Below are 426,578 nucleotides of genomic sequence, written 5' to 3' on the forward strand. Positions count from 1 at the left end.
AACAAAACATTGGCGAACATCTTGGAAAGTACGGTTGCCGTTGTCTGTTAGACAGTCAACGATCACACTTGTGCCACCAGGGCCGAAACCTTCGTAACGTGCTGGAGCGTAGTCTTCACCACCACCACCGTTAGCTTTATCGATAGCTTTGTCGATAACGTGCGCAGGAACTTGGTCCTTTTTAGCTTTTGCGATCAGGTGTTTAAGCGACAAGTTCATGTCTGGATCACCGCCACCGTTTTTCGCGCACATGTAAATTTCTTTACCGTATTTGGAATAAACTTTAATTTTTGCGCCAGCAGTTTTAGCCATTGAGGCTTTGCGCACTTCAAAACTTCTTCCCATCGGGATGTTCTCTCTAATTCAATTTAACGCGAAGGATTTTAGCAAAAAGCGAGAGCTTTTCAATTTTCTCACTTTGCAGAGGAAATGGGTCACATTAGGCGACGCCCATTACTCGCTTATATTTGGTTACGGATTCTAAAAAGAACGCACGTTCGTTGTCATCTCGAATTTTGCCGGCTTCCTGATCGATTTCATCAGGTACAGCTTTCGCTTCACGAAGCTTCCAAACTAAAAACGACGCTTGCTTATCAAGCTCAACCTTATTTTTCTCTTCAGCAGGAAGGTTAGAAAGGTTAATCGACATAAAAACGCTCTGTATCCGTAAAAATATGGAGTGGGAATATACCACACCACAGCACAATGTAGAGCAACAATCGTTGGAAGGGGGCGGATCAGATCAAAAAAAGCGGCAAAAATAAAGGGCGGCATAATCTGCCACCCTTAATGCATTTGTGATTGGATAAGACAACTAGTGCAATAAGCCCAGTTCCTTTGCTTCATCAATTGATAAGCCACTTTCACGAATCTCTCTAAGAGCTTCAATACGACGACGTGCTTCCGCACATTTGACCGATTTTACCGGCTTCTGTGACTCGACTTCTTCCGTGAAGTCCCACTTATCTGCAATCTTAGTCATTTCATCATGGTCAATAGAATTAATGGACATAAAAACCTCCGAACAAACCATGCTAGGGACAGCTAATCTGTAGCAAAACAGACAGCCCCTTGTTAAGAATTTTAGCTCCAGAATGTGATTCTGCTAATAGTTCGAAAAGTCTTATCGATTTTTCTATAAATAGGCTTTGCATGCCCGTTTTTCTAGCAGTACATTTAAAGAATTACCCCCAAAGAAAATGAGCTGATCTGGCTCTCATTTTTTCTTCCCTTCTCTCGAACTTTTTGCCACAAGATTGACGAGCTTGAATAATTTTTAATCTGCACTTTTTCGACTCACTTCACCCTTTTTATCTCGAGTTCTTTTCACTCACGAATTAAGAGTTAATGATAATCATTATCTTTTACTTTTTTGGTAGGTAAGAATATGAGTCAATCTTTTCTCCAGCATGCGTTTCATGCTGACCCGATCATTCAAATTCGCGATCTTTGCGTTGACTACATTACTGACCACGGCGATTTCCAAGCGGTTAAATCGGTCAGTTTTGACATTGGTAAAGGCGAAATATTTGGCCTAGCTGGCGAATCTGGCTGCGGTAAAAGCACCATCGCGTTTGCTATCAACCGTCTACATAAGCCGCCTGCATTTATCTCTGGCGGAGAAATCCACTTTCAGGGACAAAACTTACTTCGGCTGCCTGATGAGCAAATCAACGCTATTCGCTGGAGTGAGATAGCCATGGTTTTCCAGAGTGCGATGAACTCGCTCAATCCGGTACTGCCTATTCTCGAGCAATTCGCCGATGTGCTGCGCCATCATCAAGGAGTAAGCAATGAGCAAGCGAAAGATCGTGCTGAAAAATTACTCGATCTCGTCAACATTCCACGCGATCGACTTACTGAGTATCCTCACCAGTTTAGCGGCGGCATGCGTCAACGCTTAGTGATTGCGATTGCGCTATCTCTCAACCCGAAACTCATTATCATGGATGAGCCAACCACTGCATTGGATGTCGTTGTCCAACGAGAAATCTTGCAACAAATCTATCAACTTCGTGAAGAGTTTGGTTTTTCTGTCTTATTCATCACCCACGACCTCGCGCTGATGAGCCAGCTCTGTGATCGAATCGCTATCATGCGCCATGGCGAAATCGTCGAAGTCGCCGCATCAAAGCAGATCCGAAATGCCCCGCAGCATCCATACACGCAAAAGCTTTGGGCTTCATTCCCAAATATCCATGAAGGCAAACATAATCTAGAAGGAGCTTCGGCATGAGTGAACCGATCCTAAGCCTCAACAATGTAGTCAAAGAGTTCACCATTGGTGGCGGTTTCGCTTCTGAAGAGCGCTTTAAAGCACTTCAAGGGGTAAGCTTCGATATCTACAAAGGACGCACTCTCGCCCTTGTAGGGGAATCTGGTTGCGGTAAAAGCACCTGCGCTCGACTCATGACAAAAGTTTACCCCGCGACTTCTGGTGAAATCTTATTTAATGGGAAAAACATCGATGAGATAGAAAGCCGCAAGGAGTTGCTCGATTACCGAAGCAAAGTACAAATGGTGTTCCAGGACCCATTTGGCTCACTCAACCCAACGCATACCATTGAGCACCACTTAACGCGTCCTTTAAAAATTCACAACCAAGTCGCAGACAAAAAAGACATACCGGCGAAGCTCCAGGAGTTAATCAAGCTGGTGGAACTAGCCCCAGATACGTTGAAGAAATTTCCTCATGAGTTAAGTGGCGGCCAAAGACAAAGAGTAAACCTAGCAAGGGCGCTAGCAGTCGGTGCGGAAGTTATACTCGCCGATGAGCCAACCTCAATGCTCGATGTCTCTATTCGTCTCGGAGTTCTTAACCTGATGCAGAGAATGAAAAAAGAGTTTGGTATCGGTTTTCTTTACATCACCCATGATTTGGCCACAGCACACTACATCGCCGAAGAAACTGCCGTGATGTACAAGGGGCAGATCGTCGAATGGGGAGATACTCAGGCGATCTTAACCGATCCGCAACATCCTTATACTCAATTGCTGATCTCAGCAGTCCCAGATCCAGATCTGCCGTTTGGCAAACTGGTTGAGAGTGAACCAAACTATTCTGTAGATGCCGATCTAATTCGCGCCAACAGCGCGATTGTTCAGGAAGGATACAAACAAGTTGGGCCAAATCACTTTGTAAAGCAATGGGTTGAAGCAGCATGATGAAACTAGATACGTGGGTAGATCAAATGGGTGAGTGGTATAAAACGCGAAAGCATGATCAAGAGGAAACATTGGAATCTTTGATCTTATGTGTACCGCAAGCCGTTTGGGGACCAATGATCACCGAGCAACAAAGTAAAGCCATCGCTTGCTGGTTGGACGGTTGCCTGCGTATCTATCAACATAACCACTATGAAAAGCCAGACAAAGCCTATCAGTACCTTCAACTGGCTTATAGTAAGCTTCAGCAAGTCGTATCTAACCCAGCGAGTGAATTGGAACTCAAAGACTGGTGTATGAAGCGGCTCCAGCACTTAGCAGTGCTCACTCTTGAGTTTTGTAATCAGCAAGAGCATACCTCATGGCAGTTAGAGTCTGACCAATTGATCGAATCCCATGTCAACTTCATGGCGGCACAATCCTGGAACGAACCTCGGATCAATGATCAAGGCAGAAACGCTTTGCACTAACGATTCCCTACTCTTTACGGATCGATGATCATGGTAATACCTTGATCATCGATCCGTAAAATCTATCTATAGACTCAACCTAAATTAAGTAATCTACTGAATTTAAGACAAAAAAAAGCGAGTTCAGAGAACTCGCAAAAATATTCAGAATGAATGTAACAATATGAGCCAATCTATCAGGGATTATCCAATCCCTCATTCATCAGAAAGGACAAAAGGTTGTCTATTCGGGATAAATCTTATCCAACTCACCGGTCGCCAATGTCAGTTGATTGTCAGGGGAATGTAGTAGGTTTGTTCAATTGAGTATCGAATGTAACAAAGCATAAATGAATGTATAGAAACGAAAAAGCCAGCGCAGAGACGCTGGCTTTTGTCTTATTTCAAAGCGTTATACCGCAACTTCATCGAGTGCTCTGAACACGGTCTCATCAAGGTGGCCTTCAAAGACCTGTTTACATACTTTGCGTCGCACAGCGAGGCCGGCGATCAGCCGTTCAATAGACAAGTGCTTGTTTTCACTTTGACCATTGTACAACTCAACCATTTTACTCAGCGTTTCATAAGGAATCGCATTTTCACCTACTCGTAGGTAATCAAGCTTGTCTATGAGCTCCAGACACTCTTCTTGGATAGAGTTATGGGAATGCCCGGTCATTGCAGCTAAAGCTGTTATAGAGCGTTCTAGAGCCTCTGGAGAGGTATATTTGGATAGAGTAATGGTAATTTCGTCTGCATTGATCTCCACCAGGTGTTTACGCTGCTTAACTCGACGCCCCAATTTGCCTTTCGGGGAGCGCTCTTTGCGTTGAATCGGTTCAAACTCGCCATCAATGATTTGCGACATTTCTTCGAGTTGTTTCTTAGTCACCATTTCATTGCGCAGTGGGTTTGGCAATGTTGGCGCCATATTGCGCTTACCTGCATTGGTCGTGCGAGCACGAGAGTATCGCAATACCTCTTCAGCATCACATTTGATGTCAAACTGATAATCTTTGATCTTGCCTTTATCCAGCACTGTAGAGATCGTCAGGTGGTAGCCCCATAAGTTGACGACAAAAAGATCCTCACTCCCCTTACCATCAGACAAGCGTTTTAATTCACGGATCAGATCCATCGAGAATCGACGCCATTCGATGTTTCTTGCCAGCTTTTGGTTGAGCTCACTGAGTAGCATTTCATCGCTGTGACGACGAACCATGCGGCTACGGAAGTAACTGTAAAGCTGGAAAACCAATGTGTGCTGCTTCAAGATCTCAGGTGGAAACAGGAAGAAATAATCTCGAGTTAATAGCTCTTCGTAGAACGATGGCTCCCACACTAGGATATACAGGTTCGGTTTAATGCGAATTTCGCCGTCAGCGTTCTCTGTAGGGGCCTCTTCCGATGCAGTAATGGTACGGGCTAAGAATCGGAAACGATCGCTCTTAAAGCCTTCTGGCATGTTCTCGCTCAACCAGCGACCGGTGAGTTCATGGAGTTGAAAGTCTGTAAATTCAATACGATCAATACTATCACGAATAGAATCGCGCGCTGGTCCACTATCTTTCTTGCCTCGCAATGACAAGATATCCGTAATGTAGAGCGGCGTTTTATTCGGAACCTGAGTTCCGTCAAGTTGATACTGGTGTTGATGATGCTCGTGATACTGCACTGTTAGGGTGAACAACGCAAACAAGGTCATGAGATCATCAACCGTCATGATATTTTTGGATGATCGAGTTTCGATCACTGCGCGAGTACCAGAGATCGAAACCATGCTTTTCTGGTATTGTTTACGAGTTCGAGGTGGTGCTAACGCTTGATCAATGATGCCAGCCCAGTTAGTCGGTGACACAACAAACTGATCCGCTTCGTCTTTCATCGCTGGTGGAACGTTCAATCCATGCTCGTTGAGCAAACGCTTGTTGACTTGAGTTTGTGCAAGCGCCTTGGAACGTTTTTGTTTTTCGTTTTGTTTTACTGATTCAGTAACCAAACTTGTCGCACCAAGCACGGAAATCAGCTGATTGGGATTAACAAACCGATGCAGCATGGTTTTGCCTGCTAAGCCTTCTTCGAAACGAACAGGCACTTGTTGGAATAATCCAATATTCACTGCAGCACGAAGACGCTGCTGGATGGCTGCTCGAGTTACTTGACCATCTGTTGCTTCAATCAACTCCGTCGTTGAGACCAAACCGTCTTTGCTGCTAAAACCACGTAGAGAAATCAAATTCAGAAGTTCTACGATACTTTTCGTCACCCCTTTGAAATGTTGGTATTGCTCTATCCAGTTAACTGCTGTTTCTGAAACCTCGAATAGATGTCCATCTTTATGGCTTCTAGGGAGTTTGATCAGTATTTTTTCTTCTGAACTCATTATTAGATCCGTGTCACACTAGCCGTAATATCGCTATAGTTCCAGAAGAATAAAGAAAAAAAGATCATAAATAAAGAAAAAACTTGTTGTTTTTAAATAACTGATCTTTCTGATTATTATGATCTTAATTGGTAATATGATCTATTGATCTGGCCATTGATAGGCTCGTAATGGTTTGTTTTTTAAGGTTAATTTTTTTTATGCTCTGAAAGCATGATCATGTAAAAACAGAAAGCATGATCAATAAAACCTTGAAAGCATGATCAAAATTACTAAGAACGATGATCATCAACGTAGTGAAAACATGATCAATGCATAACTAGAAGCATGATCATCAAGATTACACACATTATCCACAAGCACGAGGATAACTTATTGATCTGATGGAAGTCGTATCTTGATTTTAGTGGCCAAAAATGCGAAACGATGATCAAGGTGAAGGAATTGTAAGTCATTTTTCGGGCATATATCAAACTTAGAGCAAGTTGAAATGACACTGCAGTTATTTTATCCACAATGGGGGGCGATGGATTGAAATAGCGAAAGCATGATCAAGTTATCGTCCAGTAAGTCTTTGTTCAATCAACTTGTCATCAAATCTTCTCAAGTATGTCACCAATTTGTCGTCAAAGCCGACTGTAACTGCATTTCCCCGTAGTTTAGTTGAAATTTTCCATGCTTCCGGGGAGCATTTTTGCTTGATCATTGTTCCGATCTTTTTGATTGAATGATCGCTTACTGAGAAATGATGAGAATGGACCTAAAATCCTTGATCATTGTTCCTAAATAGCCAGTTTACTTTGAAAGCATGATCATGATTAGCTCCTTGATCATCGTTTCGGTGTTTCGGGTTTAGAGCAATGAATTCAATCTCGCCATTTGGTCGCTGCCCTGTTCTGATTGTTTGGCTTGTTTTTGTATAAACGTGATGTTTTTTCTTCGTTTGTTAAATCGAAATGACACCATCCGTAAAATACGATGCAAAGTTAATCGTTCCGGTATTTCTAACGCTATACTTTTTTACATTGTAAATTTGTGACAGTGTGACATTTGAAATCTGAGAGTTTTAAAGTGGTGTAATCCAGCGATAAAACATCAAATATTTGTATGCTTTTCGCTCCAAAACATTAAAAGTATAGAATTCTTTCTATTTAATGTGATTTTTATCCATAAGTGTTTGTTCACCTTTTTATTGTTTATGTATTTAAATGCTGTACAATCGAAGGCAGGTCATTTATTACGGAATTTGGCAATGAAAAGAGATAATACAATTGAGAATCTCAATCGCCTTGCTGAGCAGACTGCTCAAGTTCAAGCTGATCGTATTGAGATTGTTTTGGAAGAGCGCAGTGATGATCATTTTCCTCCAATGTCAAAAGCATTGATGGAAACTCGTTCGGGACTAACACGTCGCAAGCTTGATGATGCTATTAGCAAGCTTGAAGAGTCTGGACATCAATTCACCAAAAATAACGCTAACCACTATTCAATTTCTCTTCAAGAAGCACATATGCTAATGGATGCGGCGGGTGTGCCGAAGTTCCATGAACGTAAGAAAAATGGTGACAACAAGCCGTGGATCATCAATGTACAGAACCAGAAGGGTGGTACAGGTAAATCGATGACAGCGGTGCACCTGGCCGCTTGTATGGCGCTAAATCTTGATAAGCGTTACCGCATTTGTTTGATTGACTTAGACCCTCAAGGTTCGTTACGTTTATTCTTGAACCCTCAGATCAGCATTACCGATCACGATAATATTTACTCTGCCGTCGACGTTATGTTGGATAACGTTCCTGAAGGTGTTGAAATTGATAAAGAGTTTTTGCACAAAAACGTATTGCTTCCAACGCAATACCCGAACTTAAAGACAGTATCTGCGTTCCCTGAAGATGCAATGTTCAACGCAGAAGCGTGGCAGAACCTTTCGCAAAACCAATCGCTTGATATTGTTAAGCTGTTAAAAGAAAAGCTGATTGACCAAATTGCTGATGATTTTGATGTCATCATGATTGATACTGGTCCGCACGTTGATCCATTAGTTTGGAACGCAATGTATGCATCGAATGCACTGTTGATTCCTTGTGCGGCTAAACGTTTAGACTGGGCTTCGACGGTTAACTTCTTCCAGCATTTACCTACTGTTTATGAGATGTTCCCTGAGGATTGGCAAGGGCTAGAGTTTGTTCGTCTGATGCCAACGATGTTTGAAGACGACAATAAGAAGCAGGTCGCTGTTCTTACAGAGATGAATTACCTTCTTGGTGACCAAGTTATGATGGCGACAATCCCTCGTAGTCGCGCATTTGAAACTTGTGCTGACACGTACAGCACTGTTTTCGATCTCACAACTGGTGATTTTGAAGGTGGTAAGAAAACACTTGCTACAGCGCAAGATGCGGTTCAGAAAAGTGCATTAGAGCTTGAACGCGTCCTTCACAGTCATTGGACTTCACTAAACCAGGGGTAATAGAACATGGCAATTAAAACTTCAGATTTGAATGCACGTCTTTTCGGTAAAGCGAATAAGCGTCATGTGACAACCCCGCAGCAGGCTCAACAAGCAGCGAAAGAGCAAGCCCAAGTGATTGAGTTGGCTGTTGCTGGGGAAGAGACTGTGCAATTTGAATTGGTCCGTATTCCTGCAGATCAAGTAGAAGCAAAAACGGTCGTCTTTGCAGAGAATGCTCGTGAACAGTCTTTCCTAAACGAACACGCGTTGTCGGATGTTTTAGTGACGTTACGTGAGCGCGGCCAGCAGTATCCAGCGGTCGGTCGTAAACGTGAAGATGGTAAAATTGAAGTTCTGGACGGCAGTCGTCGTCGCATGTCATGTATTTTGGCAGAAAAAGAATTTCTGATTTATGTTGGCGACAATATTAGTGGTGAGCACGCGAAGTTTCTTTCTGATGTAGCAAACGCTCACAAGCCACTTTCTTTGTTTGAAAAAGGCAAAGAAATGCAGGCGAAGCTTGAGAGCGGTGACGCTGAAGATCAGAAAGCTTTAGCAAAGATGTTCCAATGCAGTGAGGCATTAGTCAGCGGAGCTTTAAAAGCAGCCGATCTCCCTCTAGAACTGTTACAAGCTTATCCAAATGTCGCAGATTTAGGCCGTCCAACAATTGTTAAGCTTCATAAACAGTTTAACGGTTTGGATGATGATAAGCGTAAGCAGCTTTTAGAGAAATGCAGCTCTAAAGAGGGCTTTGTTTGGCAGCGTAGTGAAGCACTTGGTGTCACGCGTATTACTAAAGATGTTACAGAAACCATCGAAGCATGGATCGATGAACTTGCTCCTAAAAAAGCGGTGGCCTCTGCTAAGAAAGATTTAGTGAAAGGCCGAGCAAGCTATACGCGAAAAGGTCAGAATCTAGCGCTAAATTTAAAGAAAGTAGACGATGCTGTGATGAATGATATTCTAGAATTCATTGCAGACAAGCTTAAGTAACCTGACAATCAGTCATGACAAAAGCCGCCTTGAGCGGCTTTTTTTGTGCCATAATGCAGCCTGCTGTTCGAATAATGACGAGATTTTTCATGGACACTACTCAACGCTTTTTCTCAGACTTGTTAGATTCTGCCGATAGCAGTTTCCATCGCTACGGGGTTGTACTCAGTGGTGATGAAGCATGGCTGATGAACTTAGTAGAATGGATTTCAACCCAGGTTGGAAATCAGGCAGTTTTTCAGTTGGGAGGCCCGTCTCTGTCTTTTGCGCAGCGCTCGGTGACGTTTAATAAAGGCCAGCAGTTACTTGGTCAAGAATGTGGCCTATTGATTTGCGATTTTCGAGAAGCGTTTGATGCGAATAGTTTGAGTGCTGCTCTTGGCTGCGTTAGGGGAGGGGGCGTAATTTTGGTCATCCCACCTTGCTCATACACAAATCAAGCAGAGCAGGTTTGGCTTGAACGAGCGTTTGGCAAGCTTATCCAAGTCAAACAAAATAGGACGCTACCTGAACTCCCCAAAGCTGAGGTCTTCACGCAAGACATATTTCATCAACAATTGAATGCTGTTGAGAGAATTCGCAAAGTCGTTGAAGGACACCGCAAACGTCCATTAGTTATGACGGCTGACAGAGGGCGCGGAAAAAGCAGCGCACTTGGAATAGCGGCTGCTGAATTGATTCAATCAAAACCAATTCATATCTTGGTTTGCGCTCCGACACTTGCGACTGTACAGCCTATATTTGAGCATGCTGCTCGCCTACTGAATGATGCTGAGATGCAAAAGGGCATTTTATCGTTGGAACAGTCCAAGATAGAATTTGTTGCGCCGGATGAATTGCTAAGAACTAGACCGCATTGCGATTGTCTGTTTGTGGATGAAGCATCTGCCATTCCTATTCCGATGTTGCAACAGATGGTTGAGCACTATCATCGTACGGTTTTTTCGACAACAGTACATGGTTATGAAGGCTGTGGGCGTGGATTCACGGTTAAGTTTCAATCTTGGTTAAGCAAGGTTAGATCTGGGACTCAATTTTATTCTCTGTCTCAGCCAATACGCTGGGCCGAAAACGATCCATTAGAACATTGGTTATTTGATAGCTTTCTGTTGGATGTCGATTTAGAAGAGCTCTCGATTCCAGCCCATCAAACGCAACTGACGAAACTAGATAAGGCTCGGCTACTTAAAGAGCCAAAGCTACTTCGTGCATGCTTTGCGTTGCTGGTAAATGCGCACTATCAAACCTCGCCAAATGACTTGATGTTGTTGTTGCAGGATGACTCTATTGACGTGTTTGCTACATTCGAAGGCGACGTGTGTATTGGTTGTATCCTCACGGTTGAAGAAGGAAAATTGAATGGTGATTTAGTTGTTCAGATTCAACAAGGAAAACGTCGACCAAAAGGTCAATTAGTGGCGACGCAGTTGGCTAGCCAGCTTAATATCGCCGAGGCCGCGTTGCAGTCCAGTTTAAGAGTGATGAGAATTGCTGTTCATCCTGCCATGCAAGGACAAGGGATTGGCCAAGAAATGCTGGCACAACTACAAGACACAGCGGGTTACGATTTTTATTCCACCAGCTTTGGAGCAACCAGTGAGCTAGTTAGCTTTTGGCGCCAGAGTGGGTTTATCCCGGTGAAGTTGGGCAGTAGCCGAGATCAAGCTAGCGGAACCTATTCTTTGGTGATGATTTCTCAGCATGCTTCCTGGCTGAATCAAGCTAGCGATTATTATCGTCTCTTTATTCAGTATTCCTTGCCGGTGATTTATCAAAAGCTTGAAATTGACTTAGTCCGTAGTTTGACAGAGCAACTTAATGCTTCCGTTGATTTTACTGGGGCTTTCAGCTTGGTTGATGGCTATCTTTCTGGTGGCTGCCATTATGACAGCGTTGCGCCAATATTAGATAATTGGTGGAAAGCCTCTCCGAGCCTTGTGTCTAAAATGAGCGGCCTCCTTATTATGAAGATTGTTCAGCAGAGAGAGTGGCGTGAGTGTGCGGAGTTGTCTCGATGTGCTGGACGAAAACAGGTTGAGGCTCAGTTCAAATCTGAGCTTTCTGAACTTGTGACCTCGTTTTCTAATTTACACTGTAAAGTGTAAGTTCAAAGAATGCCTTAAGGGCTCCATTCAAATTTACAGTGTAAATGGTCCTTCACTTTACACTGTAAATTAAACTAATTACTTTAATCATCTACCTATCACTAGTGCTATCGCATAAAAAAGTTGTGGTTTTTCTAGTCCTATAAAACCATAAGCTAAGAGACTAATTTAATTACACTATTTCTATTTTCCTCGGATTGGAAAATGGTCGAATCATACATTTTTCGTATATCAGGGATTTGCGAATTACTCAGTTCTTCCTACACTGATTTTTAAGCAACAAGATTAATATTGGCTAGAGATAATAATAAGTGAAGGTTAATTCATGCAATGCTCGCTTTCTGATTCGCTTGATATATCAACCGTGCTAGATTCCGCTGCGGACTACCAGGAGTGGTTAGGTCTAAACTCTCAACTCCTAATTGATGCTTCTAAAGTGGTTCGAGTGGATGCCGCTGGTGTCCAAGCACTCACTTCATTGTTCCTCTCTGCCAAAAATCATTCAATTGATATTCAGCTAACTCAACCAACCGAGGTACTGGTCGAAGCCATCAGAACATTGGGGCTCAAAGACCAAATTAAATGGAATTATGACTTTGGAGAGGACGAAGTATGACAAAAATTCTAGCTGTGGATGATTCTGTTTCTATCAGACAAATGGTGAGTCACACCTTAAAAGATGCCGGTTATCAAGTCGAAACGGCTAATGATGGAAAAGACGCGCTAAGTAAAGTAATGGGCACCAAGTTTGATGTGGTGATATCGGACGTCAACATGCCAAACATGGGGGGCTTTGAATTAGTCAAAGCGTTACGTGAAAAACCTCAATACAAGTTCACACCAATTTTAATGCTAACCACAGAAACAAGCGCAGACAAAAAACAGCAAGGCAAATCTGCTGGCGCGACGGGGTGGTTGGTTAAACCCTTTAACCCAGAAACACTGCTGAAAACATTGAAACGTGTAGTGTAACAAGTTCGGGCTGCAGCTATTAACAGGCAAGGAATAGCAGCCAGCGGTAATACCAAAATTCAATAAGCAAAAATGGTATGCCCTAACAACGTCATTGGTGAGGAGTCTACATGGCTTTAGACATGGAACAGTTGCGTAAGATGTTTTACGAGGAATGTCGTGAAAATCTTGAAGTTTTAGAAGACGTACTTCTTAACTTAGATCCCAGCCAAATCGATGAAGAGTCGATAAACACAATCTTTCGTGCAGCTCACTCCATTAAAGGGGGAGCTGCAACATTCAACTTACTCGATATCAGTGAATTCACCCACTCAGTTGAAGCTTACCTAGATTTAGTCCGTAACGGAGAACGTCAACTTACTTTAGAAACGGTGGACTTGCTTCTTAAAAGTGGTGACTGCATACAGAGTATGTTGGAGAGCCATGAATCTGGCAGTGATACTAATCAGGAATTGTTGGCGAGCGTTGGTGAGCAGCTTCAAACATTATTGGGCAGCGGCTCTGCAGATGCAGAGTCTCAACCAGAAACGCCTCATGAACAACCGAATGGCAATGAAGATTCGCCAGACGGATATTGGCAAATCCTATTCCAACCTCACAAAGAAATCTTTTTTAGTGGTAACGACCCTCTACGAATCATACGTGAACTTAAAGAGTTGGATGATAGTTGCCAAATCGAAGCGCATTTGAGCCAACTTCCTAGTCTAGATGATATGGAAGCTGAGCTCTGTTACACCAGTTGGAGCGCAATACTTCCTGCAAACATTGATGAATCGGCAATTCGAGAAATTTTCGAGTGGGTGGAGGACGAATGCGATTTAACGGTTGAGCTTAAATCGGCCGAGTCGGTTGGACCTTCAGAAGATCTTGTGAACTCAGAAGAGAACTCAAGCGATACTCCACCCCAAGCTTCTTCATCAACATCATCGGAACCTAAATCTAAATCAACCAAAGTCGCTAAGTCAGACTCAAGTGTTAGTTCGATTCGAGTGGACATCGATAAGGTCGATAGCTTGATCAACTTAGTCGGTGAGCTTGTTATCACTCAGTCGATGCTCAATGAAATCGGGAATGACTTTTCCATTGATAAGCTTGAAAAGCTTAAAGCGGGCCTCGACCAATTACTGCAGAACAGCAAAGACTTACAAGAAAACGTACTTAACATTCGTATGCTGCCAATGAGCTTTGCGTTTAGCCGATTCCCGCGTTTAGTTCGTGACTTATCAAGTCGCTTAAACAAACAGGTTAATCTGCAAATCAAAGGTGAGCATACCGAACTGGATAAAACGGTGCTGGAGCGAATTGTTGATCCACTAGTGCATTTGGTTCGAAATGGCATAGACCATGGTATCGAACAGCCAGAATTGAGACTCGAAAAAGGAAAACCTGAGTTAGGGCTTATTGAGCTTAACGCGTACCACCAAGGTGGCTCGATTGTAATAGAGATTCGAGATGATGGTGCAGGTCTGAATTGCGAAACATTGTGGAATAAAGCGGTAGAGAAAGGTGTGCTGGATGAACACTCTCGCCGAGAAGAGTATTCCGATAAACAGATCATGAACCTTATTTTTGCTCCTGGATTTTCTACTGCCGAGGAAGTGTCTGATATCTCAGGTCGAGGCGTCGGTATGGATGTGGTGCGTCGAAACATTGAAGAGCTAGGCGGCCATATCGAAGTTGAATCGAAATTGGGTCAGGGTAGCTGCTTTACTATCAGTTTACCTCTTACCTTGGCGATCTTAGATGGCCAACTCGTCAAGGTTGCAGGGGAAGTGTATGTCATTCCTCTCTTAACCATTGTTGAGTCAATTCAGATTGATCCTAGCTGTATAAAGTTAGCATCAGGGGGCATCGAGCTTTACCGTTTGCGAGACGAGAACATTCCGATTTTGCGCCTGCAAGAAGAGTTGGAAATGGGGCAGAGTGGCTGCCTAGAGCAGCGTATCTTGTGTTTTGTTGAAGCTGCGGGCAATAGAGTAGGGCTATTGATTGATGAATTGCTTGATCAGCAGCAAGTGGTGATCAAGAGCCTAGAGTCGAATTATAGCAAGGTGAGTGGCATTTCAGGTGCGACGATTTTGGGGGACGGTTCGGTTTCTCTGATATTAGACATTCAAGGGCTGATTACGAGCTATTTAAATCGGACAGCTGAGAGCTCTCACAAAGGGCTAGCGGCTTAGGAGGTCAAATGGAGCAGATGGAACGAAACAGTAACGCCGAATTGTCTGATTCATCCAAGCAGCACATCTCAGCGCATAACGAAAATCTAATGAATGAGATAAACGAAGATGCGGGTGAGCGTGCTGACTTTCTAAGTTTTCAGCTAGCAAGTGAGCTATATGGCGTTGAAATTAACGATGTCGAAGAAATCCGAGTTTGGGAAAAGCCCACGCCGATTCCTCGTTCTCCTTGCTATGTACTTGGCGTAATCAACCTTAGAGGGATGGTCGTTCCAGTCATTGATTTGCGAGCTCGATTTAACGTAGGTCGACAAGAATACCTACCGACCACAGTCGTGATTGTTTTACGTTCATCGGGTGATGAAGGTGAGAAACTGATGGGATTGGTTGTTGACGCTGTCAGTGATGTCATAAGCCAGGGAAGTAATGAGTTGTATCCAGCTGTTGGGGATTCTCCTGTGATTCCATATTTGCAGGGGTTACTCAACGTAGGTGACCAAGTGATGTCGTTACTTGATACACAAGAGTTGTTGAACATCGAGAAAATCTTACGAGGCACATCATGAAGTTGACGGAAGAGTTTTTAAGCTTTGTTCTCGAAGAAGACGAATATGGAGTACCAATTTTGGATGTCAGAGAAGTCCGAGGTTGGAGCCCGGTTAGAGAAATTCCAAACTCGCCATCTTACATGAAAGGTGTTTTAGAGATTCGAGGCGAATACGTGCCTGTGGTCGATTTGAGGATACGCTTTGGGTTAACCCCTGCACATCTTGGTCCAACAACGGTTGTGATCGTTTTGAATGATACCGAGAAACACCCGTTAGGCATTATCGTTGATGGTGTATCGGAAGTGTACCCATTGAGTGATGACCAAATCAAACCGGCGCCCCATGTTGCAGCGGATGTCGATCATAGCTACGTAAAGGGGATCGCCTCGGTCGATTCTGGCCATTTGATATTAATTAATTTAGATGCTCTGTTTGATGTACCAGGGCTACCAGTACCCAACCAGGAAGAAGAAAGTTGGGCATGATTTTAATAGGTAAATTGAACGCGCGTAGTAACACTCGTTAGAAGCTGTAACACACGTCAGAAGAAGCAATCAGTGAGAGGTAACTCATGGCATTTTGGAATAGGAAATCAGAGGTAGGCGCGTCATTTGCAGCTCCGACGCAAGATACCTTAACGGAAGAGTTAGAACACGAAGAAGAAGGCATTTCAAAAGAGCAGTTACTCTCTGCCCTAAATGCCGCGCAAACGGCACTCATGATGATCGATCGTGATTTTAATATTACCTATATCAACAAAAAGTCGATCGATCTGTTGAAGGTTCACGAAGCGCTGTTTCGCTCAGTATGGCCAAACTTCCAAGCGACAGAAGAATTTTTGATGGGGTATTGTATTGATGCTTTCCACGTTAATCCAAGCCATCAACGACAGTTGCTTTCCAATCCTGCCAACCTGCCGTATACCACTAATATTACAGTGAAAGATGTCAAAATTGAGCTCAATGTCGGCGCGATTATTGATGCCCAAGGCCAGTATGTCGGTAACACGCTTGAATGGAAAGATGTGACGGAAGAACTGAAAACTGAAAATGATATTGCGCGCTTGCAGGCAGCGGTGGATCAAGCTCAGACCGCGATGGTGATGATAGACAGAGATTTCTTGATTACCTACGTAAACAAGGAAACGGTCAGTTTGTTTACTAAGCATGAGGCAACGCTGCGATCGGTATGGTCAGGATTTACGGCCACAGAAGAGTGGTTAATGGGAAGATGTATCGACGAGTTTCATCGTAATCCTGCTCATCAACGCAAGCTGTTGGCGGATCCAAATAACTTGCCTTATAGCACCGATATCACGATCGGGGATTTGAAAATTGAGTTGAATGTAGCGGCAATTAGTGACACGCAAGGTCAATACATTGGTAATACTTTGGAGTGGCGTGACGTTACAGAAGAGCGCGCAAAAGAAGAAGAAATTGGTCGCCTTGCATCAGCGGTAGAAGGAATGACGACCAACCTAATGATGGCTAATAAAGATGGCATCATTACCTATTTAAACCCATCTCTGCATGATTTATTGCGTAGCCGAGAACGGGATCTTCAGAATGAGTTACCTGGCTTTGATGCAAGTAACCTTATTGGTAAGAACATTGATGTGTTCCATAAGAACCCTGGTCATCAACGTAACATCATCGCTAATCCAGACCGTTTGCCTTTCTCATCCAATATTGCGGTTGGCTCGTTGGAATTTAACCTAACATGTATTGCCATGCGCGATGGGCAAGGTAATTACATTGGGCCTGCGTTGCAATGGGTAGACATTACAGAGCAGCAAGATGGTCAACGTCAAGTTGAAGCATTGATCCAAAAAGCGATTGATGGGGATTTAACGGAGCGTATTGATACCAGTGTTTATAACGGGTTTATGAAAGAGCTCGGGGATGGCATTAACAATCTTCTCGATACCATGGTTGCACCGCTTGGCCAATGTATCGAAGTCATGAGTCAGGTTGCCGACGGCGATCTGAACAGCACGATGTCTGATGACAATAAAGGGGAGTTTGGCCGTCTATCCGATGCGGTGAATACTTCCATTATCAACTTGCGCAATATGGTCGAAAAAATTACTCATTCTTCCGCACGTGTAGCGACAGCTTCTACAGAAATTGCAGAGGGCAACAACGATCTTAGTCAGCGTGTTGAAGCACAGGCTTCAAATCTGGAGGAAACAGCAGCAAGTATGGAGCAAATGACGGCGACGGTTCGACTTAACGCCGACAATGCTAAAGGTGCCAACGATCTTGCAGATGATGCCAGTAAGAAAGCCAGCAAAGGTGGCGAAGTTGTTGGGCACGTTGTTTCTGCGATGGCGGAAATTAACTCAGCGAGTAAGAAAATTGCCGACATTATTGGTGTGATTGACGAAATAGCTTTCCAGACTAATTTACTTGCGCTTAATGCCGCAGTTGAAGCTGCGAGAGCAGGAGAGCAAGGTCGAGGCTTTGCTGTTGTCGCAGGTGAAGTTCGTAATCTCGCACAGCGCAGCGCCGCCGCAGCGAAGGAGATTAAAGGTTTAATCAAAGATAGCGTAGAGAAAGTAGATGAAGGCTCTCGCTTAGTGGATGAATCTGGAGAAACTCTCAATGAGATCGTTGATGCGGTAGCAAAAGTGAGTGACTTGATAGCGCAAATTGCGTCTTCGAGCTTAGAGCAATCTACGGGTATTGATGAAATCAATCGAGCGGTTGCCACTATGGATGAGATGACTCAACAGAACGCGTCTCTTGTTGAAGAAACCTCTGCGGCTAGTCAATCACTGAAAGACGAAGGTAAAGAATTGCTCAACTTAATGAACTTCTTTTCCACCGACAGCAATGTCGCGACATTTGAAAATAGGACTAAAGAGTCTGGGCATAAAGGCAATGTTAGAGACATCCGAACACCGAAAGTGGCTAACTCTCGCTTCAAGCTAGAAGAGGATGGAGATGAATGGGAAGAGTTCTAGCTCAAACTGAGTCAATGACGCCAGACAATCAAGAGTTTGAACTGACAGACAAAGACTTTAAGTTCATTCAATGGTTTATGCATAAGCATGCTGGCATTTATTTCTCAGATAGAAAAAGAACCATGGTGTATGGGCGTATTAGCCGTCAGCTAAGGCGGCTTAGCCTTAAACGCTTCTCAGAATATCGGGCGGTTATTGAGCAAGACAGTGAAGAGCAGAGTCGCTTCATTAATTGTTTGACGACCAACAAAACCCAATTTTTCCGTGAGTATCACCATTTTGAGTTTTTAGAAAAGGTTTTGATGTCTGAGTGGCAACAGCAAGGTCACCGACGTATTCATATCTGGTCGGCGGGGTGCTCAACGGGAGAAGAGCCATACAGTTTTGTCTCTTCACTCCACTCTGCGCATGCGATGGATACCTTTGAGTCTGTTCGTTTAACTGCTACAGACTTAGATACTAAAGTTCTGGAGCATGCGAAGCGAGGCATTTACAGCGATGAGGCTTTGGAAGCGATTCCCGTTAAGTACCTTAAACCTTGTTTTGTGAAGGGAGTAGGGGCTCAGTCTGGCAAGATAAAAGTTCGCTCGGGATTACAAAACTTGATTCAATTCCAGCAGTTGAATTTGCTGGATAAGTGGCCATTCGACATGAAGTTTGATCTCATATCATGTCGTAACGTAATGATTTATTTTGATAAAAAGACTCAGACTGAGTTGATTACTCGCTTCCATCAACAGCTAAAACCTAACGGTGTCCTTTTCATAGGTCACTCAGAAAGTATGCCGGTTCATCTAGACCTTTTTCATCATTTGGGCCATACCATTTACGTGAAAAAATAGGGGCTAGCATGATAGGAGTTAGAGAGCGTCGATCTCAACATTCCAATAACCATTTTAATCGTTTTTACCACCCTCAAAAAGCGAAGCATATTATTAAGGTTTTACCCGGAGGCCTCTACTGTACGAAGCGCGAAGACGAACTGATTGCCACAGGGCTAGGATCCTGTGTTGCAGCGTGTATTTGGGATGAATTTGCCAGCGTCGGAGGAATGAATCACTTTCTCTTGCCGTTTGATAACCCATTACAAATTAAAAGCTGGCACCCAGATTCACTGGTTTCTACGGCCTCTCGCTATGGCATTCATGCAATGGAAATGTTGCTCAATTCATTAATAGAGCACGGCGCTAAACGAAGCAATTTACAGATAAAGCTATTTGGAGGTGCGCAGATGCTAGGTCGAAGTTCGATGATTGGGGAAAAGAACGTTGAGTTTATTCTCAATTACGTCGAACAGGAGCATTTACATGTAGTGGCCCATGATCTAGGCGGCCTGGAACCAAGAAAAGTCATGTTCGACCCTTTGTCTGGCAAGGCTTGGCTAAAACGAATTCCGTTTACTGAAGTACATAGACTTCAGCACCAAGAAGAAAAATATGCATACCAGTTGGATAAAGAAAGTCATCGGAAGCATGATGATGACGTGGAGTTATTTGAATGAAAAAGATCAAAGTACTTGTTGTTGATGACTCAGCGGTATTCAGAGCACTATTGGAACAGTTGATCAACTCGGATCCCGACCTTGAAGTGGTCGCGACCGCGGCGGATCCTTATGAAGCACGAGATATGATCAAACGCTATGCCCCTGATGTACTGACGCTGGATATCGAAATGCCAAAAATGAATGGTGTCCAGTTTCTAAAGAATCTAATGCGTTTGCGACCTATGCCCGTCGTTATGATTTCCACCTTAACCCAACATGGCGCTGACGCGACGTTAGCCGCGTTGGAATATGGCGCTGTAGATTATTTTCCCAAGCCTTCCGTCGATGCGGCCGCTGAAATGGTGAGCTACAAGACTCAGATTAATGAAAAATTGAAAATAGCAGCAGGCGCAAATGTTGTAGCGGAAAGCCCGGTAGATCAACAAAACAATCTGAGCAAAGTATCTGCCCCCAGCCACACGCCGATTGAGCTGATTGCGATCGGAGCTTCTACAGGAGGGACAGAAGCCGTTAAGCAAGTGTTGTCAGCTCTGCCAGCAGGTCTCCCTCCTATTATCATCACCCAACATATCAGCGCGATGTTCTCGCATTCCTTTGCTCAGCGGTTAGATGAAAGCAGTGCGATTAACGTAAAAGAGCTCAGTGTAAATCAAGCCCCTTTAGTTAATGGGTGTGCGTATGTGGCCCCTGGTGACAAGCACTTGGTCGTGGTGAGAAAAGGCACTCATCTTTACTGCCAGATTGACGACAGACCCGCTGTAAATCGCCACAAACCCTCTGTGGATGTGATGTTTGATACGGTAGCGGAAACCGTTGGCCGTAAAGCAATTGGCATCATTTTAACGGGTATGGGCCAAGATGGTGCGCGTGGCATGTTAGGGATGAAAGAAAAGGGAGCTCGAACCATCGCTCAAGATCAGGCGACATCCGTCGTATGGGGCATGCCTCGAGTGGCCGTAGAGCTCAATGCTGCTGAATCGGTTGTTCCTCTAAACAAGGTACCTGAGCAAATATGCCAATATTTATCGCCAAATAAGCACTGATCTTATAAGAGCAAGGAGAGCCTTATGAAAAAAACGCTTTTATCCATAAAACCCAGGTACTTTTTGGCGGTAGCGAGTCAAGTGGCGTTATTGGCGTTCGCCGTTACTCAAGCCTCAACCTTGTTGGTGGTTACGGCTATGATAGCGGTTGCCGCAATTCCTTGGTTGGTGTTTCCTCGCGGCACTGTGCCTGTTGATATTGAGCTAAAGAGTGAACCTACTGAGAGTGTTATGGCAAATGAGGATACCCCTCAATCAGTTGGGCCTTTATTGTCATTAATCGCTACTCAGCTACATGAACCTCTCGATCATCAGAGAGGCGTGGTGGATGAGTCAGTCGAAACGTTAAATGAAAGCTACTTCGAGTTGCAAAAACTCGCTCAAGATCAAAACCAAATCACCACTGAACTGGTTGAAAACTTACTTGGTCAGGAAGGTACAGATAATGATATCAGCCAAGTTTTACCCAAAACGGAAGCGATTATTCGTAACTTTGTCGACACCTTGGTGCAGGTTTCAGAAAAGAGTATTTCTGCCGTTCATAGTATCCACGATATGTCTGACAAATTAGACACCGTATTTAAGTTGCTGGAACAAGTGCGAGGCTTGTCTGAACAAACCAACCTTTTAGCATTGAATGCTGCTATAGAAGCTGCCAGAGCTGGGGACGCAGGGCGTGGATTTGCAGTTGTCGCCCAGGAAGTTAGAAATCTCTCCCACAAAGCCGAAGAGCTAAATAATCAAATTGAGCAAGAGATCAATATTGCTCAAAGAACAGTGAAAGAAGCGAATCAAACAGTCGGAGAGATGGCATCGATCGACATGACAGAAGCCATTGAATCGAAAGACAAAGTGGATGAAATGTTACGAGGGGTACAACAGATTAATGTGTCTATTGAACAAGAAATTCAAAAAATAAGTGAAAGCGGCGAGCGTCTAAATGTTCAAGTCGACAACGGAATACGAGCGCTGCAATTTGCGGACATCATTGTTCAGCAAGGAGATTACGCGAAGCGAACAGTCGATTACCTATCAGAGTTTTCTCAACTCTGTGACGAGTGGAGTCATAAGAGGGTTGATAACCTTCATTTTGTACAAGCCACGGAATCCTTATTTGCTCAAATCCAGCACCGAGAAGCGCCAGCCGCCTCTCAATCTAGTATCGAAGAGGGAGAGGTAGAGCTTTTTTAATGCTCTCTTTACATTTGCTCGACGGAGGAAAGAATTATGTCAGTAGAAGCTCAGGTAGATTCAGGATCAAGGCACGTAACTATATGTATCGAGGGGGCCTTTGGCTTTAACCTAGTTCAAGACTTTCGACGCTGTTATTCTGAAAAGCGCGATCATCGCTTCACGATTGATTTACGCAAAGTTGATTACATCGATAGTGCTGGTCTGGGGATGTTGCTCAACATGCACAGTTATTTGGAGCAAGAGGACGGAATGATCCGTATCACCAATACGTTACCGCAAGTTAGGAAGATACTCATTATCTCCCGCTTCGATAAGAAGTTCTCTATCGAGTAGAGAGCAAAGGAGAAAAACTATGCATGTAATGATAGTTGATGACCATGCGACTAACCGAGAGTTGTGTCGGTTTATGCTCGGTCATATTGTTGAAAAGGTAACGGCTTTTGAAAATGGCCAAGGCGTGGTTAGCGCAATGGAAAAGATGGACTCATTGCCCGATATCATCTTACTCGATGTAATGATGCCGATTAAAGATGGCTTTACTACGGCAAAAGAGATTCGTCAGGCATTTCCAGAAATCCATATTCCGATCATCTTTCTTACTGTTCTCGATGATCACTCTTCGTTTGAACGCTGCTTGAACTATGGTGATGACTTTATCCTTAAGCCCGTGGAAAGGAGTATTTTGCTGGCTAAGGTTCAAGCGCATTACCGAATTGTTCGCATGCATAATGAAGTGACGGAGCAGCGTGACGAATTGCGACAGTTCCATGAGCAAGTTCGTTATGATTACGCGATCTCAGAGACCATTTTTTCCAACTTGATGAAAGAAATGAGCTCTCAAGTACAAAACATCTACGGTATCAACTATATCTCTACGCCTTCGACGGTATTCAACGGTGATCTCATTGTTGTCGCTAATCGTCCTCATGGCGGCGTCTACGTGATGATTGCTGATGCCACTGGGCATGGTTTACCGGCCGCAATCTCTGCCATACCTGCAACTCGTGCATTTTTTTCTATGGCAGCCAAAGGTATGTCATTAGGGGAGATTGTCAGTGAAATCAATGAAGCCTTGGTACGTTTTTTACCTATGGGGATGATGTTAGCCGCGAGTGTTTTTGAAGTACGAGCAAATGGGTTTGAAGTCTCTTGGTGGGGAGGAGGGTTACCAGATGGTTACGTTATTAACCCTGATGGTACAATCGATCGTCGCCTTGTTTCACGTCACATGCCATTGGGTGTGCTAAAGCCGCGTGAGTTTGAAACGGATCTCGTTCATATGAAGTTAGAGCCTGATCAGCAGATCATTTGTTATACCGATGGGGTAATTGAAGCGTGTAATCGAGATGGAGAGCAGTTTGGTCTGGAGCGTTTAGAGCAAGCGTTAGCCAGCCAACGGCCCATTATCCCTATTTTGTATGAATCGGTACGCAAATTCGCCCACAAAAAAGTCGATGATGATTTATCGATACTCTCTATGAAGTTCCCTATTTCCACCTCTCAGAAGCCGGATATGGAAAGTGCTCAAGTAAACATTAACAAAGTTCCGCTAAGTACGACGTTGAGCTTTCCAGCCGAAGTATTGCGAAGCGTCGATGTCATGATCGAGGTACGACAATATCTGACGGGAATTTTGTACGGTGGCGTTCATCTTGATCTTGTTTGCTCGGTACTTTCTGAGTTATTTGCCAACGCGATTGAGCATGGCTTACTCAAGCTCGACTCTTCGATTAAAGAGCAGCCCGATGGGTTCTTCTTGTTTTATCAATTACGTGAAGAACGCCTCAAGGAACTGGATGATTCGTCCTGTATTACACTCAGTATGGATTACAACCCTAAAGAAGCTCAGTTGTTAATGGAGTTGGAGCATAACGGTGAAGGCTTTGATTTCAATAGGCCTGCGTCAGAAGAAGAATCACCTCGAAGTTATGGGCGAGGCATTATGCTCGCCAGAGAGCTCTGTACATCGTTAGATTACTCAAAATGTGGCCGTTGTGTGACTGCGGTCTACTCTCTAGGTGAGGAGCATCATTTCCCATCCTAGCGATGAAGGGATTTACAGTGTAAAAAATAGTTTTAAAGTGACCTACGCTCTAATTTGTCACACTTGTGATACAGCTAGGCGAGCAAATTGCATACACTCAAGTTAGGACGTAATACGGGCTGATTGTACATGTGGGATAAATTTGTTGCCTTGTCAGAAGATAACCGAGCGGTCGTAGCGACACTGTCGCCAGATATTTCGGTGGATGGAAATTTTGATACTCGCGGTTTAACTGAAGCGTTAGCCGAGATAGGAGCTTCGGAGCTTTTCGTTCTAGAAGAGGACGTTACTCGGTTTATTAATTTAGCAAAGGAGACTGCAGGAGAAGCATACTCGGGTGTCACTATTGCTGAGGTAAGGGATGCGAATGTCGAGGTTGTTCTCTCCGATCATGACATGCTAGCCAGTATGGTAGTGACAGGAGCATATAAAGGGAGCCCTCTTCGTGGACCACAGATCGTACAAGCTCTGGCCCAAGCTCATGTTACCAAAGGCATCAACAAGCTGGCATTGAAAAAAGTACTCATTATGAGTCATCAACTTAAGCCGGGTGAAACCTATACTCAGCCAGTTGCCAAGGGCAAAAACCCCGTACAAGGCCAAGATGCTAAGTTTATTCCTCTTGTAAAAGACCCATCAAAACAAGTGCTTGCTCCGAAAGAAGATCAGAAAGACGGTAAAGTCGATATGCTGAATTTGGGTGAGACGATTACCGTTTCAGAAAATGACCCTTTGATGAAGCGAATTCCAGCCACCAAAGGCGAGGCGGGCATCACCGTTCAAGGTAAAATTATCCCACCTAAACCAGGTAATGATAGCGTTTTAAAAGAAGGCAAGGGCTCTGCGATATCTCCTCAAAACCCCAACTTATTGATCGCGAGTGTGTCTGGCATGCCAATGATCAAAGAGAAAGGCGTGGATGTAGAAGATGCACTTTGTTTGCCAACCATAGGTGTTGCTACCGGCCACGTTAAATTTAAAGGTAATGTGGTGGTGTTTGGTGATATTGAATCCGATATGGTTGTTCGTGCCACAGGGACCTTAACGGTCGGCGGCTTTATTGAATCCGCTGATGTGCAAGTTCAAGGGGACATACAGGTCGCTAAAGGTATCATTGGTCACAACGTGTCAGAAGGCGAAAAACGTAGCTGTATTGTCAAATCTGGCGGGACGGTCAGCGCGAACTATGCACAGTTTTGTGAGTTGCAAGCGGGCGAAGATATTCACCTCAATGTTCACTGTATGAACAGTGAGGTGCGTTGTGGTAAAGACTTGGTTGTCGTCGATGCGTCAGAAAAGCATGGCACCTTAAGTGGCGGCCACGCAAAAATTGGCGGAAAAATTGTGTGTGTCGAACTTGGTGTTGAAGGTGATACTGCTACGTATGTCGAGGCTTTTGCCCGTTTCCAGATGTTTAAGGAGCGCCAAGCAAAGCTGAAAGAGCAATATACCCAAGCACAAGAAGGCACCATGAGTGTCATTCGCAAAGAGCTGGAATTTAAAAAGACACCGAAATCACAGCGCACACCTGACCAAGAGCAAGAGTTAGAAACCTTTAAACAAGAAGCTAACGCTCATTTAGAGAAGGTGAAGCATGCTCGTGATACTAATGAACAAGAGCTCGAAGTGGCTTTAGAAGAGAATGTTGTGGAAGTGAAGGGTAAAGTCTTTACCCATGTCACGGTGCAGTTTGGCGAAGAAAAAGTGATCACTAAGCGAGCGCATGGTGCCAGCATCTTCTCCTTTAATCAGTACGAAATTAAGTGTCGCTCGATGCTCGATGAAGAGGCATTTGAAGAGGTTTAATCTCGGCAAATCATCACACCTGTCACCCTATCTTGATTCGTTGAGGTAGGGTGATTTTTTTAGTAAGAAATTAATAGGTAAAGCAAAATGCCAGAACGAACCGTCACCCTTTGTTTGGCGCAAATTCCTGTAATAAAGGGAAATATTGAACGTAACCTTGAGTTGCATTTGACTGCTATCGAGTCAGCGCAGCAAGCAGATGTCGTCGTGTTTCCTGAACTGTCATTGACGGGCTATGAATTGCCTTTACTTGCCGATTTGGCCTTGAACGAAGAATCCTTGGCTGTTGAGGCGTTGTCGAATGCTGCACGAAAGTATCAAATAACGATAGTCGCAGGCTGTCCATGGCAAGTTGAAGGAAAAGAACCGACCATTGCTGCGGTTATTTGTTTCCCTAACGGCCAAGTAGACGTCTACCACAAGCAGTTTCTGCACAGTGGCGAAGAGCGGTATTGCTCAGCGGGTAATACGGATTATGTACTGCTGGTAAATGGCTTCCGTCTCGGCTTAGCGGTGTGTGCGGACTTTATTCATCCTGCACATTACAAACAGGCGAAAGCTTCTGGCATAGATGCCTATCTTGTGAGCGCTTTGATTTCACCCACAGGCTACTCAGCGGACGAAGAGATATTGCTCAATATCGCCAAAGCTGCTCAAGTCCCTGTTTTGCTGAGTAACCATTGTGCTCCGACGGGAGGTTGGCAAACCGCTGGCAAAAGTGCCGTTTGGTCTCCTAAGGGTGAGGGTATTTACGCATCTGGGGTGGAAGTTGGGTTATTTAAGGTGGAACTGAGTGCTGAAACAGTGGATGGTGAGTTTCAGCCAATCGTGCTTTAACGCCGTTGGCATGTTGTACAGCCGCGACATGCTGAACGTGTATGTTTATCTAACTGGCTGCGTTGTATTTTGCAGTAGGCATTTTTTAATGCTCGCCTCGCAGCAAACCAGTCTTCGGGCCTTTCTAAGATCAAATAACCGTTAAAGCGTTTGACTAGCTCGACGCGATGTTTGTCGATAAATCGACTATCGAAGCCTATCTCAAAGTAATCCAACGCTTGTTCTATGGAGGTAAAACTTGCGATTTTCTGTTGAATGTCGACTTGGCTCATTCGTCGATATCTCTTTGCATAAAGATAAACTGTTGATTGTGTGAAATACGCTTAAAACCGAAGCGCTCATACAATGAACCGACGCGGTTTCCTTGCAGGTAACAAAGCTTTATCGGCAGGTTTAACTTTTGTGCATCGGTTATCAATTGATTTAAAACCTGACTGCCTACCCCTTCACCATGCAGCTCAGGAAGCAGAAAAAAGCGCCCAAAGTAGAGGTGATCATTGTGTTGTTCAACTAAAAAGCTGCCGACAGGCTGGCCTTCCACTTCTATGATGGTTGGCTTAGCTTGCTGCCACTCCTGCTGGTGGATTTCGCGTTGTACTTTCTCATCCCAGCCAAACACTGCCTTGATAGCGTCATGTTCTGCTGCCTTTTTAAGTTGGTAGAGGAAATCAAAGTCACGCTCCTTAGCGGGGCGGGTGGAGTAGTGAAGCGGCATAACTAAGCTCTTTCTGCCTGAAGCAGTTTGTCGATAGCACTTTTGCTGGTTTTACCTATCTTTTGCATCAAAGCAAAGGTCGGCTCAGGGATCCCACGATCTTGTAAATCGTTGACCATTAGCATCCACAGTTTTGCGGTCACTTCGGCATCGGCTAACGCTCGGTGAAAGACGCCATCGTTCTCAATGCTCTTGTAACGTACGAGATCGCCCAGTTTGTGGCTTGGAGCTTCTTGATTGAGGCGACGCGATACGAGAAGTGAGCAGGCAAACTCACCAGAATAATCGACGTTAACTCGTTCAAGCTCATCATCAAGGAAGCGTTTATCAAAGGATGCGTTATGAGCGACAAGGTTTTCACCTTGAATGAATTGAGCGAACCGAATCATCACTTCATCACAGCTTGGCGCACCATTTAGCATGTTATTTGTAATGCCGGTATAACTTTCAATAAACGAACTGACTCGAAAACCAGGGTTCATCAACTGCTGGAAGGTATCAACGACTTCACCATTCACGAGTTTCACCGCACCAATTTCTATCGCACGGTCACCCATATTGGGGGATAAACCTGTGGTTTCAAAGTCGAGAACAACGACAGAGTTCGCAAGAGACATACAACTTCCTAAGCCTAGTAATACAGCGTGAATTATAGGTTTGCCCTTTTGTTGGGTAAAGGGGTTATTCAGCCTACCTCCACTAGAACTATGGTGCTGTTAATTCAGGTTAATAGACTGCTTTAGGATTCTGAAATGCTCACATTGATTGAATAGGGCAAAGGTGTGCAACTCTTCTTCTAGTGCAGAGATAAATTCATCGCTGTTTTTTACCAAAGGCTCTAGGCTTAGGTGCAACACCATAAGAGTGGCGTTTTTCTTATCAGCTTTGCAATCGGCTCTTGCTACTAACTTTCCCCCCCATAAGATCGGCAGCGAGAAATAACCAAATTGGCGTTTAGCTTCAGGGACATAACACTCAATTAAGTAGTCGAAGTTAAATATCGCGCTGGCTCGCTTGCGTTGAATTAGCAAGTTATCGAATGGGGAGAGAATCCTAGCTTGTTTTCGACTCATGCGCTTGCCGAGTTGTTCAAGCGACTGCACGCAAGCAAAGTATGGAACGTTATTAATTGAAATGGGTTCAATCTTTCCCTGTTCGACCAGTTCGTTGATAGCTTGGGCGACATTCGTTTTGACATCCTTAAGTTGGTAGGTCATTTCCGCAACCGTGCCAAAACCGTGAGCTTTTAGGTAGCTAAGGACCAAAAATAGACCGTGTTCTTGAGCTGAGGGCATTGAGGTATCAACACTATCTGGAAGCACACGGTAAGTTAAATCATACACTTTATGAAATCCGCGCCGCTCTGTGATCATCAAATCTCCCTGCATATAGAGGTTTTCTAGCGCTTGCTTAGTCGGTTTCGAGTGCCAGCCATCGGTTTTATGTGCTTTAGACTCAAAATCTTTAGCCATCAATGGTCCTTCTGCGTCAATTCTCGCCAACACATTCTTCATTAGATCGCGATCTTTGCAGTACCAGTGACGTTGCTGACCGGATTTGATTGCGGCCTTTCGGGGTAGGCTGTAGCGGTAGTTGCTCATCGGCAAATATGCGGCGGCATGAGCCCAATACTCAAAGACTTTTCGATCGGCCACCAGCTGATCGAGAAGTGTTGGCTGGTAGCTAGGATTGCGGCTCCACAAGGTGTGATGATGGGCCCTCTGAACGACTGAAATTGTATCGATTTGAATGTAACCAAGCTGCTCGAAGGTATTGAGAGTCTTGTTATAGCTACTGCCTTTTGCATTTGAAGTGGGTAACCCTTGGGATAATAAAGCCAGCTTTTGTGCTTGAGCGAGAGTAAGAGATTGCATTGAAGTTGGCCATTCCTTGTTCGTTCGTCCATCGATGTTTCCGCTCAGTATGGTTGCACGCAGCCTTAGCGTCAGCAAGCGAGATGCCGATGTTTTGCTCACATTAATTCAGCCCACTAATAAGAAATTTATCTTTTATTGAAATTTTTACGCCTAATCCTCGCTCTTTATTTCAGCGCAGTATGAATTATCCGCAATCCGTTAATGGTTATTGCTGTGGGTTGAGTAGAGTGAAATAAGTAGAGTTAGAGGCAAAAATACGATGGATCTTGTAACGATAATTGAAGCTTGGCTGCTGCAAGATGATGTTTCGTTATCGATGCTATTTATTGGCATTGTGTTGCTCTCATATCTATTAGAAGACTTGGCAATCATCACGGCAGCAACGCTGTCCGTGGAGCAAGTTATGCCGTCAAGCCTTGCGTTAGTGGCTATCTTTGTCGGCATCAGCTCGGGAGATTTTGGTCTTTACTGGCTAGGAAAGCTGGCGCAAAAAGTCCCTTTTCTCCGTTACCGCCTGCTACGGCATCAGCGCGCAAGAAAACTGCGCCGAACGCTTCACAAGCAAGCTTTTAAAACACTCTTCATTATTCGTTTTGTACCTGGTTTAAGAACCGCAGGTTTTACTTTAAGCGGTTTTTTGGATGTGCCTAAAACGAAGTTTTTCTTCGCTGTGCTAGTGGCAACAGGGTTATGGACAGTACTGGTGTTTGGTTCATTTTTCCAATTGGGTAATGCGCAGTGGCTGCAAGATAACCAAATTTCATGGCTGCTGATACCAGCCGGACTTTGCTTGATGCTGCTCATCAATAAATTTATTACTAGAACCTTCTTAAGGGATACGTATGACACAGTGCGTTAATGTAGACATGATTCCGCAAGGCAGAGTTAATGCCGGTATGCCAATGCTTCATCAACCTAAACGGGTTATCTCGCCATTTGAATTCTTGCCAGCTTGGTTTTTCTACACACCCGTCGTATTACAAAGTGCGGCGCTTAGCTTAGTGCATCGCGACTGGGCGTTACCATTGATAGCGAATCCCGCGATTAAGTTGAGTGGTATGGTCGGGGAATCTAAACATGACATATTCACTTCCGCTGGGGAGCAGACAAAGCAATGGATTTTGCCTTTTCTTACCTTAACCAAAACCAATGAGTCATCTACCCTGGCCCTTGAGCAGGCCAGACATGAACTGGAACGTATGGGCCTGAGTTACCCGTTAGTGGCTAAGCCTGATCTCGGGTGCCGAGGTGTTGGCGTTAAGCTCATTCGTGATGACAAGCAGCTGAAAAATTATATTGAGACGTTTCCTCAAGCTGGGCGCTTTTTACTGCAACAAAAATCGTCTTACAGCGCGGAAGCTGGGGTGTTTTACGTAAGGCAGCCTGGTGAATCGAGCGGGCAAATTATTTCTATTACGCTGAAGTATTCGCCCTATGTCGTAGGAGATGGCAAATCAACCCTGAAGCAGTTAATCGAACAATGCCCTCGTGCGGGTAAGTTACAGCACCTCTATTTGCCGCGTCACAGTCACCAATTAGATCGTGTGATTGAAAGTGAGGACGAGTTTCAGTTGGCATTTGCAGGTAGCCATTCACGCGGAGCAATTTTCCGAGACGGAAACCAATTTATTACCAAGCAGCTAGAAATGAAATTAGATCAAGTGCTTGGGGATTTTGAAGGCTTTCATTTCGGCCGCCTGGATATCAAATTTAAAGATATTGAGACGCTCATGAAGGGAGAGTGTTTCGATATTCTGGAGATCAACGGTGCAAGCAGTGAAGCGGCCCATATTTGGGATAGTGACACACCGTTGAGCCATATCTTTTCCACTCTACTTAAGCAGTATCGCTTGCTCTACCAAATTGGCTCTAAGCAGAAAAAACAAGGGGTAGATTCACCTTCACTAGGCGCACTGCTGAGCGCTTGGCGTGAGGAAAAACTGCTTACTCAGCATTACCCAATGATGGATTAACTTGTCGATATTTAGGAAGCCACAACAATGAAAAATACTCAAACGGACATCTTATCGCTTGCCCAAACTCATACCTCACAGGCTGTAGTGGGGTGTATTGAGACTTTGAATCAGGGGTACGAGTTTCTTGAAACACTGAACAATGACGATTACACCTATCTGGCTCAGCCTCATGTTAGCAGTTCGATTGGTGAGCATTTTCGCCATTGGCTTGATCTGTTTCACGCGATTCGCCTTGATTCACATCGAATAGACTACAACGTGCGCCGCCGTGGTCATCGAGTAGAGCGTGATTTGGATGTGGCTAAGCAAGAGATCAGCGAACTGATTGAGTGGTTGTTCGAGTTGCCGAGTAATGATTTACACCAACCAGTCGCGGTAGAGACAGAAGTGATGCTGTCGCAAACCCAGGTGGAAGAAGTGACCTCGACCTTTGTGCGAGAGCTGACGTTTGCTGCACTGCATGCCACTCATCACTTTGCTATGGCTAAGGTGGTGGCTTCAATTCGAGGCGTGACTTCTGATAGTCGTTTTGGTGTTGCTCCCGCGACAGCGACCTACCAAAGAGCGCAATAGCCTATGTGTACATTATCTTGGGTCTACCACGGCAGCAATCACTACGAAGTTTACTTTAATCGAGATGAGCAGCGTTCAAGATTGCCTGCGCTAGAGCCACAAAGCCTTGTCATTGATGGTGTGCATTGTGTCATGCCAATCGATCCTGTGGGTGGTGGTAGTTGGATGGCGACCAACGAACATGGTGTGACGGTTTGTTTGCTTAACTACTACCAAGGTGAAACGCCAAAAGGTGCGTTAGTGAGCAGAGGAATGATCATTAAACGCCTCGCGAGTAGTTGTTCAAGCCAAACCGTTGAACGTCGTTTGTTGGCTATGGATCTGTCTTGTTTTGCTCCGTTTACTTTGGTGCCGTTTGATACCAGACGTACCGCTAACGAGAGCCTTGTTTGGACTTGGGATGGCGAGCAACTCCTACGTTCTCATTGCGCAGCGCCAATTGTCTCAGCTGCCATGCATTTTGAGCAAGCAAGGGACTTTCGCGTAACGCTTTTTAACTCGTTAACCGGAAGTGTTGAGCGGGAAGAGTTGGGGCATCGCTTTCATCAAAATCACGATGAGGCTTTTCCACACCTATCTCCTCTAATGAAAAGAAATGATGCGCGCACGGTAAGTTTTACCTCAGTTGTCGTGTCTTCTTCTAAACAAGAAATGAATTATCAATCTATCGACGACGACCATAACGTCGACTTTCAGTCCTGTATAAGTTGTCACAAAAACAAAGTCGTCGAACAAGGAGTCTTCAAATGAAAAAACTATTTGCTCTACTGACGATGCTGGTCAGTTTTTCGAGTGTCGCTGCCGATGAAATCTACACAGGTTTTTTCAGTAATAAAGCCGTTGATGGGTATGACACCGTGGCTTATTTCACGCAAGGCAAGCCTGTAAAGGGCAATAGCCAGTGGCAAACCAAGTACAAAGGCGCGGATTGGTACTTTTCTTCGCAAGAGAACCTAAACAAATTCACCGCTGACCCTGAGGCTTACGCACCGCAATACGGTGGGTATTGTGCTTGGGCGATCTCGGCGAAAAATGACTTCGCTTCTGCCGATCCAAAAGAGTGGGCGATCGTTGATGGCAAGCTTTACCTTAACTACAACGCCGAAGTGAAAAGCTGGTGGGACGATGATCGTGCGGGTCATATTTCAGCAGCCGACAAAAACTGGCCAACACTGATTAAGTAACGAGGGAGTGTGAAGATGAAATTTGTACCTCTAAAGCACATCCCAGCTGGGTTTATTGCGTTTGTTTTTGTTCAGTCGCTGTTCTTTAAGTTTTCGGGTTCGTATGAAACGGACCATATCTTTGGCACTTTGGGAGAGTGGTCAGGTTTGGCTTGGTTTGGTCGGTATGGCGGTTATCTGATTGGCTTTGCTGAACTCATTGCGGCCATTTTACTGTTTACCCGCTTGCACGGCATTGGTGCTGCAATGAGTGCAGGCATTATGACTGGCGCCATCTTCTTCCACTTATTTACGCCATTAGGTATTGCGATGCCTGAATTTAATGCCATGGGTGAAGTGATTGGTAATGACGGTGGCTTGCTGTTTGGTATGGCCTGTATTGTTTGGAACTGTTCCGTATTCCTACTGATGCGAGATATCAAAACGCCAGGTTCTGCGACGAATAAATTGTTAGCGCAAGGAGTTTAATATGATCTCCAGTCCGTTTAGGTTGCCACGCAAGACCCCGTTTGGCATTGGTGAGTCAATGGTTGAATGGGCAACAGGTCTATCCACACTTGACCGTTTGTATCGACAAGATGCTCTACCAGAAGACAGTTTTGAGTTTATGAAGGAGACGCTGGAGCGCATCGGTACCCAGTATCAGGTTGATCAAGGAAGCCTTGAAAATGTGCCTAAGCAAGGCTCGGTTTTGATTGTTGCGAATCATCCTTTCGGCGGGATTGAAGGGGTGATCTTAGCCTCGCTGATATCTAAAGTGCGTAAAGATGTAAAGGTATTGGCCAATGAACTACTGAAACGTATCCCAGAGCTTGATGAGTTATTTATTGGGGTGAATGTATTTGGTGGCGAACAAGCGAGACGAACGAATCGGCTGGCTATCAAGGAGGCTAACCAGCATCTAAAACAAGGTGGTGTGTTGATCATCTTCCCGGCAGGCGAAGTTTCCGCGTGGCAGGCGAGTGAAAGCAAAATTACCGATAAAGAGTGGAGCCAGTCCGTGGCGAAGTTCGTTAAGCATGCCCAAGCCACGACCGTACCGATTTTTATTAATGGGATGAACAGTAAGTTGTTCTACCAAGCGGGAAGAATTCATCCTCTCCTCAGGACGGCGTTACTCGGTCGCGAGCTACTCAACAAGTCAGGTGAGACGATTTCTGTGTCTGTGGGCAATCCTATCCCTTATAGCGAGGTGAAAGATGTCGAGAGTGATGATGAGATTACGCAGTACTTTCGACTCAATACTTATTTGATGGGGAGTCAGCAAACTAACTGCGATGCCCGCGAACCGCTTAGCGAAGCAGATAGCAATCGTGTAGAACCAATTATCGCACCAGTATCGATAGACCTGCTTGAACAAGAGCTAGAGCGCTTAAGTGAGTTTAAATTGCTTGAGCAAGGTGAGTTCTCGGTGTACTGCGCTCCAACAAGCAATATGCCGAATATGATGCGAGAAATTGGTCGTGTTCGTGAGGAGAGTTTTCGAGAAGTGGGAGAGGGCAGTGGTTTAAGTTGTGACATTGACCAGTTCGATGCTCACTACCATCAACTGTTTGTTTGGCATCATGCTAATCGTGATTTGGTTGGTGCTTACCGTTTGGGACTTGTTGATGAGCTCATTGCCCAAGGTGGAATAGACGCGCTCTACTCCACAAGTCTATTTAAGTATGATGAGGCTTTCATTGGCAGTTTAGGTCAGTCTATTGAGCTTGGTCGCTCGGTTGTAGCGAAGCGCTACCAGCGTAATATGCATTCGCTATTGCTGCTATGGAAAGGGATTGCGGGATTTGTGCAGCGTAATCCCAAGTATACCCATTTGTTTGGCCCAGTGAGCATCAGCAATGATTACAGCCCAGTAGCTCGTCAGTTGATTGCGTCAGTAATGTCTGTTCATTACTACGATGATGAGAAAGCCAAGCTGGTCGCACCTACCACGCCGCTAGAGAAAAGCGGCAAAGAGTTTTGGCGACCGGATATGCTTAGCTCATTATCAAAACTCCCTTTGCTGTCCAAAGTGCTCAGTCGCTTAGAGCAAGGTATGGGGCTGCCCGTGTTGCTAAGACAATATCTAGGCATGAACGGTAAATTGGTCTGTTTTAACGTTGATCCTGCATTTAACTTCGCGCTAGATGGGTTGATCGTCGTGGATCTCACCTCTGTGCCTGCGCGAACTTTGGGTAAATATATGGGGCGTGAAGAAGCGCAGCTCTATCTAGATTCTCACCTCTGATAACGTAATTTAACGCTAAGCAAAGCCGCTGATTTAGGCGGCTTTGAGTTTTCTAATCCAACGTTATCTTTCATAGAGTTATTTCGAATCAATCAGAAGCATTCGAGCTATTCGAACAACATAGCTTAGCTATACTCATTGCCTAGACTACAAGGATTGATATGCCGATTTCACTTACTTTACCTATCGCGCTGATAGCGTTTGCCGCCAATTCATTTTTTTGTCGCTTTGCCTTAGCGGAAGGTTCGATTGATCCTGGCTCGTTTACCTTGATTCGACTCGTGTCAGGGGCGATAACTCTGTCGATTATTTTGCTGTTTCGACGTCAGTTGGAATCCTCTTTTTTCAAGAGTAGTTTGAGCTGGTGGTCGGGAATTGCGTTGTTTGGTTACGCAGTGAGTTTTTCCTATGCTTATACCCAACTCAGCACCGGGACAGGGGCGCTAATCTTGTTTGGTATGGTTCAGCTCACTCTCGTTGCATTCCATGTTTGGTCAGGTAACCGTCTCAAATCGGCGGAGTGGTTTGGTATTGCGATTGCGATATCTGGCTTTGTGATTTTGATGCTGCCATCAGCGCAAGCGCCAAGTCTAAGTTCTGCAGCATTGATGATTATTTCTGGCGTGTTTTGGGCGGTATTTACCTTACTCGGCAGAAAAAGTGGTGTGGCTTCTGTCGCGATTACCCACGGTTTTGTCCTTGCGAGCGTATTGGCGTTAGCAGTAAGTCCATGGTTGATGAGTATCCATAGTATTACGCTTCAGGGCATGGTTTGGGCATTGCTATCGGGTATTTTTGCTTCGGGATTCGGCTATGTTCTCTGGTATCAGGTGATGAAGCACATTTCCGTTCTGCAAGCCTCTGTGGCTCAACTGGCGGTGCCTGTAATTGCGTTCGCCGCCGGCAGTATTGGGTTAGGGGAGCCAATCACCCTCACTGCTGTGGTTTCATCACTGCTGGTATTGGGTGGAATTGGGGTGATATTTGTGGCGAAGGGGAGCGATTAGTATGCCTGATGCAATACGAATACGTTTATTTGTTAACTCTACTCCCTAGAACGAAATAACAAATCACCCCACCAAAAACGGGTAGAGCTAATGAAAGTATGCCCAGCAAAATTCTATCTTTAAGGTTTTTTTGCACCAAAACGATAAGAACTGGGAAAAGCCATATGAAAATTGCAGATATGAATAGCGCTACTCCCGTCGTGGTGATTAAAGCCTCATTGTGTATATTGGCCCAACTTAAAACGATGGCTAAGACAACTAATGACATGAAGAAAATCAAAGAAAATTTAAGTACCATCAACATTCGCATTTGTTCGTTTCCTTATTGTTATTTTTTATTAACTACGAACAGCCGTAACGGTCACTTCAATCAGTACATCGCCTTCTAAATCAACCCCTAAACAGGCGCGTTGAGGCCAGTGCTCTGGGTTATTGCCAAGCCAATCACACCAAACTTTGTCCATTTTGGGTTTGTCACTCATGTTGGCGATAAAGACTTGGGCACTGACAATCTGCGTTTTGCTTGAGCCAAGCTCTTTTAGGTTTTCTTCAATAGTATGTAATGCGAGTTGAGTCTGACCCAGAATATCGAGACTTGTATCACTGGCGGTGGCGACAGTCCATACGAGGTCTTTGTATGCCGAAGACTTGTTTCTTCCTTGATAAATGCCGCGCATTCTTTCGATCATCTTATTCTCTCTCTTTTGCCTTTGAAGTTTTTATAAACAGTGCAGGACGCGCTTTATTTCCTTTAACGCGATTTTGTCGGCTTCAATTCCTACTGATTCAGAATCTAACGAGTACCACTGCACTTTTTCTGCTTCGAGTGCGGTGAGCTCTCCTAGCCACTCCCGAATGACATAGTAGTGAATGAGCTGTAACTCAAGAGTTGGGTGGTAGAGGGAGCAGAGGTAGTGGTATTGAATCGGCGTGATCGCGAGCTCTTCATCCAGTTCTCGAGCTAGAGCCTGCAGTTGAGTTTCACCGGGCTCGATATGCCCGCCAGGAATAGTGATAAGACCTGGATCGGTGAGCTTGTGAGCGGCGCGGGTTTCTAATAAAACTTGCTCATTTCTGAGCAGGATAAAAGAGACGCATTCATGCTGTTTCATTCAAGATTCCCTTCCATTTTTGGAGCTTTTATTTAGCGAGGCTTAACCGGTAAAAATCGGTTTCTGCGTGCTTAGGGTTGGCTTTTTCAAATTCCCACCCGTTACGTAGATAGAAGTGCATCGCTGGCGTATTGGTTCGGCTGACAGATAACAGAGCGTACTCACAACCCGCGTTGACCAAAGTTGTCTTAATATGGTCTTGCAGCACTTTGGCTATGCCAAGCCCTCTAAACGCTGGCTTTAAGTAGATGAGATGAACATAGCCCGTATTTGGCTCTGAGTATAAGGAGCGAAACTCCAACTGCCCTGCAATTTGGTTATCGATCCACACGTGTACATAAAACCATTCCACCTGATTTTGCCGCTCAGACATGCGTTCATAATAGCCGTCAATGAAGTTATCAAAGCCACGGTAGGTATTAAAGCTGCAGAAGTATGCGTCTCTTCTTGCTGCGATGCAGGCATCAAAGTGTTGTTCTATTTCAATAGGACGAAACTCGATATTTGTTACTGGATCAATTGATGAGCTCAAACTTTGGATGCCTAACGTTGAAGTGAAAGAGGATTTACGCCTTAGGGTTGTTACCGAAGCGATTTGAGCCAGAGTCGCTATCTAATACCATGAAATATAGAAGAACTAAAAAGCCCAACACTGGAATAAAGTAAAGAAGCATCCACCAACCAGAGCGATCAGTATCGTGTAGTCTTCGAGCGGTGACGGCTAAACTTGGTATCAGGATGAGCAGGGAAAAAATACCGTTTAAAACCCCAATGTCTTCAGAAGTACTGTAAAGCCCAAGAACGCCATCTAAGACGGACAATATAACCGTAAACAAAATACTAAAGCCCAAGAAGTGCCAATATTCTTCTCTGCGTGCGCGGCCGCTGAACTTTAGTGGTCGCTTCATTACGCTAATAAACCAGTTCATTTCTATTCCCTATGTATATTTCATTTGTATCAATACGTTGCGATTATATACATAAGCAAATATGCAAGTCATGGTTTATGTGAGCGTTAATTATCCACTCTGTTTGATTCGTAAACTCATTAGGTTCTATTTATACTCAGGTCGAGTCTTCTGTTAGGGCAATTTTCTATGCGCTTCTCTTTTTTACTTTCTCTACTCGTTACTAACACTGCTCTTGCTACTGATATTGTCGATTCTTTATTTATCAATGCTCAGATTTACCAATTACCTCAAGCCGATGCGTTAGCGGTTTCTGATGGTCGAATTGTGTCGATTGGCACCCAGCAGCAACTCAGAGATATGCAAAGCCAAAATACGCGAGTGATAGACCTAGAAGGCGGCTATTTACTCCCTGGTTTTATCGACAACCATAACCATGTATTTGAGGCCGCTTCTGAAGCTGGTGGGCAGTGTGAGCTAAGTATGGATGCAGGCTTGGATCAGCAATTGTCTTTTTTGCGCCAGTGTAGAAGGGAGACCTCTAGAGAAGGTTGGGTGATGGGCTACGGTTTTTCAATTGATGCGCTTCTTGATGAGAGCAATAAGCGAACGCCTCTAGAGGTATTGGATGAAGTATTTCCGGATCAACCTGTGATTATTATGGAGCAGACCTCTCATGCCATGTGGGTGAACTCTCACGCGTTGAAAGCTGCCGAGATCACCGAGAATAGTCAAGATCCTGTCGGTGGCACGCTCCTCAAAGACGATCGCACAGGGCGACTGACAGGGATCTTGCTCGATAATGCCGGCGATATTGTTATGGAACTGGCTTGGAACAGCTTGGAAGAGCAGTTTGATAAAAGCTATGAAGGTTTAATGAATGGTCTGTACGAAGCAAAGAAGCACGGTATTACGACTATCGGTGATGGTCGCCTATATTGGAAACGAGGCTGGTTTCAGGTTTGGAAAGAAGTCGAGAAACGGGGCGATCTATCGGCACGGGTGTCGCTTCGACCTTGGATATACCCTACGGACTCTATGGACTCCCAGTTGCCTGTGTTAACGGCGATGCGTCAGACGGACAAATCTAAGCGTATCCTAGTCGAGCAAGTGAAAATATACAGTGACGGTATTTTAATTAATGGGACCGCGAAAATGCTTGCGCCCTATTTGCGTACTTACATTCCCCAGTCTCCCTACGGACTAAACTATATTGCTCCAGAGGCTATGCAGGATTGGTTGATAGAGCTAGATAAAATTGGCTATGGCGCGCACATCCATGCAATCGGGGATGGGGCGATACACGAATCTCTAAATGCTGTGCAAGCGGCACGCAATCACGGCTCTAAGCGCGATTATACGTTGACGCATGTTGAGCTAATTGATGGCAAAGATACCGCACGTTTCTACCCACTAGATGTCACCGCAGATTTTCAGGTTGGTTCTGATTACGTTGCCTATCAGGATCATCGATGGGCAGAGGCTTTGATAGGGGCACATCGTGCTCATGCGCTAATGAATCTCAGAAAGGTATTTGATACTGGTGCTAACGTAACGTTAAGCAGTGATTGGAATGTTCATGATATCAACCCACTGGTTGGTATCGCAAATAGCTTGATTATGGGTAAAAGTGGGTTGCCAGATATCGACTCTGCGATAGACGCTTATACGATCAATGCTGCTATGAGCTTAGGGATTGAAGAGCTAACTGGCTCAATTGAGGTAGGAAAATCAGCAGACTTTGTTGTTTTGGATGGCGACATAACGCAACTTTCAGCTGAAGCGATTAAGAAAACACAAGTCTGGATGACGGTGTTGGAAGGCCAAGTTGTATACCAAGCTGATTAAATAAAAACCGCCAGGTTTAGCGGTTTTTATTTGGGTACAGGTTTAGTCTGTGATGGTCACTTTTTCGATTTTGATTGTGTCTAGCGGCACGTCATCATGACCTTTTTTAGAGCCGGTCATTGCTTTACCAATGTTGTTGACTACTTCCATACCAGCGGTGACTTTGCCAAATACTGCGTAGCCCCAACCGTTATTGGTTTTAGCGGTATGATCTAAAAAGTTGTTGTCATCAAGGTTGATAAAGAACTGAGCAGTTGCAGAATGAGGCGCATCAGTTCGAGCGAAAGCAATGGTACCAGTTAGGTTTTTGAGACCACGGTTTGCTTCGTTCGCAATCGGCGCGTGCGTCTCTTTCTCTGTCATATCTTCAGTGTGACCGCCACCTTGGATCATAAAGCCATCAATAACACGATGGAAAATGGTGTTCTCGTAAAAACCTTCTTGGCAGTAACGAAGAAAGTTCTTTGAGCTCACTGGCGCTTTGTCCATGTTGAGTTCAATTTGGATGTCACCATAGGTGGTTGATAAGATAATCATAGTGGATACTCGATAGGGTTGATTTTGCCAGAGTATAGCAGTCAGTATGGTCAAATTGCAGCTGGCTATTTAGCGGCAAGACATACTGATCAAAGTGCCGAAGCCGACGCGGCGTTAGGTCATCAACTGTGATTCAATTTTGAGGTGCGATCATTCCGAAATCGGAAATGGCCCACCTCTCTCTTTAATAAAAATTTTGCTTGGTAATAAAAATGAACAACGAAATGATCAACAAACTAAAACAATTCAAAGTTATCCCTGTTATTCAAATCAACAAAGTGGAGCACGCTGTGCCTTTGGCAAAAGTCTTAGTGGAAAACGGCTTACCAGTTGCGGAAGTAACCTTTCGTACTGCCGCAGCTGCTGAGGCAATTAAAGCTATGAGTGAAGCCTACCCAGAAATGTGTGTAGGCGCTGGGACGGTATTAAACGCGCAGCACGTTGACCAAGCTAAAGCTGCAGGCTCAGAATTTGTCGTGGCTCCAGGCCTAAATCCAAACACAGTCCGTTACTGTCAAGACGTGGGTATGCCGATTGTTCCGGGCGTAAACAACCCAAGCCAAGTTGAGCAAGCGTTAGAGCTTGGGCTTAATTTCCTAAAATTCTTCCCAGCGGAAGCGTCTGGTGGTGTCGCTATGGTTAAGTCGCTACTTGCGCCATATGTTGATGTGAGCTTGATGCCAACAGGCGGCATCGGTAAAGGCAATGTCAATGATTACCTAGCAATTGATCGCGTTGTATGTTGCGGCGGCACTTGGATGGTGGCACCAAGTTTGATTGAAAACGAACAGTGGGAAGAGATCGCAAAGTTAGTCCGCGAAGCAGTTGAACATGTGGCATAGCTCCTAACAACAATAATAAAGGGACAAATAGAATGGAAAAAGCAACGTTAGCTCTGGTTATTTCCGGCTTAATGACAGGACCAGCAATGGCACCCAACACAAACTTAAACCTTATGCCTTACCCACAAGAAGTGGAACTGGGCTCGGGTTCGTAAGCATCGACAAAGCGTTTAGTATTTTCATCAAAGGTTACGATTCTGAGCGCGTTCAGTTTAATGCAAAGTGCACCGTGGATCGTCAATTCCGTCAGACTGGCCTGCTAATACTCCACTGGCAGGCTGAGTCTGAAAAGACGCGACCTTAGTGATTGATACTCGTAAAGGGCCAAAAGAAGATATGCAAAACATTGATAGCGATGAGTCATACCAACTGGAAGTAGAAGATGGTCAAATTCGCATCTGATCTGATGATCGCCCGTATGGTGCCTTTCACGGCCTAGAAACCTTCCTATAGCTTGTGACCACCGATGCGAACGGCTATTCAGTGCAAGTGGTGTCAAATAGCGATAAAGCGGCACTAGACAAACTTGCGAAGCATTACCAAGTTGTGTCGTTGGCGGCTCTGGAAGCGAAGACGATTCGTCAGGCGGATGAAGCTGAATATCAAGGTGTGATTAATGATAACGCCATCATCCTTGATGAAACGATTGTCGCTATTGTTAAACCAACTGAGCGTTTGCTTCACATTTTGACCAAGTAGTGGTGAAACCATTTGCCGCTAGCCTGCGCTGGCGGCATTGTGCTGGATAACATTCTTATTGGAATCATGATGATGCAAGCAAGTAACCACTTACTATTTTATGTAGGAACCTACACCGACTCACCCAGTGAAAGCCAAGGGATCGGAATGGTCAGCCTGAACCAAAACACCGGTGAACTGAGCCGCTTAGAGGACGTTTATCCGCTGCGAAATCCCTCTTATCTAACCCAAACTAAGCACGCCCTGTATAGCTTTTCCGAAGTGGCTCAAGAAGAGGGAGCCCAGCTCGTATGTCTGCAAGATAAAGCCGCCTATTCAGTTCCGATTGAAGGTGATTACCCATGTCATGTGGATGTGTCAGCCGATGGGCAGTATCTCGCTGTGGCAAATTATGGTTCAGGCAATGTGAGTATTTACTCTCTAGATAGCCAAGGTATCGCCAACACTTTAGTGGCTAACTTGTTTGAAGATGGGCAAGGCCCCAATAAAGAGCGCCAGCTTTCACCACACGCTCATCAAGCCGTGTTTCTAAAGTATCAACCCACACTGGCGACGGTCGATTTAGGCAGCGATGCCGTCCGTTTCTATTCCATTGAACAAGGAGAGTTTTCACTCGCTCAGACGGTCGCATTTCCGCCGGGGTCAGGACCACGTCAGTTGGTGTTCAATCACGCTGAAGATACGGCGTATGTAGTGTGTGAGTTAAATGAAACCTTGGTGGTATTAACGCAGAAAGAAAGTGGTTGGCAGATTGAGCAACAATTGCCGCTATTGCTCGATAGTGAGGTAGGGCAAGCTGCGTCAGCAATAAAACTCTCTGCTGATGAGCGCTTTGTTTATGTCTCTTGTCGTCACCAAAACCAGATCAGTTGTTTTGATGTCTCTGGTGAAAAAGTTCAATGGCTATTTGGCTCAGAGTGTGGTGGTGCATTCCCGCGTGACTTTACCCTTTCATCATGTGGAGAGTGGTTGGTGGTGGCCAATCAGCACTCCAATAACCTAGTCAGTTACCAACTAAACCCAAATGACTGCACATTAACACCAACAGGTTATGAGTGCCAAATCGACAGCCCTGTCTGTTTAGTCGAACAACCTAAATAACGTCTGTTTAGGCTGACGGCTCTGTCAGCCTAACAATATTAGGTAGTTCAGCGTGAAATGCCCCTTCGGCACCCATAAAGCCAAAGGTATAAGGTGTCACTTTTAGCCCTTCTCTTGCTCGTATATCTTGGCTTTCTCGCAGTAAATTAAACATCCAGTCTTCTAGCTTTTTGTTGATCTCTTGGAACTCTTGGTGAGTTAACTCTGCTTTTAAGCTAATTAAAAACGCTTGGTCATCGTCGACGGGAATATTGATCACCCGCTTTTGTAATCCTGAAAGCACCTTCGCGCTGAAAAACTCTGGGTATTTGGCGCCTTGCTCAAAAGCGGTGTGGCCGGGAGCTATTAGTTTACATTGATTGAAAGGCCCAAGAGAGACTAAGCCTGCTTGCTCTAACTTTCGTAAATAAAGGTGAATGGAAGCAGCGTCGAGTTGATAACGCTCGGCAATATCATCGACAGTCTTGTTCTCTGCCAGTTCACTCCAAAAGGTAAACAGCGCTGGGCAAGCGTAAAAAGCGGCATCTTGCTCTGGCGTAAATAGAGGAATGGCGTGTAAATTTTTTTCCGCTTGTTCAAGCAGCTTAGAAAGAGGAAATTCAAGCCACTGACTGATAGCGATCAAGCGCTGCATCGACATGGGTTGAGCATTGTTCAGTAACCTTTTGACACTGACTTCCGAGATGTCTAATTCATCGGCTAAATCTTGATACGACGCGCCTCGACTCTTTAGTTTCTGCTTCACTAAATTACATACTTCTTGAGCGAGCTGCTGATCCATATTGGTTCCTAATCTGCCATTCGATACCTTGGGTATCATATTAGTGATCTTTTGGTGTTTTGGTTGAGATTAAAGGTCGTTATGAGATTCTTTTCTCACTATTTCGCTCAGGAAAGCGCCATGTCTCAACAGCAATTGATTCGATGCTATGTAACCCAGCAAGCATTTCACTGGTTTATCACTGGGATGCTCATCCCTGTTTTAATTTTGATATTTCAATCTCGTGAGCTGAGTTTAACTGACATAGGTTTGGTGATGGCGGTATGGATTGGCACCACCACTTTGTTGGAGATTCCCCTAGGCAGTGCCGCAGACCGATTTGGCCGACGTAAAACCTATTTGCTTTCTTTGTTGCTGAGTATATTGGGGATATTAGCCTTATTGTTTGCATCAACAATGTCCTCGGTGCTCGCCAGCGCGATATTGCTTGGCGCGGCTCGGGCGGTCTATTCTGGTACGTTAGATGCGTGGTTCTACGATGCTTATCAGCTGTCACTCGGGCCGCTTTCTTATCACGATGCGCTAGCGAGAATAAACCTTATGGTCACAGTTGGGTTGGCGCTAGGTTCGTTGGTCGGGGGCGGGTTGCCTGATGTTGCCTTGCATCATCAGTGGTTGGAGTCAAAATATGACCTTAATTTGATCCTCATTGTTGCGGCAACAGGTGTCCTTTTTATGGTGACCTTAACGCTTATTCCGAGCGAAGCATCTCCCTTGAATCAACAGAAACCCTCGCAGAAAAATTCGCTACGTTCTACCTGCGTTCAGACGCTGAATGAGGCATTTCGTCACAATGTTCTAAAGCGAGTGATGCAAACGACCTTGGTGTTTGGCATGGTATTGAGTAGCGTCGAAAACCTTTGGCAGCCTTATCTAGCCAATATTATGGGCGGTGATACGGCCAGCACCTTGATCTATGGGGTTATCTCGGCACTCTACTTTTTAATGGCAGCGGCGGCATCTTGGTGCTCCGTTAAGGGGTTACGTTGGTTTTGTGGCTCCCATCGAATGTTGCTCCTTGCCAGCCGTTTATCTGCTGGAATGGTGTTGCTGTTGATGGCTACAACAGTGCAAGTGGTGAGCTTTTCTCTTGCTTATCTGGTGTTTTTCTTTCTTTTTACCTTGGGTGAAAATTCGCAAATGGTACTCGTCAACGACAATACTAAGGCAGAGTTTCGTTCGACCATGCTCTCGATCAGCTCCTTTGTTGTGACTGCTGGAGGCGTATTGGCATCGTTAGGGCTGGGGTGGCTTGCTGATCATTATGGTATTGCGATGAGTTGGTATATTGCTGGAGGGATGTTGGTGGGATCTTCGCTACTCTTTGCTCGTGTTCCTGTTAACACGTCTGAGATCAGAGAAGAGCTACTTCAGGTCAACGAAAATGAGCGCGATTAACGGTTTAGAGAATGGAATGAGAGAGATAAAGAGGGCCTTTGCTAGGTTATTCAATACTTTCAAAATAGTTCCAAATGAGCTCTGCCACTGGGCCCATTGGGTGGTCTTTGCGTCTTGCCACGTAGATGGGGATATTAAGTGCTTCTAAATTCTCTAGTGCGATAAGGTTGGGCGCATTTTCTACCTCATGGCTGGCGAGACGCCCCCAGCCTAAGCCACTCTCTATTAGATTTCTCTTGCTCTGATGATCCGACACATACCAATGCAAGGCGCGTTTGACGATGCCCGAATCTGGGCTTGATTTGTATGTAGACTTCACCACGATTTGTGGGTAAGGAGCCAGCTCTTCGTGTGTTAAATCACTTCGGTGGGAGAGAGGAAATGATCGAGAGACGTACACCGGCAGTTCAAGCCTATCAATACAACGGTAGTGGATCTGACGGGTGTCTTTTTCAATGCCTGCATAGATACCAATATCGACCACGTCATCTTTCAGCATGCGTTCGCCAGATGCTGTTTCAATGTCTAAATGCACAATCGTCTCTGGAAAGGATTCCTTAACCTTGTGTAGTAGAGCCGTGAGCTTGTTGGTTGGGAAAATAGCCCCAACAGAAAGACGGATCTCTTTCTCTACCTCACTATTTAGTTGGCGAGCAAACACATCAAATTGACTTGCGGCTTCTAGCAAGTGCTCAATTTGACCGATCAATATTTTTCCATCACGGGTCAACTCAGGCCGGTAAGTATCACGACTGAATATCTCAATATCGTAATACTGCTCGACCTGTTTTACGGAATAGGAGACAGCACTGCGAGCTTTAAACAACTTTTCACTCGCCTTACGAAAGCTCCCTTCTTGGTGAATCACGTTAATAACGTGCAAATGTTCCAAAGCAATCATGGTCAAATAATATGACCGTTATGGAGCAAAAGCTATGCTTTTTTCGGTCATGTTATCGTTCTAAAGTAGTCCTATCGAAGCAATCGCAAAGCCAAAACCATTGTAGCAGCAGAAATGGTCAACAATTGTGACCATCAAGGAGACGCACTATGACATCGACTATTTTAACCACCCCAAGCGCAGCATTTGAAAACTTAGTGGACTACCCATTTGAACCCAACTACCTAGAAGTCGATGGTATGAAAATGCACTATGTGGATGAGGGAAAACACCATGCGCAAACTATCTTCCTGCTCCATGGTCAGCCATCCTGGAGCTACCTTTACCGTCACATGATTCCTCTTCTTGTTGATGCAGGATACCGTGTGATAGCCCCAGACTTAATTGGTTTTGGTAAATCCGACAAACCCCGATCTTCAGAGGTTCATACCTATGCCAATCATGTTGACTGGATGACCCAGTTTGTTCGAAAGCTTAGTATCAAACACGCCGCGGCGTTCATGCAAGATTGGGGAGGAATGATTGGCTTGCGTGCATTAGCTCAAGAACCAGAGTGGCTTGATCGCTTAGTTGTGGCGAATACCGCACTGGCAGAAATGAAAGGGTTAGAAAAGTTCTTAGTGCCTAAAGTGCTGAAGGTGATGGCCGCCGCTGCTGGTAAAACGGATCTGGCTAAATTTAAGAATAAGATTAACTACGGTAATTGGGCGGGCTACTTTCGCCACAATCCCCAGCCTGAAATTGGTGAACTCATTCAGAGTTTATCAACTCGTCACCTAAGCAAACACGAAATGCAGGCGTACGACGCCCCTTTCCCAAGTGAAGAATATTTTGCTGGGCCAAGGAAAATGCCAGAAATAGTGGCTGACGATCTGGATGCCGTGAACCAAGATTGGCAAAGCCTCAAACGGTGGTCGAAACCCGTGCTGACCCTATTCAGCGATCAAGACCCATTTTTAGCTGGTCAGGGCTACGATGAAAAGTTTCAGCAGAATTTCAGCGGAGCGAAAGGACAGCCTCATATCACCGTGGCTAACGCTTCCCACTTTTTACAAGAAGACCAATCCACTCAGCTCGCACAAACAATGCTGACGTGGTTAGAAGAGACGAAATACAAGCAAGCAGGAGTAGCAGCATGAAAATCTTAGCCATTGGCGCCAACGGTATTATTGGCCAAGCGGTGACCCGTTTATTCGCAGAGCAACATGACGTTATTCAAGTGGGTCACTCTACCGGTGAACTGACCGTTGATATTGAAGATAGCGCCTCTATCCAATCATTGTTTGAACGAGTTGGCTCGGTAGATGCGATCATTTGTATGGCGGGAAACGGTGAAATGGGCTCGATTGCAGAGATGCCTGATGAAGGGTATGAGGTGGTTCTGCGCAATAAGTTAATGGGCCAAGTTAACCTTGTTAGGCTTGGTTTGGAATACCTCAATGAGGGCGGTTCAATTACGTTAACCTCTGGTCAAGCTGCGAATCATCCGATGCCGGGTACCGCTGCCATTGCCATGGGCGTCGCTGGTGTGAATGCATTTGTTTCTGTTGCGGCATTTGAGTTAGACAAAGGTAAGCGAATTAATGCGGTGAGCCCCGCGATTGTCAAAGAGACCTTGGAACAATGGGGTGTCGATAGTAGCCATGGAATCGCTGCCAATGATGTTGCGCCGTTTTATCAGCAAAGTGTTGTGGGGAACAAAACGGGACATATCTTTAATGCTGTGAAAGGTGAGCCATAGTCATAACGCTATTTGCACCAATGAAGGAATGACTGCCCTGATATAAATCCGAACCAACTTCTTGCTTTACAGAATTTCTAACTACCGAATCCACAAATCTGATACACACGGCTTTATTAATGAAATGTAATAATGTTTTATGTGGTTTGTTAATGGTGTTTATGCTCTAAACGGGTGATGCACTGGAGTAGGTAGGAACGTCTTAGTGAATCAAATAGTGAGTCGAGAGGCCGACATTTCTGAGGTCGAGCACAGTGGTCATAGTATGCGCCGAAATCGTTTTCAATGGCGTGGTATAGAGGTGCGATTAGGACTTGCTCTCGCGATGCTCTCAATGACCACTTTGCTACTTGCTCTGTTCAGCTCTACCACCTACGACAAGCTAGAACTTGCTTTGGTTGAGTTGAAAGAGAAGGAGATCCCGGCGTTAGAGCGAGCGGCTCGTCTCAATGATATGGTTCGACTCGTGATTACGGATTCCTCGCAATTGGTCTCAGCGGATTCCAATCTAGAGCGGCGTAATGCTATGGTCCGGATTGAAGATAGTATTGGCGAGATGAACCTCGTGCTTGCCCACTTCCCAGAGTACCATGCCTATTTCAAAGATTTGATTATGCAGGTCAGTAATAGCTTGAGCCTGCTGCATCAAAGCGGTGAAGAGTCGCGCCAATTAAATAAAGAGCTGCGTAATTTGTTGGAAGGGTTTTACCCGCTGCTACAACAAGTGAGTGAAGAGCTCGATAGTCTGCCCGCGGAGCAGAAATCTCGTCTGCAATACAGTCAACTCAAAGCGCTGCTCTTCTATCAACTTGGCTTGGTAGAAAAACTGTATAACGATGGCAGCTTCAATGAGCTGGATTACACCACTTATCGTTTGGAGCAATTGGGTCAAGAATGGTTTAGCCTTTGGTTAGATAGCGGCCTAGCTGAGTCTTTACCGACGTTGGATGAAAAGTTGTCTGTTATCTATACGTTAGCTTCTCGCTCGAGCCGCTTGGTGCAACTTAAGAATCAGGCGTTAGAGCACTATTATCAACAAGAGTTTTTACTAGAGAACAGCCGTAAATATTTGCACCAACTGTCAGTGCAAATTGAGCGCAACACTTCTAACGTCAACCTAGAGATCGACTCATCCATCGCGCAGGTGCAGAAATCTCTGGCATCTAACCGTACCTTTTCTTTAGTGCTCTCTGTGTTTAGCTTGTTCGCAGCTGGGGGCATCGCCTGGTTCTATGTGCGTAAAAACATCCTAGAACGATTGCTGCATCTACGTGATGACATGTTTGCAATTTCTACCGGGCACCTCGACACCAAAATAGAGCTTAAAGGCCAAGATGAAGTGACTCAAATGGCGAAGTCGTTACAAGTGTTTCAAGCGACAGCGAAAGTGGTGAAGAAAACTAATCAGAAATTGGAAGCAGAGGTCGAAGAGCGCCGTTTAGCGGAAGAGAAGCTGCGCGTAACTCAAGACGAATTGGTACAAGCGGGTAAGCTTGCAGCTCTGGGTCAACTGAGTGTAGGTATCACGCATGAAATTAATCAGCCATTAACTGCCATTAGCAGTCACGCGCGTAGTGCTCAAAAATGGTTAGAGCAAGGTCGCAGTGATAAGGCGACCCAAAACCTGCAAAAGATAGAAAATTTGTTAGGTAAAGTGGCGGCATTGACTCGACACCTCAAAGCTTTTTCACGTAAGAGCGACGGCAAAGTTTCGTCAGTCGCTGTCATGCCTGTGGTGAATGATGCCATTGAACTGTTTGCCAACAAACAGGTGCCGATTGTGTTGGATTGTGGCTTGGATCCTGATGAGAGCGTGAAAGCCAATCCGATTCGATTAGAACAAGTATTGGTGAATCTTATTAGTAATGCGATTGATGCCGTTGAAAGCAGGCCTGAGCCTCTTATTTCGGTATCTGTAACCCGCGTTGGTAGCAAGGTGACTATAGGCGTAAAGGACAATGGCAAAGGGATAAAACCCGACGACATTGTTCATATTTTTGACCCATTTTACACCCAGAAAGAGGTGGGTAAGGGCTTAGGTTTAGGCCTATCCATCGCATTTAATATCATCAAAGATTTTGGTGGTTCCATCCGAGTAGACTCGCAGCCTAATGTCGGCAGTGAGTTTGTTGTACATCTAGAACAAGGCATAAAACCATGACCACGGAAAAGCAAATAACCCTCATTGACGATGAATTAGATGTAGTAGAAGCGGTGAGTGAGATGCTAGAGCTGGAAGGGTTTAGTGTCACTGGTTTTACGGACCCTAAGTCAGGCCTTAAATCATTAACGCCTGACAGTAAACAAGTGGTGTTGTGTGATGTGCGAATGCCTAATATCGATGGTTTAGCCATGCTTGATGCGATTCAAAGTCGCGCGCCCAAATGTGAAGTGATTTTGATGAGTGGCCATGGTGATATTCCAATGGCGATTGAGGCAATGAAACTGGGCGCGTTTGATTTCATCGAAAAGCCTTTGCAAAGCGATGAGCTGATTGAAAAGCTGACGTTGGCCGCAACGCACATTCGCAATACACCAGAAGCGACGTTAAATACGCCACAGTTACCTATAGAAGATGTGGTGATTGGTGTTTCTAGCCAGATGGAAATGGTTCGAACACAGGTACTGGCTTTAGCGCGCACTGGTGTTGATACCATCATTAATGGTGAAACCGGAACAGGCAAAGAAGTGATTGCCAGAGCGCTTCATCGCTATTCTCAACGTTGCGATAAGCCGTTTGTTGCGATTAACTGTGGTGGTATGACGGAGAGCATTATAGAGAGTGAGCTGTTTGGCCATGAAGCAGGGTCGTTTACTAGCGCGAATAAAAAACGTATCGGTAAAATTGAACAAGCGCACGGTGGCACTCTGTTTTTGGATGAAATTGAAAGTATGCCAATCGCTGTGCAGATCAAATTGCTACGTGTGATCCAAGAGCGGGTCATCGAACGTGTCGGTGGCAACACGCTTATTCCTGTGGATATTGTTGTTATCGCAGCAAGCAAAGCCGATCTAGCGGACTTGAGTCAGAAGGGCGAGTTTCGCGCGGATCTCTTCTATCGTCTTAATATCGCCAGCTTAAATTTACCGCCACTGCGTCAACGTAAGGAAGATATCCAATCTCTGTTTAGGCATTTTGTGGTGCAAGCTAGTCAGAAATATAAGACTCGGGCATCGACGCTATATGCGGAGCAAATTCAGCAGCTTTGTCGCCACGATTGGCCCGGAAATGTGCGAGAGTTACGTAATGTGGCCGATCGATTTGTGCTTGGTATTGTAGGTGAAGGGTTTGATCTGCAATCGCCAACGCTTCAAGGTAGTGAAGCTTTTGCGTTTGAGCAACAGATGGAGCAATACGAGCGTAACGTTCTCACCGAAGCCTTGATTGAAATGGCAGGCAATATCAATGAGGTCTCACTAAGGTTAAACCTGCCGCGTAAAACGCTTTATCGAAAGATGAAAAAACATCAGTTAGATAAAGAGAGTTTTAAGCCACAAACCACAAGACATAATTGACCCATCATAGAAAGTTAATAAAACCGTTATATTTATCTGTTTGAATTATAAGCGAAAAGTTTTTGGCACGTTGCGTGCAATCTATCAATAGTTCTGATTTGAAGTCAGGGAGTTACGCGTTGCAGAGCGCATAAGAACTTCGCAAAACCAGAACGATAAAAACCAACAAATATCTATTTGCTGCAAGGAGAAACAACAGATGAAGCAAATCCTAACCAGTAGTATCGCTTTATTGCTTGGCATGAGCTCAATGGCGATGGCGGCGAACGAGCCTGCACAATTAGGCCCTCGTCCTTTATATCTGGTGAGTGACATGGAAGATGGTCCTCTAAAAACCAAGTTAGAAAGCTGTGGTGCCGGTCCCTTTTATCGTAGCGACTTTTCGATAGGCCACCGCGGTGCGGCGATGCAATTTCCTGAGCATACCAAAGAGTCTTACCTCGCAGCGATTGCGATGGGAGCGGGTGTCCTTGAATGTGATGTCACCTTTACTAAAGATAAGCAGCTAGTTTGTCGTCATTCTCAAAGCGATCTGCACACAACAACGGATGTTTTAGCGCACCCTGAGCTCGCTAAGAAGTGTTCTGTGCCATTTAAGCCAGCGAACTTAGAAACAGGTGAAGATGCTCAAGTGGAATGTCGCACGTCTGATTTCACGTTGGCTGAATTTAAAACCTTGAAAGGCAAGATGGATGGCGCGAATCCGAAAGCTACCACGATTGAAGAATACATGAACGGCACTCCTGGTTGGCGTACCGACTTGTACTCTCAGACGGGTACTTTGATGACACATGCAGAGAGCGCGGCGTTATTTAAAAAGCACGGCGTAAAAGTAACGCCAGAGCTGAAATCAGCAGCGGTTGAAATGCCATACCAAGGCTTTAGCCAAGAAGATTACGCGCAAAAGCTGGTCGATGAGCTTAAAGCTGCTGGCTTCTCTGCCAAAGACGCTTATGTTCAATCGTTCAATCTTGATGACGTGAAATACTGGATCAAAAATGAGCCAGAGTTCGGTAAGCAAGCTGTCTATCTTGATGACCGTGTCTATAACCTAGAAGGCTTTACTGCAACGCTAGAAAACATGAAAGCGTTATCAAAAGAAGGTGTGCAAATCATCGCACCGCCATTGTATGCGCTCATTCAGTTAGATGATAAGAACGCGATTGTTGAGTCAGAATACGCGAAATTGGCGAAGCAAGCAGACCTAGATATTATCGCTTGGACTCTTGAGCGCTCAGGTCCACTGGCTCAAGGTGGTGGCTGGTATTACCAATCAGTTACTGAGCAGATCAATCAAGACGGTGACATGATGAAGGTACTGGACGTGCTGGCGAAAGATGTTGGCGTGTTGGGTGTGTTTAGTGATTGGCCATCAACGGTGACTTACTACGCTAACTGTATGGATATTTAACGTCTATTTCCTAATCGAAAGCCCGAGCTATCTCGGGCTTTTTTTGTTTGAAGCTGGTCAGTATCCCCTAAGGGTTTCGCTTTAGGATTGGCTGAAGTACTTCTTGTTGGTTAAGTACTCAACTACCACTTCCACATTGTTTTTGGTCTGTTTATTGACTCGTCCCGGGAAGGCTTGTTCTAGCTTATCGAGTCGATCGAATTCGGTATGCCAGATTTTACCCCATTTGGTTTCTTTTTTACGGTCGCATGCGGTCTTTTTCTCCTCATCGTAGCAGTCCCACATCATCGGGTTTTCCGTCTGTGAGTAACCATCGTAGCCTTCTTCACCGTTGATATTGAAATTGGTCGACTCAACATAGGCGATAGGAATACCGGCACAGGCAAACGGAGCGTGATCAGACCAAGACCCAGTTTCACCGGCTGGATAACCTGGGAAGCCTGGGTGCACAATGTACTTGGCTTGTTCTCCGATTTTTTCAATCGATGCTGCGAGCATTCCATCTCGGACCCAAGTGTCATTGTTGTAGGTTTTATTGCTAAGACCAATCGCTTCACAGGTCTTTTGGTACTGCTTGTAATCAGAGTGTGCGGCGTGCACATAGACAATATCGCCACCACCAACGGTGTCATAGTTGATCATGGCAATGACGTTATCGAGTTCACCGCTCTTTAAAGCGTTAGTCACATAGTGTTTGGATCCATTTAGGCCATTTTCTTCAGCGCCTGCAAACAGCACTCGAACCGTAAAGGGTATCTCTTGTTCGGCAAACAGTGCTTCAGCAATTGCGGTTGCTGCGGCGAGGCCCGCACCATTATCGGTTGCGCCTAAAGAGCCATGGTCGTCCCCCGTGGAATCATAGTGGGCAACGAGAATAATGGTGTCGCTCGATAAGCCCGGCTTTTCAACAATGTAGTTGTTCGAATTCTGGGTTTTGCCCTCTTTTGTATAGGTGAACGGTTGAGCCTCTACCTTGTAGCCCACTTCTGTAAGTTTGTTTTTAATCCATTCACCTGTCTCTATTTCTTTGGCTGAGCTTGCTGGGCGAGCTCCAATTCCATCACTTCCACCCGCAATTTGAACAAGGTAATCAATCGCTTTATCACTGTAATCCGTCGTCATAGGAGCATCACTAGCAAAGCTGATTCCAGAGACGCTAAACGTAAAGAGCACGGAGCATAAGAGGGTCTTCTTCATAACAGTTCCTTAGATTATGAGGAGCAAAGTTTACCGCTTACTGAACCCGTTGATGAAGCGGCTCAGGTGGCTTATCGTTTTTGATGTTCAGTTGGACAGAAGTGATGAATAGCTTCTATCAATGAGTGCTCAAAGGCTAACACGGCACTCCTCCGATTTGTGTGAAACGGTTCAAATCGAATTACGGGCCGTAATTAGCAAAAATAGGTTGGAAATGCGTAATTATTCTTCGTAATTCTCTGATTTTAAAGGGTTGGCGATAGTTGCAGGCTATTCATTCGTTATCGTTGCTTAGATATTTATTCCGTCTATTTTCTCGTCGCTATGGTTATGTGAAGTGATCACTTATTAGTGCGGTTTTCGTCGTTTACATTATGATCCTGCTAACATTTTATCTAGATTGAAATTCGCGCACTTACGTTTTATCCCGATAATATTTCGCTGCTGTACCTAGCAAGAGTGCTTTTTCTGCTGCTTATGGACGACTGAAATTGCTACTTTCTTGGGACATAAGTGACCCAAAGGGAGGGTCTTACTTAGGACAGTAATGACCCAAAATTATTTTCCTACTTTTTGTGTTTGTGTAAGCTTTTGAAAAATAACAATAATATTGTTGGCACATCCCCTGCAATAACAGGAGTGACCTCCAACAATAACGTGAATGTAAGGTTCTAATATGAAAAACAGTGTAAAAGGATTGTTAATCGCTGGCTCTTTGCTGCTTCCTTCAATGGCTATGGCAAGTGAGTGTGCCAACCGTGGTGTGCTGGACGACAGATATTGTGATGAAAACCAAGATTTGGTGGCAGATGCGCCAAAAAATGAAAGCGAGTGGATTGATCCAAGTACGCTTGTTTTCACCTACACCCCAGTTGAAGACCCTGCGCTCTACAAAGACGCATTTGCTGATTTCCAAGCTCACTTAAGCAAGATTACCGGCAAAAAAGTGATTTATTACACTGTTCACTCGAACTCTGCACAGGTAGAGGCGATGCGTTCTGGCCGTCTACACGTTGCTGGCTTCTCAACGGGCCCAACGGGCTACGCGGTTAACCTAGCTGGTTACGTACCTATCGCAGTAAAAGGTGATGAGGCCGGTTTTCAGGGCTATAACCTAATCACTATCGTGCGCAAGGACAGTGGTATCAACGAGATGGCTGATTTAAAAGGCAAACGCGTTGCTCATACATCGGCTTCATCTAACTCAGGTAACCTAGCTCCTCGTGCGCTATTCCCAGCGCAAGGCTTAACACCTGATCAAGATTACAAAGTGCTTTATTCCGGTAAGCATGACCAATCTATTCTTGGTGTCTATAACGGAGACTACGATGCAGCACCTGTCGCTTCTGACGTATATGATCGTATGGTTGCAGCTGGCCGAGTAGACGCTAACGACTTGAAAATCATTTACCGCAGCCCACGTTTCCCAACTTCTGCTTTTGGCTACGCTTACAACTTGAAACCTGAGTTGGTAGAAAAAATCAACGAAGCTTTCTTTAGCTACCGTTTTACGCCTGAAATGAGTGAAGCATTCAAAGGCGCCGACCGCTTCTCTCCAATCACTTACCAAGAAGACTGGTCTGTCATCCGCGATATTGCTCACGCGACAGGGACTGCTTACACCAAAGCGGGTCTTAAAAAGCTAGCTGAGAAAGACGCTGCGAAGCGCGCTAAAAAGAAAGCGGCAGAGCTAGCAAAACAAGCAACTAACCAATAACTCTTAATTAGAAACGCCAAAGTACGGTGCCCTGTGTGTAGGGCGCGGGGCTCCGTACACCCTAAATTTAGGCTCAAACAATAGTGAAACAAGGAATAGTAGTATGGCCGTAGCAAACGTTGACGGAGCTAAGTACGACGGAATAAAGATCAATAACCTTTTCCATGAATACGTGGCGGGCAAGCCAATCCTTAAAGGTATTGATATTGATATCGACCAACCAGGCATCATTGCCATCATTGGCCCATCAGGTACGGGTAAAAGTACCTTGCTGCGCTGTATCAATCGCTTGAACGATCCAACCAGTGGCGAAATCCTATTTGAAGGCGAAGACCTGACTAAGTTACAAGGGCAAGCTCTGCGTAAACAGCGTCGTCATATCGGTATGGTCTTCCAAGAATACAATTTAGTTGAGCGTCTAACCGTTATTGAAAATGTATTGAGTGGCCGCTTGGGTTACATGTCGTCTTGGAATGCTTGGCGTCGAAACTACGCTCAAGAAGACTTAAAGAAAGCGTTTGAGCTTTTAGAGTTTGTCGGCCTGCAAGATTTTGCTAACCAACGTGCCGATAGTTTATCCGGCGGTCAGCGCCAGCGTGTCGGAATCGCTCGAGCAGTGATGCAAGACCCATATATCTTATTGGCCGATGAGCCGACCTCTTCACTCGATCCAAAAACGGCGGTTGAGATCATGGAGTTGATGGAAACCTTCGCCAAAGATAAACAGATTCCGGTTCTGGTCAATATCCACGATGTGAACCTCGCTAAGCGTTTTGCTACGCGTATCATCGGTATGTGTAACGGTAAGGTGCACTATGATGGTAGCCCTGAAGGTATCAGTGAAGAAGACCTTAAAATTATCTATGGAGGTGAGTCATGGCTGGATTAAGCTCATCTCCTTCGTCGGTCAATGTTGAGAATCCATTTAAAACCTCGTGGGTAAGTCGCGCAGGTGTGGTTGCAGTCGTCGCATACCTGTTTTACAGCTTCTCGACACTTAACCTTAGCTTTGAACGCTTAGTTATCGGCTTTGGTGAAAGTGAGCGATTACTTGCACGAATGTTCCCGCCAGATTTCTCTCGCTCAAGCTTGCTATTAAGCGGGTTGGCAGAAAGCTTGCAGATTGCAATCATCTCGAGCTTCTTTGGCATTGTTATTTCTTTGTTCCTAGGCTTACTGGCTGCGCGCAATATGATGCCATCAATTGTGTCGACGCCTGTGCGTGGTTTTATCGCCCTTTGCCGCTCGTTCCATCCAGTCATCATCGCGATTCTGTTTGTTAAAGCGGTTGGATTTGGCGCGTTGGCCGGCATTTTAACGCTGGTATTTGCATCGATTGGTTTTATTGCCAAGCTTTTTGCCGAAGCGATTGAAGAGATATCTTTTAAACAAGTGGAAGCAATTCGCGCAACTGGCGCCAGCTTTGTTAGCGTAATTCTGTTTGCGGTGATGCCACAGGTGTTTACTCGTTTTATTGGTTTTGCCAGCTATCAGTTGGACTCGAATCTGCGTAACTCAACCATGGTGGGTATCGTTGGTGCTGGTGGTTTGGGGGGAACCCTGTTTTCCGCGTTCCAACGTTTTGATTACGACTTTGTTGCCGCCATCCTTATCACCATCATCGCCCTGATCTTAGTCGGTGAGTTCTTGTCTAATGTTGTAAGGAGAATCTTCTAATGACGACAGCTTCTATAGATAGAGAATGGCAACGTTTTACGTTCAATGAACGTTTGGCTCGCTTTGCTGCATACCTCTGTTTTGTTTCCGCGATTGTGTGGTCATGGCAGACCGTCGAGATTATTCCAGAGTTTCTTTACGATGCTCCTGCTCAGTTTGCGGATATGTTTAGCCGTATGGTGCCACTGGATTATGGTTTTTACCCAGAAACCATTCACGCAGCATTAATTGAAACTTTGCACATTGCTACTTTGGGTACTCTGTTTACCCTGATTTTGGCGATTCCTTTAGCCTTGTTGAATGCGCCGAACATTACACCAAGCAAAACGCTCAACTGGATTGCCCAGTTCTTTTTGGTCTCTTCACGCTCTGTTAACTCGCTGGTTTGGGCACTACTGTTCATCGCGTTATTTGGCCCTGGCGTGTTGGCAGGTATCATGGCGATCGCGGTTCGTAGTGTGGGCTTTGTCGGCAAGTTATTGGCTGAGGCGATTGCAGAAGTGAATATGGGGACAATTGAAGCTCTCAAAGCGACAGGGGCTTCTTGGATGAGCATCTTATTGAAAGGCTATTGGCCACAGGTTATGCCTGCGTTCTTTTCCATTGTGTTGTTCCGTTGGGACATCAACGTTCGTGAATCAGCGGTACTTGGACTAGTGGGTGCTGGTGGTATTGGTGTGGTTCTCAACGATGCTCAGAATTTATTTGAATGGCAAAAAGTGTCGATGGTTCTAGTGAGTATCTTTGCGGTTGTGATCTTAGCCGAAGCCTTGGTCGTTCATGTGCGTAAGAAGCTTATTTAGATAGCCATTGCTACTCAATAATGTAAAAAAGGCAGGGCGTATCCTGCCTTTTTGTTGCGCCATACTTCGTGTGTTAGAGCTTAAAGGAACCTATCTCTTGGTTTAGCTGGGCCGCTAACTCGGACAGCTTCGCAGCTTGCTGCGCTGCGTTTACCGCTTCTGACGCGAGTTCGTCAGAGACAGCTCGGATTCCCTCAGTATTCATTGTAATTTCATTGGTCACTAGGCTTTGCTCTTCCGCTGCTGCGGCAATTTGAGCGGCCATATCACTGATCAAATCTACTGCGGTATTGATGTTGGTTATATTGCCTGACGCAGTGGTTGCGTCATTCACACTCTCGGTTGCTTTCGCCTGGCTTTGACCCATGATTTGAACCGCTTTTTGCGTGGTTGATTGCAGTAACTCAATCGTATGTTGGATTTCTTGCGTTGACGTGTGAGTGCGTTGAGACAACACGCGAACTTCATCCGCTACGACGGCAAATCCGCGTCCTTGATCTCCTGCTCGAGCGGCTTCAATAGCGGCGTTTAATGCCAACAAGTTGGTTTGCTCGGCGATGTCTTGGATGGTCGACAAGATAGTATTAATACTGGTTGTATGGCCTTCGAGATCCTCGATGACATTCGTTGCAATTTGAACGTCTGCAGCCAGAGCCTCAATAGAGACTTGAGTTTGATTCACTTGTCCAGAACCCTCGATACACGCGGTTACCGCATCTTGTGAGTTCTTCGCTGTGTTTTCCGCATTAGAGGCAATTTCAGCGGTTGCTGCTGCCATTTCTCCGACTGCCGTCGCGACCATATTGATCTCGTCTTGCTGGCAATGAATACGTTGGCTTCTTTCACCGGCTTGTTGAGAGGTAACGTTGGCTTGGTCACTCAATGAGCTGGAAATGTCTCTGAGTGTGCTCACCATATGGTGCATGTTGGCAACAAATTTGTTGAAGCTTTTAGCAAGTTGACCAACTTCATCGTTCGTACGAGGTGACAAACGTTGGGTTAAATCGCCGTCTCCTGATGCTATCTCTTCGAGTGCCGTTGTGACGACTAATAAATCTCTAAATAGATGTGAGATGAGCAGTGATACCGCTCCGATTAGAACCGTGGTACCGATGACAGCAGTAATGATAAGTTGTTGAAGAAGCTCATAATAAGCTGATTCTTGGGTGGCGCGATCCATCTGAATTGCGAAGATCCAATCAGAGTTGTCGACTTTTTCAAAGTACATCAGCTGAGGTGCGCTACCTTCATTGAAAATATTGATCGCGCTATCGCGTTCTGCCTCTAAAATGGTTGGCAATGTTAACTCTGAATCCCAGCTGGTGACAGGTTTCATCGCCAGAGACGTCTGAGGGTGTGCGAGAAAGGTGCCATTAGAGCTATCAATTAACATCGCTTGTGCATTTTCCCCCACGTCTAAATTGACTACTTTAGACACAAGTTGGTCGATAAGGAGATCCGCACCAATAACGCCAGTAATACGTCCATTTACCTTGACTGCTGTCGCGATCGTGACCATCAACTGACCAGTATTAATATCTTTATACGCAGGAGTAATGATGGACTTATTTGCCCCCATTGCAGCTTTGTACCAAGGGCGTGTTGTAGGGTCTATGTGGCTCAGATCTTTGCCTTCATACGAGGTGAAGACTCGGCCTTCACTGGATCCAAAATACACATCTTCAAAATCACCACCAAGACGAGCCTGGAGCAATACGGCTTGAATGTTCTCTGAACCAAGTAGACCACCGGCTTTAATCACAATGTTTTCGCGTATAACGAGCCAGTTTCGGATAGCGGCTGACTCTGAATGGCTGACTCCGCCAGCATGAAGGTAAATTGAGTGACGACTTTGCTCATACAATTTCGATGATGCCTGCCATGTCAATAGTGAGGACATCAATACAACAGCGAATAAACAAGCAAGCGTCAGCTTCTGTTTTAAAGATAGATTCATTTGTAAACCAGAATTGATTGCTTTTATGGGACGGCGAATTGTATATGGTTTGTTCGTTCATTTATAGGGTTTGACGTACTGTTTATTGAAAGGTAGGACATGTGGAACAAATCTGTGTGCGTCGAGGGCGAGATTGAGAGACTTGAATTAAATGAAAAAGGCAGGTGTGGCCTGCCTTTGAATTGGAGAGTACCTTAGAGATATTTCTCTATCGGCAATAGTTGTAAAAAAGAAGATTGGAATCGACGCCATTTGCCCGTGTTAGGCTCGTGGTCAAAAGTCTGATCTTTGGCGTGCCATAATACGTCGCCATCTTTTAACTCTAGATGCCAGCTGTTTTCCTCGCTCATTGCATCAGTAATATCCTCTACTAACGCTTTCGCGACCGCTGGGCTTTCTATAACGAGCAAGGACTCACTGTTTAGATAGGTTGAGCGGAGATTGAAGTTAAAAGAGCCGATCGCCGCAATTTTTTGGTCAAAAACAGCCGATTTAGAGTGCAGCCCATAACCTGTTTCTGGCGCACACTTGGCAGCGTCTTTCGTCGATTCTTGGCATACCGCCGCTTCAGGCATCAATTCGAATAACTGTATGTTGTGCTCTAGCATATCTTGGCGTCTGCCTGCGTAAGCAGAGTGGTTAGTCACCAAGTCGTTTGAAGCCATGGAGTTAGTCAAAGCTTTAATGGCTACACCGTTTTCACTTAGGGCCTGCCAGTTGTCGAGTTGGCGATCATCGAACACCAGGTAGGCGGATTCCAATAATATCTGTTGGTTTGATTGGCTAGCTAACTGGCTAAGGTACCGTGCGGTGGCTTTGGGTACATCGGTATTCTTTTCATCGACAGGAACGGGTTGGTCGTATACGTAGTGCGCCTCGACTCTGTCCATCTTGCTGACGATACTATCGAGTAGTTTCTTTGCTTGGCTTTTCTGCGTTGGCAGAGGCGGGTAATGGCTGTAAGTGGGAGCCAATGCTTGAGTGAGCTCAGTTAGGTCAACGTCTTCATTGTCGCCTAGTAAGTCTACAGGGTATGACCACTGGCTATCCCAGTATTGATTGAAGCCAGTTTGGATCTCATTGACGACAGCCCCCATCGCCAGCACATCGCGGTCACGAAAGTTGATTTCATCAGAAAGGTCAAAATATTCATCACCAATATTACGTCCTCCAACAACAGAGAACACGCCATCTACGGTGAATGATTTGTTGTGCATACGTCGATTGAGGCGGGAAAAGTCACCAAGGAATTCAAACCATTTAGTGACACCGCGGCGGGTTGGAATAGGATTGAATACGCGGATCTCAACATTAGGGTGAGAATTGAGGGCAATAAGCAAAGTTTCTCGCTTGTTGAGGTTGATGTCGTCAAGCATAACGCGCACGCGTACTCCTCGATCAGCCGCCGCCAATAAACGACTAGCGAGGTACGTACCGGATTGATCGGAGTTCCAAATATAGTATTGGATATCGATCGTTTGCTCGGCCTTTTCAACCAATGCTAGTCGCTGCGCTAATGCATCCCAGCCTGAGTCTTGCATCAACACTGCACTCGCAGGTTGAGCGCTATATTCGTTCCAGTAACCGTCGCTCAAAGATGACAATGCTGTATTGGTCGGCTGAAGTGCTGGCGAGTTTGAGTGGTTAATCTCTTCGGGTAGTGAGCCACATCCCGTCAGGAGGGAGAAGAGAAGTAGGCTAGAACTGAGCCGGCGAAACTGGGGCATTAATGGTAATTCCTTGATGATATTGAAAACTGGTATTCGCTGAGAGTATTAGCACTAGTATAACAAAGCTATTACTTAATATGCGGAACACTCTTTATTTATAAAAACATCAATTGAGAACTAAACTTTAGAAGTGCTTAACGTAGTCTGGAGGTAAGCATGGAGATTTTGATTCAGTTCGATGATGCAGGGATGTACCAAAACAACCCTTGGGATGTTCCCGTTCCTTATCGAAAAGGCGAGATTCACTCAGTAGACTCACTTTTAGCGATAGTATTGATAGATCAAAATCACGCGCATCTTTTTGTTGATGATGATAAGCGCATGAGCTTACGCGAAAAGTAGTGCGTCTATTACTATTGTAAAAGTCAAAAGCGGTCACAGCAGGGGGGCACTCCTGCTACGCTTTATTCGCAGTCCTCACAACCCTTGTTTAAGCCAGATTGGTCAAAAGGTGTTACTTGTTCAAAGTGTCGACAAGCTTGGCTTCATCTTCAGGATGAGGTCTAGAGTGCTCATCCTGCCAATTAGGGTTATTGTGCATTGCTTCGATAAGCTCGCGATCGATACGGGTAAAGTACATGTCTTCTTCTGCTTTGCCTTTGAGTCTGAGTTTTTGCGTAAAGTCCATGGCCAGCCCCCTTGGAATCACAACTCTCTACTATAAGTGTAGTCAGTTGCTCCGAGTTAAGAGGGCTCGCTGTGGAGGGAAACGTCAAATTGAGATGCTCGTAGCGGTTTATTTTTGTGTTTTAAGCGCAAGTAGCTGCTGGCTGAATTCTGCAAACCCAAACCCACCGGGTTGCGTCATCACTTTAGAGGGTTTGTGCACGAGTTTATCCCAGTAATGCTCGATATTTTTGACGCCAACGGTCAAGGGCAGTGTCTCAAACATTTGTTGGTCATTGAGAGAGTCGCCGACGTAACAGCACTTGGTGAGGATGTCTTGCTCCGTTAACCCTTTCGCTTGCAGGAAAGCAAAGCTGCTAGTGCGTTTTGAGTGCTGACCATACCAAGCATTGATGTGAATAGAGCTTGCTGTGGCATGGGCACCTAGCTGGTGGATTTTTGTCAGAATGTCTTCCACAAGAATGCCATCGAGTGGTTCTCTATTCTGGCCAATATCAATGGCGACTTCGCACAAGCGATACGCTTGATCTAGAGTGAGGTTGATATCAGGGTAGCCTAACAGAATTTGTTCAATTTGGACTTTAAGTTCTGCTTGTCTTGCTCGCATTTCATGGAGTGGTACTGAACTTGATAAAGCGACTCCTTTGGCGCCTTTCTCTAGCACAAAAGCGCCGTTTTCCCCCAGCACTGCGTTGACGGGCCATAGCTGAGCAATGTGATCGCACCATCCAGCACATGCTCCAGTGACAGCGACAATCTTAATTCCCTGCTGTTGTAGAGACTGCAGTGCTATTAGTGTTTCTGGCGGCAGCTGACCTTGCCAAGTGAGTGTGTCATCGACGTCTGTGAGTACCCACTCAATGTTTTGCCATTCCTTTGAAAGCGTGTTGTCCATTTGATTTCTTATTCTGGTTAGTTTGTAGCACGAGTTTATAAAAGAGTGAGAAGGAATTCAGTGAAGTGGATGGAGTTAATCTATTTCTAAGGCGTTAAGTTGGAAGAAAAAAGGCGATGTCGCAAATGGAAAAACCTGTTGTCATAATGGCAACAAGCCTAATCCATGAGATTGAAATACTATCCTCGCAAACGATTACTATAAGTGAGGTGTGTATGTCCCGTTTCCTGCTGTGCAGTTTTGCACTGGTTCTTCTTTATCCCACCGCGATTGATTTGTATCTCGTGGGGTTGCCACAAATTGCTCAGGATCTGGCGGCAACTGAATCACAGCTTCATATGGCGTTTTCCGTCTATTTGTCAGGTATGGCTGTGACAATGTTGTTTGTGGGCCGCCTAGCTGATCGATTAGGTCGTAAACCAGTTGCGATTGGCGGGGCGGTGATTTTCGCCATTGCCTCATGGCTAGGGGGGACTGCGCAAAACAGTGAGTTCTTCTTGCAGATGCGCTTTTTCCAGGGAGTGGGTGCAGGCTGCTGCTATGTGGTTGCTTTTGCTATTTTGCGCGACACATTAGATGACAAGAAGCGCGCCAAGGTACTTTCTATGTTAAACGGGATTACTTGTATGATCCCTGTGCTAGCGCCAGTGATAGGGCACCTAATTATGATTAAGTTTCCTTGGCCAGTTCTATTTAGCGCAATGGCAGGCATGGGTGTCTTAGTCTGTCTTATCTCTACTTTGCTCCTTAAAGAGACGTTAAGTCGTCATGTTCGATCTGAGACAATTCCAAGCGCTGCGTCTGAGTCCTTATTTGATCGCTTCTTTATCTCTCGTGTGCTGTTCACCTCTTTTGGTGTGACAGCCATTCTGACTTACGTTAATACGTCGCCAATGATAGTGATGGAGACACTCAACTTTACTCGCGGGCAGTACTCGACGGCGATGGCGTTGCTCGCGATGGTCGGTATGTCGACCTCATTTTCTGCGCCCATTGCATTGAACTACTTCAAGCAAGGGACGCTTTTGCTTGGTTCGCAAGCGATTACTTTATTGTCGGCTGTCGTCATCCTTGCGGCTCACTTGCATGACGACAGCTCGACACTCTATATGCTCGGGTTTGCGATGATCAGTATGGGGTTTTCGATGGGCTTTGGAGTCGCAATGAGCCAAGCTTTAAGTCCGTTTTCACACAAAGCAGGGTTAGCCAGTTCAGTATTAGGTATCGCCCAAGTGTGCTGCTCAGCTCTGTATATCTGGTTTATGGCGTGGTTGGGGGTGTCAGCGGTGGATATGTTATTAATTGCTCTGGCTTGTGGTGGCGCAATGGGGCTCTCTCTAATAGTATTAGTGTCTAATCAAACAAATAGCGAACTCAATGAAGAAGTCACTTGCACGCCTTGACCTCAATCTGCTCCTCACGTTACAGCTTTTGCTACAGGAGCAGAGTGTCACCAAAACGGCTAAGAAGCTTAATGTCACGCCATCTACGGTGAGTAAGTCATTAGCGAAGTTGCGAGACTGGTTTGACGACCCTTTATTCGTCAATACACCCAATGGCCTGCGGCCTACGACGCTAGCGCACAGTATGGAAGAGAGTTTGTCTGATTGGCTGCAAATTGGCAGCCAAATTGTGTCTCGTAGAGGTGATGAAGCTCCAACAGGTGTGCGTTTTAACTTAGGTGTAGAGTCTCCGCTGTCACTGATCATGGTTGATGAGCTTACTTCGCGGATTCATACCACCTATCCAGATTCCAAAGTGAAGTTCCATAACTGGGATTATGACTCGATTGACTCCATTACTCGCGGTGAGGTGGACATCGGCTTTACTGGGAGAGAAAGCCACCCAAGATCGAAAGAGTCACTGAATTTGCTCCCTTACTTCATTAATTTTGAGGTGCTGTTTACCGATTTACCTCTCGTTTATGTGCGTAACGATCATCCATTGCTCGAACAGGAGTGGAACTTGGAGACGTTTCTTAGCTATCCGCACATCAATGTGGTTTGGGAAAAAAGTGAAACCTGGGCGTTAGATGAGATTTTGATTGAGCAGGGGCTGACGCGCAATGTGAATCTAACGATGGCGAGCTTCGAGCAAGCGCTGTTCGTAGCTGAGAAAGCGGGCCATGATATGATTACGACGGCTCCGAGATACTGCCAACGCTACTGTCAGCAGCTTCACCCTGATCTCGTGGCTTTGCCTATTCCCGTTGACGATGAACAGCAAGAGAAACTCAAGATCCCATTTACGATGATCTGGCATAAGCGCAACAATCAAAACCCTAAGATTAAGTGGTTGCGCGAGACGTTGAAAGAGTTATACAGCCAGCCTGGTTATTGCTAGTAAGCAGGTTAGCCTACGCTATCAATACGAATCATTACCGCGTCAGGTCGCCAGTATTCGAGTTCGCAGTCCATGAGTTCGTCACCTTGTTTGTAGTTGACTCGGCATATCTTCAATACAGGTTGTCCTTGTGCCAAGTTAAGCGCTTTTGCGACATGAGCTGGCGCTGACGTAGGTATTACATCAAAACACGACCGCTGCGTAATGTAGCCATATTTTTCACGGTAGATACCAGTTAAAGACATGGTAAGGTTTTCAGCGAGAATATCTTTAAACAGCGAAGCTTTAAGCACGTTTTCTACGAACAATACTGCGCGGCCATCAATATAACGTAGCCTTTCAATCACATGAATTGGTGTGATTCGATCAATATCGAGAGCCGCTGCATATTCACCTGCCGCCATTTCGCTGCGCACATTAACCAGTTTGGTTTCCGCTATTCGATCTTGTTCACGAATCATTTGGTGAAAGTGGTTACGTGAAAGCGGGTTATAGCAGATTCGTTCCGGTGAAACGTACCAACCACGGCGCTCTTCTCGGTAGATCAAGCCTTCCGTTTCCAGTGAAATAAGCGCGTCTTTGATGGTGATACGAGTGGTGGAAAACAGTTCACTGAGCTCTCTTTCTGATGGGAGTTTCTGCCCTTCTGACATAATTCCTGAATCAATTTGTTCTCTTAGACTGGTTTTGATGCGTCCTAGCTGAGTGCCCGTTTGGCTTGCCTCTAATACTCTCATTGCTGATCTAGTCCATATGTTTTTCTCTGCATAATGTAAGTGGAGCAAGTAACAGAAATATGACATACGCTAATTGGCGGCCTTGTAAACAAATGAAATATAAATGCCATCGAATGTCAGCAAAACTGTCAAATTAGTTGCGCGAAACCGTCACATTCTCCCCCTAGGATAAATTTCGAACTTACTGACCTAGTCCAGAAGGATGGAGACAATGAAAACTTTGCTAAGTCGCTCAACTACTTTTTCTGCTAAGAAAATGGTGCCAGCAGCACTGATCGCAACAACACTTTCAGTACCAGCAATGGCAAAAGATGCAGACCTAGATTCACTGATTAAAGCCGCGCAAAAAGAAGGCGCGGTATACAGTGTTGGTATGCCAGACAGTTGGGCAAACTGGAAAGATACATGGGTAGACTTGAAATCAAACTACGGTTTGACGCATCAAGATACGGACATGAGCTCAGCACAAGAGATTGCTAAGTTTGAAGCAGAGAAGAAAAACGCCACGGCCGATATTGGTGACGTGGGTTTTGCATTTGCTCGTGTTGCGGTCAAGAAAGGTGTGACTCAGCCTTATAAACCAACGACTTGGAATGATGTTCCTGATTGGGCTAAGGATAAAGAAGGTCACTGGGCGTTGGCTTATACGGGGACTATCTCGTTTATCTCAAACAACAATCTAGTCAAAGATGCACCGAAAACTTGGGATGATTTACTAAAAGGTGATTACAAAGTGACAGTTGGCGATGTTGGTGTCGCATCTCAGGCAAATAACGCTGTGCTAGCGGCTGCGTTTGCTAACGGTGGTGATGAATCTAACCTTAAGCCAGCGATCAACTTTTTTGCAGAGCTGTCCAAGCAAGGTCGTCTTTCTTTTACTAACCCTAGCATTGCGAACTTAGAAAAAGGTGAAGTAGAAGTGGCGATTCTTTGGGACTTCAACGCACTTAGCTACCGTGACCAAATCGATCGTGAGCGTTTCACGGTTAATATCCCACAAGATGGTTCGGTGATTTCTGGTTACACCACCATTATCAACAAATACGCGAAAAACCCAAATGCAGCGAAGCTGGCTCGTGAGTACATCTTCAGTGATCAAGGCCAGATCAATCTTGCTGAAGGCTACGCGCGTCCAATCCGTACTAACGTGACACTACCTCAATCTGTACAAGATAAACTGATTGCTAATGACCAATACAGTAATGTTCACCCAGTGACGGATTTTAAAGCTTGGGAAAAGTCTGCGCGTAAACTGCCACGTCAATGGCAAGAAAGCGTGTTAATTCACCAGCAATAAGAGTCTGTTTTTATGAGCAATAAGGTTATCCTTGTTGTGTTAGATGGACTCAATTATCAGGTAGCCCGCGATTGTATGGGCTACCTTAATGGTCTTCTCGAACACAACCACCCTCAGTCAAACATGCGCGCGACGCTTTACCCCGTGCAAAGTGAACTGCCATCACTTTCTCGACCACTTTATGAGTGCATCTTAACGGGCGTACGGCCAGTGGAAAGCGGCATTGTGAACAATGATATAGCGCGCCTGTCATACCATGAATCGATTTTTAGCCTGGCAAAATCACAAGGCAAGGTGACAGCAGCTGCGGCATATCATTGGGTGAGCGAGCTTTACAATCGAGCACCGTATGACCCCGTGAAAGATCGTTTTACCCACGATGAGTCGCTAAACATTCAACATGGCTGTTTTTATCATTGGGACCACTACCCAGATGAGGCGTTATTTTTAGATGCAGAGCATTTGCGCTTAACTTATCAACCCGATTTTTTACTAATTCACCCGATGAATATTGATGATATGGGGCATAAATTTGGCCTCGATTCGCGCCAGTATCGTAACTGTGCACGTGGCGCGGATATCATTTTGTCAAACTATATACAGCAGTGGCTAGCTGATGGTTATCAAGTTCTAGTGACCAGCGATCACGGTATGAATAATGATTTTTCTCACGGCGGTATATTGCCAGAAGAGCGCGAAGTTCCTCTTTTTGTGATTGGCGACAAGTTCTCTCATCAGGAGAGTCACGTAAACCAAACGGATCTCTGCGGCATCGTTTGCCAACTGCTTAACCTTGACCACACTAAGCCTTACTGTCAGGAATTGTTAGCCTTATGAGCAGTTCTGTTTTAACTTCCGGCTCGAACCCTTCGAGCTCAGCAAAGTCTAGAATCACATCTTGGTTCAAACGTTTCACCCCGGCGTTATGGTTGGCTCCATTTGCGCTATTTTTCTATCTATTTCAACTTGCACCTATGATCTGGGTGCTGATCAATAGCTTCATCTATGATGATGAATTTGCTTTTGATAACTATCTCGAAGTGCTCGATTCTGCTTTCATGATGCAGGCCTTTGGCAATAGTTTGTGGTTGGCGATTTGGTCGAGCGTTGTCGGTTTGGCGATTGCAACCGTGTTGGTTTCCTCATTACGACGCGTGGACTCAAAGATTCGCGATGGCGTGATTGCATTCACTAACATGAGCAGCAACTTTGCCGGAGTGCCGCTTTCGTTCGCGTTTATCATCATTTTAGGAACCAACGGAGCAATCACCTTGCTGCTGAAACAATATGGATTGCTCGGCGATTTTGACCTGTACGGCAAATGGGGTTTGCTAGCGATTTATATCTACTTTCAGATTCCCTTAGCGGTATTGCTGCTTTACCCAGCGTTTGACGCGTTAAGTGATGACTGGCAAGCGGCGGCGGCACTATTGGGTGCACGCACTTCCCAGTATTGGACTAAGGTTGCTTTGCCTGTTCTTTCTCCAGCACTATTTGGCACCTTTATAATCTTGATCGCTAACGCGATTGGTGCGTACGCCAGTGTTTATGCCCTTACCTCGGGTAACTACAACCTGATTACTATCCGTATTGCCAGTCTGGTGTCCGGTGATTTATTCCTAGAGCCGAACCTAGCAGCGGCGATCTCTGTGATCTTGATGGCACTGCTGGCTTTTATCACCGTCATTAATCAGTGGCTCATTTCTAAAAGCTATGCAGGTAGAAAGTAGTAATGCAAAACGTAAATACTCGATTTCATAAAACCGTGGTGTACTCGATTGTCGGTATCATGTTGATCCCTATTTTGGCTACCTTGGTTTACTCTCTGTCGTCACGTTGGGGCGCAACGGTTTTACCCGATGGATTCACCTTCGATTGGTATATCAAGCTACTCACAGACCCTCGCTTCTTGCAGGCGTTTGGGCGTTCACTGTTTATCTGTGTGGCGTCGCTTGCGTTGAGTGTCGTGTTAGTTTTGCCAGCGATTTTTGTGGTTTTTTACTATTTCCCGAAGCTCGACAAGCTAATGAATCTAATGATTTTGCTGCCATTTGCTGTGCCGCCTGTGGTCTCTTCGGTTGGGTTACTTCAGCTCTATGCCGACAGTGAAATTTCGCTCATAGGTACGCCTTGGATTTTGATTGGTACCTATTTCACCATCGCATTACCGTTTATGTATCGTGCGATTGCCAATAGCTTTGAAGCGATTAATCTGCATGACTTAATGGATGCGGCGCACCTGCTTGGTGCCAGTACCAGCCAAGCATTTTTGCTCATCATTCTACCTAACTTAAAGAAAGGGCTGATGGCATCGCTGTTTCTTTCATTTTCATTCCTGCTCGGAGAGTTTGTCTTTGCCAACATCTTAGTCGGTACGCGTTATGAAACCTTGCAGATCTACCTATACAACATGCGTCAAACCAGCGGCCACTTTACCTCTGCCCTGGTTATGACCTACTTCCTATTTATTTTCTTACTGACTTGGCTGGCAAGTCGTTTTAGCCGAGGAGTCAAATAATGAGTTATGTATCCGCAAACAATCTGACCAAGCGCTTTGGTGATAATACCGTATTTGAAGCGATTGATTTCACCATTGAGCAAGGAGAATTCATTACTCTGCTCGGCCCAAGTGGCTGTGGTAAATCGACATTACTGCGCAGCCTTGCTGGATTAAACCCTGTTGATGGCGGTGAAATTTGGGTCAATGGTGAGGAGATTTCCCATCAAGTCCCGCAAGAGCGTGGTATAGGTATGGTATTTCAGTCTTATGCGTTGTTCCCGAATATGACAGTGGAAGGTAATATCGCGTTTGGCTTAAAAATGAAAAAGCTCGACGCCAATGAAATTCAGTGCGAAGTGGCTAAGGTTATCGAGCTAGTCGAACTCAAAGGCAAAGAAAAACACTACCCGCATCAGCTATCAGGTGGTCAAAGGCAACGCGTAGCCCTAGCGCGAGCCTTGGTTGTGAAACCGCGTATATTGCTGCTCGATGAGCCCCTTTCTGCGCTAGATGCTAAGATTCGTAAACATCTTCGTCAGCAAATCCGTGATATTCAAAAAGAGATGAATTTGACCACCATCTTTGTCACTCATGATCAAGAAGAAGCGATGATTATGTCTGACCGCATTTTCTTGATGAACAAAGGCGAAATTGTCCAAGCGGGCACTCCGGAAGAGATTTACACTCACCCTGCCAATGAATTTGTCGCAGGCTTTATGGGTCACTACAATTTGGTGGATGCAGACAAAGCCAAGCAGCTATTCAATATTGATACAGAGTGGAAAGTAGCCATTCGCCCTGAATCAATTTATGTCAAAGAGCAGGGGCGTCGATACGGCAGCCATATATCAGCCCCACAAGTTGCGACGATCAAACATCATCAGTTGCTCGGCAATGTGATTCGCTACCAAGTGGATGTTGCAGAAAGTGAATTGACGGTCGATTTATTGAATCGTTCATCTGAGCGTCTATTGGCCAATGGTAGCCAACTAGAGTTGCTGTTCAATCTTAATGAAATTCAACCTGTGAGAGCCTAACCATGTCCAAACCTTTGTATGTCTTTGATATGGACGAAACGCTGATCAATGCTGACTGCGCTATGATATGGAATGCGTTTATGGTTGAAAAAGGAATCGCGACTCAACCAGATTTCATCGAGCAAGACCAACGCTTGATGCGCCTTTATGCGCAAGGAAAAATGGATATGGAGGACTATTTGGAGTTCTCGATGGCTCCTTTGGCGAGCATGCCGATTGAACATGTTCACGCATTGGTGGAAGAGTGTGTGATAACGAAAGTATTGCCTCATCAGTTTACTCAGTCCAAAACACTGATAGAGCGGTTGGCTCGGGATGAGATTGATATGGTCATTATTTCTGCAAGCGTCACCTTTTTGGTGGAAGCCGTTGGGCGTCATTTAGGTATTCAAACTGCGCTTGGTATCGATTTAGTGACAGAAGATAATCGCTATACCGCTGAAATTGAAGGCGTGCCGAGTTACCGAGAAGGCAAAGTGACGCGCTTGAAGCAATGGCTAGATGTTCAGCCTGAGCATTACTCAGAAATTCACTTTTACACTGATTCAATCAATGACTTGCCGTTGTGCGAGTGCGCAGATTATGCGTATTTAGTTAACCCGTGCCCACAGTTGAAAGCTCATGCTCATCGGCCAAACTGGACGGTGTTGAACTGGAGTTAGATTATTTACAATGTAAATCGCCTCTTGCTGTTAGCTTGAGGCGATTTTGTTTTTATTGCTGACTTATTTAAAGCAGACTTCAGCCCAGCGCGCTAAGCCGGCGGTCACTGAGCCAAAATAGTTCCCACTCACTACCTCAATATTTGGCAAGGTTTCTTGCACGGCACCACGTAAAATTGGTGAACGGGCAGAGCCTCCGGTCATGAATATAGCGTCAGGTTTCGCACCGCCTTGTTCAACGGCTTCTTTAACCAGTTCGGCCATTTTTTGTTTAGGCGTTTCTATCGCATCAATCATGTCTTCAAAGCTGATATCAACGTCTAATTTTTCTGACAACAGTTGAATTACGCCTCGATAGTGCGCGTTATCTGACAACGCAATTTTGGCTTCTTCTGCCTGGCGAACCAAACGGTAACCCAATGTCTCATGGAATACTTCCAGTAAACGAGCGAGCTTTTCTAGCTCTTGTGCGTCTTTTTTCAGTTGCTTTAATGTGGCCAAGTTAGAGCGAGAGTAGAAATCGGCCTGAGCATCAACGCTGTTGATTGCAATCGGGTTCCAAAACTGAATAGTCGGCATCACTATGTTCGCGGTGGTTTTACTGCCAAGGCCAAATGGCGTCATCAGTTGTTTAAAGGCAAGGGCAATATCGAGATCGTTCCCGCCGACACGTTGACCGCTATGAGCTAACAAGCTTTGCGTTCGGTCTGCTTTGCCTCGCCAGCTTGGCCCCATTTCAATGAGTGAGCAGTCAGTAGTACCACCACCAATATCGACAACCAGGATTGTTTTGTCTTCATTGAGTGACGCTTCGTACTCTAGCCCAGCGGCAACAGGTTCATATTGAAATTCGACATTTTTAAAACCTGCGCGCGTGGCTGCTTTTAGAAGAATGTTCTCTGCTTGACGGTTAGCTGCTTCACTGTCTCGGCCATGGAAGTTAACTGGGCGACCAATCACGGTGTCGGTAATGATTTGTTGAGCGTCAGCTTCCGCATTGCGCTTAATATTATCCATCATGGCGCAGACTAGATCTTCAAAAAAGCTCACTTGTACGTCACGTAGGCCAGAAGCACCTAAGAAGGACTTTGGCGATTTAACGTAGTAACTCTCACTGGGATCTTGCAGGTAGTGATCCAAAGCCGCTTGACCAAACGCGACTTCATCGGCAATAAACTCAATGCCTTCTTCGCGGTTAATGTTTATCGCTCGGCGCAGTACTTGCTCACCAACATTATCGAGCGGTTTTATATTGCGAAACTTGAACAGGTATTCAGCCACTGCCTCGCGGCTAGGAGCGGATAGAGTAGAAGGAATATAAACGCTGTCGCCTTCCAGTTTGAGCAGCTTTGGCTCTCCTTGATCCATTTTTGCAACTGAGCAATTTGCTGTCCCGTAGTCAAAGCCAATAAACATTCGAACCTCCTACCATTGAAAAAAGGTCGGCAATGCTACCTTAATGGGAAAACGAATGCTACTGGTGATTTGTTAAGCATATTTATTGTAGATAATTTATAGTAGTCTAAGTGAATATATTTAGTGGTAAATTATTGATTGTATTGGCCTAATAAGTCTAAGTGATTAAGAGGTGGTATGGATACCCAACAAGTAATGCTGGAGTATAACCAGTTTGAAAGGCAGCAGTTTAGTGCGTACGGTGGGCAGAAAGTTGATACGCCCGAAGTCGTTCGTTATGTATCCCCAGAGCAGTATGGCAGTTATATCGCTTACTTCTCGTTGACTGCGGACAATGCGCAAGCTGTTATTGAGCGAGAAAAAGCGTACTTCCTCCATTTAGGTAAGTGCTTTGAGTGGAAAACCTATGACACTGATCTGCCTGTCGATATTCAACAGATGTTGGTAAGTAATGGTTTTGAGCAAGGGGATAAAGAGTCGTTCATGGTTCTCGACCTTACATCTATCACCGCTAAGCCTGTGGATGAGTCGTTGATTCGCGAAGTGAATGATGAGCAAGGAATTCGCGATGCAATCCGAGTTCAAGAACAAGTTTGGGGAGGAAGCTTTGATTGGCAGTTCCAGCACCTGATGACTCTTAAGCAGCAGGCCCCAGATGAATTAGCCATTTATGTGGTTTATCACCAAGACCAACCGGTGACATCGGCATGGTTAACCTTTAATGGAGAGAGTCCATTCGCTGGTATATGGGGGGGCAGTACCATTGAATCTTACCGTGGACGTGGCTTTTACTCGCTATTGCTCAATAAGCGAATCGCAGAGGCCAAAGCGCGAGGCAAAAAGTATCTCATAATTGATGCCTCGGATATGAGTCGGCCTATTGTCGAGAAATATGGTTTTCAATTTATTACTCATACCACAGGGTATGAGTTTGACAGTTCGCAGAGGTGACACATGGAAGTAGTAGAGGCGAATGTTGAACTAGACAGTGCACTGCTAAATTATGCACTGGAATGTTATGACTCAGGGATTGAGATGTATCAGCGTGCAATCGAAGATCCCCAAAAGTATTTGGCTAGCCTTGTCGCGAGAAAAAGTGCGACCTGCGTAGAACTACCAGAAGGTTGGCTGCCGAGCACCACCTATTACTGTGTTGAAGATGGCAAGGTGTTAGGTGCAATTCGGGTGCGCAGTGGTACTAATGATTGGGTTGAAAACGTGATTGGTCATATTGGCTACGAAACTCGACCATCAGCACGAGGAAAAGGTGTTGCTAAGTATCTACTCTCTTGGGTGGTAAACCATGCGATAGATGAGCGAGCGATAGTGACGTGCGATGTGAACAACAGCGCGTCACGTAAAGTGATTGAAGCGTGTGGTGGTCTATTCTTGGGAGAGCATGAAGAGCCAAATGAAGGGCGGGTCCGTCGGTATGAATTTTTGCCTCGGTGAGGTAATTCGCATGGATGAGTAAAGAGGCGATCTGGGTCTCAGTTAGGCTCTTTTTTAGGTGATAGGGTAGTACGCATAGTAACCAATTTAATCGGCTGAAATCAGCTTTTGGCTATCACAAACTAAAGGGGTAACTATGTTAGGTGAAGATCATTCATTACTCAGTGAGTTTCCAGAGTTTAAAGAGACGATTCTTGCTCTAGCAAAAATGGACGAAGCGTTTTTAAAAGACATGAAAACGTACGACGGGCTAGATAAGGAGATAAGGACGTTAGAGTTGAAAGACTCTCCGATCAGCGATGAAGACATGCATCAAATGAAACACGATAGAGCGATGCTTAAAGATAATCTTCACCAGCGTATTCTCAAAGCTCATCAGTAGCGAAATGATTGAAGAAAAAAGAGCGATTCGTCGCTCTTTTTTTGTATTTGTTGACCTAGTTGCAAAGCTAAGGATTTAATCGCGGGCAGCTTAACCTTGGTCACTGTTTTCTAATTTTGGCTCGTGCTAGCATCTAATCTTGACTTAGATTTAGGGTACAAATATGTCATCAGATCATTACGGAACCAGCGCAAGCTACAAACGTCAAGAAGCGGGTTATAGAGAGAAAGCGCTGAAACTTTATCCTTGGGTATGCGGGAGTTGTGCAAGGGAGTTTGTCTACTCTAACCTACGCGAGCTGACCGTCCACCACAAAGATCATGACCATACGAATAATCCCGAAGATGGCAGTAATTGGGAGTTATTGTGCCTGTACTGTCACGATCATGAGCACAGTAAATACCTAGAGCATGAACGGTATGGCAGTGACGTAAAACCAGGTGAAGATGACCACCAAGGGGCAACGTACAACCCATTTGCTGATTTAGCAAAGATGCTCAAAAAGTGATGATTGATTCGCCTACATCAGCAACCTTAAGCAGGTGAACGATAAATCCGTTGATGTTGAAGGCCTCGCAGAGGCCTTTTTTGACTAGTGGTAATACTATCGTTTTGCCAACCCTTTGTTATTTAAGTACGGCAGAATATGAGGGCGAGACTCTCGTGCTAGTTTTCCTGTAACCTCTTGTGACCATGTACTTTGCTTTTGATTGCTAGAGCGGTTGGCGTAATAGTCTTGCATGGTTTGATCGTAGCTTTGAATAGCCTCAAGGTTGAGCGCTTGGTATTGGTTCTCGTGTACAATTACCTGGCTCGGCAGACGTGGCTTCACCTCTGGCTTTTGATCTGGGTGTCCAAGACACATGCCAAACAGAATCGCAGTGTTGCTTGGTAAACCAAGTAGTTCATCCACATGCGCGGCATTGTTTCTTAGACCGCCAATGTATACACCTCCTAACCCCATCGATTCAGCGGCCAACAAACAGTTTTGAGCCATGATGCCTGAATCGACGGCACCGATAAGTGTCAACTCGGTGAAGTCTACTTGCACATCAGGTCTAATCGCTGTGTGGCGTTGATAGTCAATACAAAACACCAAGAACTCTGCTGCATTTTCTACATAGGCTTGATTACCAGCGTATTGTGCCAATTGTTTACGCTTTTCTTTGTCCGTGACGCGAATGATCGACACCACCTGCAATAAGCTAGAAGAAGAAGCGGCTAAGCCAGCCTGAATGATGGTCTGTAGCTGCTCATTTGCTATTGGCCCTTGAGTGAATTTACGAATTGAGCGATGGCTGAGAATGGTTTCAATGGTACTGTTCATGATGGAGCGACGTCCTTGTTTTTGTTATTTGAAAGGGTTACGAATTCACCATAACGGTATTTTGCAAATGCGTAAATCGAAAACCAATTTCAATCGTGGCTCAATAAATCTCTAGTTCCCTTGTCTGTGAACCATGTTAATCTCGCCTAATAAACTGAACTATTAATAAGACATAACAATGAATACCGCTTTGCTGGGAATGTTTATTCCAACCTTCTTCTTTGTCTCAATTACGCCGGGGATGTGTATGACACTGGCGCTTACACTCGGGATGAGTATTGGTTACAAACGCACTTTATGGATGATGGCTGGCGAGTTAGTTGGTGTAGGACTCGTGGCGATTGCTGCCGTTTTAGGTATTGCTGCAGTGATGCTCAACTATCCTTGGTTGTTCGTTGCTTTGAAGTTAATAGGCGGGGGCTATCTGTTTTATTTGGGCGTACAAATGTGGCGTTCACGCGGCAAACTAGCCATTAATGTCGAGCAACAGGAATCTCAGCCGCAAAGTGATTGGGACTTAGTCGTTCAAGGTTTTGTCACCGCTATTGCTAACCCTAAAGGTTGGGCGTTTATGATTTCTCTATTGCCCCCATTTATTGACCAAAGTGCCGCTCTCACTCCGCAGTTGATTGTTTTGGTGTCGATTATTCTGCTGTTTGAGTTTATCTGTATGACGCTATACGCCACTGGAGGTAAAGGGTTGAAACGTCTTCTTGGTCAATCTCAGAATGTACGCTTAATGAACCGCATCGCTGGCACGTTGATGATGGGCGTCGGAGTTTGGTTACTCTTCAGCTGAGCCATCAATCATAGTTAAGTGTTGCAGAATAAAGTCAATAAATGCCCGAATTTGAGGTTTTGGGTAGTGAGAGTGCTTGTATAACGCATAGATTTCATCACTACGATTCTCCCCATAGGATGCCCGCCATTCGGGTAATACTTCAACTAAGCGGCCTTCTTTGAGGTAGGGCTTTACCATCCAGTCTGAAAGTAGCAAAACGCCACTATTTTGCAGAGCACCTTGTAAAATAGGCGAGCCGCCTCTGGAGCTAAAGTTGCCACTGACTTGGATCTTTTGAGTCTCTTTTTTACGGCTAAAGTACCAATGGCATCTCTGACGTTGCTGGCTAATCAGTAGGCAATTGTGTTCGGCTAGGTCATGCGGTTGTTGAATAGGCGGCTGCGTTTGCAAATAGTGGGGCGAAGCGACTAACAGAGTACGGTTGGTGAGCAACTTTCTGGCTTTCAAACGACTGTCTTTGGGTGTTCCAATTCGAATCGCAAGATCGACGTTATCGCTATTTAGATCGACCACATTATTGTCTAGCTCAAGTTCGACTCGCACACTCGGATACCGAGCGAGAAACTTTGGAATCAGCGTTGCTAGAAACACGTTGCCAAAACTTTCAAAGGCAGAAATACGAAGTAAGCCGCTTGGCTGGCTAGGAGACTGCCTCATTTGGTTAACTAGAGTATCGGCGTCTTCAATCAAAGTCATGGCTTGGCGGTGAAAATACTCGCCTTCATCGGTCAACACTAGCTGACGCGTGCTGCGTTTAAAGAGTGTGGTTTGCAGCTTTGATTCTAAACTGTCAATGTTTCTCGCCACCGATGAAGGTGCCATGCTTAACGCTTGGGCCGCCTGCGAAAAACTGCCTGACTCAACCACTTGATTGAAGATTCTTATTAATTCAAACATGCTGTTTTCACCTTTGCGTTTTGTGCAAAACTAAACTACTTTTCACTTCTATTCTGAAGATATTTGGTTTGATGCACAATGGTTTTAACTTCACTGACATTGAAAGGAAACCAAACCACATGAATTCACGAATTAATATCGCTAGCGTCGAGCCCAAAGCATTAACGGCTATGTTAGAGGTGGAAGGTTATTTGGAAAGTACAGCGCTATCCATCCAACTTAAAAAACTGATCAAGCTTAGAGCATCGATGATTAATCAGTGTGCTTATTGTATTGAGATGCACGTAACCGAAGCGGAAAAAGTTGGATTGCCTGCGCAGAAACTGTTTGCTCTGGCCGCTTGGAGAGAGTCCCCATTGTTTAACGCGCAAGAGCGTGCAGTACTCGCTCTAACCGACGAAATGACCCAGATAGCGCAACATGGCGTTTCTGAGCAAGTGTATGACGCAGCTCTTGCTGAATTGGGAGAGGCCCTTCTTGCCCAGACGATGATGCAGGTCATTATGATCAACGCGTGGAATCGATTTGCAGTGGCCACCCAAATGACGCATGGCTAGCCACTGTCCTATCAACACTGCTTTTTAATACTCTTAGCCCAGCCTAAAAACGTTGGGCTTTTTTGTCTTTCTTGTTCAGGCTACGGAGATTTTATTATTGTTATGTTATAACATAATGGCAGTTGTGAAGGAGAGCGCTGTGCAGATCGAGGAATTAATAGAAAGAATAAAAGCCGAATGCAAGCAGAAAGGGAAGCAGCTGACTGATAAACGTCAGCTCGTTTTACATGCTTTATTGAGAGCCGATCAAGCGATGTCTGCTTATGAAACTGTTGATTATTGCCAACAAGAAATGGGGCATACGATTCAAGCCATGTCGGTGTATCGGATTCTGGAGTTTCTAGAGGAGCTGAAACTTGTGCACAAGATACAGGCTTCCAATAAGTTTGTTGTTTGCGCTCATATTGAGTGCGAGCATGAACATGGCACACCACAGTTTTTCATCTGCTCAAAGTGCAACAAAATCAGCGAGCAGATAGTCGACCCTTCTTTGATGTCTGGGTTGCAACACCATGCTCGTCAACAAGGATTTACGGTGATCCAGCCCCAGATTGAAATCAACTGCGTGTGTGACGAGTGTTTGAAGTCGTCATAGCCTTTCTCTCCGCCTTTCCGTCCATGAACTCTAAACCTCAAGGAGAGCCGAATAGATCATGACATCGACATTGATTAAAAATGCCCGAATAGTAAATGAAGGAAGTGTACAACAAGCCGATCTTCGTATTGTGGATCAACGTATCGCAAGAATAGATGCGCATATAGAAGCTCAGGCAGGTGATACCATTGTAGACGCTGACGGCGCCTATTTATTGCCTGGAATGATTGATGATCAAGTTCATTTTAGAGAGCCTGGCTTAACCCATAAAGGCACCATTGCATCTGAATCTCGTGCGGCGGTTGCAGGTGGAATCACGAGCTTCATGGAAATGCCTAACGTTGCGCCTGCCACGACGACGATTGAAGCGTTGGAAGACAAATTCGCCTTGGCAGCTGAAGCGGCCTATGCCAATTATTCGTTTTACTTAGGGGCGACAGAAAATAACTTAGCCGAAATTAAACGCCTTGATCCCAAATTGCACTGTGGCGTGAAAGTCTTTATGGGTGCATCCACGGGAAACCTTTTGGTTGAGTCACCAAAAGCGTTGGAAGATATCTTCCGTGAGTCGCCAGTGCTGATTGTGACTCACTGCGAAAGTGGTCCAGTTATCGCAAAAAATAGAGCGCGTCGATTAATGGACAATGCGCCTCTCACCATTCATGACCATCCTATTCTCCGCGATGATGAAGCGTGTTACGCCTCTTCGTCGTACGCTGTTAGCTTAGCGAAAAAGTATTCAAGCCAACTTCATGTACTCCATATTACCACTGAAAAAGAGCTGGCTTTATTTGAAGCTGGCCCTGTTGAGGGTAAAAGTATTACCGCAGAAGCTTGTGTTCATCATTTGTGGTTTAGTGCCGACGACTACGCAGAATGTGGCAATCGGATTAAGTGCAACCCAGCTATCAAGTACAACAGCGACCGAACTGCGCTTTTGAAGGCATTATCGACCGGGCAAATCGATATTATCGCGACTGATCATGCGCCTCACACACTGGAAGAAAAACAGGTGGAGTACGATCAGGCGCCTGCGGGGTTGCCTTTAGTGCAGCATGCGCTGCTTACTTTGTTGGATCATGTTCATCATGGCCGTATGACCATGGAGCAAGTGGTTGAAAAAACGGCGCATAATCCAGCTATTCGCTATGCTATTCAAGATCGTGGTTTTATTCGTGAGGGATACTATGCCGATCTCGTTCTGGTTGACCGTGCGTCGACGACCGATATCAGTGATGAGAACACTCTTTATCACTGTCAGTGGTCACCCTTTTCTGGTCATCAGTTTCAGGCAGCTATTAAACAAACATGGGTCAATGGGCATTCAGTGTTTGCGGATGGAAACATCAACCAAGCGCTGGGCAGTGCAATGCGACTGAGTTTTAACCGATAGATCGCAGCAATCAAATAGCCCGAGTTGTTGCTCGGGCTGTGTACACATTGGCACTATTTGACGACGACGGTTTTTTTCTCTGCCAATGCTATCGCGACATGAGACGAAGCGTAAGCACTTTCGTTGATAAAGTGAGGATAGATATCTTGCTGTTTTTCCCAGCAAATATCATAGCCTGATAAAGTAGCAAGAAGCGGCTCTCCCTGTTTGACCACCTCGAAATCTCGGCCACAAATGGCAGGGTGAACAATGGCACTTCTTAGGCCATCTTGTCCCAATGGAATCGTCACTTCCTCGGTGTAGAAATAGGCGTCGTAAGGATTGAACTTATCTAACTTACCTAGGTTGTGTTTCTCTACATAATCGAGCACGTAGCTAAGCATGTTTTTCATCAACTCTAAGGTGTCAAACTTGAGAGAGCCATGCGCTTGTGCCCCAACTTCGATCATGATCCCGTAGCGACCCGATGAACAGAGATAGGGTTGTTCTTGCCACGTTTTTCGATCTTCAAATAGGATGTTGGCGTCAGGCATGCGCTGTTTTACATAGGCTCCCATTTTTGTATAGAAGGGGTTTTGTGAAAGTAAGATAAGTGTCGCGCCCATGTTGCTTGTTGTGTTGTGCAGATCGACAATGAGCTGTTGTTGATTGTGCGTGTGTTCAGCTATCCACTGGCGAGCTAGTTGATGCTCATACAGTGCGAGATCTTGTTGTAACATTTGAGTAGAGAAGCATCGGTTGAGATCGGCATCGACATAGCGAACATTCCGTTTTACTGCTTCTGGGTTCGCGATGGTACTGGTAGACGAAAATGTACTTCGGTTGGCATCAAACAATCGTTCCTTGATGAGCTTCTGCAGATAGATACCAGAAAGCTCATTCCCATGTGTCCCGGCAACCAGTAGGACGTGATTCAGTTTTACCATGTTATGTGGTGTCCCTATCGAAATCTGTGCTGCTCTGAAAAATCTCAGGCTGAATTTACAAATAAGATATGTTATAACATAACAAATGTAAAATTCTTGGCTCCTCGAGATGAAACACTTTAAAACACTCACTTCCCTTGTGGCCATAACGGCCCTTTCCGCCGCTCTTTTTATTCCTACTGAGGAAACGTCACCTGTCCCACAAAAGACGATTATTACCGTTACGCCTACCAAACAAGCTGCTGTTCATGAGTCAGATGTTCGAGCTCACTACTTCGTTAAGGTGGGGGATACGCTCAGTGATATTTTTTCGGCTTGGGATATTCCTTACTCAACGCTACATGAGGTAATGTCAGCGGATTCCGCACATTTGCAATTAGATACGATTCAACCGGGTGATCATCTAGAGTTTGTTTTCTCTGCTAAAGAGCACCAACTGAAGGCCTTAACGTATCATCTAAGCATGGTAGAGCATGCGACCTACACGCGAGATGACAATACCCAGTCGTTTAGCTATGAGCTAAAAGAGGAGTCGGGTGTATGGCGTGAGGTACTCTATAGTGGAACGATAGATGGCAGCTTCTCGTTATCTGCCCATCGAATGGGGTTGTCTGCTAATCAAATTGCGAATATCACACGCGTGCTACGTGATAAGGTCAACTTTGCTCGGTCTCTCAGAGCCGGAGACCGCTTTGATGTGTTGGTTAATCGTCAATTTCTGGGTGAGCATCCCACCGGTAAAAGTGAAATTCAGGCTATTTCGCTTCATCTTTCAGGTAAAGAGGTCTCTGCCTTCCTTGCGAACGATGGACGTTTCTATGATCGTGATGGTAATAGCCTAGAGCGTGCGTTTAATCGCTTTCCTATTGACCCACAGTACCGCCGAGTGACTTCACCATTTAACCCTAAACGTAAGCATCCGGTCACTGGGCGGGTGACTCCTCATAATGGCACTGACTTTGCTACCCCTGTTGGTGCGCCTATCTATTCTACGGGGGATGGCAGAGTCGTTGGAGTTAGGAATCACCCGTATGCAGGAAAATACTTAGTGATTGAGCATAATAGCGTCTACACCACTCGCTATTTGCATTTGAGTAAGTTTTTGGTGAAAAAAGGCCAGCAGGTAAAGCGGGGACAGAAGATCGCCCTTTCCGGCGCGACAGGTCGGTTAACTGGGCCTCATTTGCATTTTGAAGTCTTGGTGCGTAATCGAGCGGTCGACCCTATGAAAGCCGATTTGCCGTTGGCTACCTCGATACTTAATAGTGATAAGCCTGAGTTTGTCGCTCGAATTGCGGCATTCGATGAAAAGGTAGGGGTAAAGCTTTCCAGAGGTTGATTAAAATGGCGAGGGTATTCTCGCCATTTTCAGTCACTCGATTTCACCTTTGAGTTGGCTGAGAAAGCCTTTCATATAATCTGTCCGTTTTTTTGCTTCTTGCTTAGCCGATGTGGTATTCATCATCGCTTCGAGCTTAAACAGCTTATTGTAGAAGTGGTCAACGGTGTAGCGCTTGTCATCGAGGTCACGGCCACGACAGAATGGATCGTCCATCTCATATAGGCTTGAGCCAAAGCTAGCGCTCACTTGCAAACAGCGCGCAATGCCAACCGCTCCTAATGCATCTAATCTATCGGCATCTTGTACTATCTTTGCTTCGAGTGTGGTGGGGGCAATGTTGGCGCTGTAGCTGTGCGAACAAATGGCGTGATGAATGCCATTGATGTACTCACTTGGGTAACCAATGTCTTTTAAGAACTGCGTTGCTTTGTCTGCCGCCATCATTGAGCTTTTAGCTCGATCTGGATGATTTTTAGGGAACGTGAAGCAGTCATGTAAATAAGCAGCAGGAAGTACGATTTCGATCTGCCCTTTCTCTTGCCTACAAAGTTCAAGTGCAGTTTTGACGACTCTTTTTACATGGCTGAGGTCATGGGCTGGGTCTTGAACCATCTCTTGGCGAATGAAATCTATTAGTTGTGGTTCGAATTGTTCGGCGATCGACATGTCGTTGTTCCATCGAAAATTGTGTATGGATTCTATCACGGCCAATAGATGCAAACTGCCTGAAAAAGCCCAAACTAGAGATGAGTGAGAGCCAGTATCAATGCGCTTTATCATGCGAGGAATCTTGGTTCTCCTCTTTAGCTCAACAAGGCTTTACTCTATAATTGGCGCGCTTTTATTTGGGTTAAGCCCGCTTACTTTGGATAAATTATGATTTCAAAAAACCAACTTAAATTACTTCGTGCTCTTGGCCAAAAGAAACAGCGTAAAGCGCTTGGCCTGTTTTTGGTGCAAGGAGAAAAGAACGTACTTGAGTTGGCTAATAGCTCGTTAACGGTTAAGCAGATTTTTGCCACGCAAGAGTTTCTGGCCGAGAATCGCAGTGAGCTGAGCGGCTTTGAGTGCATTGAAGCCTCGCTTGATGACTTAACTAAAGCGAGCACGCTGGTTAGCAACAATGCGGCCATCGCTGTGGTTGACATTCCAAGTGTCGAAATACCAAAAGCGCAAGGCTTGATGATTGCACTAGATGGCGTGTCTGACCCGGGCAACTTAGGTACGATTATTCGTGTAGCTGATTGGTATGGCATCAAACACATTGTGGCGAGCACTGATTGTGCTGACCCATACAACCCAAAAACCATCAGCGCGACTATGGGCAGCTTTGGCCGAGTAACCGTAAGCCAGCTAGATTTACCAAGTTATTTAGAACAATCTAATCTGCCGGTTTATGGTGCATTCCTAGAAGGTGAAAGCGTGCATAAAACCGAGTTTGCTGCCGAAGGCATTTTGTTGATGGGCAGTGAGTCTCACGGCATTCGAGAGCAAGCGGCTAAGTTCGTGACCGACAAAATTACCATTCCGGCATTTGGTGGCGCAGAGTCACTGAATGTCGCGATGGCCACAGGCATTATTTTGGACAACCTGCGTCGTCAGCACAGTTAATGAGTGATTAGTGTTCAGCTCAACAGCCTAGTTGAGCTGATCGTCCCCTCCCTCAACGTCTTTTGTTCTCCCTTCTTGGTATAACCTGACTCATATTATAGGAATTCCCTATCAAATCTATTGATAAATTCCATTAAACAAATTCCATCATTGAATATATATTTCTGTTGGGCAGAAAAGAGCTTTTGAATATCCATTGATCACTCGATTGGTCAAATGGTTAGCACGCATTGGAGAGCAACCATGCAGATGTCAAAAAGCTTTTTATTAATTACAGTTGGTTTAGCCAGCACATCTCTACAGGCTCAAACCCTGACTAGAGACAATGGTGCACCTGTTGGTGACAATCAAAACTCGATCACAGCAGGTGAAAACGGCAGTGTTTTGCTGCAAGACGTTCACCTGATCCAAAAATTGCAACGTTTTGCCAGAGAGCGCATTCCTGAGCGTGTTGTTCATGCTCGTGGTACTGGTGCGCATGGCGAATTTGTTGCCTCAGGCGATTTTAGTGATTTAACGGCTTCCGCTCCTTTTACGAATAAGGGAAAAGTGACGCCCGTATTCGTTCGTTTTTCGACCGTTATTCATTCTAAAGGATCGCCGGAGACCCTTCGTGACCCTCGCGGGTTTGCCACCAAATTTTATACTGAACAGGGTAACTGGGATCTGGTAGGGAACAACCTGCCTGTGTTCTTCATCCGCGATTCAATTAAGTTTCCGGATATGGTGCACTCCTTGAAACCATCACCAGTAACCAATGTTCAAGATCCGAATCGATTTTTTGATTTTTTTAGCCACGAGCCAAGTGCGACCAACATGCTGACTTGGGTGTACAGCAACCTAGGTACACCAGCAAGCTACCGCACAATGGATGGTTTTGGAGTTCACGCCTATAAGTGGGTCAATAACCAAGGTGACGTCAATTATGTGAAGTTCCAATGGAAGAGTCAGCAAGGTATTGAAAGTTTGCGCCCTGCTCAAGTCACAGACATGCAAGGTAAAGACTTCAATCATCTAACCAACGATTTATACCAAGAAATTGGCCGCGGTAATTACCCTAAGTGGGATTTGTACGTAAAGGTGCTATCTCCAGAAGCCTTGAGCAAACTTGATTACAACGGCCTCGATGCGACCAAGGTTTGGCTAAATGTACCTGATAAAAAAGTAGGTACGATGACGTTAAATAGGATGCCAGAAAACTTCTTCTTGGATACCGAACAGTCGGCATTTGCTCCTTCAAATTTAATCCCAGGTATTGAACCTTCTGAAGACCGATTACTTCAAGGCCGTCTGTTTGCCTACGCTGATACGCAGCTTTACCGTTTAGGGGCAAACCTGTTCCAACTGCCAGTAAATCGTCCATTGGCACCTGTTAACAGCCATAACCAAAATGGTTTGAGCAACAACGCTAAAAAAGCGAATGGTGATGTGAACTACGAGCCGAGTCGCAAGTTAGCATTCGCAGAAGATAGCCAGTTTAAAGCTGTTAATACCAAGCTTGTCGGCAGTGTGCAGCAGAAAGCCATCAGCAATCCTCGTGATTTCTACCAAGCTGGCGTTTTGTTTCGCAGTATGACGGAGCAAGAGCAAAAAGACTTGATTGCTAATCTCGCTGGCGACTTGAACAAGGTGGCGGATAGCGATGTGAAAACCACTATGGTGAGCTACTTCTATCGTGCCGATAACGAGTATGGTTCTCTTCTTGCAAAAGCGACGGATACCAACCTATCCAAAGTAAAATCTATGGCGGGTATGTAAGGAAAAGGTTTGGCCTACGGGAGATAAATCTGCTCTTTTCTGCCCGAAAAACAGGGCTCCTGTAGGCCTTTTACCTTCATTTATTCATGGAGATGAAGCGATGAAACATGTCATCTTATTAGTGTCTGTGTGGGTTGGCTTAACATATTCTTTGAGTACATTTGCATCGGACGAGCCCCGTAACGATGACTACGAGATACTAGTTAGCTTGTTTTTTGATGCTGCTCGAGTCGGCAACAATGAAGTGATTAATAAGTTTGTAACCAACGGTTTCCCCATCAATCAACGTAATGGTCAAAGCTATACCGCATTGATGGTTGCAGCTTATCAGGGGAACAAAGATACGGTTCGTCTTTTACTTCGATCCGGTGCGAATGCTTGCTTACAGGATAAACGAGGCAATACCGCACTCATGGGAGCGTTAATCAAAAGGGAGCTCATTATTGCGAAAGAGCTATATCAGTCAGATTGCTCTCCTGACATCCGCAATAAAGCGGGTCTAAACTTGAACGAATTCGCTGAGGTTTACGGTCAATCTGATGTGTTGAAATCACTTCAACATGAACTTGAGTAATTTAATAACAACGATAAGGACGCTATGGTATGAATAAAACCACTTTACTTGCTGCACTTACATTGATGTCTACACCATCTCTTGCTGAAACTCTGAGTGTAGAGATGATGGACCTAGGCACGGGGCAATCCACAGGCCAGGTAGTCATTAGTGCAAGTGAATATGGCACTGTGTTTACACCTGACTTGAAAGGGCTGCCTGCTGGAGCTCATGGCTTTCATCTGCACCAAAATGGCTCTTGTGAAAGTAGCACCAAAGGAGATAAGACGGTGTTAGGTGGCGCAGCTGGTGGACATTATGACCCGCAAGGAACGGGTAAGCACGGTTTTCCATGGACAGATGACAATCACCTTGGCGATTTACCTGCGCTTTATGTAAATGCTGAAGGTCTAGCGAATCAGCCGTTATTGGCACCGAGAGTGAAGCTTTCTGATGTGAAGGGGAGAGCGCTAATGGTTCATGCTGGAGGCGATAACCATTCTGACCATCCTGCTAAGCTTGGCGGTGGCGGAGCGCGTATTGTTTGTGGTGTGATTAAGTAACGAACAGGTACGCCTAGCCCTAGCTGCGTTTGAATAGTCGCTGAGTATGGCTTACTTCCATCGCTTAGGTGGATAGGAAGATGAGATAAAAAAGGGCTGACATATTCGTCAGCCCTTCTAAATTTGAGACTTTGCTACTTCTCTAACATACCCAACTTATCAGGCACGCCATTCCACTTTTCTGCTTCATCCATCGCAGGCTTTACCTCCGTTTGTACTGGCCACAGTTCAGCCAGTTCCGCGTTTAGCTCAACGTAGATCTTTTGATCATCTGGCACTTCGTCTTCTTGGAAGATCGCGTGGGCATCACATTCATCAACACACAGACCACAATCGATACACTCGATAGGGTTGATGACCATAAAGTTTGGCCCTTCATGAAACGCATCTGCCGGACATACAGCGACACAGTCAGTGTATTTACATTGGATACAGTTATCAGTTACGACAAACGCCATGATGAATGCTCTTAAGTTAGTCAAATTAGAAGAGAGGGGATAATACTCATCCCAAGCTAAAATTCAATATGCTAAATCGGGAATGTTATTTCCTATGTATGAATTAGTATGACAGACAATTCAATTTCTCGTAAAATTCGCGCCATTGTGAGCTGACCGTCCGTCAAACGGTTTTGGCTAAGACACCTATCTATACGAGACATCAACATGATACGTTTAAATGAAATCAAGCTTCCTCTTGATCATGAGGAAGAGGCGCTAACTGCTGCCATCACCAAGAAACTTGGCATCTCTGAAGACCAAGTCATCTCTTACAATGTATTTAGACGTGGCTACGATGCTCGTAAAAAAGCCAACATCCTACTTATCTACACGCTAGACGTAATCGTTGAAAACGAAGCTGCGCTACTTGAGCAGTTCGTTAGCGACCCGCACGTAAAAGAGACTCCAGACATGGAGTACAAGTTCGTGGCGAAAGCACCAGAGAACCTAACAGAGCGTCCAGTAGTTATCGGTTTTGGCCCATGTGGTCTATTTGCTGCGCTGATTCTTGCGCAATCAGGCTTTAAACCTATCGTGGTTGAGCGTGGTAAAGAAGTACGTGAACGTACGAAAGATACCTTTGGCTTCTGGCGTAAGCGCACACTGAACACTGAATCGAACGTACAGTTTGGTGAAGGTGGTGCAGGTACATTCTCTGACGGTAAGCTATACAGCCAAATTAAAGATCCAAACTTCTACGGCCGTAAAGTGACGACTGAATTTGTCGCCGCAGGCGCTCCAGAAGAGATCATGTACGTAAGTAAGCCACACATCGGTACCTTCAAACTGGTAACGATGATTGAGAAAATGCGTGCGAAAATCATCGAACTGGGTGGTGAAATCCGTTTCAGCACTCGTGTTGATGACATCCACATGGATGGCGACCAAATCACAGGCCTGACGCTGTCTAACGGTGAAGAGATCAAATCTCGCTATGTTGTTCTAGCAGTAGGCCACAGTGCGCGTGACACGTTTGAAATGCTGCACGATCGTGGCGTATACATGGAAGCAAAACCATTCTCGGTTGGTTTCCGCATCGAACATAAGCAGTCGATGATCGACGAAGCGCGCTTTGGTAAAAATGCAGGGCACCCAATTCTGGGCGCAGCTGACTATAAACTGGTTCACCATTGTAAGAATGGTCGCACTGTGTACAGCTTCTGTATGTGTCCTGGTGGTACTGTTGTTGCGGCAACGTCTGAAGAAGGCCGCGTAGTAACGAACGGTATGAGCCAATACTCTCGTTCAGAGCGTAACGCTAACAGTGCTATCGTTGTCGGCATCGACCCAGAGCGTGATTACCCAGGTGACCCTCTAGCAGGTATCCGCTTCCAACGTGAACTTGAGTCAGGTGCTTACGTACTTGGTGGTGAAAACTACGACGCGCCAGCGCAGAAGATTGGTGACTTCCTTAAAGGTCGCGATCCAAGCGAGTTGGGTGATGTTCAGCCGTCATTCACTCCGGGTATCCACCTAACGGATATCTCTAAAGCACTACCGGATTTTGCGATTGAAGCGATTCGTGAAGCGATTCCAGCGTTCGACAAGAAGATCAAAGGCTTCGCATCAGATGATGGTCTACTAACAGGCGTAGAGACTCGAACATCTTCTCCAGTGTGTATTAAGCGTGGTAAAGACTTCCAGAGCGTTAACCTAAAAGGTTTCTACCCAGCGGGTGAGGGCGCAGGTTATGCAGGCGGTATCTTGTCGGCAGGTATCGACGGCATCAAGGTAGCTGAAGCGCTATCGAAAGCGATGGTTGAAGACGCAGCCAACGCTTAATCATACGTAGACAAATTAAAAGGCCCACTAGCGAAAGCTGGTGGGCCTTTTTTGTGCTTACTTGAGCTTTATTGGGAAAGCCGTTTTACCTTCAAACATGAAGTATTCGCTATCTCCGATAATGACTCTGATAGTAATTGCTCGGTGATTCAACTTAGTGTTGTAAGTAGGCGTTAAGCATCCACATGAGTTTTTCTTGCTCGCGGATGTAGTCTCCCATCAATGCCGCTGTACCTTCGTCTTCAGCGTCACCGGCGTTTTGTAGGATCTCGCGCTGTTTTAGAAGTAAAACACTAAAACCTTGCACCAGACCTTGTACGCATTCCTCACCAGACGTCGCGTTTTGATGCTCTTTAATTTCGCTGACTTCCAAGTAATTGCTAAAGGCATGCGCTGGAGTGTGCCCTAACGTCAGAATACGCTCTGCAAGCTCATCAATTTTCGTTTGTAGATCAGTGTAGATCTCTTCAAATTTCACATGAAGTTCGAAGAATTGCTGACCTTTAATGTTCCAGTGGTAGCCACGTGAATTCATGTACAGCACTTGGTAGTGTGCAAGTAGTTGATTGAGTTGTTGAGCTAGCTGTGCTGATTGTTCGTGATCTAGACCAATTAGGCTTACCTGTTTGTTCATCATTTTGCTCCTCGGAGATGATATCAATCTGCAGTAACGAGCCAGTGGTTCACTGAGGTTGATACAAAGTTTCAAAAATGTATTGCAGTATTTGCTGCCGATGGAGTCATATTACGATTCATCGTTGGAGAAGAAAATTTGGTTTTATCTATGACTTAAATAGTTAAATCCAATGAGAAAACGGGCAAGTGTCGGAATATCATCAAACAAAAAACTGCATCAAAGCGTTTTCTATTCGAATGTCCAAGAAAAACCCACACCGTAGCTGCCATAAGGATCACTATGGTAGTAAGTCTTCACATTACTATCTCCCAAATCATACTCTGTAACGTAACAGTCTGTAGCGCCATGACCTGCTGACACACCACTTCCACTAAAAGGGCGGCTGGTGGAACCGTAGCAGTCTTGTCCAGCAAATCCTTGTTGGCCAGGTAGGCTAGAGGGGCCGTTGAGCTCACTCATCGAGTCGCTCAGGTAGCTATTGGCCTCAATGCTTTTTAACAGAGCATCATCTGCCATTGCAGAACAAGAGAACAGAATCATTATGGTGCTCAAGGCGGAGTTTTTTAGCGACATAGGTACCTCAGATAATCAATGGTTGAGCTAAGTTTGATTTATAAAATAAATGTCACCTCGGAATAAATCAATAAAAAATTATCGTAAAACGATAAGTTTTTATTGTCTATTTATGAATTGGCCACTAATATACAGATGAATTATTTGTTACGAGGCTTACTATGTCGCACCACTCTATTAGTACTTTTAGTCGTAAGTTACTTATTTTGTTTTGGTTTTCTTTCTTTTTTGTCGCAGTGCTAGATACGACACTTTGGTTTAGTGCAACCATGTTTAATGCTCAGTGGTTTAACGCTTCCTTCCCTGTAGAAGTTGAATTGCCACTTTCTGTGACGCGCTCTTTGGTTGGTTATATCCCGAGTATGTTCTCTGCCTTTTTAACCATGGCGATGTTATGGCAGTTGTTAATCTTGTTTGGTTTATATGAAAAAGGACGGATTTTTGAGCAGGAAAATGCTCGCTGTTATAAGAAGTTGAGTTACTTATTGCTCGCAACTCCTTTCATTGGTGCAATCAGTGACTTACTTCTCAGCCTCGCTTTATCGTACAATGGTGATTCTTGGTACTTCTCTGTAGAAGTCGATGATGTCGACATCACAATGATGGTAATCGGTTTTATTGTCCGTGTTATTGCGGTGGTAATGGAAAGAGCGGTAGAGCTTCACGAAGAAAGTGAGCTGACTATTTAACGGAACAGATATGGCGATTGTAATCAATCTTGATGTAATGCTGGCTAAGCGAAAAATGCGCTCAAATGAGTTGGCAAAATTGGTTGGCATTACTGAGCAAAACTTGTCGATACTGAAAAACGGCCGTGCTAAGGCGGTAAAGCTGGCAACGCTCGAAGCTATCTGTAAGCATCTTGATTGTCAGCCAGGGGATATACTGGAATACGTTCCGAGCCCTGAAGAAGTAGAATCGTAGTAAAGGCTTTATACGCCTGACCAATTAAAGCCAGAGTTTTGCTCTGGCTTTGTTATTTCTGTTCAGAACTCTCTCAACTTTCGTATGAGCCACTACAATGAGTATTAGTGAGTGTCTTGTGATTAGTGTAAGGAATTTTCCTTAGGGAGGAAAAATGGCATCTCAGAGTATTCAACACTTCTTTCACCCTGAATCTGGAACGATCAGTTATGTTGTGGCTGACGGTGATACAAAGGAAGCCATCATTATCGACCCTGTGGCCAATTACGATGTTGAGACGGATACGATAAGCTTTGAATCTGCGCATGAAATTATCGATCATATCGAATCTTTGCAGCTACATATTGTGGCGATTCTTGAAACTCATATCCATGCCGATCACTTGTCCGGCTCTTTTTACTTAAGTAAATATCTTAAGGCACCCATTTATGTTTCAGAAGGCGTCAAGGAGGTGTACGCACAATGGAAAGATGAGCTATGCCTCAGTGAGCTCTATCATTTCGAGCACTTCTTGTTAGAGAATGAAGATATCGAGTTCGGCCATTCTCATCTAGAAGTAATGAGTACGCCTGGTCATACCCCTTCTGACTTAACGTTTAAAATCGGCGATGCGTTGTTTGTCGGTGATTCATTGTTCTATCACGGAACAGGGCGAGCAGATTTTCCCGGCGGCAGTGCAGAGAAGATGTTTGACTCTATTCGTAAGCTCTATGAGTTGAAAGACAGTACCGATGTGTATTTGTGCCATAACTACCCAGACAAGATTGAAAATCTGCACTTTAAGACCACAATCGGAGAAGAGAAACACGACAATGCAATGTTGGATGAAATCACTCCGCGGGATAAGTTTGTGGCAATAAGAGAGGAGCGAGACGTTCAGCTCCCTCCCCCTAAACTGCTTAAGCCTGCGCTAGAGTTCAACCTTACGGCGCACCATTCGTAGCCCTCAATAATAAAAAGGCACCGATTGTCGGTGCCTTTGTGATTATAGCTGCGCAGAAATTATCTCTATCTCGTCTCGCCACCCCTGTTGCATCGCTGGCTTTTGATGTTTAGCTTTACGCGCTAGGTCGGCTTCTAACAATGCTTCTAGTTCAACTAAGCGCTCAAGTAATTGCTCTTCAGTCGAACAGGAGGCATTGGTTTCTGTGGTAGAGGGTTTAGCCGTTTCGACAGAACTTGAGTCACGCGTGAGTGGTTCCACGTTCGATATCTGTTGGTAAACCTCTTCAGCACTAAGATACTCAGTGAGTTGACCATTTTGGACTAACCAAAAACGGTTGCAGCTTTGTTCTATCAAGCTGCGGTCGTGGCTAACCAATAGTGTCGCACCAGAGAATTTCTGTAGTGTTGCTATTAGCTCTTCTTTACCTTCCATGTCCAAGTGGTTGGTCGGTTCATCGAGAAATAGCATGTGATATCGAGCTAAGGTCAAACCGATAAACAGCAATCGAGCACGTTCTCCACCACTAAGACTGGAGACCTTTTGGTCGTGCCGTGCATATTCAAACCCAGCACCAATAAGTGAGCGTTTAGCGACCTCACTTGTGACGTTGGCGAAAGATTGCAAAGCGTCGCCTAGGGTGTCCTCGTCGTTAACCTGTTGCAACGATTGATCGTAGTAACCCAATCGACAGCGATCATGAAAGGTAATGGATGCACTTGGTTTTTTATCCGCTTGGTAGTGGAGGAAAAGCCGATTGAGTAAAGTCGACTTCCCGCATCCGTTACTGCCAAGCACCGCAATGCGATCACCACTTTTGACCCGCATTTCGACCATATCAAATAGATGATGATCGCTATTGGGAGGTGTAACCGAAAATGGCATGGTTTCGAGTAAGCGGTTGGCTGGCAGTGCCTCGCCTTGAATATCGAGTACCCAAGGTGTGCCGTCAGACAATTCGGTTTGCTCTTCTTCCAATCGCTCCTTACGTGCAAACATGGTTTTTGCTTTGCGAGCTAAATCTTCGTTGTCATAGACTTTTCCCCACGTCGCGAGCCGCTTAGCGCTTTTCTCAATTCGGTCGATCTCTTTTTGTTCACTGGCATGGCGTAGTTTATCGGCTGCATCTTTTTCGACTAATGCCTGCCTTGCTAAAGAGCAGGGTAGGGAAAAGTGATGCAGAGTTTGGTCACGCATAATCCACGTAGAATTGGTTACGCGATCCAATAAGGTTTGATCATGAGAGACCAAGACAAACGAACCTTTCCAGCTGTAAAGAAATTGCTCTAGCCAAATAAGAGATGGTAAATCCAAATGGTTACTTGGCTCATCTAACAAGAGCAAATCGGGTTTGTGGATAATGGCCCGAGCAAGCAGCAAACGCATCTGCTGACCACCACTGCAGTTAGTGACAGGCATAGACCGCTCTTCATAAGCGAAACCAAGCTCATCAAGTAGCAGCTCAGCTCGCCACATTTCCTCTGCCGGTAAAGAGTCTGCAAGTGCCTCTAAGACAGAATGATCAAGCAATGAATTCGGCAAGTGCTGCTCAACATAACGCATCAGGCAGGTATTGGCTTTAGCAATCGTACCTTGGCTTGGTTCAAATTGACCACTTAACAGTTTAAGCAACGAGCTTTTTCCACAGCCGTTATGGCCGATAAGACCAATTTTGTCGCCACGGAGGAGGGTAAAGTTAAGTGCTTTGAAAAGCGGCTTAGACGTATAAGAAAGGGTTAATGATTGTGCAGTTAAAAAAGTACTCATAATTGTTCTCAAGAATTTTTGGCGTAAAAAGCCGTTGTCATAGCTGACAATAATTCTTCGAGCTTGAGGGAAAGTACTCGGGTGACGTGTTTCGTCTGTAGGTAATTATTCGCTCAAGTCGAGATTATCGCAGCGCGTAATCTGAAACTCTTGAGCGGACTTTCATGCCATAAAAGCGTGGGTTGATTGAACACCACAAAGACATAAGTTCCTCCTTAAATTGATAATAAAGTGTGACCACTTTGGGTTGATGAATGAAGGGGAGTCTAGCTTGGAATGCTTTTAAGTGCATAGTTTATGGATAAAAATTGTCATCAAGATCGCATATTGGTGGTCAAAGCTCTCCTCTGAAATTGATTTTCCTAACCTGAGTGTGCATTACGTTTACGATAGATTAGCTTTGTGTGGCATTAAGATTCGTACTACTCAGGGCGTACTCGAAGAGGCTCCTCCTCCCCCTAGCGGCTCATCCTTAACAAAGATTATTCGGGGGGAGGTAGTGTGCTTCACTGTTGATAAAGTAGACAGAACTAAAATTGTCAGCAGGAAGCACGCCGTGAATCAACGTCAAAAACAGCAGCAAGAGTTTGAACAAAGCGAACACAACTTAATTGTTGGCTCAGAGTTGCAATGCCCTTTGTCACCAAAACGATTAGCGAGGACAACAGCGGACTGTGACTACGTGGTCGAAACCTTCGAAAGCGGATTAACCGCGCAGGTTTTTCATATTCGTATCGACGGACGTGATTACACCTTAAAGAAAAAACGGCCGCAGGCCAAAGTGAAAAACCTTGATGGTCAGTACTCTTTTCTTAATGAAGTTCAGCGACGCTCTGACTTTCAAGCTCTAAAAAGCAACCCAGATTTAGCGCCGTCTTTTCAGCACATTGTTGAAACGATTTATGCCAATTATCGGCTAGGGATTATTCTGTCTGAATGGATCGAAGGTTCGCCAGTTCGAGAGCTTACGGAGGACTTGTTGGCACAACTCTTCTCAACATTGCACGCTTGTGAACGCGCGGGCTTATTCGAATGGGATTTGTGTAGTGGTAACCTATTGGTTGATAGGCAAGGTCAACTGAAGTTATTTGATTTTGGCTATATGTATCCCTTCATTCCTACTTCTGAGCTAAATAGTAATGGGATGACTGCGCCACTTTTTCACTTTTGTGAACGGTTTGAGACGCGTTTCTTATCAGGTTGGCTGCTTGAACAAGCTGTTTCTGAACAAGAGTGTTTAAGCCTATTTACCAAAGTTAAGCGTCAAGCGGCCCTCGCATTAGAGAGCCAAATAACCTGGCTCAAAGATCGCAAGAGTTGTGATGAAGTTATCGACGCTAAGACACGGCTTTTACAACAATATAAAGCCGCTTTTAAAAATGAGGGGAATTTAAGCAATCTATTCACTCTAGAGATGTTTCGTTCTCATGTACTTGATATTGAAGATGACCTAGAAGGGAGAAGTTGCACGCCCACTACCATCAAACGAGTTGAAAAAGTACTCGCTATGCTTAAGTCTGACTTTCCGTTATTGCAAGAGCAAGGTGCGCTGTTCTACCACAACCAAGACAAATCTCAGGTTCAGTTACGCGAAGCCTATTTGCGTAAAATGGCTCTGGTGGTTGAATATCAACTTTGATGTAAAAAAGCACCGCGAATGCGGTGCTTTAGGTTATTGATTTTATCTAGGGTTAAATCTTTTCTAAACCCATGTTGAACAGAGTAAAACTGTACATGTCGGCATAAAGGTCGATCACCTTGCTAGTTGGTGTCCCTGCACCATGTCCAGCATCGGTTTCGATACGAATTAGCGTTGGTTTATTACCCGCCTGCTTAGCTTGGAGTTCAGCTGCAAACTTATACGAGTGTGCAGGTACCACGCGGTCATCGTGATCGCCTGTGGTGATCATTGTCGCCGGGTACTCAACCCCTTTCTTTACATTGTGGACAGGTGAGTAGTTCTTTAGGTAGTCAAACATCTCTTTGCTTTGTTCGGCCGTACCATAGTCATACGCCCAGCCAGCGCCTGCGGTGAAGGTGTGGTAGCGAAGCATATCCAGTACGCCAACCGCTGGCAGTGCCACTTTGAACAGCTCAGGGCGTTGGGTCATCGCGGCACCGACGAGCAGTCCGCCATTAGAGCCACCATTAATTGCCAGTTTGTCTGACGACGTATAGCCTTTATCAACGAGGTATTCTGCTGCAGCAATGAAATCATCAAACACGTTTTGTTTTTGCATTTGGGTGCCAGCGTTGTGCCATTCTTTACCATACTCACCGCCACCGCGCAGGTTAGCAACCGCATAGATACCACCTAGTTCTAACCACGCTGCTCGACTTGGGCTAAATGTAGGGGTTAAGCTGACGTTAAATCCACCATAACCATAGAGAATTGTCGGCGCGCTACCGTTGAGTTTGATGCCTTTTTTATAGGTCAAAATCATCGGTACTTTGGTGCCGTCTTTCGATGTGTAGAACACTTGCTTTGACTCAAAGAGATCGGAGTCGAATGGTGCCGCTGATTCGTGATAGACACTGCTATCACCACTTTTTATATTCAGTTTGTAGGTTGTACCTGGCACTTTATAGTTGGTGAAGGTGTAGTAAACGTCTGTTTCGTCATCTTTCCCACCAAAGCCATGTGCACTGCCGATATCTGGAAGCTCGATTTCGCGGATAAACTTGCCGTCCATATCGTATTGTTTCACTTGCGAAGTGGCATCCACCATATATTGAGCGAACATGTTACCGCCAGCTGTCGAGACGCTAAGTACATTGCTGGTTTCAGGAATCACATCTTGCCAGTTTTTTGGCTCAGGGCTAGCTGCATCGACCACAACAACGCGCTTATTGGGTGCGTTTAAGTTGGTAGAAAGATAAAGCTTACTACCGATACTATCGATCACCCATGTATCTGAGTCAGTGTTATCCAATACTGTCACTAGTGGGTTATCTTGTTTGCTCAGATCTTTTACGTAGAGCTTATTACCAGAGGTAGACTCCATTGCGCCAATGATTAGGTACTGGCCGTCTTCTGTTGTATAACCCGCGACATAGCGATGTTTTTCTTGCTCGTTTCCACCGAATATAAGTTGGTCTTCACTCTGTTTTGTTCCGAGTTTATGGAAGTAGAGTTTGTGTTGATCGGTTTTGGCCGATAGTTCGCTTCCTTCAGGCTTGTCGTAGCTTGAGTAGTAGAAGCCTTCGTTATTTAGCCAACTAATGCCACTGAATTTTACATCAACCAGTGTCTCGCCGATTTGCTGTTTGGTTACGGCATCAAGCACGATGACTTTACGCCAATCACTACCGCCTTCAGAGATACTGTACGCGAAGAGTGAGCCATCTTGTGAGAAACTCGTGCCGCCAAGAGAGGTCGTGCCTTCTTCACTAAAAGTATTTGGGTCAAGGAAAACCTCTGGTTCACCGTCGCCAAGCTGGCGATACAGAACGTCTTGGTTTTGTAGACCGTCATTCTTGTAGAAGTATGTGTATTTACCCTCTTTAAATGGACTGCCGACTTTCTCGTAGTCCATAAGCTGAGTGAGACGCTGCTCAATTTGGTCTCTATAAGGTATCTGTTCTAGGTAATCAAATGTCACTTTGTTTTGTGCTTCAACCCAGCCAGCGGTGTCGTTGCTGCGATCATCTTCTAGCCAGCGATATGGGTCTTTTACTTGGGTGCCAAAGTATTCGTCCACCACATCCACTGTTTTGGTGTTCGGATATTGTACTGTCATCTGCTGTACCTGCTGCTGTGTGGTTTCATCTGCAAGTGCGGTTGGAAATCCGCCGCTGAGAGAAACGGAGATTGCGAGAGCCAAGGCTTTTAAATGCATAGCCTTTCCTTGTGCTTATATGATTTTATAAATAAGAATGAGACTCTACTACATTTGACCTGCGATAGGCCAACTCTATGGACTAGATATCTAGAGTCTGTGAAAAATGCCGAAAAAATGACTAGAAAAACCGCGAAATAGGTATCGAAATGTATCGCTTTGGAGTGTTCATCATCGAATAAATAAGCACCATGGTGACTAGGTGCTTATTTGCTTAAACCTTTTGATATTACTTGGCTTGTTGCATCTCAACTAACCCACCGGCGTTATGCAGATTAGTAAAGCCCTGAGCAGTTAAATACTGAAACGCTTTACCAGAACGATTACCACTGCGACAGTACAATACGATCTGTGCATCCTTATCTATGTTGGCAAAATGCTTGTCTAACTCAGAGAGCGGGTAGTTTTTTGCGTTATCCAAATGACCAGCGGCAAATTCTTGTGGCGTGCGGACATCAACAACCAATGCTCCTTGTTCAATCCACTCCCAACCAATATCTGCTCGTTCTGTAGCGAAAACAGGCGAGGCCAAAAGTACTGCTGAGGTGAAGAATGCTACGAGCCATTTATTCATGGTTAATTTCCTTATTGGTATGCTGAATAAAGCATAACGATTTAGCGAGCCGTTACCGAGATAAGATTCACATTGCTTTGTCGTAATTGAGATACTCAATGCATAAATCATGAAAGGCTTGAGCTTGGGGCGATATGGTGCGATCGCTCAAGGTAAAAATACCAATCTGTCTTTCTAAAGGTGGGTCGATCAGCGGTATCCAAACCAAGCGGGTTTCATTGGTAGGAAAGGCAAGTTTAGGCAAAGTGGTTACGCCAATCCCCAGCTCCAATACAGAAAACAGTGAGGTAATGTTTTCGACTGAATATAGAGCTTGTTCACTGAGCGCTCTGGCGGGGGTGGGATCGAGGAGTGTACAAGTGCCATTGCGAATAAATGGCTGTTTTAGCAATGTTTGCCACTCTATTCCCTCGGGATGCTGAGCAATGGGATTATCTTTCAGGCAAACCACACCAATAGGGTCTGAGAGAAGTGAGGTGAAGTTTATCCCACCTTCATCGAGGTGAGAGGGGTTACCGAGCGCCAAATCCACTTCACCAGAAAGCAGCCTCTCTTCAACCCCTGCGGCATTATCATCAATCAGGCTCACTTCTACATTGGGGAATTGTTCACTGAATGCGCCCAGTACACTAGGGATAAGTTTGGCTGCCACCGAAGGCACGCTCGCAATTCTTACACGCCCTTGTTGCCCAGCTGCGGCGGCTCTTAAGTCGTTATCGAGCGCATTATAGATGTTCAGAAACTGGATGATTTTCGGCAGGCATATCTCACCAAATGGGGTCAGCTTTGCTTTGTTACCTGCTTCAAATAGCGGCTGCCCGAGGATCTTTTCCAGCTCTTTGATTGATGTCGATAAGGCTGCCTGAGAGCGATTCGCTCGGTGTGACGCTGCACGAAAACCGCCTTCTTCTACCACCATCACAAAATGCATTAATTGTTGAAGCTTGATACTCATCTGACCACCGTTTCAATCCCTTTATTTCTCTGATGTTATTCAGGGTGATAAAAAAAACTTATCAAATGTAAAAAATTTACCGTTAGATTTATCAGGTGTCAATGTGCATGATTTAACCATCCTGAAACAAAGTTGTTACAAAGGTTGAAAGGCACGTGAATACTCCAACAAAAAAACACCCAGTAAAAACCGCTCTATTTGCTTCTAAAGCGCCGCTTGAATGGGCAGTTGTCAGTAATGGCACTTTGTACACGGCGCAAATCCCAATTGATGATACCGGCGCTGTTGTTGAAGGCGGAATTGAAGCGCAAACACGCCAAACCTTTAACAATCTAGTACACACCTTGGAGTGTGCGGGTGAGTCTCTCGACTCAGTGCTGCAAGTGCTGATTTATGTCACCGACCGCGAATATCTAAAAACGGTTAATGAAGTGTATGCCGAGTACTTTGAAGCGCCATACCCAAACCGCGCCGCTATGGTCGTCGCGGGTCTAGCGCGTGAGGAGATGTTGGTCGAGTTTGTGGTTTATGCCTCAGCAAGCCAACCAGAGTAATAACAACTAACGATAAGAATCGAAGCTGATTGATGTTGTCAGTCAGAACTGAACAAGGAAAGAGCAATGACTTTTATAAATAACGTTCAAGCAGAAAAGGCCCTATACATTGGTGGTGAGTGGCAAGCGGGTGTCGACACCATCGCCAACATCAACCCATCGGACATCAGTGAAAGCCTGGGTAATTTCGCTCAAGCAAGCCAGTCACAGGTAGAGCAAGCGATTCAAGCGGCTAAGCAAGCACAGCCAGAGTGGGAAAAGACCCCAATCGAGCGCAAGCAAGCGGTACTGCAAGCGATTGGTGATGAGCTGATTGCCCGTTGTGATGAGCTTGGCACGCTGCTTTCTCGTGAAGAAGGTAAGCCTTTTGCTGAAGGTCGCGGTGAGATTTATCGCGCAGGTCAGTTCTTTCAATACTTTGCAGCAGAAGTGCTACGTCAAATTGGTGATAACGCAGCGTCTGTCCGTCCAGGAGTCTCCGTTGAAGTGACTCGCGAAGCTGTTGGCGTTATCGCCATTATCTCTCCTTGGAACTTCCCGACAGCGACGGCTGCCTGGAAAATCGCACCTGCACTAGCGTTTGGTAACAGCGTCGTGTGGAAACCAGCCAACTTAACCCCAGCAAGTGCGGTTGCGCTGACTGAAATCATTCACCGCCAAGGCCTGCCAGCAGGTACGTTCAACCTTGTGCTGGGTAGTGGCTCTCAAGTTGGTAACACTCTAATCAATTCAAAAGAGGTCAATGGTGTGAGCTTTACTGGCTCTGTCGATACCGGTCGTAAAGTGGCGGCAGCAACAGCGCCAAACTTTGTCCGTTGCCAACTCGAAATGGGCAGTAAGAACGCGCTCGTGGTTGCTGATGATGCGGATATCCAAATTGCGGTTGAAGCGACCATTGCGGGTTCGTTTTCTGGTGCAGGTCAAAAATGTACCGCGTCTTCTCGTTTAGTGGTTATGGATGGTATTCATGATGCGTACGTTGAAGCACTGATCAAACGTATGAGTGAGCTGAAAGTGGGTCATGCACTGGAAGAGGGTATCTTCATGGGGCCAGTGGTTGACGGTAATCAGCTAGATGCCAACTTTGCATGGATTGAGAAAGCGCGTCAAAGCGGCGCTGAACTGGCATTCGGTGGCGAGCGTTTGAACCTTGAGCATGACGGTTACTACATGTCGCCAACTCTGTTCCTGAACACGCAAAATAGCTGGGAAGTGAACCAAGAAGAAGTCTTTGCGCCAATGGCGAGCGTGATTCGAGTCGCTGACCTCGATGAAGCGATTAGCGTGGTTAATGATACTCGCTTTGGCCTAACGGGTGGGATCATCACCCAAAGTCTGCGCAACAGCGCCATCTTCAAACAACAAGCTCAGACAGGCTGTGTGATGGTCAATCTACCAACCGCAGGGACTGACTACCACGTTCCATTTGGCGGGCGTAAAGAATCTAGCTTTGGTCCACGTGAGCAAGGTCAGTATGCGAAAGAGTTCTATACCGTGGTGAAAACTGCTTACCAACGTCCTTACTAACAGGATGAGGGAGCAGAGCCGTTCTGCTCCCGACTCGATAAGAAGCGATGAAAAGGACAGGGAAAGATTAAGGAGTGGTTATGTATCAAGAACGGATTGTGATCGATGGGCTGCAGTACTGCAATTGGGATCGTGAGTATTTTCAAACCTTGAAAGCGAGTGGGATCACCGCGGTTCACGCAACGATTGTCTATCACGAAAACGCGCGTGAAACACTGACTCGATTTGCCGAGTGGAACTTACGCTTTGAACAAAATGCCGACTTAATCATGCCAATCTATTCGATGGCTGATGTCGAGACGGCTAAAGCGCAGGGCAAAGTAGGGGTCTTCTTTGGCGCGCAAAACTGTTCTCCGATTGATGATGAAATTGGCCTAATTGAAGTTATGCGCCGCCAAGGTCTGCTGATCATGCAGCTGACTTACAACAACCAGAGCTTACTTGCGACGGGCTGTTATGAGCAAAACGACTCAGGTGTGACTCGCTTTGGCAAGCAAGCGATCGAAGAGATGAACCGCGTCGGCATGATTATCGATATGTCCCACAGCGCCGAGCGCTCAACACTTGAAGCGATTGATCTCTCTTCTCGTCCTATTTGTATCAGTCATGCCAACCCTACGTTTGCTCATGATGCGCTGCGTAATAAATCTAATACTGTCATTCAGGCACTCACCCAGCGTGGTGGTTTGATTGGCTTTAGCTTGTACCCATTCCATCTACCAAATGGCAGCCAATGTAGCCTTGATGATTTTTGCCAAATGGTGGCGAAAACCGCAGACCTATTCGGGGTTGAACATCTTGGTATTGGTAGTGACCTATGCCTTAACCAACCACAGCAAGTGTTGGAATGGATGCGCAATGGCCGCTGGTCGAAAGCGATGGATTATGGCGAAGGCTCCGCAAGCAATTCTGGTTGGCCCGACGCTTTGCCATGGTTCAGTGGCAGCAAGGGGATGGAAAATATCTACAACGGGTTAATTCGCCATGGGTTCAGTGAACCTGAGGCGGGACAAATACTGGGTGGAAATTGGTTTAACTTCCTTCAAGAAGGTCTGGAGCCGATTTCATAACCGTGCATTAAGCCAAAACAATGCATGACGTAACGCCCTAAACATGGAAAAGCCTACTCATAAAAAAACTACAAGGTAGGTGTTAATTCAACTTTGCTGCGAGTTGTCGGCTGCTGCAAAACAGTTCTGGAGTCAGAGTATGTCTGATCTAACCAATAGCATGAAAGCGACCACGATGAATGTGTCGTCGGGTCAATCGAAAGCAACACAACAATCATCCAACACCAGTGTTGAAAACTCACCGGATAAATTGGGATTAAGTAATCCTGCATTTTGGTATAGCGGCGGTTTTATCGCGCTATTTGTTGCCTTAGCGCTCTACGATGGCGAGTTACTCTCTTCCATTGTTAATGCCGGCTTTGGTTGGTCTGTGGAGGTCTTCGGGCCTTACTGGCAAATCCTACTTCTTCTCACTTTTCTTATTGGTCTTGGTTTAGCTGCAGGTCGAACAGGCAAAGTGATTTTAGGTGGTACAACTCAGCCTGAAATGGATGCATTCCGTTGGATGGCCATTATCTTCTGTACGCTACTGGCTGGTGGCGGAGTGTTCTGGGCGGCAGCAGAGCCGATTGCTCACTATGTCAGCCCTCCCCCTCTGTATGGCGCGCAAGACAATCCGCAACAAGGGGCGGTCAACGCACTGTCGCAATCCTTTATGCACTGGGGTTTCCTTGCTTGGGCGATTGTCGGCAGTTTAACTTCGATTGTTGTGATGCATCTTCATTATGACAAGGGCTTACCACTGAAACCGCGCATTCTGCTTTATCCAGTATTGGGTGAAAGAGCGCTCAAAGGCCATACCGGCGCACTGATTGATGCGTGTTGTATTATCGCGGTTGCGGCGGGCACCATTGGTCCGATTGGCTTCTTAGGCTTGCAGGTTAGCTACGCGTTAAACGCTTTGTTTGATATTCCAGATGGCTTTACCACTCAGCTGATTATCATCCTTTTTGCGATTGCTCTTTACACACTTTCGGCGCTGAGTGGCTTAAACCGCGGCATGCAGCTGCTAAGTCGCTACAACGTGATCCTAGCTATCGCTCTGATGATTTATATCCTGCTATTTGGTCCAACGGACTTTATCTTCAATGGCTACATTCAAGGTGTCGGCAGTATGCTAGATAACTTCATTCCAATGGCGACTTATCGCGGTGATGAAGGTTGGTTGAGCTGGTGGACCGTATTCTTCTGGGGTTGGTTCTTAGGCTATGGGCCAATGATGGCTATCTTTATTGCCCGTATCTCTCGTGGCCGCAGCATTCGCCAAATCATCTCTACCATCAGTATTGTTGCGCCGTTAACTACCTGTTTCTGGTTCACTATTGTCGGTGGCTCTGGTCTTGCGTTTGAAATTGCTGAACCGGGCAGTGTGAGTAAAGCCTTTGAAGGGTTTAATTTGCCAGGCGCGCTATTGGCGGTCACTCAGCAGTTGCCTCTGCCGATGCTGGTTTCGATTTTATTCCTGATTCTCACCACGATTTTCATTGTGACCACAGGTGACTCAATGACTTACACCATCAGTGTGGTGATCAGTGGTGAAACAGAGCCGAATGCAATTGTTCGTACCTTCTGGGGTGTGGCAATGGGTATTACAGCGTTAATCCTTATCTCTTTAGGCTCAGGTGGAATCTCAGCCTTGCAATCTTTCATCGTGATAACTGCCGTTCCGGTGTCGCTGATTTTGCTGCCATCGCTTTGGAATGCTCCGCAAATCGCAATCAAGATGGCTAAAGAGCAAGGTCTATAAACAAATCCAATAACGATGAGCTTGTGTAGGACACTCCCCCTACACCTACACAAGCTCCAATTATTCTTACAATAAAAAATAGGTGGTGAGCAAAATGGATGCACATCGTTCTACTTACACTGAAAACCCGCTGCGTGATGCAGCCATCGTCATGGCTCCTGACAGGCTAGGTGCAATGCACCAAAACCGAATCAGCTTTGTACGCAGTTTGATTCGTAAAATGGCTCAGCAAGAGTGGCAAGTCACTAAGCATGACTGGCAACTGTGTCCACGCGGTTTTGGCCACGTGATCTACAAACTTGCGACACCAAATCACGTGTATCATTTAGTAGTATTTTGCGATGAGATCGCTGACGAAGAGCGCAATGATCGCGTTATTGCTGAAAAATGGGATGTAACCTTTGCCTTAGTAAAGGGCGATGTTGACGTTACGCTGCTCGAACAGTTAAGAGCGAATGTGCCGCTACAAGAAGCCGGTCGTAACCCAAATAATGTGTTGGTTTTAGCGCGTGCCAATAAGAGTGTTCGCGTGTTTGAGCATATTGTCAGTGCGTTGGCGAGTGGTGAACAACCAGAGCCTAAAGAGCTGGCTGAAGTGGGCTATATCCTCCGTACCACCGCGGTTTATGGAAACGGTAAATTTGGCATTGCTGATTTTAAGTTGCTGGAAGATAACCCAGACTTCAACCAGTCATTTAGCGCTCAAATGTGCGCGGTTTATATACTGCGTGAATTCAGCTTAGACTGGGTGCACTACTTAGCCGAGCAGCAAGGTGGTGAGAAAGCGATTGTGCTGCACAAAGGCTTGCAGCGTTACCTCGGGGTGGGCAATGCGACAGGCTTAGGTATGGCACCTTATCTTATTAATCACCCATGCATTGTCGATCAGTGGATGACATCAAGAGAGCGCGCAGTGGCCGAAGTGTTAGCGATGCCTTGTGACATGCAGTTTGAGCAACCTCTGAATACCTTGTTGGTCAAAGCCATGCGTCACTTAGAGCAGGTTGTTACCATCAATGAACATCAAGATCATTTGAATCAACAAGCGCTTAGCGATATTGAGTTGTTGATTGAACGTTTGCCGCAAGTGATGACTTGTGAGCCAAACTGGAGCGCAGTTCTCAAGCAAGCAGAGACCATGAGTTTGGAAGCCCAAGAAATCCTGACTTCATGTTTGCTTGAACTTTATCCGATGCTGGTGGATAAGTACGAAAATCAAATGAACACCAGTGAAACGCTTGCGATCCCTAGTGGAAAGAAGGTTGAAGAGCTGGTTAGCTTGATGAAGCAAAAATATCAGTGGGCAGTCGAAGCCGATTACTCGTTAAGCGAGAACAACTACTGGTTCTGGTATCGCTCACAAGATAAAGAAGAGCCAAGACTTGGTGTACGCGGTGAAGAAATCGGGGAAGAGCGAGAGCTACCATTAGATATTGGTCGACAAGCGAATCGTCTCTACTTGGCATTGACTCAATGCCCGCAAGAGATGAGTGTGGCGGAGTTCTTACTCCAGCATCCTCAATATCGTGCGATCACGCGTCGTGCTTGGACGCTAGGTTGCAGAGAAATGGGTGACATCCAAATGAATGTGTTGCGCCAAGATGCGCTGCCTATGCATCTGCTTCGCTGTAAACTAGCGGTGTTTGGTGCAACCAAGTTTGATCCTAGATCTGACCGTTGGGTGCGAGTGACTTTCTTCCAAGGCGCGCCGTTACTCGAAGAGATTAACGACCCTAACTACTGCGATACGTGGATTTTCCCAATTATGCCGAGCGCACAAGAAGTGGCTCAAAGTGATAATCAGACAATCAATGGAGGGATTGCATCATGATCGTGTCTCACAATGAACTGGTTGCAGCGGTCAACAAAGCCTTTCTGGGTATGCGTCGCCACTGTGGCGAAGCGGATGTGATTGCTAATATGGTTGCTGATCTACAGATGGTAGGACTCAGTGGTGTTAGGCATTTTAACAATGCCAGCCAGTTTCTTAGCCTAGACTCAGATTGTGCGGTTTCGATTCAGAATCACAAGCCGGGTCGTTTTGAGGTCGATTTTCATGGCGGTAGTGTTGCTTGTCATCTACCAGCTGTGTTGGATTTTGCTTTAGAGAATATGGTTGAATCCAAAGCGGTCACTATTACGCTTAAGCAGTGTCATAACCGCTGGTTAGCATACAGTGAACTGGTGCGATTGGCTGCGAAAGGCATAGCCTGCCGCGCGCAGTGGGTCAATGGAACCAGCCCGAAGCGCGCCTTGTACGTACTTAACCGTGGCTGCGTGGCACCAGAGGTTTTCTTCTCGGACCAATTAGCAAGCGATCATAGCGATTTCCACTCCATGACTATCGAGCTTGCGACACAAGACTTTGATGTTGCTGAGAGCTCCGAAGGCTATGCGATTCACATTGACAGTGCAGAGCTAAGCCGAGCACAAAAGAGCTCTTGGGAAGAGGGAATCTTCGTTGAGGACAGTGAGTGGGAAATGCTGAAGCAAACAGCGACCGTGTTCTTAGTTGAAAACAGTGCTCGCTCAATCCAGGGGGCGGGTGAGTTGGTTTAGCTGCACTTAATTGTTTGAAGAGGCTGCCTTGCGCAGCCTCTTTTTTTAGCTAGTTTTTTAAACCCAACATGGCTCCAAACAGCAGTAGCCCTGCGCCGCATACTTGATTGATTCGATGTTTGGCGCGTTGCAGATAGGCTTGCAGCTTCGGCGAAGTAAACAATATTGCGACTAAGGAAAACCAAACGCCATGCAGCGCAATCATATATCCGCCATAGACAATCGCAGGCCAGCTATTATCAGCATCAGGTGACATCACTTGGCTAAAAATACTTAAGAAAAATAACATGGTTTTTGGATTGAGTACGTTACATAGAAAGCCTTGCGAAAAGTAGCGCCAACTAGAGCTGTGCTGCTTGTGTGATAAGAGCACCTCTTGAGTTTCGCGCTTAGCAAAAATGCCCTTGAGTCCTAGGTAAATTAAGTAGGCGGCACCGACATAGCGCACCAAGTTAAATACCCACTGGTTTTGTGAGATTAGGTAACTGATGCCAAGCAAGGAGTACGCAATATGGACACAGATTGCGAGGCTAATCCCTATCGCTGTAGCAATGCCCGCTTTTCGGCCGCTATTTAAGCTGTTTTTTAAAACTAATACAAAATCAGCGCCTGGGCTGATGACGATTAACACTCCAAGAATGGCTAGGCTAAGTAGCTCCATTTAATTTCCCAATCTAGTTATTGTATGTGCTGATATTGTAGGGTTGATTTTGCTTGCCTATAATCGAAATGAATTCTGGCTATCTGTGAGAAAAAGTCACAAATGAGGCATCTTAAATCTTTTCATGTTTTTCATGTTGCGGCGCAATCGTCGAGCTATAGCGAGGCGGCGCAGCAGCTCAATATCACTCATGGGGCGGTGAGCAAACAGATCAAAGTATTAGAGGCTTATCTCAATCAAACTTTGTTTGTGAAGCATGGCCGGAATGTCTGTTTGACCAAAGAAGGTGAGTTATTAAAAGCCTATACCGAGCAAGCTTTCCACGCTCTGGAAACTGGCGTAGCCAAGCTGGCGCAGCAAAATCAGAATTGTTTAGAGGTGTCCTGCGAGCCAACATTAACCATGCGCTGGTTGATGCCGAGATTGGCGACTTTTAACGATACATTTTCTGCCGATGTGCGATTATCGACCGCGGGTGGCTCGGTGACGCTCGGTAGTTCAGGTCTGTCGATGGCGATTCGACGTGATGATTTTGAGGTTGAGCATAACTATCTGCAAACACCATTGGTGGAAGAGTGGGTTGGGCCTGTGATGTCCCCAGAATACTGGCAACAGATTAAACAAGACTTTAGCGCAGTTAAATTGCTTCACAGTCAAACTCGGCCAAAAGCGTGGTCGTTATGGGGAAAAGCCAGCGGCTTTGGCAACTTGCTTAGTCATGAACAGCAATCTTTTGCTCACTTCTATTTTGCTTTGCAAGCCTCGGTTGATGGCTTAGGTGCAACGATTGGCTCTTACCCACTGGTCGTTGATGATTTAGAGCGAGGTAATCTGATTGCCCCATTTGGCTTTGTTCAATCAGGCCACCGATACATGGTGCTCACAGAGCCAAGCAGTGTCAGCAATTTGGAGTCCAACTTCATTGAATGGCTTGCTGAACAAATGAAAAATTGTATTCCAAAGCAATAACATACCGGCATTTGCAGTCTATAGTCAGTAGAGAACTCTGATTAAAGGTGGTGTTATGCAGCAACAGATAGCGATTCAAGATCAGATCCCCAATAACCATTGTTATGGTTGTGGGAGCGAAAATGAACTGGGCTTACAAATCAAAAGCTATTGGCAATCAGAATCACAGGCGAGCTGTATGTTTACGCCTTCCCATCATCACTGCGCAGGCCCAACTCATTTTCTTAATGGCGGCATCATCTCAACCATCATTGATTGTCATTGTGTGTGTATGGCTATCGCCAAAGGTTATCAGATGCAAGGGCAAGAGGTGGGTGAAGGTGAGCCAGTATGGTTTGCCACTGGCAGCCTTAATGTTTCATTCTTAAAACCCGTTCCAATACACCAGAGCGTGCATCTAATCGCCAACATTGTTGAAGCATCAGCGAAGAAGATGGTTGTCGAGTGTGAGCTACATTCGCAGGGTGAGCTTTGCTGCAAAGCGGAAGTAGTGGCGGTAAAAGTGCCCAATGCTTGGTTTGGGGGAGATTAGTCTATCGTCTCCCCGAGTAATGGACAGATACTTCTAGCTGCTTGAATGCTCTTGGGGGCCGAGCATTACGTAAAGCCTTAGCATATCTTTGTGTTGAATTCCGTTTTCAAAAATTGGCTCTGGATAGTTGAGCAAAAAGTGATCCTTGAGTATAGAGTCAACGCGAAACCCCAAGCGTTGATAATAAGTAAGTTGATGTCCGAATGTACCAGTCCCTAACTCGACTCGATGAATTCCTTTAGTGGGGAGATCAGATAAGACAAATTTCAGTAACTTAGAGCCGATTCCACGCCCTTGATGCTCAGGATAAACGGCCACATTGAATACCTCAGCGAGAGTATTATCTAATGGTTTTACGATACAAGCACCGACAACCTTGTCACCCTCAAGAGCGGCGAAACACCAAGAACCAGACAAGTACGAAGAGATACTGGTTTCTGAAGGGTCGGCTTCAAGCAATAAACTGAACGGTATCGCTGTGCTTTTAACTTCGACTAATTTCATGTTCGCCCTAGCGTCTAGTTTAAATTTCTCTAAGGTGATTTAACGGCGCCCAGGCTAGCTCTGCGGAATCACCTAGCTTGCTGCCCCATATCCATCCATTTAGTTCGTATTCCTTCTCTAGAATCTCGCCAACAACTAAATGGTGCTCTTTGGCCACGTAGTCGTTAAGAACTGTTACTTCATTGTGTTCGAAGGTAAGTAGTTGCTTGGGTACCCATCCTTCTTTGTTAGTGCCTCGACAAAATACCCAATTTGGCCAGTCTCCGTCTGGGTTAGACTCTTCTACATATTGCAGCTTTTCGCCTTTTACTATGTGAATCGGGGATTCAGGCGCTTCTTGATAATCCTTAATGACTTTGTATCTCATCGTAAACTCTACCTTGTAAAAGCGTATGTCGCTGTAATGGTTATCCTGCTCTGGCACCGTTAGGCACTTCTTTTTCGGGGCAGGCGAGGCAAGGTTGTAATTTGTCTTCATAACCAATATCAAACAACATTCCTTGAGACACTTCACCCGCCATTTTTCTTTCTGGAAGGTTGACGACAAACAACGCTTGTTTGCCTTTGATCTCTTTGGGATTTTCACGTTCTTGTTTGATGCCCGCTAAAATCGAGCGCGTGTGGTCACCAAAGTCGACATGAAGTTTCATGAGTTTGTCAGACTTCTTTACTTCAGACACTTCTAAAATCAGGCCAACACGAATATCGATTTTTGCAAAATCATCAAAGGTGATTTCATCTTTAATTGGAGCATGTTTCATAGACTAGTCCTCAGTTTTTGAGTCCTATGCCGAGAGCATAGGAATCGGTTGTTTTTATGATTTACCCAAGTAGGGATTCAAAAAGTTGCTTACTTGCTCTCGGCAAAGCCCTACCTCTACCTTGATGCCTGCTTCTTCGAGAATGGAGATACCTTTACCGTTATTACGCGAGTCAGGATCAAGGAGTGAAACCACGACATGTTTGATACCTGAGCTCACCAATGTTTGTGCACAGGCAGGAGTTCTCCCCACAAAAGAGCAAGGCTCCAAGGTTACATAGGCGGTCACTTGCTCCAATGAACCTTGATACCCATTTAATGCCTCAACTTCGGCGTGATTTCCGCCTAACGCTTGCGTGAATCCTTCAGATATTACTATGCCATCTTTCACTAAAACGCAGCCTACAGGCGGATTTGGAATACAAGCGGGTAATGCTTTTCTTGATATTTCTAACGCTCTAAGCATATATTTTTCTGACATTTGCCCGATGCCTCTATCTCTTTTATCGCGGGAGCTTAGGTGGTAATTTCAGTACAAATAACCACCATATAATGCCGTCTTTCATTCCTCACTTCAATTTGTAATCAATGAGTTATGGCTGATTTGTGACGGCTGGTTTGTCTTGTTTGCTACTGGTAATTTGTGGGCCACTTCGAGCTTATTTAGGAACCATATTCGCTCGAAGGGCTAAATGGAGTGGACTTATTTCATAGAATGTTCAGACCGAACACATCCTTTACATCAAATAAGGTTTGAGCTGTTTTCTCTCTGGAAATTTCGCTGCCCGTGGTCAGAATTTCAATGAGCTGAGCTTTGTCGTTTAAGTACATGGCTCGCTTTTCTCGAATTGGTCTTAGCATTTCCTGTAAGCACTCTTCTAGGATTTTCTTGGTTGTGCCATCACCCAGCCCACCCTTTTGATAATGTGCTTTCAACTCGGCTATGTAATTGGAGTCTGAGTGAAAGGCATCTAGGTATGTAAAAACGACATTCCCTTCGATACTCCCTGGGTCTTCAACTCGAAGGTGATTTGGGTCGGTGTACATAGATTTAACTGCAGCGCTAATTTCCTTCTCTGAGGCGCCTAGGTTAATAGCGTTGCCCATGCTTTTGGACATCTTATTTTTCCCATCTGTACTTGGCAATCTCGAGGCATTTGAGAGTAGAGGTTTACACTCATTAAGAACTGTTTTTTCTGCTAATACGTTGATTTTCCTCACGACTTCATTGGTTTGCTCAAGCATAGGTAGTTGGTCATCTCCAACCGGAACTAATGTTGCGTTAAATGCGGTGATATCGGCAGCTTGGGAAATCGGGTAGGTGAGAAATCCGGCAGGTAGTGAGCGTTGAAACCCTTTGCTTTGGATTTCACTTTTTACAGTTGGGTTTCTTTCTAACCTGGCGATGGTAACTAAGTTACTGTAGTACATGGTCAGTTCAGCTAAGGCTGGCAACTGTGACTGCAGGCAGATGGTCGTTTGCGAAGGGTCGATACCAACAGCGAGATAATCTGCGACCACGTTGAGAATGTTAGAAGATACCTTACTTGGGTTGTGCGCATTGTCAGTCAGACCTTGCATATCGGCTACAAGGATAGTTTGGTCATGGCGAGATTGCAGCTCGACTCGCTGTTTTAAAGATCCGACATAGTGGCCAAGATGCAGTGGGCCAGTTGCTCGATCGCCAGTTAGAATAATTTCTCTTTGATTGGTTTTTTGTTCGGTGTTCATGTGTATCTCCTAGATAAATAGATCGCTACTGGAGATACAAAAGAGAGAACAATCTTAGCTACCTTCCAGCAGCATAAGAATGTGAGAATTCCGCGCCGCTCTATTTAGAGCGCCACCAGAAGTTGAATGATGTAGGTGCGATTGTGTTTTGCATGTCTCCAATCTAACAAGAACGATTTTCGAAAACAATGGTTAATATGTTAATGGGCGAAATCGGTTTACACCGATCTGAGAATAACGAAAGCGCTTAACGCTTTCGCTATTGGGAAGGGGAGAAAAGGCCTATGTGTTTGAGTTACAGCTTATCGGCAGACACAGTTTTGATTGTCGGCCAGTTGCTGTTGGCATCTTGGATAAAGCCTTGAGTGTCTTCTAACCAGCGCTTCTGGACGCTCTTATCAAGGTTTAAATAGAGTTTGCCATCTTCAACTTTCCAAGCTTCAGGGTCGGTATCAAACTTCTTACCCATCGCCACGCCAAATGCACAGTAGCCACCGTATTGTGGCGCATAAGCTTGTGGGTCTGCTTTAAACTGGTCTCGGTTTTCACTGCTGGCAAAATGATAAATCGCATTTTTATAAGTTGCGGTGAATTGAGGTTTCCCTTGTACCGCGCCTTCTTCTGTAAAGTAAGCGACTGGGTCATAGCCCTTGATAGCGAGATCGTTGGCATCTACGCTCATATCGATGTCAGCCGCCATTAGTGAAAAACTGGTTCCAAGCATTGCAGCCATTAAGGTCAGTTTCTTTCCTGTCGATTTAGTGTGAGACATAACAAGCTCCTTGTCTGTGTTGAGTTATCTCTTGTGAATAAATTAGCTCACCTCTCCGGTCTATAGAGGGACTAAAAACCGAAAAAGTACGCGAATCGTCCGGAGGTAACATGGACTTGCTTTCTCAGCTGATGGAGCACTTCTCAATACGAACAGGGGTGTTTCACTCAGGACACCTATGTGGCATTTCTTCATTTAAAGAGCGCAAGGTTAATCAAGGCCACTTGCACGTTTTAAATCGTGGAGATTTAAAGCTATCTCATGCTGATGATAAAACGCAGATATTTACTCAACCATGCGTGATTTATCTGCCTAATAGTGCCCCGCACTCTATTGAAGCGGTGGGGGAAAGTACGGAGCTTGTCTGCGCCAACGTTGAGTATCGCGCTGGGAAAGTGAACCCGCTGCTATCGGCTTTGCCTGAAGTTATCGTGATTCCGTTTGATGCGTCACCTGGTTTGACTTCCGTTATGGGGATGCTGTTCAGGGAGTCCAGTACAGTAAGTGTTGGTCAACAGTTTTTAATGGATACTTTAAGCGATACGCTAATGGCGCTGATTTTCCGTCATCTTATTGAAGCGCAGAAAATTGAACAGGGCTTGTTTGCGGCTTTGGCCCATCCACGTTTAGAGTCTGTTGTTAGCTCTGTGCATCAGCTTCCCGCTCGCCATTTTCAAATTGCAGAAATGGCTTCGTTAGCTGCAATGTCTCGTAGCCAGTTCACTGAAACGTTTAAACAGGTAGTAGGGGAGACTCCAGGTGACTATGTACAGAAATGGAGGATTTCAGTTGCTCAATCACTATTATTGCAAAGCAAGCCGCTCAATTGGGTTGCTGACGAAGTAGGCTATAGTAGCTACTCGGGTTTTGCTCGTGCATTCCAGCATGTATCGGGCATGTCGCCAAGACAATGGTTACAAGATCGAGCGAGCTAGAATGGCGGCTTTTTGATATATTTAGAGTGCTATTGTTTGCTCTGCTCTCTTTCACAATGCGTGATTGTTTCACTTGTTACTATTCGATTTCTCGTGAATTGAGCCATTTAAACGTTTACTTGGGAAGATAGGCATGAAAAAGGTGGACTTTATGAAGTCGTTGTTCCATTCTGCCGCTCCAAATTCATTCAACCTAATCAATGAGACGAAGTGCCTGCTGAACATTTAATCAGCCTCCCGTATCTCATTAAGTAGTAAGGAGTTCAACTTGAACCTATTTGTAAGAGATCTTACCGTTATCGATTCTTCATACATTTGCGAACACCGAGGAGTCGTAGGAGATAGTTGGATTTTAGACGTCACCATGTCTGGTGAGCTTAATGAGATGAGTATGGTGCTGGATTTTGGTCGTGTTAAAAAGCAGATCAAACACCTTGTCGATGAATTTGTTGATCACCGCCTCCTCGTACCTATGAAAAGCGCTGCGATTGTGTATCAGCCAAGCAAAGCGGGCTATTCGACACTCGATGTATTACGTGGTGAAAAAAGCATCCATCTTCACTGTCCTGATGAAGCCTACTGCCTAATTGATGCTGACAAGATTACGATTGAAAGCATCACCAAGCACGTGTATGACATCCTTCGTGACAACCTGCCTAGTAATGTAACCGGTATTGAGATTACGCTCCGCCATGAAAATATCACTGGCGCGTTTTATCACTATACTCATGGGCTTAAAAAGCACGACGGCAACTGTCAGCGTATTGCCCATGGTCATCGATCCCCGGTTGAAATATTGGTTGATGGTCAACGCGATAGTGAGCGCGAAGCAGCGTTCGCACAGCGTTGGGAAGATATTTACTTGGGTTCACAAGAAGACCTAACGACGGTGGGTAAGCTGGCTTTGAGCAACAGAGCAAGTTCAATCTCCGACGACAGTCACTTTGCATTTTGTTATGAAGCGCCTCAAGGTAAGTTTGAGCTCGCAATTGCAAAAAGCGAGACTGAGATTCTACCGACGGACACTACGGTTGAGTTGCTTGCGGGTTATATTGCCGACCAAGTAAAACCGACTCTAGAAGCTGAACAGTCACTACAAATTATTGCTTATGAAGGTGTTGGCAAAGGTGCTATGGCATTTCGCTAAACTTCATTGAAGGCTATCTCACGTATAGAAAAGGGTAAGCCACCAAACGGCTTACCCTTTGTCTTTTTGTTAGAGCGTTAAACCTCGGCGATCTCAGTCTTTGGCTTGGGCGTTGACCATTTAATAATCGCTCTTAGGTTCATGGAGAAAAAAATAATATTAGCGATGATCATTGCCACGCTTCCAGTGAGGTAGCCTACCAGCACCCAACTCGTATTTCCGCACATCATTAAAACGAAACCAATTTTGTTTTTGTTTCCTATCTGCCAAATAGCAAGAAACGTTAGCACCATTGCGATCCAATCAATGCCATAATACTGAAAGTACTCCACTTTCCCTCCTTGTGTGAGTGTGCAGTTTTAGAATGATTAGAGGCACTTAGATTTGTTCAGCCCAAAGTGGCTCTTTAGGTTAGGTTGTCGTTGATGGTTTTCTTTCCGCACTGTTCGCAAATACTATGGCGCGAGAAATCGTCCATACTCGCTTCAAAAGCACCGACAGCAGCACTTTTAATAAACCCATTTAGAAAGTCTTTTACCTTATTGGGTTTTGGGTCGTCACGAACCAGCACAACAATGTGTGTGGTTTGTTCATCACATTGCTTGCAGTAGCTAACTTCTTTGTTTGTGATCATCAGGTATCCAGCCTTTATTACCTTTGTTTATCGGTAAGCTAGCAAATAATCATCTCTTTTATATCTAAAGCGATCACAACTCGATAGGAACTTGTTAGGGTCTTTTATCATTATCAAATCGTCATAAATTTGGCCAAAAAATCAAATACCAAACGTACTCTTTTACTTGTGTGTAATTCGCGATGGCTAACTAACCAAGCGTCAATCTCGAACGGCTCAAAGTGATCTCTAAATGCGATGCGTAAATCCGGGCTGGATTGAGCAATATGCTCCGGAAGTAGAATCAAAGAGCGAGTATGTTGTACTAGTTGCCACTGTACCAATTGGTTATTGCACACCACAGTGAATGGATTATGTTTGAGTAACCAATGTGATCGTTTGAGATGCTGCGTTAAGTGATCTCCGTAGTCAAAACCGATGATTTGTACGTTGGCGACCTCATTGGGTGACTTATCTTCAAAGCTGTTTACCAAATCTTTGTGCCCGTAGAGATAAACCGTCTCTCGACCGATTCTCTTCGCGATCAGGTCTAGGTCAGTTGGCCTTTGGTAACGCAAGGCGATGTCGGCTTCACGTCGCTTAAGATCACTCACCTGATTGGAGACGATAAGCTCGATATCTATATTTGGCGCTAGCTCTTTGAGTTGATTCACAAGCGGTGGAAAACGGAAAAAGGCGTCGAGTTCAGTGAGAGAAATACTCACTTTACCTGCAATGTTTTCACCTTGGCTGAGTGCAGTTAGCAGTACCTGATTGGCAGACTCCGCCATTTGGCTAACATGTTGATAGAGTTTTTGACCGCTCTCGGTAAGAACAAGTTTTTTACCAACCCGCTCAAAGAGTGTTAGTTTTAGCTCTTGCTCAAAGGCTGCAATTTGACGTCCCAAGGTGGGTTGGCTCATATTCAAGGCTCTACCCGCTGCAGAGAACGAACCTTCTTCGGCAACAACGAGGAACGACCTAGCATGATTCCAGTCAAACTGAATGTGTTTCCAATCCATGGCGTACTCTAAATCCATTCAATAATGAATGATTGTTATACATGTTTGGTTAATTTCCAAACGATTTTGAATTGTTAAACTGATTGCTCACGTTATACAAAAAGGAAGTGACGATGAAAGTAGTGGTTTTAGGCGCAACAGGAGCAACAGGGCGTTTGGTTGTGGCACAGCTATTGGACGCTGAATGCCAAGTTACAGCCTTGGTCAGACATACCGATGTTTTGACCGATCATCCGCGTTTGACGCAGATTACTAGCACTGCTTTGACGATAGAAAGCGATGAGATGAAATCGATCCTTGCCAAGAGCGATGCTGCGATATGTTGCTTAGGCCATAATCTCACTTTGCAAGGTGTATACGGTGCGCCGCAGATGCTAGTTCGCGATAGCCTAAAGCGGGTAATATCTCTTATCAACGAATCAAGAGAGCAGCCATTTAAGCTCGTGCTAATGAGTTCTACGGGCGTGCGCAATATGGCACTTAAAGAGCCAGCTAAGCCATTAGAGCAGTCAATTAATCTAATACTTCGTTGGTTGCTCCCTCCACATAGAGATAACGAAAACTCTGCCAAGTTACTGCAACGTTTTGGGTCCCAAAAGCGATTTCTTGAGTGGGTAATGGTGCGTCCAGATACGCTGATCGATAAGTCTGAAGTGAGTGAGTACTCTTGGCATCCTAGCCCAGTAAGTAGTCCGCTGTTTGATGCCAAGGAAACTAGCCGAATCAATGTTGCTAATGCCTTGTGTCGATTGGTTCTTGACGACAAATTATGGAGGGAATGGCGAGGCAAAACGCCCGTAGTTTATAATCAAGCGTAACCACCCTCCCAACTGCAAAAATCATGGCCAATTGAGCGAAGTATTAAATGCATGACAGAGTAACAGTAAGTTACTCTGTCTATTGAACGTTACTTGGATTTAATCGCCCGTCATCACTGTCCCCACTTTTTATTCTTTGATTGTTAGTAACTTAGGTGGCAAACGCGTTCTCCTAGTTTATCAATGCACTCAGCGCTTTTGTAAAAGTGCCTCGTAATAATGACAACATGTGTGTGCGAGGATTTTATGCGCTTAAAGAAATTTAGTGTTTTGCATCACAATAATACGTCTTGTTGATTATTGATTAATCAATTACTACTTTTTTATTAATAGCTGAAAATCACTAGGGGCTAGCTTTGAAAAGGTTAAAGGTCGTATTTCTTGTTCAGGTTATCATTGCCCTGACTCTAGTTTTACTTGTGTCTGCATTCATCAAGTATCAGAACTTTAAAGAGAATCTCCATCAAGAGCTGCAGCAGTCGGTCGAGAATACCACGCAGCGAATGATGATTAGTTTGCCTAAGTCTGTTTGGGATTTCGATTTAGATGCCGCGAAAGTTTCAATCATTGCTGAGCTGAATCTTGCGGAAATTTCGGCAATTCAGTTAATTGATAATGAGGGTAATGATCTGTTGTTCTTGACCCAGCAGCAGGTTAATGACGCGCGGGAGACAATTGATGTAAAAGATCGCGAAGCCTTTGAGGTAGAGAGTAGTCTTAGTGCCAATCTAGTTTTTGTTGATTATGGCGAAGAAAATGACGTAGGTAAGGTCGTCGTTTACTTTGATACCCATGCATTAGATACCAAGCTGGCAGCTTCTCTCAGAACCAACATTGTAGAGCTCTTGGTACTCGACATTATTATTTCAATCGTAATTGTTTTAGCGCTTTCTATGACAGTGATTCGCCCAATAGCGCAGCTGACCGAAGTTATAAAAGACTTGGCATCGGGAGATGGGGATTTAACGAATAAACTGGCGCCAGCAAGGTATCGAGAATTTGCGGAAATAACTGATGGCATCAACAGTTTTACTGAGTCCCTCCGTGTCATTGTCCAGGGAGTGAATCATTCTTCAGAATCACTTGGCGAAAAAGCCCAAGCTAATGGCGCGACTGCGAAGATGAATGCTGAAAAATTGGAGTCGCAAAAGCATCAATTGGCCACCGTAGCTGCTGCTGCGACTGAGCTCAACCACTCGGTTTCAACCGTCGCTGATACGGCTTCCGAAACGGCAGAACAAGCGCATACCGCTACATCACTGGCTTCAAATGTGAACTCTGCGATTGAGAATTCCGCCAGTGACATCATCAACATGCGCGAAGAGATGAATCATGTAAATGCTGAAATGCATATATTGATTGATGAAGGCGAGAAGATCACAACCGTTCTTAATGTTATCAATGATATTTCGGAGCAAACCAACTTATTGGCCCTTAATGCAGCGATTGAAGCTGCCAGAGCAGGAGAACAAGGGCGCGGGTTTGCTGTCGTGGCAGATGAAGTGCGTAATCTTGCTGTTAAAACCAGCGAATCAACAGAACAAATTCAAAAGAATATCTCCGCATTGGGAGCTGCAACCAAATCGGTTGAAGATGAGCTTACTCGCATTGCAACGCTCCTAGAACAGACCGCCTCCCGAGTGAGTGAGTCACAAAGCTCAGTTGGAGAAGTGCAAAGCCTAATTTCAATCATCTCGGATAGAAGTGGTCAAATCTCACAAGCCACTGATGAGCAAAGAATGGCGGTTGAAGAGATAAGCCGAGCGATTGTAGAAGCATCAGAAGCGACGAATGACGTTTCTGAAGGGGCCACACAGAATGCAAAACGAACGGAAGAGGTACTTAGCTTAAGCCAGCAAATAGCGAATCATATGGCGAAATTCCGTACTTAGGTATATCAAACAGAGGACATGTTATGAGAAATATCCTATTGGTGGTGAGCACAATACTGCTTTCTTTTGTGACTCATGCTGCGACGATAACGGCTGCACAAGATCCTTGGGCTCCGTTTGTACAAAAAGATAAAGCCAACCCTGGAGTATCGGTCGAGATAATCACCGAAGCGTTCAAAACTCAGGGTCATAGCGTTGAGTTTAAAATTATGCCTTGGACTCGTGCATTAAACGAAGTTAAAAGTGGCAAGGTTGATGTGCTGGTGGCGACTTGGTTTACCAATGAGCGCACATCGTATCTTAAGTACAGTGATCCCTACCTAGAAAATTCACTGAAGTTCATTAAACGTAAAGGGGATGGATTTGAATACAACGGTATGGACAGTTTGTCCGGTAAAACGGTTGGTATTATTAGGAACTATGGCTACGGTGATGAGTTTTTAGCTGCAAAAAATTTCAAAAAACCTGAAGCGAATGATTTAGTGGCTAACGCGAAAAAGCTGATGGCAAAGCGTATTGATCTGACGTTGGAAGATGAGTTGGTGGCGAAATCAACGTTATCTGGTGCGGGAATGAATTTGGCGGACTTTGAATTTACGAGTAATGCCTTGTCGGTCAATCCATTACATGTCACTGTCGGTCTGGCCAACCCCAAACATATGCAGTACATCGAGGCGTTTAACAAAGGGTTAGCTGAGATAAGATCTAATGGGACTTTTGACAGCATTTTGGCTAAGTATGGCATTAAGTGATGGAGCAATGTTGGAGAATCAGTTTGTCGTAGATGTTTATTGAATACACAAATAAATAGATTGGTGGCGGTATAGAGTACCTAGCCTCAAAGAAGGCTAGGTACTCAGAGTAGATGCTAAATATAAATGAGTTTTGCAACGAAAATGATCGTCAGAATGTACATAGAGATTGATACATCTTTGGTCTTACCGGTCGCGACTTTAAGTACTGTGTAAGTGATAAAGCCTAGTGCAATACCATTCGCGATTGAGAAGGTCAATGGCATCATCAGTGCAGTGATTGCAGCAGGCGCGCCGTTAGTGAAGTCTTTCCAATCGACATGCTGCATACTGCTCATCATTACGAAAGCTACGTAAATCAGTGCACCCGCAGTCGCATACGCAGGGATCATACCTGCTAGTGGTGATAGGAAAATAGCAGCTAAGAATAGCGCAGCAACAACAATAGCAGATAAACCGGTACGAGCACCGGCTGCAACACCCGCCGCACTTTCTACGTAACTTGTGACTGGTGGACAACCGACACATGCGCCGGCCACACTTGAGATAGAATCGGCTTTTAACGCCTTGCTAAGCCCTTCAATTTTACCCGTTTCTTTGTTCACTAGATGCGCACGCTCTGCAACACCCATTAGGGTTCCGGCAGTATCGAACATGTTAACGAATAGGAAAGCCAAGATAACGCTGACCATTGAGATGTTAAATGCACCTGCAATATCCATCGCCATAAAGGTTGGGGCAATGCTTGGTGGAGCCGCAAAGAAGCCATTGTACTGAACTAGACCTAGCATCATGCCAACCACCGTGACACTCAAAATACCGATAAGCACCGCGCCAAACACTTTGCGCTCGCTGAGCACTGCAATGATTAAAAACGCGATTGCAGCGAGCATGGCATCAGGTTTGGTGAAGTCACCAAGGGAGACCAATGTTGCTGGGTTTTCAACGACGATACCAGCCGTTTTAAGGCCGATAAGACCAAGAAACAGACCAACACCTGCAGTCATTGAGTAACGTAAGCTGACTGGAATACTCTCAATAATCCACTGGCGGACTTTATAAAAGCTCATCCCGACGAAGAGAATACCTGACAGGAATACCGCGCCTAGCGCCACTTCCCAGCTGTAACCCATTTCGCTAACCACAGTAAAAGAGAAGAAAGCATTGAGGCCCATACCTGGCGCTAGACCGACAGGCCAGTTGGCAAATAATCCCATCAGTAAACAACCAATGGCAGCGCCAATACAGGTTGCAACAAACACAGCTCCGGAGTCCATTCCCGATGCGGCCATGATTTGAGGGTTAACAAAAATGATGTATGCCATGGTGGCAAAAGTGGTGAGCCCCCCGATCATTTCATTTTTTACACTGGTTCCATGTGCTTTCAGTTTAAAAAAACGTTCAAGAAAGCCGCCCGATTGACTTTCTTCATTCAGCACTTCTGCTTTGCTTTCATTCATGTCAGCAAGTCCTTTTGTTTGGTGTTTCAGAAATTGAATACCACGCTCTGCATTAGGGTGTTGTTGTACTCATAGGTACTTTTGCAGATTCCAATTCTCCCGATTGATTTGTATTGACGTTGTTAGGTTTGAAGTTTTAGCTGCCGCGATAAGTTGAAAAGCTGTATGGCGAGACAAGCAAAGGGACGTGATAGTGTGCACCTTCGTCAGCTAAACCAAATCTGATAACGACATCGTCTAAAAACGGTACGTCATCGAGTTTGATCTCTTGGCGTTGATAATAGTCAGCGACATAGAATACCAATTGGTATTTACCGATTCTAAAATCCTCTCCCTCAAGTACAGGTTCATCCGTACGGCCATCAGAGTTCGTGGTGACAGTTTTCACTTTGGTAAGGTTGTCGCCTTCAATGCGGTACAGCTCAACCCGTATGTCTGACCCGGGTACACCGTGCATTGTATCCAATACATGTGTGGTTAATTTGCCCATATTCATCATTTGCGCCCAGCGCTCTCCTTAGCGTGTGTTGAATTTAAATTGTATACATTGGAGTGTTGTTTTTCACTTCGATAACTATATATGTACACAAAATATGCAGAGAGTAAAGCTTGTTGTTATAATTTTGTTACTGGTTGAATTTGAGTTTTCTTAGATTTGTGACGCTGATTTAGATGTGTTCTTTGGTGTTTTGGTTGCTAAGTTGTTGAATAATAACTTGGCGTCAATGTTAATTAACTTTAGCAACAAAATCTTTACATTGAGATATTTTATTGTATACAATGATTTTAGAAGATTTAGATTGGCACCTATGGATTGTGCTTAGATTTAAGGAGAGCCTGAATGGATAAGGATTATTCACGAGATCTAATTGGTTATGGGGCGAATCCTCCTCACCCCAAGTGGCCTGGTGGAGCTCGTGTCGCTGTGTCGTTTGTATTGAACTACGAAGAAGGCGGAGAACGTTGCCTTTTACACGGGGATGATGAGTCCGAAGCCTTTCTATCTGAGATTCCAGCCGCACAGCCAATTAAAGGTGAGCGCCATATCAGCATGGAATCCATATACGAATACGGTAGCCGCGCAGGAGTATGGCGTGTACTTAAGTTGTTTGATGAATACGAAATCCCACTGACGGTGTTTGCTGTCGCGATGGCAATTGAACGTCATCTGGACGTTGCACAAGCGATGGTTCAAGCGGGTCATGAGATCTGTAGCCACGGTTATCGCTGGATTGACTACCAATACATGGATGAGTCACAAGAGCGTGATCACATGATGAAAGCAATTGAGATCATCAAACAGGTGACAGGCGAACGACCTTTAGGTTGGTACACAGGTCGTACTGGCCCGAATACCCGCCGAATTGTCGCGGAAGAAGGTGGCTTTCTTTACGACTCGGATGCGTATGACGATGACTTACCTTATTGGCACACCGAAACAGGTAAGCCACAACTGGTCATCCCTTACACCTTAGACGTTAATGACATGCGTTTTGCTACGGTGCAAGGTTTTAACTCCGGTGAGCAGTTCTATCAATACCTTAAAGACACCTTTGATACGTTGTATGCCGAAGGTGAAACAGCGCCAAAAATGATGTCAGTCGGTTTGCACTGTCGCCTGATTGGTCGCCCGGGGCGTATCGCCTCACTGAAACGCTTTTTAGATTACGTAAAACAGCACGATGATGTTTGGCTATGTCGCCGTGTTGATATCGCTCGTCATTGGCACGAGAACCACCCATACACACCACAAGAGGAGAAATAATATGACTGAATTTCGTTTTTGCAAACCATCACAGATGGCACGTTCGGAATTTGTCTCTCACTTTGGTGATGTGTATGAGCACAGCCCATGGGTCGCAGAATCGGTCTACGATCAAGGGCTTAGCGAACAAGATAATTTTGTTGCGAATTTGCATCTAAGAATGGCGGAAGCGCTGCTGGATGCAGAGAAAGCAAAGCAACTTGCACTTATTAATGCTCACCCTGATTTAGCTGGGCGAGCAGCAATCAACGGTGAACTCACAGCGGCATCGACTGCTGAACAGGCTGGTGCTGGTATCGATCAGTGCAGCGCTGAAGAGTTCGAAAAATTCACTACGTACAACGACAGTTACAAACAACGCTTCAACTTTCCCTTCATCATGGCAGTGAAAGGGGCCAATCGTTACCAAATTCTTGAATCGTTCGAGAAGCGATTAGGCAATGATAGTGACACTGAGTTTGCTACTGCGATCCAGGAAATCAATAAGATTGCCCTGTTTCGCTTACGAGATATGTAAGTCACGGAGAGGTCGACTGTCTCGTTTTAACATCTAGTAGATGTTGATATCCAAAATAGTTGGAGTTGTAGCTAGGCGACAAGTCAATTCATCCCTATGAGCATAGGGGCTCTATGAGATTAGGGTGAATTGACGCAGGCAACAACGCTACAGCTTCAAATATGAAGGATATGGCGCTCGATAAGAGCTTACTCATAAACCTATTTTTGAATAATTGGAAGGATAAAGGAAATGTCCTTAGACTTTGAACAATACATTAATCTTGCTGACGATAAACTAGGCGCAGAGGCTATCTACGCTACTGACGATTTCTTTGCTGATAAAAGCCGCCTACTGCGCCGTGAAGCGCCAGAGTGGAAAGACGATTTATACGATGATAACGGCAAGTGGATGGATGGCTGGGAAAGTCGCCGTAAGCGTGGCGAAGGTTACGATTATTGTGTGATTCGCCTTGGCTTAGCTGGCACGATTGCTGGCGTTGATATCGACACTTCTTTCTTTACGGGTAACTTCCCACCGTCAGCGTCAATCGATGCATGTTATTCACCAGACGGTGACCCAACGGACGCGACAGAGTGGCAAGAGATCCTGCCATCAATGAGTCTTCAAGGTGACCATCATCATCTAGAAGAAATTGCTAGCGAAGACGTATTTACTCACTTACGTCTAAATATCTACCCTGATGGTGGCGTGGCACGTCTACGTGTTTACGGTCGTCCGAGTGTGGATTGGGATCGCGTAGACCCACAACAGCAAGTTGACTTAGCCGCTGTTGAAAATGGTGGTCGTGCACTGGCATGTAGTGACGAGCACTACGGCAACAAATCAAACATCCTTGGTCCTGGCCGTGGTGAGAACATGGGTGATGGTTGGGAAACCGCACGTCGCCGTACTCCAGGTAATGACTGGGTGATTGTTGCGCTGGGTAACGCAGGTAACGTTGATCGCGTCGTGGTTGATACCGCGCACTTCAAAGGTAACTTCCCAGATAGCTGTTCAATTCAGGCAGCGTATGTGAAAGGTGGAACAGACGACCAAGTCGCGACACAAAGCTTGTTCTGGCGTGAACTGTTACCGGCGCAAAAGCTTAAAGCTCACGATATTCACGAGTTTACCTCAGAGGTCAATGACCTAGGTGCCATCACGCACGTTCGCCTGAATATTTTTCCTGATGGTGGTATTAGCCGTCTGCGTTTGTTTGGCACAAAAGCGAAATAAGCGAGGGGACGATTATGAGCAATGGAATTCGCCGTTTAGCAATCGAGCCCTTAACCAAACAAGCCTTTGCTGAGTTTGGTGATGTGATTGAAGTGGAGAACAGTGACTACTTCATGATCAACAATGGTTCGACTCGTCGTTACCACAAACTGGCCAAGACGGATGTGCAAGATCAAGGTGGTGAAGCCATCATCAGCATCTTTCAAGCAACGCCGCTTAGCTACCCGTTAACGATTTCAATGCTAGAACGTCATCCACTAGGGTCACAGGCATTTGTTCCATTGCTTGGTCAACCGTATCTCATTGTTGTTGCTCCCAAAGGAGACAACCCATCACTGCAAAATTGCCGTGCGTTTTATAGTAATGGCCGCCAAGGTGTTAATTACCACAAAGGCGTTTGGCACCACCCAGTACTTGCGTTGACCGATCAAGACCAGTTCCTGATCGTTGACCGTGGCGGTGAAGGGCATAACTGTGATGAAGTCTTCTTTGAAGCCGATTTGGTTTCACTACACTTAGAAGATATTCCGGCGAGTAACAGACAGGAAGTAATGCTCTCTGAGTAGAGTGCTGTAAGAAGGAATTTATTATGGATCCACATATCACGGAGTGGTTGAACTTAGCGATTCGCTGGGTTCACATGATAGTTGGCATCGCATGGATTGGTGCTTCGTTTTACTTTGTTTGGCTAGAAAACAACTTGAATCGCGTCAATCCAAAAACGGGCCTATCGGGCGATCTTTGGGCGATTCACGGTGGTGGTATTTATCACCTTGAGAAGTACAAACTCGCGCCGCCAGAAATGCCAGAACACCTACATTGGTTTAAGTGGGAAGCGTACTTTACGTGGATCACCGGTGTGTTACTACTGAGTGTCGTTTACTACCTCAACGCTGAGATTTACTTGATTGCGCCTGGCTCAGGTATGGCGCCGAGCACTGCGATTGCCATTGGTATTGGTGCTCTGGTTGCAGGTTGGTTTATCTACGACTTACTGTGTGACTCGCCATTAGGTAAAACGCCAATGCTATTAGGTGCGGTGCTATTCGTACTGTTAGTCGGTGCTACCTATGGTCTGTCTCAAGTGTTCAGTGGCCGTGGCGCGTACATTCACGTTGGTGCCATTATCGGTACCATCATGGTCGGTAACGTATTCCGAGTGATCATGCCTGCGCAGCGTAACCTTGTGAGTGCGATTGAAGAAGGTCGTGAACCTGATCCAGCGCTACCAGCGAAAGGCTTGCTACGGTCTCGTCACAACAACTACCTGACGCTACCGGTGCTGTTCATTATGATCAGTAACCACTTCCCAAGCACCTATGGTTCTGAGTACAACTGGGCGATTCTTGCTGGCCTTGCGATCTTTAGTATCTTGGTTCGCCACTACTTTAACACCCGTCATGGTAGCCAGAAGTTTGCTTGGACTGTTCCTGTGGCAGCGCTGGGTATGATCACGCTAGCATTCGTCACTTCGCCGTATGCTAATAGACCAGCAGCTCCAGTAGCGAAAGCGCCAGTTGCGGTTGAAGCGCCTGCGGAAACAGCGACACAAGCCGCATCTACGGATAACGCTCAAGCTGCTAATGCCGCCGAGCAACCAGCCGACGATGGAGTCAACTTTGCGATCATCAACCAGGTGATTCAAGAGCGCTGCTCAGTGTGTCACTCAGCAACGCCGACACATGCTGCCTTTGCTGCGGCGCCAGCAGGGGTAATTCTTGATACGCCTCAGGAGATTCAAGCCAATAGCCCACGCATTGCGCAGACTGTCACCACCAAATACATGCCGTTGGGTAACATGACTCAAATGACCGAAGACGAGCGAGCGCTTATTGGTCTTTGGGTAGAACAAGGTGCGATTATTCAGTAATCGCCTTTGTAGAGCGCTAGCTCCGATAACCTGTCATCCAATCGGGCTAGCATTCGCTCTCAGACCGCTGCCTAAAGGTAGTGCATTTCCCTTTCCCCGACTCCTGTTCGGGGCTTTTTTCTCTTTGCTCTAACTCGCGACTTCAATGTCTCTTCGCTCATGTTGCCTTTGATTGCAATGTGAATACCAGCCAATAAATCGTCGTCTATACTGATAATAATGCCAATATAAAGCTTGCTGTCGCAGACTAAGACTGGTGATAAACAAGTGATAAATACCCTAAAAATAGGTGAACTATGCTTATGTCTTTGCGTACGGTGTTGATGGTAGGAGTTGTCTTAGCTTCCAACAATGCGCTCGCTCTTCCAGCTCCAATTAATGATCCCATCTTGTGGATAGAAGGGAAGATCACCCAATCAAACAGTGATGTCGGAGTTCAGATGGATGAAGCAATGCTTCAATCTTTAGATATGGGCGTCATTCGAACTAGCAATCATGTGACTGATACAGTGATGGAGTACAGCGGGCCAACGTTTGAAAGTTTGCTGGATTTCCTAGGGGCGTTTGGTACACATGTAAAGGTGATGGCGTGGGATGATTATGTGGTGACCATTCCGATTGAATACTTACAGAAATATAAGGTGTTACTCGCGACTCATGAAAATGGTGAGAGGATGACCATTGATGGTAAGGGGCCATTCTTTGTTGTGTTCCCATTTAGTGATTTTCCCGAATTGAGAAGTGATTATTTCTACAGTTTATCTGTTTGGCAGGTTAGAGAGGTGATCGTTGAATAGCCTTACGAAGCTCCGTCAAGACGCTTATTTATCGGCGTCATAGGTAGTTTATGTTTGATCTTAATGGCGATGATCGTTCATTTCTTTTATTCACTTCTAGAAATTCGTCACCTGACTCCACAACCTTACGTTACTATCATCAACAACAACTTGGCTGCAAAAAACAAACTGCTATTGCTCAAATCGGAGGTGTATAAGTTCTCCAATGAGCCAACTTTATCTTCTCTTCTGAAGCTAAAAACCAAGTCACGAGCATTTCAATCGAGTATTTTGCAAGACTTGCAATCAAAACGGACCATATTGATTCATGAGCAATACGGGAACATTGATACTTTAAATATGCTGATCTACCAGTTTGAGCCTCTATCTGTTGTTCTCAACCAAATTACGGTGGAGGATAGGCTGACAGTCAAACGGGCTGTGCAAGAAATCGACTCGCTCTATTTGATAATGAACGAATATCTTTCCGGCTTTGTTTCCGAAGTACAAAAGAATCAGATGCAGTTTAATCAGTACAAAGAGGAATTGTACAACAAGCAGTTTGCTTACTTAGGGACGATTCTAGTTTGCTCCCTATTTATGATTGGCATCATTTCTTGGATGTATTTGTATCAAAGTAAACTGAGCCGAGATCTTCAGGAAAGAACGAGTAAGCTTGAAGAAGCAAAAAAGCTAGCGGAACAAAGCGCTACCGCAAAAGCTCGCTTTCTGGCCAATATGTCCCACGAGATGCGTACACCCCTAAACGCGATCATTGGTCTAAGTCAAAAAGAGTATTATCAAGGGTGTGATGACCAAACCCGACGGTTTGTCGTGATGATTAATCGCTCAGGTCAGCATTTGTTAAAGCTGATTAATAGTGTTCTTGATATCAGCAAAATAGAAAATGGAAAAGTTACGTTAGAGCAAGAAGAGTTCTACATTAGTGATTTGATCGAAGCATCCAAAACCATTTTTGTAGAGCAGGACAAATCGCAAGTAGAGGTCTATTTCTCCTGCCACCTAAGCCGTAACTTCAAACTGATAGCGGATAAAACTAAGCTCATACAGATCATCAATAACCTCAGTTTCAATGCTGTAAAGTTTACGCATCAAGGTCATGTAGATGTGCAATTTACTTTGGAACTTGATAAAGGTGTGACGAATTTAGTTGTTACGATTACTGATACTGGAATCGGAATGACCAAAGAGCAATTGGCGACGGTGTTTGAAGAGTTTACTCAAGCGGATGACTCTATAACACGGAGGTTCGGAGGTACAGGGCTTGGTTTATCGATTTGTCAGTCGCTTGTTCAGCTTATGGGTGGGACAATTCATGTTGAAAGCGAGTTGAACAAAGGAAGCCGTTTTAACGTCACGGTTCCTATCGAGGTAAAAGGCAGTACTGACATTGTGCCGAATAGTCTGCAAGGTAAAACCGTGGCTGTTGTATCAGCAGATGCTTTTGCACAGCACTTGATCACCAATGAACTGAAGCGTTTGGGGTTATATGATGAGAGCGGAGAGATAAACGTAGTATATCTAACAGAGATAGACGCCAATATTGAGCCATTTTCACCGCAGTCGACATTACTGATTGGCGACAATCAAGCCGAGGAATTCGATTCTATATCAAAGGTTTGTAAGCCTTACGATGTTTTTTCTTTGCTGAAGGCACTCGATGAGTTTGAGGGGAGAGCCTTAGCTTCAGCCGTTCATCAACCCGTTTCGCTCCCCGCATCGTTGTCTTGCCTTATTGTTGAAGATACCAAGTTGAACCAGGTTGTGGCTGAGAAAATGCTATCAACGTTAAATGTCACAACCCGCATTGTTAACAATGGTAAGGAGTGCTTAGACATCCTTAAATCGGAAAGCTTTGACCTCATCTTTATGGATATTCACATGCCTGTGATGGATGGTGTGGAGGCATTAAAGCGCATTCGTACTCAAGGTTTGGCTCCTAACACCGCGATAGTTGCGTTAACCGCCAATGCGTTTGAAAGCGACATCGAGTTTTATTTGCAGCAAGGTTTTGATGACGTATTGCCTAAACCGTATCAACTGGATTGGATGCAAGGGATGCTGGAAAAACATTGTTTTCAATCAGGAGAACAACAAGATTCAGCGTAATTTACGTTGTCCGAATTGAATATGTGTTAAGGCTGAGTAGAGAAAGGCCTAGCGCTAGGCCTTTTGGTGTTGTCGAGCGGGTATCACTCCCTAGAGAGATAGAAAGTTAACTAACGAACTTTTTTACGTCGATGTTTCCTTTAACATCATAGGCTTTTTCACCGTAAATGAAGGTTTCACATACGGTGCGGTCATCACCTAAGCTCATCAAGACAAACAGTTTTTCTTCTAGTGTTTTCGCTTGGTTCATTCTAAAACGCATTAGCTGGGTGGCATGTAAATCCAGCACGACAAAATCCGCTTCTTTGCCGACTTCTAAGTTACCAACCTTATCTTCAAGGTGAAGTGAACGTGCACCACCTAAGGTGGCTAAGAATAACGACTTGAGCGGATGAAGCTTCTCTTGCTGAAGCTGCATAATTTTGTACGCTTCACTCATGGTTTGCAGTATCGAGAAACTGGTACCAGCTCCAACATCGGTTCCCATCCCCACTCTAACGCCGTATTCTTCGAGCTTAGGCAGTTTGAATAAACCGGAGCCTAAGAATAGGTTAGAAGTAGGGCAGAAAGAAATGGCTGACTCGGTGTCAGCTAGGCGCTGACATTCACAATCTGACAGGTGAATACCGTGGGCGAATACCGAACGTTTATGCAATAAGCCATAGTGGTCATAAACATCGAGGTAAGATTCTCTTTCAGGGAACAGGTCTAATACCCATTCAATCTCTTTTTTGTTTTCAGACAGGTGGGTATGCATGTAAACGTCAGGATACTCTTCGAGCAGTTTACCTACCGTTGCGAGTTGCTCCGGTGTACTCGTAGGAGCAAACCGAGGCGTTACGGCATAGAGTAGACGACCTCGCTTATGCCATCGTTCAATAAGCTCTTTCGAGGCCTCATAACCTGACTCTGGCGTATCGGTAAGGTAGTCAGGTGCATTGCGGTCCATCAAGACTTTACCCGCAATCATCCTTAGATTGCGCCGCTCTGCTTCACCAAAGAAAACATCAACCGATTCTTTATGTACTGTGCCAAATACAAGGGCGGTGGTAGTACCGTTACTGGCTAACTCGTCAAGAAACAACTTCGCCACTTTAAGCGCGTAGATTGGGTTTTTAAAGCGTCGTTCTTCTGGGAAGGTATAGTTTTCTAGCCAATCGAGAAGCTGCTCTCCATATGAGGCAATCATGCCCGTTTGAGGGTAGTGAATATGGGTGTCGATAAAGCCCGAAGTGATCAGCTTATCTTCGTATTCGGTAATACTGATGTCTTTCGGTTGGCGAGCGAGAACTTCTTCTGTTTCACCGATATCAACAATATGACCATCTTCAACCACGATGACACCGTCATCGAAGAATTGGTAAGAGTTATCCAGTCCGACATCCTTCGGATCAGCGATGCTGTGCAAGATGGCTGCACGATAAGCGTTGCGTTGCGTTGTCATTGTTACTTCCTTTTATAACCCAAAATTAACCACGACTTGGGTTAGGCGATTTTTTCTTCCAATTGGGAATCGCTCTGTTGATTACTTTTACTGTGTGCCGTAGGGCGTTTTTGTTCAAGGGGAATACCCTGATAGTGTGCGATTAGTTCACCGGCAACTGAGACTGCTATCTCCGCAGGGTGCTTTCCATTCACCATACTGACACCAATCGGGCAAATCATAGTGTCGATTTGTGCATCGGTGTAACCACGCTGCGCTAAACGCATATCGAACTTCTTACGCTTGGTTAGCGACCCAATCATGCCGAAGTACACACTGTCACCTCGGTCAATAATGGCTCTAGCAAGGTCAAAGTCGAGCTGGTGGTTATGCGTCATCACCAAGTAGTAGCTATTTGGTGGTAAGTCACGAACGTCACCCACCGGATCATCGGTGACGACCTTGGTAACATTACGTGGCAGTTCTTCAGGGAAAACGTCATCACGTTCATCAATCCAAGTAACTCGGAAAGGGAGGGTGGAGACGATATGTAAAAGGGCTTTGGCAACATGACCTGCGCCGAACACAACCAGATGCTTTTGCGCGGTGCCAATCGGTTCGAAGCTAAGTGTTGCCATTCCGCCGCAACACTGCCCCAAACGAGCGCCAAGATTAAAGCGTTCTACTTTTAGTGAGCGTTCACCCGCGATGAGCATTTCACGCGCCATTTTGGTCGCTACGTGCTCTAAGTGACCACCTCCAATGGTGGCAATCAAACGGTCACGGGTCACCAGCATTTTGGTTCCGGCATCCCTTGGCACAGAGCCACGGTCTTCCAATACCGTTACCATCACACACGGTTCGCTGTTTTTTTCTAGTTGTGCCAGTTCATGAATCCAATTGTCCTTAAACATACGTCTCTCCTTGAACGGTTAAGCCTTGGCTATGCTTCCTGAGTGCTTTGCTGCGAGGATTTCTGCGGCTGCGTCACTTTTGCAATCGCCATCAGAACCCGCTCTGGCGTTGCAGGGGTATCCAGTTTTGGAATAGCCCCTTCTACTGCCACAGATGCGATCGCATCTTTCAGTGCACTCCACACTGACATACCGAGCATGAACGGCGGTTCACCGACAGCTTTCGAGTTGAATACCGTATCTTCTGGGTTAGCGCGGTTTTCCAGAAGGTGGGTATGGAACTCAATCGGCATATCCGCAATCGCTGGGATCTTGTAACTTGCAGGGCCGTTGGTCATTAAGCGGCCTTGTTCGTTCCAGACCAGCTCTTCAGTCGTCAGCCAGCCGACACCTTGCAGGAATCCCCCTTCAATCTGGCCGATATCAATAGCAGGGTTCAGCGATGCGCCAACATCGTGAAGGATATCTGCACGAAGGATTTTGTACTCGCCAGTGAGCGTATCAACGATAACTTCTGAACAAGAGGCGCCGTAAGCGTAGTAGTAGAACGGACGGCCTCGAGCTTTTTCGTGATCGTAGTAGATCTTCGGTGTACGGTAGAAGCCTGTACTTGATAGCGATACTTGGTTGAAGTAGGCCAGTTGAACAAAGGATTCAAAGGTCATGATCTCATCACGGATGACAATCATGCCATTTTTGAAGACCACTTCTTCTGGTGACACTTTGAAGTGGCTAGAAGCAAAATCAATCAGACGTTGTTTGATCGTCAGAGCGGCATTTTGGGCTGCTTTACCATTGAGGTCGGCGCCCGATGAGGCCGCGGTTGGCGATGTGTTCGGTACTTTGTCGGTATTGGTAGCGGTGATTTGGATACGTTCAACATCAACTTGGAACTCCTGTGCAACGATTTGTGCCACTTTGATATTCAAGCCTTGTCCCATTTCAGTACCACCATGATTCAAATGAATACTGCCATCGGTGTAGATGTGTACTAGAGCGCCTGCTTGATTTAGGAAAGTCGCCGTGAATGAAATACCAAATTTCACCGGAGTAATCGCTAAGCCTTTTTTCAAGATGGGGCTTTGCTTGTTGAACTCAGCAATGGCTTTACGACGCGCGTGGTAGTCACTGCTTTGCTCAAGTTGTTCGGTGATCTCTGGTAAGAAGTTATCTTCAACCGTTTGGTAGTAGTGAGTGACGTTGCGCCCCTCACCACCGTAGTAATTTGCTTTGCGTACTTCGAGAGGGTCTTTGCCTAGGTAGCGGGCAATTTCATCCATGATGTGCTCAATCGTCATCATGCCTTGCGGGCCACCAAAACCACGATAAGCAGTATTCGATGCCGTGTTAGTCTTACAGCGGTGGCCCGTGACCGTCGCATCACCTAGATAGTAGGCGTTGTCTGAGTGGAACATCGCACGGTCTACAATTGAGCTTGATAAATCTGGTGAGTAACCACAGTTACCTGACACGATGATCTCAGAGCCTTGAATCACACCATCATCATCAAAACCAATTTTGTATTGGTTGTAGAATGGGTGACGTTTACCCGTCATGGTCATATCTTCTGCGCGCGGTAGGCGCATCTTAGTCGGGCGCTTCGTTAGGTGAGCAATCACGGCTGCCATACACGCAGGTGCCGCAGCTTGGGTCTCTTTACCACCAAAACCACCACCCATGCGGCGCATATCAATCACCACTTTGTGCATCGGTACCCCAAGCACTTCGGCAACCAGTTTTTGTACTTCAGTCGGGTTCTGCGTTGAAGTGTAAACGATCATGCCGCCATCTTCGGTTGGCATCACGCTACTCACTTGGGTTTCAAGGTAGAAGTGCTCTTGGCCGCCGATATCAATATCGCCCTCAATCACGTGTTTGGCATTGGCAATCGCTGTCGCTGAGTCACCACGTTTTTGCTGGTGGCTTTCTGTTACGAACAGCTCTTTTTCCAGTGCTTCCTTGACATCAAGAACAGGAGGTAGCGCTTCATATTCCACGATAGCCGCTTGAGCCGCTTTACGTGCTGTTTCCATATCGTTGGCAGCAACGGCAATGATTGGCTGGCCGTAGTATTGAACTAAGCCGTCAGCTAGTAGCGGGTCACCAGGTAAGATGGCACCGATATCCAGTTGACCGGGTACGTCTTTGTGGGTAATCGCAATGGCGACGCCTTCAAATTCGTAACATGGCGACACATCCAGTTTAGTGATTTTGGCGTGCGCTTGGGTACTTAAACGCGCATACACATGAAGTTGATTCGGGAACTCTAAACGGTCATCGATGTAGACAGCTTCACCGGTTACCTGTTTTGGGGCGCTGTCGTGTTTTACGCTTTTACTAACGCCAGTTTTTAGATCCTGCTTTACGATGGCGACCATCTCATCATGAGAGAGAGTCGGGTGGTGTGCGTTAGACATAAGACGTTACCCTTGTTTCAATCTGGTTGTTCTGATGGTTCTGTTCGATGTAGAAGCGGCGCAGCATGTTAGCTGCCGTCATTGAACGGTACTCTTTGCTGGCACGGAAATCGGACAGAGGCTCGAAGTCATTGTGAATTTCTTGCATCGCTTCATTGATGTTCGCTTCCGTCCATTCTTTACCAAGCAATACATTTTCACAGCGAGTGGCACGTTTGGGAGTTGCCGCCATGCCGCCAAAGGCAATACGAGCGCTAATCACTTTGTTGTCTTCAATTTGGATATTGAATGCGCCACAAACCGCTGATATATCATCATCTAGGCGTTTAGAGAGTTTGTAAGCGCGGAACGTCTCATTTGTCTTCGGTTTCGGGATGATCACTTGCTCGATAAACTCACTCTCTTGCTGAGCAGTGACTTTGTAGCTAATGAAATAGTCTTCGATTGGCATAACACGTGATTGCTTACCACGACGCAGTTTTACTTGGGCGTTGAGTGCGATCAGAAGTGGAGGCGCATCACCGATTGGCGACGCATTACCAATGTTGCCGCCAAGTGTGCCTTGGTTACGTACCTGCAGAGAGGCAAAGCGGTGCAGTAATTCTCCAAAATCAGCGTAGTGATTTGTCAGTAGTTTGTATGCGTCACTGATCGCTACGTTGGCACCGATGTGCAGCGCATCTTCACTCTCTTCACACACTTTCATGTCTTCAACTTGAGTGACGTTAATCAGTGTTTCGATTTCACGGTGGAACTGAGTCACCTCAAGGGCTAAATCCGTACCGCCTGCCACCAGTTTGGCATTAGGGTGTGAAGAATAAAGATCAGCCAGCTCATTAACGCTACGAGGAAGGTACGCGGTTAAATTGCCGTGGCTTAGGCTTGCTGGCTGTTCTTGTAAGGTTTGCAGTCTTGCGATGGTGGTCTTCTCTAGTTCCACGAACTGATCCATTAATGGTTCGTCAGAGGCCAGAGATAAAGCTGCATCGACAATTGGGCGGTAACCGGTACAGCGACATAAGTTGCCCGCAAGGGATTCCATTACGTCTTCTTTGTTAGCGGCTGGTTTGTTCTTGCTTAGAGCGAACATCGACATAATGAAGCCCGGCGTACAGTAACCACATTGTGAACCGTGGAAGTCGACCATGGCTTGCTGAGTCGGGTGCAGTTTGTTTTTGTTTTGAAGATCTTCCACAGTAATCAATTGCTTACCGTGTAGGCTTGAGACGAACGTCAAACAAGAGTTGACTGAACGGTACTGAAGCTGACCGTCGATTACTTCACCTAGTACGACTGTACAGGCACCACAGTCACCTGAACCACAACCTTCTTTGGTACCTGTTTTTTGTACTTCTGTTCTCAGGTATTGAAGGACCGTCATATTTGGCGACAGCTCACTTTCTTGTCTGAGTTCTTGATTGAGTAGGAAAGTAATCAAGAGACCTCCTTGTGCATTGACACTTTTGTTCCGTAATCATTTTCTGACCTTGTGGTCAATAATTGGCTAATTTGACCGCAAGGTCAACTTTAAATTTACAAAAATGCAACATTAAAAGTATGGTTTAATTGCAAGGAAAATGAGAAGTGCCATTATAACTGTATGAATTTAAAGACTATAATTTCTGTTCTTAGCTTGTTATTTGCGCGGAAAGTGGCATCTTTTTGTATAATTTATTGTGTACAATCACGCGATATACATTTTGGTAGGTGATCTGTCAGTGGGTCTATGGAAGAAAGAAGAGGTCGCGCTCGTCTGCTCTTGAAGGCAATAAAAAGCCCAGCGAGATGCTGGGCTATAGACATGGCGCCAAATATAAACTCTAACGGTTGTTGAGTAGATCTGAGAAAACGACGTGTAGATCGTTGGAAGCAGAGTTGCTATCTAGGTTAAGCTTTGAGCGGATGTGGTCAATGTGTTCTTGCATCAATAAAACTGCTCTCTCTGAGTCACCAGACTCGATAGCATCTAAAAGATTGGAGTGTTCATCTAGTGAGCAATTTGAGTGATTTCCAGTCTCATACTGTGCAATAAGCAGAGAAGTCTGTGATACAAGGCTACGCTGAAAAGCCAGCAAAGGTGCATTGTTAGCCATTTCCGCAAGCTTGATATGGAATTCACCTGACAAACGAAGCCCTTTACCATAATCATCGTTGTCAAACGCTTGGTTCTCTTTTTCAACCAATCGGCGACACTCTTCAATTTTTGCCGGAGTGGCATGTGAGACCGCTAAATCTGTGATCGCGAGTTCCATTACTTCGCGAGCTTTAATGATCTGCTTCGCTTCTTCTTTGGTAGGTGCAGCAACCATGGCACCACGATTAGGGCGAATACTGACTACTTGTTCCATGGATAGTCTCAGCAATGCACGTCGGATTATGGTGCGGCTTACGCCAAAAATTTCTGCTAACGCTTCTTCGTTTAATTTGGTCGATGGCGGTAGTCGTTGCTCTAATATTGCATCGAAAATATGGCAGTAGACAACATCATCCTGGGTTTGACCAGCGACTTTAGTTTTAATGTTCTTCGCCACAGAGTTTTTTAGATTTGCCATGGTAGGGCGGAATCCTCAACCTATTTATTTCCCTAATGAAACAATAATACTTCACTTTGTATACACGTGACCAGCGCAGAGCGTAATTTGCGATCTTTAACTCAATGGAGAAGGCTTCTTATAGTTCGTTTGATGGGCTTGATTTCATCTATATAAACCAAAGTACTGCAAGTCCTGTAATTGAAACGTATTTTTATGGCGGGAATCACGTGCTAGTTGTTGATAAATTTATGTGAATTTAAGTGCGCATATTTTTCTCAGTAGTACTAACTGATTGATTTTATGAGCGTAAGCCAAAGAGTTTTGTTGCGCACGTCGGTTTCTGATGGATTTATGTACAGATGATGAAACAGGCCTGAAGATTTAATTATGTGGCTAAGTTGCCAAATTTTGCATCTATCTTCCATGTTAATGAAGCGATTATTCGCATACTAACTTCTCAACTAGCCGTAATGAGAAGAGGAAATTAGATTATTACAGGAAGATATAGATGAACCAAAAACGTCAATTGAGCTGGGCTATTGCCGCCACTTTGGGTACAGCAGTGAGTTTGAATAGCCAAGCTGCGGAATTCGTTCAAGTGAGTGGTGATGAGCAGTTAATAAAGAGCTTACAATCACAGTTTAGTAGTGTCACTCCCATAGAAACAGGGTTTGTAGAGGTGAAACGTGTGGTTTTACCCAACGGGAAGACGAAAGTTCGCTATCAACAAACTCATCTCGGCCTGCCTGTCTTAGACACCGCAGTGGTTGCGACCTTATCCAATGACCAGCCTAGCCAAGTGTTTGGAACAATGGCTGAAGGTATTTCATCGGACTTGGCTACGACAACGCCAAAGGTAGATGAGAAGCAAGCAATACATACAGCGGTATCGGATTTTCAAGCCCATTCGCAGTCGGCTTCACCTGTAGAAAATGAAGTGGCTACATTGATGGTACGTTTGGATGAGAATCAAACGGCTCAAGTCGTTTATATGGTGAACTTTTTTGTCGCATCGGATCACCCTGAACGCCCATTTTATTTCATTGACGCGATGACAGGTGAAGTTGTTGAACATTGGGATGGTCTGAATCATGTGGACGCTGTAGGTACTGGACCTGGTGGGAATTTGAAAACCAACCGCTATGAATATGGCAGTGATTACTCTGGCTTTACTATCTCCAAAACTGGCACGACATGTACGCTAGATAATGCTGCGGTCAAAACCATCGATTTACAAAATGGAACATCGGGTACGCGTGCTTATAGTTACGATTGTACCGATGCTAACAACTACACTGACCACAAATATGTTAATGGCGCATACTCACCGTTAAATGACGCGCACTACTTCGGTAAGGTTGTTTTTGACATGTATAAAGATTGGATGAATACAGCACCGTTGAGTTTCCAATTAACAATGCGTGTCCATTATGGGTCAAGCTACGAAAATGCATTTTGGAACGGGTCGTCAATGACCTTTGGCGATGGTAAAGATACCTTTTACCCATTGGTCGACATCAACGTAAGTGCTCATGAAGTCAGTCATGGATTCACTGAACAAAACTCAGGGCTTGTTTATAAAGACATGTCAGGAGGTATCAATGAAGCTTTCTCTGACATTGCCGGGGAGGCTGCGGAGTATTACATGCGAGGTTCAGTGGATTGGATAGTTGGTGCGGATATCTTTAAGTCAGAAGGTGGCTTACGTTACTTTGATCAACCGTCTAAGGATGGCCGTTCAATTGACCACGCTTCACAATATTACAACGGATTAAACGTGCATTATTCGAGCGGTGTGTTTAATCGAGCCTTCTATCTATTGGCAAACAAAAGCGGTTGGAATGTACGTAAGGGGTTTGAGGTGTTCACGATTGCCAACCAACTCTATTGGACAGCAAACAGCACTTTTGACCAAGGCGCATGTGGCGTAGCAAAAGCTGCATCTGACATGGGTTATAGCGTGGCGGACGTAGAGGCCGCATTCAACACAGTGGGCGTAAATGCTAGTTGTGTGATTGAACCTCCTACAGGCAACGAGTTAGAAAAAGGCGTACCGCAAGTCAACATTAGTGGTAATCGCTTATCGGAAACGTTTTATACGTTTACACCCACAGCATCATCGGACTTAGTTGTGTCCATCAATGGTGGGACGGGAGATGCCGATTTGTACGTGAAAGCAGGAAATAAACCGACGACTTCTAGCTATGACTGCCGTCCATATCGTGCTGGTAACAATGAACAATGTAGAGTGAATGCACAACCTGGCGTCACCTACCATGTGATGTTAAGAGGTTACTCGGCATATTCCGGTGTCACGTTGAGACTGGATTAACTGAATCAGAGCGCCTTCGGGCGCTCTTTTTAATTAAAGTTAGTGAATGCATATAGTGGATGAATGTCATTTGCTTGTTGAATGGTTGCTTGATTTATGCTCTACTCTCGCCCCCTCATTTTAAGGTATTCAAGGAGTTGCAATGCAAAGAGTCAATGTGGTGGGCACGAGTGGAAGTGGTAAGTCGACTTTTAGTGCACAGTTGGCGAAGGTTCTGGAATGTGAACATATCGAAATGGATACCTTGTTCTGGAAGCCAAATTGGCAAGAATCGAATGATGAAGAGTTTTTCTCCAGTATTCGTCAAGCATTGAGTGGGGAGTTATGGGTGCTTGATGGCAACTACAATCGAACTAGACCTGTTAAATGGCGAGATGTCGACACAGTGGTTTGGATTGACTATTCACTTGCAAGGACGATGTTTCAAGCCGTAAGTAGAGCAATGCGCAGAGTTTGGACAGGTCAAGAGCTATGGCCAAATACTGGAAATAGAGAAACCTTTAAGAAGTCGTTTTGTAGTCGAGATTCGATCCTGGTTTGGACAATGAAAACCTATCACTCCAACCAAAAACGTTACTTGGCGGATATGTCGAACCCAGCGTATGAGCATATCGAGTTTGTTCGTTTGAGGAGCCCAAACGAGGCCAAGCAGTACCTTGCAGATCTCCTTCAATCGAAAGTAAGCTAATTGAACTGCTAGAATTAAGCCCGCAGGTCTGCGGGCTTTAGGTTAAAAATCTTGGCTAAATTACACTGTAAATCGGTCCACTAATTCATACAGCTCATTGGCTCGTCCATTAAGTTCTTGGCTGCCTGAACGGTTTTCGTTGGCGAGATCAGCAGATTGGGAGCTTTGGTCTGAGATAACGACAATACGTTGGGATATCTCTTGCCCTACTAGGCTTTGCTCTTCAGTGGCGGTTGCGATCAAAGAGTTCATGTCCATAATCGTGCCAATCGACTCTTGAATCTGAATCAGAGCTTGAGCTGCAGCATTGGCTTCTTCAACGGTGCTAGCGCCACGTCGCTGACTTGATTCCATCGCTTTAACTGCGTCATCAGATGCTGCTTTTAACTGCTCGATCATCTTATGAATTTCGCCCGTACTGTCTTGTGTTCGACTCGCAAGCTTACGAACCTCATCTGCTACTACAGCAAAGCCTCGGCCTTGCTCACCTGCACGAGCAGCTTCGATAGCGGCGTTAAGCGCGAGTAAGTTAGTTTGCTCAGCAATGTCTTGAATCACTTCTAAAGATGAGGAGATATTCTGCACATCGCCCTCTAGACGCGAAATGACATTATTGGCTTGTGAGACTTCGTCTGCCAGAGCTTCAACGGATTGAGCTGCGGAGTTAACAATGTTTTGCGCATCTTTAGCATTGTCATCGGCTTCTTTTGCTGACTGCGCTGCTTGACTAGCGTTATTGGAAATCTCAGAGGCTGTCGTCGTCATTTCTGTCATAGCAGTCGCAACTTGTTCGGTTTCTTCGCGTTGCCCAGAGGCAAGTTCGTCTACCTTGGCTGCACGTTGGGACATATTGGTCGTTTCTGATACGACCTGTTGACCAACATCACTTACGCTGCGAATAATGGTCTGTAAGCTTGCGACGAAGGCATTAAAGTTTTTGCTAAGCTGAGCAAATTCTGGTGCCTTAAACTCTTCCATGCGTGCTGTTAGATCCGCATCACCGCTAGCGAAGGAGCTAATGGAGTCATCAAACATTTCCAGTGGCTTCATGATGGTTCGGTTTACCGCGACTGCAAAGATTGCAACAATAATAGCGATGACTAAACAGAAAATAATGATGGCAGACAGCGTTGTCTGAAGTGCGCTTTGGGTTGCGTCTTCCATCTCTGCAATAATGGCATCGATGTCATCAGTGTAGAAACCCGTGCCTAACATTAAGTCCCATTCAGGGATATAGATCGAATAACTAAGCTTCGGCAGTGCAACGGTACCACCCAACTTAGGGAAGTAGTAAGTTGTAAAATCGCCAGTTTTAGCGTTTCGGATCAGATCTTGGATTAAGTAATTCCCTTGCTTATCCTGTAAGTTCCAAAAATTCTCACCAATGCCTTTTTTACTGGTACCTTGAACGATCTTTATACCCTTGGAATCGTAGCCAAATACGTAACCAGTCTCACCGTACTCCAAGGTCATGAGGGTGGGGTAGGCTTCTTCTATGCTTGCACCGCGATCAAGAAAGGGTTGAACGGCAGATTTTGCCATTTGGATATAGTTCTTTAGCTCCTCTTTTTTCATGTTCATCATGTTATTACGAGTAATTTCAACCTGCTCATTGTTTAGCTCGGTGGTTTTCACATAGGTGAAACTGAGCATACCAAGAGCAATTACTAGCAGTGGCACAAGCGCTAAAATGTAGAGGCGGCTTTTTATCGTTAGACTCATACAAACATCCTAATTCTGTGAGGTCTTAACACAACAATAGTCGTTAAGCGTCGTTTATGTTTTAGTTGTTATCGGTTTAATTTTAGTCAATCTTAAGTTGATTTTTATAAGATTAGCTAATTTATCGACCGCCGACTGTGATTCTTAATGGTTAATTTGTCATCAGTTATTAGACATTAGTTTTAGAGTTGTGAGAATGTTGAGCACTATCACGTTTATTTATTACCATCAGTAACTTAGATACGCTATACGGTGGCTTTTTGGTGGTTTACGAGGTGGAGTGGGAAATGACAAAGGGTGCGGTTTCGCACCCACATAAGGTTTATCGGGGCAGAGTTTTTAGATAAGAGCCGCTGTTGGTGTTTGGCGTGTAGCACGAGGAATTGCCATAGGTGTTTTACTCTCCGGATCTTCAATCACTCTAGCGTCTAAATTAAACACTTCAGAAAGCATCTGCTCTGTGAATACTTTTGTTGGTGAGCCTTGGTCATAAATAGTCTGTTTATGCACTATCACGAGTTGGTCAGCATATCGACATGCCTGATTTAGATCGTGAAGCACGACGATGACGGTTTTTCCATGGCGGTTTACTAAGTCTCTTGCAATGTCTAAAAGTTCATATTGGTGTGACATATCCAAATAGGTGGTGGGTTCATCCAACAAAATAGTTTCAGTGTCTTGTGCGAGTACCATAGCTATCCAAGCGCGTTGCCTTTGGCCCCCGGATAGAGCGGACACTGAGCGATCAGCTAGGTCACTTATATCTGCAAGCTTCATCGCTTTGTCTACATGTTCTTTGTCATCATCACTGAGTTGACCAAGAAAGTTTAGGTACGGCGCACGCCCGTAGCTGACCAGCTGTTTTACCGTTACGCCTTCAGGGGTAATGGGCGTTTGTGGCAGCATAGATATTCTTTTTGCTAACAGTTTGGTGTCTATTTGGTATGTGTTTTGACCATCAGCCAATGTTATTTGGCCGGATTGAGCGCGAATATTGCCATTAATTGTTTTGAGCAGCGTTGATTTTCCACAGCCATTTGCACCAATTAATGCGGTTAGGTGATTGTTTTTGAATGCGCAGCTAACTTGGTCTAACACTAGCTTATCGCTATAACTTACAGTGAGATCTTGGATATTGATTGCGTTCATATCGATTACCAATGTTTGTAGCGGCTTAATAAGAAAATGAAGTATGGACCACCGATCATGGCAGTCATGACGCCAGCAGGGAGTTCGGTTGGGGGCATTAGAATTCGGGCAAACAAATCGGCACTTAACAGTAAGCTGCCGCCTATCAACATGCATACAGGTATCAATGCTATATGCCGGTTCCCCAGAAGAAAACGTGCCGCATGAGGTGCAATTAGGCCAATAAACCCGATGTTGCCGCAAACAGATACCGCGACACAAGCCAGGGTGATTGCAACGCACAAGGTCAGGAGCCTCACTTTGTTGATGTTCACACCTAACCCCTGTGCTGTTTCATCGCCTAATGCGAACAAATCCAACTTGTAGGCAAGAACAACCGCGATAGGCAGCAGTGCTAATAAAAAGCCGATAAGGTAGGGAATGTGCGTCCAGTTACGCGCCCAAACGGACCCCGTTAACCAAATCATTGAAACGTTGATTTCCAAGGGAAAAGCAAGCAAAAGAAAATCGACGCCTGCGCTAAATAGTGCCGCTAGAGCGACCCCGATCAGTGCGAGAGCGGCTGCATGGTTGAGAACGTGCCTGGCGAGGGAAAATAGTACTAATGTTGCGATACCACCGCCCACCATAGCAATGAAGGGAAACAGAGTCGCGGATACATCGGGAAACATGGCATTCACTGCTACGACCGCTAAACTCGCTCCAGTCGTAACGCCAAGAATATCGGGCGACGCGAGAGGGTTTCTGACAATACCTTGCACTAGCAATCCGGATAAAGCTAACGAAGCACCCACGAGTGTTGCGACTAACATTCTAGGTAGACGGTAGCCCATGACAATGAACTCATTATCACTAGAATCTCCAAGCAGTGTATTGACCACCTCTGTGGCTGATATTTGTACTGCGCCTGCTCCAACATGCCAGATTGCAAATAGAAGCCAGACAACAAAAAGGGACAAGGTTACTTTGATCGCGTTAGGCATATTGCTTTTTAACCTGATTTTTGGCCAGTAGGAGGAAGAAACTCGCGCCAATAAAGTTAGTGAGAATGCCTACTGGACTCTCTGAACCTCGGGCTAGTAGTTGAGTAATTGCGTCTGCATAGACCAATAAGTTGGCACCAAGTAGAGCGCAGACTGGCACGAGTAGGCGAAGATCATGCCCGACTAAGCTGCGCGAAAGATGGGGAATGATAAGACCAATGAAAGCGATGGGCCCCGCTACAGACACAGACGCTGCGATTAGCAAAATGAGCGTTAAACTTGTACCGATGCGCACAAGAGCAAGCTTCCCACCCAAGTTTTTCATCATGGATTCACCCAAGGCAAGCAGGTTAAGTTGGTAGCTTAGGTACAGTGCAGCGGTAAGACCTACAAGCAAACTCCAATAGAGCACCTGCACGTGGCTCCAATCTACATTCGCAATCGTACCTGTTATCCAATGCATAACCCCATAAGCGCTTTCGTCGGCAAGAATAACGGCGGCACGAGTAAGAGATAAGAAAAGGAAGTTCAGAGCAACGCCCGCGAGAACAACGCGCACTGGATTGACTTGATGTTGGTGCAACCCAGCAAGGAAAAAGACCGCAAGCCCTGCGATCGTTGCACCGATAAAGGTGACGACCAATATCGGTAGAGCGGAAAACCAGCCGATAAGTCCGGTAGAGGCAAAAGCAAACGCAAAGGAAGCGCCTGCACTCACACCAAAAACTGAGGGGGAAGCGATGGGGTTTCTTGTCAATGCCTGCATCAATAAACCCGCGACAGCCAGACTGGCTCCCACACCAACAGCGCACAACACTCTCGGCAAGCGCACTTCCTTGATGATGTGCTGATGGATTTCGTTACCCGTTGCACCGATTAACCAATGCCAAACGTCAATCCATCCCATTTCGAAATCGGAGCCAACAAACAAAGACCAGCCAAAGCCGAGCATGAGTAGCCCTAAAACGACGGGGATGAAAACAGAAAAACGCCAGCGGGACGCTGGCGCGGAGAGGGCTAATTGAGACATTACTGAACCAGATTTACGACTTGCTCTGCCATGATTTCAGCGGCGATCATCCCACGGTTGAGAGACCATAAACGTGGATCGGTTTCAACATATTTGTCATTTTTGACCGCTGTCATCACCTTCCAAAGACCGTTTTTCTTAAACTCGTCAATCGCTGTTTCATCGCCATACTCACCGACCAAAAAGTAGTCAGGGTTAGCTTTTAATAGACGCTCCATGGTGATGCGCACATAAGCCTTTTCCGTTTCTTCCGGCACTGGGGAATTTAGGCCCAATCGATTAATGACACCACCTGCGTAGGCTTTAGGCGTATGCATAGTGACACCGCGTGAACTTGATACGGCAAAAAGGACTGAGGCGTCAGAACTGATTTTTGTGGCGTATTCATCCATGCGAGCGCTGTGCTCGGCAACCAGCTGTTTCATCTCATCTTCACGATCAAATGCGGCTGCGACTTTAACGACAGCCTTGAGGTTATCTTCGTAAGTTTCCCCGCGGCTTTTGAGGATTAGAGTCGGTGCAATTCGTTTAAGGTCTTCGTAAATAGCTTCGTGACGCTCGCGGTCAGCAATGATGAGATCAGGTTTTAGTGATGCAATAACTTCTAAGCTCGGCTGAGAACGTTTGCCAAGTGATGTCCAATCGTCACCAATTCGAGCGCGAATCGGCTCTATTACTCGTGTTTTATCACCATCATCGGCGACGCCAATGGGTTTAACGTCTAAGTTAGCTAGGGCATCAACAAAAGAAAATTCTAGGGCAACAACTCTTTTTGGTACCGATTCTAGAACCAGCTCACCAAGTTCATCTTGAACCGTTATTTTGGCATTAGCGCTAAACGCTAAACATAAAGTGGCTAGCAATGCGATTGATTTATTAAACATAGTATTCCATCCGTTTTGTATACGTGTGGATTATCACAAGAAAACAAATTTATAAAAATACAAATGATAATAAATATCAGTTTCATTTAAATATAAGTGATAACAGTCACAGTAATATGAAACTGTGTGAAATGTAATGGCGAACGTAGGAAGCGAAAATGGGTAAGAGCTAAATCTTGTCGCCTTTAACAATGGTTTGGAGTCGTTGGATGAGAGCCAAAGTTTAAAAGTAGTCGTCGAAGAAAGGCATGCAGATCGTCTGAATATACATAAGACTTTCTACGACGATTTTAATCTATTCTTTTGAATCCGCCTGCTTTAAGTAGTGGTGCCAGTTCTGGCTGATGGTTTGATATTGATAGGTGCAGAAGTCTTTTCGCTCCTCGAGGTAGTCGTTTTCGACTTCGTCGAGTAAACCTTTGTGTTTGTCCGGATCACTGCCATACACGAGACATAGGGTAGAGAAGTATCGCTGTAGATCAAAACTGTGCTCATCAATATACTCGCCAAAGTCGTAGTAATCGGGTCTATCCTCAGACTCAAATGCAAACATGTCAGCGGCACTGATCGCAGCGTCATCGCCATTCTCTACATACTCAATCATCAGCACTGCGGCTAAGTTGTCGACCGCATCTTCCTCTTTGCCCAAAATAGGTATGTTTTGATCGGCAATATAAGCGTGTCCAACCTCATGGATAAGAGTGTGTAATACCGTGTCTATTGCACCTAATTGAGCCGATTTCCCAAATTTTTCGTCATATTTGTTTTTCTTAAAGTGCGTCCAAGCTTCTTGATAAAAAGAGTAAGGCATCTGTACTACATGTTTTTGCGGATCATAAAGTGGGCCATCTTCGCTGCCATACTCAATAACCAAAGATCGGCTAAAAGGCATCAGACTATTAGAAAGTTCGATGAGTGTTTCGTTGACACCACTTTGTTTTATGTCATTGAGTGACTGCTTTTCATTCCCATCGATAGGCTCTAGGTAACGAATAGAGATGTTGTTAGTCGCAGAGGCAGGATTTGCGATAAGTAAAGCTCCTATCAGGAGCGTTGAGCGTGGAAACATAGCTTTCCCTTCTTATTCTAATCAATAAATAGCTTCACTTTATACTGACATAAAATTCGGCTTTTCGCTTACCCCGCCTTCCGTAAGGAGATCTGGGATGTGAAGTGATTTACTCATCAACAGCCCAAGTTCAGAGGCGCTAGGCGATTGCTGGTTGGAATCCAGAAAAATTGACAAAACATCGCTTCGACCGCACTCAGATTGAAAGTTTACTAGCGATGAAAATATATGGTTGGCCTGAAGTACAGTTTGATGCGCTGAGAGAATGTCTGGCACGAGATGATTGCGACAAACTGGAAAGTCTGTCAAGGCATAAGAGTTACGGCTGTAAATCGTGAATAGCCGTGATTGAGTTTAGCTTGATCACGGCTCTATCGATGCTTCTACGAGTAGGTTTAGACGACGACAACATTGACGCCAGACGCTTTCAGCGCCTCAAGCACCTCAGGATCGGCTTCTGCGTCGGTAATTAAGGTATCTAGCTGTGTTGCTGTCGCCAATAATTTACCGCCATGCTTACCTATCTTGCTGCTATCAACTAACGCAATGAGCTTTGCGCCATATTCGAGTAGCTTTTTCTCTGCCATGTAAACCAGTAGATCAGAGGTATGGATACCAGCTGGCGTTACGCCTGTACCAGTAAAGAACACAAAGCGGCTTTTATGATCGTCGGCTGCTTCTTCATCAGGAGAGATGGTGATCTGACGTTCAGGTAGGTACTGGCCACCTAATATGATGATGCTTTGATGATCTTGAGTGATCAAGCTGTGCGTGAGCGGCATAAAGTTAGTCACGACCTGAACATCACGTCCTGCCAAGTATTGTCCCATCAAGAAAGTGGTGTTGCTGCCACTGACGATCACGCTGTCATGCTCATCGCACAGGTCAACCGCCGCTTTGGCAATACGCTTCTTGGCATCAAGGTTCTCAATATCATATTCACTTGGAATAAAGCTTGATGGCGTATGGTGCTGCTGATTACTTTCACTACTTAATGCTTCAGCGCCATTTCTAATCTTCTTCAACTTACCATCTTCAGCAAGCTTAGTGATGTCTCGACGAGCAGTAGATAAAGAGATATCTAACATCGACACATAGTCGTTAGTGGTAATAAAAGTATGACTATCTAAATAGTCGAGTAAGCGTCGGTGGCGTTGAGCTTCATTCATCTTGTACTGCATCCTGAATTTATTTTTGGTTCATTTTGACCGAATTTGACGTTTTGAGCAATTTAAATTTACAAATGACGTTTTATGAACTTGGTTTGACGTTATTTTGTGATCTTTACCAATAAAAACGCCATAAAAAGTCAAGTTTGACTTTACGTGACCGAATTTGACGGTTTATAGTCATTTTGCGTCACAAAGAGTCAAAGGAGGCCAAGGTGAAGTATCAAGCAATCATTATCGATTTAGATGGAACCTTACTAAACGATCACAACCAGATTAGCGTGAACAATGTTGAAGCTATTCAACAAGCGCTAAATGAAGGTTATCAAGTGACGTTGGCAAGTGGGCGACCTCATCAATTGATGCTGCCTTTTGCCAAGCAACTCGGTATTACTGCTCCATTGATTTGCTGCAATGGCGCTTACCAATACGATGCAGCGAGTAACGATTACCGCAATGCTCAAGCGTTTAATGCTCACCAACTGAAACAGTTATTAGACACGCTCAGCTTAGGTCAGTTTGATTTTACTCTTTATGCTCAAAACGGCATTTACGCGCCACAGACTTCAAGCCATTTTCAAGGACTTGAGCGTCAGATGAGTCAATTAGGTATTGATGGCCACATGGAAATCATGCCATCGCTGGCTGAGCTGCAACAAGTATGCGGAGACGTATATAAGGTGTTGGTATCGAGCAGTGACAAACAGGCGCTATGCCAGCTTCGTGACTCATTAACTAATATTTTGCAAGCGGATCTCTCTACGCCAAATAAGCTCGATATTACTTGTCTTGGTGTGAATAAAGGTCAATCCGCTACCACTTGGTTAGCTCAGCATAACCTCAATCCAAATCTCACCATCGCGTTTGGTGACGGCGACAACGACATCTCATTGTTTAAAGCCGTTGGTGAACCCGTCGCGATGGCAAACGCTAGCCCAGCACTTCGCGGACTAGCCAATCTCATTATCACAGATAACAACGGTTGCGGCATTGGCCAATATTTACGACTCATCGTTCGTGAAGGTCAGCACACATGCCAACACTCATTTAGCTACTAAGGAAATCTCATGAAAAAAGTAAAAATTGCTGCAGGTTTAGCGCACGTTGATTACGGTCACATGGCTGACATCGTAAAAGAAGTTTCAGATGCTGGCGCAGACTACATTCACTGTGATGCAGCAGATATGCATGACCTAAAAAACATGCAGCTAATGGGCGGCCACCAAATCGTTGAAGGTATTCGTCAATACACAGATAAGCCAATTGAAGTGCACGCTTACTTCAAAGATTGTGACCGCTTGTTTGTGGAAAAAATCGCAGCGGCAGGCGCAGATATGCTGATTCTTCCTGCTGAAAACTTCTTAGGCGCACCACTGGCGTACATGATGAAGTACTGCCGCGACTACAACATGAAGTTTGGTCTAACGGTTGGCTGTTTCACACCAGTTTCATTCGTTAAAGAAGCGATTTACTACCTTGACCGTCTACACATTGTTATCCACGGCGTAAACAACGATGAGTGGCTATGGCGTGAGTCAGCAATCGAAATGATTCGCGAAGCTCGTCAGCTTATCAATGAGCGTAACCCTAACTGTGAGTTATGTGTTGATGGCGGTATCCGCAACCACAACCTAGAAGCACTGCTGAAAGAAGATATCGATGTGATGGTTGCGTCTACTAACATCTTCGGTCACGAAAAAGGCATCACAGCGGGTGTACACGACTTCCGCGCTGCGCTAGACCAAGCTGAGAAAAATGTTGCTGCTGAAGCAGAAGTAGAGCCGGCTTAATTAAGCGTTAAATGAATTTGGTGCTGGGCTGACAACCCCCTATGTGCTCCGGTCTGGCACCATAACCAAGGATTTTATCATGACACAATTTCAACATTATCAACCGACTAAGCTGACATTCGGCCCGGGTGAAATTCAAAAAATTGGTCAATTGGTCGCGCAATATGGCAAGCGTTGCTTGGTGGTTTCAGAACCGATTTTTGACGCAGTGAAACCTGCCTATGACCGCATTTTTGCTTTGCTGGCAAACGAAGGTATTACGGTTACTCACTTCGATGGCGTTGTACCTAACCCGCCGACAACAGTGGTTGAACTCGGTCGCCAAGTCGCGCAAGCGGCAGAGTGTGATGTGGTGTTAGCAGTCGGAGGTGGTTCATCCATTGATACCGCTAAGATTATTGCCGCAACGATTAATGCAGAAGAGCTTAACTGGTCGCACTGGTTTGCAACTTACGACTCACCATTTGGTGATATTGCCAACCTACCAGCACCTGTTGTGCCTTTGATTGCGGTACCGACGACCTCTGGTACGGGTTCTCAAGTCACGCAAGCTGCGGTTATTACTCATGTTGAACAGCACGCCAAGCTGACGTTATTCCATCCAGAGTTTTTTCCAGTAGAAGCGGTCATTGACCCCGAGTTGATGCTGACACTGCCACCAAGAATGACAGCAATGACAGGTTTTGACGCTTTTTCACATGCGTTTGAATCATTTACTGGTACTCGTCCATCACCATTTGTTGACCAACTTGCGCTGCAAGCGATGAAGCTGGTGGTGGATAACCTGCCAAAAGTCGTTGCAGATGGTTCGGATATCCAAGGTCGCTGTGAGCTTGCTACTGCAGACACATTAGGCGGTATTTCACTGGCGAACGGTGGTGCAGGCGCGCCTCATCCACTGGGTGAAATACTGGGTAGTCAGAAAACCAATTTGCCACACGGCTTAACACTTGCGGTGGTTTACCCTGCGTATGTTCAGCTTCAGTGGCGCAAACAGCCGCAGCGTTATGCTCAAGTTGCCGAACTGTTTGGTGCCGTGGGAAGCACCGAAGAGAAAGCGCAATCTTTAGCAGGGCACTTAGTCACTTTCCTAAAAGAGATTGGCTTGGAGTCAAACCTTACTCAGGTTGGCGTCAGTAAACAAGATGTTGAAGCGTTAGAGCCCGCATTTTGCTTCGACCTACCACTGACCTCGGGCGAAGAGATGAAGTCAATTCTTCATGCAAGTTTAGTGTAAAGAAAACAGGAGTTTAGAACATGGAAGGCAAGATCAACGTAACAAAGCCAAACCTAACCAATGTGGAAAGAGAGGACATTGATTGTGGTCGCTTTAAAGCGCTGATATTTGACTTCGATGGTCTTTTAGTCGATACGGAAAGCTGTATGTTCAGAGCCTGGGAAGCTTTGATGAAGCCATACGGTGTAGACGTTTCGCCTCTCCAGGTTGCTGGACTAGTTGGGAGCTCAGCGCCAGCAACCGCCCTTTACCACCTCTATCGCCACCATTCCGGCCTAAATCATAGCGACACTCAAATCCGTGACCGAGTGTTGGAGCTCGCCTATCAAATGATCGAAACCTTATCTGAGCGAGAAGGTGTTCGAGACTATCTCAATTTTGCCAAACAAAAGCGGCTTAATCTTACGTTGGCAACAAGTTCGGAGCGTGAGCATTACTTACCAATATTACAACGTTTGAATCTAGACCATTACTTTGACTGTTTTACCGGGGCGGAAGAGATCGAAGAAATACGCCGTAAACCTTGCCCTGATGTCTACCTAACCAGCCTCGAAAAACTGGGAGTTTCTGCCCATCAAGCCATTGCCTTTGAAGATTCCCCACCCGGAGTCACAGCGGCTCGATCGGCAGATATTTCTACGGTTGCGGTAACCAACCTATTAACCCGGCATCTGGATGTGTCTCACGCCAATGTGGTGTTGTCGTCTATGAGCCAGTTATCGCTAGCAAATTTAATTGAACGTTTATCGAGATGAAACCATGAACAAATTAGAACAACTGAAAAAGTACACCACAGTTGTCGCCGATACCGGTGACATTGATGCTATTGCTGCTTTCCAACCTCAAGATGCAACCACCAATCCTTCTTTGGTTCTTAAAGCGGCAGAAATGCCACAGTATGACCACCTCATTGTCGATGCGATCGCATGGGCAAAAGAGCAAAGTAATGACAAGTCGCAGCAGTTAGTTGATGCCAGCGACAAGCTTGCTGTCAACATTGGCGTAGAGATTTTAAAAACCGTTCCGGGCCGTATTTCAACAGAGGTAGACGCGCGTTTATCTTTCGACAAAGAATCAAGTTTAGTGAAAGCGCGCAAGCTGATTGCTATGTACCAAGAGGCAGGGATTGAGAAAGAGCGTATCTTGATCAAACTGGCGTCGACATGGGAAGGTATCCGTGCGGCGGAAGTGTTAGAGCAAGAGGGTATCAACTGTAACCTGACACTACTGTTTAACTTTGCGCAGGCAAAAGCGTGTGCAGAGGCGGGCGCTTACCTTATTTCACCTTTCGTCGGTCGTATCCTTGATTGGTACAAAACTAATACCTATAAGAAAGAGTACTTACCGTTCGAAGACCCAGGTGTGGTCTCGGTTTCAAACATCTACAACTACTACAAAGATCATAGCTACAACACCGTGGTTATGGGCGCGAGTTTCCGTAACGCAGATGAAGTGCTTGCACTGGCGGGCTGTGACCGTTTAACCATTGGTCCTGCAATTCTTGATGAGCTTGCAGCGCAGCAAGGCGAGGTAGAGCCAACACTGTTTGCAGCGCGTGATGAAGTGAAAGCTGCTCCTCAAGCGATGACAGAAGCAGAGTTCCGCTGGGAAATGAACCAAGACCCAATGGCGACTGAAAAGCTGTCTGAAGGTATCCGTAATTTTGCAGTCGATCAGGGCAAACTTGAAGCCATGATTGAAGCGCGTCTGTAAGGAGCTTGGCTATGATTACTCGTTCTAAACTCGCAGATACAATTCGCGTTCTTAGTATGGACGCCGTACAAAAAGCCGGTTCTGGTCACCCGGGTGCCCCGATGGGCATGGCAGACATTGCAGAAGTGTTGTGGCGTGACTTCCTAAAACACAACCCAACCGACCCAACTTGGTCTGATCGCGACCGTTTCATTTTGTCTAATGGTCACGGCTCAATGCTGATCTACAGCTTGCTGCACCTTACGGGTTATGACTTAACGATGGAAGACATCAAATCATTCCGTCAGCTTCACGCTAAAACAGCAGGTCACCCAGAGTACGGCTATGCGCCGGGTATCGAAACCACGACAGGGCCACTAGGTCAGGGCATTACCAATGGTGTTGGTATGGCGTTGGCGGAAAAAGTGTTGGGTGAACAATTTAACCGTCCGGGACATGACATTGTTGACCACTTTACCTATGTGTTTATGGGTGATGGCTGCATGATGGAAGGTATTTCTCATGAGGCGTGTTCGCTCGCTGGCACACTCGGCTTGGGCAAGCTGGTTGCGTTTTGGGATGACAACGGCATTTCAATTGACGGTGAAGTGGAAGGTTGGTTCTCTGACGATACGCCAAAACGATTTGAAGCCTACGGCTGGCATGTTATCGCCGATGTCGATGGCCATAATGCTGAAGCAATCCGCAAGGCGATTCTAGAAGCGCAAGCAGAGACAGATAAGCCGACATTGATCTGTTGTAAAACCATTATCGGCTTTGGTTCGCCAAATAAATCAGCAAGCCATGACTGCCATGGTGCACCATTGGGTGAAGATGAAGTGGCATTAGTGCGCGAAAACCTAGGCTGGGATTACGCGCCGTTTGAGATTCCTGCGGATATCTACGCTGAGTGGGGTGGCAAAGATGCGGGCAAAGACGCTCAAGCGCAATGGCAAAATCGCTTTGATGCCTATCAGCAAGCGTTCCCGGAACTCGCAACAGAATATAAACGCCGCGTAGAAGGAGAGCTTCCAGAAAACTGGCAGCAAATCAGCCAAGATGTGATTGCTACGCTGCAAGCCAACCCTGCAACAATCGCAACGCGCAAAGCATCACAAAATGCGATTGAAGCGTTCGGTGCTCACTTACCGGAATTCTTAGGTGGTTCGGCAGATTTAACACCTTCAAACCTGACTAACTGGTCTGGTTCTAAAGCTATCTCTGCGCAAGATGCGTCGGGTAACTACCTAAGCTATGGCGTACGTGAGTTTGCCATGTCAGCAATGATGAATGGCATTGCCCTGCACGGTGGTTTTATCCCTTACGGCGGCACCTTCTTGATGTTTATGGAATACGCACGTAATGCACTGCGCATGGCAGCATTGATGAAGCAACGCAGCATCTTCGTTTATACCCATGACTCCATCGGGTTAGGTGAAGATGGTCCAACGCACCAACCTGTAGAGCAAATTGCGTCACTGCGTTTAACACCGAACATGAGCACATGGCGTCCATGTGACCAAGTGGAAACCGCAGTGGCTTGGAAGTCGGCGGTTGAGCGCAAAGATGGCCCAACATCACTGATTTTCTCTCGTCAAAACCTTGTTCAATTTGAACGCGACAGTGCGACATTAAATAACATCGAAAAAGGCGGCTATATCTTGTCGGATTGCGACGGTCAGCCAGAGCTAATTTTGATTGCTACAGGCTCTGAAGTGGCACTGGCAATGCAGGCGAAAGAACAGCTTGCTAACGTTCGCTGCCGTGTCGTCTCTATGCCATCGACAGACCTGTTTGAAGCGCAAACGGCGGAATATCGCGAGCAAGTTCTACCAGCTTCGGTTAGTAAACGTATCGCGATTGAAGCGGGTATTGCTGACTACTGGTTTAAATACACCGGCCTTAACGGTGAGATCATCGGTATGACGACATTTGGTGAGTCTGCACCAGCAGATCAGCTATTTGAAATGTACGGCTTTACGGTAGAGAACGTCGTCGCGAAAGCACGCGCGTTACTGGAGAAGTGATCATGAGCATGGCAAAGCGATTTATCGAAATGGATAGCTTAGATTGCCTGCGTACTAAGGCTGCGAAAGCGGCTTTAGACCAAGTGCTGAGTGTGTTAACGCCTTCGTCTGTAATTGGTATTGGTACTGGCGCGACGGTAGAGATATTTATTCAATTGCTTAAACAGAGTGGCGCAGAGTTTTCTCACTGCGTGTCGAGTTCAAAGCGTTCTAGCCAAGCACTTCAACAAGCCGGTTTAACTGAGCTACCTATCTCTTCTTGCGAGCGTGTTGATGTCTATGTTGATGGTATCGATGAAGGGTTGAGCAACGGCATTACAGTAAAAGGCGGAGGTGCAGCGTTAGCGCGCGAAAAGGTCCTCGCTACCATGGCTATGAGCTTTATTACAATCGCAGACAGTGGCCGTTTGAAGCTGGCTTTAGGGGCTTTTCCACTGCCAATCGAAGTGCTTCCAGCGGCGGAAAGAGCGGTTACTTATGCCTTGCAAAGCCTTGGTGGTAAACCTATCAAGCGTGAACACTGCGTGACAGATAATGGCAATATCATCCTCGACTGTGCGGGGCTTGACTTGAGTGACCCACTTGCGGCTGAAAGCCTGCTTAATAGCATTCCTGGTGTGGTAGAGAACGGCGTTTTTGCCCGCCGCAAAGCAGACTATATGGCCTTCTCTGACAATAGGGGAATTCACTGGCTAGAGCGAATTTGAGACTTAGCTAACAACTCTAATTATATCTTTATCAGCAATAACTAAATTAGGTTTAAAAGATGACTAAACGCAATTTTTCCACTCAAATCTTAGAGTATTTTCAGCACTGTACTGATGAATTACTCAACGACTTATCTGGATTAATTGCCATTCCGTCAGTGCGTGATTTAGACACTAAATCTGACAATGCGCCGTTTGGTCAAAGTATTAGGGATGCCTTTGATTATTTGATTGACTGGGCAGAGCGTGAAGGGTTTGAAGTTCGTGACCATCAAGGCTTTGCTCTTGATATCAGTTTTGGTGAAGGACAAGAAGAGATCGGCGTTCTTCACCATGTTGATGTTGTGCCAGCAGGGGATGAAGCGGATTGGATAACCCATCCATTTGAGCTTCATCAGCAAGGAGACCTAGTATTTGGTCGCGGCGTAACGGATAACAAAGGGCCACTTATGGCTTCGCTGTACATCCTCAAGATGTTTAAGCAGCTCAATATACCAATGACACGCAAAATTCGCGTGATTATTGGTGGCGCTGAAGAGACAACTTGGGAATGTGTAGAGCATTATTTTCGCCATCAGCCTCAACCGGCTTTTGGCTTTTCTCCCGATGGCGACTTCCCAATCGTCAATGGAGAAAAAGGTATCTTGTATGCCGAGTTACAAAAAGATTCCCAACCTTTAAGTGACTTAGGGTTGTGCCAGATTCATCGAATTGAAAGTGAGCGAGACCGAACTTCAACGTGTCACCACCTTTCAGTTTGGTTTTCAGGCCAACAGGCAGCAAGTGTGGCGCAGCGCTTTGTTGGCGTTGCCGATGTAACTCAGCAGAAGGAGTTGTACCGCGTTGTATTGACAACGCAGTGGGAGAAATCTCGCAACCCGCATCGCGTCCAAAATTGTATGGACAAGTTTATGGCTGTGATGCGCCATGTTGAAGGGTTAGATGCGAACTCAAAAAGCTTAATCGAGTTGTTAGAGTCATGCTTTGCAGATTCAATCGATGGAGCAAAATTAGGGCTAGCACATATGGATGATGAGATGGGAGGCACCAGTTGCTGCGTCTCTTCAATCAACCTTGATGAACATGGATATAACTTGGATTTTGATTTTCGGTTTCCTAAAGGACTGACCATCGAAGAGACTCGTACCCGACTCCAACACTTATCCCAAAAGTATGGAGTGAGTTTCACCGAGCAGCAGTACTTACCTCTATCTTACCTCTCACCCGAAAGTGACCTTATCCAAGCGATGGGAAAAGCGTATTCCGAAGTTACGGGAATGGAAGCTCAATGTTTTAGCAAAGGTGCAGCATCGTATGCACGGGCGCTAAACAACGGTGTGGCATTCGGACCTACTTTTCCAGGTGATGTGACGAAAGTGCATGAGCCCAACGAACAGCTCAGCCTCGAGTCATTGAGAAAAGCAATAACAATATACGTGAAAGTTCTCATATCACTTCAGGAGTAAATTATGAGAGATAAGGTTCAAGCACTTGCTGGCGGCATGATGGTATCTATCATCGTGTTAGTAATTGCAGGTATTTACATTGGTATTGGTGCAGGCGTTGTAAACCAAATGTCTGCTCAAGACTCTGTTATCTATGCATTCTTCAAACTGATGTTGGATCTCGGTTTGATGGTAATGCGCAATCTACCACCATTCTTTGCCATTGGTTTGGCGTTCGCACTTTCTAAATCTGAGAAAGGGTGGGCGGCGTTCACGGGCTTCACTATGTTTATGTGTTTCAACGTTGCGATTGGCTCTATTGCCTCATTTAACGGCTGGACACCAGAAACAACCAGCGTGGACTACCTCGTAAACACATTAGGTTACGACAAAGTTGACGCACAAAACTTCAATTCACTATGGGGTGAAAACCTAGGCGTATTCTCATACAACATGGGTATTTTCAGCGGTATCATCGTGGGTTGTTTGACGGCATGGCTACATAACCGTTTCTACAAATTTGAAATGCCATCAATGTTGAGTTTCTTCTCTGGCCCTCGCGCTGTTGTGATCTTCTCTTACATGGCGATCATGCCTGTAGGTTTAGTTGCTTACCATGCATGGCCTCCAATCGCAGGTGGTCTACAGTCCATTACGACTTTGATCACTAGCTCGGGCATCTTTGGTTCATTCCTATTCGGTGTGTTTGATAAAGGTCTACTACCATTTGGTCTTCATCACCTGATTGCTTTCCCTATCGAGTACACTCGTGTTGGTGGCGTAATGGAAATTGATGGCGTGATTTACGAAGGTGTTCGTAACATCATGAATGGTCAAATGAGTTCACCTGATGCAACGGGCTACATCACCCATAACTTCACTAGTGGTCGTATTCCAATTCAGATCGGTGGTCTAACAGGTGCTGCGTATGCAATGTACGTAACAGCGAAAACTGAAAACCGTAAGAAAGTGGCAGCGCTAATGGTTCCTGCGGTGTTTACTGCAGCGGTTATTGGTATTACAGAGCCTCTAGAGTACACCTTCTTATTTGTTCAGCCATTCCTGTTCTTTGCTGTGCACGTACCGCTAAACGGTCTTGCGTATGTGATTACTGAAATGATGGGCGTGTCTATCCACGGTAACCAGTTACTGTTCATGGTGCCAAACCTGCTACAACCAGAGAAGGTACACGCATGGGCACTGCTATGGATCATTCCACTTTACTTCGTAATTTACTTCTACACCTTTAAGTTCTTCATCTTGAAGTTCGACTCGAAAACTCCGGGTCGTGAGGATGCTGAAGAGGGTGACATTGCGCTGTACAGCAAAGACGATTTCAAGAAGAAGCAGAAACAAAACACAGCAGGTCTACCTGTGGAGATCATCAAAGCGCTAGGCGGAGCAGAGAATATCGAGAACGTCTCTAACTGTGCGACTCGTCTACGTGTCTCGCTATATGATGAAACGTTAACTGCTGATGATAATTTCTGGAAGAAAGAGCTAAATGCGATTGGTGTAGTGCGTATGCCAAAAGGGATCCAGGTCATCTATGGTGCAAACGTGATCACTATTGCTTCGGGTATCAAAGAAGCTCTAGGCGTGGACTCGTAACACCTCCCCACAAATAAAGAATTACCAATAACAACAAACTCCTCCTGTGGCCCCAAGGTCACAGGCAGGATTCCTTGTGCCCAAAATATGGAAATACAATAATGAACACCATAACTAAATGTACGTTAAGCTTGCTGGCGTTATCGATTTCTGGCGTGTTGCACGCGAGTGATACAGCGACTTCAACTTGGTCTGAGCGCAACCCAATCGTGTTCTGGGGTGACCGTGCTAACGAAGATTGGAGCTATGTCGATAACCTTGATGAGAGCCAAAAGAGCTTCTCTGAAAAGCTAAAACGCCTTGATATTACCGATGATGGCGACTGGAAAGTCTCTTTTGCTGGTAACGTTAAAGTATCACTGGATAATCGTTGGAATCATATGTATGACCCTGATATCCGTAAAGATAATGAGCTTCGCTCAAGGCTCCAGTTATCTGCCGATGTGAGTTACCAAGATTGGATGCGTATCTTCGGTGAAATTCGCACCAACTACACCAACCTAGACGCACCAGGCCCGGTTGATGATGCAGGTACGGACTTCCACCAATTTTTTGCTGAGTTCCAGTTACTGAACGATGGTGAGCAATTCTTAACTACTCGTCTTGGCCGCCAAGAGATCTATCTCAATGAGTGGCAAATGATGAACCGAGAACCAACCCCAGTGCAATCGAGCTGGAACGCAGTCAGCGCCAAATATCGAGTCAATGGCATCAACTTTGACGCCTATTACGGTGAAGAAGTTTTTCCCGAATTTAAAGACGGTGGTTTTGGTGGAAACTGGGATGACAAGCCAAATGGCAAAAAGTCGACGGGGTTATTTGCCAATTGGAAAATGGACTTTGGCGCGATGCAAGCTTACGTAATGAGTAATCAGCTGACCAACTCTAGCTTTGTAAACGCACCCGACGGTGATGTTGATATCTACGTACTTGGTCTTCACGCTCACGACTTTGTCAGTCAAGGCTTTGGTTACATGGTCGACGGTGTTTACCAATTTGGCGATCATGCGGGCGAAGATATCTCAGCCCACATGGCTTATGCCGACTTTAACTATAACTGGAAAGCGGATTGGAACTACCGTGTGGGTATGAACCTTCACTACGCCTCTGGTTCTGATGCTGATAGTGACAAGGTCAATACCTTCAACCCATTGTGGACAGGGGATCCACTCGGCTTTGCCCATGATGGCGCTTACGGTAACGCCATGCAAGTGGGTGGTTACTCTGTGATTGAGTACGCGCCTAAGCAGACCATCATTACTGGCTTCATGTCTACCTGGCGTGCCAATACCGATGATGCGATCTACACCCTTAACCAAGATGTGTTGTTTGGTGAAGATTCCGATGAAAAATACGCTTACACCCAGTTCTATCTGCAGTTCCATAACTACATTACTGGCAACCTAAAAACAGAAGTAAACACTTATTATGCTCTATCGAGTGATTACACTGATGATGTTGTCGGCCCTGATAGCAAAGATATTGCGCGTGTAGAGTTGGCGCTGATTTACAACTTCTAATCTGTCATTGTCCTATTTGGTTATTGAGAGCCTAAGGCTTAAAAATAATCCTCTGTCTTTTTTCGCCCAGTCAGTTCGACTGGGCTTTTTTATGGTTCAGATTAGGGTAGGGTTGGTAGATATATCATTAGTTGAAACTTGAGCAGTGTGCTACACTCGCCGCCCTTTTCTGTTTCTGCGAGATAAATACCATGAGCCTAAAGAAAGAACTGCAAAACCTTCATAACCGTCTAGATGCTTGTCAGCGTAAACTGGATGCAGCAAAAGGCCGTGGTGATCAGGAAATGATTACTAAATTTACTGATGAAATCGAAAAGCTGAACAAGAAAGCGAGCTCGATGAAGCACAAGCAGCAATACGACATGAACAAAGAGCGTAAGAACTTGCTTGATATGCCGTTTTCTCGTGAAATCACCAAAGCAGAACAAGCGGACATGGGTAAGCTGAAAAAGTCGGTGAAAGGTTTGGTTGTCGTTCACCCAATGACTAAGCTAGGCAAGGAACTGCGTCTTGAGGTCATGACAGGTTACGCACCGAAAAAATTCTAATTGATTGCCGAATAAAAAAGCGCCTTAATGGGCGCTTTTTTGTTATCGGTGCTTTGTTAGCGGCGAATATCTAGCTTATCTAGCAGGGAAGGATAACCCCAGCCATTCTCATCAACCTGAACTTTATCACCTGTCAGGTACTCATAAAGCGTTGGAGCAAGAGAACCATTAGCTTCACTGGTCAAAGGCGTAACGTTCTCACCGATAGGTACTCCCCAGAAACCGATGAACGCATCTTTTTCTAAATAACTCTCTCCAGCATGTCTTCCTGGAACCTTGGTGTTGTAGCCAATGCCTTCGGCAGGGAAGAGGTTAATGGTGCCAGCTCGATCCTCAGCATAAAGTTGAGCGAGTTCCACGACAGAATCTGGCCGAGGTGTGAAGCGTGTGAGTGACTTCCATTCTTGTGCATTACACCAACTCTGAGGCAGATCGCGCTGCGCTTTATACAGACATTTATCAACTAGTTGTCCGTATTGGGACAATGCTGCGCTCGATGGTTGAGGTAAATAAGGGTTAAGGACCTGCACTTGGAGTAGCTGAGGCTTGCCTTGCAACGCTTTATAGAAGTAGTGCTCACCACGGCGTAAGATTTCTTCATCTACTCGCTTTCCATCACGAGTAGAAACGACTCTTACATGACATGATTCTTCACTGCACTTTGCTTCTCTGACGACTAGGTAATCGAGGCTAGCTCCCAAATAATCAAGTGATTGCTGGATAATATCGACGGTTTCCCCATTGGGTGCATTGACTGGAGTCCACTGTGTCAACTCACTATAAACGGGTTGAACACTCCAGCCTTGCTTTGAGTTGAACATGTCCATCATAAAATTACCGCCTGCTGTTGAAGCAACGACAACATCGATATTTTTGTTACTCGGATAGTTTAACGCGTTAGTTATTTTTGGCCCTTCACCCTCATCGGAGGAAATCTTTTTAATGATGAGTGGGTAGCCAAGCTTTTCTTGTAATGGAGGGAAAATCGCCTTCTCAGGATTGAGCGAATGATAGACCGGAGCAAGTCCATGATCTCCCGCCATGCCAAACAAAGTATTTTGGTAAACCCCAGCTCGCTTATATGCTTGCTCAACTTGAGTTATCCAGTAATCGAGTCGATTCAACTCTCCACTTGGCATTATGATCTCATCGCTAAACGGGCCAACAAAATGGGCGAAGTGATCCGGCCAAGGGTTGTAGATAAGGGTAAAATCAGGCATCCCTTTCGCATCGAGCTTGGTATAGCTTTCTAGATCTTGTTCTATCTTCCACTTGCGCGTTAACCGAGTATAGAAGTCCCACACCGGGATGTTTTGATAGCCTTCGATGTTATTGATTAATGATTGGCGTTTTTGGGTTAGCTCTACTTCTACATCGGCCCTTTCATTGAGCTCTCTCAGGCAGCGTTTCTCACCAAAGTCGCGCAATGCTTCTCCTGCCCCCAAATTGACCAGTCCATCATAACTGGTGTGGGCGTTCCAATCGTACTGAGCATTACAGTTGAGTGTTTTTAAATGGACCAAGCGATCAAACATGGTTTGAACATTGTTCACTTGCATCAACTTATCAAGCTGCAAAGCGTCATTACCAAAGAAGTAGTAAGCGCGATCTTGCTGTCGGTCGACAAAATGAAAGTTTGGAATACCGGTGCCGTCTTTGCCTGATACTTTAGCCCCTGTTTTTATAATTGGGAGATTTCGCACACTGATAGTGGGTGTTGACGAAATACCTACCCGTGCAATGGATTCAGAGTAATCTTGATAGAGGCGCTTAAAAAAGGGCAAATAATAGGGATCTTTGTATACCTGCTCAGCAAGTATTTCAATAAAACGCATATCCTGAATATGATCCGGCGAGGATTGAGCGAATTCAGGGTTCTGAGCTGAAAGTGTTAGATGCTGTTGGTAGGCATGCGGAATAAAAGGTTTACTTGGGTCAACTAAGCCTTCCATTAAACCTTGCTGAAGTCCATCGACAGTCACTTGCACTGCGAAGCGACGGTTTTGTTGTGACGATAGAAATGCGACGACTTCTTCAGGCGTATCGTCAAACGTGGTTTGAAGCCAGTGATTGAGTTTTTGTTGCCGCTCATCGCTGTAAACAAATTGTCGGTACGCCTTTAGAACATTTAGGCGGACGAAGTCGATTAAGCTGATGGTAATCGCTTGAGCTTTATTGTTTGGTTTAGCAACATTTTGTGGCAGCCCATCTTGCGCGATCGCCAAGACGGCATTTCTCATGTCACCTTCATCCATTCCTTGGCCTACTTGGCTGAGGATATTGACTACTATAGGTTGGATCTTAGCGACTAAGGCTAAGTCTTCTGGGCTATTACTTAAGTAAGTGTATGTTTGTGGTAACTCGTCTAGGTCTTGCCACTCACCCACATCCACTAGTGCGTCGTATACAGTCACCATCGAAGCCATAAAATGCCGATCGATTTTTAATCCTTCACGATGAGCTTGATCCTTATGGTGTGTTTTTTCCTTTGGCTCAGGTTTGCTTTGTAGCGTAAACAAAGTGTGTTCAAAGCCACGTAGTGCTTGCTCGTCGTAGACAGTGGTTAGGTACTGTTTAAACACGTCCTCATCACCGAGGCCAGTATAACGATCATAAAACTGATAAAGGAAATAGCCTAAGGGAATGGAGTAGCTGGGATCGGCTAGCTGAGCCATCACTTTCGCTTTGGTTTTTGCATCCAATGGTAAAGTGAGTAGGTAGGCTTCAAGCGTCATGCCTCCCACGGTAAACAGCGTCATGTCACGCGCAAATCGTGTCGAGTAAGAAAGTGAGCCAACGACCTGGTTCTTGAGAATTTCAGATGAATTGAACAAACCTCCTACAAGTGGTGTGTTACCCACTTCTGCGTTGCTCGCAGCTGGTAGTGCCAATGCTGAGATAATGGCGATATTTATCCGATTAGATTTGAACCAACTCATTGAATTTATTCCTATTACACCTTTACGAATCTTCATTTTGGCATCTTTGGGTGAGAAGGCAATAGACACTGTTCGTGAGTCGAGACTCTTATCGAATAAACAGAAAGTTGATAAATGATTAAGTTTGTCGCTATGTTCGGCGAACGTAATAGCCTGTGTTTATAAATTGCAGTCAAATTTAGAAGTACGCCGCAAAACATTTTTAATCTTTATTTGTATCGCCAATTATCATCATGAAATTTGATGGTTGTAATACTTCCTTGTCTTTTGAGTTGCTATGTTTGCGACATATTCATCATTGAAATGTAACCAGTGTGCATATCGTCCACTGGTTATATGTATTTACGTTATAAAAATTAGTTCACTCAATGGAGAAATGATATGAACACACAACGTTCGCTGTTGGCTATGGCAGTAGCTCTAGGCTTAACAGCTTGTGGAGGTGGCGGAGGTAGCTCGGACTCTACTGATAACTCGAGTTCGACCTCTTCTTATACTGCTCGCGCTGCTGATGGCTATTTGGAAGGTGCAGTTGCTTGTTTGGATCTTAACAGTAATAAAGCATGTGATGATGACGAACCGTCAGCGGTGACGGACGAAAATGGTGAATTTACACTAACGGGTTTAACTGCCGCTCAGCGTCAAAATGGCGTGGTAGTCATTGAAGTTGTCCCTGGACAAACAATTGATCAGGATAACCCAGGTGTACCGCTGACTAAGGCTTACACACTAACAGCACCTCCAGGTTCTGAGTTTATTAGCCCGTTGACTACGTTAGTACAAAACGAAGTTGAAAAAGGCAAAAGTGTAGAAGATGCCAAAGCGGTAGTGATAGCCCAGCTAGGAGACTTAGGCTCGAAAGTTGATTTGGAAGAAGATTATGTTCAAGCCAAAGCAACAAGTACAGACTACGAAACCTTGCATAAAGTCGCTCAGGTTGCAGCTTCTGTTATGGCTAACGCGACTGACTCGCTCGATGCTGCTCAAGGTGGTATCGAGGAGGATGAGCTAAAAGAGTTGATCATTGAGCAAGTAGGTCAAGTCATTGAGCAAGTACTAACGCAAATTGGTCACGCTGGTGAAGAGTTTGATGCGGAAGATATTGCTGAACTTATTGGCACGGAGCTGACTCAAGAGAACCTTCAGGATAAGCTTGATGAGCTCGAAGCAGTCAAAGAATCTGAGGATGTCGATTTACTCAAAGTACTCCAATCAGATGGGCTTGCTTGGTTCGATAGTTATCAAGAGGATTTATTGCCGTCCGAGCTAGAGTATGGCCTCGTTCAGGTGAGTGACCAACATGATGTCACTGAGGAGCAGTACACCTACAACCATGAGACAGAAGCGTTTGAGCGTTATGTCGATGAAGATGATGGGCAAATGCTACTGAGTACGAGCGGTTGGGTACCAGCCAACGACACAGTGACCGCGATTGTCGGTAATGACGATGGCAGCATTACCATTGAAAAAGTGGTCCCAGAGCTCAATGAACACATATCGGCAGATCGAATCAACATCAGCAACCTGAACGTACACGAAATTCTGGAAGATGGAGATGAAGATGGCGCTTGGCTTGATGGCATTGCGGCTGATCTTGCATTCCCAATTAACAGTGTTGCTTACCAAATTGAAGCTGAGATGGTGGCAGAGGGCTACTATAGCTTTAATAAAGGCGACTGGTGTGAAAAAGACTACCCAGACCGATTTGCTACATTAGGCGACATGTGTAATGGCATCAGTGCTAACAAAAATGGCACCGATACGTGGTTAACCACGCTCGCTTCTACAGTGGCGTCGGACGCCTCTGATCGTAGTGGTACGCGCGACACCACGGATCTCATCCCTATGGCGGGTTTACCTGGAGGTGATGTTTTCGCTCAATTGCTAGAGAATGGCCAGGTTGTTTACTATTCAGTGCCTTGGAATGGAGACAGTATTACTAAGTTCGCGGCAGTAGGCTCTTGGCAAGATGTTGAGGCAAATGGTCAAACGCTTCGAGAGCTCACATTACCAAGCGATATTGAAGATGAGATCACTTGGAGCAACTTTAATCGTGATGATAGCAAGTTGTACTTGGCAAAATATCAAGATTACATCCGTGTGACTTGGTATGTCGATGCAGATGAAGCTGAAGGGGAAGAGCTACTATTTGGACTCACCGCAGCAGAGTTTATTGTTGATAGTTATCAGCCTCTAAACTTACAAACGTGTTTGGACTCACTGCCTGACTCGGGCTACGAAAAGCAGGTGGGTGACACTTGGGTGCAAAATGTTACGCGTGACATGGAATGGACAGCGCAACCTCAGCACTGGCAGTACACGCTAGAGCATATGGGCAACAACTTTTCGTGGTTATCCGACTCGAATGTTGAAGACTTACCTGCTCAGTTATCATCGGATAGTTTGACTCAAACTCAAGTGAAAGGATATGACGAACAAGGTTCTCTAGTGTTTGTTGAGGCGCAGTATGAAGACCAAGATCATTACTATGGTCAAATTGGTCGAGACGAATCGAACAATAGCTGGGGCAATGTAAAAGTCGTACTTCCAACACCTGTTGCCAAGTCTGCGCTTGCACTGGGTAAAACTGTTGTCCATGAAGATGCTGCAATAGCGAGCCTGACGCAAGTGGTTGATGCGGCTGAAGGAACCTTGGTCGAGCAGCTTCAATCAGAGTACTTCACTTACAGCCAACAATTCTTAGGCAAGCGTTCGGTAGAAGTGGCAGCTGGTGAATTTGATACGTGCCACGTTGTAAGTTACACACATTGGGGAGCAGGTGCTGGTCAGCAAGTGACTGATACCAATGTAGTATGGCTTAACAACCGTGGTGTGGTTAAGCAAGAGCGTGACGATCCTTCATGGGGAGCGAAGTTGAGCATTGAGGTAGAAAGCCTGCCAGATGTCGATTAACTTTTGTTAATTCGATAAGTAAAGCGCAGCCGAAGGGCTGCGCTTTTTCTTTATCTGAACGTACTTAATAACCCATTAACTGGAGCAGATTTTCTGCGGTTTTAATGGCTTCTTTTCGGTTCGCGATATTGAGCTTTTGATACAGGTTTCGGATGTGAGTTTTAATTGTCGTCCCCGCAACATCCAGCTCTTGAGCTATCTGCTCGTTGCTAAATCCAGAATAGATCAAACCTAGAACCTGCCACTCACGTTGTGTTAGTGGGCTAGTACGGACAAGCTCTGGGATGTTCGGGTGGTTAACCAACTTCTCGACAAACTCTTCATCAAAGTGAACTGAACGGCTGCGTTGGGTGGTTGAAATATCTTTAAGCAGTTGCTGTGCTCGGTGGCGCTCTAAATCACCCAGCTCAGTTTTATGGTTTAGTTTCTCAAGGATATGGCCGATCTTAGCCCCATCGACGAGGAAGTTACCTAACATGCCCGTTTGGTTGGTTAAAGCCAGTGCTTGCTTGAGTAACTCGCGAGCTTTCTCTTCATCGTTTAGTGTGATGGCTAAGACGGCTTCGACAATCAGGTTGCGGTTTGTGTCGGTAAGCAGTTCGTTGGTTTGAGCTTGTTGCTGCAAAAACGCCAACGTTTGTTCCGCTTGTTCAAATTCTTCTAAGGCAATTTGTGCACGCGCAATGTTACGCCATTGAAGCTGGGTAAAGTGGTTACACGCTTGTTCAGGTCTGACCGTTGTTTCAAGCCATTGGCGAATCGCGTCTAAATCGCCGCGAGCTTGCCAAAAGAGAATCAAAGACAGCGATGCATTGGCGGTCCAATCGACGTGGTAAGTAGACTGCTTGAGCAAATGTACGATTTGCTCGATAAACTTGCCTGCTTTGTCCAACTCCCCACGGCCAATAGCAATACGGGCGAGCATGGAGTAACTGTGTAGGTGTTTACTCGGGCTGTGGTTGCCCAATATGTCTAAACCTTTATAAGCACACTCTTCCGCCTCATCTAAACGATTCCAACACCAGAGAATTTGCGCTCTAACACGTAAGAGGAATTCATGTAGTGGTACTTGCTGCAGCTGTTGCTCTTCTATCAGCTTAAATGCATTGTCTTGTACTTCGTACGCCGCTTGGACATAACCTTGAGCGATTAAGATTTCGCTTTGTTGCAGCATTGCCCATAGCGCTTGATGGTACACCTGGTATTGACGAGCAAGCTTTTCCGTTTGTTGCATCATCGGCAGTGCGCGGCTTAAGTGCCCCAATACGTGGTTTACTTCACCCACAACTGACGTCGCAACGATTCGGCTACGATATACGGTGCTATCAAGTTGGCTTAGCGATAACTCTGCTAACTCGAGAGCCTTTTCTGGTTCATCTTGGTTAATCGCAACTTGAGCACGGAGCGCGTTAAACTCGCCTTGTTCTTTCGCGCTTAACACGACATTAAATGCTTTCATCTGCTGATCTGCCTTAGAAAGCAAATCACCAACATCGTTATAACGATGTTGACTCTGCGCTAACCAAGCTTGGAGCATACACAGTTTAGGTTCACTGTAGAGTTGTTCAGGCGTTAACGTTTCAATCGCTTTTTCAAGGCTTTGCAGCTCTCCCCCGTTAAACATTTTCCAGCCAAACTGAACTAAAATATCAGCAATGAGTTGGCTGTTTTTCGCTTTCTGAGCATGGTAAAGCGCTTGATGAGGAGAAGAGAGTTTTAACCATGCTTGGGCTGCTGTCTGGTGTAGCTGGGTTTCTTGTTGCGGAATTCGTGCAGAACGTTCATGTGTTAGGAATTCAGCAAATAGATTGTGGAAGCGGTACCAATTTTGTTCGCCTTCGAGAGGATGAATGAACAGTCCGAAACGGTTGAGTGATTCGATCATACTCAGTGCATCGTCACGTTCTGTAAGTGTAGCAACCAACTGATCATTGAAGTGATCCAATACTGAACATTGCAACAAGAACATACGCGTTTCTGCATCCAACAGATCGAACACTTCTTCGACTAAATAGTCCCACAAATGCGCGTGGTTAAACTCAGAAAACGATTCTGCCGATTGCGCTAACGTTTTGTGTTGATGCTGTGCTTGTAAAGCAATGAGTTGTAGCGCGGAAGGCCAACCTTCTACGTAAGTACGTAAATTGTTGGCGGTAATATCGTCGATGCCATCGGCAACGCGTTGATTGAAAAAACGAGTTGTCTCTTCAATATCGAATGCCAGCATTTCATTGCCGATTTCAATCATCAAGTCACGTACACGTAAGTTTGCTGTGCCCAATGGAGGCGCAGCACGACTTGTTACCACCAGGGTTAGGTTATCTGGCATGTGCTTTAGGAAGAAGCGCATGGCTTCGTGGATCTCTTCGTCATTGATCAGGTGGTAATCATCCAATACCAGATAGCACTCTTGATGGAAGACTGACATTTCTGAGAAAACTTCGCCGAAAAGGGAGTGAAGTGAAGAGAATTGACGCTTTTCTGCGAGCTTTTGCGCATTAGGGCAAGCGTTATTGGTTGCTTTATTTAACGCCTGCAATAAGTAATTCATAAAGCGGAAAGAGTCGTTATCACTTTCGTCTATGCTGTACCAACCGACATTTACTTTATCGGATAGCCACTGAGAAGCCATGGTTGTTTTACCATATCCAGCGGGTGAGCGAAAAAGGACGAGTTTGTAGCAGGGTGCTTGCTGCAACAAATCGAGAACTCGTGGGCGTACGATGGCGTTATGTAAACGACCTGGTCGGGTTAATTTAGAAGGAATCCACATCTTCTTTTCCCTGAACAATGCCCCTACTTATTGTTATTCATAATGCTAGGGGTGGTGAAAAAATAGCCACAAAAGACCTTGTTGACAGGGATGTTACTTGAGAACAATCACTACAGTTATTGATCAACCGCGAGATTTTTGGCTATTTCACATTTTGCTGCCGCCTACGCCCTTGTTTTGTGATTTTAATCACTATTTATGGGTGGTTTTAATGCGACTTATTACCCGACTTACACCAAAAACGATGAAAAATGAGTAACAGATGAAAACTTAATGTGATCGAGTATACATAAACATCAATTGGTGGTTTTTCTATGCAACTAAGTTTCATAAACAAGATGTAGGGTTATTTCGTTGATGGTGTGATCTCAATCACCTGTGCCTGCTCCACATAACAATGAAGTGAGAAGCAGATCACTCAGTGTTGTGTAGTCCGCCCTCTACGCCCTGAGTCCTCCTCCCAATACGCCGTTTAGGAGGAGGATGTTTTGCTAGCCGTGCCCATGCACGATATGTCTCAGATGGATTAGAACCAATAAGTGAGATTTCTCTAATGAAACCTACGCAACAGAAAAAATTTGATAAAGCTTGTTTCCAAGAAAGCGTAAAGCAACACCTTTCGACGACTTACGCAAAGACAGAAGCAACTGCGACTCCGCGTGACTGGTATTTAGCAATGGGCCGTGCGCTTGCTGAATTAACAACGCTGGATCTTTTAAAGACTGAACAAGATCCTAAAATCCAGAAAGCAAAAAGCGTTAACTACTTATCACTTGAATTCCTAATCGGTCGCCTTACAGGTAACAACTTAATCAGCATGGGTCTGTATGAACAGATCACTGAAGCGATGGAAGAGCTTGGCCACAACCTAACAGACCTGTTAGAAGAAGAGCGCGATCCATCACTTGGTAACGGTGGTTTGGGTCGTCTAGCTGCGTGTTTTATGGATTCATGTGCTGCCCAAGAATTCCCAACGGTGGGTTACGGTCTGCATTACGAATATGGTCTATTCAAGCAATCATTTGAACAAGGCCGCCAAAAAGAAGCGCCAGACGCGTGGCGTGGTGTTGAAGGCTACCCATGGGAAGTTGCTCGTCCAGAACTAGCACAAGAGATTGGCTTCTACGGTCACGTTGAAGTTGAACACGTTAATGGTAAAGAAGTCCGTAAATGGGTTCCTGGCATGTCAGTGAAAGCAATGCCTTGGGACTTGCCAATCGTGGGCTATGAATCAGACACGGTTTACCCGCTGCGCCTTTGGGAATGTCAGGCAATTGCGCCATTCTCACTAGCAAGCTTCAACAATGGTGATTACTTTGAAGCTCAGCACTCACTGATTGATGCGGGTAACATTACAAAAGTTCTTTACCCGAATGACAACCACGAGAAAGGCAAAACTCTTCGCCTAATGCAGCAGTACTTCCACTCTGCGGCATCGGTTCGTGATATTTTGCGTCGCCATGAAGCGGCTGGTTTCGCGCTGGCGGATCTGCCTAAGCAAGAAACGATTCAGCTTAACGATACCCACCCAACGATTGCGATTCCTGAATTGATGCGCATTCTGATCGACGAAAAAGGCCTATCTTGGGATAAAGCATGGGAAATCAGTGCAAATACCTTTGCTTACACGAACCACACGCTACTTCCAGAAGCACTAGAGACATGGCCTGAGTCGCTAATCCAGCGCCTACTACCGCGTCATATGGAAATCATTTTTGAAATCAACCACCGCTTCCTACAAGAAGTTCGTCAGATGTGGCCTGGTGACGGTGAGAAGCAAGCGAAGCTTTCTATCATCCAAGAAGGTTTCAACCGCATGGTACGCATGGCAAACCTATGTGTGATTGGCTCTTACAAAGTGAATGGTGTAGCGGCGCTTCACTCCGAGCTAGTTAAGAAAGATCTATTCCCTGAATTTAACGAGATCTTCCCAGGTAAACTGACCAACGTAACAAATGGTATTACGCCTCGCCGTTGGCTGAAGTTCTGTAACCCAGGCCTATCAAACCTTATTTCTGACAAGATTGGCACCGAGTGGCCTGCGAAACTAGAACAGCTAGAAGGTATTGCGCAATACGCAACAGACGCTAAGTTCCAGAAAGAATTCATGGCGGTTAAGAAGCAAAACAAACAACGTCTTGCTGATTGGGTTCAAGAGAACATGGGTATCGAGCTAGACACTAACGCTATCTTTGACGTACAAATCAAACGTCTACATGAGTACAAGCGTCAGCACCTAGATTTGCTACACATTCTGTCTCTATACCATCGCATCATTAATGAACCTGGTTTCGAGTGCACGCCGCGCGTTTGTTTCTTTGCAGCGAAAGCCGCACCAGGTTACCACCTAGCGAAAGAGATCATCTTTGCTGTGAACAAGGTTGCTGAGAAGATCAACAATGACCCACGTATCGGCAACAAGCTAAAAGTGGTATTCATCCCTGATTACCGTGTAAGCATGGCAGAAATCATCATTCCAGCGGCTGACGTTTCTCAACAAATCTCGCTAGCGGGTAAAGAAGCGTCAGGCACAGGTAACATGAAGATGGCGTTAAACGGTGCACTTACTATCGGTACGATGGATGGTGCGAACGTTGAGATTCGCGAAGAAGTGGGTGACGAAAACATCTACATCTTTGGCCTAGATGTTGACGGAGTACAAGCAGTTAAAGCACAAGGTTACAACCCTTACGACTACTACCACGCGGATCCTCTACTGAAAGCGTCACTGGATTTGCTGGTCGGTGAAGAGTTCACACCGGGTCAACCGGGTCTGCTTCGTGCAACATTCGACAGCCTACTTGATGGTGGTGACCCTTACCTATGTTTGGCTGATTTTGCATCGTATGTTCAAGCGCATGAAGATATGGGCAAACAGTACAAAGACCAAGCTGGATGGGCTAAGAAAGCCATTCTCAATACTGCTTTGGTTGGCAAGTTCACATCAGATCGCTCGATTCGAGATTATGTGAACAACATTTGGAAATTAGAGTCAGTAAAACGCTAATTTGATAATAAAGCCAAGACCTAAGGGTCTTGGCTCTACTCTTTTAAACCATTAATTACCCTACATTTTGAAGGTATATGCAGTCCTTCGGAGAGAGCGATGAAAGAACAAAACGCATTAAAACAAGTCGCTGAAATGGCAAGAATTGCCGACAGCTACGTAAGCGCGTGGGGAGATGAAGCAAAAGTTGAGGACGAAACGATTCGTCACTTACTTGCGTCTTTAGGCTACGACGTAACCAATGATGAAACTCTTCTGCAATCGGCAGAGAAAAAGCATAAAAAAGATGTGCTTGAGCCGGTACTCGTTATTCGTGATGGTGAGCCCGTGGAAGTGGCGTTAAACCTTGGCGCGAGTGCTCGCGAAAGCGAATTCAGCTGGCAGCTGACGACTGAGCAAGGAGAGGTACTTGAAGGCTATCTTCAGTCTCAGATTGTACGCGATGAGCGTAAAGAGGGTGGCCCTTTAGTGTTTGCACTACCAAGCGATTTGCCTTGGGGTTACCACAAATTGACGATTATCCGTAAGCGTCGTAAGTCTCCATATGAGATGACGCTCATTGTTACGCCGAAAGCGTGCTTCAAACAAGCGGAAATCGAGCGTGGCAAGAAAATGTGGGGCCCAAGTGTCCAGCTTTACACACTGCGCACTCAGCACAACTGGGGTATGGGTGATTTTGGCGACCTGAAACAGCTGGTGGCTGATATTGCTTCTCGCGGTGGTGACTTTGTTGGTCTAAACCCAATTCATTCGCTGTTTCCAGCAAACCCTGAAGGAGCAAGTCCATATAGCCCATCTTCACGTCGCTGGCTAAATGTGTTGTACATAGATGTTAGTTCTGTTCCTGAGTTCTCTTTGAGTATTGAAGCGCAGCAAAAGGTCGGTAGTGCAGAATTCCAGCAACGCCTACAAAAAGCTCGCGACTCTCACTGGGTGAATTACACCGAAGTGTCTGAGCTTAAGATGAGCGTTCTACCGCTTCTATTTGATGAGTTCAAAAAGCGTCACTTAGACAAAAACAGTGAACGAGCGCAAGCATTCCTCGCTTTTGTTGAACAAGGCGGTGACAGCTTAGTTCACCAAGCAGCATTTGACGCGTTGCATGCGAAATTGCACGCAGAAGACAGCAATGTCTGGGGCTGGCCTGTCTTCCCTGAAGAATTGCGTAAGTTTGATAACGCTGAGGTTCAGAAGTTTATTTCGCAGAACCAAGATCAAGTGCATCTATACATGTACTTACAATGGGTTGCAGATTCTCAAATCAAAGAAGCGCAAGCCTTGGCGGAAGAGAAGGGCATGTCAGTGGGTTTATACCGTGACCTTGCTGTAGGTGTTGCCGATTCTGGCGCAGAAACTTGGGCTGATAACGGTAACCTTATTCTCGATGCAAGTATCGGTGCGCCGCCAGATATCTTAGGTCCATTGGGTCAAAACTGGGGCTTACCTCCGCTTAACCCGCAAGTGCTTAAAGCAACGAGTTATGATGCGTACATTCAACTGTTGCGTGCCAACATGAAACATTGTGGTGCACTGCGTATTGACCACGTTCTTGGACTGCTTCGTCTTTGGTGGATTCCAAAAGGTGAAAACGCGACTAAAGGCGCTTACATCTACTACCCTGTTGAAGATATGTTGGCGATTCTTGCGTTAGAGTCACACCGTCATCAGTGTTCAGTGATTGGTGAAGACTTAGGTACGGTCCCAGATGAGATTGTAGAGATTCTACGCGATGCAGGCGTTCACTCTTACAAGGTATTTTTCTTCGAAACGTCTGAAGACGATGGTGGCTTTATCTCGCCAGCCCATTACGCGGAGCAATCTATGTCTGCTCTGTGTACACATGATATGCCAACTCTACGCGGCTTCTGGCATTGCGATGACCTAAAAATGGGTCAGGAGTTGGGCTTGTATCCAGATGAAGAGCAACTTGAAGGTTTGTTTGCAAATCGCCTTGAGTGCAAACAAGGTATCTTGGACTCGGTGGCTTGGCATGGTTATCTGCCGGAAGGCGTAGGGCGTGATGCTCAATATGTGCCGATGGACTCTTACCTAGCGGAAGCGTTGCAATTGCATGTGGCTGCAGGCTCTTCGACACTACTAAGTGTTCAGCTTGAAGATTGGTTGGAAATGGATCAGCCTGTTAACATTCCAGGTACGGTTGATGAGTATCCAAACTGGCGTCGTAAGCTATCAATGAACCTTGATCAGGTCTTTGCGCAAGAAGGGGTTAACCGAATTGCTCACAAGCTTACAGAAGTCCGTGCTAAGGTAAGCAAATAGTCACTGAGTTTCACGGTTTACATAGAAAAGTATCGACTTAATCACTCTATGTAAAAGCGTAATTCAGTACACTTTCAGAACGCTATTTTAAGCCCGCAATGTATAGCGGGCTTTTTTATAAATTAGAACAATAATATCAACTTAGACTATGTGAAGGTTCATTTTGCTTGCTAACACCATGTGTTTAATTGGTGGTTTATATTGTCAGGATTTACTCATTCGCTACGCCAAGTCGATACAAGAAAGTTCGGTTAGGGAGAGATACATTTGAAAACGGCAATTCTGGATAAAAAAACGCAAGCGTATAACCAGCTTTCTCATGCAACGTTTGTTGACCCATTTTCCTTTTTAGGTCCATTTTTAGACTCCGACCAAGGCTCCCTTCGAGTATGGATGCCTGGAGCAGACACCGTCTCGTTACTGATTGATGGCGAGGAGCGTATAGAGTTAGAACGTGAAGATGCATCGGGCTTTGTTTTACCTGAGAAGCGCGATCTTCATTTCACTCATTACCAACTCGCGGTTAAATGGGGAGAGACTGAGCAAGTCTTAGACGACCCATACCAGTACCACAATATCTACGCTGAATATGATGACTTGCACACGCCGAAAGAGATGTACAAGCATATGGGGGCACAGTTCATCACTCTTGAACGCGACGGTAAGGCGATCTCTGGTACTCGTTTCCTCGTTTACGCTCCGCATGCAAGTGCATGTAGCTTAGTGGGCGATTTTAATCAGTGGGACGGCCGTCGTACACCGATGCAACGTTTAGATTATGGTATCTGGGGTTTATTTGTTCCTAATTTACCAGAAGGAACACAGTACAAATTTGAATTAAAGGGGCCAAATGGAGAAGGCTTACCGCACAAGGCTGATCCATGGGGTGCCCACTCAGAACAATATCCATCTTTTGCTTCACTGACTTATGATCATAGCCGTTATGAATGGCAAGATGAAAAGTGGCAGACGCGTCCTGTGACCGAAAAGCGCAAAGAAGCGCTCTCTTTCTATGAGTTGCACGCTGGATCTTGGCGCCGCGATGGCAATGGTGATTTTCTCAACTACCGCGATTTGGCAGACGAGTTGATCCCTTACTTGGTGGATATGGGCTATAGCCATGTTGAGTTAATGCCGGTATCAGAGCATCCGTTTTACGGCTCTTGGGGCTATCAACCTGTCGGATTGTTCGCCCCTACCAGTCGTTATGGCTCGCCAGACGATTTCAAATACTTTGTCGATCAATGTCACCAATCAGGTTTAGGGGTAGTGCTCGATTGGGTGCCTGCTCATTTCCCATCGGATGACCATGGTTTAGCAAATTTTGATGGGACTCCTTTGTTCCATGATCCAGACCCACGTCGCGGCTGGCACCAAGATTGGAACTCATACATCTATGATTTAGGTCGTGAGCATGTACGCCGCTTCCTTGTTTCAAATGCATTGTATTGGTTCGAACAATTCCACATTGATGGTATTCGTGTCGATGCAGTGGCTTCAATGTTGTATTTGGATTATTCACGCAGTCATGATCAGTGGATCCCCAATGTGGACGGTGGCAATGAAAACTATGATGCGATCGCGACATTGAAATGGATGAATGAGGAAGTGTACAAGTACTTCCCGAATGCGATGACGATTGCCGAAGAGTCGACGGCTTTCCCTGGTGTGTCGGCACCAACTTTTATGGGTGGGTTAGGATTTGGCTTTAAATGGAATATGGGATGGATGCATGATTCTCTTTCATACATTCAAGAAGATCCTGTTCATCGTAAGTACCATCACAACACCATCACTTTCCCTTTGGTGTATGCGCATAGTGAGAATTACGTTCTGTCGTTATCACACGATGAAGTGGTATATGGAAAAGGCTCTATCCACAATAAGATGCCAGGCGACGAATGGCAGCAGACCGCTAACCTGCGAGCTTACCTAGGCTATATGTATGCACAGCCTGGCAAAAAGCTCAATTTCATGGGCGCTGAAATTGGTCAAACGGCTGAATGGAATCATGATGATCAACTGCAATGGTTCTTGCTCGAGTTTGAGCGTCATCAAGGGGTTCAAGCATTAACGCGAGATCTCAACAAGCTCTACCGTGATGAGAAAGCGATGCATGAGCTTGACTGTGAACCTGCTGGTTTTGAATGGCGCCTTCAAGATGCGGCGGACGCATCAATTCTAGCCCATGAGCGTATCAGTGAAGATGGTGAGCGCATTCTTGTTATCAGTAACTTTACCCCGGTTCCACATGAATCTTTCCGTGTTGGTGTACCGACTAAAGGGCAGTATCAGTTGCTGTTAAACACAGATTCAGCCAGTTACCACGGCAGTGACTTTGAAGTACTAACAGTTGCGCAGTCTGAAGAAGTGGAAAGTGAAGGGCTACCTCAATCACTTTCACTGCGTCTACCACCTCTAGCGACGGTGTTCTACAAGCTTAGTTAACCAAACAGTCCTATAGGAATGTAATGAAAAGCCCGACTTTGAGTCGGGTTTTTTTGTCTGTTAATTGTACATATTTCAGTTCGATTGATATCTCTGTCACCAACTTGCACGACAACGAGGCACTACTTCACAGTGTTTGCTCGCTTGTTGTTCTATATTTCCCGTTATTAGTCCGTGTTTACTTATTTTTGATCTTATAACTGAGAATTTATAAAAACACTGTTCAGAATAGGGTTGAAATTCTAGCATTGAACTCTAGAATGCCTAAAAAACACTGTTCATAATTGAGCAGAACTTAAGGAAGCACATTTGAAATCGGCACTTAGACCGATAACTCACACGGATTGTTTTGTCTAATTTAAGGTACAAACAATGAAAAAACTACTATTGCTGGGGTTATGCGCTGCACCTGTTGTCGCCTCTGAGTTGCAAGTCTCTGTCGATCTACTTGAAGGTACGTATGTCGGTGAGTCTAAGTATTACTACGATTTACCATACAGCGATTTGCCAGGATTCTATCACGAAAAGAACAGCGTCGAGTGGGGCGTAGGTATTAAATACATTCATGATTTTGAAGATTGGGATCTATTTACCAAGTTCTCTATGGGGGATTCAGAACTGCGTCACTCCCATACGTGGGAAACTGGTGCACGCTATCGCTTAAATGAGAGCCACTGGTTTAGCGCACGTTGGAAGGGCACGTTTGCTAAAGAAGAATACCAAATTGAAGATCGCGTCATCGATCCAGAGCATCAAAACTCTATCACGAATGGTGAATGGGCGATGTGGGCTATTGGCCGTTATCAGTACAACCTACAATCAGATTTTGACTTGCCTTTGTATGTAGGTTTTGAAGCCGCTACAGACCTGAATGATCCTGCTTTGATGCAAGATAAGCTTGCTGGTTTTGTTGGTGTCCGTTTCGATAAATACTTTGCAGAAGTGAGAGCGGGAGAGGATTTGATTTTCGCAACACTTGGCTTAAGTTTCGATATGTTCAAAGATGAATAGCGAATTTCCGCTAACGCTGTGAGTAGCTAGAAAGCAGGGTAAAGCTTCCAATGTGGGAGCTTTTTTCTTTTCTCCCCATTAAGTTAACAGAAGTAGGATAGCGCAGAAGCTATGGTAGGCGTAATTCAACAAGGAGTGTCAAATGGAACCGAGAGTTAGCATTATCACATTAGGTGTTGAGAGCTTAGAGCGATCTTTTCAGTTTTATTCGAAGCTTGGTTTTCAATCTTCAAAGAGTCCTGAAGACGGCATCATATTTTTCAAAACGGGTGGTGTCTGCCTTGCGCTCTATCCTCTCGCTGCTTTGGCTGAAGATGTATCACCCGATATGAATTCGAAACGACAGGGGTTTAGTGGGGTGACCCTTGCTCATAACACACGAAGTAAGCAGGAAGTGGATGATATATTGGCGCTCGCAGTAGATGCAGGTGCGACATTAGAAAAACAAGCTCAAGATGTTTTTTGGGGTGGTTATAGCGGTTACTTTTCAGACCCTGATGGGTATTTATGGGAAGTGGCTTATGGAGATTGTTGGGAGTTCAATCCTGACGGCTCGCTTGTGATTGATTAGGTTGTGCGTGTGTCTTTACTATCGATTCATCATGTAGCGATTATCTGCTCTGATTATGAGGTTTCTAAGCGCTTTTATACAGAAATACTCGAATTAGAAGTTATCGCTGAAAACTATCGTGCAGAGCGAGATTCATACAAACTGGATCTCGCTCTACCTGATGGAAGTCAAATAGAACTGTTTTCATTTCCCAACCCACCTAAGCGCCCTTCAAGACCAGAAGCTCAGGGTTTAAGACACTTGGCATTTCAGGTCGAGTCTGTCGAGCACTATGCGCGTTATTTAGTGGAAAAAGGGGTGAGTGTTGAACCGATTCGTATTGATGAGTTCACGGATAAGCCGTTTACCTTTTTCCAAGATCCGGACGGCTTACCCTTAGAACTCTATCAAGCTTAATTGAGCAACTTCTGTTTAATCACGCTGAACACGCCAGCCTCTGCATTACTTGGGGCGGAGAATCGAGCCGTCTCTTTTACCACTGGGTGGGCATTCTCCATCGCGTATGAGTGGAAACTTGCTTTCAGCATCTCTAAGTCGTTTAGGTAATCGCCAAAGCTCATCGTCTGCTGATGAGTAAATTCAAGCGTTTTTTGTAGGTGCTCAATCGCGGCCCCTTTAGACGCTTGAGCATTCATAACATCAAGCCAAATTTTTGCACTCACCACGACTTGGTGTGTTGTGCCAAATGCTTGGCTAAATGATGGATAAACTAAACTCTCTGAGCCTCCAAAGTGGCAGATTGCTACCTTAATAAAATCATCTTCCACTTTTAGAAGATCTTCTACGTACTCGCATCGGTGGTAGTATTTGGCAAACTCCGCCAAAGCTTTAGGATCTTGTGTTTCGATATAGGCTGATTTCTTGCCACATAAGACGATTTGAGCACCGTCGATTGACCGAGCAAGCTCAATAATATCTTTGATAGAAGGTTTATCAATTTCGCAGCTATAGAGCTCTTTTCCCTTGTGCATGACCAGAGTGCCATTTTCAGCAACGAACATCATGTCGTTTTTCACCGGAGCAAAGGTTTCTAGCAAGCTGTAGTATTGTCTGCCTGACGCTGCGGCAAAAATGATCCCCTTTTCTTCAAGCTGGCGATACATCTCGAAAAATTCTGGGTTAAGTTGGCTATTTTCATCAAGTAGTGTGCCATCCATATCGGCAGCAACGAATTTAATATCTGGTTTTGACATAGTGTTTTGGTGTGAGTCAGAGGACTTCGTTAATTGGGTCTCAGCGTGTACGTTACCTGAGTTTGCCAATTGCTCAAGTGATTTGGCTCAACGAAAGCAAAAATGCCTTACGATCGTGACCGTAAGGCATTGGGTATTCTCAGTGACACAGATATGAACTGCGTTATTTATGAGCACATAGTGTGGTTGTTACCAGAACTGCCACCACTTTTTACTGTTTTCTTCACGTTTCTCTTGGCCTTTTTCTGACCCTTTGCCGTCTTCTTTGCGTTCTTGTTCTGCTTTTTTCGCTTTTTGTTTATCTATCCCTTTGGGTTTCGACTTTTCATCGTCGAGATCTTTATCGAGCTTGTTTTTTTGCTTTTTAAGCTTCTCTTTTGCATCTTTGATCTCTTTGGCTTTATCTTCGAGCTCTTCAATCTCATCTTCGATCTTTTGCTTGTTTTTGCCTTTGGCTTTTTTCAGTTTGTCCCGTTTATCTTTAAGCTCTTCATCGAGTTGTAATTCGTAGTCTTCTAAATCTTGGCTAAGACGCTGAGCTTCGGCAAAGGTTTTTACCTCTTCTAAGTTGGGTTTACCTTTTCCTGCCCACTCAGGTTTAGTTGCAAAAGAGGCTGAGCTAGCTAATGCGAGAGATAGCGCTAAGGCAATTGTGGTCGCTTTCATATTAAATCCTTTTAAAACCGAAATTGTCTCTATCAATCTAATCTAATGGAATGCCGTTCGCAACAGTTCAGAACGGGAGAAATAAAAAAGCGAGCCGCTAAGTTCTCCCCCGAATAACTTAGTGGCCCGCGAAGCTAAATTGCTGAAATTAGCGATTTAGAAGTTGGTGTTTAGGAAGCAACACCTTGATTTTTTTAATTTGGTTATCCCGTTTAAAGTAGCTTATCGATAAATGATGACTTTGCTATGAGCTTCCCAATTCATGGTACTGATGGCGCGTCGATGCTTGTTGATCGCTTAAAGGTAAGACTGGCGAAGGGCATATATAGCTTTACAATCGAGTTCGTTAAACCGGGAGCAGAGCTGGAATCGTTTTATCTCAATCAGCTATAAAGTGTGATGTTTGAACCGCGCAAGCCTTTGTAGAAATACAAAGGCTTTTTTATTAAGTGAACTGTAACTTACTCTGGATCTATCTGGGTTTTGGCTCAATATATGCGCGTTGAACTATTCGTACCATGGATACAATTGATAGTCAGGAGGTGGTATGAATAGTAAAAGAAAAGCGCTAGTGGCGGGGATTGTTTTTGGCTTCTCGTTGTTGATGATGCAGCTGGATGTGGGCGGCATTTTTATGTTTCTTATCTCGGTTATGTCTTTCTTTACTTGCGTACTACAAGGGGTCATGCACTTGATGGGATACAAAGATGGTGATGCGTTTCGTGTGTATGAAGATTCGGAGAAGATTGAAGCTCAAGCATTGGCAAATTTCGTCAAAGATAAGAAAGAGTGTCAGCAGGATCACAAGCGAAGCAGATAATATCGCAATGCCAGTCGAGGACAAGCATTGCGATAGGGGAAGGGCTGGAGTCGAAGTTAGGAAACCTTATCTAGCTTTGGGCTTGGGTCATTTTCCTCTTCACTGCTGTCTGAAAAAATCTCGGCAACAGCACTACGCTCTAATGCGCCTTGCAGATTGCCATCATCATCGACCACAGGAAGAGAGTAGTCACTAGAAATACTCTCCATCAACACTTCTTCGATCACTGCATCTGGAGATACAGCTGGCACTTCCTCATAGATGTCTTGGCAGATTTCATCTTGAGCATCAGATTTAGCCGCATCCAACAGGCCTTCTTTGGTCAGCACGCCCTGGTAGCCGTCCTCAGTCACATGATAGGCATAATCTTGTTTGATACCTTTCATTTGAGCGATGGCTTCTTGAATCGAATTTGCAGTAATACGTGACGCTGGTGGGTTCATGACTGTTTCCACTGTCAGTGCACGGGCGCGATTCACATCTTTAACGAATGCTTCGACATAGTCGTCGGCTGGATGGAGAAGTATTTCATCCGGGGTACCCTGTTGTACCAACAATCCGTCTTTTAAAATCGCAATGCGATCGCCAAGGCGTAATGCTTCATCCAAGTCATGGGTAATAAATACGATGGTTTTGTGTAGCTTTTCTTGTAGCTCGATTAACTGGTCTTGCATTTCACTGCGAATCAAAGGATCTAATGCAGAGAAAGCCTCGTCCATTAGCAAGATCTCTGCGTCAGTACACAGTGCTCTCGCTAAGCCAACTCGTTGCTGTTGGCCTCCGGAAAGTTGAGATGGGTACTGATTCTCATAACCTTTGAGCCCAACCGTTTCGAGCCACTGATTGGCTTTTTCGGTACGCTCTGATTTTGTCATCCCTTGGATTTCTAGTCCGTAGGCGACGTTATCGACCACAGTGCGGTGTGGTAAAAGGCCGAAACGTTGAAAGACCATCGACATCTTTTTACGACGAAATAGCTCTAACTCTTGTTGGTTGAGCTGCATTACGTCAGTTCCCTCAACTAAGATTTTCCCTTCAGTTGGGTCAATTAGTCGGTTGAAGTGGCGTATAAGGGTTGATTTGCCTGACCCCGATAACCCCATGATGACGAAAATCTCGCCTTTGTTGATCTTCAAATCAATTTCTTTAAGACCAACCGTATGTCCCGTTTCTGCTAAAACTTGGTCTTTACTATCACCACGCTTAACACGCTCCATTACTGACGCAGCTTTGGGGCCAAATACTTTGTAAAGACCACTGATTTCAATAAGAGGTTTAGTCATGCTTCAGATCTCCTAGGTGAGCCTGCGTTCTTTTCGCGTAGGCCTGAGACGCGCGGTCAAATAGGATAGCCAGCGCAACGATAGCAAAACCATTGAGTAGGCCAAGAGTGAAGTATTGATTGGTAATGGATTTCAGCACGGGTTGGCCAAGTCCTTTCACGCCAATCATTGATGCGATCACGACCATAGAAAGCGCCATCATAATGGTTTGGTTAATACCTGCCATGATGGTCGGCATTGCTAGAGGCAACTGAACGCCAAACAGGCGCTGCTTTGCGCTCGCCCCGAAGGCTGTTGAAGCTTCAAGTACTTCTTTATCAACCAGTCGAATTCCCAAGTTGGTTAATCGTATCACTGGTGGAATGGCATAAATAACCACAGCGATTAAGCCTGGGATCTTACCAATACCAAGGAGCATTACGACCGGAATCAAGTAAACAAATGCGGGCATGGTCTGCATGATATCGAGCATTGGAGTGACGGTAGATTGGATACGATTAGAGCGCGCCATCGCAATGCCGATAGGAATGCCCAACACGATAGAAAGCATTGTACAGACGGTGATAATGCTTAGGGTTCGCATGGTATCTTCCCACATACCAAAATAGCCGATCAGCAAGAGGGATACTAAGCAACCAACCCCTAATTTCCATGAACGACTTGCTAGGTAAACTAGACCAGTACATACAGCGAGTGTGATGATCCAGGGGGTCGAAATTAGGAGTTTTTCAAACCAAACAAGGAATGAAAGGAGTGGATCAAAGAAAGACTCAATCATGTCGCCATATTCACGTGAAAAATCGCGGTAGGCGCCATCTAATGTTTTGCGTATGGCTCTAAGATCTGAGCGATCCATTTCAGGAAAGCTACTGAACCAGTTATCGTTAGACATCTATAAATTCCTTTTATTCTCCTTCGCCAATGCGATGTCAATGGCGAAGGAGTACATCTTCAGTTTAGCGCTTCGTGCGCAAACCAGGATTAAAGTGCTTGCTTAACTTTATTGGCGACCTCAGGGCTCACCCAAGCTTGCCAAATTTGAGGGTAGTCTTCTAGGAAGTGGAACATTGCTTCTTCGCCGTCCGCTTGGTTATCTTCCATCCATGCTAGGAGACGGTTCATATCTGCATTGGTGAAGCCACGCTTACTGAAGTAGTCATAGGCTTCTGGTGCTCGTGTAGCGAACTCTTCTGTTGTAATGGTATGGACTGGCGAAGGTGGATACATGGTCGGTTTAGGATCGGCACATTCCGATTGCGTAGTGCAGTTAACGAATTCTTCTTCATTTACACCACTGCCAAAGTCAACTTTGACCATCTCATACTTGCCCAGCACTGCGGTTGGGGCCCAGTAATAACCAAACCAAGCTTCACCACGTTCGTTGGCTTTCGCGATAGCGCCTGAAAGGCCAGCACTCGAACCAGGATCAACCACAGCAAAGCCTGCATTATCCAAGTTCATAGCATTGAACAAGTTACCCGCACTGATCTGACAGTTCCAGCCCGCCGGGCAAGTGTAGAACGCAGATTTATCAGGGTCTTCCGGGTGCTCAAAGAGCTTAGCATGCTTTTTAACCCCTTCAATCGTTGCAATTTCTGGGTACTGCTTCACTAATGCCGCAGGAACCCAAAAACCTTCTTCACCACCATCGACCAGTGATTTCCCGGCATAACGTAGTCGCTTGTCAGCTACACCTTTGTCTAGTGCGTCTTTAAGGCTGTTTGACCAAAATTCAGGTGCGACATCAGGTTGGCCTTTTTCAATCATTGAAGTCCCTGTTGGCATGGTGTCACCAGGGATTAACTCGGCATCACAACCGTAACCGTGTTCAAGAATAAAGCGGTCAATATTGGCGATAACGGTTGCAGAGTTCCAGTTCATATCTGCAATGGTGACTTTGCCACATTCGCCAGCTTGTGCATTTAGAGCGGTTGCGCTCAGGACGAGCAATGCTGCCGTTTTTACTCTCATCATAATTTCCCTTTTTAATGAATGCCTTATAAAAATAGAGATCTAATGATTAGAGTTCAAATGAAATTTTGTTGATTGTGAGGTTAAATTGGCTGATTTGCTGACTTTATTGCTGGTTTGTACCTCCTTTTTACGAATTTTTTGTTTTTTATAACGACTTTATTAATGTCTGATGGATTGTTTTAATTTGAGTTCGAACTATTTATTAATCAGCTGACCATACATTTTTAATATCCGGCCAGCCCCAGTTAGTTAACTCGACGTCTTTTAGGAGACCATGAAAACGTAAGGTTTGGCGGTGATGGAAGAGTGGAGTTAGCCAATATTGGTTGATTAACGCTGACGCAATTGGCTCTAGCTCATTGAGATAGTCGCTAAGTGGGGTTTCCGACCTAAGTTTGTCCAAAGAGTGAGTTAGCCACTCTTTGCTTTCATGGCCAATACAGCTTTGTAAAACAGGGTTGTGATAAAGGCTATTGAACGCAGATGCATGGCGGTTATCATCTAAATTGATGTTGGTAAGAATAAGAGACTCACTGAGCTTCCCATCCATGGCTAACTGGTTAAGGTCCCTAAAAGAGTATGTGTTGACTGTTACCTGCGTGCCTTGCTGCTCTAACACTGACTTTAATGCCAAGGCACAATTGCGCAGTGCCGTATAATCGTAGACAGCGATTGAGATGTTCTCCGGCAGCGCGACTTGAGGCGCGTCTGGCCGTATGATCTTATGCCAAATCGGCAGCATATTTAACGCAATTTCACAGCCAAACAAGGTATTGGTCTTTTCTAGCTGCTGTAAGATCTTATCTGCACTAATAAAGCTCGAAAGATAACGCCGTTGGCTATCATCCAGCATCGATGGAGACTGTTGATTAAACAGCACGAATAGGCAGCCATCTTCAATTCGGGATTGTTGTGTTGCTTTCTTTTCAACAGCTTCAACGGCGTGTGAAAGATAGTAATTGCATCCAAGATCTTGAGCTTCTGGTTGGTTGGTCTCTATTTGCTTTTCAACCAATTCTTGTTCATCCAATTGCCATATCGTCACTTGGTCAGTGAGTGCTCGACAGGAATAATAGTGTTCAAATGCATCTAAACACAGCCGCTCTTGCGAATGCTCTCTTACCGAAAACGCGCCACTGCCTACCACTAATTTAGAGTTAGGTTTATCGAGTTGTTCAGGTGGTTGAATGCCGTATTTTACTCCAGAAAGCAGCCCACCAAAGCCTTTGTCTTGAATAGCGAGCTTGAATACCACTTTGTTGGGCAGTGGAGCCGTGACCTCAACTAAGTGGGCCATTTCACTTTGGTAATGTGGTAGCTGCTTTAGTCGATTGAACAAGGTCGCAATACTGGGAGCATCTATTGGAGCGCCATCGTGAAAGGATAAACCTGGACGTAGGTAGAATGTCCACTCATTGGTCGATGGCTCATAACGCCAATGGTGCGCCAACTGCGGTTCAAGCTCACCATCCGAGTTACTCGAGACTAAACAGCAGTAGATTTGACGTAACAGGTAACGCTCACTTGAACGTTGGAGGTGGTGGGGCACAAGTCTTTCAAAAGGACGTTTGTACGTTAGCTGAATGTGTAGTTGCCCCTCTCGCATCGTCGCTCCGGATGTACTTTGGAGCAAGCGGCCAAATGCTTGTTGGTCATCATCTAATATATTGAGGGCTTTTTCATATTTGCCCTGTTGAATGCGTATTGCGGCGAGCTGCTGTTTTAGTTCATCTAGTGGATGAGATAAGAAGAGCGTCGAACGTTGATTTCTGCCCACTTTGGGTGTCCATGTTAGCCAACCGAGCTTTTGCATTTCATTGAGCAGGTTACGTGCATGACGAGTACTGGTAAACAGTGAATCAGCGACTTGTGGAAGCGAGGTTTTGACATTCTGCTTAGCTCCAAGAGGTGCAAGGCGAGAGTAATAACGGAGCAGAGTGAGATCAGACACAACAGTACCTTCAATATAGAAAATGTTTGAATATTTTGTTCCTTATTTTACGCGATTTCTGTGGATTGTGGTCGAAATTGGTCAATTTATGCTGCAAATAGGGAATGTTTTTCCTATTTATGGTGAGTTTTATTGGTCCTATTTTATTGGGATAATACCAGCGTGGTTTAATCCACACCGAGCGCTGGTTGGCAATGTGCTCCTGATACCCCCACGATCATATCAACCAGTGCTCACTCATTGATAAATTGCGAACAAATGTTAAACAGTGAGATAGAGCACTCACTCTAGGTTTGAGCAAGCAAGACTTTCAGGGAATTTATGACTAATATTACCCGTGAAAATTAACAAACGCTGGCTAGAACATGGAAAGAGTTGTTGACCTCAATCGTTGGCAGAAAGAACACATCAAATCGGAGCATGAACTGAAGCAATTATTTAACGAAGTTAGTGCTTGCTACCAGTCTTTACCATACCCAGACTATGGTACTAGAATTGAACAGTTGGAGCTTTTGAAAAGCGCTCTATTGAGTAAGCAACAGGAGTTGATTGATGCTTTGAGTCAGGACTACGGCTTTCGTAGTCGGTTTGATAGTTTGATTTGTGATATTTTGCCCGCCGTTTCTCATATTAACTACACCATTAAGCACCTTAAAAAGTGGATGAGGCCTAGTCGACGTTCGGCTGGTCTTTTGCTGAGCCCATCTTCCGTTAAGGTTGAATATCAACCGCTTGGGGTTGTAGGAATCATTGTTCCTTGGAACTTTCCTATCGTATTGAGTATTGCGCCCATTGTGACGGCCATCGCTGCTGGTAATAGAGTGATGGTGAAATTGAGTGAACATACTCATCATACCAACCAGGTGTTGAGCCAGATTTTTGTTCAGCTAGATAAGACCATTTATCCGATAGAAGGTGAAGCCGAAATCGCGAGCCACTTTTCTCAGCTGCCATTCGATCACCTTTTGTTTACTGGTTCAACTCAAGTGGGGCGGTTAGTCGCTCAAGCAGCGGCAAAGAATCTCACACCCGTTACCTTGGAACTAGGTGGTAAATCGCCCGCGATTATTGATGATGACATCGAGCTGATCCGGGCCGTTGATGCGGTTATGCTAGGTAAATCGGTCAATGCTGGCCAAATCTGTGTTGCGCCAGATTATGTTCTTGTGCCTAAAGGGAAAGAGCTGACCTTTATTCGACTCTATTTAGAGCGTTTTAAGTCTTTGTATGTCGACAAAAATAGCGCTGAGTCAGTAACCCAAATCATTAATGATGCACAACACCAGAGATTGACTGACCTATTGGAAGATGCCAAAGCACGCGGCGCAGGCATACACACCATTGACGGTGTCGAAGTGTCAGGTAGAAGAATGTTGCCCCACTTGGTGACGGGTATTACTGAAGATATGTTGCTAATGAAGCAAGAGATCTTTGGCCCAATCCTACCTGTAATCGGCTATCGACATCTAAATGAGGTGTTTGCTTACATTAACTCTAAGCCTCGGCCGTTAGCTCTGTACTTAATGTCAGATGATAAGTTGCTCCAGCGTCAAGTCATCGAGCAAACCCATAGCGGTGGGGTCGCGATTAACGATACATTGCTGCACGTGGCTGCAGAAGATGCTCCTTTTGGTGGAGTCGGAGATTCTGGCTTAGGCCACTACCATGGTATTGAAGGTTTTATGGCCTTCTCAAAAGCCAAAACGGTTCTTACGACACCGAGTTGGCTACCGAGAAGTCGTTTGATTCTCAAGTTCAGAAAGCTTGCACAAACTGCTCTGAGCAAATTATTTATACGCTAATGCCTATTTAACGCTGCTCTCAGGTTCAATGAGAGCAGTTCGTTTCCTCACACTTGAGCCTGAAAATACTCTTTCGCAAAATCAATAAACAGTTTTAGTCGTTTGGGCTGATACCTATCTCTGTGGTAGATCATCGAGAAGTCGACACTAGGTACGCGCCACTGTTCAAATACTTCTACGAGTTGGTGTTGAGTGAGCTCGTTTTGGCAGTAGATGAGTGGTACACGAATGATACCGCGATGATTGAGCGCACCTTTAACCAATACGCGTCCATTCTTACACTGGAGGTGACCTGAAACATGGAGGTCGTAGCTCTTACTTGTCTCGACGTTTTCAAAGCTCCAGCGTTTGACTGAGCCTGTTAAACACTGATGCTCGATCAACTGTTTCGGGTGCTCTAGGCGGCCCAATTGCTTGAGGTACTGTGGGCTAGCTAATGTGCCCATTTCGATGTCCATCAATTTACGTGCGATAAAACCAGCATCTTCAAGTTTCCCCATTCGAAAGGCGATATCAAAATCGTCTTCGATCAGATCGATACGGTGACTACTAAAATCTAGGTTAATCGATACGAGAGGGTGCTGTTGCATGAAGTCGGCCGTCATTTGCGCAACTAACTCTTCTCCGAGATATCCCCCAACGCAGTTGACTTTGATCTCCCCTTGTAAAGTCTCGATATCTTCGACTGCAGCAAGGAGAGCCTGATCGATTTCCTCTAGCGCCTTTTCACACTGCTGGTAAAAAAGTCTTCCGGCATCGGTCAGCTTTAGCATTCGAGTTGTTCGAATCAACAGTGTTACCCCCATTTGCTTCTCTAGCTGGCTGATTTGTCGAGATACATGAGAGCGAGATACATCAAGTGCTTCTGCCGCCTTAGTAAAGTTACCCAGTTGGGCAATGAGTACGAATGAACGAATATCTGTGAGGTTAACTTGATTGAGCATTGTATTATTCCACGACCAGTGAACGGTACTTATTGTTGCACTATGGAAACAGTGTTTCAACTAAAGTGATATATATCAACAAAAATCTATTCATTAATATACCTCTATCGCAGCGCAATGGGCTGTAAGAAGAAATTTTTAGAGGAATGAATCAATGAAAAAACTAATCGTAATTACAGGTGCAAGTTCTGGTATTGGTGAAGCGATCGCGCGTCGATTAAGCGATGCGGGCCATCCTCTGCTGCTTCTTGCACGTCGTGTTGAACGCTTAGAAGCACTAGGTTTACCAAATACAATGTGTGAACACGTTGATGTCACGGACAAAGCGACTTTTGAAGCTGCGATCGCTAAAGCTGAGCAGAAGTTTGGTCCTGTTGATGGAATCGTTAACAATGCAGGTGTGATGCTATTAGGTCAAATCGATACTCAAGACGCTTCTGAATGGAAACGTATGTTTGATGTAAACGTAATTGGTCTACTTAATGGTATGCAAGCGGTTCTTTCTCCTATGATGGAGCGAAATAGCGGTACGATCATTAACATCAGTTCTATCGCTGGTAAGAAAACATTTCCTAACCATGCAGCTTACTGTGGCACTAAGTTCGCTGTACACGCTATCTCTGAAAATGTTCGCGAAGAAGTGGCATCAGCAAATGTTCGTGTAACGACGATTGCACCAGGGGCGGTAGAGACAGAGCTTCTTTCTCATACAACATCTCAGGAAATCAAAGATGGCTACGATGATTGGAAAGTGGATATGGGGGGCGTATTGGCGGCCGATGATATTGCACGAGCAGTAGAATTTGCCTACAACCAACCACAAAATGTTTGTGTGCGTGAAATAGCATTGGCACCGACTAAACAGCAACCATAATTTCAATAGTTTAAAAAAACGGTCAGTCTTCACTGGCCGTTTTTGTTTATGTGCGATTTTACCTTTGAAGTAATAGGTTTATTATCTATAACTTATATATGTTCTTTGGTGCATATGTGGGTAAACATGGAAAATACCAAGTTAAAGGAAAATACAGAGGTTATTCAGCTAGATGAGCACTCTAAACCGCAAGAACCGAATGCATGTATAAAGTATGGTGAAGACGTTTTTGCTAATTTGACGCCTCTTTGTGAGGTTGCGTGTATCGTGACCACACCAACTAAAAAAACGCTTAAATGTAGAACAAAGTACATTGGTATGCATTCTAATAACGTTCTACTGCTAGAAATGCCGGATGTGACTGCCCAGGAACTGGCTGTTTTTATGAATCGTGGTTATCAAATCCAAGCGTGTGTTGTGGGTGATAAAGGAGAGGGGGCCAGAATCTATTTTAAGAGTAAGATCGAATACGTATTAAATGGTGGCGGCTCAGGCATATTGTTAGTGACATTGCCAAAAGCAACCCAAATTGTTCTTGGCTTGAGGGAAAGTGCAAGGCTTGAACTAACACTAGACGCAATCTTAGACCCCGATGGCCATCGTTACCTATGCCAAATTCGTGATATCTCACGCTCTGGATGCCTCATTGTGCTAGACAGAATGACAAGTAACTATCGAGTAGGGAATCTAATCACCTTAGCGTTACTCACCGAAGACTTCCAAACGCCTAAAGCCTTAAGGGCAATCATTAAGAACGTTGAGCACACAAGCCAATATAAAAAGTATGGCGCTCAGTTTGAGCAATGTTCTATCGAGTACGTAAAAACGTTAATTGAAAAGTTGAGCTTTTGCCATATCCAACAAAAGTTCGAGTTGTAACGAAGGCCGCGTTCTTTAATCTTGATGTAAGGAAATACACTATAATAAAGGTGAACGGAGCTGGTTACAGCCTGAGGGAGGGTGAGGTATGGAACTACGTAATGAAAAAGGCGAAGTCACTCGAGTTGCTGACAATCTAACAATTAAAGAAGTGTTGGAAATGGGCTACACAATTGACTTGTGCGATGAAGCTTATGACCCAAATGAACACTGGAGTGCGCATTCTTCTCAAGTGGGTGAGCGTTCAGAATTCCCTGAAAGTTAAATCCTAGTTAAGCCCAATAAAAATCCGAGCAATATGCTCGGATTTTTTTGATTTAGGGCTCTAACTGATTAGAAACCTTTGATGTTCTCTGCTTCTAGCTCAGTGAAGTACTTAACTGTCTTAACTTTTAGCTCTTGAGTTGCAGGCTCATCACATACAATCACTGATTTAGGGTGTAGCTGAAGTGCAGATACTGTCCAAAGGTGGTTCACTGAACCTTCAACTGCTGCTTCTAGTGCTAGAGCTTTGTTGTGGCCTGTTACTAGGATCATGATCTCTTCAGAATCAAGTAGAGTACCTACACCAATAGTTAGAGCGTACTTAGGTACTTGGTTGATATCGCCATCAAAGAAACGAGAGTTTGCAATGCGAGTATCTTCAGTCAGTGTCTTGATACGTGTGCGTGAAGATAGAGAAGATGCTGGCTCATTGAATGCAATGTGACCATCGTTACCTACGCCACCCATGAATAGGTTGATACGGCCGTAAGATTTGATTTTATCTTCGTAGCGTTTGCATTCTGCTTCGTTATCCGCAGCGTTACCATCAAGAAGGTTGATGTTTTCATCTTGGATATCGATGTGGTTGAAGAAGTTGTTGTACATGAAAGAGCGGTAAGACTCTGGGTGATCAGCTGGGATGCCGATGTACTCATCCATGTTAAAAGTAACTACGTGCTTAAAGCTAACTTCGCCAGCTTTATGCATTTCGATAAGCGCGTTGTAAGTTGCTAGCGGAGTACCACCAGTTGGTAGACCTAGAACGAATGGACGTTCTGCAGTTGGGTTGAAGTCGTTAATACGCTTAACGATGTGTGCTGCTGCCCACTTACCTACTTGTGCTGCTTGGTTTAACGGGATAAGTCTCATTTTTTGCCCCTAAGTATTAGAATTTATGATGCTCTGAAACATTAATTCGCATTATAAAATAAGTTTTTGCGATCTTCTATTGTTTTCGGTCAAATTTTCGCGATTAATTTGAGACTTGCTTATTGTTTCATCAGTTAATCGTTGTCGTTTATGAGTTTACGAGCCATGTTAGGTTAACAACATTAATTAATTTTCTGCGTTAATTTTCAACTCATTGCATGGAATAAGCGATAAGAGGCACAATGCGTGTTGAAGTAAACTAGCTTTAAGCGATGTAGTGATAAATAAGGTATGATGTAAGGGCTCAACTTGTTGGGTTTTCGGTCGATAAACAAATGCTGAAGAAAAACAAAGAAGTCTGAATGAATATTATAGGTATCGCGATAGGGATAACTGGTCTGCTGCTGCTCTGCATGTTTTTGTGGATGCTGGCGCTATCAGTACGCAAAAAGCGTCTTGAACAAGAACGCAAAGAAAGAGAGATCGCGTATCGAAAAGCTCTGGAAAAGAATCGTAAGCAAGAACGAGAAGAGCGTATCTACAAAGCTGAAGGCGGGCACATTCCAACGATTCTGTTCTTGGCTAAAGAAGCTGAACGAAGTAAACCTAAAGAGGCGCTGTATTGGTATACCAAGGCGGCGAAATTAGACAATGTTAGTGGTATGTACGGCATTGTCCGCTTAAGTGCCAAAATGCAGCAAGATGTGGTTCTCAAGGAGCAATCGAGGTTTTGGCAAACTTGCATAGCGGCAGCGGAAGGCAGTCTTCCGCATAAATTTGAGATGGGGGTCGCCTTATTTCATGGCCGCGGGACAGAGCAAGATCAGCATAAAGCCATTAAAGTATTGAAGTCGGCGAGCGCTCAAAATCATATCGAATCGATGATTTTTTTGGGTGATTGGTACGTGTCGGAAAACAATAGTAATCCAGAACCTAATTTAGCTATCGAATATTACAGGCGAGCGGCTCAACTCAGAAGCAATGAGGGTCGAATGAAACTAGGGATGAGCTACATTAAGGGTATTGGTGTTCCGACTGATCACGCAATAGGGTGCTATTGGCTTGAGCGAGCGGCCGAGAAAGGTCACTTAGATGCCATGTACCTGGCGGGAGAAGTTTGGATGGACTATCGACCAAACGGCAATGCTATTGCGTATATTTGGCTCTTCCTAGCAAGCCAGTTAGGGTATGAAAGGGCCAAACCCCTCCGTGACAGAGTCGCACTAAATATTGGCGTTGATACTGTGGTGGGCTTACAGGGACTAAGCAAACCAATGATGAAGAAGATTAGAGAAAATAAAGTAAGCAAACATTCCATCATCAAAGCCCTGAACAAGCTTTACAAGCGCAATATTCCACTTATTGAGCAGGCTCCTGTTGAAACAAGGGAACTAGAAACTACCGAACAGCAGGCTGTGGGGGGAGGTGTTGAAGAGGTGGCTGAGCAGACTTTAGGTGAACAACAAGAGCCAGCTAAAATAGACTTTAGCCAATCTCCGATGGATAAACACTAGATACAAAAATGGCCTCTAAATTAGAGGCCATTTTTATTAAGCTTTTGCTTCGTTTTGCTTTGATTTGCAAACGGCTGCGGTAAACACAACATCTGTAGAGCTGTTCAATGCCGTTTCGGCTGAGTCTTGAACCACACCGATAATAAAGCCGACAGCGACAACCTGCATCGCAATTTCATTTGGAATACCAAATAGTCCACACGCAAGGGGAATAAGCAGTAGAGAACCACCTGCGACACCCGATGCCCCACATGCTGATACCGCAGCGACTAAGCTAAGTAGCAAAGCGGTAAGAAGGTCAATTTCAATGCCCATCGTATGCACGGCTGCAAGCGTTAGGGTTGTGATAGTGATAGCGGCGCCTGCCATATTGATGGTCGCACCTAATGGGATTGATACTGAGTATGTATCCTCATCCAGTTTTAAACGCTCACACAGCGCCATGTTTACTGGGATGTTTGCTGCACTTGAACGAGTGAAAAATGCCGTAACACCACTTTCACGTAGACATTTCAGCACTAACGGATAAGGGTTTTCTTTCGTTTTTACGAACACAATGATTGGGTTTACCACCAATGCAATGATTGCCATTGAACCAAGCAGAACAGCAAGAAGGTGAGCGTAGCCCGCTAGCGCTTCAAAACCCGTAGTTGCAAGTGTTGACGCAACTAGACCAAAAATACCGAATGGTGCTAGGCGAATAATAAAGCGGACGATCTGTGATACACCGTGGCTTAGATCTTCAAATACGGCTTTGGTCGTTGCAGATGCGTGATGTAAGGCCAAACCTAGACCGACTGCCCACGCAAGAATACCAATGTAGTTTGCACTCATAAGAGCGTTCACTGGGTTGTCGACTAGCTTGAACAACAAAGTATGCATGACTTCTGCGATACCTTGCGGCGGAGTTGTTCCTTCCGCACCAGAAACAAGCGTCAACGTAGTCGGGAATAAGAAGCTAAGTACGACAGCTGTTAAAGCGGCTGTCAGCGTACCGAAAAGGTATAATACTACGATTGGGCGCATGTAGGTGTGTTGGTTTTTCTTCTGGTTGGCAATAGAAGCTGCGACCAGAATAAAAACAAGAACAGGTGCGACTGCTTTAAGTGCACCAACAAAGAGGCTTCCAAGTAAACCAGCGTCTTTCGCAGACTCTGGAGCAATTGTCGCTAGGCCAACACCAAGAATGATACCGGCTAGGATTTGCAAAACCAGATTGCCGCGAGCGAAACGGGCAATAAGTGAGTTGTGTTGCATAGTTATCCCTGCAATGAATAATTTTATAGATTTATAGTGATTTCAGTTATCTCAAACTGAGCTGGACATACTAGCGTGTTGAAATATTGTGTCTAGATTTAATTGAAAATTAGCAGGAAAAATTAAGATTAACCATTAAGTGTGAATTTTGTGTTGTATTTTTGTTTTTGCGGGTAACAAAAAAGGAGCCAGGAGCTCCTTTATAATAGATTAACAATGAGATAGCTTAGTGGTGGTGTTTCATACCACTCATTACTTTCTTGATAGGTGCGGCGAAGGTCTGCTTCTGACCATTTGCAAAGGTAATTTGAACGTCAATCTTTTCGCCCTCAACCAGAGGTTGTTTTAGATCGAACAACATGATGTGCAAGCTGCCTGGTTTAAGTTCAACTTTGCCATTAGCTGGAATAGTGATGGATTCAACTTGACGCATTTTCATTACGTCGCCTTCTTTGATTACATCATGAAGTTCCACTTTACCAGCAGCATCAGTTGTCGCTGAGATGATGATACGGTCATTTTCACCGCGGTTCATGATTTCTGCGAATACTGCACTGGTTGCAGCATTAGGTGGTGTTGCACGAGCGTAAGCATGGTGCGCCATGATATCCATTTTAGCTTGGGCAAATGGGCTAAGTACCAAGGTTGCAAGAAGAAGTGATTTCAACTTCATGGTTATTGTCCTTCTGAAGTAATGGTTTTAAATGCTTCGACCAATGGTGCTGGTGTTAGCGTATGTGGCACTTTAGTAATGAGTGTGCCATCTGGTTTTAGGAAGTAAAAATATGAGCTGTGATCAAGGGTATACTTCAACTCTGAGTTTTCTAATTCTGTTTTTCTAAAGATCACACCATAGCGATGAGCCAACGGTGTTGTAACATCAAGTGGCGCAGAAAGCCCCTCTATCATTGGATGGAAATACTGCGCATATTGATAGGAATCGGCAGCAGCATCACGCTCTGGGTCTAACGAAATAAACATCGGGCGAAACTTCTGTTTCGTCTGATCGTCCACTTGATTCAACGCGCCTGCAAGCATTGCGAGAGACGTTGGACAGACATCCGGACAGCGAGTAAAACCAAAATAAACGACACGAATACGCGTATCGCTTGGATCAAAAATAGCGACTTGTTTATTATCTTGCCCAAAAAGTGTGACTTGTTCTGAGGATGGTTCAGCGCTCTCTGGCTGAGAATCCAGGTAGCTTTTTAGACCGAAGCCTAGTACAAACGCCACAATTAATATTAACGTCCAGTTTTTACTCATCTTTCCATCCTAAGAGCGGTATTCACTTGTATGTTGCCATCCGACAAGTGGCCAACCCATGTCATCGCTTCAAGTGTACAGACCGGCAAGATCAGCTCGCCAGTATAGAGGTTATTTTGGCTTTTCGTTAACTTAAAGAGTGTTGTCCCCATCTCCATTTCATAGCCCTCTAGGCTCAACATCAGAGCGTCCGCTTTAGTTGAAGGCCATTTAACTTGAATCTGAGTTGGGACTAGCGGCTGGCTTACATCACGATCAAGAGTAATGACGATGTCATCTTGAGAGCATGGTTGAGTGGACAGTAAGCAATAGTCATCTAACGAGATTTTAGTTTGCTGATTTTGATACCACTGGTAAGCATCACCTGCAAAATAGCCAGCCCCAAGGGCTAGAGCGATCAACGCAATTTTAATTAAAGAAGGCACGACAGTCTCGACCAGTTTATAAAGTCGCCATCCTAGCATTTCATTACAATAAATACATGAGACAGCAGGAAATTCTGTGCGGACTGTCAAGCCGTAATGCTAAATTCTGTTAGGGGTATGAATGCCATAAACGGCATGATCTAAAATGCGGTCACCAACTTTTTCTGCATTGGTAATGATACCTTCTAGTTTCATTCCGACTCGTTCTGCGACAGCTCGGCTTGCTTGGTTCTCTTTGGCTGCGGATAGCTGCACTTTTTCAAGCTGCAGTTCATTAAACGCGATATCAATTAGCTTTGTTACTACTCGGGTAATGATGCCTTTACCTTGATAGTGCTTTGAAAGCCAATAACCAACCTCTGCACGTTTAGTGTCATGATTGATTGTATTGAAGCTGCAGTTGCCGACGATCTCATCGTTGTAAATAATCGCGCAAGTCATGGATTTACCGTCTGCATACTCATGCAGCATGCGTTGCGCGAAGAGCTTAAAGTCTTGCTCCGCTTGGCAAAACGCAGGCCATGCAAGCCATTGGGATAGATAATCTTTTTGTTCAGATACTAATTCTGCGTATCGAGGCGCGAAAGATTCTTGAATAAGAGCGAGTTGTAACTCGTGATCGATCTGAATAGTAAACATGTGGCCTCCTGAAGAATTATGTAACAACAAACTAACAGGATTGAACTGGTATGACCATAACTAGTTCAAATGATTGACTTTTTATGTGGCACGAAATTTTTGGGTTGCGTTATATAAATCACATATTTATAAATAGCCGTTATATTGATGTGGTCTTTATCTACCACTTTAGTTTACCCTGCGTTGGCTAAAAATAATTACTCATAAATGTCGGTGCTAAATAATATGGAAGTGTCACTTGACCACGTAAGCATAGATTTACGTCAGGTGTTGTTTGAAATGGCTTGCGCATTAGATGCTGTTGGGGTCGATGATATTCATCATGGCCACCGAGTCGCGTATATCGCCTACTCTTGCGCGCAAAGAATGGGCTGGAGCGAAGAAAAAGCTCAAATCGTTTTTTCGTTAGGGTTAATTCACGATTGCGGTGTTGCTCAAGCTAATGAGCGAAGTGCGCTGCTAGAAAGTATGGTGCCAAAAGACACTATTAGCCATTGCATGAAAGGTTATGAACTGCTTCGAGCGTGTCCCCCGCTAGCTTCTCTGGCATTACCGATACTTCATCACCATACTTGGTGGTGTGATTTGGCGACTGCTACTGGCATTTCAGATGAGGATAAACAGTTTGCTGCGCTTTTGTTCATTTCTGACCGAGTTGACTATCTCCATGCCAATTATTGTCCTGATAGTTATGGGAATGTGACTCAATCGAGTCGAGGGGTTATCTCTCAAGAATTGCTTAGCAACGCGTCTATTATGTTTGAACCAAATCAAGTTCAGCATATGGTTGAGTTACTCGATAGCGATGATTTTTGGTTTTCCATGGATTCTCGGTACATTGAGAATTTGGCTTATCGCTTTGAGGCCGTGCCTTTTTTCTCTACGCATTTAGCATTAGAAGAAACCATTGCTGTCGCTGAGTTATTCGCTCAAGTTGTTGATGCAAAGAGTTCTTTTACTTTTGAACATTCTCGAAATGTTGCCAAATTAACAGAGTTTTTAGGCTATCAACTCGGCTATTCTAACCGTGTTCAACGAATGCTTTATTTGGCTGGTTTGGTGCACGACATTGGTAAGTTAAAAACGCCCGTCGATATACTGCATAAACCGTCATTACTTACTGAAGAAGAGTATGTTTGTATTCGTCGACACGCTACAGATACACGTCATGCGTTGATAAAGATGTTTCGTTGCCAAGAGGTGATTGACTGGGCATCGAATCATCACGAGCGCCTAGATGGATCGGGTTACCCATTAGGGAAAATGGCCGACCAACTCGATCAGCCAAGTCGTATCGTTGCCGTGGCAGATGTATTCCAAGCTCTTACTCAGTCGAGGCCGTATCGTAAAGGGCTAGACTTAAACAAAGCAATGTCCATTCTGCAAGATCTTGTCGATGACTATAAATTAGATGCGACAGTTTTCCATTGTCTAAAGACACATAGTATTCAGTGCTACGACATCTCTATTGGCAGTGCAATGGAAGCAACGGTCAGCGCATAGTGCTGACTGTTGCCACAGTGATCAACAATCAGTTATCTAACAGGAACTGTTTAAAGCGAGCTTGAGTTTTAGCATCTGCTTTTTCATACCAAAAGTGCAGCATCTGCTCTGCGGTATTCTTCCCTTCAAGGTCTTGCTTGGAAATGTTTGCTGGTAATGTCACAGGAACAACTTGATTGTTTAGTGAAGCCACGCCATTACCACGATTATACTCAGCGATTTCCAGTTTGAAGTTGCGGCCAATTTGCATCCCTTCTTTGACTAACTGCTCTTGTTTAACTGTCACGGGTTCGCCATTTTGGTTTTTGAATTGCCAACTGGCAGACTTGATGTTTTGCTTTGCTTCACGGACGTTACGATACTTCGGAAAATCAAATTCCAGATCACTATCTTGCGCAGTAAATTTTGCAACGATGGGATCGCTTTCTACGATGATTCGGTCGTTACCTTGCGTGAAGTATGGCTTATACAGAAACAGAACTTGGTTTTCTCCGTCTGGAAGAGTTACTGTTTTGTGTGAAGCAAACAGACCCCCATCGAGCTGTGGTTTTTGCTCGTTCACCAGCAGTATTTCAACGGTGTCTGGAACTGAAATTGTTACTTCTGCTAACGCGTTAGCACTGAGGCCCAATGCCGCAAGCGCGAATATAGATGCTTTGATTTTCATAGCTAGTGCCATCTTAATGAGAGAGTTGGTTACTTTGCCTCGCTATTAACCTGATTGCAATGGAGTGGCTTTGAGTGTCTAAACTTTTAACCGCAATATGACTTTCAGTGTGGTGTTGTATCGAAAGGCTTTATAAATTTGAGCCACGTTTCACGGAAAAGTAGTCATTCAGCGACTATATTGGTGGTCAGTTTGCCATCAACGATAAGGACAACGCTATGAATTGCATTTGGATGCACGACAGCCGCTACGTGTTGTCGTCATGGTATAACTTAGATTACTGCCTCTCACTACAAAGCAAAGAAACAGACTCGCTTTAATTTCCTCTAGCGCTGCTGCGCACCCAAACTAACTACTAAACTTATTCTTATACAGAAGTATCTGTAGGGAAGATTACGTCTTAAGGAAATTAAAATGAAACGTATCCCAGAACCATTTCGCATCAAAATGGTAGAGCCGATCAAAATGACCACATATCAAGACCGCGTGGAGGCTCTCAATGAAGCAGGACTTAACCCGTTTCTACTAAAAAGCGATGATGTTTACATTGATTTGCTCACTGACTCTGGCACAGGTGCAATGAGTGACAATCAGTGGGCCGGCATCATGATGGGGGATGAGTCCTACGCTGGAAGCCGCAATTATTACAATTTATGTAGCGCGGTGGAACATTTCTTTGGCTACAAACTCACGGTGCCTGCTCACCAAGGGCGTGGTGCGGAGCAAATTCTGTTTCCTGCCTTAATTGAGAGAATGCGTACCGTACGTGGTGGTACTGAGCCTGTTTTTATTTCCAACTATCACTTTGATACAACCGCTGGTCATATCGAGCTTAACGGTGGCAAAGCCATCAATGTGGTGGATGAGCATGCATTTGATACGACGACGCCATATGACTGGAAAGGCAACTTTGACCTGCAAAAACTCGAAGCCACCATTGAAGAACATGGTGCGACAAACATCTGTGCCATTATTACCACTGTGACCTGTAATAGTTCGGGTGGTCAGCCTGTTTCAATGGAAAACATGCGTGCTGTCTATGAGATTGCTGTGAAGAACGATATTCCTGTAGTGATCGATTCTGCGCGCTATTGTGAAAACGCGTACTTTATTAAGCAACGTGAAGAAGGCTATCAAGATAAATCTATCTTGGAAATCATCCGCGAAATGTACCGATATGGTGACATGTTAACTATGTCTGCTAAAAAAGACCCTATGGTCAACATTGGTGGTATGTGCTGTATTCGTGATCACAAGGAACTGTTCCAAGCGGTGCAAACTCGATGTGTACCGATGGAAGGGTTCGTGACATACGGTGGTATGGCTGGGCGTGATATGGAGGCATTAGCAAGAGGCTTGTATGAAGGTGCGGATGAAGACTATCTTCACTACCGTATTAGCCAAGTGCAATATTTGGGCGAGCGTTTGCGCGAAGCGGGCATTCCTATTCAGTACCCAACTGGTGGTCATGCGGTTTTTGTTGATGCAGCAAAAATACTGCCACATATTCCTGCTGAAGAGTTTCCTGCGCAAGTGCTGTGTAATGCTCTCTATTTAGAGGCGGGTGTTCGTGCTGTGGAGATTGGTTCTTTGTTGCTTGGCCGAGATCCAGAGACAGGAGAGCAAAAAGCATCTGAATTAGAGCTGATGCGATTAACCATTCCTCGCCGTGTGTATACCAATGATCATATGGACTACATCGCGGACGCCATCATTGCACTTAAAGAGAGTGCTCATGAACTGAAAGGACTGACTTTTGACTATGAGCCTCCGGTTCTTCGCCACTTTACCGCGCGTTTTAAGTCTAAATAACATCGCTCTTTCAATGCTATAAATGATTGACTGCCTCCCTGAGTAATCGGAGAGGCAGTTTTCTATTTTATATTCTTGTTTTCATCTAGTTACAGCTGCTGATTTTATCTGATAAGCATATGGTTTCTTCTGCAACAATGTGAATTTATAAATCCTGACTCAGTATCCAATTTGTGATGTAACAAAATGCTAACAGCAATATGATTTTTGATGTTGACTCGTAAAGCACTTTTATTTTTTCCATCTAAAAAAAAGTCTCTTAAATACTGAAATGGATGTTCTTCGTTTGCAGTAGAGGAACAGCTTTAACTCTGATTTTAGAGTGAAATTCAAGGAACGAGAGAAATAGATATGAATCGTATTACTTTGTGTGCAGCTAGCATTGCGATGGCTCTATCTGGAGCATCAATTGCAGCACCTGCGGCTCCAAGCGTCGACGTATATGGCTCGAACAACCTACAATTTTCAAAAATAGAACTCGCGATGGAAACCACCTCTGGCTACAACCAGATGGTGAAATATAACGAACAAGCGAACATCACCGTAAAGTTTAATCAGTGGAGTGGCTCTACAGGAGACACTTACAAAATCTTATTCGACGGTGTCGAGGTCGCAACAGGGCCTATTTCAGGAAGCCAGACAACGGCTAACTTTACTTATGGTCAAGGCGGTCGTTACCAAATGACGATCGAAGCTTGTGACGCGACAGGCTGTAGTGCGAGTGCGCCAGCTGAAATCGTGGTGGCGGACACTGATGGTTCTCACCTAAAACCGCTAACGATGAACGTAGATCCAAACAACAAAACGTACAACACTGATCCTAATACAGTCGTTGGTACGTACTTTGTTGAATGGGGCATTTATGGCCGTAAATACACGGTAGACAATATTCCAGCGGATAACCTAACCCATATTCTTTACGGCTTTATCCCAGTTTGTGGCCCAAATGAATCGGTAAAATCGGTGGGTGGTAATAGCTTTAACGCGCTTCAGACTGCGTGTCAGGGCGTCGCAGACTATGAAGTCGTGATCCATGACCCTTGGGCTGCTTACCAAAAAAGTTTCCCGCAGGCAGGACATGAGTATAGTTCACCAATTAAAGGTAACTACGCCATGCTTATGGCGCTTAAGCAGCGTAACCCAGATCTGAAAATCATCCCTTCTATCGGTGGTTGGACGTTGTCAGACCCATTCTATGATTTTGTAGATAAAGCAAATCGTGACACGTTTGTCGCGTCAGTCAAACGCTTCCTCAAAACTTGGAAGTTCTACGATGGTGTTGATATTGACTGGGAATTTCCCGGTGGTGGCGGTGCTGCTGCCGATAAAGGTGACCCAGTAAATGACGGCCCAGCATACATTGCGTTGATGCGTGAGCTTCGTGCAATGTTAGATGAGTTGGAAGCGGAAACAGGCCGTACTTACGAACTCACTTCAGCTATTGGTGTTGGTCACGATAAGATTGAAGATGTGAACTACGGCGACGCGATTCAGTACATGGATTACATCTTTGCCATGACCTATGACTTCTACGGCGGTTGGAATAATGTAGTTGGTCACCAGACGGCTCTTTACTGTGGCTCATTTATGCGTCCAGGTCAGTGTGATGGCTCTGGTGTAGACGAAAACGGTGAACAGTATAAAGGCCCAGCGTACACTTCAGATAACGGTATCCAATTACTACTTGCCCAAGGTGTTCCTGCGAACAAACTGGTCTTAGGTACTGCGATGTACGGTCGAGGCTGGGAAGGTGTGACACCTGATACGCTAAGTGATCCAAATGATCCAATGACAGGGGTTGCGACTGGCAAGCTGAAAGGTTCAACCGAACAAGGTGTTTGGGAAGACGGCGTAATTGACTACAAAGGCGTGAAGACCTTTATGCTTGGTGACAATAAGCAAGGCGTGAACGGCTTTGAATACGGTTACGATGACCAAGCAGAAGCGCCTTGGGTATGGAACCGCTCAACTGGAGAGCTCATTACTTTTGATGATGACCGTTCAGTGAAAGCTAAGGGCGCATATGTTCGCTCTTTAGGTTTAGCAGGTCTGTTCTCTTGGGAAATTGATGCGGATAATGGTGACATTCTAAATGCGATGCACGAAGGTCTTGCTGGTGGTACGCCATCTAACCGAGCGCCATCTGCAAATGCAGGCGCTGATGTTACCGTTGTTGGTCCAGCTACAGTGTCTCTTGATGGTAGTGCATCAAAAGATGCGGACGGTACAATCGCAAGTTACCAGTGGACTCAAGTTTCGGGTACACCTGTCACTTTATCAGGAGCAGGTAGTGCGACTGCAAGCTTTGATGTGGCAGAAGTGGCTCAAGCAGAAACACTAAGCTTTAAGCTAACAGTAACAGATAACGAAGGAGCGAGTGCTTCGGACACAGTAACTGTGAATGTCAATCCAAAAGACTTACCACCAGTCAACAAGGTGCCTGTCGCAGCGATTTCTGCTCCGGCTAACGTTAATGCAGGCGATGTCGTGGTGATTGATGCTTCAGGCTCGACGGATGCGGATAATGATGTTCTTAGTTACTCTTGGGATGTGCCAGCTGGTTTAAATGCCACTGTTGATGGTGCAACAGTAAGTTTCGTTGCGGCAGAGTACACTCAAGATACGTCACTTGCATTCACTGTAACAGTGAGTGATGGTAAAGCGACGTCTTCTGCTTCTGCAGCGGTTGTTGTCGCTAAGAAAACCACAGGTGGTGAACTATGTAGTGACTTATGGGATGCATCGGCAGTCTACACAGGTGGCAACCAAGTTTCTTGGGCTGGAAAAGTTTGGGAAGCGAAGTGGTGGACAAAGGGTGAAGACCCATCGAAGTCTGGTGAATGGGGCGTTTGGAAGGAAATTGGTCCTGCAAGCTGTTCAACTAACTAAGTAACGTATGGTCTAACTAAAAAGCCATTCAGGGCAACCTGAATGGCTTTTTGTTTGGAGTAAGCTATTTGAGTTTAAGTTGCGGCTCTTACTTTACCTTGTTTGAGGCTATTTAGAACTTCAGACTTAGGCCCGTCTGCGATAACACAACCTTTCTCCATCACGATAACGCGATCGACGACATCAAGCATTGATGTTTTATGCGTAATCAAGATTAATGTTTCACTCTTCTTCAGTTGCGCCAATTGCTGTTTAATATGCATTTCAGAGCGATTATCCATCGCACTGGTTGGCTCATCCATCAACAAGACTGGTGGACGGCCAAGTAATGCACGAGCAATTGAAACGGCTTGGCGTTGACCACCAGAGAGCAATAAGCCTCCTTCACCAACCTGACGTTCTAAACCGGCAGGGTCTTGCTGAGTGAAAACAGTAACACCAGCGCGATTAGCCGCATCCATAACATCGCGGTCATCGGCAAGAGGGCGGCCTAGAGTGATATTGTCGCGAATTGAACCAAAAAACAGCTGGCTGTCTTGCGGAACACAACCAATGTTACGGCGAATATCGATATGATGCAGCTGCTGAATGTCAGTGTCATCAATACGCACGTGCCCTTCTGTTGGTTGATACAAGCCCATGATCAATCGTTCTAATGTGGTTTTGCCCGAGCCGATACGGCCAATAATCGCTACTTTTTCTCCGGGTTGGATCGTTAGGCTAAGATCGCGAACCGACGCAATTGGTGAATCTGGATAGTGGAACGTCACTTTATCCAATTCAATTTTTCCGTGTACAATCGGGCGATGAATATAGCGCTTGCCTTCTTCTTGCTCATCAGGCATTTCCATCACTTGTTCGATAATGGTCATTGACGACTTTGCTTGGTTGTAACGCGTTGAGAGTAAAGATAATTGAACCATTGGTCCGATGGCACGGCCACTTAACATTGTTGCTGCAATCAATCCCCCCATGGTTAACTCGCCTTCAGCAATTAGGTAAACCCCTAGAATGATCATTCCGATGTTTGAAGCTTGCTGAACGAAACCTGCCGTATTTTGAATACCATCGGTAATACGACGACTCTTGATGTTCCAGTTTGCCATGTGGGCTACCGCTTCTTCCCAGCGGAACTGGAACTGGCTTTGGGCGCCAAACAATTTCACAGTTTCAAGCCCAGCAAGGCTCTCTATTAGATTGGCATACTTTTGTGAAGCCAAGCGCGAGCCTTCTTCAATGGTGTGGCGCAATGGTCCTTGAATAAGCAGGGAGTAGACAATCAGGATCAAGACACCAACTATCGGCACCAGCACCAAGTTTCCTGCCATTAGCCAGATTAAAAGAAGGAATAGAATCGCGAACGGAAGGTCGATTAAAGAGCCAATCGTTGCGGAAGTAAAAAACTCACGAATCGATTCAAACTCTTGTAAATGACGAGCAAAAGCACCCACGGATGGTGGTCTAGCTTCCATTCGAATACCCATCACTTTGCTAAACAGCTTAGATGAGATCAAAATGTCTGACTTCTTACCTGCCACATCAATAAAGTAACTTCGCATCAACTTTAGAAGCAGATCGAATAAAAAGATGACAAAAATACCGCTCGCGAGTACCCACAGAGTCTCAAATGCGAGGTTTGGTACTACTTTGTCATACACCAATCGAGTGAACATGGGTGCAGCAACGGCGAATAGGTTGATTAAAATCGAGGCAATTAATACATCGCGATAGATATGTTTAGATTGCCAAATTGTGCTCCAGAACCAGTGACCTTCTTTAGTTTTTAATACCTCTGGTGAGCGTTCATCGTAACGGAACTGCTTCTTCACTAAGAAGTAGCGGCCGATGTACTGCTCTTCAAGGTCATTCCAACTGATCGAAACGGGTACTAGGCCAGAGTCTCCTGTAACGATTTCAACTTCGCTTTTGTCTTCACTAATACTGTTTAGAACGCACGCATCACCACTTTTGAGAAGTAAGACAACAGGTAATACTAACTGAGAGATCTCATTGAGTGGTGAGCGGTTTTCCTTCGCGACTAAGCCTGCTCGCTCGGCAGAGCGAGGGAACAAAAAAGGAGTAAGCTTACCATCAGCGAGTGGTAAGCCATTGATAAGAGCTTCTGGTGAGTTAGCTAAGCCATAGTAGCGGCTCACGTAGATAAGCGAATTTAATAGCGGGTCCTGCATGCTATGCCTTTATCCTATTTATCTACAATGAAGCCTTGGAAGACTTCAATAAAGTGCTCGGATAAGAAATCGAGCTGAGTTTGAGTTTCAACACGTGAAGCAATAGTTTTAATTCCCAAGTTGTGCGCGGTTCTAGAAATAGAAGTTAAGGTGAACTTCTGTTTCTCATCGTCTAGGTGATGTGTGTATAGGTAGTCAAGCTTAACGTAAGCAGGACGGAATTCATTAATATAGTCAAGAGATTGGAAGTTTCGACCATAGTTGTCAACACCAAAGTCTGCGCCTGCGGCACGCACCGCGTTACAGAATAATGCCGTGTGGTGAGGAGAGTTGATGAAGCAGTTTTCTGGGATCTCAAAATGCAGTAACGCTGCACAACTCTTGTTTTTGTTTAACAACTGAGTGACCCAGCGAATAAAGCTAGGTTGAGCGATACTGGTTTGAGAAATGTTAATTGCCACTGGCTCAGAAACTTCGCCTTCTCTGATGCGTTTCACCATTGATTCTATAACGTACTCGTCGAATACATGGCTTGCATTTAGCTGCTCAAGAGCAAACAGGTATTGGTTGGCACTAAAGCGTTCATCGTCTTTTTCAATCGCAGAGAATACTTCGCGATGGTAGGTCTGACCCCAAGAGTTGTTTGCAGCCTGGAAGCGGAAGGTAATCCAATCATTGTTGATCGCTTCCTCAACCAAGTTCTTCCACTGCTGTTTACCCATTAGGTTGTCACTGTTAGCGCCTGAAACATACCCGTAAGATAGCTCAGGGTTTGCTTTGGCTGTCGCAAGTGCGTTGTCTAACATGGTTAGAATTTCACTGGTACTCATCGATGTTTCGTTATGAACCACACCAAGCGCAATGCTTGATGTCGCCATCCCCGTAGGATCTGCGTTGATATCTTGTACGTAGGTAACGATGCTATCAGAGATTAGTTTGAGTTCGGTATCATCCATATTCGGCAGAATAAAGCCAAACTCCTCTGTTGAGATACGGGCGATAGTGACGTTAGGAGAGGTTAAAGATACTTTCAGATGATCGGCGAGCTCTCTTACCATACCATCTCCGAATTCATAGCCTTTGTCATCGTATAGCTCTCGAATGAAGTTCGCTTCAAGAATAGCAACACCACCAAAGCCACCTTCACTTAGCCAAGAGCTCAACTGGCTCATATAGAAAGCGCGGTTACCTAAGCCAGACACTGGGTCAACATAAGCTCGTTCACGGAGTTGTTGAGCTTCTTTAGCTTGAGCTTTAAATGATTTCTCCAGTTGGGCTGACATACTATTAATGCCATCAACCACGTAAATAAGATCCTGTGTTACCGGTCTTGGTAATGGCTCTCCAAACTGGTTACGAGCGACTTGCTCCATCTTAGTAACGATAAGATTGAGTGGTTTCAAAGCGCGCTTCAAAATGAAAGATATGGAGAATAAACCAATCAACATGATGATACAGAAAGCAATCACTAAACGTTCAAACGCCATCCACAACTGGGTGTAGGCTTCCCCAGGGTGACTGACTATCTCTACTTCAGCGAGTTGCATCCAGCCGCTGGTTACGACACGGCGATCATGGATTTTTTCGAATAGGTGCAAATCGGTAAACCACTTCGGCACATTATTCGGTCTGACGGGATAAGAACGAAGAATTTCTTCCCCTGTGTCTAGGAAGATAAGCCTTACAACCGAATAACTACTACCATCAAAGAGAGCGTTGATTACCGACTCCACGGCAACGGTATCTTTGTTTTCCAAATAAGGGGCTAGTGCTAGTCCGACCGTGTTAATGGTGTTATTGACTTCGGATCGCTGTTGCTGAACTAAGTTGTTTCTTGTGGTGTTGAACTCGATGACAAACACCGAGATCAAAAGCATCAAGATTACAGCAATCATTCCCGCGACAAGTTGTTTATATAACGTCATATTGCCTACTCATCATAATTAATTATGGGTTTGTTTAGTTTTAGCGATTTCTCGCGAGCACGGAGGTCATTCCAAAGGCTCAACCTGGATGACTTCCCTGCTAACTGACCTTTCTTCGATTTCATCAACCAGAGATTTTTACCGTTGAAACTGTATATCGGTAACAGATCACGACGCTTTGACGCGCGCTTGATTTCGGGGTCAATGTTATCGAGTAGAATCGGTTCTGCACTTGGCGTTGAGTAATAAGCGAGAACCATATGAAATTGGTTTAGCGTAATCGCTTTAACGTACACTAAACGGAGTTTCTTATCTGAGACACCTAATTCAAGTAAAGAGAAATACTTAGCAATAGTGAAATCTTCGCAGTCGCCCGCATTACTGCCAAGGAATTCTAGAGGGGTTGCCCAATAATCGTTCTTACCCCAAAGGCGATCGTCATTCACGAAGTTTAGTTGATTGAAGAAACTGTTTACTTGGGTGAGCTGCTGTCTTTCAGGGAGCGATTTGTACTGTGATAGCTCTCTTCGCCACGTTTCTACTCGACGCGCAGCTCTATCGCCATAGGTCTTACGCACGGCATCGACCCACCTTTGCTCTTGAGTATTTAGAGCAAAAGAGGTGGTTGATGCTACCAGCATTAATAAAGCGATCAGAACATACTTCATCTTGGGCTTATATGTTGCTTAGAGTTCTGTCGTCAACACGGTCATTCATGATTCGGGGCTTTACTCCTTTAAAGCGTTATTTTTTGCACCAAGGATTGGCTTAAGTAAATATTCCATTACTGTGCGTTTGCCGGTGATAATATCCACGGAAGCTGTCATGCCAGGGATGATAGGCAAAGAGTTGTCTTTGTTTAAGCTTGTTTCTTTCGTTCTGACACGAACCAAATAGAAGCTGTTTCCTTCTTCATCGGTGGTCGTATCGGCACTGATGTGTTCAAGTGTTCCTTCCAGTCCGCCGTACTTGGTGAAGTCATAGGCACTGAACTTAACAATGGTAGGTAAGTCTGGGCGAAGGAATGCGATATCTTGAGGAGCGATTTTCGCTTCGACAAGTAGGGTATCTTCACTTGGTACGATCTCTACGATATCCATACCTGGCTGGATTACACCGCCAACCGTGTTGATGTTAAGAGTTTTAACTGTGCCAGTCACTGGTGAGGTCACTATTGTTCGATTTACACGATCTTCTAGTCCAACGGCAGACTCAGTTAAGGCTGACAGCTTATCTTGCGCCTGGTTCAGCTTTTCTTGCTGCTCTGAACGAAACTTTTGTGCAACATCGATACGGCTTAACATTGCTTCACGAATTGCAGATTTCAGTACAGGCATCTTCAATTCACTTGAGGTGAGCTCACGACGAGTATCGTTTACTTGCCTTTGAAGTTTGAGGAGTTCAATCTTAGGTACAACGCCCTCATCTGCTAGTGGCTTAGTAATATCTAACTCTTTTTTGGCGAAGTTATAGCTATCTCGTAGGTTACGAATTCGAGCCTGGATCTCAATTACATCTTGTTGCTTCTGCTTCACTTGTTGGTCGATGACCGAAATTTGGTTTCGCAGTTTGTTCAAATCTTGTCGGTATTCAGCACGCTGGCGGGCTACAAGTTGGGGTTTTTGCTCGCTTAGTTGAGGAGGAAAAGCCAGCTTATTGAAATTAATGAGGACGTTGTTTTGCCAATTACTGTTATTGAAGTCTTCATTTATTACCACACTAGTTATAGAAGCAGATAACTGCATAACACTGGCAGTTAGGTTGGCGACTTGCTGCTCTCGCTCACGAAAATCAGAGCGGAAGCGAGTGTCATCTATGAGAAGTAGCTGCTGTCCTTTCTCGACGTTTTGCCCTTCTCGAACCAGGATATCTTTAATTAATCCCCCCTCAAGGTTTTGTACAACTTGAATTTGGGAAGAAGGGACTACTTTGCCTTGACCAACAGTCACTTTGTCGATTTGCGCCCAAGAAGCCCATACACCAGCCAAGATGAAAAAGAACACCATCACCCAAAGCATGACTCGAGCACTATTGGGGGTATTGAGAAGAAGCGCCGCGGTTTTATCGTCGACGTAATCCAACTCAGTGGGAGTAAGCTTGTTATAACTGCTCTTACTCATTGGTGTTCCTTGTCAATTGAAGTTATTTTATTGATTTTATTACTGTCTGATGCAAATGTTAAGAATTTGCTGACATAATCCCATTTGAGCCTCTAATTTATCTACCTGAATCGCTCTATAGAATGAGTGTAGCGTTTGTATTGGGGTTCATGCTTGAGTTCTACACAATTAGAGCGCACAATCAGCAAAAAAATTTCGTCAGGAGATAAGATGGAACTTGAAGATATCCGCCGCGAGTACACCAAAGGTGGACTTAGAAGAAAAGACTTGCTTGCCGATCCTATCCAACAGTTTGACCTGTGGTTGAAGCAGGCCATCGAAGCCAAGCTGACTGATCCAACAGCGATGACGGTTGCTACAGTTGATGCATCTGGCCAGCCGTTTCAACGTATTGTTTTGTTGAAGCATGTCGACGAACAAGGGTTCGTTTTCTACACCAACTTAGGTAGCCGTAAAGCTGAGCAGATCGGTGAAAATTCGAAAGTTAGTCTTCATTTTCCATGGCACCCTATGGAGCGCCAAGTACACATTACTGGCGTGGCAGAGAAGCTCTCGGTGGTTGAAAATATGAAGTATTTCACTTCGCGGCCGAAGGAAAGCCAGTTAGCCGCTATCGCGAGTAAACAAAGTAGCCGTATTTCAGCTCGAGGAGTACTGGAAGGGAAGTTTCTTGAACTAAAACAGAAATTTGAACAAGGTGACATCCCCGTACCGAGTTTTTGGGGTGGTTTTAGAATCAAGCCAACATCGATTGAGTTCTGGCAAGGAGGAGAACACAGATTGCATGACCGTTTCCTCTTCTCTAAAGAAAATGAAGCTTGGAATATAGATCGCCTTGCGCCATAGACTAAACAATACGCCGCTTTAAGCGGCGTATTCACTATTTAGAACCACTGAAATCTGCCTTTTTAATAGAGTATGCGGTATGTAAGAGCCGTAGCCTTTCTCCAATGCCATATCAATGAGTTGCGCTTTGGTGTGAGCTCCAAACTTTGCTCTTAAACGAGCGACATGACTTTCCAATGTCTTAATTGAGATATTCATAACATGGGCAATGTAGTTCGGCTTTTTCCCATACAGCAATAAGAACAACGCTTCAGACTCCCGCGGAGAAAGCTTTAGGGAGTGCTCTGCTTGGGGGGCTTTTAGTTGAACCATTTGTTCATCAGAAAGCCCGGTTGCTCGGCATATCCAATGACCCACTTCCAAAATAGCGGTGTCGGATAAGTCTTGCCCATAGAAAATGGTCCCTTGAACCTCATTTAGTTCGTTATACCAAGGCGTTTTGATGAATATATGCGCTCGCCAACGGCCGTCAGGGTATGGATGAATATCGAGTACTTTTAAGCTAGTTCGGTTCTCCATGACGTAGAGATCTTGATTACGGAAATCGTCTGCGCAACGTGATGTTGGGCTAGGAATTTCATGGTCATTTAAGCCAATGCATTGCTGTACGTTTTCGAAACCAACAAGCTCCGCATATGCTTGGTTTGCATAAACAAACACGGAATTTTGGTCCTTACACCCCCAGTATCCGGGTAACTGGCTAAATAAGGAGACTAACTGCGGATTCACTTCTTATATGCACCTTATAGAACAACCTCGCCATTTTAGCTTAAGGTCCTACTGTGTACGATAAAAAAATGCCAGACACTGAGTGGCTGGCAAACACAAGATTACTCTTGTCGACGTGTAGAAGAGGTTCTATGGCCATGATCCATGGCATAGACGTATCAAAAGATACCGAGTACTCATGTACCCCGTGATGCAATTATTCGCGAAAACAATTAACTTTATGGGGATTTAGAGTAACTCTATAAATAGTTTACTTAGTAGTGGGGAATAAAAAAGGGGGGAAATCCCCCCTGTAAACAATGATTTGTTTAACTATTGACTAGTTGAGTTCACGTACGACGCGGAAGCCCAGATAGTTTGAAGCTGTGAAGGTCGACAAGATGAGTTGTTGGTCAGCAGCAGCCATTTCTGGCGAAAAGTTCCATGCGCCACCTTTGGCTACGCCATTGGAGCCGTTTGTCCACTGCCAGACATTACCCACGGCATCATACATCCCCAGTTTATTTGGTGAAAACGCGCTTACTGGAGCTGTGCTGATATTTGACCAAGGTGTTCCACTCCAGCCTGTATTCGCTTTACCCGTTTCAAACGAGTTACCCCACCAATACTTTGCTTGGCTACCTGCTCGCGCAGCAATTTCCCACTCTTGCGTTGTAGGCAGACGGTATTTTGCTCCAGTTTGCTTACTTAGCCATTTAGCATAGGATTTTGCGTCGTTTTGGCTCACACAAACCACGGGAGAATTAGGGTACTGCTTAAAGCCTGGACTCTGCCAACTGCTTTTCGATAGAGGGGTGACTTCGCCATCAACCAAAGCTGTACAAGTATTTTTTAACTCTGCGTCTGTTTGATACTTCGTCTGTTCGATAAATGCTTTGAACTGATTGACGGTGACAGGAGTCGCGCCAATACCGAAAGCATGATCAAGGGTGACTTTCTCTGTTGCATTTTGCCCAACAAGATATTGGCCTTTTAAAATGGTGATCATTTCAGGAGCTTTAGCACCATTTGCAAGAGAGTCAGCAAACTTATCACCGGAGCGAGGCTTGTTAGTGCGTTCTTTCAACTCGGCACGAAGCGAGAAGTCAGAGCCAACATCAACGCTCTTACTGAACGGATAGTAACCTTCTTTCTCTACTAAGATAGTGTGTTCGCCTACAGGAAGCATGACTTCGATGGGTGTTGAACCATAAGAAACGCCATCGATAAGAACATTATCGTCATACAAGTTGGAACGAACGGCGACGTTTACCCAAGCCACTTCTTGCTGAGCAGCCGTATTATCCCCGCTGTTTTGTCCTTTTGCTAAACAATACTTCTTATCCAGATCCAGTAGGCGGCAAGCGGTACTTTTCCCTGGACGAGACTCCATCTCTACATCCATTAAGCTGCGGTAACGCATTCCATCTTGGAAGCCGCTTTCTAGCGTTTGGTGATCCAAAACGTGGATGTTGATAGAAGCCTTGTGTAAGTTAGTTTTTACTACATTAGTTTCAGACAGCTTTTCCAGCAAAGATAAACGAAACTCTTTCACTGCTTTTTGGAGTGCAAGCTCTTTTGTCTGGCTTTCACATTGCGAGAAAGTCATAGAATCCGCGCAACGATTGGTGAAACTAACGGAAATCTTTTTGTGCTGATTTAATTCTTGAGTCAAACGTTCCGCACGCGCTCGATACTTAGCGGTTTCAAGGTTATCAATCAAACGTTGGATGGTTTTAATTTCAGCTTTCTTTGTGACTAAGTCGGCCTCTAGTTCAGTAAGGCGGTGCTCCGCTGACAATGTTTGGTCTTGATTGATTTTGATTGCTTGCCAGGCGTCTTGGTAAGCTGCTTGAGACGCCGCGATATCGATATTCGGGTCATTGATCATGCGCTCATAGTCGCGCTTGAGTTTTGCTTTCGCATCCTCGAATTTTGCAGACAGAGTCGCCGCGTCAGACTTGAGACGGTTAATTTCACTCTGTTGTTGGTTTACTAGTGCTTGTTGTCCATCCCTGAACTGCTCAAAAGTCACCAACTCCGAATGCTTTGTAAAAATCTGGTCATCGATTTCCATCAATGATTTTGGCGCTTCTTGTGCTACAGCATACGACGCCATCAAGGTCGGAGATAATGCTAGCAAAAGGGTCGAGAAACCGAATCGCATTGTCTTTCTTCTACATCCAAAAATTATGTTAATTGGCTCATTCTAAACGAAAACGCCACTTTGATCTCAAATTATCATTAGATAACGTAGAATCAAAGTGGCGTTTTTCTTCATCTTTGTGAATTGTGTTGGTCTTTTACTCAATATTATCCGTTAGGACGAAGTTTTACCCACACTGTATCATTCGAATTGATGGTGATAATTCGGTTATAAGATTGGTAGCCATTCTTAGAAACGGTCACTTGGTGCTGGCCTTTTGGTAGTACAACCTCAACCGGGGTGCTACCGTAACTGATGCCATTGATCGTCACAGCGTCATCATATTGGTCCGAACGTACCGTGACATTTACCCAGCTCTTATCAATTTTCTTATCTTTTTTCTTCGCACTCTTCAAACAGTATCGATTTGATACGTTTAGCAACTTACAAGCCGTGGTCTTATCTGGGCGAGCACGCAGTTGAGCTTGAATCTGTGTGAAGTATTGGTTTGTACCTTCAAAACTTGAGCGAACAATTTGTGACTCCTGAACGATCACGTTTAGCTGTACGTCTTTAGCGTTTTGTTTAGCTACATGCGATTCAGTCACACTGTCAAGCAATTGTGATTTAAAAATCTTAACCGCTTTTTGTTTGGTTAGATACTGGCCTTGATTTGAACATTCTCCCAAGGTCATTGTCGCAGAACATGTGGTGGTGTAACTGGTTTCCAGTACGCTGCTGTCACGAAGTTCTCGATCCAAACGCTTAACACGAGCGTCTACTTTCTGCTCCTTTAAGTAAGAGTACTCTGACTTTAAGCGAGCTTGCTTCTGCTTGATAGACGCGACGCGCATTTCGTTTTCAGCGATGGCTTGTTTGTTTTCTAGCAACGCTTTTTGCGTGTCTTTAACTGTCGCCCAAGATTGACGATAATCGTTCTGGAAAGCAGCTAGATCTAACTCTGGATCTTCAAGAAGGCGAGTATATTGGGTATCCAAAGCGATTTTAGCACGGTCTCGTTTTGATATTTGCTCTTGCTCAGCTCGCTGCAACTTGTTTTTGTCACTTTGAAGTTGCTGTAACTGTTCACTTTCGTCACTAAACTCACTTGTAACGGCGTTCAGCTCAGACTCTTTTTGTTTAATTTTGCTTTCAATTGCGGCAACAGGGTCTGACGAGGCAGATTCTTCCGCAAATGTTGAAGTCGAAACCCAAAATGGGGTTAGCGCTAACAGTAGCGCTGGGATGCGACGTTTGTTCATAAGTCCCTGCAACAAATAATGTTTAAAATACTAATCTCAAAACTCAGTCTGTGTGTCAGGGAGTGAAAGTTGAATAGACAACCACAACCGATAGACAGATAGATGTATAGACAAACAATTGACACTCCTTTGCATGTTTGCCGTTCAGAGATATCGATTCGTCCTTTTTAGCACTCTTGGCTAAACTCAGCCTGCGATTCTATCACAAGTTTCTAGAAAATCAGGAAAGTCCTCCAACCATTCTGTGAGTATTAATGAAATATTCAAGTGGCAAATTCTATTCTGGAAATAACTTAATAGGTAGAAGGCGCATTGACCGTAAATAATGTGCACTTGATCATTCTTCCGTACAAAACGTTTCATGCCAATTAACCAGTAAGTAACGGAGACTCAACAGAAAACTTGTTCTTCTAATATGTGTCTCGTTGGTTATTGAGGGGCAAAGTTTCGAGAATTTATGATTTTGTTATACCATTTACTCTACCTCGAACCGATAGTGTGGTTACCCATGAATCCTCCGTCAGAGCTGCAAACTGTCCCAAATATTGACAAACTTTTGTCGCCAAAACCGGCAGAGTTGATCACGTTACCTTCTTACATGGAGTGTCATGACCATAGTTATACTCAAGTCGTTATCGGACTTAAAGGTCAGGCGGAGTTCGAAGTGAATGGTTATGGAAACTTAGTAGGACCAGGGCAAGGCTGTGTTGTGACGTCAGGCTCAGGTCATGCGTTTGGTGGTGTGGTTGGCCAGTCAGATATTTTGGTCCTAAACATGCCATTAGCCAATAATGATGACCCTTTGATGCTGCAAAAGCTCAATGCGTTAAATGATCGAGATACATATTTCCAACTTGATGGACAAATTCAAAAACTGATCCAGATGCTTGTTGCTGAGATGCAGTCTAGCCCAGAAGATTTGCTGCTTAGCCGTGCCTGCAACGATACGGTTATTGCGCTGTTGCACCGTCATATGTCGTCCTTTGAAACGTTGCGTAAAGAATCTCGTTTTGACCTAGATGCGATCGACCGCTACATCGAACAAAATCTCAGTCATAAGATCAGCGTTGCTCAGCTTGCGGGTAGTGTTTTCCTTGGTGAAAGTCAGTTTCACAACTTATTTAAAGAGCAAATGGGGATTACCCCGCACCAGTATGTACTCGGCAAGCGGATTGATATGGCGAAGCAACTTATCGCACAAGGAAACTTATCCCTCGGCCAAGTGGCTGAGCTGACGGGCTTTTCCGGACAAAGTACTTTCACGCATACGTTTTCTCGCCTTCAAGGCATTTCTCCTTCGGCCTACAAGAAAAGAATTGGTTAAAACTGCAAAGACAAACCGAATATAATATTGCCATTTTGGGTGTGACTCTGTTTTTGTTTTGTTAAAAAACAGAGTTTTTAGCAAAAAGCTCGGAGTTTTTGACAAGTATTCCTCTCAAGCTCAAAATACACTGCATGCCATTGTAGGAAACCTGAACATTTGTCAGGTGTGAGATTGAGGAAAACGCATGTTTACAGCAACTGATGTGTTGAACACAGAGTTTGTCGAGCAACCGCTTGAGAAGCTTTGGTCATTGATCTCGCCACTATACATGGTGGACGAGTCACAATGGCTTGAGCAACTGTTGCCTTTGGCAATGCCAACTGACGCTGAAAAAGCCCAAATTACCCAAAAAACGACTGAGCTTATTGAAGCTATTCGCGTTGATAAGAAGTCGATTCAGATGATCGACGCGCTATTGTTGGAGTACAGCCTAGATACGCAAGAAGGTATCTTGCTGATGTGTTTAGCTGAGGCTTTGATGCGTATTCCTGATGCCGCTACCGCAGACGCGCTGATCCGTGACAAGTTAAGCGTGGCAGATTGGAAATCACACCTGAAAAATTCAGACTCTGTTTTTGTGAATGCATCGACTTGGGGCTTAATGCTAACGGGTAAAGTCGTTGGCCTTTCTGAGGAAGAATCTCAAAGCCCAGTGAGTGCTGTTAATCGCCTAGTCAATAAGATGTCTGAACCTGTGATCCGTAAAGCGATGCACCAAGCAATGAAAGTGATGGGGCATCAGTTCGTGCTAGGTCGCAGCATTGCAGAAGCGCAGAAGAATGGCCGTTCGAATCGAGATAGAGGCTTTACTTACTCATACGATATGTTAGGTGAGGCTGCGCTAACCACTGCTGATGCGAACAAATATTTCAAAGACTACTTAATGGCTATCGAAGCGGTTGGTCGTGACAAGTATGGTTTGGACACTAGCCCAGCACCTTCAGTATCGATCAAACTGTCAGCGCTTCATCCGCGCTATGAAGTTGCCAATGAAGAGCGAGTGCTAACCGAGTTGTACGACACGCTACAACAGTTGTTAAAGCGCGCAGTTGAGCTAGATGTGGCCATTACGATTGACGCCGAAGAAGCGGATCGTCTAGAACTTTCACTCAAGCTATTTGAAAAAGTGTATCGCAGTGACCTGGTTCAAGGTTGGGGTAAGTTTGGCCTAGTGGTTCAAGCTTACTCAAAGCGTGCGTTGCCTGTGCTTGTGTGGCTAAACGGTCTTGCGAAAGAGCAAGGTGACCTAATCCCTCTTCGCTTGGTAAAAGGGGCGTACTGGGACAGTGAGATTAAGTGGTCACAGCAAGCAGGCTATGCAAACTATCCAGTTTACACTCGTAAAGAGGCAACAGATGTCGCGTATTTAGCGTGCGCTAAGTTCCTACTAAGTGAAAATGTACGTGGCAATATCTTCCCACAATTTGCTAGCCACAATGCCCAGACGGTAACGTCTATCGCGGTGATGGCGAAGCATAAAGATTTCGAATTCCAACGTTTACATGGTATGGGCGATTCTCTATATAACCATGCTATGGAAGCATATCAACAGTCGGTACGTATCTACGCGCCTGTTGGTAGTCATAAAGACCTGCTGCCTTACTTAGTTCGTCGCTTATTAGAAAATGGAGCAAACAGTTCGTTTGTACACCGTTTAGTGGATGCTCGTTGTCCTGTTGAGTCATTAACTCATCATCCAGTCGACATGCTAAAAGCATTTGATACGTTTAATAATGCGCAAATCCCTCTACCTCCTGCTGTATTCCCAGAGCGCAAGAATTCAATAGGGGTAAACGTAGATGTAGAGAGCGAAGCGAAACCGTTTGAGGCAGACGTCGAAAGCTACCTTAGTAAGCAGTGGCTTGCGGCTCCTATCATAAACGGTCGAGATTATGCCGAAAGCATGATCAAGGAAAACACTAACGTAGAAACGGTCAAAGCCCCTTATGATCGTCGTATTGAGGTAGGGCAGGTCGCTTTTGCTAGCCTTGATCATGTTTCCGAAGCGATTGAGGGTGCACAACAAGCATTTTCAACATGGCAGGCGACGTCATCTCAAGAGCGCGGAGAGAAACTAGAGAAGCTTGCTGACCTGCTCGAAGTGAATTTGGCTGAACTTGTCGCGCTATGTCACCAAGAAGCGGGTAAAACGATTCATGACAGCATTGACGAGGTACGTGAAGCGGTTGATTTTTGTCGCTATTACGCTAAACAGGTAGATGCATTGGGTGAACTAACCATCACAGGGTTTGATGGTGAAACACGCAACATTGCTCGTCAGGGGCGCGGTGTATTTGTCTGTATCAGCCCTTGGAACTTCCCTCTGGCAATCTTCCTTGGCCAAGTTGCAGCAGCACTTGTTGCCGGCAATACGGTTGTCGCCAAACCTGCGGAACAGACTAGCTTGATTGCGGCTCGTGCGGTAGAGCTAATGAATGAAGCCGGTTTCCCTGCTGGTACAGTGCAACTTCTACCAGGACGCGGTGCAGAAATTGGTTCAGCGCTAACGTCTCATCCTGCTATTGCGGGGGTTGCGTTTACGGGTTCGACAGCAACCGCTCAGCGCATCAACCAGACACTGGCCCAGCGTGATGCAGCGCCAGTTCCATTTATAGCCGAAACGGGTGGTCAAAATGCGATGATCGTCGACAGTACTGCTTTACCAGAGCAGGTTGTGCGTGACGTTATTCGTTCTGCTTTCGCTTCAGCGGGTCAACGTTGTAGTGCACTTCGAGTGCTCTATGTTCAAGAAGATATTGCTGACCGTATTGTTGCCTTAATTCAAGGGGCAATGCAGGAGCTCTCTGTAGGCAAACCTTACCTACATTCTACCGATGTTGGGCCTGTGATCGACGCAACTGCGAAAGCGAAGTTGACTAAACATATTGAGCTTATGTCATCGACAGAAAAGAAAGTTGCTCAACTGACTTTATCTGAAGAGCACGAGCATGGAGATTTTGTCGCTCCTAGCGCTTTTGAAATTCGCGACATCTCGTGCCTGAAAGAAGAGCAATTTGGCCCAATTCTGCATATTGTTCGCTTCAAAGCGAGTGAGTTGACTCAAGTGGTAGAGCAGATCAATAACACTGGGTTTGGTCTAACAATGGGTATCCATAGTCGCAATGAAACGACTTACCGTTGGATTGAGAAACATGCTCGTGTCGGCAACTGCTATATCAATCGTGACCAAGTTGGTGCCGTGGTTGGTGTTCAACCATTTGGTGGTCAAGGCTTGTCTGGCACCGGTCCTAAAGCTGGTGGTCCACACTACTTGTTCCGCTTTACTCAAACTCAATTTGCTTAAGCCTAGCTCGGAGATTAATTATGGTTCATCAAGTAACTCGTTTTTCTGACGCATTTTCGGCTTGGGAAAATTGGAATTTAACGGATTTTGATTCAAAAAGTGAGTGTTTGCTTGCTTTTAAGCAGTCGCTACATCAAGCGAAGCCTTCATTAGGCGCAGTTGTTTCATTTCATATCGAACAAGCATCTACTTTGCTAGCGGAAACTCATCAGCTTGTTGGCCCGACAGGGGAAACAAACGAGCTTTATACCGCTGGACGAGGCGTGGCTTTGGTTATTCAACACGATAATTCAAGTCAGGCGAAAAACGCAGTTGTTGCTCAAATAACAGCTGCACTAATTGCAGGGAACAGTGTCATTTTATGTAGTGATGACACTGAACTTAGCAAAGAACTTGAAGCTGCTTATACGCAGTCTTCTCTACCTACTAACCTAGTACAGTTTACTTCTTTAGATGCTTATCATCAGCTGCTGGAGTCTGACGTACGTAGTGTGGGTTACGTAGGTAACATCGAGGTTGAACGTAGTGTCAACCGCCAACTTGCGAAACGTGAAGGGGCTATTGTTGGCCTAGTTTCGGAAACGGATCTGGACGCTATTCCGGTTGCCCACGATCCACATTTATCGCTGCGTTTTATCACCGAGCGCACGAGAACAATAAATATAACAGCAGTGGGTGGTAATGCGACCTTGCTTGAGCTTGGAAGCGAAACTCACTAACCCTTTTCCGTGTATAGCCCCTATCACTACTAAATAATTACAGATAGGGGCACTTAGGGAAGGCGATCTTTTACAAAGAGGACATATCACATGGGAAATAGCTTTGCTATTACAGCCACGTTTATTGCGTATCTCGTTTTGATGCTAGCAATAGGCGTTATCGCATATTTACGAACGAAAAACTCGTCAGATTACTTCTTGGGTGGTCGTTCACTGGGGCCTTGGCCTGCTGCGCTTTCTGCAGGCGCATCGGACATGAGTGGTTGGTTATTGCTTGGTCTTCCGGGTTACGCTTACGCTGCGGGGATCGAAGCGTTTTGGCTAGCAGGTGGTCTGCTGGTAGGTACTTGGTTGAACTGGCTAATTAATGCTAAGCGCCTACGTACATATTCAATCACGACAGATGCTTTGACGCTACCGGAGTTCTTGTCACGTCGTTTCAATGATAAATCGAAGATGATTCAAGTAATTTCTGCTTTCTTCATTCTTTTATTCTTCCTTTTCTATACCAGCTCAGGCTTGGTTGCAGGTGGTAAGCTATTTGAAACAGTATTTGGTTTAGATTACACGACAGCAGTGATTATTGGCACGGTATGTGTCGTTTCTTACACGCTATTTGGTGGCTTTTTAGCGGTTTCTTGGACTGACTTAGTTCAAGGTCTTCTTATGGCTGCGGCGTTGATGATTGTACCTATTGCTGCGATGGAAGGTGGCTTTAGCGATCTTAGTGGTCAACTGGAGAGCATCAACCCAGAACTTCTAACGTTATGGGAAGATTCAAAAGGCGAGCCTTTATCTGCTATTGCTATTATTTCGTTAGTGGCTTGGGGTTTAGGCTACTTTGGCCAGCCACATATTTTGGCTCGTTTCAAAGCTTCTCGTTCGAACAAAGACCTCACCACGGCACGTCGTATCGCTGTCGTTTGGACTGCATTATCGATGGTCGGTGCAATGTTAGTTGGTGTTGTTGGATTGGTGTATGTGAATAACTCAGGTATCTCAGTCGATGATGGTGAGAAGATCTTTATGCTACTGGTGAACTCGCTATTCCACCCTGTAATCGCTGGTATCTTACTTGCAGCAATCCTAGCAGCGGTAATGAGTACTGCGGACTCTCAGTTGCTGGTTTCGTCTTCGGCACTGGCAGAAGACTTCTACAAACAAGTATTTAAACAAGACGCATCTTCAGAAGAAATCGTGATGGTTGGTCGTATCGCTGTAATCGGTATCTCGATTGTTGCTCTTGTTTTAGCGATGACTCCAGATAGCTCAGTGCTTGGACTTGTTTCTTACGCGTGGGCTGGTTTTGGTGCGGCGTTTGGTCCTGCTCTCGTATTGAGCTTGTACTGGAAACGTATGAACCGCAATGGCGCATTAGCTGGTATTTTAGTTGGCGGTATTACTATCGTTGTATGGAAACAGCTAAGCGGCGGTTGGTTTGATGTTTATGAAATCGTTCCAGGTATTATTTTCTCTGCTCTATCTATTGTGGTAGTGAGCTTGTTAACTGGAGAGCCAGATGACAAAGTGAAAGCACAATACGCTAAGTTCGAGAAGCAATTGGTTGAACTAGACTAATCGCATTTTTGTAAATAAAAGCCCCTGAAACTAAAAAGTTTCAGGGGCTTTTTGTTTTTCTGAGTAAGAATTGAACACGGCTCACAAATTGCGAACTAAAGTTTGAGCAATCGGAACCAAGGCCTTACAAATATGTCCACTATCAATAACCACATTAGATTCAGGGAGAGTTCCAATGCCACAGGTTTACTGCCATTGCTGCAACAAAATGACGGCTCATAAAGTCGTGATGAAACGTTGTGAAGAAGAGCATCAATCAATGGTAAAAAGTCTGGCTTGTTTCTTCGCGACCGTATTCCAAGGTGCACACTATATGAAAATGGAAAAGCAGTGCTTTTGCCGAGTGTGTAATACGCAAGCCGAAATTGTGGATTCTAGTGGTTTTTCTGGTGCTAAAGTAGCCTAACCCCAATGGTTGAGTGACTCACTCACCAAAAACATTGATAGTTTCGATTTGTCACTAGGTGTGAAGAGTCGGTATCGCTTATTATTGATTGAAATATATAACGAATAATAAGAGTGTTACATGGACTTAGACCGAATCGATCGAGAAATCCTACGTACCTTAAATCTTAAAGGCAGACTGCCTATCGTAGAGTTAGCTAAACAAGTTAACCTCACAACCTCTCCTTGCTCCGACCGCGTAAAACGTCTAGAAAAAGAAGGCTATATCAAAGGCTATCATGCTGAGTTGAACCCTGAAAAACTCGGTTTGGATGTGCAAGTTTTTATTCATATTCGCCTCGATCAGACGAGTTTTTCTATTTTTGATAAATTTGCTCAAGCCGTGGCGGATATGCCTGAAATCGAAGAGTGTTACTCGCTGTCCGGCGATTTTGACACCATGATTAAGGTTCGAGTTAAAGATATGAAAGCATACCAGAGTTTTATGTCGACTAAGCTGGGTACACTGCCAGGTGTTATCCAAACGCGCAGCGAAGTCGTTATTGAAGAGCATAAAACGAGCTTTGGTGTGAATGCGGATTTAATCAGTAAGCTCTAAGCTTATGATGCATGAAAAAGGGAAGCTATAGTGCTTCCCTTTTTGTTTAGTCTCTTTGGACGGACTGGCGGGTTTATGCAATAAATGATGAGACTACGCCAATGACGCCACCAAATACCCCCCCCCAAACAACTAGCCAACCAAGGTGTTCTTTGATCATTTTCTGCACCATTTCTTTGACTAATTTTGGCGTAAGTTCACTCAATCTTTGATCGATAATGTTTTCCACATTGATGCGAATTTCATCCATCATTGCGGGTGATTCAAACTGTTCTTTCAGTGCTTCTTTTATGGTCTCGCTTTGGCTCATTTCAACGATTGCTTCTTGCATTTTCTCGACAAAGGGCTGCTTTAGAGGTTGCAGAGCGTCCGTTCCACCAAACATCGCCAGCATGCCACCAAATTGAGAGTTTGCGATCACATCAACTAAAGAATCAAACGTTGGATTAAAGTCGATTTTCTCAATCACGGGCTCAAGGTTCAGTGTTTTGCCCCCAGTCATTTCCTTGTTAAGGAATTTATCGATGTTCTCTTGGGTAAAGAACTGCTCCATCATAAGGTTTTTGATGGCGGCTTTGAACTCTTCAAATCTCGCCGGGATAACGCCAGAACCATATAGTCCGGGCACTTTCTCGAATAACATATGGATGGCGAGCCAATTGGTTATGGCGCCGGAAAAAGCGAAAAGTCCCGCATAAAACGCAATCTGGTTGCCAGTTAGATGACCGCCAGCAAGAAGGGCTATTGCAATGATGTTAGTGAGTAAGCTCTTATTCATTTGATTTTTGTTGTTCGGTGGTACAAAGGAGCGAAGTATAGCTTAAACTTCGCCGAACGCTAAGTCGGTCCTATTGTGTAATCAATATTCTTGGTTGTGTTTTTGTTAAATTAATGTGATCTCCAATGGTTTGATGGATAAGGAAATTTTACATACGCAGCAACAGGGCGTAAGTTAAAAAATAGTTAACCACTTGGAGGATCTGTTATGACAGCACTGAATGGTTTTTCTCAAGCCCATATTGAGCGCCGCACAGATTGGACTACCGAGCTATTTAGTTTACGAGTAAGTGGTGCTTCAGTCCCATTTCAGGCCGGGCAGTATGTAAAGCTAGCGCTGCCTAGTGATGACGGTACTTTAATTAGCCGACCGTATTCGATTGTCAATGCCCCATTAAATAGTAGCGATATGATGGAGTTTCTTATTGTTGCTAATCCTGAAGGAGGGCTGTCTCCACGCCTACAAAACTTGAGGGAAGGGGACGCTATTTACGTTGGTAACAAAGCATACGGCGATCTCACCTTTAGCAGTATTCCCAAAACGGCTCAAAACTTGTGGCTTCTTTCAACGGGGACGGGAGTTGGTCCATTTTTATCACTACTTGATGACATGAACTTTCGCCCAGGATGCGAACGAATAATTTTAGTTCATGCTGTACGTCAGGAAAAAGACCTCGTTTATCGCTATCTCATTGAAACGCTGATTGAACAGTATGATGGTCGTTTGTCCTATCTGCCGATTGTGTCGCGTGAAAAGTTAAACTATACGCTTCACGGACGCATTCCTCAGTTACTATCAAGCCAGATGTTGCAGGAAAAGGTGGGACATGGAATAGAAGATCAAGATAGCTTCGTGATGTTATGCGGTAATCCAGCCATGATAAAAGAAACGGTCGAAGTATTGAAAAGCTTTGGTCTGGAGAAGTATCGCAGAGCGACTGGCGGTCAAATAATCTATGAAAGATATTGGTAAAAAAATCCCTGCCTAAATAGACAGGGATTGTGAGTTACTGTGTTCTATATTGCTTAAGCATTTGAGACAGCGACACGGACGTTGCGGTTAAGTTTTCAACGCCGCGAGATGATTGCTCAGCGACGGTGCGAAGTGCATTAGATTGCGTCCGGATATCCGTCAATTCGGCGGCAATATCGTTGGCAACTGCGCTTTGTTCTTCTGCAGACGTCGAAATCTGAATGCTCATTTCTGTTAGGGATTGAGCAGATTGCGCGATAGATTGAACATCCTCACCAATCGCAGTAACTAGATCACTACTCGTTTGTGCTTGCGACACTGTTTTCGAGGTAATCGAAGCGATACTTTGACTCTCAGTTTGTAGCTTCTCAATCATAGCTTGTATTTCGACTGTCGCGGATTGAGTTCGACTAGCCAGCGTTCTTACTTCATCAGCAACGACCGCAAAACCTCTTCCTTGTTCACCGGCACGAGCTGCTTCAATAGCTGCGTTTAACGCCAGTAAGTTTGTTTGTTCCGAAATTGCGTTAATGGTCGTGATGACTTCATTTATTTGCGTAGTGTTTTCGTTCAGGCTGGTAACGGAATCTTCGGTTTGAGCAATATATTGAGAAAGGGTATTGATCTCTTTAATCGCAGAAAGAACGCGATTGTAACTGCCTTCAATATGTTCGGAGTCGTTTTCTGTTTGTTGCGTCGATTGCTGAGAAATATTGGAAACTTCACGTGCAGATGCCGTCATCTGTTCCATTGCCGTTGCAACTGAGTCTAGTGACGCATACTGACTGCGCACTTGAGATTCACTTTGCTTCATATCTTGCTCGAATGAGGCGGAGGTTTCCGTCAGGGTTTGGGTGTTTAGGTTTACATTGTTCACTAAGTCACTCAGCGTATCCATCGCTTTGTCCAATGCACACCCGATGGTTCCAAATTCATCTCGACCAGGGTGAAAACCGAGGCGAGAAGTTAAGTCTCCGTCTCCAATGCGTTGGGTCGTTGTGTATAGAACCCATAAGGCACCGCCAATAAAGGTCGCAACCCAGTAGCAAAAGAGTGCAAACGGCAAAGTCCATAAATAGCTGAGTAAAAAGGTGGTTAGGGCTTGCGATTTCACACGGTCAATGGAGCTAGTTGCGTTAACTGTCAGCTGATACGCTTGTCCATTATTATTCGCTTGGTAAACGGTAATAATCCCACGATCGATGCTTGATTCTCGAAGACTCGATACGGTTGAGATCCCTGCCTGAGATGTAATGCTATCGCCATTAATCACTGATATTAGCGTGTCTAAGCGAGTTTGAGCTGCCAGAATTTCGCTTTGTTCTGCTTGGTTTATTGTTTCAATGTAGCGTCCCCCGGCGAGAAATGAAACGGTAATAAGAAATAGGCCAAGGACGACCCAGAATTTGTCATTTATCGACATCTTAATGAACAAGCGATCGATGGTTCTAAAATCAACTTCTTTCATTAGTTACTCCCTTTTGAATCCAATCAAAGCTTGGATTTATATGAGCTCATTAAAGTTATTAAATTTATCGATAAATGAGATGTATTTGTGAGATTTGTTTCAAACTATAATGTAACAGTTTGTCATACTGTTGCTCTAAATGTGACCTGGATCTTTATGTTCTGGCTGAATGTGATAGGAACTTAATTCAGCTGGTTTTCCACTGGGTGAGAATCTTAGTTATCTTTTACCTCGCTAATTCGATACTTGCTCTCTAATCTGTTCAAAAGTTAGGGTTGGGAATAGCGGTGACTAGGATGAACTTGATCGTGAATATACAGAAGAATGTTCGCAAACACGGCTTTGAAATGGCCACACGTCAAGCCTGGAAGTGTGGTATCAAAGCGAATCTGGTGAAAAGAGTCGTTGGGGTTGCTCGTGGACAAATTGTTTGCGTGGTTGAAGGTGTCCGTCCGGAGCTTTCGACGGAAATCAATAACAGTTTACATAGTGAAGAGAAGCAGGGCCGCTATGTGTTCGTTGGCGGTGTGCTTTGGGAACCCAATGACTTACTTGCTCCAGGTTTCCCTGACTTTATGTTTATGCATTTACGCAATCTTGGTTGTAAACATAAATACATGTCTGATGATGAACTTTTTGCTAATTTAGCGTGATGCCTATGGTGGCTTTGTTTTTAAAAAGTCTACTTGGGGCTGGGGCAGTAGTACTGATTGCCCTACTGTCTAGGAGTAAGAATTTTTATATCGCAGGTCTTGTGCCACTATTCCCTACGTTTGCGTTGATTGCTCATTTTATTGTTGGCACAGAGCATAGCATGGGAGAGTTACGCCAAACCGCACTTTTTGGCCTCTATTCATTACTGCCTTACGCAAGTTATCTTATTGCTGTTTACTATTTCAGTTTCCGATTCGCTCTAATACAAACGTTAACACTGGCGACGCTTGTCTGGTTAGTTGCTGCAGTTGTATTGATCGTCGTATGGACTAGCGCAATAGTGACGACATAAAGCAAAGGGCCTGACAATTGTCAGGCCCTTTCTTATAGTGGATACCAAAATAGGTGCGTTTCGGTTAGTCGCTTGGCAATGGCACCGATGACGACTAGCACAATTCCACACAGCACCATTTTATCTTGCCTACTAAGTGGTCTATAGCTATACCAAGTACGTTTGTTGTGGCGACCAAACCCTCTTAAGGTCATCGCGTTGGAAATCTCTTCTGCCCTATCAAGGCTTGAGAAAATCAGAGGCCCCAATATTTTGGCGACGTTCTGCAGGCGTTGAAATAGCGGGGTGCTCTTGGAAATGTCCAAGCCGCGTGCTTGTTGTGCGTGCATGATGTTCACGAAGTCATTTTTTACTTCAGGTAAGTAGCGCAGCGTTAAACTGACAGCGTAAGCAATTTTGTAGGGTACGCCAATGCGATTCAAGCTAGCAGCAAATTCCGTAGGGTGTGTGGTGAATACAAACACTAACGCAATTGGAAACATACTGAAGTATTTGAGAGTTACGGTTACCAAATAGAACAGGGTTTCTTGAGTCAGCGAATAGCTGCCTGGCAACTGGAGAAGCACCGTGCTACTGCCAAGAAATACTTCTCCCTGAGTGGGTGCAAGTAAAAACATAAATAGCGCATTGAGCGAAAGTACGCTCGCCGTACCAATTAATAGTGGCTTATATACCTTTAGTGGTACACGTGTCATTTTTAGCAGTGTCAGGCCAAGAACAATCAAAACCCCTATCATGCGTAGGTCAAAAGTGGTTAAGACCACGGTGATCCAGGCAATGAACAAACCAAATTTGGTGATGCCATTAAGGGCATGCAGTGGAGATTGAGTGTCAACGTAGCTGATGCCGAACTTCATCTTAGATGTTTTCATGCGACACGGTTCTCGAGTTGAATAAAGTATTGCATAAACGTATTTTTATCTTCGATTGCAAGTCTATCCGCCAAGTCATACAGGCTGGTGGTGGTCAGGTTTGCTTGATCGAGCAGCTCTGGCTGGCTGAAGACTTCCGTCATCGGGGCATCTGCGATCAGTTTGCTGTCTGATATGACGATGGAGCGTTGTGTGTACTCCAGTACCAGATGCATGTCATGAGAAATAATGACCACTGTTATACCCAGTTTTGTGTTGAGGTCTTTGATAAAGCTAAGCATGGACGTGTAGTTACGATAGTCTTGACCGGCAGTCGGTTCGTCCAAAATGAGCAGCTCTGGCTCCAAAGCAAGAATCGAAGCGATGGTTACGCGCTTTTTCTGACCGTAACTCAAGGCTTCAATTGGCCAGTTACGGTATTTACTTAAACCACAAAGATCTAAAATAGCATGTACTTTGGTTTGAATTTTATCTTCATCTAACCCTTTGTTTCTTAGCCCAAATGCTACCTCATCAAAAATCATATGGTGGGAAATCATATGATTAGGGTTCTGCATGACGACACCAATCTTCTGGCTACGTTCAAAGATAGACAGTCGCTGCAGATCTTGGCCATCTAAAATGATGCTGCCAGTATCAGGTTCTATCACTCCCATCACCAACTTAGTAATGGTGGATTTACCCGAGCCGTTTTTGCCTAAAATGGAAACAAACTCACCGCGACCTATCGAAAAGCTGACATCCTCTAGTGCGTTTTTTTCACCATCGTACGAGTAGGTTAGATTCGAAATTTCTAGCAAACAATCGTTCTGTAATGGGATAGAAGGCTGTGTTTTAGTATCGCCCCAAGACTGAAACAGCATCGCACATTGTTCAAGAGGGTAGCTGTCAAGTTGAGAGGGGATATCGCGAGCCTGAATTGACTGACCGGCTGCTTTTAGCGCAGATAGATACAAAGGTTCACGAATACCATGCTTGGCTAATAGAGGCGACGATAACAGATCATCAGGCGTCATATCCGCGATGATTTCGCCTTGCTCCATTAAGATGATGCGATCGACTGAACGGTGCAAGACGTCCTCTAACCGATGCTCAATAATGATAATGGTTTTACCAGATTCTTGATGAAGTTGATCAATGATCTCTATCGTTTTTCGACCTGTTTTGGGGTCAAGGGCTGCAAGAGGTTCATCAAACAGCAGGGTATCAACGTCGTCAACCAAAATACCCGCTAGGGATACGCGTTGCTTTTGACCTCCAGACAGGTCGTGAGGCGAACGGCCTAGCATATCCCCAAGATCAACCATCTTAGCCGTTGACTTAACGATTGGGTACATATCGACATTTGAGACAAGCTGATTTTCCATAGCGAAGGCGATATCTTCACCTACGCTAAGGCCAACAAACTGGCTGTCAGTGTCTTGGAGTACGGTACCAATTTGCTCAGTAATTTGGTGCAATTCTAACTTGGCACAGCTTTGCCCATTGAGCGACAGCTCGCCTGTAATTTCACCTTTAATTGAGTGTGGGATGAGTCCGTTTAGGCACTGTCCAAGGGTAGATTTACCACTACCACTTGGACCGATAATGACGATTTTCTCTCCTTTCTCTATCCTTAGATTGATATGTTTTAGCGTCGGTTTGTCCAGCGACTCATATCTAAAAGAGAAGTCAGAAAATTCAATTGTCATTGATGATTAAGCCTCGGTTAGGTTACGGCTTTGAGCGTTACGTTTCGCAACAGATTTAAGAATAAAGTAACCCACAACTGCGATAAGTACGGTATTACCCGCTGCAATAATGGTGAGCTGAGTAAATACTTTCGTAAAAGGTTCTGCGTAAAGAATGGTGTCTAAGAAGGCTGAGCAACCATAACCGATAACATTACCAACCAAGGCTAATAGTACAAACAGAGAAAAGTCTTTATGGTTGAAATCGCCTTTCTGCAGACGATGTTTGGTCATTGCTGGGTAGAAACCTAGAATCAAACCAACGATACCAGAGCCTAGAACCCAAGTAATCCATACTCCCCAGCCGGCAAACAAATCGGTAACCCAGTGACCAATAAAGCCAACCAAGAAGCCTACAATTGGCCCAAACAACACGGAGAACAGTGCTAAAACCGCCATTGCTGGTTTAAGAGTGGTGTTGGCAAAAACAGGAATACCAAACATAGGTAGACCGCCAATTCCGTACAGTGCAGCGCCAATTGCAATAACGACCACGGTTTTTGCAGAAAGATTCATAGATAACCCTTTGTAGTATGTTCACTTCAGTCCAGTTTTAGTACGTGTTAACTGCTGATTGAAGTGGCAATAAAATCTTTAAAGAACATAACCATAGGTGATTATTTTGATTGAATTTTGTACACCCATGAGAATAAGGCGCAGATTATACCTGCTGAGGTATCAGTTGGAAAGCTAACTATCTAGATGGCTATGGGAAGTTGTACGAATTAGTTGCCACTTGCAATGACTGTGAGAGAACAAAATACGGGCTTCAATAGAAGCCCGTTGGTTGGTGGTGGTTAGTGATCTAAATATAAGAAGTTTTGCCAACTCTTCATACGAATCAGTACTTTTCGCATGATAGATACGTGGGTGAATTTATCTGAGTAGACAGCTACTTCAACGGCTGTACCCATCGGCAGATGGTAATCGGATAAATCGTCGGTAATCTTTAGAGTGACAAATACACGGCCACTAGTGCGAAGTGCTTCTGTTCCAAGTAATGTCCCTCGGGCTTGGAACTGGCTTTCGCCAATGGCAGGAAGAACATCAATCACTTCACCTTTAAATACTTTGCCTGGCAGTGCGCGGAACAGGAATTCAGCTTCATAGCCTGGTTTAAGGCGTTGAAGTGAGTTTTGTCTAAACGCTGCGGTGTAGATTTTTTCTTCGGTGTGAACAAAAGTCATGACAGGCGCCAATGGCAAAGGTACCGCCATTACTCCAGGGCGTAATGCAAGTTGAGTTGCAAAGCCATCAGTTGGTGCGCGTACAACCGTTTGATCTAAATCGAACTCCGCTTTACGCAACTCAGCGAGGAGTCGAGCAACTGTCGTGTTTTCTCCGCCAATTTCAGAGTCCAGTGCAAGCTCGGCTTGCTCTACGCCTGCTTTTGCTGATTCAAGAGCGGCTTCAGCAGCCTTGTATGCTTGGCGACGAGTATCCAATTGCTGCTCAGTGAATGCACCTTTGTCATAGCCTCGTTGGTATCGCGAAAACTCACGTTGCGCTTTGTCCCTTTCGGCAATGGCTTTCACTTCTCCAGCTTTAGCAGCTTGAAGTTGAGATTCAAGACCTAATGCACCTTGGCTGGCTTCCTTGATTTGTGCTTTTAGCTTAGCTATTTCAGCTTCGTAAGGAATCGGATCGATTTTGAAAAGTACGTCCCCTTGTTGCAAAGGCTTGTTCGGTTCCACTGGTACTTCAATCACTTTTCCTCTTACCCCTGAAACGATCGGAGTTGATGAGAACACCTGATTACCCATTTGAGTAAATGGGTGGTTGTAGTTCATCAACAGAATCAACGTTCCGATCAGCACTACGCCACCAAGCACAGCGGTTGGGACGGTCCACTTATTTAAGGGGATATTGAATACTTTGAAGATGGTGATGCAAAGAGCGGCATACGTCAGAATTAAAAGTAAATCCATTACTGCTCCTCCTCGTGACGGTCGACATGAACGGAAGGCGCTGACCTCGTTTTGGTTTCTGCTTTCAGAGCGGTTACTTCTTTTTGTAATTGATTGACTTGGTCAATGAGGGCATCAACTCGGTGATGAATATCGTGCTGTTCAGCCTCGAGCTTTTGAAAGCCCCAGCCCCGCTCTTTACGCCACAATGTGGCCCAAATCCAAAGGAAAGGCCATATCGCGTGCAAGGTAAACAAACTAACCCAACCTGCGTAATGAATGGCATCTTGATGCGGGTGCTCGCGCTCCTTGGCTATCTCATAAGGGATATCATGGATGACAATGATACCGTAAAAGATAACCAGCGCGACAAAGACCAAAAGGCCTAGGGCGAAGTAATCTAAAAACATAACAACATCCTTGTTTTTTAACATACAAAGTTAAATCGTACGGTGGTAGAGAAATAAAGTATAGAAATAAAAACAACAAATTAGAGATTTTTTGGTTACACTTCTCAATTAACTCTTTTAACAATTACGTAGGGTGATATGGAATATCAAGGAGAGGCTGCAGCCATAGCTGCTGCAATAGTCTGGGCAGTCGCGACCTGGATTTATAGCCAGTTTAGCCATCATTTTACCGCTCTGCAGCTCAACATCGTGAAAGGAACTATTGCTTCTGCCATGATGTTGCTAGTGCTTCCATTTAACGCGTTGCCTGAACAGCCTCTGGAGTCTACTCATCTTCTCATCCTTGCGGTTTCTGGAGTTATCGGAATTGCGATAGGTGATAGTGCCTACTTTGCTTCGTTGAAAAGGATTGGAGCCAATAAAACCCTGTTACTCGAATCGCTCGCACCTCCATTGTCCGGTGTGCTGGCCTTAGTTGCCTTAGGGTCAGTGCTATCTTTACAAAGCTGGCTGGGTGTTGTTATCACGACGTTGGCAGTGACTTTTGTTATTTTCCAACCAGAAGAGTCGGCTAAACCGATCAGTTTCAGTGGGATTGTGTTCGGCTTGTTGGCGAGTGTATGTCAGGCTTCAGGCGTTGTGATCTCTCATTATGCTTTAGTTGCCGGAGATCTCCCCCCACTACTCGGTGCCTTAGTTCGTTTAGCTGTGGGTGTAATGTCAGTAGTAATGGTGATCAAATTGATAGAAAAAACACCTTTTAGCGATATTAAGTGCCACCTGAAATCATTATCTCATAACGCTTTTTTATGGTTGTTAGGGGCGATTTTTGTCGGGACATTTCTAGCGCTATGGTTACAGCAAGTAGCATTAAAACATGCCAATCCGGCTGTTGCTCAAACCTTAATTGCGACCAGCCCACTATTTATGTTGATTATCTATGTTGTTAAAGGGAAGAAAGTAACGCGCCAAAGTGTGCTAGGCACTTTGGCTGCACTTGGTGGGATTTCTCTATTTTTTATTCAGTAAGTGCGCTTACTCAGTGCAGACTTGGTTACGTCCATTTGCTTTAGCTCGGTATAGCGCCTTATCTGCGCGATAGAAGGTTCGTTGGGTGTTTTCACCTTCACGATGAAGCGTGATACCGACACTGACTGTAAGCCCTCGCTCACCCAATATATCCTGCCAGCCAAAATTGAAAATTCGTTCTCGATAAGTTTGAGCATGCATTTCTGCTTGCTCAATGGTTGAACGCTCTAGAATAACCAAGAACTCTTCTCCCCCAAAGCGAACACAGGATGCTCCTCGGAACTTGAAGTATGATGCTAGTTCGGCTGATACATTGACGATAGCTTTATCGCCCACCAAGTGACTAAGTTCATCATTTATTGACTTAAAGTGGTCGATATCAATCACCATCAAGGCGAAAGGAACGTCATGGAGCAGGAGATCTTTAAGTTTTACGTCCAGCCAGCGACGGTTATGTAGCTTGGTCAGAGGGTCTGTAAATACGTCTTGTTGTAACTGAGCCACGGTGTGCTTTTGGCTCTCCGTTGTCTCTTTCAACTCGCGGTTTTCTAGCTCTGAAAGGATCAACTTCAGTTGTAGCTCGAAACGAGAAAGGCGGCGAAGTTGGCTGGCGCCGAGCTCTCCGATAGGGATTTGCTTCATCAAGTCGCTTTCAATACGAAAAGCTCGTTTCTGATAGTCCAGAGATCGGGCATAGTCTTTTTGCTGCTCGTAGATTTCCCCAAGGGAATTACATAGCTGCAGGTTTAAAATTGGAGATGCGTACTGCTGAATCCGTTTATGCGCTGCTTCCAAAATCATGTTGGCCCAATGCGACTTTCCATACTCATTCAAACAATAAGCGAGTTCGAGACGAATCATATTGGATAGCCAAACCGAATGGATATTGCCAGAAGTGTATTGAACGTTGCCTAAACAAGCCATTGCAAGGTCGGTGCGCTTTTCTTGACGGTACAGTTTTGCTTGATACAGCAAAATTTGTCCTGCCAAAACTTTATCACTTACTAAGATACTGAGCTCTTCACACTCCTTAATTAGGTCTTGTGCAGCGGTAAATCGATTCAGTTCGATATAACAAGCAAGCATGTAAAGTTTGTAGCGTAAGCGAAGTGAGCGACTGCTAATTGCATGGTCTATACTGTCGATTTTTTGATAGTAGCGAAGAGCTCGGTTATGGTCGCCATAAGCGTCACAAAGATTACCCATTCCGAGTACTGCAAGTACATACTCATCAATAAAGCTGTTGTCTACAGCGATTGTGGACGCTGTGATGTACTCATTCAAAGCACCACTGTAATCGCCGCCTTCAACTAATCTATCGGCGAGGCTGTTTTTTACCTCCAAGATGAGCTCGGCATCTTCCGGCAGAGAAAGCAGATTAAGAGCTTCTCTTAACTCTTCAATACTGGTTAATGGTTGTTTTAACTCACTACGAAACTCAGCACTTATAATTAAGCACTGTGCTTTTTCTTGAGCAGTTGAAGCGACATGTTGACGAACATGGCTCCAAAAGATCAGTGCTTCCTCGCCAGTTACGGAAGAAGCATCTAAACCAGAGTCTGAAATTTTATTCAGTAACACTTCCATTTTGTTCTTCCTGTCGCAGGTGTTCTTCTAACTGCTCTAAAGTAAATGGGAATGAAAGGATATCTTGGAAGACTACTTTCGGAAGTGGCTTGTCGAGCCCTTTTCGATGCCAAGGGTAAATTTCAATCATTTTCGCTAGTACATGAAAGACATTAAGTGCTTCATCACCTTTATCCGCAAGTAGAAGGCCAAGTCGTTCACTACTCAGTCGAGACAGCAGGTCTTGCTTGTTGCATAGTGAATGCGCGAGTTCGGCACAGACATCCAGGTAGCCTGAATCGGAATGCTGAATCATGATGACGGCGTGGTTAGAACGCTTTAACTCGGTCTTAAACAGTACCAATTGTTCCCACCAATAAATTTCTGACACCATCTGACTGAGGTGTTTCTCAGGATCAAACTCGTGTTGCCCACGAATGCGGTTGATGAGTTTTCGAGCGCGTTGCTCTAATTGGCGTTTGGAGGCTCGTGCTTTGTCATTACTGACACGAGCTGTTTGCTCGCGCAGCATATCGGTTGAGTGCTTTCGATACTTTTTGAAAGCTTGCAGAGCAATTTTGAATTCGCCGCATTCTTCAGCGACTCGAGATTGTTGAAAGCAGATTTGTGACAGCAGCTCGCCATTATCAAACGACGTTGCAGATTGCTCCGCATTCTTCAATAACTCGGAAGCTTTTTGAGGGTTTTTACGTAACAGTTCTAACCGCGCGCGACTAATATATGAATGAGCTTTCATCCATACTAAGTCATGTTTCACGGCTAATGAATGGGCTTTGTTCGTCGCTTCTTCGGCATCTTCTAAGCGCTCTAACCCTAATAGTGCTAATCCTCGGAAGTCCCAGATTTCCGCTTGCCATGTATTGTCGTAGTGATCTTTCAAGGCTTCAGCGGCACCATCTAGGACCGATAGCATCTCAACATAATTGTTAAGAAGGTAGTGGTCCCAAGCGAGTAAGATCCGCGCCTTTCCTTCCAGCCAACTTACGCGCGCGTTGTTTGCAACTGTCACTGCCAGCTCATGGGTGGTTTTAGCCAGTTGATATTCGTTTGTAATCCGCCAAACATTACCTAGACCGATCAGGGCTTCTAGCTGAACTTCAACTTCATCGACAAGCGCTGATTGTTCTAAAGCGTTAATCCAGTACTGCTGTGCGGAGTAGTATTTCGCTTGTCCCCAATAGTGGAGAGCATGAATATGGAGAATTTCAGGGAGAAGGTCATCGGTGTCTAAGGCGCTCAGTTTGCTCTGGGCTTCCTTGATATATTTAAGCCCCTTGCGGTAGTCCATGGTATTCCACGCGCAGCGAGACATGATTACCAAGCATTGAATTTCACCTTCAGGATAGAGTATTTGAGCAGAACGAAAGGCGCACTGCTCCGCGATAGCTCTCACTTTATCAGGTTCGGATTCAATCCGAGCCTTTAGTTGATCTATCTCTATCTCTAATAGTCTTTGGCTTTTATCCAATGAATCAATCCCTTACCGCGTGTAGATATATAACCTTGCTAACATTATAAGAATAGCAGGTTACTTAACTCTACTAAAAGTACTAAAACTCAGGCGGTTTAACGGGGCTCGTCACATTACTGACAATTATGAAAGCAACTCTCTTAATGTCAGTGGTGATTGGGTTAACTCGAGGTTTTGCGCCGCCGTATTCCCACATTTATCTTGGTAGCACAAATTGTGCCATGCTCGGAAGATATCTAACATGGGTAATAGGCCACCGGGGCGAAGTTTTCGACGAGGTTCATTAATAAAGCTTTCAAACAATGTTTGAAAACGCTGCTGATAGAATTCCGTCTTCTTAATCGAAGCCTTGTGCAGCCAATGCTCAGGCTGATTGTGTTCACCCGCTAGGTAGCAAATACCTTTGGAATGTTGAGCGACAGTGCTTATGGCCCAGCGATCTCGCCACCATCCCATATGCACAATATCAATCTTGTTGATTTCATTGTCAGTATGCCAACCTTTATCTTCCTCAACATACATTAAGTCGATATTTTGGCGCTTAATACGCGGTAAACATACGCTAAGTGCCGCAGAGCGTAGTACGGGATCTTGAGGTAGATAGATGGATACCTGGCTCTCCTCCTGACACATATCGAGCACGTGAAGAAAATGCGCATAAGAGGTATAAGGTGGTCGAATTAACGCCCCTTTGGACGGGTAATTAAACACTGAAAGGTTGCCCATGGGATCTTCAACGTTGCCGCGTGCCAATATGGTTTGATATTGCTGATCAATCCTCTCTTTCAAAACAGGTGAAGGAGGCGGAACAGGCATGTTCGCTTCTGAAGAGTGTTCTCTTGAAACAAACCGAGAGGGTGTCGAATACGGATCATGATCTAGGCCACCAATAGGCTCTTCATTAGCCGAATAGTTAACGTGCTGACAAAGGATGTAGCCACTTTGGGCTTCCCCTGTCGCCATCCACAGTACCCCATTATTGCTTTTAGGCTGCAGTGAAACGTAGTGGGAGGCAAACTCGTATTTTTGCGCGTGGTTTACCCAGCGTGCATCGAACATCGCGAGCTTGCGACGGCATCGGCTCGCAATATGATCGAGATGATCATAAAACGTCTTTGGATTGATCTCTAGCTTGCGGCAGATTTCTCTCACCGAATAACCCATAAAGAGCAAGCCAAGTAGGTTTTCTTGGAATTGGAGTTTCTTGTTTGCGCCTGACCATTTGTCGACAAATGTGGTTTGGCAATTTTTACAGCGGTAGCGTTGGCGATCGCCACTATAACCGAAGGCGTGGTAGAGGTGTTTATGAGTGTGTACTGATAGCCCAAAATTTTCGCAGTCGTCGTTACGACACGCAGGGAGACCATCACTATGAAGGTGCCTTAACCGATGAAGCTCATTAAGAACTTCTTGGTTATTAAGTAAGGGGGGGAAAGCACCGCACTCCCGACAAACCATCGCAGGTCGTTTAGGGTTCGCATGCTGCACAACGTAACGATGTGCATCACTCAATCCAAAGTTGTCACACGCCAATGTTTTACAAAAGTTGAGCTGTAAACCGTCTGCTTCCTGTGGCAGTTTGCCAGTAGTCACTATCTCCCCCTCGGGATTATTCGGGCCACCAAGCTAAGCCTGGTGGCAAAAGGAATAAATTAAATGTTAATTGCAGTTTCTAGAGCAACTTTCATCATGTCGTTGAATGACTTTTGACGCTCTTCTGAACTTAGTTTCTCACCACGGATGATGTGGTCAGATACTGTTAGAATTGTTAGTGCTTTAGCACCTAGGTCTGCAGCAACACCGTAGATACCAGCTGCTTCCATATCTACACCAAGGATGCCTAGTTTTTCCATCTTCTCAAAGATGTCAGCTTCAGGAGTGTAGAAAAGGTCTGCAGAGAATACGTTACCAACTTTTACTGGTACTTCTTGAGCACGAGCTTGATTTACCGCTTCTTCTAGAAGGCCGTAATCAGCGATTGCAGCGAAGTCGTGGTTATTGAAACGGATACGGTTAACTTTAGAGTCAGTAGATGCGCCCATACCGATAACAACGTCCATTAGGTTTACGTCGTCACGTACCGCACCACAGCTACCTACACGAATAACATTTTTTACGCCGTACTCAGCGATAAGTTCGTGAACGTAGATACAGCATGATGGGATACCCATACCGTGGCCCATTACTGATACTTTTTTGCCTTTGTAAGTACCTGTAAAACCGAACATGTTACGTACGTCACATACTTGCTTTACATCTTCTAGGAATGTTTCTGCGATGTATTTAGCGCGTAGTGGGTCACCCGGCATAAGTACTGTTTCTGCAAAATCACCTGGTTGAGCGTTAATGTGTGGGGTTGCCATAGTTGATACTCCAAGTTTATTAGTCAATCAGTTTCCTGATTACCAATTTTGTTGATTCTGTTTAATCTGTTGAGGCAATACTAGCTAGATAAGCTAATGGTCCATGAGAAGTATGTCACAAAAGTCGGGTGTTGCACGGTAAATTTGGTGATTGATAACTTTTTCTGTTGAAATTGGTAATGCAATCGATTCGGAAAAACGATTGCTTATTTTTAGCTGATCCAAAAGCGTAAACGATCCGTACCAAAGCTATATTGTACAAAAAAATATTTTGTACAGCATGCGAGAGTCATGCTAAAACTTATACAAGAAATTAATTTGTACACCTTAAGGTGAGGGAATTAAAATGGCAGCTTCAATAAATATTGGTATCAGTTCGTGTTTACTTGGCGAGAAAGTTCGTTTTGATACTGGACATAAAATCAGCAACTTTGTGACGAAAGAGTTATCTCCGTATTTTAACTTTGTCTCCGTCTGTCCTGAAGTCGGAATGGGAATGCCTGTGCCAAGGCCGACCATTCGTCTTATGTCCAATGAAGAGCGCATAGAACTCGTAGAGACAAAAAACAATGAGATTAAACATACTGAGGCAATGTTGAGTTATTCGCGAACTAGAGTTGAGCAGCTTGGCAGCGAGCAGCTTTGCGGTTATATAGTTTGCGCTAAGTCGCCAACGTGTGGCATGGAACGAGTCAAAGTGTATAAAAAGGCAGGTGCGGAGAACGTCGGGGTAGGGTTGTATACGGCGGAGTTGATGAAGCAAATGCCTTGGTTGCCTATTGAGGAAGACGGACGCCTGAATGATCCCGTTCTTAAAGAAAACTTCATCACACGCGTTTTTACCCTGCATGATTTCTACGAATCGATTGGACCAACTCCAACACGTGGCGCATTGGTCAAGTTCCATTCCAGATACAAGTTGACTTTAATGGCTCACAATCCAATGGCATATAAAGATTTGGGACGTCTGGTGGCAGATATTGCAAACTACGATATTGATGACTTCTATTTCAAATACCGCCTTGAGTTGATGCAAGCGCTCGCGAGTCGTGCTAGCAGAAAGAACAACACTAACGTGCTAATGCATTTACAAGGTTATTTTAAACGAGATCTCGATAAAGCGAGTAAATCTGAGTTACGTCAGGTGATTGACGATTACCGTGTGGGTTTACTTCCTTTACTCGCCCCTCTCACTCTTATTAAACACTATCTGACTCATCATCCAGATGAGTATTTGCTGAATCAGAAATTTTTGAACCCTTATCCTCAGGAGTTACGTTTACGTTATGGATTGTGAGAAGAAGCTTTACGCGATCAGAGAAGTATCAGAGATAACAGGTGTGAAGCCCGTAACACTTAGGGCTTGGCAGCGTCGTTACAATCTTATTCAGCCTATTCGTACTAGCAAAGGTCATCGGTTGTATAGTGACGAAGACATCGCATTAATCCAAGCGGTACAGATGTGGCTGAGCAAAGGCGTCTCTATTGGCAAAGTTAAGAGTCTGATTGAACGTCAGGTTTCATCAGACGAAATGCCGACAGATGAGGCAACCGCGTTGGACGAAGTCGATGCGGTAATCGCTGCGTTGTCGAGCTTACACGTTACGAAAACGGAGTCTATCATCCATCAAGTAGTAAAAGAGTATCCGCTGGATACAGTGATTAGACAATTTATCCAGCCGACTACTGTCTCTTTAAGCGCGGTCAAAAAAGCTCTTCGAGTTTCTCAACTATCATTATTCAACGGCCTATTAACCAGCAAGTTAGAGAGCGTTGTTGAAGCAGAGAACAAAGCATCTCAACTAGGAAAGTGTCTGTTAATCAATCTAGGAAGTCGTGATCTACAAAGCCGAGTTTGGTCCGCTGAGTTATCAGAGCAAGGCTGGAATATGACGATTTTAGACGACATTGAAGAGGTGTCTGGACTCGGTAGTTATCCTCTTGCAGAGGCCTACAAACAGATTGCGCTCTTTAGCGTGCGTCCTCTTACATCACAACAACTTAAAGGTTTAGTTGGTTTCCGTGAGCAATGTGAATTACCTATTGTTTATTCTGAGCTTCTTCAACAAACGGAAGGTGGGGTATGAAGCTAGTCTGGCTTCGGCGCGATCTCCGTTCTATCGACAACACTGCGTTGATTGAGGCGCTTAACTCAGAAGAGCGTGTCGTGGCTGCCTACATAGCCACTCCCGAGACATGGGCTGAGCACAATCTAGCTCCGATTCAAGCTGATTTGATCTATCGACGCTTATTCGAGCTTCGAGTTCAATTACAGAAATTAAATGTACCTTTGCTCTACGCAGAGGTAGGTACATTTGAGCAATCTATCGCGCAACTGCAGGAGTGGTCGTCGCGTTATGGTGTCGCTGGTATCTGTTGGAATAAGGAGTACGAAATTAATGAATCGAGGCGTGATAAAGCCGTTAAGCGAGAGTTATCTCAAAACGGAATAGATTGTACTTCGTTTGACGATAAGTGCCTTCTTGCACCAGGAGCGGTATTAAATAAGCAGAATGAATACTTCAAGGTCTTTACGCCGTTTAAGAGAGCGTACCTAAGCAAACTCTCTACTACTCATTGGCAAGTCAGTAAACCGAGTGCATGCGTCTCTGCCGATAATTTTGATGATTTTGAAAAAGATCTGCTTCAAGAGTCGTCCTCTTTTTCTTATCCCAGGGTGTCGAGTTCCTTATATGACATCGATGACGAATCAATCCTCGCCAAATTGAGGCTGTTTGAGCGTGATGATATGGATGATTACAAGAAGCAACGAGATTTTCCCTCGCAAGATGGAACAAGTGGTTTATCTCCTTACTTAGCGATTGGGGCTCTTTCTGTTCGTCAATGTTTCGCTCGATTAGCTTTTCAACAAGCTTTGCCGCTTTCTGAAGGACGAGAAACTTGGCAGAGCGAACTGATTTGGCGAGAGTTCTACCAACACCTTCTTCATTTCGAGCCAAAACTGAGTTGCGGTGAAAGCTTTTCTGAGTGGGGCAGTTACTTAATTTGGTCTAACGAAACAAAATATATCGAAGCATGGAAAAATGGTCTTACCGGGTATCCGATAGTTGATGCCGCAATGAGGCAACTTAACCAAACAGGCTGGTTGCACAATCGACTAAGAATGATCGTAGCCAGTTTCTTGGTAAAAGATTTACTCGTCGATTGGCGGATCGGCGAGGCATATTTTATGAACCACTTGGTTGACGGCGATTACGCAGCAAATAATGGTGGATGGCAATGGTGCGCGTCAACGGGATGCGATGGGCAGCCTTACTTCCGCATTTTTAATCCTATTACTCAGGGGGAGAAGTTTGACCCTACAGGAGTTTTCGTTCGTCGTTGGATTCCTGAATTGGCTGAAGTGCCTGATAAATACGTCCACCAACCCTGGAAGTGGGATAGTGTAAAAGCGCTGTCATATCCTACACCAATAGTTGATCACAAGGTTCAAAGAGAGATAACCTTAGCAAACTACAAGAATGCTAAGGACGTTTTTAATGCTACGTAAACTCATTGCACTTGGTTGCTGTTTGTCTTTCCAAGTTTTTGCTGCGAGCTACGAATTGCCTGTAGAAGGCAGCAATATTGTTGGTCGTACGCAGTATCACCAAGTCGATGAAGGGGAAACACTTGCTGAAATAGCGAAGCAGTATGATGTGGGTTTTTTATCATTGATGGCAGCGAATAAAGGTGTTGATCCTTTTTTACCCCAGGCTGGATATGTACTCACTATTCCTACTCAGATAATCCTTCCTCACGTAGAACGTAAAGGGGTAGTGATTAACTTAGCTGAGCTGCGTCTTTACTATTTTGAGCCTAATACAAATTTGGTTCACATTTTCCCAGTAGGTATTGGCCGGGTAGGTAGAGATACGCCTGAGATGACAACAACCATTAGTCAGAAGCGACCAAACCCAACTTGGACTCCGCCTGCTTCTATTCGCAAAGAATATAAAGCTAAAGGGATAGAGTTACCTACGGTAGTACCCGCTGGGCCGGATAATCCACTGGGAGAATACGCGCTTCGTTTGGCGTATGGTGCAGGTGATTACCTGATTCATGGCACCAATAAAGATTTTGGTATCGGGCTTCGAGTGAGTTCGGGTTGTATTCGTATGGATCCAAAAGATATAGATTGGCTATTTCCCAAAGTATCACTGGGAGACCAAGTTCGAGTAATTAACGAGCCGATTAAAGTATCGCTAGAGCCCGATCGTAGCGTGTTTATTGAAGCGCATGAACCTCTAACTCGCAGCGATGGTTCTAAGAAAAATCTAGAAATGCCCCAAGAGTTAGGCTGGTGGTTGGAAGAGTTTGAACATTCAGATGTGAAAGCCAAAGCTGCCATTTTGGCTCAAAACGGAGTGCCAATTGAGATAGTGGCGCCAACGTTCATTAACTAGTATTTAAGTTCAGAGAAGCTGAAATAAGAAAGGGTCTGCATTTGCAGACCCTTTCTTTAAAAAGACGTAATTACTTAGTGTAAGACTGAGCAATGTTGTCGATACGCTCGTTAGCGCGTGCAGCTTCTTCTTGAGCAGACATTGCAGCGTCACCAGACTTACGAACTTCAGATTGAAGAGCTTGAACGTCTTGGCTTAGTTGGCTAACTTGGTTGCTTAGCTCATCCATTTTAGCTGTAGTTGCTTCATCTGGACCAGATGCACAACCAGCTAGTAGAAGTACAGAAGACGCTGCAGCTGCGATCAACATTTTGTTCATAATCGAACTCCTTGCATATATAAGTATCAATAAGTTTGTCCTATACCTTCTATTGCGTATAGTGACGAGAATAGTGTAGTGCTAATTCTATCCTTCCAAAAGATCCGTAAAGTCAAAAAAACCCAAGAATTTAAGTAATTATCGAATAAGTTGACCTGTGTCTCATTGGTGAGAGTGATGATTGCATCTGTTTGAAGAGGAAAAAGACATTATAAAAGATGGTCTAGTTATATTTTCTGTGATCACTATCTACTTTGAAAAAATGCGAGTATCATAGCCTGTTTTTACGATTTTTTGATTCAGCACATTATATAGATGATGTTGGATATATTTGCAGTTCAGGTGGAGAATACTTTGCATTTTAAAGATTTAGGCTTAGACAATCGCTTACTTAAGAATTTGAAACACTTCGATTTTAAGAAAGCAACAGAGATTCAACAGAGAGCGATTCCAGTAGCGATTGCTGGAAAAGACTTGTTGGCATCCTCAAAAACGGGTTCTGGTAAAACGCTAGCATTCGTTCTGCCTATTTTGCATAAATCACTGAAAAATAAAGCGTTCTCTGCAAAAGATCCTCGTGCAGTAATTTTAGCGCCGACTCGAGAGTTGGCGAAGCAAGTATATGGCGAACTGCGTTCTATGTTAGGCGGTTTGTCTTACGATGCGACATTAATTGTTGGTGGCGAAAACTTTAATGACCAAGTTAAAGCACTACGTAAATACCCAAAGTTTATTGTCGCGACTCCTGGACGTTTAGCTGACCATTTGGACCATCGCTCTCTATTCTTAGATGGTCTGGAAACGTTAGTGCTTGATGAAGCTGACCGTATGTTAGATCTTGGTTTTGCTCCAGAGCTACGTCGTATTCATAACGCAGCGAAACATCGTCGTCGTCAAACTCTGATGTTTTCTGCAACCCTTGACCACGCTGAAGTCAATGATATTGCTTTTGAAATGTTGGATGCACCTAAGCGTATTGCTATTGGTGCCGCGACTGAAGAGCACAAAGACATCACGCAAAAATTCTATCTCTGTGATCATTTAGACCACAAAGAGGCAATCCTTGAGCGCATTTTAGAAGAAGCGCAATACAAGCAGTTGATCATCTTTACGGCGACTCGTGTCGACACTGAGCGTCTAACGCAGAAGCTAAACGAGAAGAAGCTAAAAGCAGTTGCACTGAGTGGCGGGCTAAATCAAACGCAACGCAATACCATCATGAGCCAGTTTGAACGTGCTGTGTTCAAAATCCTTGTGACGACAGACGTCGCGTCTCGCGGGCTAGATATTGCCAATGTGACGCACGTTGTTAACTTCGATATGCCAAAACATACAGAAGAGTATGTTCACCGAGTGGGACGTACTGGACGTGCGGGTAACAAGGGTGACGCTATTTCTTTAGTTGGTCCAAAAGATTGGGACAGCTTTAAGCGTGTTGAGGCGTACTTACAGCAAGACTTGTCTTTCTCGGTTCTTGAAGGCCTGAAAGGCAAATTTAAAGGTCTTAAACCTCGTAAGCCGGACTTTCGTGGTAAAGGAAATACGGCAAAGAAAGCAAAACCTCAAGCGAAAAAGACGCCTAAGAAGCCTGTTAAACGCGATAAGAGCTTCCATCAAAACGTGGCGGTTGGCGATACAGTGTTTATTCCCAAGAAGAAAGTCGCGCCAAAGTCTGACGACGAGTAATACTGAGAGTATTAAAAAAGGGTTGCCATTGTGGCAACCCTTTTTGTTTAGCGCGAAATGTGCTCAGACTTTAAAGAAGCCAAGTTGCTGTTTTTGGTTTTCAGCCAGATTAGATAGCTCTTGGCTAGCGGCAGCGGCTTGAGTAATGCCTGTAACATTTTGGCTTACTAGCTCATAAATGTTGCTCAGGTTGTTGTTAACGTCAGAAGTAACTTGTCCCTGTTCTTCCGATGCAACGGCTACTTGAGCATTGATCGTGGTGAGCTCTGAAATGGAAGCTGTGATATTGCCAAGGGATTCTCGTACTTTACTTGCTTGTTCTTGGTTATGACTAAGCAGCTCTAAGCTTGAGTTCATACTTTCATTTGCGCTGCCAGATTGGCGTTGCAGCTCTTCAATGATTACTTGGATTTCTTTAGTCGACTCTTGAGTACGCGCGGCGAGCATTCGAACTTCGTCAGCAACGACGGCGAATCCACGACCACTCTCGCCAGCACGAGCCGCTTCAATGGCGGCATTTAGAGCGAGTAAGTTGGTTTGTTCTGAAATACTCTCAATTACTTCAATCACCTTACCAATTTGTTCTGATTGCTCTTTTAAAGAGTTTACGACGTTAGCAGCTTCTGATAATTGAAGTGCCATTTTTTCGCTCGAACGAGTGTTTTGTTCGAACACGGCTAAGCTTTCTCTAGCTAATTTATCCGCATGTGTAGAAGCAGAGTCAGCTTTGTTTGCATTTTCAGTGACTTCTGAGGCTGTGCTTTCCATTTGATTGATTGCAGCAGCGACATGTTCTACTTCATTCTTTTCTTGATCTGAATTCGCAGTGGATTGTGTCATAACTGCGGCCAGTTCAGTGGACGCTGATGCAACATCGACGCTGATGCGAACAAGGGCATCAACCGTACCTTGTAGCTGAGAAACCGTTGAATTGAAGTCTTGAGATAGCGCTGTGATTTCGTTATTTCCGTGTACAGCGACATTAGTTTTTAAATTGCCTTGAGCTAGTTCTTTCATCGCACTTTGCAGAGCCTTAATAGGCGTCACAATGATACCCGCTAACATCCAGCTGATTACAAGAGCAGCAGCAAGGACCGCTAGCAAACCAAGGATCGCGTTCAGCATTACATCAGAATGAATGGACTGATTTTTAGCCACTTCCTTCAAAGCAAGATCGTTAAGTTTGATTGAAAGTTGATCAATGGCGTTAATCATCGCTTTACCTTTATCGCGATAAACGCCAGAAGCTTGCTCGTACTGCAATTCAAATGATGAAGACAGTGATTGACTCGAGTGTTTGGTTTTCAGCAAAGGAGTCATTGTCTCGATAGAGTAGTTTACATAATCATCGATCGCGACCTTCATCGCCTTAACTTCGTTTTGGAGACCATCTATTTGGTTTAATGAATCAAGCAGTTGGAAGTTGGTTTGTTGTTTTGACTTTAGTGTCGTTGCAAGTTGAGCAACATCATCGGCTCGGAATAGGCTGTAAATCGCTTTAATACGCATTCCGTATGTGTTGTCGATGATTTTGGTTAGTTCGTCCTTGTGAGTAATTAAGCCTTCCGTAGAGACAGTGACTTGATTAAATACGTTTTTCAGATTTGATGTGCTGTAGCTGATACCTGCAACGAGTAGTAGCAAAGTAAAGATAACAGGCACAACCACCTGGAGCTTAATAGACAAGCCACTGAGTAGCTGGCGCATGAATTGTCCTCTTCATAAAAAAGAAATGTAAAAAAATTATTATTTTTATCAATTGCGAGAATGATTCTAATTACCTGAGTGCAGAATTCAACTCACAAATTTAGAGTTGTGTGCAATTTTTGAAAGGACGTTATGCAACTTAATTTACTTAATTTTCATAAGTTTATGTAACAGATTGCATCTTGGTATTCAATTCTGTTGACATAGTTTCTCACAATAATCTGAAGCTAATATTCATTTGGTTGATTATTGATTTGTGTAAATCATCTGTCATAGAGGCTTCAACTAAGTGAAACACAACTGTCATATTCGAGCCCTAAAGTGAGCACCGTTCAAGTGAAACACAACGGCAATCAAGCCAATTAAGGATATTGTGATGAAAAAGACAGTAATCGGTGCAATCGCACTTCTAGGCGCAATGGCAGTGACTTCAGTTTCTGCTAAAGAAACGATCTCTGCAGTGGGCTCTAGCAGCGTAACTCCACTGATGGAAGTTTTCTCTGAAACATACATGAAGACTCACTCAAACGTATTTATTGAAGTTCAAGGTCCAGGTTCATCTGCTGGTGTAAAAGCAGCAAAGAACGGCAGCGCAGATTTGGGTATGTCGTCTCGTAACCTAAAGGATTCTGAGAAAGAGCCAGCACTAAAAGAACTGACTGTTGCATTGGATGGAATTGCGGTTGTTGTTAACCCGAAAAATGATCTAAACGGTCTAACTGCTGAGCAAGTAACAGCAATCTACAAAGGCGAAATTACTAACTGGAAAGATGTTGGTGGAGCAGACAAGCCTATTGTTGCTATCACTCGTGATACAGCATCAGGTACACGTGGTGCATTCGAAGACATCATGAAGCTGAAAAAGAAAATCTCAGGTAAAAAAGTTTCTGCTATCTCTCAGCGCGCTCAAGTTGCAAACGGTAACGGTGCTTTGAAAACAATGGTCGCATCGAACCCATACGCTATTGGCTACATCTCACTTGGTACAGTAGATAATTCAGTTAACGCATTATCGATTGACGGCACACCGGCTTCGGTTGATAACGTAAAAAATGGCTCTTACAAAGTGGCTCGTCCTTTCCTAGTTCTGTACAAAGAAGGCAAACCTTCTGCAGAAACTCAAAAGTTCTTAGATTGGATGGTAACACCTGAAGCGCAGAATCTTGTGGACAATAAAGGTTACATCTCAGTTAACTAATCTCGGTAACATTTATTAATTGCTCAGCCTATTTTGGGCTGAGCCTTTTCTCACTCTGAAACGATTATTCTCGTTATCTAGGTAAGAGTTTTATGACCATCGCAACCAATAGTGAAAAGCTTATGAATACTGAAGCGACTCAAGTATCTAAGCCAGCATTACGTGAGCGTAAACGCGTAGACTGGAAAGAGCGCATCTTCCATGGCTTATTTTTAGCAAGTGCCGTAATAGGCATTGTCTCTCTGGCAATTATTGCTTACTTCATTGTTAAAGAATCTATCCCTGCATTCCAAGAAGCAGGAGTGTCGGGCATTGTACTTGGCCAAGACTGGCTGCCACCGGCGCTGTACGGCGTTGCAACCATGATTGTGGCCTCTGTTGTTTCAACATTTGGTGCTGTTATCGTGGGCGTTCCCGTTGGTGTATTGACCGCGATCTTCATCGCTGAAATTGCGCCAAAACGTGTCGCCGATGTTATTCGCCCGGCTGTTGAACTGCTGGCAGGGATACCATCAGTTGTATACGGCTTCTTCGGTTTGGTAATCATTGTTCCATTGATTCAAAATGTTTTTCAAGTGCCTGCAGGCAACACCGTTCTAGCGGGTATCATCGTTTTAGGTGTGATGATTCTACCGACCGTAATTACGGTATCAGAAACCTCAATTCGCGCTGTCCCAAGAACGTACAAGGAAGGTTCACTGGCTTTAGGGGCCTCTAAGATCTATACCATTTTCAAACTGTTAGTCCCTGCTGCGCGTAGCGGTATTATGACTGGTGTGATCTTGGGTATTGGACGTGCGTTAGGCGAGACAATGGCTATCATCATGGTAATGGGTAATGCACCTGCTATGCCACAAGGAATCTTAGACTCTGCTCGAACTTTGACTGCCAATATAGCCATTGAAATGTCTTACGCAAGTGGCGTGCATGCAAACGCACTCTACGCAACAGGTGTTGTACTTCTTGTCTTCATCATGATGCTTAACGCTGCTCTTCTTTATCTTAATCGCGAAAAAGCGAAATAAGCGATAGGTGTGATTATGGACCGCGCAAAACTAAAACAATCTCGAGAGTTTAAGGATAAAGTCCTGAATGGCTTTATTTGGGCTGCCGCAGCGCTAACGGTTGGCTTTTTATTTTGGATTATCTGGTACATCCTATCAAACGGCTTAAAGCATGTTGATTGGGCTTTTATTACCGATAACTACACTGCGACAGGAGAAGAGAAAGGGATATTCCCTATGATCGTGGCGACCATTTACATGGTTATAGCGTCGATAGCTGTTGCTGCTCCCCTAGGGATTATGACGGCTATTTACCTCACTGAGTACGCGAAAGTGGGTAGTCGATTAGTAAAAGTTATCCGTTTCTGTACTGAATCATTAGCAGGTATTCCATCGATCATCTTTGGCCTGTTTGGTATGACTTTTTTTGTCGCTATTCTTGGTCTTGGCTTCTCGATCCTGTCGGGAGCATTAACCTTAAGTATCCTCATTCTACCGGTAATCATCCGTACTACTGAAGAAGCTTTGATGGCGGTACCACAGACCTACCGTGAAGGGTCATATGCCCTTGGGTCTTCGAAAATTTACACTATCTGGCGCTTGATCTTGCCAAGTGCTACGCCAGGTATCTTAACTTCGGTCATTCTAAGTATTGGTCGTGTAATTGGTGAGTCGGCACCTGTTTTCTTAACCGCGGGTATGGTCGCAAGAGTCCCAGATTCGCTGCTCGACTCGGGTCGAACGCTGACAGTTCATCTATACAAGCTAACCACAGAGTTATTTACCATTGAAGAATGGAATCAAGCTTACGGTACAGCAACAGTACTGATTGTCGTGGTCCTATTGATCAATATGACGACAAAGTTCATTGCAAGCCGCTTTAACAAAGCGACCTACTAAGCAATGCAGTATTTGGACACGATTTAAAGAATTCTAAGAGATTAAGAACATGAACAAGTTTGATATTGAAAACCTAGACCTTTTTTACGGCGAAAACCAAGCTCTAAAATCAATTAACCTGCCGATTCCAACACGTCAAGTCACCGCACTAATTGGTCCTTCTGGGTGCGGAAAGTCGACATTACTTCGTTGCCTTAACCGCATGAATGATTTGATTGAAGGGGTGAAGATCACTGGTAAGTTGGATATGGATGGCACCAATATCTATGGAAACATTGATGTTGCAGACCTGCGTATCAAAGTAGGAATGGTGTTCCAGAAGCCTAATCCATTCCCAATGAGCATTTACGAGAATGTGGCATATGGCCTACGAGCGCAGGGCATCAAGGATAAAAAGCATATAGATGAGGTTGTAGAACAATCTTTGCGAGGAGCCGCACTTTGGGATGAAGTCAAAGACCGACTAAAGTCACACGCGTTTGGTTTGTCTGGTGGTCAGCAGCAGCGTTTATGTATTGCACGTACAATAGCAATGGAGCCAGACGTGATTTTGATGGATGAGCCGACATCAGCACTAGACCCGATTGCAACACATAAAATTGAAGAGCTCATGGAAGAGTTAAAGAAGAACTACACCATTGTGATTGTCACTCACTCAATGCAGCAAGCGAGACGTATATCTGATCGGACAGCGTTTTTCTTGATGGGAGAACTAGTCGAGCACGATGAAACTCAGAATATATTCAATGCACCAAAAGATGACCGCACAAAAGGTTACGTCAATGGTGACTTCGGCTAATTGAGTAACATTTTTACTGGCATTATCACTATAACTATAAGCGATGGTACTTTTGCCCCTCTTCGGAGGGGCTTTTTTATATGTTCTTTTTATCAATTGCAACGCAATGCTGAATATTGTCAGGAATACGTAACAGTACTAGTTCATAAGTTCATCTGTATGCCTGCATATTATCTAATCTATTACAATCAACAAAAATTATCATGGTACTTACAGGTTATTTTTATGTAGTTCAACCCAAAGTTTCGATTAACTTAACTCAATGAACTGAATTTCTCAATTTTGACAAAGTTTCACTCTCAAATTAAAGATCTCTAGTAATAAGGTTGTAAAGGGTATTTGTTTTTCGAAGAAAAATATTCAGACTATATGGGCTATCGAAGCTAGATTAATTCATCAAACGAATAGCATTAAATTGAATTAGCGCAGTACTTTAGGAACTAGACCTAAGGGCGGTAGCGTTAGATAAACCAAATTTTGCCTGGTATGTTATATGGAAACTGGATACCCGATAAAGCAGCATGGAGAAGAGTCAGTATTAGTGTATCGTTTTATCGATATATTTTTAATTTGCTCTGTTCTTATCGTTACTACTCTTTTGTATGTTGAAGAGTTCTCTTCTCTTTATAAGCTGATACTTTGTGTGGTTGTTATTGCTTTCTTTTTCGCAGCCGAAATATCAGGTGTTTATCAGACTCATAAACGAACCTCTCTAAAACAAGTCCTTTTAACCGTTTTAACCTCATGGTTTATCTGTATTGCATTATCGCTTGTCATTGGGTTCTTTTTTAAGGTGTCAGAATCTTACTCTAGATTTGTTCTGGGTGTTTGGTTTTTGTCGACACCTGTTCTTCTTATGGCATGGCGCTGGGCAGTGTTTGTATTGCCTCACAGCTTACGTCCAGATGATTGTTACCGAAATAAGTCGATCATTATTGGTGCGACGCGAGCAGGTTTTTTACTCGCAAATGAATTAGAAAATAATAAGCACATTGATGAAAAACTAATTGGATTTTACGATGATAGAACATCTGACAGGATCGAACAAAGTCTAGGTTCAATTAAACCAAACATCAAAATGCTGGGTAACATCGATGATGCACTCTTACTAGCGAAACACCGAAGTGTAAAAAATGTCTATGTAGCGCTGCCAATGGAAGCTGCGAAACGAATAAAGCAAATCTTGAACGCTTTCTCAGACTCAAATGCGCATGTACATATTGTTCCTGATTTCTTTACTTTTGATTTAATTCATTCTCGCTGGAAAAATGTAGGCCATGTCGTCACGCTTAGTGTTCATGATACTCCTTTTCGGGGTTTTTCTTCGATTATTAAGCGATTCGAGGATGTAATACTTTCGCTTCTGATAATTCTGCTTATTAGTCCAATTTTATTGATTGTAGCGATAGGCGTAAAACTTTCTTCACCTGGTCCAATTATATTTAAGCAGGACCGCTATGGTCTTGATGGACGCTCAATTAAAGTCTGGAAGTTCCGCTCGATGCGTTCAACAGATAATGGTGCAGTTGTGAAGCAAGCGACTAAAGGTGATCCTCGAGTTACAAAATTTGGAGCATTTATCCGACGCACTTCTCTAGACGAACTTCCCCAATTCTTCAATGTATTGACCGGACAAATGTCAATAGTTGGACCCAGACCTCATGCCGTTGCGCACAATGAAGAATATCGCGGGTTAATAGATAAGTACATGCTTCGTCACCACGTAAAACCGGGGATTACTGGTTGGGCTCAAATAAATGGTTATCGTGGCGAGACGGATACGTTAGATAAGATGGAAAAGCGTGTCGAGTACGATTTGACTTATATACAGAATTGGACGTTGTGGCTAGATATCAAAATTGTCTACCTCACTATTTTCAAAGGTTTTACAGGCAAAACAGCTTATTAAAGGATTATTCATGAAGACATTAACTAAACCACTGTCAGTGCTTACTGTTTCTCTATTCGCGAGTAATGCTTTTGCTGCGCTCGAAGGGAATGGATATATTACTGAATCTGGAATCAAAGTAATCCCGCTTTTCGACAGTGCGTATGAGTACAATGACAATATAGGTCGATATTCTAAACAAGAGAATCCAGAGTCTTCATCTCTGATAGTTGTTGAACCTGGCGTGGCTTTACAGGCAGAGCGAGGGGAAAGCAAATATCAAGTATTGTATCAGCTGTCATCAGGCAATTATCTTGATAGTCGTGATGATAATTATATTGATCACCGTTTTGCAACAGAGAACTTTATCTCACTTAATCGTAGAAACTCATTGTCGATCAACTATGCGTTTTTATATCAACATGAAGAGCGTGGTACAGGTATTCTTGCTGGTGATAATTTTTCTTTAGCAGCAAAAGGTCCTGTAGAGTTTTCAGTGCATAAAGCAAGTTTGACTCATACTTATGGCTCAGATAATGCAGCGGGAAGAATAGAATCTACTCTTCGAATTGAAGACAAAAACTACCAGAATTATCGAAACATTAAAGATCCTGAGTTTGCGCCATATAGTACCAAGTTCAAAGATTACTTCGAGTTTGGTGCTGCTATGGCTTTTTATTATCGTGCAATGCCGGCAACAAGGCTACTAGCTGAAGTAGATATCAATAACCGAGAATACAAATATGACGGTCTCGATACGACGACTTCGCAGGATAGTGTAGACAGATTTTTCCTAACTGGTGCGACTTGGGATATCACGGGTAAAACGACAGGTAAGCTTAGACTCGGTTTACAAAACAAATCTTATACAGAAGCGAGTAGAGTGGATTTTAACGGTTTAAGTTGGGATCTTGACCTAGAGTGGAAACCTCTATCTTATTCAACCGTACTTGTTTCTGCGGCACAGCGCGCTAAAGATCCAGAGCAAGGTTCGAACTACGTCGATGAGCGAAGTTTTGATACTAACTGGAAGCACTACTGGATGTCTAATCTGTTTACTGATGTTTCTTTCTTATATGTAAAAGATGATTACTCAGAGTCAACGCGGGTTGAAGATTTTTATCGCCTAGGAGTAGGTTTAGGTTACGAAATCCGCGATTTTGTTGAATTAAGCACAGGCTGGAGAACTGAAAATAACGATTCGTCGGTAGATGACAATAAATATAATCAAAATGTTTATTACGTCTCGGCAAATCTAATTTTTTAGTAGGCACTAGATAATGAATAAATTATTGACAGTTCTTGTATTCAGCCTTTCATTGCTCTCTGAAGTAAGCGCTAAGGCCTTCGAAGATACCTATAAAATTGGAGCTGGTGATAAGCTTCAGATTTCGGTTTATGGTGAAGAAGATTTATCAATAGATGAACTCTATATAAGTAATGGTGGAAGGTTTGAATATCCATATTTGGGGCAGCTACACGCTCTAAATAAAACACCAGAGCAGCTTCGTAAAGAGATAGTTAAAGGCCTAAAAGGTGATTATCTGATTGACCCTAAAGTTCGTGTTAGTGTGGTTGGATTTCGCAGTATTTACGTTAATGGTGAGGTAAAAAAACCAGGTGGATATGAATATCAACCAGGACTGACAGTTGATAAAGCCATCGCATTGGCTGGTGGTTTTACTGACCGTGCTGCAAGAAGTAAAGTGTATATAGCGCAATCAGGTTCGGAAGAATCCAAAAGTAAAGTGAAACTCTCAAATAAAGTCATGCCCGGTGACATTATCATCATAGATCAAAGCTTTTTTTAATTTTAATCACCATAATTATCTAAATCAAATTCTGGACGTGAGTATGCTTAATCACACGCAAATTGACTCTTCTCAACAGGAGCCACTGATTGACATTGGGTACTATATACACTTGATTAAATCACGTTGGCTATCTATCTCATTCTTTACCTTTTTATGTACAATAATTGCTGCATTAGTTGTATTGTCAATTACACCTACGTATAAAGCAACGGCTACTTTGCTAATTGAGTCGACACAAAAAAAGGCTATTTCAATTGAAGAAGTTGTTGGTATTGATACCAGCGCCAAAGAATATTATCTCACTCAGTTTGAAATATTGAAGTCAAATCAAGTGGCACAGCGTGTCATCGATAAGCTAAACTTGTCGCAAGTTGCAGAGTTCAATCCGAGTATAGTAGATTCGAAGCCAAGTATGCTCGACAACATTAAACAGCAGATACGCTCTCAACCTGTCATTGCGGCCTATTTTCCAGAGAAGAACATAGTAGAAGCGGATCTTGTTGCAGCAAACGCGTCAATCAACAGAAACATACTGAAATCATTTAAATCTAAATTAACTATCTCACCAATTCGTAAAACTCAGTTAGTTAATATTTCTTTCGAAGCCCAAGACCCAGATTTGGCAGCAGAAATTGCGAATGAGGTAGGCTTAGCATTCATCGAAAATAACCTGGAATCTAAATTACTTGCGACAGAGCAAGCTACAGGTTGGATCAATCAGCGATTAGCAGAGCTAAAGCAACAGTTAGATGAATCAGAGCAGGCACTACTACGGTTTTTACAACAGCAAGAATTAATAGACGATAGTGGAATTATAGCTCTTACTAGTTCTGAACTTTCAAATTTGACAGATCGAATTGCGAAAGCGACGGATAAACGTATTGAAACTCAAGCGCTGTATCATGCACTAAAAAGCAATGCTACTACTGATGTGACGACGCTCGCGTCTATTTCTTTAATATCTAACCACCCTCAAATTCGCGACATTCGTTTGGCTGAATCAAATGCTGAAAAAGAAGTAAGTGAGCTTTCTAAACGTTATGGCCCAAAACATGACAAAATGATTCAAGCTAATGCTCAATTAAAATCCATTCAAAAACGTGCTGCAAAAGTTGTGAATAAGCTCATCAATGGTATTGAAAAAGAGTTAGCGAGTGCCAAAAATCAAGAAGCATTACTAAAAAACGAGCTATTGAACAAAAAAGAAGAGTTTCAGTCTCTTAGTGTCATCAAGCGTGAGTATGACGCGTTAAAACGTGAAGTAGATACAAATGCTAAGCTTTATGATTTGTTTTTAACTCGTCAGAAAGAAACAACAGCTACGAGCGACTTTAGCGCAGCAAATGCTCGTTTTAGCGATTACGCGCTTATACCTGAATACCCAAATAAGCCCAATAAGAAGTTGATTGTGGTGTTAGCGTTTGCAGCTAGTCTCGGGTTTGCCGTTGTACTTGTTGTCTGTTTAGATGCGTTCAATAGTACAATTGACTCGGCACGTGATTTCGAAAACAAACTTGGATTACTTCCAACAGGCACGCTGCCCATGGTGAAAGATAAGCGATACAAAAAATCACCTATTGACTCTAAAATGTTCAACAATGAAAAATTTGGTTTTTTTCAAGAGTCGGTTGATTCAGTGCGTACTTCTCTTTATTTAAGCCTACATAATTCTGAGCGGAAAATGTTGGCTATTTCTTCATCAGTACCTGGAGAGGGCAAAACGACTACTTCTGTTAACCTTGCGATGTCATTCGCCAAGTTAGAGAAAGTATTGTTAATTGACTGTGATTTGAGAAAACCATCTGTTGCGGAGCGTTTTGGACTGTCATCTAGTCAACCAGGCTTGACTAATGTTTTATTGATGAATACACCACTTCGAGATTGCCTAGCGACGTTTGGTGAATCAAACCTAGATGTGTTGAGTGCAGGTATGCTAGCGCCTAACCCTCAAGAATTATTAAGCAGCAAGGCTTTTGAAAAATTATTGGTATATCTCGAAAGTAAATATGACCGTATTATTCTTGACACACCTCCGATTTTACCGGTTAAAGATGCGTTTATAGTCGGAAAGTTAACAAAAGGTATCTTGCTAGTCCTTAAAGCGAATAGTACTACGAAATCGGTTTACAAACACTCTATGACGCTACTTGCCAAACACCAAATAACGATTGACGGTGTCGTGTTAAATCAGGTTCCGTCTCCCAAAAAGGGCTCACATACTTACTCTGCGTATGCTCAATATGCGCGAAGCGCAGACTAATCGAAGGGACTGAAATGCTTATTTCTGTGTGTATGTGTACTTACAAAAGAGTACACCTTGAAAGAACTTTAAATAGCATAGAGGCGTTGAATCTACCTGAAAATGCGACAATTGAAATAATTGTAGTTGATAACGACGAAGCGCAATCTGGAAGAACAATTTTTGACAGGCATGCGGCTAGGTCTCGTTTTCCATGTCGTTACATACTTGAAACTAGGAAAAACATTTCAATCGCTAGAAATGCATACTTAACGGCTGCAAAAGGAAGTTGGATAGCCTCCATAGATGACGATGAAGTAGCTGACAAAAATTGGCTGCTTTACTTATTAGATACAGCGAAGAGATATGATTCTCAGGTTGTATTTGGCTCTGTTAAGCCCGTTTTTCCTGATTCAGTTCCTAATTGGATAGAAGCCGGAAAGTATTTTGTCCGGAAAGATTATAAGACCGGCACAAGTTTAACAAGTGGTGGCGCTGGTTGTACTATTACAAATGTAAAAGTATTACGAGAGCACAGTTTGAGCTTTAACAAGGTTTATGGTTTAAGTGGAGGTGAAGATGCGGAATTATTTCATCGAATTTACAATCTTGGTTATAAGTTGTCATACTGTAAAGAGGCATTTGTGGAAGAAACGGTTGAACCTCATCGACTCAACTCAAATTTTCTAACAAAACGGGCGTTTAGAGTTGGTCAGTCTTTTACTTCGTATCGTTTGCCTAACACCTCGACCTGGATAAATAAGGTAAAGTACTTTACTCCACTTATTCCAAAAGCTATTTTTGCCTCGATCTTATGTATGATCACTTTTCCCCTAGGTAAACATCGTTATTTTAAGTACTGGCTCAAACTATGTGATATTGCAGGGAAAGTAAGTGTTTTATTTGGCAACCAAACAATAGAATTGTATAAGTAATTTATGCCTGCTAATCTAGTTTCTAAAGTAGACAAATTATTAAGGCGGTATGGATTTTTCCTTGTAATATTATATTGCATAGGAGCTCTTTCACCTGCTTTTTACCCTAAGTCTTCACTCCTTTCTAATGATTTAGACTCAATTATTTCTGCTAAATCTGGAAGTGCAATTTTTAAACAAACGTTTTGGTTAGGGTTATTCGTGTATTATGTCTTCAATGTCATCACTTCCAAAGAACTTAGGTTTTTTTCACGATCGATTAACATTACACTTTTATTGTTAATTTTGATTTGTATTACAATAAGCACTAGCGCACTATGGTCAGCGTTCCCTTCTTTGACAATTAAACGAAGTATTTTCCAATTTGCTTTTTGTGGTACTGTTTTCTTCTCAATTTATTATGCATTCCAGCAAGGAACCCTTGGTAAATGTGTAATATTTTCTGTATATGCTATCTATGCCCTCACTTTTTTATCGATTATAATGGGGTATGGATTTTCTGTGAATGGAACGCTTGCCTCTTTTGCTAAGAACAAGAATCAGTTTGCTGCATCATTAATTATCATAATAGTTTTTATGATAACGCTAAAAAACTGTAATTTAGTCGTCTTATCAAACTATAAGTTACATATTTCGCTACTAGTAACCTTGGTTTTTTTAACGCAGAGTAAAACTAATCTAGCAATAATTACCCTATTTTATTTGTCAACTAAAATACCGATACAATTAAATAGATACCTTTTATCTGTAACATACATTGCTTTCATTTTTTTATTCTGTATGTTTTATCCATCTAATAGTTATTTTGGCTATAACTATACAATCTTAGACATAATAGATGAAGACTTTCTTACAGGTCGAGGATATATATGGGACTTGCTTTATTACGACTTGCATTTTTTTAATCAGTCACTAATAGGTTATGGCTATGGTGCATACTTTGGTACACCGACCATTCCATACTTTTTTGATGACCCTTATAGTTTTACTCGTTTTATAACTTCAGCCCATAATGGATACATTGATCATATAATGCAACTAGGTATAGTACTCACCTCATTCCTAGCTGTCCTATATTTTATTATGGCCTCTCGCCTAAAGCACCGTTTCTTGCTCGCTTCGATGAGTATTCCAATTATTCATAACATTACTGAAACATCTATGTTGAAAGACAGTTCTATTATTTGGCTTGCATTTTTATTTTCGGTTTCCCTTTCTTGCTTATTAGACATAAAGATTTTAAATGAAAAGTAAACGTATCAATTGGATAGATTCTAGCCGAGGTTTAGCAATTTTACTGCTAATTGCGGTGCACTATGTAGGTGCTCTTGAATCAAGGAATATTATAAGCAACGAGCAACTTCTCGTTATTCAGTCTTTTTTGAGAGTTGCCACGCCTTACTTTATTCTCATTTTCGGATTTACATATTTCATCACTCAAAAAAATAGGATATTTTTTGTTCGTGATGCCTTAAATACTGTGTTCCGAATGAGGAGGAAACTGCTATATGTGATACTTGGTAGACAAGTAATAGTTTTGATTAACTCCCAACGTTTTGAGAGCATTTCAGATAACTTATTTGAAATATTGACATACCAGCAATTATCTCCTACTGGGGAGATTTTGACATTCTACTTTTTTGCTATGATCTGTGCTCCATTTTTTGTAGTATTAATGAATCGAATTTCATCGATAGCATTCTCACTTGGTCTTTTTTCTGCATATTCTATTAGTTATTTTATAGGCTCCGAATTCATAGATTTAGGTGGTAATAATTTATTTAGATTGTTTTTTTATGATGTGTATCCTTTTTTCCCAATGTTTTGTCTTTCTGCGTTTGGTATGCTTTTAGCTAAGCTATATATAAACATAGCAACAGACAATAAAAAGTTAGAGTGCTTTGGTATGCTGGCAGTTCTTTTTATAGTTATTGGATTGTTATGTCTACTCTTTTCTTCTAGCCAACCTATATATGATTTAGCAAAAGCAAAATATAAGAGCCCGCCTCATCCAATTTACATATTCACTTATGTTGGAATAACTATTTTTGTTAATATCATCTTGATTACTGCATTTGAGTTTATTAAAAATACTAGGTTAATTGAGTTATCTTTGGGTCTAATCGGTAGAAACTCACTGTTAGCTTATGTTTTACATTATTGCTTATTTCTCGGAACTCCTATTTCTTTGGTGTTATTCAATAATCAAGCCCCTCTATACGAGGTGTTGGGGTTTATCCTTATCTTGGTGATCATATTCGTCTTAATTTATTTTCGTGATTCGTTAAAAAGTAAAAAAATCTAAGGAAGTTGAAATGAAGGTTGCTTTAGTACACGATTGGTTAGTCGTTAATGGTGGCGCTGAAAAGGTTCTAGAAGGACTGCTTGATATATATCCAGATAGTGATATATATACATTGGTTGATTTTCTACCTACCGAAAAAAGGGGGTGGCTGGGAAAGAGTAAAGTGTTTCCCTCTTTCATTCAAAGGCTTCCAAAAGCAAAAAATAGTTACCGTAGCTACTTACCTTTGTTTCCGATCGCTATCGAGCAGTTTGATTTGTCCAAGTATGATTTGGTTATATCTTCTAGCTATGCTGTAGCTAAAGGAGTAATTACTGGACCAGATCAAACTCATATTTCCTATTGCCACTCTCCAGCTAGGTATGCTTGGGATTTACAAGCTCAGTATTTGAAAGAGAGTGGGCTGGAAAAGGGGGGGAAATCTATTCTCGCGAGATATTTCTTGCACAAATTTAGAATCTGGGATGTGCGCTCATCTCTGGGTGTCGATAAGTATGTAGCGAACTCTAATTTTATAGCGAAGCGAATCTATAAGTGTTACCGAAGAAAGTCGGAAGTCATTTATCCACCTGTTGACATATCACGGTTTACTTTAAGTACAGATAAAGAAGACTTCTATCTTACCGCTTCTAGGCTTGTTCCATATAAACGAATCGATCTGGTGGTTGAAGCTTTTTCAAAGTTGCCTCATCTGAAACTTAAAGTTATAGGTGATGGGCCTGAAATGAAGAAAATTCAAGACTTAGCCAGTACTTCGTCGAACATAGAAATTCTGGGATTTCAGTCTGATGAGAATATGGTAAGCCATATGCAAAGAGCTAAGGGCTTTGTTTTCGCCGCAGAGGAAGATTTTGGAATTATTCCGGTAGAAGCGCAAGCTTGCGGAACACCCGTAATTGCTCTGGGGAAAGGAGGATGTCTAGAGACGGTTAAAAATAACGAAACGGGTATCCATTTTGCCGAGCAGAAGGTCGAGTCTTTGGTTAGTGCAATTCGCGAAATGGAAAATAGTTACGATAGCTTCTTGCCTGAAAAATGTAGAGAAAATGCAGAAAACTTTTCGGTAGAGAAATTCAAACGTTCTATTGCGGATTTAGTTAACTCTTTTGACTGACATGGAGGCGAAGTGAAAATCTTACATATTCATCAAGATTACCCCGATGGCTTGCCTCGTCCTTTTACGCGAGCTGTGGCTAGTTTGATTGAACACTCTTGGAAACTAGATTGTCGCGTTGAGCACTTCGTTTTGTCTATTAATAGAACCAGTAACCCGTTCAAGGTGCGTTTCAAAAGCTTTGAACAAGGAATGTCGGTAGTGTATTGGTCCTTACCTATCCCAATTCTCTTTAGATGCTCGGTGTTTCTTTGGAGTTGGATCCTATCTAAGGCCCTAAGACAAGGTGAGTTTGATGTAATTCATGGCCATAAGCTGACGTCTGAAGGGGTATTCGCCCATTACTTGTCGCGTTCATTGTCTCTTCCATACTATATATCTATTCGTGGAGGAAGTGATCTTAGGAATATTGAACGCCTGCCAGATTGTCATAAATTGTTTAGAGACATTTACTCTAATGCTCGAGCAGTGTTTATGGTTAGCCCTTGGGCTAAGGCGAATATAGAGAAAAAGCTTAACGCTTATCGCAGAGATACCATAAGTTTCCCTAATATTTGTGAGTTCCGTCTGGACTCAAGAACAACTGTCCGAAATAGAAAACGGTACACCATAGTATTAAGTTTTCACCAATATATTAGAAAAGGCATTATTCCTACATTGGAAGCTATCGCAGAACTTAAGAAGCAAGGAATTTCTATTGAGTTGGACATTGTTGGTGGGGGAAACCACGATATTCGTGAAGTTATAGAAGGCAAAATCATAGCGCTTGGCTTGAACGACTCGGTCAATATCCTAGGCAAGCTAGAACATTTTAAGCTAATTAACTTACTTCAGGGGAGCCGTGGGTTAGTTTTACCCGCTTTAAATGAAACCTTTGGCATGGCTTATATCGAAGCGCTCGCTTGCGGTGCACCTGTTATCTATATGAAGGGGACGGGGATTGATGGTTTCTTTGAAGGTAAAGAAATTGGTGTTGGTCTTCGTAGTCAGTCTTCTGCACATATACAACAGGCATTGCAGAAGATAGAAAACAATTATGAGTATTACTCCAATAACGTTTCTTTGTTGGCCGATAGTGGCTATATAAACCGGTTTGAAGGCAAGTCAGTATCAAGCTTGTACCTTTCGACAGTAACGGATGAAAATTATGTTTAAGGTTCTTGTCTACTATGTCGTTTTTTCAAAGCTACCGACACCAAGGTTTGGAAGTATCTATTCCAAGGCTAGAGTTTGGTACTTCGAACGAGTTCTAAAGATCATGAAGGCGGGTCGAAACCCTTCTATGGTGAGTAAGAATGTTTACATTGCAAATGGCAAGCGCGTTAAGTTTGGTAGTGGATGCAGAATCAATGAAGGCGTCTATCTTGAATGTGCATATATAGGTGATGATGTCATGATTGCCCCAAACGTTACTTTGCTTAGCAGAATGCATAGTCACGCTAGGACGGACATACCTATGTCGCTTCAAGGGTATCAACCTGAAAAGCCAATTACAGTCAATGATGATGTATGGATCGGTCGTAATGTTGTGGTGATGCCGGGTGTCACAATAGGCAAAGGATCAATCGTGGCAGCTGGCGCAGTTGTAACGAGTGACGTACCCGAGTACTCGGTGGTGGCTGGTGTTCCTGCTCGAATAATCAAAAATAGGAGAGACGATGAGCACAAAGAGTAGCGTGTTAACTGTTGTTAATGCAGGTGGTCACTTGACACAAGCGATGTGTATGATGAAGGCCATTAACGAGTTTCATTTGGTGACTTCTGTTAATGTGGGAGAAACGTTCGGTGCTCGTTCAGTAACGATTATTGAGAGTACTCAGTTTAATGCATTTAAACACTTCAAAAATGTATTTATTGCGTTAAGTATAATTCGACGCATTAAACCAAAAGCTGTCTTTAGTACTGGTGGTCCTATATGTATCCCATTCGCTATTGCAGCCAAGGTTTTAGGTATTAAATTTGTTTATTTAGATACGTTATCTAGAGTAGTAGAGCCGTCTAACACTGCAAGGTTTTTATATAAATACCGATTGGCGACAGAAATGTTTTGCCAGTGGGAAACTGTTTCTAAGCAATATCCGAGAATGAAATACTATGGAAAAACATTTAATATATGTAACCACAGGGACTAATCAATACAAATTTAATCGTATGTTGGACATTGTTGATATATGTTTAGGAGTAATCGAAGGCGAATATCAATTATTTTTACAGCATGGTTCTTCAGATGAACGACCAATGAAATTCAAAGTTGATAGTGGCAAATTTATCTCTAGAAAGCAGTCAGAGGAGTCGTATAAAAATGCGCGAATAATATTTAGCCACTGTGGGATTGGTAGTATCTACAATTCATTGCAATATAATACACCTACGGTAATTATACCTCGCTTGGAAAAGTACGATGAGTTTTCTGATGATCATCAGCTACAGATTGCGCGTGAGGTTCAAGATAACCCACTGATTTTTATGGTTGATGATGAACTCGATGAAGACGAAATCGTTGCTCGTATGAGGGATTTTGTTAAGTTGCACCAGAATACTCCAAAAGAAGAAGTTGATCTTGTTAATTATGATTTGGCAAATAAAATGAAAGCGGTGTTTTTTGATGAGTAAAAAAAAGGTTGTAGTTGCTGCGGTCCCATATTCTGACAACCTTGGTGACGGCGTTATATCAGACAATATCACTGGCGCTATTTTGAGAAATTATGATGTGGATGTCGAAGTTTGTGATATAAGTTATCGTGAAAAAGTAAGTGTATTAAAATCTAAGGAGGATAAGCTCTCTATTTTTATGAAGCTCCCGCTTTTAGTTCGTCAGCTGGTCGTTGTTTCATTTTTTAGTCTGAAGTATTTTCGTCAAGGCCGAAGTTATTATGATGGAAAGCTAAATAGTGTGAAATGTATTTTCATAGGCGGCGGACAGTTAATTTGTGACGTGGACGCTAATTTTCCTTTAAAGCTGTTTTTTCTGGTAAAAGAAGCAGAGAAGAGAGGCATACCTGTAAGTATCATATCGGTTGGGGTGGCAAACAAATGGAGTTGGCTGGGGCGGAAGCTTATGTCGAGGGTTGTCTGTTCACCGATGGTTAAGCTTATTTCTGTTCGTGATTCTCTCTCTCGTAAGCACTTGCTTGAGCAGTTTAACGTGGTTTCAGTCGAGCTTCTACCAGACCCCGCACTTCTTTCAAGTATCTTGTCTAAATATGATGACTTTGATGCGGGCAGCAGTGTTGAGCCTAAGGTGGGTATAGGCGTTGCAGATATTGAAGGATTAAACTATTCATCTGATATTGTTAATTCTGGTGAACTAAACTGCAGTGAGCTTTTTGTTGACATTATATTGGCTGCCAATCGTCAAGGGTATAGTGTCGAGCTGTTTACGAATGGCGCTATTGAAGATGAGCATTATTTAAATGAAACCTTAATACCTATTTTGGACTCTCATAACTTGAACTATTTAGTTGCGCCAAAGAGTAACACTCCAGAACAACTGGTTAGGGTTATAAAGAGGTACTCTTTGGTTGCTGCGTATCGACTTCATGCGAACATTATTGCCCACAGCTTAAGCATCCCGACATATGCCGTGTCTTGGGATAATAAGGTTTCATCCTTTTTTGATTGTATTGGTTTTCCAGATAGAGCTTATGCTGATTTAAAGAGCTTGAGCTCAGATTTTGAGAGAATATTGCTTGATTCAAAGAGTGGCGAAGAAGCGTTTGACACCAACAAGTACGAGCAATTGTACTATGCGTTTATAGGTAAGAGCCTTGAAGCTAGCTAAAGAAATAAACGCTGCGTTATTGACAAGTCTAACTGGAAAATATGCGTTGTATATTTTTCAGTTGTTGTCTTTAGCTATTATATCTCGATTGTTTTCTCCTGAGGTGTTTGGTGTGGTTGCCGCGTTTCAGGTGTTCATTCTTTTTTTTCAGATGCTTGCTACATCAAGTTTGACGTCAGCTGTAGTCTATGAAGAAACCATCACAGCACATCAGAGAAATGGCATCTTTTCATTCTCTCTATGTGTCGGTTTTACAGGTTCCTTAATATTCTATTTGATCACTCCCTCAATAGCGAACTGGTTGGGCATTGAAGACGCTAGTTCTTTATCTTGGGTGCTGGCTTTCAACGTTCTTTTTTCATCATTGTCGATGCTGCCTATGGCTTCGTTGCAAAAAGACACAAAGTTTCTCGTTGTCGCTCGTGCTGAGATCATTGCAGAGTTGTTGTCCTTTGTGGGGTGTGTAGCGCTCTATTATATTGGACTGCGTTTAGAAGCACTTGCAAGCAAACTAATGATTGTTCCCCTGATGAGATTTGTGATGTATTACCATGCAAGCGCAAGTACCTCTATCGGACGACCTAAGTTTGGCAAGGATATAAAGCAAACTTATAAGCTGTTTGCAGTCGCTAAATACCAGATGGGATTCAATGTACTGAATTTTTTCTCTAGAAACTTAGATACATTGCTAATATCAAAATTTTTCGGTGTTCACTTAACTGGAGTTTATGAGAAATCCTATCAACTCATGAGATATCCGTTGCAGCTTTTTACATTTGCGATAACCCCTGCACTTCAGCCCGTTTTCACTAAATATAAGCATAGCCCTCAAATAATAGAGAGTGAATATTATCGTATAGTTTTCAATCTTGTTTTAATCGGTATTTTTTCATCTATAGTGCTGTTTTGGAAAGCTGATGAAGTTGTATTTATCTTGTTTGGACCTCAATGGAATGACACTGCAGATATCTTAAGAATACTGGCAGTAACTATTGCTTTACAGATGGTTTTGAGCAGCTCCGGAGGAGTTTTCCAAGCGTTTGGGGCAACAAGAGAAATGTTTAAGTGCGGCGTTTTTTCTTCAGTAATGAATGTGTCTGCCATCGTGTTGGGAGTTTGGTTACTAGATGTTAGAGTTCTTTGTTTTCTTCTTTGCATATCATTTCTTACCAACTTTTTACAGTGCTTCTATGTGCTACACAAACACATATTCAAAAGTAAGTTTGGAGGGCGTACGTATGTGCTCTTCTCGCTGGTTCTAGTACCTTACTTGAATCTGTTTTTGGTGAGCGAAGTATCAAACTCTGTGACTAGTTACTATTCTGCTATACAGGACACTGGTTTTTTTTCGCTAGCGACCGCAATTATAGTAGGTTTAATATTTGTCTTGTCTAAACGCGGTTTGAACAAACTTATCCAATTATAGTTTGCTCTATTTTGAAGTCGCTTAAGGTATAGATGTAAAAAACTGAGGCATAGGTTTGACACGTTGTTTTGATGTAGAAATGAAAATTTATAGCCAAATTAAAAGGTAATAGTGGCATGGAAGCAAAAAGCATGAGTTTGCAACACTTCGACTTATACCGTCGCAAATGCTTGAGAAATATTGGCATATTTTCAATATTTGTTAATATTCTAATGCTTGTTTTACCAATCTACAGCTTGCAGGTGTTTAGTAGGGTTCTCTCTTCAAGAAGCGAAGAAACGCTCATTCTACTTACTACTATAGCGGTCTTTCTGTTGATTTTTCAATCGGTTTTGGAGTTCATTCGAAGAAGGATGTTGAGCTTCATTGCTAATGCATTTGATTCATATTTGTTAAAAACCATAGTGGCTAATAGCTTTCTTTTGGAAGCGACAACACTAAGATCTGGACAAAGCTTAATGAACCAAATGAATGAGGCTCGCTCCGGTTATTCTTCGCATTTTATCCTAGTGTTGTTTGATTTGCCGTGGACACCATTTTTTGTGTTTGTGGTGTATCTTATTGAACCGTTATTAGGGGTTTATGCGCTAAGTTGTGTAGTGATATTGGCTTTCTTAGGAGCGTTGAATACTTTCCTTGTTTCAAAGAAACAGAAAACATTGTTGGACAACACAGCTAAGCACCGCAGAGGTTTGCAAGCTCTATTGATAACGGCTAGAGAAGTTACGTTCAATGGGTGGTCAGAAAAAACTAGTGTGGACTGGGGGGAAAATGCTGAGCAACTGAATCTTGAACAAGATCGCTATTCACTGTTACAAACTAGTTTCCAGTCTATGACGAAAGTTGTGCGTCAGGTCATGCAAGTTGGAGTTTTAGCCCTAGGAGCCTGGTTGGTAATTAGCGACCAAGCGATACCAGGCGTGCTTTTGGCTGGGTCTATTTTGCTTGGTAGAGTTCTCGCGCCAATTGAGCAGGGTATTAATCAGTGGGAAAGTTGGTCACATAGTACAAACTCCATTTCGGTGATTCGTGAATTGTTTGTTAAAAGCAGCGCTTTAGGACAAGGAGCCATGGATGTTTCCAAAGGAGCGTCACTCACTTTTGAAGCATTTTCAATGAGAGACTGCTTTTCGCGAGTTCTATTGCAAAATATTCAATTTGAGTTAAAACAAGGTCAATGTCTTTTAATCAAAGGGGCTATGGGAGCCGGGAAAAGCTTACTACTTGAAAATATCGTTAACGTACATAAGCAAGTAGCTGGACAAGTTAAGATCAATAACATCGTTGTTGCAGAAATGTCAGTGGATCAAAGGGCTGAAGTGTTTGGTTATGTTCCTCCTTCGCCAAAGATCGTTGAAGGAACGGTAATTTATAATATCACGGGGGCAGAGCCATCCGATAATGTTCGGATAAAGTGCATCGATATCTGTCGCCGATTGGGTCTTGATAGTTTAATAAATGGGCTACCTCAATCTTACGATACCGAGATCGGGATGACCGGAGTAGCTCTGTCTTCAGGGACGATTAAGCTGATTGGTATTGCCCGGGCTTTTTATCGTAACCCCCCTATATATCTCCTCGATGAACCTGAGTTACACCTTGCGTCAACAGACATAGAGCGCTTGAAAACGATTTTTTCTGAGTTGCATGATTCAGGGAAATCGCTTCTTTTGGTTAGCAATGAAGTCAAATTGGAACAGTTGGCAGATTGGATGATACTTCTGGAAAAAGGAAAAATTGTAAAAGCAGCACGCCTCAAAGGTGAGAACCAGAACGTTTCTCCTATTAGAGGAAACTAATAATGACTGCAGCTAAACGCAAACTGAACAACCAGTTGAAATACTATGGTGCCTTTGGAACGATTGTCTCTCTAATAGGTGTAGTGGTTCTCTATTTGTGGTCTTCGGATGTCAAGTTGGATGCCGCAGCGATAGCTCCGGGAGTGATAGCAGTTGAATCAAATCGGAAATCAATAGAGCACCTTGAAGGTGGTATTATAGAAGATATATATGTTCAAGAAGGGCAAGAGGTGACTAAAGGGCAACTTCTTGTGAAACTATCCGACATTACAGCAAAAGGGAACTTTAATCAGATTACCTCCCGCCTAATCAACGCTGTCGCTCAAAGAGACCGATTGGAAAGTGAACGTTTAGGGCTTGAAAAACCAGTATTCAGTGATCTTGTTACGGATGCAATGCTCATCCAAGCGGAAGTCGTCAATTTGGTCGCGAGACAAACAAGTTTGTTTTTTAGCAGAAGGCAGCTTCAGCGTAGTGAACTTGCTGTTTTAGATGCCCGTCTAAAACGTATCTGGGGCGAAAAAGGCGCGATGTCAAGAAAGTTAGAGCAACAAAATCGGGCTTATAGATTGCTTAAAGAAGAGCAGAATATGCACGATAAACTTATTGAGGATGGATATAGCTCAAAACTACGCTCTATCGAATTGCAGCGAAGCGGTGCCATGCTCCTCTCTGATATTGTCGCGCTCACAGGAAGCTTAGACAATTTAGATTTGGCTGTTGCTGAAGTAAACGAACAGAAAGCCAATAAAACGAACCAGTATATTACTGAAATTGATCGTGAACACCAGGAACTCTCTCGGTCTATTGAAGAACTTTCGGAAGAGTTGAAGAAAGCGACAGACGTACTGAGTCGAGTGGAAGTTCGAAGCCCTAGAGATGGAAAAGTTATTGGGCTCAATGTTCATAGCGAGGGTGAAGTTGTCGCGCCTGCGGAAAAATTGTTAGAAGTTGTGCCTGTGAATGATATGTTGATCGTAGAGGCATTTTTGCACCCACAAGATATTGATGACGTAACCCATGGGCAAGAGGCTCTTATCAGGCTTGGTTCATATAATTTTCGCACAACGCCTCTGTTACGCGGGAAAGTAATAAATATAGCTGCAGATAGGATTCATGAAGTAGAAGATGAGAGTGGAAACTCAGGATATAAGATCAAAGTTGAAATATATCGAGAGTCATTGAATGAACATCCTCAGCTATCTTTATATCCAGGAATGCCAGCTGAAGTGTATGTGACTTTGAAGAAAAGAACCTTGATGGATTACTTATTAGAGCCACTGTCAGTTGGTATGTTGAAAGCATTTCGTGAGACATAAATACATTCTTATATATAAGAGTTTTCCAACTTATGTTTCTATAAGTTAACTAAATTAATTGTGTGATATTATTGAGACTCACTGTTGTCATAATAAGTGGACATTCGGTCTTTTTACATCAAATTTACATCGCATATTAGCACCAATTAGGTTAGATTTTGACCGAGACTTAGCTCGGATACAATTGTTGCTAAATAGTAGATATATGGTGCCTCTAAATGCAACTTTAGGTTGAGTCCTATTTATAAACACGAATATATAAAAGCTTGCAAGGAGCAATATTATGACAATCTATGTGGGTACGAACCAAGGCGGTGACATCGCAGATTTGGCTGCTAACCTTAATGCAACGAACAGCACTGAGATTTTTGAAGGCGGTGAACTAGATGCTTATGTAGATAAAGACGCCAACGTTTTGTTAGGTCATTCTGAATTTCTAGGTTTTAGTACAACTGTGGCAATGGCTGAAGATTGGAATACTCGCGGCTACAAAGAAATAAAGTTAGAAGAAACTAGTAATGAGCTTGTATATATTAACAACTTTGTAGATGTCAATATTAACAACCAGTCTGACAAGGGTTCATCTTTCATTAAAGTGGATAATGTCAAAAGAGCCGATATCGACACTGGTGTTGGTACAGACGATGTTCTGGATATCTCCGTCTTTACTAATGGTGGTTCTAGTACCGTCAACCAACTTTCTTTAAACACAGGTTCTGGTGATGACGTAGTTACTCTATCAAGTGACATTGCAAAATCCTCACACACAGTGTTCAATATTGACGTCGGTGCTGATAACGATATTGTAGATATTTCAGGGATTAATAACGCCAAAGGCGCTTGGGCTGATCGTTCTGTTACCGGTGGCGAAGGGCTTGATGTGCTGATATTTAATGAAGATGCTGCTCTTGAGTTTGACGGCTTTGAAGTTTTAGAGTCGGGCACCGCTGGAGGTGTTTTGTCTCTTGATGAAGATGAAGTGATCAACAATTCTACCGCTGAAGGTGTATTAGTCGTTTCAGGGTTTGACGTAGATTTTGAGTTTGCTGCAACGAATATCGGTACTGTTGATGCAGCGCAAGGTGCTTATTTGGATAGTCTCGGTTTCGACGCTACTGATTTCGAGGTGATTACCGCGAATATTGATGGAAGCGAATACACGCTACTTGTTGATGATGTGGAAGTTGTATAACTAAACTGACTCTCTTTATTCTAGGGCGCTACCTCATGGCTGTGCCCTTATTTGGTAAGCGTCTAATTCTCGACATTATTCCAAAGTAATCCGTCATGCTGATAATGACACTGGTCATTACTCAGTAAAGGATTCTACATGTCGTTCTCTCACCAAATGAGTCGGAACGGCTTTACTGGCCAACTTATAAAACCGTGGCAAATTTTAGTTGACCATTGCATGAGACATCTCAGTTGTTCAACTTGGTTTTACGTAAAAAATTGGTTCCCCATACGTTATTGATACATTTGAAAACTTGTTGTCCAAGTATCAAAGAGTCGCTAGTTTTGAATCTAACGGTGGTTTCTTATTGGGGAGTTTTCTCCAATTTGATAACTGTTTACTCAAAGCGTTGCCAACAAGAGATGCGATGCTAATTGTACTCGCTTACGCAGGTAACAATACAATATCTAATTTGGTGTCTAAGCTCCCTAAGAGCTTCACAGCTAGCGATAGGTTACGAGACTTCTCAAAAGCGCGTAGTGCTGCAATTATTGAGCTGGCTGAGAATAATCTGTGCAAATTTTTAAATCTAGCAGACCTCGTGTCTGAAAATGTTGTGTCCATTGATAAAACCGATGGCTTAAGAATGACAATGAGCAGCGGTTTAGTCATTCATTTTCGCCTATCAGGAAATGCACCGGAACTAAGATGCTATGTTGAGTCTAACAGTCAGAATGAAGCGGAGTTTCTGATTGGGCGGATATTGGAAAAACTGAACCGTGTTTACCTTTAGTTTAGAGGGTGGAATGAGAGCAAATAAATCATTGAGTCTTACCTTTGTTGTTGTTGTATTCTCCACTGCTGTAATTTTTTCTGCACAAAATCAATTAATGAAGAGTATTTGGGTTAGTGGTCTGGAAGTTTCTCTCAATCGATTTAGTTCTCTCGATGGCGAAGAAATTACAATTGAGTCCACTAAGTATGTGATGGACAGTATTATCGATAGTCATTTTTTAGATGGGTACGATTATGAAATAATTGCTAATGCATATAGTTGGTTAGATTATTGGCGGAACTCCACCAAAAATATAAGCTTGAGCGAGAACTATTATAATTTTAGCTCTCAGTTTCGACCAACTTGGCCAAATTCATATGTCGAGCTTGCCAAAATAGCTCGGACCCAAAATGATTACCTAAAACTTAAGCAAAACTTAAAGTTTGCGGTTAAATTTGGCCCTTATTACCCTGCTTCCAAATTATTGAGTATCGACGTTGTTTTTAGTGACTGGGTGAATCAGACTAACTCTAAAAAAATTGCTGCGAGCCAGAGCTTATTGAAGTTTGCGCAAACATGGAAACATCGCTCTGCACTCAATCAAATGATCCAATATTCTTCTGGTAAGCAGAGAATCTGCAACCTACTAAAATTCAACCGTTTGAGCGTTGAGGCTTGTAAATAATCTATCGTTCTTTCTAAGAAATGAGACAGCATATTTAGTTAAACTGTAAGTTATGCTCTTTGTTTAATTGTTGTTTCCAAGAAATCAACTAATGAATAATCAATTTAAGGAAAAATTATGATTGCTCGTGCATCTATTTTGAGCCTGGCCGCGTTACTTGCAACTACATCTAGCTTTGCAAATGAAGCGGGCGCCGAACGCTTATTAGCAGAGCTTGGTGTTTCTCCAACTGAGCAACAAATTCAATCGGTTTATCAGGCTAATTCAGCAGAAGTGCTGGAAGTTCTTTCTCTTCTTTTAAAAGATCCAACAGTGGATCCTCAAGTCGCGATTATTGAGGCACTAACTATCGCCCCGGAGAAAACTGATGAGATCGCTCAAATCGCTCGTGAAGCTGGTGTGAGTAACGAAATCATTACCACAGCTGCACTTTTAGCTGGTCTCGATCCAACGCAAGTTGCAGAAGCAACCGCTGCGGGTATTGCTACGGCGAACACAGCATCAGCTATCGCTCCACCTTCAGTATTGGCGGTTGGAAGTAATGGTGGTGGTGGTGTAGGCGTAGTCTCTCCAAATTAATCGCTAACAGCCTACTCTATAAAAGCCCGGACTCTCCCGGGCTTTAGTTGTTTATCGTTATGAATCGTATAGAAAAAATCGCGTTTTACTCGTTTCTTGCCCTTATTATTTGGCTGCCTATTCCATTAGGTAGTAACCGGATGTGGGCCTGGTCCATAGCTGAAATGTGGGTAGCGTTTCAATGTCTCTTATTAGCCATCGCTTATCGAGGGCAGTTACCATTTGAGATGGTCAATCGTTATAAGGTACTGCTTGGGGGGCTTGCGCTGTTTCAGTGCTGGGTATTAATCCAGACTTTGGTTTTACCATGGGGGCTTCTCGAATTACTGAGCAGTAAGAGCGCTGAGATTTATAAGTTGGTTGGAGCTCCTGAGGGCTTCATTTCGTTAGATTCGAGAATGTCACTTGTCTCTTTGTTTAAAGGGCTTGCCTACACGTTGTTGGTGTTAAATGCCATATTTTTGGTTAACTCTAGTCGAAGGCTAAAAACAGTTGTCGTTGCTATAGTCATTAGCGGTACTCTCCAAGCATTCTATGCTGCAATGATGGTTTTGCTTAACGTAACTGAAAGCCCTGTATTCGGCTACCCAGAAAAAGGAATCGCCACGGGTTCGTTTGTCTACAAAAATCACTTAGCAAATTATTTGATGATGTCTCTGTGCCTCGGGTTAGGGCTGATTATCTCACAGCTTCATACTTCTGAATCTGGCTCAAAGTTTGTATTTATTAAGCGTCTAATTGAAGGCTTACTTAGTCATAAAATGCTGCTTCGTTTGTGCCTTGTTATTATGGTTATCGCTTTGGTGATGACTCGTTCTCGAATGGGAAATACCGCCTTTTTTGCTGCAACGACAATTGGCGGCGTGATTGCTTTATTGTTCTATAAACATAAACCCAAAGCGCTTGTTGCTTTGGTTGGGAGCGTGATTGCTATCGATACAATCGTCGTTGGTGCGTTGTTTGGATTGGATAAAGTGAAGCAACGATTAGTTGAAACTTCACTCGATGCCGAATCGCGTGACCAGGTAGTCATATGGTCATTGGATATTATCCGCGACTTTCCGTTTACCGGTACAGGTATGGCAAGCTTCTATACGATATTCCCAATGTACTCGAAAGCAGACATTGGTTTTTACGATCATGCCCACAATGATTACGTTCAATTTATGGTTGAAGCGGGAATCCCAGCCACTCTGCTTTTAGGTTCCATCGTACTGTTTTCATTGTGGCGAACTTTCAAAACCATCCGAACTCGAAATAGCAAAACAATGAAGGGGGTTGCCCTTGGCTGTCTGATGGCGATTATAGGGATGTTGGTTCACATTAGTGTGGACTTCAATTTGCAACCAATGGCGAATGCAGCGACTTTTATTATGATTCTTTTTCTTGCTAATGCGACTGCAGTGTTACCGGCTTTCGGGAGTTTACAGACTGAAATGCGAAAGCCTTCCTCTGCTGAAAATACATCAAAGGTCATATCCGATGTTTAAGCGAATAATAGTTGTGTGCTCTGGAAATATCTGCCGTTCTCCTTTAGCTCAGGTATTGTTGGACAAAATGCTTCCTCAAGTAGAGGTCGATTCAGCCGGAGTAGTGGTTGAACAGCATCAACTGACCGGTCATCCTGCAGTTGAAAACTCAACAAAGCTGGCATACGAGAATGGTCTAGATCTATCCCAGCACAGCGCAAAACAGCTGACAAAAGAATTAATTGACGGCTGTGATTTGATTTTAGTAATGACGCATGATCATATTGATCAGGTTGCGAATATTACTGGCGGAGCAAGGGCGAAAACCTTACTGCTTGGCCAATGGATTGGAATTGGTGACATTGAAGACCCTATAGGTAGAGATATGGATATCTTTATTCGTTGTTATAACACAATTGAAAAAGCAGTACTTAGTTGGTCAAAGAGACTAGCTTAACTCACTGGTTTTCTTTGAGTGAAGGAAGCGTCATTTTTGGAACCAAACTTCATTCTGTACATTTCGCCATCTGCGATAGATATCAATTGGCTTATTTGAAGTGCATCTTTTGGGTAACTCGCGACGCCAATACTGGTAGCGAGGGTTGCAAACTGCTCCCGGTCAATTTGAATTCGCTCTATAAAACAATGATTGATCTGAGCGCAAACCATGTCTCTACTTGCCCCCTTAAATTCAATTAAAGCAAATTCATCCCCACCTATTCGATAGCAGGGCAGCCCGACAGTGCTTAGGCGCTTGGCTATCTCTTTCAGGGCCTTGTCGCCGGCTTGGTGGCCGTGTTTGTCATTTATCTGTTTAAAGCCATTTAAGTCGAGTAAATATATAGTAAAAGGCTTTTGTTCTAATAGGTGCTTGTTTAAATCATTGAACAGTGCGAGGCGGTTACGGATTTTAGTCAATGAGTCGGTAAGCGAAAGAACTCTATGATGCTTGGCTTCTAGATGAATGATATAGCCTGCTAGGCTCGCAGATATAGCGAGAAGCACCAGTAACGCTATCTGGGCACTGTGCAGCATTTCCGCTTGTTTCATTTGTTCTCTATAGAGAGGGCTTTGAATTCGGAAGTTGGTGTTTATGTACTGGATCATTGCCATATAGAGACTTGAAACCCGCTTGCTTACGTTATCGGCGTAGTAGGGTTGCTCCAATAACTCGAGTTCATGTTCGAGTTGTTTGAAGTTATTAAACAGCGTTTCGAAAAAGGTTTTAGCTCCGGGGAGGCGGATAAATGTGTCAGCCTCTCGGCTGTTGAGGAGTAAGTCGAATCGGCTCCAAGTGAGTTCGTACTTCAACAAGGTTTGATTTCGATAGGCTTCGCTTTTCGCTGAAAAGGGGACAATCGCACTGAGCTCTGAAAACTCTTTCGTTAACTGAAACAGGAACCATGTTGCTTGGTTTTGACGAGCTGAATATGAATCTGCTAAGTGACGTGTTGCTGAAAGCAAATACAAGTTGGCAACAATCAAAATGACCGACATCACCAAGAGGAGAAACTTGGCTCTTGAGAGAATGGGGGATAGATTCGAGCGTTTTTTCTTATTTGCCATCACTTCGTCTATGAATCATGATTTCGTCGATTTGCCATACCATTTGTGAGTGATAAGTTGCGTTGTCAATTTCCGGATATTTAGTCAAATTAAATATCAACCAGTAGGGGCCTTTGTTACGCACTTTCATTTTTTCACCCTCCATTTCATACGCAATGATGGGGTTGTATTGCAAGATATCTTCTATCCGTGTAGATGCGGCATAGTCATTTAGTGCTATAAATGATAGAGAAAACGCATCACTTATTTTAAAGTGGTCAAGTAATGAAGAGGCGGTAAAACCAGTAAATGCTTTGCTGCCGTCAATCCATGGTAATTGTGTCTCAAAGGTTTTTGCTTCGAGTTGAGATACAATTTGTTGATGAGTCAACGTAATAGGCGCCTGATCTTGCATGCGAATAACAAGCTGAGAACCCACTGCTTGAAAGCTCGTTAGCAGAAATAAATAGCTTAACAGCTTACCCATAGTCCCTCCGGGTGAGATGTCCTTTAGTTAATTATCTTTATATCACTAAGTATATGTCGAGTTAATAGGCGATGTGCGCTTTTTATCGTTACTCGCAAATTCTTCGCGCTTGTGAAAGAACTCTTGAAATTTGTTTTATTTTTGCAACAAAAAAGCCCCAGAAGAGGGGCTTTGTACAATCGCAGAATCGATCACTTAAAAGATTATGTGCGCTACGCCTGCAATCACAGGTAGAGTGATTAAAGTACGCAAGATAAAGATAGCGAACAGCTCGAAGATATTGACGGGAATCTTACTACCCAGTAGTAGAGCACCAACTTCAGACATGTAAATTAGCTGCGTCACTGACATTGCGGCAATCACAAAGCGAGTCATTTCGTTATCAATTGATGCTGCTAGAATCGCCGGAATAAACATGTCAGCGAAACCCACTACAATTGTTTCCGATGCGGCTGCCGCTTCAGGAATTTGCAGAAGTTCTAAGAATGGAACGAATGGCTGACCCAGAAATGCGAATACAGATGTGTATTCCGCAATAACTAGAGCGATCGTACCTAAGCCCATAACCACAGGTAGCACACCAAAGACCATATCCACGGCGTTACGCACGCCTTCACCAAAAACGCTCTTAATTGATGTTACTTGGCTAGATTTCTTAAGTGCTAGTTCCATACCCCAAGAAAACGTTGAGTGTCCTGCAGGGATTGCATCGGCATCAGAGTTTGGTTTAGTCCCGTCGATAAATGTATCTTTCTTGCGGCTCAAAGGTGGTAGTCTTGGAATGACAACCGCTGCAACAAAGCCCGCTAAACAGATTGCACCATAGAATGGTAAAAATAGGTGCTCTAGCTCAACTTGCGCGATAACCACTAAGCTGAAAGTAATAGAAACCGCAGAGAACGTAGTACCTACAACCGCAGCTTCACGTTGAGTGTAAAACTTATTTTCGTATTGCTTACTCGTTAGCAAAATACCTACTGAGCCATCACCTAGCCAAGATGCCATACAGTCGATTGCACTGCGGCCTGGTAGATTAAAGACGGGACGCATTACTTTGCTTAAGAGCGTACCAAACAGCTCTAGTAAGCCAAAGTTAAGCAGCAGCGGGAGCAGTAAACCTGCGAAAATGAAGACAGAGAAGAGTGTCGGGAGTAAACCTTCCAGCACTAATCCACCTGTGTTTTCTTCCCAGATAGCTTTAGGGCCGAGTTGAAAGTAGGTCATTGCTACAGCTAGACCACCAATAACACGTACCGCTAACCAAAGAGGAGTAGGATTGAACAATCCGTTTAAAAATTCGTTGTTAGCGATAAATGCTGGAGTTTTAATGCGGCAAAGTACGGAAGCGGCAGCCATAAAAGCAATGATGCTAGTGATTGCGCCAACTAGGTAATCACCAAATAGAGCTTGGATTGATTTCGCCAATACAGCAACAGGGATAGTGATATCACCTTGGTAGCTGATTGGAGCCATAAAGAGGAATAACCCCAGCATTGAAGGGATGAAAAACATCCAAAAGTTGCCTTTAGATTTAGGCTGATTAATGGTTTGAGTATTATCTGACATTACATTTCTCGAGTTACTACTAGTCAATAGTATAGCCAGCAGTCTGGCATATATATTCACTAAACATCCATATTCGGTCAATTGAGCGCAAGAGTAGCGCCTTTTAATAATCCTTGCAATACTATTCATTAAATATCGCTAAATATTCAACTTATAGTTTTGCTATGGAGGATACTAACCGATTTTTGTAATGTGTATGTTAAATTTTTTGGATGTTCCTGTTATTTGTGATCTGAGTCTGGTTGGCTGCTACGTTTTACCCATAAATAGCACCAGTAACTCAGCGCTAGCGTAAGTGCTAATCCGATTGGGGCCAAAAGGGAAGACAGTGCATAGATGTTGAATAATTTGGCTCCAGTCACGCCTCCTAATAGGAACCCCGTAAATATAAAGAGGAACAACTTAGCTTTACGATAATCAAAGCGTTCCCCGCGCAAGCGAGCTCCGATCATTATACCTAGGTCGGTAATAATCCCGGTCATATGTGTTGTTCTCACCACAGCACCGCTAAAGGTGGTAATCATTGCATTCTGGAGGCCACATGCTGCAGACGCGAAGTATTGGCCGGTAATGTGATCTTCTTTGAGCATCAAGTAGGCAATAAATAGCATCGCACTCTCAATACAAAGAGCAACACCATAGCGGCGCCCCAGCCTGAGTGCTGTAGATTCAATAAAAAGGCCGCTTAAGGTTGCGCCGAGCAAGAAGCTAAGTAATACCATGAAAAGGTGGAAAGTTTGTTGGTCAAAAGCCTCGATACTCGTGCCGAGTAGAGTGACGGTTCCTGAAATGTGGGAAACTGCCTGATGTTGGAATCCAAGCAGTCCGATTGCGTTGACGACGCCTGCTAGTAGTGCAAGTAGAAACGCTCCATATTCTACCCATTTTGGTAACCTAGAAATCACAGTGATGCCTCTTTAAACTAAGGGCAGATTATAGATCTAGAACGTAACCATAAACAGCTAAATCGGTTGATCTTAAGCAAGATAAGATGCTTTACGTTAGCAGGCCTCTTTGTTAATTAAAGTGCTCCATTTGACATTCAAACTTAACCCAGTGATGTTTCCTTTCTTCGTAGACTGAAAAGCTAGGTTCAGGTAAATCTTGTTGATGAAAGACGCCAATGGGAATGACTAACACTTGGGGAAAAGCGGCAACAGCGAGCAGCATAGTAGTGCTGCAATTGGGACAAAACTGATAGGTCACTTGATTACCTGAGTCGGCGATTCGAGTATAGCTGACCAATTCTCCATTTAACTTTACTTGCTCCTTCTTGAACCGAGCTTGCACACCAAATACGCTGCCGGTTCGCTTTTGGCACTCGAAACAATGACAGATCGCGGTTCTTTCTGGTTCACCTACACAGCTTAAAGATACCTGGCCGCAACTGCATTCTGCTGTTCGTACAACGTGATCAAGCTTCATAAACGTCCTCACTGCGTCTGTTTCTCTAGCCTATGTCACTATTTTTAGGTCAGTAGGTTAGAATCAGTCAAATGAATCGGGCGAGTATTGTAACATGACTCACCTTTGAGAGCTGATCGAGAAACAAATGAAGAAGCGTATTCTACCAATCCCCCTTATCTTGTTGATTCCTATTGTGATGCTAGTTGTTGTCACCGTTGCGGGTGTATACCGCTTTAGTTTAAGTGATGAAGAAATCATGGCTAAGTTTCCGAGTCAGCAGCAACAAATGGATCCTGTGCTGAAATCGGTGTTTAGTATTTCTTCACCAAACCCTTGGACGATAGAAGTACCTGAGGTGCGTGCTTTCAGTTTTATCAACCAGTTCGATGCCGATAAACAGATTGCTTCTGGACGTTATGATGCAGGTGCCGAGCGTGGCTCTGTACTTATCAATACCCAATGGCTTACTCAAGTAACAGAGAATGATTATGTGTCGACTCTCGCGGTGTCTAATCAAGGTAGTGGGGAGTTTTATTATGCGGCTCATTTTTATTACGACCAAGCATTGAAGCGCATGGTCCTAAAAGAGAGCGAATTCTTGGGAGACCGCATTTCCTTGACGTTGCTGAGTTTAGAGGGAGATCAAATTCGCTTTGAATATCTAGCTCATGACAAAAATGACGCAATGAGCTCTGTACCAACTCAAAAACAGATTCGTAACTTTATCCTCTCTCAACAAGGTAGATTACAGGCGGCCGAATAAAATCGAGTTGTAAATATGACCAAGGTTGCTTATTGTTTGAAATAGCCTTTATTTTTATTGTTTGTTGTTAAGGGAGTGAAAAATGATCAATAAGCGCTATTTCAAAACTAAGGATGAAGTTGAAGTCACATTTGAGTTGCCAGCTGCGGAAGTCGGTAAGACAGCTTCGATTGTGGCGGACTTTTTAGACTGGCAGCCTGCTGAAATGAAAAAAGTTGTAAAGTCTAAGTCCTACAAGTTCAAAACTCGATTGCCAAAAGGCAGTGAATTTGAGTTTCGTTATCTAGTCGATAATGAAAAATGGGTGAATGATCCCCATGCGGATCAATTTAAGCCAAACGGCTTTGGTGAGGATAATGGATTAATTACCACATATCAGTAACCTATTTGATGAAATGAGTTTAAGAGGTGCTACAATGCACCTCTTATTGATCTAACTTTGACATTCGGTGGGTGACAAGACTTGCATAAATTCGTACTCTTAGCGCTTTAATTCAGTACTAAAGGGTAAAGCTGTGGGTGTGAAAACCATCAATACTCGCCTAAGTGAGCTTTCAAAACGAAAAAAGTTGTCTCTGTTGAGCTTGCCAATATTGGCTGTAGTGGCTTTTTCTTCAATGAACAATAGTGGCTCCTTAACTCGCACCATCGACCTCTCTATTCCTGAATCACAAATCGTTTCAAATATTCTTCAGACCGGCTATGAAGCTGTTGATATGCCTGATTATGAGTATGTTATTCAATCAGGTGACAATCTGAGCTCTATTTTCGAGCAATTAGGCTTCGGTTATAGCGAATTAATGAGTGTTATGGCCACTGACTTAAACTATCTCGCCTTAGATACACTTAAGCCAGGAAACGTGTTGCGCTTCTGGAAAGGAGATCAGGAGTCAGTCTTAGAGAAGATGGAGCTGGAATTTAGTCTAGTTGAAAGTGCTGTTTATACACGTCTGGATGATGGTAGTTACACTTTTGAAGATGTGAAGATCCCAGGAGAGTGGAATTCATTCGCTTTGGTTGGTGAGATCAATGGGAGCTTTTCAAAATCTGTACACGCGTTAGGTTTGGGCACCAATGAAATTAATCAGATTGTTGGTCTTCTGAAAGAGAAGATCAATTTCGCAAGAGACCTGCGCGCTGGGGATAAATTTGAGGTTGTGCAATCTCGTCAGTTCGTTGATGGCATATTAACCGGAAATCGCGAACTGCAAGCGGTTAAAATTATCAATCGTGGTCGAGAGCTAACGGCTTATCTTCACAGTGATGGCCAATATTATGATAAAAATGGTGAAAGTTTACAGCGTGCTTTCCAACGCAAGCCAGTTAATGGCAATTATCGTCTGAGCTCTCATTTCAATCCGCATCGTAAGCATCCTGTAACGGGCCGTGTTTCGCCACACAACGGGACGGACTGGGCAACGCCAACAGGTACGCCGATTGTATCTACTGGTGATGGTGTCGTTGTGTTGACGCGAAAACACCCATACGCTGGTAACTACGTAGTTATCCAGCACGGTAGCCGTTACAAAACACGCTATTTGCATCTAAGTAAAATCCTAGTCCGTAAGGGGCAGAAAGTATCACGTGGTCAGCGCATCGGATTATCTGGCTCGACGGGACGCGTGACAGGACCTCATATCCATTATGAGTTGTTAGATCGTGGACGTGCGGTTAATGCAATGAAAGCGAATATTCCTATGGCAAACTCTGTACCAAAGAGTGAAATGACGGCGTTTAAACAGCGTCGTGATGAATTGAATGCGATGTTGAAGAAGCAAGAGATGAAGTTAGCGAACCAAGGCAATACAGACTCTGCTAGTTAGTGATTCAGCTCAACGTGTGGATATTAAAAAGGCGGCCAGTGAGCCGCCTTTATATTTAGAGTTTATTTGCTGACGTTGCCAAGCTTAAGCCAAGTATCTATTACCGTATCAGGGTTTAGTGATACAGAGCTGATCCCTTGATCCATCAACCACTCTGCCAAGTCTTCGTGATCTGAAGGGCCTTGGCCACAGATACCCACGTATTTACCAGCTTTAGTCGCTGCGTCAATCGCCATCTTCAGCATGGCTTTAACTGCTGGGTTACGTTCATCAAATAGGTGGGCTACGTCGCCTGAATCTCGGTCAAGGCCCAGGGTTAGCTGGGTCATATCGTTTGAGCCGATGGAGAAGCCGTCAAAGTACTTCAAGAACTCATCCGCCAGTACCGCGTTCGATGGCAGTTCGCACATCATGATCACTTTCAGGCCTTGGTCGCCACGACGGAGATCAAACTTAGCCAGTAGATCGATCACTGAAGCCGCTTCGCTAGGCGTGCGTACGAAAGGAATCATAACTTCAACGTTTTTTAATCCCATTTCATTGCGGACGCGCTTGATTGCTTGGGTTTCTAACTCAAAACAATCTTCAAATACTGGTGAAATGTAACGAGAAGCACCTCGGAAGCCCAGCATTGGGTTTTCTTCGTGTGGTTCGTAGCCTTTACCACCAACTAAGTTACTGTACTCATTAGACTTAAAGTCAGACATACGTACTATCACACGTTTCGGCCAGAACGCAGCGGCAATTGTTGAAATGCCTTCAGTCAACTTGCTTACATAGAAATCGATTGGATTGTCGTAACCACGAATGCGTTCAGTGATTTCGGCTTTAAGTTCGTCAGATTGACCATCGAAGTTCAGTAGAGCTTTCGGGTGAATGCCAATCATCTTATTGATGATGAACTCAAGGCGAGCTAGACCCACGCCTTCGTTTGGTATCTGGGCGAAATCAAATGCACGGTCAGGGTTGCCGACGTTCATCATTACTTTGGTTGGCAGCAGCGGAAGCTCATCAACGGCTGAACGCTTGATTTCAAATTCAAGTTCTCCAGCGTAAACATTACCAGTCTCACCTTCTGAACATGATACCGTGACAATGTCGCCATCAGTCAGTTTGCTTGTTGCATCTCCACAACCAACGATAGCAGGTATGCCAAGTTCGCGGGCAATGATCGCTGCATGACAAGTACGACCGCCACGGTTAGTGACAATGGCAGAAGCTTTTTTCATTACTGGTTCCCAATCAGGGTCAGTCATGTCTGTCACAAGAACATCGCCATCTTGTACCAAAGACATTTGGTCAAGAGAGTCAACTAAACGTACAGGGCCTTTACCAATGCGTTGACCAATTGCTCGGCCTTCAACGAGAACGTCTGCCTTATTGTTCAGCTCGTAGCGTTCAATCACGTTTTGTTCGCTTTGAGAACATACGGTTTCTGGGCGAGCTTGTACGATGTATAATTTGCCATCAATACCATCTTTAGCCCACTCAATGTCCATCGGGCGCTGGTAGTGTTTCTCGATGATCATCGCTTGTTTCGCAAGCTCTTTGATCTCTTCATCGTTAAGAGAGAAAGCATTACGCTCTTCACTTGATGTATCGATGATGTCAACTTGCTTACCGATCTCTTGGCTGTTTGAGTAGATCATTTTGATCAATTTTGAGCCAAATGTCTTTTTAACGATTGGGTGACTACCTGCTTCAAGCATTGGCTTGTGGACATAAAACTCATCAGGGTTTACCGCGCCTTGCACGACCATTTCGCCTAAGCCCCATGAAGAGGTAATAAATACGACTTGGTCAAAGCCAGACTCTGTATCGAGGGTAAACATTACGCCTGAAGAGGCTTTATCCGAGCGCACCATACGTTGAATACCTGCGGACAAAGAAATACCGCGGTGATCAAACCCTTGGTGGACACGATAGGAAATAGCGCGATCGTTGAACAGTGACGCGTATACATGTTTGGTTGCTTCAAGAACGGCATCGATACCTTTCACGTTTAAGAAAGTTTCTTGTTGTCCTGCAAATGAAGCGTCAGGCAAATCTTCAGCAGTAGCAGAAGAGCGAACCGCAACAGACAGTTCACTATTACCTTCAATGAGTTCTTGGTAGTTGTTACGAATATCCTGCTCAAGTTCAGCAGGGAAGGGAGCTTCTAAAACCCATTGACGAATGGTGGCGCCTGTCTTACGCAGGGCTTCAACATCATCAACGTCCAGTTCATCGAGCAATTGATGGATTCGCTCATCCAAGCCTTCAAAATCAAGAAACTGATTGAAAGCAAATGATGTAGTGGCAAAGCCGTTTGGTACGGAAACTCCCGCGTTGGAAAGATTAGAAACCATCTCTCCAAGTGAAGCATTTTTTCCGCCAACCTTATCAACATCATCCATGGATAGGCTATTGAACCAGAGGGTGTTCTTTTGCATGTATTTCTCCAGAAACATTGCAGCTTGTAGGGAAAAGGCAAACGATTACGTATTAGCTGAAAAAAATTGCGAACAAAATTTCAAAGCTGTGGGGGACGTAATAGTCAGCCGGGTTTTATTATCGATATTATGGGTACCATCCTACTCAAAAGAATTTTAAAGTTTAAATAAAACATGCAAATTGATATTCAAAGTCGTGATGTATTCTATGTTTCTGATGGTACGGCCATAACATGTGAAACCTTAGGGCATGTTGTTCTGGGTCAATTTCCTTTTCAAGCCAATGAAAAAACCTTTCCTTTTGTCGAAAGTGAGGACAAATTAGCGGACTTACTGAAAGAGATCGATACATCCTACCGCGAAAACGGCATTAAACCTTTGGTGTTTTTTTCCATCGTCATCCCTGAGATTCGCCAAACGTTATTGGATGCCCCGGCGTACTGCTATGATGTGCTTGAGAGCATTGTGCAAAAAGTTCAAGACGATATTCAGTTACAGCCAAAACCTAAGTTACAGCGATCTCGGAGTGTCGGTAAGGATTCAGACACTTACTTTGATCGTATCGCTGCGATTGAATACACATTGGCGCATGACGATGGCATCACACTAAAAGGGCTAGAACAAGCTGATATTATACTGCTAGGCGTATCTCGCAGTGGCAAGACGCCAACCAGTCTTTATATGGCGATGCAGTTTGGTCTCAGAGTGGTGAACTACCCGTTCATTGAAGAGGACATCAAGCGCTTAAGGTTGCTGCCTGAATTTGAAATTCATCGCCATAAACTTTTTGGATTAACAATTGATCCTGAACGTCTCACGGAGATCCGTGAAAATCGTTTAGCTGGTAGTGAGTATGCGAGTACCGAGCAGTGTCTGTCTGAGCTAGCGAGTGTCGAAGCTTTGTTTAGGCGCGAAGCAATCCCATATATTAATACCAGCTCTCTTTCTGTTGAAGAAATCTCAACACGCATTTTGGAGAAGGCTGGATTAAGAAGAAGGTTACTTTAATCCAAAGTATTTCGATGTTTGGACAACGCATCATTCAATGCAGTTTGCAATGCTTGGGCTTGAGGGAACTGCTTTGATATGAGCATATAGAATTTGTGTTTTTGCATGTTGGGTATGGGTTTGGCTACGATATTTCCCTGAATGTAGTCAATCCCCCAAACGCGTTTTATCCCCGATAGGATTTCATCCCAAGATAGAAATACATCACAGTGTTGTTTTTTCAGTTCGGTGATTGATTCAAAAGTATTCACGGTATACTGATCGACGTTGTTCAGCTGAAAGTCGCTGTAGTTGTAGCCGTGAATACCACATACTTTGTACTGTTCTAAGTCCGACACTTCGTTTATCGTCAAACCTTGAGGAAATCGCTTGCTCGAGTAAACGTAGTACGGGGTAATTTCATAATACCAAGTCGTGTAGAGGTAGTGCTTTTCCCGTTCGGTATTAAATGAAGCGCTAACCGCAAGTTGGAAGTCGCCAGTTTTAGTCCCTCGTAAACATCGAGTCCACGAGGTCATTGTTATATCAAAGCTGTAACCAAGCTTGGGTAACAGATCTCCTAATATATCAATATCCTCACCTTTGACTTCGTTGCCATCTATGTAGGTATACGGAGGCCAATCAATAGCGTCACCGCACACATGAAGGTGAGACTCTGCTCCATTTATATGAGCGAAAGCGGGAAATACAGTGCTAATCAATAATATGATAAAAGCGTAATGCCGACCTTTTTTCATAGTGAACGACGCCTTATTTCGACTTATCTTTGAGTATAGACAAGCGTTGGACCTCGTCCAGAAGGTGGCTCATAAAGCCACCTAAACGAGTGCGCTACTTAATGTGCAGGGTAAACGACAGGAAAGTCTAGCACGGGGTGTTTCGCTACCAAGGATTGATAACCATAGACTTGCTCTATGATGTCTGGCTGGAGCGCTTTCCATGGTGTTGCGTCAGTGACTAACTTACCATCATGCAATAGCACCATTCGATCTGAGTATTGGGCGGCCAAGTTGAGATCATGCAGAACGACAACGACTGCCGTATTCTCTTCATCAGCGAGTTGACGAGCTATCTTAAGCGTATTGTGCTGATGGGCGAGATCTAATGCCGATGTGGGTTCATCTAACATCAATATTTTTTTTCCCTTCGCCTGATCGAGTTGAACTAACACTCGCGCTAAATGCAAACGTTGTTTTTCTCCTCCAGAAAGTGAAGGGTAAAGCCGATCGGACAAGTGTGTCACATCGGTCATTGCCATATACGTTTTTGCAAGAGCTTGGGTTTGTTGATTTGGAAGATTCAAAGGAATCGCTCCAAGCTCGACGACTTCATGCGCCAAAAAAGGAAAGCTCAACGTACTGTGCTGGGGGAGCATGCCGAGATGTTTAGCTAGCTGGGCAGGCTTCCAGTCGCTTTTCGGTGTCCCAAAATATTCGATGTGATTTGAAGATGGAATTTCACCACACAGTAGCTTAAGTAAGGTACTTTTCCCTGCCCCATTGGGACCGAGAAGTGCGGTCACTTCACCTGCGTGAATATCAATATCGATATCATCAAGTACAGTACGTTGACCAAATCGAATTGAAATATTACGGCCAGAGAGAACGATATCTTTCATCAAAGGATCTTCCCTTTTTGTTTGAACAGCAGGTAGATGAAGAATGGAGCGCCGATAATTGCAGTCACAATACCTACTGGTAACTCAGCTGGGGAGACAGCGACACGCGAATACATATCTGCCAGAGTAAGCAATAACGCGCCCATCAATGCGGAAATAGGGAGTAGGGTGCGGTGATCTGGACCGGCGAGCATGCGTCCTAAATGGGGAATGACTAATCCAATAAAGCCAATCATACCTGACACGCTCACAGTGACACCAACGCCGATAGCGGTGAGTAAGATAAGTTGTCGTTTTAGAGATTGAACAGGGATGCCTAAATGGTTGGCTTCAGACTCGCCAAGCAGTAAAGCATTTAGGGCCATGGCTTTACGCATAAATACAGCCATCAGTAAGACTAGGGTAACGCCACAAAGAATGATACTAGTCCAGTTTGCGCCGGCTAACGACCCCATTGACCATAGGCTTAGGTCTCGCAGCATTTGATCATTGGCGATAAAGCTCATATAGCCAATACCAGCCCCCGACAGAGCACTTATGGCCACACCTGCGAGCAGCATAATAGTGACTGATGTCCCCATTTTACTCGTACCTAACTTGTAGACCAAAAGAGTAGTCAACGACCCGCCTAGAAAAGCAAACAATGGAACGGCGGCAAAGGCCATAAATTGCGGGTATCGAGCGCCTAATTCTGCGAACATGACAATGGCTAGAGCGGCCCCTAATGAGGCGCCGGCAGACACACCTATGATCCCTGGTTCAGCAAGAGGGTTGCGAAATAGTCCTTGCATCACGGTACCACATACCGCAAGGATTGCGCCGACTAGCATACAGAGTAGGGTTCGAGGAAAACGAATCTCATGGATGACTAGGTTGATATGTGGTGCAAGCTCATTAGAACGTGAGAAGAGCCCAACCATGCTGTCGATAAAACCAATTTTCATCGGTCCTACAGAAATAGAACCAATGGCGGTAGCACCAAGCGCTACCGCGAACAGAATTAAGCTAGCGGAAAGAGGAAGACGACGTAACAACATATCCGATTTGCTCTATTTAAGTAGCTGACTTAAGCGTTCAGCTTCTGAAAGGCTTTTAAGACCCAAGCCGCCAACAAGTGCATGGCCATCGACTTTGATAATACGTTTGTTTTGTCCCGCTGGCGTCGCTGCCAATAGGGGCATTTTGCTTAGAATTTGATCGGCGCCGCCCATTTTATCGTAGCTACGTCCGCTCACTAGAATCACATCTGGTTGCATCTGAACCATGGCTTCTGTTGAGAGAGGTTTGTAAGAGGTCAGTTGCTCCGCGGCTGGGTTGACGCCACCCGCTAGCTCAATGATTGCATTTGGAGTGGTGTCTTTACCTGCTACGTTGGCTGGTCGGCCTTCGTGTATTAGCAAAAACAGTACTTTTTTCGCGCTATCAGTTTGATTATTCGCTAAAGCGGCAATCTGCTTATTAACCGTCACCTTCAGGTTTTCAGCTTGCTGCTCTGCTCCCGTGATTTCTGCAATTTCATCGATACGTTCAAGCAAACCTTCAGGAGTTGGCTTTGTATTCACGATATCCACTTTCACGCCTGCTGATTTAAGTTGGGATAGCGTCGTTTCTGGCCCCATTTCATCTGAGCCAATTAGTCGGTTTGCACCAAGGGCCAGTAGACCCTCTGCAGATAGTCGGCGATGATAGCCAATTTTTGGTAAGCCGAGCTCTTTAGGAAGCTCACTGGTTACATCGACAGCGACCAATTTATCTTGTTGGTCGAGTGCGAAAATGAGTTCGGTGACAGCACTGCCAGCACTAATGATGCGCTCGCTTGCATGTGTGTAGCTTGTGCTAAAAATAAGCGCCAATGTGGCTACGGTTTTGATCATAGTATTTTTCATCATGAACTCTATTTTCCCGGTTGTTCGGTAAGTAATTGCGTAGCCTGGATCCCATTCTCTTGTAGGAAAGCCAGCAGTTTAACGAGGTGCTGCACATCTGCTGTTTTTTCTGCGCCTATGACAATAGGCTTTTTGTCTGATTTGTGTTGTTCCAGCAAAGCAAGCTTGAAGTTTTCCCAGTCAATGTACTCTTTACTATCAATCGCCCAATAAGGCTCCTCGGCAAGGATATTGACGGTCAATGATTTCGTGTCGACTTCAGAAACGGCTTGTGAATCTGTGGTTGGCAGATCAACTTCCAATGAATCCAGTTTTACCGCAGCCGTCAACATTAGAAACACCATAACAATGAAGATAATGTCGAGCAGAGGCGTTAAATCTGGGGTAAGGCCGAATCGATTTTCGTCCTGTTTGATTTTGATCATGCTTGAGCCTCAAGCGGCTGCGAGTCTGAATTCTTAGCGTTGCTCGGTAGTGAACGCTCAGGGGAGACATGCTGCAAGCTGATTCCTTCTAACCATAAGTTGACATAGTTTAGAGTGTGCTCGAGCTTAGCCATGACTTTATCCGCCCATAATCCAAGTAGCTGGGCACCTGCAATTGCAGGAAGTGCAATCAATAAGCCCGCTGCCGTTGTGCGCATTGCGAGTCCTAATCCGTCTGCTAGGTCATTCGGAGTAATGTTGCCCGTAGAAGCGGCAACGCCTTTAAACATTTCGATCAAGCCCAATACGGTACCTAATAAACCAATGAGCGGGCTTATGACGCCAATCAGAGTGAGTAGACGTAGCCCCGAATTGAGCTGATGACGCTTTTCCTGGAGCCACATACCCGCCGCATCTTCACGCAGTGCTTTTGGGAACGAATGATGTGCCAGTAACATAGCAACGCCTTTGTACAGCAAGGGACGCTTTGGAGAGAGCTTCTCTGCTAGCTCTTCAATTTGGTGACTGTTCGTAGGAGAGATGTTTTTCAGCTCTGTGCGAATTGCGCGTTTCCCCACCCCTAAACTGATGACAACTTGGAATAGTCGTTCGGTAATAATCATGACGGTCAGCGCAGAGCAAACAATAAGTGGCCATGCCATCAAGCCGAGTTGCTGTTGTATATCTTGTAATTGTTCCATGGTTAATCCAACTTAAAACGTACTGGGATTTTGACTCGGTGCGCGACATTTTTTCCGTTTACCGAGTGTGGGGAAAATTTCCACTTTTTAATTGCATCAAGTGCCGATTTATCGAGCATTTTGGCGCCAGACGACGTAATCAGAACTTGCTTAACTTGTTTGCCGTTTTCATCCAACCAAACTTCATACTCGACTACCCCTTCAATCCCCCGTTTCTGAGCGATTCTCGGGTACTTTGGTTGACGTGGCTTAGTCAGAAATGAGGGGCGTTCAACCAAGACTGGAGTGTTGACTGCCCCCGCACGAGCGGCAGGCTCGCTTTTGACCTCTTCACTCTCTTGCTTGTTGGGCTCGACTTTTTTTACCACTTTGTCTTCAACCACAGGTTTAGTGGTGGGCTTTTTCGGTTTTGATGTCTGTTTCTCAGCAGGTACTGATTTTTTCTTTTCGACCTTTTTTACCTCTGGTTTTTTCTTAACCGGTTTAGGTTTTTCTTGTTTCACTACTTTTTTGGGCGTTTTAGCCGGTGCCTTTTTTACTTCCTTCTTGACAGTCGGCGGCACAACAGGCTCAGGTGTCGGTGGCACTACTTCTTGTTCTAAAGCTGGTGTCTCTTGTGGCACAGGCTCTTGCGCTTCAGTAGCCTGTTCCACTTTTTTGCTAGGCATTGGGGCAAACTTTATCGAAACCGTAGGTGTGTCTGCACCAGATGGCGCTGCATGGGACTTGGGTTCATGGGCGACAAAGAGGAAAGCGGCATGTATTGCTAAAGATACGCCTCCTGCAATTGAATATCGCTTCAGATTCACGTTGTCCTCACAAAGGGTTAATTACTAAAAATGGAAGAGGATTATTACTCACAATACAAATAAGATCAATTATCAATTGCATTATCATTTGCGTCATTTTAAGATGCTGACAGATTTTTTGATTATTGACGCGAAGCTAGGGACGACAAGCGTTGAGAGAGTAATAAGATGCTAGATATTTATAAATTTGATGAATCTATTTTGGGGGCTGATTCCCCTGATCCTCTTCGTTACGCGTTCCCGAAAAAATTGTCGCCACATGCTGGGGGAATGGCATCTCCAATTCCGCCAGAGCAAAAGATTGAAATACTAGAGCGTTTGTACAATCAGCAAGGTCAGAAAAGCGACAAACGGTGCCTGTATATTCATATCCCTTTTTGTCGCGTCCGCTGTACCTTTTGTAACTTCTTTCAAAATGCGGCAAGCAGAAAGCTTGTCGATGATTATTTTGAAGCATTAATGATCGAAATAGCGCAAAAGTCCGCTCAACCATGGACCCAGACAGGATTATTCCATGCGGTTTACATTGGTGGAGGCACGCCAACAGATCTTTCGGCTGAACAAGTCGAGCGGTTAGGAAATGCAATTCGCAGCTCTTTCCCACTGGCGACGGACTGCGAAATCACGCTTGAAGGCCGCATCAACCGGTTTAGCGACGAAATGTTTGAACGTTCATTAGATGGTGGTTTCAACCGCTTTTCTTTTGGTATTCAGAGTTTTAACACACAGGTTCGTCGTAGCGCGAAGCGATTGGATGATCGTGAAGACGTGATGGAACGAGTCGCATCTTTGAGTGCAACAGGTGAAGCGCCAATCATTGTCGATTTGCTTTATGGACTGCCATATCAAACTGCCGAGGTGTTTGAGCAGGATTTGATTGATTTTATGGCGACAGGAGCCCACGGGTTAGATCTCTACCAACTGGTAGTCGGCGGTGGGGCTCCTATGATTAACCTTGTGGAAAAGGGAAAAATACCTGCGCCAGCGTCAACGGTAGATAAAGCGACTATGTACGAAATTGGTAGTCAATTTATGGACAGGCACCACCTGAATCGTTTGAGTGTAAATCACTGGGCGAGAGACAATCGTGAGCGTAGTCAATACAACAGCTTAGCCAAAACCTATGCAGAAGTATTACCAATCGGTTGTGGTGCTGGCGGCAATATTGGCGGTTACGGAATGATGAACCATCGCACGCTTGAAAGTTATATGAATGCCATTAAGTCGGGTGACTCAACGGTCGCGATGATGACTAAGCAACATGCGTTAGAGCCGTTATTCGCTGCGTTAAAGTCTGGGTTTGATCATGGTTTTGTGAGTCGAGAGAAGCTTCCGACTTTCAGTGGCCAAGCAAGCTTCGAGTTTTTAATGCCCTTATTTGAGTTGTGGCAACAGCGTGGTTTAGTCACTGTTGATGAAAACTATCTCGTTCTGACACTCGCAGGCCGTTTTTGGGCAGTCTCGTTAGCGCAGTCGACTATTCAAGTATTACAACAAACCTATCGACAACAGACTGCTTTAGAAACAGCAGTATCGTTATAAGTGGAAAATATGGAAACATTACAACAGCAAGTCGCACAATTGATTGAGCAAGAACCTACCTTACTGCCAGCAGCAATTGCTGAGCGCCTTGATATCTCAGAGTTTGAAGCAGTTTCAGCGCTGCCAGAAGAGATGGTAGCGCTAGTGCCGGGTGAGCAAGCTCAGGCTATTTTAGAGCAGTTAGTTGGCTTCGGACCAGTGACCACGATCGTTCATTCATTTGGCTCAATTTTTGAAGTAAAAGCGCCATTTCCTAAAGGAAAAGTTGCGCGAGGTTACTACAACCTAATGGGGCGCGAGGGTGAACTGCACGGACACTTAAAGCTAGATAACGTAAAAAACATTGCCCTAGTCAGTAAACCATTTATGGGCCGCGAAAGTCACTACTTTGGTTTCTTCAGCGAAGAAGGTGGCAATATTTTTAAGATCTACTTAGGTCGAAATGAAAAGCGTGAACTGATTACTGAGCAAGTAGAACAGTTCAAGCAGTGGCAACAAGAATTTAAGAAATAACCATAATAGTATTAGAACTGCTGGTGATGTGTCTCAACGCGTTGCCAGTGATAAAGAAAGTCAGGAGTCAACAATGGATCAACAAGTAAAGCAAGAGCGTCTGCAAGGTCGTTTGGGGCCAGAAATTCAAGAGTTTCGTCAAGAGCGTCGTACGCTGCAGCTAGCGACTGTTGATGAAGAAGGTCGTCCAAATGTAAGTTATGCGCCTTTTGTTCAAAACCAGGACGGTTACTTTGTGCTTATTTCAGAAATTGCACGCCATGCACGTAATCTTCAAGCGAATCCAAATGTTTCTATCATGATGATTGAAGATGAGGAGAGCTCAAAGCAGCTCTTTGCCCGTAAGCGTCTAACTTTTGATGCTGCGGCAAGTGTGGTTGATCGCGAATCAGAGCAGTGGCAAGTTGTGATCGAGCAGATGAAAGAGCGCTTTGGTGAGATCATTGATGGCTTGAGTCAGCTACAAGATTTCGTGCTGTTCAATATGAAACCAGAAAAAGGTTTATTCGTTAAAGGGTTCGGTCAGGCTTACCAAGTCTCTGGCGATGATTTAGTCGATTTCGTGCATCTGCAAGAAGGCCATAAAAAGGTGTCTAACGCTTAGATTTCTTGCACAGTTTTAGGCTGTGTTAGAATCTGTACAGAAGGGGCTTGATGCCCCTTTTTTGATCTAAGGAGAATACGTTGAAGCCTGTAAGTAAAGACCACGGAGAAATCTGTTATCCCTTTATCTATGAAGAGAGTCCAGTATGTGATTTTGAAATTGCGAGTGATGAGCTATGTAGTCGTATCGGACTCGTTTTAAGCTTAGAGCTTGACGAGCTGAGTCGTGACATACTTTGTCGTCTTCAGCCCAATGTATATCACTTAAATGGGTCTGTCAGAGGCAAGCTTGCGGTTGAGGAAAGTCAGCTGCAAGAGCTGTATCAAGATTATAATTGCCTCAGAGATAAACTAGATGGTGGTTTTAAGGGGTTTGTTTTACCTGGTGGTCATCGCGTGGCATCAGAGCTTCATCTTTGTCGAACCCAAGCGAAAAAAGTTGTGCGAGCACTGGTTGCTGTGCAGCACTCAGGTAAGCGAACGCCAGATCCAATTCTATTTCGTTACGCTAATTTGATTGCAAACGTGATGTATGCACTCGCTTCCTATACCAACCGAGTGCAGCGGGTACAGGAAGTGGAGTTTGTAAGTCGAAGCTACTAGGGCGTGTTGTGCTTAGCGCAGAGCTTGTGGGTTGGCGATGTTTTCCGGCTGACCCTCTGCAAATTTAGCGACGTTTTCTAGTGCCCATTTAAAGTACAACTCATAGCTGTTTTTTTCAACGTATCCAAGGTGCGGTGTTGCGACAACGTTGTTTAAATTGAGTAGCGGCTGGTTTTGCTTGTCTGCTGGCTCTTGTTCGAATACATCGACCGCAGCGAACTTGGCAGGGTTCTCTACTAAGGTTTGATAGAGCGCATGGGGTTCGATGAGCTCTGCGCGACTGATATTGACCAGTAGTGAGCCGTCTTTCATTCTATCGAGATCTTGCTTTGTGACGATATAGCGAGTCGCTTCATTTAGGCGCAGGTTGAGTGAGATGATGTCACAGTGGCTAAAGAATTCTTGTTTGCTTGTTGCCGCTTGATGGCCAGCTTGCACTGCTTTAGATCTTGAATTTTCACTGCCCCAAACCATGACCTTCATTCCGAAAACTTCGGCAAAGGCTGATAAACGCTGGCCTATTTTACCAAACCCCCAGATACCGAGTGTTCGCCCATGCAAGGTAGAACCTAATCCAAGTGATCCTGATTGCTGCCAACTTCCTTGCTGCAAGTTTTGTATGTAGCTAGGTAAGTGGCGAGACGCCGCCATGATTAAAGCCCATGCAAGTTCTGAAGGAGCAATCGGAGAGCCAACACCTTCCGCTACGGCGACATTGTGCGCAGTGCAATCGTCCAAGCTTATGTGGTTACTGACCTTACCAGTTTGACTTATCAACTTAAGATTTGGCAGTTGGGCTAACAGATCACTAGAGATCTCTGTACGTTCTCGGATTAAGACGATCGCTTCAAACGGCTTTAGTCTAGTCGCCAATTTGTTTAAGTCACTTATGGTGTCGTTAAATACCGTAACGTCGTGGCCGCTGACAGCATCAAAACAACTTAAGTGTCGCACTTGGTCTTGGTAGTCATCTAAAATCGCTATTTTCAATGGTACTTCCTTATATTCAACTGACGTTATTCGATTAAAAACTTGAGTTTGGCTGACTTAGGAACTCTATTTCTTCTTCGGAACTTTTTCGCCCTAAAATGGCATTTCTATGTGGATACCGACCAAACCTATCGATGATAACTTTGTGCTTTATTTCAAAGTCATAATTATTCTCTAAGCCTGATTGATTGAATAGTTCCACGGCTCTTTCATGAATAATCTTTGATTCACTATGCATAAATGGCATGTATAAAAAGGATTTCTCAATGGTCGATAAGGTTTGGTCACACTGTTGTGCAATTGCTTCTTGCGCAAGGGCTAATGCTAAAGCGTCTTGGGTGAAAGCGTTAGGGGTGCCTCGATAGACATTTCTGGAAAACTGATCGAGAACAATGATTTCTGCGAGTCTTCCTTTACTTGTGGTTCTCCATGAATAAAGTTCTGATTTTGATGCACTTTCTAGCACTGCTTGAAAGCGTGTTTTGATAAGATTGTCGATATCACTATCGCTCACAAACCAATCTTTGGGTTCAAGTTCCTCAAACCAGAACTTTAGAACGTCTTCAGGTGTGATTACATTGTCCATATTGTCTCCCATACTGAATAAATGCTGGATATTTATCTCTGAGCACTGACAACAATAAACCATAATGTGATGGAGTTTAAGAACCGAAACAAAAAACTGCTGAGTCTAAGGAAAATTTTCCAGCTATCTATTCAATGCTCAAGACTATTTAATAAATAATTAAGGCAGTTTTGAATTAAAAAACGAAACTATATTCATTGTGGATTTATCTGGATTATTATCCGGTATTATTCATCGCCTATTAAATAGATGGTTGTCACGAATTACAGTTCAATATTTATTTAACCTCTCACTCGAACAATAAATACATATTTCTATTTTACATTTTTGCCGACTCTGGAGGGTAGGTTTATGCGTATCGTATTAGCATTAGGTGGCAATGCATTACTTGCTAGAGGTCAAGCTTTGACCGCTGAGAATCAAAGAGAAAACATCCAAAAAGCAGCAAAGAATATTTCTGATATAGCTGGAGAGCATCAAGTGGTCATTGTGCATGGCAACGGTCCGCAAGTGGGTTTGTTGATGGAGCAGAATGCAGCCTATCAAGAATATTCCCCACAAACGACGCCTTACCCAATGGATGTGTTAGGCTCTCAAACTTGCGGTATGGTTGGGTATATGCTGCAGCAAGAATTGCGTAACTGCGATAATAAGCTCAACATTGCGACCTTGTTGACGCAAACTCAAGTCAGCAAGCAAGATCCTGCATTCTCAAATCCCACCAAATTTGTTGGTCCGGTCTACAGCGAAGCGAAAGCTAAAGAAATGATGGCGTGCAGTGATAAGCAGTTTAAGGCTGACGGAGAGTACTATCGTCGCGTAGTTCCATCTCCTATGCCGAAAGACATTGTCGAAGTCGACCAGATCGAAACCTTATTAAGTGCGGGGAATGTGGTTATTGCTTGTGGTGGTGGTGGCGTACCTGTAGCAATTGAAGAAGGCCATAGTGTTGGTGTCGAGTGCGTGATTGATAAAGATCTGACGGCTGAGCTATTGGCTGAAAAAATTGGTGCAGACCTGTTTGTCATTCTGACCGATGGTTCTATTTACCGAAACTATGGCAAAGAAGATCAAGCTGAAATGAAAGTGGCAACGCCGCAAGGGCTCGCAGAGTTTTCTTTCCCTGCAGGTTCAATGGGGCCAAAAGTTGATGCGGTATGTAAGTTTGTTGAATCCGGTCGTGGTGAAGCAGCGATTGGTTCTTTGTTTGAATTAGACAAGGTTATAAGTAAACAAGCGGGCACTTTGATCACTCAAGGTGAAGGTATTGAATACTACTAAGCGACTCTACTCGATTTAGTTGATTCCTGACTGAATTTATACTCTCAATAGGTATTGGCTTTTTGGGGCCAATACCTATAATGCGCTTCTCTATTTTTTACTCTGACGTTTTGCATGAGTGCAACAATTCCTAAGCCTGACAGAATCACAGCGATGCGTTCAATCATCGAACAGGTCAAATCAACGTTACCTCTTTACGAACCAGAAACCTTTATCTGCGGATCAAAGGGTAATTGCATGGGATGTCCGAAAAAGTTACTTGAAATGGTCGACTCTGAATTGACGTATTGGGAATCAGCGATAGAGCGAGGACTAACCCCTCAATTTGATGAGATTCGACGATTCGGCAAGATGTGCTCTAGTGTTAGGCGCGCAATGCAAAAAAACGGCTTATTGGTGACATCATAGGTTGTTCACTAACGCTGCGCTTGTTTGAAGCGAGATATTCCTCACACTTTCTTTAGAACTTGCTCCTATTGAACTACGTTTATAAAAGGCGTATTGAGGGAGAATAGGTTATGGATAATGTGTGGGCCTGCCGTCAACTGCTGGTGTTGCTAGCTTTGATCTTTTCAACAACTGCGTTAACTCAGGAGAAAAACGATCTAAGAGAGTTATCGTTTTTCACTGAAACTTACCCTCCAGCCAACTTTTTAGTTGACGATAAGATTACTGGCTACTCTGTCGATATCTTGCTAGCTGCGAGTGAGATTGTGGGCGAGCCTGTTGACCTAGAACAGCTCACGCTACAACCTTGGGCTCGCTCATATCGTACGGTGTTAACCGAACAAAACTCCGTCCTTTTTTCAACTACTCGCTCAGAACATAGAGAAAACCTGTTCAAATGGGTCGGACCTATCGCCGAAATTAAAGTGGTGGTGCTGGCTCGCAAAGACTCGGGAATTGAAATTACGCGGCCAATGGATATGGCCAACTATCGGATAGGCGTAATCCGCGATGACATCGGTGAGCAGAGCCTCCTTGAGCTTGGAATCCCGAGGAACTCAATGCAAGAGGCAAATTACGTTACGGTTCTTGCCGAGCAATTAATGAAGAAGAGAATCGATTTGCTCGTCTATTCACAGCGTGCGGCTTACTGGTGGTCTAAACAAGCAGGATTGGATCCAGATCTTTTTCAGCCCGTCTATTTGGTCCGTGAAGGTGATGTCTATTTCGCGTTCAATAAGCTGACGGATTCCACCGTAATCGAAAAGCTACAGCGCGGATTAGATTTGTTAAAATCCACCAAAGGTGAATCAGGGCAAACGCTCTACGAAGAAATTCTCTCCAAATACTAAAAGAGCAGCTTCTGCTGCTCTTGTCGATTACACTTTAGCTTTTTTTACAAAGTATGGGTTATCAAACTTCTTTGGGCTACCTAGCTCTGAGACAACAAGCTTGTTCCACAATACTTTGTCAAACTCGCCCTTTTCCAGCGAAGGATAGAGCGTTTCTTGTTCTTCCAAAGCCATGCGGATGAACTGCTTCTTCTTGATTTGATTATATTTGCGAGCGACTCGGTTGTGCTTGGCAATCCACTCTTGTTTGAAGGCGACCAATCCAGGTTCAGCGACTTCCAAAGGTAAGCGAGATAAGTAAATGCGCTTGTATGATACTTTGCGATCGAGCATTGTGCGCATCGCTGTTTGAATGTATTTACCGTGGTTGGTAACCGAAATATCGTCTTTATCAAACAGTTTTACACACCAACCACTTGGAAAGTAATTAGGCTTTTTAAACTGTTTGTTACGAACATCAATGGCTTCATGCATAACCAAATCGGATGTGCCATTAAATGTTTGCTGCCACTTTCCAATGCGAATTTGGATCGCAGTTGGCAAGCGATAAATATTCGTGAACTTATCTTGATCCATATACCAATACACTTATTACTGTCAAAAACCAAAAGACTAAGTCAAGCGTTATAGCAGTAAGGTTATTCTTTTACACAAGGATGAATTGATGCGGAACGATGTTCCTGAAGCGTATTTTAGAGAAAACGAATAAAAGTAGCTAGATATAATTGGTCAAGAAATGGTTAGATTGTGACGGCTTAGTATAACGTTGGCATCGAACGAGGCTATTCTCAAGAAAAAAGCTCGCAGGTTATACCGCGAGCTTTATATGAATTAATCGTAGATAGTTGGGATTGGTTGGCGTTTGTGTTGAGTCACTTTATAGATGTGAACCAATCGCTCAGTTACTTCTGCAGATACAGGCTTACCTTCTAGGAAGTCATCAATTTGATCATAAGTGAGGTTTAGCGCGTCTTCATCAGCTTTTTGAGGATCAAGCTCTTCAAGGTCTGCTGTTGGTACTTTCTTGACCAGTAACTCTGGAGCACCTAGCGTGGCGGCAACTTCGCGAACTTGACGTTTACTTAGGCCGAAAAGCGGCGCTAAATCGCATGCACCGTCACCAAACTTGGTGTAGAAGCCAGTGATGTTCTCTGCTGAATGGTCTGTTCCTAATACTAGGCCACCGACGTAGCCAGCGATTTCGTATTGTGCAACCATGCGGGCACGGGCTTTTACATTACCTTTTACAAAATCGATTTTAGCAGCATCTTCTGGAACCAAACCAGTACCTTCAAGTGCAGTGTTTGTTGCGGCATGGATACCGTCAACACCTGATTTGATATTAACAGACACTGAGTGTGTTGGCTGGATAAAGCCTAAAGCAAGTTGTGCTTCGTCTTCATCTTTCTGCTCACCATAAGGTAGACGAACCGCGATAAACTGGTAGCCTCCAGTCGTTTCTTCATTCAACTGATCTACAGCAAGCTGAGCCAAACGACCGCAAGTAGTCGAGTCGACGCCGCCACTGATGCCAAGAACAAGTGCTTTGCATCCTGCTTCCTGCAATTTGCGTTTGATAAAGTCGACACGACGGGTAATTTCGAAGTGAGGGTCAATCGATGGCAGTACGCGCATCTCGTCGCGAATCAACTGTTCCATTCTGTTTCCTTCCTGCAAGCAATAAAGTTAAAATTTGTCATGATACTGAGTCACCTTAAGAGATGACCTTTCTGATAAAGTAATCTCTTAAGATGACAGAGTTACATGATACCTAAATCCAACTAATAGAAAACTGTGATCACAGTTTTCGGCATAAAATAAGGGAAAAAATGAGCAAAATTGCAGTTTTTGGTAGCGCCTTTAACCCACCAAGCCTTGGTCATAAAAGTGTGATTGAGTCACTTGCTCACTTTGATAAAGTGTTGTTACTACCTAGTATTGCTCATGCTTGGGGTAAGGAAATGCTTGATTACTCTGTACGCTGCGAATTAGTCGATGCATTTATTCAAGACTTAAATATGGATAATGTGGAACGCTCGGACATTGAAGAGCACTTATACCTTCCTGGAGAAAGTGTGACGACTTTCGCGGTTTTGCAGGCCTTAGAAGAACGGTATGAAAATTGCGAGTTAACGTTTGTTATGGGGCCAGACAACCTACTTAGTTTTGCTAAGTTTTATAAGGCCGATGAAATACTTAGCCGCTGGACAGTAATGGCTTGCCCTGAAAAGGTGAAGGTGAGAAGTACGGATATTCGAGCGGGGCTTAAGAAAGGTGACGATATTTCGTCATTGACCACGAATAAAGTGTGGCAAAAATTGGCCGAAAAAGCGTACTATTAAGGGTGTTGTACGATATATTTGAGGTGTGAATGAGAAGTTTGCGACTGATGTCTTTGCTGAGTGTATTTTCTGCATCCACGTTTGCGTGTGAGATGTACCAAACAAACGCGCCTCAAGAGTCGGTACTTTTCCATTCTCCCAGCGGTGTCTGCTTCTCACTTCTTGAAGGGATTGAGTACACTGCCAATAAAATCGACCAACTGTATGATTTTGTCAGCGATGAGAAGAAACCTGACTATACCAGCTATTGGGAAGATTGGGTGTTGCAGAGCGAGACCAATCCTATTTTGACGCAAAGTCTCGCTTCTAATTATGTTGGGGTGGGCGTTTGGGTCCCGTCAGAGCTTGAGAATCGTCTACATTCGATGGACACGGAAGAGTGGATAATGAGCCATGGTCTTCAATTGAGCCTAGGCTTTGGTAGCAAATCGTCCGGAGAGCCTCGAATGAGACTCGACTATCGTTGGCACGATCGATATGACGGTGATGTAATGATGCAGATCGAGTTACCGTTTTAGTACAGTATGGCCAGTTGAGTAGCTAAATATAGTCTACTCTTCAAACTTCACAGGGTGTTTGGTTTTATTCAACCTAATTAGTCGCTTATATAGTGATCCCAACTTAAATTCCAAAATTTTGATGTGACCAGATGAATGGTTAGACCTATTGATAATTGGAATATTCATTTAGCTCATTTATAGTCGCGTGCCAATGATAACAATCTTATAAATTGCACTGGAAGTCTATTTTGCTTGCTCGTTTTATACATCTTCTTTTTGGTGGCTTTTTTATGGCTTTTGGGTTGTCGCTACCGGTGCAAGCTAAGCCGATTCAACTGGACTTGTATACTCAAGAATTTCCACCTCTCCAAGTCAAAGTGAATGAAAAACCTGAAGGTTATGTCATCAAGTTTGTTCATGAGATTGTAGAAGAAGCCGCTAAATCCTTACCGATGGAAGTTGCCAACGTTCATTTTACGCCGTGGAAGCGTGCTATACGTATGACTCAGCGCTACGAAAATAACCTATTTTTTTCAATTTCGCGTACAGAAGAACGAGAAGATGATTATCAGTGGATAGGTGAAGTGTCTCCTTATGAAGTCGCGTTATATCGTTATAAAGATGGACCTGATATTCGTCCACTCGACATGGATGAACTGCGTGATTTCCGTTTTGGTGTTCAGACTGCCAGTTCGTTTGAAGAGCTGCTGAGTAGACTCGGCATGAATAACAAAATTCCTGTAGGGCAGGGGAAAGATGTGATTCGTTTATTAAGGGCTGACAGAGTCGATTTTGCGCCCCTAGTAACCGCGAGTTACCAGTATCGAATGGAACAGTATGGCTTTAACCCCAATAACTTTGTCGAAGTGATGAAAGTGCGTCAACTGTGTAAGGAGCTTTGGTTAGTGACAGGCAAGAAAACGTCACCGGAAGTTGTGGCCGCACTGCGCACTAGCTTTCAGCGGCTAAGAGATTCGGGAATGAGAGAGCAGCTAATCGCAGAATACTCTCCCAACAGCCCGGTGATGGCAACTTACCGAAACCAATCAAAGTAGAACTACATCGTTATCTGGTTAAAGTCGATCCAGCCGTTAGCGAGTAGTTCGGGAGCACTGATCTTGTCTGAGATGTTGAGATCTTGCTTAACGTGATACAGCGGCTGATAGATTCCCTTTTTTATCCAGTTTTTCTCGAGTGTTTCAAAACCTCTCAATCTGCCACGTGACGTAGAGCGCGACATAATGTCGATGATTTGCTGATCGCGCTTAGCTTTATCTTTGTCATTTAGGCATGCTTCGTTCGAGTTCGTTGATAAGAACCAGCCTAACCATGCCATTTCAATATCTTCACTGAATACTTCTCCGGTGATGATGATATCTGCGTTAGTCAGCGTCTCTTCTTGGTTGAAGTCAGGGTATGGCAAGATTTTAAATTCACACGGTATTCCTCGATTTTTAAGTGTGGTTACCACTTGTTGGCTGACTGCTATGTGGGTGGCAAGCTGATAAGTCATCACGATTAAAGGGGGTGATGGTTTTGTTTGGACATCGTAGAGCTTCGTTTGAGCTTCTTTAAACCGTAATGACTTGGGGGACGATATCATTCCACTAGCCTGTGTAATTTCTTCGCAGTCACTATCTTGTGGGGAAGGCATTGAACAAAGAACTCGTTGTAACCAGTGGCGATGAGAACGTTTGTTCATCCATGGATGTCGATATGGGTTCAACATGCTGTGTACGCAGCCTTGCTCCCATTGGTGGTAATGAGTAAAACCTTCGCGATTTTGCTTTAAATGACTGCCATGAACCACATCACTATTGGGTTCAAACTCTTTCGCTTTATCGCCTATATTCCAAATTTCGATGCCATCTATCCAGGGGCGGTATCCGTGATAGCGAGGATTTGCTTTAAGGCGCGTGATCCAAGGCGTTTGTTCGGTGAGAATAAATGAACCACTACCATAGATTTTGTCGTCAACTTGTTTACAAATCCCCATAGCTCCTTTTGTCAGCAGTTTTGGCATTAGGTTCGGCAAAGAATAACTCACAAAATCAATAGAGTACGTATCTTTCACGATGACTTGCTCGATGAAGCGAAACATCTGCTTGGATACAGAGTTAGAGGCCATGAGTCGTTCAAAATGTGCTTTCACGTCTCCCGCATGTAAAGGGCTGCCATCATGAAAATAGAGGGATTTACGAAGAGTAATACTAAGTGTATTACCGACTAGTTTCCAAGATTGAGCGAGGTCTCCTTGGAAGCCTTGTCCATTAGGATTGGCCTTTAGAAGGTTTGCGTATAGGTAGTCTGCGATATGCTGCTCGGTGCGACGGTTAATACCAATAGGGTCTAAGTCATGCGTTCCTCGGTAAAAAGGAATTTGCAATATATGGGCTTTTTTCTGCGAGGTTTGATATTGCTCTAGGTAATCGCTCAGAAACTGATTACGTTTTGATGAGTCGATAAGGCTTAAGGCGCTCTCTACCTGCCCTTGTTTCACTAGGTGTTCGGCTTGACGGGTGAGCCGTTGGTTAACATCCTTTAATCGCCGTGAAGTCGGTAAGTTACCTCGGCCGATTCCTGGCTTCCACTCGATAATGTCTTCTTTTATTAATCGCTTAATGAGTAGTTGCGAATTTCGCCGAGTACATCCGAGGGCGTGGCTAAATTGATCTAAAGAGACTGCTTTCCAAGCATCACAGGATAAGTTTTGCTGACAAAAAGCCAGCGCCTTCCAATAGCGCATAAAGGTGAAATCCTATTTTGGTATTTCTATTTTTCTTCATCTTTTAGTGTCGATAATAGCGTAATCCGGTGGACAAGAAAGGAAATGTATATGGATACGTTAACTGCGACGCATCAGAGATCAATTTGGCGGAATCGGCCGTTTCAAATTCTATTCTCTAGCACTTTGTTTGTTGCCTTCAGTGCGCAAATTTATAATCTGGCTATGCCATTGTTAGTGTATGAATTGACTGAGTCTTCTGAAGTCATGGGTTGGATGCGAGCGGTAGAATTTTTACCTAACTTGCTGTTAGCACTGTTTATTGGGGTATGGGTTGACCGAGTAGACAAAAAACGTTGGTCCCAAGTGATGTTATGCGGCCAGGCGGTTATGGTTCTTATCTCCTATACCGCAGTGGAATTGATGGACAATCCTCTTTGGGTGCTGTTCCCTTCAGCATTTTTTATGATGGCATGTAACTATGGCTACCATAATGCCCGAATGTCGATGATGAAAAGTGTTTTACCAAAAGAGACACAAAATACTGCGATTGCAAGAATGAGTTCGCTGAGTAGCTTTATGGAAACGGTTGGACCTGTTTTATCTGGCGTTTTGATGTTGATGTCTGCGATTCATAATGTATTCATTGGCGTTGGAATTATGTTGCTGATCGCTTATTGGCAACTAGATAAGTTGCAATATCAACCCTCGGTGAACATAAGTCAAAAGGGTGTATTTTCAGCAATCAAAGAAGGTTGGCAAATTCTTAGAGCTGAGCGAAATATGTGGATCATCACGTTAGCCGTTATGGTGATCAACATGACAGGAGCAATGTTTTGGATTCAGGCGATTTACTACGCCAAAGCAGAACTCGCTCTCAATGCGGTTGAAGTCAGTTACTTGATTGCAGCCTCTGGTATTGGTGGCTTAGTCGGCTCGTTTAGCGCAGATAAAGTGCGAAAAAAATGGGGGCTGGGGTGGCTGTTGATTGTTTCTATTGCCTTCGAAGCCGTGGGCTTTGTTTTCCCTTTAGTCGTTCCGGGAGTTGTAAGCTTAGCGATATCGTTTTTTTGGATATCAGCGATTGGTTTGTATAGCAGCATTTGTATTTGGAGTTATCGCCAAGAAGCGTTTGACGAGAGTTGCCTTGGGCGCGTAACTGGCCTAACGGGTTCACTTTTTAAACTACTCATGCCTATTGGCCTCGCGGGCTCTGGCTACATTACCGCTGCAGTAGGTGTCGAGCCTTTATTTGTCTTTTGTTTCACGCTGCAATTAATGGTCGCTTTGGTTTTAGTAGTTACCAAAGTTCGCGAGATAAAGTAGTTCAAATAATCCCTTTAGTTTCACTCTGAGTGTGGCTTAAGGGGTTATACGGCTATTTGTTTTTGATCGACTCGTACATAAATAGTGTCGATATCGATAATAGAGCTTAATTCGAATAAGCGTTTGATAAGTTTTTTGTTCAATTGTGTTCCAGCTTTAATCAAGCACCCTCCATTGTGAGCTTTGATATCATGCACTAGAGTCATACCCGCTCTTAATTCTGACAAAGCAGACAACTCGTGCACTTGGCTTTGGATTTGGCGAATTTTAGCTTCGTTTTGGTCTGGTTCATGCTGAGAAGACAGACTAATTTGAGTGTCCACGGTTTCATATAGATGCTGCTGATAGAGGTGTTTGAGTTCACTGACCGCTGCCTGTATTTTTTCTTGTGCACACTTAATCGAGATCGGTTTCACCAGAAATGCGTCAACTTCCAAAGTCATACATGCGGAAATTGTATTTGTATCGGACAGTGTGGTTACGGCAATGATATTGGTGTGATGTGAGCTGTTAGTTTGGTTCATACGAACAGCTTTGATAAGCTCGATACCGTTAACTTTGGGCATGTTAATGTCAGTTATGATTAAATCGATTTTGTTTTGATCACACTTCATTATCGCTTCTTCGCCATCTTTAGCGGACAATAGATTCTCGTATCCACTCCTTACTAGCATGCTAATAAGGGCTTGTCGCGAGAACTTATGATCTTCTACCACAAGAATAGTAAAGTTGGTTGGATCAAATTGACTCATAATGTCACTTCCGTATTGTCGATATATGAGTGATGTACAAGGTAGCTAGCTAAACGCTCGATTTCCTTGCGACTTTCGTTGATTGTGTTTCTTAATTGTTCCCAATTCTCATCTAAAGCCGTGTTTTGTAACGACTCAAAATGTTGGGCAAGTGTCTCTGCACCAGCGGAACGAGCTGCCCCTTTTGCCGCATGAGCCACTTGTTGTAACGACTTAGCTCGTTGGTCTTTGTGAGCCGTAATGATTAGGGCGATGTCTTCTTGTACAGAATCCCAGTAGCCTGCCAGAAGGGGAGCAAGGATACCTTTATCTGTCGTACCTAGGATTTGTCCCAGAGCTTCAATAGAAATTGGCTCCGGCTGTTCAGCGATCTCAGTTGGTTTTGGTACAGGAAGGTTGGCGGTATTATTTTGTTTAGTTGTGGGTATAGGTGAAATCAGCATCCACTTCTTGATGGTGTCTGACAAAGTCTTAAGTTCTACGGGTTTAGTTAGGTAGTCGTCCATACCAGCCGCAATACACTGCTCGGAAGCCTCTACTAAAGCATTGGCCGTGATAGCTATAATCGGAATGTGGCCAAGGCTCTTATTTTGCCTTTCGAATGCTCTAACTTGTTTGGACAACTCATAACCATCCATGACCGGCATATGGCAGTCCGTTAGGATTAAATCAAAACTGCCTTCCTTCCATTTTTGTAGAGCTTCTTGTCCGTGTATTGCGATCTCGCAATCATAGCCCAGATAATCGAGTTGGCGTCCAATGACGTCTCGGTTCGTAGGTTGGTCATCGACGACAAGTATAAGGCCTTGTTCTTTTTGCTTAGATCTGTTTTCGAGCGATGGGTCTGCGACAGACTCTTTGTAACCACAGCTTAGTTTCCCGCGAATAACGCCGATTGCTTTAAATAGCTCACTTGGTTTTAATGGGCTGCAAGCCATGACGTAACTGTTGTCTCGAACCAAACCAAGTTCCGCACTAGGCTCGCGGGTTAAATAAATGAACTTTTGTTGGTCTAGTAACGGAGAGTTAAATTTAGAAATCGGGTGCTCATTAAAAAAGTGAAAGAGATCTGGCCCTATAATCACAGCGTCGAGAGCGACTTTTGCTCTTGATGCGTATTCCAAAACCGATAGTGCTTTTTGCATTGTGGGCACTAAACGACTCTTGCTTTGGTAGTGCGATAAGTTGATATCACAGAAAGTTGCGATGTTGTCGTCTCCGGTTACGAATAACAACCGCGAGCCGTTTATATAGCTTGGTACGGGGTCATGCGGATTGTCCTCTGCCGCAATAAAAGGTAGCTCGATATAAAATCGGCTCCCTGCACCATAGTGACTCTCTACCCGAATTGTTCCTCCCATGAGCTCAAGAAGGGAGTTGGTAATAGATAGGCCTAATCCTGTACCACCATAAAGTCGTGTTGTACTTGTATCAGCTTGAGTGAAGGCACTGAATAATCGCTTCATTTGCTCTTCAGTCATTCCGATGCCATTGTCCTCTACGATGATCTCGATAAACGGCGCTATATCATGCATATTTAACGTCGCAGAGACCCAAACCTTGCCTTTGAGCTCATCGGTACTGTCAGTAAACTTAACTGCATTACCAATGATATTGAGTAATACTTGGCTTAAACGGACGCTATCGCTCATGATAACTTTAGGTAAGTCTGCGTCATAAGTGAGGTATAACTCGATTCCTTTGTTATTGGCTTGAAGGCACAATACATCCAGTGTTCTCTCAATGAGTTTTTGTAGCTCCACAGGAACGCTTTCAAGCGACATTTGGCCCGCTTCAATCTTAGAAAAATCGAGAATGTCGTTGATGATATGCAGCAGAGTAAGGGCTGAATCTTTGATGGTTGAGACCATATTTTTCTGTTCATTGTTCAGCTCAGTTTCGCTTAATAAACTTAACATCCCCACCACACCGTTCATGGGCGTACGAATCTCATGACTCATGTTCGCAAGGAACATCGATTTTGCTTCGCTGGCAGCGAGTGCTATTTCACTTTCATGACGGAAACTCTCTTGTGCGTTTTTCTCTTTGGTGATGTCTATATTGACTCCGCCCATCCCTATTGGGATCTCTCCACTTTCATCGAATAGAACGTCGGCCGCGGCTTTTATCCATCGTATTTGGCCATTGGGTAACTCGATGCGGAACTCAGAATTGAACTGACTGAGCTGTTCTCGTGCTTCTGTGAGTGCTTTTTCTGCAGGGTAGATGTCTTCATCTAGTACTCGGTTTTGCCACATCATGTAGTTGTTTTCACAGTTTTGCGGGTCGACTCCGTACATTTCGTACATTCTCTCGTCCCATGACAGCTCATTAGTCGTGAAGTCCCAGCTCCAAATGCCAATACCACCTGCTTGAGTTGCTAGATTGAGTTTACGAAGTACGCTTTCGAGCTCATTTTGGCTTCTTCTTAACTCCTTTTGTACTAAATGTTGAGAGTGTAAATCCCGCAAAGTAACAATGATTTTGTTTCGGCCTCGCATAGTGATATAGCGAACTGATCCGGATAAAGAGTGCAACCCTGAGTGATTGTTAACCTTAATTAACATATCAAGCGGCACCTCTCGGTGCATGTCAGCGGCTGTCAATGCATCTTCAATCAAGTTGCTGTCGAGGTCGTGAAGTAAAGAGCTGATGTGGGTACCAATGAGTTGTGGTTTCTGAAGACCAAATAGATTCAACGCGACATCATTTATATCCAGTAAGGTTAGGTCGTGATCGAGTAAAAGCATGTTATCCAATGACTGCTCAAACAATACCCCTATTTGATTGTCATGTTGCTCCAGTCGGCGATTTTGTGAAGATACCAACTGAGAGAGCTGTTCGTTTGAGTTCTTGAGCTGTTCACTAACTTGATGGATTTTCGTTACATCAGTTTGTCGAAGTACTAAGTAGCGACTAGAGCTGTCTTGTTGAGTCATAACTTCAACAGCGAGGCTGAGCCATTTAGACTCGCCGTTGATGTCTATACTCATTTCAATTGGAGATGGGGGTGGCTTATCGACAATGTTAAGCAATTGGCTGTAAGAATCACTTTCCGCAAATTGTTTGAAGAAATCGGTTACTCGGACTCCGATTAGGTCATTAAGAGTTACTTGGTAGTAGTTAACGAAAGCGGGGTTAGCGTAGAAGATCGTATGAGAATCTTTTTGACCATCAAAAATGATAAGCCCTTCAGAGAGTAAATCCAGGATACTTGTTTTTAGATTTACCGCCGCCGAATGCTTAGCGCTCCCTTTCTTGTCGGGTAACAATGCCGATATCAGCTTTCTCATAACCTACCCATACCGTTGATTTGTTTTTATTAAACTGTATGCATAATTATAGAGAGTTTCTGTAAGGACGTTGTTATTTTTATCGCTGAGTAGAATACTCCGTTGAACTCAAGGAGAGTAAGATTGGTGCTCCATTTTAATGAAGCCAACCTTTAATCTACTTACGATATAGAGAACTCTTCGCGCAGCCAATTTCTTAGTGTTAGTACATGTTCATTTTTTAGTTTGTCTGGCGAGCTGGCAAAGTAAAAATCTTGGTGCGGATTCAATACCGGTTCACCGACTTCAACCAGTGACCCATGTTCGACCTCATCACGAATGAATTGCCTGTGTGTGACAAAAACACCAAGGCGACGAACGGTAGCTTGGACCGCTTGAACGGATGCATTAAAACTAAGGTTGTAACTGCTGTCAGGAATAGGTAATTGGTGCTGTTCACACCAAACTTGCCAATCATATTTTCGTCTTTCATTGGCCGCAATAATCGCTGGGTAATGGGCTAAAAGAGCTTGAGGTGTGGTTGCTTTTTCGAGCAAATCAGGACTTGCTACCATCACAAGCTCATCTTGCGCCAACAATTCGCAATAGTAGTCTTGCCATTCATCCGTTTTGCCATGAATGATCGCGACATCGACCCCTTCGTACTCCATAGCAAAGCTTCCCGTCAACGTTGAAATACGGATGTCGAGTTGAGGGGCAACGTCATTGAGCCGGCTTACTCTTGGTATCCACCAATGCATGGCAAGCGAGTTAACCATATTTAGTGTTAAGCGATGGCTCTGTTGCTCGCCAATCATCTCTTGTGTCGCGTTGACGATTTGCTCTAGGGCTGGGGCGATTTGCTTATAGTATTTTCGCCCACTGGCATTTAATACCACATTCCTACCTACACGTTGAAACAGCGGCTGGCCAAGTTGAGTTTCGAGCGACTTGATCGCTTGGCTCACTGCTGAGTGACTGACATTGAGTACTTTAGCAGCATCTGTCATACCGCCTGTTTCTGCAACAGCAATAAAAGAGTAAAGAGATTTTAGGGGGGCGTATTTTTTCATCTGTTAGTTTTTCTTACTAGTTGTGTAACAAATACTCGTTTTTATTTATTCCGTGATCGACCTAGACTTAGCGCCAACACGGGAGGAGTTATGCCGAATCAGTTGTACCCAATATTATTCATGTTATCGTCCACGTTCAGTTTGTCACTAACTGGGCTTTTTTCCAAATATCTCAGTCAATATTTGGAGCCAAGTTTATTGAGCTTACTTAGGTTTTTCTTGCCAATGAGCTTGATTCTTATCTTTGTTTTGTTGCCTAAAATCCGCATCCCTGAACGCCGACTGATGAAGCCACTTTGGTTGCGAGCTTTGTGTATTGGCTTGTGTCAGATCTGTTTTATTTACTCGCTTCAGCATTTATCCTTGGTCGAGAGTGTAGTGCTATTTAGCACTGGTCCCATGTTCATCCCTCTGTTAGAAAAGTTAATATTTTCAGTGCGCGTGAGTTGGCTAAATATTTTAGGGGGCGTGATGACGTTTACTGGCGTTTTGCTGTTGGCTGGGGACGTCTCGGGTTTTGAGCTCCGATTAGAGTTACTCATTGGCTTAGCCGCGGGGGGCTTTAATGCTGGGTCTCAACTGGCGTTGTATAGAGCAAGTAAAACGGATCTCAATGCATTTGAGATTAACTTTTGGACATTTCTATTTGCCTCCATTGTTATATTGCCATTTATTTCAATCAGTGCGCTGCAACACACTCAATGGATAGCGATGGATGAGATGAGCCCATTGATTCTAATTGCTGCATTAGTTGGGTTAGCGGGGCTGATCATTAATACTCAAGTATTTCGTTCAAAAGCGTATAAGTTGGCTGAATCAAACTCTCAGTTAGCGCCATTAATCTATACAAATTTGCTGTTTACCGCGCTTTGGCAGTTCCTATTTTTTAACGAAAGCTATCAAGGGAGGGAGCTATTGGGTTTAGCTTTGATTATTTTGGCCAATGTGGTGTGCGCATTTTTACCTAAATGGCTGAAAGCGATGGAAAGGATTCGAGTTAAACAGCAAGTCCAATAAATATATGCGAGGGTACCGCTATTACAGCTGTATTCTCGCAACACCATTTTTGCCATTTTGTTTGACGCTATACATAGCTTGATCTGACGCCACGTAGAGCTCCTCGAAGCAATGACCTTGTGGCGTAAATTGACATATCCCAATGCTGAAGCCGATATTTGCAATGCCGTTCTCAAGTTGAATAGGTTGGTAAGATTGGCTTAGTAACTTATCGGCGAATTGGTTAAAGCAGTGTGGTTCATCATTATGACAAAGAATCACAAACTCATCGCCACCAAGTCGAGAAATAAACGCATCACGAGGAGCGTACCGTTTCAGCCAAGAGGCAACCTCAATCAAAACTAAATCGCCAGCCTTATGACCAAGGTTATCGTTGACGTTTTTGAAGTTATCTAAATCAATAAACACTAATACTGAAGATCGTAATGGATGAGCATTGGTATATTCCACGAAATATGACTTAAGTGCTTGTCGATTGAATAGTCCGGTGAGAGGGTCTTCATGGGCCAGGCGAGACAGCTCTTCTTCATAGCGTTTTTCATTGGTGATATCAATGTGAGTACCCATGATTCTCAGTGGTTGCCCATTCGCATCGTATTCTACGATTCGACCTCGATCAGAGACCCAACTATGGCTACCGTCTTTGTGTAACATACGATGCACGACCTGATACGCGTCTGATTCCCCTTTAAGGTGGGCTTCAAAAGCTCCGACTGCGAGATCGTAGTCTTCAGGGTGAAGTTTACGTTTCCACACGTCCACTGTCGCTTCTAGTTCATGAGGTTGGTAGCCCAGCATCTTTCCCCATTCCATATTGAAAATGCGCAATTTCCCTGTTGGGACATGTTGCTCCCAAAGACATAAACCAGTGCCGTCTAAAGCGGCATTGAGCTTCTCTTCGAGACGCTGATTGGTCTGTTCTAGTTCAGTGATTTTTTGCTGAAGCTGAGCAATCTTGGTTTCGTACTCTTCCATGAGTGTGATTTATAAAATTCAGTTATGTTTTTCTAGTCTGCCATAAGTGAATGTTTAATGAATAGTATCGAAGGCGCAATTCTGTGACGAAACGTTTCTAAGACAGTTTTTAGTTGGAGATGGCGACAAGCGCAAGGTGTTCTAGGCTTAACAGTGACCGACCTAAGAGTCTGGCATGATTAAGGAACGCACTATGAGCAAACCAATAATAGCGGACAACAAGCCTGTTAAAGTCGAGCTAGTAGAAGGGCAAGAGTACTATTTCTGTCGATGCGGTAAATCGAAAAAACAACCATACTGTGATGGTTCACATGCAGGCACTGCATTTAAACCATTGAGCTTTGTGGCAGATAAAAGTGAAGATGGTTATTTGTGCCAGTGTAAACACACTGCCAACGCGCCATTTTGTGATGGCACTCATAAGCAGTTTTCTGCAGAGCAAGTGGGAAAGGAGGGACCCGGTGTTAGTGCTCGCTCAGAAGCGATGCCGATAGCCGTTGTCACTCCTGAAGAGCCAACGGTTGAGTTTATTCACCAGCTAGCGCGAGAAGGTCTTAGCAAGATGGGGCATCATGGCCCTATGGCCGCTATGGGTGTACCGCGAAATCAATTGCCGAGTTGGGATGACATTCAAATCATGGTCGCTCAAATGGCAACCAAGCCTCTGCTTGAAGAGGTCGCTGTCTCGACAGAGCTTGTTATCGGCCCGCAAGCAAAGCGCCCGCTAACATTGAAAATCCCGCTGTTTGTCTCTGACATGAGTTTTGGCGCGCTATCAGAAGAGGCGAAAGTCTCTCTCGCAAAAGGGGCAGAGCTAGCCGGTACGGGCATTTGCTCCGGAGAGGGCGGTATGCTGCCAGAAGAGCAAGCGGCTAATTCACGCTACTTTTATGAGTTAGCCAGTGCAGGGTTTGGCTACAGTGAAGATAAGCTTACAGGCGTTCAAGCATTCCATTTTAAAGGTGGTCAAGGAGCTAAAACAGGGACTGGAGGTCACCTTCCTGCCAACAAGAATATTGGCAAAATTTCGGAGGTACGCGGTATTCCGGAAGGCCAAACGGCTATCTCACCGCCAACTTTTAAGGACTTAAACAGTGTCGAGGACTTTCAACGTTTTGGTGACCGTGTCAGAGAGGTGACTGGGGGGATTCCTATTGGTTTTAAACTCAGTGCCAATCATATCGAACAGGACATCCAATTTGCTTTAGATGCTGGCGCGGATTACATCATTTTAGACGGTAGAGGCGGTGGTACTGGAGCGGCGCCCACTATGTTTCGTGACCACATTAGTGTGCCAACTATCCCTGCATTGGCGAGAGCGCGTCGTTATCTAGATGAGCAGGGGGCATCTGGGCGAGTGACGTTAATCATTACCGGTGGCTTACGTGTGCCTATGGACTTTGTTAAAGCAATGGCACTCGGCGCTGATGGTGTAGCGATTTCAAACAGTGCTATGCAGTCGATTGGCTGTGTTGCGGCAAGAATGTGTAATACCAACAACTGTCCGGCAGGGATCGCAACCCAAAAAGCGGATCTTCGCCAGCGTTTAAATGTGGATAAAGCGTCATTGCAACTCAAGAACTTTTTTGAAGCTTCCGTTGAGTTAATGCAGGTGATGTCGAGAGCATGTGGTCATTCCGCATTGAGTCAGTTTAATCATAATGATTTAGCGACTTGGAATAGAGAGATGGCAAAACTTTCTGGAATCAACTATTCGGGTTTTGATAAGTCATAAGATTGAAGGCCCGTTTGATGCGGGCCTTCAATACTTCTGCACTATTTAGCTCGAGCTGGAACGAGCCTCTTACCAAACACATTGATTAACGCCCCTGTTACGATCAGTCCACCGCCCATGTAGGTCCAAATAGATGGGATCTCGTTAAACAACCAGACACCAATCAAGGTTGAAAATACGATCTGAACATAAGAGTAGGCTGATGCTTGGCCAGCGGCTTGAGTCTGCATCGCTTTAGTCAAACCATGTTGGCCTATCTGAGTAAAAATACCGACCAAAACCAGCATCATTGTCATGTACAGGTTAGGCATGACGAAGTCGTTCCACATTAAGGCGATAGAGGTAGGCAAGGCAATCATTGGGAAATAGAAAATGATCACTGAGCTGTCTTCAGTTTGGCTGAGTTTACGCACAACAACATAGGCAATAGAACTACCTAGAGCTCCAACGAGCGCCATCATGACGCTAAATAATGGCAGCTCATGCGCTGAATTTTCGGTCATACTAGGTTGTACCATCAGTCCTAAGCCGACTAAACAGAGTGCAATGCAAATGAGAGTTGCAGGCTGAATACGCTCTTTAAGAAACAGTAAGCCAAGTAGCGCAGTAAACACAGGGTGTACGTATTGCAAAATGGTCGCTTCAGCGAGGGGCAGTGTTGTTACCGAGTAGTAGACACACATTAATGCCAGCGTGCCAACTGCACCGCGCAGTAATAGTAGTGGTTTGTTGTTTCCCCAAACAGAAAGGCATTTACGTTTGATGTCGATGTAACTAATGATAAGTGAGACGAGAGCCCGAGCGGCGACGATCTCAAACAGAGGAATACCGTGAACGCTGACGTATTTTACGCAGGCTGACATAAGTGCAAAACCTAGCGCTGACAGCAGCATGAAGCGAACCCCAACAGGGATAACTGGAGTGAATGTAGAAGGCATTCTTATTCTCAACGTTCTCAATTAAGTTGGCTATGATACGGCAAGCTGAGGTGATGTAAACCATACGCTTGTAGCGGATATCGTGTGGTGTCACTCACAAGGTTTGTTGATATGTGATGCCAAGTGATAAGCTGAGTAAAGAACAAGGTCCGAACAACGAGGTTGAATCCTGTGCAAAGCCAAACCACATCAGCACCTTTAACACCAGACCCGTCCGAAACGAAAGGCCAATCTAAGAATCTCGCCATTTTACTGGAGCTCTTGGCTTTCATTAAACCTTATAAGCTCAAAGTTGCCGCGGCCTTGTTAGCATTGGTGTTTACAGCGTCGCTAACCTTGTCTGTTGGTTACGGGGTTCGCATTCTTATTGATCAGGGATTTACCCAGCAATCGACAGAGCAGCTCACTAACGCCATTCAGTTTATTTTGACCATAACGGTGCTGATTTCTATTGGCACCTTCTTTCGTTTCTATTTGGTTTCTTCGGTCGGAGAACGAGTCAGCGCGGATATCCGCTTGGCAGTGTTTAACCATGTGATTGGCCTTCATCCCAGCTACTTTGAAACCAATGGCAGCGGAGACATCATGTCGCGCTTAACCACTGATACCACCTTGTTGCAAAGTATTATTGGCTCTTCGTTTTCCATGGCAATGCGCAGCGCACTGATGTGCATTGGTGCCGTGATCATGCTGTTTGCCACCAACGTGAAACTGACCTTAATTGTCTTGGCATCCGTACCTTTTGTACTGGTGCCGATCCTGTTTTACGGTAGACGGGTTCGAGCTTTATCACGTCAGAGTCAAGATTCGATGGCGGATGTGGGCAGTTATGCGGGAGAAGCGATTGAACATATCAAAACAGTACAAAGCTACAGTTATGAACAGCATGAGCAGGCGGCATTTTCTAAGGAAGTAGAGCGCGCTTACGACATCGGTCGACGTCGAGTAAAGCAGCGAGCGATTTTGATCTCTGGCGTAATTGTGATTGTGTTCAGCGCGATTGCAGGCATGCTGTGGGTGGGCGGAACGGATGTCATTCAAGGCACTATGTCAGCGGGTGACTTAGGCGCTTTCGTCTTTTATGCCATTATGGTCGCCTCTTCTGTTGCTACAATTTCCGAAGTGCTGGGAGAGCTGCAACGTGCGGCCGGAGCAACGGAGCGATTGATCGAAATTTTGCAGGTGGATAGCCACATTGCGCCGCCGACCGACCACCAGAAAACAGCTGATGGATTAGCCAGCGAAGTATCCTTTGAGCAGGTGACGTTTCACTATCCCTCTCGTCCTCACTCAGCGGCGATTGAACAACTTAATTTGACAGCACGTGAAGGAAAAGTGCTGGCGTTAGTTGGCCCGTCAGGCGCTGGGAAAACTACGCTTTTTGAATTGCTCCAGCGTTTCTATGACCCAAGTGAGGGAAAGGTTACGTTAGGTGGTGTCGATGTACGGGCGTTTGATCCAACCGTATTGCGTCAGCAAATGGCCTTGGTTCCTCAGCAACCTGCACTGTTTAGCAATGATGTAATGCACAACATTCGCTATGGCAACCCCCAAGCGACAGATGAACAAGTGATAGAAGCAGCAAAGAAAGCGCATGCTCACGATTTTATTATCAAGCTACCTGAAGGATATGCGAGCTTCTTAGGTGAGCGGGGCGTGCGTTTATCTGGTGGGCAAAAACAACGTATTGCCATTGCGCGCGCCATTCTAAAGGATCCTGCCATATTGTTACTGGATGAAGCGACTAGTGCGCTCGATAGTGAAAGTGAGCACCATGTTCAACAAGCATTGGAGCAGCTAATGAAAGGCAGAACGACGATCATTATTGCCCATCGACTCTCGACGATTCAGCATGCAGACCAAATAGCGGTGTTAGATCAGGGCCGACTGGTTGATGTCGGCCGTCATAGTGACTTGATGCAAAGCTGTGAGCTTTATCAGCGGCTGGTGGAGTTGCAGTTCAAATCCATCCAGTAATTGAGGTAGACCTATTGGGCCATCTCTTTTAAAGGTGCTTTTCTATTGTTTGGATTAATGCTGGGTTCATTGGCGATGTAGAGCTTGGGAACGTCGCCACCACTTGACCGTTGGCGTCAATTAAGTACTTGTAGAAATTCCACCTAGGCTCTACTCCCGCTTGCTGAGTTATTTGGGTAAAAACATGATTTGCAGAGTGGCCTTTCACTGAGCTTCTTGCCATCATAGGGAAGGTCACGCCGTAATCTAGGTAGCACACTTTAGCTGTATTCTCTTCACTGCCTCGGTCTTGTTTGAAGTCATTCGATGGGAAACCCACCACGGCAAAGTTATTAGCTTTGTATTTTTGATGGAGCTGTTCTAACTGCGAATATTGAGAGGTAAAACCGCATTGGCTAGCCGTATTCACAACCAATAGCGTTTTGCCTTTGAACTGCTCGCATAAATTGATGGTTTGATCAGAGTTGAGAAGCCTTTGCTTTGCACCGAGAAGTGTGGGGCAGTCTGCTGCACTGATCGCAGCGCTGTAGCTAAGTAGTATCGCAGGTAGAATAAATAGGCGTGATATCTTCATCGTGCTAGTCCTTCAATCAAGTTTAATTATAGGTACTGATTTTTCAGCTTCGCGATCATAGAAGAGACTTATTTTCTTGTTATCTACTCTCTGGGTCTCAATTTAACGTAATGGTAAGCTGCTATTTGCAGAAGAGAAAGGCACAGAAGAAAAAGCGAGAGTTTGCTCTCGCTTATCGAATTACATTAGTTCAACTTCTACATCGCTTTGTAATTGACTAGAGCAGGCTAGGGTGTAGCCATTAGCGAGATCGTCTTCCGACAGCGTTTCAGTGCTGGTCTGTGACACTTCACCTTTGGTTACCTTACATTTGCATGAACCACACATACCACTGCGACAGGCGATGATGATGGGGACGCCGTTTTCTTCCAATACATCTGCTAACGTTGCCCCATGAGCGGCTTGAGTAGAAACGCCAAAAGACGGGACTTCAAATTGGACTACATCTGTTGAGCCTTCACTTTGTTTAGATTCAATCGGAGTAAAGCTTTCTTGATGGAATTGTTCTTGCTCAACACCAAGCGCCAGTGAGTTGGACTCCATATCTTGCATGAATAGAGTTGGCCCACAAAGGTAAACGGTGCGCTCGGCAAGATCGGGGCAAAGTGTACTTAGCCACCCTTTATCTAAGCGTCCTTGAGGATGACGGGTGCCAGTATTGTCTTTCAGTAACAGCTTCAAGTTGAAGTTTTCGTGTGTGGCGTCCATTGATTCCAAGCGATCGAAGTAGATGGTTTGACGCGCACTTTTGGCCATATGAATAAAGACAATATCAATGTCGGTTTTATCGCGCAGCCACGTGGAAGCCATCGACATAACTGGTGTGATACCACAGCCCGCGCTGAGCAGGGCGACTTTCTGTTTTGGCTGGCAATCAACGCTATTAAATGGCCCAGTTGGCGCTAAAACATCGACGAGGTCACCAGGGTTAAATTGGTCAATAATGTGGTTCGATACTAAGCCGTTATCCACTCTCTTTATCGTGAGTTTTAAATGGTCATCACCCGGCATAGAAGCGATGGAATAGGCGCGAAACTCCATTTTTCCATTAAGTTCAAAACCTAGCGAAACAAATTGACCCGGTTTGAAGTTGCTAAAATGCAGGTGGCTGCCATCCGCCGCCATGAGTGTAATACTTACCGTATCTTCTGTTTCTTGCCATTTATCACTGCAGCGCATTTTAGCTGCCTGGTTATTCTGCCATTCAATAAACATCTTGATTCTCTTAGACAAAAGCACCCAACAACAGATGGAATACCTGCTTGTTGAGCGCTAATAGTGAACGATTAAGCCGCTAGGATGGTTTTTAGATCATCTTCAACATTGCCAATGCTGCGCATGTCGAATTTCTCTTGAATGATGGCGAGTAGGTTATCGGTTAAGAACGCAGGCGCCGTTGGGCCGGTGTAGATGCCTTTCACGCCAAGAGCGAACAGTGTGAGTAGGATAACAATCGCTTTTTGCTCGAACCAAGATAGAACGAGAGTAAGCGGCAGCTCGTTAATGTCACAGTCGAACTCTTTCGATAGCGCGAGTGCCAACTGAATTGCTGAGTACGCATCGTTACATTGGCCAACGTCTAGAAGACGTGGAATGCCGTTGATGTCGCCAAATTGATTCTTGTTAAAGCGGAATTTACCACAAGCAAGGGTTAGGATGACGCTATCTTCTGGAGCTTGCGCTGTGAAGTCGGTGTAGTAGCTACGCTCAGACTTGTCACCGTCACAACCACCCACTAGGAAGAAGTGCTTGATGTTGCCTGCTTTCACTTCTTCAACCACTGCTGGTGCCGCTTGCATGAGTGCGTTGCGACCAAAGCCCACCGTGATCATTTGCTCAATTTCATCGTGCTGGAAACCGTCTTGTGCAAGTGCGCATTCGATCACTTCACTGAAATCATCACCTTCAATGTGCGCCACGCCAGGCCAGCCAACAATGCTGCGAGTAAATAGGCGATCGGCATATTGACCCACGTTAGGGTTAAGCAGACAGTTTGACGTCATCACGATTGCGCCAGGGAAGTTAGCGAACTCCTTTTGCTGGTTTTGCCAAGCGCTACCGTAGTTACCCACTAGGTGAGGGTACTTCTTAAGCTCTGGATAACCATGTGCAGGTAGCATTTCACCGTTGGTGTAAACGTTGATGCCTTTGCCTTCTGTTTGTTGAAGGATCTTTTCTAGGTCGTGTAGGTCGTGGCCTGATACTAGGATGGCTTTACCTTTGACAGTCTTGACGTTAACCGCTGTTGGCTCTGGATGACCAAAAGTTGCAGTTTCACCGTGATCCAGCATCTCCATAACTTTATAGTTCATTAGACCGATTTGCATAGAGCATTCTAGAAGTGCATTAAGGTCTTCTGGGTCAGTACCTAGCCATGCCATGATTTGGTGGTATTCCGCGTAGATGTCATCATTGGTTTGTTCTAGTACGCGAGCGTGTTCCATGTACGCAGCAGCGCCTTTCAAACCATATAAGCAAAGTAGGCGAAGGCCAATCACATCTTCACTGATGGTTTGGTAGCCACGGTTTACCGCCACTTGTGGTGCGAATGCTAAGATCTCTTCGGCGTTGGCTGGTAACTCAAAATCAGCGACGCTTGGAGCATTTTCTAGTTCAACATTACCCAGTTTTGCAGCAGCAAGAGTTTGTTCTTTTAGGCGCGCTTTAAATTGTGCCGCTTGCGAAGCGAGCTCAAGGATACGTTCAGGGTCGAAGTTAACGTTAGTGAGTGTAGAGAAGAAGGCGCGAGGAGCCCATTGGTTAACTTCACTATCGATGATGTTGAATGTTTTCGCTTGTTCAGCCCAGTATGAGACACCTTGCAATGTGTAAACCAGAACGTCTTGTAGGTCAGAAACTTCAGAAGTTTTACCACACATACCTTGTGCGAATGAACAGCCTTTAACAGTAGGGGTTTGAATAGTCTGTTCACATTGAATACAGAACATGGCGCGTCTCCAGTAACGATTAAATAATTATCAGCGGTTTAATCCGCTTGGTTTTAATATGTCACTGTAAGAGCAGGTAACGTGCCACTTTTTAAGTTGTTGTTTTTATTGGTATACATGTATTTTTGTTGTGCCCGGTGTTGTAAAAACAACATCGTGCATGATGTTGTTTTTACAACAAGAATTGATGGCGACTAAATGTTGATATCGAATTTCTTGCCCATGCGATATAGATTTCCTCGGTCCATCTGCAAAAAATCCGCTGCTTTTGACCAAGTTCTCTCCGATTTATCAAGCGCATGGATGATCAGGTCCTTTTGATAATCTTCTATCAATGAGCGCATACCGGCGCTTTGTTGGGGGAAATACTTGGATGTGTTTTTTACATCGCTAGTTTTGTACTCACCATCAAAGTGGCTAGTCTGAATGATTTGCTCATTTTGCTGGATAGCTCTTAGAGCGGCGCGGGTTAAGGTATGCTCTAACTCACGTACATTACCAGGCCAGACTTGGCTCTCTAGTTGAGTCAGCGCCTTGGAATGAAGGTGTAAGTTGGGGATGTTAAATTGGCTGCGAACCTTTTCGAGCAAATAGCCGGCAAGAACTGGAATGTCGCCTTCTCGTTTACGTAGCGGAGGCACGGCAATTGGGAAAACGTTTAAACGGTGATATAAGTCGGCTCTAAACGACCCTTGAGCGACTTCTTGTTCTAGGTCTCTATTGGTTGCAGCAATGATGCGTACATTGACTAATAGGTGTTTATCACTGCCGACACGTTGTAACTCGCCTTGTTGAATGACCCGTAACAATTTGGCTTGCAGTACCAAAGGTAATTCACCCAGTTCATCTAAGAAAATCGTGCCCCCATCGGCCAGTTCAAATTTACCAGCTCGGGATCCATTTGCGCCAGTAAACGCGCCTTTTACATGACCAAATAACTCACTTTCTGCCAAACCTTCGGGCAGTGCTGCACAGTTGACGTAGATCATCGGCTTGGTGCTGCGATGTGATTGAGCGTGGACGCTGTGAGCGACCAACTCTTTGCCTACCCCTGTTTCTCCCGTGATCAGTACTGCATAATCGGATTGGGCTACCGTTGCGATGTTGTTCCTAAGCTGTTGGATTTGAGGACTTAGTCCAACCATTTCACCTTCTTTAGAGCGAGCTTGTTGGATCAAGGTTTCAGTTACGTGTTTTTGTTTTTTGTTTTGTGCTTTTAACGCTTTGATTTGACCGATATTACGCAGGGTAGCAGCAGCAAGTGCGGCAAAGGTTTCAATGGTGACCGATTCGATGGCGTCAAAGGCGCCGACAGTCATTGAATCTAAGGTGAGTAAGCCAACCAGTTGTCCATCCACATGCAAGCTACAACCTAAACAGTCGTGCACGTCGAGCTCCGCTTCTTCGCTAAGTAGCACGCCACTGAAAGGGTCAGGCAGCTCGCAGTTAGCATCAAAACGGACTGGCTGTTTGCTTTTCATTATCGCTTCAAGGCGAGGGTGCGCTTTAGGGAAAAAACGTCTTCCGAGAACGCTGGCCGATAGGCCTTTTACGGCGACAGGCACCAAGAAGCCATCTTCGTCAAAGATAAATAAGGCGCTGGCATCACATGGAAAAACTTGATCAATACCGTCGATCAAATGTTGATATTGCGCTTCGCTATTGAGGTTGGAGCTGAGGTTGAGTGCGATATCAAGCAGCACTTGGCTCATGTTTTGATGCATTACAATGTACCCGCCAATGATTATTGCGGGCAATCCTAACAATTGGATGTCATTTTAACATCGTACCTATGGGTATAAACGCTATACGGTTGATTTGTATCAAGTGAAATCTTATCCAGCATTAAATTGTGAGCGGTACTGCTGAGGTGAAACACCCACTAGGCGGCGAAAGTGGTGCCGCATTGTTGTGGCATTGTCAAAGCCTGCCAGATTGGCGAGTTGCTCCACCGAGGTAGATTCTTGTTCTAATAATGCCTTCGCTCTTTCAATCCGTTGCTGGGTTAACCACTCTTTTGGTGACATATTGAAGCTGCTACGAAACTTGCGATCAAAGGTTCGACGCGACATGTTCGCTTTACTGGCTAGGGTATCGATTTGAATCACTTTATCTAAGTTACTTTTCGCCCAATCCAAGGTCTGGGAAAACTGGTTAGGGACTTCAAGCAAAGGCGTTTCGACAAACTGAGCTTGGCCGCCAGAGCGATGCCCTGACACTACCAAACGTTTCGCCACTTGGTTTGCGACTGAGTAGCCAAAGTCGTTGCGAATAACAGCCAGTCCTAAATCTAACGCAGCAGCACTACCTGCAGAGCAGCCAAAATTACCATCGAACACATACAAAACATCTGGTTGATAGTCGACGTTTGGAAATTGGGCGCGAAACTTTTGCTCATACATCCAATGTGTTGTCGCTCTTTTTCCTTCCAGAAGTCCGAGTTTCGCTAATAAAAACGCACCGGAGCATAAGGTCAAAATTCGTTTACCTTGCTGAGCAAATAGGCTTACTTGCTGCTCGATGGCTGGCGGAATGGAAAAGTCCCAAGTAGGCCAGCCAGGGACAATAAGCGTGTCGTAGTTGGTTAAATCTTCAATGCGTTGGGCGGTTAAGGTAATTCCGCCAGTGGTATTGATACTCTCACCTTCGAGATTAACGACATCTGTGGTGTACCAAGTGTCAAATTCAGGTCTTGGTAAAGCAAACAACTCAATGGCGCAGGACATCTCAAATAAAGTGACGTGTGAGTGGGCGAGTATGGCAATACGATTCATTTTCCAATCCTTGGTGAACAAATAGCTTGGCTTAATATTAACGAAGCTTGTCTTATAAGCCAGTTCTTTTGCTTGAAATTTCACCGCATTATAGGTGGTGTCGAAAGCGAACAAGGAGAAATGGTATGGGAAGTGCAGTATCAAGAGTGGCAGCGGCAAGTAGCAAAGAAGCACTAGAGCATTTTGAATCACTACTAAAGTTTGAAACTGATTGTTGGGATGTTCACCACGCGTTAAGCAATGATTTGCAAGACTTCGTGCTGGTTGATGTACGTGGTGAAGCGTTATATCAGCAAGGACATGTGGACGGTGCGATCAATATTCCTCACCCAAGGCTTAACGAAAAGCGATTGGCACAATTTCCTCAAGACACCTTGTTTGTTGTCTATTGCGCAGGTCCACATTGCAATGGCACAGAGAAAGCCGCTATTCGTCTCTCTAAATTAGGCCGACCAGTGAAGAAGATGATTGGTGGGGTGACAGGTTGGCTTGATGAAGGGTTTGAGTTGGTTTCGCAGGAGGTCGCAGTATGCAATTAATTGTTGGAACGGATTCAACATGGTCTTTACGAGCTTGGTTGTGCGCGCAAATTGTAGGTGTCGATGTTGAAGTGAAAGTGATTGATTTATCCAAAGAAGAGCGAAAGGCTGAGCTCAAGGCTTTATCATCTTCAGGTTTAGTCCCTGTGTTACGTGATAAACAGGTAACGATTCACGATTCATTAGCCATCGCAGAGTATTTAAATGAGCTATCGAATGGAAAACTTTACCCGCATGCGCAAAGTGAAAGAGCAGTAGCGCGTGCGATGTGTAATGAAATGCATTCTGGCTTCATGTGTTTACGCGAGCAATGCAGTTTTACACTTGAAACTGTGCCACCCGCTGATCTGACTCATCCTGGGTTAAAGCAAGATGTAGAGCGGGTGACGGCTATTTTTTCTCAAGCACAAAGGCGATTTATGTTTGAAGAGCCTGGTTTAGTGGATGCGTTTTACGCGGTATTGGCGTATCGCTTACAAACATACGGAATTGAGTTGCAAGGGAAGGCACTCGACTACCAACGAAGTTTGCTCAATTGGTCATTATTGAACAAGGGCATTGATGAACTGAGAGCTTGGCAAGCTAACGTCTGAACATATTCCCATCAAGTGTTTTCATAGTATGCACATTATGCATAGTTGTCTTGTTTAAATGTCATTTGAGTCATTGCGCGGGGATCTCTACACTTCGCGCTCTTTTGAAACCTATGCTGAGATTTAGAACTATGTTTTCTCAATCACTTTTTGCTCAGCTAATGAGAATGACTCTACTGCTAGTACTTTCTCTTGTTGCAGTCCATAACTCTCCCAAACTATTGGCGTTATTGGCTCAGCAAGCGATTAATAGCGGCTGTCACCAGACAACAGGTGAAGGCCATGACCATTCTCACCACCATCATCACTAAGGTTATACGATGAGCATTTTTCGATTTCCAATCATTGTTTGGCTAGGGATCGCCATCTTAATTACCTGTCTGGGTATCAGACAATCTTTTGGCATTTTTATGATGCCAATATCAGAACACTTTCAAACCGGACGCGAGTTTTTCAGCTTTGCGATTGCCCTGCAAAACCTTTTGTTCGGTGTGTTTCAGCCCTTCGTTGGTATGGCTGCAGACCGGTTTGGCGCTAAACGCATCATCATTTTAGGTGCTATCGCGTATGGTTTAGGTTTGTACCTAACGTCTATCGCTGTAGAGCCAAGCATGCTTTATCTGTCACTGGGCGTATTAGTTGGTCTTGGTTTAAGTGCCACGAGCTATGTGATTGTGTTGGGTGCGGTGGCGAAAGTGGTTCCGGCGGAACACGCTGCAAAAGCGTTCGGTTTGACGACTGCTGCTGGATCATTTGGTATGTTCGCTATGATCCCGGGCGCGCAAACTATGCTATCTGAATTTGGCTGGCAAGGCGCATTGCAGGGCTTTGCAATTCTTTGTTCGACTATGATTGCCTTTGCATTATTTATGCGCTCGCCTAAGCCGTCAGATAATGCTGTAGTGCAAACTGTGGAGCAACAACAAACGCTTAAGCAGGCGTTAAAAGAGGCTTTTAGCCACAAAGGCTACTGGTTAATCCATGCGGGCTTCTTTGTCTGTGGATTCCACGTCATGTTTATTGCGACCCATTTACCAAGTTACTTAGCGGATAAGAACTTGTCGGCGCAAACTGCCGCGATGGCGCTCGCGTATGTCGGTATTTTCAACATCTTTGGCTCTTATTTTTGGGGTGTGATGGGTGATAAGTACAGCAAGCGCCATGTGATGTCTGCTCTATACCTGATGCGTACAGTGGTGATTGGTGCTTTTGTTACCTTGCCTGTCACGGAGCACACTGCGGCGATTTTTGGTGGCGCGATTGGTTTCTGTTGGCTTGGTACGGTGCCATTAACGTCAGGCTTAGTAAGACAGATTTTCGGTGCCAAGTACCTGTCAACTCTGTATGGTTTGGTGTTTTTCACTCACCAAGTTGGTAGCTTTTTAGGAGCTTGGGCTGGCGGGCGTATTTATGATTATTACGGCTCGTATGATCCAATTTGGTGGTCAACTGTGGTTCTGGCGTTTGCCGCAGCTCTAATCCACTTGCCAATTAACGATAGACCAGTGCAGCGATTAGCAGCGGCATAACTGGGTAAACTAAATGCCTCTGTTCTACGTATCGAATAATCGTGCAACGTAGAGGAGGCATTACTGTGCAAACAACTGTCGGCTTATACTGGTTTACCAACGATTTAAGACGCTTAAACAATTCATTGCTCGACCGCGCGTTCAACGACGTTGACGAGTTAGTCGCCGTTTATTGCCTGCCTCGCGTGACAGAATATCTAGCGGCTTTCTCCGCTGAGGATAACCTTGGCACTCACAGAGAGCGGTTTATTCACCAGTCGGTTGAAGATCTTTCTGAGAGCCTCGCGGCGTTAGGCGTTGAGCTCATTATCGTTGAGCGAGGTACAATAGAAACTTTGGCTGAGTTAATTGGCTACCGAGGAGTAAGCCATCTTTACGTCAGCGAGTCTGCGGGATTTGATGAGACCGCAATGATCAGTGCCATCAAGCAGAAACTTCCGATGCTAGAGGTGGTTCAGTCTGACAACACCACGCTTTTTCACTTGAGCCAGTTGCCGTTTCCACTTGATGAGCTCCCTGCAACCTTTACTCAGTTTCGCAAAAAAGTTGAGCCCATTTTTGAGCACCTTTATCCTTCGCAGGATACTTCGTTTCGTCTCGGAGAGACTGCAACTCCTACCGGCTTTGTAGGAGGTGAGCGCGCTGCGACCCAACACGCGACTTGGTACTTTTCCCACCCTTTTGCTAGTACCTACAAAGAGACTCGCAACCGTTTAGAAGGGGACTCCAGCTCGACACACTTTTCTCCTTGGCTCGCTCTTGGGTGTGTTTCTCCGGCGCAAATTGTCGCTTTGTTACGCCAATATGAGCAACGCAATGGTGCCAATCAGTCGACGTACTGGATTGTATTTGAGCTGTTATGGCGAGAGTACTTCTATTGGTACGGGCGCAAGCATCAGGAAAAAGTATTCTATTTCTCTGGACTGACATCGAAACAAGCCTCTAAGCCGTCTGATGATAAAGCGTATCAACGCTGGGTAAAGGGAGAGACAGATTTTGCTATTGTCAATGCATGCATGAATCAGCTCAAAGAGACGGGCTTTATGTCTAACCGAGGGCGTCAATTGGTGGCGAGTTGTTTGATTCATGAGTTAGGTGTGGATTGGCGACGTGGAGCGGCTTATTTTGAGACTCAATTGATTGATTATGACGTCGCTTCAAACTGGGGAAACTGGCAGTATCTATCCGGTGTTGGCGCCGATCCAAACCCTGCAAGGCGATTTAATTTGCTCAAACAGGCTGAGCTTTATGACCCCGATTCATCGTTCACTCTCCGATGGCAAAACGCATCTGAAAAGCAGTGAGACTTTAATCATTTAAAACGGTCGCATTTTCATCGCGTTAGATTATTATGAAGTCTCTCACTGACTTGTAATAAATGATTAATATGTACGCTGAATGGATAACGTCAGAGGCTCTGATTGCCGCGTTTTTGATCTTCTTAGGATCGTTTGTGCAAACAGCGATTGGATTTGGTTTGGCGATTGTCGCAGCGCCTTTGCTGATTTTGGTTTCCCCAGATTACGTTCCCGCGCCGATTTGCTTGGTGGCGCTGTTCATCTCGATTCTCAATGCCTTAAAACACCGTGCTAGTGTCGAAATTGGCGGTTTAAAAATGGCGCTGATAGGCCGAGTTCCAGGTTCTATTGCTGGTGGTATTCTGTTGGTTCTTGTCTCGACTGAGTTGTTGGCTCTTTGGCTAGGTTTGCTTGTGTTGTTCGCGGTCGCGGTGAGTTTGTTGCCTTTTCGTATAGAGCCTACGCCAGCTCGTATGGGAGTCGCGGGTTTCTTCTCTGGCTTTTTTGGTACCAGCTCAGCCATCGGTGGCCCACCAATGGCGTTGCTGTTACAGCACCAAGAGGCGAATCAGCTGCGGGGAAATCTTTCCGCGTTTTTCGTGTTTAGCTCGATTATCTCGCTGATCATTCAGATACCAGCGGGATTTTTTACACTGCACCATTTTTGGATTTCTATCCCTCTTATCCCAGCGTCTTGGGTAGGCTATAAACTGGCGCAATTAACCACCCACTCTTTGCCTAAAGAGAAAATCCGCACCGGCGCTCTGGCACTATGTACCGTGAGTGGCGCAACGGCTGTGTGGCAAGGGTTAATTCAGTAAAATTCTATCTGTTCATCTTAGGTTAAGGAAAAACAATGATACTGGAAGTCGCAATATTGGATGTTAAACCGAATTTAGAGGCTGAGTTTGAGGAGAGCTTTGCTAAGGCGCAGGCGATTATTTCTAGCATGAAAGGATATGTGTCGCATCAACTTCAACGTTGTATTGAAAACCCAAGTCGCTATATTTTGTTAGTGAATTGGCAAACATTAGAAGACCATGAGCAGGGGTTTAGACAATCTGCCGAATATCAGGAATGGAAGGCTCTTTTACACCATTTTTATGACCCATTCCCAACCGTAGAGCATTTTGAACAGGTCTACGGCTAAGGTTTTCTAGAAAGGAGAAACAAGTGTTAAGAATACTCGGTAATATTATTTGGTTTTTATGTGGTGGCGTTATCATGGGGCTTGCTTGGTGGCTAGTCGGCTTGATTTGCTTCATTAGTATTATAGGTATTCCATGGGGCAGAGCATGTTTCGTTATTGGTAACTTCTCTTTCTTCCCGTTTGGACAAGAAGTGATTAGCCGTGATGAGCTAACTAAAGAAATGGACATAGGTACCAGTCCGCTAGGAACAATAGGCAATGTGATTTGGTTCTTGTTGGCAGGTATTTGGTTGGCCATCGGCCATATTATGTCAGCGGTTGCGTGTTTTATTACCATCATTGGTATTCCATTTGCGTTGCAGCACTTGAAACTCGCCTATATCTCTTTGGCGCCGATAGGTAAAACTGTAGTGCCAAAAGAACAAGCTGCTATGGCTCGCTACTCTAAATAGCCACCTTACAACACAAAGCCCCACTAGTTGGGGCTTTGTATTTAGAAACGGATATTAATGCCCACCTCGACACTATCATCCCCTGTCACACTTGAGCTTGGTGTGACTCGATGATCACCAAAGCTATATTTGATGTAAGGCTCAACCCATTTAGGTTTAAAAGTCAGTTGGATATCTTGACTGGTGCGATAGCCAGAGTCAGTGAGACCTTTATCGTAATTAAACGTATAGCTGGCGTTTAGCATAGGGTTGATGCTGTAGTTAGCACCTAAGGTATTTTTCCATTCTCGGCTAGTGTGTTCTAAAGCAGGTAAGTGCTTACCTAGTGTGCTTTTTCGCCACTCATGGGATGAATTAGCAAAGACCATTAAATTAGGTGTGAGCGCTGTTGCGGTAAAAACACCTGCATCATAAATGTCGACAATGTCGGCTCGGCCATAACTAACAAAGGCTTCAGTATAAAACTGGCCAAGCATAGTTCCATAACCTGTCCCAAGCTCTAGGTAGCCAGTGGTGTCAATTTCGGCGTAGATGCTTATCTCTTCAGTCGCTTGAATCGTTCCCGCTAGTGTTCCAATCCACTCATCATTGTTTTGCGCCGCTTGTAGGCTTAAGTTGGGTTCGTAATATTTAGGCTCCGTTTTTATTGGTTGAGCGATGAGTGCTGAACTAAACAGAAGGCTCGATAGCGTTAATATATGCTTCATAGTGAATAGACCTAAAATTAAAGGAGCCGCTTATTGCTAAGCGGCTCCTTTGCTTGTCAGTGGAGTTGAGATGATTATGAACGAGCGTTTACGCGATCTTTGACTGCTTGCTTAAGCTGTTGACGCTGCTCTTGCGACAGGCTTTGCAGACTGTTTTTAAGTTCATCTGCTTTAGGTAGCTTGTCTAGATCCCATTCGCCATCCACTTTCCCCCAACCACTATCGATATCAGCCGGTGTAATCGTCAGGTTGCCTTTTTTATCTACTTCAACTTTCCAAGTGTTACCTGAAGAGTGGTCAACAATAACCAATGAACCTGAAGCTAGGTCGTGAGATTCCACGCGGCCCACAGTTACGCCATCGACAGTAATCAGGCCTGTTTTAGTATCTAACTCAGCAACTTGGTTACCGTTATTGTAAACGTTTCCTTGCGCATCAATCATGTACTGACCGCCTACTTCAATTGGATTTTCTGGGTGTGCTTCAATAGGGTTTTGTGGGCCATGCTCTATTGGATTTTCCGGGGTATGTTCGATAGGATTCTCTTTAGGCACATTGCCCCAGCCACCATCAACATCAATTGGGCTTAGAGTTAGGTTGCCTTGCTTGTCCACTTCGACTTTCCAAGTGTTACCTGATGAATGGTCAACCATTACAAATGAACCAGAAGCAAGGTCATGAGAGTCAACACTACCGACGACGACGCCATCTACTGTCAATAGACCTGTTGTGGTATCTAATTTAGCAACTTCGCTACCGTTGTTGTAAACGTTACCTTGAGCATCAATCGTATATTGTTGTCCTGACTCGATAGGGTTTTCTGGCTGTGCTTCAATTGGATTAACAGGAAGAGGGTTCGATGAACCGTTAGATGATGAGCCTGCAGTTGAACAACCAGCTAAAACTGATGCGGCAATTAGAGTAGATAGAAGTTTAAGTTTCATAATGTGTTCTCTCAAAAATTTAATGTCGTACTAACCAAGCTTCTTGCTTATGAAGTGGCGTTCCTAGCCGATGAGAGAAGTATATGGGGACAGGTGAAGTGGCTCTAATCGCTAAAACGAAAAGAGCCATTAACGTTAGGTTATTAATAAAAAAGCGGAAAGTGGCTGATAACCGTTAGTTATCAGCGTTCAAAATACCTTGAATAATTCCCTGTACCCATTGCACCGTTTTGTTTTGGCGATTTTTATGGTGGTAATAGGCAAAGACTTCCGGGCCAAACTCTTCATTATCCATAACTATCGGAATACGGCGCAGTGTGTTTGACTTGTCGGCGTTAGTAAGTCTAGACGCAGGGAAGGCCATATCTGAGTTTTCTACGACGGAAATTACAGCGGAAGGCAGTTCAGAACGAAAACCGATTTTTGGCTCTATATTGCGTAATTTGAGCATCTTTTCGGTAAACGATTGGGTCGAGTTCCAGTCTGCGGCAATGATGGTAGCGAACTCAAAATCAGACGCTTGCTCGAAGCGCATTATGGTCCCTTTGTAATGATGATCTTTTCGCACATAAACATGAAAGCTGTCTTGTGCTATTTTCTTGCAAATAAGCTCTTTGGGAGCGTGGCCAATCTCATAGTTCACCCCTAATAGCACCTCATCATTGATGACTTCTTGCATGGTGCTTTTTGACCAATTAAGGAGCTGAACTTGGATATTAGGTGCTTGGGAGCGGATCGCAAGGAAAATGTCACTGGCAAATGAGCTCAAAATAAACGGCGCTAGAGCAATTTTAATCACCCCTTCTAACTCTTCAGGTTTGAAAGAGTTAGATTCATTTAGTGAGTTCGATAATTGGTCGAGCAGTGGAGAAATATTGTCAGCAAGAGTATTGGCATACTCCGTAGCACGTAAACCATGGTGGGTTTTCACAAACAGTTCATCGTCGAAGTGATCGCGTAAACGTTGCAGCGCCTTACTCACGGCTGGCTGTGAAACAAATAGGCGTTCGGATGCCTTACGCATATTACGTTCTTGATGAAGAATTATGAAGGTTCTGAGGAGGTTCAGATCCAGAGTTGCGAATAAGTCTTTGGCCATGGTTTTTCCTTTCCTATTCCTCGTATAGTAATACGTCCTTGTATCGAGAAACCAATTGAAATTGATGATAGTTGGAGCAACGTCAATCAGTAGGCTTTAATTCCAAACTCTCTTAATTTACTTGGCAATCGTTCATCAAGGTGCTCAATGTCATCAGGAGTCACTTCTATAAGGGCAAAACCATGCTCTTGGTATAAAGCTATTATTTTATCTCTTTGCTCTGCATCGATTTCACCAGAATCACTTCCCCAATATTGGAGATACACTTTTCCTGCCGGCAAGTAAAAGTCACTCAATACGTCTTGTTCGATAGGCAATTGGCGATCGTAGGCATGAACGATGCCGTTCATATAGAGCCAGTTGTCGATGATGAGCTCACCTTTAGAGCGCACATAGTGGCCATCGAGGGTGCGATGTTTGGCTTCAAACTTTTGCCTAAAGCTGGACAAGGATTTGTCTGTCGCGTGTGTTTCAGCGTCTTGTCCGGAAAATTCGACGACCGACTGCTTCAAGCGCTTATTACGAATGATGGTATCGTGCCAAACCACAAATTGCGTACCGGTCTCTTTATCTTCTCGTTGATGGCCACCAACAGTAAGACCTGATTGAGTTACCTGCCAACCTTGTTCAGTGCGACTAAGCCAGCCCAGCTCTTGCAGGAGTTGATTGATTTTCTTCGCTGGCAGAGAAAAGCGCTGGCCTATTTGAGTAGCAGAGAGTGCATTACCACTGCTCGCAGCATGATCGATGAGGAGGTTTTGTGGCCAAACAATAAACTTTCCGAATTTGGCGTGCGTGATGTACTCACCGCCAAACTTAGCCCCAATCTCGGTGAGCACCCAACCTTCGTCACCTCGGTTGATATAGCCTGCGTTTTTTAACTCGGTAAAGAGTTCTTTCGCATCTTGTTGACGCGACTTGGCGAGGGCGGTGGTGGATAGTTTATCTGACATAGTGCGCTCCTTGAACTTACAATCATTGTTGAGGGAAAACGCACTGGGGTCAAGTGGCTGATTTTTAGATAGTAAAGGCGTTTATTGCAACGCCTTGGTTGAGTTAATAGAGTTTACCATCGACGAGTACCGCTCGAGATTGATATTCATTAGATAGGACAGTTGCAGCAGCTTTAAAACCCGGTCTGAGATAACCAAGCTGCTCACATTTGAGCGCCTGAGCAGGGTAGGTTGAAGCCATTTTTAAAACCTCTGCTTCATCTATTCCCCATTGAATCGCATTGGCCACGGATTCATCCATCCCTATGTGGGCTCCAGCGAGTGCACCTTCTTGATTGACGAGCTTGCCATTAACCACCGAGATAACCTCACCATCAAGCTCAAACTGATCATTGGCACTGCCCACCGAGCCCATCGCATCGGTGACTATCAACAACTTGCCTTTCGGTTTTATTCTATGTGCTAGCAAGACACTTTGAGGGTGAACATGGATGCCATCAGTGATGATGGAACACCAAGCATGATCGGTGAGCAGCGCTGTTCCGACAGCCCCGGGAGCTCTCCCTTCGAGTGGTGACATAGCGTTAAACAAATGAGTAAACCCATCAATATGTTTAAGCTTTTCCGCAGGCAGTTGCTCAAAGGTGGCGTTTGAGTGCCCGCACGAAATCGTCGCTCCCTTTGCTTCTAGCCAAGACAGGGCGCCAATATCAACGCGTTCAGTGGCACAAGTGATTAAGAGCTGTCCTTTGTCTGGCCAGGGTAACTGCTGCAAAGACTCTAGGCTAGGTGAATAGAATAAGGCAGAGTCATGCGCGCCTTTTTTGGCCGGATTTAGCCATGGCCCCTCCAAGTGTATGCCCAGCACTCCAGGTAATCGGTCATTGAGTGCCTGCTGGCAAGCCAACAAAGCCTCTGAAATTTTGGTTGGTGTCGCACTTATCAGTGTTGGCAGCAAGTAGGCTGTGCCGTGCTTCCTGTGCGCTTCGGTGATGGTTTGCATGGCCGCTGGCGTAGTGTCGTTGTTGAACATCACCCCTCCGCCGCCATTAACTTGAATATCGATAAACCCGGGGCAGATTATTGAGTCACTAAAGTGTTGAACAGGTATCTCACTCGAAAGCTCTTCGAGTGGGACAATGGCTTTAATATGGTTATCGCGCCATAATAGAGCAGAGTTGCTGTGGTACTGACGTCCGTCAAAGATACGCGGAGCGGAAATGGCGTTGAGGATCATAAGATTATTCCTTGAATTGATAGGCTGCGCCCAGTAGACACGCGTCGTAGTCACCTTTGGCTGCCACCACTGAGACCTGAAATGCTCCTGGTCTAGAGGCTATCGCTTTATTGACTCGGTCAAGGTAACCTGTTGCCAAGCCGATGCCTCCGCCTAAGACAATAATGTCGAGGTCTAATGTGGCTTTGAGATTACAACAAAGCGCTGCAATAGCGTTGGCACTTCGAGCAATAATGGCCTCTGCATGCTGACTTTTACTTGCAAGGGAGAACAGGTCAATGTTCGAAATATGCGGGAAGAAATAGTCATCACTGGCCTTTTTAATCGCGGTTCCTGAAGCGATAGCTTCAACACACCCTGTTTGACCACAACCGCATTTGGGACCATCAAGTTCAATAACGGTATGTCCAATGTGGCCTGCTAGACCTGCATTTCCTTGATGCAATTGGCGATTAATGACAACCCCGCCTCCCACGCCCGTTGAGACGGTAATAAACGCCATGTTGTCTATTGTGCTCCCGAGAGCTTTGAATTCATACCATGCAGCTGCTTGGGCATCGTTGAGCATCGCGACTGGCTTATTGGTCAGTGATTCCAGCGCTTGGGCAAGTGGGAAAGGGCTTGGAAAAGCTAAGGTATCTGGGTTGATGGCTGAAATACCGTCTTTGGTGACTAAGCCCGTTGTTGAAACCCCGATTTTGTTTATCTCTGGCAGCCACTTATCGGCGTGCGCGAGAATCACTTGCGCAAACTGCTCTGCATTTTGCGCTTTAGGTGTCGGGAGCTGGGTGCGTTCAATTAGTTGACCATTTCTGACTAAGCCTAAGGCTATCTTGGTGCCGCCAATGTCGATGGCTAGTGTGTGCATTGTTTTTCCCCTACCGCTTGTGTCGCAGCATTAAACCAGTTGGTGACTACTTCTAGGCGAGTAATCGCTGAACCTACAGTAACCGCCACTGCGCCTGCTTGTATCGCTTGAGCTGCTAGCTCGGGTGTGTTGTAGCGACCTTCTGCCATTGTAAAGAATCCCGCTTGGGAAAACTGTTTCACCAATTGCAAATCCGGCTCGCTAGGCTCAATGCCGCCGACGTAGCCCGATAGCGTTGAGCCAATAATTTCAACGCCTTGTGAGTTGGCCCATTCGCCATCTTCAAAACAAGAGCTGTCTGCCATGGCAAAGCACCCCGAGTTTTTGATCGCTTGAGCAATGTGTTCACGGCTTTCTGGACGCTCACGGTCAGTGGCATCGAAAGCAATGATGGTGGCTCCCGCATTCGCAAGGTTATCAACATCACTGGCAAAAGGTGTGATGCGAACAGGACTGTCCTGCAAGTCACGTTTCACAATTCCAATAATTGGTACACTGACCACTGCAGCCACAGCGGCGACATTTTCGACACCTTCAATACGAAGAGCTTTCGCTCCAGCTTGTTCTGCAGCCAGCGCCATCGCGACGATAAATTCTGTTTTTTCTAATGGACTACCAACGACTGGTTGAATAGAAACCACAGTTTGACCTAGCAAGGATGATTTTAACTCATTGATATTTAGATTTTTTGTTCTCACGACGGGCCTCATAAATTAAGCGTTGTATTGCGGAGTGATGAGAAGAAAACGATCCATCACAATTCGTCTAATCAGTCTGCCAATTGATAACGTTGGCGAATTTTTGTCCGCGATCACATTTTGCAAAAAGTTGGTTTGAAAATAATCTTCACGGCAATAATAATCCATAACGAAGATTTTTTTCAAACAAAATAAAAGTTTTTTTTGAAATTGGTGAAACAAGGTAAAAATCGAATAAAAGGGAATAATATGAAAGCCATCAACAAACTTACTATCGCTATGCTGGCTCTTGGTTGTGCCGTTTCCGTTAACGCTGAAACGACCCTAAAAATGGGTATGCAAGCTTCTGTTGGTTCTGTCGAATACACGTCGGCGAAGCTTCTAGCGGACACAATTGAAGAGATGAGTAATGGCGAGTTGAAGCTAGCACTGTACCCAAGTGCTCAGCTAGGTGATGACCGAGCGATGCTTCAGCAACTGAGTATGGGTGATTTGGATATCACTTACGCTGAATTTGGTCGAATGGGTCTTTGGATCCCACGTGCCGAAGCGGTAACACTGCCTTATGTTGCCCGCGATTATGATCACTTACGTCGTATGTTTGATTCGGAATTTGGTCAAGGTGTTCGTGAAGAAATGCTGACTAAGTTTAACTGGCGTGCGCTAGATACTTGGTACAATGGTACGCGTGAAACCACTTCTAACCGCCCTCTAAATAACATTGAAGACTTTAAAGGTCTTAAATTACGTGTGCCAAACGCTAAGCCAAATCTGAACTACGCAAAACTGTCAGGTGCATCTCCAACACCGATGGCTTTCTCTGAAGTTTACCTAGCACTGCAAACTAACGCTGTTGATGGCCAAGAGAACCCGTTACCTACCATCAAAACCATGAAGTTCTACGAAGTTCAAGGCAACTTGGCGATGACTAACCACATCGTTAATGACCAGATGGTGATCATTTCTGAGCCGACGTGGCAAAAGCTTTCAGCGGAAGAAAAAGAGATCGTTAATAAAGCCGTGGCTAAAGCGGGTGCTGCGCACACTGCATCTGTGAAACAGCAAGAAGCAGAACTGATTTCATTCTTTGAAAAACAAGGCGTGAATGTCACTTACCCAGATCTAGCTCCATTCCGTAAAGCAATGCAGCCGTTGTACGCTGAGTTTGAAGAAAAGATCGGCGAGCCTGTAGTTAAGAAACTCGCAGCTATGTAAGGAAATAGACGAGACAGTTTATTTCGATTATTCAGGCTGGCCTCACTTGGCCAGCCATGGAGCTCAAGATGTTTAAGAAGATAATTGAAAATATTGAAGAGATCATAACCGTACCTTTAATGGTGGTGCTTTTGGTTGTTCTGACCTGGCAGATTGGTACCCGTTGGTTACTCAATGATCCTTCTCTTTGGAGTGAAGAACTCGCCCGAGTTCTGTTTATGTATATGTCGTTAATTGGTTGTGCGATTGCGATTAAGCGCAATACACACGTCAACATCACTTTTTTCTCAGATAAATTGCCTGAAAAAGCCCGCTTGGCATTAGTGCTGTCATTAGAAGTTGCGGTGCTGTTTTCTATCATCGCCATCATCTATTTAGGCTATCAACACGTTCAGCGTACTGCGTTCTTCGAGTTGATTACTTTAGGGGTATCAAGCAGTTGGATGAACTATAGCTTGCCTTTAGGCGGACTGTTTATGGTGTTCAGACAGCTTGAGAAAATGTTTGGACTTTCAAAGCAACTGTTTGGTTGCACTAAAGATGCTCAGGCATCTAACTCGCAAATGGCACAGAGGTAGGGAATCCTTATGGCAGGTTCAATTTTTGGCTGGCTAGGGCTACTGTTTGCAGGTATGCCGGTAGGCTTTTCGCTGATTTTCGTTGCATTGGTGTTCTTGCTTGTTACCAATAGCACAGGTATTAACTTTGCTGCTCAACAAATGCTGGGTGGTATCGACAACTTCACATTGTTAGCGGTTCCGTTTTTTGTTTTGACTGGTCACTTGATGAATAGTGCAGGCATCACAGAGCGAATCTTTAACTTTGCTAAATCTATGGTTGGCCATATTACGGGCAGTTTGGGCCACGTAAACATCATGGCGAGCTTACTGTTTTCTGGTATGTCGGGCTCGGCTTTGGCTGATGCGGGTGGTTTAGGACAACTCGAAATTAAGTCGATGCGTGATGCTAAATATGACGATGATTTCGCCGGTGGTTTGACGGCAGCTTCTTGTATTATTGGTCCATTGGTCCCCCCTTCAATTCCTTTGGTCATCTATGGTGTGGTCTCTAATACGTCCATCGGTGCTTTGTTCTTGGCAGGTGCGATCCCTGGACTATTGTGTTGTGCCGCTCTGATGACGATGAGCTACTTTATCTGTAAGAAGCGTGGCTATATGACATTGCCGCGTGCATCACGTAAAGCGCAGTTAAAATCTTTTAAAGAAGCTTTCCTATCTTTGCTGACGCCAGTGATCATTATTGGCGGTATCTTCTCAGGTAAGTTCACGCCAACGGAAGCGGCGGTCGTTTCTTCTCTATACGCTTTGTTCTTAGGTACAGTCGTGTACAAGCAACTTACGCTAAGCGGCTTTGTTGAAATTTTAAGAGAAACGGTTAACACCACGGCTGTGGTTGCGTTAATGGTGATGGGTGTAACGGTATTTGGTTGGATTGTTGCACGTGAACAGCTGCCACAAATGCTTGCTGATTACTTCCTAACCATCAGTGAGAACCCACTCGTTTTACTACTACTTATCAACTTACTGCTACTGTTCTTGGGAACCTTTATTGAATCATTGGCGCTATTGCTGCTGCTGGTTCCTTTCCTAGTACCTGTCGCGGGGGCGGTGGGCATCGACCCAGTTCACTTTGGTGTAATGGCTATCTTGAACCTGATGATCGGTATCTTAACTCCGCCGATGGGTATGGCGTTATACGTCGTATCACGTGTGGGTGATATTCCATTCCACGTGTTAACGCGCGGTGTGATTCCATTGCTTGTGCCGCTATTTATCGTGCTTGCACTCGTTGCCGTTTTCCCTCAATTCACTCTGTTGCTTCCTGAAATCTTCTTGGGCTACGGACAGTAGAAACGAAATTATTAAAGGTATTAAAAATGAATAAGTTAACTGGCCTAATTGCCGCTCCCCACACCCCGTTTGACGCAAACAACAAAGTCAACTTTGCGGCAATCGACCAAATTGCCGAGCTACTGATTGAGCAAGGCGTAAAGGGGGCGTATGTATGTGGCACAACCGGAGAAGGGATTCATTGTTCGGTCGATGAACGTAAAGCGGTAGCCGAGCGCTGGGTGAAAGCGGCAGATGGCAAGCTTGATTTGATCCTGCACACTGGCGCTCTGAGTATTGTTGATACGCTGAACTTAACTGAGCACGCAGAAACCCTCGATATTCTAGCGACGTCAGCCATCGGGCCATGTTTCTTTAAGCCAGGTAGCGTAGATGATCTTGTCGAATATTGCGCGCAGGTTGCGGCTGCCGCACCATCGAAAGGTTTCTACTACTACCACTCTGGGATGTCTGGGGTAAATCTCGATCTAGAACAGTTTTTGATCAAAGGTGAGCAGCGCATTCCAAATCTTTCTGGTGCTAAGTTTAATAACGCTGATCTGTATGAGTACCAACGATGTGTGCGCGTCTCTGGTGGCAAGTTTGATATTCCTTTCGGTGTCGATGAGTTTCTACCTGCAGGTCTTGCAGTAGGCGCCGTTGGGGCGGTTGGCAGTACCTATAACTATGCCGCGCCGCTTTATTTGCAGATCATTGAAGCGTTTAATCAAGGTAAGCATGATGAAGTGGCTGCATCAATGGACAAAGTCATCGCGATTATCCGTGTGTTGGTTGAGTATGGCGGTGTTGCCGCAGGTAAAGTGGCGATGCAATTACACGGCATTGATGCTGGTGACCCTCGCCAACCAATCCGTGCACTAAGCGCAAACCAAAAAGCCGATGTGTTGGCGAAACTGCGCGACGCAAACTTTCTCTAATTTAGCTAAAGAGGGAGGTTTGCCTCCCTCATATTGATGCTTCAAATTCTCAGAGGTTTATATGCAGGGCATTTACCTTCCCTTGATGACACCATTTTCATCTAACGGTTTGCTGCAACTTGATAAAATTCCCGCGATGGTCGAGCACCATATCACGCAAGGTGTACATGGATTTTATATCGGCGGCAGCTCATCGGAATGTTTTCTGATGAGTATTGATGAGCGACAACAGGTGCTCAATGCGGTTTCATCAGTCAATAATGGACGTGTACCTCTGATTGCGCATGTTGGCGCTATTGCATTGCATGAGGCTTTACAGTTAATCGATAGTGCAGTTGCAGCGGGCTATGACGCCATTTCGGCCACGCCACCTTTCTACTACGGTTTTAGCAAGGCAGAAATGATTCAATACTACAAGAGTCTTGCTCAATACTCGCCGATTCCTTTGTTGCTCTACAATATTCCGGGTACGACAGGTGTTAACTTTGATCACAAAGAACTCCTCGAACTGTCAGAGTTAGAGAACGTAATTGGTATCAAACATACCACTACAGATATGTTTTTTATCGAGAGATTACGTCAGGCAATACCGGAAAGTATTATCTTCCACGGTGAAGATACCATGCTCATTAGTGGCCTACAGATGGGAGCGAGTGGCGGGATCGGCAGTACCTATAACTTGATGTCAAAGCAGTACGTTGAACTTTACCAAGCGGTACTTGAAGGTGACTTAGACAAGGCACTCGAAAGGCAAAAGCAGGTTAATCGAGTGACGGAAGTTTTGCTTGATGTTGGTGTTTACCAAGGCATTAAGTATGCGATGGGAGAACTCGGTATCGACTATGGTGAATGTAGAGCGCCATTCCTTGGGCTAGATAGTGAAGCTAAAAGCAAGATTAACAAGATGATTGAAACTTTTAGTTTCAATAACTTTATGTGATTATCAAGCCTATGCTGGTGTTCAAAACAGACTGAGTTTGATACTTTTAGCTCAGCCAAATAAATGTAAAGAGGCCCTAGTGAATTCGCCTAAAAATCTATTAGTTCGATTGCGTTCTAATATTGAGCCGTTGAGTAAAAAACTAAGACTAGTTGCGGACTACGTGCTAGAAAACGCTCATGACGTTCAGTTTCAAACTATTACCGATCTTGCTCGTAATACTCAAACGAGTGAAGCAACGGTGGTGCGTTTATGTCGCGATATGGGCTACAAAGGTTATTCTGATTTCAGAATGGCACTGGCGGTTGATTTAAGTCAGACGGCCTCGCAGAACCAAACTCCAGTTGAAGGTGATATTTGCGATATCTCTGCGCAAAGCGCCGTAGATAGCCTGCAAGATACGGCTAAGCTGATTGACCGTAAATCATTGGCACGTATCTGCGAGCTGGTTCATAACGCTCGTTTCATCGGCTGCGTCGGTGTTGGTGCGTCAAGTATTGTCGGGCGTTACTTAGCTTACCGCTTAGTGCGTATTGGCAAAAAAGCCATCATGTACGAGGACACGCACTTGGCTGCAATGAGTGCAGGCCGCAGTGACAGTGGTGATATGTGGTTTTCTGTGTCGAGCTCAGGTTCGACTAAAGAGGTTATCCACGCAGCGACACAAGCCCATCGACGCGGTGTTCCGGTTGTCTCATTGACTAATATTAGCCACAGCCCGCTATCGGCCATTTCCGATGAACTGCTGGTCGCAGCAAGGCCAGAAGGTCCATTGACCGGTGGTGCGTTTGCTTCAAAAGTCGGCGCGTTATTATTGGTTGATGCTCTGATCAACACCTTATTAGACAGCTACCCAGAATATACTGAATCAGTAATGGAGACGGCGGAAGTGGTTCTGCCATTAATGAAGTAACTCTATTTTATTGATTTAAAAGTGATTATTAAAAGCTCATCAAAATGATGGGCTTTTATTTTATTTGATGGTGAAAATATTTTTTATTGTTAAGTTGATCAAAGAAATATTTTTTCATTGATCAATAATTAGTATGAATTTTGTACAAAGGCGTAATTGGAAATGACTGCGCCAATCCATGACCAAATGAGTGGTAGGGTCACCTAATAAGGAAATAACAATAATGACTATCAAAAACTCAATACTTCATACACCTTTACTTGCTGCTTCTCTGGTGTTGAGTGTTAACGCGCTGGCTGCCAATGAGTGGCCTGATCTTCCTGTAGGCATTAAAAGTGGCGTGAGCGCCCAAGCGGGCAATAAAGTCTTCGTTGGACTCGGTTCGGCGGGACAAGACTTTTACATGCTTGATTTAAATAACCTATCTCAAGGTTGGCAAAAAAGAGCTGACTTTAGTGGCCCTGCTCGTAATGGGGCAACGGCATCTGTGATTGGCAACGAAATTTATGTCTTTGGTGGCTCGGGCAAAGTTAATGCGTCTGATGCTGCGCCAATCTTGTTTGATAGCGTATATCGCTATGACGTTGAGTCAGACTCTTGGGCGCAAACGAATACGACGTCTCCCGTGGGTCTACTGGGCGCTGCGTCCTACTCGCCTGATGGCAAACAAGTGGTCTTTTTCGGTGGATACAACAAAGCTTACTTTGACCAATACCTTCATGACGTACTGACGACGGATAAAAAAGCAGAGCCAGAAGCTTGGCAGAAAATCGTCGATGACTACATGGGAATGAAACCAACAGATTATAAATGGAATCGCCAAGTTTTAAGCTACCAACCTGCTACAGGCAAGTGGAGTGATCTCGGCCAGTCACCTTACCTACCAAATTGTGGTAGTGCGCTAGTCGCTAAGGGTGAACAGGCGCTTTTGATTAGCGGGGAAATAAAGCCGGGTCTAAGAACAGCGGAGGTTAAAACCTATCAATTTGGCCAACAGCAACCGTGGCAAAGCTTACACGCGATGCCTGCACCTAAGTCTTTAGATGTGCAAGAAGGGGTCGCAGGGGCGTTTGCAGGTGAGAGTAATGGTGTGGTGATTGTTGCTGGTGGAGCCAACTTCCATGGCGCTAAATCTGCTTTTGAGAGCGGCAAAATGTTCGCTCATGATGGATTCAGTAAAGCATTCAACCCAGAGATTTATGTGCAAAAAGAAGGCTTGTGGAAACAAGTGAATAACCTGCCAGAGGGCCTTGCTTATGGCGCGTCATTCAATGCGTCGAAAGGAGTATTGATTGCAGGTGGTGAAAAGAGCGATCGCAGTGCAAGCAATAAGGTCTATATGCTGTCGTGGAATGGTTCATCAGTAGACATTAACGATTAAGGGGTTCATACAATGTCGTTACTCATTGAAGATTTTCCACCCTTGCCATTTGGGGTGAAAAACGGGGTAGGAGGTGTTATCGGCAACACACTCTATGCTGGTTTAGGGAGCGCAGGGAAGCGCCTATTTTTCTATGATTTAGATTGCCCTGAACATGGCTGGCAAAGCGCGGCAGAGTTTCGTGGAGTGGCTCGAAATGATGCGGCTTACACAGTGAGTAATGACAGACTGTATGTTTTCTCTGGAGCGGGATGTTTAAGTGCCGAACAGCCGCCTGTGGTGCTTGATGATGGTTATGTCTATGACCCGAAAATCGATAAATGGGACAAACTGACCACCCAAACACCAGTGGGCTTCTTAGGCGCTTCAGTATGCGAGTTAGAGCCGGGTCGGTTGGTGTTTTTCGGTGGTTACTGTAAAGAGACATTTGATACGTTTCTCGCGGCAATTTCACAGGTTGATCCTAAGACTGAACCAGAAAAACATCGCGCTATGCTAACGGAATTTATGTCTCGCCCGATTGAAGCTTACGGGTGGAATCAAGATGTCTGGCAGTTTGAGACCATTCAGCAGAAATGGTCGCTCGTCGCAGGCAATATTTTTCCAGCGAACTGTGGTGCCGGGATCGTGCGTCAGGGTAACTGCATTACGCTTATTGAAGGTGAAGTTAAACCCGGGCTTAGAAGCTTAGAGACCAAGCGATTTAAGTTTCAATCACCACATAGCCTTAGCTCGACAAAATTGCCTTCAATACAGCAAGTCGCTAACAATCATGAAGGCTTAGCAGGTCACTTCTGTGGCACGGTGAATAACCAGATTATTGCAGCCGGTGGGGCGTTTTTCATCGGCAGTCAACGAAATTTCCTGAAAGGGCAGTGGTACAGCCATCAAGGATTGACCAAACACTACAACAATCAAGTATGGCGATTCGATGGCAATAAGTGGCACCAAGCGACCTCAATACCAGAAGGTGTTGCTTATGGCGTGTCGATTTCAACCAGCAATAAAATGTACATATTAGGAGGTGAAGGAAGTAAAGGACAAGCTCTATCAAGTTGTTACGCACTAACTTGGCGATAAGTTACCTCCCCCTATAGATAACGCTTTCGCCACAAAGAATAGTCAAAGACCAAACGATTCTCCTCTGCATCATATTCCAATGGTGTAGAGGCTTTTTACACCCTTTATTTGTCTTTGGCTTGCAGGTCGAACACCAAATAGTAAGAGGACATTCAGTGATGGAACAGTTTAAAAAGAAGGGATTAGTGGCGTGTGGACTATTGACTCTTGGGATGCTAGTAGCCCCGATGAGCGCACATGCCGTTGCACCTAATTTACGAGATGTTGTGGTATTTAAAGGTGGTGAAGGCGGCAGTAGCCACTATCGCATCCCTTCAATCGTGGTTGCTCAAGATGGGTCTTTAGTTGCTTTTGCCGAAGGACGAGCTTCCAATAAAGATCCTGGCAGTGGTTATCCTACGAGCATCAAAAGTCGTCGCTCTACAGACAATGGCGTCACGTGGAGTGATTATACCGTTATCCATGAAGTGGCTAATGAAGCCTATTCGGACCCTCGCCCATTTGTTGATAAGACGACTGGGAGAATGTTTGTTTTCTACACTAAGTGGGATAACAACTGTGCCCAAAACGGAAATTGTGTTCCGTTTGATGACCCTAAACACAAATTGTTTTATCGAACCAGTGATGACAACGGACAGACATGGTCCGCAGCAATTGATGTGTTAGATCAAGTGAAAGATGTCAATTGGATGGCAAATGGGACCAACAGTATTGATGGACGTGCAACTTGGTCTGCGACACCGTCACAAGCCCAGATCGATCAAGCGAATAGTGATGGTTGGAGTTTGAGTTGGAATTCCCGTGTTGCAGATGGTTCTTGTAACGTGCAGTACTACGGTAATGGCAGTAAACGTTTCTTAGCCGACCTTCAGGTCAATGCTGATAAATCAGTAAAAGCCGTGTTGTACTCTGACGGTGCCAATCTTGAGTTTCCAATGGACTTCGATATCTCCGCCTACCACGATTATAAAATTGTCGGTCAAGGTAGCACGGCGAGTTTCTATGTCGATGGAACTCTCGTAGCGACAAATTGGTCTGGTCAAAGCCATTCTAGTAAAACAGTGACCTGGGGGAATGGATGTTCATCGACCAAAGGTGCCTCTGCTTATCACACGATAGATTTTTCCATTGCAGACAATCAGCAGTTCTATTTTGATGCGAGCTTAATGGAGCGAGTCAACGGAACCATTATTAAACACCCTGCTGAACAAGGCTGGACGAAAACCAGTGCACGAAATGGTCGTGGTGATCCGGGGTGGAAGAGCATCAATGCTGGCCCAGGTCAGGGTATTCAGTTAACCAATGGGCGATTGATTTTTCCTGCAATTATATTGGATGCGTTTACTCAGTTGTCGGTCGTGTCTATTTACAGTGATGATCATGGCGTGACTTGGCACGCTGGGAATCAAACACCAACGTATGCGCTTGAGCCAAGTGAAGCAGATATGGTTGAGCTTAATGACGGTAGGCTTTTGATGTCTGCTCGCAATGATGGAGTAACGGGCACTGGTAATTTTAACCGTTATCACTTTGTGAGTTCAGACCGAGGTGTTAACTGGACGATGATTGAAGAAGAGCGTTACTCGACAAATGGTGCGTTGTTCTTCAAGTTAGATCAAGTGGATATTGGTTTACTGCGCTACGGAGATAGTCGCGTCTTAATGTCAGGCCCTCAAGGAAATTCAGCCGTGAGTTCAGACCGAAATGATCTGGCGCTTTGGAGTGCGGTAGATGATGGTGCTGGCAACTATAACTTTACTCAGAGAACTCAGTTTAGAGATGGCTATAGTGCCTATTCCGATCTGATTCAGCTTCAAGACAAAGGGGCTTCAGGAAACGAAGATATTGGTGTGATTTATGAAGCGACATCCAGCACTGAGATTCGTTTTATGGTGATTGATATCGACAGTGTGAACTAAACGAAAAGGGAAGTGACGAATCACTTCCCTTTTACAATTAGGCTCTAAAGGTATTGAGCACGACTTGGTTACGTCCGAGGCCTTTAGCTTGATACAACGCTTTATCTGCTCGGCCAATGGTTGTGTGCTGACTGTCTTGGGCTGAGGTGATCCCAATACTTACCGTGTATCTCACGTCAACTTCTTCATAGCTCAGTTCGGTTTGATCGACCATCTGTCTAAACAACTCGCATTGTTCGTAGGCGTCGTTTTCATCATTAGCATAAAACAACATGCAAAACTCTTCCCCACCATACCTAGCTAAGCTGATTGCACCTGGCTTAGGGAAGCACTTTTTCATTAACTCCGCCGTGTGGAGAATGACGTGGTCACCGCATTGATGTCCGTGGATGTCATTAATGCGTTTAAAGTGATCAATATCGAGTATGGCTAGGTATATCCCTTCTTTATCCAAGTTTGAATCAATTTTTTCACGGATAGTCAGCTTGTTATCTAGGTGAGTCATTACATCTTTACTGCGCAGTTTTTTGTGTAGCAATAGATTAGATAAAGCAACTTCAGAGTAATCTCGTATCATCCTCAAAATGCTGCGATAGGTCGGCAGCGTCGCTTTCATATAGATTACGGCGATTAAGCTTTCTTTATCGAACAGCGGGATAGTGTAGTGTCTTGAGTTCACTTTTAGTTTTTTGGCCAGTGGGTCAGCGTAACGTTTTCCAGTATAGCTTAGAGAGCTTGGTGAAAATCGTTTAGCCAGATCTTTATCTTTAAGAACAACATGACTATTCCCATGGTAGTCGATGGTACTAAAGTAACCATAGTCTGAATCATAGAAGCAAAGTTGAATGCCGTTGTGGTGGCAGAAACGATCTAGGATGGCGCGTAAATGGTGTTTAAACTCAGGGAGATCATCTTTATTGTTTAGGTCGGCAAGTGATTGATTAAGTTGGTATGTGAGATAGTTAAATACCATCGCGAGCAACAATAGGGACGCGATTACAATCGCAGTGAGTGAAAACTGATAAGAGCTTGCCAAAATATCAGAGCGGTCAGTACCTGAAATAAATACCCAATGATATGGGTTGTCAGCGTCAAAGACCGAAACCTTATATTGATCTTTGTAGTAATACTCATGTTTGCCAAATCTTAAACCATTGGTGATCATTTCACTGATCCCAGCAAGGTAACTGACGGATGGAGTACCAATGCGCGCAGGATCAGGATGGAACACCAATCGGCCTGTCGTACTATCGACGACAAAAACATAGCCGTTAGATAGCGTTCTTAGGCCGCGTAAACTCTGCGTTGTGTATTTCAGATCAAACTCTATCCAAATCTCGTTAAGGTTGCTCTGTATATATCGCACTGCAAACACCCATTGGTCGGGTAGCTTTTCGTAAATAGAAGAGACTGTAAACTGGGGAGTCACTTTGCTGAGTGGGCTCCAGATAATACCTGGGCTTCGCTCTGACAGGGTAGAGTTCAGCTGAATTGAGCGGTATTGCCCTGTTTCTCGGTTTACGGTGATGATATCTGTGTAGGCCGGAGAGTGTTTTAGAATACGTTTAGCGGTTGAATCGAAGTCACTAAGAGAGAAGGAATCATCAAGCAAATGAAGTTTACTGGTTGCAGCTTCTACCTGAGAAGAAATCAAATGAGAAGCCGTTTTAAGATTGGAAAAGGATTGCTGATAGGCACTTTTCTCTGACTGATTGAGCTGATGATACGCCGCGTAAATCATCCCTATAACAAGAAGAATGATGTACGGTCTGAGCGTTCTAATAAGTAGTTTTGGTAACGCCATTTATGCCAACTGATTGATACGGGGATATATAGTAATTATGTCCGGTATACTAAATGGATTTTACAAGCACATCAATGCATATTAATCCAGTCTATAGCTGTTAAATGTTATAGAAGTGAGCGACATGTCACCATGCCGCTAAAAAATATTTACTATTTTGCGTGAAAGATCGCAATAGATGCAGGGGCTACAAGGACTTGCTTGTGATCAATCGATTGATGGAGCTCATGGGAGTCTGTGTTACAAATCATGGTCCAGTCTGATTGCTTATTCTTTGGTAAGGTAAATCGAGCGGGCGCATTCGTTTGGTTTATGCAGTAAAACAGCTCTTCTCCTTCTTCACCAATACCTAGGTGCAGAGCCACTGAACTTAGTCTATTCCAATCGTCATGCTCCATATAAGAGCCATCAAGTCTACGCCAATAGATTCGGTTGTCGTTTCGTTTCTCACCGCTGAACGCGCGAATGAATGGCACCATGTAAGTCTGCCTTGCGGCAATCATGTCTGCGAGCCAAACTCTGAAGCAATCTTTTCGCTTATCCATGTGCCAGTCCAACCAACTGAGTTCGTTGTCTTGGCAGTAAGCATTGTTGTTACCACGTTGAGTATGAGATAAGACATCTGCAGTCAGAATATGAGGAATACCGAACGCGAAGAGTAAACTTGCCATAAAGTTACGTTTCTGTTTTTCGCGTTTTTCAATGATGGAAGGATTTTCACTACTCCCTTCAAAGCCATAGTTATCGGAACGGTTATCTCCGTGCCCATCTCGATTGTGCTCTCCGTTAGCTTCGTTATGTTTGTGCTTATAGGAGACGAGGTCTTGCATACAAAACCCATCGTGATAAGTAATGTAGTTGACGGTTAACTTATAAGGCCAATTTGCAGCACTGTAGAGATCGCGAGATCCCATGAGTCGGGTTGCAAACTCTTTTAAAAATCCGTGATCCCCTCGCCAAAAGCTGCGTGTAATATCTCGCAGCCTATCGTTACATTCGTTCCAACCAAAAGGAAAGTTGCCGACTTGATAACCGTTAGGGCCAATATCCCATGGTTCAGCGATCAATTTTACCTGCTGTAATACAGGGTCTTGAGCAACGGCTTTAAAGAACCCTGCTTCTTGGCTGAAATGATCACCGTGACGGCCTAATGTGGCGGCGAGATCGAAGCGGAATCCATCAATTTGATATTCGTTAACCCAATAGCGCAGAGTATCCATAACCAAGTTAAGGCTCGGCTGATATGAGAGGTCGACTGTATTTCCACACCCAGTGTAGTTTGCGTAATGCTCACCGTGTTTTAGGTAATAGCGTTTATCTAACCCTTTTAAGTTAAAAAGTGGGCCGTCTGATCCACCTTCCGCTGTGTGGTTGTAAACGACGTCTAGAATGACCTCAATACCATTTCGGTGCAGTTCTCTAATCGCTGTTTTGAGCTCGAAAACGGCATCTTTTTCTGCATATCTTGGATCTGGCACCATAAACAAATATGGGTTGTAGCCCCAATAATTAACCTTCTCCATCTTCAAAAGATGAGGCTCGTGCATGCAAGCCGCAACAGGCAAGAGTTGTAAAGTATTAATGTTTTGTTGCTTATAAAACTCAAGCATCGCATCACTGACAAGTCCAAGGTAGCGGCCTTGGTTTTCAAATGGGACGTCAGGATGTAGTTTTGATAGCCCTTTAACATGGGTTTCAAACAGCACCATCTCTTCTCTCGGGCGTTGAGGGCGTGTTACCCCTTGCCAGTCAAAGCTATCATCGACAACGACACAGCGTGCAAGGTCAAAGCTTTTTTCTGAATTAAAAGGCAAAGAATAATGAAGAGGTTTAGCGATCGCTTTAGCGTAAGGGTCTGAGATTAAATGAGGCTTACCTTTGGACTCTATAATATATGCGTATTGAGCCCCAGCTTGAATATCTGGAACAAACGTAAATTTTATTCCTGCGTATTCTCCTTCAAGTGGGTAAGTAGAAAACTCACCAGTTTTGTCGAAAATAGCTAATTGAATTTTTTTTGCATCAGGCGCATAGATCGAAAAATTACACCCTTGCTGATTGGGTGTGGCACCTAATGGGTATGGAAGAGCGCACTGCATGGTCATTACTTACAAATATTGTGTTCTATATAGCGAAACTTAAGTAAATAGTGTTGTTAGAGTTTGGTCAAGCGCCTTAGATAAAAATTGTAAATGTAATTTTATTTCAAATTTATTGCACAATTAATTCAATTAGTGAGCGAGTTGGCATTTTGTTCTAAGAAATGTTTCTGATCTGTTTTATCCTCCTCCTAGAATGTGTGATTTAGCGCACCAATATATCATTTGGTTATTTTTCTCCTCCTTTCTCATCCCCCCAAAATTAATTTTTCTTGGATGAAGTCGTACTTCTACTCCCCTTGTAATCTAGCCGCAGTTGAAACAAATGAGGACAAGGTTTCATTTGAAGCTAAGTCCTATCTTACCTCTCTTTTTAATAGCCACCTGTTCTGCCTTTCAGGATGTATCGATAAGAGAGCGAAAAGAATAATAAACCCTAAATGGAGTTAAAAATGAAAAAAGTAAGCGTGTTAGCTGCTGCAGTGGCAACTGCCTTGACATCGGGATATGTATTGGCTGAAACAGATGTTGCATTAGATGTAACAGCTGGCGAATCGACAATGGAAGTTGAAGTAGCAAACCCAACAGAAGTAATTGCTGACGGTTGGGAAGTTCATGGTTACATGTCTGCAAACTTCCGCATGAAAGATGGTGAAACTATCGACTCGGAATTCGGTAAACCTGATTACCATAGCGCAGGCACTTCTGGTCAAAGCACTAACCAAGTTGAGTTTACTATTAAGAAACATACAGAGCACAACAATGGTGTTTGGTCTGACTTTGTAGTTCGCTCTGAATTTGGTAACGGCAACTCATTTGCTTATTCTTCAGAGGGTAGCCAAAAATCAAACGATAAAGCACAGTTTGAAATCAAAGAAGCGTATGTAGAGCTGGGCGGAATTTCATTCCTTGGTGAAGACACTTCTATCTGGAGTGGTCACAGATACTTTAACCGTTCAGCAGGTCTGCTTTCTGGCGAATTTTGGAACCAGTCATCGGGTCTAGGTGCAGGTTTCCAAACGAAGCTTGGCGGTAACACAGCTGGTTTCGCAGTGATTGCAGCAGACACGAATGATGACATCAATAATGGTGTTAATAGTGATCGTGAAACGAACGTTGCGTACAACGCCTACTACCACGGTGTTCAAGCTCTTGGTGGTAGCTTTAACTTAGACGTTAAGTACATCACTCGTGCGAACAAAACGGATCCAGCAGCAGACAATGGTGTTGGCGCAGCAATTACGTATAACCGCGACTACTACGGCTTTGATGGTTGGAGCCAAACAGGTATTGCTTACGGTTACGGCGCAGCAGCAAACCGCGGTGTGAATTTCGGTGCGTGGAGCGGTGACAACGGCTTTAGCGATGATTCAAACAGCATCTTCCTAACATCTTACGGTGTTGCGAATGTGTCTGACTCTTGGCAGCTAGGTACAGAAGTAACAGCCTTCATCACTAACGAAATGTTCGGTCAAGAAGATTTGACTCGTATCCTTGTTGCAGCACGTCCTTCTTACAAGATCAACGACAACCTACGTTTTGAAATGACAGGTAGTATCTCTAAAGAGAAGATTGCTGATGGTGCAGCATGGGGTCGTCAAGACGACAACACATACTACATGCTAGAAGCAGCACTTCCTGTAACTGTTAACGCAGACTACTTCGGTCGTCCACAGATTAAGCCTTACGTAACTTACTACAACACTGAAGAAGAAAGTGCTGGTGGTATTGGCTTAGGCGGCACTGATGGTAAAGAAGTTATTGTCGGTATCCACACAGAAATCTGGTTCTAAGCCAGATAAACTGCAAGGCAGCCAATTGGCTGCCTTTTGTCATTTTAATAAAACAACCTTTAGTGAGAGATAATGATGAACAATAAACACTCTTTTTTAGCCGTTGTGCTAGGTGCTTTGCTAGCGGGTTGTGCTTCGAATACCCCGATTGATAAACAAGTGGCTGCGCCAACCAATGCTGAAGTTTGCTGCAGTGACTACTCTAAGTTTCCATTCGCTCAACTGGGCGATAAAGAATCGCTTTCATTCGAGATTGATCCTTCTTCCCCAGTAGGACGATTTGCTGAAGGCAACAGTTATTTTGAAGCGTTCCGTTTTAGTGAACGCTCTGGACAAGTTCAGGTGACGGTATCGAGTTTGATGATTGATGACTCGGTCTTTTCACCTCAAGTCCAACTTCTAGACCGCAGTTTCAACGTTGTGAAAACGTTGACTTTAGATGATTTCCAAGTGTTAGCGTCAAATGCATTTACCCGCACTCGCTATGTCGCTAAATTCCGAGCTAACGCTGAGAAAACGCCTTATTTTGTTATCTATACGCCAGCCGACACCTTGGGTAAAAGCGTCAAAATTGACCACCCAGCAAAGGTTCGTGCGCAAGAATTTGGTGAAGTCATGCCGATGGTGACTGACCCTGTCTACACCTACCAATTGGGAGGGGACATTGAGCTAGAGGTGGAAACACTGAAGCTGCGTCCATTCCGCGCAGCCGCGGAGAGCGGCGCTGTTGTGACCACGGAAAAGACAGTTACAAAACCGGTGATTCAAGCGCAGCCAGATACGCAAAGTTACTACTATAGCGCGATTGAAACTGCTGTAGCTAAGGGTGACATCCCGAAAGCATTAAGCCTACTTGATGAAGCGAAAGCGTTGAACATTACAGGCGCGCAAGAAGTGTTCGTTAAGGCAGTCAACGCGAAATAAACTGTTTTTTACTCTGGTAATGAAAAAGAGCTCCTACTTAGGAGCTCTTTGTTTATGGACTACTTACAAATTAGACGGTGTCCTTATCAATTTGTAGTTGTTGCTTTTGGCGTTTACCAAGCAGATAGTCATGCTCTTCTAGAGCAGGGTACGATTTAGTCCATTCAGGAGTTGCGAAAGTAAGGTTTGTCAAAGCAGGGTAAATCCGTGCGGGTGAACGCGTCTCTGTTATATGAGATGGCGAAACACGGCAATGACCCGTTGCAAACTCGATTACGATCTCAATTGGCTGCGTTAAATCACTTTTAACAGAAATGACTTTATCTTCGTGGGTGAGCTCTATTTTTAGCTGGATATACGCTGACGCCAACTTGGGGGTAATTACGTACTTTGCTGATTCTGAATCACGCTTGAACTCTAATCTTAAGGCATTTTCCCTAGCGAATGGCAATTGGGCGACAAAGTCGGTCCACTGAGGCGGGATCTTAGGAGTGAGGGAAATCTGGTTATTGATCAGCTCAGGTTTAAAGCCCAGGTAGTCTTGTTGCGCGTTACGTGCAAACTCTGACACCGACCAAGCTTGAGCGTAAGTGCCTGTTTGGACCAAACGTTCCATATCATTTTGGAATGCGTCGAGGTTTTCACTCATTGTGCCACGGTGACCTTGGTAGAGTATCTGACAAGCCAAGTTTTTAGACAATTGATACGCGAACTCTTGTTGATCAAACTGCGTGAGCGCAGAGACGGTAAAGCCTGCATTCCAGCCCCAAATAGTACCATTGTGATAAGCCGCGTCTTTGTGGTACTCGGTACGATTGTCATGGTAAGGGTGAAACTCGGGGTGATTCTGGTCGAGAGAACAAATACCCCAAGGGAAGAGTAAGTTATCGACACAGTTTTTCACTATGTATTGGCCAACCCTTGGTTCAATTAAGTCGTGGCTTTGTGGAATCGTTAACGTCATTAATTGATTTGGGCGGAGACTATAGTCGGCGCGCTCATTGGCTTCTAATCGATCTGCTAGCAGTAAATGTGGTTCATCCCAGAATTTAAGTATAAAGCTACGTTTAGCTTGTAATGCTAACTGAGAGACATGATTTTCAAACGCTTTATCACCATTAAGCATTGCCAGTTGCTGTGCGACATTGAGGCTCTCGTACCATAATGCCTGAATATCATTTGCTTTTGGTCCACGAGGTGACCAAGGCAACTGGCCATTGATTTTAGCGTCCATCCAAGTATCAGGGTGTCTATGACAAATTAGTCCATCGTCATCAAGGTAATTTGCTTCAATACCTTCGATAAAGCGTTGTACTACAGGGTAGATGCTGCTTGCAAAGGCTAAGTCTCCACTGTAATTGATATACTCAAGGATCTCTCTAACCATCCATGGTGTGCCGTCCGTGGTGTTATAGATGATATTGGTCTTACTGGTAACTCGGTTCGGGATTCGTCCATAGTTGACGGATTGTTTATCTTGCATTTGCATGGTAGAAAAGTTGTCGATGATCGACTTAGCTTCGCTAAATTCGCCATTAATCAAACTTGTACCTGAAAGTGCGATAAACGTATCTCTACCCCAGCAATCTTTAAACCAAGGCAGCCCTGCCCATATCCCTGTGCCAAACTCGTGGCTAACAAATACTCGGCTAGACAGACGTGCCCACATCAATGCGCGGTTGTACTCGAGGTCATTAGTCCATAGATAATTGCGGGTTAGAAATTCGTAGGTTTTAATTTTGTGTAGCTGTAGCGCGTTATCGACTGCGGCTTGGCGGGCTAGTTCCAATGCATTCTCTTTATCGTGTTCAAAGCAAATGTAAGCGGTCAATTCTTGGCTCGGTTGGCAGCTAGTCACCATCAGATGACAATTCTCTGGTGAAAGAAAAAGTGTATCTTCGAGTTCAGGATATTGGTCGAAGGTCACCTCTTCTAATAAGACTGGCTGATTGGCGCTGATGGCGATATAACTCGGGCAACCCTCCGGGCAATGTGTTGGTTCCACGCAGAGCAGTAGAACGTCATTATGGTACTCGACGGTAACGTCGTTAGTGCCAAGGTTGAGTTCTGGTAACAAGCCTAGGTAACGGCCCTTATCTGACGTGACGGACAGTGAAACAATGCGCTTTTGGTTGTGCACGCAAAGTAGGTCGGTTGAGTCGTCAAATAGGTGCTCAATACCATAGGGCATTAATCGAGCGCAATTGGCTTCGCTCTTGTCATTGAGCTTTCCATCGACCCATGAGCTAAATCCGCCTAAGTACCACCCTTGATGGTGACGATAACGGCCAGAACCAACGAAGCAGTGGGTTTGGCCTTCGTAGTACCCATCGACGTTATCACCAAATACGAATGGGAAACTGTTTGAGCTTTCAATGGCTAGAGTTTGGAACAAAATCTCCGGCTCTAACGCCCAGTCAACAGCATTTATTGGTGAGGTTTCTGAAAGGTTGCCGTTTAGCTGGCTGCGAATAAAGTTTCTTGAAGGTTTGGGCTTAGTAGTATTAACGCCAGATTCAATGGTTAGGCGTGGAGTGGCCCCAGAAATATCAAGCAACAAGGTAAAACGTCCCGTTTTGTTCGGGGTAAAGGTTAAATCGTTACCAATACCTTGAGTGGTGAGAAGTACGGTCTGTTCGTTTAATGGGAGCTCGGTCGTTTCCGTTTTATGACCTGAAAATGTCCACTGTTCAGTGCCATCCATGTCGGTAATTTTGAACTGATGTTGATCAGCAGAAAAAACAACGTTTGCAGAGTAAAGCGTGGATGATTGTTTGCAAAAAGGCGTATCTAACCCCCAACCATTAAACGTTCCTTTTAGGTATAGGGCGGGTACATTTTTCATATATTGGGTCTCTCGATTTTTGAGCGGGCAATAGATAAATAGCGAGCTTAACGGTTCGAATAAGTGTGGTACTAATGCCGTGAGAAAAGGTTAATTTTTGTGATTGTTACTAAAGGTAATTTTAGTCTTGGTGAGGAGAGGATGAAAATTGATTAGATCTTTATTGGTATAGTAAAAAGCTATACCACAATGATTTTATTGTTAGGTGAGTATGACCAGTTGAGAGTCGAATTAAGAGGCTGTTTTTGGGTGGTATCTGTTGCTATCTTCTAGAACACGAAAAGAAAAGGGAGGCGATATGCCTCCCTTGAATTAGGTTAAAACAAATTTAGATTTGCGATTACTTTTTCACGATACTTACCGCTTTTGTCAAAATATCAAAAGTGACCTGGTAGGTAGCCGTTTCAGTTGGTGTAAAGGTGATGTTACCGTCACCCGCGATAGGTAGTGAACCCTCGGCTACTACTATGTCTGCCGAGCCGTGCTCGCATTGCCCCCAGTCTCCACAGGTGAACTTAAATTCTGCTGTTTGGCCCGCGGTTAGCTCAGCTGTGTCAAATGAGAAAGTATGATTATCTCCAGCTTTCATTTTTTGAGCGTCATCATGGCCCCAATTGCCTGAAATCGAACCAGGGATATACCACTCTTTTCCAACGTAACTTTCGACAAACTCAGCATCTAACACAACAGGTTTATCCGAGTTAGAAGCATCAAGCGTTAACTCATACATGCCTAGTTCAGTAAACTCTAGCACACAGTTGTCGCTGCCTGAGTCACCACAGCCCCATGTCGTATCCCAGTTCCCAGCAGTGAATTTGTACTCTGTTGCTTTTGATAAACCGATTTTGGCCTTGTATAACCCCTCATTCGCATAGCTCGCTTTTGTTGTATGGCTCCAGCCATTGAACTCTCCAGCAACGTGTACCGATTTAAATGGTGGCAAGTCTGATGCTTTTTCACTGACAGGTAGACCCAGGCCACGAGCTTCACCGCGAGGTTGATTAAACACAGCGACTGACCAAGCAGGTACATTAAACTGACCTTCGGAGAATGTTGCCCCGTTGGCAATGCCATTTGTACCATGCCCTAGCTCGAAGCCAGTTAGGTCAATCTCTTTACCTTCGTGATCGAAGAACCCATTAATAGTTTGAGCATTTGGGTTAGCGTTGATAATCACCACAACTGAGTCAAGGTTTTCATCCAAATCAGTTGCTTGCGTTGAACCGTTATCAATCGTCATTACGATCAAGCCAGGCGTTTGGTGTTTGCCCGTATTACGGAAGTCGACACGGTCAATGATTGCTTGAGCACTCGGAAGTGTCATTAGAGGAGTCGACTTTCTAAGTTTGAGCATCTCTTTGTAGTTTTCAAACATAGCGTCGATATCTGATGGTGTCGCCTTAGAGTTGACATCAAGTACCGCTCGAGTGATCTGATCGTAGTTGCTCAGATCTTTATCTTTTGTCGGTAAGCCTTTATTCCAGTTGTGCTCTTGACGAGTAAAGTCTACAACGTTGTACCAATCACCATAATCGTACGAGTCGCGCTGCATTGATTTAGAACGCAACAACTCGCCACCCATATGATTAAACGGCATCGCTTGACCGAGCAATACGGTTGCGATACCGACTGTTTGCATCTTCATGCGGTCTGATGATGTTGTATTTTCAGGCACTTTGTACATGTTGATGTCCCAAAACGTTTGATTGTCATGTTTAGACACGTAGTTTTGGATTTCCCACGGTTGCTCTGCGTAGCCCGCAGCTTGACCGTTATAGTCAACATCTTGGCCAAGTAGGGTGGTGCCCTTGTGGTCGATCAGTTTAAAGTGTTTAAGGTTACCTGCCATACCAAGGCGTGTCAGATCTGCTTGCTCCAAAGCGCGGTTTAATTCGGCATCAGTTACCGAGCCGTCAGACTCTTGATTCATTTCATTTGGTAACACACCCGCACCAGTGGCAAAACCTTTTGTTTTACGCAGCGCATCACCACTGTCAAATGGGCTACCGCCCCGCACGGCATCACGCAGGCGATCTGAGAATGAGCCGATGCCCGTACCGCCGAGGTTAGGTTGCGTTGCTTGAATAAAACGTTTGTTGTTTTGGACTTCACCAAAGTTCCAACCTTCACCGTAGAAGTATACTTCTGGATTTGCTTCGCGGGCTGCATTTAGCGTCGTTTGGATTTGCGCTAATGGGTGATGCCCCATTAGATCCCAACGGAAGGCGTCAATCTTGTAGGCTTCAACCCAAGTTTTAACTGAATCGTCGATAAGCTTTGCGAACATCGCGTGCTCTGGTGCGGTATTTTCACAGCAGGTGGATGTTTCGACGTTCCCCGTGTCTGGAACCAAACGGTGATAGTATAGAGGCACTACTTTATCGAGGACTGACTTATCATTCAGGCCTGAGGCATTGGTGTGATTGTAGACCACATCAACCACAACGTTCATGCCGATGTCTTGTTTAACAGATTGTACCATCTGGCGGAACTCAAGAATTCGTTGGCTGCCTTCTGCATCTGTCGCGTATGAGCCTTCAGGAACTGTGTAGTGGAATGGGTCATAGCCCCAGTTGTAGCTGTCAACTGAACGAACATAGTCGTTGAGGTCTTGAACTCGCGGTGTCTCTTTGCTGTCATCAGGTAATATCGTTTCAAATACCTCTGCGATAGTTTGATCGCCACCACAATAACCATTGAACTCCGGATCAGATTTGACGGCAGGGTTTAGCTCACAAAGCTTGCTAAATGGCTGGTCAATATTGGCGACTTTTTCTGGATCTTCATTGATCGTAGCAATATCAAACACTGGCATTAAATGCAGGTGTGTCATGCCCGCTTCACTAAGCTCTTTGAGATGATCAACAGGAGCTGTGCCATTTTCTGTAAACGCCAGGTACTTGCCTCGATTTTCAGCCAGGGTACTCGCGTCTAGAGCTGAAAAGTCGCGTACGTGAGATTCATAGATGACCATATCAGATAGGCTACCGTCACTTTCCAGTTGGGAATGTGGCGCTGATAGAGCATCCCAGCCTGCTGGTTTTAGCTCATCTGAATCCAAATCAATGGCTTGGCTATAAATAGAGTTCATAGACAAACTGACCGAGTAAGGATCCGTCACCTCATATTCAGCGGCTTCTTGGCTTCGTGGCTGGAAGACTTTCATCGCGTAGCGGTAGTACTTTCCGTCGACGGTGTCTTTTTCTAGCTCTACGCTCCAGCTTCCAGATTCTTTGTCTTCAATAAGATCATGAGTGTCAGAGACGGTTTTGTCTGCGTTGTACACCACCAGTTTGACATCTTGTGCGGTAGGAGCCCAAAGGCGGAATGTCACTCCGTTATCACCATAGATTGGACCATACTCTAGCTCAGTGGCCTCTTCGGCAAAAACAGCATCGAGTGCACCAGCATATTGGACGGCGGTTGAAGCACGGAGCTCTCCGTAGTTTTCACCTTGTACGCTATTGGACGCTAAGGCAATAAGGCTGGATTTCAGCAGGTCATTCAGAGCGATGCTTGGTAGTTCAAACGCTGGGTAATTAGCTAGATGAGGGAACTTAGCTTTTTGTTTTTCACTTAGCTTCGTCTCTTTAAGCTTAATGGACGAACCACTCACGACGCCATTATCATCGACTTGGTAATGGCCGTCGGCTGAGAACATAAGTTGAACTAGATCGGCGTTGGTGGCTGCGTTCCAAACCAAGGTTTCGTCATCAAGCAAAATTGCTCCAACCGTATCAATGGAGAACTCACTTGAAGGACCGTCCAATGTATATGCTTCATTTCGGCTTGTATATGAGCGAGTTTTACCTGGCATGTAAGTAACGGAAGGGTTATTAGCTTTACCTGAAATATCGACCTTTAAATCCGCGTTAATGGCTTTATCTTTGTTACCATTTCGAATAATTACGTTGAAACATTGCGTCGCATCGTCTGTTACGGGGATGTACCAAACCGGGCCAAACTCGTCGGCATCGTCAGGGGTGATGGATACGTCATCCCAGCCATCGTTGAAGCCACTCGGGTCTCCTGCGTTACAATCAGCATTATTCCATAAGTGCAGGTTAAATTTTCCGTAACCTTCTTTATCTGTACCTTCCTCTTTGTAATCACCGAGTGGATCGTAGAACTGAATGGCAAACTTGCCGTCTTGAGGTTGAGCAAGTTCAGTGGGCGCCGGTACTTCTTTAAGCTTAACGTCTGTGCCAGATTGGTCGAAGCCAATACTGGTTAAGTAAGTTTCAGTACGTGAACCTTCAATCACTTGCCCGCTAGAGGTGACACCCAAGTTTTGGTTATTTGCATCCAAGGTAATAGAAACAACGGTATTATCTCCTTGAGAGATAGAACACTTTCCTAGTGTACTGGTCTTAGGTAGCACCCAGTATGGGCCGAACTTATCCGAACCATTAGCCGCGTATAACTCCTCGCCACAAGCTAACTTCCAGTCGCTGCTAGCCGACAGGGTACGTGTCGCGTGTTCTGTTGAACTATCAATATAGCTAATCAATAACTCATCGTCAGCGACATTGGGCTCTGTTGGCATGTCGGTAGGTGATACCACAATTTTATCGTCACGATTGTCGGTGACCGGAGCTGTAGTGCTACTGCTATTATCATTGCACGCGATAAGCATGCTTGCGGATAATAAAGGTATGACCGCTTTCGCTAACGGAGACAGTTTAAAGGTGTTCATTATTTTTGTTTCCATACGTAGGTTATTGGACGATGAAAATCATAAAGTTAGGCTGGGTCAGCACGTTGTGAGTTGAATAAGTAAAGTTAATTTCGTTGAAGAAATAATCGATGCTTTATATGGACATCACGTTGTGTAGGGGAAGCAACTCAATGTAGCGAGTGATGGATCACATCCGTATGGGATATGGAGTAGTGACAAAGGCTGAGACGAATCAATTTATGGCGGAGTTAGGGAGGAGCTCTCAGCCTAAAGTGTGTGATGTAGGTAAGGGTACAAATCAACGGATAATTTTTGCAAAAAATAATGTAGCGGACCGTCTTCGAACAGTGGCGCGTTCATTACAAAGTGATGGAAGGGTAAATAATGAGCAATAGATCCGGTTTTGGATCCATGAGCCGTTCCATTGTCGTTGTATTAGATTAAAATCATGCGCTTATGTGTCACGTTCAGGGAAGAGACTATGTATTCGGTTAAGCTGGGAGAGGAATCGATTTCTCCATCAAAGGTACTTTGTATTGGGCGCAACTACCTAGAGCATATTCATGAGTTGGATAACGCCATCCCTGACGAAATGGTGGTGTTTAACAAGCCTTCTACCGCGGTGACAACGGTTTTGAACGCATTTCATCAAGAGCGTCTGCACTATGAAGCCGAAATCTGTTTTCTGATTAAGGATGGCAAATATCAAGCGGTCGGCTTAGGGCTGGATCTCACCAAGCGCGCTTTACAAAGTCAGTTAAAGAGCAAGGGGCTGCCATGGGAGCGCGCCAAAGCGTTTAACGGCTCTGCGGTTTTTAGCCGCTTCATACCTGTCGCTGGATTAGATATTGAATCACTAGAGATTGAACTGTTTATCAATTGCGTGCGAGTGCAAAAGGGTGATGTCTCTCAGATGATTTACTCACCGCGAGTCATCTTAAATGAGCTTAAATCCTATACCACCCTGTGTGATGGGGATATCGTCATGACGGGCACGCCGAAAGGGGTGGGAGAGGTTCACAGTGGTGATGTATTTCTTGCTCGCTTGAAGTCCAATGACACAATTCTAATTGAGATTGAGTGGGTGGCTCAGTAAAGACTTTACACTCACCTAAGGTAAAGGTTTAACCTCTGATTGTTTCTACAATCAGAGGTTTTTTATGAGTTGTTGCAATCAACCGCCTAAAGGTGGCACTTCGAAACTTGGTCTGCTGGTTAAGGTGACGTTAATAATGGCTCTCTCGCTATTTGTTATCGCAGCATTATTTGGCTAAAGCAGCTTAAGCATCAAGAAAAGCACCATACTGACAATTGTTGTAAGCAACACGTTACCTGTTTTCCAGGCAATCGCCGCTGCAACAACCGCACCGATCAAGTAAGGGTTGTCTACGGCAATCCAAAGCTCTTGCTCTGGCATAAACACAATGGGAGCCCAAATTGCAGTGAGTACAGCAGGGCTAGAGTAGCTGAGAAGTCTTTGAGCTTGCGGGTTTAGCTTGAGAGGCAGTTTAGGCTCGACAAACAAATAACGACTGGTAAAGACGAGCAGAGTCATCGCTAAAATAGACAGCATCACCATTTTCTACCTCCTTTAAGTGTTTCAGAAAAATAGCCCGCTAACATGCCGCCGATACTTGCAATCATTAGTCCCGACTCAATGTTTAGATAGCTACAAAGTACGGAAAGGGTTAAAGATACAACCACGGCAATGAACACGGGAGAGCTTTTAATATTAGGAATGACAATCGCAATAAAGGTCGCCGCTACCGCGAATTCCAACCCTAGCTCGTTCATGGATGGTATGTAACTGCCTGCGACAATTCCGATCAATGTGGCTAAGTTCCAGCAAAGATAGAAACTCAATCCGGCACCCAAAGCGTACCAGCGGTTAAACTGTTTGTCGGATTGTTGTCCGCAAATAGCAAATAGCTCGTCAGTCAATAAAAAGCCCAATGCCAATCGCCATTTTAATGGTAATGGACTGATCTTCGAGCGCATTGATACGCTGTAAAGTAGGTGCCTTGATGTGATAAAGAAGGTCGCTAAAAGCATGGTCGCGAGAGAAGCGCCCGCTTTTAACATTCCTGTTGCAACCAGCTGTGCTGAGCCGGCGAATAAGATTGCGGATAGTGCTTGGCTTTCCCAAAAGTTCAACCCAGCTTCGATGGCGAAAGAGCCTGCTAATAAACCCCATGGGATCACCGCAACACTTAGCGGCACCATAGCGAGTGTACCTTGGAGAAAGAGTTTACCCTTGGTCGGGTGTTCTACTGAAGTCAAACTGATGCTACTCATATTTCTTTGTGGTCCGTAGACCATGCCTTATGGAATCGAGCGTTTATTACGTCATAGGTTGAAGTGATAAACTTGTACAAAATTGCTCGTTATATACCTTTTACAAATTGTTTTGGCGTGACACCTAAAGCTCGTTTGAAGTGACGATGTAAATGGCTTTGATCGTGAAAGCCACACTCCTGCGCAACTTCGGAGATTTTTACACCTTGTCGCAACAAATGCTTCGCGACTCTTAGCCGTGCTTGAATTTGATAAGCGTGTGGCGGTAGGCCAAATTCCTGTTGAAAGCTTCTTGCTAGGTAGTACGGGCTAAGCCCGGCTAGTTGGGAGAGATCTTCTAGGCTTACGTCTGCTTGAGGAAAATCATCCAAGAACTCTTTGACCAGTAGCAACTGTCTCTGATTTTTGGTCTTTGGCTCCCAACTTGCGCGAGTTTTACTGTGTTTACTCGCCAGTTTCACTAAGGTGCCATATACCAAGGTTTCTCTGAGCAGGCGATTGTCTGACTGTGCTAACGTAGCAAACACAAGCCTTAATTGTTGGGCAAGCTCGGGATCGTAAACGACGGGCTCAGGAAAGTAGGGAATAGATGATGCTGGGTTAAGCCCTTCAGTCATTTGTGCAAACTGCTTTGGAAGTGGATACATCGCTTTGTATTCCCAGCCGCCTTCTGTAGCGGTTTGACCGTTGTGAACTTCGTCAGCATTGACCAGAATGATACTGTCTTGAGGCGCAATATGGTTGCCACCAGTGCGGTAAAAGCGCTGAGCGCCTTTCTCTATTACCCCAATGGTGTAACCTTCATGACTGTGGCGAGAAAAGTTTTGATTCGTATACTTAGCGTCGAGCAGTTCAAGCCCACCAAGCTCATTGGCTAGGTGAAATCGCGCTGACTCTTTTCCTTTTTGCTGCGACATTTATCATCCCTATTTACACCTCAGTTGCTATTCTAGCCTATCGACAAACTGAGTTTTTGTACAAAATTGCTTTTTCGATAGATATTTAACGGTGATGCTGAGGACGACCCCAATGAATAGCCACTCAAAAGTGAACTGAGCCATACTAAGAAAACGGACAATGTATGGTTCCATTGTTGATATGCCCATGTAGAGCAGAAGCTGTGGGCCACTTTTAGTAAGAACAAGTAATGCGGTTGTTGTTTTTAGAAACAGTGAGAGAAGGCTGCCAGCTTTCATTGAGGCGATTATGTAGCATATAAAGAATGAGGCGATCATTGGCTCGATGAAAGTGAAAGATGCTATGACATCGACTATGACAGGGTATGGCATTGATAATATACCCTGCTCAGAAGGTGGAGTCAGAAACGGGAGAATATAATCAGGTATTTTACCAAATAGGGGTTCTAAAATGGAAATCGTTAGCATAGCCAGGAAGACCACTGCTATTTTTTTGATGTAAGTGAGCTCCATCCTGTGTGTGAACAGCCTTTGTATCGTGACGCCTCCTATCGCTATGCTAAAACATGTTAGTAATTGTGGTAAGTAACTATGTACCCAGAGGAAAAGATACTTTTGATCGACAGTATATCCAGCAGTTAAAGGCAGTCTTATAAACAACTCTTGTAATGCTGCTAATACGACAAAGGTTACTATAATGTGTTTTACGTAATTGAGAGATGACCTCCATTGCTGAATGCAATGGCTTAACCAGACGACACCCAACACTTGAATTATAAGCGTCGATACATGGACCCATTGCTCGGGTTGCCATTGTGGGAAAGGAACACCGTGTCGGGCCATTTGAATGTGAATATTTACAGCGATGGCTCCTGTAAACAGAAGGTATAAACCAAGGAATATTTTGGTAGATAGATGTTTCATCATAATTACCGAATGATGGTGAGTTTAAAATGTCGTAATTGGTTGTGAAATCTACTCAATTAGTCGCGTCATTTTTACTCCTGGCTAGAAAAGGGGCAACTAAGCTAAGGTAAGCGTCTTTAATGTGGCTTTCCTTTGTGCATCAGCTAGTTATTGCTTCTTTAAGGCTAGTTTGGCGTTAAGCTGTAGTGCGACTCTAATTTGGCTACTTTAGTAACTTAGTTTTAAGTTTTAGCCTAAGGCAGTCTCAAGTTGTGGATTGTTTAATTATATCGGTATAAAATCCCGCGCTTTGCTGCTTTTGTAATACTAAAATAATGATAGATTTTTCTGTGCTACCGGTTTATCTCACCGCTGTAGTTGCACTTTTATTGCTTCCCGGTCCGGATATGTTACTGATTGCCAGCTCAAGTATGAGTTATGGACGTAAAGTCGGTATTTTTGCCAGCTTAGGTAACGCAACATCAGGAATCATCCTTACCCTGCTCGCTGCACTTGGGGTTTCGGCGCTTATTGCCATGAGCCCGATGGCACTCAAAGCACTGCATTTGCTTGGTGGGGCATATCTATTGAAAATGGGCTGGGATTGTTTAAGGGCAAGCGCCGCTGAAGCGCCTGAGCTCGCTGGCGAGCGAAAAATGGCGACAACCTTTTACCAAAGAGCCCTTGTAAGTAACCTACTTAACCCAAAAGCTTTAGTGTTTTTTGTTATGTTTCTCCCTCAATTTGTGTCAAGCAACATTGCTGCGACATCTGGGGAGCAAATGTTAGCGCTGGGCTTATTACTAAATGTACTGGGCTTGGCTTTTAACTTGCTTTTGGTGGCTTTGGTAGGAACACTGGGTAAACCGCTATTGGAAAACGCAAAGTTCCGCACATATCAGCATAAATTTATGGGTGCGATCTTTGTTGTTCTAGCAATTTGGATGTTAAGCTCATTTGCGAGCTCGTGATCAATAACACCTGAGTATTAAGGTCAGCAACAGCTGGCCTTTTTTGTTTTCAAAGGAAGAAACCTATGCAAGTTCATTTTATGCTTAATCCGCCGAAGAACATTAAAGAGCGAATTTACAACGGCTTAAAAGCCTTCAACTTAAAACACTTTCCTGATGAAGATGTGCAATCTTTAGCCTGCGTTGCAGAAGATGATGAAGGCCATTTTTTGGGTGGACTCACTGGCGAAATCTTTACTAATACGCTGTTTGTAGAGTTCTTGTGGCTCGATGACCAGCATCGCTCCGCAGGAATGGGTCGTAAGCTGATGCAGACCATTGAAGAACAGGCTAAGGAATATGGCGTTACTCATCTGTACTTAGACACTTATACCTTCCAGGCTCCTGGTTTTTACGCCAAACTAGGCTTTGAAGAAGTGGGTCGCTACACTGGTTTTCCGACGGCTGGAATCGATAAGATTTTCCTTCAGAAAAAAATCGCAGATTAGGCGCAAAGTCATCAAATGGCTTCAGGCAGATTGTTGGGGAAGAAGTTAAACCTGCTTACAAAAGAAACCTTCTAATTCTAACAATGAACTAACACTTTCCTGATAATAGCCATGAAGTAATCACCATCAGCATTTATGACGCTAAGACGAAACTCTGCAAAAACTGCGCGAATGACACTCTTTTTAGTTGGGTGGGTTTTTGCTATTTGTTTTATGCAGAACTCTTCACTGTTTAGTGTTTGCTCGTTTAAACAGTCTACTTTTGAGCCAGCGTCCGTTGCTTCTATTACGGTCAATGCTGACCACAAGCAAGATGAGTTAAGTGAGCCGTGCGACCTTACCGAAAAGCTACTAAATAGTGCAAAACTGAACTTAGAGCACCTAATGGTGTTTGGCTTTGTTTTTGCGCTCTCTATTTTGACTTGGTTAGGGTTAACTCGGCCTCAGGCGCCTTCCTTTACCGAGCCCATTGTCCCCAAGGCGAGGGTTCACTTACGCTTATGTGTATTTCGAGAGTAGCCAGCATTTAATCTGATTTGTTTCAGAGAACTATTGGTACTTGTTAAATTTGTCATGCTGGGTTCTCGGCATGCGACAAACTGGAAAACACATGAAAAACACACTGAAAACGACTCTCGTGAGCAGGCTGCTAAGCTTTATCATGCTCGCGAGTTTATTATTTACTTCTCTAGCACATGCGACGGTAGAAACTGGGTGGATGACGAACCCTCAGCATCCTCCCGTTCGAACGCGATTTGTTGTAACAGGCCAGGTTGACCAAGCTAATCAGTTAGTCGAGGGCTTCTTAGAAGTTGAACTCTCTCAAGACTGGAAAACGTATTGGCGTAGCCCTGGCGAAGGCGGTGTTGCCCCAACGATTGATTGGAGCCGCTCAACGAATCTAAACCATGTTGATTGGCATTGGCCATATCCTCAGCAATTTGAACTGCTGGGCATTCATACGCTTGGCTACAAAGGCGATACCATTATCCCGATGACGCTGCACGTAGAAGATTGGTCAAAACCAGTCAACATCGACGCCACCCTGACACTCTCTTCGTGTACGACGATTTGCGTACTGACAGACTATTCGTTTGACTTAGCTTTTGAGCCTCAGCAGCTAAGGCTATCTGAATCAGAGATTTATCAGTACGCACAGGCAATTAGCTTAGTTCCTAAAGTGTCACCCTTGATTCAATCTAGCGAAGCGGTGTGGGATAGTGAAAAGCAAATATTGGAGGTGAGATTAGAAAAATCGCTAGGTTGGAATCAGCCAGAGCTCATTGTTGATGGCGCTACCCCTCAGAGTCAGGAATACAGTTATAAGCTTGTTTCAACATATGTTGAGGAAAATAGAGTTCTCGCCAGATTTGAAGTGTCGAGTTGGCTGGGTGATATCGCGTTAGATGGACAATCGGTGAATGTGTCGGTGAAAGATGCGAACTTTTTGGCGGAGCAGTCGGTCGTTGCTACGTCAGGCATTATCCAAAAGAGCGATACTTCCTTAGGACTTATGCTGGGCTTTGCATTAATTGGCGGTCTTATCCTTAATGTCATGCCGTGCGTACTGCCAGTGTTGGGAATGAAGCTAAGCAGTGTGCTTTCCACACATGGCTTGAAGCGTCGAGAGGTCAGATTACAGTTTTTGGCGTCATCAGCGGGTATTCTTGCGTCGTTTTGGTTGTTGGCAGGATTCTTGTTGGTGTTGAAGTTAACTGGAAGTGCAGTCGGCTGGGGGATTCAGTTTCAAACACCTTGGTTTATTGGCTTTATGGTTCTGGTAACAGCGTTGTTTGGCTGCAATATGCTCGGGCTGTTTGAGATTCGCCTTTCGTCCAGAACCAACACTTGGCTTGCTTCCAAGGGAGGTAACTCCTACGCAGGTCACTTCACTCAGGGAGCTTTTGCGACTTTGCTCGCAACCCCTTGCTCCGCTCCTTTTTTAGGTACTGCGGTTGCCTTCGCGCTGGCTGCGACGAGCCTAGAGCTGTTTGCAATCTTCACAGCACTTGCACTTGGCATGGCGTTGCCTTGGATCTTAGTCGCGATGTTCCCAGGTATTGCAACTTGGCTACCGAAACCAGGCGCTTGGATGAACAAGGTGAAGATTCTGTTTGGCATCATGATGCTAGCAACCAGTACTTGGTTGCTGTATCTACTTGCTAACCACCTGCCGATATTCTGGGTTCTGTTGATTGGGCTCGTCGCTTTCATCTACATCCTAGTGAAAATAAAGCGAGTATACGGTGATAAAACCATGGCGCTATCTGGAGGTGTGGCTCTGTTGTTGACAACGGGATCATTGTTAGTGGGTAGTATGACGACACAGCATTGGGTTACGCCGCTGCCGCAAGATTTACCCTGGAAGCCTCTGTCTAACCAGCTGATTGAACAGTCGGTAAGTGAAGGTAAAACTGTATTTGTCAACGTAACTGCGGATTGGTGTGTAACGTGTAAAGCCAACAAGATAGGCGTAATTTTACAGGACCCAGTCTACTCAGCCCTTCAGGCGGACAATGTGGTAAATATTCAAGGCGACTGGACTCATCCGGATGGGGCCGTGACGAGCTATCTACGAGAGAATGGACGCTATGGTGTGCCTTTCAATATTGTTTATGGACCGAATGCACCGCAAGGGATCCCGCTTCCCGTTATCTTGACGGAGAGTGTGGTAATAGACGCAATTAAATCAGCAGGTAAACAAGGACTTTAACCATGAAGACACGATTGTTAGGTTGGGCGAAAGATCTGCTGATCTACGGCTCTTTAGCTGTTGTGCTAGCCATTGGGGTGGATTGGTATCGAACCAAAGACATTTCCCGTGATAGTGCACCACCTCTTGCTGAGCACTTGGACAGTGGCGAATATTTGGATGTGATCAAACAAAGTTATGAGCAGCCAGTCGTTGTTTATTTCTGGGCTACCTGGTGCGGAGCGTGCCGCTTCGTCAGCCCTACGATTGACTGGCTGAGTCAGCACTATCCGGTAGTTGGTGTCTCAGGCGCTTCTGGAGAAAACGAGCGAGTCAGCCGTTATTTAGCGCATCAAGATTATCAGTTCAACAATATCAATGATCCTCAAAGTGAGCGATTTAGTGAATGGGGCATCTCTGTAACTCCAACGATTGCCATCGTCAAGGATGGACAAATTGCTTCAATGACCACAGGGGTCACAACCCCGCCAGGATTACTCGCTCGAATTTGGTTAAACCAATAGGAAAAGAACATGTTTAAATCACTACACATTGCTTTGGCGTTGTCGGTTGCAGTTATTGCTAGCTCGGCGTTTGCATCATCACAGCAACAAAAGATCGACGATATTGTCGCTATGCTCGAATCCAACCCAGAAGTTGTAGAAACTCTCCATCAAAGTCTTTCGGCGTACATCGAACAGCAAAAGCAGTTTGAACAGGTATTGGCAACGAGCCAAAGTTATGTGAACGAACCGAATCACAGCTTTATCGGCTCAGAGACGCCAGAACTGACATTACTCAATGTCACTGACTATAGCTGCCCATATTGTAAGAAGTTAGACGGTGAGCTAGAGAAACTTGTCGATGCTTTCCCGCAGATCAAGGTGGTTAATTTGTATGTGCCTTTGAAGGAAAGTGGCTCTGAAGTGAACTCGGCCTCTTTTGCATTGAATGTTTGGCAGCATGACAAAGAAAAGTATCGTCAGGTGCATGATTTATTGGTGAAGAAACCAGGCTCACATAACCCAATGTCTTTGGCTATGGTGGCGAAAAAAACCGATACGCAGAAATACTTAAAAAGTAATGAGCAAATCAACCAACAACTGAATCAAAACTACAAATTATTTGAAGGTTTCGGTTTAAGAGGAACGCCAGCGTTGATCATTGGTGACGAGGTTATTCCAGGATATGTCCCTTATGAGCAGCTTGAGAAAGTGATGAAAGAGAAATTGGGTAAAGGATAACATTCTGAAAGACAAGCAAAGCCTCCAATTCTTGGAGGCTTTGTTGTTTTTGGGGGGTTAAAGTGTATGTTGATGCTCGGCGATAAGCATATCCATTGCTAGTTCAGCTTTTTCATATGCTTGCTCAAATGAATCTTGGCTAGCAAAATTTTCAACGACTTCGTAGTAACATTTTAGTTTTGGCTCGGTACCTGAAGGACGGACAATAACTCGAGCTCCGCCAGATAAGTGATAGATCAACACATCACTTGCCGGTAAGTCGATGGACTCTACTTTGCCATCAGCGTAAGTTCTTGTTAGCGCCTTGAGGTCTTCCAGCACTTCGATATGACGACCAGCTATTTGAGTAGGCTGATTGGCACGCAGCTTATCTCCGACTGGCGGCGCTTTAGGATCAAGCGCGGTACTGTGTTGAGCGTTAATCACCATTCCGTGTTGGCGGTAAAGCGATTCCAGTTGATCCCAAATGGTCTTGCCTTGCTTTTTCAATTCAGCAGTAAGCTGTGCAAATGCGACTAATGCGGATAAACCATCTTTGTCCCAAACCTTATTACCGACCGTGTAACCCAAGGCTTCTTCATAAGCAAACAAGAACTGTTTTTCAGCCGTTTGTTTTTGCATTGCAATGTTAGTCAGCCATTTGAATCCCGTTAACGTTTGGTAGTATTCGGCGTTAAATGAGTCGGCAATCTTCTTCAGCAGTGTGGAAGATACGATAGTATTACCCACGAGTTGAGCGTCTGCTTGTGTGTGCGTCAGTAGATAATGACCAAACAGAGAACCTACTTGATCCCCTGTCAACATTTGGAATTCACCGTTTGGTTTACGTGCCGCGACTGCAAATCGGTCGGCATCAGGGTCGTTGGCGCAGGCAATGTCGGCATTATTGGCTTTCGCGAGAGCGACGACCATATCCATCGCACCAGCTTCCTCAGGGTTAGGGAAATTTACGGTCGGGAAAGAGCCATCAGGTTCACGTTGTTCGTTTACACTGTAAACCTTAGTAAAACCTGCATCAGCAAGTAGAGTTTCAGCCATATGTGCGCCGACGCCATGCATCGCGGTATAAGCGATTCCAACAGCATCAGGATCTTGATGATTAGCCAGCAAAGTATTGCTATTCATTGTCTGGCGATAGGTTTCGTAGTAATCCTCTTTGAGCCACTCTAACAAGCCGTGCTTTTCAGCATCATCAAGGTTCATCAATGGCACGGGCTTGGTCGCCGCGATATCAATTTCTTTCGCAATACCTGAATCATGGGGAGGTATAATTTGCGCACCATTTTCCCAGTAGACTTTAAAGCCATTGTACTCTGGTGGATTGTGGCTAGCGGTGACAACCACGGCTGCGGCAGCGTTAAAATGGCGAACACCAAATGCCGCTATTGGCGTAGCTGCGACGTCATGAGTCAAATAAACTTTAATACCTAACGAGGTTAACACGGCGGCAGTATCATGAGAAAACTGCTTGGAATCTGGGCGGCCATCGTAACCAATAACGACGCCTCTTTCTTTAGCGTTTTCGACTTGTTCGATAAGGTAATGGCCCAGACCGGTTGCTGTCTCTTGAATGACCAGTCGGTTCATACGATTTGGACCGCAACCCACTTTGCCACGTAAACCTGCAGTACCAAATTCTAAACGTTGGCTAAAGCGGTCTTCGAGTTCATCGAATTGCTTCTCATCAATCAAATGTTGTAGCTCTTCTCGGGTACGAGGATCTGGATCTTTTTCTAACCAATGAGTGACTTGTTCCATCATAGTTTATCTACCTTTTTAAATCGTTATCCCAAGTGTATGACATTTGGGAGATTATGACTGATAACGATTATCATTTGCGAGAGCGCAATCGCTAAACTGTGCTAGTAAGCTCTAAAACGGAATAGCACTTTCTTGCACAATCGAAAAACGCCAACTAGCTTTTATTAACATAAATATAACAAATTACGTCAAATTTGCTGTTTACACGGAATTTTCAAAGCCCGCAGGCTCAGTTGGACTTTTTTGCTACTTGAGTTTAATCGGAGCCTCAAAGCAGCCATTGCAAATAATGGCCAAGGCAGAGGAGAGGTCTTTTGAAAGGAATACAGGTTACAGTGTGGCGATTGACCAAGTTGTTGTTTGTTGGCCTTGCTACTTATATGAGCTCTACAACATTGACTGTTGCGGAGGAAAACACCTTTAACATGACGAAAGGTGTCACCAATATTAGTGGCCAGGTCTACGATTTGCATATGTTGATCTTCTACATTTGCTGCGCAATTGCTTTGGTGGTATTTGGCGCAATGTTCTATTCGATGTATCACCACCGTAAATCAAAAGGCGCAGTCGCGGCGAACTTCCATGAAAGCACCAAAGTCGAAGTGATTTGGACTGTAATCCCAATCATTATTTTGGTGCTGATGGCGATTCCAGCTACCAAAACTTTAGTCGCGATGGAAGATACCTCTCAATCTGATCTGACGATAAAAATAACCGGCTCTCAATGGAAATGGCATTACAGCTATTTCAATGAAGATGTTGAGTTTTTTAGCTTGTTAGCCACCAGCCAAAAAGCGATAGATGGCATTGAAGAGAAGGGGGCGCATTATCTCTTAGAAGTGGATAACCCGTTAGTTTTACCTATCAACCGCAAAGTCCGTTTTTTAATGACTTCAGATGATGTCATTCACTCTTGGTGGGTCCCAGATTTTGCCGTCAAAAAAGACACTATTCCCGGCTTTATCAACGAAGCTTGGACCAGAATCGACGAGCCTGGCATTTACCGAGGTCAATGTGCTGAACTGTGTGGGCGTGCTCATGGCTTTATGCCCGTTGTCGTTCAGGCCATGGAAGAAGATAAATATGATCAATGGTTAGCACAGAAAAAAGTCGAAATTGCTCAAGCCAAACAGGAAGCCGCGGCTTCATTGACTGCAAAGCTCTCCAAACAAGAACTCATCGATATTGGTACACAGATCTATGTTGACCGTTGTGCTGTCTGCCACCAAGCAAGTGGTGCCGGTATTCCTGGAGCCTTCCCTGCAATTACAGGCAGTCCAGTTGCCACTGGTGATATCGACCAACACATAGACGTAATAGTGAACGGACGAAGCGGTACTGCGATGCAGGCGTTTGCTACTCAGCTAACAGATAAAGAGATCGCCGCGGTTGTGACGTATCAGCGAAATGGTTTAGGAAACAATACGGGCGATGTGGTTCAAGCTGCCGACGTTAATGCATTCAAAACCGCTCAATCTAGCGCATCTGAGGAGGCACAATGAAAACGCCCAAACCTGAGTTATCAGAGAAGTCGTCCCCAGCGACTGACGCAGATATTAGCCGAGCCAACAGCGCGATTGCTATAGATGAGCATGAACATCATGGCCCCGCGAAAGGTGTGACGCGCTGGCTATATTCCACCAATCACAAGGATATCGGGACGCTTTACCTTTGGTTCAGCTTCATCATGTTTTTGACTGGTGGTGCGATGGCGATGATCATTCGCGCTGAGTTGTTTCAACCGGGGTTACAGTTGGTCGATCCGCAGTTCTTTAACCAGATGACTACAGTGCATGGCCTGATCATGGTATTTGGCGCTGTGATGCCCGCCTTTACGGGACTCGCTAACTGGATGATACCGATGATGATCGGTGCACCTGATATGGCTTTGCCTAGAATGAATAACCTGAGTTTCTGGATCCTGCCGTTCGCATTCCTAATTCTCATCGCCTCTTTGTTTACCGAAGGCGGTGGTCCTGACTTCGGTTGGACTTTCTACGCGCCACTATCAACGACTTACGGCCCTGACAGCACTGCACTTTTTGTTTTCTCGGTCCATATTATGGGGATTAGCTCGATCATGGGGGCGATTAACGTCATTGTTACTATCGTGAACATGCGAGCACCAGGAATGACATGGTTCAAAATGCCTATGTTTGTTTGGACTTGGCTCATTACGGCGTTTTTGTTAATCGCCGTCATGCCTGTTCTAGCCGGGGCTGTGACCATGGTGCTAACCGATAAGTACTTTGGAACTTCGTTCTTTGATGCCGCTGGTGGTGGCGACCCAGTCATGTTCCAGCACATCTTTTGGTTCTTTGGCCACCCTGAAGTGTACATCATGATCTTGCCATCATTTGGGATCGTTTCAGCCATCATCCCAGCTTTCAGTGGTAAGAAACTATTTGGTTATCACTCCATGGTATACGCGACTTGCAGTATTGCGCTGCTCTCTTTCCTTGTCTGGGCACACCATATGTTCACCACAGGAATGCCCGTCTTTGCAGAGCTGTTCTTTATGTACTGCACCATGTTGATTGCGGTGCCCACTGGAGTCAAAGTGTTTAACTGGGTGGCAACGATGTGGCGCGGGGCAATGACGTTCGAAACGCCCATGCTGTTTGCAATCGCGTTTATCATATTGTTTACCATTGGCGGATTCTCTGGCTTGATGCTGGCAATTGTGCCCGCCGATTTCCAATATCATGATACTTATTTTGTGGTGGCGCATTTCCACTATGTATTGGTGTCTGGTGCGGTCTTCTCGATTATGGCCGCAGCATACTATTGGCTGCCTAAGTGGACGGGCAATATGTATGACCACAAGCTAAGTTTATGGCACTTCTGGTGCTCTGTTATCTCTGTCAATGTGCTGTTTTTCCCAATGCATTTCTTGGGGTTAGCAGGGATGCCAAGACGAATACCTGATTACGCGATCCAGTTTGCGGATGTAAACCAAATTGTTTCTATTGGTGGTTTCGCATTTGGCTTATCACAGCTGATTTTCTTGTGGCTAGTCATTAAGTGCATACGTGGTGGTGAGAAAGCTCCAGCCAAAGTATGGGATCGCGCTGAAGGATTAGAGTGGACTGTCCCAAGCCCAGCACCGCATCACACCTTTGATACTCCACCGAAAGTGGATTAGAGGTGGTTTATGAGCGAAGCAAAATCTAACAAAAGGCTCACGTTTAAGTTGCTCGCTGCGACGTTAGCGATGTTTGGCTTCGGTTTTGCTCTGGTTCCCCTTTATGACGTGATGTGTGATGCATTAGGAATCAATGGAAAAACCAATACCGAGTCTGCGCTACAGCCTCAAGGTATGATTCCTGACACATCACGTCTTATTCGCGTTGAGTTTATGGCCCACCTGAATCAAGGTATTCCTTGGCAATTCGGACCTAAGCAAGCTTTTATGGAAGTTCATCCAGGAGAAGTCATTCAGACTGCTTTTATTGCGAAAAACCTCTCAGCTAATGAGATTGTAGGTCAAGCAGTTCCTTCTGTATCGCCAGGGTTGGGCGCGACCTATTTTAATAAAATAGAGTGCTTCTGTTTTAATCAACAGCCCCTTGCTAGCCAAGATAGTGCTGAAATGCCTCTGATTTTTTATATTGAGCCTGATATCCCTGAATCGATTCATACACTGACTCTTTCTTATACCTTGTATGACATCACTCAACCTACCGATACTCAGTTAGATGTGGCAAAGCTGGTTTTGCCTAAATCTTCTCCACAGCAACTGCAAGGAGCAAACCAATGAGCTCAAAACATCAACCTTATTATGTTCCCGCTCAAAGCAGCTGGCCTATTGTTGGGGCTGTTGCGCTATTTTTGATCGCTGTTGGTGCCGGACTCACAGTGCAAAACATGGCTGAAGGGGGAGACGGCAGCGTATTTGGTAAGTTGATCTTACTCGCTGGATTTTTGTTTTTGCTTTATATGTTTGCGGGTTGGTTTAGCAATGTCATTACCGAGTCGATGAGCGGCAAGTATTCGGCTCAAATCTCGCGTTCATTTCGTCAAGGGATGAGTTGGTTCATTTTTTCTGAAATCATGTTCTTTGGTGCTTTTTTTGGCGCTCTGTTTTACGCCCGAATGGTCGCGGTACCTTGGTTAGGTGGGGCCAGTAACAATGCCATGACGCATGAAGTTCTTTGGCCCACATTTGAAGCGCTGTGGCCTTTGACCACAACGCCGGGTGGGACCGAAACTCAAGCCATGGGCTGGCAGGGTATTCCGTTAATTAACACCCTTCTTCTACTCGCGTCCTCTGTCACCTTGCATTTAGCCCATACTAGTTTAGAGCAAAACAAACGAATGGCGTTAATTGTATGGTTGGAGATAACCATAGTATTGGCATGTTTCTTTTTATATTACCAAGGAGTGGAATACGCTCACGCATACCAAGATTTAGGGTTGACGCTGCAGTCGGGGATTTACGGCAATACATTCTTTTTGCTGACAGGTTTTCATGGAATGCACGTGCTGCTTGGGACGACTTTCTTAATTGTGCTGTTAGCAAGAATCGCAAAAGACCACTTTACAGCCAAAGACCATTTTGCTTTCCAAGCAGGTAGTTGGTATTGGCACTTTGTGGATGTAGTTTGGCTATGCCTCTTTGTATTTGTTTACGTGCTTTAATGTGTAGTTCAGCTGCTAGTAAGGACGCACGTTTGGGTCGATAAAACCACTCAAAAGTGCTGCAACCATAAGGACAACCGCCAGTGCTGAAAGGAATACGCGCCGACCAAGGTAAAAGCTCATCGGCTTGTCTTGTTGCTCTGAATTCTCCTCGTCTTGTTGTGGATCTTTAACCATTTCAAGCATGGCTCTAGCGAGGTTGAAAATGATGAATAGCAATAACACCACGAGTAGTAATTTGAAAAGAAATACCATGAGCTTGTCCTTAGGCTTTTTAGTAAAGAGACCAACTTTTTGGTTAGGTTTGTTATTAACTGTGGTTGCCTTTTCAGTATTGATCAACTTGGGTTTATGGCAGCTATCCAGAGCGAACGAGAAATTGGAGATAGAGCAATATCTTAGCGAAAGAGAATTTTCTCAGCCTATCTCATTGAGTCAGGTCGGTATGGGTAAACAAACGTATGTCACCGGGTTGAAAGTGAAAGCTGAATTGGTACCTGAGGCGGGACGCTACGTGTTGTTGGATAACCAAACTTTTCAAGGGGAGGTTGGTTATCTCGCTTATCAGTTGATGGCCAGTAGAGAAGGGAAATGGCTGCTTTTGGAGCGAGGGTTTATTGGAGCAGGTTCAAGGCGAGATGTGCTGCCGAAGGTTCATTGGTTGACGCATCCTCTTACTGTCACAGGGCGGTTATATCAGCGCTCGAGCAACCCTCTTAGTGATCAGCTTTACGCTGAAGCTGGAGAAGTGACGAGAATACAAAACTTGAATATCGATCAGCTGGCTAAAGAGTGGCAACGAGAGTTGGAACCTTATGTTATTCAACCTCAAATGGAAGATTGGTCTTACCCTCAGCCATGGCAGCCAGTCCCGTTGAGTTCCTCCAAGCATATTGGTTATGCCGTGCAATGGTTTTCAATGGCCGCCGTTTTGGGCGTACTGAGTATTTGGGTTCTAGTGCGAGCGTTGAAGAAAGGAGAGTCACATGAATAATCCTGTTTTGAGAGGTCGTCTAATTTTTGTTGCTTTAGTGATTATGTTTGCTTTACCTGCGATTTTAGCCAAAACGGTATTGATAAATGATTGGTACCAATCTGGTGTGACTAATCGCGGCGTTTTGATTGAGCCAAATGTTAGTTATCAAGATCTTGGAGTGACCAACCCTTATGCAGGAGCGCAGTGGCAACTTGCTTACGTCGTACCAGAGCAGTGTGATGAGTTCTGTAATGAGCAGCTTTTTCTTCTTGGTCAAAGTCACGTAGCTCTCGGAAAGTATCAAAGTCGAGTATCGCCAGTTTTGATTGTTAGTACTCGTAGCGATGCCATTGATATTCCAGAAGCGTTTGCCGTTATCAACGTAGATGAGCAGTTTGATAAGGTCACTTCCGGGTTTGAGTATGTGATAGTTGATCCTTTAGGTCAGCTAGTTATGCGCTACCCAAAAGCGAGTGAGCAGAGCGAATTGGTGCAGCAGAGCAAGGATGTTCTAGCCGATCTGCGCAAGCTACTTAAACTGTCGCGTGTCGGTTAAGTCTTGAATTCTAAGCAGGGAGAAAGCTGATGAGTATTACTAATTTGGTACGTTTGAGCTTAGCGCTCACCTTCTTAGTTATTATGCTTGGCGCTTATACTCGTCTAGCGGATGCGGGCTTAGGTTGCCCAGATTGGCCAGGGTGTTATGGCCAACTGACCGTTCCCAATGAGCAACATGAAATTGCGCTAGCAAAGAGCCTCTACCCCTCATTGACCGTGGAAGCAAATAAAGCGTGGTTGGAAATGATTCATCGCTACTTCGCGGGGACGTTAGGCCTGGTCATTTTCTTGATCACTTTCCGCTGTATTCGAGAGAAAAGCCTTGGCGTAGGATTGCCGATTACTCTGTCATTGGTTGTCGTTTTTCAAGCTTTGCTAGGAATGTGGACAGTAACGATGAAGCTGATGCCCCTTGTCGTTATGGGGCACTTGCTCGGTGGTTTTACCCTCTTTTGCTTGTTGTCGATATTACTATGGCGGCTGCGCGATCATGAGCGACAGATCCAACAGCTCATAGCGAGGAATTGGCGGGTAAAAGGGCTCGCGGTATTGTCATTGATTACTGTTGCATCCCAAATCGCTTTAGGGGGCTGGACGTCTTCAAATTACGCGGCATTAATGTGTACTACGTTGCCGATTTGTCAGGGGGACTGGGTGAGCTACCTTGACTTCGCGACAGCATTCGAACTGATTCAACCTCACAGTGAGAGTTATGAATTTGGCACTCTCGATTATGGTGCAAGAATGACGATTCATGTGACCCACCGATTTGGTGCACTGGTGACCGTAATGGTTGTTTCAATGCTTTTGTTTCAACTTCTCGCCAGTCAATCGAAAACGATGTCTCGAATCGCCTTCGTTATTGCTGGGTTATTGTCACTGCAAATAGCGCTAGGAGTAAGCAACGTTGTCTTCAGTCTTCCTTTAGTCGTGGCGGTTGCGCATAACCTTGGGGCCGCTTTATTACTAGTGTCAGTACTTCACGTCAATTATTTAGTGTTTCAACAAACAAAGGAAAGCCAAACAGAAGCTGACTTAATGGGCAAGGAGAGCATGCGATGAGTAAAACAATCAATTATTCACAGACAACATCTCGTTCTAACTGGCAAGTCTATTTGACGCTCACTAAGCCCAAAGTCGTCGCCTTGATGCTGTTAACTGCTTTGGTGGGGATGTGTCTTGCCGTACCCGGAGCATTGCCTGTTCAGCAATCAATACTAGGGTTGATTGGGATAGCGTTGATGGCTGGCTCCGCTGCCGCATACAATCATCTGATTGACCGTCGAATAGATGCGATTATGGCTCGAACTTACAAGCGTCCTCTACCATCGGGCGATATAAAAGCAGGGAATGTGTTCGCGTTTGCCTCATTTATTGGCGTGGTCGGTTTTGGCTTGCTCTACGCTTGGGTCAACCCACTAACAGCGTGGCTAACGTTTGCTAGTTTAATCGGCTACGCTGTCATTTACACCATGTATTTAAAACGCGCTACGCCTCAAAATATCGTGATTGCTGGTATTGCAGGAGCGATGCCACCATTACTCGGCTGGACAGCCGTTACAGGGGAGTTACATGCTCATGCTTGGTTGCTTGTCATGATCATCTTTATTTGGACTCCTCCCCATTTTTGGGCGCTTGCGGTTCATCGCAAAGAAGATTATGCCAAAGCAGACATCCCTATGTTGCCCGTGACTCATGGCGTTGAGTACACCAAAACATCGATATTGTTGTATACCGTATTGCTTGCTTTAGTGTGTTTGATGCCCGCGCTGGTCGGAATGAGTGGAACCATTTATTGGATAGGTTCAATACTGCTTAGTCTTGGCTTTATCGGTTATGCTTGGAAGCTTAAATACAGACCTGATGGAAAATCAGCTATCGAAACATTTAAGTTCTCCATCTATCATTTAATGATATTGTTTGTTTTACTGCTTATTGACCATTATTTAACCTAGGCGACTTTTAACTGACATCGACATGGGTTAATCTTTGCGCCCCTGAGGTATTGAGTTGATGTCTATGTTGTCTGTGTCAGATCTGTTTAGTAAAAGATTATTGTTGTTAGTTACCTTGTTTCTTGCTGGTGGCAGTGCTTCTTTGGCTAAATCATTTGATGTACATGGGCAAGTTGTTATTGGCTTAGAGCACATGGTCGGTGGCGACTGGGCAATGCACCTTATTGTTGCCACAACGCTGGGTTTTTTTGCTGCTTGGTCAACGCCTAAAACCTTCTACCAATACTCAAGAGTCCCCTTTTCACCTTGGGTTGGGTTGCTGTTGATAGCCGTTACGATTGATGAGTTTTCTCAGTTATATTTCCCGTTGAGACAATTTTCTTTTGTCGACTTAGGCATCAATATTAGTGGCGTGTTAATGGGCAGCTTTTGCTACCTTTTCTATATTAGCTTTCGTTACCCAGCCTACTTACGCTGATGACGTAATGTGTATCGCTCGAGCTTTTTAAACAACATCGATAAAGCGAGGCAGATAACCAAATACGTCAGTCCAACAATTAACCATATCTCGAAAATTAGCCCTGAAGAGTTCGCAATTTCTGAGCCTACAAACGTCATCTCTTGAATTGAAATAAGTGAAACGATGGACGTGTCTTTAACTAGAGATATGGCTTGGCCAGCAAGTGCTGGAGTTATGGTGATAAGCACTTGGGGGGTGATAACGTAACGATATTTTACCCAAGTGGATAAGCCCAAAGAGTCGGCGGCCTCCCATTGACCTTTCTCAACATTGGCTAAGCCAGAGCGCACCACTTCAGCGACATAAGCTGATGATAAAATTCCTACACATAAAACGCCTGAGAGTAGATTTTCCCATAGCGATGATGGTCCAAAGAAGAATGATTGCAAGGCATTGTTTGAACCTGAGTGGTTTCTAAGTATCTCTGTCAAGCCGAGTAAAGGAATCAATTGGTTTGATATGAAAAAATAAAAGATAAACACGAATACCAGTGGCGGTATATTTCTAACCAACTGAATGAAGATACTAATTGGTTGACGGACCAACGTGAGCTTAGACTGCCTGCCTATACCAAGCAAAGTACCAAGAATAAACGCAAGTAGCATCCCCCAAAGGCTAAGTCTTAAGGTGGCGAAAAAGCCTTGGAAAAAGTAGGGCAGGGAGCCATCAGCACGCGCAGTGAAGATTAGGTTAACGGCTTGCTCCCAGCGCCATTGATAGTTGATTCCTATTGTTGAGCGGTAATAAAGCCAGCAAACCGTGATGGTGATTCCGATAAGAACCACGATATCAAGCTTGTTCAATTTCAAGATATTTGTTTTTACGTTTGGTAGCTCAGCTACTTCTGCTTTACTCACTTTATTACTGCTCTAACTCGTTAACGTTCTATTGGCCGTTAGCCACTTGGTTCTGCCAATCCAGCGTCGAGAACCAATACTCGTATCGCTCATTTAGCCAGCCATCTTCAGTTCGCGCTTGAATCCAGGTATCGAAAAAGGCTTTTTTGTCCTCTTCTCCTAAGCGTACCGCAAATGCTTCGTTGCCTTTTGATAGGCGTTCAGAGAAAGGAATAAACAGTTTGTCGGCGTTTTTCACGGTTTCGTGCTCTGGCTTTGGACTAGAAGCAATTACGGCATGTGCATTACCATTTAGCACTTCTTGGAACGCTTGTGCATCGTCGTCAAACTGAAGAATTTTTGCTTTCGGGAATGTCTCTCTTGCTACTTGAACGGTAAATGCACCACGACGAGCCGCTATTTTTATGCGTCGAGAGTTAAAGTCGCTAAACTCTGAGAATCCAGATGCAAGTTCAGTATTTGCCGCTACCTGTACACCAGAGTGCGAGTAAGGGGTTGAAAAAAGAACGCTTTTCGAGCGCTCTGGTGTGACACTCATTCCGCCGATGATTACATCAAATTTTTGTGCAAGCAGAGCGGGAATAATGCCGTCCCAAGCGGTAGGGACAAACTCCACTTTCCAACCAGAGTCCGCAGCAAGGCGCTTGGCAACGTCAATCTCAAAACCGATTAGTTCACCTTGGGTGTTACGCATCGCCCAAGGAACAAAAGTAGACATACCAACTCGAAGTGTGCCACGTTCATTGATCTTGTCGATGTTTGGCGTTTCGCTCGCCATTGAAGGAAGTGCAATTGCCAAACCGAGCAAAGCGGTAATCGACCTCTTAAAGCTTTTCAGTGAAAGGAGCTTTCCGAATTTTTTCATGTTATTTCCTTATTGTGTTCGCCAACTTGCGCCTAGCTTGTGCTCAAGAAGAGCAGACAGAGCTGACAGTGAAAGTGTGAGGAGCAAATATATCCCAGCAACGGTAAACCAAATCTCAAACGGCATTGCGGTTTCTGCAACAATGTTGCGTCCTTCGGTAGTAAGGTCAAATATGGCCATTACAGAAACAATCGAGGAGTTTTTTACCAGAGATACGACCTCGTTTGTTAAAGGAGGCAGAGTACGTTGCAATAGCTGAGGTAAAATAACGTCTCGATAGGTGTAATACGGATTGAGTCCTAAAGATTTCGCAGCTTCGAATTGCCCTTTGGCGATACTGTTTAATCCTCCACGGAATATTTCAGCAGTATAGGCTCCTTGAAACAGAGATAAGGCAAGAACAGCGGTTGCAAAACGGTCTAAACCAATCACAGGGCCAAATACGAAGTAGAGCAGGTAGATTTGCACTAAAAGTGGCGTGTTACGTATCAGCTCGATATAACCAGTCGCTAAAGCCCTGCCGACGAATGAGTTGGATAGTTTTAATAGAGCCGTTGCTAATCCGATAACCAGGGTGAAAATTAGGCTGATGAGAGAAATCTCTATAGTGACAATCAGACCTTCAATTAGTTCTGCTGGCCACCATTCTCCGTCTTCGTAAAAAGCGATGTAATCTGGAACACGCTCCCACTGCCATTGATAGCCCATAGTTTTAGCACCTGAATCAAGCAACCACCACAAGCCCATGCCCAATAGCAGGATTTGAATTAGAGCGGAAAAAACAGGCTTGAATATTTTGGTCATCATTAATGGCTGAGAATTTGATTTAGAAACTGTTTAGTTCGTGGATGAGATGGAGAGGTAAATAGTTGTTCTGGCGACGCCATCTCTAATACTTCACCTTGATCCATAAAGATCACTCGATGAGCAACTTTTCTCGCAAAACCCATTTCGTGAGTCACGCACATCATGGTTATCCCATCGTTGGCGAGGTCAACCATCACATCTAATACCTCTTGGATGGTCTCTGGGTCTAGTGCAGATGTTGGTTCGTCAAAAAGCAGAATCTCAGGTTTCATACACAGAGAACGCGCGATAGCGACACGCTGCTGTTGACCGCCTGAGAGCTGCACAGGGTATTTGTCTGCTTGCTCGCTAATCCCCACTCTGGTTAAGTAGTGCATCGCTCGTTTATCGGCCTCTGCTTTGCTCAGTTTCAGAGTGCGAATTGGTGCTAGAGTCAGGTTTTCTAGTACAGTTAAGTGCGGAAACAGATTGAAGTGTTGAAAGACCATTCCCACCTTTCCGGCTTGAGTTTGGTCTACTGTGGAGCCCAAGACACTTATATCGCCTTGAGAGATCGCTTCTAGGCCATTCACTGTACGAATCAATGTGGATTTCCCTGATCCCGAAGGGCCACAGATAACGAGGATTTCACCCCGAGCGACAGAAAGCTGAATATTTTTTAAGGCTTGGAAATTTCCATACCATTTGCTGACATTTGAAAATTCGATAGCGTTCATGTGGACACTGCTTATGTTTTTATTATCCCTTTACCATAACAATATCAAGCGCATATTGCATCATATGCTGATGCTATCCACGGCCAATCGACGTATTTATAGCTTCTAAATTGTAGTGTAATTTATTTTTTACATGATGCGTAAAGTGTAAAATTAACCAAAATATTGCCTTTTGGTAAAAATAGTGGTTGCAACCTTGGTTTTTGATAGATAAGTTACAGGGAACAGGAAAAACAAAGTTGAGCAATTATGCATCAACCGATTGGATGCTGGCGCTCACGCCAAGAGAAGTAGGAAGTAGTAGCAATGTTTCAGACAGATGATGTTCGAATTAGCAAAGTAAAAGAATTATTACCACCAGTTGCTGTTTTAGAGAAGTTTCCGGCAACAGAAACGGCTTCTTCGACGACGTTTCGTTCGCGTGAAGCAATTTCAAATATTCTGAAAGGTGACGATGACCGTCTGCTTGTCATCGTAGGCCCATGTTCAATTCATGATCCAAAAGCAGCTATCGAATACGGTAAGCGCTTGAAAGGTCTTCGTGATGAGCTGGGGGATCGTCTTGAAGTTGTTATGCGTGTTTACTTTGAAAAACCTCGTACGACAGTTGGCTGGAAGGGTTTGATTAATGACCCTTACCTAAACGATACGTTTAAGATTAATGATGGTCTTCGCATGGGGCGTAAGCTTCTTCTTGATTTGACGGATATGGGTCTACCTACCGCGAGTGAATTCCTTGATATGATCACTCCGCAATACGTTGCAGACCTGATCAGTTGGGGTGCGATTGGCGCGCGTACAACGGAATCTCAAGTTCACCGTGAACTAGCATCAGGTATTTCATGCCCAGTCGGATTTAAGAATGGCACGGACGGTAACATCAAGATCGCGTCTGACGCGATTCGCAGTGCAAGTGCTTCTCATCACTTTTTATCTGTCACCAAATACGGCCACTCAGCGATTGTTGAAACGGCGGGTAATCCAGATTGTCATATCATCTTACGTGGTGGTAAAGAGCCAAACTACAGTGCTGATCATGTGGGCTCTATTAAAGCGGAGCTAGAGGCATCAGGTCTGCCGCAGAAAGTGATGATTGACTTCAGCCATGCAAACAGTTCGAAACAGTACCAGCGTCAAATGGTGGTGAGTGACGATGTTGCAGGCCAAATCTCAGGTGGGGAAGATGCTATCTTCGGTGTGATGATTGAATCTCATCTAGTTGAAGGTCGCCAAGATCTTGTTGATGGTAATGCACCAACATACGGTCAGTCTATTACCGATGCTTGTATTGGTTGGGAAGATACTGAAAAAGTACTTCGCCAGTTGGCTGATGCAGTTCAAGCTCGTCGTGATAACAAGTAAGCTGAACTTAAAGTCTTGAAAAGCTCCTACGGGAGCTTTTTTACGTTTAGGACTGAACTTGGCTCTCCAAACGGTTATAATTCGTGAGTTAGTTTATAAGATCGCCGACCTATGCTGTTAAAACATATTTTCTCTATTTTACTTCTCGCTTCTCCACTATGTTGGGCTGATGCAACCCCGTCAATTTTTCTTTATTCCCTTGATGAACCATTAGACGATGAGTTACACCATCCTATTACGACTCATTCAGCCGATAAGCTGGCAAGTAAAAATGACATTTTAAAAATCGACTATGAGCAACCATGTGATGTGAAATGTGGCGTTAGAAACACAGGGTTATTCATGCTCCAAATGCTGGCAGAAGCTCGTGAGGACGAGGTATACCGCTCGCGTTTAATCATGCCCAATTTCGAACAATAAAGAAACGAGCTCTATTGAGCTCGTTTTTTGTTCGTTACTTTCCTACGTAACCAATAACGACTTTGTCATCGCCCAAGGTACGAGAAAACACATAAGCAGATTCGTTTTTTAGCTGCTGATGCACGCCCGCGCCAATAGCAGGGTGTCTTTGTCTAAACTGGCCTAGTGTTTGCCAATGATCTAACAGTAGTTGGCGTTGCTCGTCGAGCTGCCAAGGCATGTCTGAGCGGGTACCTTGATGGAAGTCATCTGCATAAGGGCCAAGTTCACGAGCGATTTCATCACCATAATAGACTTGAACTGCTCCAGGGCTTAGCAATAGGGCATTTGCTGCGTTACGTTGCATCTCAAGTGATTTAAAGCGGTCAAAGAAGAGCTCTGTGTCATGAGATGACATATAGCTTACCGGGGTAAAATCTGGCGTCTCTTGTATTGAATCTGAGTAATTTTGATATGTTGTTTGCATTTGGCTGAAGCATGCAGCTCCTTTATCAAGCTTTTTCTGCATATCAAAGTTTATTAAGGCGTCAAATCCATTATCAACGTAAGGAGAGCGATAAGCTGAATGACCCCAAACTTCCCCCATCATCCAGAAAGGCAGGCCTTGTTTGCCATTTTCTTTACGCCATTCTTCTAGGCTTTTAGATGCTGATTCTTTCAGGCGGCTCCATACTTCTCCTTCCACGTGTTTTACGGTATCAACTCGAAAACCATCAATACCGAAGCGTTTTACCCAATCTGACTGCCAGCTAATCAAGTAATCGGAAACTGAATAGCCTTCTTTCTTAACGACACGTGTACCAGGGTTATCAAGTAGCCATTGTGGAGGAACCACGGATTTATCTGATTCAGTTAGGAAATCAGGTAAGCCTGCTAAGGTCATGGTGATATCACTCGACCCTGGTTTTGTATAGCCCGTTAGTCCAGTGCGTACCCAGTCAGGCCCCCACCAATCGGTCCAATTTGAGTTTTGGTAATCGATAGCTTGATGGTAGCTGTGCCAGGTCTCTCCGTCTTTAGGTGCCCATTTTGCCCAGGTGTCAGGTAGAGAGTTCGGATTGACGACTTGGATTTCATCAAATTGGAGATCCGCTAAGGTAGAGTAACCAGAATGGTTGATCACCGCATCTAAGAATACTTTAATTCCACGCTTGTGCGCTTCGTCGACTAATGTTTTCAGATCCTCATCTGAGCCAAAGTTTTCATCGATTTTGGTGAAATCGCGAGTCCAGTAACCGTGATAGGCATAAAATGGAAAACTGCCTTTATCCCCCCCACCGACAAAACCATGAACTTGCTCAACAATAGGCGATAGCCAAATTACATCGGTTCCGAGGCTCTTAATGTAGTCAAGTTTGGCTGTTACTCCTTTTAAGTCGCCCCCATGAAAAGTCCCAACTTCCTGCTTACCATCCTTTTGGCGTCCATAACTCTGATCATTGGTTCTATCGGCATTGTTAAAGCGGTCGACCATCACAAAATAGATATTGGCGTTACCGTAATCAAATGGGAAAGAGGCTTGGTCACTCTTTATGGGTTCAAGAAGAACGAGTCCGCCGCTTGTCTTGGACGGCTGGATTGTGACTTGACCATTCTCAACAACAACAGTGTTTCCTGAAAACGCATCGCGTAGCTTAGTTCCGTCATCGAATGTATTGGCAAGATCCAGTGTCACTTTATTGCCAGAGAACTGTTCACACGTCACATCTGGAATTGGACGTTTAAAAACAGTTTGTTTGCTTTTCTTAGACTCTCTCGCAATAGAAAGGGTGTGGTTGTTGTCATCAAATGTGAAAGAGTAATCGCCAGCAAAACGAATTTTGATATCCAGCAGGGTGTCGTTTTGGCAATTCAGTTGGAGAGGGCGTCTAAATTTAACTTTTTGCTCATCAGGTGCTGTGCAATCACCGACTAAATCAGAAACTTTAATTTGGTAAGTCTGTTTTGTGAGCGGAAGAACCAGTGGCTCAGAGGAACTCAAAGGAAAATCGCGACTTGTGGTAGTCGTACTGATAGAGATAGTTGGCTGCGCTAGGGCATGTGAACTGGCCATCAGCAGTATACTTGCAGTAATGGCAGATAAAGAGTGTTTCACGTTATATCCTTATTTTTATGATAGTTATCAGATCATAAAAGCAAGAGGCAAGGGTGACATCATTCTCCTTGTCTACGCCCTAAAACGAGTGGTAGGTCACGTATTAAACAGCAGATGCAGTTATACACGACGAGTACGGTAAAAAAGAGCTTGCTGAATAATGTGTTGTAAAATTTAATTGGTATGATATTCTGGCTTTGTAATGGTTCTCAGCGTGAAGGATTACGCAGTTTATGACTTTGTGTTTAGCATTGTGACTCGGGCAAGTATGCCCGTTTTTTTTGTCTAAAATTCAACTATCTGCATTCCATCTGGGAATCGGTTTAGAGTGGTTATACGCTTCATCGGTCATTTCATAGAACCTTGTAAAATCAGCAGGTTTTATAGGCCTTGCATAGTAGAACCCTTGAATAAATGTCACTCCAAGCTGCTCTAGCTGTTCAATTTGATACTCTGTTTCTACTCCTTCCGCAATAACCTTCATGCCCAAATCGGTTGCTAACTGAACCATAGATTTGAGAACAGGTTTGATATTGGAATCAGAATGCAGGCTTTTAATGAATACCTGATCGATCTTTACAACATCGAAATTCATCAATCGAATGAGATTCAAGCCTGAATAGCCCGTACCAAAATCGTCAATGGCGATTTCAAATCCTAACGTTCGAATCTGCTTTAGGTGATTAAGGGCAACATCTAGCTGATCAGGTGTTAAGTCAACGTTTTCGGTTAACTCGAGTAAAACTCGTTTTACAAACATTGGGTGTTTGTTGGCGTATGACTGCAAATATTCGACAAAGGCCGGTTGTACGATCTGGTAGCGACTAATATTTATACTGATATATTTATCGCTACCATAGTTTGGATTGTTTTTGAGGAATCGAGTCACCTCTTTGAAGGCGAATTGGGTCACTTGATCGATAATGCCAAGTTTCTCAGCTAATGGAATAAACTGCTCTGGAGAAATCTGCCCCTGTACTGGATGGTTCCAACGCACTAATGCTTCACTTCCAACGAGCTTTCTAGAATGAATATCGACAATCGGTTGTAAGTACAGCTCGATTTGATCTTGATGAATAGCATTAATTAAAGAGTACTCTACAGACCTTTTAGCCAATGTTTGATACCTGAGCATTAAGTACAGTAGTGAAAGAACCAGCGCGATTGACACGGTTTCACCAATATGAGTCAGGTAGTGGTATTGGTATGATTGATTGGTCAGGAAAATACTGATCGAGAAAGGGTAAAGCTCAGAAGCGAAGGTGTACAGGTTTAAGTTTTGCAGTTGTTGGGTGTGATTACTCCTTATTACTTCATTCAGAACTTGTATTTGGTAGCCATACCTGCGTTCTTCGAAAGCTGGAGATATGAGCTCTAAGAATTGCTGTGGGTGCAAGAGAGCGTTGATACCTTTTCTTTTGTCACTTGAGGAATAGATAAAAAATGTTTTCATCTGACTTTTGGAATTCATCAGTGAAATGGTGATGTGTTTTGGCGAGGCATCTATCCTTTGTAACGTCGAGTTAAACAGGCGGATATTCGATCGGCCTTCATTGCTTGTACAGTAAACGACACCATCTTTATACAATCCAATCTCTTTAATCATTCTTGAGTTGAATACTTTAGACCGTAACTCTAACTTGTCTGCTTGACTACAATCTTCCCCTACGGACTGGTGCAGAATCTGTAGATTGTCGGCTACACTGTCGATGTAGTGCTCTAGCTTGACGATCGATTCGTTACCATCATGCAATACATGCTGACGAAGTTGATAGTGATTAAATGCCGCAGCAACCAAAAAGACACACGTAAAAATCCCAGCGATAGGCATGATAACTGGGAAGTGATCACAAACCGTGTTAATCCGCTTTTTAATCAGTGTATTAAGCTGTTTCATATAGGGGGCCGTACGAATTCCATTTTGATACTATAGAGTTAAAGTTTCACTAGATGTGCGAAAAATTAGCGTGATTCGGAATTGGTCACGTTGAAAAGTAAGTTTTCTATTCCGCGGTCTCACTTTTGATACAGTTGTTGTCTGGTGTGATTTATGTCATTAACTCAATAAGTTAGTCGAGCAAGGAGGCTTGATAGGCATATCTTTTAGTATGATAGGTGCTCGACGTAGCTTGTATGACAAGATCGGAATAGGTGTGCGTGTATGGAGTTAGCTGAATAACTGCACATGACACTAATCCGTTAGTAATTAGTGGTTATTACTTGATTGCGTTCGAATTGGTTACTAGACTGCACCCCATTAACTTGCTGAAACTTAACGTCATACTAAAGAGAATTCTGATGCTTACGAAAATCTCTAGTGAAATATGCTCAACAATAGTCGCTTTTCGAAAAGATGAACGAGGTGTGACTGCCATAGAATATGCAATCATCGGGATCATTATTTCGGGAATGATACTGGCAGTCTTCGTGACAGATAACGACCTAAAAAACGCCCTTAGCGATGCAATGGGCGTGATTACAAGCAACATAGAGTCTGCGGAAAATGCTGGTGGTGGCTAATTAAGCTTAATTAGCCCATCTTAGCTTTAATCTACTCTTTGACCTTATAGGTTGATACAAACATACGCACCGCTTGCGTTACCGCCATTTCTAACTGCTCACAAGACGCTGGAGGCTGGTGTGCTAACAGCTGAGGCCAAAAGACAATCGCTTTAATACTGCCAATGTATTGTTCTACTGCCAGTGGAATGTTATCGATCTCTATCGCTTTGGCAGCAATCGCTTGTTTTATCCACTCATAAAGACCATAGGAATCTCCAATCGCCTCAAACCTTTCCATTAATAGTTTTGACGTGTTTGGGCATCGAATACACTCCGCCATCACTAGCCGGGCTGTCATTTGGAAATCATCAGTGTTTATGTAACACATTTGCTTGAGTGTCAGTTCAGACAGCTGTTTTTCGATCGAAACAGAAGGTTCAAATTTGAGCTCACATCGGTCATCAAAACGACACATGAGCTTGTCTACAATGACTGCAAACAGCGCATCTTTGTTTGGGTAATACTTATATAAAGTCCGTTTAGACACACCAGCATGTTTGGAAATGCCTTCCATACTCGCTTGTTCTAGACCTTTTTGAGAAAACACTTCAATGGCGGAACGAATGATATCTTCTTGTTTTACATCACTTCTTTTAATCATGGCTATGACCTGTACAAAATAAAAGTAAACGATGGTGTTTACTTTTAAATTTACCATGTCTAAAGTATACACCATCGTTTACTTTCTTGGGTAGCCAAAATAGGTTATGAAAATGAGCAATGTGATCAAAGCTTCTGTTTTATCTGCGTTGGGTGTATTGGGTGTCAGCCATTGGCTTAAAGCAGACACTGAAATCGAACAACAGACAAGTGAAGTAAGGCGAGCAAGTCGAATCGCAAATTCGCCTCAGTTCCATCAGGGTAAGGTGATTACACGTATGCCCAACGTACCTAGCAATGAAAGTACCTCCAGTATTATGCGTAAATTTTTCTTTGAGCGTTCTTCGCTCAAGCCGCAGACAGAATTGCCTTACGTACCGGTTAATACCAAACATTTGGCGGAGCGTAGTGAGCAATTGCGCGTAACTTGGCTTGGGCATTCAAGCTTGTTTATCGACTTAGACAAGACTCGCATTCTAATTGATCCCGTATTTGAATATGCCTCTCCGTGGATTGCCAAAAAGCTTTTTCAGCGAAATGTTACAGCTCCGGTGAGCCGTGAAGATTTACCTACACCAGATGTTATTCTGATTTCTCATGATCACTACGATCATTTGGAAGAATCGACAGTCCGTTATTATGCGGAGAAAAACGTGTTGTTTTACGTCCCACTCGCTGTTGGACGCCATTTAGAAAAATGGGGAGTGTCGTCTGCAAATATTGTCGAGTTTGATTGGTGGGAATCTCAGAAGATCAACGGTGTGGAATTTGTGGCGACGCCAGCGAATCATAATTCTGGCCGCACAGGTTTTGATTCAAACAGCACTCTTTGGGCGTCATGGGTTGTAAGGAGCACAAACGGTTCGATTTTTTATAGTGGCGATAGTGCTTATGATTACCACTTTAAACAAATTGGCGACAAGCTGGGGCCGTTTGATATGGCTTTTATTGAGGTTGCTGCCAACGTGAAAGATGGGCAAGGTTTTCCTGTCGAAAACTGGGGGCATATGCAGGCACGACATACTATGCAGGCGTTTATCGATGTTAATGCCGCAAAACTATTCCCTGTACATTGGTCAACCTATGAGCTGTTTGCTCACCGATGGGATGAACCTATGACGGACCTTATTGCGGAAGCTCGTCAATCAGGAGCCCAACTAGTGACACCTATGGTTGGAGAGACACTCGAACTCAAAAACGAGATTAACACGACTTTTTGGTGGCAAAACCAAGACATTATGTTGGCTGGTGCCGGTTTAAGCTACCAAAATTAGACTTTCTAAGTTATTTAAATCATTAATCTTTTCTTATGTTTGCCCGATTTTATCGGGCTTTTTTCTATCTGACGAAATAGCGCTTTTGTTTTTATAAAATCTCCTTATACTCGATTACAACTATGCAACAATGTTATTGCCAAGGGAGTGCGTATGGAACAAGAACAAAGCCTTTTCCAATGGGAGCGAGTGAAGCGGTTTAACCTTCCTGTGTGGACGGTACTCATTGGCGTTTTGATCGCACGCACTAGCTACTTTATGGCTTGGCCATTCCTGATTGTTTTTCTCTATCAAGACTATAATGCGTCTGCCATTGAAGTGGGGGGGATGCTTGCTCTTTCCGCGGTGACTGGCTCACTTACAGGTTTATATTCAGGCTATTTGTCAGATAAGTTTGGCCGTAAATGGATTATGGTGGCAGGTTGCTTTATAGCGTTTATCGCTTATACCGGAATCGGACTTGCGTCAGAGGTGTTGCATTTTTACGTGCTCATCTTAATGGCAGGTTTTATGCGACCTCTTATTGATGGACCGGCTAAGGCTGTGATCGGCGATTCGCTGTCCGACCTCAAGGACCGAGAGTTAGCGTTGAACATTCGCTACTTCTTACTAAACATTGGTGCCGCCGTTGGCCCTTTGCTGGGGGTAACCTTAGCACTTGCGGAGCCTCAGCTACTCTTCATCATTACTGGGGCTACTCACTTGGTCTACAGTGGTTGGATTTTGTTTGGAATTGAACGTAAAGGGCGATTTACTAAACCTGATCGCTCGATGCTACCGAACTTTCGCCAGACGGTAAAAGTGATTAGTGGGGATCGGATATTTGTTCTGCTGCTAATGGCTAACTTACTGCTAATGTTTGTCTATGCCCAATTAGAATCATCGGTACCGCAAGTGATTGTGCGTAGTGGTATTGAAGACTCGGCCAAGCTTATCGCTTTGTTGATGATGGTAAACGCATTAACGATAGTTCTGTTGCAGTTCCCCGTGTTAAAGGTAATGGAAAAGCTTCCATTGTTTACCCGAACTCGTATTGGAATGTGTGCAATTGCACTTGGTCAGTTGGCGTTTGTTTTTACTCCGGAACAGTCTGCAATTGGCTGGGGTATTGCGTGTTTCATTGTGAGCTTAGGAGAAGTTATTACGTTTCCCACTCTTAATGTACAGATTGATAGATTGGCGCCACCTCATCTGCGAGGTTCGTACTTTGGAGCGACAGCGTTGTATGCATTGGGCTTCGCTATAGGCCCGGCTCTCGGAGGTGCAATGGTTGAATGGTTTGGCTCGCAATGGCTATTTGGGTTGTGTTTCCTAGTCAGTATCACAATGATATGGCTGTACTGGGTAGCACAGCATACTGACGATGAAGTTGAAAGAGAGCCCGCAAGCCAAACATAAGCTTCGAATAAAAGGCTAGCCATCGCTAGCCTTTTTACATGAAATACTGATTTCCTGTTACAGACTCTAACCAATCTCTAACTGCGTAGAGTGATACAAAAACTGCAGGGCTTTTTATCGACTGATCTGGCCATGTGACATCGCCACTGACAAAGCCGTGGTTGACACCGATTAGCTCTCCTGACTCGTTGTACACCCCACCGCCAGACATTCCAACCATAATGACGCCTGTTGTACCTGACATTTGGCACTTGTCCCAACCGTATACACTTACGTCACCAACATATTCGCCCTTGCTAGAGGAAAGAGGTAAGCCAAGTGGATAGCCTACGTGTGTAACAGATTGGCCAGGGTAAACTAAGCCAATACCATGATCGGTATGACCTTGTTTTTTTACCAATGCGATGTCGCAAGTAGGGTGATAGAAGACGTCTTTTCCGGTCATTTCGAGAATGGGTTTGTTGTGAGCTGCGGTAACCAACCACTCATTATCGAGGCGAGCAACGGAACCTTCTAATCCCATTAATAAAGGAACACCAACAAATATTTTTTCGTTATCTTGTTCTATATCGTCCTGAATATTTCCGTATACATCTGGTAGTCCATTCGCACATCCTGTGAGTAGCAAAGCTACAAGCACTATAATGCGATACATGTTATCTAACCAAGTTGGCTCATTTGAGCGTTATTTAATTGACTTGGTTATTATTGTTTTTTTGACGAAACAGGTATGTAGTCTATTTCTGAACAGTGTTCAATTGGGAAAAGTCTGATGGATTTTAAAGAGCATGCGCTTCAGCGCATGCCTTAAAAAGTAATGAGTTACTCGATATCAGCGTGAGGTTGTAATTTAATGGTTTGAGTTGGGTAGGCGATATCAGCTTCATTTTTGTGAATAATCGACATGATCTGCAATAGAACGTCTTGCTTTACTTCATGGTAGCGGATCCAGTTTACGGTCTTAGTAAAGGTGTAAACGAGCAAGTCTAAGGAAGAAGGTCCAAAAGCATTGAAGTTGACGATAAGTGTCTGCTTAGTATCAATGTCAGGGTGGCTTTCTAGCATCGACTTGATCTCTTCCACGATAATTGCGACTTTTTTTCCATCGTCGTAACGAATCCCAATGGTTTCGTTGATGCGTCGATTTAACATTCGTGAAGGGTTTTCCACAACGATGTTGCTGAACACTGAATTTGGGACGTACAGCGGACGTTTATCAAAGGTTCGAATGATGGTCATACGCCAACCAATACGCTCTACCGTACCTTCAATTTGGCGATCTGGCGATCGAACCCAATCCCCCACTTTAAATGGGCGATCGAAATAAATCATCATGCCACCGAAAAAGTTCGACAGAAGGTCTTTCGCCGCCAGACCAACAATCAAACCACCGACACCACCAAATGTGAGTAAACCCGATAGACTCAAGCCAAATGCTTGCATCACCGTCATACCACCAATGACGATGAAGAATAAACGGGAGACTTTTGCTACTGCTTGAACTGTGGTTTCATCGCGATTTTTTTGTTCGAGTACGTATTCCTCAATATTGTTAATTAGGCGCATCGTTATCCAAACGAATATTGCGATGACAAGCAGAAGCTTGACGGTACTTAGCCAGTTGAGTTTGTCACCCATGTGGTCTTGCAGCAGAAAGCCTAAGGAAACCGTTGCTGGCCAACACCAAATGAGCGTACTAACCGGAGTTTTGAGTGCAGCTAGCGTTAGATCATCCCAGTGAAATTGCGTTTTATTGACCAGAATTTCCAACCGCCCATATACGAGTCGCCAAATAATCCAAGCTAGAAAACTGGCGATAGTGATAAGCAGAACGTTGGTGTCCCAATGTTGTAAGAGTCCAGCAATTGAAGGTGGTAAGTAGGAAATTAACTGATCCATATGGTTGGTCTATTGTTGATCGAAATGAATGAAGAGTAGGTTCTTTCCTCAATAGTGACACTAGGGGCGGTTAATGACTAGTGCGTATAGGAATTTTCTTTCTTAAGGTTAAAAATATGTCAAGAATATTGAATCTATTTGATATGTAAATAATCGAGGAGCACACTTCTCATTCTTATTGCAAATAGCTAAGGTACAACGATGAAAGCAAGTGATAAACAGTTTGCAGTCATAGGGTTAGGGCGATTTGGCCTATCGGTATGTAAAGAGCTACAGGACTCCGGCGCAGAAGTCCTCGCCATTGATATCAATGAAGATAGAGTAAGAGAGGCTGCCGCGTTCGTCAGCCAAGCCTTGGTTGCAAACTGCACCATTGAAGAAACGGTTTCTGAGCTGCGATTAAGTGACTACGATATGGTGATGGTAGCAATTGGCTCTGATGTCAATGCGAGTATTCTAACCACACTTGTCGTCAAAGAAGCGGGCGCAAAAACCGTTTGGGTGAAAGCCAATGATAAGTTCCACTCGAAAATTCTGCATAAAATAGGAGCGGACCACATCATATTACCAGAGCGCGATATGGGGATTCGCGTTGCTCGTAAGATGATGGACAGACGTGTGCTTGAGTTTCAAGAGTTAGGGTCAGGAATCGCAATGACAGAAATTGTGGTTGGCGCTCGATTGCTAGGCAAAACGTTAGGTGATTTAGCTTTATGCCAGGAGGTTGGTGTGCAGGTGCTCGGCTTTAAACGTGGACCAGAAGTGATTAAGGCACCGCAATTAGACAAGACGTTAGAAATTGGCGACTTGATCATCATTGTTGGACCCAAAGATACGCTTACGAAGAAATTAAAATCTCTATGAACCCTTTCAGTCAAAAAGGGCTTTTCTACGCCTTAGACAACGACAAAAGAAACAAAAAAGGCTCAGAGCCAAGAATTATACTGCTGAGTTTCCTTGGTGTTCTGATTCCTTCCGCCATCTTGCTTACCTTGCCGGTTTTCTCGGTGACAGGGCTATCAATTACTGACGCTCTTTTTACCGCAACGTCCGCGATCAGTGTGACAGGGTTAGGCGTTGTAGATACCGGCCAGCATTTTACGTTAGCGGGTAAGGTATTGCTGATGTTTCTTATGCAAATTGGCGGTCTAGGTCAGATGACACTCTCAGCCGTACTTTTGTATATGTTTGGAGTGCGTTTGTCTCTAAAGCAGCAAGCGTTAGCAAAAGATGCTCTTGGTCAAGATCGACGTGTTAACCTGAGAAAACTGGTCAAGAAAATTATTATCTTTGCGTTTATCGCAGAGGCGATGGGTTTCGTTGTTCTCGCCTTTCGTTGGGTACCTGAGATGGGGTGGTCCACAGGGCTGTTTTACGCCTTATTTCACTCGATTTCAGCGTTCAATAACGCTGGGTTTGCGCTTTTCTCGGATAGTATGATGAGCTTTGTTGATGATCCACTTGTGATCTTTACTTTAGCCAGTCTGTTTATATTTGGTGGGCTTGGCTTTACGGTTATTGGTGATTTATCCGTTAATTGGAAAAAGGGCTTTCGCTATCTTCAGTTACATACCAAGATTATGCTGGTGGCAACGCCCGCTTTACTGGCGATTGGTACCATTATGTTTTGGTTATTAGAGCGCCACAACCCAAGTACTATGGCGAACTTAGAAACATCAGGCCAATGGCTGGCCGCTTTCTTCCAGTCGGCGAGTGCGAGAACAGCTGGTTTTAACAGTGTTGATTTAGCCCAGTATACCCAGCCAGCGTTATTGGTAATGATTATCTTGATGCTCATTGGTGCAGGTTCAACGTCTACGGGGGGCGGTATTAAGGTATCGACTTTTGCGGTTGCTTTTGTGGCGACGTGGACATTCTTACGTCAGAAAAAGCATGTCGTGATGTTTAAGCGCACAGTTGATTGGACAGTAGTGACCAAATCACTCGCTATCATAGTCGTCAGTGGTGCAATCTTAACGGCTGCGATGTTTGCGTTGATGCTGACTGAGCGCGCAAGTTTTGACAAAGTCATGTTTGAGACGATTTCGGCTTTTGCGACCGTGGGCTTGACCGCTGGTCTAACGGCAGAGCTATCAGAGCCAGGTAAATACATCATGATTGTGGTGATGATTATAGGGCGAATTGGTCCTTTGACTTTAGCGTACATGCTAGCTCGCCCAGAGCCTTCGCTAGTCAAACACCCTCAGGGAATGGTGTTAACCGGATAGTTTATTCGCGCTGATGGACTATTTATTACCAAAATGTTCTGTCAGCGCGGCCCTACGTTGTTTTGCTCCTCCGCCGCCTTCCATATCGATAGTGCTTTCGTACCCTTCTTTGATAAAGCGCTGTATAGGACTATTGGGCTGCAAACGTCTAAGCTGTGGTGAATTGAAGGTTCCTGCAATTTGGTAGATAGTTGTGCCGCTTCCTGTTTTGACAAATATCCTTTCTCCATCAAACTCGAAACTTGTCGATACCAAGCGATGATTACGAAAAACACCTTGCTCGTTTAAGGTCAGTATTTCAGTGCTATAAGGTGGTGCTCCTACTTCAATCCATGTCCCATAGACATGTTTCGGGTGAACATAATCGTTGTAGCTAAAGTAGATCAACGACGAAAAGCCAATTGCTAGGAAGCAAATTATGGCTAAAAACATCAATTTGAAGATCCGAGCTTTTGTCATAACTACCTGTCTGTCCCAAACGTACGCATCAATGCCAAGTGAATGAAAATTCAAGCTTCTAAGATGTTGACTACTAAAGCAATAGCCACATATAAAAGTTTGATGCTGTGCCCAAAGCAACGAAATTGTTCAGTTAAAAGCGTTACTAAATGCTCACAAAAAAAAGAGTAAATTATCGTCATTTAAATTAAGACTAGCATTCAATTGGTTATCTTGAGCAGTTATTAGCATTATTGGATAGCAAGCGCTGGATTTATGGTTAGAGAGTTCTCACCGTGTGAGGCGTTTGAAGAGAGTAATGATTGCCGCTTATAACAAAATCAGATAAAAAGTTAATTCAATTGAATCACTTAAAAATAAGCGTAATGGGGAATGTATGATTAAAGTAAACAGTTACTTTGAAGAAAGTGTTAAGTCTTTAGGGTTTACGCAGGGTGATGACAACTCAAGTGTAGGAGTGATGCTAGCAGGCGAATACACATTTGGTACAGCAGCACCTGAGCGTATGACTGTCGTTAAAGGCGAGATGACGATTAAGCGAGCAGGTGATAGTGATTGGAGTACTTTCAAGTCTGGAGAGTCCTTTGATGTCGCAGGCGATTCTTCTTTTGATTTGCAACTTTCTGTCACAACTGCGTATTTATGTGAATACTTATAATCAGCACTAAATCTCTTATTTAATACAAACACCGCTAAGACAGCGGTGTTTTTCTTTTTTCAAAATGGGAGTCATTATAGAAATTACCACTATCCAGAAGGATCTGTAGAATCAATTCTATTGTTGGCGCTATTCTAACTCATTGATTTTATGAGCTTAGACTATTTGGCATTTGAATTGCTTAGCAGACTAAAGTTCATGGTTTAACTAGCTATCTATTTAAAACAGCACTATCTCATTGAGACGCTGCTAGCAGCTAGATTCGGATTTGCCGAAAACACGGTAAGCTTTAATCAAGTTTATTGCAGCAAACCTTAGCTATACTTATATCATGACGGATTCTAACTAAGGAGGTGCGCATGGCGGTTGTCCCTAAGCATAAGGACCATCATACTCGATACGACCCTAGTCAAGACTTAACACAAGATCAATTGCATCGCTTTGGTCAGGTGGCGTCCAGTGCCCAAAAGAGGCGCGAAAAGATGGCCGCTAGGTCTTCGGTACTTGCAGATGCGAAGGACGTTGCATTCAAACCGATAGTCCGACCTAAAAAAGACAAACCTAATACAGTGAGATACGCGGTGTGGATGATTGTGTTAATGGCGTTTAGCTTGTGGTTGATGTATATGAGTGGCTAGCCTTTCTTGTGGCTTATTGGCGTCACGTTGTTCTGGGTAGATAGGGTTGTGACTCGGTCTTTTCGGTAATAGTGAAATTTGTTTTTGCCGCTATGTTTAGCTGAGTACATTGCTTTATCCGCACATCGTGTGAGTTCTGGTAGTGTCGCCGCGTCCTCTGGGAATAAAGCTACCCCCAAACTAACAGCTACCTTTCCTACTTTTTCTTTTCCTTGATAGCAGTCTTCAAACAGGTGAAGAACACGATTTAAGATATTTTCCAAATCATTTTTGCTATTCACTCCGTACAGCAACAGTACAAACTCATCACCAGCGAAGCGAGCGATGGAGTAGTCATGCTTGTCAGTTTTGCGGTCTTTATTACGAATGTTATTCTTAAGCCGATGAGAGAAGTGCTGTAATACGCGATCACCGACGTCGTGTCCGAAGGTATCGTTTATCGTTTTGAAATCATCGATATCGATAAAAATCATCGCTGTAATGGTATTTGCGTTCCGTTCTTCTTCTAACTTCTCGCTGGCCCAATTCTCAAAGCTCCAACGGTTGGCGAGTCCGGTTAAACGATCAAAATAGGCAAGGTCTTCGATACCTTCTTTATACAATGATTGGATATAGCCCACAGCCTTATCGTAGTAGTAAGAAGAAGTATTACAGAGCAGACAAAGTGCAAATAAACTGATGATAAATCGATCCGGAGATAGATTCCCTAAAGTGGTCGCGTGGTTCCCATAAACCGTAAACAGTGCTAAAGCGGTAAAGCCGAGGCTATAAATCAATCCAATTCTAAATTCATTAGAAAAGATCACAGCTGCGAGTATGGGGTACAGCCATACTAATGTTCCTGGCCCATGAACGCCATATAGAAGTAACATGGTTGCCTGAAACAACAGGACCCAGCTTAAAACAAGATCGCCAAACCTTGTGGTTTGATGCTTGCAAATCAATGCCAAGTTGATAATTAAGATAAGCGCGCTGGTAAGGTTGATGGCTGCAAACAAAGTACTGGCATTGGACAAGTGTAACAAACCGTAAAGCAGTAACATCGAGATAGACACCACTGAACATATTTGCACTACTTTGTATTTTCTTACAGAACGAAGGTCTGCCATCTCTGCTAAGTGACGACCTACAAAATTACCCATCAGCTACTTGTCCTAAATTTGGTATTCCTTGCATATAGTCTAGGCCTTAATTGTGATTTCGCTTCAATAAAGGGGGTGTGGTTATTATGCAAGTTGTTGTTTATTTGGGTATCTTGAGAGGTGAGGCAGTAATTTGGCGTACGAATAACTTGTTGTATATTCGGAATAAAAATTGATGATGTGGTTTTTTTGGCGTTGCTAAGTTATTGATTGTATTCCATTTAAAGTAAAATACATGCGTCGTTATAATTAATTGGTATAACGTTTTTTGACATTCTTGTTAATGAGTTCAAATAATTGGCTCGTTTATCTGGCTGGACAACTTCCAGCCAGAAAATGAATCGACTACTTTTTCTCTAGGCCATAAGGCAGGTTTGAAAACACTTTTGGTTGAGCGGTAACAGTTGGAGCCATGTTTACCTTCTGCCAATCAAGTAGCATGATTGCCAAAACATTTCGATGTTCCCCATACGCTAAGTCAAATTCCCCTGATACAGATGGGATCATACCTCGATCAACGACAATGGATTTTTGGATTGCTGCACGAGTTTTCTCGACAACTGGGTCGTCATCTAAACCTGCAAGTAGGAAGCTGATACCGACTTCTGCAATAATGTCTTCTTTTGCGCGCAGCAAAATAGTGTCGATGTTGTTACGAAAGTAATCGAATATCCATTGGTACTGCTTTTCGCTCACTTTGCGCTGATAATATTGTGAGTCTGCGAAAACAATATGTGTTAAACCATAAAGTTTATTGCCGTATTGTTGTTTTGATAGCTTTTTGTCTTTGCTGTCGGGGTAGGCTGCTCTAAACGCTTGAATAAAAGGGTCTACGACATCTTGTTCACCTAATTGACGAAGCCAAAACACTTGATTGGCAAGTTGTGCTGCCCATGCTTTAATCATTTCAGGATCTGTCGCGTATTTACTGAAATCGTAACGACGAATTACCTGACGTAGCTTCTTATCTTCTTTGTGTTTGAGTCCATACTCATTTGCTCTAGCCATAGAGCCTAAGAGGTCGACGCCCAGATAAAGGTATTCAGGCATGTGTTTGGTGACAGTGTATCTACGTAAGCTTCTCTCATCTGTATCATCTTGATATCCGGCAATACGTTTCTCCGAATAGAGAAGTATCTGTTCGGGTGTATTAACTTCCGCAGCAAAACGATTTAAGCGACTCGCAACACGCGCCATATCACTCCAGACCGCGGCAGAGTATTTTTTATCAAGAGTTTGGCGATACATCCTCAAGCCGTAGTGTCCTTCCTTGAATGCTGGCAAGGTATACAATTGACTTTCATAGGTCTGTTTGATGAGATCTGCAGATTCTTCATAACTCTCAGAAGAAAAGGCACTTGGTAGAAAAGAGAGCCCTAAGCAAAGGGCCAGTACTTGTAGACGCATTTTATTACCAGTTCCAGTTAACAAGCCCACATTAAGATGTAGTTCAGTCGAGCTTTAGCATGGTCCGTTAGGGATGAATTCAAACTAAAGATTAGTCTATCAGGCATTGAACAAACTGATGTAAAGAGGCTGTCAGATACAAGCAAAATATCGTACATCCATGACGAACATCTTTGCATGATGAGTTCACAGATTGGTACAGGCTCCTCTTTTGGGTTACGACTATTTGAGTAGTTTTTGGTGAAAAAACGATCATAGTGATGTAGATTTTATATATTGATAAAAATATTAAAAACTAATGCGGTGCACAATGATGTCCGTGTAGCCAACTATCAGAAAAAGGATAGTCTGGCCATTTTGCCAATATTTCGGGGTAAGAATGCAGTATCGGATGAGCAGGCATTGGTCTGCGTATTTGTTTGTCTTGGTAATCAGTTTTTTAGCAGTCGGATTTGTTGAACTCGTAGATCGTAGCCAAAAGAATTTTATGCGTGACAGCTTGTTGGGTCGAGCTAAAGAAGAACTTTCAATCATACGATCAGAGTTAGAAGCTGCGATTGTTTCTGATATCTATGTGGTGAATGGCCTTTCCGCACTTGTAGCCGCTAACCCTGAGTTTGAGTTTTCCGGTTGGAGTCTTATTGCCTCAAGCATTATGCGTAAAAGCAGCCATGTAAGGAACATTGGACTTGCACCTGATGATGTCATTAGGCATATCTACCCACTAGAAGGTAATGAAAAAGCGTTAGGGCTAGATTACAAAACCATCCCTAATCAATGGCGTACGGTTAGAAAAGCACAGGAAGTACAGGAAATTTTCATTGCCGGGCCCGTAAACTTGGTGCAGGGAGGTCGAGGGTTAATAGCTCGTGTCCCTATCTATGAAGATCCTCCGTATAATAGTCGTTATTGGGGCGTATGTAGTGTTGTGATTGATTTGGATTCATTGTTTCGAGACGCTGGTATCGAGGAGTTTGAACACAAATACAATTTGGCAATGCGGGGTGTTGATAGTAGCGGCAGTGACGGAGAACACTTTTATGGAAGTGAGAACGTTTATGTTGAGTCGTTTGCTCAAGAGCACGTTTACTTTCCCTATGGCAGTTGGCTGATTGCTGCAAGCACAAAACGAGACTTGTTGGATAATGGAGAGTGGTATCGTGTTCACGCTGTTCGCTTGATTGGCTATCCCATGCTTGTATTACTAGCGATCGCTTTTGGTATGATTTATCGATTGTATGCCGTTGCGAACAAACGTTCACTTCAAGATGAGTTAACGCGTTTACCTAACCGACGTTACTTTATGTACACCATTGAGAATCAGTTTCAAGCTGCTCAAAAGCATGGTGTGAAAGAAAGCTTTGCAATACTTAATATCGATCTTGATAAGTTTAAAGCGATTAACGATAGCTATGGGCATGCAGCGGGAGACAAAGTCTTAGTTGCGACAGCAGAACGGATCAAGAGTATGTTAAGAGGGTCGGATGTCGTCGCGCGAATAGGAGGTGATGAGTTTTTAATCTTGTTACCGAGGATCACTCGAACGGAAGATATTGACGTTATAAACATAGAATTACAGAAAGCGATCTGTCATAGCCCTGTCATCTTTGAACAGCACCTGATTCATGTCCATGTTAGTGTGGGTTATGCGCTGTATCACCCGGACTTTCAGACTTTGGAAGATATGTTGAAGGTTGCTGATGCGCGTATGTATCAAGAAAAGCGTCGTCAATCACAAAGAGTACATGTTAACTAGTTGAGCCATTGGGCAAATCTTAGCAAAGCGTGCTATAGACATAGTATGTTTACCATCAAGGTGACAGCTATGAAAGAATTGTCTCAGTGGCTATCTGAATACGGCGAAAGCCACCAAAACCCAATTAATCAAAAGATTCATAAAGTTGCGGTACCGGGTATTTTTCTCTCGGTAGTGGGACTGATCTGGTCGATCCCCGTGATTGAGTTATACGGTTTGAGGCTCAATTGGGTATGGGTTGCAAGCGTACCTGTACTCGTGTTTTATTTTCGCCTATCGCTGAGCGTTTTCATCATGATGCTTGGTTTTACTTTAGCCAGTATTTCGTTGATTTGGTCATTGGAGCTTATGCAAGCGCCAGTGTTACTAGTCTCACTTAGCCTGTTTGCGGTGTTGTGGCTGTTCCAGTTTATCGGCCATAAAATAGAAGGGAAAAAGCCCTCATTCTTTGAAGATCTTCAATTCTTGCTTATCGGCCCTATTTGGGTGTTCCGTAAACAGTAAGGCTCAATATGCACTTATTTTAACGTTTGCGCGAAATCCCGTGCTCTAAATCACACTTCCTTATAAGTTTGCTAATTCCTTAGTAGTAGTAAATGACAAATGTGACAATTGTCATAGTAAAACACATATTGTTACCGGTAACATGACTTCTAACGTTACCGGTAACATAATGACTACAACCGGTAGGTCACCAAGAGTCATTCCGGCTAGATTGGATAACTGAAACGAATAAAGGAACCCCTACTATGAAAGCAATGACGAAAACTCTACTTGCTGCTTCAATGACTGGTCTATTCTCGATGTCTGCGCTTGCTGCTGACTTCACGCTGAAAATTCAATCGTCTGATCCATCGGGCGATCTTAACTTTAAGGTTCAGCAAAATTGGGCAGAACGTGTAGAGACTATGTCTAACGGTCGAATTGATATTGACCTTCTGCCAGTGGGGGCAGTGGTAAAACACACTGAAACACTGGGCGCAATCAAAATGGGTATCCTAGATGGCCAAGTCACTGCGACGGGTTACTTCTCTGGTAAAGATCCAGCGTTTGGTCTGATCGGTAACATGGTTGGTGCATGGTCAGAAACAACCCAACTGCTGCAATACATGAACTACGGCGGTGGTAACGAGTTGATGACTGAGCTTTACGCTCCTTATGGCGTGAAGTTTGTTGGTGCGTCAACAACGGGGGTTGAGTCATTTATTTCTAAAAAGCCAATTGACGGTGTTGATGATCTAAAAGGTCTTAAATTGCGCGCACCAGAAGGTCTGGTTCAGCAAGTCTTCGCTGCGGCAGGTGCTACGCCGGTTAACCTACCAGGTTCAGAAGTGTTTACTGGTCTAAGCAAAGGCGTTATTGATGCCGCGGACTACACAGTATTCTCGACGAACCAAAAAGCGGGCATGAACGACATCGCTACTCACCCAGTTCAACCAGGTTTCCACTCTCTGCCTCTGATTGATATCTCAATCTCACAGAAGAAGTGGGACAAGATGCCAGCGGATCTGCAAACAATCCTGCAAACCTCAGTACGTGACTTCTCTTACGACATGACGACTCAACTGAAGATTGCTGACCAAGCGGCTGTGAAAGAGGCGCAAGCTAACCCAGAAATCACCATTCACAACTGGTCTGACGAAGAGCGTAAGAAGTTCCGTGAGATTGCTAAAGGTCAGTGGAAGGTGTTTGCGGAGCGCTCTCCTAACGCGCAAAAAGTTTATGACTCTGTAACAACATTCTTAGAGACGAATGGTCTTCTTTAAGCTACTCGCATTTGTTTAGCTTCTCTGTGGAGGGCGAAAGCCCTCCTGTTTTTTTCAGGATTGCCCAATTATGACTGATAACACTCCCCACACGCCTCCAGAGCAAGAAGAGCAACCAAGAAACATCCTTGATAGAGCCATTATTAAAATCAGTAATCTATTAAGTGGGTTGTTCATCTTTACGGTACTGATTTCTTTTTACGAAGTCGTCATGCGTTATGCCTTCGATGCACCAACGACTTGGGTACATGAAACCGCCTCGTTTGTTGGTGGCTCACTATTCATCGTAGGTGGTATTTACGCGTTCGCTGCGAACAAACACGTTCGAGTTGTTCTTATCTATGATTCAGTTTCCGCTCAAACTCGAAAATATCTCAACCTTGTTCACCATGTTGTGGGTTTAGCGTTTGCGGGTATGTTGGCGTACGCCTCTTATTCAATGGTTCAAGAATCTTGGTTTACACCTTGGGGTGACCTTCGTCTTGAAACTTCTGGCTCGGTTCTTAACGCGCCGTATCCAGCCTTATTGAAAGGCATCATCTTTGTTTGTCTTTGTGTTCTTGTTGTCCAGTTTGTATTGCACCTCATCCAAGAGATTGTAGGTCTAGGGAAGAAAGACGATGTTTGATTTATCTTCTATTGGCATCGCATGGGGCAGTATCCTCATGCTGGTTATGATGGTCGGCTTGCTACTCACCGGTATGCAGCTTGCGTTCGTAACAGGTTTCGTTGCTATCTTTTTCACGCTGTTCTGGTTTGGTCCTGATGCATTACCTTTGATTGCGAGCCGTACCTATAGCTTTGCTTCAGGATACGTTTTCCTCGCGGTTCCGATGTTTGTATTGATGGCAGCACTGCTTGACCGCTCTGGTATTGCAAGAGACTTGTTTGATGCGATGAAGTCAGTAGGGCGCAGAGTACGCGGTGGCGTAGCGGTTCAGACGTTACTCGTTGCAGTACTATTGGCATCGATGTCTGGTGTGATTGGCGGTGAAACCGTGCTACTCGGTATTCTGGCTCTTCCACAAATGCTTCGCCTAGGTTATGACCGTAAGCTCGCGATTGGTACCACCTGTGCTGGTGGTGCGTTAGGTACCATGCTGCCTCCGTCAATTGTACTGATTATCTACGGTATGACGGCGAGCGTATCCATTGGTGACCTGTTCAAAGCGTCATTCCTACCAGCATTTATTCTTGCGGGCTGTTACATCGGCTACGTTCTGATTCGTTGTAAGTTAAACCCTTCTCTTGCACCACTGCCAAGTGATGAAGAGATGGCGGAAGACATGGCTAATCAGCCAAGCTACTTTAAAGCGCTATTTTTCCCACTGCTTTCTGTAGCGACGGTTCTGGGCAGTATTTACACTGGCGTGGCTTCAGTAACAGAAGCTTCGGCGCTAGGTGTTGTCGGCATCATGATCTCTGCGGCGATTCGAGGTGAGCTTAACTTCAACATGCTGAAAGAGAGTGCCATCGCGACCATGCGTACCTGTGGCATGATCATGTGGATCGGTATTGGCGCAAGTGCGTTGGTGGGTATCTACAACCTGATGGGCGGTATCGATTTTGTAGAAGAAGTGATTCTTGGCCTAAGTGGCGGTAGCCCACTAGCAACGCTTCTCATTATGATGGTGATCTTACTGGTACTTGGGATGTTCCTTGACTGGGTGGGGGTCGCGCTTTTAACAATGCCAATCTTCGTACCTATCATCATGAGCCTTGGTTATGACCCAATTTGGTTCGGTGTTGTCTTCTGTCTAAACATGCAGGTGTCGTTCTTATCTCCACCGTTCGGCCCAGCCGCGTTCTACTTAAAGTCGGTTGCGCCAAAAGACATTACGCTAGGTGAAATCTTTACATCACTGCTGCCATTTATCGGACTTCAAGTTCTGGTTCTTGGTCTTGTGATTGCCTTCCCTGAGCTAGCGATGTGGTGGAAATAAACCTCCACTTTAGATAACTCGAAATAACCAAAGAATATAGTGACAGCCTCCAGTGATAGTTGGAGGCTAAGGATAGTGTTGTCCAATGAAAGCGAAAAAAATCTTAGTAATGGGCGTATCAGGCTGCGGAAAAAGCTTGATTGGCAGTGAGATTGCTAACGCTCTTAATCTTCCTTTCCACGATGGGGATGACTACCACCCACAAACAAACGTGGAAAAAATGGCTCAGGGTATTCCATTAACGGATGATGACCGTATCGGTTGGCTGGAGACATTGAATAAAGTGTATACCGACAACGACAGTGCAGTGATTGCTTGCTCAGCTTTGAAGCCTGCATATCGGGACATTCTGCGCCACAACAACGATGAGCTAGTGATTGTTTATCTTCAAGGTGACTTTGACACCATTTGGAATCGCCACAAAGCAAGAGAAAACCACTATTTCAATGGTGAGGTGATGCTTCAAAGCCAGTTTGATGCCTTGGTTGAGCCAAGCCAAGACGAAGCCTTGTTTATCGATATTGCTCAAGAGGTAAAAGCAGTAATTAGCGATGCATTAAACGCCATTAAGCAAAAAGAGGAAGCAGCATCATGAGTACGTCTAACATTGCGATGATTGGCTTAGGTGTAATGGGTAAAAGCTTAGCACTCAACCTCCTAGACCAAGGCTTTAATGTCACTGGCTTCGACATTAGCGACGTTCACCGAGAGCGTGCTGAGCAAGAAGCGGGGGCGCTCATTCAACAAGCAGGTAAGGGGCAGTTTGTTAACGCGACCGACTTAAGCCAGGTACTGGAATCACTCGTTAAACCTCGTGTGATTGCGCTGTCTGTTCCTGCGGGATCAATCGTGGAGTCAGTCATTGATGACTTGCTTGACGCTGGCCTAGAGCAACAAGACATTGTTATTGATACCGGCAATAGCCTCTGGACAGACACCGAAGCTCGTGAGCAAAAATACCAAGGCAAACTGCGCTTCTTCTCAACAGCCGTTTCTGGTGGTGAAGTCGGTGCCCGCACTGGTCCGGCATTAATGGCCAGTGGTGACAGAGCAGCATGGAACTACGTTCAGCCAATGTGGGAAGCGATCGCCGCAAAAGTGGATGAAAAGGGTTTGCCTGTTGGTCAGTTTGAACAAGGTGAACCATGCGCAGCCTATTTAGGCCCTGCTGGTGCTGGTCATTACGTAAAGATGGTTCACAACGGTATTGAGTATGCAGACATGCAGCTTATCTGTGAGGTTTACCACTTTATGTCTGAGGTGCTGGACATGCCAGCGCAAGAAATCGGTCAAGTGTTTGAGGCATGGAACCAAGGGGTTCTGAATAGCTACTTGATGGAGATCAGCGCAGAGATTTTGCAAACGTCAGACCCAATTACATCAAAGCCGTTTGTTGAAGTGGTTCTCGATAAAGCGGGTCAAAAGGGCACTGGTCTATGGACTGCAGTGAACAGTTTGCAAGAAGGTGCGCCAGCGCCAACGATTGCTCAAGCGGTCTTTGCACGAGCACAGAGCAGTCAGAAACAAACTCGAATGCTGGCTGCTTCGCGACTTAAAACTCATGTGAAGCCAAGCTGTGGAATGAACAATGAAGAGACGATTGCCGAACTGCACGAAGCGCTGTATTGCGCCAAGTTATCGGTTTATGCGCAAGGTTTTGACTTGATGAAAGCCATGTCGGTTAAAGAGCAGTGGGATCTGGATTTTGCACATATTGCCAAAATCTGGCGTGCAGGCTGTATTATTCGAGCGGTGTTCTTGCAAGATATTACAGCGGCTTATCAAGCTGACCCTCAACTCGAAAACCTGCTGTTTGCTCAACGTTTCGTTGAAGAAGTGCATAATCGCTCATTCGGTTGGCGAGCAACGGTAGCAAACTCGGCGCTTACTGGTGTTCCTATGCCAGCGATTAGCTCTGCGCTTAGCTACTTTGACTCTCTGCGATGCGAGGTGCTACCAGCAAACTTGCTCCAAGCACAGCGAGATTACTTTGGTGCTCACAGCTACTCTCGTATTGATGAGGACGAAGCAAACAAATACCACTTAACGTGGAGCGCTGACGAACGAACTCAAATCAGCGTATAGAAATAAAGCGTTCACAGTAATGTGAGCGCTTTTTTGTTATCTGTGACAACAAAAAATAATTCATTCACAGGTATCATGTTACCAGTAACATCAGTAAGAAGTTGATAGACTCTGTCATGGCCAATAAGAAAAAAAGACCCACATTACAAGACATCGCTGACCGAGTAGGCGTAACAAAAATGACCGTAAGCCGCTGCTTGCGCGATCCTTCTCAAGTCTCTGAATCACTGAAAGATAAAATTAACCAAGCCGTTGAAGATCTGGGCTATATCCCTAACCGAGCTCCGGACATATTGTCCAACGCTAAATCCAATGCGATTGGTGTGCTGGTTCCGTCGTTAACCAACCAGGTTTTTGCCGAGGTGATTCGCGGAATTGAATCCGTGACAACGCCTGCGGGTTACCAAACTATGATTGCCCACTATGGCTATAGTGAAGAGTTGGAAGAGAAAAGTATCGCTTCACTGCTTTCATATAATGTCGATGCAATCATCTTGTCGGAAAATGTTCACACCGAGAAAGCACGTAAGATGCTGCAAACCGCTTCGATACCAGTGATTGAAATCATGGATACTTTCTCAGACAAAATTGAACAAGCGGTAGGGTTTGATAACGCTAAAGCATCCAAAGCGATGACAGAAGCGATCATTGCGAAAGGGCGCAATAACATTGCCTATTTTGCGGCCCGTATGGATGAACGCACACGTCTTAAGATGGAAGGTTACCAGCAGGCTATGGCAGAAGCAGGCAATGAGGTCGTGACGTTACAAACAGAAGAAGCCTCTTCATTTACACTCGGTGCTCAGCTATTGGCTCAGCTGGTGGAAGCGCACCCTCAAGTGGATGGAATAGTATGTACCAATGATGATTTAGCGATTGGTGCGGTCTACGAATGTCAAAGACGTGGGATAAAAGTGCCAGAAGAGATGGCAATTACTGGCTTCCACGGTCATGACATCAGTCAGACTATGATCCCTAAATTAGCTACCGTAGTGACACCTCGTGAAGAGATAGGCTACGTAGCGGCGACTCAGTTAATTGAAAGGCTCAAAGGGAAAACCGATTGGCAGCCAACCATAGACTTAGGGTATCGAATCGAGTTAGGGGAAAGTATCTAATTTGCAATGTGGGAATGTGTAATTTTTGCAAAATGCAAAGTTTTGCAATTTGGTATAGGCTTATGCGCATTGTTTTTAAGAAACAGATTATAAAATGAACATAATCAACGGTTTTTATTGATAGAAAAAGTTGGCACGCTTTCTGCTTTATATTAAATGACCCTTATTAAGCCGAGGGTCACCTAGCCAACTGACGTTGTTAGTGAACCGAAATTTGTTCACAATCATATATAGCCAATCACGATTATTGTGATTGGCTTTTTTTCTTTTATCACACTGTTAATTTGCGTCTTGGCATCCGTTATAGCAGCTTGGCTTCCTTGGACATACGGCTCCGCGTGAACAAATTACTCGTGCATCACTTTGAATCCCTCTCTCAATCCAGTTTATGTTGAGAATTTTAGCGATCGTCGTGAACTCTTTTTGTATATGACGTGGGATTGCAGCCGAACCACCATTACCCACACACAAACTTTTTAACTCTTCAGCGATATTACGAGAATCTCCTCCTTGAGCATCAATTGCAGGGTTAAGGTCGATACCAGCGCATAGCACGCGATTGTTGCCCGCAGGATCCGTCATATTAATGGACTCACAGCAGTAGATTCGAGGCTCATCACCGACATTCAAAATTGAAATTTGGGCAGAGCTTCCGGTTTGTGGCTCAGAAAGGCGTCGAAATACAGCCCAATGCTGACATGGGTCGTTGACTTGACGCATGTTCCCCCAGGGGAGAGGAATGCCATTTCCACGATACACCGCTTTGAGTTTGTTCTGACCATAAGCATCGAAATAATGCCAATGCGGGTATGGGGAAACAACCGTCATTCGGCGCATTGCAACCGAAGGCGAAACGCCTGCTTTCGAGTGAACGTCAATCTCGTAACCATTTCTATCCAATAGCTGGCGGAAAGGTACTTTCGGGCACAGTAGTGCACCAGCAAAAAAGCTTGATTCAAAATCCCGCCATGCCTGCAAGATATCTTGTGAGTTTAGCTCAGACGTCGGATTAATTTGCTGGCTGTTGTCTTCCCAACTATTGGCATGCCCAACGGATAGGACACTCTTTAACCCCTCCTTGTTGTGCAATACGCAATGACCTAGATAGACGGCGAGATCGTATTTAAGGCGAGTCGGATATTCCTTAAGGATTTCGTTCAAGTAAATAAAACCAGGTGGTTCAAAAAAAGACGTCACTACTTGTTTAGCGCTGACCCCTAACTCATCGACAATGTCTTGCGGTGGGCGAGACGTCCAGCGAATGGTTAACCCCATACTACGGGCGATATCCATGAGATCTTCAGCGGATAGATTAAGGCGCTTAAGTCCAATTTCTTCTGCTGCGCGCTCAAGATCAGGAAAGTGATTTTGGTTGCTTTCTTGATGTGCTCGGATCAAGAGATGGGCAAACTGACGTCCAGTGATCCCGGTTTGGGAGAGCATCTCCGGAATGGCAATTTGCAGAATATCATTGGAGAAAAGAAAGCTCGGCTCCAATGCCATCCCACTAATGCCACCGCGGTTTCCTTTGTCGGGAGTGATGTCTGTTTGTTCTGGTTCATCATCCAAAAACCATGCGGGATCTTTTTGAAAGACTTCCGCAATCACCTCGAGCATATCGATACTCGGCACACGTTTCCCTCGCTCAATCATTGATAAGTAGGAAACCGATGGTGCGTACTCAGGGTTGACGCGAATACACCTTGCAGAGAGATCTTCCATGGTTAAGTGATTGCGTTTTCTAAGATTTCTAATCTTGGTCCCTAAAAAATGGGACTGACGTATAAGACTTTTCGACAGCATAATTTTGTAAAATTCACATTGTAAAATTTTTGTTGTGAAATTGTAGTCAAAAAATCACTAGTATAGAAAGTAAGCAAAGTCACAAAACTTAAAACAACTAAACGTAAGTTTGAAATCTTTGCTCTAGGACATAAAGATGTGCCATTACTTTGAAATAACCGTCCGCGAGGGAAACACTATGAACATGCTTACTTTCGATAAAACAGAAATCCAAAAACAAGAACAACCATTTATCGCTGAAGCAGTCTTCGCGGTAGAAAAAACTAACTCGAAGCAATCTTCAGAAAAACAAACCAAGGCGAAACAGCTACTAGACCGTATGTTCCCACTAGAGAACGGCTCTCACCAAGAAGTGACGGCGTACATGGTTGATTACCGCCACCTTGTTGCTTATTTCAAAGATGGCACCCACAGCGGTTTAAAAAGTAATAAACAGTTTGTTGCCTACAGTGGCGAGAAAGAGGAACCAACTTCTATTCTTTTCCGTGACGGCACTGGTAGCCATGTTGAGCTGACGTTTGGTCGCAATAAAGGTACGGGGTGTGTTGAGCTGATTTGTATCGATGATATTCAGCTAGAAACGTGCACTATGTTCCCTCAGGAGAGCTCCGAGATTTCCGCGATGCGCCACTGGATTAGCCTAGTAAGAGGTGATGAGAAAGGTAAACCAAAAGCGTGTACAGAAACAAAAGCATACACGGCGAAGAGTGGGGAAGATTACGATTTAGAGTGTTGCTACACAATGAACAAGTAAAACCAAGCCCAAGAAAACGAAAAAGGATACGCATGCGTATCCTTTTTTGTAATCTGTTTTGGCTCGCTTGTTAGAAGTGGAGCTGAATAACGGATGTAACAACAGCACCTGGACGGCGAACGCCTTCAATTTCTACTTTGATCTCACGTTCAATCTCTAGACCCTTACGTATTGGTGTCACTTTTGAAAGTGTACTTACTGCGCGAATACGGTTATCGGATTTTACTGGGTAAGGAAAGCGTACTTGGTTTAAACCAATATTCACCACCATTTTTGCTGTTGGGAATAGATTGTGTTCAGGATCAACACTATCTGTCAGCTTAGGTAGTAGTGCCAGAGTCAAAAATCCATGAGCGATCGTTGTCTTAAATGGTGATTCCGCTGCCGCACGCTCAGGATCGGTGTGGATCCATTGCATATCTTCAGTAACGGTACCAAATTGATTAATTCGCTCTTGAGATACATCTAGCCATTCACCAGTGTGAATCACTTGGCCTAGCTTCTGTTGTAACTCATCAAACAAAACCTGAGCTTCTGGTTTTAGTTCAATCGCTTTAGGCTCAACAACGGTTGGTTGCTCGTGAGCTTGAAGTTCGTCGTTCACAGCTGGTTGTTGAAGATCACGGAGACGTGTAAACAGGTGGCGATTATTTGCCTTGTTCAAAAATTCCCCCCAGTACTCACGCACAGCTGGAGACATCCACTGCATGAACTCGGAATGATGTTTTGAATGTGATTCACCACGATGTTTAAACAAGTCAGCGACTTTCATAAAAACCTCTGAAATAGACCATTAGGTACGATTAACTTCGTAATTTTGAATTACTTCACAATATTGTGCAATTACTTTCGAGCGTACATCTGTTGCTTGAAAGTTGTTTTGTTCTTTTTATTCAAGTGGTTATAAATAAAACACTATTTTATTGCAAACTCATCAGTAGAGTTATTGCCCAAGATTTTGTTATCTCGATTTGGCTGAACTGCTGATTTTAGTTTAAGTGAGTGTTTGAAATGTCGCCACTTGAACAAAGCAATGTAAATTAATGCTTTACAAGACTCATGCCAAAAACTAATATACATCCCGCAACGGAGAGATGGCTGAGTGGTTGAAAGCACCGGTCTTGAAAACCGGCATACGTTAATAGCGTATCTAGGGTTCAAATCCCTATCTCTCCGCCACATTCAGTAAAAAAGCCGCTAAGAAATTAGCGGCTTTTTTCGTATCCGCTTCAAACAACCCAACTAACTCGATTATCGCTAGGCTTTACTCTCTTATAAGTTAGAGTATTGATCTGTCGAGTCCCTCCCTTATTTAGCGTCGCTATTTTTGGATAGATGCTCCCCCGCCTGACTCAGTTTTTTGACTACACTTATACACAGCGTATTGAGTGAGGTCGTGTGATGATTGTCAGACTGATTTGTTTGTTGCTCACGTATCTATTTTCAGTCAGTGTTCAAGCCACAACGAAGATTGTTTGGAGCATACAAGACGAATGGCCACCTTATGTTATTGAATCTGGTGAGCTAAAAGGTATCGCTTACGAGATTGTTTCCGAAGCGTTTGCTGAACAAGGTTATGAGATCAAACACACTAAGAAACCTTGGAGCCGAGCGTTGAGAGAGGTTATGACTCAGCGCTACGATATTGCGCTGACGGTTTGGAAGAGCAGTGACAGATTAGAATATCTCGATTTTAGCGATGCGTATCTTATCAACTCTTTGGTATTTGTAACGCTCAATACACATTCATTTCGGTACACTGGTCTAGAAAGTCTTGCAGGTAAGAGAGTTGGTGTGCTGCGTGGCTACGCCTATGATGACGCATTCTTGAGTTCGGACGATTTTGATAGGATGGATGCTGACGATCTGGCTACTAACGTTAAAAAACTAAGAGTTGGGCGAATCGATGCTTTGGTCGCGGACAGAGCCTTTTTCCTTTGGTTCTTAAAGCGCAACGATTTAGATATCAATGATTTTTCGCTTATCGATGAGCCTTTATCAGAAAATCCTCTTTATATTGCCATTAGCCGTGACCACCCAAAGAAAAAAATCATTTTATCTGCGTTTAATGCCGGACTTAGGGCGTTACAAAGTTCTGGTCGTATCAATACTATCTTAGAGAAATACGAGTAAACGCCATTTCCTGAGATCAGTGGTTAAAAAACTGTGTGCTCTTTTCTGAACTAAGAAATTTAGAAAAATGTTAAATTAACCCTTTACCTCAACCTAACTTGAGGTATTAGCATGTTCTCCGTTGACTAGGAATTATGACAAGGAGAACAATATGATTCAGTTAGAGCATGTAAATTTGGTCGTTAAAGATATCCCAGAAATGCTAAAGTTTTACCAAGCAGCATTTCCGCATTGGTACGTGCGAGATGAGGGTAAAGGAGAGTGGAGTGGGAAACGGAGAAACTGGCTGCATTTTGGTGATGAATATCAGTACATCGCATTGAGTGATCATGGAGAGGGAGAAAATCGCTATTTACCAGGTCATCAAGTAGGCCTCGCTCATTTTGCCTATGTGACGAACAATATCGATGCGGTGATCAGTAGACTGGAAAATGCAGGTTATTCGATAGCGAAACCTGGTGCTGAAGAGCCGTACCGAAAGAACATCTATTTTGTCGACCCAGCCGGCTTTGAAATTGAGTTTGTTGAATACTTGACGGATGATCCAAAGCTACGCAACCTTTCAAGCTGAACACCTTAGCGCAGAGTTCCATAGTGATACTCTGCGCTTATCTTCTATCTCATTGTTAATTATTGATAGCGCAAGCTATTGAATTTTTTATTCTTATCTATGAGTTTTATTTCTGTACAAAAACTCATCTTTTTATGCATGAGTCACTCATTTTATAAATACTAGTTTCATAAATCATAATCAGTTGTTATCTTTCGCGCCGTTGCTGTCATCTAATCCTAATGGGTTAGAGCTAATGGCAGTAAGAAAATCAATAAAACAACATTGTTAAAGGTTAGATATGTTACATAACATGAAATGGCTTATTGTTGCACTTAGCAGCATGTATCTAATGGGCTGTGTTAGCCCACTTTCAGTCGAAGAGTCGGCCCCGCAAGTGAATATGCCAAATGAGACTGCTGAAGTTTCATTTGCTGTACTGGATCAGCGCCCATATGTGTTAGATGAAGATAAACAGGCGGATTTCGAGGGGATTATTCGTAGTAGTATTGGTATTCCTTACAGCCACTCTACGGTCACTCGTGAGCCAATGGCAACATACCTAGGCAAGCGTTTAGAGCATGGAATGAAACAGAAAGGTGTTGAAGTCGAACAATACCCAACGACAATAAACACTCAATTTAGCGACATAGTGTCAAAGCTTAATAAAGATGGAAAGCCGTCTATCTTGTTCGTATTGAATGAGTGGAAGTATGATTTCCATGCCTTCTCAGATTCCTCTTGGTATGACGTCGACGTGATTGCTTCGGATAAAACTGGTGAGAAGGTTGTGACCAAGAAGTTTGCTGGTGAGAACGATATTCCTGATAGTGGGGCGATCATGAATGAAATGATGCTTATTTACAAAGCTCGCTTCGAGAAGATTTTTGCAGACCCTGAATTAAGAGCGGTATTGAAGTAATAAAAAAGGCGAACTGAGGTTCGCCTTTTTTATTATTGTTCGACAAACATATAGTTTGCTTTCGTCACCCCTCTGTCATAGGTACAGAAAGTATCAGTCGCGGCTTCTGTTTTGCTATGGATCTTTATGTTGGTGATTACCTCTAAAGCTCCGGCATCATAGCAAGCTTGTTGAGCATCTTTTACTATCTCTAGTAATTGATTCAGTTCACCTTTCATCGTTGTTTCCATTGCCCCAACTTGATATGGGACATTCGCTGCTTTAACTACTTCGATAGCTTTATCGACAACTTCAAAATTGTTCCCTTCCTTTAAGCGAGGAATGACCTGAAAGGCAACAAATACCTCTTTTACGATAGGGCTGTTTGACGACATAAATTTTCCCAGTACGGTGGTTAGGATAGAGGCTAATGTTAGCCGAAGTTACATAGTGAGGCGAGGGCGAAATGCGGATACACCGCAGCGCCAAAGCGCGGAGCGGTGTAACTTGTGTTAGATACAGATTGCGATAGTGCCCGCGACCATAAGAGCGATCGCTACATACCAGAAGTACTGAGTCGTCGTATCAGCGACGTTTCCTTTGATGTAATTGATTTCTTCGTTAGCCGTGGTTACAAATTCGTTGTAATCAAGAGTCAGCTCTTTTCGGGCTGTGCTAAGGTCTTGTTGTAGTTTATTAAATGTGTTGTCAATGAACTCTTTAATGTCACTAACTGTGTCAGTCGTGAAGCTTAAATTGTTCCAGATAGCCATGCGAGATTCGTATTCGGTTTCTCCTACCAAGTTAAGAACACGCAGATCGTATTCACGTTTTGTACGTTCTTTACCAATACGTTTAGGGCTAATGGATTTAAGTTTGTTCACACAAATACTCCAATAAATTCAGATAGATAGTTGAGAGCAATAAATGGTGCTCAAAAGGTGATAGAACAAAATCAAAAGGTGTTATCTATTGAATTGAAAGACGAAATGCTAGTGGTGTTTTAAAGAGCGATGTAAGAGTGTTTTGGTTGGCAGAAGTGTAGATAGAAGCTGAAATTGCAGCAACTAGGTGATTTTATCAAGACGACAAAAGTTGTTTGTATTGTTGGAAACAGATTGAGCTCAGTCGCGCCCTTGCGTAGAATCGCCGCTCTCAATTCCTATTTCCTCAAGGAAAGCAGATGAACGTCAACCCAGTGATGACTTCGCAACCTGCGGAGTACGTTATTTCTCCAAAAAGAGAAGTGGCACTCCGCGAGATGCTGTCATTAGTAAAAATGGCTTCAGCTATCGCTGTACCTTCTTTACTAATCGCTCTGATCTGGCTTTAAACCAGGTCTTTACACAAGGATGTGTTCACTTATTCTGCTAAACCGCCTTTGGTTAACTGTGTTGGATCGAGTAGGCGCTGTAGTGTTTCTCTATCTAAATCTGTTTCCTCTTCTGCAACATCGATAATTGCTCGCCCTTGCTTGTACGCCTTTTTAGCGATGTCTGCTGCCTTTAGGTAGCCAATGACAGGGTTCAGGGCAGTGACCAAAATAGGGTTACGCGTTAACGCTATGTGCAAGTTGTCTTCACGAACCTTAAAGCTAGCGATAGCTTTATCTGCCAAGGACGTTGCGGAATTTGTTAGTAGCTCAATGCTTTCTAGAATGTTATGAGCAATAACAGGCAGCATCACATTTAATTGGAAGTTACCAGATTGGCCTGCAATGGTAATGGTTGTGTCATTACCTATCACTTGTGCTGATGCCATGGCGGCGGCTTCTGGAATCACAGGGTTAACTTTACCTGGCATAATTGAAGAGCCAGGCTGAAGACCTTCCAGCTCAATTTCGCCAAGCCCTGCCAGAGGCCCTGAGTTCATCCAGCGTAAATCATTTGCAATCTTCATTATTGCAACAGCTGCTACTTTGATTTGTCCAGATAGAGCCACAATGGCATCTTGTGAACTTAGGTTATAGAAGAAATTAGGGCTAGAGCTAAACTGAACATGAGTGACTTGTGAAAGGTTGTCTGCGAATGCACTTGCGAATCTAGGGTCGGCATTGATGCCTGTTCCAACCGCTGTGCCTCCTTGGGCCAGTGCTTTTACATTTTCAAGACCACGAAGGATGCTATTACGCGATTGCTCGATTTGAAACTGCCACCCTCCAAGCTCCTGATCAAAGGTGACAGGCATTGCATCCATTAAATGGGTACGGCCAGTTTTTACAACTAAACCAATCTCTGTTCGCTTCTTCTCTATTGCTGAAGCAAGGTAGTCTAGAGCGGGAAGCAGTTGTTTTTCGATTGTTAAAGAAGCACTGACTTGAATAGCGGTTGGTATAACGTCATTACTACTTTGGCCCATGTTAACGTGATCATTAGGGCTCACATCAGCTCCTAAAATGTCACTAGCCAATGTTGCGATAACTTCGTTAGCGTTCATGTTTGAGCTGGTGCCAGATCCTGTTTGGAACACATCAATTGGGAACTGATCGATATGCTCTCCATCGATAATACTTTGCGCCGCATCGGCGATAGCATTGGCGATATCTCCTTCGAGTAAACCAAACTGAGCATTGGTAAGAGCCGCAGTTTGTTTGATATAGGCCAGCGCTTGAATAAAGGCTACGGGCATAGCTAGTTGGCTAAACTGAAAGTTATTCACTGCGCGTTGAGTCTGTGCTTGATACAAAGCGTCTTTCGGGACTTGAACTTCCCCCATGCTGTCATTTTCAATTCTAAATGCAGATGAGTTTTGGTTTTGAGGCATGATGTTTCCTTTTGTTATTAGTCAAATGGCGCTTGAACACGCTGTAATTGTTGTTGTATTTGGAGAAAGCGAATATCCCCGTCATCCCAGTGGTAGTAGTACCGTTTTAGGCAAAGCAGTGGTGTATGAATAGAATCAAGACAGACGCGCCTGAACACTCTGCTTCTAATTGGATCTTGGATCGCGGCGAGTAAATCGAAATAGAGACGACGCAAAAATAGTTCACATAGTAAAAAGTTTTCGTGTGTGGCCCCGGGTTCGTAATATGAGGCTAGATTCATCGTGGAGTGTATGTAGTCATGAATCACATCAGGTTCAAAACCGCCATCAGTGGTTTTATCGATAAAGCGATCTTGAGACTGGTAGAAAGACTGATAAAGCGTTTTCTGGCAGAGCATAAAACACCGGATTTAAGTTTGATTGTTAGTAATGATAATTATTATCATTTAATATTTGGTAGTCAACCCTCTATGTTGTAAGGAAAAAGAAAATGGCTAGCTAAGGGGAACGAAGTCGCTAGCCATTAGAAACCTGCTGATCCTTTTCAATCAATGAGTTCTGTATGTGGATGATTTCTTCTGGAAGTTCAGGCCGTGAAAAGTAGTAACCCTGTATCTGATCGCAGCCCATGGCGTATAGCTTCTCTAATGCCTGTTGGTCTTCAACGCCTTCCGCCACTAAGCTAACTTTAAGTCTTTTAGCGAGCTGTATTATGAGCCAGACAACACTTTCTGAAGTGGCGTTAGTAAGCATATTACGTATGAAGGTAGCATCAATTTTTATACAGTCTATTGGGTAGCTGTGGATGTAATTCAAACTAGAATAACCGGTACCAAAGTCATCCAGAGCAACGGTGAAACCAAGTAAACGTAACTTGTCTAATACGATTTTGACTTCTTTCGTGCGAGACAGTAAAACGGTCTCTGTAAGTTCAATGGTAAATTCGTCAGGATGGAAACCATACTGATTCAGCGTGGCGAGTAAATGTTGTAAATAACGGTTCGAATTATTGAGCTCATGCGCGGAGCAGTTGAGGCCAAGTTTGATCTTATAACCCAGACCATCCTCGAGCGTCTTTTTCGCTTTGCAAGCCAGTTCGACTATTCGCTCCCCTAGTTCAATGATTAATCCTGACTGCTCTGCTGCTTCGATAAACTCAATTGGTGAAATGGCTCCTAGAGCCTGGCTGTTCCAGCGAGCTAAAATCTCAAAATATTCCCACCGAGCTGAGTTCTTAGTCACGATTGGCTGAGCGACAACATAGATTTCGTTTTGTTGGCTTGCCGGGTCCAGTTCATTACGTAACGCGTCAATAACCATTGCCCTTCGGTAATATTGTGCGCTTAGGTGAGTGTCGTAACATTGAATTGTTAAGTGACGGGATTGCTTGCATTCTTTTAATGCTAAGCTCGCATTCAACATGATTTGATCCGCGTTTAAGCTATGCGCACTGTGGCGAGCAAGGCCAATACTAACCTTTACTTTAATATTATGGGCGGGGTCTTGATAGCCTTGCTCAAGTCGTTCGACAATCCGATTACAGATCTCAAAAGGGTCACCAGAAAGTGATACAAAGGCAAACTCGTCGCCAGCAATTCGAAATGCCAATTGCTTATCGTTAATCGCATCTTCTATCGCATTTGCGACAAATTTAATGATTTGGTCACCGATGTAATTTCCATATAAATCATTGATAGATTTGAAATTATCAACATCTATGTAGGCGAGTGTGAACGGTTTAGTTCCAATCTCGGTTAGGCGTTCAAGTTTGTCCGACAAAAAGCTGCGGTTGAGCAGTCCAGTTAAGTTATCGTGGGATACTTCGTAACTAAGTTGGTTAACCAAGCTGTCAGATCGGACAGCTAGCCATTTCGCGCGCAAGTTGTGCACAACCAAGCGGGCAAACAGCTTATGGTAATAAATGACTTCATCGGGATTTGTTAGCACGTGGTTGAACGTTGACAGTAATACGCCTAATACATCACCAGACTCAGAGCGTAAAGGGATACCTAGGTAGGAGATGATCCCATGAGTTTTCAAGTACTCATCTTGTGGGAAGCTCTCAATGACGTCACTCTCATAGAACACATGTTCGAGCTCAGATTGAGTGACGGTCGCGCATGGGGTACCGGAAAGAGAGTATTCGAATGGGGCTTGAAGTTGGTTATTGCATGCGTACGAAAGTGTCGAGGCACGCATATTGAGTCTATCAGTTTCAATCAAACACGTGCAGTTACTCATGTACGTTTGATGCAGTACTAAAGTTACTCTATCTAGCAGTTCTGCTCCATCCAAACTCAATGTGTGATTAACCACATCTAAGTCAATCGACGGACTGATTATATTATTCCTAGCCATAGTAGAACCCGTTTGCGTGAATAGAATCACGTGTTGTTAGTATTGGTTCACCTTAAATATGGTACAAGTGGCATAGGTAGGCAAGTGAGAAAGTTTATTATTTGGTGCGAAATTACTCGGATCTCTCTCTTGCCAAGCGCTCTTTGAGGTAGTCGAGAAAGAGTTTGGTTCGAGTGTGTTGATAATCGAGTTTAGGGTAATACGCGTAGACTGTCGCTTCGTCAGCAGTAACGTCAGGTAAGATGCGTTTCAGTGTGCCACTTTTTAATTCATCTTTAATCATTACATCATTAGTTACCAATATTCCCATGCTGTTTTTGGCAGCGTAGAACATCGCTTCTGGGTTGGTGGTCGCGAAGTTACCAGATAGGAGGAGCCTTTTTCCCTTTGTGAGGGTGATTTCTCTTTGAGGTCGCTCGCCCCAGATTAGCGCATTGTGCTTGGTCAACTCTTCGACCTTTGTAGGCTCACCATTTTTCTCAATATAGTCTGGAGAGGCGTAAAACCCCGCTTTATGTTCAAATAATGGTGTGGCTTTAAAGCTGAGTGAGTTGAGTTGTTCGAGCTCGCGGCTGATAAACAAATCCAAGCTAAGTTCAGGTAATTGCCCTGGCGTTGTGGTGATCAATTGGATTCGAATATCAGGGTACATTTGAAGGAATTCGTTGAGATATTGAACTAAGAATTTCGAACCAACCGCAAGAGTGGCTCCAATTTTTAACAGCCCGGCAGGGCTTTGACTCACTGAACGCGTCTCATCAACAATTGATTGCCAGCCTTCTAGCTGCATTTTTGCTCGTTCATAAAAAAGAGCACCTGCTTCTGTTTGCGTTACAGTACGAGTTGTTCGTTTCAGTAGCTGAACACCAATTCTTTCTTCTAGCCAATGTACTCGTTTTGAAATTGCAGAGCTGGTGGTGTTCATTTTTCTGGCTGCTCCATTGAAGCTTCCTTCATCAACGACACGAATATAACTCTGAACGCTTTGGAGCCAATCCATCACTCTTCCTTATTGGTTCTTAATTGGAACTAATCAGTTTCCATTTCGATATATTATCTTTTATCAGTACCTAATTTACACTGATTAACAAAGAGTGCAAATGAGGAGGAAAGAATGAGAAAAACACCCATCTTACTGGCGATGATGATCATTGCGACTGGGCAAGTCGGTGTCAGCATCTACTTACCTTCTTTGCCACTGATTAGCCAGTCCCTGTCAGCGTCGCCTGCTGACGTTCAGCTCCTCGTAACGCTTTTTCTTGTTGGCTTTGGTGCATCTCAACTGTTTTATGGTCCACTTTCAGATGCTATTGGCCGCCGTCCAGTTTTTCTTATAGGGCAGGGCGTCTACCTGATTGGAACGGTTATTTGTGTGGCGTTTTCACACAATCTGACGATATTGGTACTTGGTCGACTCTTGCAGGGACTAGGGGCAGGAAGCGCATCTGTGCTTGGGCGCAGCGTGTTGAGAGACAGTTACGATGGTCCTCAGTTAATCAAAGCGCTTTCATATATTTCAGTGACTGCTTCGATAATGCCAATTATTGCTCCTGTGTTTGGAGGATGGCTAGCATTTTACTTAGGCTGGGAGTCAGTATTTATTTTTGTACTTTGTTATTTGGCTGCGATCTTTACTTTGGGCTACTTCGTGTTGCCAGAGACGAATAGTCAAAGTCATCACAACTTTCGTATTTCGAGTACGATCAAGAGCTACGGGCAATTGATTACTAATCGTCAGGTTGTTTCAAGTGCCAGCTATAACTGGGTAAGTTATCTAGCAAGTCTTGTGTCACTCTCTGTTATGCCATTTTTGCTGCAGCATGAGCTGGGTCTATCGGTCGCTGAATATGGCTCTGTCATGATTATCCCATCAGCAGGGTTGATGCTGGGCAGCCTAATGTTAAATGGGCTAAATCGTTACTTATCTACGCAGCGGTTGCTGACATTGTCGATTAGTATGATGCTTGCAGCGGGTGTTTGGTTGATCTTTACTGATACGACTCTCTTTAATCTTATTTGGGCATTTACTTGGCTGACAGTTGCTCAAGGCATTTCGTTTCCTCTTTCAATCAGCATGTTGTTAGAGCCGCATAAAAAGCAAGCTGGCGCAGTTTCTGCGTTGTCTGGTTCAATTCAGATGTGTATGTCTGGCTTACTCGGTGGTTACTTGGTCGAGCACTGGGTACGCAGCCAAGATGCGATTGGCTGGTTTTATCTGTTTACCGGTGCGGTACTGGCGATGGTGCTTTATTCCAGTTACCGCAAGGCTTCGTTAGAACAAGAGTTTGCTTGAAAGCCGCCAAGTGATTGATACAATGCGCGCAGATAGAACGAATCCATATAGGTACAACAAATGGAACACAAAGAGTTTGAAAGTTTAGTTAAGGCACTTTGCCAACAGGAGAGTCTGCCTCAAGCACTAGAGGTGCTTAAAAGCTCAGATGATCAGGAAGTTGCAGAGGCTGCTCAATCGCTTTCTGGTCAATTTGCACTTGCAGAAGTGGAAGGCGAGAAAAGAATTTATCACGTGACGTTGCAAGAGAACGACCAAGGTGAAGAACAAGAGTTTATCGAACACGTAATGAATGAAGGCGATGATGTGATTGTTTTTGTTGCTTGGTTCTTTGATGCTATGTTCGAAGTAAAACGAAAAGACACGTATCAAGCGGCGGGTAAAACCTATCAGCAACCTAAGCGAGCAAAATAATGTGATGTAGATCTTGTTTTTGTTTTAATTGTGATTAAAATCACGCTCCTTACTGTCGAGGAGATACCGATGAATCACGAATTAGGCAATGCATATCTAGGTCAAATGATCGCTAAACAAGCAATGCATGAAGCATTGTATGGTAAGCCTAAGGCGAAGAAAGCTTCATTTATCAAACGTATGATGAAGAAACTCAGCAAGTAATCGCTTCAAGTGAAATGGAATTTGTAAAAAAGCCGGAAGTCACATGTGACTTCCGGCTTTTTGCTATTGGTGATCCAATAATGATTATCTAGGTTACAATTGAGCTAAATCGCTCTGCTTGGGTTTTGCTTTCGCATTTTGCTTTTCAGCCTTGCGAATCAAGGCTATCAATTCAGATGAGCTCCAAGTGTCGTTGCTGGCTGAATATTGACTGCGCTGCATTGCTTGTAGCTCAAGGTTAATCTGCTCTCTTAGTGCACTATCTTGAAATACTGTCTCAGAAATCCACTCTTTCGCTAGATACCCTGAGCGAACACTATCTCCATTTTCAATTGCCTGAATGAGAGCTTTCGCACTACCTTGGACTGAATATTGCGGTTGAGTTGATGGAGCCGGCTGCTTCGTTCTTTTTAGAAGCACTACGCTGGTTAAGAGCCACAAACCAGCAAAAAGCGCAGTCAGGTATGGCCAGAAGCCTGCGTCTTTAACCACTACCGTTTCAGTTGTGTGTTGGGGGGCGTTGAAAACAGCAGACTCGCTGTTATTCACCAGATCGCCTTGCGCGACATTGAGTGTCAGTCCATCAAGTTTCGCGACAGCCGAACTTGCACTTTGGCTATTCCACCAGTTTATTTGGATGTCATTGAGTTTAATCTCCCCTTGTTGCTGAGGAATTAATACTTGAGTGACTGTCATTCGAGTCGTGCCATCGTCAAGTTGACTGAACTGAGGCTTTTCTTGATAGACTCGAACTGAATCTGGGTAACTGACTTTAATATCAGGGAACCGTTCGCTGGTCACGCCTTGAATATCTAGCGTCAATTCACGACTTATCGACTCACCGACTTTGGTCTCTATTGTTTTATTTTGAATTCCATTTCCATCGCTGTCAGACCAGCGTTGAGATAGGTTTAGGCTTGAAGCGGGTAGCCATGCGCCTTGATAGTTGTCAGGTATTGGATTGACAGTGATGGAGAATTTTTCAGGTTTTGTATTGGCAGATACAAGTTTCGTCGTCCCTGTTCGATTGTTGCCATACACCACGCTGCCAGTAAAACCGATACTCGATAGAGTAAAGTCTCCCGAGTTATCTGCTGTGACGCGATAGTTTTGATCTAAAACCGTGACTTCTACGCCGTCTAATACGCTCTGATATTGGTTTGGCTCTCCGATAGCATCTAAGGTTAAGCCCTGCGCTTGAGGAGGAATAACACTTGGGTTTTGTAGGCGTCTAGGATCTGCTTTGATGATCAAGCGAGTTTTTAGTAATGCGCTTTCATTTGGATACAGAGTTTGTTTATTGATCGTGCTCTGTAGCGCAACTAAGTCGCTGACCTTAGGCTCATCGCTGTCCATGCTGACCTGAATCGAGATCGGTTGTGACTGACTGCCATCAATTGTAAATGAAGGGATAGTTGCGGTGCCCAATCTTTGCGCCGCGAGAGAGATATTCCATTCACTTCTCGTGCTTCGACTACCATTGATAATGTTTAACGAAGTGCCAAAGCTAGGTCTACCAACGTAAAAATCTTTCTCTAATACGCTTAGATCAAGATCGTCAGAGGAGACTTTTTCGTCCACAACAATTCGAAGTTGAAACACTTCGTTTTTCACTACTTTGTTTTTACTGACCGTTACCGAGATATTAGCGGCCAATGACGATGGGCTCACCAAAGCAAATAGCATTGAGAGTAAACTGACAAAAAAGAATGTGTTACGTTTTATCATCACCATTTCTTACCTGTTTGTTGCGGTGGTTGCTTCTGCTTAGCTTGAAGTAGCATTTGTGCTCGAATCAGTCGGCTTGGATCGCGTGCCGTTTCAACTTGTTGGAGCTTTCTTAGCTCAGGATCTACTTGCTGTTGATTGTCTTGTTCAGTGGCAATGGGCGTTGAGTTATCCTTATTTTCGCTTTCTGATTCCTGCAATTCAGATTGAGCAGCATTAGTTTGGCGCGGCTCATTTCGTTCTGAGTTTGAATCAGAATTGGGCTTCTGTGCATCGCTTTGCTGAAGGTTGTTCTCTTTATCCCCATGCTCCTCATTTTGTTGGGAAGGGGAACTCTGTTGCTCTTGAGGTGACGAGGCACTGGCGTCGGATTGAGATGATTGCTGTTCACCTTTGTTCTGTGACGAATTTTCTTGTTGAGAGCTGTCGTTGTTTTGCTTGTCCTGTGGCTGAGACTGGCTAGAATCACCTTGCTGTTGCTGTTGCTGTTGCTGTTGCTGTTGCTGTTGCTGTTGCTGTTGCTG

399 protein-coding genes, 1 tRNA gene and 3 pseudogenes (1 of these 403 only partly in view) are annotated in these 426,578 nt (G+C 44.4%); 242 read left to right on the top strand and 161 right to left on the bottom strand.

Going from position 1 to position 426,578, the window contains the following annotated elements; translation table 11 throughout:
* The 3 genes from AC4MRV_RS00300 to AC4MRV_RS00310 form a co-directional block, all read right to left on the bottom strand.
* Positions 1–345, bottom strand: the 5' end (the start) of a protein-coding gene (locus AC4MRV_RS00300; protein WP_491185423.1) for a YebC/PmpR family DNA-binding transcriptional regulator. Its footprint begins 372 nt before the window's first position; only the first 345 of its 717 coding nucleotides appear in the window; the start codon lies at positions 343–345; its stop codon lies off the left edge, out of view.
* 94 nt (positions 346–439) lie between these two features.
* A complete protein-coding gene (locus tag AC4MRV_RS00305; protein ID WP_491185424.1) occupies positions 440–649 on the bottom strand; it encodes a DUF3283 family protein in 210 nt (69 codons plus the stop codon).
* Positions 650–814: 165 nt separating this feature from the next.
* Positions 815–1,012, bottom strand: a complete 198-nt coding sequence (locus AC4MRV_RS00310) for a PA3496 family putative envelope integrity protein (protein ID WP_038187912.1) — start codon at positions 1,010–1,012, stop codon at positions 815–817.
* Positions 1,013–1,387: 375 nt separating this feature from the next.
* Between AC4MRV_RS00310 and AC4MRV_RS00315 the strand changes: the two genes are divergently transcribed.
* The 3 genes from AC4MRV_RS00315 to AC4MRV_RS00325 are packed head-to-tail and all read left to right on the top strand — an operon-like array spanning position 1,388 to position 3,635.
* Positions 1,388–2,236 carry an ABC transporter ATP-binding protein gene (locus AC4MRV_RS00315; protein WP_491185425.1) on the top strand — a complete coding sequence of 283 codons (849 nt, stop codon included), beginning with the start codon at positions 1,388–1,390 and terminating at the stop codon, positions 2,234–2,236.
* Entirely contained in the window at positions 2,233–3,165 is a 933-nt protein-coding gene (locus AC4MRV_RS00320; protein ID WP_491185426.1) for an ATP-binding cassette domain-containing protein, read from the top strand. The genes AC4MRV_RS00315 and AC4MRV_RS00320 overlap by 4 nt, the downstream gene beginning before the upstream one ends.
* Positions 3,162–3,635 (top strand): transcriptional regulator, encoded by a 474-nt coding sequence (locus AC4MRV_RS00325; protein ID WP_491185427.1) that lies wholly within the window; start codon positions 3,162–3,164, stop codon positions 3,633–3,635. The genes AC4MRV_RS00320 and AC4MRV_RS00325 overlap by 4 nt, the downstream gene beginning before the upstream one ends.
* A 391-nt stretch (positions 3,636–4,026) precedes the next feature.
* Here AC4MRV_RS00325 and AC4MRV_RS00330 read toward each other — a convergent pair whose 3' ends face one another.
* On the bottom strand, positions 4,027–5,997 hold the full coding sequence (locus AC4MRV_RS00330; RefSeq protein WP_491185428.1) for a replication initiator protein RctB domain-containing protein: 1,971 nt from the start codon (positions 5,995–5,997) through the stop codon (positions 4,027–4,029).
* 1,252 nt (positions 5,998–7,249) lie between these two features.
* Here AC4MRV_RS00330 and AC4MRV_RS00335 point away from each other — a divergent pair.
* From AC4MRV_RS00335 to AC4MRV_RS00415, 17 genes are all read left to right on the top strand, one after another.
* Positions 7,250–8,467, top strand: a complete 1,218-nt coding sequence (locus AC4MRV_RS00335; RefSeq protein WP_491185429.1) for a ParA family protein — start codon at positions 7,250–7,252, stop codon at positions 8,465–8,467.
* A gap of 6 nt (positions 8,468–8,473) precedes the next feature.
* On the top strand, positions 8,474–9,445 hold the full coding sequence (locus tag AC4MRV_RS00340) for a ParB/RepB/Spo0J family partition protein (RefSeq protein ID WP_491185430.1): 972 nt from the start codon (positions 8,474–8,476) through the stop codon (positions 9,443–9,445).
* 89 nt (positions 9,446–9,534) lie between these two features.
* The gene (locus tag AC4MRV_RS00345; RefSeq protein WP_491185431.1) at positions 9,535–11,550 is read left to right on the top strand and encodes a tRNA(Met) cytidine acetyltransferase TmcA; all 2,016 of its coding nucleotides are present in this window, start codon (positions 9,535–9,537) and stop codon (positions 11,548–11,550) included.
* 325 nt (positions 11,551–11,875) lie between these two features.
* Positions 11,876–12,166, top strand: a complete 291-nt coding sequence (locus tag AC4MRV_RS00350; RefSeq protein ID WP_491185432.1) for an STAS domain-containing protein — start codon at positions 11,876–11,878, stop codon at positions 12,164–12,166.
* Positions 12,163–12,522 (top strand): response regulator, encoded by a 360-nt coding sequence (locus AC4MRV_RS00355; protein WP_491185433.1) that lies wholly within the window; start codon positions 12,163–12,165, stop codon positions 12,520–12,522. The genes AC4MRV_RS00350 and AC4MRV_RS00355 overlap by 4 nt, the downstream gene beginning before the upstream one ends.
* 110 nt (positions 12,523–12,632) lie before the next feature.
* Positions 12,633–14,702 (top strand): chemotaxis protein CheA, encoded by a 2,070-nt coding sequence (locus AC4MRV_RS00360; protein WP_491185434.1) that lies wholly within the window; start codon positions 12,633–12,635, stop codon positions 14,700–14,702.
* Positions 14,703–14,791: 89 nt separating this feature from the next.
* A complete protein-coding gene (locus AC4MRV_RS00365; RefSeq protein ID WP_491185792.1) occupies positions 14,792–15,268 on the top strand; it encodes a chemotaxis protein CheW in 477 nt (158 codons plus the stop codon).
* Positions 15,265–15,735, top strand: coding sequence for a chemotaxis protein CheW (locus AC4MRV_RS00370; protein ID WP_491185435.1), 471 nt, complete (start codon positions 15,265–15,267; stop codon positions 15,733–15,735). Before AC4MRV_RS00365 ends, AC4MRV_RS00370 begins: the two co-directional genes overlap by 4 nt.
* A gap of 86 nt (positions 15,736–15,821) precedes the next feature.
* Positions 15,822–18,215, top strand: coding sequence for an aerotaxis transducer Aer2 (gene aer2 / locus AC4MRV_RS00375; protein ID WP_491185436.1), 2,394 nt, complete (start codon positions 15,822–15,824; stop codon positions 18,213–18,215).
* The gene (locus tag AC4MRV_RS00380; RefSeq protein WP_491185437.1) at positions 18,200–19,057 is read left to right on the top strand and encodes a CheR family methyltransferase; all 858 of its coding nucleotides are present in this window, start codon (positions 18,200–18,202) and stop codon (positions 19,055–19,057) included. The genes aer2 and AC4MRV_RS00380 overlap by 16 nt, the downstream gene beginning before the upstream one ends.
* A gap of 8 nt (positions 19,058–19,065) precedes the next feature.
* Complete coding sequence (locus tag AC4MRV_RS00385; protein WP_491185438.1) at positions 19,066–19,716, top strand: chemotaxis protein CheD; 651 nt, start codon at positions 19,066–19,068, stop codon at positions 19,714–19,716.
* Positions 19,713–20,762 carry a protein-glutamate methylesterase/protein-glutamine glutaminase gene (locus tag AC4MRV_RS00390; RefSeq protein WP_491185439.1) on the top strand — a complete coding sequence of 350 codons (1,050 nt, stop codon included), beginning with the start codon at positions 19,713–19,715 and terminating at the stop codon, positions 20,760–20,762. Before AC4MRV_RS00385 ends, AC4MRV_RS00390 begins: the two co-directional genes overlap by 4 nt.
* Positions 20,763–20,786: 24 nt before the next feature.
* A complete protein-coding gene (locus tag AC4MRV_RS00395; protein ID WP_491185440.1) occupies positions 20,787–21,953 on the top strand; it encodes a methyl-accepting chemotaxis protein in 1,167 nt (388 codons plus the stop codon).
* 36 nt (positions 21,954–21,989) lie between these two features.
* Positions 21,990–22,289 carry an STAS domain-containing protein gene (locus tag AC4MRV_RS00400; protein ID WP_491185441.1) on the top strand — a complete coding sequence of 100 codons (300 nt, stop codon included), beginning with the start codon at positions 21,990–21,992 and terminating at the stop codon, positions 22,287–22,289.
* 19 nt (positions 22,290–22,308) lie between these two features.
* Complete coding sequence (locus AC4MRV_RS00405) at positions 22,309–24,000, top strand: SpoIIE family protein phosphatase (protein ID WP_491185442.1); 1,692 nt, start codon at positions 22,309–22,311, stop codon at positions 23,998–24,000.
* 129 nt (positions 24,001–24,129) lie between these two features.
* Positions 24,130–25,806 (top strand): flagellar assembly protein A, encoded by a 1,677-nt coding sequence (locus AC4MRV_RS00410; protein ID WP_491185443.1) that lies wholly within the window; start codon positions 24,130–24,132, stop codon positions 25,804–25,806.
* An 87-nt stretch (positions 25,807–25,893) separates the two neighbouring features.
* Positions 25,894–26,643 (top strand): carbon-nitrogen hydrolase family protein, encoded by a 750-nt coding sequence (locus AC4MRV_RS00415; RefSeq protein ID WP_491185444.1) that lies wholly within the window; start codon positions 25,894–25,896, stop codon positions 26,641–26,643.
* On the opposite strand, the gene AC4MRV_RS00420 is transcribed toward AC4MRV_RS00415, so the two are convergent.
* From AC4MRV_RS00420 to AC4MRV_RS00435, 4 genes are all read right to left on the bottom strand, one after another.
* Positions 26,640–26,915 carry a nitrogenase-stabilizing/protective protein NifW gene (locus tag AC4MRV_RS00420; RefSeq protein ID WP_491185445.1) on the bottom strand — a complete coding sequence of 92 codons (276 nt, stop codon included), beginning with the start codon at positions 26,913–26,915 and terminating at the stop codon, positions 26,640–26,642. The genes AC4MRV_RS00415 and AC4MRV_RS00420 overlap by 4 nt on opposite strands.
* On the bottom strand, positions 26,912–27,358 hold the full coding sequence (locus AC4MRV_RS00425; RefSeq protein ID WP_491185446.1) for a GNAT family N-acetyltransferase: 447 nt from the start codon (positions 27,356–27,358) through the stop codon (positions 26,912–26,914). The genes AC4MRV_RS00420 and AC4MRV_RS00425 overlap by 4 nt, the downstream gene beginning before the upstream one ends.
* Before the next feature lie 2 nt (positions 27,359–27,360).
* Positions 27,361–27,975 carry a 3'-5' exonuclease gene (locus AC4MRV_RS00430; protein ID WP_491185447.1) on the bottom strand — a complete coding sequence of 205 codons (615 nt, stop codon included), beginning with the start codon at positions 27,973–27,975 and terminating at the stop codon, positions 27,361–27,363.
* A 99-nt stretch (positions 27,976–28,074) separates the two neighbouring features.
* Complete coding sequence (locus AC4MRV_RS00435) at positions 28,075–29,232, bottom strand: winged helix-turn-helix domain-containing protein (protein ID WP_491185793.1); 1,158 nt, start codon at positions 29,230–29,232, stop codon at positions 28,075–28,077.
* A gap of 262 nt (positions 29,233–29,494) precedes the next feature.
* Between AC4MRV_RS00435 and AC4MRV_RS00440 the strand changes: the two genes are divergently transcribed.
* The 8 genes from AC4MRV_RS00440 to AC4MRV_RS00475 all read left to right on the top strand — a co-directional run bounded on the left by AC4MRV_RS00440 (position 29,495) and on the right by AC4MRV_RS00475 (position 36,205).
* Complete coding sequence (locus AC4MRV_RS00440; RefSeq protein ID WP_491185448.1) at positions 29,495–30,094, top strand: DedA family protein; 600 nt, start codon at positions 29,495–29,497, stop codon at positions 30,092–30,094.
* On the top strand, positions 30,078–31,208 hold the full coding sequence (locus AC4MRV_RS00445; protein WP_491185449.1) for a D-alanine--D-alanine ligase: 1,131 nt from the start codon (positions 30,078–30,080) through the stop codon (positions 31,206–31,208). Before AC4MRV_RS00440 ends, AC4MRV_RS00445 begins: the two co-directional genes overlap by 17 nt.
* A 27-nt stretch (positions 31,209–31,235) precedes the next feature.
* A complete protein-coding gene (locus AC4MRV_RS00450) occupies positions 31,236–31,784 on the top strand; it encodes a hypothetical protein (protein ID WP_491185450.1) in 549 nt (182 codons plus the stop codon).
* A gap of 3 nt (positions 31,785–31,787) precedes the next feature.
* Positions 31,788–32,534 (top strand): NRDE family protein, encoded by a 747-nt coding sequence (locus AC4MRV_RS00455; protein ID WP_491185451.1) that lies wholly within the window; start codon positions 31,788–31,790, stop codon positions 32,532–32,534.
* Positions 32,531–32,968 carry a YHS domain-containing (seleno)protein gene (locus AC4MRV_RS00460; RefSeq protein ID WP_491185452.1) on the top strand — a complete coding sequence of 146 codons (438 nt, stop codon included), beginning with the start codon at positions 32,531–32,533 and terminating at the stop codon, positions 32,966–32,968. Before AC4MRV_RS00455 ends, AC4MRV_RS00460 begins: the two co-directional genes overlap by 4 nt.
* Positions 32,969–32,983: 15 nt before the next feature.
* The gene (locus AC4MRV_RS00465) at positions 32,984–33,436 is read left to right on the top strand and encodes a hypothetical protein (RefSeq protein ID WP_491185453.1); all 453 of its coding nucleotides are present in this window, start codon (positions 32,984–32,986) and stop codon (positions 33,434–33,436) included.
* Position 33,437: 1 nt separating this feature from the next.
* Positions 33,438–35,198, top strand: a complete 1,761-nt coding sequence (locus AC4MRV_RS00470) for a bifunctional lysophospholipid acyltransferase family protein/GNAT family N-acetyltransferase (protein ID WP_491185454.1) — start codon at positions 33,438–33,440, stop codon at positions 35,196–35,198.
* A 161-nt stretch (positions 35,199–35,359) separates the two neighbouring features.
* The gene (locus AC4MRV_RS00475; RefSeq protein WP_491185455.1) at positions 35,360–36,205 is read left to right on the top strand and encodes a DMT family transporter; all 846 of its coding nucleotides are present in this window, start codon (positions 35,360–35,362) and stop codon (positions 36,203–36,205) included.
* A gap of 25 nt (positions 36,206–36,230) precedes the next feature.
* Here the strand turns inward: AC4MRV_RS00475 and AC4MRV_RS00480 are convergent, their stop codons facing one another.
* The 5 genes from AC4MRV_RS00480 to AC4MRV_RS00500 are packed head-to-tail and all read right to left on the bottom strand — an operon-like array spanning position 36,231 to position 38,246.
* Positions 36,231–36,515: a hypothetical protein gene (locus AC4MRV_RS00480; protein WP_491185456.1), complete on the bottom strand. Its 285-nt coding sequence runs from the start codon at positions 36,513–36,515 to the stop codon at positions 36,231–36,233.
* Between the two features lie 28 nt (positions 36,516–36,543).
* Complete coding sequence (locus AC4MRV_RS00485; protein ID WP_491185457.1) at positions 36,544–36,894, bottom strand: RidA family protein; 351 nt, start codon at positions 36,892–36,894, stop codon at positions 36,544–36,546.
* A 30-nt stretch (positions 36,895–36,924) separates the two neighbouring features.
* Positions 36,925–37,317: an NUDIX hydrolase gene (locus AC4MRV_RS00490; RefSeq protein ID WP_491185458.1), complete on the bottom strand. Its 393-nt coding sequence runs from the start codon at positions 37,315–37,317 to the stop codon at positions 36,925–36,927.
* Between the two features lie 28 nt (positions 37,318–37,345).
* A complete protein-coding gene (locus AC4MRV_RS00495; RefSeq protein ID WP_491185459.1) occupies positions 37,346–37,849 on the bottom strand; it encodes a GNAT family N-acetyltransferase in 504 nt (167 codons plus the stop codon).
* Between the two features lie 34 nt (positions 37,850–37,883).
* Positions 37,884–38,246, bottom strand: a complete 363-nt coding sequence (locus AC4MRV_RS00500; protein WP_491185460.1) for a DUF805 domain-containing protein — start codon at positions 38,244–38,246, stop codon at positions 37,884–37,886.
* Positions 38,247–38,414: 168 nt separating this feature from the next.
* On the opposite strand from AC4MRV_RS00500, the gene AC4MRV_RS00505 reads away from it, so the two are divergent.
* Positions 38,415–40,073, top strand: a complete 1,659-nt coding sequence (locus tag AC4MRV_RS00505; protein ID WP_491185461.1) for an amidohydrolase — start codon at positions 38,415–38,417, stop codon at positions 40,071–40,073.
* A gap of 42 nt (positions 40,074–40,115) precedes the next feature.
* Here the strand turns inward: AC4MRV_RS00505 and AC4MRV_RS00510 are convergent, their stop codons facing one another.
* A complete protein-coding gene (locus tag AC4MRV_RS00510) occupies positions 40,116–40,610 on the bottom strand; it encodes a peptidylprolyl isomerase (protein WP_491185462.1) in 495 nt (164 codons plus the stop codon).
* Between the two features lie 212 nt (positions 40,611–40,822).
* Here AC4MRV_RS00510 and AC4MRV_RS00515 point away from each other — a divergent pair, with 212 nt between their 5' ends.
* The 4 genes and pseudogenes from AC4MRV_RS00515 (at position 40,823) to AC4MRV_RS00530 (ending at position 43,252) form a co-directional block, all read left to right on the top strand.
* The gene (locus AC4MRV_RS00515; protein WP_491185463.1) at positions 40,823–41,452 is read left to right on the top strand and encodes a bifunctional 4-hydroxy-2-oxoglutarate aldolase/2-dehydro-3-deoxy-phosphogluconate aldolase; all 630 of its coding nucleotides are present in this window, start codon (positions 40,823–40,825) and stop codon (positions 41,450–41,452) included.
* 32 nt (positions 41,453–41,484) lie between these two features.
* Positions 41,485–41,902 (top strand): annotated as a pseudogene (locus AC4MRV_RS00520) (beta-N-acetylhexosaminidase N-terminal domain-containing protein); the annotation flags it as partial.
* 6 nt (positions 41,903–41,908) lie between these two features.
* The gene (locus AC4MRV_RS00525; protein WP_491185464.1) at positions 41,909–42,151 is read left to right on the top strand and encodes a hypothetical protein; all 243 of its coding nucleotides are present in this window, start codon (positions 41,909–41,911) and stop codon (positions 42,149–42,151) included.
* 72 nt (positions 42,152–42,223) lie between these two features.
* Complete coding sequence (locus tag AC4MRV_RS00530) at positions 42,224–43,252, top strand: lactonase family protein (RefSeq protein WP_491185794.1); 1,029 nt, start codon at positions 42,224–42,226, stop codon at positions 43,250–43,252.
* Between the two features lie 7 nt (positions 43,253–43,259).
* On the opposite strand, the gene AC4MRV_RS00535 is transcribed toward AC4MRV_RS00530, so the two are convergent.
* Positions 43,260–44,033, bottom strand: a complete 774-nt coding sequence (locus AC4MRV_RS00535) for a helix-turn-helix domain-containing protein (protein ID WP_491185465.1) — start codon at positions 44,031–44,033, stop codon at positions 43,260–43,262.
* A gap of 120 nt (positions 44,034–44,153) precedes the next feature.
* Here AC4MRV_RS00535 and AC4MRV_RS00540 point away from each other — a divergent pair, with 120 nt between their 5' ends.
* Positions 44,154–45,431: an MFS transporter gene (locus AC4MRV_RS00540; protein WP_491185466.1), complete on the top strand. Its 1,278-nt coding sequence runs from the start codon at positions 44,154–44,156 to the stop codon at positions 45,429–45,431.
* Between the two features lie 46 nt (positions 45,432–45,477).
* Here the strand turns inward: AC4MRV_RS00540 and AC4MRV_RS00545 are convergent, their stop codons facing one another.
* Positions 45,478–46,332 (bottom strand): LysR family transcriptional regulator, encoded by an 855-nt coding sequence (locus AC4MRV_RS00545; protein ID WP_491185467.1) that lies wholly within the window; start codon positions 46,330–46,332, stop codon positions 45,478–45,480.
* 149 nt (positions 46,333–46,481) lie between these two features.
* Between AC4MRV_RS00545 and AC4MRV_RS00550 the strand changes: the two genes are divergently transcribed.
* The 5 genes from AC4MRV_RS00550 (at position 46,482) to AC4MRV_RS00570 (ending at position 53,000) form a co-directional block, all read left to right on the top strand.
* Positions 46,482–47,471 carry a haloalkane dehalogenase gene (locus AC4MRV_RS00550; protein ID WP_491185468.1) on the top strand — a complete coding sequence of 330 codons (990 nt, stop codon included), beginning with the start codon at positions 46,482–46,484 and terminating at the stop codon, positions 47,469–47,471.
* Positions 47,468–48,073, top strand: coding sequence for a short chain dehydrogenase (locus AC4MRV_RS00555; RefSeq protein ID WP_491185469.1), 606 nt, complete (start codon positions 47,468–47,470; stop codon positions 48,071–48,073). The genes AC4MRV_RS00550 and AC4MRV_RS00555 overlap by 4 nt, the downstream gene beginning before the upstream one ends.
* A 265-nt stretch (positions 48,074–48,338) precedes the next feature.
* Complete coding sequence (locus AC4MRV_RS00560) at positions 48,339–50,234, top strand: ATP-binding protein (protein WP_491185795.1); 1,896 nt, start codon at positions 48,339–48,341, stop codon at positions 50,232–50,234.
* Positions 50,231–51,589, top strand: a complete 1,359-nt coding sequence (locus AC4MRV_RS00565) for a sigma-54-dependent transcriptional regulator (RefSeq protein WP_491185470.1) — start codon at positions 50,231–50,233, stop codon at positions 51,587–51,589. The genes AC4MRV_RS00560 and AC4MRV_RS00565 overlap by 4 nt, the downstream gene beginning before the upstream one ends.
* Before the next feature lie 199 nt (positions 51,590–51,788).
* A complete protein-coding gene (locus tag AC4MRV_RS00570; RefSeq protein ID WP_491185471.1) occupies positions 51,789–53,000 on the top strand; it encodes a glycerophosphodiester phosphodiesterase family protein in 1,212 nt (403 codons plus the stop codon).
* An 81-nt stretch (positions 53,001–53,081) separates the two neighbouring features.
* On the opposite strand, the gene AC4MRV_RS00575 is transcribed toward AC4MRV_RS00570, so the two are convergent.
* Positions 53,082–54,197 (bottom strand): M28 family metallopeptidase, encoded by a 1,116-nt coding sequence (locus AC4MRV_RS00575; RefSeq protein ID WP_491185472.1) that lies wholly within the window; start codon positions 54,195–54,197, stop codon positions 53,082–53,084.
* 676 nt (positions 54,198–54,873) lie between these two features.
* On the opposite strand from AC4MRV_RS00575, the gene phnD reads away from it, so the two are divergent.
* From phnD to phnE (AC4MRV_RS00595), 4 genes are all read left to right on the top strand, one after another.
* The gene (gene phnD / locus AC4MRV_RS00580; protein WP_491185473.1) at positions 54,874–55,914 is read left to right on the top strand and encodes a phosphate/phosphite/phosphonate ABC transporter substrate-binding protein; all 1,041 of its coding nucleotides are present in this window, start codon (positions 54,874–54,876) and stop codon (positions 55,912–55,914) included.
* Between the two features lie 103 nt (positions 55,915–56,017).
* The gene (gene phnC, locus AC4MRV_RS00585) at positions 56,018–56,803 is read left to right on the top strand and encodes a phosphonate ABC transporter ATP-binding protein (RefSeq protein WP_491185474.1); all 786 of its coding nucleotides are present in this window, start codon (positions 56,018–56,020) and stop codon (positions 56,801–56,803) included.
* Positions 56,791–57,591 carry a phosphonate ABC transporter, permease protein PhnE gene (phnE, locus tag AC4MRV_RS00590; protein ID WP_491185475.1) on the top strand — a complete coding sequence of 267 codons (801 nt, stop codon included), beginning with the start codon at positions 56,791–56,793 and terminating at the stop codon, positions 57,589–57,591. The genes phnC and phnE (AC4MRV_RS00590) overlap by 13 nt, the downstream gene beginning before the upstream one ends.
* Positions 57,591–58,394 (top strand): phosphonate ABC transporter, permease protein PhnE, encoded by an 804-nt coding sequence (gene phnE / locus AC4MRV_RS00595; protein WP_491185476.1) that lies wholly within the window; start codon positions 57,591–57,593, stop codon positions 58,392–58,394. Before phnE (AC4MRV_RS00590) ends, phnE (AC4MRV_RS00595) begins: the two co-directional genes overlap by 1 nt.
* Before the next feature lie 73 nt (positions 58,395–58,467).
* On the opposite strand, the gene AC4MRV_RS00600 is transcribed toward phnE (AC4MRV_RS00595), so the two are convergent.
* Positions 58,468–60,351 carry a methyl-accepting chemotaxis protein gene (locus tag AC4MRV_RS00600; protein ID WP_491185477.1) on the bottom strand — a complete coding sequence of 628 codons (1,884 nt, stop codon included), beginning with the start codon at positions 60,349–60,351 and terminating at the stop codon, positions 58,468–58,470.
* A 194-nt stretch (positions 60,352–60,545) separates the two neighbouring features.
* Positions 60,546–62,078, bottom strand: coding sequence for a phospholipase D family protein (locus AC4MRV_RS00605; RefSeq protein ID WP_491185478.1), 1,533 nt, complete (start codon positions 62,076–62,078; stop codon positions 60,546–60,548).
* Positions 62,079–62,237: 159 nt separating this feature from the next.
* Between AC4MRV_RS00605 and AC4MRV_RS00610 the strand changes: the two genes are divergently transcribed.
* Positions 62,238–62,423, top strand: a complete 186-nt coding sequence (locus tag AC4MRV_RS00610) for a hypothetical protein (protein ID WP_491185479.1) — start codon at positions 62,238–62,240, stop codon at positions 62,421–62,423.
* 112 nt (positions 62,424–62,535) lie between these two features.
* Here the strand turns inward: AC4MRV_RS00610 and AC4MRV_RS00615 are convergent, their stop codons facing one another.
* Together AC4MRV_RS00615 and AC4MRV_RS00620 are read right to left on the bottom strand one after the other, a co-directional pair.
* The gene (locus tag AC4MRV_RS00615) at positions 62,536–62,709 is read right to left on the bottom strand and encodes a hypothetical protein (RefSeq protein ID WP_491185480.1); all 174 of its coding nucleotides are present in this window, start codon (positions 62,707–62,709) and stop codon (positions 62,536–62,538) included.
* A 108-nt stretch (positions 62,710–62,817) separates the two neighbouring features.
* Positions 62,818–63,603 (bottom strand): HAD-IIB family hydrolase, encoded by a 786-nt coding sequence (locus tag AC4MRV_RS00620; RefSeq protein WP_491185481.1) that lies wholly within the window; start codon positions 63,601–63,603, stop codon positions 62,818–62,820.
* A 215-nt stretch (positions 63,604–63,818) separates the two neighbouring features.
* Here AC4MRV_RS00620 and AC4MRV_RS00625 point away from each other — a divergent pair, with 215 nt between their 5' ends.
* Positions 63,819–65,006 (top strand): MFS transporter, encoded by a 1,188-nt coding sequence (locus AC4MRV_RS00625; RefSeq protein WP_491185482.1) that lies wholly within the window; start codon positions 63,819–63,821, stop codon positions 65,004–65,006.
* Positions 64,981–65,946, top strand: a complete 966-nt coding sequence (gene yidZ / locus AC4MRV_RS00630) for an HTH-type transcriptional regulator YidZ (RefSeq protein WP_491185483.1) — start codon at positions 64,981–64,983, stop codon at positions 65,944–65,946. The genes AC4MRV_RS00625 and yidZ overlap by 26 nt, the downstream gene beginning before the upstream one ends.
* A gap of 8 nt (positions 65,947–65,954) precedes the next feature.
* On the opposite strand, the gene AC4MRV_RS00635 is transcribed toward yidZ, so the two are convergent.
* Entirely contained in the window at positions 65,955–66,683 is a 729-nt protein-coding gene (locus AC4MRV_RS00635) for a UTRA domain-containing protein (protein ID WP_491185484.1), read from the bottom strand.
* A gap of 211 nt (positions 66,684–66,894) precedes the next feature.
* Here AC4MRV_RS00635 and AC4MRV_RS00640 point away from each other — a divergent pair, with 211 nt between their 5' ends.
* From AC4MRV_RS00640 to AC4MRV_RS00665, 6 genes are read left to right on the top strand one after another with little or no spacing between them, the layout of a single operon-like run.
* Positions 66,895–67,980: an ABC transporter substrate-binding protein gene (locus AC4MRV_RS00640; RefSeq protein ID WP_491185485.1), complete on the top strand. Its 1,086-nt coding sequence runs from the start codon at positions 66,895–66,897 to the stop codon at positions 67,978–67,980.
* Positions 67,981–67,992: 12 nt separating this feature from the next.
* The gene (locus tag AC4MRV_RS00645) at positions 67,993–68,817 is read left to right on the top strand and encodes an alkaline phosphatase family protein (RefSeq protein WP_491185486.1); all 825 of its coding nucleotides are present in this window, start codon (positions 67,993–67,995) and stop codon (positions 68,815–68,817) included.
* Positions 68,814–69,710, top strand: coding sequence for an ABC transporter permease (locus AC4MRV_RS00650; RefSeq protein ID WP_491185487.1), 897 nt, complete (start codon positions 68,814–68,816; stop codon positions 69,708–69,710). Before AC4MRV_RS00645 ends, AC4MRV_RS00650 begins: the two co-directional genes overlap by 4 nt.
* 2 nt (positions 69,711–69,712) lie before the next feature.
* A complete protein-coding gene (locus AC4MRV_RS00655) occupies positions 69,713–70,498 on the top strand; it encodes an ABC transporter permease (RefSeq protein WP_491185488.1) in 786 nt (261 codons plus the stop codon).
* On the top strand, positions 70,498–71,517 hold the full coding sequence (locus tag AC4MRV_RS00660) for an ABC transporter ATP-binding protein (RefSeq protein ID WP_491185489.1): 1,020 nt from the start codon (positions 70,498–70,500) through the stop codon (positions 71,515–71,517). Before AC4MRV_RS00655 ends, AC4MRV_RS00660 begins: the two co-directional genes overlap by 1 nt.
* A gap of 2 nt (positions 71,518–71,519) precedes the next feature.
* Positions 71,520–72,179 carry an HAD family hydrolase gene (locus tag AC4MRV_RS00665; RefSeq protein ID WP_491185490.1) on the top strand — a complete coding sequence of 220 codons (660 nt, stop codon included), beginning with the start codon at positions 71,520–71,522 and terminating at the stop codon, positions 72,177–72,179.
* A 63-nt stretch (positions 72,180–72,242) separates the two neighbouring features.
* On the opposite strand, the gene yegD is transcribed toward AC4MRV_RS00665, so the two are convergent.
* On the bottom strand, positions 72,243–73,595 hold the full coding sequence (gene yegD / locus AC4MRV_RS00670) for a molecular chaperone (protein WP_491185491.1): 1,353 nt from the start codon (positions 73,593–73,595) through the stop codon (positions 72,243–72,245).
* 177 nt (positions 73,596–73,772) lie between these two features.
* Here yegD and AC4MRV_RS00675 point away from each other — a divergent pair, with 177 nt between their 5' ends.
* The 4 genes from AC4MRV_RS00675 to AC4MRV_RS00690 all read left to right on the top strand — a co-directional run bounded on the left by AC4MRV_RS00675 (position 73,773) and on the right by AC4MRV_RS00690 (position 75,937).
* Positions 73,773–74,546, top strand: coding sequence for a GNAT family N-acetyltransferase (locus AC4MRV_RS00675; protein ID WP_491185492.1), 774 nt, complete (start codon positions 73,773–73,775; stop codon positions 74,544–74,546).
* A gap of 3 nt (positions 74,547–74,549) precedes the next feature.
* The gene (locus AC4MRV_RS00680; protein WP_491185493.1) at positions 74,550–75,047 is read left to right on the top strand and encodes a GNAT family N-acetyltransferase; all 498 of its coding nucleotides are present in this window, start codon (positions 74,550–74,552) and stop codon (positions 75,045–75,047) included.
* 136 nt (positions 75,048–75,183) lie between these two features.
* Positions 75,184–75,429, top strand: a complete 246-nt coding sequence (locus AC4MRV_RS00685; RefSeq protein ID WP_491185494.1) for an HP1242/YdcH family protein — start codon at positions 75,184–75,186, stop codon at positions 75,427–75,429.
* Between the two features lie 163 nt (positions 75,430–75,592).
* Positions 75,593–75,937: a YajD family HNH nuclease gene (locus tag AC4MRV_RS00690; RefSeq protein ID WP_491185495.1), complete on the top strand. Its 345-nt coding sequence runs from the start codon at positions 75,593–75,595 to the stop codon at positions 75,935–75,937.
* A gap of 96 nt (positions 75,938–76,033) precedes the next feature.
* Here the strand turns inward: AC4MRV_RS00690 and nfsA are convergent, their stop codons facing one another.
* A complete protein-coding gene (gene nfsA, locus AC4MRV_RS00695; protein WP_491185496.1) occupies positions 76,034–76,756 on the bottom strand; it encodes an oxygen-insensitive NADPH nitroreductase in 723 nt (240 codons plus the stop codon).
* 178 nt (positions 76,757–76,934) lie between these two features.
* Between nfsA and AC4MRV_RS00700 the strand changes: the two genes are divergently transcribed.
* A complete protein-coding gene (locus tag AC4MRV_RS00700) occupies positions 76,935–77,555 on the top strand; it encodes a LysE family translocator (protein ID WP_491185497.1) in 621 nt (206 codons plus the stop codon).
* Here AC4MRV_RS00700 and AC4MRV_RS00705 read toward each other — a convergent pair.
* A complete protein-coding gene (locus AC4MRV_RS00705) occupies positions 77,541–78,455 on the bottom strand; it encodes a LysR family transcriptional regulator (protein ID WP_491185498.1) in 915 nt (304 codons plus the stop codon). The genes AC4MRV_RS00700 and AC4MRV_RS00705 overlap by 15 nt on opposite strands.
* Before the next feature lie 119 nt (positions 78,456–78,574).
* Between AC4MRV_RS00705 and AC4MRV_RS00710 the strand changes: the two genes are divergently transcribed.
* The 3 genes from AC4MRV_RS00710 to AC4MRV_RS00720 all read left to right on the top strand — a co-directional run bounded on the left by AC4MRV_RS00710 (position 78,575) and on the right by AC4MRV_RS00720 (position 81,000).
* Positions 78,575–79,012: a carboxymuconolactone decarboxylase family protein gene (locus tag AC4MRV_RS00710; protein ID WP_491185499.1), complete on the top strand. Its 438-nt coding sequence runs from the start codon at positions 78,575–78,577 to the stop codon at positions 79,010–79,012.
* A 115-nt stretch (positions 79,013–79,127) separates the two neighbouring features.
* On the top strand, positions 79,128–79,607 hold the full coding sequence (locus AC4MRV_RS00715) for a Fur family transcriptional regulator (RefSeq protein WP_491185500.1): 480 nt from the start codon (positions 79,128–79,130) through the stop codon (positions 79,605–79,607).
* 58 nt (positions 79,608–79,665) lie between these two features.
* Positions 79,666–81,000: a dihydroorotase gene (locus tag AC4MRV_RS00720; RefSeq protein WP_491185501.1), complete on the top strand. Its 1,335-nt coding sequence runs from the start codon at positions 79,666–79,668 to the stop codon at positions 80,998–81,000.
* A 53-nt stretch (positions 81,001–81,053) separates the two neighbouring features.
* Here AC4MRV_RS00720 and AC4MRV_RS00725 read toward each other — a convergent pair whose 3' ends face one another.
* On the bottom strand, positions 81,054–81,926 hold the full coding sequence (locus AC4MRV_RS00725) for an aspartoacylase (protein ID WP_491185502.1): 873 nt from the start codon (positions 81,924–81,926) through the stop codon (positions 81,054–81,056).
* A gap of 109 nt (positions 81,927–82,035) precedes the next feature.
* On the opposite strand from AC4MRV_RS00725, the gene AC4MRV_RS00730 reads away from it, so the two are divergent.
* Positions 82,036–83,265: a peptidoglycan DD-metalloendopeptidase family protein gene (locus AC4MRV_RS00730; protein WP_491185503.1), complete on the top strand. Its 1,230-nt coding sequence runs from the start codon at positions 82,036–82,038 to the stop codon at positions 83,263–83,265.
* A gap of 33 nt (positions 83,266–83,298) precedes the next feature.
* Here AC4MRV_RS00730 and AC4MRV_RS00735 read toward each other — a convergent pair whose 3' ends face one another.
* Positions 83,299–83,928, bottom strand: a complete 630-nt coding sequence (locus tag AC4MRV_RS00735) for an HD domain-containing protein (RefSeq protein WP_491185796.1) — start codon at positions 83,926–83,928, stop codon at positions 83,299–83,301.
* 216 nt (positions 83,929–84,144) lie between these two features.
* Here AC4MRV_RS00735 and AC4MRV_RS00740 point away from each other — a divergent pair, with 216 nt between their 5' ends.
* The 4 genes from AC4MRV_RS00740 (at position 84,145) to sodC (ending at position 87,753) form a co-directional block, all read left to right on the top strand.
* Positions 84,145–84,879 (top strand): RNA methyltransferase, encoded by a 735-nt coding sequence (locus AC4MRV_RS00740; protein ID WP_491185504.1) that lies wholly within the window; start codon positions 84,145–84,147, stop codon positions 84,877–84,879.
* 243 nt (positions 84,880–85,122) lie between these two features.
* Positions 85,123–86,637, top strand: a complete 1,515-nt coding sequence (katE1, locus tag AC4MRV_RS00745) for a catalase KatE1 (RefSeq protein WP_491185505.1) — start codon at positions 85,123–85,125, stop codon at positions 86,635–86,637.
* A gap of 100 nt (positions 86,638–86,737) precedes the next feature.
* The gene (locus AC4MRV_RS00750; protein ID WP_491185506.1) at positions 86,738–87,211 is read left to right on the top strand and encodes an ankyrin repeat domain-containing protein; all 474 of its coding nucleotides are present in this window, start codon (positions 86,738–86,740) and stop codon (positions 87,209–87,211) included.
* Between the two features lie 29 nt (positions 87,212–87,240).
* Positions 87,241–87,753, top strand: coding sequence for a superoxide dismutase family protein (sodC, locus tag AC4MRV_RS00755; protein WP_039475494.1), 513 nt, complete (start codon positions 87,241–87,243; stop codon positions 87,751–87,753).
* A 134-nt stretch (positions 87,754–87,887) separates the two neighbouring features.
* Here the strand turns inward: sodC and fdxA are convergent, their stop codons facing one another.
* Positions 87,888–88,211: a ferredoxin FdxA gene (fdxA, locus tag AC4MRV_RS00760; RefSeq protein ID WP_269977949.1), complete on the bottom strand. Its 324-nt coding sequence runs from the start codon at positions 88,209–88,211 to the stop codon at positions 87,888–87,890.
* 207 nt (positions 88,212–88,418) lie between these two features.
* Here fdxA and AC4MRV_RS00765 point away from each other — a divergent pair, with 207 nt between their 5' ends.
* Positions 88,419–90,035, top strand: a complete 1,617-nt coding sequence (locus tag AC4MRV_RS00765) for an NAD(P)/FAD-dependent oxidoreductase (protein WP_491185507.1) — start codon at positions 88,419–88,421, stop codon at positions 90,033–90,035.
* A 154-nt stretch (positions 90,036–90,189) separates the two neighbouring features.
* On the opposite strand, the gene AC4MRV_RS00770 is transcribed toward AC4MRV_RS00765, so the two are convergent.
* Together AC4MRV_RS00770 and AC4MRV_RS00775 are read right to left on the bottom strand one after the other, a co-directional pair.
* On the bottom strand, positions 90,190–90,669 hold the full coding sequence (locus AC4MRV_RS00770; RefSeq protein WP_394126633.1) for a Dps family protein: 480 nt from the start codon (positions 90,667–90,669) through the stop codon (positions 90,190–90,192).
* Between the two features lie 231 nt (positions 90,670–90,900).
* On the bottom strand, positions 90,901–91,245 hold the full coding sequence (locus AC4MRV_RS00775; protein WP_491185508.1) for a hypothetical protein: 345 nt from the start codon (positions 91,243–91,245) through the stop codon (positions 90,901–90,903).
* 161 nt (positions 91,246–91,406) lie between these two features.
* Between AC4MRV_RS00775 and AC4MRV_RS00780 the strand changes: the two genes are divergently transcribed.
* The 3 genes from AC4MRV_RS00780 (at position 91,407) to AC4MRV_RS00790 (ending at position 93,112) form a co-directional block, all read left to right on the top strand.
* Positions 91,407–91,934 (top strand): DUF2975 domain-containing protein, encoded by a 528-nt coding sequence (locus tag AC4MRV_RS00780; protein ID WP_491185509.1) that lies wholly within the window; start codon positions 91,407–91,409, stop codon positions 91,932–91,934.
* A 10-nt stretch (positions 91,935–91,944) separates the two neighbouring features.
* Positions 91,945–92,169, top strand: coding sequence for a helix-turn-helix domain-containing protein (locus AC4MRV_RS00785; protein ID WP_053439454.1), 225 nt, complete (start codon positions 91,945–91,947; stop codon positions 92,167–92,169).
* Between the two features lie 154 nt (positions 92,170–92,323).
* Entirely contained in the window at positions 92,324–93,112 is a 789-nt protein-coding gene (locus AC4MRV_RS00790; protein ID WP_491185510.1) for an MBL fold metallo-hydrolase, read from the top strand.
* Between the two features lie 42 nt (positions 93,113–93,154).
* Here AC4MRV_RS00790 and AC4MRV_RS00795 read toward each other — a convergent pair whose 3' ends face one another.
* A complete protein-coding gene (locus tag AC4MRV_RS00795) occupies positions 93,155–94,879 on the bottom strand; it encodes an ABC-F family ATP-binding cassette domain-containing protein (RefSeq protein ID WP_491185511.1) in 1,725 nt (574 codons plus the stop codon).
* 556 nt (positions 94,880–95,435) lie between these two features.
* On the opposite strand from AC4MRV_RS00795, the gene AC4MRV_RS00800 reads away from it, so the two are divergent.
* Entirely contained in the window at positions 95,436–96,518 is a 1,083-nt protein-coding gene (locus AC4MRV_RS00800; RefSeq protein ID WP_491185512.1) for a protein kinase family protein, read from the top strand.
* A gap of 52 nt (positions 96,519–96,570) precedes the next feature.
* Here AC4MRV_RS00800 and AC4MRV_RS00805 read toward each other — a convergent pair whose 3' ends face one another.
* From AC4MRV_RS00805 to AC4MRV_RS00815, 3 genes are all read right to left on the bottom strand, one after another.
* Complete coding sequence (locus AC4MRV_RS00805; RefSeq protein ID WP_491185513.1) at positions 96,571–98,718, bottom strand: prolyl oligopeptidase family serine peptidase; 2,148 nt, start codon at positions 98,716–98,718, stop codon at positions 96,571–96,573.
* 229 nt (positions 98,719–98,947) lie between these two features.
* Positions 98,948–99,292: a rhodanese-like domain-containing protein gene (locus AC4MRV_RS00810; RefSeq protein WP_491185514.1), complete on the bottom strand. Its 345-nt coding sequence runs from the start codon at positions 99,290–99,292 to the stop codon at positions 98,948–98,950.
* A gap of 67 nt (positions 99,293–99,359) precedes the next feature.
* Entirely contained in the window at positions 99,360–100,247 is an 888-nt protein-coding gene (locus AC4MRV_RS00815; RefSeq protein ID WP_491185515.1) for a LysR family transcriptional regulator, read from the bottom strand.
* Between the two features lie 155 nt (positions 100,248–100,402).
* Between AC4MRV_RS00815 and AC4MRV_RS00820 the strand changes: the two genes are divergently transcribed.
* From AC4MRV_RS00820 to AC4MRV_RS00845, 6 genes are all read left to right on the top strand, one after another.
* The gene (locus AC4MRV_RS00820; RefSeq protein WP_126572533.1) at positions 100,403–100,801 is read left to right on the top strand and encodes a RidA family protein; all 399 of its coding nucleotides are present in this window, start codon (positions 100,403–100,405) and stop codon (positions 100,799–100,801) included.
* Between the two features lie 66 nt (positions 100,802–100,867).
* Entirely contained in the window at positions 100,868–102,328 is a 1,461-nt protein-coding gene (locus AC4MRV_RS00825; RefSeq protein ID WP_491185516.1) for an aldehyde dehydrogenase family protein, read from the top strand.
* A gap of 80 nt (positions 102,329–102,408) precedes the next feature.
* Positions 102,409–103,398: a membrane dipeptidase gene (locus AC4MRV_RS00830; protein ID WP_126572531.1), complete on the top strand. Its 990-nt coding sequence runs from the start codon at positions 102,409–102,411 to the stop codon at positions 103,396–103,398.
* A gap of 139 nt (positions 103,399–103,537) precedes the next feature.
* Positions 103,538–105,145 (top strand): BCCT family transporter, encoded by a 1,608-nt coding sequence (locus tag AC4MRV_RS00835; RefSeq protein WP_491185517.1) that lies wholly within the window; start codon positions 103,538–103,540, stop codon positions 105,143–105,145.
* 94 nt (positions 105,146–105,239) lie between these two features.
* On the top strand, positions 105,240–106,976 hold the full coding sequence (locus AC4MRV_RS00840; RefSeq protein ID WP_491185518.1) for a hypothetical protein: 1,737 nt from the start codon (positions 105,240–105,242) through the stop codon (positions 106,974–106,976).
* Positions 106,973–107,704, top strand: a complete 732-nt coding sequence (locus tag AC4MRV_RS00845) for a DUF3726 domain-containing protein (RefSeq protein WP_491185519.1) — start codon at positions 106,973–106,975, stop codon at positions 107,702–107,704. The genes AC4MRV_RS00840 and AC4MRV_RS00845 overlap by 4 nt, the downstream gene beginning before the upstream one ends.
* 49 nt (positions 107,705–107,753) lie before the next feature.
* Here AC4MRV_RS00845 and AC4MRV_RS00850 read toward each other — a convergent pair whose 3' ends face one another.
* Positions 107,754–108,365: a LysE family translocator gene (locus AC4MRV_RS00850; RefSeq protein WP_491185520.1), complete on the bottom strand. Its 612-nt coding sequence runs from the start codon at positions 108,363–108,365 to the stop codon at positions 107,754–107,756.
* Between the two features lie 102 nt (positions 108,366–108,467).
* On the opposite strand from AC4MRV_RS00850, the gene AC4MRV_RS00855 reads away from it, so the two are divergent.
* Complete coding sequence (locus tag AC4MRV_RS00855; RefSeq protein ID WP_491185521.1) at positions 108,468–109,334, top strand: LysR family transcriptional regulator; 867 nt, start codon at positions 108,468–108,470, stop codon at positions 109,332–109,334.
* Between the two features lie 55 nt (positions 109,335–109,389).
* Positions 109,390–109,866, top strand: coding sequence for a PaaI family thioesterase (locus AC4MRV_RS00860; protein ID WP_491185522.1), 477 nt, complete (start codon positions 109,390–109,392; stop codon positions 109,864–109,866).
* A 33-nt stretch (positions 109,867–109,899) separates the two neighbouring features.
* Here AC4MRV_RS00860 and AC4MRV_RS00865 read toward each other — a convergent pair whose 3' ends face one another.
* From AC4MRV_RS00865 to AC4MRV_RS00890, 6 genes are all read right to left on the bottom strand, one after another.
* Positions 109,900–110,370: a GNAT family N-acetyltransferase gene (locus tag AC4MRV_RS00865; protein WP_491185523.1), complete on the bottom strand. Its 471-nt coding sequence runs from the start codon at positions 110,368–110,370 to the stop codon at positions 109,900–109,902.
* A 19-nt stretch (positions 110,371–110,389) separates the two neighbouring features.
* Complete coding sequence (locus AC4MRV_RS00870; RefSeq protein ID WP_491185524.1) at positions 110,390–110,737, bottom strand: SH3 domain-containing protein; 348 nt, start codon at positions 110,735–110,737, stop codon at positions 110,390–110,392.
* Between the two features lie 40 nt (positions 110,738–110,777).
* Positions 110,778–111,131 carry a tRNA-binding protein gene (locus tag AC4MRV_RS00875; protein ID WP_491185525.1) on the bottom strand — a complete coding sequence of 118 codons (354 nt, stop codon included), beginning with the start codon at positions 111,129–111,131 and terminating at the stop codon, positions 110,778–110,780.
* Positions 111,132–111,185: 54 nt separating this feature from the next.
* A complete protein-coding gene (locus AC4MRV_RS00880; RefSeq protein ID WP_491185526.1) occupies positions 111,186–111,611 on the bottom strand; it encodes a bifunctional diaminohydroxyphosphoribosylaminopyrimidine deaminase/5-amino-6-(5-phosphoribosylamino)uracil reductase RibD in 426 nt (141 codons plus the stop codon).
* A 227-nt stretch (positions 111,612–111,838) separates the two neighbouring features.
* Positions 111,839–112,861, bottom strand: coding sequence for a tryptophan--tRNA ligase (gene trpS, locus AC4MRV_RS00885; protein ID WP_491185527.1), 1,023 nt, complete (start codon positions 112,859–112,861; stop codon positions 111,839–111,841).
* A gap of 295 nt (positions 112,862–113,156) precedes the next feature.
* Positions 113,157–113,633 carry a YHS domain-containing (seleno)protein gene (locus tag AC4MRV_RS00890; protein WP_491185528.1) on the bottom strand — a complete coding sequence of 159 codons (477 nt, stop codon included), beginning with the start codon at positions 113,631–113,633 and terminating at the stop codon, positions 113,157–113,159.
* A gap of 110 nt (positions 113,634–113,743) precedes the next feature.
* On the opposite strand from AC4MRV_RS00890, the gene AC4MRV_RS00895 reads away from it, so the two are divergent.
* Together AC4MRV_RS00895 and AC4MRV_RS00900 are read left to right on the top strand one after the other, a co-directional pair.
* On the top strand, positions 113,744–114,568 hold the full coding sequence (locus AC4MRV_RS00895; protein WP_491185529.1) for an AraC family transcriptional regulator: 825 nt from the start codon (positions 113,744–113,746) through the stop codon (positions 114,566–114,568).
* A 268-nt stretch (positions 114,569–114,836) separates the two neighbouring features.
* Complete coding sequence (locus tag AC4MRV_RS00900) at positions 114,837–115,715, top strand: 6-pyruvoyl trahydropterin synthase family protein (RefSeq protein WP_491185530.1); 879 nt, start codon at positions 114,837–114,839, stop codon at positions 115,713–115,715.
* 77 nt (positions 115,716–115,792) lie between these two features.
* Here the strand turns inward: AC4MRV_RS00900 and AC4MRV_RS00905 are convergent, their stop codons facing one another.
* The 3 genes from AC4MRV_RS00905 to AC4MRV_RS00915 all read right to left on the bottom strand — a co-directional run bounded on the left by AC4MRV_RS00905 (position 115,793) and on the right by AC4MRV_RS00915 (position 117,350).
* Positions 115,793–116,047, bottom strand: a complete 255-nt coding sequence (locus tag AC4MRV_RS00905) for a PnuC protein (RefSeq protein WP_491185531.1) — start codon at positions 116,045–116,047, stop codon at positions 115,793–115,795.
* 74 nt (positions 116,048–116,121) lie between these two features.
* Positions 116,122–116,349, bottom strand: a complete 228-nt coding sequence (locus tag AC4MRV_RS00910; protein ID WP_491185532.1) for a hypothetical protein — start codon at positions 116,347–116,349, stop codon at positions 116,122–116,124.
* A 113-nt stretch (positions 116,350–116,462) separates the two neighbouring features.
* Positions 116,463–117,350 carry a LysR family transcriptional regulator gene (locus AC4MRV_RS00915; RefSeq protein WP_491185533.1) on the bottom strand — a complete coding sequence of 296 codons (888 nt, stop codon included), beginning with the start codon at positions 117,348–117,350 and terminating at the stop codon, positions 116,463–116,465.
* A gap of 113 nt (positions 117,351–117,463) precedes the next feature.
* Here AC4MRV_RS00915 and AC4MRV_RS00920 point away from each other — a divergent pair, with 113 nt between their 5' ends.
* From AC4MRV_RS00920 to AC4MRV_RS00930, 3 genes are all read left to right on the top strand, one after another.
* Positions 117,464–118,168 (top strand): NAD(P)-dependent oxidoreductase, encoded by a 705-nt coding sequence (locus tag AC4MRV_RS00920; RefSeq protein ID WP_491185534.1) that lies wholly within the window; start codon positions 117,464–117,466, stop codon positions 118,166–118,168.
* Positions 118,169–118,524: 356 nt separating this feature from the next.
* Positions 118,525–120,060: a methyl-accepting chemotaxis protein gene (locus AC4MRV_RS00925; protein ID WP_491185535.1), complete on the top strand. Its 1,536-nt coding sequence runs from the start codon at positions 118,525–118,527 to the stop codon at positions 120,058–120,060.
* A gap of 23 nt (positions 120,061–120,083) precedes the next feature.
* Entirely contained in the window at positions 120,084–120,812 is a 729-nt protein-coding gene (locus tag AC4MRV_RS00930; protein WP_491185536.1) for a transporter substrate-binding domain-containing protein, read from the top strand.
* A 116-nt stretch (positions 120,813–120,928) separates the two neighbouring features.
* On the opposite strand, the gene AC4MRV_RS00935 is transcribed toward AC4MRV_RS00930, so the two are convergent.
* Both AC4MRV_RS00935 and uraH read right to left on the bottom strand, forming a co-directional pair.
* Positions 120,929–122,272 carry an NCS2 family permease gene (locus AC4MRV_RS00935; protein ID WP_491185537.1) on the bottom strand — a complete coding sequence of 448 codons (1,344 nt, stop codon included), beginning with the start codon at positions 122,270–122,272 and terminating at the stop codon, positions 120,929–120,931.
* A 136-nt stretch (positions 122,273–122,408) separates the two neighbouring features.
* Positions 122,409–122,762: a hydroxyisourate hydrolase gene (gene uraH, locus AC4MRV_RS00940; protein WP_491185538.1), complete on the bottom strand. Its 354-nt coding sequence runs from the start codon at positions 122,760–122,762 to the stop codon at positions 122,409–122,411.
* Positions 122,763–123,113: 351 nt separating this feature from the next.
* On the opposite strand from uraH, the gene puuE reads away from it, so the two are divergent.
* The 7 genes from puuE (at position 123,114) to AC4MRV_RS00975 (ending at position 130,548) form a co-directional block, all read left to right on the top strand.
* Entirely contained in the window at positions 123,114–124,037 is a 924-nt protein-coding gene (gene puuE / locus AC4MRV_RS00945) for an allantoinase PuuE (protein WP_491185539.1), read from the top strand.
* 1 nt (position 124,038) lies between these two features.
* The gene (uraD, locus tag AC4MRV_RS00950; protein ID WP_491185540.1) at positions 124,039–124,554 is read left to right on the top strand and encodes a 2-oxo-4-hydroxy-4-carboxy-5-ureidoimidazoline decarboxylase; all 516 of its coding nucleotides are present in this window, start codon (positions 124,039–124,041) and stop codon (positions 124,552–124,554) included.
* Between the two features lie 231 nt (positions 124,555–124,785).
* Positions 124,786–125,772 (top strand): allantoicase, encoded by a 987-nt coding sequence (gene alc / locus AC4MRV_RS00955; RefSeq protein ID WP_491185541.1) that lies wholly within the window; start codon positions 124,786–124,788, stop codon positions 125,770–125,772.
* Positions 125,773–125,786: 14 nt separating this feature from the next.
* Complete coding sequence (locus AC4MRV_RS00960; protein WP_491185542.1) at positions 125,787–126,338, top strand: ureidoglycolate lyase; 552 nt, start codon at positions 125,787–125,789, stop codon at positions 126,336–126,338.
* A gap of 23 nt (positions 126,339–126,361) precedes the next feature.
* Positions 126,362–127,642, top strand: a complete 1,281-nt coding sequence (locus tag AC4MRV_RS00965) for a urate hydroxylase PuuD (protein ID WP_491185543.1) — start codon at positions 126,362–126,364, stop codon at positions 127,640–127,642.
* Between the two features lie 296 nt (positions 127,643–127,938).
* Complete coding sequence (locus AC4MRV_RS00970; RefSeq protein ID WP_491185544.1) at positions 127,939–128,439, top strand: putative pterin-binding protein; 501 nt, start codon at positions 127,939–127,941, stop codon at positions 128,437–128,439.
* Positions 128,440–128,502: 63 nt separating this feature from the next.
* Positions 128,503–130,548 carry an ATP-binding protein gene (locus AC4MRV_RS00975; RefSeq protein ID WP_491185545.1) on the top strand — a complete coding sequence of 682 codons (2,046 nt, stop codon included), beginning with the start codon at positions 128,503–128,505 and terminating at the stop codon, positions 130,546–130,548.
* A 106-nt stretch (positions 130,549–130,654) separates the two neighbouring features.
* Here AC4MRV_RS00975 and guaD read toward each other — a convergent pair whose 3' ends face one another.
* The 5 genes from guaD to AC4MRV_RS01000 all read right to left on the bottom strand — a co-directional run bounded on the left by guaD (position 130,655) and on the right by AC4MRV_RS01000 (position 137,854).
* Positions 130,655–131,992 carry a guanine deaminase gene (gene guaD, locus AC4MRV_RS00980; RefSeq protein ID WP_491185546.1) on the bottom strand — a complete coding sequence of 446 codons (1,338 nt, stop codon included), beginning with the start codon at positions 131,990–131,992 and terminating at the stop codon, positions 130,655–130,657.
* A gap of 41 nt (positions 131,993–132,033) precedes the next feature.
* Positions 132,034–132,885: a xanthine dehydrogenase accessory protein XdhC gene (xdhC, locus tag AC4MRV_RS00985; protein WP_491185547.1), complete on the bottom strand. Its 852-nt coding sequence runs from the start codon at positions 132,883–132,885 to the stop codon at positions 132,034–132,036.
* Between the two features lie 29 nt (positions 132,886–132,914).
* A complete protein-coding gene (gene xdhB / locus AC4MRV_RS00990) occupies positions 132,915–135,302 on the bottom strand; it encodes a xanthine dehydrogenase molybdopterin binding subunit (protein ID WP_491185548.1) in 2,388 nt (795 codons plus the stop codon).
* Entirely contained in the window at positions 135,295–136,740 is a 1,446-nt protein-coding gene (xdhA, locus tag AC4MRV_RS00995; protein ID WP_491185549.1) for a xanthine dehydrogenase small subunit, read from the bottom strand. Before xdhA ends, xdhB begins: the two co-directional genes overlap by 8 nt.
* A gap of 382 nt (positions 136,741–137,122) precedes the next feature.
* A complete protein-coding gene (locus tag AC4MRV_RS01000) occupies positions 137,123–137,854 on the bottom strand; it encodes a GntR family transcriptional regulator (protein WP_491185550.1) in 732 nt (243 codons plus the stop codon).
* Positions 137,855–138,344: 490 nt separating this feature from the next.
* Here AC4MRV_RS01000 and AC4MRV_RS01005 point away from each other — a divergent pair, with 490 nt between their 5' ends.
* The gene (locus tag AC4MRV_RS01005) at positions 138,345–140,168 is read left to right on the top strand and encodes a M4 family metallopeptidase (RefSeq protein WP_491185551.1); all 1,824 of its coding nucleotides are present in this window, start codon (positions 138,345–138,347) and stop codon (positions 140,166–140,168) included.
* Between the two features lie 142 nt (positions 140,169–140,310).
* On the top strand, positions 140,311–140,856 hold the full coding sequence (locus AC4MRV_RS01010; protein ID WP_491185552.1) for a P-loop NTPase family protein: 546 nt from the start codon (positions 140,311–140,313) through the stop codon (positions 140,854–140,856).
* A gap of 60 nt (positions 140,857–140,916) precedes the next feature.
* On the opposite strand, the gene AC4MRV_RS01015 is transcribed toward AC4MRV_RS01010, so the two are convergent.
* The 7 genes from AC4MRV_RS01015 to ulaR all read right to left on the bottom strand — a co-directional run bounded on the left by AC4MRV_RS01015 (position 140,917) and on the right by ulaR (position 148,862).
* Positions 140,917–142,578: a methyl-accepting chemotaxis protein gene (locus AC4MRV_RS01015; RefSeq protein ID WP_491185553.1), complete on the bottom strand. Its 1,662-nt coding sequence runs from the start codon at positions 142,576–142,578 to the stop codon at positions 140,917–140,919.
* A 339-nt stretch (positions 142,579–142,917) separates the two neighbouring features.
* A complete protein-coding gene (locus AC4MRV_RS01020; protein ID WP_491185554.1) occupies positions 142,918–143,727 on the bottom strand; it encodes an ABC transporter ATP-binding protein in 810 nt (269 codons plus the stop codon).
* 5 nt (positions 143,728–143,732) lie between these two features.
* The gene (locus tag AC4MRV_RS01025) at positions 143,733–144,710 is read right to left on the bottom strand and encodes a FecCD family ABC transporter permease (protein ID WP_491185555.1); all 978 of its coding nucleotides are present in this window, start codon (positions 144,708–144,710) and stop codon (positions 143,733–143,735) included.
* Positions 144,703–145,740 (bottom strand): FecCD family ABC transporter permease, encoded by a 1,038-nt coding sequence (locus tag AC4MRV_RS01030; RefSeq protein ID WP_491185556.1) that lies wholly within the window; start codon positions 145,738–145,740, stop codon positions 144,703–144,705. The genes AC4MRV_RS01025 and AC4MRV_RS01030 overlap by 8 nt, the downstream gene beginning before the upstream one ends.
* Positions 145,740–146,624 carry a Fe(3+) dicitrate ABC transporter substrate-binding protein gene (locus AC4MRV_RS01035; RefSeq protein WP_491185557.1) on the bottom strand — a complete coding sequence of 295 codons (885 nt, stop codon included), beginning with the start codon at positions 146,622–146,624 and terminating at the stop codon, positions 145,740–145,742. Before AC4MRV_RS01035 ends, AC4MRV_RS01030 begins: the two co-directional genes overlap by 1 nt.
* A 295-nt stretch (positions 146,625–146,919) precedes the next feature.
* Positions 146,920–147,693 (bottom strand): DUF4344 domain-containing metallopeptidase, encoded by a 774-nt coding sequence (locus AC4MRV_RS01040; protein WP_491185558.1) that lies wholly within the window; start codon positions 147,691–147,693, stop codon positions 146,920–146,922.
* A gap of 395 nt (positions 147,694–148,088) precedes the next feature.
* Entirely contained in the window at positions 148,089–148,862 is a 774-nt protein-coding gene (gene ulaR / locus AC4MRV_RS01045; RefSeq protein ID WP_491185559.1) for an HTH-type transcriptional regulator UlaR, read from the bottom strand.
* Positions 148,863–149,077: 215 nt separating this feature from the next.
* On the opposite strand from ulaR, the gene AC4MRV_RS01050 reads away from it, so the two are divergent.
* From AC4MRV_RS01050 to AC4MRV_RS01100, 11 genes are all read left to right on the top strand, one after another.
* Positions 149,078–149,920: an HAD family hydrolase gene (locus tag AC4MRV_RS01050; RefSeq protein ID WP_491185560.1), complete on the top strand. Its 843-nt coding sequence runs from the start codon at positions 149,078–149,080 to the stop codon at positions 149,918–149,920.
* A 9-nt stretch (positions 149,921–149,929) separates the two neighbouring features.
* On the top strand, positions 149,930–150,652 hold the full coding sequence (locus tag AC4MRV_RS01055) for a ribulose-phosphate 3-epimerase (protein WP_053439523.1): 723 nt from the start codon (positions 149,930–149,932) through the stop codon (positions 150,650–150,652).
* A 79-nt stretch (positions 150,653–150,731) separates the two neighbouring features.
* The gene (locus tag AC4MRV_RS01060; RefSeq protein ID WP_491185561.1) at positions 150,732–151,889 is read left to right on the top strand and encodes an iron-containing alcohol dehydrogenase; all 1,158 of its coding nucleotides are present in this window, start codon (positions 150,732–150,734) and stop codon (positions 151,887–151,889) included.
* Positions 151,890–151,909: 20 nt separating this feature from the next.
* Positions 151,910–152,644: an HAD family hydrolase gene (locus tag AC4MRV_RS01065; protein WP_491185562.1), complete on the top strand. Its 735-nt coding sequence runs from the start codon at positions 151,910–151,912 to the stop codon at positions 152,642–152,644.
* Positions 152,645–152,648: 4 nt separating this feature from the next.
* Positions 152,649–153,602 (top strand): transaldolase, encoded by a 954-nt coding sequence (gene tal / locus AC4MRV_RS01070; RefSeq protein ID WP_491185563.1) that lies wholly within the window; start codon positions 152,649–152,651, stop codon positions 153,600–153,602.
* An 11-nt stretch (positions 153,603–153,613) separates the two neighbouring features.
* Positions 153,614–155,608 carry a transketolase gene (gene tkt, locus AC4MRV_RS01075; RefSeq protein ID WP_491185564.1) on the top strand — a complete coding sequence of 665 codons (1,995 nt, stop codon included), beginning with the start codon at positions 153,614–153,616 and terminating at the stop codon, positions 155,606–155,608.
* A gap of 2 nt (positions 155,609–155,610) precedes the next feature.
* A complete protein-coding gene (rpiA, locus tag AC4MRV_RS01080) occupies positions 155,611–156,315 on the top strand; it encodes a ribose-5-phosphate isomerase RpiA (RefSeq protein WP_491185565.1) in 705 nt (234 codons plus the stop codon).
* Positions 156,316–156,374: 59 nt separating this feature from the next.
* Complete coding sequence (locus tag AC4MRV_RS01085; RefSeq protein ID WP_491185566.1) at positions 156,375–157,781, top strand: Sapep family Mn(2+)-dependent dipeptidase; 1,407 nt, start codon at positions 156,375–156,377, stop codon at positions 157,779–157,781.
* A gap of 3 nt (positions 157,782–157,784) precedes the next feature.
* The gene (locus AC4MRV_RS01090; protein ID WP_491185567.1) at positions 157,785–159,371 is read left to right on the top strand and encodes a PTS transporter subunit EIIC; all 1,587 of its coding nucleotides are present in this window, start codon (positions 157,785–157,787) and stop codon (positions 159,369–159,371) included.
* Positions 159,372–159,472: 101 nt separating this feature from the next.
* Positions 159,473–160,891, top strand: a complete 1,419-nt coding sequence (locus tag AC4MRV_RS01095; RefSeq protein WP_491185568.1) for an alginate export family protein — start codon at positions 159,473–159,475, stop codon at positions 160,889–160,891.
* A gap of 191 nt (positions 160,892–161,082) precedes the next feature.
* Complete coding sequence (locus AC4MRV_RS01100) at positions 161,083–161,439, top strand: YibL family ribosome-associated protein (protein ID WP_491185569.1); 357 nt, start codon at positions 161,083–161,085, stop codon at positions 161,437–161,439.
* 56 nt (positions 161,440–161,495) lie between these two features.
* Here AC4MRV_RS01100 and AC4MRV_RS01105 read toward each other — a convergent pair whose 3' ends face one another.
* Positions 161,496–164,378 carry an alkaline phosphatase family protein gene (locus AC4MRV_RS01105; protein WP_491185570.1) on the bottom strand — a complete coding sequence of 961 codons (2,883 nt, stop codon included), beginning with the start codon at positions 164,376–164,378 and terminating at the stop codon, positions 161,496–161,498.
* A 381-nt stretch (positions 164,379–164,759) separates the two neighbouring features.
* Between AC4MRV_RS01105 and AC4MRV_RS01110 the strand changes: the two genes are divergently transcribed.
* Positions 164,760–167,291: a hypothetical protein gene (locus AC4MRV_RS01110; protein ID WP_491185571.1), complete on the top strand. Its 2,532-nt coding sequence runs from the start codon at positions 164,760–164,762 to the stop codon at positions 167,289–167,291.
* 64 nt (positions 167,292–167,355) lie between these two features.
* Here AC4MRV_RS01110 and malT read toward each other — a convergent pair whose 3' ends face one another.
* Positions 167,356–170,064, bottom strand: a complete 2,709-nt coding sequence (malT, locus tag AC4MRV_RS01115) for an HTH-type transcriptional regulator MalT (protein ID WP_491185572.1) — start codon at positions 170,062–170,064, stop codon at positions 167,356–167,358.
* A 553-nt stretch (positions 170,065–170,617) separates the two neighbouring features.
* Between malT and AC4MRV_RS01120 the strand changes: the two genes are divergently transcribed.
* The 6 genes from AC4MRV_RS01120 (at position 170,618) to gloA2 (ending at position 179,777) form a co-directional block, all read left to right on the top strand.
* Positions 170,618–173,071: a glycogen/starch/alpha-glucan phosphorylase gene (locus AC4MRV_RS01120; RefSeq protein ID WP_491185573.1), complete on the top strand. Its 2,454-nt coding sequence runs from the start codon at positions 170,618–170,620 to the stop codon at positions 173,069–173,071.
* 99 nt (positions 173,072–173,170) lie between these two features.
* Positions 173,171–175,351 (top strand): 4-alpha-glucanotransferase, encoded by a 2,181-nt coding sequence (malQ, locus tag AC4MRV_RS01125; protein ID WP_491185574.1) that lies wholly within the window; start codon positions 173,171–173,173, stop codon positions 175,349–175,351.
* Positions 175,352–175,618: 267 nt separating this feature from the next.
* Positions 175,619–177,799 carry a 1,4-alpha-glucan branching protein GlgB gene (gene glgB, locus AC4MRV_RS01130; protein ID WP_491185575.1) on the top strand — a complete coding sequence of 727 codons (2,181 nt, stop codon included), beginning with the start codon at positions 175,619–175,621 and terminating at the stop codon, positions 177,797–177,799.
* A 372-nt stretch (positions 177,800–178,171) separates the two neighbouring features.
* On the top strand, positions 178,172–178,810 hold the full coding sequence (locus tag AC4MRV_RS01135; protein ID WP_491185576.1) for a hypothetical protein: 639 nt from the start codon (positions 178,172–178,174) through the stop codon (positions 178,808–178,810).
* A gap of 142 nt (positions 178,811–178,952) precedes the next feature.
* Complete coding sequence (locus AC4MRV_RS01140) at positions 178,953–179,381, top strand: VOC family protein (protein ID WP_491185577.1); 429 nt, start codon at positions 178,953–178,955, stop codon at positions 179,379–179,381.
* A 9-nt stretch (positions 179,382–179,390) separates the two neighbouring features.
* Positions 179,391–179,777 (top strand): SMU1112c/YaeR family gloxylase I-like metalloprotein, encoded by a 387-nt coding sequence (gloA2, locus tag AC4MRV_RS01145; RefSeq protein ID WP_491185578.1) that lies wholly within the window; start codon positions 179,391–179,393, stop codon positions 179,775–179,777.
* Here the strand turns inward: gloA2 and AC4MRV_RS01150 are convergent.
* Both AC4MRV_RS01150 and AC4MRV_RS01155 read right to left on the bottom strand, forming a co-directional pair.
* On the bottom strand, positions 179,774–180,574 hold the full coding sequence (locus AC4MRV_RS01150; protein WP_491185579.1) for a Cof-type HAD-IIB family hydrolase: 801 nt from the start codon (positions 180,572–180,574) through the stop codon (positions 179,774–179,776). The genes gloA2 and AC4MRV_RS01150 overlap by 4 nt on opposite strands.
* A gap of 189 nt (positions 180,575–180,763) precedes the next feature.
* Positions 180,764–181,240, bottom strand: a complete 477-nt coding sequence (locus tag AC4MRV_RS01155; RefSeq protein WP_491185580.1) for a hypothetical protein — start codon at positions 181,238–181,240, stop codon at positions 180,764–180,766.
* A 246-nt stretch (positions 181,241–181,486) separates the two neighbouring features.
* Here AC4MRV_RS01155 and AC4MRV_RS01160 point away from each other — a divergent pair, with 246 nt between their 5' ends.
* Positions 181,487–181,633: a hypothetical protein gene (locus tag AC4MRV_RS01160; RefSeq protein ID WP_491185581.1), complete on the top strand. Its 147-nt coding sequence runs from the start codon at positions 181,487–181,489 to the stop codon at positions 181,631–181,633.
* Between the two features lie 154 nt (positions 181,634–181,787).
* Positions 181,788–182,060: a hypothetical protein gene (locus AC4MRV_RS01165; RefSeq protein WP_491185582.1), complete on the top strand. Its 273-nt coding sequence runs from the start codon at positions 181,788–181,790 to the stop codon at positions 182,058–182,060.
* A gap of 56 nt (positions 182,061–182,116) precedes the next feature.
* Here the strand turns inward: AC4MRV_RS01165 and AC4MRV_RS01170 are convergent, their stop codons facing one another.
* The 4 genes from AC4MRV_RS01170 to AC4MRV_RS01185 form a co-directional block, all read right to left on the bottom strand.
* A complete protein-coding gene (locus AC4MRV_RS01170) occupies positions 182,117–183,343 on the bottom strand; it encodes a quaternary amine ABC transporter ATP-binding protein (protein WP_491185583.1) in 1,227 nt (408 codons plus the stop codon).
* Entirely contained in the window at positions 183,336–184,235 is a 900-nt protein-coding gene (locus tag AC4MRV_RS01175) for an ABC transporter permease (protein ID WP_491185584.1), read from the bottom strand. Before AC4MRV_RS01175 ends, AC4MRV_RS01170 begins: the two co-directional genes overlap by 8 nt.
* A gap of 89 nt (positions 184,236–184,324) precedes the next feature.
* Complete coding sequence (locus tag AC4MRV_RS01180) at positions 184,325–185,314, bottom strand: ABC transporter substrate-binding protein (protein ID WP_491185585.1); 990 nt, start codon at positions 185,312–185,314, stop codon at positions 184,325–184,327.
* A 205-nt stretch (positions 185,315–185,519) separates the two neighbouring features.
* Positions 185,520–187,268 carry an SgrR family transcriptional regulator gene (locus tag AC4MRV_RS01185; RefSeq protein WP_491185586.1) on the bottom strand — a complete coding sequence of 583 codons (1,749 nt, stop codon included), beginning with the start codon at positions 187,266–187,268 and terminating at the stop codon, positions 185,520–185,522.
* Between the two features lie 365 nt (positions 187,269–187,633).
* Between AC4MRV_RS01185 and AC4MRV_RS01190 the strand changes: the two genes are divergently transcribed.
* Positions 187,634–189,070: a coniferyl aldehyde dehydrogenase gene (locus AC4MRV_RS01190; RefSeq protein ID WP_491185587.1), complete on the top strand. Its 1,437-nt coding sequence runs from the start codon at positions 187,634–187,636 to the stop codon at positions 189,068–189,070.
* A 47-nt stretch (positions 189,071–189,117) separates the two neighbouring features.
* Here AC4MRV_RS01190 and AC4MRV_RS01195 read toward each other — a convergent pair whose 3' ends face one another.
* A complete protein-coding gene (locus AC4MRV_RS01195; RefSeq protein ID WP_491185588.1) occupies positions 189,118–190,014 on the bottom strand; it encodes a LysR family transcriptional regulator in 897 nt (298 codons plus the stop codon).
* A 154-nt stretch (positions 190,015–190,168) separates the two neighbouring features.
* On the opposite strand from AC4MRV_RS01195, the gene AC4MRV_RS01200 reads away from it, so the two are divergent.
* From AC4MRV_RS01200 to AC4MRV_RS01210, 3 genes are all read left to right on the top strand, one after another.
* A complete protein-coding gene (locus AC4MRV_RS01200) occupies positions 190,169–190,888 on the top strand; it encodes an SDR family oxidoreductase (protein ID WP_491185589.1) in 720 nt (239 codons plus the stop codon).
* Between the two features lie 126 nt (positions 190,889–191,014).
* On the top strand, positions 191,015–191,767 hold the full coding sequence (locus AC4MRV_RS01205) for a PilZ domain-containing protein (protein ID WP_491185590.1): 753 nt from the start codon (positions 191,015–191,017) through the stop codon (positions 191,765–191,767).
* 88 nt (positions 191,768–191,855) lie between these two features.
* A complete protein-coding gene (locus AC4MRV_RS01210; RefSeq protein WP_491185591.1) occupies positions 191,856–192,032 on the top strand; it encodes a hypothetical protein in 177 nt (58 codons plus the stop codon).
* 68 nt (positions 192,033–192,100) lie between these two features.
* On the opposite strand, the gene nagB is transcribed toward AC4MRV_RS01210, so the two are convergent.
* The gene (nagB, locus tag AC4MRV_RS01215) at positions 192,101–192,901 is read right to left on the bottom strand and encodes a glucosamine-6-phosphate deaminase (protein WP_491185592.1); all 801 of its coding nucleotides are present in this window, start codon (positions 192,899–192,901) and stop codon (positions 192,101–192,103) included.
* Positions 192,902–193,263: 362 nt separating this feature from the next.
* Here nagB and AC4MRV_RS01220 point away from each other — a divergent pair, with 362 nt between their 5' ends.
* A complete protein-coding gene (locus AC4MRV_RS01220; protein WP_491185593.1) occupies positions 193,264–194,415 on the top strand; it encodes a tetratricopeptide repeat protein in 1,152 nt (383 codons plus the stop codon).
* A 36-nt stretch (positions 194,416–194,451) separates the two neighbouring features.
* Here AC4MRV_RS01220 and sstT read toward each other — a convergent pair whose 3' ends face one another.
* The 5 genes from sstT to AC4MRV_RS01245 form a co-directional block, all read right to left on the bottom strand.
* A complete protein-coding gene (gene sstT / locus AC4MRV_RS01225; protein ID WP_491185594.1) occupies positions 194,452–195,672 on the bottom strand; it encodes a serine/threonine transporter SstT in 1,221 nt (406 codons plus the stop codon).
* Between the two features lie 226 nt (positions 195,673–195,898).
* Positions 195,899–196,345: a copper chaperone PCu(A)C gene (locus tag AC4MRV_RS01230; protein ID WP_491185595.1), complete on the bottom strand. Its 447-nt coding sequence runs from the start codon at positions 196,343–196,345 to the stop codon at positions 195,899–195,901.
* 2 nt (positions 196,346–196,347) lie between these two features.
* Positions 196,348–196,938 carry an SCO family protein gene (locus tag AC4MRV_RS01235; protein WP_491185596.1) on the bottom strand — a complete coding sequence of 197 codons (591 nt, stop codon included), beginning with the start codon at positions 196,936–196,938 and terminating at the stop codon, positions 196,348–196,350.
* Positions 196,935–197,363, bottom strand: a complete 429-nt coding sequence (locus AC4MRV_RS01240; RefSeq protein WP_491185597.1) for a hypothetical protein — start codon at positions 197,361–197,363, stop codon at positions 196,935–196,937. The genes AC4MRV_RS01235 and AC4MRV_RS01240 overlap by 4 nt, the downstream gene beginning before the upstream one ends.
* Before the next feature lie 99 nt (positions 197,364–197,462).
* Entirely contained in the window at positions 197,463–198,002 is a 540-nt protein-coding gene (locus AC4MRV_RS01245; RefSeq protein WP_491185598.1) for a GNAT family N-acetyltransferase, read from the bottom strand.
* Positions 198,003–198,227: 225 nt separating this feature from the next.
* Between AC4MRV_RS01245 and AC4MRV_RS01250 the strand changes: the two genes are divergently transcribed.
* Entirely contained in the window at positions 198,228–199,505 is a 1,278-nt protein-coding gene (locus tag AC4MRV_RS01250) for an HD-GYP domain-containing protein (protein ID WP_491185599.1), read from the top strand.
* 28 nt (positions 199,506–199,533) lie between these two features.
* Here the strand turns inward: AC4MRV_RS01250 and AC4MRV_RS01255 are convergent, their stop codons facing one another.
* Complete coding sequence (locus AC4MRV_RS01255) at positions 199,534–200,172, bottom strand: DUF2057 family protein (RefSeq protein WP_491185600.1); 639 nt, start codon at positions 200,170–200,172, stop codon at positions 199,534–199,536.
* 414 nt (positions 200,173–200,586) lie between these two features.
* Here AC4MRV_RS01255 and AC4MRV_RS01260 point away from each other — a divergent pair, with 414 nt between their 5' ends.
* Both AC4MRV_RS01260 and AC4MRV_RS01265 read left to right on the top strand, forming a co-directional pair.
* Complete coding sequence (locus tag AC4MRV_RS01260) at positions 200,587–201,984, top strand: tryptophanase (protein WP_491185601.1); 1,398 nt, start codon at positions 200,587–200,589, stop codon at positions 201,982–201,984.
* Positions 201,985–202,335: 351 nt separating this feature from the next.
* On the top strand, positions 202,336–204,873 hold the full coding sequence (locus AC4MRV_RS01265) for a glycosyl hydrolase family 18 protein (RefSeq protein WP_491185602.1): 2,538 nt from the start codon (positions 202,336–202,338) through the stop codon (positions 204,871–204,873).
* A gap of 74 nt (positions 204,874–204,947) precedes the next feature.
* Here the strand turns inward: AC4MRV_RS01265 and AC4MRV_RS01270 are convergent, their stop codons facing one another.
* Genes AC4MRV_RS01270 through AC4MRV_RS01285 form a run of 4 tightly spaced genes read right to left on the bottom strand, consistent with a single transcriptional unit; the run spans position 204,948 to position 211,107 of the window.
* Positions 204,948–207,062, bottom strand: a complete 2,115-nt coding sequence (locus AC4MRV_RS01270; protein ID WP_491185603.1) for a type I secretion system permease/ATPase — start codon at positions 207,060–207,062, stop codon at positions 204,948–204,950.
* Between the two features lie 14 nt (positions 207,063–207,076).
* Entirely contained in the window at positions 207,077–208,987 is a 1,911-nt protein-coding gene (locus AC4MRV_RS01275) for a bifunctional diguanylate cyclase/phosphodiesterase (protein WP_491185604.1), read from the bottom strand.
* A gap of 5 nt (positions 208,988–208,992) precedes the next feature.
* Entirely contained in the window at positions 208,993–209,655 is a 663-nt protein-coding gene (locus AC4MRV_RS01280) for a transglutaminase-like cysteine peptidase (RefSeq protein WP_491185605.1), read from the bottom strand.
* Positions 209,656–209,715: 60 nt separating this feature from the next.
* Complete coding sequence (locus tag AC4MRV_RS01285; protein ID WP_491185606.1) at positions 209,716–211,107, bottom strand: HlyD family type I secretion periplasmic adaptor subunit; 1,392 nt, start codon at positions 211,105–211,107, stop codon at positions 209,716–209,718.
* A 210-nt stretch (positions 211,108–211,317) separates the two neighbouring features.
* Between AC4MRV_RS01285 and pdxH the strand changes: the two genes are divergently transcribed.
* Positions 211,318–211,953, top strand: coding sequence for a pyridoxamine 5'-phosphate oxidase (gene pdxH, locus AC4MRV_RS01290; protein ID WP_491185607.1), 636 nt, complete (start codon positions 211,318–211,320; stop codon positions 211,951–211,953).
* An 18-nt stretch (positions 211,954–211,971) separates the two neighbouring features.
* Here the strand turns inward: pdxH and AC4MRV_RS01295 are convergent, their stop codons facing one another.
* The 3 genes from AC4MRV_RS01295 to AC4MRV_RS01305 all read right to left on the bottom strand — a co-directional run bounded on the left by AC4MRV_RS01295 (position 211,972) and on the right by AC4MRV_RS01305 (position 216,069).
* On the bottom strand, positions 211,972–212,682 hold the full coding sequence (locus tag AC4MRV_RS01295) for a helix-turn-helix transcriptional regulator (protein ID WP_491185608.1): 711 nt from the start codon (positions 212,680–212,682) through the stop codon (positions 211,972–211,974).
* A gap of 319 nt (positions 212,683–213,001) precedes the next feature.
* On the bottom strand, positions 213,002–214,828 hold the full coding sequence (locus AC4MRV_RS01300; protein ID WP_491185609.1) for an SUMF1/EgtB/PvdO family nonheme iron enzyme: 1,827 nt from the start codon (positions 214,826–214,828) through the stop codon (positions 213,002–213,004).
* Between the two features lie 146 nt (positions 214,829–214,974).
* Positions 214,975–216,069 carry a PEGA domain-containing protein gene (locus AC4MRV_RS01305; protein WP_491185610.1) on the bottom strand — a complete coding sequence of 365 codons (1,095 nt, stop codon included), beginning with the start codon at positions 216,067–216,069 and terminating at the stop codon, positions 214,975–214,977.
* Between the two features lie 508 nt (positions 216,070–216,577).
* Between AC4MRV_RS01305 and AC4MRV_RS01310 the strand changes: the two genes are divergently transcribed.
* The 6 genes from AC4MRV_RS01310 (at position 216,578) to AC4MRV_RS01335 (ending at position 224,000) form a co-directional block, all read left to right on the top strand.
* Positions 216,578–217,393 (top strand): AraC family transcriptional regulator, encoded by an 816-nt coding sequence (locus AC4MRV_RS01310; protein ID WP_491185611.1) that lies wholly within the window; start codon positions 216,578–216,580, stop codon positions 217,391–217,393.
* Positions 217,394–217,580: 187 nt separating this feature from the next.
* Positions 217,581–220,700, top strand: a complete 3,120-nt coding sequence (putA, locus tag AC4MRV_RS01315) for a bifunctional proline dehydrogenase/L-glutamate gamma-semialdehyde dehydrogenase PutA (protein ID WP_491185612.1) — start codon at positions 217,581–217,583, stop codon at positions 220,698–220,700.
* Positions 220,701–220,720: 20 nt separating this feature from the next.
* Positions 220,721–221,419, top strand: a complete 699-nt coding sequence (locus AC4MRV_RS01320) for a 1-pyrroline-5-carboxylate dehydrogenase (protein ID WP_491185613.1) — start codon at positions 220,721–220,723, stop codon at positions 221,417–221,419.
* Positions 221,420–221,509: 90 nt separating this feature from the next.
* Complete coding sequence (putP, locus tag AC4MRV_RS01325) at positions 221,510–222,997, top strand: sodium/proline symporter PutP (RefSeq protein ID WP_491185614.1); 1,488 nt, start codon at positions 221,510–221,512, stop codon at positions 222,995–222,997.
* A gap of 175 nt (positions 222,998–223,172) precedes the next feature.
* Positions 223,173–223,403, top strand: a complete 231-nt coding sequence (locus AC4MRV_RS01330; protein ID WP_491185615.1) for a hypothetical protein — start codon at positions 223,173–223,175, stop codon at positions 223,401–223,403.
* Between the two features lie 120 nt (positions 223,404–223,523).
* Entirely contained in the window at positions 223,524–224,000 is a 477-nt protein-coding gene (locus AC4MRV_RS01335) for an Lrp/AsnC family transcriptional regulator (RefSeq protein WP_491185616.1), read from the top strand.
* Positions 224,001–224,073: 73 nt separating this feature from the next.
* Here the strand turns inward: AC4MRV_RS01335 and AC4MRV_RS01340 are convergent, their stop codons facing one another.
* Positions 224,074–224,778: a DUF445 domain-containing protein gene (locus AC4MRV_RS01340; RefSeq protein WP_491185617.1), complete on the bottom strand. Its 705-nt coding sequence runs from the start codon at positions 224,776–224,778 to the stop codon at positions 224,074–224,076.
* Between the two features lie 207 nt (positions 224,779–224,985).
* Here AC4MRV_RS01340 and AC4MRV_RS01345 point away from each other — a divergent pair, with 207 nt between their 5' ends.
* The gene (locus AC4MRV_RS01345; protein ID WP_491185618.1) at positions 224,986–225,750 is read left to right on the top strand and encodes a ferredoxin--NADP reductase; all 765 of its coding nucleotides are present in this window, start codon (positions 224,986–224,988) and stop codon (positions 225,748–225,750) included.
* A 34-nt stretch (positions 225,751–225,784) separates the two neighbouring features.
* On the opposite strand, the gene AC4MRV_RS01350 is transcribed toward AC4MRV_RS01345, so the two are convergent.
* Positions 225,785–227,218 (bottom strand): methyl-accepting chemotaxis protein, encoded by a 1,434-nt coding sequence (locus AC4MRV_RS01350; RefSeq protein ID WP_491185619.1) that lies wholly within the window; start codon positions 227,216–227,218, stop codon positions 225,785–225,787.
* Positions 227,219–227,514: 296 nt separating this feature from the next.
* On the opposite strand from AC4MRV_RS01350, the gene AC4MRV_RS01355 reads away from it, so the two are divergent.
* Both AC4MRV_RS01355 and AC4MRV_RS01360 read left to right on the top strand, forming a co-directional pair.
* The gene (locus AC4MRV_RS01355) at positions 227,515–227,871 is read left to right on the top strand and encodes an acyl-CoA synthetase (protein ID WP_491185620.1); all 357 of its coding nucleotides are present in this window, start codon (positions 227,515–227,517) and stop codon (positions 227,869–227,871) included.
* 5 nt (positions 227,872–227,876) lie between these two features.
* Positions 227,877–228,224: a GlpM family protein gene (locus tag AC4MRV_RS01360; RefSeq protein ID WP_491185621.1), complete on the top strand. Its 348-nt coding sequence runs from the start codon at positions 227,877–227,879 to the stop codon at positions 228,222–228,224.
* 32 nt (positions 228,225–228,256) lie between these two features.
* Here the strand turns inward: AC4MRV_RS01360 and AC4MRV_RS01365 are convergent, their stop codons facing one another.
* The 5 genes from AC4MRV_RS01365 to AC4MRV_RS01385 all read right to left on the bottom strand — a co-directional run bounded on the left by AC4MRV_RS01365 (position 228,257) and on the right by AC4MRV_RS01385 (position 233,143).
* On the bottom strand, positions 228,257–229,096 hold the full coding sequence (locus AC4MRV_RS01365) for an energy-coupling factor transporter transmembrane component T family protein (RefSeq protein ID WP_491185622.1): 840 nt from the start codon (positions 229,094–229,096) through the stop codon (positions 228,257–228,259).
* The gene (locus AC4MRV_RS01370) at positions 229,093–230,787 is read right to left on the bottom strand and encodes an ABC transporter ATP-binding protein (protein ID WP_491185623.1); all 1,695 of its coding nucleotides are present in this window, start codon (positions 230,785–230,787) and stop codon (positions 229,093–229,095) included. Before AC4MRV_RS01370 ends, AC4MRV_RS01365 begins: the two co-directional genes overlap by 4 nt.
* A 6-nt stretch (positions 230,788–230,793) precedes the next feature.
* Positions 230,794–231,342 (bottom strand): ECF-type riboflavin transporter substrate-binding protein, encoded by a 549-nt coding sequence (locus AC4MRV_RS01375; protein ID WP_491185624.1) that lies wholly within the window; start codon positions 231,340–231,342, stop codon positions 230,794–230,796.
* A gap of 281 nt (positions 231,343–231,623) precedes the next feature.
* Positions 231,624–232,754 carry an HlyD family secretion protein gene (locus tag AC4MRV_RS01380; RefSeq protein ID WP_491185625.1) on the bottom strand — a complete coding sequence of 377 codons (1,131 nt, stop codon included), beginning with the start codon at positions 232,752–232,754 and terminating at the stop codon, positions 231,624–231,626.
* Entirely contained in the window at positions 232,754–233,143 is a 390-nt protein-coding gene (locus tag AC4MRV_RS01385; RefSeq protein ID WP_491185626.1) for a DUF3302 domain-containing protein, read from the bottom strand. The genes AC4MRV_RS01380 and AC4MRV_RS01385 overlap by 1 nt, the downstream gene beginning before the upstream one ends.
* A 138-nt stretch (positions 233,144–233,281) precedes the next feature.
* Here AC4MRV_RS01385 and AC4MRV_RS01390 point away from each other — a divergent pair, with 138 nt between their 5' ends.
* Complete coding sequence (locus tag AC4MRV_RS01390; RefSeq protein ID WP_491185627.1) at positions 233,282–234,172, top strand: DMT family transporter; 891 nt, start codon at positions 233,282–233,284, stop codon at positions 234,170–234,172.
* A gap of 6 nt (positions 234,173–234,178) precedes the next feature.
* Here AC4MRV_RS01390 and AC4MRV_RS01395 read toward each other — a convergent pair whose 3' ends face one another.
* The 4 genes from AC4MRV_RS01395 to deoD all read right to left on the bottom strand — a co-directional run bounded on the left by AC4MRV_RS01395 (position 234,179) and on the right by deoD (position 239,593).
* Positions 234,179–235,759: a diguanylate cyclase domain-containing protein gene (locus tag AC4MRV_RS01395; protein WP_491185628.1), complete on the bottom strand. Its 1,581-nt coding sequence runs from the start codon at positions 235,757–235,759 to the stop codon at positions 234,179–234,181.
* Complete coding sequence (locus tag AC4MRV_RS01400) at positions 235,740–237,227, bottom strand: hypothetical protein (protein ID WP_491185629.1); 1,488 nt, start codon at positions 237,225–237,227, stop codon at positions 235,740–235,742. Before AC4MRV_RS01400 ends, AC4MRV_RS01395 begins: the two co-directional genes overlap by 20 nt.
* Positions 237,228–237,353: 126 nt before the next feature.
* Entirely contained in the window at positions 237,354–238,823 is a 1,470-nt protein-coding gene (locus AC4MRV_RS01405) for a transposase (protein WP_491185630.1), read from the bottom strand.
* Between the two features lie 59 nt (positions 238,824–238,882).
* A complete protein-coding gene (deoD, locus tag AC4MRV_RS01410) occupies positions 238,883–239,593 on the bottom strand; it encodes a purine-nucleoside phosphorylase (protein WP_005470284.1) in 711 nt (236 codons plus the stop codon).
* Positions 239,594–239,939: 346 nt separating this feature from the next.
* Between deoD and AC4MRV_RS01415 the strand changes: the two genes are divergently transcribed.
* From AC4MRV_RS01415 to AC4MRV_RS01430, 4 genes are read left to right on the top strand one after another with little or no spacing between them, the layout of a single operon-like run.
* Entirely contained in the window at positions 239,940–240,890 is a 951-nt protein-coding gene (locus tag AC4MRV_RS01415) for a YbgA family protein (protein WP_491185631.1), read from the top strand.
* Entirely contained in the window at positions 240,880–241,680 is an 801-nt protein-coding gene (locus AC4MRV_RS01420) for a MerR family transcriptional regulator (RefSeq protein WP_491185632.1), read from the top strand. The genes AC4MRV_RS01415 and AC4MRV_RS01420 overlap by 11 nt, the downstream gene beginning before the upstream one ends.
* On the top strand, positions 241,677–243,104 hold the full coding sequence (phrB, locus tag AC4MRV_RS01425) for a deoxyribodipyrimidine photo-lyase (protein WP_491185633.1): 1,428 nt from the start codon (positions 241,677–241,679) through the stop codon (positions 243,102–243,104). Before AC4MRV_RS01420 ends, phrB begins: the two co-directional genes overlap by 4 nt.
* A complete protein-coding gene (locus tag AC4MRV_RS01430; RefSeq protein WP_491185634.1) occupies positions 243,094–243,999 on the top strand; it encodes a L,D-transpeptidase family protein in 906 nt (301 codons plus the stop codon). Before phrB ends, AC4MRV_RS01430 begins: the two co-directional genes overlap by 11 nt.
* A gap of 70 nt (positions 244,000–244,069) precedes the next feature.
* On the opposite strand, the gene AC4MRV_RS01435 is transcribed toward AC4MRV_RS01430, so the two are convergent.
* Positions 244,070–244,318: an Lpp/OprI family alanine-zipper lipoprotein gene (locus AC4MRV_RS01435; RefSeq protein WP_126572928.1), complete on the bottom strand. Its 249-nt coding sequence runs from the start codon at positions 244,316–244,318 to the stop codon at positions 244,070–244,072.
* A gap of 342 nt (positions 244,319–244,660) precedes the next feature.
* Here AC4MRV_RS01435 and AC4MRV_RS01440 point away from each other — a divergent pair, with 342 nt between their 5' ends.
* Entirely contained in the window at positions 244,661–246,004 is a 1,344-nt protein-coding gene (locus AC4MRV_RS01440; RefSeq protein WP_491185797.1) for a DEAD/DEAH box helicase, read from the top strand.
* A gap of 63 nt (positions 246,005–246,067) precedes the next feature.
* On the opposite strand, the gene AC4MRV_RS01445 is transcribed toward AC4MRV_RS01440, so the two are convergent.
* The gene (locus AC4MRV_RS01445) at positions 246,068–247,711 is read right to left on the bottom strand and encodes a methyl-accepting chemotaxis protein (RefSeq protein WP_491185635.1); all 1,644 of its coding nucleotides are present in this window, start codon (positions 247,709–247,711) and stop codon (positions 246,068–246,070) included.
* Positions 247,712–248,087: 376 nt separating this feature from the next.
* On the opposite strand from AC4MRV_RS01445, the gene AC4MRV_RS01450 reads away from it, so the two are divergent.
* From AC4MRV_RS01450 to AC4MRV_RS01580, 27 genes and pseudogenes are all read left to right on the top strand, one after another.
* Positions 248,088–248,909, top strand: a complete 822-nt coding sequence (locus tag AC4MRV_RS01450) for a phosphate ABC transporter substrate-binding protein (protein WP_491185636.1) — start codon at positions 248,088–248,090, stop codon at positions 248,907–248,909.
* A gap of 92 nt (positions 248,910–249,001) precedes the next feature.
* The gene (pstC, locus tag AC4MRV_RS01455) at positions 249,002–249,934 is read left to right on the top strand and encodes a phosphate ABC transporter permease subunit PstC (RefSeq protein ID WP_491185637.1); all 933 of its coding nucleotides are present in this window, start codon (positions 249,002–249,004) and stop codon (positions 249,932–249,934) included.
* Positions 249,935–249,949: 15 nt separating this feature from the next.
* The gene (gene pstA / locus AC4MRV_RS01460) at positions 249,950–250,813 is read left to right on the top strand and encodes a phosphate ABC transporter permease PstA (protein WP_491185638.1); all 864 of its coding nucleotides are present in this window, start codon (positions 249,950–249,952) and stop codon (positions 250,811–250,813) included.
* 49 nt (positions 250,814–250,862) lie between these two features.
* Positions 250,863–251,612 (top strand): phosphate ABC transporter ATP-binding protein PstB, encoded by a 750-nt coding sequence (gene pstB / locus AC4MRV_RS01465; RefSeq protein WP_491185639.1) that lies wholly within the window; start codon positions 250,863–250,865, stop codon positions 251,610–251,612.
* A gap of 493 nt (positions 251,613–252,105) precedes the next feature.
* The gene (locus tag AC4MRV_RS01470; protein WP_491185640.1) at positions 252,106–253,521 is read left to right on the top strand and encodes an undecaprenyl-phosphate glucose phosphotransferase; all 1,416 of its coding nucleotides are present in this window, start codon (positions 252,106–252,108) and stop codon (positions 253,519–253,521) included.
* A 10-nt stretch (positions 253,522–253,531) separates the two neighbouring features.
* A complete protein-coding gene (locus tag AC4MRV_RS01475; RefSeq protein WP_491185641.1) occupies positions 253,532–254,767 on the top strand; it encodes an outer membrane beta-barrel protein in 1,236 nt (411 codons plus the stop codon).
* A gap of 13 nt (positions 254,768–254,780) precedes the next feature.
* Positions 254,781–255,311: a polysaccharide biosynthesis/export family protein gene (locus AC4MRV_RS01480; RefSeq protein WP_491185642.1), complete on the top strand. Its 531-nt coding sequence runs from the start codon at positions 254,781–254,783 to the stop codon at positions 255,309–255,311.
* 43 nt (positions 255,312–255,354) lie between these two features.
* A pseudogene (locus AC4MRV_RS01485) lies at positions 255,355–255,612 on the top strand (Wzz/FepE/Etk N-terminal domain-containing protein); the annotation flags it as partial.
* A 321-nt stretch (positions 255,613–255,933) separates the two neighbouring features.
* On the top strand, positions 255,934–257,574 hold the full coding sequence (locus tag AC4MRV_RS01490) for a GumC family protein (protein WP_491185798.1): 1,641 nt from the start codon (positions 255,934–255,936) through the stop codon (positions 257,572–257,574).
* Positions 257,575–257,588: 14 nt separating this feature from the next.
* The gene (locus AC4MRV_RS01495; protein WP_491185643.1) at positions 257,589–258,488 is read left to right on the top strand and encodes a glycosyltransferase family 2 protein; all 900 of its coding nucleotides are present in this window, start codon (positions 257,589–257,591) and stop codon (positions 258,486–258,488) included.
* Positions 258,489–258,491: 3 nt separating this feature from the next.
* On the top strand, positions 258,492–259,742 hold the full coding sequence (locus tag AC4MRV_RS01500) for an O-antigen ligase family protein (RefSeq protein WP_491185644.1): 1,251 nt from the start codon (positions 258,492–258,494) through the stop codon (positions 259,740–259,742).
* Entirely contained in the window at positions 259,732–260,793 is a 1,062-nt protein-coding gene (locus tag AC4MRV_RS01505) for an acyltransferase family protein (RefSeq protein WP_491185645.1), read from the top strand. The genes AC4MRV_RS01500 and AC4MRV_RS01505 overlap by 11 nt, the downstream gene beginning before the upstream one ends.
* Before the next feature lie 10 nt (positions 260,794–260,803).
* The gene (locus AC4MRV_RS01510) at positions 260,804–261,907 is read left to right on the top strand and encodes a glycosyltransferase family 4 protein (protein WP_491185646.1); all 1,104 of its coding nucleotides are present in this window, start codon (positions 260,804–260,806) and stop codon (positions 261,905–261,907) included.
* 12 nt (positions 261,908–261,919) lie between these two features.
* On the top strand, positions 261,920–263,062 hold the full coding sequence (locus AC4MRV_RS01515) for a glycosyltransferase (protein ID WP_491185647.1): 1,143 nt from the start codon (positions 261,920–261,922) through the stop codon (positions 263,060–263,062).
* Complete coding sequence (locus AC4MRV_RS01520; protein ID WP_491185648.1) at positions 263,055–263,582, top strand: acyltransferase; 528 nt, start codon at positions 263,055–263,057, stop codon at positions 263,580–263,582. The genes AC4MRV_RS01515 and AC4MRV_RS01520 overlap by 8 nt, the downstream gene beginning before the upstream one ends.
* Entirely contained in the window at positions 263,566–264,039 is a 474-nt protein-coding gene (locus tag AC4MRV_RS01525; protein ID WP_491185649.1) for a hypothetical protein, read from the top strand. Before AC4MRV_RS01520 ends, AC4MRV_RS01525 begins: the two co-directional genes overlap by 17 nt.
* Positions 264,002–264,520: a glycosyltransferase gene (locus tag AC4MRV_RS01530; protein ID WP_491185650.1), complete on the top strand. Its 519-nt coding sequence runs from the start codon at positions 264,002–264,004 to the stop codon at positions 264,518–264,520. Before AC4MRV_RS01525 ends, AC4MRV_RS01530 begins: the two co-directional genes overlap by 38 nt.
* Positions 264,513–265,688 carry a polysaccharide pyruvyl transferase family protein gene (locus AC4MRV_RS01535; protein WP_491185651.1) on the top strand — a complete coding sequence of 392 codons (1,176 nt, stop codon included), beginning with the start codon at positions 264,513–264,515 and terminating at the stop codon, positions 265,686–265,688. Before AC4MRV_RS01530 ends, AC4MRV_RS01535 begins: the two co-directional genes overlap by 8 nt.
* On the top strand, positions 265,675–267,114 hold the full coding sequence (locus AC4MRV_RS01540; RefSeq protein WP_491185652.1) for an oligosaccharide flippase family protein: 1,440 nt from the start codon (positions 265,675–265,677) through the stop codon (positions 267,112–267,114). Before AC4MRV_RS01535 ends, AC4MRV_RS01540 begins: the two co-directional genes overlap by 14 nt.
* 116 nt (positions 267,115–267,230) lie before the next feature.
* The gene (locus AC4MRV_RS01545; protein ID WP_491185653.1) at positions 267,231–268,913 is read left to right on the top strand and encodes an ATP-binding cassette domain-containing protein; all 1,683 of its coding nucleotides are present in this window, start codon (positions 267,231–267,233) and stop codon (positions 268,911–268,913) included.
* 2 nt (positions 268,914–268,915) lie between these two features.
* Entirely contained in the window at positions 268,916–270,232 is a 1,317-nt protein-coding gene (locus AC4MRV_RS01550; protein ID WP_491185654.1) for an HlyD family type I secretion periplasmic adaptor subunit, read from the top strand.
* 283 nt (positions 270,233–270,515) lie between these two features.
* Positions 270,516–271,424, top strand: coding sequence for a hypothetical protein (locus AC4MRV_RS01555; RefSeq protein ID WP_491185655.1), 909 nt, complete (start codon positions 270,516–270,518; stop codon positions 271,422–271,424).
* Between the two features lie 409 nt (positions 271,425–271,833).
* Positions 271,834–272,199 carry a hypothetical protein gene (locus AC4MRV_RS01560; protein WP_491185656.1) on the top strand — a complete coding sequence of 122 codons (366 nt, stop codon included), beginning with the start codon at positions 271,834–271,836 and terminating at the stop codon, positions 272,197–272,199.
* Between the two features lie 13 nt (positions 272,200–272,212).
* On the top strand, positions 272,213–272,866 hold the full coding sequence (locus AC4MRV_RS01565) for a hypothetical protein (protein ID WP_491185657.1): 654 nt from the start codon (positions 272,213–272,215) through the stop codon (positions 272,864–272,866).
* 117 nt (positions 272,867–272,983) lie between these two features.
* Complete coding sequence (locus tag AC4MRV_RS01570; protein WP_491185658.1) at positions 272,984–273,445, top strand: hypothetical protein; 462 nt, start codon at positions 272,984–272,986, stop codon at positions 273,443–273,445.
* A gap of 59 nt (positions 273,446–273,504) precedes the next feature.
* Entirely contained in the window at positions 273,505–274,935 is a 1,431-nt protein-coding gene (locus AC4MRV_RS01575) for an O-antigen ligase family protein (protein WP_491185659.1), read from the top strand.
* Positions 274,928–275,371, top strand: a complete 444-nt coding sequence (locus AC4MRV_RS01580) for an arsenate reductase/protein-tyrosine-phosphatase family protein (protein WP_491185660.1) — start codon at positions 274,928–274,930, stop codon at positions 275,369–275,371. Before AC4MRV_RS01575 ends, AC4MRV_RS01580 begins: the two co-directional genes overlap by 8 nt.
* On the opposite strand, the gene AC4MRV_RS01585 is transcribed toward AC4MRV_RS01580, so the two are convergent.
* The 5 genes from AC4MRV_RS01585 to AC4MRV_RS01605 all read right to left on the bottom strand — a co-directional run bounded on the left by AC4MRV_RS01585 (position 275,368) and on the right by AC4MRV_RS01605 (position 279,937).
* Positions 275,368–276,480 carry a GGDEF domain-containing protein gene (locus AC4MRV_RS01585; protein WP_491185661.1) on the bottom strand — a complete coding sequence of 371 codons (1,113 nt, stop codon included), beginning with the start codon at positions 276,478–276,480 and terminating at the stop codon, positions 275,368–275,370. The two genes, AC4MRV_RS01580 and AC4MRV_RS01585, sit on opposite strands and share 4 nt — an antisense overlap.
* Entirely contained in the window at positions 276,470–276,946 is a 477-nt protein-coding gene (locus AC4MRV_RS01590; RefSeq protein WP_491185662.1) for a putative pterin-binding protein, read from the bottom strand. Before AC4MRV_RS01590 ends, AC4MRV_RS01585 begins: the two co-directional genes overlap by 11 nt.
* A 195-nt stretch (positions 276,947–277,141) precedes the next feature.
* Positions 277,142–278,512: a YjiH family protein gene (locus AC4MRV_RS01595; protein WP_491185663.1), complete on the bottom strand. Its 1,371-nt coding sequence runs from the start codon at positions 278,510–278,512 to the stop codon at positions 277,142–277,144.
* Between the two features lie 221 nt (positions 278,513–278,733).
* Positions 278,734–279,417 carry a YoaK family protein gene (locus tag AC4MRV_RS01600; protein ID WP_491185664.1) on the bottom strand — a complete coding sequence of 228 codons (684 nt, stop codon included), beginning with the start codon at positions 279,415–279,417 and terminating at the stop codon, positions 278,734–278,736.
* 112 nt (positions 279,418–279,529) lie between these two features.
* Positions 279,530–279,937, bottom strand: a complete 408-nt coding sequence (locus tag AC4MRV_RS01605; protein ID WP_491185665.1) for a GFA family protein — start codon at positions 279,935–279,937, stop codon at positions 279,530–279,532.
* Positions 279,938–280,064: 127 nt separating this feature from the next.
* On the opposite strand from AC4MRV_RS01605, the gene AC4MRV_RS01610 reads away from it, so the two are divergent.
* The 3 genes from AC4MRV_RS01610 (at position 280,065) to shyA (ending at position 282,505) form a co-directional block, all read left to right on the top strand.
* Entirely contained in the window at positions 280,065–280,682 is a 618-nt protein-coding gene (locus AC4MRV_RS01610) for a hypothetical protein (RefSeq protein ID WP_491185666.1), read from the top strand.
* A gap of 82 nt (positions 280,683–280,764) precedes the next feature.
* Positions 280,765–281,064, top strand: a complete 300-nt coding sequence (locus AC4MRV_RS01615) for an isoamylase early set domain-containing protein (RefSeq protein ID WP_491185667.1) — start codon at positions 280,765–280,767, stop codon at positions 281,062–281,064.
* A 133-nt stretch (positions 281,065–281,197) separates the two neighbouring features.
* Positions 281,198–282,505 (top strand): peptidoglycan DD-endopeptidase ShyA, encoded by a 1,308-nt coding sequence (shyA, locus tag AC4MRV_RS01620; protein WP_491185668.1) that lies wholly within the window; start codon positions 281,198–281,200, stop codon positions 282,503–282,505.
* A gap of 62 nt (positions 282,506–282,567) precedes the next feature.
* On the opposite strand, the gene ppsA is transcribed toward shyA, so the two are convergent.
* Positions 282,568–284,937, bottom strand: coding sequence for a phosphoenolpyruvate synthase (ppsA, locus tag AC4MRV_RS01625; protein ID WP_491185669.1), 2,370 nt, complete (start codon positions 284,935–284,937; stop codon positions 282,568–282,570).
* A gap of 174 nt (positions 284,938–285,111) precedes the next feature.
* Between ppsA and ppsR the strand changes: the two genes are divergently transcribed.
* Positions 285,112–285,945 carry a posphoenolpyruvate synthetase regulatory kinase/phosphorylase PpsR gene (gene ppsR, locus AC4MRV_RS01630; protein ID WP_491185670.1) on the top strand — a complete coding sequence of 278 codons (834 nt, stop codon included), beginning with the start codon at positions 285,112–285,114 and terminating at the stop codon, positions 285,943–285,945.
* Here ppsR and AC4MRV_RS01635 read toward each other — a convergent pair.
* From AC4MRV_RS01635 to AC4MRV_RS01665, 7 genes are all read right to left on the bottom strand, one after another.
* Positions 285,942–286,682, bottom strand: coding sequence for a substrate-binding periplasmic protein (locus tag AC4MRV_RS01635; protein WP_491185671.1), 741 nt, complete (start codon positions 286,680–286,682; stop codon positions 285,942–285,944). The genes ppsR and AC4MRV_RS01635 overlap by 4 nt on opposite strands.
* Before the next feature lie 98 nt (positions 286,683–286,780).
* Positions 286,781–287,563 (bottom strand): heme ABC transporter ATP-binding protein, encoded by a 783-nt coding sequence (locus AC4MRV_RS01640; protein ID WP_491185672.1) that lies wholly within the window; start codon positions 287,561–287,563, stop codon positions 286,781–286,783.
* Positions 287,563–288,600 (bottom strand): FecCD family ABC transporter permease, encoded by a 1,038-nt coding sequence (locus tag AC4MRV_RS01645; RefSeq protein WP_491185673.1) that lies wholly within the window; start codon positions 288,598–288,600, stop codon positions 287,563–287,565. Before AC4MRV_RS01645 ends, AC4MRV_RS01640 begins: the two co-directional genes overlap by 1 nt.
* A 12-nt stretch (positions 288,601–288,612) precedes the next feature.
* Positions 288,613–289,449, bottom strand: a complete 837-nt coding sequence (locus AC4MRV_RS01650) for a heme/hemin ABC transporter substrate-binding protein (protein ID WP_491185674.1) — start codon at positions 289,447–289,449, stop codon at positions 288,613–288,615.
* Positions 289,450–289,457: 8 nt separating this feature from the next.
* Positions 289,458–289,874, bottom strand: coding sequence for an ExbD/TolR family protein (locus tag AC4MRV_RS01655; protein WP_491185675.1), 417 nt, complete (start codon positions 289,872–289,874; stop codon positions 289,458–289,460).
* Positions 289,871–290,575 carry a MotA/TolQ/ExbB proton channel family protein gene (locus AC4MRV_RS01660; RefSeq protein WP_491185676.1) on the bottom strand — a complete coding sequence of 235 codons (705 nt, stop codon included), beginning with the start codon at positions 290,573–290,575 and terminating at the stop codon, positions 289,871–289,873. Before AC4MRV_RS01660 ends, AC4MRV_RS01655 begins: the two co-directional genes overlap by 4 nt.
* Before the next feature lie 2 nt (positions 290,576–290,577).
* A complete protein-coding gene (locus AC4MRV_RS01665; protein WP_491185677.1) occupies positions 290,578–291,384 on the bottom strand; it encodes an energy transducer TonB in 807 nt (268 codons plus the stop codon).
* Positions 291,385–291,552: 168 nt separating this feature from the next.
* Between AC4MRV_RS01665 and hutW the strand changes: the two genes are divergently transcribed.
* From hutW to AC4MRV_RS01685, 4 genes are all read left to right on the top strand, one after another.
* Entirely contained in the window at positions 291,553–292,926 is a 1,374-nt protein-coding gene (gene hutW, locus AC4MRV_RS01670) for a heme anaerobic degradation radical SAM methyltransferase ChuW/HutW (protein ID WP_491185678.1), read from the top strand.
* A 9-nt stretch (positions 292,927–292,935) separates the two neighbouring features.
* Positions 292,936–293,439, top strand: coding sequence for a heme utilization cystosolic carrier protein HutX (gene hutX, locus AC4MRV_RS01675; RefSeq protein ID WP_491185679.1), 504 nt, complete (start codon positions 292,936–292,938; stop codon positions 293,437–293,439).
* 73 nt (positions 293,440–293,512) lie between these two features.
* On the top strand, positions 293,513–294,043 hold the full coding sequence (gene hutZ / locus AC4MRV_RS01680) for a heme utilization protein HutZ (protein WP_491185680.1): 531 nt from the start codon (positions 293,513–293,515) through the stop codon (positions 294,041–294,043).
* A gap of 80 nt (positions 294,044–294,123) precedes the next feature.
* On the top strand, positions 294,124–294,645 hold the full coding sequence (locus AC4MRV_RS01685) for an ATP:cob(I)alamin adenosyltransferase (RefSeq protein WP_491185681.1): 522 nt from the start codon (positions 294,124–294,126) through the stop codon (positions 294,643–294,645).
* Between the two features lie 12 nt (positions 294,646–294,657).
* On the opposite strand, the gene AC4MRV_RS01690 is transcribed toward AC4MRV_RS01685, so the two are convergent.
* Positions 294,658–295,635: a D-2-hydroxyacid dehydrogenase family protein gene (locus AC4MRV_RS01690; protein ID WP_491185682.1), complete on the bottom strand. Its 978-nt coding sequence runs from the start codon at positions 295,633–295,635 to the stop codon at positions 294,658–294,660.
* Between the two features lie 34 nt (positions 295,636–295,669).
* Positions 295,670–296,221, bottom strand: coding sequence for a DUF924 family protein (locus tag AC4MRV_RS01695; RefSeq protein WP_491185683.1), 552 nt, complete (start codon positions 296,219–296,221; stop codon positions 295,670–295,672).
* 351 nt (positions 296,222–296,572) lie between these two features.
* On the opposite strand from AC4MRV_RS01695, the gene AC4MRV_RS01700 reads away from it, so the two are divergent.
* The 3 genes from AC4MRV_RS01700 (at position 296,573) to AC4MRV_RS01710 (ending at position 298,800) form a co-directional block, all read left to right on the top strand.
* A complete protein-coding gene (locus tag AC4MRV_RS01700) occupies positions 296,573–297,502 on the top strand; it encodes a carbamate kinase (RefSeq protein WP_491185684.1) in 930 nt (309 codons plus the stop codon).
* A gap of 114 nt (positions 297,503–297,616) precedes the next feature.
* Complete coding sequence (locus AC4MRV_RS01705; protein WP_491185685.1) at positions 297,617–297,910, top strand: hypothetical protein; 294 nt, start codon at positions 297,617–297,619, stop codon at positions 297,908–297,910.
* A 110-nt stretch (positions 297,911–298,020) separates the two neighbouring features.
* Entirely contained in the window at positions 298,021–298,800 is a 780-nt protein-coding gene (locus AC4MRV_RS01710; RefSeq protein WP_491185686.1) for a substrate-binding periplasmic protein, read from the top strand.
* Between the two features lie 27 nt (positions 298,801–298,827).
* Here the strand turns inward: AC4MRV_RS01710 and AC4MRV_RS01715 are convergent, their stop codons facing one another.
* Both AC4MRV_RS01715 and nadE read right to left on the bottom strand, forming a co-directional pair.
* Positions 298,828–299,376, bottom strand: a complete 549-nt coding sequence (locus AC4MRV_RS01715) for an MSHA operon transcriptional regulator (protein ID WP_491185687.1) — start codon at positions 299,374–299,376, stop codon at positions 298,828–298,830.
* A gap of 255 nt (positions 299,377–299,631) precedes the next feature.
* A complete protein-coding gene (nadE, locus tag AC4MRV_RS01720) occupies positions 299,632–300,459 on the bottom strand; it encodes an NAD(+) synthase (RefSeq protein WP_491185688.1) in 828 nt (275 codons plus the stop codon).
* Positions 300,460–300,629: 170 nt separating this feature from the next.
* Here nadE and AC4MRV_RS01725 point away from each other — a divergent pair, with 170 nt between their 5' ends.
* The 3 genes from AC4MRV_RS01725 (at position 300,630) to AC4MRV_RS01735 (ending at position 302,697) form a co-directional block, all read left to right on the top strand.
* The gene (locus AC4MRV_RS01725) at positions 300,630–301,142 is read left to right on the top strand and encodes a nicotinate-nicotinamide nucleotide adenylyltransferase (protein WP_491185689.1); all 513 of its coding nucleotides are present in this window, start codon (positions 300,630–300,632) and stop codon (positions 301,140–301,142) included.
* 29 nt (positions 301,143–301,171) lie between these two features.
* Positions 301,172–301,660 carry a hypothetical protein gene (locus AC4MRV_RS01730; RefSeq protein WP_491185690.1) on the top strand — a complete coding sequence of 163 codons (489 nt, stop codon included), beginning with the start codon at positions 301,172–301,174 and terminating at the stop codon, positions 301,658–301,660.
* 272 nt (positions 301,661–301,932) lie between these two features.
* Positions 301,933–302,697: a substrate-binding periplasmic protein gene (locus tag AC4MRV_RS01735; protein WP_491185691.1), complete on the top strand. Its 765-nt coding sequence runs from the start codon at positions 301,933–301,935 to the stop codon at positions 302,695–302,697.
* 2 nt (positions 302,698–302,699) lie between these two features.
* Here the strand turns inward: AC4MRV_RS01735 and AC4MRV_RS01740 are convergent, their stop codons facing one another.
* Entirely contained in the window at positions 302,700–304,388 is a 1,689-nt protein-coding gene (locus AC4MRV_RS01740) for an ABC transporter substrate-binding protein (protein ID WP_491185692.1), read from the bottom strand.
* 90 nt (positions 304,389–304,478) lie between these two features.
* Between AC4MRV_RS01740 and AC4MRV_RS01745 the strand changes: the two genes are divergently transcribed.
* Positions 304,479–305,693, top strand: coding sequence for an MFS transporter (locus AC4MRV_RS01745; RefSeq protein ID WP_491185693.1), 1,215 nt, complete (start codon positions 304,479–304,481; stop codon positions 305,691–305,693).
* A gap of 44 nt (positions 305,694–305,737) precedes the next feature.
* On the opposite strand, the gene AC4MRV_RS01750 is transcribed toward AC4MRV_RS01745, so the two are convergent.
* The 3 genes from AC4MRV_RS01750 to AC4MRV_RS01760 all read right to left on the bottom strand — a co-directional run bounded on the left by AC4MRV_RS01750 (position 305,738) and on the right by AC4MRV_RS01760 (position 310,790).
* Positions 305,738–306,445, bottom strand: coding sequence for a response regulator (locus tag AC4MRV_RS01750; protein WP_491185694.1), 708 nt, complete (start codon positions 306,443–306,445; stop codon positions 305,738–305,740).
* Positions 306,442–309,738, bottom strand: coding sequence for an ATP-binding protein (locus AC4MRV_RS01755; protein ID WP_491185695.1), 3,297 nt, complete (start codon positions 309,736–309,738; stop codon positions 306,442–306,444). Before AC4MRV_RS01755 ends, AC4MRV_RS01750 begins: the two co-directional genes overlap by 4 nt.
* Before the next feature lie 161 nt (positions 309,739–309,899).
* Positions 309,900–310,790, bottom strand: coding sequence for a LysR substrate-binding domain-containing protein (locus AC4MRV_RS01760; RefSeq protein WP_491185696.1), 891 nt, complete (start codon positions 310,788–310,790; stop codon positions 309,900–309,902).
* Between the two features lie 90 nt (positions 310,791–310,880).
* Here AC4MRV_RS01760 and AC4MRV_RS01765 point away from each other — a divergent pair, with 90 nt between their 5' ends.
* Entirely contained in the window at positions 310,881–311,807 is a 927-nt protein-coding gene (locus AC4MRV_RS01765; protein ID WP_491185697.1) for a DMT family transporter, read from the top strand.
* 21 nt (positions 311,808–311,828) lie between these two features.
* On the opposite strand, the gene AC4MRV_RS01770 is transcribed toward AC4MRV_RS01765, so the two are convergent.
* Positions 311,829–312,782: a GGDEF domain-containing protein gene (locus tag AC4MRV_RS01770; RefSeq protein WP_491185698.1), complete on the bottom strand. Its 954-nt coding sequence runs from the start codon at positions 312,780–312,782 to the stop codon at positions 311,829–311,831.
* Between the two features lie 193 nt (positions 312,783–312,975).
* On the opposite strand from AC4MRV_RS01770, the gene AC4MRV_RS01775 reads away from it, so the two are divergent.
* Entirely contained in the window at positions 312,976–314,517 is a 1,542-nt protein-coding gene (locus AC4MRV_RS01775) for a glutamate synthase-related protein (RefSeq protein ID WP_491185699.1), read from the top strand.
* 41 nt (positions 314,518–314,558) lie between these two features.
* Here AC4MRV_RS01775 and AC4MRV_RS01780 read toward each other — a convergent pair whose 3' ends face one another.
* Positions 314,559–315,455, bottom strand: a complete 897-nt coding sequence (locus tag AC4MRV_RS01780) for a DMT family transporter (RefSeq protein ID WP_491185700.1) — start codon at positions 315,453–315,455, stop codon at positions 314,559–314,561.
* Positions 315,456–315,626: 171 nt separating this feature from the next.
* Between AC4MRV_RS01780 and AC4MRV_RS01785 the strand changes: the two genes are divergently transcribed.
* Positions 315,627–317,432 (top strand): ABC transporter ATP-binding protein/permease, encoded by a 1,806-nt coding sequence (locus AC4MRV_RS01785; protein ID WP_491185701.1) that lies wholly within the window; start codon positions 315,627–315,629, stop codon positions 317,430–317,432.
* Between the two features lie 28 nt (positions 317,433–317,460).
* Here AC4MRV_RS01785 and AC4MRV_RS01790 read toward each other — a convergent pair whose 3' ends face one another.
* The 5 genes from AC4MRV_RS01790 to AC4MRV_RS01810 form a co-directional block, all read right to left on the bottom strand.
* Positions 317,461–318,006 (bottom strand): glutathione peroxidase, encoded by a 546-nt coding sequence (locus tag AC4MRV_RS01790; RefSeq protein ID WP_491185702.1) that lies wholly within the window; start codon positions 318,004–318,006, stop codon positions 317,461–317,463.
* 180 nt (positions 318,007–318,186) lie between these two features.
* A complete protein-coding gene (locus AC4MRV_RS01795) occupies positions 318,187–319,221 on the bottom strand; it encodes an FAD-binding oxidoreductase (protein WP_491185703.1) in 1,035 nt (344 codons plus the stop codon).
* Positions 319,222–319,292: 71 nt separating this feature from the next.
* Positions 319,293–320,954 (bottom strand): hydroxylamine reductase, encoded by a 1,662-nt coding sequence (gene hcp / locus AC4MRV_RS01800; RefSeq protein ID WP_491185704.1) that lies wholly within the window; start codon positions 320,952–320,954, stop codon positions 319,293–319,295.
* Positions 320,955–321,148: 194 nt separating this feature from the next.
* Entirely contained in the window at positions 321,149–322,678 is a 1,530-nt protein-coding gene (norR, locus tag AC4MRV_RS01805; RefSeq protein ID WP_491185705.1) for a nitric oxide reductase transcriptional regulator NorR, read from the bottom strand.
* Positions 322,679–322,789: 111 nt separating this feature from the next.
* Entirely contained in the window at positions 322,790–323,728 is a 939-nt protein-coding gene (locus AC4MRV_RS01810) for a helix-turn-helix domain-containing protein (protein WP_491185706.1), read from the bottom strand.
* A gap of 125 nt (positions 323,729–323,853) precedes the next feature.
* Here AC4MRV_RS01810 and AC4MRV_RS01815 point away from each other — a divergent pair, with 125 nt between their 5' ends.
* The 8 genes from AC4MRV_RS01815 (at position 323,854) to AC4MRV_RS01850 (ending at position 329,289) form a co-directional block, all read left to right on the top strand.
* Positions 323,854–324,267: a rhodanese-like domain-containing protein gene (locus AC4MRV_RS01815; RefSeq protein ID WP_491185707.1), complete on the top strand. Its 414-nt coding sequence runs from the start codon at positions 323,854–323,856 to the stop codon at positions 324,265–324,267.
* Entirely contained in the window at positions 324,258–324,860 is a 603-nt protein-coding gene (locus AC4MRV_RS01820; protein WP_491185708.1) for a glutathione S-transferase family protein, read from the top strand. The genes AC4MRV_RS01815 and AC4MRV_RS01820 overlap by 10 nt, the downstream gene beginning before the upstream one ends.
* Positions 324,861–324,991: 131 nt before the next feature.
* The gene (locus AC4MRV_RS01825; RefSeq protein ID WP_005470166.1) at positions 324,992–325,171 is read left to right on the top strand and encodes a hypothetical protein; all 180 of its coding nucleotides are present in this window, start codon (positions 324,992–324,994) and stop codon (positions 325,169–325,171) included.
* Between the two features lie 9 nt (positions 325,172–325,180).
* Entirely contained in the window at positions 325,181–326,389 is a 1,209-nt protein-coding gene (locus AC4MRV_RS01830; RefSeq protein WP_491185709.1) for an MFS transporter, read from the top strand.
* A gap of 65 nt (positions 326,390–326,454) precedes the next feature.
* Positions 326,455–327,693, top strand: a complete 1,239-nt coding sequence (locus AC4MRV_RS01835) for a DASH family cryptochrome (RefSeq protein WP_491185710.1) — start codon at positions 326,455–326,457, stop codon at positions 327,691–327,693.
* Between the two features lie 83 nt (positions 327,694–327,776).
* On the top strand, positions 327,777–328,508 hold the full coding sequence (locus AC4MRV_RS01840; protein WP_491185799.1) for a sulfite exporter TauE/SafE family protein: 732 nt from the start codon (positions 327,777–327,779) through the stop codon (positions 328,506–328,508).
* Between the two features lie 35 nt (positions 328,509–328,543).
* Positions 328,544–328,837: an antibiotic biosynthesis monooxygenase family protein gene (locus tag AC4MRV_RS01845; protein WP_491185711.1), complete on the top strand. Its 294-nt coding sequence runs from the start codon at positions 328,544–328,546 to the stop codon at positions 328,835–328,837.
* Between the two features lie 23 nt (positions 328,838–328,860).
* The gene (locus tag AC4MRV_RS01850; RefSeq protein WP_491185712.1) at positions 328,861–329,289 is read left to right on the top strand and encodes a YccF domain-containing protein; all 429 of its coding nucleotides are present in this window, start codon (positions 328,861–328,863) and stop codon (positions 329,287–329,289) included.
* Positions 329,290–329,330: 41 nt separating this feature from the next.
* On the opposite strand, the gene AC4MRV_RS01855 is transcribed toward AC4MRV_RS01850, so the two are convergent.
* The 7 genes from AC4MRV_RS01855 to AC4MRV_RS01885 form a co-directional block, all read right to left on the bottom strand.
* On the bottom strand, positions 329,331–329,996 hold the full coding sequence (locus AC4MRV_RS01855; protein ID WP_491185713.1) for a hypothetical protein: 666 nt from the start codon (positions 329,994–329,996) through the stop codon (positions 329,331–329,333).
* Positions 329,997–330,070: 74 nt separating this feature from the next.
* A complete protein-coding gene (locus AC4MRV_RS01860) occupies positions 330,071–330,940 on the bottom strand; it encodes an NHL repeat-containing protein (RefSeq protein ID WP_491185714.1) in 870 nt (289 codons plus the stop codon).
* Between the two features lie 175 nt (positions 330,941–331,115).
* On the bottom strand, positions 331,116–332,039 hold the full coding sequence (locus AC4MRV_RS01865; protein ID WP_491185715.1) for a LysR family transcriptional regulator: 924 nt from the start codon (positions 332,037–332,039) through the stop codon (positions 331,116–331,118).
* A gap of 86 nt (positions 332,040–332,125) precedes the next feature.
* Positions 332,126–332,992, bottom strand: coding sequence for a glycerol kinase (locus tag AC4MRV_RS01870; protein WP_491185716.1), 867 nt, complete (start codon positions 332,990–332,992; stop codon positions 332,126–332,128).
* A 103-nt stretch (positions 332,993–333,095) separates the two neighbouring features.
* Positions 333,096–334,229, bottom strand: a complete 1,134-nt coding sequence (nagA, locus tag AC4MRV_RS01875; protein ID WP_491185717.1) for an N-acetylglucosamine-6-phosphate deacetylase — start codon at positions 334,227–334,229, stop codon at positions 333,096–333,098.
* A gap of 4 nt (positions 334,230–334,233) precedes the next feature.
* Positions 334,234–335,097: an N-acetylmannosamine kinase gene (locus tag AC4MRV_RS01880; RefSeq protein ID WP_491185718.1), complete on the bottom strand. Its 864-nt coding sequence runs from the start codon at positions 335,095–335,097 to the stop codon at positions 334,234–334,236.
* Positions 335,085–335,807 carry a putative N-acetylmannosamine-6-phosphate 2-epimerase gene (locus AC4MRV_RS01885; RefSeq protein WP_491185719.1) on the bottom strand — a complete coding sequence of 241 codons (723 nt, stop codon included), beginning with the start codon at positions 335,805–335,807 and terminating at the stop codon, positions 335,085–335,087. The genes AC4MRV_RS01880 and AC4MRV_RS01885 overlap by 13 nt, the downstream gene beginning before the upstream one ends.
* Positions 335,808–336,044: 237 nt before the next feature.
* On the opposite strand from AC4MRV_RS01885, the gene AC4MRV_RS01890 reads away from it, so the two are divergent.
* From AC4MRV_RS01890 to AC4MRV_RS01930, 9 genes are all read left to right on the top strand, one after another.
* The gene (locus AC4MRV_RS01890) at positions 336,045–337,010 is read left to right on the top strand and encodes a sialic acid TRAP transporter substrate-binding protein SiaP (protein ID WP_038135090.1); all 966 of its coding nucleotides are present in this window, start codon (positions 336,045–336,047) and stop codon (positions 337,008–337,010) included.
* A 68-nt stretch (positions 337,011–337,078) separates the two neighbouring features.
* Positions 337,079–337,588 (top strand): TRAP transporter small permease, encoded by a 510-nt coding sequence (locus AC4MRV_RS01895; RefSeq protein ID WP_038135089.1) that lies wholly within the window; start codon positions 337,079–337,081, stop codon positions 337,586–337,588.
* A 9-nt stretch (positions 337,589–337,597) separates the two neighbouring features.
* Entirely contained in the window at positions 337,598–338,881 is a 1,284-nt protein-coding gene (siaM, locus tag AC4MRV_RS01900) for a sialic acid TRAP transporter large permease SiaM (protein ID WP_005470240.1), read from the top strand.
* Between the two features lie 26 nt (positions 338,882–338,907).
* Positions 338,908–339,798 carry a dihydrodipicolinate synthase family protein gene (locus tag AC4MRV_RS01905; protein ID WP_491185720.1) on the top strand — a complete coding sequence of 297 codons (891 nt, stop codon included), beginning with the start codon at positions 338,908–338,910 and terminating at the stop codon, positions 339,796–339,798.
* A 61-nt stretch (positions 339,799–339,859) separates the two neighbouring features.
* Complete coding sequence (locus tag AC4MRV_RS01910) at positions 339,860–340,738, top strand: N-acetylneuraminate lyase (protein WP_491185721.1); 879 nt, start codon at positions 339,860–339,862, stop codon at positions 340,736–340,738.
* Positions 340,739–340,817: 79 nt separating this feature from the next.
* Positions 340,818–341,651: a MurR/RpiR family transcriptional regulator gene (locus AC4MRV_RS01915; RefSeq protein WP_039477473.1), complete on the top strand. Its 834-nt coding sequence runs from the start codon at positions 340,818–340,820 to the stop codon at positions 341,649–341,651.
* Positions 341,652–341,874: 223 nt separating this feature from the next.
* Entirely contained in the window at positions 341,875–343,032 is a 1,158-nt protein-coding gene (locus AC4MRV_RS01920) for an N-acetylneuraminate epimerase (RefSeq protein ID WP_491185722.1), read from the top strand.
* Between the two features lie 12 nt (positions 343,033–343,044).
* The gene (locus AC4MRV_RS01925) at positions 343,045–344,112 is read left to right on the top strand and encodes a YjhT family mutarotase (protein WP_491185723.1); all 1,068 of its coding nucleotides are present in this window, start codon (positions 343,045–343,047) and stop codon (positions 344,110–344,112) included.
* Between the two features lie 158 nt (positions 344,113–344,270).
* Entirely contained in the window at positions 344,271–346,031 is a 1,761-nt protein-coding gene (locus AC4MRV_RS01930; protein WP_491185724.1) for an exo-alpha-sialidase, read from the top strand.
* A 37-nt stretch (positions 346,032–346,068) separates the two neighbouring features.
* On the opposite strand, the gene AC4MRV_RS01935 is transcribed toward AC4MRV_RS01930, so the two are convergent.
* Positions 346,069–347,835: a diguanylate cyclase gene (locus AC4MRV_RS01935; protein WP_491185725.1), complete on the bottom strand. Its 1,767-nt coding sequence runs from the start codon at positions 347,833–347,835 to the stop codon at positions 346,069–346,071.
* A gap of 152 nt (positions 347,836–347,987) precedes the next feature.
* Positions 347,988–349,934, bottom strand: a complete 1,947-nt coding sequence (gene glgX, locus AC4MRV_RS01940; RefSeq protein WP_491185726.1) for a glycogen debranching protein GlgX — start codon at positions 349,932–349,934, stop codon at positions 347,988–347,990.
* 452 nt (positions 349,935–350,386) lie between these two features.
* Between glgX and AC4MRV_RS01945 the strand changes: the two genes are divergently transcribed.
* Together AC4MRV_RS01945 and AC4MRV_RS01950 are read left to right on the top strand one after the other, a co-directional pair.
* The gene (locus AC4MRV_RS01945; protein ID WP_491185727.1) at positions 350,387–351,727 is read left to right on the top strand and encodes a carbohydrate porin; all 1,341 of its coding nucleotides are present in this window, start codon (positions 350,387–350,389) and stop codon (positions 351,725–351,727) included.
* A 75-nt stretch (positions 351,728–351,802) separates the two neighbouring features.
* Positions 351,803–352,651: a MalM family protein gene (locus AC4MRV_RS01950; RefSeq protein ID WP_491185800.1), complete on the top strand. Its 849-nt coding sequence runs from the start codon at positions 351,803–351,805 to the stop codon at positions 352,649–352,651.
* 70 nt (positions 352,652–352,721) lie between these two features.
* On the opposite strand, the gene AC4MRV_RS01955 is transcribed toward AC4MRV_RS01950, so the two are convergent.
* Both AC4MRV_RS01955 and pulA read right to left on the bottom strand, forming a co-directional pair.
* Positions 352,722–355,496 (bottom strand): amylo-alpha-1,6-glucosidase, encoded by a 2,775-nt coding sequence (locus tag AC4MRV_RS01955; protein ID WP_491185728.1) that lies wholly within the window; start codon positions 355,494–355,496, stop codon positions 352,722–352,724.
* Between the two features lie 340 nt (positions 355,497–355,836).
* A complete protein-coding gene (gene pulA, locus AC4MRV_RS01960; protein ID WP_491185729.1) occupies positions 355,837–360,192 on the bottom strand; it encodes a pullulanase-type alpha-1,6-glucosidase in 4,356 nt (1,451 codons plus the stop codon).
* Between the two features lie 463 nt (positions 360,193–360,655).
* Between pulA and AC4MRV_RS01965 the strand changes: the two genes are divergently transcribed.
* Positions 360,656–361,270 (top strand): fumarylacetoacetate hydrolase family protein, encoded by a 615-nt coding sequence (locus tag AC4MRV_RS01965; protein WP_491185730.1) that lies wholly within the window; start codon positions 360,656–360,658, stop codon positions 361,268–361,270.
* Between the two features lie 174 nt (positions 361,271–361,444).
* Here AC4MRV_RS01965 and AC4MRV_RS01970 read toward each other — a convergent pair whose 3' ends face one another.
* The 4 genes from AC4MRV_RS01970 to AC4MRV_RS01985 form a co-directional block, all read right to left on the bottom strand.
* Complete coding sequence (locus AC4MRV_RS01970) at positions 361,445–361,753, bottom strand: AzlD domain-containing protein (RefSeq protein WP_491185731.1); 309 nt, start codon at positions 361,751–361,753, stop codon at positions 361,445–361,447.
* Positions 361,747–362,469 (bottom strand): AzlC family ABC transporter permease, encoded by a 723-nt coding sequence (locus AC4MRV_RS01975; protein ID WP_491185732.1) that lies wholly within the window; start codon positions 362,467–362,469, stop codon positions 361,747–361,749. Before AC4MRV_RS01975 ends, AC4MRV_RS01970 begins: the two co-directional genes overlap by 7 nt.
* Before the next feature lie 89 nt (positions 362,470–362,558).
* Positions 362,559–363,386, bottom strand: coding sequence for an AraC family transcriptional regulator (locus AC4MRV_RS01980; protein WP_491185733.1), 828 nt, complete (start codon positions 363,384–363,386; stop codon positions 362,559–362,561).
* 27 nt (positions 363,387–363,413) lie between these two features.
* Positions 363,414–364,310 carry a hypothetical protein gene (locus AC4MRV_RS01985; RefSeq protein WP_491185734.1) on the bottom strand — a complete coding sequence of 299 codons (897 nt, stop codon included), beginning with the start codon at positions 364,308–364,310 and terminating at the stop codon, positions 363,414–363,416.
* 317 nt (positions 364,311–364,627) lie between these two features.
* Between AC4MRV_RS01985 and AC4MRV_RS01990 the strand changes: the two genes are divergently transcribed.
* The 6 genes from AC4MRV_RS01990 to AC4MRV_RS02015 all read left to right on the top strand — a co-directional run bounded on the left by AC4MRV_RS01990 (position 364,628) and on the right by AC4MRV_RS02015 (position 369,687).
* Complete coding sequence (locus tag AC4MRV_RS01990) at positions 364,628–365,263, top strand: LysE family translocator (protein ID WP_491185735.1); 636 nt, start codon at positions 364,628–364,630, stop codon at positions 365,261–365,263.
* 65 nt (positions 365,264–365,328) lie between these two features.
* Positions 365,329–365,751 (top strand): GNAT family N-acetyltransferase, encoded by a 423-nt coding sequence (locus AC4MRV_RS01995; protein WP_491185736.1) that lies wholly within the window; start codon positions 365,329–365,331, stop codon positions 365,749–365,751.
* 171 nt (positions 365,752–365,922) lie between these two features.
* Complete coding sequence (locus AC4MRV_RS02000) at positions 365,923–366,270, top strand: hypothetical protein (RefSeq protein WP_491185737.1); 348 nt, start codon at positions 365,923–365,925, stop codon at positions 366,268–366,270.
* A 91-nt stretch (positions 366,271–366,361) separates the two neighbouring features.
* Entirely contained in the window at positions 366,362–368,464 is a 2,103-nt protein-coding gene (locus tag AC4MRV_RS02005) for a protein-disulfide reductase DsbD family protein (RefSeq protein WP_491185738.1), read from the top strand.
* 2 nt (positions 368,465–368,466) lie between these two features.
* On the top strand, positions 368,467–368,967 hold the full coding sequence (locus AC4MRV_RS02010) for a protein disulfide oxidoreductase (protein ID WP_491185739.1): 501 nt from the start codon (positions 368,467–368,469) through the stop codon (positions 368,965–368,967).
* 9 nt (positions 368,968–368,976) lie between these two features.
* Positions 368,977–369,687, top strand: a complete 711-nt coding sequence (locus AC4MRV_RS02015) for a DsbA family protein (RefSeq protein ID WP_491185740.1) — start codon at positions 368,977–368,979, stop codon at positions 369,685–369,687.
* A gap of 57 nt (positions 369,688–369,744) precedes the next feature.
* On the opposite strand, the gene AC4MRV_RS02020 is transcribed toward AC4MRV_RS02015, so the two are convergent.
* Positions 369,745–371,448 carry a phospho-sugar mutase gene (locus AC4MRV_RS02020; RefSeq protein WP_491185741.1) on the bottom strand — a complete coding sequence of 568 codons (1,704 nt, stop codon included), beginning with the start codon at positions 371,446–371,448 and terminating at the stop codon, positions 369,745–369,747.
* A gap of 380 nt (positions 371,449–371,828) precedes the next feature.
* On the opposite strand from AC4MRV_RS02020, the gene coxB reads away from it, so the two are divergent.
* From coxB to AC4MRV_RS02040, 4 genes are read left to right on the top strand one after another with little or no spacing between them, the layout of a single operon-like run.
* Complete coding sequence (coxB, locus tag AC4MRV_RS02025; protein WP_491185801.1) at positions 371,829–372,950, top strand: cytochrome c oxidase subunit II; 1,122 nt, start codon at positions 371,829–371,831, stop codon at positions 372,948–372,950.
* Positions 372,947–374,593, top strand: a complete 1,647-nt coding sequence (gene ctaD, locus AC4MRV_RS02030) for a cytochrome c oxidase subunit I (RefSeq protein WP_491185742.1) — start codon at positions 372,947–372,949, stop codon at positions 374,591–374,593. Before coxB ends, ctaD begins: the two co-directional genes overlap by 4 nt.
* 9 nt (positions 374,594–374,602) lie before the next feature.
* Positions 374,603–375,208: a cytochrome c oxidase assembly protein gene (locus AC4MRV_RS02035; protein WP_491185743.1), complete on the top strand. Its 606-nt coding sequence runs from the start codon at positions 374,603–374,605 to the stop codon at positions 375,206–375,208.
* A complete protein-coding gene (locus AC4MRV_RS02040) occupies positions 375,205–376,089 on the top strand; it encodes a cytochrome c oxidase subunit 3 (RefSeq protein WP_491185744.1) in 885 nt (294 codons plus the stop codon). Before AC4MRV_RS02035 ends, AC4MRV_RS02040 begins: the two co-directional genes overlap by 4 nt.
* Positions 376,090–376,104: 15 nt before the next feature.
* On the opposite strand, the gene AC4MRV_RS02045 is transcribed toward AC4MRV_RS02040, so the two are convergent.
* Positions 376,105–376,344, bottom strand: a complete 240-nt coding sequence (locus tag AC4MRV_RS02045; RefSeq protein WP_491185745.1) for a DUF2909 domain-containing protein — start codon at positions 376,342–376,344, stop codon at positions 376,105–376,107.
* Here AC4MRV_RS02045 and AC4MRV_RS02050 point away from each other — a divergent pair.
* Genes AC4MRV_RS02050 through AC4MRV_RS02070 form a run of 5 tightly spaced genes read left to right on the top strand, consistent with a single transcriptional unit; the run spans position 376,343 to position 380,056 of the window.
* On the top strand, positions 376,343–377,083 hold the full coding sequence (locus tag AC4MRV_RS02050; protein ID WP_491185746.1) for an SURF1 family protein: 741 nt from the start codon (positions 376,343–376,345) through the stop codon (positions 377,081–377,083). The genes AC4MRV_RS02045 and AC4MRV_RS02050 overlap by 2 nt on opposite strands.
* Positions 377,076–377,621, top strand: a complete 546-nt coding sequence (locus AC4MRV_RS02055) for a redox-active disulfide-containing membrane protein (protein ID WP_491185747.1) — start codon at positions 377,076–377,078, stop codon at positions 377,619–377,621. The genes AC4MRV_RS02050 and AC4MRV_RS02055 overlap by 8 nt, the downstream gene beginning before the upstream one ends.
* 29 nt (positions 377,622–377,650) lie before the next feature.
* On the top strand, positions 377,651–378,685 hold the full coding sequence (locus AC4MRV_RS02060; RefSeq protein WP_491185748.1) for a COX15/CtaA family protein: 1,035 nt from the start codon (positions 377,651–377,653) through the stop codon (positions 378,683–378,685).
* Complete coding sequence (cyoE, locus tag AC4MRV_RS02065; RefSeq protein WP_491185749.1) at positions 378,682–379,578, top strand: heme o synthase; 897 nt, start codon at positions 378,682–378,684, stop codon at positions 379,576–379,578. Before AC4MRV_RS02060 ends, cyoE begins: the two co-directional genes overlap by 4 nt.
* A 58-nt stretch (positions 379,579–379,636) precedes the next feature.
* A complete protein-coding gene (locus tag AC4MRV_RS02070) occupies positions 379,637–380,056 on the top strand; it encodes a VanZ family protein (protein WP_491185750.1) in 420 nt (139 codons plus the stop codon).
* Here AC4MRV_RS02070 and AC4MRV_RS02075 read toward each other — a convergent pair.
* The 4 genes from AC4MRV_RS02075 to AC4MRV_RS02090 all read right to left on the bottom strand — a co-directional run bounded on the left by AC4MRV_RS02075 (position 380,044) and on the right by AC4MRV_RS02090 (position 383,343).
* Positions 380,044–380,910, bottom strand: a complete 867-nt coding sequence (locus AC4MRV_RS02075) for an amino acid ABC transporter permease (protein WP_491185802.1) — start codon at positions 380,908–380,910, stop codon at positions 380,044–380,046. The two genes, AC4MRV_RS02070 and AC4MRV_RS02075, sit on opposite strands and share 13 nt — an antisense overlap.
* A 73-nt stretch (positions 380,911–380,983) precedes the next feature.
* Positions 380,984–381,793, bottom strand: coding sequence for a transporter substrate-binding domain-containing protein (locus AC4MRV_RS02080; RefSeq protein ID WP_491185803.1), 810 nt, complete (start codon positions 381,791–381,793; stop codon positions 380,984–380,986).
* 36 nt (positions 381,794–381,829) lie between these two features.
* Entirely contained in the window at positions 381,830–382,627 is a 798-nt protein-coding gene (locus AC4MRV_RS02085; protein WP_491185751.1) for an amino acid ABC transporter permease, read from the bottom strand.
* Positions 382,627–383,343 (bottom strand): amino acid ABC transporter ATP-binding protein, encoded by a 717-nt coding sequence (locus AC4MRV_RS02090; protein ID WP_491185752.1) that lies wholly within the window; start codon positions 383,341–383,343, stop codon positions 382,627–382,629. The genes AC4MRV_RS02085 and AC4MRV_RS02090 overlap by 1 nt, the downstream gene beginning before the upstream one ends.
* A gap of 306 nt (positions 383,344–383,649) precedes the next feature.
* Between AC4MRV_RS02090 and aroG the strand changes: the two genes are divergently transcribed.
* Positions 383,650–384,705 carry a 3-deoxy-7-phosphoheptulonate synthase AroG gene (gene aroG / locus AC4MRV_RS02095; protein ID WP_491185753.1) on the top strand — a complete coding sequence of 352 codons (1,056 nt, stop codon included), beginning with the start codon at positions 383,650–383,652 and terminating at the stop codon, positions 384,703–384,705.
* Positions 384,706–384,816: 111 nt separating this feature from the next.
* Positions 384,817–385,125 (top strand): hypothetical protein, encoded by a 309-nt coding sequence (locus AC4MRV_RS02100; protein WP_491185754.1) that lies wholly within the window; start codon positions 384,817–384,819, stop codon positions 385,123–385,125.
* A gap of 34 nt (positions 385,126–385,159) precedes the next feature.
* Here the strand turns inward: AC4MRV_RS02100 and AC4MRV_RS02105 are convergent, their stop codons facing one another.
* Both AC4MRV_RS02105 and AC4MRV_RS02110 read right to left on the bottom strand, forming a co-directional pair.
* A complete protein-coding gene (locus AC4MRV_RS02105; protein ID WP_491185755.1) occupies positions 385,160–387,220 on the bottom strand; it encodes an alpha-amylase in 2,061 nt (686 codons plus the stop codon).
* 292 nt (positions 387,221–387,512) lie between these two features.
* Positions 387,513–389,117 (bottom strand): EAL domain-containing protein, encoded by a 1,605-nt coding sequence (locus tag AC4MRV_RS02110; RefSeq protein WP_491185756.1) that lies wholly within the window; start codon positions 389,115–389,117, stop codon positions 387,513–387,515.
* Positions 389,118–389,518: 401 nt separating this feature from the next.
* Here AC4MRV_RS02110 and AC4MRV_RS02115 point away from each other — a divergent pair, with 401 nt between their 5' ends.
* Positions 389,519–389,740, top strand: a complete 222-nt coding sequence (locus AC4MRV_RS02115; RefSeq protein WP_491185757.1) for a Flp family type IVb pilin — start codon at positions 389,519–389,521, stop codon at positions 389,738–389,740.
* Between the two features lie 31 nt (positions 389,741–389,771).
* Here the strand turns inward: AC4MRV_RS02115 and AC4MRV_RS02120 are convergent, their stop codons facing one another.
* Positions 389,772–390,383, bottom strand: coding sequence for a TetR/AcrR family transcriptional regulator (locus tag AC4MRV_RS02120; protein ID WP_491185758.1), 612 nt, complete (start codon positions 390,381–390,383; stop codon positions 389,772–389,774).
* Positions 390,384–390,495: 112 nt separating this feature from the next.
* Here AC4MRV_RS02120 and AC4MRV_RS02125 point away from each other — a divergent pair, with 112 nt between their 5' ends.
* Both AC4MRV_RS02125 and AC4MRV_RS02130 read left to right on the top strand, forming a co-directional pair.
* Entirely contained in the window at positions 390,496–391,656 is a 1,161-nt protein-coding gene (locus AC4MRV_RS02125) for an MBL fold metallo-hydrolase (protein WP_491185759.1), read from the top strand.
* Between the two features lie 153 nt (positions 391,657–391,809).
* A complete protein-coding gene (locus tag AC4MRV_RS02130; protein ID WP_491185760.1) occupies positions 391,810–393,054 on the top strand; it encodes an MDR family MFS transporter in 1,245 nt (414 codons plus the stop codon).
* 34 nt (positions 393,055–393,088) lie between these two features.
* Here AC4MRV_RS02130 and AC4MRV_RS02135 read toward each other — a convergent pair whose 3' ends face one another.
* Entirely contained in the window at positions 393,089–393,709 is a 621-nt protein-coding gene (locus tag AC4MRV_RS02135; RefSeq protein ID WP_491185761.1) for a hypothetical protein, read from the bottom strand.
* 167 nt (positions 393,710–393,876) lie between these two features.
* Positions 393,877–394,953 carry a mechanosensitive ion channel family protein gene (locus AC4MRV_RS02140; RefSeq protein WP_491185762.1) on the bottom strand — a complete coding sequence of 359 codons (1,077 nt, stop codon included), beginning with the start codon at positions 394,951–394,953 and terminating at the stop codon, positions 393,877–393,879.
* A gap of 201 nt (positions 394,954–395,154) precedes the next feature.
* Here AC4MRV_RS02140 and AC4MRV_RS02145 point away from each other — a divergent pair, with 201 nt between their 5' ends.
* The gene (locus tag AC4MRV_RS02145) at positions 395,155–395,817 is read left to right on the top strand and encodes a potassium channel family protein (protein ID WP_491185763.1); all 663 of its coding nucleotides are present in this window, start codon (positions 395,155–395,157) and stop codon (positions 395,815–395,817) included.
* Positions 395,814–397,181, top strand: a complete 1,368-nt coding sequence (locus AC4MRV_RS02150) for a TrkH family potassium uptake protein (protein ID WP_491185764.1) — start codon at positions 395,814–395,816, stop codon at positions 397,179–397,181. The genes AC4MRV_RS02145 and AC4MRV_RS02150 overlap by 4 nt, the downstream gene beginning before the upstream one ends.
* 18 nt (positions 397,182–397,199) lie before the next feature.
* On the opposite strand, the gene AC4MRV_RS02155 is transcribed toward AC4MRV_RS02150, so the two are convergent.
* Positions 397,200–397,640, bottom strand: a complete 441-nt coding sequence (locus AC4MRV_RS02155; RefSeq protein WP_491185765.1) for a DUF2850 domain-containing protein — start codon at positions 397,638–397,640, stop codon at positions 397,200–397,202.
* Between the two features lie 376 nt (positions 397,641–398,016).
* On the opposite strand from AC4MRV_RS02155, the gene ppnP reads away from it, so the two are divergent.
* Positions 398,017–398,298, top strand: coding sequence for a pyrimidine/purine nucleoside phosphorylase (ppnP, locus tag AC4MRV_RS02160; protein WP_491185766.1), 282 nt, complete (start codon positions 398,017–398,019; stop codon positions 398,296–398,298).
* A 359-nt stretch (positions 398,299–398,657) separates the two neighbouring features.
* Positions 398,658–398,936: a hypothetical protein gene (locus tag AC4MRV_RS02165; RefSeq protein ID WP_491185767.1), complete on the top strand. Its 279-nt coding sequence runs from the start codon at positions 398,658–398,660 to the stop codon at positions 398,934–398,936.
* On the opposite strand, the gene AC4MRV_RS02170 is transcribed toward AC4MRV_RS02165, so the two are convergent.
* Both AC4MRV_RS02170 and AC4MRV_RS02175 read right to left on the bottom strand, forming a co-directional pair.
* Entirely contained in the window at positions 398,933–400,078 is a 1,146-nt protein-coding gene (locus AC4MRV_RS02170; RefSeq protein ID WP_491185768.1) for a GGDEF domain-containing protein, read from the bottom strand. The two genes, AC4MRV_RS02165 and AC4MRV_RS02170, sit on opposite strands and share 4 nt — an antisense overlap.
* 345 nt (positions 400,079–400,423) lie before the next feature.
* Entirely contained in the window at positions 400,424–401,485 is a 1,062-nt protein-coding gene (locus AC4MRV_RS02175; protein WP_491185769.1) for a DUF3541 domain-containing protein, read from the bottom strand.
* 391 nt (positions 401,486–401,876) lie between these two features.
* On the opposite strand from AC4MRV_RS02175, the gene AC4MRV_RS02180 reads away from it, so the two are divergent.
* From AC4MRV_RS02180 to gntR, 8 genes are all read left to right on the top strand, one after another.
* Positions 401,877–403,241, top strand: a complete 1,365-nt coding sequence (locus tag AC4MRV_RS02180; RefSeq protein WP_491185770.1) for a diguanylate cyclase — start codon at positions 401,877–401,879, stop codon at positions 403,239–403,241.
* Positions 403,242–403,310: 69 nt separating this feature from the next.
* Positions 403,311–403,745, top strand: coding sequence for an Mpo1 family 2-hydroxy fatty acid dioxygenase (locus AC4MRV_RS02185; protein WP_491185771.1), 435 nt, complete (start codon positions 403,311–403,313; stop codon positions 403,743–403,745).
* 245 nt (positions 403,746–403,990) lie between these two features.
* A complete protein-coding gene (locus AC4MRV_RS02190; protein ID WP_491185772.1) occupies positions 403,991–405,007 on the top strand; it encodes a TRAP transporter substrate-binding protein in 1,017 nt (338 codons plus the stop codon).
* 70 nt (positions 405,008–405,077) lie between these two features.
* The gene (locus tag AC4MRV_RS02195) at positions 405,078–405,635 is read left to right on the top strand and encodes a TRAP transporter small permease subunit (protein WP_491185773.1); all 558 of its coding nucleotides are present in this window, start codon (positions 405,078–405,080) and stop codon (positions 405,633–405,635) included.
* Positions 405,628–406,950 (top strand): TRAP transporter large permease, encoded by a 1,323-nt coding sequence (locus AC4MRV_RS02200; protein WP_491185774.1) that lies wholly within the window; start codon positions 405,628–405,630, stop codon positions 406,948–406,950. The genes AC4MRV_RS02195 and AC4MRV_RS02200 overlap by 8 nt, the downstream gene beginning before the upstream one ends.
* Positions 406,951–407,035: 85 nt before the next feature.
* The gene (locus tag AC4MRV_RS02205) at positions 407,036–407,545 is read left to right on the top strand and encodes a gluconokinase (protein WP_491185775.1); all 510 of its coding nucleotides are present in this window, start codon (positions 407,036–407,038) and stop codon (positions 407,543–407,545) included.
* On the top strand, positions 407,542–409,035 hold the full coding sequence (gene gnd, locus AC4MRV_RS02210) for an NADP-dependent phosphogluconate dehydrogenase (RefSeq protein WP_491185776.1): 1,494 nt from the start codon (positions 407,542–407,544) through the stop codon (positions 409,033–409,035). Before AC4MRV_RS02205 ends, gnd begins: the two co-directional genes overlap by 4 nt.
* Positions 409,036–409,151: 116 nt before the next feature.
* Positions 409,152–410,153 carry a gluconate operon transcriptional repressor GntR gene (gntR, locus tag AC4MRV_RS02215; protein ID WP_491185777.1) on the top strand — a complete coding sequence of 334 codons (1,002 nt, stop codon included), beginning with the start codon at positions 409,152–409,154 and terminating at the stop codon, positions 410,151–410,153.
* 279 nt (positions 410,154–410,432) lie between these two features.
* On the opposite strand, the gene AC4MRV_RS02220 is transcribed toward gntR, so the two are convergent.
* Positions 410,433–411,959, bottom strand: a complete 1,527-nt coding sequence (locus tag AC4MRV_RS02220) for a DUF3612 domain-containing protein (protein ID WP_491185804.1) — start codon at positions 411,957–411,959, stop codon at positions 410,433–410,435.
* Positions 411,960–412,134: 175 nt separating this feature from the next.
* Here AC4MRV_RS02220 and AC4MRV_RS02225 point away from each other — a divergent pair, with 175 nt between their 5' ends.
* Positions 412,135–412,710: an aldolase/citrate lyase/malate synthase family protein gene (locus tag AC4MRV_RS02225; protein WP_491185778.1), complete on the top strand. Its 576-nt coding sequence runs from the start codon at positions 412,135–412,137 to the stop codon at positions 412,708–412,710.
* 70 nt (positions 412,711–412,780) lie between these two features.
* Here the strand turns inward: AC4MRV_RS02225 and AC4MRV_RS02230 are convergent, their stop codons facing one another.
* Positions 412,781–413,482, bottom strand: a complete 702-nt coding sequence (locus AC4MRV_RS02230; RefSeq protein ID WP_491185779.1) for a MaoC family dehydratase — start codon at positions 413,480–413,482, stop codon at positions 412,781–412,783.
* A gap of 316 nt (positions 413,483–413,798) precedes the next feature.
* Between AC4MRV_RS02230 and AC4MRV_RS02235 the strand changes: the two genes are divergently transcribed.
* From AC4MRV_RS02235 to AC4MRV_RS02250, 4 genes are all read left to right on the top strand, one after another.
* Positions 413,799–413,889: transfer RNA gene (locus tag AC4MRV_RS02235), tRNA-Ser, on the top strand.
* Between the two features lie 222 nt (positions 413,890–414,111).
* A complete protein-coding gene (locus tag AC4MRV_RS02240; RefSeq protein ID WP_491185805.1) occupies positions 414,112–414,843 on the top strand; it encodes a substrate-binding periplasmic protein in 732 nt (243 codons plus the stop codon).
* A gap of 151 nt (positions 414,844–414,994) precedes the next feature.
* Positions 414,995–415,414, top strand: coding sequence for a VOC family protein (locus AC4MRV_RS02245; RefSeq protein ID WP_491185780.1), 420 nt, complete (start codon positions 414,995–414,997; stop codon positions 415,412–415,414).
* A gap of 280 nt (positions 415,415–415,694) precedes the next feature.
* A complete protein-coding gene (locus tag AC4MRV_RS02250; protein WP_491185781.1) occupies positions 415,695–416,315 on the top strand; it encodes a hypothetical protein in 621 nt (206 codons plus the stop codon).
* A 32-nt stretch (positions 416,316–416,347) separates the two neighbouring features.
* Here AC4MRV_RS02250 and AC4MRV_RS02255 read toward each other — a convergent pair whose 3' ends face one another.
* Positions 416,348–416,689, bottom strand: a complete 342-nt coding sequence (locus AC4MRV_RS02255) for a thiamine-binding protein (RefSeq protein ID WP_491185782.1) — start codon at positions 416,687–416,689, stop codon at positions 416,348–416,350.
* Positions 416,690–416,806: 117 nt separating this feature from the next.
* Positions 416,807–417,145, bottom strand: a complete 339-nt coding sequence (locus AC4MRV_RS02260) for a thiamine-phosphate diphosphorylase (RefSeq protein WP_491185806.1) — start codon at positions 417,143–417,145, stop codon at positions 416,807–416,809.
* 332 nt (positions 417,146–417,477) lie between these two features.
* Here AC4MRV_RS02260 and AC4MRV_RS02265 point away from each other — a divergent pair, with 332 nt between their 5' ends.
* The gene (locus AC4MRV_RS02265) at positions 417,478–417,627 is read left to right on the top strand and encodes a hypothetical protein (RefSeq protein WP_491185783.1); all 150 of its coding nucleotides are present in this window, start codon (positions 417,478–417,480) and stop codon (positions 417,625–417,627) included.
* A 29-nt stretch (positions 417,628–417,656) separates the two neighbouring features.
* On the opposite strand, the gene AC4MRV_RS02270 is transcribed toward AC4MRV_RS02265, so the two are convergent.
* The 4 genes from AC4MRV_RS02270 to AC4MRV_RS02285 form a co-directional block, all read right to left on the bottom strand.
* Complete coding sequence (locus AC4MRV_RS02270; protein WP_491185784.1) at positions 417,657–419,057, bottom strand: class II fumarate hydratase; 1,401 nt, start codon at positions 419,055–419,057, stop codon at positions 417,657–417,659.
* 17 nt (positions 419,058–419,074) lie between these two features.
* A complete protein-coding gene (locus tag AC4MRV_RS02275; RefSeq protein WP_491185785.1) occupies positions 419,075–419,455 on the bottom strand; it encodes a hypothetical protein in 381 nt (126 codons plus the stop codon).
* A 118-nt stretch (positions 419,456–419,573) separates the two neighbouring features.
* Positions 419,574–421,415, bottom strand: a complete 1,842-nt coding sequence (locus AC4MRV_RS02280; protein ID WP_491185786.1) for a putative bifunctional diguanylate cyclase/phosphodiesterase — start codon at positions 421,413–421,415, stop codon at positions 419,574–419,576.
* A gap of 112 nt (positions 421,416–421,527) precedes the next feature.
* Entirely contained in the window at positions 421,528–422,415 is an 888-nt protein-coding gene (locus AC4MRV_RS02285; RefSeq protein ID WP_491185787.1) for a LysR family transcriptional regulator, read from the bottom strand.
* Between the two features lie 114 nt (positions 422,416–422,529).
* Here AC4MRV_RS02285 and AC4MRV_RS02290 point away from each other — a divergent pair, with 114 nt between their 5' ends.
* The 3 genes from AC4MRV_RS02290 (at position 422,530) to AC4MRV_RS02300 (ending at position 424,326) form a co-directional block, all read left to right on the top strand.
* Positions 422,530–423,708 (top strand): multidrug effflux MFS transporter, encoded by a 1,179-nt coding sequence (locus tag AC4MRV_RS02290; protein WP_491185788.1) that lies wholly within the window; start codon positions 422,530–422,532, stop codon positions 423,706–423,708.
* A 60-nt stretch (positions 423,709–423,768) separates the two neighbouring features.
* The gene (locus AC4MRV_RS02295; RefSeq protein WP_491185789.1) at positions 423,769–424,122 is read left to right on the top strand and encodes a hypothetical protein; all 354 of its coding nucleotides are present in this window, start codon (positions 423,769–423,771) and stop codon (positions 424,120–424,122) included.
* A 69-nt stretch (positions 424,123–424,191) separates the two neighbouring features.
* Positions 424,192–424,326 carry a hypothetical protein gene (locus tag AC4MRV_RS02300; protein ID WP_491185790.1) on the top strand — a complete coding sequence of 45 codons (135 nt, stop codon included), beginning with the start codon at positions 424,192–424,194 and terminating at the stop codon, positions 424,324–424,326.
* A gap of 93 nt (positions 424,327–424,419) precedes the next feature.
* Here AC4MRV_RS02300 and AC4MRV_RS02305 read toward each other — a convergent pair whose 3' ends face one another.
* Positions 424,420–426,054 carry a BatD family protein gene (locus AC4MRV_RS02305; protein ID WP_491185791.1) on the bottom strand — a complete coding sequence of 545 codons (1,635 nt, stop codon included), beginning with the start codon at positions 426,052–426,054 and terminating at the stop codon, positions 424,420–424,422.
* Positions 426,054–426,578, bottom strand: a pseudogene (locus AC4MRV_RS02310) (hypothetical protein); the annotation flags it as partial. The gene AC4MRV_RS02305 and the pseudogene AC4MRV_RS02310, both read right to left, overlap by 1 nt.

The sequence above is a fragment of the Vibrio sp. genome (assembly GCF_984391705.1).

Coding starts and splice junctions, on each gene's coding strand:
- AC4MRV_RS00305 (WP_491185424.1), bottom strand. CDS start 649: ATGTCGATTAACCTTTCTAACCTTCCTGCTGAAGAGAAAAATAAGGTT.
- AC4MRV_RS00310 (WP_038187912.1), bottom strand. CDS start 1,012: ATGTCCATTAATTCTATTGACCATGATGAAATGACTAAGATTGCAGAT.
- AC4MRV_RS00315 (WP_491185425.1), top strand. CDS start 1,388: ATGAGTCAATCTTTTCTCCAGCATGCGTTTCATGCTGACCCGATCATT.
- AC4MRV_RS00320 (WP_491185426.1), top strand. CDS start 2,233: ATGAGTGAACCGATCCTAAGCCTCAACAATGTAGTCAAAGAGTTCACC.
- AC4MRV_RS00325 (WP_491185427.1), top strand. CDS start 3,162: ATGATGAAACTAGATACGTGGGTAGATCAAATGGGTGAGTGGTATAAA.
- AC4MRV_RS00330 (WP_491185428.1), bottom strand. CDS start 5,997: ATGAGTTCAGAAGAAAAAATACTGATCAAACTCCCTAGAAGCCATAAA.
- AC4MRV_RS00335 (WP_491185429.1), top strand. CDS start 7,250: ATGAAAAGAGATAATACAATTGAGAATCTCAATCGCCTTGCTGAGCAG.
- AC4MRV_RS00340 (WP_491185430.1), top strand. CDS start 8,474: ATGGCAATTAAAACTTCAGATTTGAATGCACGTCTTTTCGGTAAAGCG.
- AC4MRV_RS00345 (WP_491185431.1), top strand. CDS start 9,535: ATGGACACTACTCAACGCTTTTTCTCAGACTTGTTAGATTCTGCCGAT.
- AC4MRV_RS00350 (WP_491185432.1), top strand. CDS start 11,876: ATGCAATGCTCGCTTTCTGATTCGCTTGATATATCAACCGTGCTAGAT.
- AC4MRV_RS00355 (WP_491185433.1), top strand. CDS start 12,163: ATGACAAAAATTCTAGCTGTGGATGATTCTGTTTCTATCAGACAAATG.
- AC4MRV_RS00360 (WP_491185434.1), top strand. CDS start 12,633: ATGGCTTTAGACATGGAACAGTTGCGTAAGATGTTTTACGAGGAATGT.
- AC4MRV_RS00365 (WP_491185792.1), top strand. CDS start 14,792: ATGAATGAGATAAACGAAGATGCGGGTGAGCGTGCTGACTTTCTAAGT.
- AC4MRV_RS00370 (WP_491185435.1), top strand. CDS start 15,265: ATGAAGTTGACGGAAGAGTTTTTAAGCTTTGTTCTCGAAGAAGACGAA.
- aer2 (WP_491185436.1), top strand. CDS start 15,822: ATGGCATTTTGGAATAGGAAATCAGAGGTAGGCGCGTCATTTGCAGCT.
- AC4MRV_RS00380 (WP_491185437.1), top strand. CDS start 18,200: ATGGGAAGAGTTCTAGCTCAAACTGAGTCAATGACGCCAGACAATCAA.
- AC4MRV_RS00385 (WP_491185438.1), top strand. CDS start 19,066: ATGATAGGAGTTAGAGAGCGTCGATCTCAACATTCCAATAACCATTTT.
- AC4MRV_RS00390 (WP_491185439.1), top strand. CDS start 19,713: ATGAAAAAGATCAAAGTACTTGTTGTTGATGACTCAGCGGTATTCAGA.
- AC4MRV_RS00395 (WP_491185440.1), top strand. CDS start 20,787: ATGAAAAAAACGCTTTTATCCATAAAACCCAGGTACTTTTTGGCGGTA.
- AC4MRV_RS00400 (WP_491185441.1), top strand. CDS start 21,990: ATGTCAGTAGAAGCTCAGGTAGATTCAGGATCAAGGCACGTAACTATA.
- AC4MRV_RS00405 (WP_491185442.1), top strand. CDS start 22,309: ATGCATGTAATGATAGTTGATGACCATGCGACTAACCGAGAGTTGTGT.
- AC4MRV_RS00410 (WP_491185443.1), top strand. CDS start 24,130: ATGTGGGATAAATTTGTTGCCTTGTCAGAAGATAACCGAGCGGTCGTA.
- AC4MRV_RS00415 (WP_491185444.1), top strand. CDS start 25,894: ATGCCAGAACGAACCGTCACCCTTTGTTTGGCGCAAATTCCTGTAATA.
- AC4MRV_RS00420 (WP_491185445.1), bottom strand. CDS start 26,915: ATGAGCCAAGTCGACATTCAACAGAAAATCGCAAGTTTTACCTCCATA.
- AC4MRV_RS00425 (WP_491185446.1), bottom strand. CDS start 27,358: ATGCCGCTTCACTACTCCACCCGCCCCGCTAAGGAGCGTGACTTTGAT.
- AC4MRV_RS00430 (WP_491185447.1), bottom strand. CDS start 27,975: ATGTCTCTTGCGAACTCTGTCGTTGTTCTCGACTTTGAAACCACAGGT.
- AC4MRV_RS00435 (WP_491185793.1), bottom strand. CDS start 29,232: ATGCAATCTCTTACTCTCGCTCAAGCACAAAAGCTGGCTTTATTATCC.
- AC4MRV_RS00440 (WP_491185448.1), top strand. CDS start 29,495: ATGGATCTTGTAACGATAATTGAAGCTTGGCTGCTGCAAGATGATGTT.
- AC4MRV_RS00445 (WP_491185449.1), top strand. CDS start 30,078: ATGACACAGTGCGTTAATGTAGACATGATTCCGCAAGGCAGAGTTAAT.
- AC4MRV_RS00450 (WP_491185450.1), top strand. CDS start 31,236: ATGAAAAATACTCAAACGGACATCTTATCGCTTGCCCAAACTCATACC.
- AC4MRV_RS00455 (WP_491185451.1), top strand. CDS start 31,788: ATGTGTACATTATCTTGGGTCTACCACGGCAGCAATCACTACGAAGTT.
- AC4MRV_RS00460 (WP_491185452.1), top strand. CDS start 32,531: ATGAAAAAACTATTTGCTCTACTGACGATGCTGGTCAGTTTTTCGAGT.
- AC4MRV_RS00465 (WP_491185453.1), top strand. CDS start 32,984: ATGAAATTTGTACCTCTAAAGCACATCCCAGCTGGGTTTATTGCGTTT.
- AC4MRV_RS00470 (WP_491185454.1), top strand. CDS start 33,438: ATGATCTCCAGTCCGTTTAGGTTGCCACGCAAGACCCCGTTTGGCATT.
- AC4MRV_RS00475 (WP_491185455.1), top strand. CDS start 35,360: ATGCCGATTTCACTTACTTTACCTATCGCGCTGATAGCGTTTGCCGCC.
- AC4MRV_RS00480 (WP_491185456.1), bottom strand. CDS start 36,515: ATGCGAATGTTGATGGTACTTAAATTTTCTTTGATTTTCTTCATGTCA.
- AC4MRV_RS00485 (WP_491185457.1), bottom strand. CDS start 36,894: ATGATCGAAAGAATGCGCGGCATTTATCAAGGAAGAAACAAGTCTTCG.
- AC4MRV_RS00490 (WP_491185458.1), bottom strand. CDS start 37,317: ATGAAACAGCATGAATGCGTCTCTTTTATCCTGCTCAGAAATGAGCAA.
- AC4MRV_RS00500 (WP_491185460.1), bottom strand. CDS start 38,246: ATGAACTGGTTTATTAGCGTAATGAAGCGACCACTAAAGTTCAGCGGC.
- AC4MRV_RS00505 (WP_491185461.1), top strand. CDS start 38,415: ATGCGCTTCTCTTTTTTACTTTCTCTACTCGTTACTAACACTGCTCTT.
- AC4MRV_RS00510 (WP_491185462.1), bottom strand. CDS start 40,610: ATGATTATCTTATCAACCACCTATGGTGACATCCAAATTGAACTCAAC.
- AC4MRV_RS00515 (WP_491185463.1), top strand. CDS start 40,823: ATGAACAACGAAATGATCAACAAACTAAAACAATTCAAAGTTATCCCT.
- AC4MRV_RS00530 (WP_491185794.1), top strand. CDS start 42,224: ATGCAAGCAAGTAACCACTTACTATTTTATGTAGGAACCTACACCGAC.
- AC4MRV_RS00535 (WP_491185465.1), bottom strand. CDS start 44,033: ATGGATCAGCAGCTCGCTCAAGAAGTATGTAATTTAGTGAAGCAGAAA.
- AC4MRV_RS00540 (WP_491185466.1), top strand. CDS start 44,154: ATGTCTCAACAGCAATTGATTCGATGCTATGTAACCCAGCAAGCATTT.
- AC4MRV_RS00545 (WP_491185467.1), bottom strand. CDS start 46,332: ATGATTGCTTTGGAACATTTGCACGTTATTAACGTGATTCACCAAGAA.
- AC4MRV_RS00550 (WP_491185468.1), top strand. CDS start 46,482: ATGACATCGACTATTTTAACCACCCCAAGCGCAGCATTTGAAAACTTA.
- AC4MRV_RS00555 (WP_491185469.1), top strand. CDS start 47,468: ATGAAAATCTTAGCCATTGGCGCCAACGGTATTATTGGCCAAGCGGTG.
- AC4MRV_RS00560 (WP_491185795.1), top strand. CDS start 48,339: ATGCGCCGAAATCGTTTTCAATGGCGTGGTATAGAGGTGCGATTAGGA.
- AC4MRV_RS00565 (WP_491185470.1), top strand. CDS start 50,231: ATGACCACGGAAAAGCAAATAACCCTCATTGACGATGAATTAGATGTA.
- AC4MRV_RS00570 (WP_491185471.1), top strand. CDS start 51,789: ATGAAGCAAATCCTAACCAGTAGTATCGCTTTATTGCTTGGCATGAGC.
- AC4MRV_RS00575 (WP_491185472.1), bottom strand. CDS start 54,197: ATGAAGAAGACCCTCTTATGCTCCGTGCTCTTTACGTTTAGCGTCTCT.
- phnD (WP_491185473.1), top strand. CDS start 54,874: ATGAAAAACAGTGTAAAAGGATTGTTAATCGCTGGCTCTTTGCTGCTT.
- phnC (WP_491185474.1), top strand. CDS start 56,018: ATGGCCGTAGCAAACGTTGACGGAGCTAAGTACGACGGAATAAAGATC.
- phnE (WP_491185475.1), top strand. CDS start 56,791: ATGGCTGGATTAAGCTCATCTCCTTCGTCGGTCAATGTTGAGAATCCA.
- phnE (WP_491185476.1), top strand. CDS start 57,591: ATGACGACAGCTTCTATAGATAGAGAATGGCAACGTTTTACGTTCAAT.
- AC4MRV_RS00600 (WP_491185477.1), bottom strand. CDS start 60,351: ATGAATCTATCTTTAAAACAGAAGCTGACGCTTGCTTGTTTATTCGCT.
- AC4MRV_RS00605 (WP_491185478.1), bottom strand. CDS start 62,078: ATGCCCCAGTTTCGCCGGCTCAGTTCTAGCCTACTTCTCTTCTCCCTC.
- AC4MRV_RS00610 (WP_491185479.1), top strand. CDS start 62,238: ATGGAGATTTTGATTCAGTTCGATGATGCAGGGATGTACCAAAACAAC.
- AC4MRV_RS00615 (WP_491185480.1), bottom strand. CDS start 62,709: ATGGACTTTACGCAAAAACTCAGACTCAAAGGCAAAGCAGAAGAAGAC.
- AC4MRV_RS00620 (WP_491185481.1), bottom strand. CDS start 63,603: ATGGACAACACGCTTTCAAAGGAATGGCAAAACATTGAGTGGGTACTC.
- AC4MRV_RS00625 (WP_491185482.1), top strand. CDS start 63,819: ATGTCCCGTTTCCTGCTGTGCAGTTTTGCACTGGTTCTTCTTTATCCC.
- yidZ (WP_491185483.1), top strand. CDS start 64,981: ATGAAGAAGTCACTTGCACGCCTTGACCTCAATCTGCTCCTCACGTTA.
- AC4MRV_RS00635 (WP_491185484.1), bottom strand. CDS start 66,683: ATGAGAGTATTAGAGGCAAGCCAAACGGGCACTCAGCTAGGACGCATC.
- AC4MRV_RS00640 (WP_491185485.1), top strand. CDS start 66,895: ATGAAAACTTTGCTAAGTCGCTCAACTACTTTTTCTGCTAAGAAAATG.
- AC4MRV_RS00645 (WP_491185486.1), top strand. CDS start 67,993: ATGAGCAATAAGGTTATCCTTGTTGTGTTAGATGGACTCAATTATCAG.
- AC4MRV_RS00650 (WP_491185487.1), top strand. CDS start 68,814: ATGAGCAGTTCTGTTTTAACTTCCGGCTCGAACCCTTCGAGCTCAGCA.
- AC4MRV_RS00655 (WP_491185488.1), top strand. CDS start 69,713: ATGCAAAACGTAAATACTCGATTTCATAAAACCGTGGTGTACTCGATT.
- AC4MRV_RS00660 (WP_491185489.1), top strand. CDS start 70,498: ATGAGTTATGTATCCGCAAACAATCTGACCAAGCGCTTTGGTGATAAT.
- AC4MRV_RS00665 (WP_491185490.1), top strand. CDS start 71,520: ATGTCCAAACCTTTGTATGTCTTTGATATGGACGAAACGCTGATCAAT.
- yegD (WP_491185491.1), bottom strand. CDS start 73,595: ATGTTTATTGGCTTTGACTACGGGACAGCAAATTGCTCAGTTGCAAAA.
- AC4MRV_RS00675 (WP_491185492.1), top strand. CDS start 73,773: ATGGATACCCAACAAGTAATGCTGGAGTATAACCAGTTTGAAAGGCAG.
- AC4MRV_RS00680 (WP_491185493.1), top strand. CDS start 74,550: ATGGAAGTAGTAGAGGCGAATGTTGAACTAGACAGTGCACTGCTAAAT.
- AC4MRV_RS00685 (WP_491185494.1), top strand. CDS start 75,184: ATGTTAGGTGAAGATCATTCATTACTCAGTGAGTTTCCAGAGTTTAAA.
- AC4MRV_RS00690 (WP_491185495.1), top strand. CDS start 75,593: ATGTCATCAGATCATTACGGAACCAGCGCAAGCTACAAACGTCAAGAA.
- nfsA (WP_491185496.1), bottom strand. CDS start 76,756: ATGAACAGTACCATTGAAACCATTCTCAGCCATCGCTCAATTCGTAAA.
- AC4MRV_RS00700 (WP_491185497.1), top strand. CDS start 76,935: ATGAATACCGCTTTGCTGGGAATGTTTATTCCAACCTTCTTCTTTGTC.
- AC4MRV_RS00705 (WP_491185498.1), bottom strand. CDS start 78,455: ATGTTTGAATTAATAAGAATCTTCAATCAAGTGGTTGAGTCAGGCAGT.
- AC4MRV_RS00710 (WP_491185499.1), top strand. CDS start 78,575: ATGAATTCACGAATTAATATCGCTAGCGTCGAGCCCAAAGCATTAACG.
- AC4MRV_RS00715 (WP_491185500.1), top strand. CDS start 79,128: ATGGCAGTTGTGAAGGAGAGCGCTGTGCAGATCGAGGAATTAATAGAA.
- AC4MRV_RS00720 (WP_491185501.1), top strand. CDS start 79,666: ATGACATCGACATTGATTAAAAATGCCCGAATAGTAAATGAAGGAAGT.
- AC4MRV_RS00725 (WP_491185502.1), bottom strand. CDS start 81,926: ATGGTAAAACTGAATCACGTCCTACTGGTTGCCGGGACACATGGGAAT.
- AC4MRV_RS00730 (WP_491185503.1), top strand. CDS start 82,036: ATGAAACACTTTAAAACACTCACTTCCCTTGTGGCCATAACGGCCCTT.
- AC4MRV_RS00740 (WP_491185504.1), top strand. CDS start 84,145: ATGATTTCAAAAAACCAACTTAAATTACTTCGTGCTCTTGGCCAAAAG.
- katE1 (WP_491185505.1), top strand. CDS start 85,123: ATGCAGATGTCAAAAAGCTTTTTATTAATTACAGTTGGTTTAGCCAGC.
- AC4MRV_RS00750 (WP_491185506.1), top strand. CDS start 86,738: ATGAAACATGTCATCTTATTAGTGTCTGTGTGGGTTGGCTTAACATAT.
- sodC (WP_039475494.1), top strand. CDS start 87,241: ATGAATAAAACCACTTTACTTGCTGCACTTACATTGATGTCTACACCA.
- fdxA (WP_269977949.1), bottom strand. CDS start 88,211: ATGGCGTTTGTCGTAACTGATAACTGTATCCAATGTAAATACACTGAC.
- AC4MRV_RS00765 (WP_491185507.1), top strand. CDS start 88,419: ATGATACGTTTAAATGAAATCAAGCTTCCTCTTGATCATGAGGAAGAG.
- AC4MRV_RS00770 (WP_394126633.1), bottom strand. CDS start 90,669: ATGAACAAACAGGTAAGCCTAATTGGTCTAGATCACGAACAATCAGCA.
- AC4MRV_RS00775 (WP_491185508.1), bottom strand. CDS start 91,245: ATGTCGCTAAAAAACTCCGCCTTGAGCACCATAATGATTCTGTTCTCT.
- AC4MRV_RS00780 (WP_491185509.1), top strand. CDS start 91,407: ATGTCGCACCACTCTATTAGTACTTTTAGTCGTAAGTTACTTATTTTG.
- AC4MRV_RS00785 (WP_053439454.1), top strand. CDS start 91,945: ATGGCGATTGTAATCAATCTTGATGTAATGCTGGCTAAGCGAAAAATG.
- AC4MRV_RS00790 (WP_491185510.1), top strand. CDS start 92,324: ATGGCATCTCAGAGTATTCAACACTTCTTTCACCCTGAATCTGGAACG.
- AC4MRV_RS00795 (WP_491185511.1), bottom strand. CDS start 94,879: ATGAGTACTTTTTTAACTGCACAATCATTAACCCTTTCTTATACGTCT.
- AC4MRV_RS00805 (WP_491185513.1), bottom strand. CDS start 98,718: ATGCATTTAAAAGCCTTGGCTCTCGCAATCTCCGTTTCTCTCAGCGGC.
- AC4MRV_RS00810 (WP_491185514.1), bottom strand. CDS start 99,292: ATGAATAAATGGCTCGTAGCATTCTTCACCTCAGCAGTACTTTTGGCC.
- AC4MRV_RS00815 (WP_491185515.1), bottom strand. CDS start 100,247: ATGAGTATCAAGCTTCAACAATTAATGCATTTTGTGATGGTGGTAGAA.
- AC4MRV_RS00825 (WP_491185516.1), top strand. CDS start 100,868: ATGACTTTTATAAATAACGTTCAAGCAGAAAAGGCCCTATACATTGGT.
- AC4MRV_RS00830 (WP_126572531.1), top strand. CDS start 102,409: ATGTATCAAGAACGGATTGTGATCGATGGGCTGCAGTACTGCAATTGG.
- AC4MRV_RS00835 (WP_491185517.1), top strand. CDS start 103,538: ATGTCTGATCTAACCAATAGCATGAAAGCGACCACGATGAATGTGTCG.
- AC4MRV_RS00840 (WP_491185518.1), top strand. CDS start 105,240: ATGGATGCACATCGTTCTACTTACACTGAAAACCCGCTGCGTGATGCA.
- AC4MRV_RS00845 (WP_491185519.1), top strand. CDS start 106,973: ATGATCGTGTCTCACAATGAACTGGTTGCAGCGGTCAACAAAGCCTTT.
- AC4MRV_RS00850 (WP_491185520.1), bottom strand. CDS start 108,365: ATGGAGCTACTTAGCCTAGCCATTCTTGGAGTGTTAATCGTCATCAGC.
- AC4MRV_RS00855 (WP_491185521.1), top strand. CDS start 108,468: ATGAGGCATCTTAAATCTTTTCATGTTTTTCATGTTGCGGCGCAATCG.
- AC4MRV_RS00860 (WP_491185522.1), top strand. CDS start 109,390: ATGCAGCAACAGATAGCGATTCAAGATCAGATCCCCAATAACCATTGT.
- AC4MRV_RS00865 (WP_491185523.1), bottom strand. CDS start 110,370: ATGAAATTAGTCGAAGTTAAAAGCACAGCGATACCGTTCAGTTTATTG.
- AC4MRV_RS00870 (WP_491185524.1), bottom strand. CDS start 110,737: ATGAGATACAAAGTCATTAAGGATTATCAAGAAGCGCCTGAATCCCCG.
- AC4MRV_RS00875 (WP_491185525.1), bottom strand. CDS start 111,131: ATGAAACATGCTCCAATTAAAGATGAAATCACCTTTGATGATTTTGCA.
- AC4MRV_RS00880 (WP_491185526.1), bottom strand. CDS start 111,611: ATGTCAGAAAAATATATGCTTAGAGCGTTAGAAATATCAAGAAAAGCA.
- trpS (WP_491185527.1), bottom strand. CDS start 112,861: ATGAACACCGAACAAAAAACCAATCAAAGAGAAATTATTCTAACTGGC.
- AC4MRV_RS00890 (WP_491185528.1), bottom strand. CDS start 113,633: ATGTCTCACACTAAATCGACAGGAAAGAAACTGACCTTAATGGCTGCA.
- AC4MRV_RS00895 (WP_491185529.1), top strand. CDS start 113,744: ATGGACTTGCTTTCTCAGCTGATGGAGCACTTCTCAATACGAACAGGG.
- AC4MRV_RS00910 (WP_491185532.1), bottom strand. CDS start 116,349: ATGATCACAAACAAAGAAGTTAGCTACTGCAAGCAATGTGATGAACAA.
- AC4MRV_RS00915 (WP_491185533.1), bottom strand. CDS start 117,350: ATGGATTGGAAACACATTCAGTTTGACTGGAATCATGCTAGGTCGTTC.
- AC4MRV_RS00920 (WP_491185534.1), top strand. CDS start 117,464: ATGAAAGTAGTGGTTTTAGGCGCAACAGGAGCAACAGGGCGTTTGGTT.
- AC4MRV_RS00930 (WP_491185536.1), top strand. CDS start 120,084: ATGAGAAATATCCTATTGGTGGTGAGCACAATACTGCTTTCTTTTGTG.
- AC4MRV_RS00935 (WP_491185537.1), bottom strand. CDS start 122,272: ATGAATGAAAGCAAAGCAGAAGTGCTGAATGAAGAAAGTCAATCGGGC.
- uraH (WP_491185538.1), bottom strand. CDS start 122,762: ATGGGCAAATTAACCACACATGTATTGGATACAATGCACGGTGTACCC.
- puuE (WP_491185539.1), top strand. CDS start 123,114: ATGGATAAGGATTATTCACGAGATCTAATTGGTTATGGGGCGAATCCT.
- uraD (WP_491185540.1), top strand. CDS start 124,039: ATGACTGAATTTCGTTTTTGCAAACCATCACAGATGGCACGTTCGGAA.
- alc (WP_491185541.1), top strand. CDS start 124,786: ATGTCCTTAGACTTTGAACAATACATTAATCTTGCTGACGATAAACTA.
- AC4MRV_RS00960 (WP_491185542.1), top strand. CDS start 125,787: ATGAGCAATGGAATTCGCCGTTTAGCAATCGAGCCCTTAACCAAACAA.
- AC4MRV_RS00965 (WP_491185543.1), top strand. CDS start 126,362: ATGGATCCACATATCACGGAGTGGTTGAACTTAGCGATTCGCTGGGTT.
- AC4MRV_RS00970 (WP_491185544.1), top strand. CDS start 127,939: ATGCTTATGTCTTTGCGTACGGTGTTGATGGTAGGAGTTGTCTTAGCT.
- AC4MRV_RS00975 (WP_491185545.1), top strand. CDS start 128,503: ATGGCGATGATCGTTCATTTCTTTTATTCACTTCTAGAAATTCGTCAC.
- guaD (WP_491185546.1), bottom strand. CDS start 131,992: ATGACAACGCAACGCAACGCTTATCGTGCAGCCATCTTGCACAGCATC.
- xdhC (WP_491185547.1), bottom strand. CDS start 132,885: ATGTTTAAGGACAATTGGATTCATGAACTGGCACAACTAGAAAAAAAC.
- xdhB (WP_491185548.1), bottom strand. CDS start 135,302: ATGTCTAACGCACACCACCCGACTCTCTCTCATGATGAGATGGTCGCC.
- AC4MRV_RS01000 (WP_491185550.1), bottom strand. CDS start 137,854: ATGGCAAATCTAAAAAACTCTGTGGCGAAGAACATTAAAACTAAAGTC.
- AC4MRV_RS01005 (WP_491185551.1), top strand. CDS start 138,345: ATGAACCAAAAACGTCAATTGAGCTGGGCTATTGCCGCCACTTTGGGT.
- AC4MRV_RS01010 (WP_491185552.1), top strand. CDS start 140,311: ATGCAAAGAGTCAATGTGGTGGGCACGAGTGGAAGTGGTAAGTCGACT.
- AC4MRV_RS01015 (WP_491185553.1), bottom strand. CDS start 142,578: ATGAGTCTAACGATAAAAAGCCGCCTCTACATTTTAGCGCTTGTGCCA.
- AC4MRV_RS01020 (WP_491185554.1), bottom strand. CDS start 143,727: ATGAACGCAATCAATATCCAAGATCTCACTGTAAGTTATAGCGATAAG.
- AC4MRV_RS01025 (WP_491185555.1), bottom strand. CDS start 144,710: ATGCCTAACGCGATCAAAGTAACCTTGTCCCTTTTTGTTGTCTGGCTT.
- AC4MRV_RS01030 (WP_491185556.1), bottom strand. CDS start 145,740: ATGTCTCAATTAGCCCTCTCCGCGCCAGCGTCCCGCTGGCGTTTTTCT.
- AC4MRV_RS01035 (WP_491185557.1), bottom strand. CDS start 146,624: ATGTTTAATAAATCAATCGCATTGCTAGCCACTTTATGTTTAGCGTTT.
- AC4MRV_RS01040 (WP_491185558.1), bottom strand. CDS start 147,693: ATGTTTCCACGCTCAACGCTCCTGATAGGAGCTTTACTTATCGCAAAT.
- ulaR (WP_491185559.1), bottom strand. CDS start 148,862: ATGAATGAAGCTCAACGCCACCGACGCTTACTCGACTATTTAGATAGT.
- AC4MRV_RS01055 (WP_053439523.1), top strand. CDS start 149,930: ATGAAAAAAGTAAAAATTGCTGCAGGTTTAGCGCACGTTGATTACGGT.
- AC4MRV_RS01060 (WP_491185561.1), top strand. CDS start 150,732: ATGACACAATTTCAACATTATCAACCGACTAAGCTGACATTCGGCCCG.
- AC4MRV_RS01065 (WP_491185562.1), top strand. CDS start 151,910: ATGGAAGGCAAGATCAACGTAACAAAGCCAAACCTAACCAATGTGGAA.
- tal (WP_491185563.1), top strand. CDS start 152,649: ATGAACAAATTAGAACAACTGAAAAAGTACACCACAGTTGTCGCCGAT.
- tkt (WP_491185564.1), top strand. CDS start 153,614: ATGATTACTCGTTCTAAACTCGCAGATACAATTCGCGTTCTTAGTATG.
- rpiA (WP_491185565.1), top strand. CDS start 155,611: ATGAGCATGGCAAAGCGATTTATCGAAATGGATAGCTTAGATTGCCTG.
- AC4MRV_RS01085 (WP_491185566.1), top strand. CDS start 156,375: ATGACTAAACGCAATTTTTCCACTCAAATCTTAGAGTATTTTCAGCAC.
- AC4MRV_RS01090 (WP_491185567.1), top strand. CDS start 157,785: ATGAGAGATAAGGTTCAAGCACTTGCTGGCGGCATGATGGTATCTATC.
- AC4MRV_RS01095 (WP_491185568.1), top strand. CDS start 159,473: ATGAACACCATAACTAAATGTACGTTAAGCTTGCTGGCGTTATCGATT.
- AC4MRV_RS01100 (WP_491185569.1), top strand. CDS start 161,083: ATGAGCCTAAAGAAAGAACTGCAAAACCTTCATAACCGTCTAGATGCT.
- AC4MRV_RS01105 (WP_491185570.1), bottom strand. CDS start 164,378: ATGAGTTGGTTCAAATCTAATCGGATAAATATCGCCATTATCTCAGCA.
- AC4MRV_RS01110 (WP_491185571.1), top strand. CDS start 164,760: ATGAACACACAACGTTCGCTGTTGGCTATGGCAGTAGCTCTAGGCTTA.
- malT (WP_491185572.1), bottom strand. CDS start 170,064: ATGTGGATTCCTTCTAAATTAACCCGACCAGGTCGTTTACATAACGCC.
- AC4MRV_RS01120 (WP_491185573.1), top strand. CDS start 170,618: ATGAAACCTACGCAACAGAAAAAATTTGATAAAGCTTGTTTCCAAGAA.
- malQ (WP_491185574.1), top strand. CDS start 173,171: ATGAAAGAACAAAACGCATTAAAACAAGTCGCTGAAATGGCAAGAATT.
- AC4MRV_RS01135 (WP_491185576.1), top strand. CDS start 178,172: ATGAAAAAACTACTATTGCTGGGGTTATGCGCTGCACCTGTTGTCGCC.
- AC4MRV_RS01140 (WP_491185577.1), top strand. CDS start 178,953: ATGGAACCGAGAGTTAGCATTATCACATTAGGTGTTGAGAGCTTAGAG.
- AC4MRV_RS01150 (WP_491185579.1), bottom strand. CDS start 180,574: ATGTCAAAACCAGATATTAAATTCGTTGCTGCCGATATGGATGGCACA.
- AC4MRV_RS01155 (WP_491185580.1), bottom strand. CDS start 181,240: ATGAAAGCGACCACAATTGCCTTAGCGCTATCTCTCGCATTAGCTAGC.
- AC4MRV_RS01160 (WP_491185581.1), top strand. CDS start 181,487: ATGAGCTTCCCAATTCATGGTACTGATGGCGCGTCGATGCTTGTTGAT.
- AC4MRV_RS01165 (WP_491185582.1), top strand. CDS start 181,788: ATGAATAGTAAAAGAAAAGCGCTAGTGGCGGGGATTGTTTTTGGCTTC.
- AC4MRV_RS01170 (WP_491185583.1), bottom strand. CDS start 183,343: ATGACTAAACCTCTTATTGAAATCAGTGGTCTTTACAAAGTATTTGGC.
- AC4MRV_RS01175 (WP_491185584.1), bottom strand. CDS start 184,235: ATGTCTAACGATAACTGGTTCAGTAGCTTTCCTGAAATGGATCGCTCA.
- AC4MRV_RS01180 (WP_491185585.1), bottom strand. CDS start 185,314: ATGAGAGTAAAAACGGCAGCATTGCTCGTCCTGAGCGCAACCGCTCTA.
- AC4MRV_RS01190 (WP_491185587.1), top strand. CDS start 187,634: ATGGAAAGAGTTGTTGACCTCAATCGTTGGCAGAAAGAACACATCAAA.
- AC4MRV_RS01195 (WP_491185588.1), bottom strand. CDS start 190,014: ATGCTCAATCAAGTTAACCTCACAGATATTCGTTCATTCGTACTCATT.
- AC4MRV_RS01200 (WP_491185589.1), top strand. CDS start 190,169: ATGAAAAAACTAATCGTAATTACAGGTGCAAGTTCTGGTATTGGTGAA.
- AC4MRV_RS01205 (WP_491185590.1), top strand. CDS start 191,015: ATGGAAAATACCAAGTTAAAGGAAAATACAGAGGTTATTCAGCTAGAT.
- AC4MRV_RS01210 (WP_491185591.1), top strand. CDS start 191,856: ATGGAACTACGTAATGAAAAAGGCGAAGTCACTCGAGTTGCTGACAAT.
- nagB (WP_491185592.1), bottom strand. CDS start 192,901: ATGAGACTTATCCCGTTAAACCAAGCAGCACAAGTAGGTAAGTGGGCA.
- AC4MRV_RS01220 (WP_491185593.1), top strand. CDS start 193,264: ATGAATATTATAGGTATCGCGATAGGGATAACTGGTCTGCTGCTGCTC.
- sstT (WP_491185594.1), bottom strand. CDS start 195,672: ATGCAACACAACTCACTTATTGCCCGTTTCGCTCGCGGCAATCTGGTT.
- AC4MRV_RS01230 (WP_491185595.1), bottom strand. CDS start 196,345: ATGAAGTTGAAATCACTTCTTCTTGCAACCTTGGTACTTAGCCCATTT.
- AC4MRV_RS01235 (WP_491185596.1), bottom strand. CDS start 196,938: ATGAGTAAAAACTGGACGTTAATATTAATTGTGGCGTTTGTACTAGGC.
- AC4MRV_RS01245 (WP_491185598.1), bottom strand. CDS start 198,002: ATGTTTACTATTCAGATCGATCACGAGTTACAACTCGCTCTTATTCAA.
- AC4MRV_RS01250 (WP_491185599.1), top strand. CDS start 198,228: ATGGAAGTGTCACTTGACCACGTAAGCATAGATTTACGTCAGGTGTTG.
- AC4MRV_RS01255 (WP_491185600.1), bottom strand. CDS start 200,172: ATGAAAATCAAAGCATCTATATTCGCGCTTGCGGCATTGGGCCTCAGT.
- AC4MRV_RS01260 (WP_491185601.1), top strand. CDS start 200,587: ATGAAACGTATCCCAGAACCATTTCGCATCAAAATGGTAGAGCCGATC.
- AC4MRV_RS01265 (WP_491185602.1), top strand. CDS start 202,336: ATGAATCGTATTACTTTGTGTGCAGCTAGCATTGCGATGGCTCTATCT.
- AC4MRV_RS01270 (WP_491185603.1), bottom strand. CDS start 207,062: ATGCAGGACCCGCTATTAAATTCGCTTATCTACGTGAGCCGCTACTAT.
- AC4MRV_RS01275 (WP_491185604.1), bottom strand. CDS start 208,987: ATGACGTTATATAAACAACTTGTCGCGGGAATGATTGCTGTAATCTTG.
- AC4MRV_RS01280 (WP_491185605.1), bottom strand. CDS start 209,655: ATGAAGTATGTTCTGATCGCTTTATTAATGCTGGTAGCATCAACCACC.
- AC4MRV_RS01285 (WP_491185606.1), bottom strand. CDS start 211,107: ATGAGTAAGAGCAGTTATAACAAGCTTACTCCCACTGAGTTGGATTAC.
- pdxH (WP_491185607.1), top strand. CDS start 211,318: ATGGAACTTGAAGATATCCGCCGCGAGTACACCAAAGGTGGACTTAGA.
- AC4MRV_RS01300 (WP_491185609.1), bottom strand. CDS start 214,828: ATGCGATTCGGTTTCTCGACCCTTTTGCTAGCATTATCTCCGACCTTG.
- AC4MRV_RS01305 (WP_491185610.1), bottom strand. CDS start 216,069: ATGAACAAACGTCGCATCCCAGCGCTACTGTTAGCGCTAACCCCATTT.
- AC4MRV_RS01310 (WP_491185611.1), top strand. CDS start 216,578: ATGAATCCTCCGTCAGAGCTGCAAACTGTCCCAAATATTGACAAACTT.
- putA (WP_491185612.1), top strand. CDS start 217,581: ATGTTTACAGCAACTGATGTGTTGAACACAGAGTTTGTCGAGCAACCG.
- AC4MRV_RS01320 (WP_491185613.1), top strand. CDS start 220,721: ATGGTTCATCAAGTAACTCGTTTTTCTGACGCATTTTCGGCTTGGGAA.
- putP (WP_491185614.1), top strand. CDS start 221,510: ATGGGAAATAGCTTTGCTATTACAGCCACGTTTATTGCGTATCTCGTT.
- AC4MRV_RS01330 (WP_491185615.1), top strand. CDS start 223,173: ATGCCACAGGTTTACTGCCATTGCTGCAACAAAATGACGGCTCATAAA.
- AC4MRV_RS01335 (WP_491185616.1), top strand. CDS start 223,524: ATGGACTTAGACCGAATCGATCGAGAAATCCTACGTACCTTAAATCTT.
- AC4MRV_RS01340 (WP_491185617.1), bottom strand. CDS start 224,778: ATGAATAAGAGCTTACTCACTAACATCATTGCAATAGCCCTTCTTGCT.
- AC4MRV_RS01345 (WP_491185618.1), top strand. CDS start 224,986: ATGACAGCACTGAATGGTTTTTCTCAAGCCCATATTGAGCGCCGCACA.
- AC4MRV_RS01350 (WP_491185619.1), bottom strand. CDS start 227,218: ATGAAAGAAGTTGATTTTAGAACCATCGATCGCTTGTTCATTAAGATG.
- AC4MRV_RS01355 (WP_491185620.1), top strand. CDS start 227,515: ATGAACTTGATCGTGAATATACAGAAGAATGTTCGCAAACACGGCTTT.
- AC4MRV_RS01360 (WP_491185621.1), top strand. CDS start 227,877: ATGGTGGCTTTGTTTTTAAAAAGTCTACTTGGGGCTGGGGCAGTAGTA.
- AC4MRV_RS01365 (WP_491185622.1), bottom strand. CDS start 229,096: ATGAAAACATCTAAGATGAAGTTCGGCATCAGCTACGTTGACACTCAA.
- AC4MRV_RS01370 (WP_491185623.1), bottom strand. CDS start 230,787: ATGACAATTGAATTTTCTGACTTCTCTTTTAGATATGAGTCGCTGGAC.
- AC4MRV_RS01375 (WP_491185624.1), bottom strand. CDS start 231,342: ATGAATCTTTCTGCAAAAACCGTGGTCGTTATTGCAATTGGCGCTGCA.
- AC4MRV_RS01380 (WP_491185625.1), bottom strand. CDS start 232,754: ATGGATTTACTTTTAATTCTGACGTATGCCGCTCTTTGCATCACCATC.
- AC4MRV_RS01385 (WP_491185626.1), bottom strand. CDS start 233,143: ATGTTTTTAGATTACTTCGCCCTAGGCCTTTTGGTCTTTGTCGCGCTG.
- AC4MRV_RS01390 (WP_491185627.1), top strand. CDS start 233,282: ATGGAATATCAAGGAGAGGCTGCAGCCATAGCTGCTGCAATAGTCTGG.
- AC4MRV_RS01395 (WP_491185628.1), bottom strand. CDS start 235,759: ATGGAAGTGTTACTGAATAAAATTTCAGACTCTGGTTTAGATGCTTCT.
- deoD (WP_005470284.1), bottom strand. CDS start 239,593: ATGGCAACCCCACACATTAACGCTCAACCAGGTGATTTTGCAGAAACA.
- AC4MRV_RS01415 (WP_491185631.1), top strand. CDS start 239,940: ATGGCAGCTTCAATAAATATTGGTATCAGTTCGTGTTTACTTGGCGAG.
- AC4MRV_RS01420 (WP_491185632.1), top strand. CDS start 240,880: ATGGATTGTGAGAAGAAGCTTTACGCGATCAGAGAAGTATCAGAGATA.
- phrB (WP_491185633.1), top strand. CDS start 241,677: ATGAAGCTAGTCTGGCTTCGGCGCGATCTCCGTTCTATCGACAACACT.
- AC4MRV_RS01430 (WP_491185634.1), top strand. CDS start 243,094: ATGCTACGTAAACTCATTGCACTTGGTTGCTGTTTGTCTTTCCAAGTT.
- AC4MRV_RS01435 (WP_126572928.1), bottom strand. CDS start 244,318: ATGAACAAAATGTTGATCGCAGCTGCAGCGTCTTCTGTACTTCTACTA.
- AC4MRV_RS01445 (WP_491185635.1), bottom strand. CDS start 247,711: ATGCGCCAGCTACTCAGTGGCTTGTCTATTAAGCTCCAGGTGGTTGTG.
- AC4MRV_RS01450 (WP_491185636.1), top strand. CDS start 248,088: ATGAAAAAGACAGTAATCGGTGCAATCGCACTTCTAGGCGCAATGGCA.
- pstC (WP_491185637.1), top strand. CDS start 249,002: ATGACCATCGCAACCAATAGTGAAAAGCTTATGAATACTGAAGCGACT.
- pstA (WP_491185638.1), top strand. CDS start 249,950: ATGGACCGCGCAAAACTAAAACAATCTCGAGAGTTTAAGGATAAAGTC.
- pstB (WP_491185639.1), top strand. CDS start 250,863: ATGAACAAGTTTGATATTGAAAACCTAGACCTTTTTTACGGCGAAAAC.
- AC4MRV_RS01470 (WP_491185640.1), top strand. CDS start 252,106: ATGGAAACTGGATACCCGATAAAGCAGCATGGAGAAGAGTCAGTATTA.
- AC4MRV_RS01475 (WP_491185641.1), top strand. CDS start 253,532: ATGAAGACATTAACTAAACCACTGTCAGTGCTTACTGTTTCTCTATTC.
- AC4MRV_RS01480 (WP_491185642.1), top strand. CDS start 254,781: ATGAATAAATTATTGACAGTTCTTGTATTCAGCCTTTCATTGCTCTCT.
- AC4MRV_RS01495 (WP_491185643.1), top strand. CDS start 257,589: ATGCTTATTTCTGTGTGTATGTGTACTTACAAAAGAGTACACCTTGAA.
- AC4MRV_RS01500 (WP_491185644.1), top strand. CDS start 258,492: ATGCCTGCTAATCTAGTTTCTAAAGTAGACAAATTATTAAGGCGGTAT.
- AC4MRV_RS01505 (WP_491185645.1), top strand. CDS start 259,732: ATGAAAAGTAAACGTATCAATTGGATAGATTCTAGCCGAGGTTTAGCA.
- AC4MRV_RS01510 (WP_491185646.1), top strand. CDS start 260,804: ATGAAGGTTGCTTTAGTACACGATTGGTTAGTCGTTAATGGTGGCGCT.
- AC4MRV_RS01520 (WP_491185648.1), top strand. CDS start 263,055: ATGTTTAAGGTTCTTGTCTACTATGTCGTTTTTTCAAAGCTACCGACA.
- AC4MRV_RS01525 (WP_491185649.1), top strand. CDS start 263,566: ATGAGCACAAAGAGTAGCGTGTTAACTGTTGTTAATGCAGGTGGTCAC.
- AC4MRV_RS01530 (WP_491185650.1), top strand. CDS start 264,002: ATGGAAAAACATTTAATATATGTAACCACAGGGACTAATCAATACAAA.
- AC4MRV_RS01535 (WP_491185651.1), top strand. CDS start 264,513: ATGAGTAAAAAAAAGGTTGTAGTTGCTGCGGTCCCATATTCTGACAAC.
- AC4MRV_RS01545 (WP_491185653.1), top strand. CDS start 267,231: ATGGAAGCAAAAAGCATGAGTTTGCAACACTTCGACTTATACCGTCGC.
- AC4MRV_RS01550 (WP_491185654.1), top strand. CDS start 268,916: ATGACTGCAGCTAAACGCAAACTGAACAACCAGTTGAAATACTATGGT.
- AC4MRV_RS01555 (WP_491185655.1), top strand. CDS start 270,516: ATGACAATCTATGTGGGTACGAACCAAGGCGGTGACATCGCAGATTTG.
- AC4MRV_RS01560 (WP_491185656.1), top strand. CDS start 271,834: ATGCTAATTGTACTCGCTTACGCAGGTAACAATACAATATCTAATTTG.
- AC4MRV_RS01565 (WP_491185657.1), top strand. CDS start 272,213: ATGAGAGCAAATAAATCATTGAGTCTTACCTTTGTTGTTGTTGTATTC.
- AC4MRV_RS01570 (WP_491185658.1), top strand. CDS start 272,984: ATGATTGCTCGTGCATCTATTTTGAGCCTGGCCGCGTTACTTGCAACT.
- AC4MRV_RS01575 (WP_491185659.1), top strand. CDS start 273,505: ATGAATCGTATAGAAAAAATCGCGTTTTACTCGTTTCTTGCCCTTATT.
- AC4MRV_RS01580 (WP_491185660.1), top strand. CDS start 274,928: ATGTTTAAGCGAATAATAGTTGTGTGCTCTGGAAATATCTGCCGTTCT.
- AC4MRV_RS01585 (WP_491185661.1), bottom strand. CDS start 276,480: ATGGCAAATAAGAAAAAACGCTCGAATCTATCCCCCATTCTCTCAAGA.
- AC4MRV_RS01590 (WP_491185662.1), bottom strand. CDS start 276,946: ATGGGTAAGCTGTTAAGCTATTTATTTCTGCTAACGAGCTTTCAAGCA.
- AC4MRV_RS01595 (WP_491185663.1), bottom strand. CDS start 278,512: ATGTCAGATAATACTCAAACCATTAATCAGCCTAAATCTAAAGGCAAC.
- AC4MRV_RS01605 (WP_491185665.1), bottom strand. CDS start 279,937: ATGAAGCTTGATCACGTTGTACGAACAGCAGAATGCAGTTGCGGCCAG.
- AC4MRV_RS01610 (WP_491185666.1), top strand. CDS start 280,065: ATGAAGAAGCGTATTCTACCAATCCCCCTTATCTTGTTGATTCCTATT.
- AC4MRV_RS01615 (WP_491185667.1), top strand. CDS start 280,765: ATGATCAATAAGCGCTATTTCAAAACTAAGGATGAAGTTGAAGTCACA.
- ppsA (WP_491185669.1), bottom strand. CDS start 284,937: ATGCAAAAGAACACCCTCTGGTTCAATAGCCTATCCATGGATGATGTT.
- ppsR (WP_491185670.1), top strand. CDS start 285,112: ATGCAAATTGATATTCAAAGTCGTGATGTATTCTATGTTTCTGATGGT.
- AC4MRV_RS01635 (WP_491185671.1), bottom strand. CDS start 286,682: ATGAAAAAAGGTCGGCATTACGCTTTTATCATATTATTGATTAGCACT.
- AC4MRV_RS01640 (WP_491185672.1), bottom strand. CDS start 287,563: ATGAAAGATATCGTTCTCTCTGGCCGTAATATTTCAATTCGATTTGGT.
- AC4MRV_RS01645 (WP_491185673.1), bottom strand. CDS start 288,600: ATGTTGTTACGTCGTCTTCCTCTTTCCGCTAGCTTAATTCTGTTCGCG.
- AC4MRV_RS01650 (WP_491185674.1), bottom strand. CDS start 289,449: ATGAAAAATACTATGATCAAAACCGTAGCCACATTGGCGCTTATTTTT.
- AC4MRV_RS01655 (WP_491185675.1), bottom strand. CDS start 289,874: ATGATCAAAATCAAACAGGACGAAAATCGATTCGGCCTTACCCCAGAT.
- AC4MRV_RS01660 (WP_491185676.1), bottom strand. CDS start 290,575: ATGGAACAATTACAAGATATACAACAGCAACTCGGCTTGATGGCATGG.
- hutW (WP_491185678.1), top strand. CDS start 291,553: ATGCTAGATATTTATAAATTTGATGAATCTATTTTGGGGGCTGATTCC.
- hutX (WP_491185679.1), top strand. CDS start 292,936: ATGGAAACATTACAACAGCAAGTCGCACAATTGATTGAGCAAGAACCT.
- hutZ (WP_491185680.1), top strand. CDS start 293,513: ATGGATCAACAAGTAAAGCAAGAGCGTCTGCAAGGTCGTTTGGGGCCA.
- AC4MRV_RS01695 (WP_491185683.1), bottom strand. CDS start 296,221: ATGGACAATGTAATCACACCTGAAGACGTTCTAAAGTTCTGGTTTGAG.
- AC4MRV_RS01700 (WP_491185684.1), top strand. CDS start 296,573: ATGCGTATCGTATTAGCATTAGGTGGCAATGCATTACTTGCTAGAGGT.
- AC4MRV_RS01705 (WP_491185685.1), top strand. CDS start 297,617: ATGAGTGCAACAATTCCTAAGCCTGACAGAATCACAGCGATGCGTTCA.
- AC4MRV_RS01710 (WP_491185686.1), top strand. CDS start 298,021: ATGGATAATGTGTGGGCCTGCCGTCAACTGCTGGTGTTGCTAGCTTTG.
- AC4MRV_RS01715 (WP_491185687.1), bottom strand. CDS start 299,376: ATGGATCAAGATAAGTTCACGAATATTTATCGCTTGCCAACTGCGATC.
- nadE (WP_491185688.1), bottom strand. CDS start 300,459: ATGGAACAGTTGATTCGCGACGAGATGCGCGTACTGCCATCGATTGAC.
- AC4MRV_RS01725 (WP_491185689.1), top strand. CDS start 300,630: ATGAGCAAAATTGCAGTTTTTGGTAGCGCCTTTAACCCACCAAGCCTT.
- AC4MRV_RS01730 (WP_491185690.1), top strand. CDS start 301,172: ATGAGAAGTTTGCGACTGATGTCTTTGCTGAGTGTATTTTCTGCATCC.
- AC4MRV_RS01735 (WP_491185691.1), top strand. CDS start 301,933: ATGGCTTTTGGGTTGTCGCTACCGGTGCAAGCTAAGCCGATTCAACTG.
- AC4MRV_RS01740 (WP_491185692.1), bottom strand. CDS start 304,388: ATGCGCTATTGGAAGGCGCTGGCTTTTTGTCAGCAAAACTTATCCTGT.
- AC4MRV_RS01745 (WP_491185693.1), top strand. CDS start 304,479: ATGGATACGTTAACTGCGACGCATCAGAGATCAATTTGGCGGAATCGG.
- AC4MRV_RS01750 (WP_491185694.1), bottom strand. CDS start 306,445: ATGAGTCAATTTGATCCAACCAACTTTACTATTCTTGTGGTAGAAGAT.
- AC4MRV_RS01755 (WP_491185695.1), bottom strand. CDS start 309,738: ATGAGAAAGCTGATATCGGCATTGTTACCCGACAAGAAAGGGAGCGCT.
- AC4MRV_RS01760 (WP_491185696.1), bottom strand. CDS start 310,790: ATGAAAAAATACGCCCCCCTAAAATCTCTTTACTCTTTTATTGCTGTT.
- AC4MRV_RS01765 (WP_491185697.1), top strand. CDS start 310,881: ATGCCGAATCAGTTGTACCCAATATTATTCATGTTATCGTCCACGTTC.
- AC4MRV_RS01770 (WP_491185698.1), bottom strand. CDS start 312,782: ATGGAAGAGTACGAAACCAAGATTGCTCAGCTTCAGCAAAAAATCACT.
- AC4MRV_RS01775 (WP_491185699.1), top strand. CDS start 312,976: ATGAGCAAACCAATAATAGCGGACAACAAGCCTGTTAAAGTCGAGCTA.
- AC4MRV_RS01780 (WP_491185700.1), bottom strand. CDS start 315,455: ATGCCTTCTACATTCACTCCAGTTATCCCTGTTGGGGTTCGCTTCATG.
- AC4MRV_RS01790 (WP_491185702.1), bottom strand. CDS start 318,006: ATGAAGATATCACGCCTATTTATTCTACCTGCGATACTACTTAGCTAC.
- AC4MRV_RS01795 (WP_491185703.1), bottom strand. CDS start 319,221: ATGTTTATTGAATGGCAGAATAACCAGGCAGCTAAAATGCGCTGCAGT.
- hcp (WP_491185704.1), bottom strand. CDS start 320,954: ATGTTCTGTATTCAATGTGAACAGACTATTCAAACCCCTACTGTTAAA.
- norR (WP_491185705.1), bottom strand. CDS start 322,678: ATGCATCAAAACATGAGCCAAGTGCTGCTTGATATCGCACTCAACCTC.
- AC4MRV_RS01810 (WP_491185706.1), bottom strand. CDS start 323,728: ATGAATCGTATTGCCATACTCGCCCACTCACACGTCACTTTATTTGAG.
- AC4MRV_RS01815 (WP_491185707.1), top strand. CDS start 323,854: ATGGGAAGTGCAGTATCAAGAGTGGCAGCGGCAAGTAGCAAAGAAGCA.
- AC4MRV_RS01820 (WP_491185708.1), top strand. CDS start 324,258: ATGCAATTAATTGTTGGAACGGATTCAACATGGTCTTTACGAGCTTGG.
- AC4MRV_RS01825 (WP_005470166.1), top strand. CDS start 324,992: ATGTTTTCTCAATCACTTTTTGCTCAGCTAATGAGAATGACTCTACTG.
- AC4MRV_RS01830 (WP_491185709.1), top strand. CDS start 325,181: ATGAGCATTTTTCGATTTCCAATCATTGTTTGGCTAGGGATCGCCATC.
- AC4MRV_RS01840 (WP_491185799.1), top strand. CDS start 327,777: ATGTACGCTGAATGGATAACGTCAGAGGCTCTGATTGCCGCGTTTTTG.
- AC4MRV_RS01845 (WP_491185711.1), top strand. CDS start 328,544: ATGATACTGGAAGTCGCAATATTGGATGTTAAACCGAATTTAGAGGCT.
- AC4MRV_RS01855 (WP_491185713.1), bottom strand. CDS start 329,996: ATGAAGCATATATTAACGCTATCGAGCCTTCTGTTTAGTTCAGCACTC.
- AC4MRV_RS01860 (WP_491185714.1), bottom strand. CDS start 330,940: ATGAAACTTAAACTTCTATCTACTCTAATTGCCGCATCAGTTTTAGCT.
- AC4MRV_RS01865 (WP_491185715.1), bottom strand. CDS start 332,039: ATGGCCAAAGACTTATTCGCAACTCTGGATCTGAACCTCCTCAGAACC.
- AC4MRV_RS01870 (WP_491185716.1), bottom strand. CDS start 332,992: ATGTCAGATAAACTATCCACCACCGCCCTCGCCAAGTCGCGTCAACAA.
- nagA (WP_491185717.1), bottom strand. CDS start 334,229: ATGATCCTCAACGCCATTTCCGCTCCGCGTATCTTTGACGGACGTCAG.
- AC4MRV_RS01880 (WP_491185718.1), bottom strand. CDS start 335,097: ATGCACACACTAGCCATCGACATTGGCGGCACCAAGATAGCCTTAGGC.
- AC4MRV_RS01885 (WP_491185719.1), bottom strand. CDS start 335,807: ATGAGGCCCGTCGTGAGAACAAAAAATCTAAATATCAATGAGTTAAAA.
- AC4MRV_RS01890 (WP_038135090.1), top strand. CDS start 336,045: ATGAAAGCCATCAACAAACTTACTATCGCTATGCTGGCTCTTGGTTGT.
- AC4MRV_RS01895 (WP_038135089.1), top strand. CDS start 337,079: ATGTTTAAGAAGATAATTGAAAATATTGAAGAGATCATAACCGTACCT.
- siaM (WP_005470240.1), top strand. CDS start 337,598: ATGGCAGGTTCAATTTTTGGCTGGCTAGGGCTACTGTTTGCAGGTATG.
- AC4MRV_RS01905 (WP_491185720.1), top strand. CDS start 338,908: ATGAATAAGTTAACTGGCCTAATTGCCGCTCCCCACACCCCGTTTGAC.
- AC4MRV_RS01910 (WP_491185721.1), top strand. CDS start 339,860: ATGCAGGGCATTTACCTTCCCTTGATGACACCATTTTCATCTAACGGT.
- AC4MRV_RS01920 (WP_491185722.1), top strand. CDS start 341,875: ATGACTATCAAAAACTCAATACTTCATACACCTTTACTTGCTGCTTCT.
- AC4MRV_RS01925 (WP_491185723.1), top strand. CDS start 343,045: ATGTCGTTACTCATTGAAGATTTTCCACCCTTGCCATTTGGGGTGAAA.
- AC4MRV_RS01930 (WP_491185724.1), top strand. CDS start 344,271: ATGGAACAGTTTAAAAAGAAGGGATTAGTGGCGTGTGGACTATTGACT.
- AC4MRV_RS01935 (WP_491185725.1), bottom strand. CDS start 347,835: ATGGCGTTACCAAAACTACTTATTAGAACGCTCAGACCGTACATCATT.
- glgX (WP_491185726.1), bottom strand. CDS start 349,934: ATGCAGTGCGCTCTTCCATACCCATTAGGTGCCACACCCAATCAGCAA.
- AC4MRV_RS01945 (WP_491185727.1), top strand. CDS start 350,387: ATGAAAAAAGTAAGCGTGTTAGCTGCTGCAGTGGCAACTGCCTTGACA.
- AC4MRV_RS01950 (WP_491185800.1), top strand. CDS start 351,803: ATGAACAATAAACACTCTTTTTTAGCCGTTGTGCTAGGTGCTTTGCTA.
- AC4MRV_RS01955 (WP_491185728.1), bottom strand. CDS start 355,496: ATGAAAAATGTACCCGCCCTATACCTAAAAGGAACGTTTAATGGTTGG.
- pulA (WP_491185729.1), bottom strand. CDS start 360,192: ATGAACACCTTTAAACTGTCTCCGTTAGCGAAAGCGGTCATACCTTTA.
- AC4MRV_RS01965 (WP_491185730.1), top strand. CDS start 360,656: ATGTATTCGGTTAAGCTGGGAGAGGAATCGATTTCTCCATCAAAGGTA.
- AC4MRV_RS01970 (WP_491185731.1), bottom strand. CDS start 361,753: ATGGTGATGCTGTCTATTTTAGCGATGACTCTGCTCGTCTTTACCAGT.
- AC4MRV_RS01975 (WP_491185732.1), bottom strand. CDS start 362,469: ATGAGTAGCATCAGTTTGACTTCAGTAGAACACCCGACCAAGGGTAAA.
- AC4MRV_RS01980 (WP_491185733.1), bottom strand. CDS start 363,386: ATGTCGCAGCAAAAAGGAAAAGAGTCAGCGCGATTTCACCTAGCCAAT.
- AC4MRV_RS01985 (WP_491185734.1), bottom strand. CDS start 364,310: ATGAAACATCTATCTACCAAAATATTCCTTGGTTTATACCTTCTGTTT.
- AC4MRV_RS01990 (WP_491185735.1), top strand. CDS start 364,628: ATGATAGATTTTTCTGTGCTACCGGTTTATCTCACCGCTGTAGTTGCA.
- AC4MRV_RS01995 (WP_491185736.1), top strand. CDS start 365,329: ATGCAAGTTCATTTTATGCTTAATCCGCCGAAGAACATTAAAGAGCGA.
- AC4MRV_RS02000 (WP_491185737.1), top strand. CDS start 365,923: ATGACACTCTTTTTAGTTGGGTGGGTTTTTGCTATTTGTTTTATGCAG.
- AC4MRV_RS02005 (WP_491185738.1), top strand. CDS start 366,362: ATGAAAAACACACTGAAAACGACTCTCGTGAGCAGGCTGCTAAGCTTT.
- AC4MRV_RS02010 (WP_491185739.1), top strand. CDS start 368,467: ATGAAGACACGATTGTTAGGTTGGGCGAAAGATCTGCTGATCTACGGC.
- AC4MRV_RS02015 (WP_491185740.1), top strand. CDS start 368,977: ATGTTTAAATCACTACACATTGCTTTGGCGTTGTCGGTTGCAGTTATT.
- AC4MRV_RS02020 (WP_491185741.1), bottom strand. CDS start 371,448: ATGATGGAACAAGTCACTCATTGGTTAGAAAAAGATCCAGATCCTCGT.
- coxB (WP_491185801.1), top strand. CDS start 371,829: ATGAGCTCTACAACATTGACTGTTGCGGAGGAAAACACCTTTAACATG.
- ctaD (WP_491185742.1), top strand. CDS start 372,947: ATGAAAACGCCCAAACCTGAGTTATCAGAGAAGTCGTCCCCAGCGACT.
- AC4MRV_RS02035 (WP_491185743.1), top strand. CDS start 374,603: ATGAGCGAAGCAAAATCTAACAAAAGGCTCACGTTTAAGTTGCTCGCT.
- AC4MRV_RS02040 (WP_491185744.1), top strand. CDS start 375,205: ATGAGCTCAAAACATCAACCTTATTATGTTCCCGCTCAAAGCAGCTGG.
- AC4MRV_RS02050 (WP_491185746.1), top strand. CDS start 376,343: ATGAGCTTGTCCTTAGGCTTTTTAGTAAAGAGACCAACTTTTTGGTTA.
- AC4MRV_RS02045 (WP_491185745.1), bottom strand. CDS start 376,344: ATGGTATTTCTTTTCAAATTACTACTCGTGGTGTTATTGCTATTCATC.
- AC4MRV_RS02055 (WP_491185747.1), top strand. CDS start 377,076: ATGAATAATCCTGTTTTGAGAGGTCGTCTAATTTTTGTTGCTTTAGTG.
- AC4MRV_RS02060 (WP_491185748.1), top strand. CDS start 377,651: ATGAGTATTACTAATTTGGTACGTTTGAGCTTAGCGCTCACCTTCTTA.
- cyoE (WP_491185749.1), top strand. CDS start 378,682: ATGAGTAAAACAATCAATTATTCACAGACAACATCTCGTTCTAACTGG.
- AC4MRV_RS02070 (WP_491185750.1), top strand. CDS start 379,637: ATGTCTATGTTGTCTGTGTCAGATCTGTTTAGTAAAAGATTATTGTTG.
- AC4MRV_RS02085 (WP_491185751.1), bottom strand. CDS start 382,627: ATGATGACCAAAATATTCAAGCCTGTTTTTTCCGCTCTAATTCAAATC.
- AC4MRV_RS02090 (WP_491185752.1), bottom strand. CDS start 383,343: ATGAACGCTATCGAATTTTCAAATGTCAGCAAATGGTATGGAAATTTC.
- aroG (WP_491185753.1), top strand. CDS start 383,650: ATGTTTCAGACAGATGATGTTCGAATTAGCAAAGTAAAAGAATTATTA.
- AC4MRV_RS02100 (WP_491185754.1), top strand. CDS start 384,817: ATGCTGTTAAAACATATTTTCTCTATTTTACTTCTCGCTTCTCCACTA.
- AC4MRV_RS02110 (WP_491185756.1), bottom strand. CDS start 389,117: ATGAAACAGCTTAATACACTGATTAAAAAGCGGATTAACACGGTTTGT.
- AC4MRV_RS02115 (WP_491185757.1), top strand. CDS start 389,519: ATGCTTACGAAAATCTCTAGTGAAATATGCTCAACAATAGTCGCTTTT.
- AC4MRV_RS02120 (WP_491185758.1), bottom strand. CDS start 390,383: ATGATTAAAAGAAGTGATGTAAAACAAGAAGATATCATTCGTTCCGCC.
- AC4MRV_RS02125 (WP_491185759.1), top strand. CDS start 390,496: ATGAGCAATGTGATCAAAGCTTCTGTTTTATCTGCGTTGGGTGTATTG.
- AC4MRV_RS02130 (WP_491185760.1), top strand. CDS start 391,810: ATGGAACAAGAACAAAGCCTTTTCCAATGGGAGCGAGTGAAGCGGTTT.
- AC4MRV_RS02135 (WP_491185761.1), bottom strand. CDS start 393,709: ATGTATCGCATTATAGTGCTTGTAGCTTTGCTACTCACAGGATGTGCG.
- AC4MRV_RS02140 (WP_491185762.1), bottom strand. CDS start 394,953: ATGGATCAGTTAATTTCCTACTTACCACCTTCAATTGCTGGACTCTTA.
- AC4MRV_RS02145 (WP_491185763.1), top strand. CDS start 395,155: ATGAAAGCAAGTGATAAACAGTTTGCAGTCATAGGGTTAGGGCGATTT.
- AC4MRV_RS02150 (WP_491185764.1), top strand. CDS start 395,814: ATGAACCCTTTCAGTCAAAAAGGGCTTTTCTACGCCTTAGACAACGAC.
- AC4MRV_RS02155 (WP_491185765.1), bottom strand. CDS start 397,640: ATGACAAAAGCTCGGATCTTCAAATTGATGTTTTTAGCCATAATTTGC.
- ppnP (WP_491185766.1), top strand. CDS start 398,017: ATGATTAAAGTAAACAGTTACTTTGAAGAAAGTGTTAAGTCTTTAGGG.
- AC4MRV_RS02165 (WP_491185767.1), top strand. CDS start 398,658: ATGGCGGTTGTCCCTAAGCATAAGGACCATCATACTCGATACGACCCT.
- AC4MRV_RS02170 (WP_491185768.1), bottom strand. CDS start 400,078: ATGGGTAATTTTGTAGGTCGTCACTTAGCAGAGATGGCAGACCTTCGT.
- AC4MRV_RS02175 (WP_491185769.1), bottom strand. CDS start 401,485: ATGCGTCTACAAGTACTGGCCCTTTGCTTAGGGCTCTCTTTTCTACCA.
- AC4MRV_RS02180 (WP_491185770.1), top strand. CDS start 401,877: ATGAGCAGGCATTGGTCTGCGTATTTGTTTGTCTTGGTAATCAGTTTT.
- AC4MRV_RS02185 (WP_491185771.1), top strand. CDS start 403,311: ATGAAAGAATTGTCTCAGTGGCTATCTGAATACGGCGAAAGCCACCAA.
- AC4MRV_RS02190 (WP_491185772.1), top strand. CDS start 403,991: ATGAAAGCAATGACGAAAACTCTACTTGCTGCTTCAATGACTGGTCTA.
- AC4MRV_RS02195 (WP_491185773.1), top strand. CDS start 405,078: ATGACTGATAACACTCCCCACACGCCTCCAGAGCAAGAAGAGCAACCA.
- AC4MRV_RS02200 (WP_491185774.1), top strand. CDS start 405,628: ATGTTTGATTTATCTTCTATTGGCATCGCATGGGGCAGTATCCTCATG.
- AC4MRV_RS02205 (WP_491185775.1), top strand. CDS start 407,036: ATGAAAGCGAAAAAAATCTTAGTAATGGGCGTATCAGGCTGCGGAAAA.
- gnd (WP_491185776.1), top strand. CDS start 407,542: ATGAGTACGTCTAACATTGCGATGATTGGCTTAGGTGTAATGGGTAAA.
- gntR (WP_491185777.1), top strand. CDS start 409,152: ATGGCCAATAAGAAAAAAAGACCCACATTACAAGACATCGCTGACCGA.
- AC4MRV_RS02225 (WP_491185778.1), top strand. CDS start 412,135: ATGAACATGCTTACTTTCGATAAAACAGAAATCCAAAAACAAGAACAA.
- AC4MRV_RS02230 (WP_491185779.1), bottom strand. CDS start 413,482: ATGAAAGTCGCTGACTTGTTTAAACATCGTGGTGAATCACATTCAAAA.
- AC4MRV_RS02240 (WP_491185805.1), top strand. CDS start 414,112: ATGATTGTCAGACTGATTTGTTTGTTGCTCACGTATCTATTTTCAGTC.
- AC4MRV_RS02245 (WP_491185780.1), top strand. CDS start 414,995: ATGATTCAGTTAGAGCATGTAAATTTGGTCGTTAAAGATATCCCAGAA.
- AC4MRV_RS02250 (WP_491185781.1), top strand. CDS start 415,695: ATGTTACATAACATGAAATGGCTTATTGTTGCACTTAGCAGCATGTAT.
- AC4MRV_RS02255 (WP_491185782.1), bottom strand. CDS start 416,689: ATGTCGTCAAACAGCCCTATCGTAAAAGAGGTATTTGTTGCCTTTCAG.
- AC4MRV_RS02265 (WP_491185783.1), top strand. CDS start 417,478: ATGAACGTCAACCCAGTGATGACTTCGCAACCTGCGGAGTACGTTATT.
- AC4MRV_RS02270 (WP_491185784.1), bottom strand. CDS start 419,057: ATGCCTCAAAACCAAAACTCATCTGCATTTAGAATTGAAAATGACAGC.
- AC4MRV_RS02275 (WP_491185785.1), bottom strand. CDS start 419,455: ATGCTCTGCCAGAAAACGCTTTATCAGTCTTTCTACCAGTCTCAAGAT.
- AC4MRV_RS02280 (WP_491185786.1), bottom strand. CDS start 421,415: ATGGCTAGGAATAATATAATCAGTCCGTCGATTGACTTAGATGTGGTT.
- AC4MRV_RS02285 (WP_491185787.1), bottom strand. CDS start 422,415: ATGGATTGGCTCCAAAGCGTTCAGAGTTATATTCGTGTCGTTGATGAA.
- AC4MRV_RS02290 (WP_491185788.1), top strand. CDS start 422,530: ATGAGAAAAACACCCATCTTACTGGCGATGATGATCATTGCGACTGGG.
- AC4MRV_RS02295 (WP_491185789.1), top strand. CDS start 423,769: ATGGAACACAAAGAGTTTGAAAGTTTAGTTAAGGCACTTTGCCAACAG.
- AC4MRV_RS02300 (WP_491185790.1), top strand. CDS start 424,192: ATGAATCACGAATTAGGCAATGCATATCTAGGTCAAATGATCGCTAAA.
- AC4MRV_RS02305 (WP_491185791.1), bottom strand. CDS start 426,054: ATGATAAAACGTAACACATTCTTTTTTGTCAGTTTACTCTCAATGCTA.